At 67.1% G+C, this 347,757-nt stretch carries 340 protein-coding genes and 3 tRNA genes; 204 read left to right on the forward strand and 139 right to left on the reverse strand.

The features are described from left to right. Positions 1 to 41: 41 nt before the first annotated feature. Both EJP67_RS17195 and EJP67_RS17200 read right to left on the reverse strand, forming a co-directional pair. A complete protein-coding gene (locus EJP67_RS17195) occupies positions 42 to 1,106 on the reverse strand; it encodes a PdxA family dehydrogenase (RefSeq protein WP_126022943.1) in 1,065 nt (354 codons plus the stop codon). A 68-nt stretch (positions 1,107 to 1,174) separates the two neighbouring features. Continuing rightward, positions 1,175 to 2,155 (reverse strand): Bug family tripartite tricarboxylate transporter substrate binding protein, encoded by a 981-nt coding sequence (locus tag EJP67_RS17200; protein WP_126022944.1) that lies wholly within the window; start codon positions 2,153 to 2,155, stop codon positions 1,175 to 1,177. Between the two features lie 93 nt (positions 2,156 to 2,248). Here EJP67_RS17200 and EJP67_RS17205 point away from each other — a divergent pair, with 93 nt between their 5' ends. From EJP67_RS17205 to xylB, 11 genes are all read left to right on the forward strand, one after another. Beyond that, complete coding sequence (locus EJP67_RS17205; protein ID WP_206169516.1) at positions 2,249 to 3,178, forward strand: LysR family transcriptional regulator; 930 nt, start codon at positions 2,249 to 2,251, stop codon at positions 3,176 to 3,178. 180 nt (positions 3,179 to 3,358) lie between these two features. Next, positions 3,359 to 4,669 carry an ABC transporter substrate-binding protein gene (locus EJP67_RS17210; RefSeq protein ID WP_019654469.1) on the forward strand — a complete coding sequence of 437 codons (1,311 nt, stop codon included), beginning with the start codon at positions 3,359 to 3,361 and terminating at the stop codon, positions 4,667 to 4,669. Positions 4,670 to 4,787: 118 nt separating this feature from the next. Continuing rightward, positions 4,788 to 5,645 (forward strand): carbohydrate ABC transporter permease, encoded by an 858-nt coding sequence (locus EJP67_RS17215; RefSeq protein WP_126022945.1) that lies wholly within the window; start codon positions 4,788 to 4,790, stop codon positions 5,643 to 5,645. Positions 5,646 to 5,658: 13 nt separating this feature from the next. After that, the gene (locus tag EJP67_RS17220; RefSeq protein ID WP_126022946.1) at positions 5,659 to 6,495 is read left to right on the forward strand and encodes a carbohydrate ABC transporter permease; all 837 of its coding nucleotides are present in this window, start codon (positions 5,659 to 5,661) and stop codon (positions 6,493 to 6,495) included. Positions 6,496 to 6,614: 119 nt separating this feature from the next. Beyond that, the gene (locus tag EJP67_RS17225; RefSeq protein WP_126022947.1) at positions 6,615 to 7,655 is read left to right on the forward strand and encodes an ABC transporter ATP-binding protein; all 1,041 of its coding nucleotides are present in this window, start codon (positions 6,615 to 6,617) and stop codon (positions 7,653 to 7,655) included. Positions 7,656 to 7,743: 88 nt separating this feature from the next. Continuing rightward, positions 7,744 to 9,135: a D-arabinitol 4-dehydrogenase gene (gene dalD / locus EJP67_RS17230; RefSeq protein ID WP_126023240.1), complete on the forward strand. Its 1,392-nt coding sequence runs from the start codon at positions 7,744 to 7,746 to the stop codon at positions 9,133 to 9,135. Further along, positions 9,132 to 9,920, forward strand: a complete 789-nt coding sequence (locus EJP67_RS17235) for an L-iditol 2-dehydrogenase (protein WP_126022948.1) — start codon at positions 9,132 to 9,134, stop codon at positions 9,918 to 9,920. Before dalD ends, EJP67_RS17235 begins: the two co-directional genes overlap by 4 nt. 7 nt (positions 9,921 to 9,927) lie before the next feature. Further along, positions 9,928 to 10,602: a transaldolase family protein gene (locus EJP67_RS17240; RefSeq protein WP_126022949.1), complete on the forward strand. Its 675-nt coding sequence runs from the start codon at positions 9,928 to 9,930 to the stop codon at positions 10,600 to 10,602. 21 nt (positions 10,603 to 10,623) lie between these two features. Continuing rightward, positions 10,624 to 11,598, forward strand: a complete 975-nt coding sequence (locus EJP67_RS17245) for a carbohydrate kinase family protein (RefSeq protein ID WP_126022950.1) — start codon at positions 10,624 to 10,626, stop codon at positions 11,596 to 11,598. Between the two features lie 14 nt (positions 11,599 to 11,612). Then, positions 11,613 to 12,557 carry an AraC family transcriptional regulator gene (locus EJP67_RS17250; protein ID WP_019654461.1) on the forward strand — a complete coding sequence of 315 codons (945 nt, stop codon included), beginning with the start codon at positions 11,613 to 11,615 and terminating at the stop codon, positions 12,555 to 12,557. Positions 12,558 to 12,732: 175 nt separating this feature from the next. Then, positions 12,733 to 14,199, forward strand: coding sequence for a xylulokinase (xylB, locus tag EJP67_RS17255; RefSeq protein WP_126022951.1), 1,467 nt, complete (start codon positions 12,733 to 12,735; stop codon positions 14,197 to 14,199). 160 nt (positions 14,200 to 14,359) lie between these two features. Here xylB and groL read toward each other — a convergent pair whose 3' ends face one another. Beyond that, positions 14,360 to 16,012: a chaperonin GroEL gene (gene groL, locus EJP67_RS17260; RefSeq protein WP_126022952.1), complete on the reverse strand. Its 1,653-nt coding sequence runs from the start codon at positions 16,010 to 16,012 to the stop codon at positions 14,360 to 14,362. Between the two features lie 31 nt (positions 16,013 to 16,043). Further along, the gene (locus EJP67_RS17265; RefSeq protein ID WP_007835162.1) at positions 16,044 to 16,334 is read right to left on the reverse strand and encodes a co-chaperone GroES; all 291 of its coding nucleotides are present in this window, start codon (positions 16,332 to 16,334) and stop codon (positions 16,044 to 16,046) included. A 1,026-nt stretch (positions 16,335 to 17,360) separates the two neighbouring features. Here EJP67_RS17265 and EJP67_RS17270 point away from each other — a divergent pair. Further along, positions 17,361 to 22,463 (forward strand): HEAT repeat domain-containing protein, encoded by a 5,103-nt coding sequence (locus tag EJP67_RS17270; protein WP_126022953.1) that lies wholly within the window; start codon positions 17,361 to 17,363, stop codon positions 22,461 to 22,463. A gap of 125 nt (positions 22,464 to 22,588) precedes the next feature. Next, a complete protein-coding gene (locus EJP67_RS17275; protein ID WP_126022954.1) occupies positions 22,589 to 23,332 on the forward strand; it encodes a hypothetical protein in 744 nt (247 codons plus the stop codon). A gap of 720 nt (positions 23,333 to 24,052) precedes the next feature. On the opposite strand, the gene EJP67_RS17280 is transcribed toward EJP67_RS17275, so the two are convergent. Beyond that, positions 24,053 to 24,406, reverse strand: a complete 354-nt coding sequence (locus EJP67_RS17280) for an ATP-binding domain-containing protein (protein ID WP_165909643.1) — start codon at positions 24,404 to 24,406, stop codon at positions 24,053 to 24,055. Positions 24,407 to 24,870: 464 nt separating this feature from the next. On the opposite strand from EJP67_RS17280, the gene EJP67_RS17285 reads away from it, so the two are divergent. From EJP67_RS17285 to EJP67_RS17295, 3 genes are all read left to right on the forward strand, one after another. Further along, entirely contained in the window at positions 24,871 to 29,343 is a 4,473-nt protein-coding gene (locus EJP67_RS17285) for an RHS repeat-associated core domain-containing protein (RefSeq protein WP_126022956.1), read from the forward strand. A 3-nt stretch (positions 29,344 to 29,346) separates the two neighbouring features. After that, a complete protein-coding gene (locus EJP67_RS17290) occupies positions 29,347 to 29,739 on the forward strand; it encodes a DUF4279 domain-containing protein (RefSeq protein ID WP_126022957.1) in 393 nt (130 codons plus the stop codon). A 666-nt stretch (positions 29,740 to 30,405) separates the two neighbouring features. Further along, entirely contained in the window at positions 30,406 to 31,173 is a 768-nt protein-coding gene (locus EJP67_RS17295; RefSeq protein WP_126022958.1) for a response regulator, read from the forward strand. Between the two features lie 22 nt (positions 31,174 to 31,195). On the opposite strand, the gene EJP67_RS17300 is transcribed toward EJP67_RS17295, so the two are convergent. From EJP67_RS17300 to EJP67_RS17315, 4 genes are read right to left on the reverse strand one after another with little or no spacing between them, the layout of a single operon-like run. Continuing rightward, positions 31,196 to 32,422 carry an NAD(P)/FAD-dependent oxidoreductase gene (locus EJP67_RS17300; RefSeq protein ID WP_126022959.1) on the reverse strand — a complete coding sequence of 409 codons (1,227 nt, stop codon included), beginning with the start codon at positions 32,420 to 32,422 and terminating at the stop codon, positions 31,196 to 31,198. Positions 32,423 to 32,440: 18 nt separating this feature from the next. Next, positions 32,441 to 32,758: a non-heme iron oxygenase ferredoxin subunit gene (locus EJP67_RS17305; RefSeq protein ID WP_126022960.1), complete on the reverse strand. Its 318-nt coding sequence runs from the start codon at positions 32,756 to 32,758 to the stop codon at positions 32,441 to 32,443. An 8-nt stretch (positions 32,759 to 32,766) separates the two neighbouring features. After that, the gene (locus tag EJP67_RS17310; protein ID WP_126022961.1) at positions 32,767 to 33,237 is read right to left on the reverse strand and encodes an aromatic-ring-hydroxylating dioxygenase subunit beta; all 471 of its coding nucleotides are present in this window, start codon (positions 33,235 to 33,237) and stop codon (positions 32,767 to 32,769) included. A 3-nt stretch (positions 33,238 to 33,240) separates the two neighbouring features. Further along, the gene (locus EJP67_RS17315) at positions 33,241 to 34,509 is read right to left on the reverse strand and encodes an aromatic ring-hydroxylating dioxygenase subunit alpha (protein ID WP_126022962.1); all 1,269 of its coding nucleotides are present in this window, start codon (positions 34,507 to 34,509) and stop codon (positions 33,241 to 33,243) included. Positions 34,510 to 34,647: 138 nt separating this feature from the next. On the opposite strand from EJP67_RS17315, the gene EJP67_RS17320 reads away from it, so the two are divergent. Beyond that, on the forward strand, positions 34,648 to 35,565 hold the full coding sequence (locus tag EJP67_RS17320) for a LysR family transcriptional regulator (protein ID WP_126022963.1): 918 nt from the start codon (positions 34,648 to 34,650) through the stop codon (positions 35,563 to 35,565). A 19-nt stretch (positions 35,566 to 35,584) separates the two neighbouring features. Here the strand turns inward: EJP67_RS17320 and EJP67_RS17325 are convergent, their stop codons facing one another. After that, on the reverse strand, positions 35,585 to 37,186 hold the full coding sequence (locus EJP67_RS17325; protein ID WP_126022964.1) for a phospholipase D family protein: 1,602 nt from the start codon (positions 37,184 to 37,186) through the stop codon (positions 35,585 to 35,587). A 178-nt stretch (positions 37,187 to 37,364) separates the two neighbouring features. Between EJP67_RS17325 and EJP67_RS17330 the strand changes: the two genes are divergently transcribed. The 4 genes from EJP67_RS17330 to EJP67_RS17345 all read left to right on the forward strand — a co-directional run bounded on the left by EJP67_RS17330 (position 37,365) and on the right by EJP67_RS17345 (position 43,125). After that, positions 37,365 to 39,464: a TonB-dependent siderophore receptor gene (locus EJP67_RS17330; RefSeq protein WP_126022965.1), complete on the forward strand. Its 2,100-nt coding sequence runs from the start codon at positions 37,365 to 37,367 to the stop codon at positions 39,462 to 39,464. A gap of 29 nt (positions 39,465 to 39,493) precedes the next feature. Continuing rightward, positions 39,494 to 40,693, forward strand: a complete 1,200-nt coding sequence (locus tag EJP67_RS17335) for a PepSY-associated TM helix domain-containing protein (protein WP_126022966.1) — start codon at positions 39,494 to 39,496, stop codon at positions 40,691 to 40,693. Continuing rightward, positions 40,690 to 40,902, forward strand: a complete 213-nt coding sequence (locus EJP67_RS17340; RefSeq protein WP_126022967.1) for a hypothetical protein — start codon at positions 40,690 to 40,692, stop codon at positions 40,900 to 40,902. The genes EJP67_RS17335 and EJP67_RS17340 overlap by 4 nt, the downstream gene beginning before the upstream one ends. A 63-nt stretch (positions 40,903 to 40,965) precedes the next feature. After that, on the forward strand, positions 40,966 to 43,125 hold the full coding sequence (locus EJP67_RS17345) for a TonB-dependent receptor (RefSeq protein ID WP_126022968.1): 2,160 nt from the start codon (positions 40,966 to 40,968) through the stop codon (positions 43,123 to 43,125). A 24-nt stretch (positions 43,126 to 43,149) separates the two neighbouring features. Here EJP67_RS17345 and metK read toward each other — a convergent pair whose 3' ends face one another. Next, the gene (gene metK, locus EJP67_RS17350; RefSeq protein ID WP_126022969.1) at positions 43,150 to 44,334 is read right to left on the reverse strand and encodes a methionine adenosyltransferase; all 1,185 of its coding nucleotides are present in this window, start codon (positions 44,332 to 44,334) and stop codon (positions 43,150 to 43,152) included. 220 nt (positions 44,335 to 44,554) lie between these two features. Here metK and EJP67_RS17355 point away from each other — a divergent pair, with 220 nt between their 5' ends. Beyond that, positions 44,555 to 45,445 carry a lysophospholipid acyltransferase family protein gene (locus tag EJP67_RS17355; protein WP_126022970.1) on the forward strand — a complete coding sequence of 297 codons (891 nt, stop codon included), beginning with the start codon at positions 44,555 to 44,557 and terminating at the stop codon, positions 45,443 to 45,445. Continuing rightward, complete coding sequence (locus tag EJP67_RS17360; protein ID WP_126022971.1) at positions 45,442 to 46,326, forward strand: LpxL/LpxP family acyltransferase; 885 nt, start codon at positions 45,442 to 45,444, stop codon at positions 46,324 to 46,326. Before EJP67_RS17355 ends, EJP67_RS17360 begins: the two co-directional genes overlap by 4 nt. On the opposite strand, the gene EJP67_RS17365 is transcribed toward EJP67_RS17360, so the two are convergent. Beyond that, positions 46,320 to 47,234, reverse strand: a complete 915-nt coding sequence (locus EJP67_RS17365; protein WP_126022972.1) for an alpha/beta fold hydrolase — start codon at positions 47,232 to 47,234, stop codon at positions 46,320 to 46,322. The two genes, EJP67_RS17360 and EJP67_RS17365, sit on opposite strands and share 7 nt — an antisense overlap. Positions 47,235 to 47,322: 88 nt before the next feature. Further along, entirely contained in the window at positions 47,323 to 48,072 is a 750-nt protein-coding gene (gene yihA / locus EJP67_RS17370; RefSeq protein ID WP_126022973.1) for a ribosome biogenesis GTP-binding protein YihA/YsxC, read from the reverse strand. A 72-nt stretch (positions 48,073 to 48,144) separates the two neighbouring features. Here yihA and EJP67_RS17375 point away from each other — a divergent pair, with 72 nt between their 5' ends. The 5 genes from EJP67_RS17375 (at position 48,145) to EJP67_RS17395 (ending at position 54,255) form a co-directional block, all read left to right on the forward strand. After that, positions 48,145 to 48,819 carry a c-type cytochrome gene (locus EJP67_RS17375; RefSeq protein ID WP_126022974.1) on the forward strand — a complete coding sequence of 225 codons (675 nt, stop codon included), beginning with the start codon at positions 48,145 to 48,147 and terminating at the stop codon, positions 48,817 to 48,819. Positions 48,820 to 48,932: 113 nt separating this feature from the next. Then, positions 48,933 to 51,095, forward strand: a complete 2,163-nt coding sequence (locus tag EJP67_RS17380; protein ID WP_126022975.1) for a cytochrome c biogenesis protein ResB — start codon at positions 48,933 to 48,935, stop codon at positions 51,093 to 51,095. Between the two features lie 14 nt (positions 51,096 to 51,109). After that, positions 51,110 to 52,426: a c-type cytochrome biogenesis protein CcsB gene (gene ccsB, locus EJP67_RS17385; RefSeq protein WP_126022976.1), complete on the forward strand. Its 1,317-nt coding sequence runs from the start codon at positions 51,110 to 51,112 to the stop codon at positions 52,424 to 52,426. Positions 52,427 to 52,544: 118 nt separating this feature from the next. Further along, complete coding sequence (gene msrP, locus EJP67_RS17390; RefSeq protein ID WP_420824272.1) at positions 52,545 to 53,582, forward strand: protein-methionine-sulfoxide reductase catalytic subunit MsrP; 1,038 nt, start codon at positions 52,545 to 52,547, stop codon at positions 53,580 to 53,582. A gap of 28 nt (positions 53,583 to 53,610) precedes the next feature. Beyond that, positions 53,611 to 54,255: a protein-methionine-sulfoxide reductase heme-binding subunit MsrQ gene (locus EJP67_RS17395; protein WP_126022977.1), complete on the forward strand. Its 645-nt coding sequence runs from the start codon at positions 53,611 to 53,613 to the stop codon at positions 54,253 to 54,255. 31 nt (positions 54,256 to 54,286) lie between these two features. On the opposite strand, the gene lysA is transcribed toward EJP67_RS17395, so the two are convergent. Both lysA and lptM read right to left on the reverse strand, forming a co-directional pair. Beyond that, complete coding sequence (lysA, locus tag EJP67_RS17400) at positions 54,287 to 55,570, reverse strand: diaminopimelate decarboxylase (protein ID WP_126022978.1); 1,284 nt, start codon at positions 55,568 to 55,570, stop codon at positions 54,287 to 54,289. Beyond that, positions 55,567 to 55,860 (reverse strand): LPS translocon maturation chaperone LptM, encoded by a 294-nt coding sequence (lptM, locus tag EJP67_RS17405; protein ID WP_126022979.1) that lies wholly within the window; start codon positions 55,858 to 55,860, stop codon positions 55,567 to 55,569. Before lptM ends, lysA begins: the two co-directional genes overlap by 4 nt. Before the next feature lie 12 nt (positions 55,861 to 55,872). Here lptM and cyaY point away from each other — a divergent pair, with 12 nt between their 5' ends. Continuing rightward, positions 55,873 to 56,205, forward strand: coding sequence for an iron donor protein CyaY (gene cyaY / locus EJP67_RS17410; protein ID WP_126022980.1), 333 nt, complete (start codon positions 55,873 to 55,875; stop codon positions 56,203 to 56,205). 18 nt (positions 56,206 to 56,223) lie between these two features. On the opposite strand, the gene EJP67_RS17415 is transcribed toward cyaY, so the two are convergent. After that, positions 56,224 to 58,632: a penicillin-binding protein 1A gene (locus tag EJP67_RS17415; protein ID WP_126022981.1), complete on the reverse strand. Its 2,409-nt coding sequence runs from the start codon at positions 58,630 to 58,632 to the stop codon at positions 56,224 to 56,226. Positions 58,633 to 58,873: 241 nt separating this feature from the next. Here EJP67_RS17415 and EJP67_RS17420 point away from each other — a divergent pair, with 241 nt between their 5' ends. The 33 genes from EJP67_RS17420 (at position 58,874) to EJP67_RS17580 (ending at position 92,087) form a co-directional block, all read left to right on the forward strand. After that, a complete protein-coding gene (locus tag EJP67_RS17420) occupies positions 58,874 to 59,953 on the forward strand; it encodes a pilus assembly protein PilM (protein WP_093196407.1) in 1,080 nt (359 codons plus the stop codon). Next, positions 59,950 to 60,570 carry a PilN domain-containing protein gene (locus EJP67_RS17425; protein ID WP_126022982.1) on the forward strand — a complete coding sequence of 207 codons (621 nt, stop codon included), beginning with the start codon at positions 59,950 to 59,952 and terminating at the stop codon, positions 60,568 to 60,570. The genes EJP67_RS17420 and EJP67_RS17425 overlap by 4 nt, the downstream gene beginning before the upstream one ends. A 6-nt stretch (positions 60,571 to 60,576) precedes the next feature. Then, a complete protein-coding gene (locus EJP67_RS17430) occupies positions 60,577 to 61,254 on the forward strand; it encodes a type IV pilus inner membrane component PilO (RefSeq protein WP_126022983.1) in 678 nt (225 codons plus the stop codon). Next, positions 61,251 to 61,790: a pilus assembly protein PilP gene (locus tag EJP67_RS17435; protein WP_126022984.1), complete on the forward strand. Its 540-nt coding sequence runs from the start codon at positions 61,251 to 61,253 to the stop codon at positions 61,788 to 61,790. The genes EJP67_RS17430 and EJP67_RS17435 overlap by 4 nt, the downstream gene beginning before the upstream one ends. Further along, positions 61,787 to 63,937 carry a type IV pilus secretin PilQ gene (locus tag EJP67_RS17440; protein ID WP_126022985.1) on the forward strand — a complete coding sequence of 717 codons (2,151 nt, stop codon included), beginning with the start codon at positions 61,787 to 61,789 and terminating at the stop codon, positions 63,935 to 63,937. The genes EJP67_RS17435 and EJP67_RS17440 overlap by 4 nt, the downstream gene beginning before the upstream one ends. Before the next feature lie 23 nt (positions 63,938 to 63,960). Further along, the gene (locus EJP67_RS17445; RefSeq protein ID WP_126022986.1) at positions 63,961 to 64,509 is read left to right on the forward strand and encodes a shikimate kinase; all 549 of its coding nucleotides are present in this window, start codon (positions 63,961 to 63,963) and stop codon (positions 64,507 to 64,509) included. Positions 64,510 to 64,544: 35 nt separating this feature from the next. Continuing rightward, positions 64,545 to 65,657 (forward strand): 3-dehydroquinate synthase, encoded by a 1,113-nt coding sequence (aroB, locus tag EJP67_RS17450; protein WP_206169517.1) that lies wholly within the window; start codon positions 64,545 to 64,547, stop codon positions 65,655 to 65,657. After that, positions 65,654 to 66,784 (forward strand): deoxyguanosinetriphosphate triphosphohydrolase, encoded by a 1,131-nt coding sequence (locus tag EJP67_RS17455; protein ID WP_126022988.1) that lies wholly within the window; start codon positions 65,654 to 65,656, stop codon positions 66,782 to 66,784. Before aroB ends, EJP67_RS17455 begins: the two co-directional genes overlap by 4 nt. Next, positions 66,781 to 68,043 (forward strand): MFS transporter, encoded by a 1,263-nt coding sequence (locus tag EJP67_RS17460; protein ID WP_126022989.1) that lies wholly within the window; start codon positions 66,781 to 66,783, stop codon positions 68,041 to 68,043. Before EJP67_RS17455 ends, EJP67_RS17460 begins: the two co-directional genes overlap by 4 nt. Further along, positions 68,040 to 68,615, forward strand: coding sequence for a DUF1415 domain-containing protein (locus tag EJP67_RS17465; RefSeq protein ID WP_126022990.1), 576 nt, complete (start codon positions 68,040 to 68,042; stop codon positions 68,613 to 68,615). Before EJP67_RS17460 ends, EJP67_RS17465 begins: the two co-directional genes overlap by 4 nt. After that, positions 68,612 to 69,490: a class I SAM-dependent methyltransferase gene (locus EJP67_RS17470; protein WP_126022991.1), complete on the forward strand. Its 879-nt coding sequence runs from the start codon at positions 68,612 to 68,614 to the stop codon at positions 69,488 to 69,490. The genes EJP67_RS17465 and EJP67_RS17470 overlap by 4 nt, the downstream gene beginning before the upstream one ends. 27 nt (positions 69,491 to 69,517) lie before the next feature. After that, on the forward strand, positions 69,518 to 70,213 hold the full coding sequence (locus tag EJP67_RS17475) for a transposase (protein ID WP_126022992.1): 696 nt from the start codon (positions 69,518 to 69,520) through the stop codon (positions 70,211 to 70,213). 185 nt (positions 70,214 to 70,398) lie between these two features. After that, positions 70,399 to 75,165: a glutamate synthase-related protein gene (locus EJP67_RS17480; RefSeq protein ID WP_126022993.1), complete on the forward strand. Its 4,767-nt coding sequence runs from the start codon at positions 70,399 to 70,401 to the stop codon at positions 75,163 to 75,165. A gap of 38 nt (positions 75,166 to 75,203) precedes the next feature. After that, positions 75,204 to 76,682, forward strand: a complete 1,479-nt coding sequence (locus tag EJP67_RS17485; protein ID WP_126022994.1) for a glutamate synthase subunit beta — start codon at positions 75,204 to 75,206, stop codon at positions 76,680 to 76,682. A 171-nt stretch (positions 76,683 to 76,853) separates the two neighbouring features. Next, a complete protein-coding gene (locus tag EJP67_RS17490) occupies positions 76,854 to 77,684 on the forward strand; it encodes an ABC transporter ATP-binding protein (RefSeq protein ID WP_126022995.1) in 831 nt (276 codons plus the stop codon). Continuing rightward, positions 77,681 to 78,463 carry a lipid asymmetry maintenance ABC transporter permease subunit MlaE gene (mlaE, locus tag EJP67_RS17495; protein ID WP_126022996.1) on the forward strand — a complete coding sequence of 261 codons (783 nt, stop codon included), beginning with the start codon at positions 77,681 to 77,683 and terminating at the stop codon, positions 78,461 to 78,463. The genes EJP67_RS17490 and mlaE overlap by 4 nt, the downstream gene beginning before the upstream one ends. Positions 78,464 to 78,599: 136 nt before the next feature. Continuing rightward, on the forward strand, positions 78,600 to 79,088 hold the full coding sequence (gene mlaD / locus EJP67_RS17500) for an outer membrane lipid asymmetry maintenance protein MlaD (RefSeq protein WP_019654418.1): 489 nt from the start codon (positions 78,600 to 78,602) through the stop codon (positions 79,086 to 79,088). 26 nt (positions 79,089 to 79,114) lie between these two features. Continuing rightward, on the forward strand, positions 79,115 to 79,849 hold the full coding sequence (locus EJP67_RS17505; RefSeq protein ID WP_206169519.1) for an MlaA family lipoprotein: 735 nt from the start codon (positions 79,115 to 79,117) through the stop codon (positions 79,847 to 79,849). 158 nt (positions 79,850 to 80,007) lie between these two features. After that, positions 80,008 to 80,664, forward strand: coding sequence for an MlaC/ttg2D family ABC transporter substrate-binding protein (locus EJP67_RS17510; protein ID WP_126022998.1), 657 nt, complete (start codon positions 80,008 to 80,010; stop codon positions 80,662 to 80,664). Positions 80,665 to 80,680: 16 nt separating this feature from the next. Next, on the forward strand, positions 80,681 to 80,956 hold the full coding sequence (locus EJP67_RS17515) for an STAS domain-containing protein (RefSeq protein ID WP_126022999.1): 276 nt from the start codon (positions 80,681 to 80,683) through the stop codon (positions 80,954 to 80,956). Between the two features lie 86 nt (positions 80,957 to 81,042). Continuing rightward, positions 81,043 to 81,990, forward strand: coding sequence for an ABC transporter ATP-binding protein (locus EJP67_RS17520; protein WP_126023000.1), 948 nt, complete (start codon positions 81,043 to 81,045; stop codon positions 81,988 to 81,990). 82 nt (positions 81,991 to 82,072) lie between these two features. Next, positions 82,073 to 82,837: an ABC transporter permease gene (locus EJP67_RS17525; RefSeq protein WP_126023001.1), complete on the forward strand. Its 765-nt coding sequence runs from the start codon at positions 82,073 to 82,075 to the stop codon at positions 82,835 to 82,837. A 21-nt stretch (positions 82,838 to 82,858) separates the two neighbouring features. Next, positions 82,859 to 83,101: a BolA family protein gene (locus tag EJP67_RS17530; RefSeq protein ID WP_126023002.1), complete on the forward strand. Its 243-nt coding sequence runs from the start codon at positions 82,859 to 82,861 to the stop codon at positions 83,099 to 83,101. Positions 83,102 to 83,143: 42 nt separating this feature from the next. Next, positions 83,144 to 84,436 carry a UDP-N-acetylglucosamine 1-carboxyvinyltransferase gene (gene murA, locus EJP67_RS17535; RefSeq protein WP_126023003.1) on the forward strand — a complete coding sequence of 431 codons (1,293 nt, stop codon included), beginning with the start codon at positions 83,144 to 83,146 and terminating at the stop codon, positions 84,434 to 84,436. Positions 84,437 to 84,464: 28 nt separating this feature from the next. After that, on the forward strand, positions 84,465 to 85,106 hold the full coding sequence (gene hisG / locus EJP67_RS17540) for an ATP phosphoribosyltransferase (protein WP_126023004.1): 642 nt from the start codon (positions 84,465 to 84,467) through the stop codon (positions 85,104 to 85,106). Between the two features lie 18 nt (positions 85,107 to 85,124). Then, entirely contained in the window at positions 85,125 to 86,447 is a 1,323-nt protein-coding gene (gene hisD, locus EJP67_RS17545; protein WP_126023005.1) for a histidinol dehydrogenase, read from the forward strand. A 38-nt stretch (positions 86,448 to 86,485) separates the two neighbouring features. Then, entirely contained in the window at positions 86,486 to 87,340 is an 855-nt protein-coding gene (locus EJP67_RS17550) for a hypothetical protein (protein WP_126023006.1), read from the forward strand. 5 nt (positions 87,341 to 87,345) lie between these two features. Continuing rightward, positions 87,346 to 87,696: a hypothetical protein gene (locus EJP67_RS17555; RefSeq protein WP_126023007.1), complete on the forward strand. Its 351-nt coding sequence runs from the start codon at positions 87,346 to 87,348 to the stop codon at positions 87,694 to 87,696. Beyond that, a complete protein-coding gene (gene hisC, locus EJP67_RS17560) occupies positions 87,693 to 88,790 on the forward strand; it encodes a histidinol-phosphate transaminase (RefSeq protein ID WP_126023008.1) in 1,098 nt (365 codons plus the stop codon). The genes EJP67_RS17555 and hisC overlap by 4 nt, the downstream gene beginning before the upstream one ends. After that, positions 88,787 to 89,413, forward strand: a complete 627-nt coding sequence (gene hisB, locus EJP67_RS17565; protein ID WP_126023009.1) for an imidazoleglycerol-phosphate dehydratase HisB — start codon at positions 88,787 to 88,789, stop codon at positions 89,411 to 89,413. The genes hisC and hisB overlap by 4 nt, the downstream gene beginning before the upstream one ends. 19 nt (positions 89,414 to 89,432) lie before the next feature. Then, positions 89,433 to 90,092 (forward strand): imidazole glycerol phosphate synthase subunit HisH, encoded by a 660-nt coding sequence (gene hisH, locus EJP67_RS17570; protein WP_126023010.1) that lies wholly within the window; start codon positions 89,433 to 89,435, stop codon positions 90,090 to 90,092. A gap of 62 nt (positions 90,093 to 90,154) precedes the next feature. Then, positions 90,155 to 90,895 (forward strand): 1-(5-phosphoribosyl)-5-[(5-phosphoribosylamino)methylideneamino]imidazole-4-carboxamide isomerase, encoded by a 741-nt coding sequence (gene hisA / locus EJP67_RS17575; RefSeq protein WP_093299818.1) that lies wholly within the window; start codon positions 90,155 to 90,157, stop codon positions 90,893 to 90,895. 19 nt (positions 90,896 to 90,914) lie between these two features. After that, positions 90,915 to 92,087: an AAA family ATPase gene (locus EJP67_RS17580; protein ID WP_126023011.1), complete on the forward strand. Its 1,173-nt coding sequence runs from the start codon at positions 90,915 to 90,917 to the stop codon at positions 92,085 to 92,087. Positions 92,088 to 92,096: 9 nt separating this feature from the next. Here the strand turns inward: EJP67_RS17580 and EJP67_RS17585 are convergent, their stop codons facing one another. Next, entirely contained in the window at positions 92,097 to 93,014 is a 918-nt protein-coding gene (locus tag EJP67_RS17585; protein WP_126023012.1) for an amino acid ABC transporter substrate-binding protein, read from the reverse strand. Positions 93,015 to 93,025: 11 nt separating this feature from the next. Beyond that, positions 93,026 to 94,330 carry a dicarboxylate/amino acid:cation symporter gene (locus EJP67_RS17590; RefSeq protein WP_126023013.1) on the reverse strand — a complete coding sequence of 435 codons (1,305 nt, stop codon included), beginning with the start codon at positions 94,328 to 94,330 and terminating at the stop codon, positions 93,026 to 93,028. Positions 94,331 to 94,500: 170 nt separating this feature from the next. Here EJP67_RS17590 and EJP67_RS17595 point away from each other — a divergent pair, with 170 nt between their 5' ends. The 9 genes from EJP67_RS17595 (at position 94,501) to tatC (ending at position 99,415) form a co-directional block, all read left to right on the forward strand. Next, a complete protein-coding gene (locus EJP67_RS17595; RefSeq protein WP_126023014.1) occupies positions 94,501 to 95,334 on the forward strand; it encodes a D-hexose-6-phosphate mutarotase in 834 nt (277 codons plus the stop codon). A gap of 26 nt (positions 95,335 to 95,360) precedes the next feature. Next, complete coding sequence (gene hisF / locus EJP67_RS17600; protein WP_126023015.1) at positions 95,361 to 96,146, forward strand: imidazole glycerol phosphate synthase subunit HisF; 786 nt, start codon at positions 95,361 to 95,363, stop codon at positions 96,144 to 96,146. Between the two features lie 58 nt (positions 96,147 to 96,204). Continuing rightward, complete coding sequence (gene hisI / locus EJP67_RS17605) at positions 96,205 to 96,603, forward strand: phosphoribosyl-AMP cyclohydrolase (RefSeq protein ID WP_184605003.1); 399 nt, start codon at positions 96,205 to 96,207, stop codon at positions 96,601 to 96,603. Next, on the forward strand, positions 96,600 to 96,995 hold the full coding sequence (locus EJP67_RS17610) for a phosphoribosyl-ATP diphosphatase (protein ID WP_126023016.1): 396 nt from the start codon (positions 96,600 to 96,602) through the stop codon (positions 96,993 to 96,995). The genes hisI and EJP67_RS17610 overlap by 4 nt, the downstream gene beginning before the upstream one ends. Before the next feature lie 13 nt (positions 96,996 to 97,008). After that, positions 97,009 to 97,398, forward strand: a complete 390-nt coding sequence (locus EJP67_RS17615) for a DUF4870 family protein (RefSeq protein ID WP_126023017.1) — start codon at positions 97,009 to 97,011, stop codon at positions 97,396 to 97,398. Continuing rightward, positions 97,388 to 97,747: a histidine triad nucleotide-binding protein gene (locus EJP67_RS17620; RefSeq protein WP_093196341.1), complete on the forward strand. Its 360-nt coding sequence runs from the start codon at positions 97,388 to 97,390 to the stop codon at positions 97,745 to 97,747. Before EJP67_RS17615 ends, EJP67_RS17620 begins: the two co-directional genes overlap by 11 nt. Before the next feature lie 65 nt (positions 97,748 to 97,812). Then, the gene (tatA, locus tag EJP67_RS17625; RefSeq protein WP_093196339.1) at positions 97,813 to 98,061 is read left to right on the forward strand and encodes a Sec-independent protein translocase subunit TatA; all 249 of its coding nucleotides are present in this window, start codon (positions 97,813 to 97,815) and stop codon (positions 98,059 to 98,061) included. A 16-nt stretch (positions 98,062 to 98,077) separates the two neighbouring features. Then, positions 98,078 to 98,539 (forward strand): Sec-independent protein translocase protein TatB, encoded by a 462-nt coding sequence (gene tatB, locus EJP67_RS17630; protein ID WP_019654392.1) that lies wholly within the window; start codon positions 98,078 to 98,080, stop codon positions 98,537 to 98,539. 66 nt (positions 98,540 to 98,605) lie between these two features. Further along, on the forward strand, positions 98,606 to 99,415 hold the full coding sequence (gene tatC, locus EJP67_RS17635; RefSeq protein ID WP_126023018.1) for a twin-arginine translocase subunit TatC: 810 nt from the start codon (positions 98,606 to 98,608) through the stop codon (positions 99,413 to 99,415). Positions 99,416 to 99,571: 156 nt separating this feature from the next. On the opposite strand, the gene EJP67_RS17640 is transcribed toward tatC, so the two are convergent. After that, positions 99,572 to 100,732 (reverse strand): trypsin-like peptidase domain-containing protein, encoded by a 1,161-nt coding sequence (locus EJP67_RS17640; RefSeq protein WP_126023019.1) that lies wholly within the window; start codon positions 100,730 to 100,732, stop codon positions 99,572 to 99,574. 294 nt (positions 100,733 to 101,026) lie between these two features. Between EJP67_RS17640 and EJP67_RS17645 the strand changes: the two genes are divergently transcribed. From EJP67_RS17645 to pdxA, 3 genes are read left to right on the forward strand one after another with little or no spacing between them, the layout of a single operon-like run. Beyond that, entirely contained in the window at positions 101,027 to 102,382 is a 1,356-nt protein-coding gene (locus EJP67_RS17645; protein WP_126023020.1) for an MFS transporter, read from the forward strand. After that, entirely contained in the window at positions 102,379 to 103,152 is a 774-nt protein-coding gene (locus EJP67_RS17650; RefSeq protein ID WP_126023021.1) for a Nif3-like dinuclear metal center hexameric protein, read from the forward strand. Before EJP67_RS17645 ends, EJP67_RS17650 begins: the two co-directional genes overlap by 4 nt. Next, positions 103,149 to 104,189 (forward strand): 4-hydroxythreonine-4-phosphate dehydrogenase PdxA, encoded by a 1,041-nt coding sequence (gene pdxA / locus EJP67_RS17655; protein ID WP_126023022.1) that lies wholly within the window; start codon positions 103,149 to 103,151, stop codon positions 104,187 to 104,189. The genes EJP67_RS17650 and pdxA overlap by 4 nt, the downstream gene beginning before the upstream one ends. Here the strand turns inward: pdxA and mscL are convergent, their stop codons facing one another. The 3 genes from mscL to EJP67_RS17670 all read right to left on the reverse strand — a co-directional run bounded on the left by mscL (position 104,190) and on the right by EJP67_RS17670 (position 109,211). Then, positions 104,190 to 104,621: a large conductance mechanosensitive channel protein MscL gene (gene mscL, locus EJP67_RS17660; RefSeq protein WP_126023023.1), complete on the reverse strand. Its 432-nt coding sequence runs from the start codon at positions 104,619 to 104,621 to the stop codon at positions 104,190 to 104,192. It abuts the gene before it with no gap. A gap of 59 nt (positions 104,622 to 104,680) precedes the next feature. Next, positions 104,681 to 107,170 (reverse strand): tetratricopeptide repeat protein, encoded by a 2,490-nt coding sequence (locus EJP67_RS17665; protein WP_126023024.1) that lies wholly within the window; start codon positions 107,168 to 107,170, stop codon positions 104,681 to 104,683. Between the two features lie 178 nt (positions 107,171 to 107,348). Then, a complete protein-coding gene (locus tag EJP67_RS17670; RefSeq protein WP_240650694.1) occupies positions 107,349 to 109,211 on the reverse strand; it encodes a YadA-like family protein in 1,863 nt (620 codons plus the stop codon). Between EJP67_RS17670 and EJP67_RS17675 the strand changes: the two genes are divergently transcribed. From EJP67_RS17675 to EJP67_RS17710, 8 genes are all read left to right on the forward strand, one after another. Further along, the gene (locus EJP67_RS17675; protein WP_206169525.1) at positions 109,192 to 109,617 is read left to right on the forward strand and encodes a hypothetical protein; all 426 of its coding nucleotides are present in this window, start codon (positions 109,192 to 109,194) and stop codon (positions 109,615 to 109,617) included. The two genes, EJP67_RS17670 and EJP67_RS17675, sit on opposite strands and share 20 nt — an antisense overlap. A gap of 734 nt (positions 109,618 to 110,351) precedes the next feature. Continuing rightward, positions 110,352 to 111,155: a response regulator transcription factor gene (locus tag EJP67_RS17680; RefSeq protein WP_126023026.1), complete on the forward strand. Its 804-nt coding sequence runs from the start codon at positions 110,352 to 110,354 to the stop codon at positions 111,153 to 111,155. A 177-nt stretch (positions 111,156 to 111,332) separates the two neighbouring features. Then, complete coding sequence (gene petA / locus EJP67_RS17685) at positions 111,333 to 111,950, forward strand: ubiquinol-cytochrome c reductase iron-sulfur subunit (RefSeq protein WP_126023027.1); 618 nt, start codon at positions 111,333 to 111,335, stop codon at positions 111,948 to 111,950. 14 nt (positions 111,951 to 111,964) lie between these two features. Continuing rightward, the gene (locus EJP67_RS17690; protein ID WP_126023028.1) at positions 111,965 to 113,401 is read left to right on the forward strand and encodes a cytochrome b; all 1,437 of its coding nucleotides are present in this window, start codon (positions 111,965 to 111,967) and stop codon (positions 113,399 to 113,401) included. A 36-nt stretch (positions 113,402 to 113,437) separates the two neighbouring features. Further along, positions 113,438 to 114,211, forward strand: coding sequence for a cytochrome c1 (locus EJP67_RS17695; protein WP_019654379.1), 774 nt, complete (start codon positions 113,438 to 113,440; stop codon positions 114,209 to 114,211). Between the two features lie 96 nt (positions 114,212 to 114,307). Then, positions 114,308 to 114,919, forward strand: a complete 612-nt coding sequence (locus EJP67_RS17700) for a glutathione S-transferase N-terminal domain-containing protein (protein ID WP_007835362.1) — start codon at positions 114,308 to 114,310, stop codon at positions 114,917 to 114,919. A gap of 157 nt (positions 114,920 to 115,076) precedes the next feature. Next, a complete protein-coding gene (locus tag EJP67_RS17705) occupies positions 115,077 to 115,646 on the forward strand; it encodes a ClpXP protease specificity-enhancing factor (RefSeq protein WP_126023029.1) in 570 nt (189 codons plus the stop codon). 65 nt (positions 115,647 to 115,711) lie between these two features. Further along, positions 115,712 to 115,787, forward strand: a tRNA-Thr gene (locus tag EJP67_RS17710). Between the two features lie 44 nt (positions 115,788 to 115,831). Here EJP67_RS17710 and EJP67_RS17715 read toward each other — a convergent pair. From EJP67_RS17715 to EJP67_RS17765, 9 genes are all read right to left on the reverse strand, one after another. Beyond that, the gene (locus EJP67_RS17715) at positions 115,832 to 118,000 is read right to left on the reverse strand and encodes an SWIM zinc finger family protein (protein ID WP_126023030.1); all 2,169 of its coding nucleotides are present in this window, start codon (positions 117,998 to 118,000) and stop codon (positions 115,832 to 115,834) included. Continuing rightward, positions 117,997 to 119,121 carry a VWA domain-containing protein gene (locus EJP67_RS17720; RefSeq protein WP_126023031.1) on the reverse strand — a complete coding sequence of 375 codons (1,125 nt, stop codon included), beginning with the start codon at positions 119,119 to 119,121 and terminating at the stop codon, positions 117,997 to 117,999. Before EJP67_RS17720 ends, EJP67_RS17715 begins: the two co-directional genes overlap by 4 nt. Then, a complete protein-coding gene (locus EJP67_RS17725; protein WP_126023032.1) occupies positions 119,118 to 121,586 on the reverse strand; it encodes a DUF5682 family protein in 2,469 nt (822 codons plus the stop codon). Before EJP67_RS17725 ends, EJP67_RS17720 begins: the two co-directional genes overlap by 4 nt. A 245-nt stretch (positions 121,587 to 121,831) precedes the next feature. Continuing rightward, positions 121,832 to 122,971, reverse strand: coding sequence for an ATP-binding protein (locus EJP67_RS17740; protein ID WP_126023033.1), 1,140 nt, complete (start codon positions 122,969 to 122,971; stop codon positions 121,832 to 121,834). An 8-nt stretch (positions 122,972 to 122,979) separates the two neighbouring features. Beyond that, positions 122,980 to 127,131, reverse strand: a complete 4,152-nt coding sequence (locus EJP67_RS17745) for a DUF4132 domain-containing protein (RefSeq protein WP_126023034.1) — start codon at positions 127,129 to 127,131, stop codon at positions 122,980 to 122,982. A gap of 207 nt (positions 127,132 to 127,338) precedes the next feature. Then, positions 127,339 to 128,487: a sensor domain-containing diguanylate cyclase gene (locus EJP67_RS17750; protein ID WP_126023035.1), complete on the reverse strand. Its 1,149-nt coding sequence runs from the start codon at positions 128,485 to 128,487 to the stop codon at positions 127,339 to 127,341. Positions 128,488 to 128,636: 149 nt separating this feature from the next. Continuing rightward, positions 128,637 to 129,488, reverse strand: a complete 852-nt coding sequence (locus tag EJP67_RS17755; RefSeq protein WP_126023243.1) for an SDR family NAD(P)-dependent oxidoreductase — start codon at positions 129,486 to 129,488, stop codon at positions 128,637 to 128,639. A 176-nt stretch (positions 129,489 to 129,664) separates the two neighbouring features. Further along, entirely contained in the window at positions 129,665 to 131,386 is a 1,722-nt protein-coding gene (gene recJ, locus EJP67_RS17760; RefSeq protein WP_126023036.1) for a single-stranded-DNA-specific exonuclease RecJ, read from the reverse strand. Next, positions 131,383 to 132,351, reverse strand: coding sequence for a hypothetical protein (locus EJP67_RS17765; RefSeq protein ID WP_126023037.1), 969 nt, complete (start codon positions 132,349 to 132,351; stop codon positions 131,383 to 131,385). The genes recJ and EJP67_RS17765 overlap by 4 nt, the downstream gene beginning before the upstream one ends. A gap of 55 nt (positions 132,352 to 132,406) precedes the next feature. Here EJP67_RS17765 and EJP67_RS17770 point away from each other — a divergent pair, with 55 nt between their 5' ends. The 3 genes from EJP67_RS17770 to EJP67_RS17780 all read left to right on the forward strand — a co-directional run bounded on the left by EJP67_RS17770 (position 132,407) and on the right by EJP67_RS17780 (position 135,129). Next, positions 132,407 to 133,663 carry a lipoprotein-releasing ABC transporter permease subunit gene (locus EJP67_RS17770; protein WP_126023038.1) on the forward strand — a complete coding sequence of 419 codons (1,257 nt, stop codon included), beginning with the start codon at positions 132,407 to 132,409 and terminating at the stop codon, positions 133,661 to 133,663. After that, a complete protein-coding gene (lolD, locus tag EJP67_RS17775) occupies positions 133,656 to 134,417 on the forward strand; it encodes a lipoprotein-releasing ABC transporter ATP-binding protein LolD (RefSeq protein ID WP_240650695.1) in 762 nt (253 codons plus the stop codon). The genes EJP67_RS17770 and lolD overlap by 8 nt, the downstream gene beginning before the upstream one ends. Before the next feature lie 97 nt (positions 134,418 to 134,514). Beyond that, positions 134,515 to 135,129: an ATP-dependent Clp protease proteolytic subunit gene (locus EJP67_RS17780; RefSeq protein ID WP_395320503.1), complete on the forward strand. Its 615-nt coding sequence runs from the start codon at positions 134,515 to 134,517 to the stop codon at positions 135,127 to 135,129. A gap of 146 nt (positions 135,130 to 135,275) precedes the next feature. Here EJP67_RS17780 and EJP67_RS17785 read toward each other — a convergent pair whose 3' ends face one another. After that, on the reverse strand, positions 135,276 to 135,665 hold the full coding sequence (locus EJP67_RS17785) for a RidA family protein (protein ID WP_126023039.1): 390 nt from the start codon (positions 135,663 to 135,665) through the stop codon (positions 135,276 to 135,278). Between the two features lie 201 nt (positions 135,666 to 135,866). Between EJP67_RS17785 and EJP67_RS17790 the strand changes: the two genes are divergently transcribed. From EJP67_RS17790 to EJP67_RS17830, 9 genes are all read left to right on the forward strand, one after another. Further along, entirely contained in the window at positions 135,867 to 137,441 is a 1,575-nt protein-coding gene (locus EJP67_RS17790; RefSeq protein ID WP_126023040.1) for an ABC transporter substrate-binding protein, read from the forward strand. Between the two features lie 20 nt (positions 137,442 to 137,461). Continuing rightward, entirely contained in the window at positions 137,462 to 138,721 is a 1,260-nt protein-coding gene (locus EJP67_RS17795) for a lactonase family protein (protein WP_126023041.1), read from the forward strand. Further along, positions 138,721 to 139,674 (forward strand): ABC transporter permease, encoded by a 954-nt coding sequence (locus EJP67_RS17800; protein WP_126023042.1) that lies wholly within the window; start codon positions 138,721 to 138,723, stop codon positions 139,672 to 139,674. The genes EJP67_RS17795 and EJP67_RS17800 overlap by 1 nt, the downstream gene beginning before the upstream one ends. Positions 139,675 to 139,851: 177 nt before the next feature. Next, complete coding sequence (locus EJP67_RS17805; protein ID WP_093196271.1) at positions 139,852 to 140,691, forward strand: ABC transporter permease; 840 nt, start codon at positions 139,852 to 139,854, stop codon at positions 140,689 to 140,691. Continuing rightward, positions 140,691 to 141,737, forward strand: a complete 1,047-nt coding sequence (locus tag EJP67_RS17810; RefSeq protein WP_126023043.1) for an ABC transporter ATP-binding protein — start codon at positions 140,691 to 140,693, stop codon at positions 141,735 to 141,737. The genes EJP67_RS17805 and EJP67_RS17810 overlap by 1 nt, the downstream gene beginning before the upstream one ends. 154 nt (positions 141,738 to 141,891) lie before the next feature. Then, on the forward strand, positions 141,892 to 142,869 hold the full coding sequence (locus EJP67_RS17815) for an ABC transporter ATP-binding protein (RefSeq protein WP_126023044.1): 978 nt from the start codon (positions 141,892 to 141,894) through the stop codon (positions 142,867 to 142,869). Next, positions 142,866 to 144,167 carry an amino acid deaminase gene (locus EJP67_RS17820; protein WP_126023045.1) on the forward strand — a complete coding sequence of 434 codons (1,302 nt, stop codon included), beginning with the start codon at positions 142,866 to 142,868 and terminating at the stop codon, positions 144,165 to 144,167. The genes EJP67_RS17815 and EJP67_RS17820 overlap by 4 nt, the downstream gene beginning before the upstream one ends. Before the next feature lie 10 nt (positions 144,168 to 144,177). Next, the gene (locus tag EJP67_RS17825; protein ID WP_126023046.1) at positions 144,178 to 145,089 is read left to right on the forward strand and encodes a MurR/RpiR family transcriptional regulator; all 912 of its coding nucleotides are present in this window, start codon (positions 144,178 to 144,180) and stop codon (positions 145,087 to 145,089) included. Next, positions 145,086 to 146,567, forward strand: a complete 1,482-nt coding sequence (locus EJP67_RS17830; RefSeq protein WP_126023047.1) for an N-acyl-D-amino-acid deacylase family protein — start codon at positions 145,086 to 145,088, stop codon at positions 146,565 to 146,567. The genes EJP67_RS17825 and EJP67_RS17830 overlap by 4 nt, the downstream gene beginning before the upstream one ends. A 6-nt stretch (positions 146,568 to 146,573) precedes the next feature. On the opposite strand, the gene EJP67_RS17835 is transcribed toward EJP67_RS17830, so the two are convergent. Then, on the reverse strand, positions 146,574 to 147,824 hold the full coding sequence (locus EJP67_RS17835) for a lactonase family protein (RefSeq protein WP_126023048.1): 1,251 nt from the start codon (positions 147,822 to 147,824) through the stop codon (positions 146,574 to 146,576). A gap of 29 nt (positions 147,825 to 147,853) precedes the next feature. Further along, positions 147,854 to 149,386: an FAD-binding oxidoreductase gene (locus tag EJP67_RS17840; RefSeq protein ID WP_126023049.1), complete on the reverse strand. Its 1,533-nt coding sequence runs from the start codon at positions 149,384 to 149,386 to the stop codon at positions 147,854 to 147,856. Between the two features lie 314 nt (positions 149,387 to 149,700). On the opposite strand from EJP67_RS17840, the gene EJP67_RS17845 reads away from it, so the two are divergent. Next, positions 149,701 to 149,895, forward strand: coding sequence for a hypothetical protein (locus EJP67_RS17845; RefSeq protein ID WP_126023050.1), 195 nt, complete (start codon positions 149,701 to 149,703; stop codon positions 149,893 to 149,895). 38 nt (positions 149,896 to 149,933) lie between these two features. Here EJP67_RS17845 and EJP67_RS17850 read toward each other — a convergent pair whose 3' ends face one another. Next, entirely contained in the window at positions 149,934 to 150,884 is a 951-nt protein-coding gene (locus EJP67_RS17850; protein WP_126023051.1) for a LysR family transcriptional regulator, read from the reverse strand. Positions 150,885 to 151,017: 133 nt separating this feature from the next. On the opposite strand from EJP67_RS17850, the gene EJP67_RS17855 reads away from it, so the two are divergent. Continuing rightward, positions 151,018 to 151,914 carry an amino acid ABC transporter substrate-binding protein gene (locus EJP67_RS17855; RefSeq protein WP_126023052.1) on the forward strand — a complete coding sequence of 299 codons (897 nt, stop codon included), beginning with the start codon at positions 151,018 to 151,020 and terminating at the stop codon, positions 151,912 to 151,914. 3 nt (positions 151,915 to 151,917) lie between these two features. Next, on the forward strand, positions 151,918 to 153,213 hold the full coding sequence (locus tag EJP67_RS17860; RefSeq protein ID WP_126023053.1) for an aminotransferase class V-fold PLP-dependent enzyme: 1,296 nt from the start codon (positions 151,918 to 151,920) through the stop codon (positions 153,211 to 153,213). Here EJP67_RS17860 and EJP67_RS17865 read toward each other — a convergent pair. The 6 genes from EJP67_RS17865 to EJP67_RS17890 are packed head-to-tail and all read right to left on the reverse strand — an operon-like array spanning position 153,201 to position 159,167. Next, a complete protein-coding gene (locus tag EJP67_RS17865; protein ID WP_126023054.1) occupies positions 153,201 to 154,652 on the reverse strand; it encodes an aldehyde dehydrogenase in 1,452 nt (483 codons plus the stop codon). The two genes, EJP67_RS17860 and EJP67_RS17865, sit on opposite strands and share 13 nt — an antisense overlap. A 41-nt stretch (positions 154,653 to 154,693) precedes the next feature. Further along, positions 154,694 to 155,413, reverse strand: a complete 720-nt coding sequence (locus EJP67_RS17870; RefSeq protein ID WP_126023055.1) for an ABC transporter ATP-binding protein — start codon at positions 155,411 to 155,413, stop codon at positions 154,694 to 154,696. Beyond that, positions 155,410 to 156,162 carry an ABC transporter ATP-binding protein gene (locus EJP67_RS17875; protein ID WP_126023056.1) on the reverse strand — a complete coding sequence of 251 codons (753 nt, stop codon included), beginning with the start codon at positions 156,160 to 156,162 and terminating at the stop codon, positions 155,410 to 155,412. Before EJP67_RS17875 ends, EJP67_RS17870 begins: the two co-directional genes overlap by 4 nt. Beyond that, positions 156,159 to 157,097 carry a branched-chain amino acid ABC transporter permease gene (locus tag EJP67_RS17880; RefSeq protein ID WP_126023057.1) on the reverse strand — a complete coding sequence of 313 codons (939 nt, stop codon included), beginning with the start codon at positions 157,095 to 157,097 and terminating at the stop codon, positions 156,159 to 156,161. The genes EJP67_RS17875 and EJP67_RS17880 overlap by 4 nt, the downstream gene beginning before the upstream one ends. Continuing rightward, positions 157,094 to 157,972: a branched-chain amino acid ABC transporter permease gene (locus EJP67_RS17885; protein ID WP_126023058.1), complete on the reverse strand. Its 879-nt coding sequence runs from the start codon at positions 157,970 to 157,972 to the stop codon at positions 157,094 to 157,096. The genes EJP67_RS17880 and EJP67_RS17885 overlap by 4 nt, the downstream gene beginning before the upstream one ends. 4 nt (positions 157,973 to 157,976) lie before the next feature. After that, the gene (locus EJP67_RS17890) at positions 157,977 to 159,167 is read right to left on the reverse strand and encodes an amino acid ABC transporter substrate-binding protein (RefSeq protein WP_126023059.1); all 1,191 of its coding nucleotides are present in this window, start codon (positions 159,165 to 159,167) and stop codon (positions 157,977 to 157,979) included. A 228-nt stretch (positions 159,168 to 159,395) separates the two neighbouring features. Between EJP67_RS17890 and EJP67_RS17895 the strand changes: the two genes are divergently transcribed. The 3 genes from EJP67_RS17895 (at position 159,396) to EJP67_RS17905 (ending at position 161,766) form a co-directional block, all read left to right on the forward strand. Next, positions 159,396 to 160,352: an AraC-like ligand-binding domain-containing protein gene (locus tag EJP67_RS17895; protein ID WP_126023060.1), complete on the forward strand. Its 957-nt coding sequence runs from the start codon at positions 159,396 to 159,398 to the stop codon at positions 160,350 to 160,352. A gap of 179 nt (positions 160,353 to 160,531) precedes the next feature. Continuing rightward, on the forward strand, positions 160,532 to 161,197 hold the full coding sequence (locus EJP67_RS17900; protein WP_126023061.1) for a peptidoglycan recognition protein family protein: 666 nt from the start codon (positions 160,532 to 160,534) through the stop codon (positions 161,195 to 161,197). Then, positions 161,194 to 161,766 (forward strand): hypothetical protein, encoded by a 573-nt coding sequence (locus tag EJP67_RS17905; RefSeq protein ID WP_126023062.1) that lies wholly within the window; start codon positions 161,194 to 161,196, stop codon positions 161,764 to 161,766. Before EJP67_RS17900 ends, EJP67_RS17905 begins: the two co-directional genes overlap by 4 nt. Before the next feature lie 40 nt (positions 161,767 to 161,806). Here the strand turns inward: EJP67_RS17905 and EJP67_RS17910 are convergent, their stop codons facing one another. After that, on the reverse strand, positions 161,807 to 163,468 hold the full coding sequence (locus tag EJP67_RS17910; protein WP_206169520.1) for a SulP family inorganic anion transporter: 1,662 nt from the start codon (positions 163,466 to 163,468) through the stop codon (positions 161,807 to 161,809). A gap of 122 nt (positions 163,469 to 163,590) precedes the next feature. On the opposite strand from EJP67_RS17910, the gene EJP67_RS17915 reads away from it, so the two are divergent. After that, complete coding sequence (locus tag EJP67_RS17915; RefSeq protein ID WP_126023063.1) at positions 163,591 to 164,220, forward strand: DUF4337 domain-containing protein; 630 nt, start codon at positions 163,591 to 163,593, stop codon at positions 164,218 to 164,220. A gap of 134 nt (positions 164,221 to 164,354) precedes the next feature. Here the strand turns inward: EJP67_RS17915 and EJP67_RS17920 are convergent, their stop codons facing one another. Both EJP67_RS17920 and fusA read right to left on the reverse strand, forming a co-directional pair. Next, a complete protein-coding gene (locus EJP67_RS17920; protein ID WP_126023064.1) occupies positions 164,355 to 164,669 on the reverse strand; it encodes a hypothetical protein in 315 nt (104 codons plus the stop codon). 286 nt (positions 164,670 to 164,955) lie between these two features. Then, positions 164,956 to 167,019 (reverse strand): elongation factor G, encoded by a 2,064-nt coding sequence (gene fusA / locus EJP67_RS17925; protein WP_126023065.1) that lies wholly within the window; start codon positions 167,017 to 167,019, stop codon positions 164,956 to 164,958. A gap of 335 nt (positions 167,020 to 167,354) precedes the next feature. Between fusA and EJP67_RS17930 the strand changes: the two genes are divergently transcribed. Both EJP67_RS17930 and EJP67_RS17935 read left to right on the forward strand, forming a co-directional pair. Then, positions 167,355 to 168,926 carry a TerC family protein gene (locus tag EJP67_RS17930; protein ID WP_165909651.1) on the forward strand — a complete coding sequence of 524 codons (1,572 nt, stop codon included), beginning with the start codon at positions 167,355 to 167,357 and terminating at the stop codon, positions 168,924 to 168,926. Between the two features lie 15 nt (positions 168,927 to 168,941). Continuing rightward, complete coding sequence (locus EJP67_RS17935; RefSeq protein ID WP_126023067.1) at positions 168,942 to 169,550, forward strand: flavin reductase family protein; 609 nt, start codon at positions 168,942 to 168,944, stop codon at positions 169,548 to 169,550. Between the two features lie 17 nt (positions 169,551 to 169,567). Here the strand turns inward: EJP67_RS17935 and EJP67_RS17940 are convergent, their stop codons facing one another. The 7 genes from EJP67_RS17940 to EJP67_RS17970 all read right to left on the reverse strand — a co-directional run bounded on the left by EJP67_RS17940 (position 169,568) and on the right by EJP67_RS17970 (position 175,939). Further along, the gene (locus EJP67_RS17940; protein WP_126023068.1) at positions 169,568 to 170,374 is read right to left on the reverse strand and encodes a CPBP family intramembrane glutamic endopeptidase; all 807 of its coding nucleotides are present in this window, start codon (positions 170,372 to 170,374) and stop codon (positions 169,568 to 169,570) included. Positions 170,375 to 170,424: 50 nt separating this feature from the next. After that, complete coding sequence (locus EJP67_RS17945; RefSeq protein WP_126023069.1) at positions 170,425 to 171,249, reverse strand: ChbG/HpnK family deacetylase; 825 nt, start codon at positions 171,247 to 171,249, stop codon at positions 170,425 to 170,427. Further along, complete coding sequence (locus tag EJP67_RS17950; RefSeq protein WP_126023070.1) at positions 171,242 to 172,861, reverse strand: ArnT family glycosyltransferase; 1,620 nt, start codon at positions 172,859 to 172,861, stop codon at positions 171,242 to 171,244. The genes EJP67_RS17945 and EJP67_RS17950 overlap by 8 nt, the downstream gene beginning before the upstream one ends. Further along, positions 172,858 to 173,913, reverse strand: a complete 1,056-nt coding sequence (locus EJP67_RS17955) for a glycosyltransferase family 2 protein (protein ID WP_126023071.1) — start codon at positions 173,911 to 173,913, stop codon at positions 172,858 to 172,860. Before EJP67_RS17955 ends, EJP67_RS17950 begins: the two co-directional genes overlap by 4 nt. Further along, complete coding sequence (locus EJP67_RS17960) at positions 173,910 to 174,506, reverse strand: phosphatase PAP2 family protein (protein WP_126023072.1); 597 nt, start codon at positions 174,504 to 174,506, stop codon at positions 173,910 to 173,912. The genes EJP67_RS17955 and EJP67_RS17960 overlap by 4 nt, the downstream gene beginning before the upstream one ends. A gap of 168 nt (positions 174,507 to 174,674) precedes the next feature. Next, positions 174,675 to 175,127: a hypothetical protein gene (locus EJP67_RS17965; protein ID WP_206169521.1), complete on the reverse strand. Its 453-nt coding sequence runs from the start codon at positions 175,125 to 175,127 to the stop codon at positions 174,675 to 174,677. A 179-nt stretch (positions 175,128 to 175,306) separates the two neighbouring features. Then, complete coding sequence (locus EJP67_RS17970) at positions 175,307 to 175,939, reverse strand: YiaD family glycine zipper/OmpA-like lipoprotein (RefSeq protein WP_126023073.1); 633 nt, start codon at positions 175,937 to 175,939, stop codon at positions 175,307 to 175,309. A gap of 195 nt (positions 175,940 to 176,134) precedes the next feature. Between EJP67_RS17970 and EJP67_RS17975 the strand changes: the two genes are divergently transcribed. Beyond that, positions 176,135 to 176,542, forward strand: a complete 408-nt coding sequence (locus tag EJP67_RS17975; RefSeq protein ID WP_420824274.1) for a hypothetical protein — start codon at positions 176,135 to 176,137, stop codon at positions 176,540 to 176,542. Positions 176,543 to 176,634: 92 nt separating this feature from the next. Here EJP67_RS17975 and EJP67_RS17980 read toward each other — a convergent pair whose 3' ends face one another. The 15 genes from EJP67_RS17980 to EJP67_RS18050 all read right to left on the reverse strand — a co-directional run bounded on the left by EJP67_RS17980 (position 176,635) and on the right by EJP67_RS18050 (position 191,612). Further along, complete coding sequence (locus EJP67_RS17980) at positions 176,635 to 177,195, reverse strand: methyltransferase family protein (RefSeq protein ID WP_126023075.1); 561 nt, start codon at positions 177,193 to 177,195, stop codon at positions 176,635 to 176,637. A 28-nt stretch (positions 177,196 to 177,223) separates the two neighbouring features. Beyond that, the gene (locus EJP67_RS17985) at positions 177,224 to 177,982 is read right to left on the reverse strand and encodes an SDR family NAD(P)-dependent oxidoreductase (protein WP_126023248.1); all 759 of its coding nucleotides are present in this window, start codon (positions 177,980 to 177,982) and stop codon (positions 177,224 to 177,226) included. 29 nt (positions 177,983 to 178,011) lie between these two features. Next, positions 178,012 to 180,084 carry a phenylacetic acid degradation bifunctional protein PaaZ gene (paaZ, locus tag EJP67_RS17990; protein WP_126023076.1) on the reverse strand — a complete coding sequence of 691 codons (2,073 nt, stop codon included), beginning with the start codon at positions 180,082 to 180,084 and terminating at the stop codon, positions 178,012 to 178,014. Between the two features lie 153 nt (positions 180,085 to 180,237). After that, positions 180,238 to 180,969, reverse strand: coding sequence for an ABC transporter ATP-binding protein (locus EJP67_RS17995; RefSeq protein WP_126023077.1), 732 nt, complete (start codon positions 180,967 to 180,969; stop codon positions 180,238 to 180,240). Then, positions 180,966 to 182,876 (reverse strand): branched-chain amino acid ABC transporter ATP-binding protein/permease, encoded by a 1,911-nt coding sequence (locus tag EJP67_RS18000; protein ID WP_126023078.1) that lies wholly within the window; start codon positions 182,874 to 182,876, stop codon positions 180,966 to 180,968. Before EJP67_RS18000 ends, EJP67_RS17995 begins: the two co-directional genes overlap by 4 nt. Further along, on the reverse strand, positions 182,873 to 183,901 hold the full coding sequence (locus EJP67_RS18005) for a branched-chain amino acid ABC transporter permease (protein ID WP_126023079.1): 1,029 nt from the start codon (positions 183,899 to 183,901) through the stop codon (positions 182,873 to 182,875). Before EJP67_RS18005 ends, EJP67_RS18000 begins: the two co-directional genes overlap by 4 nt. A 172-nt stretch (positions 183,902 to 184,073) precedes the next feature. Then, positions 184,074 to 185,219 carry an ABC transporter substrate-binding protein gene (locus EJP67_RS18010; protein WP_126023080.1) on the reverse strand — a complete coding sequence of 382 codons (1,146 nt, stop codon included), beginning with the start codon at positions 185,217 to 185,219 and terminating at the stop codon, positions 184,074 to 184,076. 46 nt (positions 185,220 to 185,265) lie between these two features. After that, complete coding sequence (gene paaE, locus EJP67_RS18015) at positions 185,266 to 186,351, reverse strand: 1,2-phenylacetyl-CoA epoxidase subunit PaaE (RefSeq protein ID WP_126023081.1); 1,086 nt, start codon at positions 186,349 to 186,351, stop codon at positions 185,266 to 185,268. 13 nt (positions 186,352 to 186,364) lie between these two features. After that, complete coding sequence (gene paaD, locus EJP67_RS18020) at positions 186,365 to 186,889, reverse strand: 1,2-phenylacetyl-CoA epoxidase subunit PaaD (protein WP_420824273.1); 525 nt, start codon at positions 186,887 to 186,889, stop codon at positions 186,365 to 186,367. Continuing rightward, the gene (gene paaC / locus EJP67_RS18025) at positions 186,886 to 187,665 is read right to left on the reverse strand and encodes a 1,2-phenylacetyl-CoA epoxidase subunit PaaC (protein ID WP_126023083.1); all 780 of its coding nucleotides are present in this window, start codon (positions 187,663 to 187,665) and stop codon (positions 186,886 to 186,888) included. The genes paaD and paaC overlap by 4 nt, the downstream gene beginning before the upstream one ends. Before the next feature lie 10 nt (positions 187,666 to 187,675). Continuing rightward, positions 187,676 to 187,972, reverse strand: coding sequence for a 1,2-phenylacetyl-CoA epoxidase subunit PaaB (gene paaB / locus EJP67_RS18030; protein ID WP_126023084.1), 297 nt, complete (start codon positions 187,970 to 187,972; stop codon positions 187,676 to 187,678). Next, the gene (paaA, locus tag EJP67_RS18035; RefSeq protein ID WP_126023085.1) at positions 187,969 to 188,979 is read right to left on the reverse strand and encodes a 1,2-phenylacetyl-CoA epoxidase subunit PaaA; all 1,011 of its coding nucleotides are present in this window, start codon (positions 188,977 to 188,979) and stop codon (positions 187,969 to 187,971) included. The genes paaB and paaA overlap by 4 nt, the downstream gene beginning before the upstream one ends. A gap of 38 nt (positions 188,980 to 189,017) precedes the next feature. After that, positions 189,018 to 190,328, reverse strand: a complete 1,311-nt coding sequence (paaK, locus tag EJP67_RS18040) for a phenylacetate--CoA ligase PaaK (protein WP_126023086.1) — start codon at positions 190,326 to 190,328, stop codon at positions 189,018 to 189,020. An 11-nt stretch (positions 190,329 to 190,339) separates the two neighbouring features. Next, the gene (gene paaI, locus EJP67_RS18045) at positions 190,340 to 190,804 is read right to left on the reverse strand and encodes a hydroxyphenylacetyl-CoA thioesterase PaaI (RefSeq protein ID WP_126023087.1); all 465 of its coding nucleotides are present in this window, start codon (positions 190,802 to 190,804) and stop codon (positions 190,340 to 190,342) included. A gap of 4 nt (positions 190,805 to 190,808) precedes the next feature. Continuing rightward, positions 190,809 to 191,612, reverse strand: coding sequence for an enoyl-CoA hydratase-related protein (locus EJP67_RS18050; protein ID WP_126023088.1), 804 nt, complete (start codon positions 191,610 to 191,612; stop codon positions 190,809 to 190,811). Between the two features lie 168 nt (positions 191,613 to 191,780). Between EJP67_RS18050 and EJP67_RS18055 the strand changes: the two genes are divergently transcribed. Together EJP67_RS18055 and EJP67_RS18060 are read left to right on the forward strand one after the other, a co-directional pair. Continuing rightward, positions 191,781 to 192,383 carry a phenylacetic acid degradation protein PaaY gene (locus EJP67_RS18055; RefSeq protein ID WP_126023089.1) on the forward strand — a complete coding sequence of 201 codons (603 nt, stop codon included), beginning with the start codon at positions 191,781 to 191,783 and terminating at the stop codon, positions 192,381 to 192,383. 73 nt (positions 192,384 to 192,456) lie between these two features. Beyond that, positions 192,457 to 193,095 (forward strand): TetR/AcrR family transcriptional regulator, encoded by a 639-nt coding sequence (locus tag EJP67_RS18060; protein ID WP_126023090.1) that lies wholly within the window; start codon positions 192,457 to 192,459, stop codon positions 193,093 to 193,095. On the opposite strand, the gene EJP67_RS18065 is transcribed toward EJP67_RS18060, so the two are convergent. The 4 genes from EJP67_RS18065 to EJP67_RS18080 are packed head-to-tail and all read right to left on the reverse strand — an operon-like array spanning position 193,079 to position 197,157. Beyond that, positions 193,079 to 194,116 carry a VWA domain-containing protein gene (locus EJP67_RS18065; RefSeq protein ID WP_126023091.1) on the reverse strand — a complete coding sequence of 346 codons (1,038 nt, stop codon included), beginning with the start codon at positions 194,114 to 194,116 and terminating at the stop codon, positions 193,079 to 193,081. The genes EJP67_RS18060 and EJP67_RS18065 overlap by 17 nt on opposite strands. Further along, positions 194,113 to 195,102 carry a DUF58 domain-containing protein gene (locus tag EJP67_RS18070; RefSeq protein WP_126023092.1) on the reverse strand — a complete coding sequence of 330 codons (990 nt, stop codon included), beginning with the start codon at positions 195,100 to 195,102 and terminating at the stop codon, positions 194,113 to 194,115. Before EJP67_RS18070 ends, EJP67_RS18065 begins: the two co-directional genes overlap by 4 nt. After that, the gene (locus EJP67_RS18075) at positions 195,083 to 196,102 is read right to left on the reverse strand and encodes an AAA family ATPase (protein ID WP_126023093.1); all 1,020 of its coding nucleotides are present in this window, start codon (positions 196,100 to 196,102) and stop codon (positions 195,083 to 195,085) included. The genes EJP67_RS18070 and EJP67_RS18075 overlap by 20 nt, the downstream gene beginning before the upstream one ends. Positions 196,103 to 196,146: 44 nt before the next feature. After that, positions 196,147 to 197,157: a S1C family serine protease gene (locus tag EJP67_RS18080; RefSeq protein WP_126023094.1), complete on the reverse strand. Its 1,011-nt coding sequence runs from the start codon at positions 197,155 to 197,157 to the stop codon at positions 196,147 to 196,149. 97 nt (positions 197,158 to 197,254) lie between these two features. On the opposite strand from EJP67_RS18080, the gene EJP67_RS18085 reads away from it, so the two are divergent. The 7 genes from EJP67_RS18085 (at position 197,255) to EJP67_RS18115 (ending at position 204,060) form a co-directional block, all read left to right on the forward strand. Continuing rightward, the gene (locus EJP67_RS18085; RefSeq protein WP_126023095.1) at positions 197,255 to 198,115 is read left to right on the forward strand and encodes a TatD family hydrolase; all 861 of its coding nucleotides are present in this window, start codon (positions 197,255 to 197,257) and stop codon (positions 198,113 to 198,115) included. A 132-nt stretch (positions 198,116 to 198,247) separates the two neighbouring features. After that, positions 198,248 to 198,667: a hypothetical protein gene (locus tag EJP67_RS18090; protein ID WP_126023096.1), complete on the forward strand. Its 420-nt coding sequence runs from the start codon at positions 198,248 to 198,250 to the stop codon at positions 198,665 to 198,667. A gap of 101 nt (positions 198,668 to 198,768) precedes the next feature. Beyond that, entirely contained in the window at positions 198,769 to 199,302 is a 534-nt protein-coding gene (locus tag EJP67_RS18095) for a DNA-deoxyinosine glycosylase (protein ID WP_126023097.1), read from the forward strand. Between the two features lie 12 nt (positions 199,303 to 199,314). Continuing rightward, complete coding sequence (locus EJP67_RS18100) at positions 199,315 to 200,091, forward strand: class I SAM-dependent methyltransferase (RefSeq protein ID WP_126023098.1); 777 nt, start codon at positions 199,315 to 199,317, stop codon at positions 200,089 to 200,091. 16 nt (positions 200,092 to 200,107) lie between these two features. Then, the gene (tfpB, locus tag EJP67_RS18105) at positions 200,108 to 201,904 is read left to right on the forward strand and encodes a type IV pilus assembly ATPase TfpB (RefSeq protein ID WP_126023099.1); all 1,797 of its coding nucleotides are present in this window, start codon (positions 200,108 to 200,110) and stop codon (positions 201,902 to 201,904) included. 136 nt (positions 201,905 to 202,040) lie between these two features. Continuing rightward, positions 202,041 to 202,529, forward strand: coding sequence for a tripartite tricarboxylate transporter TctB family protein (locus EJP67_RS18110; RefSeq protein WP_019654302.1), 489 nt, complete (start codon positions 202,041 to 202,043; stop codon positions 202,527 to 202,529). Between the two features lie 19 nt (positions 202,530 to 202,548). Then, positions 202,549 to 204,060: a tripartite tricarboxylate transporter permease gene (locus EJP67_RS18115; protein WP_126023100.1), complete on the forward strand. Its 1,512-nt coding sequence runs from the start codon at positions 202,549 to 202,551 to the stop codon at positions 204,058 to 204,060. Between the two features lie 193 nt (positions 204,061 to 204,253). Here EJP67_RS18115 and EJP67_RS18120 read toward each other — a convergent pair whose 3' ends face one another. Then, complete coding sequence (locus EJP67_RS18120; protein WP_126023101.1) at positions 204,254 to 205,180, reverse strand: LysR family transcriptional regulator; 927 nt, start codon at positions 205,178 to 205,180, stop codon at positions 204,254 to 204,256. A 99-nt stretch (positions 205,181 to 205,279) separates the two neighbouring features. Between EJP67_RS18120 and EJP67_RS18125 the strand changes: the two genes are divergently transcribed. The 5 genes from EJP67_RS18125 to EJP67_RS33635 all read left to right on the forward strand — a co-directional run bounded on the left by EJP67_RS18125 (position 205,280) and on the right by EJP67_RS33635 (position 211,608). Continuing rightward, positions 205,280 to 206,251: a Bug family tripartite tricarboxylate transporter substrate binding protein gene (locus EJP67_RS18125; RefSeq protein ID WP_126023102.1), complete on the forward strand. Its 972-nt coding sequence runs from the start codon at positions 205,280 to 205,282 to the stop codon at positions 206,249 to 206,251. A 131-nt stretch (positions 206,252 to 206,382) separates the two neighbouring features. Further along, on the forward strand, positions 206,383 to 207,996 hold the full coding sequence (locus tag EJP67_RS18130) for a gamma-glutamyltransferase family protein (RefSeq protein ID WP_126023103.1): 1,614 nt from the start codon (positions 206,383 to 206,385) through the stop codon (positions 207,994 to 207,996). Positions 207,997 to 208,036: 40 nt separating this feature from the next. Then, positions 208,037 to 208,993, forward strand: coding sequence for a DMT family transporter (locus tag EJP67_RS18135; RefSeq protein ID WP_126023104.1), 957 nt, complete (start codon positions 208,037 to 208,039; stop codon positions 208,991 to 208,993). Positions 208,994 to 209,029: 36 nt separating this feature from the next. Further along, entirely contained in the window at positions 209,030 to 209,821 is a 792-nt protein-coding gene (locus EJP67_RS18140) for an SDR family oxidoreductase (RefSeq protein WP_126023105.1), read from the forward strand. 32 nt (positions 209,822 to 209,853) lie between these two features. Continuing rightward, a complete protein-coding gene (locus tag EJP67_RS33635) occupies positions 209,854 to 211,608 on the forward strand; it encodes a DUF5672 family protein (protein ID WP_165909644.1) in 1,755 nt (584 codons plus the stop codon). A gap of 9 nt (positions 211,609 to 211,617) precedes the next feature. Here EJP67_RS33635 and EJP67_RS18150 read toward each other — a convergent pair whose 3' ends face one another. Continuing rightward, positions 211,618 to 212,526, reverse strand: a complete 909-nt coding sequence (locus tag EJP67_RS18150) for a DMT family transporter (RefSeq protein ID WP_126023106.1) — start codon at positions 212,524 to 212,526, stop codon at positions 211,618 to 211,620. Positions 212,527 to 212,644: 118 nt separating this feature from the next. Here EJP67_RS18150 and EJP67_RS18155 point away from each other — a divergent pair, with 118 nt between their 5' ends. From EJP67_RS18155 to EJP67_RS18165, 3 genes are all read left to right on the forward strand, one after another. Continuing rightward, positions 212,645 to 213,631 carry a quinone oxidoreductase family protein gene (locus EJP67_RS18155; RefSeq protein WP_126023107.1) on the forward strand — a complete coding sequence of 329 codons (987 nt, stop codon included), beginning with the start codon at positions 212,645 to 212,647 and terminating at the stop codon, positions 213,629 to 213,631. A gap of 116 nt (positions 213,632 to 213,747) precedes the next feature. Next, positions 213,748 to 214,149, forward strand: coding sequence for a response regulator (locus EJP67_RS18160; RefSeq protein ID WP_126023108.1), 402 nt, complete (start codon positions 213,748 to 213,750; stop codon positions 214,147 to 214,149). A gap of 192 nt (positions 214,150 to 214,341) precedes the next feature. Continuing rightward, complete coding sequence (locus EJP67_RS18165; protein WP_126023109.1) at positions 214,342 to 215,352, forward strand: bile acid:sodium symporter family protein; 1,011 nt, start codon at positions 214,342 to 214,344, stop codon at positions 215,350 to 215,352. 27 nt (positions 215,353 to 215,379) lie between these two features. Here EJP67_RS18165 and EJP67_RS18170 read toward each other — a convergent pair whose 3' ends face one another. The 10 genes from EJP67_RS18170 to EJP67_RS18215 form a co-directional block, all read right to left on the reverse strand. Continuing rightward, positions 215,380 to 217,041, reverse strand: coding sequence for a Na/Pi cotransporter family protein (locus tag EJP67_RS18170; protein ID WP_126023110.1), 1,662 nt, complete (start codon positions 217,039 to 217,041; stop codon positions 215,380 to 215,382). Between the two features lie 73 nt (positions 217,042 to 217,114). Next, positions 217,115 to 217,966, reverse strand: coding sequence for a phosphodiesterase (locus tag EJP67_RS18175; protein ID WP_126023111.1), 852 nt, complete (start codon positions 217,964 to 217,966; stop codon positions 217,115 to 217,117). Then, positions 217,963 to 219,027 (reverse strand): ABC transporter ATP-binding protein, encoded by a 1,065-nt coding sequence (locus tag EJP67_RS18180; protein WP_126023112.1) that lies wholly within the window; start codon positions 219,025 to 219,027, stop codon positions 217,963 to 217,965. Before EJP67_RS18180 ends, EJP67_RS18175 begins: the two co-directional genes overlap by 4 nt. After that, positions 219,017 to 219,817 (reverse strand): ABC transporter permease, encoded by an 801-nt coding sequence (locus tag EJP67_RS18185; RefSeq protein ID WP_126023113.1) that lies wholly within the window; start codon positions 219,815 to 219,817, stop codon positions 219,017 to 219,019. The genes EJP67_RS18180 and EJP67_RS18185 overlap by 11 nt, the downstream gene beginning before the upstream one ends. Before the next feature lie 10 nt (positions 219,818 to 219,827). Continuing rightward, positions 219,828 to 220,667, reverse strand: coding sequence for an ABC transporter permease (locus EJP67_RS18190; RefSeq protein WP_126023114.1), 840 nt, complete (start codon positions 220,665 to 220,667; stop codon positions 219,828 to 219,830). Between the two features lie 16 nt (positions 220,668 to 220,683). After that, positions 220,684 to 221,694, reverse strand: coding sequence for an ABC transporter substrate-binding protein (locus EJP67_RS18195; RefSeq protein WP_126023115.1), 1,011 nt, complete (start codon positions 221,692 to 221,694; stop codon positions 220,684 to 220,686). Positions 221,695 to 221,746: 52 nt separating this feature from the next. Further along, positions 221,747 to 222,781 (reverse strand): LacI family DNA-binding transcriptional regulator, encoded by a 1,035-nt coding sequence (locus EJP67_RS18200; protein WP_126023116.1) that lies wholly within the window; start codon positions 222,779 to 222,781, stop codon positions 221,747 to 221,749. Between the two features lie 145 nt (positions 222,782 to 222,926). Further along, the gene (gene lspA, locus EJP67_RS18205) at positions 222,927 to 223,442 is read right to left on the reverse strand and encodes a signal peptidase II (RefSeq protein WP_019654284.1); all 516 of its coding nucleotides are present in this window, start codon (positions 223,440 to 223,442) and stop codon (positions 222,927 to 222,929) included. Then, on the reverse strand, positions 223,442 to 226,291 hold the full coding sequence (ileS, locus tag EJP67_RS18210; RefSeq protein ID WP_126023117.1) for an isoleucine--tRNA ligase: 2,850 nt from the start codon (positions 226,289 to 226,291) through the stop codon (positions 223,442 to 223,444). The genes lspA and ileS overlap by 1 nt, the downstream gene beginning before the upstream one ends. 131 nt (positions 226,292 to 226,422) lie before the next feature. Further along, positions 226,423 to 227,535, reverse strand: coding sequence for a bifunctional riboflavin kinase/FMN adenylyltransferase (locus tag EJP67_RS18215; RefSeq protein WP_126023118.1), 1,113 nt, complete (start codon positions 227,533 to 227,535; stop codon positions 226,423 to 226,425). 166 nt (positions 227,536 to 227,701) lie between these two features. On the opposite strand from EJP67_RS18215, the gene EJP67_RS18220 reads away from it, so the two are divergent. Next, entirely contained in the window at positions 227,702 to 228,262 is a 561-nt protein-coding gene (locus tag EJP67_RS18220; RefSeq protein ID WP_126023119.1) for an HNH endonuclease, read from the forward strand. Positions 228,263 to 228,275: 13 nt separating this feature from the next. On the opposite strand, the gene EJP67_RS18225 is transcribed toward EJP67_RS18220, so the two are convergent. From EJP67_RS18225 to EJP67_RS18240, 4 genes are all read right to left on the reverse strand, one after another. Beyond that, entirely contained in the window at positions 228,276 to 229,067 is a 792-nt protein-coding gene (locus EJP67_RS18225) for an enoyl-CoA hydratase (RefSeq protein ID WP_126023120.1), read from the reverse strand. An 18-nt stretch (positions 229,068 to 229,085) separates the two neighbouring features. Next, complete coding sequence (locus tag EJP67_RS18230) at positions 229,086 to 230,444, reverse strand: alpha/beta fold hydrolase (RefSeq protein WP_126023121.1); 1,359 nt, start codon at positions 230,442 to 230,444, stop codon at positions 229,086 to 229,088. Positions 230,445 to 230,626: 182 nt separating this feature from the next. Further along, a complete protein-coding gene (locus tag EJP67_RS18235; protein WP_126023122.1) occupies positions 230,627 to 231,742 on the reverse strand; it encodes an acyl-CoA dehydrogenase family protein in 1,116 nt (371 codons plus the stop codon). Positions 231,743 to 231,755: 13 nt separating this feature from the next. Beyond that, positions 231,756 to 232,937: an acyl-CoA dehydrogenase family protein gene (locus EJP67_RS18240; RefSeq protein WP_126023123.1), complete on the reverse strand. Its 1,182-nt coding sequence runs from the start codon at positions 232,935 to 232,937 to the stop codon at positions 231,756 to 231,758. Between the two features lie 132 nt (positions 232,938 to 233,069). Between EJP67_RS18240 and purN the strand changes: the two genes are divergently transcribed. Both purN and EJP67_RS18250 read left to right on the forward strand, forming a co-directional pair. Then, a complete protein-coding gene (gene purN / locus EJP67_RS18245) occupies positions 233,070 to 233,666 on the forward strand; it encodes a phosphoribosylglycinamide formyltransferase (RefSeq protein WP_126023124.1) in 597 nt (198 codons plus the stop codon). A gap of 37 nt (positions 233,667 to 233,703) precedes the next feature. Continuing rightward, entirely contained in the window at positions 233,704 to 234,024 is a 321-nt protein-coding gene (locus EJP67_RS18250) for an I78 family peptidase inhibitor (protein WP_126023125.1), read from the forward strand. Positions 234,025 to 234,094: 70 nt separating this feature from the next. Here the strand turns inward: EJP67_RS18250 and EJP67_RS18255 are convergent, their stop codons facing one another. Next, complete coding sequence (locus tag EJP67_RS18255; RefSeq protein ID WP_126023126.1) at positions 234,095 to 234,328, reverse strand: DUF1653 domain-containing protein; 234 nt, start codon at positions 234,326 to 234,328, stop codon at positions 234,095 to 234,097. 53 nt (positions 234,329 to 234,381) lie between these two features. On the opposite strand from EJP67_RS18255, the gene EJP67_RS18260 reads away from it, so the two are divergent. The 3 genes from EJP67_RS18260 to EJP67_RS18270 all read left to right on the forward strand — a co-directional run bounded on the left by EJP67_RS18260 (position 234,382) and on the right by EJP67_RS18270 (position 238,898). Next, positions 234,382 to 236,235, forward strand: coding sequence for a M48 family metallopeptidase (locus tag EJP67_RS18260; protein WP_126023127.1), 1,854 nt, complete (start codon positions 234,382 to 234,384; stop codon positions 236,233 to 236,235). Between the two features lie 40 nt (positions 236,236 to 236,275). After that, positions 236,276 to 237,547 (forward strand): RsmB/NOP family class I SAM-dependent RNA methyltransferase, encoded by a 1,272-nt coding sequence (locus EJP67_RS18265; RefSeq protein WP_126023128.1) that lies wholly within the window; start codon positions 236,276 to 236,278, stop codon positions 237,545 to 237,547. 136 nt (positions 237,548 to 237,683) lie between these two features. Beyond that, positions 237,684 to 238,898: a DesA family fatty acid desaturase gene (locus EJP67_RS18270; protein WP_126023129.1), complete on the forward strand. Its 1,215-nt coding sequence runs from the start codon at positions 237,684 to 237,686 to the stop codon at positions 238,896 to 238,898. 180 nt (positions 238,899 to 239,078) lie between these two features. Here EJP67_RS18270 and rpmG read toward each other — a convergent pair whose 3' ends face one another. From rpmG to trxB, 3 genes are all read right to left on the reverse strand, one after another. Continuing rightward, on the reverse strand, positions 239,079 to 239,252 hold the full coding sequence (gene rpmG / locus EJP67_RS18275) for a 50S ribosomal protein L33 (RefSeq protein WP_007830291.1): 174 nt from the start codon (positions 239,250 to 239,252) through the stop codon (positions 239,079 to 239,081). Between the two features lie 11 nt (positions 239,253 to 239,263). Continuing rightward, a complete protein-coding gene (gene rpmB / locus EJP67_RS18280) occupies positions 239,264 to 239,497 on the reverse strand; it encodes a 50S ribosomal protein L28 (protein WP_019654270.1) in 234 nt (77 codons plus the stop codon). A 171-nt stretch (positions 239,498 to 239,668) separates the two neighbouring features. Then, the gene (gene trxB, locus EJP67_RS18285) at positions 239,669 to 240,628 is read right to left on the reverse strand and encodes a thioredoxin-disulfide reductase (protein WP_126023130.1); all 960 of its coding nucleotides are present in this window, start codon (positions 240,626 to 240,628) and stop codon (positions 239,669 to 239,671) included. Positions 240,629 to 240,811: 183 nt separating this feature from the next. Here trxB and EJP67_RS18290 point away from each other — a divergent pair, with 183 nt between their 5' ends. The 8 genes from EJP67_RS18290 (at position 240,812) to EJP67_RS18325 (ending at position 250,126) form a co-directional block, all read left to right on the forward strand. Beyond that, positions 240,812 to 241,486 carry a Crp/Fnr family transcriptional regulator gene (locus EJP67_RS18290; protein ID WP_126023131.1) on the forward strand — a complete coding sequence of 225 codons (675 nt, stop codon included), beginning with the start codon at positions 240,812 to 240,814 and terminating at the stop codon, positions 241,484 to 241,486. Between the two features lie 100 nt (positions 241,487 to 241,586). Beyond that, entirely contained in the window at positions 241,587 to 244,043 is a 2,457-nt protein-coding gene (locus tag EJP67_RS18295; RefSeq protein WP_126023249.1) for a DNA translocase FtsK, read from the forward strand. 157 nt (positions 244,044 to 244,200) lie between these two features. After that, positions 244,201 to 244,833 carry an outer membrane lipoprotein periplasmic chaperone LolA gene (lolA, locus tag EJP67_RS18300; RefSeq protein WP_126023132.1) on the forward strand — a complete coding sequence of 211 codons (633 nt, stop codon included), beginning with the start codon at positions 244,201 to 244,203 and terminating at the stop codon, positions 244,831 to 244,833. Between the two features lie 25 nt (positions 244,834 to 244,858). Then, on the forward strand, positions 244,859 to 246,151 hold the full coding sequence (locus tag EJP67_RS18305) for a replication-associated recombination protein A (RefSeq protein WP_126023133.1): 1,293 nt from the start codon (positions 244,859 to 244,861) through the stop codon (positions 246,149 to 246,151). 251 nt (positions 246,152 to 246,402) lie between these two features. Then, positions 246,403 to 247,332, forward strand: coding sequence for a branched-chain amino acid ABC transporter permease (locus EJP67_RS18310; protein WP_019654264.1), 930 nt, complete (start codon positions 246,403 to 246,405; stop codon positions 247,330 to 247,332). Positions 247,333 to 247,345: 13 nt separating this feature from the next. Next, complete coding sequence (locus EJP67_RS18315) at positions 247,346 to 248,554, forward strand: branched-chain amino acid ABC transporter permease (RefSeq protein ID WP_126023134.1); 1,209 nt, start codon at positions 247,346 to 247,348, stop codon at positions 248,552 to 248,554. A gap of 20 nt (positions 248,555 to 248,574) precedes the next feature. Continuing rightward, complete coding sequence (locus tag EJP67_RS18320; RefSeq protein ID WP_126023135.1) at positions 248,575 to 249,348, forward strand: ABC transporter ATP-binding protein; 774 nt, start codon at positions 248,575 to 248,577, stop codon at positions 249,346 to 249,348. Positions 249,349 to 249,364: 16 nt separating this feature from the next. After that, positions 249,365 to 250,126, forward strand: a complete 762-nt coding sequence (locus tag EJP67_RS18325) for an ABC transporter ATP-binding protein (protein ID WP_126023250.1) — start codon at positions 249,365 to 249,367, stop codon at positions 250,124 to 250,126. Positions 250,127 to 250,219: 93 nt separating this feature from the next. Here the strand turns inward: EJP67_RS18325 and EJP67_RS18330 are convergent, their stop codons facing one another. Together EJP67_RS18330 and EJP67_RS18335 are read right to left on the reverse strand one after the other, a co-directional pair. Next, positions 250,220 to 250,675, reverse strand: coding sequence for a (2Fe-2S)-binding protein (locus EJP67_RS18330; protein ID WP_126023136.1), 456 nt, complete (start codon positions 250,673 to 250,675; stop codon positions 250,220 to 250,222). Positions 250,676 to 250,686: 11 nt separating this feature from the next. Further along, positions 250,687 to 252,873: a xanthine dehydrogenase family protein molybdopterin-binding subunit gene (locus tag EJP67_RS18335; protein WP_126023137.1), complete on the reverse strand. Its 2,187-nt coding sequence runs from the start codon at positions 252,871 to 252,873 to the stop codon at positions 250,687 to 250,689. A gap of 144 nt (positions 252,874 to 253,017) precedes the next feature. Here EJP67_RS18335 and EJP67_RS18340 point away from each other — a divergent pair, with 144 nt between their 5' ends. After that, complete coding sequence (locus EJP67_RS18340) at positions 253,018 to 253,776, forward strand: Crp/Fnr family transcriptional regulator (RefSeq protein WP_126023138.1); 759 nt, start codon at positions 253,018 to 253,020, stop codon at positions 253,774 to 253,776. On the opposite strand, the gene EJP67_RS18345 is transcribed toward EJP67_RS18340, so the two are convergent. Beyond that, entirely contained in the window at positions 253,748 to 254,728 is a 981-nt protein-coding gene (locus EJP67_RS18345) for a Bug family tripartite tricarboxylate transporter substrate binding protein (protein WP_126023139.1), read from the reverse strand. The two genes, EJP67_RS18340 and EJP67_RS18345, sit on opposite strands and share 29 nt — an antisense overlap. Positions 254,729 to 254,762: 34 nt before the next feature. Then, the gene (locus EJP67_RS18350) at positions 254,763 to 255,827 is read right to left on the reverse strand and encodes a CDP-6-deoxy-delta-3,4-glucoseen reductase (RefSeq protein ID WP_126023140.1); all 1,065 of its coding nucleotides are present in this window, start codon (positions 255,825 to 255,827) and stop codon (positions 254,763 to 254,765) included. Positions 255,828 to 255,912: 85 nt separating this feature from the next. Between EJP67_RS18350 and EJP67_RS18355 the strand changes: the two genes are divergently transcribed. Next, entirely contained in the window at positions 255,913 to 256,854 is a 942-nt protein-coding gene (locus EJP67_RS18355; protein ID WP_126023141.1) for an NAD-dependent epimerase/dehydratase family protein, read from the forward strand. A gap of 204 nt (positions 256,855 to 257,058) precedes the next feature. Here the strand turns inward: EJP67_RS18355 and EJP67_RS18360 are convergent. From EJP67_RS18360 to EJP67_RS18470, 24 genes are all read right to left on the reverse strand, one after another. Further along, positions 257,059 to 257,141, reverse strand: a tRNA-Leu gene (locus EJP67_RS18360). Between the two features lie 71 nt (positions 257,142 to 257,212). Continuing rightward, positions 257,213 to 258,211: a site-specific integrase gene (locus tag EJP67_RS18365; RefSeq protein WP_240650696.1), complete on the reverse strand. Its 999-nt coding sequence runs from the start codon at positions 258,209 to 258,211 to the stop codon at positions 257,213 to 257,215. A gap of 29 nt (positions 258,212 to 258,240) precedes the next feature. Further along, complete coding sequence (locus EJP67_RS18370; protein WP_126023142.1) at positions 258,241 to 258,465, reverse strand: DUF4224 domain-containing protein; 225 nt, start codon at positions 258,463 to 258,465, stop codon at positions 258,241 to 258,243. Continuing rightward, positions 258,462 to 258,716 carry a hypothetical protein gene (locus EJP67_RS18375; RefSeq protein ID WP_126023143.1) on the reverse strand — a complete coding sequence of 85 codons (255 nt, stop codon included), beginning with the start codon at positions 258,714 to 258,716 and terminating at the stop codon, positions 258,462 to 258,464. Before EJP67_RS18375 ends, EJP67_RS18370 begins: the two co-directional genes overlap by 4 nt. Positions 258,717 to 258,739: 23 nt before the next feature. Next, on the reverse strand, positions 258,740 to 259,012 hold the full coding sequence (locus EJP67_RS18380) for a hypothetical protein (protein ID WP_126023144.1): 273 nt from the start codon (positions 259,010 to 259,012) through the stop codon (positions 258,740 to 258,742). Continuing rightward, positions 259,009 to 259,269: a hypothetical protein gene (locus EJP67_RS18385; RefSeq protein WP_126023145.1), complete on the reverse strand. Its 261-nt coding sequence runs from the start codon at positions 259,267 to 259,269 to the stop codon at positions 259,009 to 259,011. Before EJP67_RS18385 ends, EJP67_RS18380 begins: the two co-directional genes overlap by 4 nt. Further along, entirely contained in the window at positions 259,266 to 260,015 is a 750-nt protein-coding gene (locus tag EJP67_RS18390) for a hypothetical protein (RefSeq protein WP_126023146.1), read from the reverse strand. The genes EJP67_RS18385 and EJP67_RS18390 overlap by 4 nt, the downstream gene beginning before the upstream one ends. Further along, positions 260,012 to 260,293, reverse strand: a complete 282-nt coding sequence (locus tag EJP67_RS18395) for a hypothetical protein (protein WP_126023147.1) — start codon at positions 260,291 to 260,293, stop codon at positions 260,012 to 260,014. Before EJP67_RS18395 ends, EJP67_RS18390 begins: the two co-directional genes overlap by 4 nt. Beyond that, positions 260,290 to 260,706, reverse strand: coding sequence for a hypothetical protein (locus EJP67_RS18400; RefSeq protein ID WP_126023148.1), 417 nt, complete (start codon positions 260,704 to 260,706; stop codon positions 260,290 to 260,292). The genes EJP67_RS18395 and EJP67_RS18400 overlap by 4 nt, the downstream gene beginning before the upstream one ends. Then, on the reverse strand, positions 260,699 to 261,664 hold the full coding sequence (locus tag EJP67_RS18405; RefSeq protein WP_126023149.1) for a hypothetical protein: 966 nt from the start codon (positions 261,662 to 261,664) through the stop codon (positions 260,699 to 260,701). Before EJP67_RS18405 ends, EJP67_RS18400 begins: the two co-directional genes overlap by 8 nt. Positions 261,665 to 261,838: 174 nt before the next feature. Next, positions 261,839 to 262,612, reverse strand: coding sequence for a hypothetical protein (locus tag EJP67_RS18410; protein ID WP_126023150.1), 774 nt, complete (start codon positions 262,610 to 262,612; stop codon positions 261,839 to 261,841). Between the two features lie 181 nt (positions 262,613 to 262,793). Next, positions 262,794 to 264,287: a hypothetical protein gene (locus EJP67_RS18415; protein ID WP_126023151.1), complete on the reverse strand. Its 1,494-nt coding sequence runs from the start codon at positions 264,285 to 264,287 to the stop codon at positions 262,794 to 262,796. Next, complete coding sequence (locus tag EJP67_RS18420) at positions 264,284 to 264,529, reverse strand: hypothetical protein (RefSeq protein WP_126023152.1); 246 nt, start codon at positions 264,527 to 264,529, stop codon at positions 264,284 to 264,286. Before EJP67_RS18420 ends, EJP67_RS18415 begins: the two co-directional genes overlap by 4 nt. Positions 264,530 to 264,573: 44 nt before the next feature. After that, positions 264,574 to 265,083 (reverse strand): siphovirus Gp157 family protein, encoded by a 510-nt coding sequence (locus tag EJP67_RS18425; protein WP_126023153.1) that lies wholly within the window; start codon positions 265,081 to 265,083, stop codon positions 264,574 to 264,576. Then, positions 265,080 to 265,715: an ERF family protein gene (locus tag EJP67_RS18430; protein ID WP_126023154.1), complete on the reverse strand. Its 636-nt coding sequence runs from the start codon at positions 265,713 to 265,715 to the stop codon at positions 265,080 to 265,082. Before EJP67_RS18430 ends, EJP67_RS18425 begins: the two co-directional genes overlap by 4 nt. Positions 265,716 to 265,836: 121 nt before the next feature. After that, positions 265,837 to 266,055: a hypothetical protein gene (locus tag EJP67_RS18435; RefSeq protein WP_126023155.1), complete on the reverse strand. Its 219-nt coding sequence runs from the start codon at positions 266,053 to 266,055 to the stop codon at positions 265,837 to 265,839. A gap of 5 nt (positions 266,056 to 266,060) precedes the next feature. Next, entirely contained in the window at positions 266,061 to 266,243 is a 183-nt protein-coding gene (locus EJP67_RS18440) for a hypothetical protein (RefSeq protein WP_126023156.1), read from the reverse strand. Next, entirely contained in the window at positions 266,240 to 267,175 is a 936-nt protein-coding gene (locus EJP67_RS18445) for a pentapeptide repeat-containing protein (RefSeq protein ID WP_126023157.1), read from the reverse strand. Before EJP67_RS18445 ends, EJP67_RS18440 begins: the two co-directional genes overlap by 4 nt. Positions 267,176 to 267,177: 2 nt before the next feature. Then, positions 267,178 to 267,324, reverse strand: coding sequence for a hypothetical protein (locus tag EJP67_RS33640; protein ID WP_165909645.1), 147 nt, complete (start codon positions 267,322 to 267,324; stop codon positions 267,178 to 267,180). A gap of 89 nt (positions 267,325 to 267,413) precedes the next feature. Then, positions 267,414 to 268,079 carry a hypothetical protein gene (locus EJP67_RS18450; protein ID WP_126023158.1) on the reverse strand — a complete coding sequence of 222 codons (666 nt, stop codon included), beginning with the start codon at positions 268,077 to 268,079 and terminating at the stop codon, positions 267,414 to 267,416. Then, positions 268,076 to 268,396, reverse strand: a complete 321-nt coding sequence (locus EJP67_RS18455) for a hypothetical protein (protein WP_126023159.1) — start codon at positions 268,394 to 268,396, stop codon at positions 268,076 to 268,078. Before EJP67_RS18455 ends, EJP67_RS18450 begins: the two co-directional genes overlap by 4 nt. 1 nt (position 268,397) lies before the next feature. Further along, complete coding sequence (locus tag EJP67_RS18460) at positions 268,398 to 268,580, reverse strand: hypothetical protein (protein WP_126023160.1); 183 nt, start codon at positions 268,578 to 268,580, stop codon at positions 268,398 to 268,400. Between the two features lie 155 nt (positions 268,581 to 268,735). Beyond that, positions 268,736 to 268,948, reverse strand: a complete 213-nt coding sequence (locus EJP67_RS18465; protein ID WP_126023161.1) for a hypothetical protein — start codon at positions 268,946 to 268,948, stop codon at positions 268,736 to 268,738. Further along, positions 268,945 to 269,685: a LexA family protein gene (locus EJP67_RS18470; RefSeq protein WP_240650697.1), complete on the reverse strand. Its 741-nt coding sequence runs from the start codon at positions 269,683 to 269,685 to the stop codon at positions 268,945 to 268,947. The genes EJP67_RS18465 and EJP67_RS18470 overlap by 4 nt, the downstream gene beginning before the upstream one ends. On the opposite strand from EJP67_RS18470, the gene EJP67_RS34230 reads away from it, so the two are divergent. The 39 genes from EJP67_RS34230 to EJP67_RS18660 all read left to right on the forward strand — a co-directional run bounded on the left by EJP67_RS34230 (position 269,684) and on the right by EJP67_RS18660 (position 299,687). Next, on the forward strand, positions 269,684 to 269,911 hold the full coding sequence (locus tag EJP67_RS34230; RefSeq protein ID WP_165909646.1) for a transcriptional regulator: 228 nt from the start codon (positions 269,684 to 269,686) through the stop codon (positions 269,909 to 269,911). The genes EJP67_RS18470 and EJP67_RS34230 overlap by 2 nt on opposite strands. Positions 269,912 to 269,914: 3 nt before the next feature. Beyond that, positions 269,915 to 270,073: a hypothetical protein gene (locus tag EJP67_RS33645; protein ID WP_165909647.1), complete on the forward strand. Its 159-nt coding sequence runs from the start codon at positions 269,915 to 269,917 to the stop codon at positions 270,071 to 270,073. Between the two features lie 108 nt (positions 270,074 to 270,181). After that, positions 270,182 to 270,406, forward strand: a complete 225-nt coding sequence (locus EJP67_RS18480) for a hypothetical protein (RefSeq protein WP_126023163.1) — start codon at positions 270,182 to 270,184, stop codon at positions 270,404 to 270,406. A gap of 46 nt (positions 270,407 to 270,452) precedes the next feature. Beyond that, positions 270,453 to 270,644 carry a hypothetical protein gene (locus tag EJP67_RS18485; RefSeq protein ID WP_126023164.1) on the forward strand — a complete coding sequence of 64 codons (192 nt, stop codon included), beginning with the start codon at positions 270,453 to 270,455 and terminating at the stop codon, positions 270,642 to 270,644. A 36-nt stretch (positions 270,645 to 270,680) separates the two neighbouring features. Then, positions 270,681 to 270,950, forward strand: a complete 270-nt coding sequence (locus EJP67_RS18490; protein WP_126023165.1) for a hypothetical protein — start codon at positions 270,681 to 270,683, stop codon at positions 270,948 to 270,950. Further along, positions 270,947 to 271,294, forward strand: coding sequence for a hypothetical protein (locus tag EJP67_RS18495; protein WP_126023166.1), 348 nt, complete (start codon positions 270,947 to 270,949; stop codon positions 271,292 to 271,294). Before EJP67_RS18490 ends, EJP67_RS18495 begins: the two co-directional genes overlap by 4 nt. An 89-nt stretch (positions 271,295 to 271,383) precedes the next feature. Continuing rightward, a complete protein-coding gene (locus tag EJP67_RS18500; RefSeq protein ID WP_126023167.1) occupies positions 271,384 to 271,893 on the forward strand; it encodes an HNH endonuclease in 510 nt (169 codons plus the stop codon). A gap of 2 nt (positions 271,894 to 271,895) precedes the next feature. Next, on the forward strand, positions 271,896 to 272,720 hold the full coding sequence (locus tag EJP67_RS18505) for a hypothetical protein (RefSeq protein ID WP_126023168.1): 825 nt from the start codon (positions 271,896 to 271,898) through the stop codon (positions 272,718 to 272,720). Beyond that, a complete protein-coding gene (locus tag EJP67_RS18510) occupies positions 272,717 to 272,896 on the forward strand; it encodes a hypothetical protein (RefSeq protein WP_126023169.1) in 180 nt (59 codons plus the stop codon). The genes EJP67_RS18505 and EJP67_RS18510 overlap by 4 nt, the downstream gene beginning before the upstream one ends. Beyond that, positions 272,896 to 273,342: a hypothetical protein gene (locus tag EJP67_RS18515; protein WP_126023170.1), complete on the forward strand. Its 447-nt coding sequence runs from the start codon at positions 272,896 to 272,898 to the stop codon at positions 273,340 to 273,342. The genes EJP67_RS18510 and EJP67_RS18515 overlap by 1 nt, the downstream gene beginning before the upstream one ends. Next, the gene (locus EJP67_RS18520; protein ID WP_126023171.1) at positions 273,339 to 273,533 is read left to right on the forward strand and encodes a hypothetical protein; all 195 of its coding nucleotides are present in this window, start codon (positions 273,339 to 273,341) and stop codon (positions 273,531 to 273,533) included. The genes EJP67_RS18515 and EJP67_RS18520 overlap by 4 nt, the downstream gene beginning before the upstream one ends. A 136-nt stretch (positions 273,534 to 273,669) precedes the next feature. Further along, complete coding sequence (locus tag EJP67_RS18525; RefSeq protein ID WP_126023172.1) at positions 273,670 to 274,131, forward strand: recombination protein NinB; 462 nt, start codon at positions 273,670 to 273,672, stop codon at positions 274,129 to 274,131. Next, positions 274,128 to 274,508: a RusA family crossover junction endodeoxyribonuclease gene (locus tag EJP67_RS18530; RefSeq protein ID WP_126023173.1), complete on the forward strand. Its 381-nt coding sequence runs from the start codon at positions 274,128 to 274,130 to the stop codon at positions 274,506 to 274,508. The genes EJP67_RS18525 and EJP67_RS18530 overlap by 4 nt, the downstream gene beginning before the upstream one ends. Next, positions 274,505 to 274,939 (forward strand): Ref family recombination enhancement nuclease, encoded by a 435-nt coding sequence (locus EJP67_RS18535; RefSeq protein WP_126023253.1) that lies wholly within the window; start codon positions 274,505 to 274,507, stop codon positions 274,937 to 274,939. Before EJP67_RS18530 ends, EJP67_RS18535 begins: the two co-directional genes overlap by 4 nt. Then, a complete protein-coding gene (locus tag EJP67_RS18540; RefSeq protein WP_126023174.1) occupies positions 274,936 to 275,238 on the forward strand; it encodes a hypothetical protein in 303 nt (100 codons plus the stop codon). The genes EJP67_RS18535 and EJP67_RS18540 overlap by 4 nt, the downstream gene beginning before the upstream one ends. Next, positions 275,235 to 275,774: a terminase small subunit gene (locus EJP67_RS18545; RefSeq protein WP_126023175.1), complete on the forward strand. Its 540-nt coding sequence runs from the start codon at positions 275,235 to 275,237 to the stop codon at positions 275,772 to 275,774. The genes EJP67_RS18540 and EJP67_RS18545 overlap by 4 nt, the downstream gene beginning before the upstream one ends. After that, the gene (locus tag EJP67_RS18550) at positions 275,774 to 276,094 is read left to right on the forward strand and encodes a hypothetical protein (RefSeq protein ID WP_126023176.1); all 321 of its coding nucleotides are present in this window, start codon (positions 275,774 to 275,776) and stop codon (positions 276,092 to 276,094) included. Before EJP67_RS18545 ends, EJP67_RS18550 begins: the two co-directional genes overlap by 1 nt. Continuing rightward, positions 276,094 to 276,273: a hypothetical protein gene (locus EJP67_RS18555; RefSeq protein ID WP_126023177.1), complete on the forward strand. Its 180-nt coding sequence runs from the start codon at positions 276,094 to 276,096 to the stop codon at positions 276,271 to 276,273. The genes EJP67_RS18550 and EJP67_RS18555 overlap by 1 nt, the downstream gene beginning before the upstream one ends. After that, positions 276,270 to 277,712 carry a terminase gene (locus EJP67_RS18560; RefSeq protein ID WP_126023178.1) on the forward strand — a complete coding sequence of 481 codons (1,443 nt, stop codon included), beginning with the start codon at positions 276,270 to 276,272 and terminating at the stop codon, positions 277,710 to 277,712. The genes EJP67_RS18555 and EJP67_RS18560 overlap by 4 nt, the downstream gene beginning before the upstream one ends. 78 nt (positions 277,713 to 277,790) lie before the next feature. Beyond that, positions 277,791 to 278,105 carry a hypothetical protein gene (locus tag EJP67_RS18565; protein WP_126023179.1) on the forward strand — a complete coding sequence of 105 codons (315 nt, stop codon included), beginning with the start codon at positions 277,791 to 277,793 and terminating at the stop codon, positions 278,103 to 278,105. Next, entirely contained in the window at positions 278,102 to 279,826 is a 1,725-nt protein-coding gene (locus EJP67_RS18570; RefSeq protein ID WP_126023180.1) for a portal protein, read from the forward strand. Before EJP67_RS18565 ends, EJP67_RS18570 begins: the two co-directional genes overlap by 4 nt. A 9-nt stretch (positions 279,827 to 279,835) precedes the next feature. Beyond that, positions 279,836 to 280,141 (forward strand): capsid staple protein, encoded by a 306-nt coding sequence (gene gp10, locus EJP67_RS18575; RefSeq protein WP_126023181.1) that lies wholly within the window; start codon positions 279,836 to 279,838, stop codon positions 280,139 to 280,141. Between the two features lie 192 nt (positions 280,142 to 280,333). Further along, positions 280,334 to 280,666 (forward strand): Bbp19 family protein, encoded by a 333-nt coding sequence (locus EJP67_RS33650; RefSeq protein WP_165909648.1) that lies wholly within the window; start codon positions 280,334 to 280,336, stop codon positions 280,664 to 280,666. A 7-nt stretch (positions 280,667 to 280,673) separates the two neighbouring features. Next, entirely contained in the window at positions 280,674 to 281,342 is a 669-nt protein-coding gene (locus EJP67_RS18585) for a peptidase (protein WP_126023183.1), read from the forward strand. 12 nt (positions 281,343 to 281,354) lie between these two features. Then, positions 281,355 to 282,401: a major capsid protein gene (locus tag EJP67_RS18590; RefSeq protein WP_126023184.1), complete on the forward strand. Its 1,047-nt coding sequence runs from the start codon at positions 281,355 to 281,357 to the stop codon at positions 282,399 to 282,401. 22 nt (positions 282,402 to 282,423) lie between these two features. After that, the gene (locus EJP67_RS18595; RefSeq protein WP_126023185.1) at positions 282,424 to 282,855 is read left to right on the forward strand and encodes a Bbp16 family capsid cement protein; all 432 of its coding nucleotides are present in this window, start codon (positions 282,424 to 282,426) and stop codon (positions 282,853 to 282,855) included. A gap of 12 nt (positions 282,856 to 282,867) precedes the next feature. Next, entirely contained in the window at positions 282,868 to 283,113 is a 246-nt protein-coding gene (locus EJP67_RS18600) for a hypothetical protein (protein WP_126023186.1), read from the forward strand. 65 nt (positions 283,114 to 283,178) lie between these two features. Then, entirely contained in the window at positions 283,179 to 283,658 is a 480-nt protein-coding gene (locus EJP67_RS18605) for a hypothetical protein (protein ID WP_126023187.1), read from the forward strand. A 3-nt stretch (positions 283,659 to 283,661) separates the two neighbouring features. Continuing rightward, entirely contained in the window at positions 283,662 to 284,330 is a 669-nt protein-coding gene (locus tag EJP67_RS18610; protein ID WP_206169522.1) for a phage connector family protein, read from the forward strand. Beyond that, on the forward strand, positions 284,327 to 286,945 hold the full coding sequence (locus tag EJP67_RS18615) for a phage tail protein (protein ID WP_126023188.1): 2,619 nt from the start codon (positions 284,327 to 284,329) through the stop codon (positions 286,943 to 286,945). The genes EJP67_RS18610 and EJP67_RS18615 overlap by 4 nt, the downstream gene beginning before the upstream one ends. Further along, positions 286,942 to 287,409, forward strand: a complete 468-nt coding sequence (locus EJP67_RS18620) for a GNAT family N-acetyltransferase (RefSeq protein WP_126023189.1) — start codon at positions 286,942 to 286,944, stop codon at positions 287,407 to 287,409. Before EJP67_RS18615 ends, EJP67_RS18620 begins: the two co-directional genes overlap by 4 nt. Continuing rightward, a complete protein-coding gene (locus EJP67_RS18625) occupies positions 287,399 to 287,947 on the forward strand; it encodes a virion core protein, T7 gp14 family (RefSeq protein WP_126023190.1) in 549 nt (182 codons plus the stop codon). Before EJP67_RS18620 ends, EJP67_RS18625 begins: the two co-directional genes overlap by 11 nt. A gap of 2 nt (positions 287,948 to 287,949) precedes the next feature. Beyond that, positions 287,950 to 290,217, forward strand: coding sequence for a transglycosylase SLT domain-containing protein (locus EJP67_RS18630; protein WP_126023191.1), 2,268 nt, complete (start codon positions 287,950 to 287,952; stop codon positions 290,215 to 290,217). Beyond that, positions 290,217 to 296,456, forward strand: coding sequence for a hypothetical protein (locus EJP67_RS18635; RefSeq protein ID WP_126023192.1), 6,240 nt, complete (start codon positions 290,217 to 290,219; stop codon positions 296,454 to 296,456). Before EJP67_RS18630 ends, EJP67_RS18635 begins: the two co-directional genes overlap by 1 nt. Next, positions 296,453 to 298,243, forward strand: a complete 1,791-nt coding sequence (locus EJP67_RS18640) for a hypothetical protein (protein WP_126023193.1) — start codon at positions 296,453 to 296,455, stop codon at positions 298,241 to 298,243. Before EJP67_RS18635 ends, EJP67_RS18640 begins: the two co-directional genes overlap by 4 nt. A gap of 2 nt (positions 298,244 to 298,245) precedes the next feature. Beyond that, positions 298,246 to 298,449 (forward strand): hypothetical protein, encoded by a 204-nt coding sequence (locus EJP67_RS18645; protein WP_126023194.1) that lies wholly within the window; start codon positions 298,246 to 298,248, stop codon positions 298,447 to 298,449. A 19-nt stretch (positions 298,450 to 298,468) separates the two neighbouring features. Next, positions 298,469 to 298,762, forward strand: coding sequence for a hypothetical protein (locus tag EJP67_RS18650; protein WP_126023195.1), 294 nt, complete (start codon positions 298,469 to 298,471; stop codon positions 298,760 to 298,762). Next, positions 298,759 to 299,268, forward strand: coding sequence for a hypothetical protein (locus tag EJP67_RS18655; RefSeq protein WP_240650698.1), 510 nt, complete (start codon positions 298,759 to 298,761; stop codon positions 299,266 to 299,268). Before EJP67_RS18650 ends, EJP67_RS18655 begins: the two co-directional genes overlap by 4 nt. Positions 299,269 to 299,270: 2 nt before the next feature. Continuing rightward, positions 299,271 to 299,687: a 3TM-type holin gene (locus EJP67_RS18660; RefSeq protein WP_165909649.1), complete on the forward strand. Its 417-nt coding sequence runs from the start codon at positions 299,271 to 299,273 to the stop codon at positions 299,685 to 299,687. On the opposite strand, the gene EJP67_RS18665 is transcribed toward EJP67_RS18660, so the two are convergent. From EJP67_RS18665 to EJP67_RS18675, 3 genes are all read right to left on the reverse strand, one after another. After that, positions 299,671 to 300,099 (reverse strand): nucleoside 2-deoxyribosyltransferase, encoded by a 429-nt coding sequence (locus EJP67_RS18665; RefSeq protein WP_240650699.1) that lies wholly within the window; start codon positions 300,097 to 300,099, stop codon positions 299,671 to 299,673. The genes EJP67_RS18660 and EJP67_RS18665 overlap by 17 nt on opposite strands. Beyond that, entirely contained in the window at positions 300,086 to 300,430 is a 345-nt protein-coding gene (locus tag EJP67_RS18670; RefSeq protein ID WP_126023197.1) for a hypothetical protein, read from the reverse strand. Before EJP67_RS18670 ends, EJP67_RS18665 begins: the two co-directional genes overlap by 14 nt. An 86-nt stretch (positions 300,431 to 300,516) precedes the next feature. Next, positions 300,517 to 300,601: transfer RNA gene (locus EJP67_RS18675), tRNA-Leu, on the reverse strand. A gap of 42 nt (positions 300,602 to 300,643) precedes the next feature. On the opposite strand from EJP67_RS18675, the gene cysM reads away from it, so the two are divergent. From cysM to EJP67_RS18690, 3 genes are all read left to right on the forward strand, one after another. Continuing rightward, positions 300,644 to 301,546, forward strand: coding sequence for a cysteine synthase CysM (gene cysM / locus EJP67_RS18680; protein WP_126023198.1), 903 nt, complete (start codon positions 300,644 to 300,646; stop codon positions 301,544 to 301,546). Positions 301,547 to 301,611: 65 nt separating this feature from the next. Beyond that, complete coding sequence (locus EJP67_RS18685) at positions 301,612 to 302,187, forward strand: NUDIX domain-containing protein (RefSeq protein ID WP_019654253.1); 576 nt, start codon at positions 301,612 to 301,614, stop codon at positions 302,185 to 302,187. Then, entirely contained in the window at positions 302,177 to 302,404 is a 228-nt protein-coding gene (locus EJP67_RS18690) for a sulfurtransferase TusA family protein (RefSeq protein WP_106937528.1), read from the forward strand. The genes EJP67_RS18685 and EJP67_RS18690 overlap by 11 nt, the downstream gene beginning before the upstream one ends. A gap of 68 nt (positions 302,405 to 302,472) precedes the next feature. Here the strand turns inward: EJP67_RS18690 and galU are convergent, their stop codons facing one another. Then, positions 302,473 to 303,363 (reverse strand): UTP--glucose-1-phosphate uridylyltransferase GalU, encoded by an 891-nt coding sequence (galU, locus tag EJP67_RS18695; protein ID WP_126023199.1) that lies wholly within the window; start codon positions 303,361 to 303,363, stop codon positions 302,473 to 302,475. A 99-nt stretch (positions 303,364 to 303,462) separates the two neighbouring features. Next, positions 303,463 to 306,342, reverse strand: a complete 2,880-nt coding sequence (locus EJP67_RS18700) for a valine--tRNA ligase (protein WP_126023200.1) — start codon at positions 306,340 to 306,342, stop codon at positions 303,463 to 303,465. A gap of 103 nt (positions 306,343 to 306,445) precedes the next feature. On the opposite strand from EJP67_RS18700, the gene yaaA reads away from it, so the two are divergent. From yaaA to EJP67_RS18760, 11 genes are all read left to right on the forward strand, one after another. Beyond that, entirely contained in the window at positions 306,446 to 307,231 is a 786-nt protein-coding gene (gene yaaA, locus EJP67_RS18705; protein WP_126023201.1) for a peroxide stress protein YaaA, read from the forward strand. 157 nt (positions 307,232 to 307,388) lie between these two features. Beyond that, on the forward strand, positions 307,389 to 308,231 hold the full coding sequence (locus EJP67_RS18715) for a 2OG-Fe(II) oxygenase (RefSeq protein WP_126023202.1): 843 nt from the start codon (positions 307,389 to 307,391) through the stop codon (positions 308,229 to 308,231). A gap of 14 nt (positions 308,232 to 308,245) precedes the next feature. Continuing rightward, positions 308,246 to 309,148, forward strand: a complete 903-nt coding sequence (locus tag EJP67_RS18720; RefSeq protein ID WP_126023203.1) for an alpha/beta fold hydrolase — start codon at positions 308,246 to 308,248, stop codon at positions 309,146 to 309,148. Then, entirely contained in the window at positions 309,145 to 310,029 is an 885-nt protein-coding gene (gene queF / locus EJP67_RS18725) for an NADPH-dependent 7-cyano-7-deazaguanine reductase QueF (RefSeq protein WP_126023204.1), read from the forward strand. Before EJP67_RS18720 ends, queF begins: the two co-directional genes overlap by 4 nt. 18 nt (positions 310,030 to 310,047) lie before the next feature. Further along, a complete protein-coding gene (locus tag EJP67_RS18730; RefSeq protein WP_126023205.1) occupies positions 310,048 to 310,338 on the forward strand; it encodes a hypothetical protein in 291 nt (96 codons plus the stop codon). A gap of 135 nt (positions 310,339 to 310,473) precedes the next feature. Next, positions 310,474 to 311,379, forward strand: coding sequence for an SDR family NAD(P)-dependent oxidoreductase (locus EJP67_RS18735; protein WP_126023206.1), 906 nt, complete (start codon positions 310,474 to 310,476; stop codon positions 311,377 to 311,379). Positions 311,380 to 311,459: 80 nt separating this feature from the next. Next, positions 311,460 to 312,350, forward strand: coding sequence for a LysR family transcriptional regulator (locus EJP67_RS18740; protein WP_126023207.1), 891 nt, complete (start codon positions 311,460 to 311,462; stop codon positions 312,348 to 312,350). Positions 312,351 to 312,522: 172 nt separating this feature from the next. After that, entirely contained in the window at positions 312,523 to 313,410 is an 888-nt protein-coding gene (locus EJP67_RS18745) for a LysR family transcriptional regulator (RefSeq protein WP_126023208.1), read from the forward strand. 113 nt (positions 313,411 to 313,523) lie between these two features. Then, the gene (locus EJP67_RS18750; RefSeq protein WP_126023209.1) at positions 313,524 to 314,678 is read left to right on the forward strand and encodes a mandelate racemase/muconate lactonizing enzyme family protein; all 1,155 of its coding nucleotides are present in this window, start codon (positions 313,524 to 313,526) and stop codon (positions 314,676 to 314,678) included. 71 nt (positions 314,679 to 314,749) lie between these two features. After that, the gene (locus EJP67_RS18755; RefSeq protein ID WP_126023210.1) at positions 314,750 to 315,763 is read left to right on the forward strand and encodes a Bug family tripartite tricarboxylate transporter substrate binding protein; all 1,014 of its coding nucleotides are present in this window, start codon (positions 314,750 to 314,752) and stop codon (positions 315,761 to 315,763) included. Between the two features lie 2 nt (positions 315,764 to 315,765). After that, positions 315,766 to 316,488, forward strand: a complete 723-nt coding sequence (locus tag EJP67_RS18760; protein ID WP_126023211.1) for an arylmalonate decarboxylase — start codon at positions 315,766 to 315,768, stop codon at positions 316,486 to 316,488. 6 nt (positions 316,489 to 316,494) lie between these two features. Here the strand turns inward: EJP67_RS18760 and EJP67_RS18765 are convergent, their stop codons facing one another. The 3 genes from EJP67_RS18765 to EJP67_RS18775 are packed head-to-tail and all read right to left on the reverse strand — an operon-like array spanning position 316,495 to position 319,829. Next, a complete protein-coding gene (locus tag EJP67_RS18765) occupies positions 316,495 to 317,856 on the reverse strand; it encodes an MmgE/PrpD family protein (protein WP_126023212.1) in 1,362 nt (453 codons plus the stop codon). A gap of 13 nt (positions 317,857 to 317,869) precedes the next feature. Then, positions 317,870 to 319,033, reverse strand: coding sequence for an acyl-CoA dehydrogenase family protein (locus EJP67_RS18770; protein ID WP_126023213.1), 1,164 nt, complete (start codon positions 319,031 to 319,033; stop codon positions 317,870 to 317,872). 10 nt (positions 319,034 to 319,043) lie between these two features. Further along, positions 319,044 to 319,829, reverse strand: coding sequence for a citryl-CoA lyase (locus EJP67_RS18775; protein WP_126023214.1), 786 nt, complete (start codon positions 319,827 to 319,829; stop codon positions 319,044 to 319,046). A 106-nt stretch (positions 319,830 to 319,935) separates the two neighbouring features. Here EJP67_RS18775 and EJP67_RS18780 point away from each other — a divergent pair, with 106 nt between their 5' ends. The 3 genes from EJP67_RS18780 to EJP67_RS18790 are packed head-to-tail and all read left to right on the forward strand — an operon-like array spanning position 319,936 to position 324,791. After that, on the forward strand, positions 319,936 to 322,257 hold the full coding sequence (locus EJP67_RS18780; RefSeq protein ID WP_126023215.1) for an acyl-CoA dehydrogenase family protein: 2,322 nt from the start codon (positions 319,936 to 319,938) through the stop codon (positions 322,255 to 322,257). A 42-nt stretch (positions 322,258 to 322,299) separates the two neighbouring features. Then, complete coding sequence (locus EJP67_RS18785) at positions 322,300 to 323,286, forward strand: Bug family tripartite tricarboxylate transporter substrate binding protein (protein ID WP_126023216.1); 987 nt, start codon at positions 322,300 to 322,302, stop codon at positions 323,284 to 323,286. A gap of 2 nt (positions 323,287 to 323,288) precedes the next feature. After that, positions 323,289 to 324,791, forward strand: coding sequence for a class I adenylate-forming enzyme family protein (locus tag EJP67_RS18790; protein ID WP_126023217.1), 1,503 nt, complete (start codon positions 323,289 to 323,291; stop codon positions 324,789 to 324,791). 5 nt (positions 324,792 to 324,796) lie between these two features. On the opposite strand, the gene EJP67_RS18795 is transcribed toward EJP67_RS18790, so the two are convergent. Beyond that, entirely contained in the window at positions 324,797 to 325,213 is a 417-nt protein-coding gene (locus EJP67_RS18795; protein ID WP_126023218.1) for a nuclear transport factor 2 family protein, read from the reverse strand. Between the two features lie 191 nt (positions 325,214 to 325,404). Between EJP67_RS18795 and EJP67_RS18800 the strand changes: the two genes are divergently transcribed. Both EJP67_RS18800 and EJP67_RS18805 read left to right on the forward strand, forming a co-directional pair. Next, complete coding sequence (locus EJP67_RS18800; RefSeq protein WP_126023219.1) at positions 325,405 to 325,584, forward strand: DUF3606 domain-containing protein; 180 nt, start codon at positions 325,405 to 325,407, stop codon at positions 325,582 to 325,584. Positions 325,585 to 325,776: 192 nt separating this feature from the next. Further along, positions 325,777 to 326,457, forward strand: a complete 681-nt coding sequence (locus tag EJP67_RS18805; protein ID WP_126023220.1) for a hypothetical protein — start codon at positions 325,777 to 325,779, stop codon at positions 326,455 to 326,457. Here the strand turns inward: EJP67_RS18805 and EJP67_RS18810 are convergent. Further along, a complete protein-coding gene (locus EJP67_RS18810) occupies positions 326,400 to 327,638 on the reverse strand; it encodes a DNA topoisomerase IB (RefSeq protein ID WP_126023221.1) in 1,239 nt (412 codons plus the stop codon). The two genes, EJP67_RS18805 and EJP67_RS18810, sit on opposite strands and share 58 nt — an antisense overlap. 149 nt (positions 327,639 to 327,787) lie before the next feature. On the opposite strand from EJP67_RS18810, the gene EJP67_RS18815 reads away from it, so the two are divergent. Continuing rightward, positions 327,788 to 328,846: a purine-nucleoside phosphorylase gene (locus tag EJP67_RS18815; RefSeq protein WP_126023222.1), complete on the forward strand. Its 1,059-nt coding sequence runs from the start codon at positions 327,788 to 327,790 to the stop codon at positions 328,844 to 328,846. 12 nt (positions 328,847 to 328,858) lie between these two features. On the opposite strand, the gene EJP67_RS18820 is transcribed toward EJP67_RS18815, so the two are convergent. Together EJP67_RS18820 and dinB are read right to left on the reverse strand one after the other, a co-directional pair. Continuing rightward, complete coding sequence (locus tag EJP67_RS18820; protein ID WP_126023223.1) at positions 328,859 to 329,542, reverse strand: TIGR02117 family protein; 684 nt, start codon at positions 329,540 to 329,542, stop codon at positions 328,859 to 328,861. A 7-nt stretch (positions 329,543 to 329,549) separates the two neighbouring features. Further along, complete coding sequence (gene dinB / locus EJP67_RS18825) at positions 329,550 to 330,743, reverse strand: DNA polymerase IV (RefSeq protein WP_221297428.1); 1,194 nt, start codon at positions 330,741 to 330,743, stop codon at positions 329,550 to 329,552. Between the two features lie 201 nt (positions 330,744 to 330,944). On the opposite strand from dinB, the gene EJP67_RS18830 reads away from it, so the two are divergent. Then, positions 330,945 to 331,526, forward strand: a complete 582-nt coding sequence (locus EJP67_RS18830) for a putative glycolipid-binding domain-containing protein (RefSeq protein ID WP_126023225.1) — start codon at positions 330,945 to 330,947, stop codon at positions 331,524 to 331,526. On the opposite strand, the gene EJP67_RS18835 is transcribed toward EJP67_RS18830, so the two are convergent. From EJP67_RS18835 to EJP67_RS18845, 3 genes are read right to left on the reverse strand one after another with little or no spacing between them, the layout of a single operon-like run. Next, on the reverse strand, positions 331,516 to 332,754 hold the full coding sequence (locus tag EJP67_RS18835) for an OmpA family protein (protein WP_165909650.1): 1,239 nt from the start codon (positions 332,752 to 332,754) through the stop codon (positions 331,516 to 331,518). The two genes, EJP67_RS18830 and EJP67_RS18835, sit on opposite strands and share 11 nt — an antisense overlap. Positions 332,755 to 332,811: 57 nt before the next feature. Beyond that, positions 332,812 to 333,807: a Bug family tripartite tricarboxylate transporter substrate binding protein gene (locus EJP67_RS18840; protein WP_126023227.1), complete on the reverse strand. Its 996-nt coding sequence runs from the start codon at positions 333,805 to 333,807 to the stop codon at positions 332,812 to 332,814. Then, on the reverse strand, positions 333,804 to 334,724 hold the full coding sequence (locus EJP67_RS18845) for a LysR substrate-binding domain-containing protein (protein ID WP_126023228.1): 921 nt from the start codon (positions 334,722 to 334,724) through the stop codon (positions 333,804 to 333,806). The genes EJP67_RS18840 and EJP67_RS18845 overlap by 4 nt, the downstream gene beginning before the upstream one ends. Before the next feature lie 121 nt (positions 334,725 to 334,845). Here EJP67_RS18845 and EJP67_RS18850 point away from each other — a divergent pair, with 121 nt between their 5' ends. Genes EJP67_RS18850 through EJP67_RS18860 form a run of 3 tightly spaced genes read left to right on the forward strand, consistent with a single transcriptional unit; the run spans position 334,846 to position 339,958 of the window. Beyond that, positions 334,846 to 337,581: a tannase/feruloyl esterase family alpha/beta hydrolase gene (locus EJP67_RS18850; protein WP_126023229.1), complete on the forward strand. Its 2,736-nt coding sequence runs from the start codon at positions 334,846 to 334,848 to the stop codon at positions 337,579 to 337,581. Next, complete coding sequence (locus EJP67_RS18855) at positions 337,578 to 338,945, forward strand: alpha/beta hydrolase (RefSeq protein WP_126023230.1); 1,368 nt, start codon at positions 337,578 to 337,580, stop codon at positions 338,943 to 338,945. Before EJP67_RS18850 ends, EJP67_RS18855 begins: the two co-directional genes overlap by 4 nt. Before the next feature lie 35 nt (positions 338,946 to 338,980). Then, positions 338,981 to 339,958, forward strand: a complete 978-nt coding sequence (locus tag EJP67_RS18860; RefSeq protein ID WP_126023231.1) for a tripartite tricarboxylate transporter substrate-binding protein — start codon at positions 338,981 to 338,983, stop codon at positions 339,956 to 339,958. Between the two features lie 10 nt (positions 339,959 to 339,968). Here EJP67_RS18860 and EJP67_RS18865 read toward each other — a convergent pair whose 3' ends face one another. Genes EJP67_RS18865 through EJP67_RS18875 form a run of 3 tightly spaced genes read right to left on the reverse strand, consistent with a single transcriptional unit; the run spans position 339,969 to position 341,955 of the window. Further along, positions 339,969 to 340,391 carry a hypothetical protein gene (locus tag EJP67_RS18865; protein WP_126023232.1) on the reverse strand — a complete coding sequence of 141 codons (423 nt, stop codon included), beginning with the start codon at positions 340,389 to 340,391 and terminating at the stop codon, positions 339,969 to 339,971. Between the two features lie 54 nt (positions 340,392 to 340,445). After that, complete coding sequence (locus EJP67_RS18870; RefSeq protein WP_126023233.1) at positions 340,446 to 340,982, reverse strand: GrpB family protein; 537 nt, start codon at positions 340,980 to 340,982, stop codon at positions 340,446 to 340,448. A gap of 19 nt (positions 340,983 to 341,001) precedes the next feature. Further along, on the reverse strand, positions 341,002 to 341,955 hold the full coding sequence (locus EJP67_RS18875) for a GlxA family transcriptional regulator (RefSeq protein WP_126023234.1): 954 nt from the start codon (positions 341,953 to 341,955) through the stop codon (positions 341,002 to 341,004). A gap of 108 nt (positions 341,956 to 342,063) precedes the next feature. Here EJP67_RS18875 and EJP67_RS18880 point away from each other — a divergent pair, with 108 nt between their 5' ends. After that, a complete protein-coding gene (locus EJP67_RS18880) occupies positions 342,064 to 343,077 on the forward strand; it encodes an SLAC1 anion channel family protein (RefSeq protein WP_126023235.1) in 1,014 nt (337 codons plus the stop codon). Positions 343,078 to 343,086: 9 nt separating this feature from the next. Here EJP67_RS18880 and EJP67_RS18885 read toward each other — a convergent pair whose 3' ends face one another. Beyond that, on the reverse strand, positions 343,087 to 343,575 hold the full coding sequence (locus EJP67_RS18885) for a DUF2938 domain-containing protein (protein ID WP_126023236.1): 489 nt from the start codon (positions 343,573 to 343,575) through the stop codon (positions 343,087 to 343,089). Beyond that, on the reverse strand, positions 343,568 to 344,431 hold the full coding sequence (locus EJP67_RS18890; protein WP_240650700.1) for a class I SAM-dependent methyltransferase: 864 nt from the start codon (positions 344,429 to 344,431) through the stop codon (positions 343,568 to 343,570). Before EJP67_RS18890 ends, EJP67_RS18885 begins: the two co-directional genes overlap by 8 nt. An 87-nt stretch (positions 344,432 to 344,518) precedes the next feature. Here EJP67_RS18890 and EJP67_RS18895 point away from each other — a divergent pair, with 87 nt between their 5' ends. Beyond that, positions 344,519 to 344,956: a helix-turn-helix domain-containing protein gene (locus EJP67_RS18895; RefSeq protein ID WP_126023237.1), complete on the forward strand. Its 438-nt coding sequence runs from the start codon at positions 344,519 to 344,521 to the stop codon at positions 344,954 to 344,956. Here EJP67_RS18895 and EJP67_RS18900 read toward each other — a convergent pair whose 3' ends face one another. Next, the gene (locus tag EJP67_RS18900) at positions 344,957 to 345,772 is read right to left on the reverse strand and encodes an IclR family transcriptional regulator (protein WP_240650701.1); all 816 of its coding nucleotides are present in this window, start codon (positions 345,770 to 345,772) and stop codon (positions 344,957 to 344,959) included. It lies immediately after the preceding gene. Positions 345,773 to 345,933: 161 nt separating this feature from the next. Between EJP67_RS18900 and EJP67_RS18905 the strand changes: the two genes are divergently transcribed. After that, a complete protein-coding gene (locus EJP67_RS18905; protein ID WP_126023238.1) occupies positions 345,934 to 346,821 on the forward strand; it encodes an amidohydrolase family protein in 888 nt (295 codons plus the stop codon). Then, a partial coding sequence (locus EJP67_RS18910) for a sugar ABC transporter ATP-binding protein (RefSeq protein WP_133373062.1) occupies positions 346,818 to 347,757 on the forward strand: 940 nt, incomplete at its 3' end. The genes EJP67_RS18905 and EJP67_RS18910, both read left to right, overlap by 4 nt.

The following is a 347,757-nucleotide window of genomic DNA, read 5'->3' on the forward strand; positions in this document are numbered from 1 at the left end:
GCAAGCGGCCCTTTTCTTTTTGCCTTGCTTCGTGCGATGCGTCAGGCCGCCACCGCCTGTGCCTGCTCGCGCACGGGCGCGCCGCTGGCCATGCGCACGCACAGGTCGAATGCCTGCTGCAGCCCCTCGATCTTCGCGATGCCCTTGCCCGCGATGTCGAATGCGCTGCCGCTGGCCGAGGTGGCCACCGGCACCGGCAGGCCGCCGTGCAGCGTCACGCCCTGCTCGAAGCCCATGAGCTTCATCGCGATCTGGCCCTGGTCGTGGTACATCGACACCACAGCATCCACGTCGCCGCGCCGCGCACCGATGAACACCGTGTCGGGCGAGAAGGGGCCGCGCGCATCGAGGCCCTCGGCGCGCAGTTGCTCGATGGCGGGCGCGATGATCTCGATCTCCTCCATGCCGATGGAGCCGCCGTCGCCCGCGTGCGGGTTGAGCCCGGTCACCGCGATGCGCGGATGCGCCACGCCCGCGCGCCGCAAGGCGCTGGCGATGATCTTCACCGCGTCGCTCACGCCCTGCACCGTGATGTGGCTGGCCACGTCCTTCAGCGGGATGTGCGAGGTCACGCGCGATGTCCACAGCGAGCCCGTGAGGTTGAACTCGCAGACGAAGCCTTCCACCGCGAAGCGCTCCTGCATGTAGCGCAGCTCGTCCTCGTGCACCAGGCCGCCCAGGCGCAGCGAATGCTTGTTGAGCGGCGCGAAGAGGATGCCTTCGGCCTGTTCGCGCCGAACCGCCAGCGTGGCCAGTTCCAGCGCCTCGAACGAGGCCAGGCCCGAGCGTTCGTTCGACTCGCCGAGCACCGGCTCGCGACCCTCCATCCAGTCCATGGCGAGGAGGGTGGGGCGCCCGTCCTCGAAGCGCACTGCATCGAGGCTGTCGACCCGCAGCGGGTTCAGCTTTTCGCCCGCGATGCGCTCGCCGGACGCGAGCACGACCGGGTCGGCGATCAGCAGCACGCGCGCGGCGCCGAGATTGCGCTGCCGCGCGAGCAGCTTCACCGCCATCTCGGGGCCGATGCCGCTCGGGTCGCCGAGCAGCACGGCGATGCGCGGCTTGGCGGAAGTCGTGCCTGAAGTCTTGGGGGAGGGAAGAGACATGGTGTCGGTCGGATACGGTTGAAGGGCAGGGAGAAAAGAGAAGGAATCAGGAGAAGGAGCCGGCCGCCTCATTCGGCCTTGATGTTGGCGTCGCGCACGAGCTGGCCGTAGTGGTCGAACTCCTGCCGGTTCATCGCCGCGAAGGGTTCGCCGGTCAGGCCACCGGGCTCGCCGCCCAGCGCCTTGATGCGCGCCTGCACGTCGGCCAGCTTCAAGGTGCGCGAGAGCTCGGCGCTCAGCCGCTCCACCGCGGGGCGCGGCGTGCCGGCCGTGACGTAGAGGCCATACCAGGTGGACACGTCGGCGCCCTTGATGCCCTGCTCGGCCAGCGTGGGCACGTCGGGCAGCTCGGGCGAGCGCTGCGGCGCGCTCACTGCGAGTGCGCGGAACTTGCCGGCCTTGATCTGGCCCATGGCCGAGGAGGTGCTGTCGAACATCATGTCGACCTCGCCCGCGATGATGTCGACGTGCGCCTGCGAGCTGCCCTTGTAGGGCACGTGGATCGACTTCATTCCCGTCGCCAGGTTGAAGGCCTCGCCGCCCACGTGCTGCGTGCTGCCGATGCCGGAAGAGGCGTACTTGAAGCCGCCGGGCTTCGCGGCCATGGCCGCCACCAGGTCCTTCACCGACCTGTAGGGCGAATTGGCGGACACGACCAGCACGTTGGGCATCACGGCGACCAGGCCCACGGGCTGCAGGTCTTTCAGCGGGTCGTACTTGAGCTTGAGGATGTGCGGTGCCACCGCCTGTGCCGTGTTGGTGGCCAGCAGCAGCGTGGCGCCATCTGCCGGCGCTCGGGCCGTGAGCTCGCCCGCGATGGTGTTGGAGGCGCCCGGCCGGTTCTCGACCACCACGGGCTGCTTGAGCGCGGGCGAGAACTTGTCGGCCAGCACGCGCGCCAGGATGTCGGTGCCGCCGCCGGGGGAGGCGCCGACCATGATGCGCATCGGCTTGTCGGGATAGGCCGGCTGCTGTGCGCCGGCTGGCGCCGCCGTGAGCAGCATGGTGGCCGCCAACCCTGCCGCGCGGGCGAGAAAAGAGGGCTTCATCGGGTCTGTCTCCTGCTTGTAGTGGGGCTAGCGTACGGAGCATCGTCCGCGCGATCCAATCGAAAAAGCCTGCGGATCCATATACTTTTGTGCATGACCCAAGGCCCCTCCGACGCCTCGCTGATGCTCCTCGTGCGGCCGCGCCAGCTGCTCCTGCTGGCCCGGCTCGACACCCATCGCCACCTCGGCCGGGCGGCCGAAGCTATGAATATCAGCCAGCCGGCGGCCACCAAGCTGCTGCAGCAGCTGGAGGATTCGCTCGGCGAAAAGCTCTTCGAGCGCCTGGCGCGCGGCATGGAGCCCACGCCCTACGGCGAGATCCTGATCCGCTACGCCCGCCGCGTGCTCAGCGATTTCGGCACCGCCCGCGAGGAGATGCTGGCCCTGCGCTCGGGCCTCAGCGGCGCACTGCGCGTGGGCAGCGTGCCGGGCGCGGTGCCGCAGCTGCTGGCGCCGGCGCTGGTGGAATACCACCGCCGGCACCCGCAGGTGGCGGTGTCGATCGTCGTCGAGACCAGCGACGTGATCCAGGCGCAGCTGGAGCAGGGCGACGTCGATTTCGTGCTGGGCCGCCTCACCGACGGCCACGACGAGGCGAAGTACGCGAGCGTGCCGCTCCTGGGCGAGTCGCAGGTGGTGGTGGTGCGCGCGGCCCACCCGGTGTTCGAGCGCGGCAACGTCACGCTGGCCGAGATGGCGGGCTGGTCTTGGGTGCTGCAGCCGCCGGGCTCGCCGCAGCGCGGGCGCTTCGAGGCGGCGATGCGCGAGGCGGGCATACGGGAGCGGCTGGACATCATCGAAACGGCATCGCCCATCGCCATCACCGCCTTGCTGGAGAACTCCGACATGGCGGCCGTGATGCCCGCCTCGCAGGCCGGCCACTACGCCCGTCTCGGCGTGCTGCGCGTGGTGCCGGTGGAGCTGCCGGTGCGCGTGCCGCCGATCTGCCTGATCACCCGCACCGACCGGGCGCTGTCGCCCGCGGCGGCGCAGCTGCGGCGCCAGCTGCTGGGCGGAGCCTGAAGCCTTTGTGCTGCTGTTTTCCATGCTGTATTGCGTTAACTAGGGAATTCACTAGCCAACTGGTGCATGAAAGTACTGGTGATGGCGGCGGCAGTACCAAAACCGAAGGCGTGCTTCTCCAGAATTCGCGGCACGGCGACCCGACAGGAACAGGGCGTCGCTCACCTCTAGGAGACAAATATGAAGCGTTTTCTGAAAGCGGGCCTCGTCCTCGCACTCATCGGTACGGGCGTCGTCTCGCAGGCCGCCACCGAGCTCGTGATCGCGACCGTGAACAACGGCCACATGATCGAGATGCAGAAGCTCACCCCCTTCTTCGAGAAGGCCAACCCCGACATCAAGCTCAAGTGGGTCACGCTGGAAGAAGGCACGCTGCGCCAGCGCGTGACCACCGACATCGCCACCAAGGGCGGCCAGTTCGACGTGATGACCATCGGCCTGTACGAGACGCCGATCTGGTCGAAGAAAGGCTGGCTCAAGCCCATCGCCACCGACGCCGCCTACGACGTGGACGACCTGCTGCCCGCCATCCGCGACGGCCTGTCGAACGAGGGCAAGCTCTACGCAGCGCCCTTCTACGGCGAGAGCTCCATGCTCATGTACCGCAAGGACCTGGCCGACAAGGTGGGCGTGAAGTTCCCCGAGCAGCCCACCTGGGCGCAGGTGAAGGAGTTCGCCGACAAGGCCAACGATCCGAAGGCGGGCGTGTACGGCATGTGCCTGCGCGGCAAGCCGGGCTGGGGCGACAACATGGCCTTCCTGACCACGCTGGTCAACACCAACGGCGGCCAGTGGTTCGACATGCAGTGGAAGCCGCAGATCGACACCAAGCCCTGGAAGGACGCGATCACCTTCTACGTCGACCTGATGAAGAAGGACGGCCCTCCGGGCGCCTCGGCCAACAGTTTCAACGAGAACCTCGCGCTCTTCAACGAAGGCAAGTGCGCGGCCTGGGTGGACGCGACCATCGCGGCCTCTTTCATCAGCGACCCGAAGCAGTCGAAGGTGGCCGACAAGGTGGCCTTCGCGCAGGCGCCCACCGCCGCCACGCCCAAGGGCGCCAACTGGCTGTGGTCGTGGAACCTCGCCATCCCGGCCAGCTCGACCAAGGACGAGGCGGCGCAGAAGTTCATCAAGTGGGCCACGTCGAAGGACTACATCGCCCTCGTGGCCAAGGAAACCGGCTGGGCCTCGGTGCCGACCGGCACGCGCAAGTCGACGTATGCGAACCCCGAGTTCCAGAAGGTCGCCAAGTTCGCCGCGGCCGAGAAGAAGGCGATCGACAGCGCGAACCTGACGGACAGCACGCTGCCGAAGTCGCCGTACGTGGGGGTGCAGTACGCGGCCATTCCGGAGTTCCAGGCGATCGGCGTGGCGGTGGGGCAGCAGATGAGCGCGGCGCTGTCGGGCAAGGTCACGGTCGACCAGGCGCTGAAGACTTCGCAGACGGCGGCGGAGCGCGAGATGAAGAAGGCGGGGTATTACAAGTAAACCCCCAGGCTTCGCGCACTTCGTGTCGCTACGCCAACCCCCTTGCAGGGGGCACTGCCAGCGGACCGGCAAAGCCGGATCCGCGGCAGTCCTGACCTAACTCCCAGGGACTCGAAAAATGAAAAGACTCCTGCCACGCGCCCTCATGGCGCCCGCCGTGCTCACGCTCTTCCTCTGGATGATCGTGCCGCTGGTGATGACGTTGTACTTCTCGTTCGTGAACTACAACCTCATGCAGCCCGGCGAGCGCACCTTCGCGGGCATCGAGAACTTTCACTACTTCATCACCGACCCCGACTTCTGGCCGGCCACGTGGAACACGCTGCTGCTGATCGGCAGCGTGATCGTCATCACGGTGGTGCTGGGCGTGCTGCTCGCGCTGCTGGTGAACGAGCCCTTCCCGGGGCGCGGCATCGTGCGGGTGCTGCTGATCTCGCCCTTCTTCGTCATGCCCGCTGTCAACGCGCTGCTGTGGAAGCACATGATGATGAACCCCATCTACGGCATCCTGGCCGACGTGTGGCGCGCCTTCGGCGCCGAGCCTGTCGACTGGCTCACCGACGTGCCGCTGCTGTCGGTGATCATCATGGTGGCCTGGCAGTGGCTGCCTTTTGCCTGCCTGATCTTCATCACCTCGCTGCAGTCGCTCGACCGCGAGCAGATGGAGGCCGCGCGCATGGACGGCGCGAGCGCCGTCCAGCGCTTCTTCTATCTCACCATCCCGCACCTCGCGCGCCCCATGGCGGTGGTGATCATGATCGAGATGATCTTCCTGCTCAGCGTGTTCGCCGAGATCGCCATCACCACCAACGGCGGCCCGGGCAACGAGAGCACGAACATGACCTACATGATCTTCAAGCAGTCGCTCATGAACTTCGACGTGGGCGTGGCTTCGGCGGGTGCGCTCTTCGCGGTGGTGCTGGCCAACATCGTGGCCGTGTTCCTGATCCGCATCATCGGCAAGAACCTCGACTGAGGGGGCGCACACCATGCAACAGACACAAGCTCCCAGCAACTTCCTGCCACAGCTGCTGCGCACCGTCGGCGCGTGGGCCGTCGCGCTGCTGCTGTTCTTTCCGCTCGGCTGGCTGTTCCTCACGGCCTTCAAGACGGAGCTGCAGGCGATCCATGTACCGCCGCTCTTCATTTTCGAGCCCACGCTCGACAACTTCGGCGAGGTGCAGCGCCGCAGCGACTACCTGCTGTACGCGCGCAACTCGCTCATCACGAGTCTCGGCTCGACCATCCTGGGCCTGCTGATCGCGGCGCCGGCCGCGTACTCGATGGCCTTCTTCCGCACGAAGAAGACGCGCGACATCCTGATGTGGATGCTCTCCACCAAGATGATGCCGGCCGTGGGCGCGCTGGTGCCGATCTACGTGATCGCGCAGACCGCGGGCCTCTTGGATTCGCTCACCGCGCTGACCATCGTGTTCACGCTGTCGAACCTGCCGATCATGGTGTGGATGCTCTACAGCGCCTTCAAGGACATCCCGCCCGAGATCCTGGAGGCCGCGCGCATGGACGGCGCCAGCCTCTGGACCGAGTTCCGCCATGTGGTGATGCCGCTGTCGGTGGGCGGGCTCGCATCCACCGGCCTGCTGTGCCTGGTGCTGAGCTGGAACGAGGCCTTCTGGGCGCTCAACCTCAGCTCGGCCAAGGCCGGCACGCTGGCCACGCTCATCGCCTCCTACTCCAGCCCCGAGGGCCTGTTCTGGGCCAAGCTGTCGGCCGCCTCGCTGATGGCCATCGCGCCCATCGTGGTGTTCGGCTGGTTCAGCCAGAAACAACTAGTCCAGGGCCTGACCTTCGGCGCCGTGAAATGAACACCCCCAGTCTTCGCGCACTGCGTGTCGCTTCGCCAACCCCCTCGAGGGGGCGCCGCGCGCTTGCGAACAACGTCGGCGCATCGCTCGCCTGCTGGCAAAACATCAAGGAGTCGTGAATGGCCTACCTCGAACTCAAGAACATCAAGAAGAGCTTTGGTGAAGTCAACATCATCAAGGGCGTCGACCTGCAGATCCAGAAGGGCGAGTTCATCGTCTTCGTCGGGCCCTCGGGGTGCGGCAAGTCGACGCTGCTGCGGCTGATCGCGGGGCTGGAGCCGATCACCAGCGGCAACCTGCTGCTGGACGGCAAGGACATCACCTGGGCACCCTCGGGCAAGCGCGACCTCGCGATGGTGTTCCAGAGCTACGCGCTCTATCCGCACATGAGCGTGTACGACAACATGTCCTTCGCGCTCAAGCTGGCGGGCGTCTCCAAGAGCGAGATCAAGACGAAGGTGGAGTACGCGGCGAAGACGCTGAACCTCACGCAGTACCTCGACCGCACGCCCAAGGACCTCTCCGGCGGGCAGCGCCAGCGCGTGGCCATCGGCCGCGCCATCGTGCGGGCGCCGAAGGTGTTCCTGTTCGACGAGCCGCTTTCGAACCTCGACGCCGCACTGCGCGGCAACACGCGCGTGGAGATCCACAAGCTGCACCGCGCGCTGGGCGCGACCACCATCTACGTGACGCACGACCAGGTCGAGGCCATGACGCTGGCCGACCGCGTGGTGGTGCTGAAGGACGGGCTGATCGAGCAGGTCGGCACGCCGCTGGAGCTGTACGACCGCCCGGCCAACCAGTTCGTGGCGCAGTTCATCGGCATGCCGTCGATGAACATGGTGGCGGCGAACGCCATTCCTTCCTTTTCCGCAGCCACCGGCGGGCGCCTGCCGGCAGACGGCTTCCTGGGCGTGCGCCCCGAGGGGTTGCGCGTGCATCCGAAGCAGGGTGCGCCAGTGTCCGACGTGCTGGGCCGCGTCGAGCTGGTCGAGGCGCTGGGTGCCGACACGCTCATCCACGTCGACGTGGGCGGCGTGCCGCTGATCGCGCGGCAGAACGACCGCACGCCGCTGCAGGCCGGCGACGACGTGGCCGTGGAGCTCGATCCGTCGGTGCTGCATCTCTTCAACCGCGAGGGCCGCTCGGTCGCCGCGTGACCTGACCCATCTACTCCTGTCCACCGTCTTTTCAACGGACCTTCTCGTGACCATTGCGCAAACTCCACCGGCTCTTTCCGAGTTCACGGTGCTCCATCTCGGCCTGGGCTCGTTCCACCGCGCCCACCAGGCCGTGTACCTGCAGCGGCTGATCGACGCGGGCGACACCCGCTGGTCGCTCTCGGGCGCCAACATCCGGCCGGACATGGCCGAGGTCGTCGCGGCGCTCGAAGCCCAGGGCGGGCGCTACACGCTCGAAACCGTCTCGCCGGCGGGCGAGTACCGCTACGAAGAGATCGGCGCCATCCGCGAGGTGCTGCCCTGGGAGCGTTCGCTGGCGGGCGTGATCGCGCGCGGCGCGGCGCCTTCGACGCGCATCGTCTCGTTCACCGTGACCGAGGCCGGCTACTACCTCGACGACAAGGGCAAGCTCGATCTCTCCTTCAGCGACCTCGCGGCCGACGTGGAGCGCGCACGGCGCGGCGAGACGGGTGGCGACGGCGTGACCATCTACGGCGCCGTCTGCGCCATCCTGCGTGCGCGCAAGGCCGCGAACGCGGGCCCGCTGACGCTGCTGAACTGCGACAACCTGCGCCACAACGGCGACCGCTTCCGCGCCGGCCTGCTGGAGTTCATCGGCCTGGCGGGCGATGCCGACCTGTTGGCCTGGGTGAACGCGAACACCCGCTGCCCCAACGCCATGGTCGACCGCATCACGCCGCGCCCGCCGCCCGAGTTGCGCGCGCGCGTGAAGGCCGCCACCGGACGCGACGACGCAGCCGCCATCACCGGCGAGAGCTTCATCCAGTGGGTGATCGAAGACGACTTCGTGGCCGGCCGCCCCGACTGGGGCCGCGTGGGCGTGGAGCTGGTCGAGTCGGTGCAGCCGTACGAAGAAGCCAAGATCCGCATCCTCAACGCCACTCACAGCTGCGTGGCCTGGGCGGGCACACTGATCGGGCTGGGCTTCATCCACGAAGGCACGCACGATGCGGCCATCCGCAAGATGGCCTTCAATTACGTCACGGACGACGTCAATCCCTGCCTGAGCCCCAGCCCCATCGACCTTGCGGCCTACCGCGACGTGGTGCTCGACCGCTTCGGCAACCCGGCCATCCGCGACACCAACCAGCGCGTGGCGGCGGACGGCTTCTCGAAGATCCCGGGTTTCATCGCGCCGACGGTGCGCGAGCGCCTCGCGGCCGGCCAGCCCATCGAGAGCGTGGCGATGCTGCCCGCGCTGTTCCTGGCCTTCCTGCAGCGCTGGCACAAGGGCGCGCTGCCCTACGCCTACCAGGACCAGGGCATGGACGAGGCCGTGGCGCACGCGATCTGCGACGCTGCCGACCCTGTGGTCGCGCTGTGTTCCGACGTGGGGCTGTGGGGCAACATCGCGGGCGATGCGCGGCTGATCGATGCCGTGCGCCGCGCGGGAGAACGCGTCGCGCGCTTCGTGCAGGCCGCGGGGCACAAGCCATGAGCGGCAGGCTGCAGGGCAGGCACGTGCTGCTGACCGGCGCGGGCGGCGGCATCGGCCTGGCCGTGGCCGCGGCCTGCATCGCCGAAGGTGCGCGCTGCACGGTGATCGACCGTGCGCCCGCCGCACCCGAGGCCGTGCGCGCGCTGCAGCAGGGCCACCCCGACAGCCTGGCCTACATCGCGGCCGACGTGACCGACACGCAGGCCATCGCGCACATGCTGGCCGAGGCGCAGGTGGCCTTCGGGCCGGTCCACACGCTGTTCAACAACGCGGCGGTGTTCGACCTCGCGCCGCTGCTCGACAGCGACGAGGCTTCGTTCGACCGGCTGTTCGCGGTCAACGTGAAGGGCATGTTCTTCGTGATGCAGGCGGTGCTGCGCCACATGGTGGAGGCCGGCACGCAGGGCGCGTCGGTCATCAACATGGCCTCGCAGGCCGGGCGCCGCGGCGAGGCGCTGGTGTCGCACTACTGCGCGACCAAGGCGGCCGTCATCAGCTACACCCAGAGCGCCGCGCTGGCCATGGCGCCGCACGGCATCCGCGTCAACGGCATCGCTCCCGGTGTGGTCGACACGCCGATGTGGGACCATGTGGACAGCCTGTTCGCCAAGGCCGAAGGACTGCAGCCCGGAGAGAAGAAGCGGCAGGTCGGCCTGGCGGTGCCGCTCGGACGCATGGGCGTGCCGGACGACATCGCGGGGGCGGCGGTGTTCCTCGCCAGCGACGAGGCGCGCTACATCACGGCGCAGACCCTCAATGTCGACGGCGGCAACGTCATGAGCTGAAGACCCGATGAACCAAGACTTCCACCTGTACCTCGACAGCGCCGACATGGCCGAGCTGCAGGCCTGCCTGCCGCACCCGGTGGTGCACGGCGTGACGACCAACCCCACGCTGCTCAGGCGCGCCGGCATCGGCCGCGCCGACGTGCCCGGCCTGCTGCGCCGCTGCATCGAGCTGGGCGCGCGGCAGGTGCAGGCGCAGGTGTATTCGCAGGACGCCGACGGCATGCTGGAGGACGCGCGGGCGCTGCTCGCGCACTTCGCGCCGGGCCAGCTGGTGGTGAAGATCCCGGCCACGCGCCAGGGCTTCGCGGCCGGCGCGCGGCTCATCGAACAGGGTGTGCCCGTTACCTGGACTGCGGTTTACGCGCCCGAGCAGGCCCACTTCGCGGCGCAGCTGGGCGCCGCCTATGCCGCGCCCTACCTCGGCCGCCTGGAAGACTCCGGCGCCGACGGGCTGGGGCTGATCGCGCAGATGCAGGCGCTGGTCGCGCAGCGGCCCGCGTCGGGCACGCGGCTGCTGGTGGCGAGCATCCGCTCGCGCGAGGCGTATCTTTCGCTGCTGAAGATCGGCGTGGGCGCCATCACCATTCCGCCGCGCCTGTTTTCCGAATTGCTCGATCATCCCGCCACGCTGGCCGCGGAAAGCGGCTTCCTCGCCGACGCGCGCGACCTGCCGGCCTGACCGCGCCAGAATCCAGACACCATGCGCATTGCACTCACGGGCGAAGCCCTCATCGATTTCACCGCCAGCGAGGCTGGCACCCTGGCGTTCCTCGGGCACGAGGGCGGTTCGCCGCTCAACACGGCCGTGGCCTGTGCGCGGCTGGGCCAGCCGACGGGCTTTCTCACGCAGCTCTCGACCGACCTGTTCGGCGAGCGGCTGATGGGCTTCCTGCAGCGCAACGGCGTGGACACCAGCTTCATCCTGCGCAGCGGCGCGCCTTCGACGCTGGCCTTCGTCGAGCGCACGCCACAGACCAACCGCTACGCCTTCTATACGCAAGGCAGCGCCGACGCCACCTGGGCGCCCGAGCCGCTGCCGCAGCTGCCGGCGGAGTGCCGCTTCCTGCATTTCGGCTCGATCTCGCTGCTGCAGGACCCGGCCGCCACGTGCATCGCCGACCTGGTCGCGGCGAACCGCGGGCAGCGCGTGATCGTGTTCGACCCGAACGTGCGGCCCAGCCTCATCACCGACATGGCTGCCTATCGCGAGCGCGTGAACGGCTGGTTCGGCATGGCCGACCTGGTCAAGCTCAGCGACGAGGACGCCGCGCTGCTCGCGCCCGGCCAGCCGGTCGATGCGCTGGCCGCCCAGTGCCTGAAGGCCGGCGCTCGCGCCGTGATCGTCACGCGCGGCGGCGACGGCGCGACGCTCTGGCGCACCGGCCATGCGCCGCTGAGCGTGGCGGCGCCGCGCGTGACCGTGGTCGACACCATCGGCGCGGGCGACACCTTCACGGCAGGGCTGTCGGTGGCGCTGCTCTCGCACGGCATCGAGCAGCCCGGGCAGCTCGACGCGCTGACCGACGACGACTGGAAGGGCGTGATGGGCTTCGCCGCCACCGCCGCCGCCCTCAACTGCACCCGCGAGGGTGCCGATCCACCGACGCTGGAGGCGGTTCACGCCGCGCTGGCGAAGGCACAAAATACCGCTGTTGCTGCTGCTTCCCGGCCCTGAGCCGTGCTGCCATCATGACGACGTCCACCCGCAAGCGCTCGATTCCCCGCCAGCGCCAGCCCGAACTGGAGCGCGACTTCGCGCGGTCCCCCTCGCTGGGCTACGAAGCCCCCGAAGAAACCGGCCTGGTGCGCTGCCTCGCGCACGGCTTCCCGAGCCCGCTGGTGCGATGGCACTTCCATGAGGACTACGAGCTTCACCTGATCACCGAGACATCGGGCAAGGCCTTCATCGGCGACTGGATCGGGCCCTTCCAGCCGGGGCACCTGGTGCTGTGCGGGCCGCGGCTGCCGCACAACTGGATCTCGCTCGACGTGCCCGAGGGCGGTGCGGCCGGGCGCGACCGCGTGATCCAGTTCCGCCACGAGCCCATCGAGCATGCGGCGCAGCAGATTCCCGAGCTGCGCGAGGTGATGCAGCTGCTGGAGCGGGCGCGCCACGGCATCGAGTTCTTCGGCATGTCGCAGCAGGCGCAGTCGCACTGGGACCGCATCAAGGCCGCGCGCGGCGTGCGCCGCCTGGGCCTGTTCCTCGACTTCATGGCCGACCTGGCGCAATGCACCGATTACCGGCTGCTGTCGAGCGTGCAGATGCAGGGCGCGCAGGGCGCCGACGGCGACGCGCAGGTCGACCAGATCAACGGCATCGTCAACCGCATCACCAACAACATGGCCGAGCCGATCTCGATGTCGGACGTGGCGGCCGAACTGGGCATGAGCGAGAGCCGCTTCAGCCGTTTCTTCAGGCGCTCCACCGGCAACAGCTTCACCGACTTCGTCAACCGCGTGCGCATCAACAGCGCCTGCCACCTGCTGATGCAGACCGACCACTACGTGACCGACATCTGCTACCAGGTGGGCTTCAACAACGTGGCGAACTTCAACCGGCGCTTTCTCGAGATCAAGGGCATGACGCCGAGCGAATTCCGCAAGCAGGCCGACACGCGCTTCGGGGTATGAGGTTCGCCGCCAGGCTGCGCGCACTCCGCGTCGCTTCGCCAACCTCCTCGCCGGGGCTACGCCTGAGGCCCGGCAAAGCCGGTTCCTCGGTGTTCCTTGAAAGGAAAGCGAGCTCTTCGTACATCCGCCGCGCGAAAGCACGGCTAGTCTGAACAAATCAAATAAGGGGCTCATCTTGTATCTGGGACTCGACCTCGGCACGTCCGAGCTCAAGGCGCTCTTGCTCGCCGACGACCATCGCATCGTGGGCGTGGCCCGCGCGCCGCTCACGGTCGAACGGCCGCAGCCGTTGTGGTCGGAACAGGCGCCGCGGCAGTGGTGGCAGGCGCTCGAAGAAGTGATGCGTGCGCTCGGCAAGTCGCACCCCGAAGAACTCGCGGCGGTGCGCGCCATCGGCCTTTCGGGCCAGATGCACGGTGCCACGCTGATCGACGAAGCGGGCGAGGTGCTGCGCCCCGCGATCCTGTGGAACGATGGCCGCAGCGGTGCGCAGTGCGAAGCGCTCGCGCGCGCCGTGCCCAGGCTCGGCGAGATCGCGGGCAACCTCGCGATGCCGGGTTTCACCGCGCCCAAGCTGCTGTGGGTGCGCGAGCACGAGCCCGAGATCTTCAGCCGCGTCGCCCGCGTGCTGCTGCCGAAGGACTGGCTGCGCTTCATGCTCAGCGGCGAGGCCGTCAGCGAGATGTCGGATGCGGCGGGCACGTTGTGGCTCGACGTGGGCGCGCGCGACTGGTCCGACGAGCTGCTCGCTGCCACGGGGCTGACGCGTGCCCACATGCCGAGGCTGGTCGAGGGCAGCGAGGTGTCGGCGCAGCTCAAGCCCGAACTGGCCGGGCGATGGGGCTTGCCCGATGGCGTCAAGATCGCCGGCGGTGCCGGTGACAACGCGGCGAGCGCGGTCGGCATGGGGCTGGTCGAGCCGGGGCAGGGCTTCGTGTCGCTAGGCACGTCGGGCGTGGTGTTCGTGTCGACCGACCGCTTCCTGCCGAACCCCGCACAGGCGATGCACGCCTTCTGCCACGCGCTGCCGAAGCGCTGGCACCAGATGTCGGTGATGCTCTCGGCCGCCAGCGCGGTGAGCTGGGCCGCCAAGACTTTCAGGTTTGCCGACGAGGCGGCGCTGCTCGAAGCTGCCGCAAGCGTTGCGCTGTCGCAGCGCGAACGCTGCCCGCTGTTCCTTCCGTACCTGTCGGGCGAGCGCTCGCCGCACAACAACCCCAACGCGCAGGGCGTGCTCTTCGGGCTCACGCATGCGCACGGGCCGGCGGAGATCGCCTATGCCGTGGTCGAGGGCGTGAGCTTCGGCCTGCGCGACGGCTTCGACACCCTGCGGCTGCCGCAAGACATGCCGATGCGCGAGATGGCGCTGGTCGGCGGCGGCGCGCGCAGTGTGTGGTGGGGGCAGTTGCTGGCCGACATCTTCCAGGTTCCGCTCACGCTCTATGCGGGCAGCGAGGCTGGTGGGGCGCTGGGCGCGGCGCGGCTGGCCTGGCTGGCGGATGGGGGCGAGGTGGCAGAGGTGTGCACGCTGCCGGCAGTGAAGCAGAAGCTGGTTCCCTCGACCGATGGAGCCGATGTCCGCAGGACGAGGCATACGCGCTTCCAGGCGCTCTACAAGGCGGTGCAGGCGCAATTCCAGTAGCAGAGCAATCACGACCGCCCATGAAAAAAGCCCGGCGCAAGCCGGGCTTTTTTCATTTCGCGAGACACCGCGGATCCGGCTCTGCCGGTCCGCAGGTGTCGCCCCCGGTAGGGGGGAGGCGTAGCGGACACGAAGTGCCGCGCAGCCTGGGGGCGAGCAATTACATGCCCATGCCGCCCATGCCACCCATGCCACCCATGTCGGGCATGCCGCCGCCGGCAGGAGCGTCGTCCTTCGGAGCGTCAGCCACCATGGCTTCGGTCGTCAGCAGCAGCGAGGACACCGAAGCGGCGTTCTGCAGTGCGGTGCGGGTGACCTTCGTCGGGTCCAGGATGCCCAGCTCGAGCATGTCGCCGTACGTGTCGTTGGCGGCATTGAAGCCGTAGTTGCCCTTGCCGGCCAGAACCGCGTTCACCACCACCGAGGCTTCGCCGCCGGCGTTGTTCACGATTTCGCGCAGGGGAGCTTCGATGGCCTTCAGCACCAGCTTGATGCCGGCGTCTTGATCAGCGTTGTCGCCCTTGACCTTGTCGCCCACGGCTTGCTTGGCACGCAGCAGAGCCACGCCGCCACCAGCCACGACACCTTCTTCCACTGCAGCGCGGGTGGCGTGCAGGGCGTCTTCGACGCGAGCCTTCTTTTCCTTCATTTCGACTTCGGTGGCAGCGCCGACCTTGATCACGGCAACACCGCCGGCCAGCTTGGCCACGCGCTCTTGCAGCTTTTCACGGTCGTAGTCGCTGGTGGCTTCCTCGATCTGCACGCGGATCTGCTTCACGCGGGCTTCGATGTCCGGAGCAGCGCCCGAGCCGTCGATGATGATCGTGTTTTCCTTGCCCACTTCGATGCGCTTGGCCTGGCCCAGGTCGGCCAGGGTCACCTTCTCGAGGGTCAGGCCCACTTCTTCGGCGATGACCTTGCCGCCCGTCAGGATGGCGATGTCTTCCAGCATGGCCTTGCGGCGGTCGCCGAAGCCGGGAGCCTTGACGGCCACGACCTTCAGGATGCCGCGGATGGTGTTCACCACCAGCGTAGCCAGGGCTTCGCCTTCGACTTCTTCAGCGATGATCAGCAGCGGACGGCCTGCCTTGGCGACTTGCTCCAGCGTGGGCAGCAGGTCACGGATGTTGCTGATCTTCTTGTCGAACAGCAGGACGAACGGGTTGTCCAGGATCGCCGATTGCTTCTCGGGGTTGTTGATGAAGTAGGGCGACAGGTAGCCGCGGTCGAACTGCATGCCTTCGACGACGTCGAGTTCGCTGTCCAGCGACTTGCCGTCTTCCACGGTGATCACGCCTTCCTTGCCGACCTTGTCCATCGCGTCGGCGATGATCTTGCCGATGGTTTCGTCGCTGTTGGCCGAGATCGAGCCGACTTGAGCGATTTCCTTCGACGTGGTGGTGGGCTTCGAAGCCTTCTTCAGCTCTTCGACCAGGGCAGCAACTGCCTTGTCGATGCCGCGCTTCAGGTCCATCGGGTTGATGCCGGCGGCCACGTACTTGAAGCCTTCGCGAACGATGGCTTGAGCCAGCACGGTCGCGGTGGTGGTGCCGTCACCGGCGTTGTCGCTGGTCTTGGAGGCCACTTCCTTCACGAGTTGGGCGCCCATGTTCTGGAGTTTGTCCTTCAGTTCGATTTCCTTGGCGACGGACACGCCGTCCTTCGTGACGGTGGGGGCGCCGAACGAGCGCTCGAGCACCACGTTGCGGCCCTTGGGGCCCAGGGTCACCTTGACTGCGTTGGCCAGGATGTTCACACCCTCGACCATGCGTGCGCGGGCTTCGCCGCCGAAGACTACGTCTTTTGCTGCCATGTCTAATTACTCCGAATGGGGATCTGTTGAATTACTTCTCGACGACCGCGAACAGGTCGTCTTCCTTCATGACGAGCAGCTCGTCGCCGCCGACCTTGACGGTCTGGCCGCTGTACTTGCCGAACAGGACGCGGTCGCCGACCTTCACGGTCAGAGCTGCCAGTTCGCCCTTGTCGTTGCGCTTGCCCGGGCCCACGGCCAGGACTTCACCCTGATCGGGCTTCTCGGCGGCTGCGTCGGGGATCACGATGCCCGATGCGGTCTTGGTTTCGCTGTCAACACGCTTGACGATCACGCGATCGGCCAAAGGACGAAGTTTCATTGCATCTCCTGGATGTATGGATAAGAAACGGGTTTGTGGTCGGGCGCCGGACCGGAGGCCGGCAGCCCATCAGCTGGAAGCGAGGGCTGTTAGCACTCGTCAGCAGCGAGTGCTAATCATAAGGGCAATCGACGACGTTTCAAGGCTGGACGGCCGCTGGCGCCAGTTCCGCAGTCAGGAAACCCGAAAGCGCACGGCCGTGCTCTTTCTGTCGCCGATGCGGCAGGAGGTGGCTTCGGGAGGCCCGGGAGGGGCGGGTGTCGGTTCTCAGCTAACTCAGAACTCTTCTCAGCTAACTCGGAACTGCACGACCGTACTTTTTCGAGGGGCTGCTGCTGCTACAGGTGGCGAGGACGCCACTGAACGTTGATGGAATGCTGCGCGATCGCCAATCTTTAATCAAATTTTACCCGGATAAAAATTAATACGGAGCGCTGAACCAGCAGAATGATTGCCTTGGGATAGGGCGGAGCTTCTCGGCGGTCGTCAAGCTTCGGGCCCACTTTCCGCTTCAGACTGGCTGCAGTCGTTCAGATTTAGCCAGTGAATGACCGTCGCTGCCGAACCCCGACGTTTATCGCTTGCGGAGTCGCTATGTGACAGGGCTATGAGGACATCGCGCGCACGTCATTAGCCCTGTTCGTCTGTTTCGGTTTGACCCAAGCGCGGCATCGCACTGCGTGGAACTTTCAATCCATACAGATCTTGGCGACCATCACTCCGCCCGGCAAGGACAAACCTCAGGCCGTGATGACAAGGCGCGTCCGGGACTTCCATGTCGCGAAGGACGACCGGTACTGTCTTGCGATTGATGATGGGGCCGGACGGCCGGTCGTCTTGCTGCCTGTGTTCTGCGCCGCCGTGTCTCTATCTCGCCGCCGCCGCGATGTACGTGGGTGACGATGGCCGCTGCGTTTGCGACCGAAACAAGGCTGCGGCGGCTGCCTCGAAATGCGCGATGACGGCAGAACGACTGGGAGACAGGCTAATCTATGGGGAGCAGGAGATGTACGCAGAGAGGACGTGATGTCGGGGGGAATCAGCGCGATCAAGGGGTTCGACTACCAGGCTGCGGTGACCCTGGAGTTCTTGTTCGAGCATTTCGAGAGCGACTTCGAAGGGTTCGTGAGGCCCGAGGGCGTCGATGACCTGGTTCTGTACAGGTCCTTCGCGTCCGGGACGGACCAGCGATTTGTACAGATCAAGAAACCGACGGAGAGCCGGGACGGGGTGCCAAGGCCCTGCGCCTGGACGACGGCAGACGCGATTCGAGAGTTGATGCCGGCAGCGTGGAGGAATCTGCTCGGGACCTCAGATCGTCAGGTCTGGGTGCTCGGGGACGCGGCAGATGCGGAGCTCGATGCACTGATTCATGCCGGACAGGACGCGCCAGCGTGTGCCAAGGCGGCATTCTGGCAGACCGTTCAGGCGCTTGCGCACAACGAACTTGTTCGCGCCGGCGCGAACAAGGACGCCCTGCCAACGTGGTCGCCGCGGTCCCGCACAACGCTGTACGCGAACATGCCCAATGAGGGGGCGGCGCAGTACCTCCACGACGCCTTTGAAAAGCAGGCGAAACAGATTGGCCTGGCACAGGCGTTCGTCGATCTGCATGCGAGCGCCATCCGGACGGTTGCCGCGGCCCTGCCAGAAGTCCTCTCGCGAATCAGCTTGAGAAGCGCGTACGGTTCGGAGGCGGAAGTCGGTGAGCGGGTTCGCGCGAGACTGGTTCTCGAGCACGGCCTTGCCCCCGAGGTGGTCGAGAAGACACTCTTTCTCAACCTCAGAGGCTTCATCAACGAGATCGCCAAGCAGCACGGAAAGACTTTCTCACGCAGTGATTTCGAGGCGGAGCTGCGTTGCGTCTGGCCACAGATGATTCCGATAAGGGTCCCGCCGGCACTGGAGGCACACCATGTGCCGCGCCCTGACATCACCGTCCCGCTGGTCCATGCGCGGGGCATTACCGAGGTCATCGGGATATCTGGCTCGGGAAAGACATCGCTCGCCGCCGAAGTCATCACCCAGGCGCGCCAGCTTGCCGGGGACCGGGAGGTCTTCTATGCCGAGGTGCGACAGCACGTCTCCCTGCGCGATGTCCTGGTGGGCGTGGCGTTCCATTTGCGGCGCAAGGGATTCCAGGCGCCGTTTCGAGTGGCGACGGATGCCACGCTCTCTGAGGAGAACATGATCGCGAGCCTGTGCGAGGTTCTCGCGGGGATCGGAATCGACGCCATGCTGCTGCTCGATTTCGTGGAAGGACACTGCAGCTACGCCTTTGCGAGTCAGATCGCTAAGTTCGTCCAAGCTCTGCCTGCGGGGGCAGTCGCGATCACGATCTTCGCCCAGGAAGGCGTTCTGCGGCTGATGAGCCCCGCTGAGCGCGAGGAAAAGGGCGTGACGCTGCTGAACGTGCGCGGCTTGACCTCCAGGGAGTTCCTGCAGCTTGTGGCGCATTGGCACCCTGACCCCGACAGGGCGCTGGTGCACCGCGTTTTTCAGCGGGTCACTGCTGGCAGGCAAGCCGGGTTGTTTGCGGCTCGTGCGCGGGCATTGGCGCGCGCGCCTTCGCTCGATGCGATGTACAACATCGCCTCCCAGCCTGCGCACGCAGTTCTCCCGGTTGTGGAGCGTATGCGGTTCGCGACCATCTCCGATCCCGCCCGATCGGCGGCCGAGAAGCTCGTGTGTTTCGCGTTGCCGTTTAGCCGCGGCGAGGCAGCGCAGGTATTCCGCGATCATCATGTCGGCGTTGCCATCCAGGAGATGCTGGAACTCGGGTTGCTGCGCTCCCAGTCCATGGATCTCTTGGAGATGCACGAGACCGTCCGCGCGGGCTTGGAGGAGGGGATGGCCCTCGGATTGCGGGAAGCCACGCACATCGAGTTGGCCAACTGGTATCGGCTACAGGGTGTCGTCACGGCAGAGGTTCTTCACCTCGAAAAGGCCGGGCGGTTCGCACAAGCCGCCGAGAGGGCCCGCAACGCCTTCTTGCAGGGCGGGCAATGGGGCGAACTCGCCAACTTCGTGGTGGCCCGAAAGCTCGTGTCGCCGGAGGAGGTCATTGCCACGGTCGCGGATGTGGGAAAGAAAGTCGACCGTCTCTTCATTCTGCCCGGGATCCTGCAGGACCTCGGGCTGGCATCCGTTGAGTCGCTGGTCGGCGTGCTCGCGCGCAACCCCGGGCGCTTCGCTTCCGACCATGCCTGGGGCAGTGCCATCGTCGAAACGATCCTGAAGTTCGATCCGTCCAGACTCCATGCGCTGGTCGAACAGGCGTTGCGGCTGCCGAATGCCGATACTGGAGAGTTCTCCGCTCTGGGTGTCCTGACCGGCGGAATGCGTCGCGCGCGGACAGAGCTGCCGCCGGCCACACTGTCGCTGTTCGATGCGCAGACGCCGCAAGTCCAGCGCGAAATGCTGCCGATGCTGGTACAAGACAAGCGCAGGGGCGTCCTGCAGCGGGTGCTGCGCGTTTACGTCGACGATGTACTTGAGGCGCCGCGAAACGGGCGCAAGCAATCCCCGCGGAGCCTATATCTTCGCTTGGACACACACCAGGAGGTGATCGAGTTTCTGGCGGCCTTTCCCATGGCCGACTCGGGGGCGATGCTTGCAGCGAAGTCTGCGCTGCTGGGACCGCTGGTCGATCTGGTTTCGTCGCTGAGCGCAGCCCTGAGGCCTGCCTGCGTGGCACTTCTTGGCGAAGCGGACAACGAGCCGCACGTGTTGATCAATGCGTTTCGGATTCTTTGCTTCCTCGCCGACGAGCGAGCGCCTGCGCTTTGTGAGGCCCTGATCCTGAAAAAGCCGTCGCTGGCCGCTTTGAGTACTCTGATCCCGGCGCTGCTCCCTGCCTTTTGTGACCCCGAGGTCTACGAAGCCCGTCTCCTGGACAACGGGCTGGGCGCGGATGATCGTCTCGTGGCCCTTGGCGCGCTGTCCACGCTGGGCGTGGATCTGGGGCCCGTCCATGCCCGGTTCAGGCGCAGCCAGAGTTTCTCCGACAGGCCGGATGCTGCGGATCCTTGGGATATGCTCTTCCTTCTTGAGTGCGCGAGATCTCCCTTCAAAGAAGGCATCGAGATTCTGAAGCAGCGGCTTGCTGCCTCAGACGGTTCGAGCGAAGGCGACGTGTTGTCTCCGGGCCTGCTGTGGCAGCTTGGCGAGTTGCCGGGGCCGGAGTCCACCTCGTTGCTCCTGTGGGCGCTTGATCACAAGGACGTGCAGATCCGGCGGATGGCCGCCGCAGCTTTGCAGAGGCGTCGCACGCGTGTGGCACTGCCGTCGCTTGTTCGCCGCTTTCGATCGGAAGACGATCATGTGGTCGCATTGCTCCTGGCGGTGGCGATCGTGGCATCCGGCGCACGGCAGGTGTCGGCGCTTGATCATCCTGACCGCTCGGGCCCGGAGTTCATGCTGTGGCGCTGCATCCTGGCGATGAGGCTCGGAGATCCGAGCGCGGCGGACATACTCGTCAGGCTGGCGATTGACCCTGCCCAAGGCTGGCAGATTCGGCGCGTTGCCATCCTTGCGGCGGGACGGCTGCCCTATGAACTGGCGCTGCGGCATGTCCATGAATCGCTGCGGAGCAACGGTACAACGATCCTCGGGATCGATCGCAGCGTGAACTTGATTTGCCACGTCGTGATGATCGATCTCTTGAAGCGCCATGGCGCGATCGTTCGGGAGATGTTTCTCTATGGTCGGCAGCGTTTCGTCGATTTCTTTGCACCTGTCTTTGATTCAAGGTGGCAGGATGCCATCTTTCCCGAAGGCATCCCGTCCGGTGAGAACGCGGCCGGCTGGCTGTTCGACCGCCTGGCGCACCATGATTGGGGGCGCCGTCCGGAAGCGGTGCTCACGGTGATTGACGAACTGCACTTTCCGTTGCTGCGCACGGACACCATCCGTTCCCTGCGTTTGCAGGGGAAGGTCGAACTGATCGTCCAGGCGCTTGAGCAGTCGGATTGCGAGTGGTTCGCGGTCAAATGCATCAGGGAGGTCGCCATGGCCAAGGGGCCAGGCCCCGAGACAGATGCATTCTTGACCTCGCTGGTCGAGCGATCCGCCTTCGGGCAGAGCGTCTATGTCGGCAGGTTGATTTCCCGACTATCACAGCGCGAGGATCGCAGCACCGCACCAGTGGAGTCGAGCGCACGGCCGCCAAACGCGCACCGGCCGCGTGTCGAGGTCGCGCAACTGACCTTCGATGAGGTCTCCCGGTTGCTGGTCCGGGGGGAAGTTGATCCGCCGCTTCCGGCCGAGTTCATCCTCGCGGCCCTCTCGGCCGCGCAGCACGAGGAACTCGAGCGTCTGCTGAACCCGGCCAGAGATCCCGACTACGGCGTCTCAGAGTTCCGTCCCGTCGTCAGCTTCACGTCTGGCGGTCATGTCGTCACTGAAGAGCGCACCAGCTACAGCGGCGAACCTGCGTGCCGCCCGAGGCTGCGGGCTGCACTGGCAGCTGCGAATCGCTTCGGGCGAGAGGTGGGTTGGCACGGCCGCCTGTTGGGAGAAACTTATGCCTCAGCGTATCGCCGGAGTGTGCTGGAGTTTCTCGGCTGGCAAGGCGATGCGGAGAGGTTTTACGAGGAAATCTTCAAGCACCCCGACACGCTGGGCACGGCGCTGTGCAATGTGCAGCACGCCGCCTTGGTCGGCGATCTCATTGACGCTCGTATCGTCCCGCTTCTCGATCGCTACATCACCTCCGGAACCAGGGAGTTCTTCGAAGGCATGTGCTCTCTGGCCAGCCGCGTAACGACGCCTGAGATCGACAGGGTGCTGTCTAGGCTGCTGCATCGTTGGACCCAGGAACTGACCGTCCCGCCGGAGCAGGCCATGCCCGAAACCAGCCATTTCCTGTGGCGCGGCTTTCGCCTGCTCTCGACGCATCCGCGCTTCATGCACATAGCGACATGGCATGCGCAGGTGACCTCAGTGCTCAATGCCGATCTCGCGTGGTGGAACAGGCAGGACGTGGTGATGGTGCTCGCGAGAGACCCGCGTTCCTACATCCAACTGGAATGCCTGCTTTTCAATGCCGCGGATTTCGAGCATTTTCCCGAGAGCGAACTGGAGCGACTGGACGTAGTCTGCAAACGCCTGTTCGAGGAACTCGAGTAGTCGACGCCACCTCGAGGTTGAGCGCGGGAAAGAGATGGATGGCGTTAGATATCCAGGCGCCTTGACAGAGCAGGGCTCCTCGGGCGGCTGGACCTTCGGATTGCATTCAACAAGGAGGGAAATGCATGGCGGAGAAATGGGAATTCGAGGAGGCCCTCGAGTGCTTCAAGGTGATCGATTCGTCGTTGCGCTGTATCTATCGCGGCGAGCATCACATGTATCGCGCACTCTCAGGGCAATTGCGGATCCTGCTGTGTGACAAGAAGCCGCTGTTGCTGCGGCTGTGCGCCAACCTTATGCTTGCAGCCTTGGCTGAAGTTCGCGACCACGCACCCGGCTCGTTTCCTCCAGAACTTGCGCACCTGAATGCACTGAGCTTCGCGGAGATGGACTCTTTCACCATCGCGTGCATGCCCTTCGAGGTCTCGATTTACTTCAATGGCGTCGAAGACTGCAAGGCCTTACTGCATCGAGATCGAAAGCTTCTTCCTCTCGAGGAATGGACCTCGCAGATCGTCCTGCTCGATCCTGTGCCTGTCACCATCCGTCAGCTCATACGCACCGTGGCTGACCGCGGCGGCGGCGCACATGTCCACCATTCAAAGGATGCGTTGCTGCGGGCGCTTCGCAAGGGCATGCCATCACGAATGACTCAGGACGCTCTGGTGATCGTTGCTCTAGCCAAAATGATGCAAGGCGTCGGGCTTCAGTTCATCCAGCTTTTTGAGCGATTCGGGCATACGGCCGGTCTCCCGCTGGAAGGCTTCGACCCCAACCACGTTTCGGTGTTGAACGCCGCCAGGGTGCCGAAGGAATGCTTTCAGCATGCTAAGCAAGCATTCAACCTGCTCTGCGTACGAGCTGTTTGAATTGCCACGCACAGTGCCGATTCTGCGCAAGCGAAGCCGATCGCCGAGGACTGACGATACGGCCGGCGGCCGTGTGCAACTGCGACGCAGCCCCGCGTCCAAACGGCCTTTGGCCGCCGTCTCGGTGAGCGGGGACATTGATCTCGGAGTCCGGGCCGTCGTGTTGGCATTGGAAACGATGACCGTCTTGCTGGAAGGTCTATGAACGTGCATACCTTGGCCGACAGATGTTTCTGGCTGGGATGGACCGCAAGGATCTGGTTTTCGATCCGTAAGTCGGCTTCGGACCGGTGCTCGTCGTTCGCTTCACGCTCCTCAAGCGCTAGCTGCAGCCCTTGTCGGTGTGCTTGCCGCATGCTGCAATTCCAAACTGTCACGGCGGAGCAACTGTCGCTGAATGCCGAACGTCGGCTTCCTGGGCAAAACCGTGAGTTCAACGCGCGCCTGGCAACCGCCAGCAATCGCTGCGTAGCCGCCTTTTGGGGTAAGACCGCTTCAGACTGCGAGCGGTCCGTCGCTGCGGGAGGCTCAATGACTGATTCCAATGGAAGCGGACACCCGCCGCGATGCCTATCGCCAACGTATTTCAACTACATCGAGATGTTCTACAACTCAAGCGGTGGCACTCGGCAGTTGCACACGTTTCTCCTCAGTGTTCGAACAGCGCCATTCTCAGCAGCCCGCGAGTGTCTAGGAAATCTGCGGCGATTCAGGCAGTGTCTACCCTGCCGCCTGAATGAACTCTCGGACCGTGCGGACGGCCCTGTTGCTGCCAACGACGGCCAGCAGCGACTTCGCGCGCGTGGTTCCGACATAGACCGTCTCCCAGGTGGCCTCGTCGACGACCTCGTCGCCAACCCAAAGGACAACGGCTTGGGCTTCGAGTCCTTTGAACCGCGAGAACGTTTCGAGGAGCACTGCTCCGTTGACGCTGTGCGTTTCGGAGACCCAGCGAATGCCCTCAGCGGTCAGTCGCGGGCCCAGTAGCTCATAGCAGTGAGCTTTGGGCCGCTTGGCCACCAGAACTGCGACGTCGTGAGCGTTGAGGCCTTCAACCGCGACCCATTGCCGCACACGTCGGCTGATGGCACTCGAGCAGTGAACTTTCGGACCTGAAGCGGGCCATCGGCAGCAAGTTCAAGACGCTGGTGAAGTGGAATCCAGATGATCTGTCTTATGTGTACCTGAAGAATCCCAGGAGCGATGAATGGCTTGTGTTACCAAGCCTGCGGCGCGAGTACTGGCCCTGTGAGTTCCTGTCTGAGAATCGGAGAAGGAGCATCTTGACCCTTCGTCGTGCTGTCACAACAGCACGCGCGAACTTTCATACTCACTCCGGCGAGTGCGACTCAAATGACCTCGTCCAGTCATTGGTCGCGAAAGGATGTTCGGCTATCTTGAAACAACTTGTACGGCCTTTGCGTTAACAACGCAGCACCTGAGGGGGTGATTGGCTGAGAAAAGAAGGACCGAATCGATAGAGCATTACTGCAGGTTCGTCGGTTCACAAGCAAAAAGCCAACACATAGGGGAAGTGCATGGCATTCAAGACGAACTTGTGGGCGCGCTTTGCGTCCTGTGTTGTGCAGCTTGGCTGGGACAACACCCGCCTGATTCGACCGATTTCAGCTGTACTTCTCGGCTCTGTTTTCTTTGTACACGCGCAAGCGGCAATCCAGCCGATCAAGGAATGGAAAGGTGCTAGAACGGGCGATAAATGGTTCTCCACTCAAGCGGAAGTCTGTGATGCCCAAGGGCCAGGTGGCGCCGCGGTGTATTCAGGTGCGTCTTACAGTGGCCAATACCGTTTGCCGCCCGATCTACTTTGCCAAGTGGGCGTCATTTTTCCGCCTCCGAACAACGGCGGCATTAGCTGGTACCACCAAAGCATAGGTCTGTACCCAAGGGCTTGTCCGGCAAACAGCAAATTCAACTATGGACAGACAGCTTGCGATTGCAACGACGGGTTTCAGGACGATCCCTCCCACACCGCCTGCGTAGCAGTCGCGCCAGAGCCTGCTTCAGATGACTCGTGTGTGGGCAATCCCATCATTCCATCGACCGGTGACAAGGTTCAATCGGAAACTGATTTTGTTGACGGAGGTGCTGACGCACTGTCATTCGAACGGACTTATCACAGTACTTGGGGAAACGACCTTTTGCGGGAGGGAAGCGGCTTGGGCCTTCCCTGGGGGCACAACCACAGCACATTGTTACGGCAAACGCCGAGTAGCAATCCAACGGCTGTCACGATCGTCAGCCCCGAGGGATTTTTGCGTGGTTTTATCAAGCAGGCTGGAGCGTCGGTGTGGTCGCCGTCGGGGAACGCAGATTCCTTAGTCCAAGCGTCAGGAGGGAACTGGATCTATCGCCGCGCCGATGACGACGCAACCTTCAATTTCGATGCCGCAGGAAAGCTTCAAACAGTCACCAGACGGAATGGTCGTGTGACCATCTACGCCTACAACGGGGCGGGACAACTCGCCTCTGTGACCAATGCATTTGGTAGGGCCTTGACTTTCGCGTACAACACCACTGGTCGACTTTCGACTGTGGCGCTGCCCGACGGGCGTCTCCTGGGATTTGTCTATGACATTGCGGATCGGCTGGTGTCAGTGCTTTACCCTGATGGACGAAGCCGCTCCTATCTTTATGAGAACTCGGCATTTCCACAGGCGCTGACTGGAGTGATCGACGAGTCAGGTGCTAGGTATGCGACCTTCGCTTACGACACGGAAGGTCGGGCCGTCAGTACAGAGCACGCAGGCGCTGCCAATCGTTATCAGGTCAGCTATCCATCAAAAGGCACTGCGTCGGTAGTTGACCCGCTCGGAACCGCGCGAACCTACACCTATTCGTTCAGCAATGGAAAGGTAGCGACAACTGGCATCAATCTTCCTCCAGGGGACAGTGACAGCCTCATCGCATCAAGGCAATTTGATTCGACGAATGGCCTAGTTCTTTCCGAGTCTTCATTTCGAGGCTTTGGCATAAAGAGCACGAACTGGGATGTTGCCCGGCGATTGCCGCTCGTTATTCGTCGGGCGCCTGGTTACCCTGGAAGTCAAAGCATCAGTATTCAATGGCATGCCGCTTTCTCACTGCCGATTCTTGTCACTCGCAGCGGAGGCCTGAGCACCGCATACACCTACGATGCACAAGGCAACCTTCTGACCCGGACGGTGACGGATTCCAGCGTCTCCCCTAGCACCGTCAAGGTCTGGCAATGGAGCTATACGTCTCAAGGTCTGCTGAGTTCTGCCACAGAACCCAACGGTGCGATTACGACATATGCATACGACACCCGTGGCAATGTCCTGACGTCCACCAACGCGCTGAGCCACGTAACCAGCTACGTTTACGACAATAGCAACCGCGTAGTGAGCTCGACAGCCCCCAATGGTCTCGTCACTACCTACACCTATGATCTACGCGATCGCCTACTGACCCAAACTGTCGGAAGCCAAACCACAAAGTTGACTTATATGCCCTTCGGCGGCATCGAGTCGGTGACGTGGCCCAGCGGTCTCGTCCTAACCTACATCTATGACGCGGCCCAGCGCTTGACTGGTTGGAGCAACAGCCGGGGCGAAGGCGGAACCTACACGCTCGATGGCATGGGTAATCGCACAAGCGAGCAAGTGCGAGATGCCGCCAGCAATGTGACATGGAGCGTGCTGCGGGCGATCAACTCGATTAATCGGCTAGCTGCCAAAACGGAAGGTGCCGATCAGTCAAGGACTTATGTCTACGACGCGAATGGCGCCATCGAAAAAGAGACCAACGGTCTGAATCAAAGCACCCGCTATCAACGAGACTTTCTCGAGAGAATTACGACCGTCAGCGATGGCGCAAGTTCGTCCGCTGGTATTTCATATGACTCGCTCGATGGCATCACACGATTGAGCGACTTCAAAGGCGCGGTTACTACGTACACCCGTGATGCGGCGGGACGTGCTCGAAGCGAGACCAGTGGAGACATCGGAACTCTGAAGACCGACTATGACCAATTAGGCCTCCCGAATCAGATCACCGACGCCCTGGGCCACGCCACGACTATCACCCGCGACGCCCTAGGCCGCTCCACCGGGCTGGTCTTCGCCGACGGCAAGACCACTACCCTGCGCTACGACCTCACGGCCAACAGCAAGGGGTATCTGTCGGAGATCCTCGACCGAAGCGGCACTACCGAGTACACCCGGGATGCCTTCGGGCGAGTGACCCTCAAGAAGCAGACCCTGGCCAACGGAAGCGTCCAGCAGGTCAGCTACGCCTACAACCCCAACGGCACCCTGGCGAGCATCGGCTATCCCAACGGCGGCACCCTCAGCCACGTCTACGACGCCACGGGCCGCCTCACGGGCTTGAACTGGAACGGTAACCCGCTGGTCAGCGGCATCGCCTGGAACCCGCTGGGCCAGCCCACCGCCTGGACCTGGGCCTTCACCTCCAGTAACCCGAGGCTCGGGGCCAGCCGCAGCTACGACACCGCAGGCCGGCTCACGAGCACCGAGTTCAGCAGCTACGGCTATGACGCGGCAGGCCGCATCACGAGCCTGACGCAGAACCTGTACTTGCCCGGCGACACCGATCCGACCCACAGCACCATCGCCAATGCCAACGTCACCTGGAGCGTGGGCTACAACAGTGTGGGGCGGATCACCAGCTTCAACGCCACGGGCAACACGGCAGGCTTCGGCTACGACGCCAACGGCAACCGATCCAGCAGCACCCGGGTGCTGAACGGCCAGACGACGAACCGCACCTACTCGATGGCCTCTAGTAGCAACCGGCTCACAGGCTTCACCCAGACCATCAACGGTGCGAGCAACACCAGCGTCACCTATGGCTACAACGCCAACGGCGACCTGTTGACCGACGGGCTTCGCAGCTATACCTACGACGCCGAGGGCAGGCTGGCTGCGGCCACGACAGGCGCGACCGATGTGAGCCCGACCACACGCTATGCGCATAACGCGCTGGGGCAGCGGGTGTTCAAGACGGAGCCGCTGTACCCACCCACCCAGGGCGACGAGGCCGACCCTGGCTTTATGGCCAGCTTGATCGCGTTCTTCACGAAGCTGTGGAGCCCGAGCATCACACAGGCCGAGCAGCTGGGTTACGCCTACACCTATAACGAGCAGGGCACGCTGATCGCTGAAGTGGGCAGCGGGGGCACGGCCAGTGCCGGACAAAGCCAGTACATCTACCTGCCCACTGCCAACGGCCCGATGCCGATTGCGGCGGTCATCGATGGCACCACCTATGCCGTGCACAGCGATCACCTGAACACGCCGCGTAAGCTCACGAACGCGGATGGCCAGGCTGTCTGGCAGTGGGGCTACAGCGCCTTCGGGGAGGACAAGCCCACCACGGCAAGGAACCGATTCGCCAACACGGAGACCATGCCCAACCCGGGCACGACCAACATCGCCGAGGTGAAGTTCAACCTGAGGTATCCGGGCCAATACTTAGACGACGAATCAGGACTCTCCTACAACTACTTCCGCAGCTATGACTCAAGGACCGGGCGCTACAGCCAGCCTGATCCGATCGGGATGGAGGGTGGATGGAACCGGTTCGGGTATGTCGCTGGAAACCCGCTGGGCTATGCGGATCCATTTGGCTTGGCTGTTAACTGTGAGACCGTTGTAAACCTCGGGGTCGTCGCAATACAAAAATGCACGGAGGATGGGAAAACACCCGGAGAGCAAGACGCAAAAGACGCGAAGAGGATGAGTGGGAAGCAACTCGAGAAAGCGTGCAAGGCAAATGGCTATGAGGATGCCCACGCGATGAAGAGGGATCTCGGACTGGATTCAAAAAGCGACATTTTTGCGGACAAAAATGGCAACATGTATTCCGGGCCTCGGCAGGGAACAGGAACACCGCAGTATTTGCACATGAATACATCGGGCATCACACCTGCCCCATCACCGACTCCTGCCCCGTCCCCTGTTCCACCTGCGCCACCAGCCCCACCTGCGCCACCTGCGCCACCAGTCCCCTGAAAAGTGACCGCGATCAAAAGACTTATGCAACTAGACTTTCAACTGCTCGGAACCACGACTCCTCCTAAGGAGATATCGACTGCTACGGGAATTTCGCCAGATGTCGAACTAGAGCAAGGTGAACGCAACAGAGAACTAAATCTGCCTCGACAGAATGTTTGGTCAATCAAGTCGAAGGTGAAGTCAGAGGTGTTGGCCGAGCACTGGGAAGATCTTGAAAGATCTCTGAAGCCATCAATAGTGGCGATCAAAGATGCCGCGCAGACTGGTCGAGCTGTTTTCACAGTCGTTGTCACGGGAGAAGGAAGAATACCTTCGATCCAGATACCCTCAGGAATGTCGATGTTTGCAGGCTTGGTGAACGCCGTGATCGACATAGATCACTTGCAGTACTAGGCTAGGTAGAAGTCAACAAGTTCGCGATGGTGATGACTCGGAGTTTTTCTTAACTCGCGAGTCTGGCAACCCTCGGAACTGTCCTTTCAAACATTGCACGAAACTCGGGCCGCGTGCCGCTAGTTAGCCAAGATGCACGACCAGATGTAGGGTTAGGCAAAGTTCAGAGTTAGGTGAAACAGATCTCCGAAGATTCCGACTTAGGTGAGACAAGAATCCCGCTGAATATGGATCAAGTCGCGCTAAGTTGTTGACTTACAAGGACGCGGTATCTCGAGCTGAACGAACATCGACAGCGGGTTTCCAGATCTCTCGCTTGTTGGCCAGGCAAGGAGCCGGGGCCATCAGTCGATGCAGATCGATGATTCAGGCCCGACGCCGCTGCTCGCCAGGCCGGCAAGTCGCTCTTCGGGGCCAGGCAAGTGATGAGGCACGCGGGACGGCGCTCATGGGGCTGCTAATGGATTAGATCAATCAACGGCCCCGGCCCTATAAATCCCGGTTTTTCACCCGGCCTTGGTGCCGATGCCGAACTTGGCGGATCGAGCCGGTTTCCATGATTTTGCATTTGATTTTACGCAGGGCCGATGGCTCGCGCGGGCTGCGGGGAACGATGAGTTCGAGAAACGAGGCCTATCGGAGCCCGCCACCGAAAGACCCGCTCGCATGACCGCTTCCCATCGCTGCGATGCGATCGCGGTCGTCGACGACGACCCGCGCCTGCGGCAACTGGTCGGCGGCTATCTCTCCCAGGAGGGCTACGAGGTGTTCGAGGCCGAGAACGGCAGTGCGCTTTCGTCGATCCTGCAGCGCCGTGCCATCGACCTCATCGTGCTCGACGTGCTGCTGCCGGGCGAGGACGGCTTCTCGGTCTGCAGGCGCCTGCGCGCCACGGGCACGCGCACGCCGATCATCATGCTCAGCGCGAAGGCCGAGGACGCCGACAGGATCGCGGGCCTGACGATGGGCGCTGACGACTATGTCTGCAAGCCCTGCAATCCCCGGGAACTGCGTGCCCGCATCCAGGCGATCCTGCGGCGCAGCCCTCCGAAGGAGGAGCCGGGCGGACCTTCGATCGCGAACGAGGTCGTGCGTTTCGGGCCTTTCGAATTCAACATGGGCACGCGCACGCTTCGCAGGGACGGGCGCATCCTCGGCATCACCACCGTGCAGATCGCGATTCTCAAGGTGCTCGTACGGCACACGGGCCAGCCGATGTCGCGGGAGAAGCTCGCGCAGGTGGCGCGCGGGCGCGAACTCGGCGCCTTCGACCGCAGCCTGGATGTGCAGGTCTCCCGGTTGCGCAAGCTGCTGGAGGACGGGGCGTTTTCCTATATCCAGACGGTATGGGGCGTGGGCTACATGTTCGAGCCCAGCGGCAAGGATGGCGGCATCCGGTATCCGTCGGGGCCCGGCCACGCGGCCTCCTGGTAGCTCCGGGCTGCCTCGGCGCCGCTCAGAGCCTGGACAGCGGCACCTGAAGATCGGCAAGCTGCTCCGGCGTGACCTCGGTGCCGCGCTCGATGAGCCTTCGCGCAAACCGCAGATCGCGCGCCGCGTTCGGCCCCAGCGCGGCGGCGACCTTGCCGCCATCCAGGAAGAACACGACGAAACTGTCGCTCTCCATGTCGCCGCGCATCACGGCGCGATGCCCCGGCGCCGGCATGCCGAATATCTGGAGGTTGATGCCGTACTGGTCGGACCAGAACCACGGAAGCGGCTGGTGATCGACCGCGATGCCCAGTGCGGAGCGCGCGGCCGCGATGCCCTGCTCCTGCGCGTTCTGCCACGACTCCAGCCGCATCCGGCGGCCGGCGCGCTCGCAGTGCCAGACGGCGACGTCGCCGGCGGCGAGGATGTCCGGGTCGGAACTGCGGCATTGCGAGTCGACCACGATGCCGCCTTCGCACTGCAGTCCGGCCTCGCGCGCGAGCTCGTCGTTCGCGATCAGGCCGATGCCGGCCAGCACCACGTCGCAGGCCAGCGTGCGTCCGTCGACGAGCGTGGCGATCAGGCCGTTGCCGTCCGCGCCTTGCGCCAGGCGCTCGATGCCCATGCCCAGTTCGACATGAACGCCGTGCGAGGCGTGGAGCCGAAGCAGGTAGCCGGATATCTCAGGCGCAACGGTGCGCTCGCAGAGGCGCTGCATCGCTTCCACGACCGTGACCTCCAGCCCCTTCCTGCGGGCGGTCGAGGCCACTTCGAGCCCGATCCATCCGCCACCGATGACCAGCAGCCGCCTGCCCGGCACGAGCGCGGCTCCCAGCGCCGCGGCATCGTCGAGGTTGCGCAGCGTGAAGACGCCGGGCAGCTCCGATCCGGGAATGCCCAGCCGCCGGGCACGGCCGCCGGTGCAGAGAATCAGTTTGTCGTATCCGACGACGTCGCCGCCGCTCAGGTGCAGTCGCTTCGCCGCGCTGTCGATGCGCGTCGCGCTCACTCGCGGGCGCCAGTCCACGTTGAGCGCGTCGAAAGCTTCGGGCTTCTGCAGGCTGGTCGTCTCCGGAAGGGCTTCACCGGCGAGAACCGATTTCGACAGGGGAGGGCGCTCGTAGGGGCGATGCGCCTCGTCGCCGATCAGCACGATCCTGCCGCCGAAGCCTTCGCTGCGCAGTGTCTGCGCGGCCCATCCGCCGGCCTGGCCGGCGCCGACGATCGCGATCGTCTTTTCTTCAGCGCTCATGGTTCGTGCCGTTGCAGATCAGCCCAGCGAAAGAAATACCCGCCCGCCCTCGATCTTCACGGGATAGGAGCGGATCGCTTCGGTCACAGGCGCGCAGGTGGGCTTGCCGTTGCGCACGTCGAACTTGCCCTGGTGCAGCGGGCACTCGATCTCGTGCCCTTCGAGAAAGCCTTCGCACAGGCGGGCATGCCCGTGCGTGCAGATGTTGTCGGTGGCGTAGACATTGCCTTCGACGCTGTAGAGCGCGACTTCATTGCCACCCACGAGGACGGCGATCACGTCGTCCGCCGGTACGTCGTCGACCGCGGCGGCGTCGGTCCATTGCAGCTCACTCATGGCGGTCCTCAGATCGGATAGATGACGGAGTTCGGGATCATTTCGCTGTCGTAGATGACCTGGCGCGAGGCGAATTTCAGGCCCTCCTCGGTGCGCACCACCACGTCGATGTAGCGGCCCACGCTGAAGACGCTCGAAAGCTCCGAGAGCTTGGTGCGGAAGACCGCGTAGTTGGCCTCCGACTCGATGCGCCCCGGCTCGGCCTTCAGCACCACGGGTGCGCCCACCACGTGGCGCTGGTAGTACGGGTCGTGGAAGAGGGTCTCGCGGATGCCGTAGACACGATCCTTCAGCATGCCCTTGCTCTCGAAGGAAAGCGTGGCGAGAGGAAAGCCGCGCTCGTGGTTCTCGCGCGGCTGCAGCCGGTAGACGCAGTCTTCCGTGAAGAACTCTGGCCAGAGTTCCCACTGGCTGGAGCTCACGGCCTGGGCGTAGCGGGCGTAGAGCTGCGAAAGCTCGAAGTATTCCTGGAAGTCCATCGATCAAGCCTCCATCACCTTGCGCCAGTACTCGTACATGCCCCGGATCAGCGTCTCGGTGACCATGTGGTCCGTGTCGCCGACCTCGCGGCCGCCGAGTTCGGCGAGCGTGCGGTGGAATGGCTTCTGCTCGAAGCCCTTCTGCGAGAGCTCGATCACCTCGCCGTCGTCGGCCGAGACGAAGCCCGCGGGGCCGAAGAGGTTGGCCTGGCGCAGCCGGCGCTGCGTCATCTCCTCGGTGTCGTCCTCGAAGCCGAAGTGCGTCCAGACGAAGTCGAAGGCGCCGGGGCCGCTGGGCTGGATGTGCCGCGTCGAGACGCTGTTGACTTGCTGCTGCAGGATCACGCTCGGGAAGAGCGTCATCATCACCGCCGTCGGCCCGCCCCACCAGGGCTCGGGCACGATGTCGAGGAAGCGCGGGTCGTTGAGTTGCATGCTTTCCTTGAAGCTCGACACCTGGGTCACCTGGTCTGCCTTGCCGCTCGCGCCGCGCGTGGAAATCATGGCGGCGTGGCGGTGGTGCCGGTCCATCTTCAGCTCCGACTTGTTGTCCGCGCGCCAGAGCCCGAAGGTCACGAACCAGGTGTGCAGCAGGCCGGGGTGGTACGGGTCCTTGATGTTCTCCTGCATGAGCTTCCAGTTGCCCGGAATGCGCTGGCGGTTGTAGCCGAGGATGGTGAGCTTGCGGCCGTTGAAGAGCCGGTCGAAGTAGCCGAGGATCTCCGGGCCCATGAAGTCCTCGAGCGATTCGACCTCGGGGTCGAAGGCCGCGAAGACCACGCCGCCGCGCCGCGCCACCTTGAGCTTGTTGAGGCCGTGCTCGGCCGGCTTGAAGTCGGCCGGCATGCCGCCGTTGACCTTGCCGTCCTGCTTCACGCCGCGGCGGAAGGGCACGCCCTGCAGGTCGCCTGCGAGCGTGTAGTTCCATTGGTGGTAGGGGCAGGTGAAGCCGCCTTCCTTGCGGTTGCCGTGCCGCTCGCGGCAGAACTGCATGCCGCGATGGGCGCAGACGTTCTCGACCACGCTGATGGAGTCTTCCGCATCGCGCACCATGATCACCGAGCGCTCGCCCACCACCGTGCGCTTGAAGTCGCCGACAGCCGGAATCTCGGCCTCCAGGCCGACATAGCTCCAGTGGTTGCGATAGAAGAAGCGCTCCAGCTCCTGGCGGTGCAGGTCGGCCTCGGTGTAGGCCATGAAGGGGATGCGGCTGGTGCCCTGGCTCTCCCAGTGGATCTTCTGGGGGAAGACCGCCGATGCGGTGTCGTCCATTCTTTTGTCTCCTTGGCCGTCCGGTGGCGGGCGGCGTTCGTCTCTCGTGGGTGCGTCGATGATCCGCATTCGGGCGTCATCGCTCAATAGAATGTGATCAATAGTTCATATTGATTTCAAGAATGTGAGAAGCCGGCGATGGAGCTGAAGGACATCGATCTCAACCTCCTGGTCGTCTTCCAGCAGCTGCTCGTCGACCGCCGGGTCTCCAAGGTGGCCAGCAGCCTGGGTCTCTCGCAGCCGGGCGTGAGCAACGCGCTGGCGCGGCTGCGCAAGCTCACCGACGATCCGCTCTTCCTGCGCACGCCCAACGGCATGGAGCCCACGCCCTATGCGCAGCAGCTCGCGGAGCCGACGGCGCGCGCGCTGCAGGTCATCCACGCGGCGATGAACCAGAAGGCCTCGTTCGATCCGGCCACGTCGAAGCGCGCCTTCACCGTCGGCATGACGGACATCGGCGAGATCTACTTCCTGCCCAGGCTGATGAAGGAGATCGCGCGCGTCGCGCCCAACGTGTCGCTGAGCACCGTGCGCAACACGGCGGTGAACCTGCAGGACGAGATGGAGGCCGGCCACGTCAGCCTCGCGATCGGCCTGCTGCCGCAGCTGAAGGCGGGCTACTTCCAGCGCAGGCTCTTCAGGCAGAACTATGTGTGCATGTTCAGGCGCGGCCATCCGCTGGACGGCAGGAAGAAGGTGACGCTCGACGACTTCTCCGCCGCCGATCACGTCGTGGTGGTTTCGGACGGCACGGGCCACGGCAAGGCAGACGAATTCCTCGACCGCAAGAAGATCACGCGCAAGGTGGTGCTGACCGTGCCGCACTACGTGGCCGTGGGGCACATCCTGCACGACTCCGACCTCGTCGCGACCGTGCCCGAGAGACTCGCGCAGGCACTGGCGGGGCCCTTCGACCTGTCCTACGTGCGGCATCCGGCGAAGCTGCCGGAGATCGCGATCAACCTGTTCTGGCACGGCCGCTTCCACAAGGACCCAGCCATCGCGTGGCTGCGCTCGCTGATCATCGGGCTCTATGGCGAGGGCGGGCCGGGCTGAGGAGCGGGCCTCGCCGCTGCTACAGCTGGTCGGTGGGTACGAACCACGAGAAAAGCAGCAGCTGCAGCCGGGTCAGCATGCTCGAGTCGGGTTCGCTGTCCAGCACCTCGTTGTCGACGTCGCCGGTACCGACCCACTGCACGCTCTGGCCGTCGGGCTTGAGGGTGACGCGGTACACGCCCTCGATGTCGTCGAGCTGGTAGGCGAAGAGCAGGGCCTGGGTCAGGTCGAAGCTGCGCACGCGCACGCCGAACTCGGTGTTCAGGCGGGCGGAGCGCGGGTCGAGGTTCATGGAGCCGAGCAGCACCCATTGCCGGTCGACCAGCGCCAGCTTGGCATGCAGCCGCCCGCGCGCCTTCTTCAGCAGGGTGCGGAACTGGTCGCTGCGCTTCAACTGCTGCGTGCTCACCTCGTACAGGTTCACGCCGAGCTTGAGCATGTCGACGCGGTAGCGGTTGTAGTTGATGTTGACCAGCGGCTCGTCGCTGTCGGCCAGCGAGTTGGTGATGACGGTGATGTTCACGCCATGCTCGCGGCCCATGCGGATGCGCTCCATGCCCTCGTCGCCCGGAATGAAGTAGGGCGAGATCACGACCACGCTCGAACGGGCCGTGGCCAGCATCTCGTGGAAGCGCTGCGCGAGCGGCTCGACCGGGTGGGCCATCACGCCCAGCGCCTTGTTGGGGCTGTCCGCGGAGGCGTGGGCCTCGGCGCGCATCCATTTCGCCTCGTCGATGTCGGCAAGCTGCGCGCCCAGCGGCGGATCGCCGAGCAGGTCGGAAAACGGCAGCGGGTCGGGCGGCGGCGCGTGGGCGGGGGAAGTCGCTTCCTCGAAATCGGCCTTCAGCGCCTGCGGCGTGCGGCTGGTACCGGCCACCCGCTGCAGCGGGTAGACCACGTCGCTGTTCCAGTAGGTGTCGAAGATGGCGGCGGATTCGGGCACCACGGGGCCGGCCAGCAGCAGCTCGAAATCGATGAAGTTGGCGCTCTCGCTGCGCAGGAAGTACTCGTCGGCGAGGTTGCGGCCACCCGCGATGGCCATGGCACCGTCGGCCACGAACAGCTTGTTGTGCATGCGGTGATTGAGCCGGCGGAAGTCGGAGAAGAACTCCAGCCAGCGCCCGGACGAATGGTCGCGCGCATTCACGAAGGGGTTGAAGAGCCGCACCTCGACGTTGGGCTCGGCTGCGAGGCCGAGCAGCAGGCGGTCCATGCCTGCCGTGTAGAAGTCGTCGAGCAGCAGCCGCACGCGCACGCCGCGGCGGGCGGCGTTGCGCATCTCGCGAAGCAGCAGGCGGCCGGTCTTGTCGTTGCCGAGCTGGTAGGTCTGGATGTCGAGCGACGACTTCGCACGTCGCATCAGCTCGAGCCGCGCGTCGAGCGCGAAGGAGGCCTCGATCAGCGGCCGCATGCTGCTAAGGCCGTCGGGCGGGGTGTTGAGGCTGATGGCCGCGCGGCCCAGTTCGGTGGCCGGCGAGGCGGGGATGGCCAGCGTGGGCGGCTCGGGCGTGCGCGGCGGCAGGCCGGCGCAGCCGGTGAGCGCGGCGACCGCCACGAGCGCCATCAGCCGCAGAGCCGGACCGCGCAATGCGGGAAACAGAAGGGCGATGAGCTTGAGCATGAAGGCTGCCAACGCACGGTGAGCGTGCGGGCGGCATCGTAGCCGTTTCGCCTTCGCGCAGAAGACGCAATTTCGCAACGCAACGCCCTTCATCCAAGGCGGTGATTCGGGAAGGCGGAAATTTGTCACGCATAAAATGCGAATCGTTCTTATTAATTTGTAGAGGAGCGGAGCGGGAATGAAGAGGTTGGTGGCGCGGCGCAAGGCTGCATCGGTGCTGGCGGGATGCCTGGCGATCTACACACAGCATCAGGTGCTGGCCCAGACGACGAATGCAGCCTCGCTGCCGGAAGTGCGGGTCGATGCCGGGGCCGAAGCCGAGACGGCGACCACGCCGGTGATCGGTTACCGGGCCAGGAATGCGGTCACCGCGACCAAGACCGATACCCCGCTGTCGGAGACGCCGCAGTCCGTGACCGTGGTCACCCGGGACCAGATGGTCGACCAGGGCGCCACCAATCTGCAGGACGCGCTGAATTACGCGGCCGGTGTGCGCTCCGATGCCTACGGGCTCGATTCCCGAACCGACTCCGTGCGCGTGCGCGGCGCCTATCCTGACGTGTACCTGGACGGCCTGCGCCAAGCCTACGGCTACTACACCAGCACCACCCGCACCGAGCCCTACACGCTGGAGCGCCTCGAGGTACTGCGCGGCCCGTCGGGCATGCTGTTCGGCGCCGGCACCGCGGCCGGCGTGGTCAACATGGTCAGCAAGCGGCCGCTGCAGGAAGCCCAGCGCGAAGTGGGCGTGCAGTTCGGCAGCTTCGGCCGCAAGCAGATCCAGGCCGACCTCACCGGTCCGCTGAACGCCGACGGCTCGCTGTCGTATCGCCTGATCGCCCTGCAGCGCAAGTCCGACACGCAGGTCGACTACGTGCCCGACGATCGCAGCGTGATCGCACCCTCGCTCACCTGGCGTCCCAACGCCATGACTTCGCTGACGCTGCAAGGCCTCTGGCAGAAGGACAAGAGCGGCAGCAGCTCGCAGTTCCTGCCGTGGGAGGGCACCCTGCTGCCCAACCCGAACGGGCGCCTGCCGAGCAGCCGCTTCATCGGCGAGCCGGGCGACTACTACGACAGCGAGCGCAAGACTTTCGGCTGGCAGTTCGAGCACAAGTTCAACGACAGCTGGACCTTCCGCCAGAACTTCCGCTACGCGCGCAACGAAAACGACAACCGCTACCACTATGGCGGCGCCTTCGCCGGCGCCGAGAGCTGGGACGCCACCGATCCGGTCTTCAAGCGCGTGCTGGGCCGCTACTACGACAGCTCGCTCACGCGCAACCGCACGCAGACGCTGGACAACCACGTCGAAGGCCATTTCCAGACCGGCGCCCTGAAGCACACGCTGCTCGTGGGTGCAGACTTCGCGCGCCAGCGCGAGAACGTCTGGGTCGGCACTACCTACGACACCATCGACGTCTACGCACCGGTCTACGGCCATCTCGACGAGCCGATACGGGACGCCCGCCCGCGCACCCGCCAGCGCCAGACCGGCGTCTACCTGCAGGACCAGATCAAGCTCGACAACTGGATCTTCGTCGCCGGCCTGCGCCACGACAGGGCCGTGTCCAGCGCAGCGGGCAGCGAGTCGGACACCAGCAGCGCCACCACCAAGCGCTTCGGCGTGATGTACGCCTCGCCCTCGGGCTGGTCGCCGTACCTGAGCTATGCCGAGTCGTTCACGCCGCAGGCCGCGCGCGAAGGCCGCATCTTCAAGCCGCTGCGCGGCGAGCAGTGGGAAGTGGGCGTGAAGTACGAGCCCAAGGGCCGCGCCGTCGCATTCAGTGCAGCGGTGTACGACCTGCGCGAGAAGAACCAGATCGCCGAGCCGCAGCCCAGGGTGTTCACGCAACTGGGCGCCACCAAGACGCGTGGCGTCGAACTGGAGGCCAAGGGCTCCGTCGGTCCCAACCTCGACCTCATCGCCCACTACAACTACACCGACGCCGACGCGCAGATCGAGGGCCTGCCCAAGCACCAGGCGAGCGTCTGGGCCAAGTACAAGTTCTCGATCGGCGGGGTGAACGGCTTCTCGGCCGGCGCCGGCCTGCGCATGATGAGCTCGTTCCGCGACCTGCAGTCGGGCGTGGGCCCGCGCATTCCGGGCGTAACGCTGGCCGACCTCGTGTTCGCCTACGAGACGGACCGCTGGCGCTATGCGCTAAACATCAACAACGTGACGGACAAGGCCTACTTCAGCACCTGTCTGTCGCGCGGCGACTGCTGGTACGGCGCGCGCCGCAACATCGTCGCCAGCGCGACCTACCGTTTCTAGAACCCCTTCCTCGATAGAACAGCCACGACATGAACAGCAGAAAGATCAAGACCTGGGCCTGGGTGCACAAGTGGAGCAGCCTCGTGTGCACCGTCTTCATGCTGCTGCTGTGCATCACCGGGCTGCCGCTGATCTTCCACCACGAGATCGGCCACCTGCTGGGCACCGAGGTCGAGGCGCCGAAGATGCCGGCGGACACGCCGCGCGTCAGCCTCGACCGCGTGCTCGAGGTCGCGAAGGCCAGGCACCCCGACCGCGTGGTGCAGTTCGCCTCGCAGCCCGAGGACGACGACGGCCTGTGGTTCGTCACGCTCACGCCCACGCCGGCGCCCACGGACGACTTCAAGTCGGTCGCGGTCGACGCGCGCACGGGCGAGGTGCTCGCGCAGCCGAAATTCGACGAGGGCTTCATGTACGTGATGTTCAAGCTGCACGTCGACCTCTTCGCGGGTCTGCCGGGCAAGCTGTTCCTCGGGTTCATGGGCCTGCTGCTGCTGGTGGCCGTGGTCTCGGGCGTGGTGGTGTATTCGCCCTTCATGCGCAAGCTCGACTTCGGCACGGTGCGGCGCGAGAAGCGTCCGCGCCTGAAGTGGCTCGACCTGCACAACCTGCTGGGCATCGTCACGCTGGTGTGGGTGTTCGTGGTGGGCGCCACCGGCATGATCAACACCTGGGCCGACCTGGTCATCAAGTACTGGCAATACGACCAGCTCAGCGCGCTGCTGACGCCCTACAAGAACGAGCCCGTCGTGGCGGTGAACGACCGCGCCTCGGTGCAGCGCTCGATGGAAGCCGCGATCCAGGCGACGCCCGGCATGAAGCTGTCGTTCATCGCGTTCCCGGGCACGTCGTTCTCGAGCCCGCACCACACGACCTTCTTCCTGCGCGGCAACGAACCATTCACGTCGAAGCTCTTCCAGCCGGTACTGGTCGACGCCAAGACGGCGGAGGTGACCGCATCGCCCAAGCTGCCCTGGTACCTGTGGGCGCTGCTGGTGTCGCAGCCGCTGCACTTCGGCGACTACGGCGGCATGCCGATGCAGATCATCTGGGCACTGCTCGACATCGCGACCATCATCGTGCTGGGCAGCGGCCTGTACCTGTGGCTCAAGCGGGGCAACACCGCGCCGGCAGCCTCGAGGAAGGTGCTGGAACACGAAGAGAGCAAGCCCGAGCACGTCGGCGTCTCGCAACCCGAGCCGGCACCGGCGATGAAGGCGCAGGCATGAAGCCGCAGCACCATCATCACGGCTTCTGGCAGATGTGGGGCTGGCCCATCGTGCTGGGCGTGCTCACCACCTTCGGCCTGATCTCGGCGCTCTTCAGCGACGGCGGCCTGGGCGACGTCCTGGCCTGGATCGCGCTGGGCATCCCGTGCGTGGTGTGCGTCTGGTACGGCTGGTGCAGGAAGCGGGCCGAGAAGGCCGGCGAGTCCTAGTTTTCCCTGAGAGTCGCGCCACCGCGACACGCGCGGCCGGCGCGCCAAAGCAGAATCGGCGCGATGAAGAACCTCGCGCCCGTTGCCTTCACCGCCGCCGGCCTCCTCCTTCTGCTCGCCGCGCCGCCGGCCGCGCGGGCGCAGCAGGATCAGCCCGCCGCCGGCCCGGGCCCCGGCAGCAACGCCCCGAGCCTGCGCGAGATCACCGTATCCGTTCCCCGAGGCGAGGTCGCGCCCTTCAACGTGCCCGGCTCGGTCGACCGCGTCGATGGCGACGAGATGCGCGACAGCCGCCTGCAGGTCAACCTGTCCGAAGGCCTCGGCGCGGTGCCGGGCCTGCAGGTGCAGAACCGGCTGAACTACGCGCAGGACCTGCAGCTTTCCATCCGCGGCTTCGGTGCGCGCTCGACCTTCGGCGTGCGCGGCGTGCGCCTCTATGTCGACGGCATCCCCGCGACCCTGCCCGACGGGCAGGGCCAGACATCGAACATCGACATCGGCTCGCTGGACCGCGTCGAAGTGCTGCGCGGACCGTTCTCCGCCCTCTATGGCAACTCCTCAGGCGGCGTGGTCCAGGCCTTCACCGCCTCGGGCGAGGGGCCGCCGCGCCTGTCGTATTCGCTCGCGGGCGGCAGCTTCGGCACCTGGCGGCAGTCGTTGAAGCTCAGCGGATCGCAGGGCGCGGTGGACTACCTGCTCGACGCGAGCCGCTTCCACACCGACGGCTGGCGCGAGCACAGCGCCGCGAAGCGCGACATCGCCAACGGCAAGCTCGGCATCGCGCTGGACAACGGCGACAGGCTCACGCTGGTGTTCAACAGCGTGCGCATAGCCGCGCAGGACCCGCTGGGCCTCACCGCCGACCAGTACGCCCTGGCGCCGCGCAACGCGCCGCTGGCCACGCAGTACGACACGCGCAAGACGGTCGAGCAGACGCAGGCCGGCCTGCTCTACGAGCACCGCATCGACGCCACGCAGGGGCTGCGGCTCATGGTCTACGGCGGCCAGCGCAAGACCGTGCAGTTCCAGTCGATCCCGCCGTCGGCGCAGCAGAACCCGCTGCACGCGGGCGGCGTGATCGATCTTTCGCGCCAGTACGGCGGTGTCGACCTGCGCTGGAACGCCGCGCTCACCCTGGCCGGCCGGCCCTTCGACATCGTGGCCGGCCTGGGCTACGACAGCCTGCGCGAAAAACGCCGGGGCTACGAGAACTACCTCGGGCCGGTGTCGGCGCCCGTGCTCGGCGTGCGAGGGCGGCTGCGGCGCAACGAACTCAACGAGGCCTGGAACCTCGACCCGTACGCGCAGGCCACATGGCGGCTCACCGACCGCTGGACGCTCGAGGCCGGCGTGCGCCGCAGCAGCGTGCACTTCGACTCGCAGGACCGCTACATCGTCGGCACCAACCGCGACGACAGCGGCAGCGCGCGCTACGGCAAGACCCTGCCGGTGGCCTCCCTGCGCTACCAGGCGACGCAGGACCTGGCGCTGTACGGCTCCATCGGGCGCGGCTTCGAGACGCCGACGCTGAACGAGCTTTCCTACCGCGCCAACGGCGCGAGCGGCCTCAATTTCGCGCTGCGCCCGTCGGTCAACGACAGCATCGAGATCGGCGCCAAGGCTCGGCTCGCCGGCGGCCTGCTCACGGCAGCGCTGTTCCAGACCCGCACGCGCGACGAGATCGTGACCGACACCAACGTCGGCGGCCGCGCCACCTTCCAGAACGCGGGCCGCACGAAGCGCAACGGCCTCGAACTGGGCTGGCAGCACGAGACAGCGAACCACTGGCGCACGCAACTGGCCTACACGTGGCTGGACGCGACCTATCGCGACGCTTTCTGCTCGCCGTCTCCGTGCGGCACCGCGAACACCGTGGCTGCGGGCAACCGCATTCCGGGCATCGCGCGGCAGTCGCTGTTCGCGTCGCTGGGCTGGGTGCCGCCCGAGGGCTGGCGCGCCGGCATCGAGATGCGCGCGCTCGGGCGCATCCAGGCCAACGACGCCAACACCGCGAGCGCGCCGGGCTATGCCGTCGCGGCGGTGTATGCGGGCTACCTGAAGAAGTGGGAGCGCTGGGAGTTCAACGCCTTCGCGCGCGTCGACAACCTGTTCGACCGGCGCTACGTGGGCTCGGTGATCGTCAACGAAGGCAATGCGCGCTATTACGAGCCTGCGCCGGGCCGCAACTGGACGGTGGGGCTGAGCGGCGCCTACCGCTTCTGACGCCCCACCATCTTTTTCTCTTGCTTACTTGAGGCCGGCTGCCGCGCGCAGTGCGGCGGCCTGGGTGGTCGCTTCCCAGGTGAACTCGGGCTCCTCGCGGCCGAAGTGGCCGTAGGCGGCGGTCTTCTGGTAGATCGGGCGCAGCAGGTCGAGCATCTGGATGATGCCCTTCGGACGCAGGTCGAAATGCTCGCGCACCAGTTCCGCGATCTTCTCGTCGGGAATCACGCCCGTGCCTTCGGTGTAGACCGTGATGTTCATCGGCTGTGCCACGCCGATGGCGTAGGCCACCTGGATCTGGCACTGGCGCGCCAGGCCGGCGGCCACGATGTTCTTGGCGACGTAGCGCGCGGCGTAGGCGGCCGAGCGGTCGACCTTCGACGGGTCCTTGCCCGAGAACGCGCCGCCGCCGTGCGGGCAGGCGCCGCCGTAGGTGTCGACGATGATCTTGCGGCCGGTGAGGCCGCAGTCGCCCTGCGGCCCGCCGATGACGAAGCGGCCGGTCGGGTTGATCAGGTAGCGCGTGTCCTTCAGCCACTCCTTGGGCAGCACCGGCTTGATGATCTCCTCGATGATGGCTTCGTTGAACGATGCCTTCATCTTGGTGGGCGTCTCGCTCTGGTCGGGGCTGTGCTGGGTGGAGAGCACCACGGTGTCGATGCTGTGGGGCTTGCCATCGACATAACGCATCGTCACCTGGCTCTTGGCGTCGGGACGCAGGAAGGGCAGGCGGCCGTCCTTGCGCAACTGGGCCTGGCGCTCGACGAGGCGGTGCGCGTAGTAGATGGGCGCGGGCATCAACTCGGGCGTTTCGTCGCAGGCGTAGCCGAACATCAGGCCCTGGTCGCCGGCGCCGGTGTTCAGGTGGTCGTCGCTCGCGTGGTCCACGCCCTGGGCGATGTCGTTGGACTGCTTGTCGTAGCAGACCATCACGGCGCAGCCCTTGTAGTCGATGCCGTAGTCGGTGTTGTCGTAGCCGATGCGCTTGATGGTGTCGCGCGCGACCTGGATGTAGTCGACGTGCGCGTTGGTGGTGATCTCGCCGGCCAGCACGACCAGGCCGGTGTTGGTCAGCGTCTCGGCTGCCACGCGGCTGCGGGGGTCCTGCTCGAAGATCGCGTCGAGGATGGCGTCCGAGATCTGGTCGGCGACCTTGTCGGGGTGGCCTTCGGAGACGGATTCGGACGTGAAGAGGAAGTCGTTCGCCATTTGTTCAAAACTCCTTGATTTGACTTGGCGCGTTGCCAACTCTGCGGAGCTCTGGCGAACGCTTTAGCAGATGCCGATTTCTCGGCCCGGCACAATCGCATTGCTGCGCTTGTGTTTGTCGCCCTGCAAGTTGTTCCGTAACTCGGCGACAATTTGCATTCTATTCGAGCCGCGCAATACCATGCGCGCGCGTCCGTGTTTTGACTCCCTCCCGTATTCGATGATCACCCTGTTCCGCCTGCTTGCCCGCGTGCCGATGCCACTGATGCATCGGTTCGGTGCATTGCTGGGCTGGCTGGTCTGGTGGAGCGCGCCTGGCTATCGCCGCCGCTTCAAGGCCAATGCCGAGAGCGCGGGCTTCGGCCCCGAGCAATACCGCCCGGCCATCGCGGCCGCCGGCAAGATGGCGTCCGAGCTGCCTTGGCTCTGGCTGCGTCCGCATGGACAGACCGTGCTGAACCGCGTGGTGCGCTGGGAAGGCGTCGAAGCCTTCGAGGCGGCCATGCAGGCGAAGAAGGGCGTGATCCTGGTCGCGCCGCATCTCGGCAGCTGGGAGATGTGCGGCCAGGCCATCGGCGAGCGCTTTCTGCCGACCTACGGGCCGATCACCGCGCTGTTTCGCCCCGCGCGCAAGAAATGGATGGCCGACCTGATCGCCGCCGGCTCGCGCGACCGGCCCGGCCTGCAGACCCTGCCCACCAACAACACCGGCGTGCGCGGCCTGATCCGCACACTGCGCAGCGGCGGCTACACCGGCATCCTGCCCGACCAGGTGCCTCCGCTGGGGCAGGGCGTGTGGGCGCCCTTCCTCGGCCGGCCCGCCTACACCATGACCCTTCTTCCCCGACTCGCGCAGCAGACCGGCGCGGCCTGCTTTTTGAGCGTGTGCGAACGCCTGCCGCGTGGCGCGGGCTACGTGATCCGCTTCGAGCCCATCGTCGGCACCGCGCTGACCGACCCGTCCGCTCCCATCGAGGATGCCGCTGCCGCGATGAACGATGCCATCGGCCGCCTCATCCACGGCCTGCCGGGCCAGTACGTCTGGGACTACGCCCGCTACAAGGAACCGCGCGCCGAGCGCGTGGTCGCCGCCGCAGGGGAAGCTGCATGAGCCTCGGTTCCCGACTCGGCATCGGCTTCATGCGCGTGATCGCGCCGCTGCCGCTGCCCGTGGTGCGCGGTTTCGGCGCGTTCCTCGGGCGCATCCTGCACACCGTGGCGGTGCCACGGCGGCGCGTGGTCGACACCAACCTGGCGGTCTGCTTCCCCGACAAATCGGAAGCCGAGCGGCGCGCCATCGCGCGCGAGACATTCGTCTACGTGGCGCAGTCCTGGCTCGATCGTGGCTGGCTCTGGCATGCGCCAGAGAAGACGGTGGCGAGCCGGCTCAAGGTAGTGGGCGCGGCCTCGGAGATCAGCGAGATCGCCGAGGGCGATGCGCCGATGATCCTCTTCGCGCCGCACTTCTACGGCCTCGACGCGGCGGCCACCGCGCTCACCATGCACACCGCGCGCCCCTCGGCCACGATCTACACGACGCAGCGCGATCCGATGATCGACGCCTGGATCCGCGAGGGCCGCACCCGCTTCGGCGACGTGGCGGCGCTCAACCGGGTGGACGGCATCAAGCCGGTGCTGCAGGGCCTGCGCAAGGGCGGCCTGCTGTACCTGCTGCCCGACATGGACTTCGGCCGCGACCAGACCATCTTCGTGCCCTTCTACGGCGTGCAGGCGGCCACCGTGCCGTCGCTGTCGCGCTTCGCGCGGCTGGGCAAGGCCAAGGTGGTGCCTGTGGTGTCGAAGCTCACGCGCGAGGGCTATGAAATCGAGATCCTGCCGACCTGGCAGAACTTCCCGACCGACGACGTCGAGGCCGACACTGCGCTCATGAACGAGCGGCTGCAGGGCTACATCGACACGATGCCGTCCCAGTATTACTGGGTGCACCGCCGCTTCAAGACGCGGCCCGAAGGCGAGCCGCCGATCTACTGATTCCGCTGCAGGAATCCCTCGATCTCGCGCGCAACCAACTGCGGCTGCTCGTGCACGATCCAGTGGGTCGCGTTCGGCACCTTCTTGATCTCCAGCTTCGGCACGTACTCGTCGAGTCCTTCGAGCAGGCCGGGCAGCAGCGCGGCGTCGTCGAGCGCCCAGAACACGAAGGTCGGCACTTCCACCACCAGGCGCTCGCGCGGCAGCACGGGGATGCCGTCGACGGTCTGGCCGGGCAGCGGCGGCTTCATCGGCGTCACGCGGTAGAGGTTGCAGGCGCCCGTGAGGCCCGCGCTCCAGACTTCGCGATACTGCTGCTTCACTTCTTCGGTGAGCCAGCCGAAGCCGTCGGGGCCGGCCTTCATCAGCAGGAAGAAGGGCCACATGCGCTTGAAGTCGTCGGCCGCGAGCAGCGCCTCGGCGTCGGGGCGCGCGAGGAAGTTCATGTAGGCGCTTGCCTGCTGCTGCGCCGGGTTGTTGCGCAGCTCGCGGGTGAAGGTGCCCGGGTGCGGCGAATTGATGATGACCAGGCGTCCGACCTGCTGCGGGAAGGCATTGGCATAGCCCCAGCCGAAGGCGCCGCCCCAGTCGTGGGCGACCAGCGCGGCCATGGTGCCGTCGGCGCTCTCGGTGGCGGCGAGCTGCTGGATGTCCTGGATCAGCAGGGGCGCCTTGTAGGCAGCCACGTCGGTGGGCGAGCTCGACTTCTCGAAGCCGCGCAGGTTGGGCGCCACGCAGCGGTAGCCGCCGTGGGCCGGGTCGGCGAAGTACTCGAGCAGTTCGTCCCAGATGAACGCGGCCTCGGGGAATCCGTGGAGGAACACCATCAGCGGCCGGCCCGGCTGGCCGGCGGCGCGGCAGCTCAGGGTGGTGCCGTTGGGCAGGCTGCGCTGGAATGTCTCGATCATGCTTCTTGTCTCCTTCGGGTTGACTGGTGTCGCTATTGTTTTGATAGTGAACTTCGCAGATGGGACGATCGGTACAGCCTGTTGCGTATCAGGCGTCTTCCGGTGGTGGCGTCGGCTCGGGGCCGGCGGCCGGTTCCTGGGCGTCTTCGGGGTGCACCCAACGCCACAGCAGCTGCGCCGCCTCGCCCACGCCCTGCTTCTTCAGGGCCGAGAACAGTTTCACCTCGCCGCCACCGGCCTGCAGTCGCGTAATGGACAGCACCTTGGCGCCCTCGCTGCGGGTGAGCTTGTCGGCCTTGGTGAGCAGCACGAGGAACTTCAGGCCCTGCTGCACGCGCGGGCGGATCACGTCGAGCAGGATCTCGTCGAGCTCGGTCAGACCGTGGCGCGGATCGCACATGAGCACCACGCCGCGCAGGTTCTCGCGCGTCATCAGGTAGTTGCCCATCACCCGCTGCCAGCGCAGCTTGGCCTCGCGCGGCACGGCCGCGTAGCCGTAGCCGGGCAGGTCGGCGAGCACCGCGTCATCGACCTTCTGCTTGCCGATGCCGAACAGGTTGATGTGCTGCGTGCGGCCGGGCGTCTTGGAGGCGAAGGCCAGGCGCGTCTGCTGGGTGAGGGTGTTGATGGCGGTCGACTTGCCCGCGTTGGAGCGGCCGACGAAGGCGATCTCGGGCAGGTCGAAAGGGGGCAGATGCTCCAGCTGGGGCGCGCTGGTGAGGAAGTGGGCGGTGTGCAGCCAGCCCAGCGCCATGCGTTCGCGTTCGGCAACCTTGGGGTCTGCGGCGGGCGCCGCGCGGGGAGGATAGGCGGCGGGCTTGGCGCGCGGGGAGGGCATCTACGGACTTTCGAAACAGGGCCCACATTGTAGAATCGTGAGGTTTTGCGCCATAAATTCGAAGCCCCCGATATGAAGTTGTTTGCCAATATTGTGCTTGCGGCCCTCGTGGGCATCGCATCCAGCGTGAGTTTTGCAGCCGATGAACACGCGGCCGCTCCTGCCGCCCCGGCGGCCGCCAGGCCGGCCAAGCCGGACCCCGCCAAGGGGGATGCGCTCTTCAACGCAACGCCGGCAAACAGCCAGAGCTGCGCCTCCTGCCACAACGCCGACGGCAACTCCGCCATCGCCGCCAACCCGAAGCTGGCGCAGCAACACCCCGAATACATCCTCAAGCAGCTGCAGGACTTCAAGTCCGGCGCCCGCAAGAGCGCGATCATGAAGCCGCTGGCCTCGGCGCTGTCGGAAGAAGACATGCGCAACATCGCCTGGTTCGTCGGCTCGAAGAAGGTCAAGCCGGGCTTCTCGAAGGACAAGGACACCATCGCCCTGGGCGAGAAGATCTACCGCGGCGGCATCGGCGACCGCCAGATCCCGGCCTGCGCCGGCTGCCACAGCCCCAACGGCGCCGGCATCCCGGCCCAGTACCCGCGCCTGGGTGGCCAGAACGCCGACTACACCGTGGCCCAGCTCACGGCCTTCCGCGACAACGTCCGCCTGAACAGCCTGCCCATGACCGGCGTCGCCGCCAAGCTCAACGACAGGGAAATCAAGGCGGTCGCCGACTACATTGCCGGTTTGCGTTGATGATGGCGCTCCCTGGAGCGTGACCAGCCGCCGATAACAACCCCAAACAAAGGGCGGGCCGATCCAGCAGGATGGCCCGCCTTTTTGTTTTTTTCTCTTCCTACTCTCGCCCGATGTCCGTCTCCACCCATGGCCTTCGCGTTCATCGCGGACCGCAGATGCTTCGCGCCGCGGTGGAACTGCTGTCGTCGATGCGCTTCGCGATCGCGCTGCTCACGATCATCTGCATCGCGTCGATCATCGGTACGGTGCTCAAGCAGCACGAGCCGATCAACAACTACATCAACCAGTTCGGCCCGTTCTGGGCCGAGCTCTTCCGCACCGCGCGGCTCGACTCGATCTACAGCGCCTGGTGGTTCCTGCTGATCCTGCTGTTCCTGGTGATCAGCACCACGCTGTGCATCGTGCGCAACACGCCGCGCATCCTGGTCGACCTCAGGACCTTCAAGGAAGACATCCGCGCTCAGAGCCTCAAGGCCTTCGGCCAGCGCGCCGAGAACCGTCTCGGTGAAACGCCGGACGTCGCCGCCAACCGGATCGGGCAACTGCTGGTGAGCGGCGGCTGGAAGGTCAAGCTGCAGCAGCGCGAGGCAACTGGCGACGGCAGGCAGGCCGCGGGCTGGATGGTCGCGGCGCGTGCCGGCGGCGCCCACAAGCTGGGCTACATCGCCGCCCACAGCGCCATCGTGCTGGTGTGCATCGGCGGCCTGCTCGACGGCGACCTGGTGGTGCGCGCGCAGACCTGGTTCAACGGCAAGAGCGTGTTCACCGGCGGCGGCATGATCGCCGACGTGCCGCCGCAGCACCGGCTGTCGGCGAGCAACCCGACCTTCCGCGGCAACATCCTCGTGCCCGAGGGCGGGCAGGGCAGCGTCGCCATCCTGAACCAGTCCGACGGCGTGCTGCTGCAGGAGCTGCCGTTCTCCATCGAGCTGAAGAAGTTCATCGTCGACTACTACTCGACCGGCATGCCCAAGCTCTTCGCGAGCGAGGTGGTCCTGCACGACCGCGAGACCGGCGAGCAGGTGCCCGCGCGCATCGAGGTCAACCACCCGGCCAGCTACAAGGGCGTGGAGATCTACCAGTCGAGCTTCGACGATGGCGGCTCCAAGGTGAAGCTCAAGGCGGTGCCGATGGCTGCCGCGGCCAAGCCCTTCGAGGTGGAAGGCGTCATCGGCGGGCCCAGCACCGAGATCACCAACGGCAAGGACAAGCTCACGCTCGAGTACGCCGCGCTGCGCGTGATCAACGTCGAGAACTTCGCCGACGCCAACGCCATGGGCAGCGGCGCCGACGTGCGCAAGGTCGACCTGCGCCACGACATCGAATCGCGCCTGGGGGCAGCCAACAAGACCAACAAGCCGAAGGTGCTGCGCAACATCGGCCCGAGCATCGGCTACAAGCTGCGCGACGCCGCCGGACAGGCGCGCGAGTACCAGAACTACATGGTGCCGGTCGATACCGGCGACGGCCAGCCGGTGTTCCTGCTGGGCATGCGCGAGAAGCCCGAGGAGCCCTTCCGCTACCTGCGCGTGCCGGCCGACGACCAGGGTTCGATGGACGGCTTCGTGCGCATGCGCGCCGCCCTCGGCGACGCCGCCACGCGCGAGCGCGCCGTCGAGCGCTACATCGCCAAGGCCACCGACCCCAAGCGTCCCGAAATGGCCGAGCAGCTGCGCGTGTCCGCCACGCGCGCACTGGCGCTGTTCGCGGGCAGCGAGCGCGCCAAGGCCGACGCCACCACCGTGGGCGGCTGGCAGGCGATCGCCGAATTCATGGAAGCCAACGTGCCCGAGGCCGAGCGCGAGCGCGCCGGCGGGGTGCTGGTGCGCATCCTCAACGACGTGCTGTTCGAGGTGCTGAACCTGAGCCGCGAAGGCGCCGGCCTGGCCGCGCTGCCCAACGACGAGAAGTCGCAGGCCTACCTGACGCAGGCCGTCCTGGCCATCAGCGACGCGCATTTCTACCCGGCGCCGGTCGCGATGATGATGACCGACTTCACCCAGGTGCAGGCCAGCGTGTTCCAGGTGGCGCGCGCCCCAGGCAAGAACATCGTCTATCTGGGCTGCCTGTTGCTGATCGTCGGCATTTTTGCCATGCTGTACGTGCGCGAGCGCCGCCTCTGGGTGTGGCTGGCGCCGGATGGCAAGGCCGGCGAAGGCGATGCATCCGCAATGACGGCCGCCACGATGGCCTTCTCGGTCAATCGCAAGACCATCGACAGCGACCGCGAATTCGAGCATCTCAAACGCAAGCTGCTCGCCCTGAACGCATAAGACCACGAGACGACATGAACACCACGACCCTCACGCTCAATGAAAGCTGGCTCTCGCGCCGCAACCTGTTCGACTGGGTGTTCGCGGCGCTGGTGGTCGCCGGCGGCCTCTTCGCCTTCGCGCGCTACGCGGGGTCGATGGATTCCTACGAGAAGCCGATCCTCGCCGCGGCGGTGATCGCGACCATCGCCATCGGCTGGTTCTGGCGGCCGCTGCGGGTGCTGGCGATCGTGGTGGCTGCGGCTTCGCTGCTGGCCATCGCCTCGTACCAGGGCGACCTGGCGCGTGCCGACACGGTGTTCTGGCTCAAGTACTTCCTGTCGAGCCAGTCGGCCATCCTGTGGATGAGCGTGCTGTTCTTCATGAGCACGCTGTTCTACTGGCTGGGCTTCTTCGGCGGCAGGCAGTCGGACACCTTCGACGCCATCGGCTCGCGCCTCGCGTGGGCGGCGGTGACGATGGCGCTGATCGGCACCATGGTGCGCTGGTACGAGAGCCACCAGCTCGGCCCGGACATCGGCCACATCCCGGTGAGCAACCTGTACGAGGTGTTCGTGCTGTTCTGCTGGCTGACGGCCGCCTTCTACCTGTACTTCGAGGAGCGCTACGGCACGCGCGCGCTCGGCGCATTCGTGATGCTGGTTGTCAGCGCGGCGGTGGGCTTCCTGCTCTGGTACACGATCGTGCGCGAGGCTCACGAGATCCAGCCGCTGGTGCCGGCCCTGCAGAGCTGGTGGATGAAGCTGCACGTGCCGGCCAACTTCATCGGCTACGGCACTTTCGCGCTCGCGGCCATGGTCGCCTTCGCCTACCTCATCAAGGAGCAGGCGAACGAGACGCGCTGGTACAAGCTCACGCCGATCTGGCTGCTGGGCGTGGCACTGTGCTTCGTGCCGGTGGCGTTCCGCCAGCGCGTGCAGGAAGCCGGCGGCAGCTACTGGGTGATCTACGCCGGCATTTCGGCGCTGATCGCCGCGGGCATCCTGCTGGGCCGCAAGCGCATCGCCGCGCGCCTGCCGGCCAACGAGGTGCTCGACGACGTCATGTACAAGTCGATCACCGTCGGCTTCGCCTTCTTCACCATCGCCACCGTGTTGGGCGCCCTGTGGGCGGCCGACGCCTGGGGCGGCTACTGGAGCTGGGACCCGAAGGAAACCTGGGCACTGATCGTCTGGCTCAACTACGCGGCCTGGCTGCACATGCGCCTGGTGAAGGGCCTGCGCGGCACCGTGGCGGCCTGGTGGGCGCTGGGCGGGCTGGCGGTGACGACCTTCGCCTTCCTGGGCGTGAACATGTTCCTGAGCGGGCTGCACAGCTACGGCACCCTGTGAGTGCAGGCCCGCGGGCTTTCGCGAAGAATTATTGAAACCACGCGCCCCGGCGGCGCGTAACCGAATCGGGGTTGGCCACGAACTACCCTGAGAACAACGATTCCGCGAAAGGCCCGTCATGTCGTTCCCTTCCCATCCCAGCCGCCCCATCCGTCGTATCGCCAGCAACAGCGGCGACAACGGTTTCGTCCATCCGCTGTCCAGCGAGATCACGTCCCGAGAGGTCTACGAGGGCCGCCGCGACATGCTCAAGCTCATGGCCGGGGGCGCCGCGGGAGCCGCGCTCGCGGCCTTCGCCTCTCGCGAGGCCCTGGCGCAGACCGAGCGCCCCAACAAGCTGGCGCCGCTGCCCGGCGCGAAGTCGGCGGTGCCCGGCGCCATGTCGATGGAAAAGGTCACCGACTACAAGGATGCCTCCACCTACAACAACTTCTACGAGTTCGGCACCGACAAGGCCGACCCGGCCAAGAACGCCGGCACGCTGAAGACGCGGCCCTGGACGGTGGAGGTGGAAGGGCTGGTCAAGAAGCCGGGAAAGTACGGCATCGAGGACCTGCTCAAGCTCAGCGCGCAGGAGGAGCGCATCTATCGCCTGCGCTGCGTCGAGGGCTGGTCGATGGTGATCCCGTGGGTCGGCTACTCGCTGGCCGAGCTCATCAAGAAGGTCGAGCCGCAAGGCAACGCCAGGTTCGTCGAGTTCGTGACCCTGGCCGACCCCAAGACCATGCCCTTCGTCGGCTCGCGCGTGCTCGACTGGCCCTACACCGAGGGCCTGCGCATGGACGAGGCGATGCATCCGCTCACGCTGCTGGCCTTCGGCATGTACGGCGAGGTGCTGCCCAACCAGAACGGCGCGCCGGTGCGGCTGGTGGTGCCGTGGAAGTACGGCTTCAAGTCGGCCAAGTCGATCGTGAAGATCCGCTTCGTCGAGAAGGAGCCCAGCACCGCCTGGAACAAGGCCGCGGCCAACGAATACGGTTTCTATTCGAACGTGAATCCCAACGTCGACCATCCGCGATGGAGCCAGGCCACCGAGCGCCGGATCGGCGACGGCGGCGGCCTCTTCGCAAAACGGCGCAAGACGGAGATGTTCAACGGCTACGAAGCGCAGGTCGGCCAGCTCTACGCGGGCATGGACCTGAAGAAGAACTACTGAGCCGGCCTCGGCACGTGGCGAGCGCCCCATGAACAAGCTGCTCATGCATCCCGCGACCAAGCCGGTCGTCTTCCTGCTGTGCCTGCTGCCGTTCGCGCGGCTGGCCTACGGCGCGTTCACGGACGGGCTGGGTGCCAACCCCGCGGAGTTCCTGATCCGCGCCACCGGCGACTGGACCCTGCGTTTCATCTGCATCGTGCTGGCGGTGACGCCGCTGCGGGTGATGAGCAAGTGGAACGCGCTCGCGCGCTACCGTCGCATGCTGGGCCTGTTCGCGTACTTCTACGTGGTGCTGCATCTGCTGTGCTACAGCTGGTTCGACATGGGCTTCGAGTGGGGCGACATTGCGAAGGACATCGCCAAGCGGCCGTTCATCCTGGTGGGCTTCTCTGCCTTCGTGTTGCTGACGCCGCTGGCGGCCACCTCGTTCAACCGCGCGATCAAGGCGATGGGCGCGAAGCGCTGGCAGATGCTGCACAAGCTGGTCTACCTGATCGCGGGGCTCGGCCTGCTGCACTTCTTCTGGATGCGCGCGGGCAAGAACAACTTCGCGGAAGTGTTCGTCTACGCCGCGATCATCGCGGTGCTGCTCTCGTGGCGCGTGTGGAACTACTTCGCGAACAAGCGCGGGAAGGTGAAGCCGGCGTCTGCGGGTGCTGTGCGCACCGGCTGACGCCGGGAAGACCGGGAAGAGCGATCGGCGATCAGCCGTCGATCTCGCTGCGCAGCTGGTCTTCCATCGTCTCGCGACGGCGGATCAGCTTGGCGCTCGCGCCGCTCACCAGCACCTCGGCGGCGCGGCCGCGGGTGTTGTAGTTGCTGGACATGCTCATGCAGTACGCACCCGCCGACAGCACGGCCAGCAGGTCGCCCGACACCACGTTGAGCGCGCGATCGCGGCCGATCCAGTCGCCGCTCTCGCAGACCGGGCCGACCACGTCGTAGGTCGTGGCATTGCCCGCGCGGGTGCGCACCGGCACGATGCGCTGGAAGGCCTGGTACATCGCGGGACGGGGCAGGTCGTTCATGGCCGCGTCGACGATGCAGAAGTTCTTGTCCTCGCCCGGCTTGGTGTAGAGCACTTCGGTCACGCACACGCCGGCATTGCCGACCAGCGAGCGGCCTGGCTCGATGACCAGCTTGCGCCCGCCGAAGCCGCGCGCGTCGAGCTTGGTCAGCAGCTGCTGCCACAGCGCATCGGCCTTGGGCGGCACTTCGCCGTTGTAGTCGATGCCCAGGCCGCCACCGAAGTCCAGGTGATGGATCGGCACCCCGGCTGCCTCGATGGCTTCCACCAGGTCGAGCACCCGGTCGCAGGCGTCGAGGTAGGGCGAGGCTTCGGTGATCTGCGAGCCGATGTGGCAGTCGATGCCCACCACCTCCAGCCCCTGCAGCCGCGCGGCGTGCTTGTAGGCCTCGACGGCGCGGTCGTGCGCGATGCCGAACTTGTTGCCCTTCAGGCCGGTGGAAATGTAGGGGTGCGTCTTCGGATCGACGTTCGGATTGATGCGGATGCTGATTGGCGCGCGCTTGCCTTCGGCCACCGCCACTTCGTTGAGCACGTCGAGCTCGGCTTCGCTCTCGACGTTGAAGCAGGCGATGCCCGCCGCGAGCGCCTGGCGCATTTCGGCGCGGGTCTTGCCGACGCCAGAGAAGATGATCTTCTTCGGATCGGCGCCCACGGCCAGCACGCGCGAGAGCTCGCCGCCGGAGACGATGTCGAAGCCGCAGCCGGCTTGCGCGAACACGCGCAGCACGCCGAGCGAGGAGTTGGCCTTCATCGCGTAGCAGATGAGCGCATCACGACCCTCGAAGCCGCGCTGGTAAGCCGCCAGGGCGTCCAGCATCCACTGCCTGGAGTAGACGAAGAGAGGAGTGCCGTGTTCGCGCGCCAGCGCGTCGAGCGCCACGCCTTCGACGTGCAGCGTGCCGTCGCGCTCGGCGATGTGCGGCTGGCCGGGCAGGGCGATGGGGGTGCCGGAACTCACTTGCGCTGCTCCGTGCTGGTGGTGCTGGTGCTGCCGGCTGGCGCGCTGGTCGCGGCAGCCGGAGCGGGCGCCGCCTGGCTGGAGGACGAAGATGACGACGAAGACCGCAGGCTGTCCGGCGTCATGAGCTCCGGCAAGGTGGCGCGCCCGGCGGCTGCCGGATCGGTCGGCAGGTACAGCGCACCGCGCTGCCCGCAGGCAGCGACGAGCCCGGCGGTGCCCACGGCAAGGCAGACCATGAGCGCGGCGCGGACGCGGGTGCTCACTAGAATTTGGCGAACGTTCAACATGGCGAAATTGTAATGACCGACACCGAATACATGGATCGCGCCGAGGCTGCGCTTGCCGCCATCGAACTGGGCTGCGACCGCATCAACGAAGCGACCGACGCCGACATCGACAACCAGAGGGTGGGCGGGATGATCACGATTTCATTCCGCAACGGCAGCCAGCTGATCGTGAACCTGCAGAAGCCGTTGCAGGAAATCTGGCTTGCCGCGCGTTCCGGCGGCTACCACTACCGCCATGACGGCAAGGCCTGGGTGGACACCAAGACCGGCGAGGAATTCTTCGGCAACCTGTCGCGCGAGGCGACGCTGCAGGCCGGGCAGCCGCTGGACTTCACGGCTCCCTGAACTTTCTGCCTGCGACGCTCAGTTGCGGAACAGATCGAGGATGCGGTTGCGCTCCTCGGGTTGCGCAGGAGCGCCGATCGGACCACCCGCCGGGGCTTCGACCGGCGCCGCCGGTGCGGACTCGACACCCAGGCTGGCAACGCCGCGTCCCGGCGCGTAGTCGTCGTAGTACCACTCGCCACCCACATTCACGATGCCCGCTGGCGGGTTGGCCGACAGTTCAGTCACCGGCACACCCTTGATGGCGGTTTCCATGTAGGTGATCCAGATCGGAAGGCTCAGGCCGCCGCCGGTCTCGCGGTCGCCCAGGTTGCGCGGGGTGTCGTAACCGATCCACGAGATGGCCGTCATGGTGGGCTGGAAGCCGGCGAACCAGGCGTCGAGCGAGTCGTTGGTGGTGCCCGTCTTGCCGTAGAGGTCGGGGCGTTTGAGCATGGCCTGCGCCTTGGCCGCGGTGCCGCCGCGAGCGACGGAATTCAGCAGCGTGTCCATGATGAAGGCGTTGCGCTGCGGGATGACACGCAGCGATTCGTTCAGCAGCGGCGGCTGCTTGTCGACCAGCACCTTGTCCTTGTGGTCGGTGATGCGCGTGACGAGGTACGGATTGACGCGGTAGCCGCCGTTGGCGAAGACCGAATAGCCCACCGCCATCTGCATCGGCGTGACCGAGCCCGCGCCCAGCGCCATCGGCAGGTAGGCGGGGTGCTTTTCCTTGTCGAAGCCGAAGTTGGTGATCCACTCCTGCGCATAGCGCGTGCCGATGGACTGCAGGATGCGGATGGACACGAGGTTCTTCGACTTCATCAGCGCGGTGCGCATCGACATCGGGCCGTCGTAGCCGCCGCCGTAGTTCTTCGGCTCCCAGGGCTGGCCGCCGGTGGTGCCGGCGTCGAAGAAGAGCGGGCCGTCGTTGATGACCGTGGCGGGCGTGAAGCCCTTTTCGAGCGCCGCGGAATAGATGAAGGGCTTGAAGCTGGAGCCCGGCTGGCGCCAGGCCTGCGTCACATGGTTGAACTTGTTCTTGCCGAAGTCGAAGCCGCCGACCAGCGCCTTGATGGCGCCGTCGCGCGGGTCCATGGCGACGAATGCGCCCTCGACCTCGGGAAGCTGCGTGATTTCCCAGGTGTTCTTGGGCGTCTTCACCACGCGGATGACCGCGCCGCGACGGATCTTGATGTTCGGCGGGGCCTTGTCGGAGAGACCCGACTGGGCCGGCTTGAGCCCTTCGCCGGTGATCTGGACGGGATCGCCATTGCCGCGCACCGCGTCGATCTGCTTGGGCGTGGCCTTGAGCACGACCGCGGCCATCACGTCGCCGTTGTCGGGGTGGTCGTTGAGCGCGTCGTCGACTGCTTCGTCGAGGTCCTTGGGGTCGTTCGGCAGGTCGACGAACTTCTCGGGGCCGCGATAGATCTGGCGGCGCTCGTAGTCCATGATGCCCTTGCGCAGCGCCTTGTAGGCGGCCGCCTGGTCGGCCGCGACCAGCGAGGTGTAGACCTTGAGGCCGCGCGTGTAGGTGCTGTCGCCGTACTGGGCGTACATCAGCTGGCGAACCGTTTCAGCCACGTATTCGGCGTGCAGGCGGTTCGGGTCGGCGGCGTCGCGCAGGTGCAACTCTTCCTTCTTGGCTTCCGCGGCCTGTTCGGCGGTGATGAAGCCGGCCTCCTGCATGCGGTCGATCACGTAGAACTGGCGGCCGCGCGCGCGCTGCGGGTTGTTGACCGGGTTGTTCGCGCCCGGTGCCTTGGGCAGGCCGGCCAGCATCGCGGCCTGGGCGATCGTGAGTTCCTGCAGGGGCTTGCCGAAATAGGCCTCGGAAGCGGCAGCGAAGCCATAGGCGCGGTTTCCGAGGTAGATCTGGTTCAGGTAGATCTCGAAGATCTGGTCCTTGGTGAGCAGGTGCTCCAGCTTGAAGGTCAGCAGCACCTCGTAGATCTTGCGGGTGAGCGTCTTCTCGGAGCTCAGGTAGACGTTGCGCGCCACCTGCATCGTGATGGTCGATGCGCCCTGGCTCTTCACGCGGTTCATGTTGGCCAGGCCGGCGCGGACCATGCCCTTGTAGTCGACGCCGCCGTGGTCGTAGAAGCGGGCGTCTTCGGCCGCCAGGACGGCGTCCTTCACGACCTTCGGGATGGCCGAGATGGGAGTGAGGTTGCGGCGCTCCTCGCCGAACTCGCCGATCAGGATGCCTTCGGCCGAGAAAACCCGCAGCGGCAGCTTGGGCCGGTAGTCGGAGAGCTCGCTGATGTCGGGCAGGTTCGGATACGCCACCGCGAGGGCCACTGCCACCACGCACAGCACGGCCAGCGCGCCGGCCAGGGCGATGCCGAAGCTCCAGAAGAAAAGGCGCAGCAGCCATTTCAGCCAGGTCGGGCGAGTGGAGGGGGAGTTCTTGGCTGGCCCTTTGGGGCTGGAAGTTTCTTGCATGAGGGGCCGCACAGAGTCACCCGACATTATAAAAAGCCGCCCCTTCCGAACGATCCGATCTTTGCGGGGCTTGCATTGCCCTAATTCAAAAGTTACAAAATGCGGTTTTGCCGTCAGGTTTTGACAACGCTTGAGGAATTTGCCCTGCGGCGTCGCTTGGTTGCCGCTACGCCTGCTGCTAGCATGCAACCGAATTCAATTTTTTCTATTGGTTACAAATACAGGGGAAGAGGAACCTGCCTTGGCTGCTCTTGGATCATTGTTTCGTCGTCAGAACGCTCCCCTGCTGGGGCTGGACGTAAGTTCGTCCAGCGTCAAGCTGGTCGAGCTCGGCCGTGAGGCCAGCGGCAAGCTGGTCCTGGAGCGCTGCGCCATCGAGCCCCTGGAACGCGGCTGGATCACCGACGGCAACGTCGAGAAGTTCGACGAGGTGGCGGAAGCCGTCCGTCGCGTCATCCGCAAGAGCGGCACGCGCACCCGCAACGTGGCACTGGCATTGCCTCCGTCGGCCGTGATCACCAAGAAGATCATTCTTCCGGGCGGCATGAGCGAGCAGGAGCTCGAGATCCAGGTCGAGTCGGAAGCCAACCAGTACATCCCGTTCTCGCTCGACGAGGTGAGCCTCGACTTCTGCGTGACCGGTCCGAGCACCACCTCGGCCGGCGACGTGGAAGTGCTGATCGCCGCGTCGCGCAAGGAAAAGGTCCAGGACCGCGAGGGCCTGGCGGAAGCCGCCGGCCTGAAGGCGATGATCCTCGACGTCGAGTCCTACGCATCGCGCCTGGCGACCGCCCGCCTGATCGAGCAGCTGCCCGGCAAGGGCGTCGATTCGATCGTGGCTCTCTTCGAGGTGGGCGCCTTCACCACCAGCATGCAGGTGCTGCGCAACCAGGAAGTGCTGTACGACCGCGACCAGGCGTTCGGCGGTGCCCAGCTCACCCAACTGATCGTGCGCCAGTACGGTTTTTCGGCCGAGGAGGCCGAGGCGAAGAAGCGCAGCGGCGACCTGCCCGACGACTACGGCTCAGGCGTGCTCAAGCCCTTCGTGGAAAGCATCGCGCAGGAAATCGCCCGCGCGCTCCAGTTCTTCTTCACCAGCACGCCGCACAACCGCGTCGACTATGTGCTGCTGGCAGGCGGATCGGCCTCGCTGCCCGGCCTGACCAACGCTGTGACGCGGCAGACCTCGTTCGCCTGCTCCTTGCTGAATCCCTTCGAAGGCATGGAAATCAGCTCGAACGTCCGCGAGAAGAAGGTCCGCCGTGAGGCGCCGTCCTATCTGACCTCTTGCGGCCTGGCCATGCGGAGGTTCCTGCAGTGATCCTCATCAATCTGCTCCCGCACCGCGAAGCTGCGCGCAAGCGCAGGCGCGAGGCGTTCTACGGCACCCTGGGTGCCGCGGCGATCCTGGGCGTCCTGATCGCCGGCCTTGGTTATCTCTGGTTCGAGGCGCAGATCTCGGCGCAGCGTTCCACGAACGGCTTTCTGCAGGCCGAGATCAAGAAGCTCGAAGTCGAGATCAAGGAAATCTCGACGCTGCAGGAAGAAATTGCCGCGCTGCGCGCCCGCCAGCAGGCGGTCGAAGACCTGCAGGGCGACCGCAACCTGCCCGTGCACCTGCTCAACGAACTGGTCCGGCAACTGCCCGATGGCGTGTACCTGACCAACATGAAGCAGGACAACCAGACTGTCACCCTGCAAGGCATGGCGCAGTCGAACGAGCGGGTTTCGGAGCTGCTGCGCAACCTCGGCAACAACAGTCCCTGGCTGGTGAAGCCCGAGCTGGTCGAAATCACGTCGGCGAACGTGAACCTGAACCCGCGCGATCAGCGTCGCGTGGCGAACTTCACGATGCGCATTGGCCTGAAACGCCCCACCGATGCTCAGAAGGCTGCCGCCGAAAAGGCCCTGGCCGCAACGGCGCAGTCCAAGGGGTAACCGATCATGGCAAGCAATCGCGCCTCCCAGAAAATCGACGTCGCCGCTGCGTTCCAGCGCTTCGGCGACCAATTCCGCGGACTCAATCCGAACGATCCCTCGGCATGGCCGGCGGTGCCCCGCTATGCGCTCTGCCTGGTGGTCACGGCACTTGTGCTGGTCGCCCTCTGGTTCGTCTGGCTGACCAATTCGAACGACGAGCTCGAAAGCGAGCGCGCCAAGGAAGTCACGCTCAAGGCCGACTACCAGAAGAAGGTGGCTCAGGCCGCCAACCTCGAGTTGCTCAAGAAGCAGCGCGAGCAGGTGCAGCAGTACGTGACCCTGCTCGAGAAGCAGTTGCCCAGCAAGGCCGAAATGGACGCCCTGCTGTCGGACATCAACCAGGCAGGCCTTGGCCGCAGCCTTCAGTTCGAGCTGTTCCGTCCGGGGCAGGTGTCGGTCAAGGACTACTACGCCGAGCTCCCGATCGCCGTCCGGGTGACCGGCCGGTACCACGACATGGGTGCTTTCGCTGCCGACGTGGCGGGCCTGTCGCGGATCGTGACGCTGAACAACATTTCCGTCACCCCGCAGAAGGACAAGGACGTGCTGACGATGGACGCCACCGCGCGCACCTATCGTTACCTCGATGACGAAGAACGGGCCGCGCAGAAGCGCGCCTCCGCACCGAAGGCGAAGAAATGAAGATCGCCGCCAAAGTACTGTGGCTGACGCTGGCGGCGTCGGCACTGAGCGCCTGCGATTCGGGCCAGGAAGACATGCAGCGCTGGATGGCCGAGCAGCGTGCCCAGGTGAAGCCCTCGGTGCCGCCGATTTCCGAGCCCAAGAAGTTCACCCCGCAGGCCTATACCGAGGCCTCGGCATTCGAGCCCTTCAACATCCTGAAGCTGACGCAGGCGCTGCGCCGCGAATCGAATCAGCCGAGCACCTCGGAGCTGATCGCGCCCGAGCTCGCGCGCCGCAAGGAAGCGCTCGAAGCCTTCCCGCTCGACTCGATGGCCATGGTCGGCAGCATGAACCGCAACGGCCAGCCGGTGGCGCTGCTGCGCGTCGACAAGCTGCTCTACAAGGTGCGCGTCGGCGAATACCTGGGACTCAACTACGGGCGCATCACCCGTATCAACGAAACCGAAATCGCCTTGCGTGAAATCGTGCAAGACGCCGCCGGTGAATGGATCGAACGCGTCGCGACGCTGCAGCTGCAAGAGAGTGCGAAATGAACCAAAAGAAATCAAAAATGGCACAGTGGCTGCGCGCTGCCGGCCTGGGTCTGCTGGCCTTCGGCGCATTGGCCGTGGCTCATGCGCAAAACGCCATCGAGGCGGTGACGAGCTCGACGCAGTCGGGCTCCGAAGTGATCCGCATCGATCTGGCACAGCCGCTTACCGCGGTTCCTGCCGGATTCGCCGTGCAGACGCCTGCGCGTATCGCGCTCGACTTTCCCGGTGTCACGAATGCCATCGGCCGCTCCGCCATCGAGGTGAACCAGGGCAACCTGCGCTCGGTGAACGTGGTGCAGGCCGGTGAACGCAGCCGCGTGGTGCTGAACCTGAAGCAGGCGACCGCATACAAGGCCGAGATCCAGGGCAAGTCGCTGCTGGTGACGCTCGAGCCGGTGGCAGGACCGGCGCTTGTCGCGTCGGCTTCCACGACCTTCGCGGAAAACCGCAATCGCGACACGCTGCCCCTGCGGGATGTCGACTTCCGTCTCGGTTCCGACAGCACCGGCCGGGTCATCGTCGATCTGCCGAACAACCAGGTGGGCGTGGACGTCAAGCAGCAGGGCAAGAGCCTTGTCGTGGAGTTCACCAAGTCGACGCTGCCCGAAGGGCTGCGCCGCCGCCTCGACGTGGCCGACTTCGGCACCCCGGTCCAGCTCATCACTTCGCAGCAAGCCGGCGACCGCGTCCGCATGACGATCGATGCCAAGGGCGATTGGGAGCACAGTGCCTACCAGAGCGAGAACCAGTTCGTGGTCGAGGTCCGTGCCCGCAAGGTCGATCCGACCAAGCTGACCCAAGGCGTGGGCTACAACGGCGAGAAGCTGTCGCTGAACTTCCAGAACATCGAGATCCGTTCGCTGCTGCAGGTGATCGCCGATTTCACGAACTTCAACATCGTGACCTCGGATTCGGTGACCGGCGCGCTGACGCTTCGGCTGAAGGACGTGCCGTGGGACCAGGCGCTCGACATCATCATGCAGGCGAAGAACCTGGGCATGCGCAAGAACGGCAGCGTGCTGTGGATCGCGCCGAAGGATGAGATCAACGCCAAGGAAAAGCTCGAGTTCGAGGCCAAGGCCGCGATCGAGAATCTGGAGCCGCTGCGGACCCAGTCGTTCCAGCTCAACTACACCAAGGCGATTGCCATTGCTCAGGGCTTGACTGGCACGGGCGCTTCTTCTGGCGGTGGCGGCGGCAGCGGTACGACCACCCGGATCCTGAGCCCGCGCGGCAGCGTCATCGCCGAATCGCGTACCAACCAGCTCTTCGTTTCGGACATCCCCTCGCGCCTGGCCCAGGTGACCGAACTGATCCAGAAACTGGACGTCCCCGTTCGCCAAGTGCTGATCGAAGCCCGTATCGTCGAGGCGTCGGACACCTTCGGCAAGTCCCTTGGTGTACGACTCGGGGGCGGTATTGCTGGCGAGCGCTTCGCATCGTCCGCCGGCAACCGGGCGTTCGCCAATGTGGGTGCGATGCCCACCATCACGGCGGGCACCAACGGCGGTGCCAGCACGGCCACCACCACCTGGACGAACTCCAACTTCATCAACCTTCCCGCAGGCGATGCCGGCGGCACCGGCAACGCGGCAGGCACCTTCGCGATCTCGCTGTTCAACTCTAGCTTCTCGCGCATGCTGAACCTCGAGATCTCGGCGCTCGAAGCCGACGGCAAGGGCAAGCTGGTGTCCAGCCCCCGCGTGATCACGGCCGACCAGACCAAGGCGCTGATCGAGCAGGGCGAGGAAATCCCGTACCAGCAGGCCACTTCCAGCGGCGCCACCTCGATCTCGTTCCGCAAGGCGGTGCTGAAGCTCGAAGTCACGCCCCAGATCACGCCGGAAGGCAACATCATCCTGACGCTGGACGTGAGCAAGGACGCCCGCGGCGTGAATACTTCGGCGGGTCCGGCGATCAACACCAAGCACGTGCAGACCGAGGTGCTGGTCGAGAACGGCGGCACGGTTGTCATCGGTGGTATCTTCGAGCTCACCGAAACCAATGACGAATCGCGCGTGCCGGTGCTGGGTGAAGTGCCTTATGTGGGTGCACTGTTCCGCAAGCGCGAACGCGTTGCCAACAAGACTGAAATGCTCGTCTTTATCACCCCGAAGATGATTACCGACCGCAACGCCGCGCGCTGACGCGCGGGCGTAGCAGCCACCGCGTGGCGGTCGCACTCGTCGGCTTGCCCGGCGCCGGAAAATCCGCAGTGGGCCGGCGCCTGGGGATGCGGCTGGACCTTCCCTTCGTAGATACGGACCACGTGATCGAGCAGCGCATCGGCTGCTCGATCCGTGATTACTTCGAGCGAGAGGGCGAAATCGCCTTCCGCGACCTCGAGCAGACGGTGATCGCCGACCTGGCCGCCAATCCCCAGGGCATTCTGGCCACCGGCGGCGGTGCGGTGCTCCGGGAGGCGAACCGCAAGCAACTGCGCGATCACTTCCATGTGATCTACCTGCGCTCCTCCCCCGAAGACCTGTTCCGGCGCCTGCGCCACGACGTCAAGCGCCCCCTGCTGCAGGTGGCCGATCCGCTGGGGCGGCTGCGGGAGCTGCACGATGCGCGCGACCCGTTCTACCGGGAAACCGCCCACGACGTGGTCGACACCGGCCGCCCGACCATCGCGATGCTGGTGAACATCATCGTGATGCAGCTCGAACTGGCCGGCGTCGTCGAGCCGGGCGCCCACCCCGAAGAGCCCCCCGCCTGAGCCTGCCCGAGCCGCAGCGCCTAAACTCGCTGCCCATGTCCCTGTCCGAACTCTCCGCCCCGCCAGAACGCGTCGACATCCAGCTCGGCGACCGCAGCTATCCGATCCTGATCGGCGCCGGCCTGCTGGACGACCCGCGGAGCTTCGATGCCACGCCCGCCTCGGCCACGGCCCTGATCGTCAGCAACACCACGGTGGCGCCGCTCTATGCCAGGGCGCTGCAATCCGCTTTGGCGGGCCGGTTCCGGGCGGTCCACCTGCTCGAGTTGCCCGACGGCGAGGCATACAAGAACCTGCAGACGCTGAACCTGATCTTCGACGAGCTCCTCGGCCGTGGCAGCGACCGCAAGACCGTGCTGTTCGCCCTGGGCGGCGGCGTGGTGGGCGACATGACGGGCTTCGCGGCCGCCAGCTACATGCGCGGCGTGCCTTTCGTGCAGGTGCCGACCACGCTGCTGGCGCAGGTCGACTCCTCCGTGGGCGGCAAGACCGCCATCAACCATCCGCTCGGCAAGAACATGATCGGCGCGTTCTACCAGCCGCAGCTTGTGGTCTGCGACCTGGCGACGCTCCAGACTTTGCCCCCGCGCGAACTCAGCGCCGGCCTGGCCGAAGTCATCAAGTACGGGCCGATCCACGACATGGCCTTCCTCGACTGGATCGAGGCGAACATCGACGCCCTCGTCGCGCGGGAGCCGGCGGCGCTGGCCCATGCCGTCAAGCGCAGCTGCGAGATCAAGGCGCTGGTGGTCGGCCAGGACGAGCGCGAGACCGGGCTGCGGGCGATCCTCAACTTCGGCCACACCTTCGGCCACGCGATCGAATCGGGCCTCGGCTATGGCGAATGGCTGCACGGCGAGGCGGTGGGCTGCGGCATGGTGATGGCGGCACGGCTGTCGCAGCGGCTCGGCGGTGTCGATGCCGCCTTCGTCGAGCGGCTCACCCGGCTGATCGAGCGGGCCGGCCTGCCGACCGTCGGCCCCGCGCTGGGCGCCGACCGCTACCTGGAGCTGATGCGCGTCGACAAGAAGTCGGAGGCCGGCGAGATCCGCTTCGTGGTGATCGACCGCCCCGGCTCCGCGGTGGTCCGCAGCGCGCCCGACGCGCTCGTGCGCGAAGTGCTCGCCCAGAGCTGCGCGCCGCGATGAGCCTCGCGGCCTACGCCTGCCAGCCCGCGCGCTCGCGCGGCCGTCGGCATGCGGAGCCGCCCGCGCCCACGCGCGATGCCTTCCAGCGCGACCGCGACCGGATCGTGCATTCCACCGCTTTCCGCCGGCTGGTCTACAAGACGCAGGTGTTCCTGAACCACGAGGGCGACCTGTTTCGCACCCGGCTCACGCATTCGCTCGAAGTGGCCCAGCTGGGGCGGTCGATCGCGCGGGCGCTGCGCATCAACGAGGACCTGGTCGAGGCGATCGCCCTGGCGCACGACCTGGGCCACACGCCCTTCGGCCACGCCGGGCAGGACGCGCTCAACGACTGCATGGCCGGGCACGGGGGGTTCGAGCACAACCTGCAGAGCCTGCGCGTGGTCGATGCGCTGGAGCATCGCTATCCGCAATATGACGGCCTGAACCTGAGCTTCGAGACCCGCGAGGGCATCCTCAAGCACTGCTCGCGCGCGAACGCCGAGCGGCTGGAGGCGGCGGAGCCCAATGGCGTCGCCCGGCGTTTCCTCGACCGCACCCAGCCGGGGCTGGAAGCCCAGCTGTGCAACCTGGCCGATGCCATCGCCTACAACGCCCACGACATCGACGACGGCGTGCGCTCGGGGCTCATCACCGTCGAGCAGCTGTCCGACGTGGAACTGTTCGAGCGCCATCGCCGCGAGGCAGTGGCCGAGCATCCGCAGCTGCGGGGTCGCCGCGTCCTCTACGAAACCATCCGCCGCATGCTGAGCGCGCAGGTCTACGACGTGATCGACGCGACCCGCGCTGCGCTCGAAGCGCTCGCGCCGGGCGATTCCGACGCTGTGCGCAAGGCCCCGCCGGTCGTTTCGTTCAGCGAGACGATGCAGGCCCAGTCGGAAGACCTGAAGCGCTTTCTCTTCCGCAACCTCTACCGCCATCCCCAGGTCACCCAGACCACCGATCAGGCGCGGCAGGTGATGCGGGAACTGTTCGAGGCGTATCTGGAGCGCGGCTCCGAGATGCCGGCGTCCTATGCCGAGCGGCAGGACAGGCATCGCGCCGTGGCCGACTACATCGCCGGCATGACCGACCGCTTCGCCGTGCGCGAGCATGAGCGGCTGACCGGCCGCCGGGGCATCGCATGAGCGGCCAGGCCGGGCGCCCCCGCATTCCCGCTGCCGCGCTGGCCGTCCTGCTGGGCGGTGTCAGCGCAGCCTTGCACCTCGGCAAGCTGCCGCCCGCGGTGCCGGCGCTGCAGGCGTCGCTGGGCATCGATCTGGTCGAGGCGGGATTCCTGCTCTCGCTGGTGCAGGTCGCGAGCATGACGCTGGGGCTGCTGGTCGGCCTCGCGGCGGACACCATCGGCCTGCGACGCAGCATGCTGGCGGGGCTGGTCGTGCTGACGGTCGCCAGCCTGCTCGGCGGTGCGGCCGGCACCGGACTGGGCGGCGGCGGTGCGCATGCCGTGCAATGGCTGCTGGTGCTGCGCGCCGTGGAGGGCGTCGGCTTCCTGCTGGCGGTGATGCCGGGGCCGGGGCTGATCCGTGCGCTGACGCCGCCGGGCGCCGACAAGGCGGCGCTGGGCCTGTGGGGCGCCTACATGCCGCTGGGCGTGGCGCTCGCGCTGTTGCTCGGTCCGGCCCTGATCGCCTGGGGCGGCTGGGTGGACTGGTGGTGGGCGCTGTCGGCCATGTCGGCCGGAGCGGCGCTCTGGCTCTGGATCGTGGTGCCCGCCGACCGGCTCCGGCCGGCCGCGGCAGGCCCGGCTTCGGGCGGATGGATGTCGCGGTTGCGCGCCACCGTCGGTGCGCGCGCACCCTGGCTGGTCGCGCTGACCTTTGCCGTGTATTCGTCGCAATGGATGGCGGTGATCGGCTTCCTGCCTGCCATCTACGCGGGCGCCGGCGTGCCGGCCGCGTGGAATGCGGTGCTCACTGCGCTCGCGGCGGCGATGAACATCGTCGGCAACGTCGCCGGCGGGCGCTGGCTGCAGCGCGGCGTGGCGCCCGAGAGGCTGCTGCAGCTCGGTTTCCTGACGATGGCGCTGGGCGGCGTGGCCGCCTTCGCGCAGATGGGGCAGGGCGCCGACGCGTTGGGCCTGCCGCCTGTGCTGCGCTATATCGCCGTGTGCGCCTTCTCGCTGGGCGGCGGCATGGTACCGGCCACGCTGTTCCTGCTGGGCGTGCGGCTCGCGCCCGGGCCGTCCACCGTGTCGACGACCGTCGGGCTGATGCAGCAGGCTTCCTCGCTGGGCCAGTTCCTGGCGCCGCCCGCGGTGGCCTGGCTGGCGCATCGTGTCGGCGGCTGGCACTGGACCTGGACGGCCACGCTGGCCTGCTCGCTGGTCGGCATGGCGATCGCACGGCGCCTGGGGCGCATTCGCCCCGCTGCGGAGATGGCATGACGCTCCCGGCGACAATCGCAGCCCCCCAGGCCGAAGCCGATACGCGGCGCTGGCTGGAGCGCGCGGTGATCGGCCTCAACCTGTGCCCCTTCGCGAAGGCCGTGCACGTGAAAGGGCAGATCCACTACGCGGTGTACGAGCCCGTCGAGGACGCCGACCTGATGGACGCACTGCTGGCCCAGGCCCAGGAACTCGTGGCGCTCGACGCCGCCTTGCGCGACACAACCCTTCTGATTGCACCGAACGCCTTGCCCGACTTCCTGGATTTCAACGACTTCACGGCGCGCGCCGAACGCCGGCTCGCCCGTGAGGGATTCGACGGCGTGCTGCAGCTGGCGAGCTTTCATCCGCAGTTCCAGTTCGCCGGCACCGAGGCCGACGACATCGGCAACGCGACCAACCGCGCGCCGCATCCCACGCTGCATCTTCTGCGCGAGGACAGCGTGAGCCGCGCGGTGGAAGCCTTTCCGGAAGCCGAGGCGATCTTCAAGCGCAACATCGACACGCTCGAGGCACTGGGCGCGCAGGGCTGGGCCGAGCTGGACGTCGGGCCGGGGAGTGCCAAGCCATGAACACGAAGACCGCACCCAAGACGAACAAGGCCGCCAAGGCCGATGCCGAGCTGGCCGAGGTTCTGCGCCCCGGCCAGTCGGTCGAGCTGCTCAAGGAGCTTCACATCCTGACCCGCGAGGGCCGGCTCAACCAGGACTCGCGGCGCAAGCTCAAGCAGGTCTACCACCTGTTCCAGTTCATCGAGCAGCTGCTGCGCGAGCTGCCGGACGAAGGGGCCGGCGCCACGCTGGCCGACCACGGCGCTGGCAAGTCGTACCTGGGCTTCATCATCTACGACCTGTTCTTCCGGGCGCGATCAGGCGGGGGGCATGTCTACGGCATCGAGACGCGCGGCGAACTGGTCGAGCGCTCGCGCGAGCTGGCCAAGCGCCTTGGCTTCGAGCGCATGTCGTTCCTCAACCTCACGGTGGCCGAGTCCGCGCAGTCGGGCGAGCTGCCGGCGCAGATCGACGTGGTCACTGCGCTGCATGCCTGCGACACCGCCACCGACGACGCCATCGCCTTCGGCCTGGCCAAGAAGGCGCGCTGCATGGTGCTGGTGCCCTGCTGCCAGGCCGAGGTGGCCGCCTGCCTGCGCGAGACCAAGGCGCTGGCGCTCTCGCGCACGCCGCTGGCCGAGCTGTGGCGCCATCCGCTGCACACGCGCGAGATCGGCAGCCAGCTCACCAACGTGCTGCGCTGCCTGTACCTGGAAGCCAACGGCTACAGCGTTACCGTGACCGAACTGGTCGGCTGGGAGCACAGCATGAAGAACGAGCTGATCCTGGCGCGGTACACCGGGCAGCGAAAGGCGAGCGCGGCCGCGCGGCTGCGCGAGCTGCTGGCGCAGTTCGGGCTCGACAGGCTGGGCGACACGCGCTTCAGCCTCGCCTGAACCCCGGCTCGCAGGCCGCCTGGCTCCATGGCCCGTCTTCCCCGTCTCACGCTGGCCGACGTGCCGCACCACGTGATCCAGCGCGGCAACAACCGCCAGCCGATCTTCATTGACCGCGCAGACCACGAGAAGCTGCTTGCCCTGCTGGCCGAAAGCGCCATGCGCTTCGGCATCGCGGTGCACGCCTACGTGCTGATGGACAACCACTTCCACCTGCTGGCCACGCCCGCGAGCGCCACCGGGCTGCCGCAGTTCATGCAGTCGGTCGGCCGCGCCTATGTGCGCTACTTCAACGACCGCCACGGCCGCAGCGGCACGCTCTGGGAAGGGCGCTACAGGTCGACGCTGATCCAGACCGAGCGCTACCTGCTGACCTGCATGGCCTACATCGACCTCAACCCGGTGCGGGCGGGCATGGTGACCGACGCGCGCGACTTTCCGTGGTCCAGTCACGCTCACTACGCCGGCCTGCGGCACGACAAGCTGCTGACGCCGCATCCGCTGTATTGGCAGCTTGGCAACACGCCGTTCGCGCGGGAGGCCGCGTATGTCGAGTTGGTGCGTGCCGGCGTGCGCGCGGCCGACCAGAGCGCGCTGACCGAAGCCACCCTGCGGGGCTGGGCGGCCGGCGACGTGGATTTTCTCGACAGCCTGCGCAAGTCCACCGATCGCCGCGTGGTCAAGGCCAAGGCCGGGCGGCCGCCTTCGACGCCTCGATCCTGACCTGAAAAGCCTGTTTGATCCATTGCATGGATTGGCTTTTTTGCTCCTTTTTTTGATATGTCCCCAATTTAATTCCTATCGAAAAACTCAACATTTAAATGGAATCTGACCCCTATTAAAGTGTTTGGCATTCTTTGTGCAACGCAATATGCTCCGATTCCCTGCGAAAACTGAAGGAGCGCGCCATGACGACGGCTGCCGAGATCAAGCATCTCCAAGAACACGGTCTTTATTCCGCTGCCGACGAGCACGACGCCTGCGGCGTCGGCTTCGTTGCACACATCAAGGGCGAGAAAAGCCACGCCATCGTGCTGCAGGGCCTGAAGATCCTCGAGAACCTCGACCATCGCGGCGCAGTGGGCGCTGACAAGCTGATGGGCGACGGCGCCGGGATCCTGATCCAGCTGCCCGACCACCTCTACCGCGAGGAAATGGCGAAGCAGGGCGTCACGCTGCCCCCGCCAGGCGAATACGGCGTCGGCATGATCTTCCTGCCGAAGGAACACGCCTCCCGCGAAGCCTGCGAGCAGGAAATGGAACGCGCCATCAAGGCCGAAGGCCAGGTGCTGCTCGGCTGGCGCGACGTGCCGGTCAACCGCGACATGCCCATGTCGCCCACCGTGCGCGAAAAGGAACCGCTGCTGCGCCAGGTCTTCATCGGCCGCGGCAACGACGTCATCGTGCAGGACGCGCTGGAACGCAAGCTCTACGTGATCCGCAAGACAGCCAGCGCCAACATCCAGCGCCTGAAGCTCAAGCACAGCAAGGAATACTACGTTCCCAGCATGTCGAGCCGCACCGTGGTCTACAAGGGCCTGCTGCTGGCCGACCAGGTCGGTACCTACTACCTCGACCTGCAGGACAAGCGCTGCGTCTCGGCCCTGGGCCTGGTGCACCAGCGCTTCTCGACCAACACCTTCCCCGAGTGGCCGCTGGCCCACCCGTACCGCTATGTCGCCCACAACGGCGAAATCAACACGGTCAAGGGCAACTACAACTGGATGAAGGCGCGCGAAGGCGTGATGTCTTCCCCCGTGCTGGGCCCCGACCTGCAGAAGCTCTACCCGATCAGCTTCGCCGGCCAGTCCGACACCGCCACCTTCGACAACTGCCTCGAGCTGCTGACGATGGCCGGCTACCCCATCAGCCAGGCCGTGATGATGATGATTCCCGAGCCCTGGGAACAGCACGCCACCATGGACCCGCGCCGCCGCGCGTTCTATGAATACCACGCCGCCATGCTCGAGCCTTGGGACGGCCCGGCCTCCATCGTGTTCACCGACGGCCGCCAGATCGGCGCGACTCTCGACCGCAACGGCCTGCGCCCCTCGCGCTACTGCGTGACCGACGACGACCTGGTCATCATGGCTTCCGAGTCGGGCGTGCTGCCCGTGCCCGAGCAGAAGATCGTGCGCAAGTGGCGCCTGCAGCCCGGCAAGATGTTCCTGATCGACCTAGAACAGGGCCGCCTGATCGACGACGAGGAGGTCAAGGCCAACCTCGCCAACAGCAAGCCCTACAAGCAGTGGATCGAGAACCTGCGCATCAAGCTCGACAGCGTGAAGGCGGAGGCCGCCGAGGCGGTCAAGGCGCCGCTGTCGCAGGTGCCGCTGCTCGACCGCCAGCAGGCCTTCGGCTACACGCAGGAAGACATCAAGTTCCTGATGAGCCCGATGGCGCAGGCGGGTGAAGAAGGCATCGGCTCCATGGGCAACGACAGCCCGCTGGCCGTGCTCTCGAGCAAGAACAAGCCGCTGTACAACTACTTCAAGCAGCTGTTCGCGCAGGTCACGAACCCGCCGATCGACCCGATCCGCGAAGCCATCGTGATGTCGCTGGTGTCCTTCATCGGCCCCAAGCCGAACCTGCTGGACATCAACCAGGTCAACCCGCCGATGCGGCTCGAAGTGAGCCAGCCGATCCTCGACTTCGCCGACATGGCGAAGCTGCGCGACATCGGCAAGTACACGCAGGGCAAGTTCAAGAGCTACGTGCTCGACATCACCTACCCGCTCGCCTGGGGCGACGAGGGCGTCGAAGCCAAGCTGGCGTCGCTGTGCGCCGAGGCCGTGGATGCCATCAAGGGCGGCAACAACATCCTGATCGTGAGCGACCGCGGCGTGAGCCCCACGCAGGTGGCCATTCCCGCCGTGCTGGCGCTGTCGGCCGTGCACCAGTACCTGGTGCGCGAGGGCCTGCGCACCACCGCCGGCCTGGTGGTCGAGACCGGTTCGGCGCGCGAGGTGCATCACTTCGGCGTGCTGGCGGGCTACGGCGCGGAAGCCGTGCACCCCTACCTCGCCATGGAGACGCTGGTGGCGATGCACGCCGACCTGCCGGGCGAGCTGAGCGCCGAGAAGGCGGTCTACAACTACGTCAAGGCCATCGGCAAGGGTCTGTCGAAGATCATGTCGAAGATGGGTGTCAGCACCTACATGAGCTACTGCGGCGCGCAGCTGTTCGAAGCCATCGGCCTGAACAGCGAGACGGTGAATAAGTACTTCACCGGCACCGCCAGCCGTGTGGAAGGCATCGGCGTCTTCGAGATCGCCGAGGAAGCCATCCGCATGCACAAGGCTGCCTTCGGCAACGACCCGGTGCTCGCCAACATGCTCGACGCCGGCGGCGAATACGCCTGGCGCACGCGCGGCGAGGAGCACATGTGGACGCCCGACGCCATCGCCAAGCTGCAGCACAGCACGCGCTCCAACAACTGGAACACGTACAAGGAATACGCCCAGCTCATCAACGACCAGAACCGCCGCCACCTCACGCTGCGCGGCCTGTTCGAGTTCAGGATCGACCCGGCCAAGGCCATTCCGGTCGACGAGGTCGAGCCCGCTGCCGAGATCGTCAAGCGCTTCGCCACCGGCGCGATGTCGCTGGGCTCCATCAGCACCGAGGCGCACTCGGTGCTGGCCGTGGCCATGAACCGCATCGGCGGCAAGAGCAATACCGGCGAGGGCGGTGAAGACCCCGCGCGCTACCGCAACGAGCTCAAGGGCATCCCGATCAAGCAGGGCGACACGCTGCGCAGCATCGTGGGCGCCGAGAACGTCGAGGTCGACCTGCCGCTGAAGGACGGCGACTCGCTGCGCTCGCGCATCAAGCAGGTCGCGTCCGGCCGCTTCGGCGTCACGGCCGAATACCTGCACTCGGCCGACCAGATCCAGATCAAGATGGCGCAGGGCGCCAAGCCGGGCGAAGGCGGCCAGCTGCCGGGCGGCAAGGTCACGCAGTACATCGGCAAGCAGCGCTATGCCGTGCCGGGCGTGGGCCTCATCAGCCCGCCGCCGCACCACGACATCTACTCGATCGAAGACCTGGCGCAGCTCATCCACGACCTGAAGAACACCGCGCCGCACGCCAGCATCAGCGTGAAGCTGGTGAGCGAGATCGGCGTGGGCACCATCGCCGCGGGCGTCGCCAAGTGCAAGAGCGACCACGTCGTGATCGCCGGCCATGACGGCGGCACGGGCGCCTCGCCCTGGTCGTCGATCAAGCACGCGGGCAGCCCGTGGGAAATCGGCCTGGCCGAGACGCAGCAGACGCTGGTGCTCAACCGCCTGCGCAGCCGCATCCGCGTGCAGGCCGACGGCCAGATGAAGACCGGCCGCGACGTCGCCATCGGCGCGCTGCTGGGCGCCGATGAGTTCGGCTTCGCCACGGCGCCGCTGGTGGTCGAGGGCTGCATCATGATGCGCAAGTGCCACCTGAACACCTGCCCGGTGGGCGTGGCCACGCAGGACCCCGTGCTGCGCAAGAAGTTCTCGGGCAAGCCCGAGCACGTCGTCAACTACTTCTTCTTCGTCGCGGAAGAAGTGCGCCAGATCATGGCCCAGCTCGGCATCCGCAAGTTCGACGACCTGATCGGCCGCGCCGACCTGCTCGACATGCGCAAGGGCATCGAGCACTGGAAGGCCGCCGGCCTCGATTTCAGCCGCCTGTTCGCGCTGCCGAACGTGCCGGCCGACGTGCCGCGCTTCCACGTCGAGAACCAGGACCATGGCCTGGACAAGGCGCTGGACGTCAAGCTCATCGAGAAGTCGCGTCCGGCCATCGACAAGGGCGAGAAGGTGCAGTTCATCGAGGTGGCGCGCAACGTCAACCGCTCTGTGGGCGCGATGCTCTCGGGCGCGCTGACCAAGGTGCATCCGCAGGGCCTGCCCGACGACTCGATCCGCATCCAGCTCGAAGGCACGGGCGGCCAGTCGTTCGGCGCCTTCCTGGCGCGCGGCATCACGCTGTACCTGATCGGCGACGCCAACGACTACACCGGCAAGGGCCTCTCGGGCGGCCGCGTGGTGGTGCGCCCCAGCCTCGACTTCCGCGGTGAGGCAGCGCGCAACACCATCGTCGGCAACACCGCGCTGTACGGCGCGACCACCGGCGAGGCCTACCTGTGCGGCGTGGCCGGCGAGCGCTTCGCGGTGCGCCTGTCGGGCGCCACGGCGGTCATCGAAGGCACCGGCGACCACGGCTGCGAATACATGACCGGCGGCACGGTGGCCGTGCTCGGCAAGACGGGACGCAACTTCGCGGCCGGCATGAGCGGCGGCGTCGCCTTCGTGTACGACGAGGACGGCCAGTTCGCCACGCGCTGCAACCTCTCGATGGTCTCCCTCGAGAAGGTGCTGACCTCTGCCGAGCAGACCGCCAGCGTGCACCGCAAGATCTGGCACGGCGGCGAGACCGACGAGGCCCAGCTGAAGAAGCTGCTCGAAGAGCACCACCGCTGGACCGGCAGCAAGCGCGCGCGCGAGCTGCTCGACAACTGGTCCGTGGCGCGCACCAAGTTCGTGAAGGTGTTCCCGAACGAATACAAGCGCGCGCTCGCCGAGCTGCACGACCGCAAGGTCGAGCTCACGAGCAGCGGCAACAACGCGCACATCGGCCTGGAGCCGCACGCGCTGGCAGCCCCCGCGCCGCAGTCGGCCCCGGCTTCGGTCTGAGCGCCCGCGAGTAAGTACAGAGAACAAAGGAAAGCACGATGGGAAAGATCACCGGCTTCATGGAGCATGAGCGCATCGAGGAGGGCTACAAGCCCGTCGAGGAGCGCGTCAAGCACTATAAGGAATTCGTCGTCGGCCTGAGCAACGACCAGGCCAAGGTGCAGGGCGCGCGCTGCATGGACTGCGGCACGCCGTTCTGCAACAGCGGCTGCCCGGTCAACAACATCATTCCGGACTTCAACGACCTGGTGTACCGCAACGACTGGCAGAACGCCTTCGCGGTGCTCGACTCGACCAACAACTTCCCCGAGTTCACCGGCCGCATCTGCCCCGCGCCCTGCGAGGCTGCCTGCGTGCTCAACGTGAACGACGACGCTGTCGGCATCAAGTCGCTGGAGCACGCCATCATCGACCGCGCCTGGGACGAAGGCTGGGTGGCGCCGCGCGTCGCCAAGCACAAGACCGGCAAGAAGGTCGCGGTGGTGGGTTCGGGCCCGGCCGGCATGGCAGCGGCCCAGCAGCTGGCGCGCGCCGGCCACGACGTGACGCTCTTCGAGAAGAACGACCGCGTCGGCGGCCTGCTGCGCTACGGCATTCCCGACTTCAAGATGGAGAAGTCGCACATCGATCGCCGCGTCGAGCAGATGAAGGCCGAAGGCGTGGTGTTCCGCACTGGCGTGATCGTCGGCGCCGCGAAGGATCCGCTGGGCAAGGGCTCCAAGGTCACGAACCTGGCCAAGGAAACCGTCACGCCCGAGCAACTGCAGAAAGAGTTCGATGCCGTGCTGCTGACCGGCGGCGCCGAGCAGTCGCGCGACCTGCCCGTGCCCGGCCGCGACCTCGACGGCATCCACTTCGCGATGGAGTTCCTGCCGCAGCAGAACCGCGTCAACGCGGGCGACAAGGTCAAGGGCCAGCTGCGCGCCGACGGCAAGCACGTGATCGTCATCGGCGGCGGCGATACCGGCTCCGACTGCGTGGGTACCAGCAACCGCCATGGCGCGGTGAGCGTCACGCAGTTCGAGCTGATGCCGCAGCCGCCCGAGGAAGAGAACCGTCCTCTGACCTGGCCGTACTGGCCGATCAAGCTGCGCACCAGCTCCAGCCACGAAGAGGGCTGCGAGCGCGAGTTCGCGATCTCCACCAAGGAGTTCATCGGCGAAAAGGGCAAGGTCACCGGCCTGAAGACCGTTCGCGTCGAATGGAAGGACGGCAAGATGCAGGAAGTGGCCGGCAGCGAGCAGGTGCTCAAGGCCGACCTGGTGCTGCTCGCCATGGGTTTCGTGAGCCCCGTGGCCTCGGTGCTCGACGCCTTCGGCGTGGAGAAGGATGCACGCGGCAACGCCCGGGCGACGGTCGACTTCGTCGGCGGCTATGCCACCAACGTTCCGAAGGTCTTTGCGGCCGGCGACATCCGCCGCGGACAGTCGCTGGTGGTGTGGGCGATCCGCGAAGGCCGCCAGGCCGCGCGTTCGGTGGACGAGTTCCTGATGGGTTTCAGCGACCTGCCTCGCTGAAGAGACGGTTCGCGGCGCCAGGGGCCTTTGTCCACGGGTTCCTGACGAGGGTCTGACGGCCGCCGCGCTGAATTTTGTTTCAGTTTCGCGGGGCCGGCCACGGCCCCGTTATCATCCGCGTCAAACCGCATGCCGGGATGCTTGGAAAAGCGCCCCGGCTTTTTTATTGAGATGGACACCGCCACACCGCTGCCACATCCCTTCGTAGAGTTTCGCGACGTCAAGTTCGGCTATGGTGCGCGCACCATCCTCGACGGCGTCTCGTTCGCCGTACCGCGCGGCAAGGTGACGGCGCTGATGGGCGCATCGGGCGGCGGCAAGACCACGGTGCTGCGCCTGATCGGCGGACAGCAGAAGGCGCAGCGCGGCGAGGTGCTCTTCGACGGCAATGATGTCGGCAGGATGGATGCGAGCGCCCTCTACGCCGCGCGCCGGCGCATGGGCATGCTGTTCCAGTTCGGCGCGCTCTTCACCGACATGAGCGTGTTCGACAACGTGGCGTTCCCGCTGCGCGAGCACACGCAACTTTCCGAAGCGCTGGTGCGCGACGTGGTGCTCATGAAGCTCGATGCGGTCGGCCTGCGCGGCGCGCGCGACCTGATGCCCAGCGAGGTGTCGGGCGGCATGGCGCGGCGCGTGGCGCTGGCACGGGCCATCGCGCTCGACCCCGACCTCGTGATGTACGACGAGCCCTTCGCCGGACTCGACCCGATCTCTCTCGGCACGGCCGCGCGCCTCATCCGCCAGCTCAACGACGCGCTGGGGCTCACCAGCATCATCGTGTCGCACGACCTGGAAGAAACCTTCCGCATCGCCGACCACGTGATCATCCTGGCCAACGGCGGCATCGCCGCGCAGGGCACGCCGGCCGAGGTACGCGAGAGCGCCGATCCGCTGGTCCATCAGTTCGTGAACGCGCTGCCTGATGGCCCCGTGCATTTCCACTACCCGGGCCTCAGCATCGAAGACGACTTTGGCAACGTCGAAGGAGGGCGCTCATGACCTGGTGGAAGCCATCCGACGTCGGTTTCGCCACGCGCAGCCACCTGGCCAACCTGGGCTACGGCGCGAAGCTCTTCATGCGCCTGGTCGGTCCGGGCGCGCAGATCCTGCGCCGCTTCGGCCTGGTGCGCGACCAGATCCATTTCCTGGGCAACTACTCGCTGGCCATCATCGGCGTGTCGGGCCTGTTCGTGGGCTTCGTGCTCGGTCTGCAGATGTACTACGCGCTGCAGCGCTACGGCTCCTCCGAGGCGCTGGGCCTGCTGGTCGCGCTGAGCCTGGTGCGCGAGCTCGGTCCCGTGGTGGCGGCGCTGCTGTTCACCGGCCGTGCCGGCACCTCGCTGACGGCCGAGATCGGCCTCATGAAGGCCGACGAACAACTGAGCGCCATGGAGATGATGGCCATCGACCCGGTGCAGCGCGTGCTCGCGCCGCGCTTCTGGGCCGGCGTCATCACCATGCCGCTGCTGGCGGCGGTGTTCAGCGCCATTGGCATCATGGGCGGCTACGTGGTGGGCGTGCTGATGCTGGGCGTGGACCCCGGCGCGTTCTGGGCCCAGATGCAGGGCGGCGTCGACGTGTGGCGCGATGTCGGCAACGGCGTCATCAAGAGCATCGTCTTCGGCTTCACCGTGACCTTCATCGCGCTGCTGCAGGGCTACGAGGCCCAGCCCACGCCCGAGGGCGTATCGCGCGCGACCACGCGCACGGTGGTGACGGCGTCGCTGGCGGTGTTGGGCCTCGACTTCTTGTTGACCGCCATGATGTTCAGCATATGACCAGGCACGCCCCCAGGCTTGCCCACTTCGTGTGGCCGCCAACCCCCTTGCAGGGGGCAACACCTGCAGCCCGGCCAAGCCGGTTCTGCGGTGTTCCCCGAATGAGCCAAACCGCTGGAATTTAGGAAGAGTCGATATGCAACGTTCCAACAATGACATCTGGGTCGGCCTGTTCGTCCTGATCGGCGCTGCTGCGCTGCTGTTCCTCGCGCTGCAGTCGGCCAACCTGCTGAGCCTGAACTTCCAGAAGACCTATTCGGTCACGGCGCGCTTCGACAACATCGGCGGCCTCAAGCCGCAGACCGCGGTGAAGAGCGCGGGCGTGGTGGTCGGGCGTGTGGAATCCATCTCCTTCAACGACAAGACCTTTCAGGCAGACGTCACTCTGGCTTTGCAAAACCGTTACAGTTTTCCCAAGGACAGCTCGCTCAAGATCCTGACCAGTGGCTTGCTCGGCGAGCAGTACATCGGAATCGAGGCGGGCGCCGAGGACAAGAACTTGCAAGCCGGCGACACCATCACCGCGACCCAATCGGCCGTGGTGCTGGAAAACCTGATCAGCCAGTTCCTGTACAGCAAGGCGGCGGAGGGAAATTCCACGCCTGGAACAGCCAATAAGAAATGAAAACACGATCTTCTTTGTTTTTTGCTATGAATAGCGTAGCAAGCCGGACCCGCTGGATTGGCGCCGGCGCGGTACTTGCCCTGGCCGCCGGTTGTGCGACCGGCCCCAACGCCAACCCCGCCGATCCCCTCGAGCCGTTCAACCGGGGTGTCTCGCGCTTCAACGACGCCGTCGACGATGCCGTGCTGGTGCCCGCGGCCACGGCCTACCAGAACGCGCTGCCCTCCATGGTGCGCACCGGCGTGAACAACTTCTTCAACAACATCGGTGACGTCTGGAACCTCGTCAACAACGTGGCCCAGCTCAAGCTGCAGAACAGTGCCGAGACCTTCATGCGGCTGAACGTCAACACCATCTTCGGCCTCGGCGGTGTGCTGGACGTGGCGACCGAAGCGCGCCTCCCGCGCCACGAGGAAGACTTCGGTCAGACCCTGGGCTACTGGGGCGTGGGTTCCGGCCCGTACGTGGTGCTGCCGCTGCTGGGCTCCTCCACGCTGCGCGACACCGCCGCCAAGCCGCTCGACATGTGGGGCGACCCGCTGGGCTACGTGGAGGACATCCCCTGGCGCAATTCGCTGACGGTGCTGCGCGTCGTCGACACGCGCTCGCAGTACCTGCGCGCGAGCCGCCTGCTTGGCGACGCGGCGCTCGACAAGTATTCGTTCACGCGCGATGCGTACCTGCAGCGCCGCCGCAGCCAGGTCTACGACGGCAACCCGCCCGACGACGGCGGCGGCATGGACAAGGGCGCCGACAAATAAAGACGACGCAAGGGAGGGCAGCCCGCTTGCATCCGGTTGCAAGGCTTCACCTCCCGGACAGGAACCCCGTCGGCCCCGTGGGGCTCGAATCCGTTCCTGTCTCAGCAGCCGGTTTTCCGGGTGCCTGCGGATTTTCAAACTTGAATGAGGGACTCTCCATGAACAACAAGACCCTGCAACGTCGCGATCTCGGCCGCCTGGCTCTGGCCGGCGCACTGCTGTTCAGTGCCGCCGTCGCCTTCGTCCAGCCCGCCCGTGCCGCCGACGAGGCGCCCGACGCACTGGTCAAGCGCCTGTCGACCGACGTGCTCGAGACGATCAAGGCCGACTCGTCCATCAAGTCGGGCGACGTCAACAAGATCATGGTGCTGGTCGACAGCAAGATCATGCCGAACGTCAACTTCCAGCGCATGACCGCCTCTGCCGTCGGCCCGGCCTGGCGTACCGCCACCCCCGAGCAGCAGAAGCGCCTGCAGGACGAGTTCAAGGCCCTGCTGGTCCGCACCTATGCCGGCGCGCTCGACCAGGTGACCGACCAGACCGTCACCGTGCGTCCGTTCCGCGGCTCGCCCGACGACAAGGACGTGCTGGTGCGCACCGAGGTCCGCGGCCGCGGCGATCCGGTCCAGCTCGACTACCGCCTCGAGAAGACCCCCGGCCAGGGCGCCGGCTGGAAGGTCTACAACCTGAACGTGCTGGGCGTCTGGCTGGTCGATACCTACCGCACCCAGTTCGCGCAGGAAATCAACAAGAGCGGCATCGACGGCCTGATTACCGCGCTGGCCGCGCGCAACAAGGGCAACGGCAAGAGCTGAGCCGGAGCCGCGCGACATGCTGGTCCTGCCCGCCCGACTGACCCATGACGAAGCCCCCGCCTGCATGCGCATGCTGCAGCAGGGGCTGAAGGGCCAGACCGACTCGTCGTCCACCGTGGTCGACGCGACGGCGCTGACCCAGTTCGATTCATCGGCGCTGGCCGTGCTGCTCGAATGCCGGCGCGAATCGAGCGCGCTGGGGCGCGGTTTCTCCGTCAAGGGGCTCTCGCCCCGGCTGCGCGAACTGGCGGCCCTGTACGGCATTGCCGGACTTTTGCCCGCCGCGCCCTGACCCGTCGGCCCCGGCCGGGGCCGCATGAGGGTATCGGGCCGCTGCCCGGCAGCTTGTAAAGCGGCACCTTAAAATCGCGGGCTCCCATGCCCGCGATCTCATTCCAGTCGGTCTCCAAGACCTATCCCCCCTCCAGACAGCAGAAGGCCCAGGGCAAGCCGGGGCTCAAGGCGGTCGACGAGGTCAGCTTCCAGATCGAGGAGGGCGAGTTCTTCGGCCTGCTCGGCCCGAACGGCGCGGGAAAGACCACCCTGATCAGCATGCTCGCGGGCCTTTCGCGGCCTACGGCGGGTGCCATCAGCGTCCACGGATTCGACGTGCAGCGCGAGTACGCGCAGGCGCGCCGCCAGCTCGGCATCGTGCCGCAGGAGCTGGTGTTCGACCCCTTCTTCAACGTGCGCGAGTCGCTGCGCATCCAGTCGGGCTACTTCGGCATCACCAACAACGAAGCCTGGATCGACGAGCTGCTGCAGAGCCTGGGCCTTGCCGACAAGGCCACGGCCAACATGCGCCAGCTCTCCGGCGGCATGAAGCGCCGCGTGCTCGTGGCGCAGGCGCTGGTGCACAAGCCGCCGGTGATCGTGCTCGACGAGCCCACCGCCGGCGTCGACGTCGAGCTGCGCCAGACGCTCTGGCAGTTCGTCGCCAGGCTCAACAAGCAGGGCAGCACCGTGCTGCTCACCACCCATTACCTCGAAGAGGCCGAGGCGCTGTGCAGCCGCATCGCGATGCTCAAGCTGGGCAAGGTGATCGCGCTCGACCGCACCAGCGAGCTGCTGAAGTCGGCAGCGAGCAACGTGCTGCGATTCAAGACCGACGCCATGCTGCCCTGGGCCATCGCGCAGCATGCGCGCATCACCGGGCGCATCGTGCAGCTGCCGGCGCAGAACGCCCATGAAGTCGAACAACTGCTGGCCGCCATTCGCGAAGCCGGCGTCACGGTGGAAGACGTGGAAATGCGCAAGGCCGACCTGGAAGACGTGTTCATCGACCTGATGGCCGGCGAGCAGACGCCGCTGGAGGTGGCGCGATGAGCGCCGCGCCGGGCCGCCCCAAGCAAGCGAAGCTCCCCCTCGGGGGGAAGCACGGACACGCAGTGCCGTGCAAGGGGGCCTCATGATCGCCGTCACGGGTTGGCGCGCGCTGCTCTACAAGGAGACGCTGCGCTTCTGGAAGGTCGGCTTCCAGACCGTGGGCGCGCCGGTGCTCACCGCGCTGCTGTACCTGATGGTGTTCGGCCACGTGCTCGAAGACCACGTGAAGGTCTACGGCACGGTCGGCTACACCGCCTTCCTCGTTCCGGGCCTGGTGATGATGAGCGTGCTGCAGAACGCCTTCGCCAACAGCTCGTCCTCGATCATCCAGAGCAAGATCATGGGCAACCTGGTCTTCGTGCTGCTCACTCCTCTTTCGCACTGGGGCTGGTTCTTCGCCTACGTGGGCTCGTCGGTCATCCGCGGGCTGGCGGTGGGGCTGGGCGTGTTCGTGGTGACGGTGCTGTTCGCGCAGCCGAGCTTCGTCGCGCCGGTGTGGATCCTGGTGTTCGCGCTGCTGGGCTCGGCCATGCTGGGCACGCTGGGACTCATCGCCGGGCTCTGGGCCGAGAAGTTCGACCAGATGGCGGTGTTCCAGAATTTCCTGATCATGCCCATGACCTTCCTGTCGGGCGTGTTCTATTCGATCGGCTCGCTGCCGCCGTTCTGGCAGAACGTCAGCCACCTGAACCCGTTCTTCTACATGATCGACGGCTTCCGCTACGGCTTCTTCGGTGTGAGCGACGCGTCGCCCTGGCTCAGCCTGGGCATCGTCGGCACCGCATGGCTGGTGGTGAGCGCTATCGCCATCCACTTGCTTCGCATCGGCTACAAAATCAGAGGCTGAACGCCTCCTTCCACGACTCCCATGACCGCTGACCAGCTCCAAGCCATCATCACCGCCCACCTGCCGTGCGAGCACATCTCGCTGGAGGGCGATGGCCGACATTGGTACGCGACCATCGTCTCGACCGAATTCGAGGGCAAGCGCTCGATCCAGCGCCACCAGCGGGTCTACGCCACCCTGGGTGCGAAAATGCACACCGACGAGGTGCATGCGCTTTCGATGAAGACATACACGCCGGCCGAATGGGCGGCGGTGGAAAAATGACTCCCCGGCCCCTGGCGGCCTCCTGATTTCGCTGGAACTTCGATGGACAAACTTCTGATTCGCGGCGGGCGAGAGCTCCGCGGCGAAGTACTCATTTCCGGCGCCAAGAACGCAGCGCTGCCCGAACTGTGCGCGGCCCTGCTGACCGACGAGCCCGTGGTGCTGCACAACGTGCCGCGCCTGCAGGACGTGTCGACCATGCTCAAGCTGGTACGCAACATGGGTGTTTCGGCCGAGCGCGATGACAACGGCACCGTGCAACTCAACGCGGCCGAACTCACCAAGCCGGAAGCGCCCTACGAGCTGGTCAAGACCATGCGCGCCTCGGTACTGGCCCTGGGCCCGCTGCTGGCGCGCTTCGGCCACGCCAAGGTGTCGCTGCCGGGCGGCTGCGCCATCGGCTCGCGGCCGGTCGACCAGCACATCAAGGGCCTGCAGGCCATGGGCGCCGAGATCGTGGTCGATCACGGCTACATGGTCGCGCGCCTGCCGGCGGGGCGCACGCGGCTGAAGGGCGCGCGCATCCTGACCGACATGGTCACCGTCACCGGCACCGAGAACTTCCTCATGGCCGCCGCGCTGGCCGAGGGCGAGACGCTGCTGGAGAACGCCGCGCAGGAGCCCGAGATCGTCGACCTGGCCGAGATGCTGATCCGCATGGGCGCGAAGATCGAAGGCCACGGCACCAGCCACATCCGCATCCAGGGCGTCGAGAAGCTGCACGGCTGCGAGCACGCCGTGGTGGCCGACCGCATCGAGGCCGGCACCTTCATGTGCGCCGTCGCGGCCACGGGCGGCGAGGCCTTCCTGCGCCACGCGCGTGGCGACCACCTCGACGCCGTGATCGACAAGCTGCGCGACGCCGGCTGCACCGTCAAGTCCGAGAAGGACGGCGTGCGCATCGCGTCCAGGGGGCCGGCGTACGAGCACCTGAAGGCGCAGAGCTTCAGTACCACGGAATACCCGGGCTTCCCGACCGACATGCAGGCCCAGTTCATGGCCCTGAACGTGATCGCGCGCGGCGCCTCGATGGTCACCGAGACCATCTTCGAGAACCGCTTCATGCACGTGAACGAGATGGTGCGCCTGGGCGCCCACATCCACGTCGAAGGCAAGGTGGCGATGGTCGAGGGCGTGCAGCAGCTCTCGGGCGCCACCGTGATGGCCACCGACCTTCGCGCGTCCGCCAGCCTCGTCATCGCCGGCCTCGTGGCCGAGGGCGAGACGCTGGTCGACCGCATCTACCACCTCGACCGGGGCTACGACCGCATGGAAGCCAAACTGCGCGGCCTCGGCGCCGACATCGAACGACTGACCGGAGCCGCAGCCGCATGATCACCTTCGCATCACAGGAGTCGCAATCGTGATCACGCTTGCTCTGTCCAAAGGCCGCATCTTCGAGGAGACGATGCCCCTGCTGGCCGCCGCCGGCATCGAGGTCACCGAAGACCCCGAGAAGTCGCGCAAGCTCATCCTCGGAACCACCCGCCCCGACGTGCGCGTGGTGCTGGTGCGCGCCTCCGACGTGCCCACCTACGTGCAGTACGGCGGCGCCGACCTCGGCGTGACCGGCCTCGACGTGCTGCTGGAGCACGGCAACCAGGGCCTCTACCAGCCGCTGGACCTGCGCATCGCCGCCTGCCGCCTGAGCGTGGCCGTGCGCGCCGACTACGACTACACCTCGGCCGTGAAGCAGGGCTCGCGCCTGCGCGTGGCCACCAAGTACGTGGGCCTGGCACGCGACTTCTTCGCGAGCAAGGGCGTGCACGTCGACCTGATCAAGCTCTACGGCAGCATGGAGCTCGCGCCGCTCACCGGCCTGGCCGACGCCATCGTCGACCTGGTCTCCACCGGCAACACGCTCAAGGCCAACCACCTCGTCGAGGTGGAGCGCATCATGGACATCAGCGCCCGCCTGGTGGTGAACCAGGCCGCGCTCAAGCTCAAGCGCGAGCCCATCCGCCACATCATCGACGCCTTCGCGTCAGCTATTCCTTCCGCCTGAAACCTTCCGTCCCGTCCCATGACCTCGAAAGCAGCCCCCCTCCGCCTGTCCACGACTTCAGCCAGCTTCGACGCTGAATTCAGGGCGCGGCTGCATTGGTCGGCGGACGCCGACGCGGCCATCGAGAAGGTGGTGGCGGACATCCTCGCCGATGTGCGCAAGCGCGGCGACGAGGCGGTGCTCGAATACACGAACCGCTTCGACAAGCTCGGCGCGAAGGCGCTGCCCGAGCTGGAACTGACGCAGGCCGAGCTGAAGGCCGCCTTCGAGTCGCTCCCCGTCGGGCAGCGCGATGCCCTCGAAGCCGCCGCGCGCCGCGTGCGCGGCTATCACGAGGCCCAGAAGAAGGCCAGCGGCGAGAGCTGGAGCTACCGCGACGCCGACGGCACGCTGCTGGGCCAGAAGGTCACGCCGCTGGACCGCGTGGGCATCTATGTGCCGGGCGGCAAGGCCGCCTATCCGTCGAGCGTGCTGATGAACGCCATTCCGGCGCACGTCGCGGGCGTCGGCGAGATCATCATGGTTGTACCGACCCCGAAGGGCGAGAAGAACCAGTTGGTGCTCGCCGCCGCGTATGTGGCCGGCGTGACGCGCGGCTTCACCATCGGCGGCGCCCAGGCCGTGGCCGCGCTGGCCTACGGCACCGCCACCATCCCCGCCGTCGACAAGATCACCGGCCCCGGCAACGCCTACGTCGCCGCCGCCAAGCGCCGCGTGTTCGGCACGGTCGGCATCGACATGATCGCGGGCCCCAGCGAGATCCTGGTGCTGGCCGACGGCACCACGCCGCCCGAGTGGGTGGCGATGGACCTGTTCAGCCAGGCCGAGCACGACGAACTGGCCCAGAGCATCCTGCTGTGCCCCGACGCCGCCTACATCGACCGCGTGCAGGCCGAGATCGACCGCCTGCTGCCCACGATGCCGCGCGCGGAGATCATCGCCGCCTCGCTCAACGGCCGCGGCGCGCTGATCCACACGAAGAGCATGGAAGAGGCCTGCGAGATCAGCAACCGCATCGCCCCCGAGCACCTGGAAGTGAGCAGCGGCGAGCCGAGCCGCTGGGAGCCGCTCTTGCGCCACGCCGGTGCGATCTTCCTCGGCGCCTTCACCAGCGAGAGCCTGGGCGACTACTGCGCCGGGCCGAACCACGTGCTGCCCACCAGCGGCACGGCGCGCTTCTCGAGCCCGCTGGGCGTGTACGACTTCCAGAAGCGCTCCAGCCTGATCGAGGTCAGCGAGGCCGGCGCCCAGGTGCTGGGCCCCATCGCCGTGACGCTGGCCGAGGGCGAAGGCCTGCAGGCGCACGCCGAGGCCGCCCGCATGCGGCTGCGTAAGATCTGAAGTCCAACAACAACCCGCATGCGGGGGGGGCACGCCTGATGATCGATCGTCTTTTCGGTTTGCATTTCAGTTTGCGTTCGGGTTCGCGCCTGTTCAGGTTCGCCGCCATTGCCATCGCGGGCGCCGCGCTCCTGGCCGCCTGCAGCCAGATGCCGCAGGCGCCGCGCGAATCGGTGGCCGCTACCGCCACGCCCAGCGCCGCGCCGGCGGCGCCCGCGCCGCAGCTCGGCACGCAGTGGGGCGAGGGCATCGAATCGAAGACCCGCACGGTCGACGCCAAGCGGCTTTCCAGCCGGCCGGACGACGTGGCCTCGCTGGGCTACAACGAAGCCTCCGCCGTGCGCCGCGCGGTGGGCGGCAATCCCGAGCGTCGCCTGAACCTGCTGCTGGCCGACGGCGACGTCGAATGGTCTGTGCTCGACGAGGACGGCCGCCCGCTGCCGCTGCAGCGCGCCCGCCGCGGTGCCGGCGGCGACGACATGTTCCGCCTGGCCGGCGTCGAGGGCTCGCGCTACACGCTGCGCTTTCGCAACCTGAGCGAGCGCAGCTACGAGGTGATCGCCACGGTCGACGGCCTGGACGTGCTCAACGGCAAGCCCGGCAGCCTGCGCAACGGCGGCTACGTGCTGCGTCCGCTGCAGTCGCTGACCATCGAAGGCTTCCGCAAGAGCCAGAACGAGGTCGCCGCCTTCCGCTTTTCCGCGCCCGGCCGCGCCTATGCCGCCAACACCGAGGCCGGCGACGTGCGCAACATCGGCGTGATCGGCGCCGCGCTGTTCGAGCTGGAGGAGCGCGACGCGCCCCGCCGCCAGCGCCGCGACGCGGCCCCGGCGCAGCCCAGCGCCTTCCCGGCCGACGGCGCCTACGCGCCGCCGCCGCGCTACCGCAAGTGAGCCCCATGAAGCGTGCCGCCTTCCTGCTGCTCGCGCTGGCGGCGGCCGCAACCGGCGCGCAGGCCATGAGCATCCGCGAACTGCGCACGCTCGAAGCCGGCGAGAAAGATGGCAAGGCCTACGCCAGCTATTACCTCGTCGGCGTGCTCGAGGGGCTGCGCGAAGGCGTCGAGGCTTCTCAGCGCAACGGGCAGAAGCCCATCTTCTGCATCGAGGGCCGCCGCCTCGAGCCCTCCATGGCGCGCTCGCTCTACCAGACGGAGCTGAGCCGCAACGCCGACAGTTACGAAGCCGACATGCCAGTGCAACTGGTCATGGCCGGCGCCCTCCGCAACAGCTACCGCTGCACCCGATGACCGCTGCTCCTTCCGAATCCGCCCGCCTTCCGCTCGACCGCATCCGCGAGGACGTGCGGTCCATGAACGCCTACGCGGTGCAGGATGCCACCGGCTTCATCAAGCTCGACGCCATGGAGAACCCCTTCGGCCTGCCGCCCGCGCTGCAGGCCGAGCTCGGCGCGAGGCTGGGCGCACTGGCGCTCAACCGCTACCCGGGCGAACGCGGCGCCGACCTGCGCCGCGCGCTGGCCGCGCATGCGCAGATGCCCGAGGGCTTCGAGCTGATGCTGGGCAACGGCTCGGACGAGCTGATCTCGCTGCTGGCGATTGCCTGCGACAAGCCCGGCGCCACGGTGCTCGCGCCGGTGCCCGGCTTCGTCATGTACGCAATGAGCGCCAGGCTGCAGGGGCTGCGCTTCGTCGGCGTTCCGCTCACGGCCGACTTCGAACTCGACGAGGCCGCCATGCTGGCCGCCATCGAGCGCGAGAAGCCCGCCATCGTCTACCTCGCGTACCCGAACAACCCCACGGCCAACCTCTGGAACGACGCGGTGCTGGAGCGCATCGTCGAGGCCCAGGGCGCGCAGGGCGGCCTGGTCGCGATCGACGAGGCTTATCAACCCTTCGCCGCGCGCAGCTACATCGACCGCCTGGCAAGGCACGGCCACGTGCTGCTGATGCGCACGCTCAGCAAGTTCGGCCTGGCCGGCATCCGCCTGGGCTACCTCATGGGCCCGGCCCCGCTGGTCGCCGAGATCGACAAGGTGCGCCCGCCCTACAACATCAGCGTGCTGAACTGCGAGTGCGCACTCTTCGCCCTGGAGCACGCCGACGTGTTCGAGGCGCAGGCCCGCCAGATCCGCGATGAGCGCGAGCGCCTGATGATGGGCCTGGGCCGCCTGCCCGGCGTGAAGACCTGGCCGAGCGACGCCAACATGATCCTTCTGCGCGTACCCGATGCCGCGAAGACCTTCGAGGGCATGAAGGCCCACGGCGTGCTGGTGAAGAACGTTTCTAAAATGCACGATCTGCTCGCAAACTGCCTGCGCCTCACCGTCGGAACGGCCGACGAGAATGCGCGGATGCTCGCGGCACTCGAAGCCTCACTATGACCACCCCCACCAACACGGCCGCCACGGGCGCTGCCGATCGCACCGCGACCGTCACCCGCAACACCGCCGAGACGAAGATCACCGTCAGCGTCAACCTCGACGGCACCGGAAAGGCCAAGCTCTCCACCGGCATCGGCTTCTTCGACCACATGCTCGACCAGATCGCCCGCCACGGGCTGATCGACCTCGAGGTCGACTGCCAGGGCGACCTGCACATCGACGGCCACCACACGGTGGAAGACGTCGGCATCACGCTGGGCCAGGCGGTGGCCAGGGCCGTGGGCGACAAGAAGGGCATCCGCCGCTACGGCCACGCCTACGTGCCGCTGGACGAGGCGCTGAGCCGCGTCGTCATCGACTTCTCGGGCCGCCCGGGCCTGGAGATGCACGTGCCCTTCACCAGCGGAATGATCGGCGCCTTCGACAGCCAGCTCACCTACGAGTTCTTCCAGGGCTTCGTGAACCACGCCTTCGTCACGCTGCACATCGACAACCTCAAGGGCGTCAACGCGCACCACCAGTGCGAGACGGTGTTCAAGGCCTTCGCGCGCGCCATGCGCGGCGCGCTCGAGCTCGATCCGCGCTCGGCCGGCGTCATCCCCTCGACCAAGGGCTCGCTCTGAACGCGTTCGTCAATCAGCTATGAAATCTGTAGCAGCAAACACCGTCGCGGTCGTCGACTACGGCATGGGCAACCTGCACTCCGTGTCGCAGGCCGTGCGCCACGCGGCCGACCAGGTGGGCGTGGAAGTGTTCGTCACCTCCGACCCCGACGTGGTCCGCAAGGCCACCCGCGTGGTGCTGCCGGGGCAGGGCGCCATGCCCGACTGCATGCGCGAGCTGCGCGACTCGGGCCTGCAGGAATCGGTGCTCGAGGCGGCGGCGAGCAAGCCGCTGTTCGGCGTGTGCGTGGGCATGCAGATGATGCTGTCGCGCAGCGACGAGGGCCCGACCGATGGCCTCGGCCTCATTCCCGGCGAGGTGGTCAAGTTCGACCTGGCCGGGCGCCTGCAGCCCGACGGCAGCCGCTTCAAGGTGCCGCAGATGGGCTGGAACCAGGTGCGCCAGGCCCAGCCGCATGCGGTGTGGGCCGGGGTGCCCGACCTCAGCTATTTCTATTTCGTCCACAGCTTCTATGCCCGCCCGGCAAACCCCAAACACAGTGTGGGCGAGGCGGAATATGGCGCGAGCTTTACCGCAGCCATTGCACGCGATAACATTTTTGCAACCCAGTTCCACCCGGAGAAGAGTGCGGACCATGGGCTGCAGCTATATCGCAATTTCCTCCACTGGAACCCCTGAACCTGTTTCCCGACCGGGCCGAAGCTTTGACAGCCCGGAATTCGCATACTCGCGTCACTTCCATGCTCCTCATTCCCGCCATTGATCTCAAAGACGGCCACTGCGTTCGCCTCAAGCAGGGCGACATGGATCAGTCCACCATCTTCAGCGAAGACCCCGCCGCCATGGCGCGAAAGTGGGTCGATGCCGGCGCGCGGCGGCTGCACCTGGTCGACCTGAACGGCGCCTTCGCCGGCAAGCCGCAGAACCACGCGGCGATCAAGGCGATCCTGAAGGAGGTGGGCGACGACATCCCGGTGCAGCTCGGCGGCGGCATCCGCGACCTCGACACCATCGAGCGCTACATCGACGACGGCCTGCGCTACGTGATCATCGGCACCGCCGCGGTCAAGAACCCCGGTTTCCTGAAGGACGCCTGCAGCGCCTTCGGCGGCCACATCATCGTGGGCCTGGACGCCAAGGACGGCAAGGTCGCCACCGACGGCTGGAGCAAGCTCACGGGCCACGAGGTGGCCGACCTGGGCAAGAAGTTCGAGGACTACGGCGTCGAGTCGATCATCTACACCGACATCGGCCGCGACGGCATGCTCTCGGGCATCAACATCGAGGCCACCGTCAAGCTCGCGCAGGCGCTCACCATCCCGGTGATCGCCTCGGGCGGCCTGTCGAACATGGCCGACATCGACCAGCTCTGCGCCGTCGAGTCCGACGGCGTCGAGGGCGTGATCTGCGGCCGCGCCATCTACTCGGGCGACCTCGACTTCGCCGCCGCGCAAGCCCGCGCGGACGAGCTGACCGCCTGACGCTCCCGCTGCGCAGCGCGTGCTCTCCGCGCTCGCCATCGCCAACTACCGTTCGCTGCGGCAGCTGACCGTGCCGCTGGGCCGGCTCACGGTCGTGACCGGGCCCAACGGCAGCGGCAAGTCGAGCGTGTACCGCGCGATGCGCCTGCTGGCGGACATCGCCAACGGCGGCGTGATCCGCTCGCTGGTGCGCGAGGGCGGGCTTTCATCCACGCTGTGGGCCGGGCCCGAGCGCTTCTCGGCCGCGATGCTGCGCGGCGAGGTGCCGGTGCAGGGCACCACGCGCAGCGAGCCCGTGGCGCTGAAGCTGGGCTTCGCCGGCGCCGAGGCCGACGACTTCGGCTACGCCATCGACATCGGCCTGCCGCCGCCCGTTCCTTCCACCGCGTTCTCGCACGACCCGCAGATCAAGCACGAGGCCATCTGGAGCGGCCCGCTGCTGCGGCCGTCCACGCAGCTGGTCGACCGCAAGGGCGCCGCGCTGCGGCTGCGCGAGGGCAAGGGCTGGCAGGCCATCGGCCGGCCCATTCCGGCCTTTGCCAGCATGATGACCGAGCACGCCGACCCGCGCGACGCGCCCGAGATGCTCACGCTGCGCGAGCAGATGCGCTCCTGGCGCTTCTACGACCACTTCCGCTCCGACGCCGAGGCGCCCGCGCGGCAGCCGCAGCTGGGCACCTACACGCCGGTGCTCGCCAACGACGGCGCCGACCTGGCCGCCGCGCTGCAGACCATCCGGGAGATCGGCGACAACGAGGCGCTGGACCGTGCCGTGGACGACGCTTTTCCGGGCGCAGGCATCGAGATCCGCGTCAACGGCGACCGCTTCGAGACGCTGATGCACCAGCACGGCCTGCTGAGGCCGCTGACGGCCGCCGAGCTTTCCGACGGCACGCTGCGCTACCTGCTGTGGATCGCGGCGCTGCTCACGCCGCGTCCGCCCGCGCTGCTGGTGCTGAACGAGCCGGAGACCAGCCTGCATCCCGACCTGCTGCCCGCGCTGGGCCGCCTCATCGCGCAGGCGGCGCGGCAGTCGCAGGTGATCGTGGTGTCGCACGCGGCGCGGCTCATCTCGGCGCTGGACGACAGCGACGGCATGCAGCCGGTGGTGCTGGAAAAGCGCTTCGGCGAGACCCGCATCGCGAATCTCGACATGAGCGAGATCCCGCGATGGGAGTGGCCTGCAAGATAGCGGACCTGCCTATTCGGCCTTCACCGACATCGTCTGGATGATGGTTTCCAGTTGCGCGCTCATCGGCAGGTTGATGCTCTCGCCCGATGGCAGCTTGCGCAGGAACCAGCGCTTGTACTGCCGCTCGATCTCGCCGTCTTCCGCGAGCACCTGGAAGGTGTCGACGACCACCTTGTTGAGCTGAGCATCGCCCTTGCGGTACATGATCCCGTAAGGGTCGTAGGAGAGGAAGTCGCCGACCACCTCGTAGTCGGCCTTCGCGGCATCCTTGGCGATCAGGCCATAGAGCAGCACGTCGTCGGTGGCGAAGGCGTCGGCCTGGCCGCTCTTCACGAGGCCGAAGGATTCGGCGTGGTCGCGCGCCACCTGCAGGTCGATGTTCAGCTTGAACTTCTGCGACAGGTCGCGCAGCGTCTTCTCGTTGGTGGTGCCGGCCGTCACCGCGACCTTGCGGTTGGCGAGGTCGCGAAAGGACTTGATCGGCGAGCCCTTCTTCACCAGCACCTTGGTGCCCGAGACGAACATCGTGGGCGAGAAGCTCACGCGCTTCTGGCGCTCGAGGTTGTTGGTGGTGGAGCCGCACTCCAGGTCGACCTGTCCGTTCACGACCGCGTCGATCCGCGAATCGGAGGTGACGGGCACCCACCTGATCGTGAGGCTCCTGTTGACCGCGTCCTCGATGGCCGTCACCAGCGCGCGGCACAGCTCGATCGAATAGCCGATGGGCTCGCCGCGCGCATTGAGGTAGGAGAACGGCACCGACGACTCGCGGTAGCCGATGGCGATGGTGCCGCTTTCGCGGGCCTTGGCCAGCGTGCCGGTGAGCTGCTCCTGCGCCCGCGCGGGAGCGGCGGGCAGTGCGGCAGCAAGAACCACGGCCGCCAGCAGCGCGGCGAAAGCGGATGGCAATGTGCCGATGCGCTTCATGGTGCTTCGGCTCAGGCGTGCGCCGGGTGGGCGAGGGTGGCGTTGGCTTCCTCGTCGAGCGCCTTGGCATTGACCTCGGCGTCGGCCTCCGAGAGCAGCTCGCCTTCCCATTTGGCGACCACAGCCGTGGCGATGGAGTTGCCCACCGCGTTCGTGGCCGAGCGGCCCATGTCGAGGAAGGTATCCACGCCCAGGATCAGCAGCAGGCCGGCTTCGGGAATGTCGAAGTGGTTCAGCGTGGCGGCGATCACCACCAGCGAGGCGCGCGGCACGCCGGCCATGCCCTTGGAGGTGAGCATCAGGATCAGCAGCATCGTGATCTGCGTGCTGATCGGCATGTGGATGTTGTAGGCCTGCGCGATAAAGAGCACGGCGAAGGTGCAGTACATCATCGAGCCGTCGAGGTTGAACGAGTAGCCCATCGGCATCACGAAGCTGGAGATCTTGCGCTTCACGCCGAAACGGTCGAGCGCCTGCAGGATCTTCGGATAGGCCGCCTCGGAGCTGGCGGTGGCGAAGGACAGCAGGAAGGCTTCCTTGATGAGCACCAGCAGCTTGAGCACGCGCGGGCCCAGGAACAGGAAGCCCGCCAGGATCAGCACGCTCCACAGCACGAAGAGGCCAAGGTAGAAGTCGCCCATGAACACCGCGAACTTCAGCAGGATGCCCAGCCCGTTGACCGCCACCGTCGCGGCCATGGCGGCCAGCACGGCCAGCGGTGCGAGCTTCATCACGTAGCCCGTGATCTTGAGCATCGCGTGCGAGAGCTCCTCGATGGCGGCGACCAGCGTCTTCGCCTTGTCGCCCAGCGAGGCCAGGGCCACGCCGAAGAACATCGAGAACACCACGATCTGCAGGATCTCGTTGTTGGCCATGGCCTCGACGAAGGACTTGGGCACCGTGTGGCTCACGAAGTCCTTCAGCGTGAATTTCGAGGTGGCCAGGTTGGCGGAGGCACCGATGTCAGGCAGCGGCAGCCCGAGGTTCTCGCCGGGCTTGAGCAGGTTGGCCATGACCAGGCCGATGACCAGCGAGATCAGCGAGGCGGTGAGGAACCAGCCGATGGCCTTGCCGAACACGCGGCCCACCGACTTGGCGTCGCCCATGTGCGCGATGCCCACCACCAGCGTGGAGAACACCAGCGGGCCGATCAGCATCTTGATGAGGCGCAGGAAGACGTCCGAGACGATGGAGACGTAGTCCGCGATTTCCTTGGCGGCCTTCTTGTCCGGAAAGCTGGTGAAGATCATGTAGCCGACGATGATGCCCAGCACCATCGCGATCAGGATCCATGCGGCCATCGGCAGCTTCTTCATTCGTATCCCCTTTTGTCGTGTGAGAGTGGTTTTTTCCGGGAGCGCGGGACCGGCCTGCACCTTGTCTCCCGATGCAGGCCGCCACAGGGTATCCAAGAAGGCCCCGGGCGCGCAATGGCCCGGGATGCCAGTTCCGTGCCACTGCACGGGCGCTGCCTACAATTCCTCACATGGAAACCAGCCTGATCGAGTTCCGCGGCCAGCCCGCCATGCGCGCCACGGGCGCCGACGGAAGTACCGTCACCATCGCACTGCATGGCGCCCATGTGCTCTCGTGGACCACGGCCGACGCCGTGGAAAGGCTCTACCTGAGCCCTCGCGCGGTGTTCGACGGGCAGGCAGCCATCCGCGGCGGCATACCCATTTGCTGCCCTCAGTTTAACCAGCGCGGCATGTTGCCCAAGCATGGCTTCATGCGCAATTTGCCTTGGGAAAACGCCCCTTCCGACGACCCTCAGACCCTGCGCCTGACCCTGCGCGACAACGAGGCCACGCGCAAGCTCTGGCCGCACGCTTTCGAGGCACGGCTGGATGCCACCCTGAGCCCAGGTGGGCTGCGAACGGCGCTCGCTTTGGTCAACACCGATGCGTCGCCGTGGTCCTTCGCGGCCGCGCTGCACACCTATCTGCGCGTCGACGACATCGCCCAGGCGCGCCTCGAAGGCCTGCAGGGCGCCGATCGCTGGGATTCGCTGACCGACGAGCGCCATGCCGAAACGGCAGCGTCGCTGCATTTCGATGCCGAATTTGACAGCGTCTATGCCGCGCCCACCCAGCCGCTACGCTTGGCGCAACCCGGCGGCGCCCTCGAAATCTCGCAAAGCCCCACCTGCACCGAAACCGTGGTCTGGAACCCCGGTGCCGTGCTCGGTGCGAAACTCGCCGACATGCCCGAAGACGGCTGGCGCCACATGCTCTGCGTCGAAGCGGCCCGCATCGACGAACCCGTGCCGCTGGCGCCCGGCGCCCAATGGCTGGGCTGGCAACAGCTGCGCGTTCTCTGATCACCCCACCGGTTCCTTACCCCACCATGCTTGCCAAACGCATCATTCCCTGCCTCGACGTCACCGGCGGCCGTGTCGTCAAGGGCGTCAACTTCGTCGAACTGCGCGACGCCGGCGATCCGGTCGAGATCGCCGCGCGCTACAACGCGCAGGGCGCCGACGAGCTCACCTTCCTCGACATCACCGCCACCAGCGACGGCCGCGACCTGATCCTGCCGATCATCGAAGCCGTGGCTTCCCAGGTCTTCATTCCGCTGACCGTGGGCGGCGGCGTGCGCACCGTGGCCGACGTGCGCCGGCTGCTCAATGCGGGCGCCGACAAGACCAGCTTCAACTCGGCCGCCATCGCCGATCCGCAGGTGATCAGCGACGCGTCGCAGAAGTACGGCTCGCAGTGCATCGTGGTCGCCATCGACGCCAAGCGCCGCAGCCCCGAGGAGGCCGCCACGCGCGGCGCGGGCTGGGACGTGTACAGCCACGGCGGGCGCAAGAACACCGGCCTGGACGCCGTCGAATGGGCCACCGAGATGGCGCGCCGCGGCGCCGGCGAGATCCTCCTGACCAGCATGGACCGCGACGGCACCAAGAGCGGCTTCGACCTGGAGCTGACCCGCGCGGTGAGCAACGCCGTGAACGTGCCGGTGATCGCCTCGGGCGGCGTGGGCAGCCTGGACGACCTGGCCGATGGCATCCAGACCGGCGGCGCCGACGCGGTGCTGGCCGCGAGCATCTTCCACTACGGCGAGCACACGGTGGGCGAGGCCAAGGCCCGCATGGCCGCGCGGGGCATTCCCGTGCGCATCGACCGCTGAATGACCCTGCCGGAGGCCCGCCGGACGCTTGTTCGAGGGTCTTTGGCCATCCCCGACAATACCGTCCATGAACTGGCTCGATGAAGTGAAGTGGGACGCGAACGGCCTGGTGCCCGTGATCGCGCAGGAACAGGGCAGCAACGACGTGCTGATGTTCGCCTGGATGAACCGCGAGGCGCTCGAGAAGACCGCCGAGCTGGGCCGCGCGGTGTATTTCAGCCGCTCGCGCAACAAGCTGTGGTTCAAGGGCGAGGAGTCGGGCCACGTGCAGACCGTGCACGAGATCCGCCTGGACTGCGACAGCGACGTGGTGCTGCTCAAGGTGACCCAACTGGGCCACGAGCCCGGCATCGCCTGCCACACCGGCCGCCACAGCTGCTTCTTCAACAAGTACGACAACGGCGGCTGGAAGGCCGTCGAGCCCGTCTTGAAAGACCCGGAATCGATCTACAAGTGACGGCCACAGTGAACAACGACAGCACCTCCGACGCGCTCGCCCGCCTGGCCGCGGTCATCGAAAGCCGCCTGCCTGCGCGCGGCGGTGACCCCGAGAAAAGCTACGTGGCGCGCCTGCTGCACAAGGGGCCGGACGCCTTTCTCAAGAAGATCGGCGAGGAAGCCACCGAGGTCGTGATGGCCGCCAAGGACGCCGACCACGGTGGCGACCGCTCGAAAATAGTGAACGAAGTGGCCGACCTGTGGTTCCACACCATGGTGGCGCTGGCGCACTACGGTTTTTCCCCGTCCGACGTCACGGCCGAGCTGGAGCGCCGCGAGGGCACCAGCGGCATCGAGGAAAAGGCGCTTCGCAAGGTGAAGGCACGGGAAGCCGAAGCACCCAACGATTGAAAGGACATCCGTCATGGCCAACGACATCGTGAACGTGGAACCCGACGACTCGCTCAAGACCTGGGGCTGGGTCAGTTACATCCTGCACCTGATCGTGGCCATCGGCGCCGTCGTGCCGGGGGCGCAGGCCTCCGTGCTGCTCCTGCTGATCGCGCTGGTGATCGACTTCGTCAAGCGCGACGACGCGGCGGGCACCTGGCAGGCCTCTCACTTCAGCTGGCGCATCCGCTCGGTGCTCTGGGCGGGGCTGCTGTACATCGTCACCTCGTGGCTCTGGCTGCTGTTTCTCGTGCCGGGCTGGATTGCCTGGAGCCTGATCTCGCTGTGGTTCCTCTACCGGATCGTGAAAGGCATGATCCGGATGAACGACGGCCGTCCCATGGAACCCAAAGATGTCATCTGATCCGAACTGCGTCTTCTGCAAAATCATCGAGGGCAAGATTCCCTCCCGCAAGGTCTACGAGGACGAGGACCTGTTCGGCTTCCACGACATCGCGCCCTGGGCGCCGGTGCATTTCATGCTTGTGCCCAAGAAGCACATCGCCTCGATGGCCCAGCTGACGCCCGAAGACTCGGCGCTGATGGGCAAGATCATGACCCTAGCGCCCAAGCTGGCGCTGGAGCAGGGCTGCAGGCCCTATCCGGACGGCGGCTACCGGGTCGTGGTCAATACCGGCGCGGAGGGTGGGCAGGAGGTTCACCATCTCCATGTCCATGTCATGGGTGGCCCCCGGCCATGGCTTCGCGGCTGACGGGCATTAGGACAAACTGTCACATTCCGCCCGACTAAAATCGGACACATTCTTAGGAGTTCTCCATGGGTTCTTTTTCCATCTGGCACTGGCTGATCGTGCTGCTCGTCGTGGTCATGATCTTCGGCACCAAGAAGCTGCGGAACATGGGTTCGGATCTTGGAGGCGCCGTCAAGGGCTTCAAGGACGGCATGAAGGACGGCGCGTCCTCCGATGCCCCGGCCGCCTCTTCGGCCCCCGCCCAGCAGGTGACCGGCCAGCCGGCCAACAGCGACAAGTCGGCGATCGACGTCGAAGCGCGTCAGAAGTCCTGAGCACGGGCAGCAGCACGTGCTCGATCTCGGCATTGAGAAGCTGGCGCTGATCGGCGTCGTGGCGCTGATCGTCATCGGCCCGGAAAAGCTGCCGCGCGTGGCCCGCACCGTGGGCACGCTGCTGGGCAAGGCGCAGCGCTACGTCAACGACGTCAAGGCCGAAGTCAACCGCTCGATGGAGCTCGACGAGCTCCGCAAGATGAAGACCACCGTCGAGGATGCGGCGCGCGACGTCGAGCACAGCATCCACACGGGCGCGAGCGAGTTCGAAAAGCAGTTCAGCGGTTCGGGCGAAACCCTCTCGGCGCTGGCCGAACCCGAGCCGCCACCGCCGCCGGTCTACAAGCACCCCCGCAAGAACTGGCGCCTGAAGCAGGGCGCCACGCCGCAGTGGTACAAGGCGCGCAACGGCGTGCGCACCAAGGCGCTCTCGGGCGCGGCGCGCGTCGCGCGCTTCCGTCCGCACAAGATCAACTAAGAGCCGGGCTCCCACCACCGCGCTCCCGGGCGCCGGCCGGCGTCACGCTATCTCCTCTTCTTCCCAATGGCCGATTCCGACAGCAAGAGCAAAGACAAAGAAGACGAGCTCGCGGGCACCGAACAGCCGTTCGTGGCGCACCTGGTCGAGCTTCGCGACCGACTGCTCTACTGCGTCTACGGCCTCGTGGTCGCGGGCATCCTGCTGGCCATCTGGCCGGGCCCGGGCGGCCTGATTGACCTGATCGCGCTGCCGATCAAGGCGCACATGCCGCACGACGCGAAGCTGATCGCCATCGGCGTGTTCTCGCCCTTCTTCGTGCCGCTCAAGGTGCTGATGATGGCGGCCGTGCTCCTGGCGCTGCCCTGGCTCATGTACCAGGCGTGGATGTTCATCGCGCCGGGCCTCTACAGTCATGAAAAGCGTTTCGCGCTGCCGCTGATCTTCTTCGGCAGCCTGCTGGCCTATGCGGGCATCGCCTTCGTGCAGCTCTTCGTGCTGGACAAGATGTTCAGCTTCATCCAGCGCTTCGCGCCGGCGGCGGTGCAGGCGACGCCCGACATTTCCTCCTACGTCGAGGCGATCCTGTCGCTCTACATCGCCTTCGGCGTGGCGTTCCAGGTGCCGATCGTCGTCATGCTGCTGGTGCGTTTCGAGATGGTGACCATCGAGAAGCTGAAGTCCTTCCGCGGCTACTTCATCGTGGTCGCGTTCGTCGTGGCCGCGGTGCTCACGCCACCCGACGTGGTCTCGCAACTGGCACTGGCCGTGCCCATGTGCCTGCTTTACGAGGTGGGCATCATCGGGGCCAAGTACTTCGCCAGCACCGGCAAGAAGCCCGAAGAAGAACAGAGCGCCGACTCGGCTTCCAGCTAGTTTCCAGGAGTCCGGCGGCAGTACTCAGCCCACGCTGCGGCCGTCAACGTCCCCAAGAAAATCCAGAAACACCGCCGAACCGGCTTTGCCGGGCCGCTGGTGTTGCCCCCGGAAGGGGGGCGCAGCGACCGAAGTGCGCGAAGCCTGGGGGTGAACCTATTCCTGTTGATTGGGCACCTGCCGCACCGGGCTCTTCGGCCGCAGGCCCGGCGTCACGTCCAGTTCCATCTTGTCGCTGCCGCGCTGCAGCGCGAAGCGCGAGGTGCTGCCGGGCTTCAGGCCGGCCACCGCGGTCAGCAGGGCCTGCACGTTGTCCGTCTTCTTTTCGCCCACCGAGGTGATCACGTCGCCCGGGCGGATGCCTGCCTTGGCAGCGGGGCCGTTCTGCAGCACGCCGGTGATGATCACGCCCGCGTCGGCCTTCACGCCGAAGGTCTCGGCCAGTTCGGGCGACAGGTCGCTCGGCTCCACGCCGATCCAGCCGCGGCGCACCTGGCCTTCCTTGACGATGCCCTCGAGCACGATCTTGGCCATCGACACCGGAATGGCGAAGCCGATGCCCATGCTGCCGCCCGAGCGCGAGTAGATCGCGGTGTTGATGCCCTGCAGGTTCCCGTTCACGTCGATCAGTGCACCGCCCGAGTTGCCGGGGTTGATGGCGGCGTCGGTCTGGATGAAGTTCTCGAAGTTGTTGATGCCCAGCTGGTTGCGGCCCAGCGCCGACACGATGCCGCTGGTCACGGTCTGGCCCACGCCGAAGGGGTTGCCGATGGCCAGCACCTGGTCGCCGACCTGCAGGCCGTCGGAGTCGCCCAGCACGATCACGGGCAGCTTGTCGAGCTCGATCTTCAGCACCGCCAGGTCGGTGTCGGGGTCGGTGCCGATCACCTTGCCGCGGGTGTGGCGGCTGTCGTTGAGCGTCACCTCGATCTCGTCGGCGCCTTCCACCACGTGGTTGTTGGTGAGGATGTAGCCGTCCGGGCTCACGATCACGCCGCTGCCCAGGCCCACCTGGGGCTGGTCGTCCTGGTCGCCGAAGAAAAAGCGAAACCACGGGTCGTTGCTGCGCGGGTGGCGCTGCGCGGCCTTGCTGGTGTTGATGCTCACCACCGCCGGAGAAGCCTTCTTGGCCGGCGCGCTCAGGCTGCCGGGCGCCGCGATGTTCGGGTTGCTCGCTGGCGCCTCGACGATGGAGACCACCCCGCCCAGCGAGGTCGCGCGCTTGTTGATCCACTCGGGCTTGAGCGTCGCGACGACGAAGTAGGCCGCCAGCAGGACGGTCACGGCTTGGGCAAATAGCAGCCAGGTGCGTTTCATGAAAGATTGGTGAAAAAGGCGTTGGAAGACCGCATGCAGCGCGGCAATGTTGTCAATTGTCCCTCAACCGGGCGGACCAGAACCCGCTCCGGCCGGTCGAGATTCGGGCCGCCGGGGGACGTGAATCCGGGTTAACACTTACGATTACGGGTCGGCCCCACCCGGTCCGTCTGTTTTCCGGCCCCCGTGCCGCCTATCCGGCGGCTGCGGCCAGGCCTTCCGTCGGCGCGCCATTCTTCCGTTTTCTCACCCGGTCCTGCGGGCTGGCGCGCGGCCAAGACCTTCCTGCCAGCCATGACTTCAGAAGCAACATTTCCGGACGGCGCGCAGCCGGTGCCGGCGCGCACGCTCGGTTCGAGCGATTACAAGACCCTCGGCCTGTCCGCCCTCGGCGGCACGCTGGAGTTCTACGACTTCGTCATCTACGTGTTCTTCGCCACCGTTCTGGGGGCGCTGTTCTTCCCGGCCGACATGCCCGACTGGCTGCGCCAGCTGCAGACCTTCGGCATTTTCGCGGCCGGTTACCTCGCACGCCCGGTCGGCGGCATCGTCATCGCGCATTTCGGCGACATCTTCGGCCGCAAGCGCATGTTCACGCTGTCGATCTTCCTGATGGCGGCGCCCACGCTGGTGATCGGCCTGCTGCCGACCTACGCGAGCATCGGCGTCGCGGCGCCCCTGCTGCTGCTGGCGATGCGCGTGCTGCAGGGCGCGGCCATCGGCGGCGAAATGCCCGGCGCCTGGGTGTTCGTGGGCGAGCACGTGCCGGGCAAGCGCTACGGCCTGGGCATCGGTGTGCTGACCTCGGGCATCACCGGCGGCATCCTGCTGGGTTCGCTGATCGCGGTGGCCATCAACCGCCACTATTCGCCGCAGCAGGTGAGCGACTTCGCGTGGCGCATCCCGTTCATCCTGGGCGGCGTGTTCGGGCTGGTGTCGGTGTACCTGCGGCGCTTCCTGCACGAGACGCCGGTGTTCAAGGAACTGGCCGGTCGCCGCAGCGCCTCGCGTGAGCTGCCGCTGCGCACCGTGCTGCGCGAGCACCGCCTGGCCTGCGTGTACGTCGGGCTGCTGACCTGGGTGCTGTCGGCCGCCATCGTGGTCGTGGTGCTCTACACGCCCACCTATCTGCAGAAGGTGCATCACATTCCGGCCGCCATGGCGCTGGAAGCCAACGCGCTCGCCACGCTGACGCTCACGCTGGGCTGCGTGCTGGCCGGCTGGGCCAGCGACCGCATCGGCACCCGCACCGTGATGCTGATCGGCTGGGGCGGCCTGCTCGTCACGGCCTACCTGTTCTACAGCGGCCTGCCCGGGACGCCGGCGACGCTCTTCTGGCACTACGGCCTGGTGGGCCTGTTCGTGGGCACCATCGCCACGGTGCCGATCGCGGGCGTGCGCGCCTTTCCGGCGCCGGTGCGCTTCACCGGGCTCTCCTTCGCCTACAACATGTCGTATGCGGTCTTCGGCGGGCTCACGCCGGTGATCCTGACGCTCTGGCTGCAGCACGACACGATGGCGCCCGCGCACTACGTGGCGGCGCTGGCCGCGCTGGGCTTCCTGCTGGCGCTGCTGCCCCTGGCCGCGCGCGGCCATGCGATGCGCGACGGTGGCGTGGCGCCCGCGCACGGCGCGACAATGGGGCGATGAGCACAACCCGCCACGAACTGCTTCACGCACTCGACCTGCTGCTGGCCCCCGGGCGCTTCAAGGACTACGGACCGAACGGCCTGCAGGTCGAAGGGCGTACCGTGGTGCGAAAGATCGTCTCGGGCGTGACCGCCAGCCGTGCGCTGATCGAGGCCGCGATCGGCGCCGAGGCCGACGCCATCTTCGTCCACCACGGCCTGTTCTGGCGCGGCCAGGACGGCCGCGTCACCGGCTGGATGAAGCAGCGCCTCGGCCTGCTGCTGGGCCACGACATCAATCTCTTCGCCTATCACCTGCCGCTCGACGCGCACCCCGAACTGGGCAACAACGCCCAGCTCGGCCTGAAGCTGGGGCTCGTGGCGCATGCCGGCCCTGGAGGCCGCTTCGGCGAACAGGAGCTGGGCTTCATCGGCACGCAGGAAGGTGGCGGGAGCTTCGACAGTGCCAAGGCGCTGGCCACCCACGTCGAGAGCGTGTTGAAAAGACCGGTGACGCTGGTCGAGCCGGCGCAGCGTGCCGTGAGCAACATAGCGTGGTGCACCGGCGGCGCGCAGGGCTACTTCGAAGCCGCCATCGCGGCCGGTGCCGATGCCTTCATCACCGGTGAGATCTCTGAGCCGCAGGCCCACTACGCGCGCGAGATGGGCGTGGCCTTCCTCGCCTGCGGGCATCACGCCACCGAGCGCTACGGCGCGCCCGCGGTGGCCGCGCACGTGGCTGCGCAGCTCGGGCTGAAGCACGAGTTCATCGACATCGACAACCCGGCATGAGCACCGCCATTGCCATCACCTTGGGTGACCCCGCGGGCATCGGGCCGGAAATCATCGTCAAGGCATTCCGCGACGCGCCCGACGCCACGCATGGCGCCTTCGTCGCCGGCGACGTAGGCACGCTGCGCAAGGCATCGCAGGCCCTGGCCGCCGATGGCCGGCCGGGCTGGCCGGTGCTGGAAATCGAATCCGTCGCCGAGGCCGCGACCGTACCGCCGGGCTGCATTCCGGTGCTGCAGGTGATCGCGCCGCCCAAGGGCATCGAAACGGGCCGCATCAGCGCCGAGGCCGGCCGTGTGGCGGGCGAGTGCGTGGTGTGGGCCGCGCGGGCCGCGCTGCGCGGGGAGATCGGCGCCCTCGTGACCGCGCCGCTGCACAAGGAAGCGCTGTCGGCCGCCGGCTTTCCGTACCCCGGCCACACCGAGTTGCTGCAGGCGGAGGCGGCCGCGCATCTGGGGCGCACCGTCGCCGACGTGCCGGTGCGCATGATGCTGGCCAACGACGAACTGCGCACCGTGCTCGTCAGCATCCATATGTCGCTGCGCAAGGCCATCGAGGCAGTGCGCTTCGAGGGAGTGCTCGAAACGCTGCGCATCACGCACCGCGCGCTGAGCCACGCGCTGGGCCGCGCGCCGCGCATCGGCGTGGCGGGTCTCAACCCGCATGCGGGCGAGGGTGGGCTGTTCGGTTCGGAAGAGCGGGAGATCATCGCGCCGGCCGTCGAGGCTGCGCGCGCCGAAGGCATCGATGCCAGCGGGCCTCATGCGCCCGACACCGTCTTCATGCGCGCGCGCGCCAAGGCCGGCGTGCCGTCCAGCGGCGAATTCGACGTGGTGATCGCGATGTACCACGACCAGGGCCTGATCCCGGTCAAGTACCTGGGCGTGGAGAAGGGCGTCAACGTGACGCTGGGGCTGCCGCTGGTGCGCACCAGCCCCGATCACGGCACCGCGTTCGACATCGCGGGAACGGGGCTGGCCGATGCCTCGAGCCTTGTCGAGGCGCTGCGCATGGCCCGGGTGCTCGGGGGCGTTTGATCAGGAGCGTTTGAGGCTGTCGCGGATCTCGCGCAGCAGCACCACGTCTTCGGGTGTTTCAGGGGCTGCGGCGGGAGCCGGCTCTTCGCTGCGCTTCAGGCGGTTGATCTGCTTGACCATCATGAAGATGATGAAGGCGAGGATCACGAAGTTGACGGCGATGGTGATGAAGTTGCCGTACGCCAGCACAGGAACGCCTGCCTTCTTCAGGTCGGCCAGCGTGTTCGCCACCCCTGGCGGCACGGTGCCCAGCACCACGTAGAGATTCGAGAAATCGAGCTTGCCGAACACCACGCCCACCAGCGGCATGATGATGTCGGCCACGAGCGAGTCGACGATCTTGCCGAAGGCGGCACCGATGATCACGCCGACCGCGAGGTCGATGACGTTGCCCTTGACGGCAAATTCCTTGAATTCACTGAGGATGCTCATGATTCAAAAGGCTGCTGGAGCTCTGCTGTTGAAGGAGAACCGAGTATGCCCGCGATTGCTCACTTCTCCAGCGCACGCGGTACCACATCGACATGCGCAGCCGGCAACCCTTCACGACTGCGCGCGGCAATCTGCCTGTAGCCGTCTTCCAGGTGGCGCACGAAGCGCGGCGTGTCGAAGTAGCCGCTGCGCGTGTCCTTGGCCCGCGCGAGCCGCGAGCGCAGCGAGGCCAGCTCCTCGGGGTGCGTGGCGTAGTGGATGGCCTTGCTCACGTATTCCGCGTGGTTCGTGGCCACCAGCTCCGGCAGTCCGATGGCATGCAGCAGGCTGCCCGCCATGCGCGACACCATCGTCGTGCCCGTAAGCGCCAGCAGCGGCACGCCCGACCACAGCACGTCGTTCGCGGTGGCACCGCTGCTGTAGGGAAAGGTGTCGATGAACAGGTCGGCCAGGCCGATGCGCGCCAGGTGCTGGTCGACCGGCATGCGCGGCGACACGATCAGCCGCTGGGCCGGCAGGCCTGCCTTCTCCCATTGCGCGCGCAGGTTTTGCTCGAAGCCGTTCGGGCCCTGCGCCAGCCACAGCACCGAGTTCGGAATGCCCTGCACGATGCGCACCCATGCCTCGAAGGTCTCGGGCTGGATCTTGAACGACTGCGAGAAGTTGCACAGCACGAAGGCGTCGTCGGGCAGGCCGTGCTCGGCGCGCGTGGGCCTGTGCGGATTGGTCGGGCGCTTGGTGTCGATGACCTGGAAGGTCTCGGGCAGGCGCAGCAGCTTCTCGGAGTAGCAGTCTTCCGTGCCCGGCGGCGAGAGGAAGTTGTCGGACACCAGGTAGTCGTAGTTCGGCGTGCCGCTGGTGCCCATGTAGCCCAGCCACATGAGCTGCGCGGGTGCCGCGTGGTAGGCCATCACCTGGGGCTTGGCTCCGCGCGTGTCGCCCGAGAGGTCGACAAGGATGTCGATCTCGTCGTCGCGGATGCGCTCGGCCATCTGCTGGATCGACTGGCCCTGCAGGTCGACGAAATGCTCGACCGATGAAGCGATGCGTGCCCGCGCGGGGTGGCCGTCGTCGGGGCCGTAGGAATACACGAAGACTTCGAACTCCTTGCGGTCGTGCTGGCCGTAGAGCTCGGCCGTCAGGTGCGCGACCGGGTGGTTGCGGAAGTCGAACGAGAAGTAGCCCACGCGGATGCGCGGCGAGGTGCGGCGCGCGCCAGCGTCGGCAAAGGGCCGGATGGCCGCGTTGCGGTCGGCCAGCAGGGCGGAGCGCTGCGTCCAGCTCATGAGGCGGCGCGCGTCGTCGTAGTTCGACATCAGGATGAACGACGAAACCGTCTGGTCGTTGCTCGGGTTGTCGAGCAGCACCGCGATGCGCTCGCGCAGCTCGGGCACGCCGCTCCAGTCGGCGATGTGCGCCTTCTCGCCCAGCATCCACACCATGGCGGGCATGAAGTCGGGGTCGTCGCGCAGGCACTGCTCGAACTCCGCGATGGCTTCCTTCGACTGGCCGGCCATCACGTAGGTCACGCCCAGGTTGCACCGCGCGAGCACCTGGCGCGGATGCACCTCGAGCGCTCGCTTCAGCACCTCGATGGCAGTGTCGAAGCGGCCCAGGCGGAAGTTCACCGTGCCCAGGTTGTTCAGCAGCAGCTCGTGCTCGGGCAGGCTTTCGAGCGCCAGCCTGTAGAGCTCGGCCGATTCGCCGAAGCGCATCGACACGCCTTCGAGCGCGCCGCACACGCCGTAGAGCGCGGCCACGCCCTCGGGGTCGGACAGCGCCTTGTGGCGCTCCTCGGCCGTCCAGTTGCGCATGGCGCGCTGCATGGGCGCGATGGCTTCCTCGATGCGGCCGCAGGCCTGCAGCGCCCTGGAGAGCATGAAGGCGGCCTCGCAGTCCATCGGGTCGGCGGCGGCCTGCTCGTACGAGCCGAGCGCGGCGGCCCAGTCCTTCTGGTGCGCGCGGATCTTGCCGATGTTCTTGTGCGCGGCGGCGTAGCCGGGGTCCAGCGCCAGAGCCTGGCTGAACTGCGCGATCGCCTCGTCGAAGCGGTCCTGCTCCATGTCGATGGCGCCGGCGTTGTTCCATGCGGCGGGTGCCTGCGGCGCGAGCCGCGTGGCCTCGGCGGCGGCCTCGCGCGCCTGGCGGAACTTCTTCTGCTGACGGTAGACCGCCGACAGGTTCACGTAGGCCTCGGGATAGTTGGGCTGCGCCTTGATCGCGCGACGCAGATCCTGCTGAGCCTCGGCCGGCAGGCCCATGTGCATGAAGATCGTCGCGCGGGTGTTGAAGTAGAAGTGGTGCGGCGAGCGCGCGATGGCCCGGTTCACGTAGTTCAGCGCCAGCTTGGGGCGGCCTTGCCGGTACAGCGCCTCGCCGCTCAGATGCAGCGCGTCGGCATGATCGGGAAAGAGCGACAGCAGCGCCTCGTAGACCTGCAAGGCCTCGGCGAAGCGGCCCACGCGATGCAGCGCCAGTCCCTGCTCCAGGAGCTGGCCGGCGTTCGCGGCCGGAATGGAGGGAGCGGGAGCGAGAGAAGGTGGGTTCATGAATCCGCGTGATGGGACGGGTCGGCACAGGAGAGGGCGGCCGCTTCGGCGCCGGCCTTCGCGCGCAGCAGGGAGCCATGAAAAAGGCCGGTTACCCAGTATAGGGGCCGGCCTTTCGTTTGCATCCGCTGGCAATCCCGCGGCGCGCACGCCGGCGCCACGGGAGTGCCGGGCCGGATTACCAGGACCAGGAGGCGCCGATGCCGCCGCCGACCTTGCCGCTGCTGCCGCTGCCGATGTTGACCTTGATCTGCGCGCCTTCGCCGATGCGGAAGCTGGCGGCTGCCGCGATGGCCGAGCGCCCGTCGAAGGAGCCCACGCCCACGCCGATGCCGAAGCTCTTGCCCGCTTCGAGCGCCGGCACCGAGGCCGCAGCCAGCGCGATGGCCGCGCCGGTGCTGCTGGTCTTGCGCATGTCCTGCACCTCGTTGCGGACCTGGTTCAACTGCGACATGTTCGCGGCGTCCGTCGGCAGGATGCCGGGGGCCACGTTCTGCACGCGGCCGTTGGCGACCATGCCGTTGCCCGCCGTGATGGTGCCGCCCGCGGTCACGTTGCCGGTGACGTTGACCGTGCCCGCGTTCAGCGTCGTGACGTTGCCGGTCACGGCGTTGATGGTGGTGATGTTGCCGGTCTGCGTGTTCAGCACCGTGATGTTGCCGTTGGCCGCAGTGATCGTCTGGAAGTTGCCGGTGGTGGCATTCACCGTGCTGGCGTTCACCGTCGTGGCGCTGACCGTGCCGGCGGTCAGGGCGTTGACCGTGGCGCTGGCAGCCGACAGGTTGGTGGTACTCACGTTCGTCGCGCTCAGCGTGTTGATCGTGCCGCGGCTCGCCGTCAGGTTGGTGGTGCTGACGTTGGTGGCGCTCAGCGTGTTGATCGTGCCGGCGTTGGCTGTCAGGTTGGTCGTGCTGACGTTGGTCGCGCTCAGCGTGTTGATCGTGCCGTTGTTGGCCGTCAGGTTGGTCGTGCTGACGTTGGTCGCGCTCAGCGTGTTGATCGTGCCGCTGTTGGCCGTCAGGTTCGTCGTGCTGACGTTGGTTGCGCTCAACGTGTTGATCGTGCCGCTGTTGGCCGTCAGGTTCGTGGTGCTGACGTTGGTTGCGCTCAACGTGTTGATCGTGCCGTTGTTGGCGGTCAGATCCGTGGTGCTGACGTTGGTCGCGCTCAGCGTATTGATGGTGCCGTTGTTGGCGGTCAGATCCGTGGTGCTGACGTTGGTCGCGCTCAGCGTATTGATGGTGCCGTTGTTGGCGGTCAGGTCCGTGGTGCTGACGTTGGTCGCGCTCAACGTGTTGATCGTGCCGTTGTTGGCGGTCAGGTCCGTGGTGCTGACATTGGTCGCGCTCAACGTATTGATCGTGCCGTTGTTGGCGGTCAGGTCCGTGGTGCTGACATTGGTCGCGCTCAACGTATTGATCGTGCCGTTGTTGGCGGTCAGGTCCGTGGTGCTGACGTTGGTTGCGCTCAGCGTGTTGATCGTGCCGCTGTTGGCGGTCAGGTCCGTCGCGCTGACGCTGGTGGCACTCAGCGTGTTGATGGTGCCGTTCGACGCCGTCAGATTGGTGGTGCTGACGTTCGTCGAGCTCACCGTGTTGATGGTGCCGTTCGACGCCGTCACGTTGGTGGTGCTGACGTTGGTGGAGGTCAGCGTGGCGATGCTGCCGGTGTTCGACGTCAGGTTGGTGGCGTCGATGTTGGTCGAGGTGATGCCGGTCGCCAGCACATTCGTCGAGGTGACGCCGGTCGCCAGGATGTTGGTCGAGGTCAGCGACTGGATCGTGCCGTTGCTCGACGACACGCTGCCGGAGGTCAGGCTGCCGGTGCTGATGGTGCTGGCCGTGATGCTGGTCGAGCTCAGCGTGTTGATCGTGCCGCTGCCGGCGGAAAGATTCGTGGCCGTGACGTTGGCAGAAGACACGGTGCCAGCGGTGATGCTGCCCGCGGACACGGTGCCCGAGCTGATGCTGGAGGAGGTCAGGTTGGTGACCGTGCCGCTGTCGGCGGAGAGGTTCGTGGCCGTGACGTTGGCAGAAGACACGGTGCCGGCGGTGATGCTGCCCGCGGATACGGTGCCCGAGCTGATGCTGGAGGAGGTCAGGTTGGTGACTGTGCCGCTGCCGGCGGAAAGGTTCGTCGCCGTGACGTTGGCAGAAGACACGGTGCCGGAGGTGATGCTGCCCGCGGATACGGTGCCTGCGGTGAGCGTCGCCGTGCTGATGCTGGTCGAAGTCAGATTGGTGGCGGTCGCAGAAGTCGTGCTGAGACTTGTCGTGGTCACCCGAGTCGCTGTGATGCTCGTCGTGGAGATGCTCGTTGCCGTCAGGTTGGGGGTGGAGATTCCGTCGTCGGAAGTCAGAAGCCCGTTATTTGGTCCACCCACGACGTTGACGTTGTTTCCGCCGACCTGCACCTGGGCGTATGCCACCGGCAGAGTCATCACGTAGCCGGCACCTACGAGCACCGAAGCGAGAAGCCGGCTCACAGCCGGACGGCGAACAATGAAAGAGCGGACACTGGAGCGCTGGGATGTAGTCATTTGGACTTTCTTCCTTGAAGAAATCAGTTGCCATTTCTGGTCTTTCACACGCCCTCGTCGCGTGAAAGCAGGGTTGGGTTTCATCGAGTTACCCAATGCAACCGATGCTAGGAATCGAGGTCTTCGCTGAACATCACCGGTATCCGTAGTTATGGATGTATGCATGTCGACGGCGCGCCATCGACGCATGCATACATAGCCTGCAAAGCCAATGCACATGCGGGTTTGCGGCCATCGCATGAATCGCGTATTGACGTTTGGAGATGTGGTCTCGCACGCGTTTCGCGTGTCGCGGTGCTACGTAACAGGCGCGGTAACCCGCACGTAACAACGGCCTGAAAACGGCCTTCGCAAGGCCTTCGCGCGGGCTCGTTCTTCAGCTCGTTTCGGGCAATTTCTTCAATGAAATCAAAGTACTACACGCGTCCTTGCGTGATGTGCGCCGACGCTCGTCCGAGTGGGCATCGTTCCTGCGGTATCTGAAACGAAAGACAACATTTCGAAGCTACCCACGGGTGGCGAAAGAGCCAGAGGACGTCGCGTGATCAATTTTTTCTTGGACATCGGCAACGGCATCAGCGCATGCGGCACGGACCAGGTCCGCTGCGGCAAGCCAGGAGAAGACGCAGCAGGAGCGCGGACATGGAAATGAACATCCACTACACCTCCTCGACCGCATCGACGCCGGTACCCACGGCAGCGCAGTTGTATGGCGGCGTCTTCCATGCCGCGCTGGTCGTCGCGGACGACGCTGCCTGCGCCGACCGCATGCGGCGCATCCTCTGCGAGCTCGCGCCGCATCGCCGCGTGGTGGTCGCATCGGGCCGGGCCGAGGCGTTCAATCTGCTGGCGGCATTGCCCTATGACCTGGTGCTGGTCGACATGCGGCTGCCGGGCAGCGACGGTGCCGCCGTTCTTCATCATGTGCGCCAGACCTATCCGCGCGTCGAGAGCATCGGCATGTCGGCATCCGACGACCAGCAGCAGGTGAATGCCGCGATCGCGGCCGGCGCCATCGGGTATCTACTTACCGAAGCCGACGACGCGGAACTCGCCTATCTGCTGCGCTCCATCGAACGCGGAGGCTCGCCGATGGATTCGCGCATCGCGCGGCGCATCCTCGGTTCGATCGCCGCGTCCGCGAAGGCGCGCACGATCGAGGCCATCCGCGTGCAGGGCCAGCCGCCGCAACAGCAGCAGAAGCACAAACAGCAGCCGCAGGGAGAAGCTCCCGATTCCAGGCTGCCGCAGGGCCTGCTGTCGCCGCGCGAACTCAAGGTGCTGCGCCTGATCGCGCAGGGCTGGAGCAACCGGCAGATCGCCGAAGCGGTGTACCTGTCGGTCAATACCATCGAGTTCCACGCGAAGAGCATCTATCGCAAGCTCTCGGTCAAGTCGCGGACCCAGGCGGTCCACGAGGCGATGCAGCACGGACTGCTGAACTGAAGTCCCCGCGGCGACAGTCTTCGTCGCCCTGTGCAGCCCCTGGCGGGCGCCCGCGGACGCGGCGCGCCCCGCCCGCGGCCGCCGGCCATGCGCATGGCGGCCATTGAATATCCTTACAGCGCCCCGCTACAATCGCGGGTTGACTCCTGCTCCAGCGAAGAAGACAAGAGGATCCCCATGAGTGACATGACCTCCGGCTCGCACCGGATCGACACCAGCAAGCGCACGTGGTTGATTGCATCCAGCTGCGCTGGCGTGGCGGGCGGCGTGGCCACCGCCATCCCCTTTGTGAGCACTTTCCAGCCTTCCGAGAAGGCCAAGGCTGCGGGTGCTGCGGTCGAGGTCGATATCTCGGGCCTCAAGGTCGGCGAGAAGATCACCGTCGAATGGCGGGGCAAGCCGGTCTGGATCCTCAAGCGCTCCCCCGAGCAGGTCGCGGAACTCCCCAAGCTCGACGGCCAGCTGGCCGATCCCCTCTCCAAGCGTCACCCCGACGAATTCACCCCCAAGTACGCACAGAACGAGCACCGCTCCATCAAGCCCGACGTGCTCGTCGTGGTCGGCATCTGCACCCACCTGGGTTGCTCGCCGACCGACCGCTTCCAGGCCGGTCCGCAGCCTTCGCTGCCGAACGACTGGGAAGGCGGCTTCCTCTGCCCTTGCCACGGTTCCACTTTCGACCTGGCCGGCCGGGTCTTCAAGAACAAGCCTGCGCCCGACAATCTGCCGGTGCCGCCACACATGTACCTGTCGGACACCAAGCTCCTGATCGGTGAAGACTCCAAGAAGGCCTGAGGCGGAAGAAGAACATGGCTGAATTCCACGAGATTTCCCCCAACGCACCCGCCGGCGCCAAGCTGCTGAACTGGGTCGACAACCGTTTCCCGCTGAGCAAGCTGTGGAACGACCAGTGGGGCAAGTACTACGCGCCGAAGAACTTCAACTTCTGGTACATCTTCGGCTCGCTGGCGATGCTGGTCCTGGTGATCCAGATCGTCACCGGCATCTTCCTCGTCATGCACTACAAGCCCGACGCGAACCAGGCGTTCGCATCGGTCGAGTACATCATGCGCGACGTGCCGTGGGGCTGGCTGATCCGCTACATCCACTCGACGGGCGCCTCGGCGTTCTTCATCGTGGTGTACCTGCACATGTTCCGCGGCCTCATGTACGGCAGCTACCGCAAGCCGCGCGAGCTGATCTGGGTGTTCGGCTGCGCGATCTTCCTGTGCCTGATGGCCGAGGCCTTCATGGGCTACCTGCTGCCCTGGGGCCAGATGTCCTACTGGGGCGCCCAGGTGATCGTGAACCTGTTCGCCGCCATTCCCTTCGTCGGCCCCGACCTGGCCCTGCTGATCCGCGGCGACTACGTGGTGAGCGACGCCACGCTGAACCGCTTCTTCAGCTTCCACGTGATCGCCGTGCCGCTGGTGCTGCTCGGCCTGGTGGTGGCCCACCTGATCGCGCTGCACGAAGTGGGCTCGAACAACCCCGACGGCATCGAGATCAAGGCCAACCGCGGCCCCGACGGCCATCCGCTGGACGGCATTCCGTCGCATCCGTACTACACCGTGCACGACATCTTCGGCGTGGTGGTGTTCCTCACGATCTTCTCGGCGGTGATCTTCTTCGCTCCCGAGGCGGGCGGCTACTTCCTCGAATACAACAACTTCATCCCGGCCGACTCGCTAAAGACGCCGAACCACATCGCCCCGGTGTGGTACTTCACGCCGTTCTATTCGATGCTGCGCGCGACCACCGACGACATGGTCAACGTGTTCTCGCTGATCATCGCCGCTGCCGCCATCTGGAACTTCGTCAAGGGCAAGTCGGGCATGGGCCTGAAGATCGCGGGCATCGTCGTCGCGGCTGTGGTGATCTTCCTGCTCAAGACCTTCGACGCCAAGTTCTGGGGCGTGGTCGTCATGGGCGGCTCGGTCATCATCCTGTTCTTCCTGCCGTGGCTCGACCACAGCGAAGTCAAGTCGATCCGCTACCGTCCGGGCTGGCACAAGTATGTGTACGGCCTCTTCGTTTTCTTCTTCCTGATCCTGGGCTACCTGGGCATCCAGCCTCCCGGCGTCTGGGGCGAGCTGGCCATCGGTTCGTTCAAGCTGGACATCGCGCAGACCATCTCGCAGATCGGCACGCTCGTGTACTTCGGCTTCTTCCTGCTGATGCCGTGGTGGAGCCGCAAGGGCGAATTCAAGACCGTGCCCGAGCGCGTGGTCTTCGCCGCCCATTGATGAGAACCAGAAGCCAAGAGAGCTGAGAGAAACACGATGAAGAAAAGCATTTCCGGCTGGCTCGCGGTCCTGGGTCTCGCGCTGGGCCTGACCTTCTCCGCGGCGGCATCGGCCGAGTCCGGGGGCATCGCGTGGGACAAGGCGCCCAACAAGACGAACGACGTGAGCGCGCTGCAGAACGGCGCCAAGCTCTTCGTCAACTACTGCCTGAACTGCCACTCGGCCGCCTTCATGCGCTACAACCGCCTGCAGGACATCGGCATCACCGAGCAGCAGATCAAGGACAACCTTCTGTTCACGACCGACAAGGTCGGCGAGACCATGAAGGCCAACATCGACGCGCGCCAGGCCAAGGACTGGTTCGGCACCACGCCGCCCGACCTGACGCTGGTCGCGCGCTCGCGCGCCGGCCACGGCGGCACTGGCGCCGACTATCTCTATACCTACCTGCGCACCTACTACCGCGACGAAACCAAGGCCACCGGCTGGAACAATCTCCTGTTCCCGAGCGTCGCCATGCCGAACCCCCTGTGGGAACTGCAGGGCGAGCGCCGCCCGGTCTACACCAAGGTCGAACAGCACGGCCACGAAACCGAAGTGTTCAAGGGCTGGGAGCAAGTCACTCCCGGCACCATGACGCCCGTGCAATTCGACAATGCGGTCGGCGACCTGGTGAGTTACCTGCAATGGATGGCCGAACCGGCTCAGAACACCCGCGTGCGCATCGGCGTGTGGGTGCTGCTGTTCCTGGCCATGTCGGTGGTATTCGTGTGGCGGCTGAACGCCTCGTACTGGAAAGACGTCAAGTAGTTCCGTGCACGCCGACCGGATACCTTCGGGCATCCGGTCCCACAGAGTGGGTTGCCAACGCGACCCACTCTTTTTGATTTTTAGGAGTCTCTCGCCATGATGGTCTTGTATTCAGGAACGACCTGCCCCTTTTCCCACCGCTGCCGCTTCGTGTTGTTCGAAAAGGGCATGGACTTCGAGATCCGCGACGTCGATCTCTACAACAAGCCCGAAGACATCAGCGTGATGAACCCGTACGGCCAGGTGCCGATCCTGGTCGAGCGCGATCTGATCCTGTACGAGTCGAACATCATCAACGAGTACATCGACGAGCGCTTCCCGCATCCCCAGTTGATGCCCGGCGACCCGGTCGACCGCGCCCGCGTGCGCCTGTTCCTGCTCAACTTCGAGAAGGAACTGTTCGTGCACGTCTCCACCCTCGAGAACCGCACCACCAAGGGCAACGAGAAGGCGCTCGAAAAGGCCCGCTCGCACATCCGCGACCGCCTCACGCAGCTGGCGCCCGTGTTCCTCAAGAACAAGTACATGCTGGGCGACAACTTCTCGATGCTCGACGTGGCCATCGCTCCGCTGCTGTGGCGCCTCGACTACTACGGCATCGACCTCAGCAAGAACGCCGCGCCGCTGCTGAAGTACGCCGAACGCATCTTCTCGCGTCCGGCCTACATCGAAGCACTGACCCCGTCCGAAAAGGTCATGCGAAAGTAATTAAGATCGCCCCCAGGCTTCGCGCACTTCGTGTCGCTTCGCCAACCCCCTTCCGGGGGCAACACCTGCGGCCCGGCAGAGCCGGTTCCGCGGTGTTCCGCGAAGAGACGGCGGCCTGTCCGAGGCTGCGATTTCGCGATTGCACGGTACCAATTTCATGATCAACGCGCTCGAGTCGTCCTCCACCCGCCCGTACCTCATCCGGGCGCTGTACGAATGGTGCACCGACAACGGCTTCACGCCCTACGTCGCGGTGCAGGTCGACGAAACCGTGCAGGTCCCGCGCGAGTACGTGAAGAACGGCGAGATCGTGCTCAACATCAGCTTCGACGCGACCAGCTCGCTCAAGCTCGGCAACGACTTCATCGAGTTCAAGGCCCGCTTCGCGGGCACTGCGCGTGAAATCAGCGTGCCGGTGGGGCGCGTGATCGCGATCTACGCGCGCGAGAACGGGCAGGGCATGGCGTTTCCCGCGCCGGCTCCGGCCGTTTCGTCGGATGGCAACGTCGATGCTCCGATGCCCGTCCAGGCACCTGCGCGAGCGCCGCTGCGCGATGCCTCGCGCGGCAGTGGCTCCGAAGGCGATGCCGGCAAGATCGTCCACCTGGTGACGGGCGAAGACGGCAGCGAGACAGTCGATGCCGGCGCGCTCACCGACCCAGTCGACGAACCGCCGCGCCCGCCGTCGGGTGGCGGCACCCGGCCGTCGCTCAAGCGCATCAAGTAGGCGGTCGCGAATGGCGCCTGGCTGGACCAGTCGGTATCGCCACTAGAATCACGCATTGGAATTCAGCCGCTTTAGCTCAATTGGTAGAGCACCCGCCTTGTAAGCGGAAGGTCGTCAGTTCGATTCCGACAAGCGGCACCAAGCAAGAAACCCCTGAGTCCCGAACAGCTCAGGGGTTTTCTTATTCATGCAGAGGCCGACTGCGCCACCCCCTGCATAGCCAACCCCAGCATCGCCAGTTGCCCCACCAGCGCCAGCCGCTGCGCCGAGCGCACGTTCTCGAGCACCGTTCCCAGCAGCGCAGCGCTGCGCCCCAGTCCGGCCTGCTTCAGCCGCAGCACCTGCGCCTGCGCCCGCGACAGCGCGCCGCCGCTCTGGTGCCGCAGGCCCTGGCGCAGCCATAGGGCCAGCAGTTCCAGCGTGTCGCCGGCCAGCGCGTTCAGCGCGGGCGTCTCCTCGATGTCGCTCTGCAGGCCCAGCGGCTGCGGTGCGGCGGTTTCGACCTGGAGCACCACGGCGCGCTGGTCGGTGAGCACGGTCAGCGGCTGCATGACAGCCTGGTCGCCCTGCAGGTGCACGGTGCCCGCCACCGCGCGCAATGCACCGTGCTCGCCGGCCAGGGTGCGGGCCAGGGCGTCGACGGCACCGGGGGTCACCGAGCGATGCGGCAACGCCAGGTGCAGCCACGATGCGTTGTCGTCCGTCGTGTCCTCCTCATCTTCCGTTTCCGGCGCCTGCCCCAGCCGCGCATGAAGCACCTGTGCCGCGGCATCCCAATGGCACGATGCCACTTCCATGCGCTCGAAGGCCACCACGTGCAACTGGCCGGATGCGCCGGCCGAAGCGCCGCTCGCGGCCTGCCTGGGCTTCACGAAATCCGGCTGCGCCTCGCGCAGGTGCGCCACCAGTGCGGCCACGCTGTGCTGCCGCAGCGGCGCGACGAGGTCGTCCCACGACTTGGGCGACAGCGGCAGCACGCCGGTCTGCCGGGCGCCGGCGGTGATGTCTACCAGCCCGTTCGCGCGCCGGGTGGCGGTCTTGGTGATGACCTGTCCGCTCGCCAGTTGCCGCAGCGGAAAGCCTGCGACGCGCCGGTTCATGAGGCTGGGCGCCGCGCCGCCGGCGGCGGCGTCCGCCGTGCGTGACCACTGGCGCTCCAGCACGGTCACGTTCTGGGTGTCGGGGTCGGCAAAGAGGATGCTCGCGCCTTCGGCCGTCTCGTCGGACCAGAGCTCGGCGCCGAGCGAAACCAGCCGCAGATGGTCGAGCGCGACTTCGCCCTTCACGCCGATGCCGAGGATCTGGCTGGCCGGCAGCGCGGGCCGGGCAGAAGAGCCATCCGGCGGATGGCCCGCGTGCGCCGCCGCCCGCAGCCGCGCCCACAGCTCGGTCGTCACGCGCAGCAGCCGCAGCGGCTCGAAGCGGCTGCTGCGCGCCTGTTGCGCCTGCAGGAGTTGCCAGAGTTCGTCGAGCGCGTCGTCCACCCAGCTCCAGCCCAGCGTGCGTGCCTGTTCGCGCACGGCCTCGAAGCGGGCGGCCAGCGCCATCGCGGGCTGGCTCGATCCGTCGAGCCACAGCGACAGCAGCAGGGCGTCGATGCCCGAGCGCAGCGCGACGGCTGTCTCGCCATGCATCACGGAGGTCGCCGGCGATGCAACCGAATCCTCTTCGGACGACGCGGCCGGCTGCACCTCGACCATCACCTCCGCCGAGCCCGGTTCCAGCGCTCCGGCCTGCCGGAACGCCCACAGCGCGATCACCACGTGCGCGCAGCCGCCGCCCTGCTTGCAGTCGCAGCGCGCATGAACCAGCGAACTGCGCGAGAAGAAACGCACGCTGCACATCGGCAGGCGCGCCACCGGCGGGGCGCTCGCGCTGCGCCAGGCCTGCACGCCGACCACGGGACGCGCGGCGGCGAGCTTCGCGGCCTGGTCGAGCACCGAGGGCGCGAAGCTCGCGGCCAGCGCGGCATCGTCGAACTGCGCGGGGCTCCAGGCGGCTTCGGGCTTGGGCGGTGAAGCTTCGACCGACGCGATCGACGCGCCAGCCTCCGCCGGAGCCGCCTTCGCCTGTGCCTGGTAAGCCAGCACCAGCATCACCCGGTGCCTGCACATGCCGCTGGCAGGGCAGCTGCACTGCGCGTCGCGCAGCGTGCGCCCCGGCGGCAGGCTGGTGCGCACGCCGTCGTCGAACTGCGCCTGCACCGTGCCGTCGGCCGTGGTTTCCATCTTCGGCAGCAGCCCGGCCGCCACGTCCTTCTGCGCGCGCTTGACGAAGCCGGCGTTGGCCAGCGCGGTCAGCGCCTCGGGCGTGAGTTCGAGCAGGTCGGCCCTCGATGCGACGTCGCCGCTCATCCCTGCACCTTCTCGGCCAGCCAGCCGGCGAGCTGGCCCGGCGTCATTGCGCCGATCTGCGCGCCTTCGCGCACTAGCCGCGCCGCCATCTCGCGGTCGTAGTTGGGCTCGGCGTTCGAGTCGAGCGCGGCCAGCCCCAGCACCTTGGCGCCGGATTCGACCAGCGCCTTCACGCGCCGCACCAGTTCGTATTCGCTGCCGCCCTCGTAGAAATCGCTCACCAGCACCACGATGCTCTTCGAGGGGTTGGCGACCAGCGACTGCGCGTAGGCCACCGCCTTCGCGATGTCGGTGCCTCCGCCGAGCTGCACTTTCATCAGCAGCTCCACGGGGTCGGAGACGTCGGCCGTCAGGTCGACCACCGCCGTGTCGAAGGCAACGAGGCGGGTGCGCATGCCGGGCAGCTGCCACAGGCAGGCGGCCATCACCGCGCTGTGGATCACCGAGTCGACCATCGAGCCGCTCTGGTCGATCAGCAGCACGATGTCCCATGGTTCCGCATGCCGCCTGGTGCGGCTGATGAACACCGGCCGCTCCACGTAGAGCTTGCGGCGCTGCGGGTCGTAGCGGTGCAGGTTGGCGGCCAGCGTCTGCCGGAAGTCGAAGTTGCGCGCCACCTTCATGCGCGAGCGGCGGCGCCTGTCGCGGCTGCCGCTGAAGGCCTGGCGCACTTCGGTGGCGAGCTTTTCCATGATGCGCCGCACCACCTCGGCCACCAGCTTGCGCGCGGCGGCCAGCACCTCGGGGTTCATCAGGTGCTTGGTGTGCAGCACCGCGCGCAGCAGCGATTCCGAAGGCTCGATGCGCTCCAGCACCTCGAGGTTGGTCACCACCTCGTCGATGCCGTAGCGCTCGACGGCGTCCTGCTCCAGCCGCTCGATCACTTCCTTCGGAAAGAGCGTGTGGATGGTGTTGATCCAGTCGGGCGTGCTCAGCGACGACGGGCCCAGGCCCGCGCTGCGTTCGCCGCGGCTTTCGCGGTCGGTGTCGCGGCCGTAGAGCCAATCGAGCGCGGCGTCGGCGGCCTGCGCCTCGGCGCTCAGTCCGCCGCAGGCCGATTCGGCCGGATCGCCCAGCAGCAGGCGCCAGCGCTGCAGCGGATCGGGAATGTCGAGGCTCATGGGCGGGGCGCTTTCTCGGTGTCTTTTTCTTCTTCGTCTTCCAGCGTCACGCCCCAGGCAGCCAGGCGCGCGAACACCGCGTCCTCCACCCGGCGGGCTTCGGCCAGCTGCTCGGGCGGTGCCTCGCCGCTGCGGTGTGCGGTGAGGGCGCGGCGCGACAGGTGCGTGGCGTCGTGCAGCGCCAGCACCTGGTCGGCGAGCAGGCCGCGCTCCTGCGGCGGCAGCCAGGCGAAGGCGGCGCGCAGGCTGGGCATGGCGCGCACGAAGTCGGCGTTGTCCAGGGCCTGCACGGTGCGGTCCATGCCGGCGACGAAGGCGGGCTCCGAAGCGAGTTGCTCGCGCGCGAGCGCCAGCAGACCGGTGAGTGCATCGCCGAGCACCGGCGCGGGCAGCGACTGCAGCAGCTGCATCGCCTCGGCCGCGCCGCTCTCGCCCTGCGCATGCGGGTCGTCGGTGCGGCCTGCCAGGCTCAGCGTCGCTCCCAGCGCGGCGCCTCGGCTCAGGGGGGAAGCGGCGGGGTCGGCGGCCTTGCGCTGCCACACTGCGAGCGCGCGGGCCGGCTCCAGGTCGAGCAGTGGCTGGGCGTCCGAAGAATGATCCTGCGCATGCGCCAGCACGTCGGCCACGATGCGGCGCAGTGCCAGATGCCCTTCGAGGTGCGACTGCATATCGGCCGGCGCGATGGCCGCAGGCGGTTCCAGCAGCCACAGCGCGCGGTCGAAGCCCGACTCGATCACCACGCGCAGCACCGGCGCGTCGGCCATGCCCAGCATCTGGCCGTGGCGCAGCAGCGTGTGCAGCACCGACAGGGCAGGGCCCAGCGCCTCGAAGCGCGGCTCGGCGGCGATCGCGCCGCGCAGCTCGCGCAGCAGCGTGTCGCTCAGCGCGGAAAGCCCCGCCCACGCGGCCTGGTTGAGGCCCTCGGCCAGCGGGCCGATGCGGCCCTGGGCCTGGCGCAGGTCGTCTTCGAGCCGGGCGCGCGCCGCATCGTGCAGGCTCGCGCCCCAGGCGCCGGCCTCGATCAGCGCCGCCTGCTGCTCCAGCGGCTCCGAGAGCGACCACAGCTCGGTGCGCTCGCCCGACATCGCGAGCTTCGGCCCCTGCGTGCGCCGCACGCCGGGCAGCCGCAGGATCGCGAGGCGATGCAGAACGCGGCTTCTCGCGCGGTCGGTTTCGGTGAGCAGATCGAGCTTGAGCTGGCCGCGCAGCGCGATGCCGTGTGCGCCGAGCTCGGCCTGCACGGCGGCCACCAGCGGCGGCTGCGGCGTACCGGGCGCGAGGCGGCCGACGATGTCGCCGGCCAGCACGTCCATGGCCTGCACCAGCACGGGGTCGGTGCCGGGACGCATCTTGCCGCGATAGGTCCAGGGCAGCGGCGCATCTAGCGCGTCCTTGACCAGCGCGCCGGCCAGCGCGTCGAGCCAGTCGGAGCGCAGTGGCTTGTCGTGTCCGCGCAGCCGCGCGAGCCCCTGGGCGCGCAGGTGCACGGCCATCAGGTCGGCGGTGGAGGCAGGCAGCTTCTTGTCGCGCAGGCGCTGCATCACCAGCTGCAGCGCGCGGTGCGCGGCGCCCTCGGGGCCGTGGTCCCACACCCACTGGTAATAGGCGGGCGAGGGCATGCCCGAGGCATAGCCCGCGAAGGCGTCGAGGCGCTTGAAGGTGTAGGGCACGAGATAGGAGCCGAAGCGCAGCGGGGCCTGCGGGCTGGCTGGCTGGACTGGTTGTGCCTCGTCTTCATCCTCGTCGGTGGTCTCCGGCGAAGGCCGCGGCGTCTCAGGGAGCGTGGCGGGCAGGCCCTGCCACAGCCGCGCGAGCGCAGGCGCGTGATAGCCGCCGCACACCACCAGCGCCTGCGCGCGGCCGGGTTCGCCCGGCTGCGCCATCGCCCATGCGATCCAGCGCGCCATCATGGCTTCGCGCGCCTGGTTGCCCTGCGAGCCGGGGTCCTGGCCGCGCAGGTGGTCGAAGTAGGTGGAAAGGCGCTGCGCGAGTTCGGCCACGTCGCAGCCGTCCTCGAACAGGTGGTCCCACAGCGCGTCGCGGCCCTGCACCGAGAGCTTCTCGGTCAGCGCGCGTTCGTAGGCTTCGGCGCGCTCCTCGTGCTCGTGGTCGGCCACGTCGGCATAGCGGTTCTCCATGCGCGAGAAGGCGTCGTGCCAGGCCGGCAGGTCGATGAAGCGCACGGTCGATCCGACCTCGCGCGCCACCTGCAGCGCCTGCCACTCGGGCGAGTGCTCGGCGAAGGGCGACCACGAGCCGCGGTGCGTGCGGTCGCTCGACAGATAGCTGTAGATCGCCACCGGCGGGCTGTGCCGCAGGTAGAGCTCGTCGAGCCGCTCGTTGAAGTCGGCCGGGCCTTCGATGAGCACGTACATGGGGCGCAGCGCGCGGATGCGCTCGGCCACCAGCCGCGCGCAGGCCGGGCTGTGGTGGCGCACGCCCACGATGTGCGGGAATTCATTCATGGCCACCACCATGGCGCGCCAGGCGAAAGCGAGGGCCCTGCGCGGAACACCGCGGAACCGGCTTTGCCGGGCCGCAGGTGTTGCCCCCTGCAAGGGGGCTGGCGAAGCGACACGAAGTGCGCGAAGCCTGGGGGTGAGTCCGAGTCCACCGCGGAACCGGCTTTGCCGGGCCGCAGGTGTTGCCCCCTGCAAGGGGGCTGGCGAAGCGACACGAAGTGCGCGAAGCCTGGGGGTTTGCTCATATATCAGGGGAGGCGGTGGCGGGCTTCGTAGTACGCGCGCCAGTGGGTGCCGCTGCGCTTCGCCGCCTTCTGCTCGAAGTAGCGCCGCAGCTTCGCGCGGTCGTCCGCGTTGTCCTTCACCACCGTGCCGGCGATGCAGTCGACCAGGTCGGCCGGCGAGCCCTCGCGCTGTTCGAGGAACCATGCGCGCACGCCCACCGCGTGCGCCACGTTCACCGCCTCGGCGGTGGACATCACGGCGGTGAGCCGGTCCATGGCTGCATCGCTGCCGCCATTGCCGCCATCGCCCTTCGCGGGCGCGCCGCGCAGGTCGCGGAAGGTGGACACCAGCAGCTCCAGCACGGGCGCGGGCACCGTCTTCGGAATGCCGCTCTGCGCGAGCAGCCGCGCCGACGACTCCTGCACCAGCGCCAGTTCGCGGTCGAAGTCGAGGATGGGGAACACGGTCTCGAAGTCGAAGCGCCGTTTCAGCGCCGCGCTCATCTCGTTCACGCCGCGGTCGCGCGTGTTGGCGGTGGCGATGATGTTGAAGCCCTCGCGCGCATACAGCATGCCGTGCTCGCCCGAGAGCTCGGGCACCGCCATCACGCGGTCGGAGAGCATGCCCAGCAGGCAGTCCTGCACCTCCAGCGGCGCGCGCGTGATTTCCTCGAAGCGCACCACCTGGCCCTGCTGCATGCCCAGGTACAGCGGCGCCGGCACCATCGCGCGCGGGCTCGGCCCCTCGTTGATGAGCAGCGCGTAGTTCCAGCCGTACTTGATCTGGTCCTCGGTGATCGAGGCGCCGCCCTGGATGGTGAGCGTCGAGATGCCCGAGATGGCCGTGGCCAGCAGTTCCGACAGCATCGACTTCGCCGTGCCCGGCTCGCCCACCAGCATCAGCCCGCGCCCGGTGGCCAGCGTGACCAGCATGCGCTCGATGCTGGCCACGGGCGCGACGATCTTCGGCGCGATGTCGAGCGCCGCGTCGCCCAGGATGAACGAGCGCGCGGCCTTCAGGCTCAGCGCCCAGCCCGGCGGGCGCGGGTCCTTGTCCTGCGCGCGCAGGCGGGCGAGCTGGCCGGCGTAGAGGATTTCCGCCGGCGGGCGCTGCAGCGCGCCGGGAGTGGAGGTGTCTTTGGATGTCTTGCTTGCGGTGGCCATCTGGTCGTTCAGGCGCGAAGGCCCTCCATGTCACGAATGAGTTCGCTCGCCGAGATCGGATCGAGCTGGTTGAGCGTCTCCGCGTTCTGCATGTTGCCCCAGCCCGAAGGCTTGCCGACCTGCACTTCGCCGAGTTCCTGCTCGGGGTACTCGTCGACCATGCCGACGATGATGCCCGGGTCGAGGTACAGCTCGATCACGCGGTCGGTGCCCAGCGGCTTGGTGAAGTACCAGATGCCGCCGCCGTCCTGCGCCTCGCCGCGGCGCCAGCCCTTGTTGACCAGGCCGAGCACGCGGCCGGTGGGCACCTTGGCGCTCTTCCAGCGTTCGAGCTTGTTGCTGCCCTTTTCTTCGTCGGTGAGCGTGTAGACGTCGCGGCCGATCTGCGCGAAGGGCTGCAGCAGCTCGTAGTCGGCGAACACCTGGCCGAAGGCGGCGGCGTCGGCCGCCGGCAGTTCGAGCGCGTGCGGCACGCCGATGCGGATGTTCTCGCCGGTGGGCAGCTCGAACGCATCGTCCTCGGCCGTGGTGTAGCTGCCATCCTCCGCCACGCGGAAGCAGGCCTTGAGCGTGCCGCCGTAGCTGCCGCCGCCGGCCACTTCGTACACGCCCCAGATCAGGCGCTGCACCAGGTGGCGCACCAGCGGATGCTCGACCAGGAAGGTGCGGAACACGTCGGGCGTCCAGCGGCGGCGGGTGCACATGGCGACTTCGAGGCGCAGCAGCTGCTGGCTCGCGATGGTGCGCGCGTCCTTCTTGAGAAGCTTGAAGCGCTCCACGGCTTCCTTGCCGAGCTCTGCGTCGTCGGTCTTCTTGGGCTTGGGCAGGTCGGGCAGGCGGGCGCCGGCCACGCCGTCGGCGCCGATCTCGCGCACGTAGGGCTTGAGCGTCTCGTCGAAGCCCACCTTGAAGGCGCGCGGGCCGAAATCGAGCCGCATGGTGCCCTGCTCGTCGAGGCCGAGGTCGGGCGCGAGGCGGTCTTCGAGTTCCTCGGTGCTCAGGCCGCGCGCCTCGGCGATGGCGTCGATCTTCTCGCGCGCCTTGTCCTGCAGGCCCTTGAACTTGACCTTCTGCGCGATGCCGTTGAGCAGCATCAGCGCCACGTCGCTGCCGATGTTGGCGAGCACGTCCAGGCCGGTGACGGCGCGCGCATGCGCCGCCTCGCCGGGCCAGGCGCGGATGAAGGGCGTGAGCCTGCGCGCGGTGTCGTCGTTGCCCAGGTGGCCCAGGCTGGTGAGGGCCCAGCCTTCCTTGCTCGGGCCGCTGGCTTCCAGCCAGGCGGTGAAGGCGTCCCAGGCGAAGTCGGCGAGCGAGCCGGCGTCGCAGGCTTCCTTGACCATGGCGATGCCTGCGTAGACCTCCTCGTTGGTCGGGAAGGTGAGCATCTGGCCCAGGTGCTCCAGCGCGTCGTCGGGCAGCGCCTTGCCGTTCTTCAGCACCGGGCGGCGCCAGCCGCGCGGCTGCCAGAACTCGGGCAGCTTCGCGCGCTTGGTGGGGAAGCGGTCGAGCGGGCTCTCGTCGAGCACGGCGCGCAGCGCCTCCACCACCTCGGGCCTGCCATAGCGGCCTGCCACTTCGAGCAGCAGCGCCTCATGGTCGTTGGCATACAGCAGGCGAAGCGCCGAGCCGGCACAGTCGCGTGCCTCGCCGGCCTTGCCCAGCGCGGGCGCGATCAGCCCGCAGGCGGCGTGCTCCGGGAACTTCAGCAGCCATTCGCGCCCGGTGGCGCGCAGCGTCTTGAGCTTGGCGAAGGCGCGCGCGGCGGGCAGCGCGAGTTCGGGCGCGCCGTAATAGAGCGCGAAGGACAGGTTCTCGCCCGGCTTGGCGCGCACCATCGACAGCAGGCCCGGCAGCACCGCCAGGCCGTGCGTCGCGAGGATGCGGCCGATGCCGTAGTCCTCGGCCTCGCCGGCGATCGCGTTCCAGAAGGGCACGCCGACGGCGGCCGGCAGCATCGCGGCGTAGTCCGACTGGAAGCGGAACCAGTAGTAGCGCTCCTTCTTGCGCTCGGCCACCATCGCGCGCCAGCTGGCGATGAGCGCGTCGGCATCGCCGGCGGCGACCGCGGCCACGGCCGCTTCGTTCAGGCCGCGCAGCGGCTGCTTGCTGCGGTCGAAGCCCAGCTCCTCGAGCAGCACGCGCACGTCCTGCTGCGCGCTCGAATGGCGGCTCTTCTGCCACGAATTGGCGCTCAGCGCGTTCGCGCGCGCCGCCTCGTCCCAGCGCTCCACGGGCGCGAGCGCCAGCGGCTCCAGCACCAGCGCGCCTGCCGCCTTCTTCTGCACCTTGGCGAGCCACGGCGGCGCGGCCAGCACGCCCGGCAGCTCGTCGGCGCCGGCCACTTCGGCGGGGCCGGCCAGCAGCGCGAGCTGGCGGTCGATGACGGCCTGCGCGCCGGCATCGAGCCAGGGCCGCAGGGCGTCGATCGAGCCCGCGTGCGCGCGCAGCAGGCGCGTGAGGCTGGGCGTGACGAGGTTGGCGTCCTTGCCGCCGGCGGCCACCAGCCGCGACAGCGCCACCAGCGCCGCCTGCGGCCAGCGGTCGACCGAGAGCGCCAGGCGCGCGAGCGCCGCCTTGGAACTGCCCGCCACGCGCGCCAGCGCCTGCACCGCCTCGGGCGTGCCGATGGCGGCGAGCCCGTCGCCGGCCTCGTCGCTGGCCGCGCCACGCTCCAGCCCTTCGACCGCATCGATGCCGCGTTCCTGGATCAGCGTGGCGACCATGTTGTCGTGGCCCCAGAAGCCGGTGGAGTAGCCCACGCGCGTCTTCGCGGCCAGCGCGATCGCGGCGGGCTCGGTGGCGGTGAGCGCCAGCCAGTGCAGCGTCTCGGGCGTGTCTTTTTCGGCCGCGAGCGAGTGCGCCAGCGCGTTCGAGATCTCGGGCGCATCGGGCAGCAGCATCGCGATGATCGGCCGGCGGCTCGCGTGCAGCTGCGGCAGGGCCGCCTCGATCCGGTCGCGGGCTTCCTGCCAGGCCTCCTGCGGGGCCGCGGCCAGATGGCGCCGCATGGCCTGCTCGCCCTGGCCCAGCGGGCCGCGCCAGCCGTTGCTCATCGGGCGGGTCACGGCGCTGGTGAAGCGGCTCTTGCGGGTCTTGGTGCTGTGGCTGTAGTCGGTCTCGACCTGCACGCGCTGCGCGTCGAGCATGACGCCGGTGGCATCGGCCAGGCCGTACTGCGCGACCAGGTAGTCGACGATGGCCTCGGCCGGCTCGCTCTCGCCGTAGTAGCCGGAGGTGCTCAGCGCGAGCGCGAGCATCAGCGCGTCGGCTTCGGTATCGGGGCCGGGCGCCGAGCCGGCGGCCGGCGCGCCCACGCGCTCGACCACGCGCTGCGCCGCGGGGCGCAGCGCCGCGTCGGTGCCGTCGAGGTCGATCGAGCCTTCCAGCTTGCGCTGCGCCAGGAACCACGCGGCCGTCACGCCACGGCTTTCCACCGGCTGCGGAAAGCGGCGCGATGCGAAGGCCACGCGCCGCATCTCGGGCGTGAAGCGCACCGGCGCGCCGGCGGCCAGCCAGGGCGGGGTGTCGGTGCCGGCTGCCGCATCGGAGGAGGGCAGGGCGGCCGGTGCCCCGGTGCCGCCGGATGCGGCCGCAGCTGCGAGCTGGCGGGCGATTTCCCTGGCGCGCTTGCCTGGCGTGGCGGTGGTGCCCCAGCCGGAGAGCAGGCCCTGGTCCTTCAGCCGCTTGAACGCGAGCGCCGCGCCCTGTTCGCTCACGCCGTGCTGGCGCTTGAGCACCGCCGCCGAGATGGCATCCGTCGGCTTGAGCTGGTCGGCCTCCAGTTGTGCACGCACGGCTTCGAAGGCACGGTCCGCCTGCGCATCGATGCTCTCGGTGGGGGCTGCCGCCACCGGCTCCTGCGCTGCCGCCGCTGCTGGTGCTGCCGCTTCCGCCTTCGGCGCCGCCTCGGCCTTGGGCTTCGCCGCGGTCTTGCCGATGGCCGCGTCTGCGGCCACGCCGACTTCGCTGTAGCCCTTGCCGGTCTTCTCGTTCACCAGCTTGGTCAGCGCGGTTGCCGCCTTGGCGGCGTCGTCGAACGACTTGGTCTGGCTCTGGCCCGCGGTGCCGATGCGGCCCCAGCGGATGTTGAGCTCGGTGTCTGCCTGCTCGATCTCCCAGAATTTGCTGGCGGTTCCCTCGATCAGTTCAAAACGGCGCATGGAAAAAACGTCCTCCTGTGAATCGATGAAGAGCGGTCGGAGACGGCGGCCCGGGGCTCTTGTTCCGGGCGCGCGGGCAGTTCCTTCCGCTGGGTCGCCGCCGAGGATAAGGGGCCGGCGTGAAGGCTCGGCCGTCGCGCGGTGCCTGTCGGCAAGAAGATTTCGCTTTCCGCACCGGACGGTGCGTGGCGGTTACGAAGAAACTATTCAGGAGGCGCGCCCGAGCTCGTTCGCGAAGACATAGGCAGGCCCCATGCGCTGCCGGTTGCAGTGCGCCAGCGCGCGTTCGGCCGCTTCCAGCAGGCCGGCGAGCGTGTCGCCGTCGCCGGGGTGGCAGGCGATGCCCATGCTGATTTCGCCGCCCGCAAGCAGCCGGCCCTCGTGGGCCACCGGCCTCGCGCCGGCTGTCTCGATGCGGATCGCCATCTCGGCGAGCTTCTGCCGCGGCGGCATGCCGACCAGCAGGATCGCGAAGCTGTCGGGGCCGAGCCGGGCCACCATGTCGTCCGCGCGCACCTGCTCGCGCAGGCGCTGCGCGATGGCGGCCAGCACCGCGTCGCCGCCCGCCTGCCCATGCCGTTCGTACACGGCGTCGAAGCCGTTCAGGCCGATCAGCATCAGCGAGAAGCTGCGGTCCTCGCGCAGCCATTCCTCGCCGCGCAGCTCGAAGCCGGCTTCGCTGGCGGCGCCGGTGAGCGCGTCGATGCCGGGAGCAGCCATCAGGGCCTGTGCGCGTGCCTCCAGTGCTCTTTCATCGCGGATGCGCGCGGCGGCGGCCAGGGCCAGCAGCGCGAGTTCGGCGATCACCGCGGCCTGCGCAAGGCTCGCGTGGCCCGGCGTCCACGGCTGCGCGCCCCAGGCGGGGAGATGCGCGGCCGAGACGCCTGAGAGCATCAGCACCGCGCCCACGCAGAAGAGCAATGCGGGCCATGGCATGCGGCGGCGCACCGTCAGCGCGCCAACCGCGAGGAGCACGGTGGAGGCCGCCATCAGCGCCTGCAGCACGCGCAATATCCAGGGCAGGCGGGTGTCGATGGCGGCATGAATCGTCGCCAGGGCCAGCGCGGCGAGCAGCCCGAGCGCGATGCGATCCAGGCGCGGCGCAAGCCGGTTCAGCCGCAGCAGCTGCCGCGCGAACGCCACCCGGCAGGCGGCCCACAGCGTCAGCGCCGACGCGGCCCAGTGCGCGAGGGAACTGCCGGGTGCGATGCGGTCCAGCCCCGCGAAGCCCGCCAGCGCAAAGCCGCAGGCCAGCACGTACCAGCCATGCATGCGCGCGTTGCCGGACACCAGCAGCAGCACGAGGCCGCAGACCATGAGGCCGGCCAGCAGGCCGAGGCTCATGCCGGTTTGCATGGGCGATGGTGGTTGGCTGCAACGGGGCGAGGGCTGGGCGGCATCCGGTCGGCTTCAGGCAGAAAGTCGGAAGAAAGTCGCCGATCGTAGCCGGGGCCGGCAGCGCCCGCGCAAGCCCTGCGCGCGGGCACGCAGGAAAGGGAGTCAGCTCAGACGAAGGGCCGGGCGTGCTGTTGTTGCTGCTGGTGCACTTCGCCGCTGCCGGGTTCGGCGATCCGCCGGTGCTGTTCGGCGAGGCGCGGCGCCGACATCACGCGCGACAGCGCCACCTGCATCTTGTTGCGCCAGCCGGCGATCACGCCGCTTTCGCCGCGCATCATCGCGTCGAAACCGATGCGCGCTACCTCGGCCGGGTCGGCCTTGTCGCTTTGCCGGCCGACGCGCGTGTCGAGCATGTCGGCGCGCGCGAAGAAGTGGGTGTCGGTCACGCCCGGCATCAGGCAGGTGACCGACACGCCCGTGCCCTTGAGCTCGTTGCGCAGCGCCATCGCGAAGGAATCGATGAAGGCCTTGCTGCCGTTGTAGACCGCCTGGAAGCTGCCCGGCTGGAAACCGGCGATGGAGCCGGTGATGAGGATGCGGCCCCAGCCCGCCTCGCGCATGCCGCGGCCCACGCATTGCACGAGGTAGATGGTGCCGGTGATATTGGTGTTGATGACGTGCTGCACGTCATGGAAATCCTGGTCCAGGAAGCCGTGGCCCAGCCCGTGCCCGGCGTTGGCGAACAGCGCGTCCACGCGGCGGCCTTCGGTGGCGGCCAGCAGCGTGTCCACGCCGTCGCGGGTGGCGAAGTCGGCGCGCACCGAGAACACGTTGGCCCCGAGCATTCGCAACTCGGTCTCGGCCTGCGACAGCGGCTCGTCGGCGCCGATCAGAAGGTCGTAGCCCCTGCGCGCCGCGAGCAGCGCGAGCTGGAAGCCGATGCCGGAGGAGGCCCCGGTCACCACGGCAAGGGGGCGGGTGTCGAGGCGAGGCGGCGGCCGGGTGTCTGTGGTCTGCATGTCGTTCTCCTTGAAGCCGACGATGGAGTTCATCCCATCGCTCAAGTGGCTGAAGTGGTGGTTGTGTTTTTCCACCGTAGAACGACGACTCGGCGCATGCGTAGGAATCCGTCCCGACCGCGCGCGCGTCATCGCTTGCGAACGGGAACCCCGGGACCTTCCGCTGGAACTTTCTTCTAGAACTCCGCGCCTTCCACCAGGAAGCGCAGCCGCCGCACTCCTTGCCACTCGTCCGCGTCGAGCCGGAACGCCAGCTTGACCTTCGGCGGCAGCGGCTCGGTGTGGCTGAACCACATCGCGTCGATGGGCTGGCCCTGATGCCTGAGCTTGAGCGACAGGTGCTTCTCGCCCACCAGCCGCTGCGATACCACTTCCACTTCCTCGCTGAAGGTGGGCGGCGCGAAGCCCTGGCCCCACACCTCGCGATGCAGCGTGTCGACGAGGTCGATGCGCATGTACTCGCGCGCGATGGGGCCGTCGGTCTCGATCTGGCGCGTGAGCGCCGACTCGGCCAGCAGCTCGCGCGCGACCTGCGCAAAGCCTTTTTCGAAAGTCTCGAAATGCTCGCGCGCCACGGTGCAGCCGGCGGCCATCGCGTGGCCGCCGAAGCGCAGCAGCACGCCCGGATGGCGCTTGGCCACGAGGTCGAGCGCGTCGCGCAGGTGGAAGCCCGGAATGGATCGGCCCGAGCCTTTCAGCTCCTGCTCCTTGCCCGGCGCAGCGCTCGCGGCGAAGACGAAGGTGGGGCGGTGGAAGCGGTCCTTGATGCGCGAGGCCACGATGCCGACCACGCCTTCGTGGAAGCCCGCGTCGAACACGCTGATGGCCGGCGGCGGCGCCTCGATGCCCTCGCCATCGGCGGCGAACAGCGACTCGGCCAGCAGCAGCGCCTGGTCGCGCATGCCGCCCTCGATGTCGCGCCGCTCGCGGTTGATGCCGTCGAGCATGCGCGCGAGCTCTTCGGCGCGGCCAGCGTCGTCGGTCAGCAGGCATTCGATGCCCAGCGTCATGTCGGACAGACGGCCCGCTGCGTTGATGCGCGGGCCGAGCGCGAAGCCGAAGTCGAAGGTGGTCGCAACGGAAGCGTTGCGCCCGGCCGCCTTGAAGAGCGCGGCGACGCCGGCCGGCATCGCGCCCGCGCGGATGCGGCGCAGGCCCTGCGCCACGAGGCGGCGGTTGTTGGCATCGAGCCGCACCACGTCGGCGACGGTGCCGAGCGCGACGAGAGGCAGCAGCGCGTCGAGCTTGGGTTGCGTGGCCGTGTCGAACACGCCGCGCCTGCGCAGCTCCGAGCGCAGCGCGAGCAGCACGTAGAACATCACGCCCACGCCGGCGATGCTCTTGCTCTCGAAGCCGCAGCAGGGCTGGTTGGGGTTGACCAGCACGTCGGCCGCGGGCAGTTCGGGCCCGGGCAGGTGGTGGTCCGTCACCAGCACCTGCAGGCCGCGCGCCTTGGCGGCGGCCACGCCCTCGACGCTGGCGATGCCGTTGTCGACGGTGATGAGCATGTCTGCGCCGCTCGCGGCCACGCGCTCTGCAATCGGCGGCGTGAGGCCGTAGCCGTCGACCACGCGGTCGGGCACGAGGTAGCTCACGTTCTTCGCGCCCAAGAGGCGCAGGCCGCGCACGCCGACCGCGCAGGCGGTGGCGCCGTCGCAGTCGTAGTCGGCGACGATGCACAGGCGCTTGTCCTGCGCGATGGCGTCGGCCAGCAGCGCGGCGGCTTCGCGCGTGCCGTGCAAGGTGTCGGGCGGCAGCAGCAGCGCGAGGCCGTCGTCCAGTTCTTCCTTGGCGCGCACGCCGCGCGCGGCGAAAAGGCGGGCGAGCAGCGGATGCACGCCGGCCTGCTCCAGCGCCCAGACGGTGCGGGGCGGGATATCCCTGGCTATGATTTTCATAGCGACTCCAGCAGGGCGGGCGCCTGCTTGCGGTCGAACAGGCTCTTCGCCCAGCGGGCCAGGCCGCGCGGCTGCACGGTGTAGCGCTGCGAGGCGCGGTCGCCGCACAGCGTGAGCGAGATGTCGCTGGCGCCGCGCGTGTACTCGGTCAGCAGGGCGGCGACAGGGCCGGCATCGAGCGCCTGCCAGGCCTCGGCCCAGCCGATGCCGTCGTCGCGCAGCGCGGGGGTGCGCAGGGAGTCGTTCACCGTCGGCGCGACGGCGGTTGCGGCTTCTTCATTCTTCAGCGCGCCGGTGCCCGCGAGCCAGAAGGAATTGATGGGCGGCACGCCGCGCGCGGCGCGGTCGTCGTTCACGCGCTGGGTGTACAGCAGCATCTGCATTTCGTTCTGCAGCCGGCGCAGCGGCCGCGCGGCGTCGGCCAGCGGCGACCACTGCGAAACGGGGTAGCCCACCGCGCGGTCGATGGAGGCGGTGGCCAGCCCGTCGAAGATGCCGGCGCGCGCCAGCCAGCGGCCGGGCACGGGCGAGGCGTGCAGCGCGATGCCGTCCTCCTCGAAGAAGGGGCGGGCGGCTTCCAGCAGCGCGGCCGATTCGGCGGCGTCGATCTCGGTGGATGACGGGTCGCCCAGCACCACATCGTCGATACCCACCTGCCAGTTGCACAGCGTGACCATGCCCCAGCCTTCGGTATCGCCCGCCGTGGCGATGCCCAGCCGGCGCGCTTCGAGCGCGGCCCAGGGAATGCAGCCGTCGGGCGCGGCGATGCCCAGCGCCTGCGCCAGGGCGCGTTCATGCGGAGGCGAGCGCGTGCTTTCGTCCTGCGTGTCGGTGTCCGCGAGGGTCAGCCGCGAGAGCAGGTTTTCGAGATTGGGGAGCCGCAGCGTGGAGAGGGCCGCGCGGCACGACGGGGAACCGCGGCCGGCGAAAGGGATCAGCAATTGGCGTGGGGAGGTTTCGGCCATTCCCCTATTGTCCGGGAAGCCCCAGGCTTGCCCGGAATGCCACAATCCCGCCCCTATGCGACTTCCTTACGAACTGCAGCTCGGCTGGCGCTACACGCGCGCAGGACGGGCGACGCGGCGCAACGGCTTCATCTCCTTCATCTCCGGTGTCTCGATGCTCGGCATCGCGCTGGGCGTGGCGGCGCTGATCATTGTGCTCAGTGTGATGAACGGCTTCCAGAAGGAAGTGCGCGACCGCATGCTCGGCGTGGTGTCGCACATCGAGATCTTCTCGCGCGACGGCCAGGCGCTGCAGAGCCTCGACCAGATCATGGCGGCGGCGCGCAAGCACCCCGAGGTGGTCGGCGCGGCGCCCTTCATCAACACGCAGGCGCTCATCGCGCGCGGCGAGGACATGAAGGGCACGCTGGTGCGCGGCATCGATCCGAAGCTCGAACCGGAGGTCACCGACATCAACGGCATCGCCTCCAAGGGCACCTTCGGCAAGCTCGTGCCGGGCCAGTTCGGCATCGTGCTCGGCGCGGAGCTGGCACGTTCGCTCTTCGTGCAGCCGGGCGACCAGGTCACGCTGGTGGCGCCGGGCGGGCAGGTCACGCCGGCGGGCGTGGTGCCCAGGCTCAAGCAGTTCACCGTGGTCGGCACCTTCGACTCGGGCCACTACGAATACGACTCCGCGCTGGCCATGGTGCACGAGCAGGACGCCGCCAAGGTGTTCCGCCTCGAAGGCCCGACCGGCATCCGCCTGAAGCTCAAGAACCTCAACGAGGCGCGCGACGTGGCCGACCAGCTCGCCGTGACGCTGCCGGGCGAGTTCCTCATCCGCGACTGGACGCGCCAGAACAAGACCTGGTTCGCGGCCGTGCAGGTCGAGAAACGCATGATGTTCATCATCCTCACGCTGATCGTGGCGGTGGCGGCCTTCAACCTGGTGTCCACGCTCGTCATGACGGTGACCGACAAGCGCGCCGACATCGCCATCCTGCGCACGCTGGGCAGCTCGCCGCGCAGCATCATGGGCATCTTCGTGGTGCAGGGCGCGATGGTGGGCGTGATCGGCACCGTGGCCGGCCTGCTGCTGGGCCTGGGCATCGCCTACAACATCGACGTGATCGTGCCCTTCCTGGAGCAGCTCTTCCATGCGAGCTTCCTGCCGAAGGACATCTACCTGATCAGCAAGATGCCCAGCGATCCGCAGCAAAGCGACATCGTGCCCATCGCGATCATTTCCCTGGTGCTGGCCTTCGTCGCCACGCTGTATCCGAGCTGGCGCGCCAGCCGCGTGAACCCTGCCGAAGCCCTGCGCTATGAGTGAATTGACCCCCACGCTCGGCACTGTCGTGTCCTCGCTGCCCCCCGAGGGGGCCGCCATTGGCTTGGGGCGGCCCGGCGCCAATGGTGTTGTTTTGAAAGCCCGTGGACTGACCAAGCGGTTCCACGAGGGCAGGCTCGACCTGACCGTGCTGCACGGCATCGACCTCGACGTGCACGCCGGGGAGACGCTGGCCATCGTCGGCGCCTCCGGCTCCGGCAAGAGTACGCTGCTGCACCTGATGGGCGGGCTCGACGAGCCCACCACCGGCAAGGTCGAGCTGCTGGGCAAGGACATCGCGCACGCCGACCCCGCGGAGCAGGGCCGTTTGCGCAACCGGCACCTGGGCTTCGTCTACCAGTTCCACCACCTGCTGCCCGAATTCAGCGCGCTCGACAACGTGGCCATGCCGCTGAAGATCCGCCGCGTGGAGAAGCAGGCCGCCGCGCAGTCGGCCGCGAAGATCCTGGAGAGCGTGGGCCTGGGCCAGCGCCTGCACCACCGCCCGGCCGAACTCTCGGGCGGCGAGCGCCAGCGCGTGGCGATCGCGCGCGCGCTGGTCACGCAGCCGGCCTGCGTGCTCGCCGACGAGCCCACCGGCAACCTCGACCGCAGCACGGCCGACACGGTCTTCGAACTGATGCTCGACCTCGCGCACAGGCACGGCACCGCCTTCGTGATGGTCACGCATGACCAGGACCTGGCGAAGCGTTGCGACCGGGTGCTGCAGCTGGTGGCGGGGCGGCTGGCGGGGTGATTCGGGCCGGCCTGGCACGGCCGGCGCAATGTCGCGAAACTGGGGGGCGCCTGTCCGTCAGGACGGGCCGAAGTCCAAAACCACAGGAGCCCGTTTCATGCTGCCCATGTTCTCAATGGAATCCGACGACGACACCAAGCCCGCGGCCACCGCCGAGCCGCGCAATTCGTATCTGGAAGAGAAAGCGTTCAAGTCGCGCACGCTGCTGATCTTCGGCGCGATCACCGATTCGGTGGCCGCCGACGTCACGCGCCGGCTCATCGCCCTGGATGCCGACAGCGCAGAGAAGCCCATCGACATCCTCGTGAGCTCGCCCGGCGGGCACCTGGAGTCGGGTGACGCCATCCACGACATCGTGCGCTTCATCAGCGCGCCGGTGAACATGATCGGCACCGGCTGGGTGGGCAGCGCGGCCACCCACCTGTTCCTGGCGGCGCCGCGCGAGCGCCGCGTGTGCCTGCCGAACACCCGCTTCCTGATCCACCAGCCCAGCGGCGGCGCGGGCGGCCAGGCGACCGACATCGCCATCCAGGCGCAGGAAATCATCAAGGCCCGCCAGCGCATCGCGCACGAGATCGCACGCGAGACTGGCAAGCCCATCGACGTGGTGCTTGCCGACATCGAGCGCGACCGCTGGCTGTCGGCCGAGGAGGCCGTGGAGTACGGGCTGGTCTCGCGGATCATCCAGCGCAAGACCGAGCTGCACGGCTGAGGGGGGCGGGTAGCCGAACGCAGAGGTCGCGAAGGTTCCGCGAAGGTCGCAGAAGAAAACCGATGAAGGTTTCTTCTGCGACTTCTGCGTAGCTTTTGTCTTCCTTCTGCGTTTGGCTGTCCGATCCCGCTTTCTTGGGCCTTCGCTCAGGCCTTGGGCTTGTAAGCCACCACGTCGATCTCCACCCGCGCATCGATCATCAGCCGTGCCTCGGTGGTCGAGCGGGCCGGCTTGTTCTCACCGAAATAGCTCATGTAGATGCGGTTGAAGGCACCAAAGTCGCGCGCGTCCTGCAGCCAGCAGGTGCTTTTGCAGACGTCGTCGAAGGTGGCGCCGGCCAGGGCGAGCACGGACTTGATGTTCTCCATCACCTGGCGCGTCTGCGCCTCGATGCCACCCACCACGAGTTCGCCGTTCTTGTCGACCGGTACCTGGCCCGAGACATAGATGAAGTCGCCGGCGCGCACGGCCGGGGAGAAGGGGCGGACCTGACGGTCGGAGGCAAGGGGCGGGGCGCCGAGGTATTCGAGGGGCATGGGAACTCCTGAGTGATGACGGGAAAAGAGAAACGGAAAGGGCGAAAACGATCCGCGAGTATCCATCCGATTTGAAAATCTATTTCAAAATAACCCCTGAACAAGGGTTAACACGGATGATTAGGCATGAATACTGCTTCAAAGTCCGGGCCGAAGAGAAAATTTCTTTCACAATCCGCCCGCCCCAAGAAGGAGTTCCCCATGCCCCACGTCGGTCTTGTCCAGCGCCTGCCCATGCTGTCGAAGCGCAGCCTGCTGGGCGCCTCCCTGCTCGCGGTGCTGTGCGCCGCGCTGCCCCACCAGAGCGCCCACGCCCAGGGGCCGCGCAACTTCGCCACGCTGGCGATGGTGGCGGAGCCGCAGACGCTCGACCCGATGGCCTCGACCGCCGACCTGGTCGGAACCATCATGCAGCACGTGTACGAGACGCTCTACACCTTCGACGCCAAGTGGAACGTGGTGCCGATGCTGGCCGAGGGCATGCCGAAGATCTCGGCCGACGGCAAGACCTACGCCATCGCCCTGCGCAAGGGCGTGATGCTGCACAACGGCCGCGAACTCACGGCCGACGACGTGGTGGCGAGCCTGCAGCGCTGGATGGACCAGTCGCCGCGCGGCAAGGCCGTGGGCAAGGAAATCGACAGCCTCAAGGCCAAGGGCCCGCTGGCGGTCGAAGTGGTGCTGAAGGAACCCTACGCGCCGCTGCTCTCGCAGCTCGCGCTGCCCAGCGGCATGGCGGCCATCATGGCCAAGGATTCCATCGCCTCGCCGCTGAAGGACTTCGTCGGCACAGGCCCCTACAAGTTCAAGGAGCGCCGCCCCGACCAGTTCGTGCTGCTCACGCGCTTCGACAAATACAGCGCGCGCAAGGAAGCCGCCAGCGGCTACGGCGGCAAGCGCGAGGCGGCCATCGAGGAACTGCGCTTCGTGCCCGTGCCCAACGCCAGCACCCGCGTCGAGGGCGCGCTGGCCGGCCAGTACGACTTTGCCGACCTGCTGCCTGTGGAGGCGCTGCCGCGGCTGGAGAAATCGGGCGGCAAGACCGTGCCGATCATGACGCCCTCGTTCGGCTTCCCGTACCTCGTGCTCAACACCAAGGAAGGCGTGGCCGCCAGCCAGCCGGTGCGCCAGGCGATCCAGACCGCGCTGGGCGAAGGCGAGATGCTCGCCGCCGGCTTCGGCGACACGCGTTTCTTCACCGCCGAGCCCAACCACTTCCCGAAGGGCTCGCCCTTCTATTCGACCGCGGGCGCCGACCAGTACAACCAGCGCAACGCCGCCAAGGCCAAGGAAGCCGCCGCCAAGGCCGGCTACAAGGGCGAGCCGATCCGCGTGCTCACCAGCCGCCAGTACGACTTCCACTACAACATGGCGCTGCTGATGGCCGAGCAGCTCAAGCGCGCCGGCTTCAAGGTCGACCTCAACGTGGTCGACTGGGCCACGCTGGTGCAGCGCCGCAACGACGCCAAGCTGTGGGACATCTACGTCACCCACTCGGGCCAGTTCCCCGAGCCCATGCTCTCGCCGCCGCAGCTCGGCGACGGCGCGCCCGGCTGGTGGGAAACGCCTGCCAAGAAGTCGGCGCTGCAGGCCTTCAACGTCGAGAGCGACCCGGCCAAGCGCGGCGCGCTGTGGGGCAAGGTGCAGCAGGTGGTGTACGACGAGGTGCCGTACATCAACGTCGGCAAGTTCAACGGCCTCTCGGCAAGGAGTCCGGCGCTGGACAACTACCAGCCCGCGACCTGGCCGTTCTTCTGGAACGCGAAGATCAAGTAAGAAGGCGGAGACACACAGCCATGCCGTCGCGTCGCCAACTCCTGCAGGCCAGCGCACTGGCCTCCGGCCTCGGGGCCCTGGGGCTTACCGCCTCCACGGCTCAGGCCGCCACCTCCGGCCCGGTCTACGCCTACGTCGGCACCTACAGCGACGGCGGCAAGCCGTGGCGCGGCGGGCGCGGGCAGGGCGTGCACCAGTTCGTGCTCGACAGCACCACCGGCGCGCTCAAGCCGATTCCCGGCGCGCCGGCCGCCGTGGCCAGCACGGGCGAGGGCGCGAAGCTGCGCAACCCCGCCTCGCTCGCGCGCCATCCGAAGCTGCCCGTGCTGTACGCGGCCAACGAGTTCGAGGCCGGCTCGGTCTCGGCCTTCCGAATCGGCGCCGACGGCGCTCTGAGCTTCGTGTCCGAGACGCCCTGCGGCGGCAAGGATCCGGCCTACATCAGCGTGCACCCCGACGGCCGCTTTCTGTTCACCGCCAACTACGCGAGCGGCGATGTCAGCGTGCTCGCGCTGCGCGCCGACGGCACGCCCGACCCGGCAGTTGCCGCCGTCGTCTACAAGGACGTGGATGCCTGCGGCGCGGGCACGCCCTGCAAGCCCGGCGCCGACGTGGTGCCGGCTGCCGCGCGTTCGCACGAAGGCTTCGCCACCAGCGACCACGACGGCCCGCACGCGCACATGGTGCATGCCGACCCGAAGGGCAACTTCGTGCTGGTGGCCGACCTGGGGCTCGACCGCGTCATCTCCTACCGCTTCGATCGCATCACCGGCGTGCTGAGCCAGCCCAGCACGGTGGCCGTGTCGGAAAGCTCGGGCGCCCGCCACTTCGTGTTCCATCCGAACGGCAAGTGGTTCTACCTGGTGAACGAGGAGGCATCCACCATCGCCTTCATGCGCTACGACAACGCCACCGGCGTACTCACGCTGGTGAGCGAGAACTCGGCGCTGCCCAAGGGCTTCAAGGGCACCAGCTACGCCTCGGGCATCCGCATGCTGCCCGACGGCCAGCACTTCGTGTCGCTCAACCGCCTGCACGACTCGATCTCCATCTTCAAGGTCGACGCCCGCACCGGCGCGCCCACGCTGGTGCGCGAGGAATGGTCGCGCGGCAACTACCCGCGCAGCTGCACGCTCGACCCGAGCGGGCGCTTCCTCTACGTGTGCCACAACAAGCAGGGCGACAACGTGACCGTCTTCCGCGTGCAGGGCGGCGACGTTCGCTTCACCGGCCAGTACGTCGCGGTCGGTTCCGCCGCCGCCATCGAGTTTTCCGCGTGATGAAGAAATCGCTTTTCCGCTACATCGCCTCCCGCGCCGCGGGCATGCTGATCGTGCTCGCCATCGTGGCGGTGCTGGTCTTCGTGCTCACGCGCGCCGCTTCGGGCGACCCGGTCTCGGTGCTGCTGGGCGACCAGGCCACCGCGGCCGACATCGCCCGCGTGCAGAAGGAGTACGGCCTCGACAAGCCGCTGCCCGTGCAGTTCGGCTACTGGCTGCGCGAGGTGCTGCAGGGCAACCTCGGCCAGTCCATCTTCCTGCAGCGCCCCGTGACGCAGGCGCTGTGGGAGCGCTCCGAACCCACCACGCTGCTCGCGCTGATGGCGGTGGCCATCGCGGCGCTGATCGGCGTGCCCTGCGGCATCGTCTCCGCCGTGTTCCGGGGGCGCGTGGTCGACCAGCTCTTCACCGGCATCGCGATGCTGGGCGCGAGCATTCCGAGCTTCTGGCTGGGCATCGTGCTGATCCAGATCTTCGCCGTCTCGTTCGGCTGGTTCCCGGTGTCGGGCTACGGTGCGCCTGATGCGCCGTTCGCGGAACGGTTGCACTCGCTGGTGCTGCCTGCCACGGTGCTGGGCCTGCTGAACTCGGCGCTCATCATCCGCTTTACCCGCGCCTCGATGCTCGACGTGCTGGGCGAGGACTACGTGCGCACCGCACGCTCCAAGGGTTTGAGCGAGCGCACGGTGGTGCTCAAGCACGCCCTGCGCAACGCGCTGGTGCCCATCGTCACGGTGATCGGCCTGACGGTCGCGCTGATGATCGGCGGCGCCGTCATCACCGAAACCGTGTTCGGCCTGCCCGGCGTGGGCAACCTCGTGGTCAGCGCGGTGCTGCGGCGCGACTATCCGGTGATCCAGGGGGCGCTGCTCGTCATCGCGGCGATCTACGTGCTCATCAATTTCTCGATCGATCTGCTGTATGCCGTGGTCGATCCGCGCGTGAAGGTGTGATGCAAATGCAAAGCCGAACAGCCGAACGCAGAAGTCGCGAAGGTTTCGCAGAAGTCGCAGAAGAGAAAACCAAAAGATGTCTTCTGTCTTTTCTGCGACCTTTGCGTAGCTTTTGTCTTTCTTCTGCGTTCGGCTGTCCGATCCCGTCTTTCTTCCTGCAGTACTGAAGAGCCCCCAATGCAAATGCCCCGAATGCTCCGCCAGCTGATGCACAGACGCATCGTGATGGTGTCCGCGCTGGTGCTGCTGGTGATCGCGGTGCTCGCGATCGGCGCGCCGCTGTTCGCCTCCATCGACCCCAACGACACGGCCGTGCTGGAGCGCCTGAAGGCGCCCAGCGCCGAGCACCTGCTCGGCACCGACGAGCTCGGCCGCGATCTCTATTCGCGCATCGTGCACGGCGCGCGCTACTCGCTGGCCATTGCCGCGCTCACCGCGCTGGGCGCCGTGATCGCCGGCACCGTGCTGGGCCTGATGGCGGGCTTCTTCCGCCGGCTCGACGCGCCGCTGATGCGCGTGGTCGACGCGATGATGTCCTTCCCCGACATCCTGCTGGCCATCGCGCTGGTGGCCATCCTCGGACCCTCGCTGGTCAACACCGTGCTCGCGCTGGTGCTGGTCTACACGCCGCGCGTGGCGCGGGTGGTGCGGGCCTCGACGCTGGTGGTGCGCGAGCTGCTCTTCGTGGAGGCCGTGCGCGCCCTGGGCGTGCGCACCTCGCGCATCCTGTGGCGGCACATATTGCCGAACCTGATGTCGCCGATCCTGGTGCAGGTGTCGTTCATCTTCGCCTATGCCATCCTGGCCGAGGCGGGGCTGTCGTTCCTGGGCGTGGGCGTGCCGCCCGAGATCCCGACCTGGGGCACCATGGTCGCGGGCAGCCAGCAGTACGCCCACCAGGCCTTCTGGGTGGTGCTGTTCCCGGGGCTCGCGATCATCTTCACCGCGCTGTCGCTGCAACTGCTGGGCGACGGCGTGCGCGACCTGCTCGATCCCAAGCTGAAGAAAGGCGCGTGATGACGACGACCGCCAACAACAACCAGACCCCACGCCTCACGGTCAGCAACCTGAGCACCAGCTTCCCCACCGAGGACGGCCTCGTGCGTTCGGTCGCCGACGTGAGCTTCTCGATCCAGCCCGGCAAGACGACGGCGCTGGTGGGCGAGTCGGGCTCGGGCAAGTCGGTCACCAGCCTCACGCTGATGCGCCTGTTGCCCAAGACGGCCAACGCGCAGGTCAGCGGCAGCGCTTCCTTCGTGACGCGCGAGGGCAAGGCGCTCGACCTGCTGCAGATCGGCGAGCGCGAGATGCGTTCGCTGCGCGGCAACCAGCTGTCGATGATCTTCCAGGAGCCGATGACCAGCCTGAACCCGGTGTTCACCATCGGCGAGCAGATCGCGGAGAGCGTGCGCCTGCACAAGGGACTCGACCGCAAGGCGGCGCTGGCGCACGCGCAGCGCATGCTGGAGCTGGTGGAGATCCCGGCGGCCGCGCAGCGCATCCACGAGTATCCACACCAGCTTTCGGGCGGCATGCGCCAGCGCGCGATGATTGCGCTGGCCATGGCCTGCGACCCGACACTGCTGATCGCCGACGAGCCCACCACCGCGCTCGACGTGACCATCCAGGCGCAGATCCTCGAGCTCATGCGCCGGCTGCAGGCCGAGACGGGCATGAGCATCCTGTTCATCACGCACAACCTCGGCGTGGTCGCGCACCATGCCGACGACGTGGTCGTGATGTATTCGGGCCGCGTGGTCGAGAGCGCGCCGGTGCGGCCGCTGTTCGCGCAGCCCGAGCACCCGTACACGCAGGGCCTGCTGGCCTGCCTGCCGGGCAAGGCGCGCCAGCCCGGCCAGCCCAAGCCCAAGCGGCTCTTCGCCATTCGCGGCCAGGTGTCGAGCCCGCTGGCGCCGCCGCCGGGGTGCGCCTTCGAGCCGCGTTGCGACCTCGCGCTCGCCGAATGCAGCGCCGCGATGCCGCCGCTGCTGGACATCCGGCAGGGGCGGCAGGCGCGATGTGTTCGTGTGCAGCCTGAAGCGGCGCTGGCGAGGGCCGCATGACAAACGCGCTGTTCCTGTCTTGCTCCCTCCCCCTCTGGAGGAGGGCCGGGGTGGGGGCACGCGGCCTTTCCACCGCCGCGACAGTCTCCACCGCTTCGAGCCCCCACCCCAACCCTCCCCCAGAGGGGGAGGGAGCCAATGCCCAAAGTCCACGATGACCACCGCACCTCCCCTCATCGAAGTCCGCGCCCTCAAGAAATACTTCGGCAGCAGCGACCGCCCGGTACGCGCCGTCGACGACGTCTCCTTCGCGATCCAGCCCGGCGAGACGCTGGGCCTTGTCGGCGAATCGGGCTCGGGCAAGAGCACCATCGGCCGCACCGTGTTGCGCCTGCTCGAGCGAACCAGCGGCCAGGTGTTCTACCGGGGCGATGACATCGGCGAGCTCTCGGCCGAGCGCATGCGCCGGCTGCGCAGCAAGCTGCAGATCATCTTCCAGGACCCGTACGCCAGCCTGAACCCGAAGATGCGCATCAGCGCGATCCTCGGCGAGGCGCTGTCCACGCACGGCCTGCACAAGGGTGCGGCGGCGCGCGACAGGCGCATCGCCGAACTGCTCGAAACCGTGGGCCTGCGCGCCGAGCATGCCAACCGCTTCCCGCACGAGTTCTCGGGCGGGCAGCGCCAGCGCATCGGCGTGGCGCGGGCGCTGGCCGTGGAGCCCGAATTCATCGTGGCCGACGAGCCGCTGTCGGCGCTCGACGTGTCGATCCAGTCGCAGGTCATCAACCTGCTGGCCGACCTGCGCGAGCGGCTCGGACTGACGATGCTCTTCATCTCGCACGACCTCGACGTGGTGGAGTACCTGTGCGACCGCGTGGTGGTGCTCTACCTCGGCAAGGTGATGGAAGTCGCCACCACCGAGGAACTGTTCGCGCGCCCCTCGCACCCCTACACCCGCGCACTGCTGGCCGCGAGCCCCAAACCCGACCCGGAGATGACGACCGAGCGCATTGCACTGAAGGGCGACATCCCGAGTCCCATCGCGCCGCCCTCGGGCTGCGTGTTCCGCACGCGCTGCCCGCACGCCATCGATGCCTGCGCTCGGACGGTGCCGCCGCTGGAGGAGATTTCGGCGGGACACTACAGCGCCTGCATCCGCAAAGAACTGCCATCAAACATTGCCGCATGACCATGACCGCCGCCAACGACTTCACCGACCCGCTGCTGGGCAGCAACTTCAAGGGCTATCCGCGCACCGCCGCGCCGCGCCGCCGCAGCGAGATCGGCGCCGCCGGCTGGAACGTGCTGGCCGGCGACCTGCCGCTGCCGCTGGCCGTGCTCAAGCGCGAGGCGCTGGAGCACAACCTGGCGTGGATGCAGTCGCGCGTGCGCGAGTGGGGCATCGACCTCGCGCCGCACGGCAAGACCACCATGTCGCCGCAGCTTTTCCGGCGCCAGCTCGACGCCGGCGCCTGGGGCTTGACCTTCGCCACCGTCACGCAGCTGGCCGTGGGCGTGGCGGCCGGCGCGCGCCGCACGCTCATCGCCAACCAGGTGGTGAGCGACGAGGACCTGGCCGGCATCCAGATGCTGCTGAGCGAGCATGCCGACCTGCGCATCGTGTTCCTGGTCGATTCGCTGGCGCAGCTGGCGCTCATCGAAGACTGGTCGAAGCGCCATCCCGAGAGCGTGCCCTTCGACGTGATGATCGAGATCGGCGTGGACGGCGCGCGCACCGGCTGCCGCACGCACGAGGAAGCCGTGGCACTGGCCGCGCGGCTGCGCGCCAGCGAGGCCGTGCGGCTGGTGGGCATCGAGTGCTACGAAGGGCAGGGCGCCACCGGCCAGAGCGAGCCCGACACGGCCTATGCCAAGGCGCTGATGGACCGCGTGGAAGCCGTGGCGCGCCACTGCGACGAGAACAGTCTCTTCGAGACCGACGAGGTGCTGGTCTCGGCCGGCGGCTCGGCCATCTTCGACCTGGTGGCCGGCCGGCTCAAGCCCGCGCTGGGCGCGCCGGTGCGCGGCCTGCTGCGCTCGGGCTGCTACGTGACGCACGACCACGGCTTCTACAAGCGCATGGTGAGCGCGGTGGACGAGCGCCTGGGTTGCGGTTGCGGAGAAAGCCTGGTGCCGGCGATGGAAGTCTGGGCCACGGTGCAGTCGCGCCCGGAGGCCGGCCTGGCGATCCTGGCCGTGGGCAAGCGCGACATCTCCTTCGACCTCTCGCTGCCCGTGCCCATCGCACGCGCGGCGCGCGGCGCGCTGCAGCCGCAGGGCGTGCCCGCCGGCTGGAAGATCACCGCGCTGAACGACCAGCACGCCTACCTGCGCTGGGACGCGAACGAGGAAGCCGAGGCGCCCAAGGTCGGCGACCGCGTGGGCCTTGGCATCTCGCACCCCTGCACCACGTTCGACAAGTGGCACTGGATGCCGGTTGTCGAGCAGGACTACCGCGTGAGCGACGCGGTGGCCATGCACTTCTGATCGCATCCCGATGACCCCATCACTGCTCCAGAAGATCGCGGACATCCGCAGCGACGCCCCGGCGACGCGGCGCGCGATTCTCGACCTGATCCTCGAAGACCCCGACCGCGTGCTCGAAGAAAGCTTCGAGCAGCTGGCCGAGCGCTCGCGCAGCTCGGTGCCCACCATCATGCGCACCTGCCGCGACCTCGGCTTCGCCGGCCTGCGCGAATTCAAGCTCGCGCTCGCGCAGGAACTCGCGCTGGGCGGCTCGCCGCTGCACCGCCGCGTGAACATCGAGGACGCGGCCGACGAAGTGGTCGGCAAGATTGCGCGCAGCGCGGCGGCTTCGGTTTCGGGCGTGCGCGGCCAGCTCGACATGCAGGTGCTCGACGGCGCCGTGGCCGCCATCGCGGCCGCACCGCACGTCGACCTGTACGGCGCGGGCGCTACCTCGTGGTTCATGGCCAATGACCTGCAGGCTCGGCTCTTCCGCCTGGGCCTGTCGGCCAACGCATGGGCCGACTACCACTTGCAGCAGGTGGCCGGCGCGGCACAGCGGCCGGGCGGCGTGGTCATCGCCATCTCGCACGTGGGCGGCATGCCCTCGCTGCTCGACGCGGTGGACATCGCGCGCGGGCAGGGCGCCAAGGTGGTCGCGCTCACGCGGCCGGGCACGGCGCTCGCGGCCAGGGCCGACTTCCTGCTGGGCCTGTCGGTGCCCGACGACGCGGTGATGCACGTGGGCATCGACGCCTACCTCACGCACCTCACGGTCATCGAGATCCTCACCGTGCTGGTGGCCCAGCGCCGCGGCGAGCCCGCGGTGCAGCGCCTGCAGCGCGCGCGCGAAGCCTTCCAGCGCCACGGCATTGACGCCACCACGCATCCGCTGCAGAGCTGGGACGGCGGCGGCGTCAACGACGGAGGGAGCGCATCGTGAGCGGAGACGACAACAAGGCCGTGCTGCTCGAAGCGGGCCTGGTGGTCGACGGCTCGGGCGGACCTTCGTGGCCGGGCGACGTGCTGCTGCAGGGCGACCGCATCGTCGCGCTCGGCGAAGGCCTGCGCGACCGGCTGCCGCAGGGGCTGGCGCTGGCCGATGTCGAAGTCGTCGACTGCCGCGCGAAGGTGATCGCCCCCGGCTTCATCGACGCGCACACGCACGACGACGCCATCGTGCTGCGCGACCCGCTGTGCCTGCCGAAGCTGTCGCAGGGCATCACCACGGTGGTGACGGGCAACTGCGGCATCTCGCTCGCGCCGTACCGCACGCCGCAGTCGCTGCCGCCGCTCACGCTGCTGGGCGCCGATTCGTTCAGGCACGCGACCATGGCCGAGTACCGCGCGGCCGTCGATGCGACGCAGCCCGCGCTCAACGTGGCTGCGCTGGTGGGCCACACCACGCTGCGCTTCGCGGCCATGCAGGCGCTCGACCGCCCGGCCAGCGCCGAAGAGCTGGTGCGCATGGAGGCGCTGCTCGACGGCTGCATGGCCGATGGGGCGCACGGCATGTCCTCGGGCCTGTTCTATGAAGAGGCCTTCGCGGCGCCCGCCGAAGAAGTGACGGCACTGGCGCGCGTGGTGAGCCGCCATGGCGGCGTCTACGCCACGCACCTGCGCAGCGAGATGCAGCAGATCATCGAGGCGCTGCACGAGGCCGGCGACTGCGCCTTCGAGGCCGGCGTGCCGCTGGTGATCTCGCACCACAAGTGCGCCGGCCCCGCCAACTGGGGCCGCACCAAGGAAACGTTGCCGCTGATCGAATCGCTCGCGCAGCGCCAGAAGATCGCGATGGACGTGTACCCCTACGTGGCCGGCTCCACCGTGCTGCGCGAGGACCTGGTGGACGGCGTGATCGACGTGCTGCTGACCTGGTCCGACCCGCATCCGGAGATGACGGGGCGGCTCATTTCGGACATCGCGCGCGAGTGGGGCGTGAGCGAGCAGGACGCCTGCCTGCGGCTGAAGCCCGGCGGCGCCTGCTACTTCCAGATGCAGGAGGAAGACGTGGAGCGCGTCATCTCGCATCCGCTCACCATGATCGGCAGCGACGGCCTGCCGCACGACCGCCACCCGCATCCGCGCCTGTGGGGCGCCTTCCCGCGCGTGTTCGCGCGCTACTGGCGCCAGCGCCGGCTGTTCACGCTGGAGCAGGCGGTGCACAAGATGACCGGCATGACCGCGCGCAACCTGCGCATCGCCGACCGCGGCCTGCTGCGCGCCGGCACCATGGCCGACGTGGTGGTGTTCGACCCCGAGACCATCGCCGACACCGCCACCTACGACAAGCCGCATGGCGTGAGCCTGGGCGTGGAGGGTGTGTTCGTGAACGGCGTGCTGGCCTATCGCGGCGGGGAGGCCGAGGCGCGCGTGCTCGCGCGCGCGGGGCGGATGCTCACGCGCGGCAGCGCGAGCTAGCTCCGATCAGGCGAAGACCAGGCAGACCGGCGTCGGCACCTGCGCCACCTGCACTGGCTGGTCGAGCCGGCCGGTTGCGGGGTCGATGCGCAGGCGCAGTATGGTGTCGCCCTTCTGGCTCAGCGCATACAGGTGCCTGCCATCGGCGGCGGCGGCCAGGGCGCGCGGGAAGCGCAGGCCCTCGCTCCAATGCTGCAGCGGCGCCAGGTTGCCGCTGGCCGCCTCGACGCGGAACGCGGCGATGCTGTCGGCCAGCGGATGCTCCGACTTCAGCCTGCGGTTGCTCGCATAGAGGAACTGCCCCGAGGGATGCATCACCAGCGCAGCCGCGCTCTTCTGGCCGGTGTAGCCGTCTGGCAGGGTCGAGACGCGCTGCCGCTGCGCCCCGACAGCGCCGCTCGCCGCGTCGTAGCCGTAGCAGCTCACGGATGCATCGAGCTCACCCACCACGTAGAGATGGCGCTGCGACGGATGCAGCGCCAGGTGGCGCGGCCCGCTGCCGGCCTGCGCGGCCGTCCGGCCGATGGGCGCCAGCTTGCCCTCCGCCAGCGTGAAGACGTTGATGCGGTCGCTGCCGAGGTCGGTCGCGAGCACGCGCCCACCCGAGGCATCGAACTGCACCATGTGAGGGTGCGGCGATTCCTGCCGCTCGGTGTCGGGGCCGGAGCCGGTTTCCTTCTCGATGCCCGAGACCTTGCCGAGCGCGCCGTCGCTGCCGATGGGCAGGACGTTGTAGGCACCGCCGCCATACAGCGCTATCACCAGCGCCCGGCCGTCGGGCGACACGGCCAGGTGCGCCGGGATCACGCCCGAGAGCGACAGCGGCTGGCGGTTGACCAGCGTGAGCCGGCCGCTGCGCTCGTCGATGGCATAGGCCTCGGCAGTGCCGGTGGGCAGGCCCTGGTACGTGTCGATCTCGTTGATCGCGTAGAGGAAGCGCCGGTTCGGGTGCACGGCCAGGAAGGACGGGTTCGCGCTTTCCACCGTCTGCAGCGGCGTCCAGCCTCCGTCCTGCATGGCGAGCACGTAGATGCCTTTCGAGGCCGGCCCGCCGGCCGTGCCGCCGGGAGCGTCGAAGGTGTAGGTGCCGACGTAGGCGAAGCGGGGCGCCGGCCCGGCGGGCGCTTCCGCGGGCACGGCCGCGGCCGGGGCCTGTTGTGCATTGGCGGGCAGCACGGGCGCGAGCGCGCCGAGCGTGGAGGCGCCGCCGATCCATTGCATGACGGTGCGGCGGTTCTGGCCGGTCTGGGCTGTCATCGGGTTGTTCCTCTCTTGATCGGACCTTGTCACGGGCGCACCGACATCGCGTGGTGGAAGATGTTGTTCGGGTCGTAGCGGCGCTTCACCTTGCGCAGGAAGTCGTAGAGCCCCTGGTCGCCGTAGTAGAGCTGCGGCCAGAAGGGGTAGGCCAGCATGTCGTTGTCGGGGTAGTTGATGTAGCAGCCCTCGTAGCGTTCGCCGGGGTAGGGCGTGCCGGCGCGGCGTTCGGGCACGTCGGGCGTGCCGTACACGTCGCGGTAGAAGTCGCCGATCCAGCGCAGGTGGCCGGCGTCGTCCTTCGCGTCGCGCCAGTAGGTCTGGTACTGCAGCTTCATGATCGATGCGCGCTGCGGCACTGCGGTGTCGGCGATGCGCTCTGGCTTGTTGACGGCGCCGCCGTACGAATCGACCTGCAGCAGCGACTGGCTCAGGTCGACGCCGGCGATGGTGCGCGTGAGGTGCGTGTAGATGCGCTGCGCCTCGCGCGCGCTGAAGTTCTGCTTCATGTAGGCCGACTTGTACTTGCCGCGCTGGTTTTCGCCGGAGCCGTTGAGATATTGCGTGGCGGTGAGCCAGTCGTAGCGCGTCACGGTGTGCGGCCTGGAGCACAGCAGCTGGCCCGTGTCGCGCTGCGGTGCCGGGCCCACGCCGGGCGGGCGGCCCTTGGCGGGCACGGGCGCGCAGGCGCGGAAGCGGTCGAGGAAGTCGTTGAGCACCGTCAGGTCGTTGCAGGTGCCGTCGGGGTTGCAGAACTGGGTGAGCATCACGATCTGGCCGGCCGAGCGGTGCGTAAGCTTCAGCAGCGAGAACATGCCCCAGGTGTCGGGGGACTTGCCGCGCGTGGCCCAGTAGTCGCCATAGGTGGTGAGCAGGGCGGTGAAGCGCTCGGGCGTCATGCTGGCCCAGTCGAAGGCCACCACCGCCAGCGCGACCTCGCGCGGCGCCGTGGGCAGCCTGTCGAACACGTAGCTGGTGATTGCGCCGAAGTTGCCGCCGCCCGCGCCGCGGCAGGCGCGGAACAGGTCGGGGTCGCGGTTGGCGTCGACGGTGCGCGGCACCACCTTGCCGCGGTTGTCCACCGTGAGGATGTCCACCGCAGAGAGCCAGTCGACCGTGAGCCCCTGCAGCCGCGACAGCAGACCGTAGCCGCCGCCGCAGATGTGGCCGCCCGCGCCCACCGAGTAGCAGGAGCCGCCGGGCAAGGTGACGTTGCCGCGCTTGTAGAGGTCGAGGTAGCCGGTCCAGTTCTGCGTGCCGGGGCCTACGCGGAAGCGGCCGTCGCCGCGGGCTGCGGCGCCGGCCTGGTCGAGCAGGCTCAGGTCGAGGATTGCGCCGTCGGGATTGTTGGAGACGAAATCCTCATAGCAATGCCCGCCGCTGCGCACGGTGGGGCGCAGGCCCGCGTCGACGATGCGCTGCAGCGCGGAGGCCGCGTCGGCGGCGTTTTCCGCCAGCTCGATGCGGGAGGCGGCGTCCGATTCCGTCGAGGGCCATCGCAGGTTGAAACCCTTCTTCAGGGTGTTGTAGCGGGCGTCCTGGCGTGTCACGGTGATGGTCATGGGCACCTTCCAACGGATGTCTTGCGACGGAGCTTTTGGTTTGTAGAAACGGCAAGGTTTGAAATGTTTTTTCTTATATGCCTTGCTTTTTGCTTGGATCTGGCTTTTTCCTGGCTCGATGGCGCGAATTCTTGGCTGTATTGAAAAATACTTTCACCGTAGGAACCCTTAGATGCCGACCGCCCCTCCCGGCACACTTCGTCGCAGTATTTCGACAGCTATAACCCTAAGACCGCTAAAGTTCTAACGTTCACGGTCAAAATCAGTCAAACTTGCGCATCTACATCGGCCGTCGAATTCCTACTGGAGCAAAGATGGACAAGGACGCTGAAGGCCTTGGCGCCGACTTCGAGCTGTGGCAACAGCTCACCGACGATTACGAAGCCGCGCTGGGCGCACTCGCCCGGGGCGAGCCGGGTGCGCGGGAGCGCGTGGTCCGGCTGTCGCTCGCGCTGCAGCACATGCATCCCGATCTTTCCGACCTTTCCCCGGTCGGCGACAGCCGCTGACGCGGCTTCATCAGAATGGGCGTCCTCGGCGGTGCCGCTCAGGCCGGAGCCGGCCTTCCGTACTCCTTGTTCTCTTCCTCCCCTTGCGCCTGGAACATGCGCGTGAAGTCGCAGCACTCCTGCGCCAGCATCACGATCGACGAGGTGAGGGCGCTGCGGTGCTCGCCCTTGTGCATCGCCACGTAGCGCACCACCGGCAGGGCGGGCGCCACCTCGACCACTGAAAGCATGCCGGCCGTCACCAGCGGCTGAAGGCATTCGCGCGGCAGGTAGCTCACGCCCAGGCCCGACACCGTCAGCCCGGTCAGCGCCACCAGGTTGCTCACCACGATCACGTCGGCGGGCTGCACGCCCTGCTCCTTCATCCATGCGTCGTAGGCGCGGCCGGTGCCGGAGTTGTTGCCCTGCACCAGCATGCGGTGGCGCGCCAGTTCGTGCAGCCGCATGGCGGCGCCATTGGAAGGTGAAGGCACCACGCCCGGCTTGCACATCCACGCGCTCCTCACCTGGCCGATGACCTTGTGCGGCATGCGCGAGTCGGCGAAGGTGTCGGGCACGATGACCAGGTCGAGTTCGTCGGCCAGCAGCTTGTCGCGCAGCTGCAGGCTGTCGTCCACGTCGGGCTCGAGGATCACCTTCGGGTAGTGCTGCCGGATCAGGCCGACCAGCCTCGGCAGCCAGGTCATCGCCGTGAGCTCGGTCACGCCGAGGCGGATGCGCCGCTCCACCACGCCCGGCTTGCCGAACTGCTCGATGGCCGCGTCGCGCTGCTCCAGCAGCTTGCGCGCGAGCACGAACATCTCCTCTCCCTTCTCGGTGAGGCGGGCGGTGCGCTGGCTGCGGTCGAACAGCTCGGTCTCGAACAACTGCTCCAGCTCGTGCACCCGCTTGGAGATGGCCGACTGCGAGGTGTGCAGCTGGTTGGCGGCCTGCGCGAAGCCGCCGAGGCGGGCGATCCAGTACAGGGCTTCGAGTTGCTTGAAGGTCATCGCGGTGGAGCGGGCTCCGAAGGAGCACTTTTTCTCATGTGATTCGATCACAAAAAATCGCTTTTGGAAATTGATGGCGAGGCTGAAGATTCGCCCCGATCACCGTCATCGACTCTTCTTCAAGGAACCCGCCATGGACTTCAGGAAACTGCCCCTCGCATTCGGACTGGCTCTCGCCTTCGCCTGTGCCGCCGCCAGCGCCCAGGACGGCGGCACGCTGCAGAAGATCAAGGACAGCGGCACGATCCAGATCGGCGCGCGCGACAGCCAGATCCCGTTCTCGTACAAGCTCGGCTCCGACGGCGACCCCATCGGCTTCACCAACGACATCTGCCTGAAGATCGTCGACGCGGTGAAGGCCAGGCTGGGCCTCGCGAAGATCGAGGTGCGCTACACCATGCTCAACTCGACCAACCGCATTCCGCTGCTGCAGAACGGCACCGTCGACCTCGACTGCGCGACCACCACCAACACCACGCAGCGCCAGCAGCAGGTGGACTTCGCGCCCAGCCACTTCGTGGCCAACATCACCGCCGCGGTGCGCAAGAACTCCGGCATCGACACCCTTGCCGACCTCAACGGCAAGAACGTGGCCACCGTCTCGGGCAGCACCTCGATCCAGCTGCTGCGCGTCGCACGCAAGAGCGGCGCCATCGAAGTCAACGAGATCCCCGGCAAGGACACCTCCGACGGCTTCCTCCGGCTTTCCAACGGCCGCGCCGACGCCTATGTGCTCGACGACGTGCAGCTCGCCGGCATGATCGCCAGCGCGCCCAATCCGGGCGAATACAAGATCCTGAAGGAATCGCTGCGCCAGGAGCCCTACGGGATCATGCTGCGCAAGGACGACCCGCAGTTCAAGGCGCTGGTGGACGAGACCGTCACGGGCCTGATGAGGTCGGGCGCCATCGAGCAGCTCTACACCAAGTGGTTCCTCTCGCCGATCCCGCCGAGGAACGCGAACCTCAACTTCCCGATGACGGACGCGGTGCGCGAGATCTACAAGAACCCGAACAACAAGGGCGTCTGAGCGATGGGTTCCGAGCTGTCTTCCAAACACCCCGACGGACTGGCCTTTCCTGACGCGCTCATGCGCGAGGTGAAGGCGCGCTTCCTGCAGGTCGACCACGACCACCATGGCCGCGAGCGCCTGTACTTCGACAACGCCGGCGGCTCCTTCCGCCTGAAGGCCGCGGCCGAGCGTTTCGCGCAGGTCGATGCCATTCCCGACAACACCGAGCGCATCCACGCCACTGCCGTCGAGCTGCAGCAGATCCAGGCCAGGGGCTGCGACGACCTGCGCACCATCCTCAACGCCACCGGCGGCAGCGTGTACGCCTCGCTCACCGCTTCGGGCGCCATGTTCGACATGGTGCGCGCGGTGGCCGAGAACGTGCCGGGCACGAACATGGTCACCACCGTGCTGGAGCACCCCTCGGCATTCGACGCGATGAGCCTCTACGCCCAGCGGCTGGGCCGCGAGCTGCGCGTGGCGAAGAGCAACCCCGTCACCGGCGGCGTCGACGTGGACGAGATCGTGCGGCTGGTCGACAAGGACACCTGCCTGCTCAACGTGATCCACGCGTCGAACATCTCGGGCGCCAAGCTCGACATGGAAGCCATCGTGCGCCGCGCGCGCGAGATCAAGCCCGACCTGTACATCCTGGTCGACGCCGTGCAGCACGCGCCGCACGGCCTCATCGACCTGCAGAAGACGCCGGTGGACGGCATCAACCTCGCGCCCTACAAGTTCTTCGGCTGCCGGGGCTCGGGGCTGTCGTGGGTGTCCGAGCGCGCGGCCGTGCTGCCGCACCACAAGCTGGCCGGCAAGAAGCCCGGCTACTGGGACCTGGGCAGCGCCTCGCCGTGGCAGTTCGCGGTGCTCACCGAGATCGTCGACTACGTGTGCTGGCTGGGCGGGCACTTCACCCAGGCCACGGATCGCCGCGCGTTGTTCGTCGCGGGCATCACGCACATCGAGCTGCACGAGCGCGCGCTGCTGTCGGCGCTGCTCGACGGCAACGCGAACGCCACAGGCATGCGCAAGATGGAAGGCGTCAACGTCTTCCTCGACTACGAGGACCTGAGCAAGCGCGACCTGATCCTGGGCATCGGCTTCGACCGCATCGACTGCACGCAGGCGGTGGTCGAGTACGCCAGGCGCGGCGTGACGGTCTACGAGCGCGTGGCGAGCAGCATCTACTCGAAGCGCATGCTCGAATCCTTCGGGCTCGCGGGCACGGTGCGGGTGTCGCCGCTGCACTGCCACTCGATGGCCGACATCGAGAAGTTCCTGCGCATCACCCGCGAGATCGCTCAGAACGGGTAGTGCCGCGGGGTGGTCTGCACGGTCACCCAGCGCAGCTCCGTGAAGGCCTCCACGCCCGCACGCCCGCCGAAGCGACCGTAGCCCGAAGCCTTCACGCCGCCGAAGGGCATCTGCGCCTCGTCGTGCACCGTGGGGCCGTTCACGTGGCAGATGCCCGATTCGATGCGTTTCGCCACATTCCACGCGCGCGCCACGTCGCGGCCGAACACCGCTGAAGAGAGGCCGAACTCGTTGTCGTTGGCAATGGCCACGGCTTCTTCCTCGCCGTTCACGCGCACCACCGCCTTCACCGGCGCGAAGGATTCCTCGCGGTAGATCTCCATCGCGGGCGTCACATGGTCGAGCACGGTGGCGGGCATCAGCGTGTTCTCGGCCTTGCCGCCGCACACCAGCTTGGCACCCTTGGCCAGAGCGTCGTCGATGAGCGCGTTGCAGCGCTTCACCGTGCTCATGTCGACCACCGAGCCGAGCACCACCGGGCCTTCGCGCGGATCGCCCAGCGGCAGCGCCTGCGCGCGGGCGGCGAACCTGGCGACGAACTCGTCGGCCACCGCGTTGTCGACCACGATGCGCTCGGTCGACATGCAGATCTGCCCCGAGTTGGCGAAGGAGCCGAAGATGGCGGCGTTCACCGCCGCGTCGAGGTCCGCATCGTCCAGCACCACGAAGGGCGCCTTGCCGCCGAGTTCGAGCACGGCGGGCTTCAGGTACTTCGCGCAGGTCTGCGCGATGAGCCGGCCCACGCGCGTGGAACCGGTGAAGTTGACGCGCCGCACGGCCGGGTGCGCCACCATCGCCTCGACCACCGCTCCGGCGTCTGCGGGCGCGTTGGTCACGAAGTTGACGACGCCCCTGGGCAGCCCGCCTTCGTCCAGCGCCTCGATGATGAGCGCGTGCGTCTGCGGGCACAGCTCCGAGCCCTTCAGCACCACGGTGTTGCCGCAAGCCAGCGGCGTCGCGATGGCGCGCGTGGCGAGGATCACCGGCGCGTTCCACGGCGCGATGCCGACCACCACGCCCGCCGCCTGCCGCACGCCCATGGCGAGGCTGCCGGGCACGTCGGAAGGAATCACCTCACCCGCGATCTGCGTGGTGAGCGATGCGGCCTCGGTGAGGATGCCTGCCGCCAGGTGCACGTTGAAGCCTGCCCACAGCGCCGATGCGCCGGTCTCGCGTGCCATCGCCTGCACGAAGGCATCGGCGCGCGCTTCGAGCGCATGCGCGGCCTTCAGCAGCGCGGCGCGGCGCTCGCCGGGGCCGGTGGCCGACCATGCGGCGAAGGCGCGGTGCGCGGCCTCGACGGCGGCGACTGCGTCGGCCGGCGTGGCGGCCGGCGCGCGCGTGGCGATGCCGCCGTCCAGCGGGTTGCGGCGCTCGAAGGTCGCGCCGCCGGTGGCCGCGCGGCGCTCACCGTCGATGAGCATGGAAATGTCGGTCATGGGGAGTCCTTTGCGAGGAGAAAAGAAGAAAGAGGGAGGTATCAGGCGACGCCCAGGTAGGCCTGGCGCACCGCGTCGGAATTCAGCAGCGCCTGCGCCTCGCCCGAAGCCACGACGCGCCCGCGTTCGAGCACATAGCCCCGGTCGGCGGCCTGCAGCGCCTTGCGCACGTTCTGCTCGACCATCAGCACCGTCACGCCCTGCGAGGCGATGCGGCGCACGATGGACAGCAGCTCGTCGACCATGCGCGGCGCGAGGCCCAGCGAGGGCTCGTCGAGCATCAGGAGGCGCGGCCCGCTCATCATGGCGCGGGCCACGGCCACCATCTGCTGCTCGCCGCCGCTCATGGTGCCGGCGAGCTGCGTGGCGCGCTCCTTCAGGCGCGGAAAGTCGTCGAACGCGCGCGCGAGGCGCTCGGCGCGCAGCCGCGCTGGAATGAGCCAGCCGCCAAGCTCCAGGTTCTCGGTGACCGTCATCTGCGCAAAGAGCTGGCGCCCCTCGGCCACCAGCGCGAGGCCGCGCTTCACGCAAGCGGCAGCGTCGGCCGCAGGCAGCGCGACGCCGTCGAGCAGCACCTCGCCGGTTCGCGGCAGCAGGCCGGCCAGCGCCTTCAGCAGCGTGGTCTTGCCCGCGCCGTTGGGGCCCAGCACCACGGTCACGCCGGGCTGCACTTCCAGGCTCATGCCCTGGATGACCTGGAAGCCGTGATAGCCGGCCGACAGGCCGCGCGCGCTCATGTGGCTCATGTTCGTGCCGCTCATGCCGTCGCCTCCATCTCGTCGCCGAGGTAGGCCTCGACCACCTCCGCGTTGCGCACCACCTCGGCGGGCGTGCCGTCGGCGATCTTGCGGCCCTGGTGCAGCACCAGCACGCGCTCCACGTACTTCAGCAGCGTGGCCACCGCATGCTCGATCCACACGACCGTGAGCGCGTGCTCGTCGCGCAGCCGGCGGATGCGCCGCGCCATCGCGTCGACCTCCGCCTCGGTGAGCCCCGCCGCCACCTCGTCGAGCAGCAACACGCGCGGCCGGGTGCCGAGCGCCATGCCGATCTCCAGCAGCCGCTGCTGCGAGGGCGTGATGCCGGCGGCGGTGTTGTTCGCGAGCGCACCCAGGCCCAGCATGTCGAGGATCTCGCCCGTGCTGCCCAGCCCCGCGATGGGCTCGCGGTGCCTGCCCGCGAACTGCATGCCGAAGCGAACGTTGTCTGCCAGCGTCATGTCGGCCATCACGCGCGGCGTCTGGAAGGTGCGCGCGATGCCGTGGGCCGCGTACAGGTGCGGGCCGCGCCGCGTCAGCTCGATGCCGTCCTCCACCAGCAGCCGGCCGGAGGTCGGCATGACCACGCCCGAGATGGCGTTGAAGAAGGTCGTCTTGCCCGCGCCGTTCGGCCCGATGATTCCGACGATCTCGCCCGAGCGCAGCGTGGCGCTCACCGAATCGACGGCGGTGAGGCCACCGAAGCGCACCGTGAGCTCGCGGGCTTCCAGCAGGATCCGCGGATTGCTCATGGCCGCGCCTCCCTCGACGCCGGCGCCTTGCGCCGCCACAGCGACGCGAGCCCGTCGGGCAGGTACATCACGCAAAGGATCAGCAGCAGCCCCAGCACCATCATGTAGCCGTAGGGCAGCTGCAGCCGCAGCGTTTCCGACAGCAGGCTGAACACGACGGCCGCGGCCACCGGCCCGCCGATGCTGGCCGCGCCGCCGATCATCGCGATCAGCACGGTCTGGAAGCCGATGAAGGGGCTGAACACCGCCGGCGGGTCGATGTAGGTCCAGCGCACCGCCATGGCCGCGCCGACCGCGCCCGCGAAGGCGGCGGTGAGGGCGAAGCCCGCCACCTTCGCGCGGCGCGTGTCCACGCCCAGCGTCTGCGCGCGCTGCTCGTCGGCGCCGATGCCCGCGAGCGCCAGGCCGAAGCGGCTGCGCCTGACGAGAAGCGCCGTGGCGATGGCGGCACCCGCTATGGCCAGCACCGTGAGGTACACCGTCTCGTTCGACGGCACCACCGTCAGCACGCGGCCCACCGTGCCCGAGACCTGCTTCTCGACGAAGGTCACGGCATGGCGGATCAGCTCCGTCATGCCGAAGGTCAGCACCGCGAAGTAGGTGCCGCGCAGGTGCAGCACCGCCGCGCCCATCAGCACCGCCACGGCGCTCGCGATGGCGGCGCCGCTCAATATCACCAGCGGCCACGGCAGCACCTCGAGCAGCGTCGCGCTGGCGTAGGCGCCCAGGCCGAAGAAGGCGGAAGTAGCGAGCGAGAGATAGCGCGTGGCGCCGCAGAAGAGCGACCAGCTCGTGGCCAGCGCGATGTACATCAGGCAGCCGAGCGCGACCGAGGCCACGAACTCCGTCGCCACCCACGGCACGGCGGCCGCCAGCACCAGGCCGGCGCCGAGCACCCACCACGGCTTGTTCGTTGCGGACAGAAGGGAAGTCATTTTCTGGAGAACAGTCCGTTGGGCCGCCAGATCAGCACGCCGATGAACACGGCGTACGACAGCAGCATCTTGAGAGAGGGGCTGGTGAAGTGCATGCCCAGCGCCTCCACCACGCCCAGCAGCAGGCCGCCGACCAGGCTGCCCGCGACGCTGCCGAAGCCGCCGAGGGTGATGACGATCAGCGCCGTCACCGTGTAGGGCTCGCCCATCGAGGGAGAGATTTCATAGGTCATCGACAGCAGCGAGCCGGCCACGCCCGACAGGCCCAGGCCGATGCCGAACATCAGCGGATGCAGCCGCCTGGTGTTGATGCCGACCAGCTGCGCGCCGGTGGGCGACTGCATCAGCGCGCGCACCGCCTTGCCCAGCAGTGTGAGCTTGAGCAGCGCGATGAGCACCAGGCTCAGCGCCAGCGCCACGCCGAAGAGCACCAGCTTGTTGGCGGTGAAGCGCATCTCGCCCAGTTGCACCGGGTCGGCCAGGTAGTCGTAGCCGCGCAGGTCGCCGCCCCACATGAGCAGGGCGGTGTTCTGCACCAGGAACATCAGGCCGAAGCCCACCATCAGGCTGCGCGCCTCGAACACGTCCACGTTCGGCGCGCGCGCCGCCACCTGCCGGAAGCACAGCCGGTGCACCGCCATGCCCAGCGCCATCAGCAGCAGGAAGGCCACCGGCATGAACAGCAGCGGCGACACGCCCAGCGCGGTGTGCGCCCACCATGTCGCGAAGGCGCCCAGCATCAGGAACTCGCCGTGCGAGATGTTCATGATGCGCATCAGCCCGTACTGCAGGTTCAGCCCGATGGCCACCAGCGCGTAGATGCCGCCCGTGATCAGTCCGCCGGCCAGAAGCTCGGCCCATCCGGAGAAAGACACGTGCCTACTTCCAGGCCGGCTTCGGCATCAGCTGCGCGGTGGCGCGGTCTTTCGGCCAGACGACTTCGAAGTCGCTGCCCTGCCATTGCGACACCGTGCCCGGAATCGACGCGTTCTCGCTGCCCTCGAAGCGGATCGGGCCGAGGATGGTCTTGAACTCGTTCTTCGCGATGTGCTCGCGTAGCGCCTTGCGGTCCAGGCCCGTCTTCTCCACCGCCTGCTGCAGTATCTGCAGCCCGGCCCATGCATGGCCGCTGGCCCAGCGGTCGGGCTCCTTGCCGAACTTCTTCGTGTGGGCGTCGAAGTAGGCCTTGGCCTCGGGGCTGGTCTTGCCGTTCCACGAGCCCATGCCGATCACGCCCTCGGTGTTGGCGGCCATCACGTTCCTGTAGAGCTGGAAGGCGGTGCCGACAGAAGCGTAGAAGTACTTCGGGTTGAAGCCCACCTCGCGCGCCTGCCGGCTCGCGAGGATGGTGTCCGGGGGGTAGGTGATGCCGATGAAGGCGTCGGGGTTCAGGTCCTTGATGGTGCGCAGCACCGGGGCCAGGTCTTTCACGCCCAGCGGATAGCTCTTGCGCTCCACCACCTGGATGCTCGTCTTCTTCAGCGCGTTGTTCAGCGCCGCGAAGTTCTCCAGCCCGAACAGGTCGTCCATGTAAACGATGGCGATGGTCTTCACGTTGTTCGCCACCAGCATGTCGACCAGCGCGCCCATCATCTTGTCGGGCTGCTGGAGCAGCGAGAAGAAGAAGGGCAGGCGCATGTCGATCAGCTTGCGCGAGAGCGCGGTGGGCGCCAGCAGCGGATAACCGAAGCGGTTGGCCAGCGGCGCGACCGCGAAGTTGGCGCCGGAGCCCCAGGGCGGCAGCACCAGGTCGACCTTGTCGCTGCCCATGAGCTTCTCGAAGGTGCGAACGCAGGTCTCGGTCTCGCTGCGGTCGTCGTAGCCGATCAGCTCGATGGGGCGCCTCGTGCCTTTCACCGGGAGCCCGCCCGCCGCGTTGAGCTGCTCGGCCCACAGCAGGTAGTTCGGTTCCTGGCTCACCTGCGCGCCTGCCGCCCAGGGGCCTGTGCGTGCGATGGCGTAGCCGATCTTCACGGGCCCGCTCTGGGCGAACAGTTGCGGCGCGACGGCGGCCGCTCCGAGGGCGGTGGCGGTGCCCTTGATCCAGGTGCGGCGATCGGGTCGAAGCATTGAAGTCTCCTCCGGGCGTCGGTATGCGCCCGCTGCCCGGAATCGTAGAAATCGCAGCCTTCGCGCGCTGTGCCAGCCGCGCACAAAGCACTTGACGCAGCGTGCACGCGCCTAGTGGTTAACCCGCAATCCCTTGGGCCGCGAAGGCGCTTCACAATGCGCGGCAACCCGGCTTCGTGCTGAAATCTTTCGTTCTCGCCGCTCCTGCAGACCATCCGCCTCGCCCGCATGACCGCCTCGTTGCTTTTGTCCACCGACCAGATCCCGCCGAAGGAGCGCGGTCCGTTGTGGTGCGAATGGGTGTGGCGCCACTTCGGCGGCTTGGGCTCCGACCTCTACGACGACAGCGAATTCGACGGCCACCTCGCGGCCTCGCATGCGGGCGACGTGATCCTCACGCGGCTGGAGGCCAATCGCCACCGCGTGCTGCGCACCACGCAGATGGCGCGGCTGAGCGAAGCGCCCTACCTGAAGATCGTCGCGCCCTGGCAGGGCTCGGCCGAGGTCACGCAGCGCGGCCGCGCCGCGGCGGTGCGCTCGGGCGGATGGACGCTCTACGACACCACCGCCGACTACACCGTGGCCAACCCCGAGCGCAGCGACCACCTGATCGTGATGCTGCCCAAGAACCAGATCGCATCGCCCGCGCTGCCGCTCAACGACCTGGTGGCGCGGCGCATCGGCGGCGGCAGCGGCATCTCGCGCGTGGCGCTGGAGACCATGCGCAACACCTACCTGGAGCTGCCCTTCATGAGCGAGGCCGCCGCGCGCGGCGCGGGCGAACTGCTGATCCAGCTCGTGCGCCTTTCGCTGATGGAGCTGGCGGGCCAGGAAACGCCGCAGACGCAGCGCGAGGCCCTGAAAGACCGCATCCGCCGCCACGTTGCGCAGAACCTGCACGACCCGGCGCTGTCGATCGACAGCATGGCCCTGGCCCTGCGCTGCAGCAAGCGCCTGCTGCACAGCGCCTTCGCCGACGACGACGAAACCCTCAACGGCTACATCCAGCACCAGCGGCTGGCGGCGAGCATCCGCGAGCTGCTGGACCCGGCCAACGCCGCGAGGTCGATCACCGACATCGCGCTGGCCTCCGGCTTCGGCAATCTCTCGCACTTCAGCCGCGTGTTCCGCGAGCACACGGGTGGCAGCCCGAGCGAGTTCAGGCGGCAGGCGAAGCTGCGCTGACCGGCGCGAATACCGCGTCTGCTTTGATGCAGAAAAGCGGCAGCTCGGGCCGCTGCAAATCAAATATTCGGACCGATATCATCCCGGGCGGGCGCATCGGAGCAAGCCTGCAGGTTGATGAACCTGCATGTTTCGGGGCACCCGCATCAACAACGAGAAATTAATTTCCGGGAGGCCGTATGGCAATTCAAATTGACACGGATGGAATGATCATTCACGCGAAAGTCCGCAATGCGCGCAGTCCTGCGATCGAACGCGGTAGACGTACAAGCACGATCACAGGCATCGTTGTGCACCAGACCGATGCGGAAACTTCAGCGTCTTCGCTGAACAGCTACAGACGCCCAAAGGCCAATGGCGCGCACTTTCTTGTCGACACTGATGGAACTATTTATCAGACCGCCGCGATCTACCAGCGCACGAACCATGTCGGGCCACTGAAGGCGAGGTGTCTGATCACCGGGAAGTGCTCTCCGCGAGACTACCCTGCAGGAGTAAACGCGGTGGACCCGATGCATCGCATCGAGATGCGCAGGGCACCTGGCGACCGGTATCCAGGCAACATGGAAGCCATCGGCATCGAGATGGTGGGCAGGGCCAGGCTGCCAGCTGGGTTCCAGGCACCACGAAACAACAAGCTCTCCATGGATGAATTGAGAGGAAGGTACGGTGTATACGACACACCGACCACTGCCCAGAATCAGGCACTTTCTTGGCTTGTCAAGGCGCTCGAGGACTCCATGCAGATCGCACCGGGCGAGATATTCCGACATCCAGAGGCCAGCAGAAAAAATACGACAGAGGCACAAGGTGCGAATTGGAATCTGGTGGTTCCAACGCCATGAGAAAAGTCATCGTTCTTGCGGTAGCGCTGGCTACCGTCGCTATGGCCCTGCCGGTTCACGCGGCAGACAAGCGCTATCCGGCAGCCTTCGTAAAGTCGATCAAGATCGACAACCCGTCGGGGAAAACAGCGTGGGAGAACAAGGATTTTCTGGATTGCCAGGATGTTGTCTTGACCGTCGAAGATGTGTTCTACGCGCTACGTCATATGCGGAGGGTTTCAAAGAAGTCGTATCTCGTGCCGCAGGCGCAGGAAACCGGATGCGAGGGCAGCGCGCTCGTTACCTTCAAGAACGGAAAAATCCTCGCTATCGGCATCGAGCCCACGGGGAGAATCAGTACCGCTGAGTTGGACGAGGCGCTTGGGCCCACGACTGACCCCGGAAGCTACTACGACTGCGAACCCTGCAACGATCGCAAGATGGCACTGCTCAAAGATGCTCTGAATCGGGCAGATGAACGGCGCCTCAAGCGACTGGAGGCACAAGGTCAGATTCCACCAGGTCAGGCGGAACTACGGCTCAAGGCTCTGCGGGAAAGCCGCGAGCCCAAACCAGTCCCAAGGAACTGAAATCCACCTGGTCAGGCACGCTGCCTCCGGCGGCAAGTGATCAAGAAGGCCGTGGCGTCCGGTTTTCTGGCGGCACCGCATCGTCCACGCTCCACGGCGCATACACCTCGGCGTGCAGATCGGGCGAATTCACCTTGGCCAGCAGGTCGCGCACGTCATCCTTCACGCGCGCCAGCGACAGGCGCACGCCGCGCACGCGCACGTAGGCCGCAAAGTCGCACAGCGCCTCGATGCTGGTCGCGTCGAGGTCGGGCGACTCCTCCAGGCTCAGCACCATGCGCTGCAGGCCCTGCTTGGCGTCGATGCGCGCGCGTATCGACGCGAACACCGCGTCCGCATTGCCGAAGAAGAGCGGCACCTCGGGCCGCGCGATCAGCACACCCGGGGGCACCACCGCCTCGGGGTGGCGCGCGGTATCGACGAAGTCGTGGCTCTGGCCCAGCCGCCCGAGCCAGCTCACGGTGGTGCGCGTGAAGCCGCGCAGCAGCAGCAGGATGCTCACGCCGATGGCCGCCAGCAGACCGTTGAGCACGCCCAGCACCAGCACCGCCGCGACCGCCACCAGCGCCACCAGCCGGTCGCGCCGCCACTGGAAGTAGGGCCGCAGCGCCGTAGGGCTCAGCGTGTGGCTCACTGCGTGGATCACGATGGCCGCCAGCAAAGGCTCGGGCGTGTGCGCGATCCACGGCAGCAGCGTGAGCACCGCCACCAGCACCACCAGCCCCGCCACGATGCCGGCCGCCCGGCTCCTGGCACCCGCGGATTCGTTGGCCGACGTGGCCGAGTAGCCCGCGCCCACCGGCATGCCCTGGAACAGCGCCGACAGCAGGTTCGCGCCGCCCAGCGCCAGCAGGTCGCGGTTGGCCGACACGTTGTCGCCATGGCGCATCGCGAAGGTACGGATCGAGCCGTAGGACTCCGCATAGAGGATCAATGCCATCGCGAAAGCCAGCCCGCCGAGGTTCTGCCACTGCGCCCGGTCGAGCTGCGGTACCGTCGGATGAGAGAAGTCGAGCGAAATCGGCCCCACCGCCGCCACGCCCCATGCGTGGCAGAGGCCGTACACGTCGAGCACGATGCCGGCCACGATCACCAGCAGCGCCGCCGGCACCGCGCGCCAGCGTGCAAGGCCGCGCAGCAGCACCAGTGCCATGAGCGCCATTGCCGCGCCCGCGATGTTCCAGTGCCGCCAGTCGGCCACCAGCCCTGCGAAGAGCCGGAAGAAATCGCTGTGCGCCGGATGCACGTCGAGCACCTTGGGCAACTGCTTGACCACGATGGTGAGCGCCAGCCCCAGCGCGAAGCCGCGCAGCACGGGCTTGGCGATCAGGCTCGACACCGCGCCGAGCCGGGCAATGCCCGCGATGACGAAGAACACCCCGGCGAGAAGAACGATGCCCATGCCCATCGCCAGCCGCGTGGCGGTGTCCACTCCCGTCACCGACGTGGTGGCGGCGAACAGCACCGCGGCAGACGAAGAGGTGGCGGAAACGATTGCGAAGCGGCTGCTGCCGAAGAGGCCGTAGACCAGCAGCCCCGCGAAGAGTGCGATCACTCCGGCCTGCGGCGGCAGCCCCGCGATGCCCGAATAGGCCACAGCCTCGGGAAGAAGGAGGCCGGCGATGGAAATGCCGGCCACGATGTCGGCGAAGCCGGGGTGGCGGGCGTTGGCTGTCGGTGTCGGCGAGGGTTCGGCGGCCATGGGCAGGCAAGTGTGCTGTTGTCGCCCCATGCTGGCAATGGCTCGCGGACCGGAAGCTGACTCATCGAACGGGCATACTCGCGCGCGCCCGAAAAACCATATCTCTCTACAACAAGGATCCCATGTCAGGACACGGCTTTCACGTGCACGGCCCGCACGATCACGAACTCGAACACGCCGCATCGGGCGGCCACGGTCATGGCGACGGCCATCACGCAGCCCCGGCAGCCGAGCACTCCGGCGGCATGAGCATGACGAGCAAGATCGCCATGTGCACGGCCGTCATCGCCACCTTCGGCGCCATCTTCGCGTACATGGGCGGTGCCACGCAGGCCAACGCGGGCATCTACAAGAACAACGCCGCCATCAAGAAGACCGAAGCCTCCAATCAGTGGAATTACTTCCAGTCGAAGAGCACCAAGCAGGCCCTCGCCGAATTCGCCCGCGACACCGCGGCCGACGAAGCGCGCAAGCAGGGCTGGCAGGCCAAGGTGGCGCGCTACGAGCAGGAGAAGACCGACATCCAGACCGAGGCGAAGAAGCTGGAAGCGGAAGCGAGCAAGTGGGATTCGAAGTCGGATGAGCAGATGCATCAGCATCATCGGTGGGCTCAGGCGACTACTGTGTTGCAGGTTTCGATTGCGTTGGCGGCTATTGCGTTGTTGACAAGGCGGAAGTGGCTGGAGAGGGCGATGTTTGGGGTGGCTGTGGCGGGGCTTGCTGTGGGTGGGTTGGCGGCGTTTCACCTATAGACGCAGCCGCGCTCGGGCTGACTGAGTACCGGGCGCGTGAGTTAAAGGTGACGGGGCGTCAGGCGGTGGAAGAGGATGTCACCTCGGCCTGCAAGCGGGCCGGCTCTGCTTACGAGGCAGCGGACGCCGCGCTCTCATTGTGCAACGCGCTCACTCGAGTGGATGCGCAGCGACTGCATCGTCGCATCGGCCGCTTCGAGGCGCCTCTGCAACTCCTCATTGACCACCCGCATCAGCGCACCAAGCTCGGTGCGGGTCGGATAGATTTCTTCCGTATCGTTCATGCCCTGCGGCACGATGAGCTTTTCAAGGCACGCATACGCGCGCTGAACGGCCAGCAGGCCATCGAGGTCATCGCAAGCCTGCAGCGCAAGCGATTCAACGCTGATTGCCTCAGAAGACCCGGGAAATGAAGAGACGTGCGCAGACGCGCGAGCAGATGCAGCCATGAATGGCCTCCAAGGAGTTGGGTTCGGTTTGCTACAACCGCCGCACCCAACGCCAATCGAGGGCGGCAGCTCGAGCAGGTTGGCGTACCGGGAACCCGCTTGCGCGAACCGGCGAGCCTCGCGGCTCCCTGCCCGAGCCGCCAAAAACTGGAGGCACGAACGAAGAAAGCCGCAGAGTCTCTGCGGAGAAATCTGCGGCTTGCGTCGCAGCGGGTTGTTCGGGACGCCAATCCCGATCACGCCTTTGTGTGACGTGACGGGCGCAGTATAGCCACGCAGCGCGGTCTCACTGATCTTCTTCCCGCCCCCGATACTGCCCCATCAACACCTGCTGCACATTCGGCGGCACCGCCTCGTAGTGCGACAGCGCGATCGTGTACCGCCCCTGCCCACTCGTCATCGCATTGAGCCGCGACTGATAGCTCGCCAGTTCCGCCATGGGCACCTGTCCCCGCACAGCCGCAGCACCAGCCCCAAGAGTCGAAGTGCCGGTGACCAGCCCACGCCGTGACGAAAGATCGCTCGTCACATCGCCCACGGCATGCTCAGGCGCCACGATCTCGATCTGCACGATCGGCTCCAGCACCACCGGCCTGGCCTCGCGGATCGCTGCCATGAAGGCCTTGCGGCCGGCAGTCGCAAACGCGATGTCCTTGCTGTCCACGCTGTGGTGCTTGCCGTCGTGCACCACCACGCGCACATCAACCACGGGGTAGCCCGCGATGGCGCCGCACGCCAGCACTTCGCGCACGCCTTTCTCGACGGCGGGAATGAACTGGCCCGGAATCGCGCCGCCCCTGACTTCGTCGGCGAACTCAAATCCATCGCCGCGCGCGAGCGGTTCGATGCGCAGAAAGACTTCGCCGAACTGGCCTGCGCCGCCGGTCTGCTTCTTGTGGCGGTGGTGGCCTTCGGCCTTCGCGGTCACGGTCTCGCGATAGGCAATGCGCGGCGGGCGCGTCTGCACTTCGAAGCGATACACCTCGCGCAGGCGGTCGAGCACCATGCGCAGGTGCAGTTCGCCCAATCCATAGAGAACGGTCTCGTTGGTCGCGACGACGTGCTCGATGCGCAAACAAGGGTCTTCGGCCGCAAGCTTGCCGAGGATCTCCCACGCGCGCTGTTCGTCGCCGTGGCGCTTGGGCTCGACGGCCAGTCCGTGCACGGGCACCGGAAACTCCAGCGGCGCGAGATGCACATGGCTGTCTTCTGCCGCGTCGTGCAGCACGGCGTCGAACTGGATCTCTTCCACCTTCGCCACCGCCACGATGTCGCCCGGCACTGCGCGCGACACTTCCACGTGGTCCTTGCCCTGGAGCATGAACAGGTGCCCCACCTTGAAGGGCTTGCGGCCGTCGCCGATGTAGAGCTGGCTGTCGCTCGCGACTGTGCCCTGGTGCACGCGCATGATGCCGAGCTTGCCGACGTAAGGGTCGCTCGTGACCTTGAACACGTGCGCCAGCACATGCAGCGACGCATCGGGTTTGGCCTGCATCGGCTTGGCATCGGCGCCTTCGCCAAGCAGAAAGTCCGGCGGGTTGGCTTCGCTCGGGTCGGGCAGCAGCTTGACGATGATGTCGAGCAGCTCGGCCGCGCCCACGCCGCTGCGTGCCGAGATGAAGCACACGGGAATCAGGTGCCCTTCGCGCAGCGCCTGCTCGAGCGGCGCATGCAGCTCGCTGGCGTCCACGTCGCCATCGTTCAGGTAGCGCTCGACGAAGGCCGCATCGACTTCGACGACCTGCTCGACCAGAGCGCGGTGCGCCGCGTCCACGGCGCCGATGTCGGACTCGCCTTCGCGGTTGTAGAAGCAGTCGATCACGCGCGTGCCGCCGGCTGCCGGCAGGTTCAGCGGCAGGCATTCGCGGCCGAAGGCGGCTTGGATCTGCGCCAGCAGGCCGGCGAGGTCGGCGCCGGGGTCGTCGATCCTGTTGACGACGATCAGGCGCGCGAGGTGGCGCGATGCCGCGTAGTCCATCATGCGCAGCGTCATCGGCTCGATGCCGGCGCTTGCATTGACGACGATGGCGGCGGTTTCCACCGCTTCCAGCGCGGGCAGGCTCTGGCCCAGGAAGTCGGCGCCGCCGGGGGTATCGATGAGGTGGATGCGCGTGCCGTCGTGCGCCAGGTGCATCAGGGTTGCATTGAGCGAATGCTGCATCCGCTTCTCGAGCGGGTCGTGGTCGCTGACGGTGGTGCCGCGCTCCACGCTGCCGCGCGCCCCGATGGCGCCCGCCTCGTGCAGCAGGGCCTCCGCGATGGAGGTCTTGCCGGACGCGGAGGCGCCGACGAGCGCCAGGGTTCGCACCGCTTCCATTTCGGCCGCGAGGCCGTTCGATCGGCTTGGCATGCGTGGCTCCTTCACGCCCGCAAGACAGGCCCGGCGGCCCGCTTGGGCTCGGGTGCTGCGCGCGGACGCCGGGTCAGCCTACGGTATTGACCGTACCGATGCAAGCGGAAATGGCCGGGTCGCGAAGGGGGCCTTCGTTAAACTGCGCGGGTGAACTCCTCCTGCGAGCCTCCCAGTAGGCCGCTGGCCTGCGCCAGCAACAACCTGCAACGCGGTGCTGCGACCGATCCTTCCGCAGCCGCCTTGCGTATTCAGTTTCCCCAGTCACCCGTTGCCGGAATGGCCCGCGCCGCTCCGGGACGCGGCCGTTTGCGCGCCTCTTTTCTCCAATCATGATCGAACTGCTCTCCGACCCGGCCGTCTGGCTCGGTCTCCTGACGCTGGTCGTTCTGGAGATCGTGCTGGGCATCGACAACCTCGTCTTCATCGCGATCCTCGCGGAGAAGCTGCCGCCGCGCCAGCGCGACAAGGCAAGGCTCATCGGCCTGAGCCTCGCGCTCTTCATGCGGCTGGCGCTGCTGTCCATCGTCTCGTGGCTGGTGACGCTGACCACGCCGCTCTTCCACGTGTGGGGGCACGGCTTCTCGGGCCGCGACCTGATCCTGCTGGGCGGCGGCCTGTTCCTGCTGTTCAAGGCCACGTCGGAGCTGCACGAGCGGCTCGAAGGCGTGGCGGCGCACACCGCCACCGGCCCGGTGGCCTACGCAAGCTTCTCGCTGGTGGTGTCGCAGATCGTCGTGCTCGATGCGGTGTTCTCGCTCGACGCGGTGATCACCGCGGTGGGCATGGTCGACCACCTCCCGGTGATGATGGCGGCTGTCGTCATCTCCATCGGCATCATGCTGTGGGCCTCGAAGCCGCTCACCCGTTTCGTCAACGCGCATCCCACGGTGGTGATGCTGTGCCTGAGCTTCCTGCTGATGATCGGCCTGAGCCTCGTGGCCGAGGGCATGGGCTTCCACATTCCCAAGGGCTACCTCTACGGCGCCATCGGCTTCTCCGTGATGATCGAGGCGCTGAACCAGTGGGCGCGGCGCAACGCGCTGAAGCACGAGGCGCGCAGACCGCTGCGCGAGCGAACGGCCGAGTCGGTGCTGCGGTTGCTGGGCGGCAGGGCGCGCGGCGAGCCGGTACCAGCCGGCGCGGGCCCCTCCGACGCAACGCCCGAGGCACAGGAAGAGCCCGCCTTCGCCGTCGAGGAGCGCAACATGGTGAGCGGCGTGCTCTCGCTGGCCGACCGCACCGTGCGATCGGTGATGACGCCGCGCACCGACATCTCGTGGGTCGATCTCAACGACGACCCGGTCGCGGTGCGCGAGCAGTTGCTGGACACGCCGCACGGCATCTTCCCCGTGTGCCGGGGCTCGCTCGACGAAGTGGTGGGCGTGGCGCGCGCCAAGGACCTGCTGGGCCAGCTGATGCGCCACGGCAGGATCGACGAGGGCGCCGGCCTGCGCGCGCCCATCTATGTGCCCGAGTCGACCACGGCGATCCGCCTCATCGACACATTGCGCGGCGCGCGCGGGCAGCTCGCGCTGGTGGCCGACGAGCACGGCACGCTCACCGGCGTGGTGACGCCCATCGACGTGCTGGAGGCCATCGCCGGAGAGTTTCCCGACGAGGACGAGACGCTGGAGATCCTGCAGACCGCACCCGATGCATGGACCGTCTCCGGCAGCGCCGACCTGCACCTGCTGGAGCAGGCACTGCAGACCCACGGCCTCGTGGGCGACGACGACAGCTACACCTCGGTCGCTGGCCTGCTGCTGGCGCGCTTCGGCGGACTGCCCCCGCGCGATGCCCGCTGGACGCACGACGGGTACGATTTCGTGGTGACCGAGGTCGATGCGCAGCGCATCCGCACGGTCATCGTCCGCCGGGTGCCGGTGGACGATCCCGGAACCTGACCTGCACCGACCACCATGACCGCCAACCACCGCCAGCCCGTCGCGCTGAACAAGGCCTATCGCCTGCTGAACCACGGCCCCACCGTGCTCGTGAGCGCCGCGCATGGCGGCAAGCGCAACATCATGGCGGCAGCCTGGGCCATGCCGCTGGACTTCGATCCGCCCAAGGTGGCGGTCGTGCTCGACAAGAGCACCTGGACGCGCGAGCTGCTCGAAGGCGCCGGCGCTTTCGCGCTGCAGGTGCCGGTGCGCGCCCAGCTCGACCTGACCGAGACGCTGGGCAACAGCTCCGGCCGCGAGATCGTCGAGAAGTCGGGTCATGACAAGTTCGCCGCCTACGGCCTCTCGACCTTCGCGGGCACGGCCACCGACGCGCCGCTGCTCGAAGGCTGCGCCGCCTGGCTCGAATGCAGGCTGCTGCCCGAACCGGCCATCCAGCAGCGCTACGACCTGTTCCTCGGCGAGGTGATCGCCGCGCAGGCCGACGAGCGCGTGTTTTCCAACGGGCGCTGGCATTTCGAGGGGCACGACGAATTGCGCACGCTGCACCATGTGGCGGGCGGGCACTTCATCATCGACGGCGAAGCGGTAGATGCGCGGCCGCTGCAGCGGCTGCCCCGCTAGGGAAAGAGCAAAGAAGCTCAGGCCGAGGAGCCGTCGCGCGCCGCGCGCGGCATCAGCATCGCGCGCAGCACGAGCACGCCGCACACGGCCGCCGCCAGCGCCATCAGCACGGCCCACAGCAGCCGCGAGGGCGAGGCCGCATCGAGCCAGTCGCCCAGCAGTAGCGTGGTGGTGTTGTAGGCGGCATGCAGCGCGATGCACGGAATGAGCGAGCGCGTGCGTTCATAGAGCCAGCCGAGCACGGTGCCGATGACGAGGCCGACGATGAACTGGTAGATGTTCATGTGCGCCGCGCCGAAGAGGAGCGCCGAGATGAAGATCGCCTGCCATCGCGGATAGCGGGTGAGGAAGCCGCGCAGCACGATGCCGCGGAAAAGCATTTCCTCCAGCAGTGGTGCCACCACGCACACCGCGAGCACGGCCGCCACACTGCCGTCGGCCATGCGGCTGAACATCGCTTCTTCCCACGCGGAAGGCGGTGCGATGCGCATCATGATGTTGAGCGCCGAGGTGAGCGTCAGCAGCAGCGCGGGCACCAGCAGCAGCACCGGCGGCACCACGAGCATCAGCATTGCCCCGGCGGAGGCGCGCGACTGGTGGAACAGGCTGCGGTAGCCGAGGCCCTGCGAGTGCATCACCGCCGCGAACACGCAGCCATTGCCCAGCACGGCCGCGAGCACGCCGATCTGCATGCTGGTCAGGCGCAGCCACCCGTTGGCGTCGCGCAGCGCGGCGCCGATGACGAGTTCGCAAAGGAACAGCGCCACGAACAGGAGGACGGCTTGCGCCACCGAGGGAAAGGCGGCGCTTTTCGGGGAGGGCATGGGCGGAAGCGGGGCAGGGAGACGGCGCGCATGTTACGCGAGCGGCATGTTCAGCCGCGTTTCAGGCACCGTGAGAGTGGCGCGAGCGCGATCCCGCTGTATTGGCCGACCCCGAGCGCCAGCGCGCGCAGCGCCGTGTATTCGTGCAGCCGCGCGCCGCTATGCGGGTCGCCGGGCATGATGCCGGCGGCCGGGTGGCACATGAGCACGTCGCCGGTGCGGCAGGCCGAGAGCCATTCGGACAAACGCTGCTGGTGGCGCTCCATGTCGCCCGAGAAGTCGTAGACGCCCAGCAGCCGGCTGCTGGTGGGAATGCCGCGCCGGGCGGCCAGTGCAGCGAGCCGCGCGCCGCCCAGCGTGTGGATGACGCGGGCCTTCAGACTGTCGGGTCCATGGCGCCAGCCCGGCGCCGTGTTGCGGACCCAGGGCGGCGAGGAGGGATAGCGCCGCGAGATTTCTTCCACCAGCAGCTCGCGCACCACCGGGAACTGGTGCACGTGCCGGTGCCCGTCCACGAAGGCGGGGGCACGGCCCATGGCGTCCTCGAAGCGGGTGAGCTGGTCGAGGATGTCGGCCTGCAGGCCCGGCGCGAAGATGGTGCGCGTGTACGTGCGCGCGAGCAGGCCGCCCAGCCCCGGCTCGGGGCCGCCGGCATGCGCGGGCCGCGTGAGGTCCAGGTGCAGGCCGGTGTCGAACTCCGCTGGCTCCAGGCGCCGCAGCAGCCTGGCTCCGGCCAGCCAGGCCTCGCGGCGCACCATGCCGCTGGCGGCGGAGATCTTGCCCTTCTCGGCGAGGTCGAGCACGGCCGAGTTGATGCCCGCGCTCATGCCGAAGTCGTCGGCGCAGATGCAGAGGCAGCGGGGCGATTCAGTCATTGCCGTTCGCGCCCGAGTGCGGGGCGGGAGCTGGGACTGCGGCGGGGAATGGGGCGGTATCCAGGCAGTGCGGATCGCCCGTGGCGCTTCCCTTGAAGCGCCAGGCCGCCAGCCCGTCGTTCACCGCCACCAGCTGCGCATGGTGCAGCCAGGGGTTCGCGAGATGCGCCGTGTTCGAGCCGACGACCCAGGTGGCGTGCGGCACGCACAGCACGTCCGCGAGCTCGGTTCGGTCGACCAGCGTGCGCGCCGCGCGCGCCGGCTCGAAGCGGCTGGCGTCGAAGATCTCCTTGCGCCAGTTGTCGCGCGTGTCCTCGGCCGCCGCCTTCCAGTCGTCCGCCACCAGCACCGGCTCGCGCAGGTTCCAGTAGAAGGGAATCTCGTAGTGGTAGCCGTCGAGCATCAGCACCTGTTCACCCGGTGCCACCGCTTGCCCAGCCGGCAGGCGCAGGCGCGTACCTGGCGGCGACGAGTACACCATGACCGCGACCACGCAGCCGATGCACACCGTTGCCGCCGCCAGCGTCATCGCGCGAACCTTCGGCAGCAGGGCTTCGAGCGAGCGGCTCGCCAGAACCCGCTGCGCGATCAGGTACGCCAGGGGCGGGAGCGCCGGAAGAACATAGCCCACCAGCTTGGACCGCGGCAGCGAGAAGAACACCACGATCACCGCGAGCCAGATCCACATCAGCCGGTCGATGTCCGGCTGCCGGGGGCGTGCCGCGTCGTCGCTCGCTCCCTCGTTCGACCCGCGAGGGACGAACACCCATGCGAACCACGGCAGCGTCAGGCCCGCCAGCACCGGAAGATAGAACCAGAAGCCGTGCTCGTTGTTGAAGCCCGAGGACGCGAAGCGCCGGAAGTGCTGGGTGACGACGAAGTAGTCGAAGAACTCCGGATACCGCAGCTGCATCGCGACGAACCACGGCCCGGCCACGGCCAGCAGCACGGCCCAGCCGGGCAGCCACAGCGCGAGCCGCAACGACGCGAGCCTGCGCGTCGTTGCGCACCAGATGAAGATCACCATCGCGGGCAGCACCAGGCCGATCAGCCCCTTGGCCAGCAGGCCGGCCGCGGCGAACAGCCAGGCGCCGGCCAGCAGCGCTCGCCACGGTTCCTCGCGCTCCCGGGCCAGCGCCGCGCCGGCCGCCAGCAGCACCGTGGCCGAGATGCAGCCCGCCACCAGCATGTCGAGGTTGGCGAACTGCGCGCCGAGGAAGAAGAAGGGCGTGGTCGCCAGCACCACCGTGGACAGCAGCGTCAGCCGCGCCGTCGACCAGCGTCGCAGGAAGAGGAAGAGCGCCGCCGCGGCCACTGCGCCGCCCAGGACGGACGGCAGCCGCGCGGCCCATTCCACCGGACCGGTGATCGACATGGCCGCCGCGCCTATCCAGTAGAAGAGCGGCGGCTTGTGGAAGAAGGGCAGCCCGTCGAGCCGAGGCACCAGCCAGTCGCCCGAGCGAAGCATGGCGAGCGCGACGCCGCCGTAGCGGCCCTCGTCGGGCGCCATCAGCGGGCGCATCCATGCGGTGGCCAGCAGCCAGGCGAAGAGGGCGACGATGATCCATAGCGGTCGGGGGGAGGTCCACCATGCGGGAGCGGCCCGTTTCATGTCCGCCCGGTCTCCAGCCCCGTGCCGCGCTCGCGGCGCACCACGTAGAGCGGCCGTCCCTTCACCTCCTCGTAGATGCGCGCGATGTACTCGCCCACGATGCCGGTGGAGATCATCTGGATGCCGATGAAGAACATCAGGCTCGCGACGATGGTGGTCCAGCCCGAGACCGAGTTGCCGAACAGCAGGTAGTCGACCGCCACGAAGGCGCCGTAGGCGAAGGCCGGCACCGCCAGCATCAGCCCCACCACGCTGACCACCCGCAGCGGCCAGGTGGTGAAGGCGGTGAGCCCGTCGATGGCCAGCCCCACCAGCCGCCGCGTGTTGAAGCTGCTGGCGCCTTCCGCGCGCGGCGCGGGCGTGTAGGGCAGCGCCACGGCGCGAAAGCCCACCCAGGCATACAGGCCCTTCATGAAGCGGCTGCGCTCGGGCAGGCTCATGAGCGCGTCGACCACCTTGCGGTCCATCAGGCGGAAGTCGCCCGCGTCCCTGGGCACGGCGAAGCGGTCGGACGCGTTGACCAGGCTGTAGAAGAGCCTGCTGCCGAGCTGCTTGAAGCGGCTTTCGTCGCTGCGCTGCTCGCGCACCGCGTACACCACCTCGGCGCCGGCCACCCACTGCGCGATCATGGTGTGGATGAGCTCCGGCGAATGCTGCAGGTCGCCGTCGAGCAGCACCACCGCGTCGCCCGTGGCGGCGGCGAGGCCCGCGGTGAGCGCGGCTTCCTTGCCGAAGTTGCGCGACAGCGAGATGCAGCGAAAGCCCGAGAGCTCGCACCATGCCTCGGCAACGGCCACGGTGTCGTCGGTGCTGCCGTCGTCCACCACGATGATCTCCCAGCGCAGGCGCGTGGCCCAGAGGATGTCCTCCAGCAGCGGAAGCAGGCGCCGCAGGTTCGGCCCCTCGTTGAAGCAGGGGATGACGCAGGAGATGCTGCGCGCTTCGTCCGGCGGCGCGAACGCGACGGCCGCGCGCGTCGCGGGAGCATCGTCGGCCTGTTGCAGCCGGATCGGTGCGCGCGAGTGCCGGCTGTTGTCGGTCGATGAAATCATGGATGCCTCCAGAAAGAAGCGGCCGCTGGCGTGTCGTCGCGAGTGCGGCCAACGGGCGACGCCGGAAAAGAAACGAAGCGGTGCACCAGCAGCTGCGCGAGCGCGAGCAGGCCGGCGATGGCGCCCCCGAGCAGCATGCCGGCGACGATGTCGATCGGGAAATGCACGCCCACGTAGACGCGCGCCCAGCCCGTGACCGCCGCCAGCGCCAGCAGCGGCACGCCCAGCCTGCGCAGGCCGGGGCGCAGCAGGAAGGCCAGCGCCACCATGAACATCACGGTCGCGTGCGTGCTGGGCAGCGAGCCGCGGCCGGCGTGCTCGATGTAGGCAGGAGCAAGCCCGAGGACGAACGGGCGGGGCGTGTTCAGCGCCAGCGCGATCGCGTGGGAAGCCATCGATGCGAGGCCGGAGAAGGCCGCGACGATGAACAGATAGGCGCGTTCGGCGCGATGCCGCCACAGCGCGAAGACGAGCACGCCCGCGCACAGCCAGCTGCCCCAGAGCGCAAAGGCGGATGCGAAGGACAGCACCCACGGCGTGGGCTGGCTGCCGGCGGTGAGCCACTGGAAAAGCGTGATGTTCAGTGCGTTCATGACGCCACCTTCATGGGCGTGGTCGGGAACTGGAAAACGGCGGGCGAACGAAGCCACGCGGCGCCACGGGCGCAGCAGGAGAAACTTGACATGGTCGGACCTTTCGACAGGGAAGAGAAAGCCCGCTGCGAGGCGCAGCGGACCACCCGACGCGCGAGGCGTCGTGTCTCAAGTGACGGAAGGTGGGGCGACGGTAGGCGGCAGTCGACGCCAGGGTTGCGCCGGAGGTGGCGCGCCGCCGTGTGGCGGGACGTGTTCGGGCACTTCGCGCGCGATGGGAACGGCGAGCCGCGCGACGGCCAGTGCCAGCGGCAGCATCGCGAGCACCATCGCCATCAGCATGCCCAGCGCGAGGTCGAAGGCATCGGGGTGGTCGATGCTCGCGGCGGCCTGGGCGAACAGCGTGGTCTCGCGGTCGGACTGATGATCCGCGCGGTCGTCGGCCTCGAACTGGGTGGTGTCGCTGGCGCTGCGCACGCGCAGCATCGGCTCGTCTTCCAGCCCGTCGCAGCGGAAGTGGGCCGCGATGAAGGGCTGCAGAAAAATCAGCAGCATGCCCGCGACGCACCACGCCTTGTGGTGTGCCTCGACGAAACGGCGAACGCGCGCGAGCAGCAGCATGCGCGAATGCTAGGAGGCTCGTGTGAACCGAACCTGATCGTGCGGGTCAGCATCCCGCAAGGTTGAAGATGACGCGCGTGTGAAGGGTTCCTGGGGCGAGGGGCCGTCGACCCTGTGCCGGCGGCCCTACCCGGGCAGGGCCGCCTCCGGCTGGCAGCGGCCGGGGCGTACTGTCTCGCCTACTGCGAGACGGGCTTCAGGTAGATCTCGACGCGGCGGTTCTGCGTGCGCCCGTCCTCGGTGGCGTTGCTCGTCACGGGCTGGGTCTGGCCTCGTCCTTCGGTCGTGAGGCGCGCGCTCTTCACGCCATGGTCGACCAGGTAGGCGCCCACGCTCTGCGCGCGGCGCTGCGACAGCGCCATGTTGTGCTCGGCATTGCCGGTGCTGTCCGTGTGGCCGACGACGCGTGCGTTGATGCTGGGCTCCTGCGCGATCGTCTGGGCCACGCCGTCGAGGACATTGCGGAAAGATGGCTTGATGGTGGCGCTGTCGGTGTCGAAGGTCACCTGGCTGGGGATGTTGAGCTTCAGCGAGCCGTCGGGCTGATCGATGATCTGCGTGCCGGTGTCGGCGGTCTGGCTGCTGAGCTTGTTGCGGATGGTGGACCAGTTGTAGCCGACACCTGCGCCAACGGCGGCGCCGACTGCCGCGCCGATGGCTGTGCTCTTCCTGTCGCGGCCGATGAGGTTTCCCACACCCGCGCCTACCGCCGCGCCGGCACCGGTGCCGACGGCCGTATGGGTTGCTTGCTCGGATGCGCAGCCTGCGAGGAGCGCCGCGACGATGGCGAGCGAGGTCATTGTGATTTTCATGTTCTTCCCTTTTCGATGTTTCTGATCCGGATCGGCGACGTCCGCGGTCTGCCGCGCCGGCGCTCGATCCGAAGGGAACAACTCATGCACGCTCACTCCGGCCGACAGCGTTGGCCTCGCGGAGGCCGCGAAGCCTCATCTCTTTCATTCCGTCGTGAAATAGGTCTCGCGCCGTACGGCTCGTCACACATCCGGGTGAACATTCGTCAACTGCGTTGCGGCGCGGGCGTTGGTCGCTGCATGCACGTGCTTTCGTGCGATCCACAAGGAGCGATCTTGAAGAAGACCCTTTTCCTGCTGGCGGCCAGTTCCGTCCTTGCCGTCTCCGCCTTTGCTCAACAGCCATCCGCTCCCGCGACTACCGCCCCTGCAGCCACATCGCCCGCTGCCGCCGCGCCCGCCCCGGCAGCGACCAAGCCCGCCGCAGCACCTGCCGCCGCCGCTCCCGCGGCGGTACCCGCCGCCGGCCAGGTGTGGGTCAACGGCAAGGTCTATCACTGCGCCAACGACAAGTACTTCGGCAAGACCAAGCGCGGCTCGTACATGTCCGAAGCCGATGCGAAGGCCAAGGGCGCGCACGCCGCCCACGGCAAAGCTTGCTGAGCATCGAGGCCACGTGAAAAGCGCCCCTGACGGGGCGCTTTCTCCTTGGCACAGCGGAAGGCCTTGCGCCCTCTACAGCGGGGCGGCAGGTCCTAGAACACGAACGGTATGAAGCGCCGCGTGCCGCGCATGTACGCGCGGTAGTCGTCGCCGAAGTGCGCGATGCATTCCTGCTCGTCGCGCAGGGCGGTCATGAACAGCAGCAACGTGGCCGCGAGCACCAGTGCCAGCGTGAGCCAGGTGAACTGCTTGAGGAAGGCGCCCCAGGCCAGCAGCATCAGCGCGGTGTACATGGGGTGGCGGATGTAGCGGAAGGCGCCGCTGCTGACGATGGCCGATGTCTTCTCGAAGCCGTACAGGGCCGGATCGTCGTTGCGCGCGTCGCCGGGCTTGCCCTGCGCCTTGAGCAGCCGCACCGCGTGTATCGGCAGCCAGATCGACAGCACGAAGAAGAGCGAGGAGATGATCTGCCTGGCCGAGAACGGATCGTCATGCCACACGGGCAGGTTCAGCACGATCAGCACCAGCATGCATTCCCACGCGAAGAAGCGGTAGAAGCCGTGCGAGCCCGGCTGGCTCAGCGGGCCGCGCGACACGTACAGCAGCGCGGCCGTGCCGGCGACGAGGAGGAAGATCTGGATCCAGAAGAGCATGGCCGGCGAATTTACACGGCCCGAAGGCTCAGCCCGAAATAGAGAAGCCGCCGTCAACGGGAATTGCGGTTCCCGTCACGTAGTCCGACGCGGTGCTCGCCAGGAACACTGCGGTGCCGGCGATGTCGCCCGGCTGGCCCCATCGGCCGGCGGCGGCTCGGGCCTTCACGCGCTCGTACAGTCCCGGGATCTGGCTGCGTGCGCCGTCGGTCAGCTCGGTCTCGAACCAGCCCGGCAGGATCGCGTTGACCTGGATGTTGTCCGCCGCCCAGGAGAGCGCCGTCGACTTGGTGAGCTGCACGATGCCCGCCTTGCTCGCCGCATAGGCCGGGGCGTAGGGCGCGCCGAAGATCGACATCATCGAGCCGATGTTGATGATCTTGCCGCCGCCCGCGGCCTTCAGGTGCGGATGCGCGGCGCGGCTGCACAGGAAGGCGCTGGTGAGGTTGGTGTCCATCACCTTGTGCCACTCGTCCAGCGCGAGCTGGTCGACGGGCTTGCGCACCGTGGTGCCTGCGTTGTTGATGAGGATGTCGAGCCGGCCGCAGCGTGCGGCGGCGTCGTCGAAGAGCTTGCTCACCGAGGCCTCGTCGCTCACGTCGGCCTCGAGCGCGAAGCTGTCGCTGCCCAGCGCCCTCAATGCCTCGACTGCCGCGGCCGACTTCTGCGCGTTGCGCGCCGCGACGATGACGCGGGCGCCGGCCTTGGCCAGCCCCTGCGCCATGCCGAGGCCGATGCCTCCGTTGCCGCCCGTGACGAGCGCGACTTTGCCGGTGAGGTCGAACATGGAGGACTGGGAAGACGACGAAGAGGACATCAGGCGGTGGCCGAGGCGGCGGGTGCTTCGGGCTTCTTGGAAACGAGGGTCAGGATATCGTAGCTGGCGACCAGCTCGCCGTCCTGGTTCGTCACTTCAACGTCCCATGCCACCACGCCCTGGCCCTGGCCGCTCGCGTCCTTCTTGTTGCGGTCGATCTTGCGCTTGCAGGTCAGGCGCGCGCGGATGGTGTCGCCGATGGCCACGGGCTTGGTGAAGCGCAGCGTGTCCAGGCCGTAGTTGGCCAGCACCGGCCCCGGCGCGGGCGACACGAACAGGCCCGCGGCCGCCGACAGCACGAAGTAGCCGTGCGCGATGCGCTTGCCGAAGGGCGATTCCTTGGCCGCCACCTCGTCGAAGTGCATGTAGAAGTAGTCGCCCGAGATGCCGCCGAAGGCCACGATGTCGGCCTCGCTCACGGTGCGGCGGTGCGTGAGCAGCGAATCGCCGACGCGCAGGTCCTCGAAGTAGCGGCGGAAGGGGTGCACCTCGCTCTCGCGCACGGCAGCGCCGCGCACGTGCTCGCCGGTGATGGCGGCCAGCATGGTGGGCGAGCCCTGCACGGCGGTGCGCTGCAGGTAGTGCTTCACCGCGCGCAGGCCGCCGAGCTCCTCGCCGCCGCCCGCGCGGCCCGGGCCGCCGTGCTTGAGCTGCGGCAGCGGCGAGCCGTGGCCGGTCGATTCGGCGGCGGCCTCGCGGTCGAGCACCAGCAGGCGGCCGTGCCAGGCGGCGGCCACCGGAATCGCCTTGGCGGCGGTGGCCGGATCGCGCGTGACCAGCGTGCCGACCAGGCTGCCGCGGCCGCGCGCGGCCAGCGCCAGCGCCTCGTCGATGCCGTCGTAGGGCATCAGCGTGCTGACGGGGCCGAAGGCTTCCACGTCGTGCGCTGCGTCGTGCTCGAGCGGCTTGCGGCTCAGCAGCAGCGTGGGTGCGAAGAAGGCACCTTCGCCCACGCCGTCGCCCACGGGCGAGAAGCCGTCGCGCTCGCCGTAGACCAGCTCGGCACCCTTGAGCAGCGTCGCCACGCGCTCGGCCACGTCGGCCTGCTGGTCGCGCGAGGCCAGCGCCCCCATGCGCACTTCCTCGCGCGAGGGGTCGCCCACGACCGTCTTCGCGAGCCGCGCGCGCAGGCGCTCGGCCACCGCGTCGAGGTGCTGGCGCGGCACGATCGCGCGGCGGATGGCCGTGCACTTCTGGCCGGCCTTGATGGTCATCTCGCGCGCCACTTCCTTCACGAAGAGATCGAACTCCTCGTCGTCGGGCGTCACGTCGGGCGCGAGGATCGCGCAGTTCAGCGAGTCGGCCTCGGCGTTGAACGGGATCGACTGGCGCACGATGTTCGGATGCACGCGCAGCTTCGCGGCGGTGTCGGCCGAGCCGGTGAAGGTGACCACGTCGGGCCCTTCGAGCCGGTCGAGCAGGTCGCCCGTGCTGCCGATGACCAGCTGCAGCGCACCCTCGGGCAGGATGCCCGACTGCACGATCAGCCGCACCAGCGCTTCTGTGAGGTAGCTGGTGGCCGTGGCCGGCTTGCCGATGCAGGGCATGCCCGCGAGGAAGCTGGGCGCGAACTTCTCGAGCAGGCCCCACACCGGGAAGTTGAACGCGTCGATGTGCACCGCCACGCCGCCGCGCGGCACCAGGATGTGCGTGCCCGCGAAGCCGCCCTTCTTGCCCAGCGGGAAGGCCGGGCCTTCGTGCACCAGGTTGCCTGAGGGAAGCTCGTTGGTGCCGATGCCGGCATAGGCGCTCAGCGTGCCGGCGCCGCCTTCGATGTCGATCCAGCTGTCGGCGCGCGTCGCGCCCGTGTGGGCCGAGATGGCGTAGAGCGTTTCCTTGTTCGCGGCGAGGAACTTGGCCAGGGCCTTCAGGCGCTCGGCGCGCTGCTGGAAGTCGAGCTTCATGAGCGCGGGAATGCCGGTGCGGCGCGCGTACGCCAGCGCCTCGGCGAAGTCGATGGCCTCGGCGTGCGTGGCGGTCACGGGCTTGCCGTTGACGGCGCTGCGCAGCTGCTGCGCGGCCTGCTGGCCGATCCAGCGGCCGGCGATGTAGCTTTGGAGGGTGGTGGTCATGGTGCGTGTCCTTTCGCGGTGTCTGTCTTGCTCCTTCCCCCTCTGGGGGAAGGCGGGGATGGGGGCAAGCGGCATCGGTTCGGCGCAGTGCCTTTTCGGCCGCCGCATGCCCCCACCCCGGCCCTCCCCCAGCGGGGGAGGGAGGAATTCAGCTCACTCCTTCTTGCCGATACCCAGGTACGTATCGATGATCCTTTGGTCGTGCAGCAGGTCGCGCGCCTTGCCTTCGAGCGCCACGGCGCCCATTTCCAGCACATAGGCGCGGTCGGCCACCTGCAGCGCGGCGCGGGCGTTCTGTTCCACCAGCAGCACCGACACGCCGTGGCTGCGCAGCTGCGACACCACGCGCAGCACCTCGCGCACCACCAGCGGGGCGAGGCCCAGCGAGGGCTCGTCGAGCATCAGCAGGCGCGGCCGCGCCATCAGCGCGCGGCCGATGGCCAGCATCTGGCGTTCGCCGCCCGAGAGCGTCGATGCCATCTGCGCGCGGCGTTCCTTCAGGCGCGGGAAGATGGCGAAGATCTCGTCCATGCGCGCGCGCTGGTCGCGCTTGCCCTTGCGCCACTGGTAGAAGCCGCCGAGCAGCAGGTTGTCTTCGACCGACATCTCGCCGAACAGCTCGCGCCGCTCGGGCACCAGCGCGACGCCGCGTGCCACCATGGTCTCGACGCTGGGGCGCGAGACGCGCTCGCCGTCCAGCAGCAGCTGGCCGCTGGAAGGCAGCAGGCCCATCGCCGCGCACAGCAGCGTGGTCTTGCCGGCGCCGTTGGGGCCGATGACGGTGACGATCTCGCCCTCGTTCACCTGCAGGCGCACGCTGTGCACCGCTTCCACGGTGCGGTAGGCCACGCAGAAGCCGTCGAGTTGAAGCAATGGGTGGCTCATCGTGCGTCTTCCAGCAGTTCGTCGTCGGCCCCGCCCAGATAGGCTTCGAGCACGCGCGGATTGGCCTGCACTTCGGCGGGCGTGCCGGTGGCGATGACGGTGCCGAACTCGAGCACCGTGATGCGGTCGGCGAGGTTCATCACGAACTCCATGTCGTGTTCCACCACCAGGATGCCCAGGCCCTCGGCGCGCAGCTGCGCGAGCAGTTCCGAGAGGGCGCGCTTCTCCAGGTGGCGCAGGCCGGCGGCGGGTTCGTCGAGCAGCAGCACCGAGGGCTGGCCGGCGAGCGCGCGGGCGATTTCCACCACGCGCTGCTGGCCGAGCGAGAGCGATGCGGCAGGCGTGTCGGCATGCGCGCCGAGGCCGCAGCGTTCGATCTGCTTGCGGGCTTCGGCCATCAGCGCGGCCTCTTCCGCGCGGTCCAGGCGCAGCATGGCCGACAGCCAGCCGCGCTTCGCGCGCAGGTGGGCACCGAGCGCCACGTTCTCGACCACGCTGCGCTGGCCGAGCAGCCGCACGTGCTGGAAGGTGCGGCCCAGGCCCAGCGATGCGAAGGCGCGCGAGGGCTTGCCCGACATGGGCTGGCCCACCAGGCGCACTTCGCCGGTCGTCGGATCGTCCACGCCCGAGATCATGTTGAAGAAGGTGCTCTTGCCGGCGCCGTTGGGGCCGATGAGGGCATGCACCTCGCCGGCCTTCAGCGTCATCGAGATGTCGTTGTTGGCCACCAGGCCGCCGAAGCGCTTGCTCACGCCGTCGGCCTGCAGCAGCAGCGTGCCGGCGGCCGGCACCGCGCGCTGCGCGAGCTGCACGTTGGTCGATGCGGCGGGGCCGGCACCGGCCGCACGCGGCACTTCGCGCACCCAGCGGCGCGACAGCCGCGCGAGCGTGGGCCACAGGCCGTCGGCGAAGCGCTGCAGCACGAAGAGCATCAAGAGGCCGAACACCACCACTTCGAAGTTGCCGCTGGTGCCCAGCAGCGCGGGCAGCACGTCCTGCAGCTTTTCCTTCAGCAGCGTGATCAGCGTGGCTCCCAGTACCGCGCCCCAGAGGTGGCCCGCGCCGCCGACCACCGCCATGAACAGCATCTCGATGCCGATGTTCAGGTTGAAGGGCGTGGGGTTCACGAAGCGCTGCATGTGGGCATAGAGCCAGCCAGAGATGGCCGCGAGCAGGGCCGCCAGCACGAAGAGCTTGATGCGGTGGCGCGCAGTGTCCACGCCCATCGACTCGGCCATCAGCCGGCCGCCCTTGAGCGCGCGGATGGCGCGGCCCTCGCGCGAGTCGAGCAGGTTGTGCATGGCCCACAGCGCCAGCAGCAGCACCGCCCAGATCACCACGCCCAGCATGCGCGGCGTGGCGAAGGAAAAGCCCGCCACCACCAGCGGCGGAATGCCGGTGATGCCGGTCTGGCCGCCGAGGAACTCCATGTTGCCCAGCAGGAAGTACAGGCTCAGGCCCCAGGCGATGGTGCACAGCGGCAGATAGTGGCCCGAGAGCTTGAGCGTGACCGCGCCGAGCGCCCAGGCCAGCGCGAAGGTCAGCGCCAGACCGAGCAGCAGGCCCAGCCACGGCACCAGCGCCGAGCCCGCGAGGCCGCCGAGCCAGCCGGCGGCGGTGGGCGAGGTGCAGATCCATGCGGTGGCGTAGGCGCCCATGCCGACGAAGGCGGCCTGGCCGAACGAGGTCATGCCGCCCACGCCGGTCAGCAGCACCAGGCCCACGGCCACCAGCGCGTACAGGCCGATGTTGCTGAGCACGCTGACGGTGAACTCGGGCAGCCAGCCCCAGGCCAGCGCGAGCGCGACGATGAAGACGAGGGTGAGCACGCGCGGCGTCACCAGCGGGCGGCTTTCGGGTGCCGCACTGGCGGCTGCGGGAGCGGTGGTCGGTGAAGACGGGTTCATTCCTCGTCCTCCACGTGATGGCTGTTCAGCGAGCGCCACAGCAGCACCGGAATGATCAGGGTGAAGACCAGCACTTCCTTGTATGCGCTGGCCCAGAAGGAAGAGAAGGCCTCCAGCAGCCCCACCAGCAGCGCGCCCGCGAGCGCCAGCGGATAGCTCGCCAGCCCGCCGACGATGGCGGCCACGAAGCCCTTCAGGCCGATCAGGAAGCCGGTGTCGTAGTAGACCGTGGTGATCGGTGCGATCAGCAGGCCCGAGATGGCGCCGATGACGGCCGCCAGCGCGAAGCTCAGGTCGCCCGAGAGCTCGGTGGGAATGCCCGACAGCCGCGCGCCCACGCGGTTGATGGCGGTGGCGCGCAGCGCCTTGCCGACCATCGAGCGGCCGAAGAACCAGAACATCGCGATCACCAGCACCAGCGTGACGCCGACCACCACCAGCGACTGGCCGTTGACCGGAATGCCGCCGAGGTCGAAGCGCATTTCAGAGAACGCGCTGGTGCGCGAGCCCTCGGCGCCGAAGAAGAAGAGGCCCAGGCCGACCAGCACGCCATGCAGCGCCACCGACACGATCAGCAGCATCAGCACGCTGGCATCCGCCAGCGGGCGGTAGGCGACGCGGTACAGCAGCGGGCCCAGCGGCGCGATCAGCACCAGCGTGGCGATCGACTGCATTGCGAGCGAGGTAGGCTTGAAGCCGAGCACCAGTACCGCGGCGATGGCCGGGAAAGCCACGCACCAGGTCAGCGCCGAGCGCCAGTCGACGGTGGCGCCGCGCTTCCAGCGCCAGGCCTCCACCACCAGCACGATGGCGGCAAGCGCCAGCAGCAGCCATAGCGTGGAGGGCGCGCGCCCGCCCTGCAGCGCGGCCATCGACAGCGCACCGAAGGCGACGAACTCGCCCTGCGGGATGAAGATCACGCGCGTGACCGAAAACACCAGCACCAGCGCGAGCGCCATCAGTCCGTAGACCGCGCCGTTCACGATGCCGTCCTGCCCCAGCAAAAGGGCAATCTGCAAATCCATATAAAACCCTCGGGCTCGGCCCTTGTATCGAGTCAGTGCGTTGCGTTGCTCCTTCCCCCTCTGGGGGAAGGTTGGGATTGGGGGCACTCCCGCGCTCAATGCTGCGCGAAGTTCAATGCCGTCGAGCCCCCACCCCGGCCCTCCCCCAGCGGGGGAGGGAGAAAGCGCGGGATCAGGGCTGGTATTTCCAGGCGCCGTTCTCGATCTTGACCATGACACGTGCACGCTGGTCCAGGCCCAGGTGGTCCTGTGCGGTCATGTTGAACACGCCATGCGCGCCGGCCACTTCCTTGGTCTGCTCCAGCGCGTCGCGCAGTGCGGCACGGAACTCGGGCGTGCCGGGCTGGGCCTTCTTCAGCGCGACGGGCACGGCCGAGCTCATCAGCAGGCCGGCGTCCCAGGCGTGGCCGCCGAAGGTAGAGACCGAGCCCTTGCCGTAGGCGGCTTCATAGGCGGACACATAGGCGAGCGCGGACTTCTTCACCGGGTTGCTGGCGGGCAGCTGGTCGGCCACGAGCACCGGGCCTGCGGGCAGGAAGGTGCCTTCCACGTCCTTGCCGCCCACGCGCAGGAAGTCGGCGTTGGCCACGCCGTGGGTCTGGTACATCTTGCCGGTGTAGCCGCGTTCCTTCAGCGTCTTCTGAGGCAGCGCGGCCGGCGTGCCGGAGCCGGCGACCAGCACCGCGTCGGGCTTGGCGGCCATGATCTTCAGGGCCTGGCCTGTCACCGAGGTGTCGGTGCGGGCATAGCGCTCGTTGGCCACGATCTTGATCTTCTTCAGGTCGGCGGCCTTGGCGAACTCCTGCGACCAGCCTTCGCCGTAGGCGTCGGAGAAGCCGATGAAGGCGACGGTCTTCACGCCATTGGCGGCCATGTGCTCGGCGATGGCCAGCGACATCATGATGTCGTTCTGCGGCGTCTTGAACACCCACTTCTTCTTGGCGTCCATCGGCTCGATGATGCGCGCCGACGCGGCCACCGAGATCATCGGCGTCTGCGCCTCGCTGGCCACGTCGATCATGGCGAGCGAGGCCGGCGTGGTGGTCGAGCCCAGGATCACGTCGACCTTGTTCTCGGCGATGAGCTTGCGCGTGTTGTTGACGGCCGCGGTGGTGTCGGAGGCGTCGTCAAGCACGATGTAGTTGATCTTCTGCCCGCCGATCGTCTTGGGCATCAGCGAGATGGTGTTCTTCTCGGGGATGCCCAGCGAGGCTGCCGGGCCGGTGGCCGAGATGGTCACGCCGACGTTCACGTCGGCCCAGGCCGCGAGGGCCGTGGCGCACAGGGCGGCGGTCAGCAGGGGCTTGAAGAATTTCATGGTTGGTTTGTCTCCGTTTGAAATGAAAGTTGAGGCCTGAAGTATCTCAGCGCTCGTCGAAGGAAAGCGTGACGCGTTCGGTCAGCGGGTGTGCCTGGCAGGTCAGTACGAAGCCCGCGGCGACTTCATTCTTGTCGAGCGCGAAGTTTCTTTCCATGCGGACTTCCCCGTCCACGCACTTCGCGCGGCAGGTGCCGCACACGCCCGAGGTGCATGAGAACGGCACCTCGAGCCCCGCGGCCGATGCCGCATCGAGGATGCTGGGCTGGCCTTCGGTGAAGGTGATCTCGCGCTGCAGCCCGTCGCGCACGATGACGATGCGCGCCTGCTTGGCGTCACCGGGCTGGGCTTCGTGCACCACCGCGCCCACCTGCGTGGCCGAGGGCAGGGCGACGCCGAAGCGCTCGATGTGGATGCGGTCTTCCGGCACGCCGGCCGCCAGCAGCGCGGCCTCGGCTTCGTCGTTCATCTGGAAGGGGCCGCACACGTAGACATGGTCGATGTCCGCTGCAGGCACCACGCTCGCGAGGAACTCGCCGATCTTCTCGCGGTTCATCACGCCGAAGCCCAGCGGCGAATCGGTGTGCTCGTCGGAGAACACATGCTGCAGCACGAGGCGCGTCATGTAGCGGTTCTTCAGGTCCTCGATTTCTTCCTTGAACATCGTGGACTGCAGCTGGCGGTTGCCGTAGATCAGCGTGAAGCGGCTGTGCGGCTCGCGCGCGAGCACCGTCTTCATGATCGACAGGATGGGCGTGATGCCGCTGCCGCCGGCAATGCCGACGTGATGGCGCGCCGAGCCCGGCTCGATGGGCACGAAGAAGCGGCCCTGCGGCGCCATCACCTGCAGGGTGTCGCCGGGCTTCAGGCTCGCGTTGATCCAGTTGGAGAACACGCCGCCGAGCACCTTGCGCACGCCGACGCGCAGCTCGCCGTCGTCGAGGCCGGCGCAGATCGAGTAGGAGCGGCGCAAGTCCTGGCCGTCGATGTCGTGGCGCAGCGTGAGGTACTGGCCCTGCGTGAAGCCGAAGACCTGCTGCAGATCGGCCGGCACCTCGAAGGAGACGATGACGGCCTCGGCCGTGTCGGGCTCGATGGCCTTCACGCGCAGGGGATGGAAGAGGGTGCTCATCGCGGGGGAAGTCTCAGATGGGTTTGAAGTGTTCGAAAGGCTCCTTGCACGCCATGCAGCGGTACAGGGCCTTGCAGGCGGTGGAGCCGAAGGCCGACAGCCGCTCGGTGCGCTCGCTCGCGCAGCGCGGGCAGGCGATGCGCTCGCCGGCGATGCGGCCGAAGAGCCTGATCGGCATGGCCGTGTTGGCGGCCTGCTCCGCGTTCAGGTGCGCGGGCGGCGCGATGCCGTAGGCCCTGAGCTTGGCGAGGCCCTCGTCGCTGATCCAGTCGCTGGTCCAGGCAGGCGCGCGGCGCAGGGTGGCGCGCGCGCGGCCGAGGCCGGCCTGCTCGACGGCGGCCAGCACGTCGTGCTCGATGGCCTCTGTCGCGGGGCAGCCGGAGTAGGTCGGCGTGAGCACGATCTCCAGGCCGTCGTCGTGCTCGATCACCTCGCGCACGATGCCGAGGTCGCACACCGACACGGCCGGCACCTCGGGGTCGGGCACGGTGTGCAGCACCGCCCATGCGGCATCGACGCGCGAGGCCAGGGCGTTCACCACACGCCTCCGGGGAAGGTGCGCTGCAGGTGCTGCATCTCCGCGAGGATGTAGCCCATGTGCTCGCTGTGCACGCCGTGCTTGCCGGTGCTGCGGAAGGCGGCTTCCCTGGGCATGGCGAGGCCGGCGGCGTCCAGCACCTGCTGCATCTCGGCGAGCCAGGGCTCGCGCAGTTCGCTCCATGCCGGGCCGAGGCCGCTCGCGCTGGCAGCGGCATCCACTTCGTCGCTGAAGAACAGCTCGGGCATGTAGAGCCACAACTGCTTCAGCGCCTTCTCGGTGCGGCGGCGCGATTCCTCGGTGCCGTCGCCCAGCCGCACCACCCAGTCGCCCGAGTGTTGCTGGTGGTAGCGCGCTTCCTTCAGCGCCTTGCCGGCGATGGCGGCCACCTCGGGGTCGTTCGACGCGGCCAGGCGCTGCCACAGCAGCTTCAGCAGCGTGGACACCATGGTGTTGCGCACCACGGCGAAGGCGAAGTCGCCGCGCGGCAGCTCGGCGATGGTGAGGTTGAAGTAGTCGCGCTCGTCGCGCAGGTAGGCGAGCTGGTCCTCGTCATGCTCGCGGCCGGCGCCTTCGAGCTTGCCGGCGTGCGTGAGCAGCGCGCGGGCCTGGCCGACGAGGTCGAGCGCGATGTTGGCCATCGCGATGTCTTCCTCCAGCACGGGCGCGTGGCCGCACCATTCGCCCAGGCGCTGCGCGAGCACCAGGCAGGTGTCTCCGATGCGCAGCAGGTATTGCACGGCGGGCGTGCGGTTCAGTTCGATCGATGCTTGCATGGGGCGGCGCTCACATGTGGTCGACCGACTTGGGCAGCGCGTAGAAGGTCGGGTGGCGGTACACCTTGTCCTCGGCCGGATCGAAGAACATGTCCTTGTCGCCCGGATCGCTGGCCACGATCTGGTCGGAGCGCACCACCCAGATGCTGCTGCCTTCCTGGCGGCGGGTGTACACGTCGCGCGCCATCTGGATCGCCATCTTCGGGTCGGCGGCGTGCAGGCTGCCGCAGTGCTTGTGGTCCAGGCCGGCCTTGCTGCGCACGAACACTTCCCACAGGGGCCACTCTTGCTTCTGTTCGACGGTCATGCCGCCTCCTTCATAGGTTGTTTGTTGGCGTGGGCCAGCGCGGCTTCGCGCACCCATGCGCCGTCTTCCCAGGCGTCGACGCGGGCCTGCAGGCGTTCGCGGTTGCAGGGGCCGTCGCCGCCGATCACGCGCCAGAACTCGCTCCAGTCGATGGCGCCGAAGTCGTGCGCCTGGCGCTCTTCGTTCCACTTGAGGTCGGGGTCGGGCAGGGTCACGCCGAGGATGCGGGCCTGCTCCACGGTGGCGTCGACGAACTTCTGGCGCAGCTCGTCGTTGCTGAAGCGCTTGATGCCCCAGCGCATCGACTGCGCGCTGTTGGGCGACTGGTCGTCCGGCGGGCCGAACATCATGATCGAGGGCCACCACCAGCGGTTGACCGCGTCCTGCACCATGGCCTTCTGCGCCTCGGTGCCGTGGGTCATCATGGTCAGCAGCGACTCGTAGCCCTGGCGCTGGTGGAAGCTCTCCTCGCGGCAGATGCGGATCATGGCGCGCGCATACGGCGCGTACGAGCAGCGGCAGATCGGCACCTGGTTCATGATGGCCGCGCCGTCCACCAGCCAGCCGATGGTGCCCATGTCGGCCCAGGTCAGCGTGGGGTAGTTGAAGATCGAGCTGTACTTGGCCTTGCCGCTGTGCAGCGCCTCGAACATCTGGTCGCGCGAGGTGCCCAGCGTCTCGGCCGCGGCATACAGGTAGAGGCCGTGACCGCCCTCGTCCTGCACCTTGGCCAGCAGGATGGCCTTGCGCTTGAGCGTGGGCGCGCGGCTGATCCAGTTGCCCTCGGGCAGCATGCCGACGATTTCCGAGTGCGCGTGCTGGCTGATCTGGCGCACCAGCGTCTTGCGGTAGTGCTCGGGCATCCAGTCCTTCGCCTCGATGAAGTCGCCGGCGTCGATGTGCGCGTCGAAGCGCTCCTCGAGGCGCATCTCCTCTGCGGAGCGCACGGCCTTCTGCTTGCCGTCGCCCGCGTCCTTGCCCATGGTGTCCATTGCCTGGGTGTACATGTGCGTGTCCTTTCGGTCGGTGTTGGAAGTGGCTTGTGTCAGCGCGGGCGTGTGTCGATCACGCGGCGCGCCTTGCCGGTCTGGGTGCGTTCCATCTCGTCGGGGCCGTGCACCACCACGCGGGTGGAGATGCCGATGAGCGTCTTCACGCGGTGCTGCAGCCAGTCGCCGATGGCGGCGCGGTCGGCCGATGCGACATCCGCGGGCTTGAGCTCGCAGTGGATCTCGACCTGGTCGAGCTTGTCGGCGCGGCTCACGTGCACCTGGTAGAGGCCCGAGAGCGCCTGGTGCGCGAGCACGATTTCTTCCACCTGCGTGGGGAACACGTTGACGCCGCGGATGATCATCATGTCGTCGCTGCGCCCGACGATCTTGCCCATGCGGCGGAACGAGCGCGAGGTGGGCGGCAGGAGGCGCGTGAGGTCGCGCGTGCGGTAGCGGACGATGGGCATGGCCTCCTTGCTCAGCGAGGTGAAGACGAGCTCGCCTTCCTCTCCGTCGGCCTTCAGCTCGCCGGTCTCGGGGTCGATGATCTCGGGGTAGAAGTGGTCTTCCCAGATCACGGGGCCGTCCTTGCTCTCCACGCATTCGCTGGCCACGCCCGGGCCCATCACTTCGCTGAGGCCGTAGATGTCGACCGCGTCGATGCCGGCCCTGGCCTCGATGTCGCGGCGCATGGCTTCGGTCCACGGCTCGGCGCCGAAGATGCCTACCTTGAGCGAGCTCTCCTTCGCGTCGAGCCCCTGGCGCTCGAACTGCTCGATGATCACCTGCATGTAGCTGGGCGTGACCATGATGATGTCGGGCTTGAAGTCCTGGATGAGCTGCACCTGCTTCTCGGTCTGGCCGCCCGACATGGGGATGACGGTGCAGCCCGCGCGCTCGGCGCCGTAGTGCGCGCCCAGGCCGCCGGTGAAGAGGCCGTAGCCGTACGACACGTGCACCATGTCGCCGGGCCGGCCGCCCGCGGCGCGGATGGAGCGGGCGACGAGGTCGGCCCAGGTGTCGATGTCCTGCAGCGTGTAGCCCACCACGGTCGGCTTGCCGGTGGTGCCGGAGGAGGCGTGGATGCGCGCGACCTTCTCGCGCGGCACGGCGAACATGCCGAAGGGGTAGTTGTCGCGCAGGTCGCTCTTCACCGTGAACGGGAACTTCGACAGGTCGGCCAGCGACTTCAGGTCGTCGGGGTGCACGCCCTTGGCGTCGAAGGCGCGGCGGTAGTGCGGCACGTTGTCGTAGGCGCGCTGCAGCGTGGCGCGCAGGCGGGCGAGCTGCAGCGCGGCGATCTCGTCGCGGCTGGCGGTTTCGATGGGCTCGAGCTCGCCGGGGGCGGGGCGTTTGACTGTCATTTCGTGTTTCCTCAGGCGGCTGCTGCGGTGGGCGGAACGGCCGGGCGGCCCTTGGCGGTGTAGGAGCGGCCGCGGAAGATCGCGACGCGCTCGCCGCGCTGGTTGGTGATTTCGGTGTCGTACACGCCGGTGCGACCGGCCTTCGACACCTCGTGGCAGCGCGCGGTGAGCACGTCGCCCTCGCGCGCGGGTGCGATGAAGTCGATGGCGAAGCCCGAGGCCACGGTCAGCTCGTCGTAGGAGTTGCAGGCGAAAGCGAAGGTGGAGTCGGCCAGGGTGGCCATGAAGCCGCCGTGGCAGATGGCGTGGCCGTTGAGCATGTCGGGGCGCACGCGCATCTCGATGGTGGCCTGGCCGGGGCCGACCTCCACGATGCGCATGCCCAGGCCCTTGCTGGCGTTGTCGTTGGCGAACATGCCGTCGCGGACGTACTCGGCCGTCTGCTGGGGCGTGCGTTGCTGGTTGTTGTCGGTCATGGCTTCAGCGGTCCTTGAAGACGGGCGCGCGCTTGGCGCGGAAGGCTTCCACGCCTTCGCGGTAGTCATTGGCGTTGCCCATCTCGCGCTGGATGCGGGCTTCCTCGGCCAGCGCCGCGCCCAGGTCCATGTGCTGCGCGGCGGCCATGGCCTCGCGGGTGGCGACGAGGGCGCGCGTGGGCATGCCGGCGAGCTTCGATGCGAGCGCGGCTGCCGTTTCGGCGAGCGCTGCGTCGTCCACGCACTGCCAGATCAGGCCGATGCGCACGGCTTCCTCGGCGGGCAGCTTGTCGCCGAGCATCGCGATGCCCAGCGCGCGCGCCGAGCCCACGAGGCGCGGCAGCAGCCAGGTGCCGCCGGTGTCGGGCACGAGGCCGATCTTGGTGAAGGCCTGGATGAAGCTTGCCGAGCGCGCGGCCACCACGAGGTCGCAGCACAGCGCGAGGTTGGCGCCCGCGCCGGCGGCCACGCCGTTGACGGCGGCGATGACCGGCACCGGCATCGAGCGCAGTCGTGCGACCAGAGGGGCGTACCAGGTGGAGATGACGTGGCCCAGGTCCTTGGGCGCGGCGCCGGGCGTCGGGTCGGGTGCGACCGACGGGTCGGCCAGGTCCTGACCCGCGCAGAAGGCGCGGCCGGCGCCCGTGAGCACCACGCAGCGCACGCTCTCGTCGGCTGCCGCGGCTTCCAGCTCGGCCATCAGCGCTTCATGCAATTGCGTCGTGAAGCTGTTGAGGGCGGCCGGCCGGTTCAGGCTCAGCGTGCGGACGGCACCGGCGTTGGTGGTGAGTACCAAAGGCTCAGTCATCGCTTGTCTCTTTCATCCTTATGGGTACGGGCCGGTGTGCAAACACTATTGACCGACCGTTCGGTTGATTTTAGGATCGACCTCGATGGCGGCACAAGCCGGCTCGATCAGGGCAAACCCTGAGAGCGCGCCGAAAGCCAGCCAAGGCAAGACAAGGAGACAGAGCGAATGCCCAGTTATTCCATCGACGGCGTGATCCCGGTCGTCGATCCGAGCGCCTACGTGCATCCCACGGCCGTGCTGATCGGCGACGTGATCGTCGGCCCCAACTGCTACGTGGGCCCGTGTGCCAGCCTGCGCGGCGACTTCGGCCGCATCGTGCTGGAGGAGGGCTCCAACGTGCAGGATCACTGCTGCATCCACGGCTTTCCCGACAACGACACGGTCGTCGAGGTCAACGGCCACATCGGCCATGGCGCGATCCTGCACAGCTGCATCGTGCGGCGCGACGCGCTGGTGGGCATGAACGCGGTGGTGATGGACGAGGCCGAGATCGGCGAGAAAGCCATCGTCGCCGCGTGCGCCTTCGTGCCGGCTGGCATGAAGGTGCCGGCGCGCACGCTGAGCGCCGGCATTCCGGCAAAGGTCAAGCGCGAGCTGAGCGAGGAAGAGATCGCCTGGAAGCTCGAAGGCACCCAGACCTACCAGGCGCTCACGGTACGCAGCCTCGCGAGCCTGCGCGAGGTGGAGCCGCTTTCCAGCGTGGAGAAGAACCGCCCGAGCCTGCCGGCCACCGACGTGCGTTCGCTCATCGCGACGAAGCGCGGCTGAACCTCGCCGAGCTTCGGGCAAGATCGCGCGTTGCCTTCAACCCCAACACCGAAGAACCCAGGAACACGAACCGATGCCGCGTGGAAGATCCGCCACCTACGAGGACCAGCGTGAATTCATCCTCGCGCAGGCCGCCCAGCTGTTCGCGCGCAGCGGCTATCCCGCCACCTCGATGAACCAGGTGGCCGAGGCCTGCGGCCTCTCGAAGGCCACGCTCTACCACTACTACAAGGACAAGAGCAGCCTGCTCATCAGCATCGCGGAAACGCACGTGTCCAAGCTTGCGGCGCTGGTGGCCGAGGAAGAAGCCTCGACGCACACCGACGAGGAGCGCCTGCGCCGCTTCATCTACCGCATCGTCGAGGAATACGCCGGCGCCCAGGACGCGCACCGCGTGCTGACCGACGACGTGCGCTTTCTCGAAGAGGCCGACCGCGAGCGCGTGCTCGACAAGGAACGCGAGGTGGTCGCGGGCTTCGCGCGCGCGGTGTCGGCGCTGCGCCCCGGTGCGCCCAGCGACGACCTCGCCAAGCCGCTGACCATGCTGCTCTTCGGCATGATCAACTGGATGTTCACCTGGATGAAGCCCGACGGCCGGCTCGACCACGCGGCCATCGCGCCGATCGTGGCCGACCTGTTCCTCGGCGGCATCGGGGCGGTGAAGTCGCCCGAGGCGCCGGCGGCCCCCCGCGGCGCTAGAGAATCCGGTTGAACCAGAGCAGCGAGAGCCCGGCCGACAGCAGCGTCAGCACGGCTGCGCCCAGCGCGAAGAGCGCCGAGATCTCGGTTTCCTTCTTCTCCACCGTGAGCTTGGAGCTCAGCGTTTCGTAGACCTTCTTCAGGTCGTTCGCGGTGCCGGCGTAGAAGTATTCGGCGTTTGTCTTGTTGGCGATGGCCTTGAGCGTGTCCTCGTCGAGCCGCACGCGCATCGACCAGCCTTCGAAGCCGATGGTCTCGCCGTCGACCGTGCCCACGCCCACCGTGTAGATGCGCACGCCGCGGTCGGCCGCGGCCTTGGCCGCATCGAGCGGGTCGACGCCGGTGGTGCGCTGGCCATCGGTCAGCATGATGACCGCGGCCGAGGTGAACGAGCCCGGCGCCACCGGCGTGAACTCCTTGAGCTTCTTCTCGTTCTGGTCGATGGCCGCACCGCGCTGGCGGCTGGGCGAGCTGAACTGCTCGACGTCGATGCCCGCGTCGGGGAACAGCGTGGCCAGCGACACCACGATGGCGTTGCCGGTGGCGGTGGCGCGCTGCAGCTGGAAGCTGTCGATGGCGGTCACCAGGTCTTCATGGTTGGTGGTGGGCAGTTGCGCCACCTGCGCGCTGCCCGCGAAGGCGACGATGCCCACCTTCACGGTGCGCGGCAGGTCCTTGATGAAGCTCTTGGCCGCCTCCTGCGCCGCCACCAGCCGGTTGGGCTGCACGTCGGCCGCGCGCATGCTGCCCGATACGTCCATCGCCAGGATGATGGTCTGCTGGTTCGACGGCAGCACCACCACCGCCATCGGCCGCGCCGCGGCCACCAGCATCGCGGCCATGGCCAGCAGGAACAGCAGGGGCGGCAGGTGCCGCCGCACGCTCTGCCCGGCGCCCATGGCTTCTCGCACGATCGACAGGCTGGCGTAGCGCACCGCCAGCTTCTTCTTGCGCCGCAGCAGCCAGAGGTAGAGCAGGATCAGCAGCGGCAGCGCCGCCAGCAGCCAGAGGAATTGAGGCCAGAGAAAAGTCATGCTGCCACCGCCTTCAGGCCAGCCTGGCCGATGCGCGCGCGGCGCTTGCGCAGATCGGCGAAACGGACGATGGCTTCCACCAGGTCGTCATCGGTCGAGAGTTCGAGCGCGTCGACACCGGCCCGGGCCAGCGCCTCGCGCAATGTGTTCTCGCGCTCGGCCGCCAGCCGGGCGAAGCGCTTGCGGAAGCCCGCGTCGTGGGTATCGACCCACAGCTGCTCGCCGGTCTCGGCGTCGCGCAGCGGCACCAGGCCGAGGTCGGGCAACTCCAGCTCGAGCGGATCGAACAGGCGCACCGCGACCACCTCGTGGCGCTGCACCAATTGGCCCAGCGGGCGTTCCCAGCCGGGTTCGCTCAGGAAGTCGGACACCACGAACACGGTGGAGCGCCGCGGCATCAGCGTGGCGGCCGACTTGAGCAGGTCGGCCAGCCGCGTCATGCCTTTCTGCGCAGGCTCGGCGCCAGCCTTGCCGGCGCGCTTTTCCATCGCGTGCAGCAGGTGCAGCACATGGCGCCGCCCGCTGCGCGGCGGGATCACCGCTTCGAGATCGCTGCCGTAGACCAGCGCGCCCACCCGGTTGCCGTGCCGCGTGAGCAGCCGCGCCAGCACGCCGACGAAGCCCGCCGAGATCTCGCGCTTGGCTTTCAGGCCCGAGCCGAAGTCGACCGAGCGGCTCAGGTCGAGCACGAACCACGCGGCCATCTCGCGGTCTTCGGTGAACACGCGCACATGCGGCGTCTGCAGCCGCGCGGTGACGTTCCAGTCGATGTGGCGCACGTCGTCGTGGTGCTGGTATTCGCGCAGGTCGGCCAGGTCGAGCCCGGTGCCGCGCATCAGCGTGCGGTAGTCGCCCTGCAGCAGGCCGTCGAGGCGGCGGATCACGGTCCACTCGAGCCGGCGCAGCGCGCGTTCCGCCCCGCCGGCTTCGATGGCGAGCCGGTCGTCGTTGGCGGCCGCGGGGGCCTTACGCCACCAGCTTTTCATGTTCGAGCGGCTTGGGAGGAGCGGGGACTGCGCGCATGATCTTCTCGACCAGGCTGTCCGGCGTCAGGCCTTCGGACAGGCCTTCGTAGGAAAGCGTCACACGATGGCGAAGCACGTCGGGCACCAGCGCCGTCATGTCTTCCGGCAGCGCGTAGCTGCGGCCGCGCAGCAGCGCCAGGGCGCGCGCGCCCTCGGTCAGGCTGATGCTGGCGCGCGGGCTGGCGCCGAAGGTGATGAAGCGATGCAGGTCCTTCAGTCCGTGCTTCTCGGGCGTGCGCGTGGCGGACACCAGCTTCACCGCATATTGGATGAGCGACGGGTCGACATACACGCGCCGCGCCTCGGCCTGCAACGCCGCGAGCTGCTCGGTGGTGGCGACCGGCGTGGCGCTGACCGGCGGGCCGATCACGCGCTGGACGATGACGAATTCTTCCTCGTCGCTCGGGTAGTCGACCAGCACCTTCATCATGAAGCGGTCGACCTGCGCCTCGGGCAGCGGGTAGGTGCCCTCGGTCTCGATGGGGTTCTGCGTGGCCATCACCAGGAAGGGGCGCGGCACGCGGTGGGTCTCGCCGGCAATGGTGACCTGGCGCTCCTGCATCACCTCGAGCAGCGCGCTCTGCACCTTGGCCGGCGCGCGGTTGATTTCGTCTGCCAGCAGCAGGTTGGCGAACACCGGGCCCAGCGAGGTGCTGAAGTCGCCGGTCTTCTGGTTGTAGATGCGCGTGCCCACCAGGTCGGCGGGCACGAGGTCGGGCGTGAACTGGATGCGCTTGAACTGCCCGCGCACGGTATCGGCCAGCGTCTTCACCGTGAGCGTTTTCGCCAGACCCGGCACGCCTTCGACCAGCAGGTGCCCGCCCGCGAGCATGGCGACCATCACGCGCTCCAGGAAGCGGTCCTGCCCGACGACCACGCGCTTCACCTCGTAGAGGATCTGCTCCATCAGTTCGGCCGTCCCGGCCGGCGTGGGGTTGGCGGTGGTCTCTGCTGTGCTCATGCGAAGGGCTTTCGAGAGGAAGGGAAGAGAAGAAAGAAGATCGTTCAGAACGGCGGTGAACCCGCGGCCGATGCCGCGTTCTCGATGGGCACCGCGAAGCCGATGCCGATGAAGGTGCGCTGCTGCGTCGGGTTGAGGATGGCGGTGACGATGCCGAGCACCTCGCCATCCATGTTGATGAGCGGTCCGCCCGAATTGCCGGGGTTGGCGGCCGCGTCGAACTGGATCAGGTTGCCCAGTTCCTGCTTGCCCTCGGGCGAGCGGAACGAGCGCTTCAGGCCCGACACCACGCCGGCCGACACCGAGGGCCCGATGCCGAAGGGAAAGCCCACGGCCGCCACCTGGTCGCCGGGGCGCAGGTCGGCGGTGGAGCGCATGGTGGCGGGGATCAGGTCGTCGGGAATCTTCTGCGCCTGCAGCACCGCGAGGTCGTTCTCGGGCTGCACGCCGGTGATGGTGGCGGGCGCCTCCAGGCCGTCGTAGAAGGTGACCTTGATCTTGTCGGCGCCGGCGACCACGTGCAGGTTGGTGAGGATCACGCCCTTGTCGACGATCACCACCCCCGTGCCCACGCCGCGCTCGAACTCGCCCGGCGCGCCGCCGTCGTTGGGCGCCTCGGGCGGCTTGCCCTTGGCCATGTTGCGCCCGCGCTTCTGGGTCTTGGCCTCGGGCGTGTTCTTCTCCTCGCCGTAGCTCACCACCCGCACCACCGAAGGCCGGATGATGTCGGCCGCCTTGGCCGCGGGCGAGGGCAGGGTGTTGGTCTGCAGCGTGCGCAGCACGGCCGCGTCGATGTCTTTCTGGGTGAGAACCTTGGTGCCAGGGCGCGGCGCCCAGAGCACGGCGCCGGCGACCATCGCGGCCGAGAGCACGACGAGCAGCGCGAAGCTGCGGCGTCCGGGCTGCCAGCCTGCTTTCCTGACAGGAGTTTCGGGAGGTACGGAGCCCCCGCCGGCCGTCTCGGGCGATGCCGGCGCATCCGCCCGTTCGGCCGCCTCGTCTGCGGCCGGTGGCTGCGTGCGGGGCGAACGGCTGTAGAAAGCGGGCCTGCGCATCGGAGTACCTCCGGCTTAAAAAATCGCAATCGCGTGTAGAGGAGTTCACAGTAGCACGCTTTCCGCGCCTGCGCATCCCATCGGGCATCATCGCGCGATGGCTACCTTCATCGATACCCACTGTCATCTGGACGCGCCCGAATTCGGTGCGGAGATGCCGGTGCTGCGCGCCCATGCCGCCGAGCGGGGGGTGGCGATGTGCGTGATCCCGGCCGTGGCCGTCTTCAATTTCGCCACCGTGTGCGAGCTGGCCCACGCGCAGGGCGATGCCTATGCGCTGGGCATCCACCCGCTGTGCACCGGCGAGGCGAAGGACGAGGATCTGCAAACCCTCGACGCCGAACTGACCGCCCGGCGCGACGACCCGAGGCTGGTGGCGGTCGGCGAGATCGGCCTGGACTACTTCGTCGAAGGGCTCGACGGCGAAAAGCAGGAGCGGTTTTTTCACACTCAGTTGCAACTGGCACGCAAGCACGGGTTACCCGTGCTCATCCACGTTCGGCGCTCGGTCGACAAGGTGCTCAAGCACCTGCGGCAGACGGCGGGCGGGCGGTCGTGGCAGGGCATCGCGCACGCCTTCAACGGCAGCGGGCAGCAGGCCGGCGCGTGCATCGAGCTCGGGCTCAAGCTCGGCTTCGGCGGCGCGGTGACCTTCGAGCGCGCCCTGCAGCTTCGGCGGCTGGCCTCCACGCTGCCGATGGAATCGATCGTGATGGAGACCGACGCGCCCGACATCCAGCCGCACTGGATCTACCGCACGCAGGCCCAGCGCGATGCCGGCGAGCCGCAGGGGCGCAACGAGCCGGCCGAGCTGCCGCGCATCGCCGAGGTGGTGGCCGATCTGCGGGGCATCGGCATCGATGCGCTGGCCGAAGCGACCACTCGCAACGCGGTCGCGGCGCTGCCGAAGCTCCAAAGTCTGCTGTCCGTGTCGGATGGCCGGAAACCCCTCGCGTAGGCCGATGCCCCGAGTTGCGTCCGGGCGTGCCAAGGGCCCGTTTTTGCTGTCATCCTTGAAGTTCGAAGTGGCGTTGGTTGTGCAGTGGCACATCCGTCACTCCCATACTTCACTCAAAAAAGGAGTTCTTTCATGACCAAGTCCTTTGTTCGTACCGTTCCCGTCGTCGTCGCCCTGGCGCTGGCATCCATCGGCCTGTCGGCCGTTGCGCAGACCGCAGCCACCACCGAGCCATCCACCACCGAGAAGGTGAAGGAAGCCGGCAAGGATGCGGTGAACGCCACCGAGCGCGGCGCGGAGAAGGCCTGGGACGCGACCAAGAGCACCACCAAGAAGGCCGTGAACGCTACCGAGCGCGGCTCCAAGAAGGCCTGGAACGCGACCAAGCGCACCACCAAGAAGGCAACCAACGCCACCAAGAACGCCGCCGCGAAGACCGGCGATGCCGTCGAGAACGCCGGCCACAAGACGGCCGACGGCATGCGTTCCACCGGCAAGGCGATCGGCGAGAAGATCCCCGGCACGGCCGAGAACGAAGCCGCCAAGAAGTAAACAGTTCCGGAACCCTTCCGGATTTCGCGAAAGAACCCGCTTCGGCGGGTTTTTTCATGGGCGCACGGGGCACTCGCCCGACAGTGGCACGATTGCCGACCATGAACCCCTCCGCCGCATCCACGGCCGCCGCGAGCCCGTTGCTCACGGGGCTCGCGCCCATCGTCTCGCCGGCCACCGTCGTCCTGATCCTGGGCAGCTTTCCGGGAGTGAAGTCGCTCGAGCGGCAGCAGTACTATGCACACCCCCAAAACCAGTTCTGGAAGATCCTGCAAGCCGTGTGGCCCGACATCCCCTTGCCCTCGGGCGCCGACAGCTACGGGCCGCGCTGCCGGTGGCTGCTCGACCGCGGCCTGGGCGTGTGGGACGTGTACGCGTCCTGCGAGCGCGAGGGCAGCCTCGACTCGGCCATCCGCGCGCCCGTGGCCAACGACATCGCCGGCCTGCACCTGCCGAAGCTCGCGGCCATCGCGCACAACGGCGGCGAGAGCTTCAAGCATGCGCGCCACACGCGCGCGCTGGGCGTGCCGGTCTACCAGCTGCCTTCCACCAGCCCCGCCAATGCGTCGTGGAGCTTCGAGCGCAAGCTCGCGGCCTGGCGCGAAGTGCTGGCTGCCCACAAACTAGTCGCCTGACCCGCTGCATCGATGGCATCGAGCAAAACTCCTGTTTCCCTCCCTGAAGTCAACTTTTCCGACTGGGGCGACATCCGCTATCTGCACCTGGGCACCGAATGGGTCCAGGGCTCGATGAAGCTCGATGCGCCCTTCGAGATCGAGCTCGAGTACGTGCAGCGCATGATGGCCTGGCTGCTCTTCGCCGACCCCAAGAGCGTGGCCGGCCGCCATGCCATGCAGCTCGGCCTGGGCGCGGCCACGCTGACCAAGTTCAGTCGCAAGATCCTGCGCATGCGCACCACCGCGATCGAGCTCAATCCGCAGGTGGTGTCGGCCTGCCGCGGCTGGTTCAAGCTGCCGCCGGACGATCCGAAGCTGCGCGTGGTGATCGCCGATGCCGCGGCCGAGATCCGCAAGCCCGAGTGGCATGGCACGGTCGACGCGCTGCAGGTCGACCTGTACGACCACGAGGCCGCCGCGCCGGTGCTCGACAGCGAGGACTTCTACGCCGACTGCCGCGCGCTGCTCACGGAAGACGGCTGCATGACGGTCAATCTCTTCGGCCGCTCGTCGAGCTACGAGCGCAGCCTCGAGAAGATTTCCTCCGCCTTCGGCGCCGATGCCGTCTGGGCCTTCAAGCCGACGCGCGAAGGCAACACGGTGGTTCTCGCGCAGCGCACGCCGAGCCGCCCGAAGCGCGAGGCGCTTGCCGAGCGCGCCCAAACGATCCAGACTCGCTGGGGCTTGCCCGCACCCAAATGGCTGCGGGTCTTCAAGCCGCAGAATCCGACATTCACCCGAACCTGAACCCGACCCACGGCACATGAGCGCTGTACCCGCTGCTTCCGCCCCCGCCCCGCTGGCCGCGCGCCACGAAGGCCCGCTCGACCTGCGCCGCCTGATCGAATGGCTCGCCGCCGATGGCGTGATTTCCCCGCACGAGGCCAAGCGCACCATCGCCCGCTGCGCACAGGCCGAGAGCCGCCAGGCGCCGCTGGTGCGGCTGGCCAACGTCGCCATGACGCGCGAGAGCGACAACAAGCCGCTCGACCTCGAAATGCTCACGCAATGGCTCGCGGGCCGCGCGGGCCTTTCCTACCTGCGCATCGATCCGCTCAAGGTCGACGTGGGCAAGGTGGCCGACACCATGAGCGCCGCATATGCCGAGCGCCACAAGGTGCTGCCGGTGCAGGTGCTGCCCAACGAGGTGGTGGTGGCCACGGCCGAGCCCTTCCTCACCGACTGGATCGCCGAGGTCGAGCGGCAGGCGCGCCGCTCGGTGCGGCGCGTGGTCGCCAACCCGGCCGACATCCAGCGCTACACGGCCGAGTTCTTCGCGCTCGCGAAATCGGTGCGTGCCGCGCAGAAGGCCGGCGGCAATGCCAGCACCACGAGCTTCGAGCAGCTGGTGGAGCTCGGCAAGAGCAACAAGCAGCTCGACGCCAACGACCAGAGCGTGGTGCAGGTGGTCGACTGGCTGTGGCAGTACGCCTTCGACCAGCGCGCGAGCGACATCCACCTGGAGCCGCGCCGCGAGCAGGGTGTGATCCGTTTCCGCATCGACGGCATCCTGCATCCGGCCTACCAGATGCCCATGGGCGTGATGAACGCGATGGTCGCGCGAATCAAGCTGCTGGGCCGCATGGACGTGGTCGAGAAGCGCCGTCCGCTGGACGGCCGCATCAAGACCCGCAACATGCGCGGCGACGAGATCGAAATGCGCCTGTCGACGCTGCCGACCGCCTTCGGCGAGAAGATGGTGATGCGGATCTTCGACCCCGACACGGCGGTGAAGGACCTCGACGCGCTGGGCTTCGCGCAGCACGACGCGCAGCGCTGGGAACAGCTCGTCACGCGCCCCAACGGCATCATCCTGGTGACCGGGCCCACGGGCTCGGGCAAGACCACCACGCTGTACTCCACCCTCAAGCGCGTGGCGACGGAAGAGGTCAACGTGAGCACGGTGGAGGACCCGATCGAAATGATCGAGACCTCCTTCAACCAGACGCAGGTGCAGCCGCAGCTCGACTTCGGCTTCACCGAGGGCCTGCGCGCGCTGATGCGGCAGGACCCGGACATCATCATGGTCGGCGAGATCCGCGACCTCGCCACCGCCGAGATGGCGGTGCAGGCCGCGCTCACCGGCCACCTCGTGTTCAGCACGCTGCACACCAACGACGCGCCGAGCGCCATCACGCGGCTGATGGAACTGGGCGTGCCCTCGTACCTCATCAACGCCGTGATGCTGGGCGTGCTCGCCCAGCGCCTCGTGCGCACGCTGTGCCCCAACTGCAAGCAGCCCGACGACACCGTCACGCGCGAGAAGCTCGAGGCCATCGTCAAGCCCTGGCAGATCACCGGCTCGGTGCGCGCCTACAAGCCGGTGGGCTGCGTCGACTGCCGCATGACCGGCTACATGGGCCGCATGGGGCTGTACGAACTGCTGAGCGTCAGCGAGCCGTTCAAGAGCCAGGTCACGAAGGAGCCCAACCTCGCCGGGCTGCGCCGCCAGGCCGTGATCGACGGCATGCGGCCGCTGCGGCTGGCCGGCGCGCTGCGCGTGGCCGAGGGCGTTACCACCATCGAAGAGGTGCTGAGCGCCACGCCTCCGCTGGAATGATCCGCCCCGGTTCCAGCCCCGGGAGCGACTGATGCTCCCGGGTTATCCCTAGGACTTTGGTTAGTGGAATCCACATCGGCCTGACCGGAAGCTGACTCGACAATCCCGCATCGAAATTTGTTCGAGGAGACTGTTCGTGAAGATCAAGAGTCAGAAAGACTTTTTCTCGGGTCTGATGTTCACGGTGGTGGGCGTGGCGTTCGCATGGGGCGCCACCACCTACACCGTGGGCACCGGGGCCCGGATGGGACCGGGTTACTTCCCGTTGATGCTCGGCATCCTGATGGCCCTCATCGGCCTCGGGATCATGTTCACCGGGCTCAGCGTCGAGACCACCGACGGCGAGAAGATCGGCAAGTGGGCCTGGAAGCAGGTGGTGTTCATCCTCGGCGCCAACCTCGCCTTCGGCGTGCTGCTCGGCGGCCTGCCGAGCATCGGCGTTCCGGCCATGGGCATGATCATCGCCATCTACGCGCTGGTGATCATCTCCAGCCTCGCGGGCCACGAGTTCAAGCTGCCCAGCGTGCTGATCCTGGCCACCGTGCTGGCCGTCGGCAGCTACGTCGCCTTCATCTGGGCGCTCAAGCTCCAGATCCAGGTCTGGCCGACCTTCATCACCGGTTGAGAAGAAAGCCGACCACATCATGGAATTGTTTGAACACCTCTCGATGGGTTTTGGCGTTGCCTTTACCTTCACCAACCTGCTGTACTGCCTGATCGGCTGCATCCTGGGCACGCTGATCGGCGTGCTCCCGGGCATCGGCCCCGTCGCGACCATCGCGATGCTGCTGCCGGCCACGTACGCGCTGCCGCCCGTGTCGGCGCTGATCATGCTGGCCGGCATCTACTACGGCGCCCAGTACGGCGGCTCCACCACGGCCATTCTGGTCAACCTGCCGGGCGAATCCTCGTCGGTGGTGACCGTGATCGACGGCTACCAGATGGCGCGCAAGGGCCGCGCGGGTCCGGCGCTCGCCGCCGCCGGCCTGGGTTCGTTCTTCGCTGGCTGCGTCGGTACGCTGATCCTGGCCGCCTTCGCGCCGCCGCTGACCGAGCTGGCCTTCAAGTTCGGCCCCGCCGAATACTTCTCGCTGATGATCCTGGGCCTGATCGGCGCCGTGGTGCTGGCCTCGGGCTCGCTGCTGAAGGCCATCGCGATGATCGTGCTGGGCCTGCTGATGGGCCTGGTCGGCACCGACGTGAATTCGGGCGTGGCGCGCTACAGCTTCGACATTCCCGAGCTCACCGACGGCATCGGCTTCGTGGCCATCGCCATGGGCGTGTTCGGCTACGGCGAAATCATCGCGAACCTCTCGCGCCCGGACGACGAGCGCGAAGTGTTCACCGCCAAGGTTTCGGGCCTGTTCCCGACCAAGGACGACTTCAAGCGCATGATTCCCGCGGTGCTGCGCGGCACTGCGCTGGGCTCGGCACTGGGCATCCTGCCCGGCGGCGGTGCGCTGCTGGCTGCCTTCGCTGCCTACACGATCGAGAAGAAGACCAAGCTGAAGGCGGGCGAAGTTCCCTTCGGCAAGGGCAACATCCGCGGCGTGGCGGCTCCCGAGTCGGCCAACAACGCCGGCGCGCAGACCTCCTTCATCCCGCTGCTGACGCTGGGCATTCCGCCCAACGCGGTGATGGCACTGATGGTGGGCGCGATGACCATCCACAACATCCAGCCGGGACCGCAGGTGATGACCAGCAACCCCGAGCTGTTCTGGGGCCTGATCGCCTCGATGTGGCTGGGCAACGCGATGCTCATCATCCTGAACCTGCCGCTGATCGGCATGTGGATCAAGCTGCTGTCGGTGCCCTACAAGTACCTGTTCCCGGCCATCGTTCTGTTCTGCGCGATCGGGGTGTACTCGACCAACAACAACACCTTCGACATCTGGATGGTGGGCATCTTCGGCCTGGTGGGCTACACCTTCTTCAAGCTGGGTTGCGAGCCTGCGCCGCTGCTGCTGGGCTTCATCCTGGGCCCGATGATGGAAGAGAACCTGCGCCGCTCGCTGCTGCTGTCGCGTGGCGACTGGAGCGTGTTCGTGACGCGCCCGATCTCGGCGAGCCTGCTGGCCGCGGCAGCCCTGCTGCTGATCATCGTGCTGCTGCCGGCCGTGAAGTCGAAGCGCGAAGAGGCCTTCGTCGAAGACTGATCCTTTACGCTCTGCACGACGGCGCCTTCGGGCGCCGTTTTTGTTTTGGGGGAGAGGATTCGGACAGCCGAACGCAGAAGTCGCGAAAGTTTCGCAGAGGTCGCACAAGGAAGACCGAAGAAGTTTTCATGGTTTCTTCCGCGACCTTCTCGTGATTTTTGTATTTCTTCTGCGTTCGGCTGTCCGCTCCCCTTCAGAGCTTGCCCGCGCGCGGCGGCTTCATGTGCTGCCGCGCCATCGCCAGGAAGGCCATCGCCGCCGGGCTCAGCGGATGCTTGGCCAGCCGGATGGCGACCACCGGGTACTCCAGCACGGGCCGCGTCACGCCCACGGCGCGCAGGTTGCCGGGCATCAGCACTTCCACATAGCGCGGCGCCAGCGCCACGCCCGCGCCGGCCTGTATGAGGCCGAAGGCGGTGGACAGCATCGAGACGTGGTGCACCACCTGCGGATACACGTTGGCCACGCTCGCCAGCTGGCGGCTCACGGCGCGCCACACGTTGGCGTCGGGGTTCACGTGAATGAAGGGCAGCCCCTCCAGATGTCTGGCCTCGACCGATTCGTGCTGGGCCAGCGGATGGTCGTCGCGCACGAAAAGGGCCATGCGCTCGGTGAAGAGCGGCTCGGTCGCCAGCTCGGAATGCTTCTGGCCGATGTCCGAGCCGAAGCCCAGGTCGGCCTCCTGCGAGAGCACGCGCGAAATCATCTGCTCGGCCGTGCTGTCGAGCAGCGTGGCCGCGAGCGTGGGGTGCTTCTGCGAGAAGCGGCCCAGCAGCGGCGGCAGCAGGGCGCCCGCGGTCAGGTGGCCCACGGCCAGCACGATGCGGCCTTCGCGCAGCTGCGACTGGGAGCGGCAGGCGCCGACCGAGTCGTCGATCAGCCGCAGCGCGCGCACGGCGGTGTCGACCATCATCTGGCCCGCGTTGGTCATGCGGATGCGGCGCCCGCGCACCACCAGCGGCTGCGCCAATTCTTCCTCGAGCCGCTTGATCAGGTGGCTGATGGCGGGCTGGGTGAGCTGCAGGGCCTCGGCCGCCAGCGTGAAGCTGCCGGTTTCGGCCACCGCCGCCAGCGCCCGCAGCTGCTGCAGCGAGATCTCTTCGGCTGGGGCTCGTGTCATAAACGGCATTGATAGTTGAATAAGCCAAATTATCTGGCTTGATGCGCCAGCGGTGCATAGCATGCTCGGTTCCCACTGGCACAGAATTCTTTCCCGCACATGAAACGCCTCCAGTTCATCCAGGTGCTCGCCGTCGCGCTCGGCATGGCCGCCTCGTCCGCCAGCCTGGCGCAGGGCTATCCGAACAAGCCGATCCGGCTGATCGTTCCGTTCCCGGCCGCGGGCGCCACTGATCTCTTCGCCCGCACGCTGGGGCAGAAGATGGGCGACAAGCTGGGCACCACGCTGGTGGTGGACAACAAGCCCGGCGCTGGCGGCGCCATCGGCTCCGACCAGGCCGCCAAGGCCGCGCCCGACGGCTACACCATCCTGCTGGCCACCACGAGCACGCACGCCATCGGCCCCGCGATCAGCAAGCTGCCCTACGACACGGTGCGCGACTTCACGCCGATCGCGCACGTGGGCGACGCGGCCAGCATCATGCTGGTGCCGGTCAATTCGCCCGCGAAGACGGTGCGCGAGTGGATCGACTACGCGAAGAAGAACCCCGGCAAGCTCAACTACGCATCGAGCGGCAACGGCACCATCGTGCAGCTCACGGCGGAGCTCTTCAAGGCGCAGGCCGGCGTGTTCGTCACGCACATTCCCTACAAGGGCACGGCGCTGGCCATTCCCGACCTGATCAGCGGCAAGGTCGACGTCCTGTTCGACTCGCTGCCCACCGGCATGCCGCACGTGCGCGACGGCCGCCTGCGCGCGCTGGGCGTCACTTCGCTCAAGCGCAGCCCGCTGGCGCCAGAGCTGCCGCCCATCGCCGACACGCTGCCGGGCTACGAGTCGAACACCTGGTTCGGCTTCTACGGTCCGAAGAACCTGCCGGCGGACATCGTCGCGAAGATCAACAAGGCCGCCAACGACGCGCTGGCCGACCCCGAGGTCAAGGAAAAGCTGGCACGCCTGGGCATCGAGCCCGCCGTGCCGGGCACGCCGGACCAGTTCGCGAAGATGGTCGCGACCGACGCCGCCAAGTGGAAGAAGATCGTCGTGGAACGCAAGATCACCAACGAGTGACAGGCTCGCCCCCAGTCTTCGCGCACTTCGTGTCGCTTCGCCAACCCCCTGCCGGGGGCAACACCAGAGGCCCGGCAAAGCCGGTTCCTCGGTGTTTCCCGAATTGTTCACGCCATCCTTGAAAGCACGGTATGAAGTTCGATTACGCCAATCCCTATCTCTCCACGCGCATCCCGATCTTCGCGCGCAACGTGGTGTCGACCTCGCACCCGCTGGCTTCGCAGGCCGGCCTGCGCATCCTGCAGCAGGGCGGCAACGCGGTCGACGCGGCCATCGCCACCGCCGCAGTGATGACGCTGGTCGAGCCCGTGAGCAACGGCCTGGGCAGCGATGCCTTCTGCATCCTGTGGGACGGCAAGGAACTGCACGGCCTCAACGCCTCGGGTCCCGCGCCCAAGGCCTGGACGCCCGAGTACTTCAAGGCCAAGTACGGCGCCGATGCCGCCACGCCGCCGATGCGCGGCATCGACTCGGTCACGGTGCCGGGCGCGGTGCGCGGCTGGGTGGCGCTGAGCGAGCGCTTCGGCAAGCTGCCCTTCGCCGACCTGCTGGCGCCGGCCATCGACATCGCCGAGCGCGGCTACCTCGTGCCGCCGGTGGTGCAGGGCAAGTGGGCCGCGGCCACGCCGATCCTGCAGTCGCAGCCGGGCTTCGCCCAGACCTTCCTGCCCTGGGGCCGCGCGCCAGAGGTGGGCGACATGTTCCGCTTCACGGCCGCCGCGCGCGCGCTCAAAGCCATCGCCCGCACCAAGGGCGAGGCCTACTACAACGGCGAGATCGCCGAGGCGCTGGCCAGGTTCTCCGCTGAACAGGGCGGCGCGCTCACCGTGGCCGACCTCGCGGCCTACCAGCCCGAGTGGGTCAAGCCCATCTCGCGCGACTACCGCGGCCACACGCTGCACGAGATCCCGCCGAACGGCCAGGGCATCGCGGCGCTGATCGCGCTGGGCATCCTGGAGAAGTTCGACATCGCCTCGCTGCCGGTCGACTCGGTGCAATCGCAGCACCTGCAGATCGAGGCCATGAAGCTGGCCTTCGCCGACGTGTACCGCTACGTGTCGGAGCGCAAGACGATGGAAGTGACCACCGAGCAGATGCTCGACGACGCCTACCTGGCCTCGCGCGCCCGCCTCATCGACCCGAAGAAGGCACAGGACTTCAAGGCCGGCAACCCCGTGAAGGGCGGCACCATCTACCTCACGGCCGCCGACGAGAGCGGCATGATGGTCAGCTTCATCCAGAGCAACTACATGGGCTTCGGCTCGGGCTGCGTGGAGCCCGAATACGGCATCAGCCTGCAGAACCGCGGCCACGGCTTCAGCCTGAAGGCGGAGAGCCCGAACGTGGTGGCGCCGGGCAAGCGGCCGTTCCACACCATCATCCCGGCCTTCCTCACCAAGGACGGCCAGCCGGTCATGAGCTTCGGCGTGATGGGCGGCAACATGCAGCCGCAGGGCCACATGCAGACGCTGGTGCGCATGCTCGACTACAGGCAGAACCCGCAGGCCGCCTGCGACGCGCCGCGCTGGCGCTTCAACGCGGGGCTGGAGATCAACGTCGAGGCCGCGATGAACCCGGCCACGGTGCAGGGCCTGCGCGAACTGGGCCATCACCTGGAAGTGATCAACGACTCGTACCAGGACTTCGGCGCCGGCCAGTTCATCTGGCGCGCGGGCGAACCCTCGGTGGAAGGCTACGTGGCCGCCAGCGACCCGCGCCGCGACGGCGTGGCGGCGGGGTACTGAGCGCAAGCCAGGGGTTTGCGCTTGCCGCGATGATCGGGGGATGAACAAGACAGCCGCGTCGGCAGGCATCTCCCCCGCACCTTCCCGCGATGCCGCCAGGAAAGGCATCGCCACCGGCCTGGTGCTGGCCACGCTGGGCGCCATCGCGTTCAGCGGCAAGGCCATCATCGTCAAGCTCGCGTACCGCTACGGCGTGGACGCAGTCACGCTCATCATGCTGCGCATGCTGTTCGCGCTGCCGCTCTTCGCGCTGATGGCATGGTGGGCCGGGCGCGGCAAGCCGGCGCTCACAGGGCGCGACTGGATCGGCGTGATCGGCCTGGGCTTCTCGGGCTACTACCTCGCGAGCTTCCTGGACTTTGCGGGGCTGGCCTACATCTCGGCCAGCTTCGAGCGGCTGATTCTTTACCTCAACCCCACGCTGGTGCTGTTCTTCGGCTGGCTGCTCTATCGGCGCCACCCGACGCGCCCGCAGGTGCTGGGCATGGTGGTGAGCTATGCCGGCGTGCTGCTGGTGTTCGGCCACGAACTCTGGACCGGTGGCGGCGGCAAGGGCGGCGGCGCGGCGGCCTGGGGCGCTTTCCTGGTGTTCCTGAGCGCGGTGAGCTACGCGGGCTATCTCGTCTACAGCGGCGAGTTCGTCAAGCGGCTGGGGTCGCTGCGGCTCGTGGGGCTGGCGACCACCGTGGCCTGCGTGCTGTGCATATTGCAGTTCGTGCTGACGCGGCCGATGAGCGTGGCGATGGCGGTGGCGCCGGAGGTGGTCTGGCTGTCGGTGCTCAATGCCACCCTGTGCACGGCGGTGCCGGTGCTGATGGTGATGATGGCCATCGAGCGCATCGGCCCCGCTATGGCGGCGCAGACCGGCATGATCGGGCCGCTGTCGACCATCCTGATGGGGGTGGTCATACTCGGCGAGCCGTTCACGCCGTGGATCGCGGCGGGTACCGTGCTCGTGATTGCGGGCATTTTCGTTTTCACGCGCAAGGGGCGCTGAAGCCCCTGGCGCTTTTGTTTTCACTGGAGCAAGAACATGGATCTGGGTATTGCAGGCAAGACCGCGCTGGTGTGCGGCGCGAGCAAGGGGCTGGGCTACGGCTGCGCCGAGGCGCTGGTGCGCGAGGGCGTCAACGTGGTGATCGTGGCACGCGGCGCCGAGGCGCTGGAAGCGGCCGCGAAGAAGCTGGCCGAGGCGGCTGGCGCTTCGGGCCCCTTCGTCAAGCACGTGGCGGCCGACATCACCACCGAGGCCGGCCGCGCCGCGGTGTTCGCGCTGGGCCATGACTTCGACATCGTCGTCACCAATGCCGGCGGCCCGCCGCCCGGCGACTTCCGCAACTGGGACCGCGAAGCCTGGATCAAGGCGGTCGATGCCAACATGCTCACGCCCATCGAGCTCATCAAGGCCACGGTGGACGGCATGGCCAGGCGCGGCTACGGCCGCATCGTCAACATCACTTCCAGCTCGGTGAAGTCGCCCATCGACATCCTGGGCCTGTCGAACGGCGCGCGCAGCGGCCTCACCGGCTTCGTGGCCGGCGTGGCCCGCACGGCGGTGGCGGCGCAGGGCGTGACCATCAACAACCTGCTGCCGGGTTCCTTCGACACCGACCGCCTCAAGGGCACCATGGCCGGCGCCGCGCAGAAGTCGGGCCAGGACTTCGACACCGTGTGGGAAGCCCGCAAGAAGAACATCCCGGCCAAGCGCTTCGGCACGCCGGCGGAGTTCGGTGCCATCTGCGCGTTCCTGTGCAGCATGCAGGCCGGCTACATGACCGGCCAGAACATCCTGGCCGACGGCGGCGCCTACCCCGGAACCTACTGAGCGCGGTTCACGAGAGCGACGGGAGGCGCATCGTGAGCAGGGAGTCATTCGAAGAAATAACGCTGGTCTCGGTCACCGGCCTGCCCGACGCGCGCGGCGCGGCGCTGGCGCTGCGGCACAGCCAGGCGCAGATGCCCGGCGCCCGCGCGCTGCTGTGCAGCCCGCAGGCGCCCGACGACCTGCCGCCCGGCATCGAGCATCTGCCGATCGAACCGCTGAACTACCACGAGTACAGCTGGTTCATGATGTTCGCGCTCTGGCGCGTGGTGCAGACCGAGTTCGCGCTCGTGGTGCAGGAAGACGGCTGGGTCGTCAACGCCGCCAACTGGAGCGACGAGTTCCTGGACTGCGACTACATCGGCGCGCCCATCCATCTCGCGAAGATCGACGCGCCCCAGGGCACGTACTGGCGCAACCGTTTCGAGTGGGCCGACGAGCTCGGCAAGCCCGGCCACGTCGTCACGCCGATACAGAACGGCGGCTTCAGCCTGCGCAGCCGGCGCTTCATGCGCGCGCTGGTGGACCATCCGCAGATTCGCGTGGAGATCCCGCCGCCCGACGTGGTCGGCGGCGAGCCGCTGGGGATGCACTGGAATCACAACGCGCTGCTCGAAGACGTGCAGCTCAGCGGCGTGCTGCGTCCCGCGCTCGAAGTCGTAGGCATGCGCTTCGCGCCGCTGGAGCTGGCGCGCGGCTTCGCCATCGAGCACGCGGGGCCGCAGCTGCACCATGGCTACGACGCGATGCGGCTCTTCGGGCATCACGCGAAAGTGCGGCAGCTCGCGAGCCTGTCGCCGCTCACGCTGCGCTCGCTGATTCCGCTGTCGCAGCTCGACGGCTGGTATGGCGAGCGCGACATCCTTCAGATGTTCGAGCGCAACGGCTACCGCATCGAGTTCGCGCAGGAGCCCGAGGCGACGGTGGCAGCAGTACCCGCTCGCAGGGTCTACGACTGCATCACCTACAACGGCGAGGCCGACATCCTCGCGGCGCGGCTGCACGAGCTGTCGGAGGTGGTCGATTGCTTCGTGATCGTCGAGGCCGACCGCACCTTCAGCGGCGAGCCGAAGGCGCTGCGCTTCGATGCCGCCGACCCGCGCATCGCGGCTTTCCTGCCGCGCATCCGCTACATCGCGGTGCACGACATGCCGGTGGTCGACGAGGCAGCCGATGCCGCGGCGGTGGTGGGCGACTGGCATTCCGACACGCCGAAGTCCGGCTTCTGGATACGCGAGAAATTCCAGCGCAATCAGGTCATGCGAGGCCTGCACGATGCGGCGGCGCGCGACCTCGTGATGGTGTCTGACGCGGACGAGATCCCGCGTGCCGAGATCGTCCGCGCGATGCGCGACGAGCGGCGGCACGATGTGTTCGGCCTGTGCCAGGCCTTCTACTATTTCTATGCGAACTACCGCAACGTCGAGGGGCCCGAGGCGTCTTCGGTGTGGACGGTGGCGGCCACGCGCGCAACGCTGGACAGGCTCACGCCCGACCAGCTTCGCATGCGCGTGCGCAGCGGCGCGCAGCCGGCGCTGATCCTGGCGGATGCCGGCTGGCACTTCTCGTACCTTGCGATGAGCGAGGACGCGGTGCGCGCCAAGATCCGGGGCTTCGCGCACCAGGAATACAACTCGCAGGCCTTTCTCGATGCCATCGACATTCCCGCGCTGCTGGCCTCGGGGCGCGATCTCTACGACCGCCCGGGCTATGCCTGGCGCGTGGTGGACAAGGCCCAGGCGCCGCGCTGGATGCGCGAGCAGGCCGACCTGGCGCGGCTCTTCGCCTGAGGGCTGCGCTCAGCGCCGCGACGCGACCACGATCCCGCCCACGATCAGCAGGAACGCCGCGCCGTGATACCAGTGCGGCGGCTCCCGCAGGAAGGCCGCCGACAGCACCGCCGCGAACAGCGGCGTGAGGTTCATGAAGATGCTCGCCGCCTGCGGCCCCGCGCGCTGCACGCCGGTGCCCCAGCAGCGGTACGCCACCACGGCAGGTCCGATGCCGATGAACAGCATCGCCGCGACCAGCGGCCAGCCGAGTTCGAAATGCGCAGGCGTCAGCGTCCATTCGCCGGCGGCCAGCGCGCCCGACCACGCGAGGCCGAACACCAGTTGCGCCATCAGGAACGCGGCCCAGTCCTTGCGCACGGCGGTGGGCTCGTGCGTGCGCGCCAGCAGCCAGCTGTAGAAGGCCCACGAGATGGTGCCCAGGATCATGTACAGATCGCCCGGCACCAGCCGCAGCCCGAGCAGTTGCTGCCATTCGCCGCGGCTGAGCACCAGCAGCACGCCCGCCATCGACAACAGGGCGCCGCCGATCTCGCGGCCGCTGATGCGCGCGCGGAAGAAGAGGGCGCCCACCGCCAGCATCCACAGCGGCAGGCTCGAGCCGACCAGCGTCACGTTGATGGGCGTGGAGGTCTGCAGCGCCAGGTACTGGAAGGCGTTGTACAGGCCGATGCCAAGCAGCCCGAGCACGGCGTAGCGCTTCCAGTGCGCCCACAGCGGGCTGTCGCGGCGCAGCACCTGCGCGGCCAGCGGCAGCAGCAGCACGAAGGCGATGACCCAGCGCACGAAATTCAGCGTGAGCGGCGAGACCAGCTCCCGCACCAGCCGGCCGACCACGGCATTGCCGGCCCAGAGCAGCGGAGGAACGACGAGAAGGAAGACGGTGAGGGGAGCGAGGCGCTGCGGCTGTGTCTGCATGGCCGCCGACTCTACCGGGCAATGATTCCCCGCGCCGTCGCCGGAAGCTCAAACATGGCAGGATGCCTTCCCCTTCTCTTTCCCCTTCTTTCCTTTCCAGAGCGTGGAGACCGCAACGATGAAGAGCAAAGCCGTCCGTATCGACCGCCATGGCGGTCCCGAAGAACTCAAGATCGTCGAGGTGGATGTCGGCGAGCCCGGCCCGGGCGAGATCCGCATCCGCCACAAGGCCGTGGGCCTGAACTTCATCGACACCTACCAGCGCAGCGGGCTCTACCCGTTCCAGATGCCGCTGCAGCTCGGCATGGAGGCCTCGGGCGTGGTCGAGGCGGTGGGCGAGGGCGTCACTCACCTGAAGGCGGGCGACCGCGCCGCCTATGCCAGCCAGCCGCCCGGCGCCTACAGCGAGCTGCGCGTGATGCCGGCGAAGAACGTCTGCAAGCTGCCCGACGACATTTCCTTCGAGACCGGTGCGGCCATGATGCTCAAGGGCCTGACCACGCAGTACCTGCTGAAGAAGACGCTGCCGGCCGAAGGCCTGCAGGCCGGCGACTTCATCGTGTTCCACGCGGCTGCGGGCGGGGTCGGGCTGATCGCCTGCCAGTGGGCCAAGGCGCTGGGCCTGCAGCTGATCGGCACGGCCGGCAGCGACGCCAAGTGCAAGCTCGCGCTGGAGCACGGCGCGGCCCACGCCATCAACTACAGCACCGAGAACTTCGCGGCGCGCGTGAAGGAGATCACCGGCGGCAAGGGCGTGAAGGTGGTGTACGACTCGGTGGGCAAGGACACCTTCGAGGGCTCCATCGACTGCCTGCGCCCGTTCGGCCTGCTGGCGATCTTCGGCAACGGCTCGGGCCCGGTGCCGCCGGTCAACCTCGGCGTGCTGGCCTCCAAGGGCTCGCTCTACATCACCCGGCCCACGCTCTTCACCCACATGGCCACGCGCGAGAGCACGCAGGCGATGGCCGACGACCTGTTCGCGGTGGTGCGCAGCGGCGCGGTGAAGATCCCGATCGACCAGCGCTACCCGCTGGCCGACGTGCAGCAGGCGCACCGCGACCTGGAAGCGCGCAAGACCACGGGCTGCACGATCCTCACGCTCTGACTCCGGGGCAGTAGGGCGCGCCGGTCTTGTCCTACCGGCGCAGGGGTGTCATGCCTTCGACTTGTGCCACGAGCAATTTGTAGCCTGTGGATACAGCACAGAGGCAAGCACTCCCAATGACCACCGTTCGCACCTTCATCGTCGAGGACAACCCCACCATCCGCCGCAACCTCGCGGGCACGCTGCGGGAGGTGGCGAGGGTCGAGCCGGTGGGCGAGGCGGAAACCGAGGCCGAGGGTTCGCGATGGCTCTCGGGCAACCTTTCGCAATGGGACCTGGCCATCGTCGACCTGTTCCTGAAGGACGGTACCGGCTTTCGCGTGCTGGAAGCCTGCCGCAACCGCAGTCCCGCGCAGAAGATCGTGGTGCTCAGCAACTACGCCACGCCCGACATGCGGCGCAAGTGCGTCCACCTGGGCGCCGACGCGGTGTTCGACAAGGCCACCGAGATCGACGACCTGATCGACTACTGCCAGCGCCGTCGTCAGGCGCAGTTCAGTTCGAGCGCGGCACACTGAAGCGCTGTGGTGGGGCATTCCCGGGCTGCCCGGCAGCGATGTCGGAACTGACCGAAAATCACCCCCTGAAGGCGCGAGGAGCACGCGCCGGGCTCCGCAAAGTGGCGACCAGATTCATGCGCGGAAATCACAAATTCCCCTGCTGAGTCGGCCTGCGCGCCTGCAACGCGCGGCGTTCGTCCAGGTTGCAACATGTCCCGCCCCCGTTTTCTTCCCGACAACTTCACCCTCGCGCTTCTCTCGGTCGTGACCCTCGCCAGCCTGCTGCCGGCCAGCGGGCAGCTCGCGCACTTCTTCGAGGGACTGACCACCGTGGCCATCGGCCTGCTGTTCTTCCTGCACGGGGCCAAGCTGTCGCGGGAGGCGATCGTCAACGGGCTCATGCACTGGCGGCTGCACCTGCTGGTGTTCGGCAGCACCTTCGTGCTGTTCCCGGTGCTCGGGCTGGTGCTCAAGCCATTCCTGCTGCCGCTGGTGACGCCCGAGCTCTACACCGGCGTGCTGTACCTGTGCGTGCTGCCGGCCACGGTGCAATCGGCCATCGCCTTCACCGCGATGGCCCGGGGCAACATGCCCGCGGCCATCTGCAGCGCATCGGCCTCCACCCTGCTGGGCGTTTTCATCACGCCGGTGCTGGTCAACCTGGTGGTGCTGCCCAGCGGCGGCCATGCGGCTTCTTCCTCGCTGGATTCCATCGGCCGCATCCTGCTGCAACTGATGGTGCCCTTCGCGGCGGGCCACCTGCTGCGCCCGCTGATCGGCAAGTGGATCCAGCGCCGCGCCGCGGTGCTGAAGTTCGTCGACCAGGGCTCGATCCTGCTGGTGGTCTACACCGCCTTCAGCGCGGCCGTCATCGAGGGGCTGTGGAAGCAGGTGCCGGCGCATGCGCTGGTCGGCCTGCTGGTGGTGTGCGCGGTGGTGCTGGGCCTGGCGCTGAGCCTCACGACCCTGCTGGCGCGCAAGCTGGGCTTCGACACGGAAGACGAGATCACCATCGTCTTCTGCGGCTCCAAGAAGAGCCTGGCCAGCGGCATCCCGATGGCGAAGGTGCTCTTCGCCTCGCACGCGGTGGGCGCGATCGTGCTGCCGCTGATGCTGTTCCACCAGATGCAGCTGATGGTCTGCGCGGTGCTGGCGCAGCGCTATGCGCGGCGCGGGCGTGACGAGACCGCGGTGCTGAAGACGGCCGAGCAGGCCAAGTAAGAAAGCAGCCGGGAGTCGGGAGGGCGCTCAGCCCTCGATCTTCCCCAGCCGCGATTCCCTCAGCCGGCTGGGCGCCAGCGCCCCGGCCGACTCCAGGATCGGATACGCGATCGAGCAGATGTGCGAGTTGATGCGCTTCAGGTCGCTGATCAGGTCGATGTGCAGCGAGCTGGTCTCGATGCTCAGCGTGGTGCGGTCCGACAGCCGGTCGAGGTGCGTGGTGGCGTAGGCCCGTTCCAGGTCGCGAAAGCGCGCCTTTTCTTCCAGCAGCTTCTGCGCGTCGCGCACGTTGCCGTTGAGGAACACGCTCATGCTCAGCCGCAGGTTGGCCACCAGCCGCCCGTGCAGCTCGACGATCTCGGCCATGCCGGCTTCGGAGAAGTTGCGCTGCGGCTTGATCTTCTTGTCTTCCACGTCGATGATCACGCGCTCGATGATGTCGCCGATCTGCTCCATGTTGATCGTGAAGCTGATGATGTCGGTCCAGCGGCGGCTTTCCTCCTCGCCCAGCGCCTCGCGCGAGATGCGTGTCATGTAGTACTTGATCGCCGAGTAGAGCTGGTCCACCGTGTCGTCGAGCTGGCGCAGCTCCTGCGCCAGACGCAGGTCGTTGTGGCGGATCACGTCCAGGACGCCGATCAGCATGGTCTCCACCACGTCTGCCTGGTGCAGCGCCTCGCGCGCGGCGTTCGAAATGGCGAGCGAGGGCGTCGACAGCGCCGAGGGGTCCAGGTGATGTGGCCGCGTGGAGCCCGCCGGTTGCTGCGGCTGGGGCAGCATGTGCGTCACCAGTCTTGCGACCAGCTGGGTGAGGCCGATGAAGCCCACGCTGATCACGATGTTGAATGCCAGGTGGAACAGCACCACGCCGTGCGTCTGGTTCGGCAGCTCGGGCTGCACGTAGCGGATCCACAGGCCGACGAAGGGCGCCACGATGGCCACGCCCAGCGCCTTGAAGAGCAGGTTGCCGATGGTCACCTGCCGCACCGATACCGCTGACTTGGCCGTGGTCAGCACCGCCAGCAGGCCGCTGCCCAGGTTGGCGCCGAGCACCAGCCCGAGCGCCACGTCCAGCGGCACCACGTTCGAGGTGGCCATGGCCGCCACCAGCAGCACCACCGCCAGGCTCGAATAGGCCACGATGGCCAGCACCGAGCCGATGGTGATCTCCAGCAGCACGTCGCTGTTGATCGAGGCCAGCAGCGCGCGGATGGCCGGCGAGGAGAAGAGCGGTTCGGTGGCTTCCACCACCAGTTGCAGCGCCAGCAGCATCAGGCCCAGCCCGATCAGCACCCGGCCGACGCGCCCCGCCACGGTGGCCGAGCGCGTGATGAAGAGCACCACCCCCACGAAGATGAACATCGGCGAGAGCCACGAAAGGTCTGCCGAGAACAGCACCGAGATCAGCGCCGTGCCCACGTCTGCGCCCCGCATCACCGCCAGCGCGGCTGGCAGCGTGACCAGGCCCTGTCCGACGAAGGACGAGGTCATGAGCGAGGTGGCGGTGCTCGACTGCACCAGCGCCGTCACGCCAATGCCCGAGAGGGCGGCCGTGAAGCGGTTGCGCATGCTCTGCACGAGGATCTTGCGCAGGTTGGCGCCGAACACGCGAAGAACACCGGTTCGGACCAGGTGCGTGCCCCAGACCAGCAGGGCCACCGCCGCCAGCAGATTCAGGAGGTGCTTCATGGAGGTCGGGTTCTATCCTTTCTTTTCGTTTTGCTTCGTTTCGACCCCATTTTCCACAAGTGAGCGCTCAGGGCTAGTCGATGAGTGCTCCGTTGTCGTGGAAGGGGTAGGGCCCCTCGAAACTTCCGGAGGCGGCCAGATGGGTAACGAGCCTGCGCCCGCGCGCGGACCAGGCGTGCACCCGGAACGAGGGCGGCTCCAGTGTCCAGGCCGAGTCGGCGTCGGGCGCCAGGTCGAGGCAGACCTGATGGGCCTGCGCCGGAGAGGTCGAGGCGATGGTGCCGCCGAAACGCATGTCGATGGCCCGGTGCAGGTGGCCACAGATGATGCGCTCGACGTTCGGATAGCGCGAGACCAGGGCTTCGAGCGCTTCGGCGCCCTCCAGCAGGCCGATCTCGTCCATGTGGCCGATCAGCGTCTCGAAGGGCGGATGGTGCATGGCGATGACGACCGGCTCGCCGCGGCAGGCGTCGAGCTGCGCCTCCAGCCAGGCCAGGCGCTTCTCGCACAGCGCGCCGTGGCTGGCGTGGGGCACGCAGGTGTCGAGCGTGAGCAGCCGCAGCGCGCCGATGCGCACCGAATACTGGATGAAGCCGCCGTCTTCCGCGCCCAGGTAGGTGTGGCCAGGAAAGCTGCGGCGCAGCTGGTCGCGGTCGTCGTGGTTGCCGGGCATCAGGTAGACCGGCATGGTCAGCGGGGCCAGCAGGCGGGCGAGGTGCTCGTACTCGGCGGCGCGGCCGAAGTCGGTCAGGTCGCCGGTGACGACCACCGCGTCGGGCTGCTGGCGCAGCGCGAGCACCGACTGCACCGCGCGCTCCAGGTACGGAGCCGTGTCGATGCGGCCGTAGGCCAGCCGGCCCGGCTCGCGGATGTGCAGATCGGTGAGCTGGACCAGGATGGTGTTGGCGGTTTCTGTCGTCGTCATGCGATGGTTTCTTCCTGCGACGTCATCAGGCGCTCGGGCTGGATGCGGAGCCCCACCGTGTCGCCTGGCCCGAAGGGATTGTCGCGCCCCACGTCGGCCACCAGCATGGGCTGGTCCTGCGCGCGCAGGTGCAACTGCACGCGGTCGCCGAGGAAGGTGCGGCGCTCGACAACGGCGGCGCCCCAGTCGAGCTGGGGCGTGCCGACCTCGATGTCCTCGGGCCGCACCAGCAGGGTCGCATGGCTGCGCCACGCCTGCGGGCAGGGCAGGGTCGTTCCTCCGAGTCGGACAACGCCCTGGGCGATGGCGTCCTGCCCGCGCTCCAGCCGGTTGACCCGGCCCAGGAACTCGGCCACGAAGGGATGCGAGGGCGCGCGGTACAGGTCCTCGCCGCGGCCCACCTGCACGATGCGGCCGGCGCGCATCACGGCGAGCCGGTCGGCGATGGCGAGCGCCTCCTGCTGGTCGTGCGTGACGTGGATGGCCGTGATGTGCAGGCGGCGCAGCAGCTCGGCGAGTTCGTCGCGCAGCGACTCCTTGAGCTTGGCGTCGAGCGCGGCCAGCGGCTCGTCGAGCAGCAGCACGCGCGGGCGCACCGCCACCGCGCGCGCCAGGGCCACGCGCTGGCGCTGGCCGCCGGAAAGCTCCGAAGGACGCTTGTTCTCCAGGCCGCCCAGCCGCACCAGGTCGACCAGCTCGCCGACGCTGCGCCTCTCTTCATCGGGGGACACGCCCCGGATGCGCAGGCCATAGCCGATGTTGGCCGCCACGGTCATCTGCGGAAAGAGCGCATAGCTCTGGAACACCATGCCCACGCCGCGATGCTCCACGGGGCGCTGCGTGACGTCCTGGTCGCCGAACACGATGCGGCTGCCCGCGTCGGGCGATTCCAGCCCGGCGATCAGCCGCAGCAGCGTGGTCTTGCCGCAGCCCGAGGGGCCGAGCAGCGCCAGCACCTCGCCGGCCTCCACGCGCAGGCTGGTGGGCTGCAGGCCGCGCGTGCCGTCGGCATAGGTCTTCGCGCAGTTGGCGATGTCGATGGGGATTCGTTCAAGTTCCATGGCGCTTCTGAATCAGGTTGGCAAGGTACTGCAGGCCCCACAGCACCGGGAGGATGACGGCGAAGAAGACCAGCGTGTAGGCCGATCCGATCTCGATGCGCATCGAGGCGTAGCTGTCGGCCAGGCCCACGGGCAGGGTGCGGGTGAGCGGCGTGTGCAGCATCCAGGTGAGGTTGAACTCGCCCACCGAGAGCGTGAACACCATCAGGCTGCCGGCCACGATGGCCGGGAACACGGCGGGCACCAGGATGCCCATGAAGCGCTGGCGGAAGTTGGCGCCCAGCGAGCGCGCGGCTTCTTCGAGCGCGAGCAGCTCGTCGCGCTGGAAGGCCGAGCTCACGGTGCGCACCATGAAGGGCAGCGTGAAGACGATGTGGCCCACGAGGATGAAGGCGAAGCTCTGGCGGAAGGCCGTGAACTGGCCGTAGGCGAGGATCAGCGCGAGCGCCGTGGCCAGCCCCGGCACCGCGACCGGCAACGTCAGCAGTTCCTCGAAGATGCGCGCCGCGCGCGAGCGGCTGCGCGCCAGCGCGTAGGCGCAGGGCACGCCCAGCAGCACCGTGCCGGCGACGCAGGCAGCGGCCAGCGCGAGCGACCAGCCCACGGTGCCGCCGTAGTTCTCCCATACCTCGGACAGCCAGCGCAGCGTGAGGCCGCTCTTGAGGCCAGCGCTGTAGTTGTTGACCAGCCCGGCCATCACCGACAGCAGCATGGGGGCGATCATGAAGAGGCTCACGATCGCCGTCACTGCGAACAGGAACGGAGCCTTCGGTTGAGTGTTCTTGCGCATGGTGCGGGCCTCAGCGTGCGACGGGGTTCGCACCGAAGCGGCGCGCCACGAACAGCACCAGCCAGGTCACGACGCCCAGCGCGATCGACAGCGACGCGGCCAGCGCGAAGTTGGCGTAGTTGGTGAACTCGTTGTAGATGGTGATCGGTATCACCTCGAACTTGCTGGCCAGCGTGAAGGCGGTGCCGAAGGCGCCCATCGAGGTGGCGAACAGGATCGCGCCGCAGGCCAGCGTGGTGGGCGCCAGCTCGGGCATCCACACGTCGCGTGCCACGCGCAGCCGCGAGGCGCCCAGCGAACGCGCGGCCTCTTCCAACTGCGTGTTCATCGATTCGGCCGCCGCCGCGTAGGTGGCGATGGCGCGCGGCAGCGAGAAATACAGGTACGCCAGGAACAGCCCGAGCAGGCCGTAGGCGAAGGTGATGCGCTCGCCGAAGAGGCTGTCGCTGATGCTGGCGACCACGCCCTGTCGCCCGCCGAGCAGGATCACGAAGAAGCCGATGATCACGCCCGGGAACGACAGCGGCAGCGTGAGCAGCGACAGCAGCACGCGCTTGCCCACGAAGGCGCGGCGCGCGAGGTAGATGCCCACGGCCGCGCCCAGCACCAGCGTGGCCAGCGTCACGGCGACCGAGAGCACCACGGTGTTGACCATGCTCGCGAGGTAGCGCGCGTCGGTCAGCACCGCGAAGTAGGTGGCCCAACCCTTGCCGGCGGGCAATGCCATCAGGCGCACCACCGGCAGCAGCCAGAAGGCCGCGAAGAAGGCGGCCGCGGGCGCGACGCAGGCCAGCAGGCGCCAGCGCGGGTTCCAGGCGCTGGATGCGTTGGAGAGAGTGGCTTGCGTCATCGCACGCGGCGTCCGCTCAGCGGACTTCCTTCAGGTACTCGTCGGAAAAGGCCTTCTGCGCGGCGGCCATGCGGCCGTAGTCCACGCTCTTGGCGCGGGCGTACTCGCTGGCGGGCAGGAACTGGGCCTCGATGTCCTTGGGCATGGCGCTGGCGCGCACCGGGCGCAGGTAGGCCTTGGCCCAGATCGCCTGGCCTTCGTCGGACAGGGTGAAGTCGAGCACCTTCTTCGCGTCGGCCGCGTGCGGGGCCTTGGCGACCAGGCTCATCACGTAGGGCACGGCCAGCGTGCCTTCGCTCGGGATGACGAAGGCGACGTTGGCCTTGTCCTTGTACTTCGCGCGGTAGGCATTGAAGTCGTAGTCGAGCAGGATCGCGATCTCGCCCGAGAGCACGCGCGCATAGGAGGTCTGCTTCGGCACGATGGGCTCGTTCTTCTGCAGCGCCTTGAAGTAGTCGATGGCCGGCTTGAAGTTGTCGAGCGTGCCGCCGCGCGCTTCGTTCACCGCGACCGCGCCGACGTAGCCGACGAAGGCCGAGGCCGGGTCGAGGTAGCCGATCAGGCCCTTGTACTCGGGCTTGAGCAGGTCGGCCCACGACTTCGGCACCGGCTTGCCCTTGAGCGCGTCGACGTTGACCATGAAGCCCAGCGTGCCCGAGTGGATGGTGAACCAGTTGCCGGCCGGGTCCTTCAGGCCGTCGGGAATGTCTTTCCAGGCGGCGGGCTTGTAGGGCTCGACCAGGCCGTCCTTGGCGGCCTGCACGGCGAAGGTCACGCCGAGGTAGGTGACGTCGGCCACGGGGCTGGCCTTCTCGGCGGCCAGCTGCGCGAGCGACTGGCCCGAGTTCTTGTTGTCGGGCGGCACGGTGACGCCGGTCTTGGCCTTGATGGCCTTGAGCTGCGTGCCCCAGTCGGCCCATTCGGTTGGGCAGTTGTAGCAGATGGCGGTCTGGGCCATGGCGCTGCCGGCTGCGAGCGTGGCGGCGAGCAGGCCGAGGCGGGCCAGGCGGTGGATGCGAAGAGACATGATGAAGAAGCTCCTTGGATGGAAGTAGGCAGGTAACGAGGGGTTCTGAGGGTCAGGCAATCGCGGCGTTGTTGTCGTCGTTGTCTTCGTTCTCGTGCGCCGAGGCACACGACTCGCCGTCTCGGAATGAATGGGCAAGCAGCAGGCTCGCGTCGGCCTGCAGCGCCGCGCCGCTGGCCATGGCCTGGATCAGCAGCTCGACGCTGTGGCGGCCGATGTCGCTGTTGGGCTGGGCGATGGTGGTGAGCGCGGGCGTGAGGTCCTCGCCGAGCGCGATGCCGTCGAAGCCGACCACGCTGAGGTCGCCCGGCACCGACAGGCCGCTGAGGTGCGCGGCACGGATGCTGCGGATGGCCAGCAGGTCGTTGGAGCAGATCAGCGCGGTCGGCCGGTTGCGTGCCTGCAGCTGCTTGGAAAGCGCGTCGACGGCCGTTTCGACGAACGGCACCTCGACGAGCGCGGGCGTCGGCAGGCCGGCTTCGGCCATGCCCCTGCGGTAGCCGCGATAGCGCTGCTGCGCGCGGTCGGAGGCGGCGAGCGTGCCGCTGACCATCGCGATGCGGCGGTGGCCCAGCAGCACGAGCCGCGCCACCGCGTCGGCCACGGCGCTTTCGCTGTCGACCGACACGCAGGGGTGCTCGGGATGACGGTTGTAGGCCAGCACGTAGGGCACGCCGGCCGCCTGCAGGCGGGGCAGGGCGGCCGAGGTCGAGGGGTTCGACACCACGAGGATCAGGCCGTCGACGCTGCCGGCCAGCAGCAGGTGCACGGCGCGCTCCTCTTCGTCGATCCGGTAGCCGGTGGTGACCGGGATGATCGCGTAGCCCCCTGCGATGGCCGCGCGCGCGATGCCCTGCAGGCATTCGGCGAAGGTCGGGTTCAGCAGGGTGGGAAGCACCACGCCGAGCACGCGGCTGCGTTGGGTGCGCAGGGTGCGAGCGCTGGCGTTCGGCACGTAGTTGAGTTCGCGCGCCACGCGTTCCACCAGCTCGCGCGTGGCGGGCGTCACCTTGTCCGGAAAGTTGAAGGCGCGCGAGACGGTGGCCACCGAGACCCCGGCTTTGGCTGCAACGGCTTGGATGCTCATCGTGCGGTATTCATGTAATCGATTACATTGAACCGCGGCAGTATGACTTTGTTATGACATCGGGAGAAAGCGGGAAAAACCCTCGGCCTTGGCGCGAGCGAAGGCCCAAATAAGAAGGGGCCCGGCGGGCCCCTTCGAGAGAACGTTACTTGCCCCGGCGAACCCGCCGGATCTCGTCCACGATCAGGCAGATCGCCCCGAGCGTGATGGCGCTGTCCGCCGCGTTGAAGGCCGGGAAGTACCAGTTGCCTGCGTGGAAGCTCAGGAAGTCGACCACGTAGCCGTGCATCATCCGGTCGACCACGTTGCCGATGGCGCCGCCCAGGATGCAGGCCATGGAGAACGAAAACAGCTTCTGCCCCGCGTGCGACTTCAGCATCCACACGATGAACACCGCCGCGCCCACGCCGATGGCGGTGAACAGCCAGCGCTGCCAGCCCGAGTGGTCGGCGAGGAACGAGAAGGCCGCGCCCGTGTTGTGCGCGCGCACGACGTTGAAGAAGCTGGTGACGTAGGTCGCGTCGCCCAGCTTGTAGTAGCCCAGGATCAGCGTCTTGGTGAACTGGTCGATGATCACGATGATCACCGCCAGCCCCAGCCACGGCCAGATGCTGCCGCCGCGCGAGCGCGAGGCCGAGGACATGGAACGGGCGGCGGCCATCAGGCAACGCTCCGCGATTCGCCGGCGCCGAACAGGTTGCTGGTGCAGCGTCCGCACAGCGTCGGGTGGGCCGCATCGTGGCCCACGTCGTCGCGGTAGTGCCAGCAGCGCTCGCACTTCTGCGCGGTGCTCGGCGTCACCACCGTGGAAAGCGTCTCGCCGGCGGCCAGCGCGATCGCCGAGGTGATGAAGACGAACTTCAGGTCGTCGCCCAGCGAGCCCAGCAGCGCGAAGTCGTCGGCCGGTGCCGTCAGCTGCAGGTCGGCCTGCAGCGAGGAGCCGACCTTGCCTTCGGCACGCACCGCTTCGATGTCCTTGTTGACCACGTCGCGGATCTCGCGGATGCGGTTCCACTTGGCCAGCAGGGTCTCGTCGGGCGCGTCGAACTTGCTGTAGGTCTGCGTGAAGATCGAATCGCCCGGCTTGCCGGTACCCACGATCTTCCAGGCTTCCTCGGCGGTGAAGCTCAGGAAGGGCGCCATCCAGCGCAGCATCGCCTGCGAGATGTGCCACAGCGCCGTCTGCGCGCTGCGGCGAGCCAGCGAACCCGGGGCCGTCGTGTAGAGGCGGTCCTTCAGGATGTCGAGGTAGAAGCCGCCCAGGTCTTCCGAGCAGTAGATCTGCAGCTTGGCCACCACCGGGTGGAACTCGTACACCTTGTAGTGCGCGAGGATCTCGGCCTGGAATTGCGCCGCGCGCGACAGCGCGTAGCGGTCGATCTCGAACAGCTGGTCGAGCGGAACGCCGTCTTTCTCGATGTCGAAGTCGCTGGTGTTCGCCAGCAGGAAGCGCAGCGTGTTGCGGATGCGGCGGTAGGCGTCGACCACGCGCGCCAGGATCTTGTCGTCGCCCGCGATGTCGCCCGAGTAGTCGCTCGCGGCCACCCACAGGCGGATGATCTCCGAGCCCAGCTTGTTGCTGATTTCCTGCGGGTCGATGCCGTTCTTGAGCGACTTGCTCATCTTGATGCCCTTGGCATCGACCGTGAAGCCGTGCGTCAGCAGGCCGCGGTACGGTGCGCGGTCTTCCAGCATGCAGGCGATCAGCAGCGACGAGTGGAACCAGCCGCGATGCTGGTCATGCCCCTCGAGGTACAGGTCGGCTTCCGGCCCCGTGTCGTGGTGCACCGTGGGGTGCGTGCCGCGCAGCACGTGGGAGAAGGTCGAGCCCGAGTCGAACCACACCTCGAGGATGTCGGTGCTCTTCGTGTAGTGCGGCGCGTCCTCGGCGCCCAGGATTTCCTCGACGGTGACGCGGCTCCAGGCCTCGATGCCACCCTTCTCGACGATGTCGGCGGCCTGGTCGAGGATTTCCATGGTGCGCGGGTGCAGCTCGCCCGAGTCCTTGTGCAGGAAGAACGGGATCGGCACGCCCCAGCTGCGCTGGCGGCTGATGCACCAGTCGGGCCGGCCGGCGATCATGTCGTGCAGTCGCGCCTTGCCGTTCTCGGGGTAGAAGCTGGTCTGCTCGATGGCGTCGAGCGCGGTCTGGCGCAGCGTCTTGGGCGCCTTGTCCTTGGTGAATACGCCTTCGCCCTCGTCCATGCGCACGAACCACTGCGCGGCGGCGCGGTAGATCACCGGCGTCTTGTGGCGCCAGCAGTGCGGGTAGCTGTGCGTGATGGTCTCGGTGGTCAGCAGGCGGTTGGCGTCGCGCAGCGCGGCGATGATTTCCGGCACGGCCTTCCAGATGTTCTGCCCGCCGAAGAGCGGGAAGTCGGGCGCGTAGCTGCCGTTGCCCTGCACCGGGTTCAGGATGTCGTCGTAAGCGACGCCGTGGGCGATGCAGGAGTTGAAGTCGTCCAGGCCGTAGGCGGGCGAGGAGTGCACCAGGCCCGTGCCGTCGGTGGCGGTGGCGTAGTCGGCCAGGTACACGGGCGACAGGCGCCGGTAGCCGGCGTCCGCGTCGTACAGCGGATGCTCGAATTCCAGGCCGCCGAGCTTCTCGCCCTTGACCGTGGCCAGCACCTTGCCGTCGAGCGCATAGCGCGTCATGCACATCTCGACCAGCGAGTTGGCCAGGATCAGCAGGCCGCGCTCGGTGTCGACCAGCGAGTACTCGAGCTCGGGGTTGAGGTTGATCGCCTGGTTGGCGGGGATGGTCCAGGCGGTGGTGGTCCAGATCACGGCGAAGATGTCGCCGAGGATCGTGTGGTCGGTGCCGAAGGCCTTGAGCACCTTCTCGCGCTCATGCGCCTTGAAGGCCACGTCGATGGTCTGGCTCTTCTTGTCGGCGTACTCGATCTCGAACTCGGCCAGCGAGGAGCCGCAGTCGAAGCACCAGTACACGGGCTTCAGGCCGCGGTAGACGAAGCCGCGCTCGATCACGCGCTTGAACGCGCGCAGCTCGCCGGCCTCGTTGGCGAAGTCCATGGTCTTGTAGGGATGGTCCCATTCGCCCAGCACGCCCAGGCGCTGGAAGTCGGCCATCTGCTGGGCGATCTGGCCGGTGGCGAAGGCGCGGCTCTTGGCCTGCATCTCGTCGCGGCTCAGGTTGCGGCCGTACTGCTTTTCGATGGCGTTCTCGATCGGCAGGCCGTGGCAGTCCCAGCCGGGCACGTACAGGGCGTCGTAGCCCTCGAGCTGGCGCGCCTTGGTGATCATGTCCTTCAGGATCTTGTTCACCGCGTGGCCCATGTGGATCTGGCCGTTGGCGTAGGGCGGGCCGTCGTGCAGGATGAACTTGGGCGCGCCGTGGCGGGCGTCGCGCAGGCGGTGGTAGCGGCCTTCGTCGTTCCATTCCTTCACCCAGCCCGGCTCGCGCTTGGGCAGGTCGCCGCGCATCGGGAAGGGGGTGTCGGGCAGGTTCAGCGTGGAACGGTAGTCTTTGGGAGAAGCGGCGTCAGACATGTTGGGGTACGAAACAGGGGGCTTCGACAGGCTCGGCCCGAACTGCCCGGGAAAAAAGGAGCGCGTCGGTGCGGAAGGTAAAGCCGTTCGCCCTGAGCTTGTCGAAGGGCGGCAGCACGGTGCGTGCAGGGCTAAATTCGATCGCGCGTGGTCTGGCGATGGGTTTCTGCGTGGGTCGAGGCAAAGAACGCGCGGGCGTCGCGGCCATCCTTCGCGATGCCCGCGGTGAGGGCTTCGAGGCTGGTGTAGCGCAATTCGTCGTGCAGTTTGTGCAGGAGTTCCACGCGGACGATTTTACCGTAGGCCCCTTCGGCGCCCAGATGGGAGGGCCACTCCAGGCAATGGGTTTCGAGCAGCACCCGCCCGGCGTTGACGTCGTTGGCGTCCAGCGAGGGGCGAACGCCCAGGTTGGCCACGCCCGGCAGCGGCTGTTCGGACAGGCCGTGCACCAGCACCGCGAAGATGCCGCTGGCCGCCGGCTTCCAGTGCTTGAAGCGCAGGTTGAGGGTGCGGAAGCCATCGTCCTTTCCCGGCGCCGAGGCGCCCAGCGCCCGGCCCAGCTTGCGGCCATGGACCACGTGGCCCGAGATGGTGTACGGGCGCCCCAGCAGGGTGTGGGCATCGGCCATGCGGCCTTCGGCCAAGGCCTCGCGCACGGCGGAACTGGACACTCGCAGGCCGTGCCCGTCGCCGGGCCGCCCCAAGACGGGCGCACCCCCTCGGGGGGCCGCGGGGCGTAGCCGCGCGTGGGGGTCCGATATTTCGTAGCTGTTCATGCGGGCCACGTCGAAGCCGTGGGCGTCGCCGGCCGCGTCGAGCATGGCGTAGTCGCCGGCCCGCTTGGCGCCGAAGCGGAAGTCGTCGCCCACCAGCACGTAGCGCGCGCCCAGGCCGTCGATCAGCACGTTCTGGATGAATTCCTCGGGCGACTGCGAGGCCAGCCGGGCGTCGAAGGGCAGCACGATGGTCTGCGCCACGCCGCAGGCGGCCAGCTCGCTGAGCTTGTCGCGCAGGGTGCCGATGCGCGCCGGCGCCAGGTCGGGTTTCTTGGTGACGGCGGCGAAATAGTCGCGCGGATGGGGCTCGAAGGTGAGCACGCAGCTCGGCAGCCCGCGCTGGCGGGCCTCGGTCTGCAACAGCGCGAGCATGGCCTGGTGGCCACGGTGCACGCCGTCGAAATTGCCAATGGTCAGGGCGCAGGCGGGGGCTACGCCAGGATGCCGGAAGCCACGAAAAACCTGCATCGGTGAGTATCTTTTTGATAGCGCCTTCCGCCCGTCAATTGGGCGAATCAGGCCGATTTGTCACAAAGCCGGTATATTGTGACGCAGCGCGTCGATCGGCGTGGGCCCGCAACGCGCTCCGTGTCCCTGGTCTTTCCGTGTTCTCTCCCTTTTCGAGGAGGCGTGTGTGAAGGTCTTGAAGCTGTCGGCCCAAGGGCTGCCCCAGTCATGGATTTCGCTGGAACAGGCGGTGATCCACTACGCCGCGGACGAAGTCCGCTGGGAAGTGGGCGCGCAGGTGGCGGTGTTCCGTGGCGGCCACAACGCGATCACCGGCGAGCAGTCGCAGATCGCGATCAACAGCATCATCGGCACCAAGGGCGTGCCCCGCATCAACCCCTTCGCGCTGCGCCCCGGCCTCACCAACAGCAAGCTCTTCGCGCGCGATCGCAACGTCTGCGCCTACTGCGGCGGCCACTTCCACGAAGACGAGCTCACGCGCGAGCACATCATCCCGTTCGCCCAGAAGGGCATCGACACCTGGATGAACGTGGTCACGGCCTGCAGGCCCTGCAACCACCGCAAGAGCAGCCGCACACCCGAGCAGGCCGGCATGCCGCTGCTGTATGCCCCCTACGTGCCCAGCCTCTGGGAAGACTTCATCCTGCGAAACAGGCGCATCCTGGCCGACCAGATGGAGTTCCTGATGGCGCACCTGCCGCAGAGCTCGCGGCTGCACGATTCCTAGCCGACCGGCGCTCTCAGCGTTTCCAGGCCGGCGGGCGCTTCTCGATGAAGGCCTGCACGCCCTCCAGCGCGCTCTCGTCCATCATGTTGCAGGCCATGGTCTGGCTGGCGTCGGCCAGTGCGGCCTCGATGCCGGTTTCGAGCTGGCGGTAGAACAGGGCCTTGCCCAGCGCGAGGGCCGTGCGGGGCTTGGCGACGATGCTGGCGACCAGCGATTCGACCGCTGCATCCAGCTCTTCCGGCGGCGCCACGTGGTTGATAAGACCCTTCTCGCGCGCCTCCTGCGCGCTGATGAATTCACCCGTCACCAGCATCTCGAAAGCTTCCTTGCGCCCGAGATTGCGCGAGAGCGTAACGCTCGGCGTGGCGCAGAAGAGGCCCACGTTCACCCCGCTGACCGCGAAGCGCGCGTCGCTGGAAGCCACGGCCAGGTCGCAGACAGCCACCAGCTGGCAGCCCGCCGCCGTCGCGATGCCGTGCACGCGCGCGATCACCGGCACGGGCAGCTTCTGGATCGACAGCATCATCGCGCCGCAGCGCTCGAACAGCTGTTCGTAATAGTCGAGCGAAGGGGCTGCGCGCATTTCCTTCAGGTCGTGGCCGGCGCAGAAGGCCTTGCCGGCCCCGGCGATGACCACCGCGCGCACGCTGCCGTCGGCCGCGACCCCGCCCAGCGCCTGCTCGAGCGCGCCGAGCATGCCTTCGGAGAGCGCGTTGAACGCGGCCGGCCGGTTCAGCGTCAGCGTGACCACGCCGCGCTCGTCGCGCGACTGCAGGATGAAAGGGGAGTCGGTGCTCTCGGTCATGACCTGCCCTTGCCTCGCTCAGTAAGTCAGTTCAAGCACCGTGACGTGCTCCTTCGCCGCCGGCCACGTCAGGCCGGTGAGGCGCTCGCCGTTGAACTCGCCCGTCACCGGGCGCTGCGGCTCGGCGGCCGCGACGCGCAGCCGCGAACTCGACACGCCCGAGCCTTTGGGCGGCACGCCCGCCGGCGGGCTCTGGCCGTCGAAGCGCATGGTGTCGCGCTGCGCGTCGAAGTAGCCGCGCGGCCGCGTGAAGACGACGACTGCGCCGGCGCTGCCGTCGGCCGGCGTGACGCGCTCGGGCCGCAGGTTCACCACGCCGCTGCTGCGCGGGAAGGGGCTGCGGTAGATGTGGGTGGTGCCGTAGCTGGGCGTGGCCAGCACGAATTCGTAGGCCGCGTCGCCGCGGGCCTTGAAGGGGCCCCAGCGGCCGTCGGCGCCGATCGACTTGGTGAAGACCGCCTCGCCGAGCCGTGCGCCGCTGGCGGGGTCGACCGCGTACACGGTCACCGTCGCGCCGTTCAATGCGAGGTTCTCGGCGCCGAGCGCGCGGCCGTTGAGCACGACGTTCGCCTCCGGAGCTACCTCGGTGGTGCGCGGCGCCTGTCCGGTCAGGAACTGCCAGGTCGCGGCGAAGGCGGCGGGCGAGAACGAGGTCTCGCGGTGATCGACGCGCGGCAGCACGATGTTGGTCGCACCCTTGAGCGCCGGTCCGTCGAAGCCGATGTTGGTCGGCTTGCCGGGCGCGCCGATCCAAACGCCGTCGGGCTGGGCGTACTTGTCGTTGTTGTCGGAGCGCAGCGTCAGCCACTTCACGCCGGGCGTGACTTCCTCGCCGTTCGGGCCCTTCGGCGCATTGAGCTGCTGCATGAAGCCCGAGAGCCCCGAGAACTCGTTGTTCTCGCGCAAGCCCTTCGCCGCCCAGATGCCGTGCGCGGGGTTGCCGCCCAGCACCACGTGGCTCACGACCGCAGCGCCGCCGCCGTTCTGCACATAGTTGCGGATGGTGTTGCCGCCGCGCGAGTTGCCGATCAGCACCACCTTGCTCGCGCCGGTGGCCTTCAGCACCTTGTCGACCTCGGCCTTGAGGAACACGGCCGATTCGCCGGTCGAGCTGCGCCCGGGTTGCGCCACGGCGTCATCGTCGCGAGCCACCGGGTTGGGCTGGTCGACCGCGAAAAGCCGCTCGCGCGGCCAGCCGTTCGATTCGAAGCGCCAGATCGTCGTCTGCCAGAGCGCAGCCGAGTCGCCGTTGCCGTGCATGAACACGATGGGCGGGCGCTCGGTGTAGGAGGGCGTGGGGGATGTGGCGCAGGCGGTCAGCATCGCGGTGGTGGTTCCTGCGGCCATGGCGACCAGAAGAGAGCGGCGGGTCTGCATGTTTCGTTCCTGGGGTCCTGGAGTGAGGGGCCAAGTGAAAACGCCCGCCAGCGCAAAGGCGGGCGGGCGTTGGATGCTAGCGGAACACCGCGGAACCGGCTTTGCCGGGCCGCAGGTGTTGCCCCCGGTAGGGGGTTGGCGCAGCGACACGAAGTGCGCGCAGCCTGGGGGCGAGCCTTGTTCTAGGCGAAGACGCCAGCGGTGTCCTGCATGCGGGCCGACACTTCGCCCAGGTGGTGCAGGGTGTCGCCGAAGGTCATTTCCATCTGCGTGAGCTTGCGGAAGTAGTGGCTGCCGATGTATTCGTCGGTCACGCCGATGCCGCCGTGCAGCTGCACCGAGTTGGCGGCGATGTAGCGCATCGACACGCCGAGCTGGTACTTGGCGCGGGCCAGCGCCTGGCGGCGCTCGTCGGCCGGGGCGTTGAGCTTGAGCGTGGCGTAGTAACTCATCGAGCGGGCCAGCTCGAGCTGCATCTTCATGTCGGCGACGCGGTGGCGCAGCGCCTGGAAGCTGGAGATGACCACGCCGAACTGCTTGCGCTGGTTCAGGTACTCGACGGTGAGGTCCACGGTCTTGTCCATCACGCCCACGCCTTCGGCGCAGGTGGCGGCGATGCCGACGTCCACCGCGTATTCGAGGGCGGCAAGGCCGTCCAGCGTCACCAGCGTGGCGTCTGCCTTGTCGAACACGACCTCGGCGGCGCGGGAGCCGTCCTGCGTGCCGTAGCCGCGCGCTTCCACGCCGCTGGCGCTGCGCTCGACCAGGAAGAGGGCGATCTTGCCGTCGACCTTGGCCGGCACCAGGAAGGCATCGGCTTCATCGCCCACGGGCACCACGCTCTTGGCGCCGGTCAGCGACCAGCCGCTGCCAGCCTTGGCAGCATGGGCCTCGCACACGTCGAGGCGATAGCGCGCCTTGCGTTCCTGGTAGGCCAGCACCACGATGGCCTGGCCGCCCGCGATGCGCGGCAGCCAGCTTTCCTTGGTGTCGGCGCCCGCGTAGCCGCTGAGCACCGCCCCGGCGATCAGCGTCTGCGCGAAGGGCTCCAGCACGATGCCGCGGCCCAGTTCTTCCATGACGACCATGCCAGCGACCGGGCCCATGCCCAGGCCACCGTCGTCCTCGCTGATGTAGAGGCCGCCCAGGCCGAGCTCGGCCAGTTCGTCCCAGGCCTCGCGCGAGAAGCCGCCCTTGGCCTCAATGCCGCGGCGGCGCTCGAAGTCGTAGCCCTTGTCGACCCACTTGCGCACTGCGTCGCGCAGCTGTTCCTGGTCGTCGGTGAAATTGAAGTCCATGCTCGTTGTCTCCTCAGCCCAGAACCGTCTGCGCGACGATGTTGCGTTGCACTTCGTTGCTGCCACCGTAGATGGTGGTCTTGCGCATGTTGAAGAAGGTCGACGTCAGCGGCGCGAGCGCCGGGTTGCCGCCAGGGAAATTGCCCTGCCAGCCGGCTTCCATCGCCTCGCGGATCAGCGGCAGCGAGTAGGCGCCGCCGGCCAGCATCATCAGTTCGCTGTAGCGCTGCTGGATCTCGCTGCCGCGGATCTTGAGCAGGCCCGCCACGTCCAGCGAGTTCTTGCCCGAGGTGGCGGCCGAGAGCACGCGCAGCACCATCATCTCGAGGGCGACGATGTCGACTTCGAGCTTGGCGATCTCGTCGCGGAAGCGCTGGTCTTCGTAGACGCCTTCCGATTTCGCGATGCGCTTGAGGCGCTCGAGCTCGCGCTTGGCGCGGTTCACGTCGGCGATGTTGGTGCGCTCGTGCGAGAGCAGGTGCTTGGCGTAGGTCCAGCCCTTGTTCTCCTCGCCGATCAGGTTCTCGGCGGGCACCTCGACGTTGTCGAAGAACACTTCGTTGACTTCATGGCCGCCGTCGAGCAGCTTGATCGGGCGCACGGTGACGCCGGGCGACTTCATGTCCAGCAGCAGGAAGCTGATGCCGGTCTGGGGCTTGCCCTCGCTGCTGGTGCGCACGAGGTTGAACATCCAGTCGCCGTATTGGCCGAGGGTGGTCCAGGTCTTCTGGCCGTTGACGATGTACTTGTCGCCCTTTCGCTCGGCCTTGGTCTTCAGCGATGCCAGGTCGGAGCCCGAACCCGGTTCGCTGTAACCCTGGCTCCACCAGACTTCGCCGCTGGCGATGCCGGGCAGGAAGCGCTTCTGCTGATCGGCGTTGCCGAAGGCCATGATGACCGGGGCCACCATCACCGGGCCGAACGGCACGATGCGCGGCGCGCCGGCCAGCGCGGTTTCTTCCTCGAACAGGTGGCGCTGGACGGCGGTCCAGCCCGGGCCGCCGAATTCCTTCGGCCAGCCGTAGCCCAGCCAGCCCTTCTTGCCGAGGATCTTGGCCCAGCCTTGCAGATCGTCGCGCGTCAGCTCGAGCGCGTTGTGCACCTTGTGCGAAATCTCCTTGGGGAGGTTGTCCTTGACCCATGCGCGAACTTCTTCGCGGAACTTCTGTTCTTCGGGTGTGAAGCTCAAATCCATGCGTGCCTCGCTATGTTGATCGGTCCACCGCAGACGCGGTGTGTCTCCGGAACCACGAGTTTTAGCACGGTCGTGCTGTGATGCGGTGTCCGCGCGGCGACAAGTGGCGCGCCACGGATAATCCCGCCTCCAATGAAGAACATCGTGATCCTGATCTCCGGCGGCGGCTCCAACATGGAGGCCATCGTGCGCGCCGCCGGGCGCGACCGCTGGGCCGAGCGCTACGGCGCGCGCATTGCCGCCGTGGTGAGCAACAAGGCCGAGGCCGGCGGGCTGGCGATCGCCAGGGCCCAGGGCATCGACACCGCGGTGGTCCCGCACAAGGATTTCGCCACCCGCGAGGCCTTCGACGAGGCGCTGGCGAAGGTGGTCGACGGTTACGCACCGGCGCTGGTGGTGCTGGCGGGCTTCATGCGCATCCTGACGCCGGGCTTCGTCGGCCGCTATGCGGGCCGTCTGGTGAACATCCATCCCTCGCTGCTGCCGGCGTTTCCGGGCCTGAATACGCACCAGCGCGCCATCGAGGCGGGCTGCAAGGTGGCCGGCGTGACGGTGCACCAGGTTACAAATGAACTCGATCACGGGCCGATCCTGGCCCAGGCCGCGGTGCCGGTGCTGCCGGACGACACGGCCGCCACGCTGGCCGCACGGGTGCTCGCGCAGGAGCATCTGTTGTATCCGCGAGCCATCGCCGGCTGGCTGTCGGATACATCGCGTCACAATGAGTAAAGTTGTTTATATTCGCGGGTTTTCGGGAGTCCAGAAAGTGAAGAACCAATCGTTGCTGCTGGCGCTTGCCGGCGCCGCCCTGATGGCGGGCTGTGCAGCTCCGGCGCCCGCGCCAACCCCCGCCGCACCTCCGGCTCCGCCGCCGGAGCCGGTGTACCAGTGCAATGCGGACGGCGCCCGCTTTGCCATCGGACAGCCGGTGACGCCCCAGCTCGAGGCCGCAGCACGCGTGCGTTCGGGCGCCGGCACCGTGAGAGTGCTGAAGCCGGGCGAAGTGACCACGATGGAACTCAACGGCGGGCGGCTCAATCTGGACGTCGATGCCCGCAACCGCGTGACGGACGTCCGCTGCGGCTGACCCTCATCCGGGTTGCTGCGAAAAAGGTAGCAACCCGTCCAGGCAGGATGGGCTTGCGCAGCCTGACTGGCTAGATCGGTGTGAATCTTCTGCGGGCGACGCCGTCTATCTCGATGGTTTCGCCGAACATTGCGGCCGGCCGGACCCAGAGGCCGTGCGCGCCGTACAGGGCCCGGTAGAGCGTCATCGGCTCCAGCGTCTCGCTGTGGCGCACGGTGCCGATCACTTCGTATTCGCCGCCCTTGTAGTGGCGGTAGCGGCCGGGAGGCGTTTCGATCAGGGGAGGGAGGTCTTCGTCGTTCAACGGCGGCTTGCCTTTCTTCAAAAAACTGGCGGGCTTGATTTGACTGGAGTCGGATGGATCGCGCTGATTTTGTTCACCTGGTTCGACTGAGCGAGCATGCCAGTGCGGACGACAGCGCGCGCTACCGGCGCAGCGTCGCGGCCTTTGCCGCGCTCGGCTACCTCTGGGTGCTGGGCTGCCTCGGGCTGTCGGTGGGCATCATCGCCTGGGTGCTTGCCTCGATCGGGGAGGTGCGCTTCAACTTCACGCGAGGCTGGCTGTTGCTGTTTGCGCTGGGACTTCTGTGGGCGACGCTGCGCGCGCTCTGGGTGCGCTTCGACGAGCCGGAAGGCATCGAACTCCATCGCGAAGACGCCCCGGCGCTCTTCGAGGCACTTGACCGCATCCGTGCCCGGATCAAGGGGCCGCCGGTCCACCACGTCTACCTCGACGACGACTTCAACGCCAGCATCCGGCAAGTGCCGCGCTTCGGACTCTTCGGCGGCGCTGTCAATTCGCTGAGCATCGGACTGCCGCTGCTGATGATGCTCGACCGGCGACGGCTGCTGTCGGTACTGGCCCACGAGTACGGCCACCTGCGCGGCAACCACGGGCGGCTGAGCGCCTGGATCTACCGCACGCGGCTGTCTTGGCTCAAGCTGGACGCCAGCCTGCAGCGCAACGAGGGCGTGATGGCGCTGTTCTCTCAGGCGTTCTTCCGCTGGTACTTTCCACGCTTCGCGGCCAAGACCTTCGCACTGGCCCGCCAGGACGAATACGAGGCCGACCGCATCTCGGGCCGCCTGCTGGGGGCGCCGGTGGCGGGAGCTGCGCTGACCGAGATCGCCATCAAGGCCAACTGGTACGCCAACGAGTTCTGGCCCTGGCACTGGGCCCGTGCCGAGCACGAGCCGATGCCGCCGGGGCCCTTCGAGGCACTGCGCAAGCGCGTGCGCACGCCGCCCGACGACGACTTCGCCCGCCAGGCGCTGCGCGAGGCGATGCGCCGTGTGAGCGACCTGGAGGACACCCATCCGGTCTTGCGCGACCGGCTGGAGGCGCTGGGGCAGAAGGCGGCCATGCCCGAGTGGTCGATGCGCCCGGCGCTCGAAATGCTGGTCGACCGCAAGAAATGGATCGCGCATTTCGACAGCCAGTGGCGCCGCGCACACGCTGCCGACTGGAAGCAGCATCACGCGCACCGCTCGCGCATCCGCGAGCGCATCGCGGTGCTGGCCGCGCGCGGCGAGCGAAACACGCCGGACGAAATGGTCGAATGGGCCGATTCCGAGCGGCGGCTCGACCCGTCCGCCCCCGTGCGCGTGCGTTACGAAAGCGCGCTGCGGATCGCCCCCGAGCACCCCGGCGCGCTGCGAGGACTGGCCCAGATGCTGCCGGCCAGCGACCGCGAGGCGCGGCTCGCGGTGCTCGAGCGGCTGCACGGCTCCGGCGCAGCCAGCCGCTGGTGGGCCGCCAAGAGCGCCGTGGCCTCTCTCGAAGACCCGGACGCCGGTCCGCACGACGAAGAAGCGCTGAAGCTGTGGCGCGGCCGGCTCAAGGAGGCGGAGGAGGCCGAGACGCGCGCCTGGGAGGAGATCACCGGTACGCCGTTCTTCAGCCAGATCTCGCGGCACGACCTCAACGACTACGAACTGGGCGAACTGCGTGCCGACCTGGTGCGCTGCCTGCCTGCCTCCCGTGCCTGGCTGGTGCGCAAGAACCTGCGCGAATTTCCGTGGCGCCGCGCCTACATCGTGTTCGTCGAGCTGCCGGGGCTCGATGACGAGGACCGCTGGAACCTCTGCCGCCAGCTGGAGCAGACGCTCACGCTGCCGGGCGCCGCGCTGGTGCTGTGGGCTGGCCATTCGCCGAAGCTGGAAGACATCGAGCGCGAGGCTTTCGGGGCTGTCTGGGTGCGCGACGCCTAGGCTCTCGGGCCGGGTTCCCCGCGGCTGAGACAATCGGGGGATGCATCCCAAAGCCCTGTTGGAGGCCGCCGCCGATCTGGTCGGCCTCGTCCTGAAGTTCGATCACCCCGCCGACCAGGTCGTGTCCCGGTTCTTCCGCGACCACCGTGAGTTCGGCCCGCGCGAGCGCGCGACGCTCGCCGAAACCGTCTACACCGTGCTTCGCAAGAAGCTGCTTTTCGATCACCTCTCGCCCTCGGGCAGCGGCTCGAAGGAGCGCCGGATGGCGATCCTGGGCTTCCATGGCCCGCGCGACTTCCTGAAGAGCGCGCTCAACGATACCGAGAAGCGCTGGCTCGACAACTGCGACGCCGTCAAGCCCGACGACCTGCTGGAGCGCCATCGCCACAACCTCCCCGAATGGCTGGTGGCGCCGCTGAAGGCGCAGCTCGGCGACGGCTTCTGGCCGCTGGTCGAGGCCCTGCAGCAGCCCGCCCCGCTCGATCTGCGCGTCAATGCGTTGACTGACAAGCGCGCGGATGTAAAGGCGGAGCTTGCGCTGGCTGCTATCAAATCGGAAGCGACACCTTTTTCGCCATGGGGCCTGCGCATCGATGGCAAGCCGGCGCTGACCAAGCTGGACGCCTTTGCCCGTGGCGCTGTCGAAGTGCAGGACGAGGGCTCCCAGCTGCTGGCCCTGTTGCTGGACGCCAAGCGCGGCGAGATGGTGGTCGATTTCTGCGCCGGCGCCGGCGGCAAGACGCTGGCCATCGGCGCGACGATGCGCAACACCGGCCGGCTGTACGCCTTCGACGTCTCTGCGCACCGGCTGGACGCGCTCAAGCCGCGGCTGGCGCGCAGCAAGCTGTCGAACGTGCATCCGGCCGCCATCGCCCACGAGCGCGACGACCGGATCAAGCGGCTGGCGGGCAAGATCGACCGCGTGCTGGTCGACGCGCCCTGTTCGGGGCTGGGAACGCTGCGGCGCAATCCGGACCTGAAATGGCGGCAGTCGCCCAAGTCGGTAGAGGAGTTGACGGTCAAGCAGGCTGCCATCCTGCAGAGCGCCGCGCGGCTGGTGAAGTCGGGCGGGCGTCTCGTTTACGCCACCTGCAGCGTGCTGCCGGAGGAAAACGAAGCCATCGCCGAGGCTTTCAGCGCCGCCAATCCCGACTTCGCGCCCGTGGATGTGGCGGAATTGCTGCAGGGGCTCAAGGTGGAGGGTTTCGAGGCGCTGTGCGCAGGCGGGGAGGGCGCCAGGCGCTATCTGCGGCTCTGGCCGCACCTGCATTCGACCGACGGTTTCTTCGCTGCGGCCTGGAACCGCAAATAGAGGGCAGACTCCAAACTAGGGTTAATCTGCGCTTTTCGTGAAGGTTTAAAGGGCTTGTTCTAGGCCCTCGGACCTTAAAATCGTGGGTTATCTGAAGGCTGCACCTTCGTGCGGCCATGATGGAGTACCTGACTCAATGTTGCTTCCTGACTCCGCCGTCCTCAACGCGGCCATCGAATGGCTCGGACACGGCCTTTGGGATCTCACCTGGTGGCAGATCGTGCTTTACACGCTCGCCACCACGCACATCACGATCGCCGCGGTCACGATCTTCCTGCACCGCACGCAAACGCACCGGGCCATGGATCTGGGCCCGATCCCGTCGCATTTCTTCCGCTTCTGGCTCTGGATCGGCACCGGCATGGTGACGAAGGAGTGGGTCGCGATCCACCGTAAGCACCACGCCAAGTGCGAAACCCAGGACGACCCGCACAGCCCGCAGGTCAAGGGTATCGAAGAGGTGCTGTGGCGCGGCGCCGAGCTGTATCGCGCCGAGTCGAAGAACAAGGAAACGATGGAGCGCTACGGTCACGGCACGCCCGATGACTGGATCGAACGCAACCTGTATTCCCGCTACAGTTGGCAGGGCGTCGGCCTGATGCTGGTCCTGAACCTCGCGCTGTTCGGCGCGCTCGGCATGGCGGTGTGGGCTGTGCAGATGCTCTGGATCCCGATCACCGCCGCCGGCGTGATCAACGGCATCGGCCACTACTGGGGCTACCGCAACTTCGAGGCGCCCGACGCCAGCCGCAACATCATGCCCTGGGGGCTGATCATCGGCGGCGAAGAGCTGCACAACAACCACCACACGTACCCCACCTCGGCCAAGTTCTCGGTCAAGAAGTACGAGTTCGACATCGGCTGGATCTACATCCAGGCTCTGCAGAAGCTGGGCTGGGCCAAGGTCAAGAAGGTGCCGCCGAAGATGCTCATGGGCGACATCCAGCCCGTGGCCAACGAGAAGACGCTCGAGGCCGTCATCGCCAACCGCTACGAAGTCATGGCCGGCTATGCGCGCGAAATGCGCCGCGCCACCAGCCAGGAACTGGCTGCCCTGAAGAACAAGGGCGCCGACCTGTCGGTGCTCAAGGCCGCCAAGCGCTGGCTGCATCGCGACGACGACAAGGTGCCTGCATCGGCTCGCACCCATGTCTCGCAGGCTCGCGCCGCCCACCCGGTGCTCGACAAGATGGTCACGATGCGCGAAGAGCTGCGTCAGCTGTGGCTCAACACTTCGCAGTCGCGCGAGCAGCTGGCGGCTGATCTGGCTGCCTGGTGCCATCGTGCGGAAGCCAGCGGCATTGCCGGTCTGCGCGACTTCTCGACCCGTCTGCGCGCTGCTCGCGCCTGACGCGAACTGGAGCTTTCCCCGAACAAAAGCCGGCCTGAGGGCCGGCTTTTTCATGTCCGTCGAATTCTTGAGGATGCCAAATCCCCAATGAAAGAAGGCAAGGCGAAATACGAAATAGACGGGCAATAAAAAACCCGCTGTGTTTGCAGCGGGTTTTCTATTTGGAGAAACCGGGCCGAATTACTTCAGCTTGATTTCCTTGTATTCGACGTGCTTGCGCGCCTTGGGGTCGAACTTCATGATCGACATCTTTTCAGGCATCGTCTTCTTGTTCTTGCTGGTCGTGTAGAAGTGGCCGGTACCCGCGGTGGATTCCAGCTTGATCTTTTCGCGTCCGCCTTTGCTCGTTGCCATGATTCAGCTCCTTAGGCTTGGCCGCGTGCGCGCAGGTCTGCGAGCACGGAGTCGATACCGTTCTTGTCGATCAGGCGCAGCGCGGCGCTCGAAACACGCAGGCGAACCCAGCGGTTTTCACTTTCGACCCAGAAACGGCGGTATTGCAGGTTCGGCAGGAACCGGCGCTTGGTTTTGTTGTTGGCGTGGGAAACGTTGTTTCCGACCATCGGGCCCTTGCCCGTTACGTCGCATACGCGTGCCATGAGGACACTCTTTCTTGAACAGCTGGCACCAGTGCAATCAGGGCGATCGCAGGTGTTTTGCAGCTTGACCTCGCCAGAAAACGGGTGGCGGTACCCCGACTTTGCCGCGGCTCGTGGGAGAGCCCTGTTTCGGCAAAGCCTTGGATTATAGCCCTTTTGGAGGCTCGGTGGTTACAGCGTGCCGTCCTGTTCCAGGAAGCGCTGTGCGTCGAGCGCGGCCATGCAGCCGGTGCCGGCGCTGGTGATGGCCTGGCGGTAGACGTTGTCCTGCACGTCGCCGGCGGCGAAAACGCCCGGAATGCTGGTCATCGTGGCGAAGCCCTGCAGGCCGGAGCGTGTCAGGATGTAGTTGTCCTTCATCTCCAGCTGGCCCTGGAAGATGTCGGTATTGGGGTGGTGCCCGATGGCGATGAAGCAGCCCTTGAGGTCGATCTGCTCGGTGGCGCCGGTCTGCGTGTTCTTGATGCGGATGCCCGTCACGCCCGTGTCGTCGCCCAGCACCTGGTCGAGCTCGTTGTGCAGCTTCAGTTCGATCTTGCCCTCGGCGACCTTCTCCATGACCTTGTCGATCAGGATCGGCTCGGCGCGGAACTTGTCGCGGCGGTGCACCAGGGTGACCTTGTTCGCGATGTTGGCGAGGTAGAGCGCTTCCTCGACGGCCGTGTTGCCGCCGCCGATCACGCAGACCTCCTGCTCGCGGTAGAAGAAGCCGTCGCACGTCGCGCACGCGGAAACGCCGCGGCCCATGAACTTCTGTTCGGAGTCGAGGCCCAGGTACTTCGCCGAAGCGCCGGTGGCAATGATCAGTGCGTCGCAGGTGTAGGTGCCGCTGTCGCCCGTGAGGGTGAAGGGGCGCTTGCTCAGGTCGACCTTGTTGATGTGGTCGAAAACGATCTGCGTCTTGAAGCGCTCCGCATGCTCCAGGAAGCGCTGCATCAGGTCGGGGCCCTGCACGCCGTGGACGTCGGCCGGCCAGTTGTCGACCTCGGTGGTGGTCATCAGCTGTCCGCCCTGGGCGATGCCGGTGATGAGCAGTGGCTGCAGATTTGCGCGTGCCGCATAGACGGCGGCGGTATAGCCGGCAGGGCCGGAGCCCAGAATCAAAACCTTGGCGTGTTGGGGAGCGGACATGAGTAGAAAACCTAGGATGGACGCTGCTTCAGCGTGTACATTTTCAGGGTGGTAGCGATATATATGGAGTATCACTGCCCGGTTCAACACCGGGTAAACGGTGTTTTCAATGCGCGCGATTGTAGTAATCCATCGGCTTGCTGCTTTCTGGATTGCTCCGCCCGCTGTCTCAGGGATTGATAAATGTCGATGCTGTCCAACCTCGAATTGCTTCGGCGCGTTCCATTGTTCGCGTCGTTGACGGCCACGCAGTCCGCTAGCATCGCGGACGCGATCATCAAGAAGCGCTTCAAGCGCGCGGAAGTCGTTGTGGAGCAGGGCAAGAAGTCCGATGCGCTCTACATCATCCTGACCGGACGTGCGCGCGTCACCAGCGCCGACAGCCGCGGGCGCGAGGTCATCCTCGCCACGCTGCACCCCGGCGACTATCTTGGCGAGATGAGCCTGATCGACGACGAGCCGCATTCGGCTACCGTGCGCACCGAAATCCAGTGCGATGTGCTCATGCTGGGCCGCGACGCCTTTGCGCGCTGCCTGCCCGAGAACTCCTCCATGGCGTACAACATCATGCGCGGCCTCGTGCAGCGCCTGCGCCATGCCGACCGCAAGATCGAATCGCTGGCGCTGATGGACGTCTACGGGCGCGTGGCCCGCTCTCTGCTCGAATTCGCCATCGAGGACGGCGCCGGAAATCTCAAGGTGCGCGACAAGATCTCCCGCCAGGACCTGGCCAAGATGGTCGGCGCCTCGCGCGAAATGGTGAGCCGCGTGATGAAGGATCTCGAAGAGCGCGGTTTCGTCCAGACGCAGGACGACGGATCGATGATCGTCAAGGAACGGCTCCTGTCTCTGGCCTGAGCCTCCAGGGCCGGGGCCGCTGGTAACGGCGGCCCCGGCCTTTTGTTGTAGTGTTCGTGCATCCGGCCCCGCTTCACAGGGACTGGGCGCCGTGTTTTTCATGACCTATTCGCTGAATACGCTTCAATCTTCTTCTGCCGCCGAGGGGCAACCCGTGCGCGTGCGCGCCATGCGCTTCGCCCACGAGATCACGCTGATCGCAGGATTCGCAGCGCTGCTGTTCTGGCTGCTCTCGATGCTGAGCTTCACGCCCTCCGATGCCGCCTGGTCTACCTCGGGCACCGGGGGCGAAATCAAGAACTGGGGCGGCCGCATCGGCGCCTGGCTGGCCGATGGCAGCTACTACGCCGCCGGCTATTCCGTCTGGTGGTGCCTTTTCGCCGGGCTGCGCGCCTGGCTGTCTTCGCTGGCCAACTGGCTGCGCGGCGGCGAACCCTCGGCGGCCGAACAGGCAACCCCGCGCGGGCGCTTCAACCGCAGCCGCCTTGCCTTCTGGCTCGGCCTGATCCTGCTGCTTTGCGCAAGTACCGTGCTCGAGTGGTCGCGGCTGTACCGGCTCGAAGCGCACTTGCCGGGCTCTGGCGGCGGTGCGCTGGGATACCTGGTCGGTCCCGCCAGCGTGCGCTGGATGGGCTTCACCGGATCGGCGCTGGTGGCCATCGCCGGCGGCGTGATCGGCTCCGCGCTGGTGTTCCGTTTCTCCTGGAGCCTGATCGCCGAGCGCATCGGCGCGCGCTTCTATTCGCTCTTCGAATCGCGCCGCGAAAAGCGCGAACTCGCAGCCGACATCGCCATGGGCAAGCAGGCCGCCCGCGAGCGCGCCGAGGCCGACGACCACGGCTTCACGCGCGGAGACGTCGACTCCGGCCGTTCCGAGCCCTCGCTGTCGCCTTCGTCCGGCGCCTATGCCGGTGGTGGCGGTGGCGGCGGCGATGACGAAATCCTCATCGAGCCGCGCCCCAAGCGGCGCCCGCCATCGCCGCCGGTGCAGATCGAGCCCGCGATGACCGAAGTGCCCCGCAGCGACCGCGTCGTCAAGGAGCGCCAGAAGCCGCTTTTCAACGAACTGCCCGACAGCAAGCTGCCGCAGGTCGACCTGCTCGACCCCGCGCAGGCTCGCCAGGAAACCGTCTCCGCCGACACGCTCGAGATGACCTCGCGCATGATCGAGAAGAAGCTCAAGGACTTCGGCGTCGAGGTGCGCGTGGTGCTGGCCTCGCCGGGCCCCGTCATCACTCGCTACGAGATCGAGCCCGCCACCGGCGTCAAGGGCTCGCAGATCGTCAACCTCGCGAAAGACCTTGCGCGCTCGCTCTCGCTGGTGTCGATCCGCGTGGTCGAGACCATCCCCGGCAAGAACTACATGGCGCTCGAGCTGCCGAACGCCAAGCGCCAGTCGATCAAGCTCAGCGAGATCCTGGGCTCGCAGGTCTACAACGAAGGCAAGTCGATGCTCACCATGGGCCTCGGCAAGGACATCATCGGCAACCCCGTGGTGGCCGACCTCGCGAAGATGCCGCACGTGCTGGTGGCCGGTACCACCGGTTCGGGCAAGTCGGTGGGCATCAACGCGATGATCCTGTCGCTGCTCTACAAGGCCGAGGCGCGCGACGTGCGCCTGCTCATGATCGACCCGAAGATGCTCGAAATGTCGGTCTACGAAGGGATCCCGCACCTGCTGGCGCCCGTGGTCACCGACATGCGCCAGGCCGCGCACGGCCTGAACTGGTGCGTGGCCGAGATGGAGCGCCGCTACAAGCTCATGAGCAAGCTGGGCGTGCGCAACCTGGCCGGCTACAACACCAAGATCGACGAGGCCAAGGCGCGCGAGGAGTTCATCTACAACCCCTTCAGCCTCACGCCGGACGATCCCGAGCCGCTCAAGCGCGAGCCGCACATCGTCGTGGTCATCGACGAGCTGGCCGACCTGATGATGGTGGTCGGCAAAAAGATCGAGGAGCTGATCGCCCGTCTCGCGCAGAAGGCGCGCGCGGCCGGCATCCACCTCATCCTCGCCACCCAGCGCCCCAGCGTGGACGTGATCACCGGCCTGATCAAGGCCAACATCCCGACCCGCATCGCCTTCCAGGTGTCGAGCAAGATCGACAGCCGCACCATCCTCGACCAGATGGGCGCCGAGGCGCTGCTGGGCATGGGTGACATGCTCTACATGCCCAGTGGCACCGGCCTGCCGATCCGCGTGCACGGCGCCTTCGTCAGCGACGACGAAGTGCACCGCGTGGTGGCCTACCTCAAGAGCCAGGGCGAGCCCGACTACATCGAAGGCGTGCTCGAAGGCGGTACGGTCGATGGCGACGGTGACGGCGACCTGCTCGGTGGCGGTGGCGACGGCGAGAAGGACCCGATGTACGACCAGGCGGTCGAAGTGGTGCTCAAGAACCGCAAGGCCAGCATCTCGCTGGTGCAGCGCCACCTGAAGATCGGCTACAACCGCGCCGCGCGCCTCGTCGAGGACATGGAGAAGGCAGGCCTCGTCAGCGCCATGAGCGGCAGCGGCCAGCGAGAGATCCTGGTGCCCGCGCGCGCGGCCGAATGACGGCCGCAAGGCCCCGGATCACCCAGGTTACGTGCTGAAAGGCAATTTGCAAAAGCGCCTTTCGGCATTGCAAATCTTCATCAAGGCCTACACCTGCCGCAATTCGCGGCGGGTAGGGTCGAAAGCCTGGTGCCACAGCCATTCAGAGGAATCCAAATTGAAATTGCGTCACTGGCTACTGATCGGCCTGCTGAGTTCCGTCAATGCCTGGGCGGGCGGGATCGACAGCCTCGAAACCTTCGTGAAGACGGTGAAGTCCGGCCGCGCCGACTTCACCCAGACCGTCACCGCGCCCGCGCGTGAAGGCCAGCCGGGCCGTACCAAGACCTCGGCCGGCACCTTCGAATTCCAGCGCCCCGGCAAGTTCAAGTTCGACTACCAGAAGCCCTTCGCGCAGAGCATCGTGGCCGATGGCAAGACGCTGTGGCTCTACGACGCCGACCTGAACCAGGTCACGCAGCGCGCGCAGGCGCAGGCATTGGGCTCCACGCCCGCGGCGCTGATCGCCGCGGCGCCCGACCTGAAGGCGCTGCAGGCCGACTTCACGCTGGAGTCCGCGCCCGACCGCGACGGCATGCAGTGGGTCAAGGCCACGCCGAAGAACAAGGACGGCCAGCTGCAGAGCGTGCAGGTCGGCTTCCAGGGCGATGCGCTGGCGGCGCTCGAGATCCTCGACAGCTTCGGCCAGCGCTCGGTGCTGAAGTTCAGCAAGGTCGAAGTGAATCCCTCGCTGCCCGCCAGCGTGTTCGACTTCAAGCCGCCGGCCGGCGCGGACGTCGTCAAGCAGTAATCCATAAACAGGCAAGCCCACCGGATTGGCCACTTCAGCCCACCAGCCCCTTGCCGAACGCCTGCGTCCCAAGACCCTGGGCGAGGTGATCGGCCAGCAGCACCTGCTCGGCCCGGGCATGCCGCTGCGCATCGCCTTCGAGTCGGGCCAGCCGCATTCCTGCATCCTGTGGGGCCCGCCGGGCACGGGCAAGACCACCATCGCGCGATTGATGGCCGATGCCTTCGACGCGCAGTTCCTGAGCATCAGCGCGGTGCTCGGCGGCGTGAAGGACATCCGTGAGGCGGTCGAGCGCGCCACTGCCGCGCGCGACGGGCTCACGCAGCAGCGCACCATCGTCTTCGTCGACGAGGTGCACCGCTTCAACAAGAGCCAGCAGGACGCCTTCCTGCCGCACGTGGAGTCGGGCCTCTTCACCTTTATCGGCGCGACCACCGAGAACCCCTCGTTCGAGGTCAATTCGGCGCTGCTGTCGCGCGCGGCCGTCTACGTGCTGCAGTCTCTGGACGAGAGCAACCTCAAGCAGATCGTTGCGCGCGCGCAGGCCATACAGGCCGTGCCCGCCATCGACGACGCCGCGGTCGACCGCCTCGTGGCCTATGCCGACGGCGATGCCCGCCGGCTGCTCAACACGCTCGAAACCCTTGCGGTCGCCGCGCGCGCCGAGAAGCTCGACCACATCACCGACGAATGGCTGCTTCGCGTGCTCGGCGAACGCATGCGCCGTTACGACAAGGGCGGCGAACAGTTCTACGACACCATCAGTGCGCTGCACAAGTCGGTGCGCGGCAGCGACCCCGATGCCGCGCTCTACTGGTTCGTGCGCATGCTCGACGGAGGCGCCGATCCGCGCTACATGGCGCGCCGCCTGGTGCGCATGGCCAGCGAAGACATCGGCCTGGCCGATCCGCGCGCGCTGCGCCTGGCGCTCGACGCCGCCGAGGTGTACGAGCGGCTGGGTACCCCGGAAGGCGAGCTGGCGCTGGCCGAGTGCGTGGTCTACCTCGCGATCGCGCCCAAGTCGAACGCCGTCTACAAGGCCTACAACGCGGTACGCGCCCTCGTGAAGACCGACACCACGCGCCCGGTGCCCATGCACCTGCGCAATGCGCCGACCAAGCTCATGAAGCAGCTCGACTACGGCAAGGGCTACCGCTATGCGCACGACGAGGAGGGCGGTTTCGCCGCCGGCGAACGCTACCTTCCCGACGGCCTGGAAGGCCAAGTCTTCTACGAACCGGTGGAGCGTGGACTCGAAATCCGCATCGCGGAAAAGCTGCGCGACCTTCGCCGCCGGAACGACGAAGCCAAGGGCTGATACAGCCGTCTATACCCTGTTGCACCATGTGCGCGAAGCGTGCATGACCCCACGCGCATACAGCATGACGTGAGCGGGTAAACCCCGGTCCGCGCGCACCGAATCGGCGCTGGTGCGTGACTACAATCCCGCCCACAAATCCGCCGGCGACACATGTTGGCTGGTTTTTTGCTTGTCAAGCCAGGGGCGCCAAACCGGTGACCCGGTGGGTGAATGGCACCCCAACGGTGCAACACATAGGAAATCGCGTTATGGACATTTTGCTGCAGCAGATCATCAACGGTCTGGTTCTCGGCAGCATGTACGCCTTGATAGCCCTGGGCTACACAATGGTGTACGGCATCATCAATCTGATCAACTTTGCGCACGGTGAAGTGCTGATGGTGGGGGCGCTCACGAGCTGGACCATCATCGGACTCATGAAGGACGGCATGCCCAACACACCGGGATGGCTGATCCTCTTCATCGCGCTGATCATTGCCTGCGTCGTCGCGGCAACCCTGAACTTCGTGATCGAGAAAGTGGCCTACCGGCCGCTGCGCAACAGCCCCAAGCTCGCGCCGCTCATCACCGCCATCGGCATGTCGATCCTGCTGCAGACGCTGGCGATGATCATCTGGAAGCCGACCAACAAGGCTTATCCCACGCTCCTGCCTTCCGATCCCATCCACCTCGGCGGCGCGGTCATCTCGCCCACCCAGGTCATGATCCTCAGCGTCACGGCGTTCTCGCTCGTGGTGCTCATGTGGCTGGTCAACTACACCAAGCTCGGCCGCGCGATGCGCGCCACTGCCGAGAACCCGCGCGTCGCCGCGCTCATGGGCATCCGCCCCGACATGGTCATCTCGGCCACCTTCATCATCGGCGCGGTGCTCGCGGCGATCGCCGGCGTGATGTACGCCTCCAACTACGGCATCGCGCAGCACGCCATGGGCTTCCTGCCCGGCCTCAAGGCCTTCACCGCGGCCGTGTTCGGCGGCATCGGCAACCTGGCCGGCGCGGTGGTCGGCGGCATCCTGCTGGGCCTCATCGAGGCTATTGGCTCGGGCTACATCGGAACGCTGACCGGCGGGGTGCTGGGCAGCAACTACAGCGACATCTTCGCGTTCATCGTGCTGATCGCCATGCTCACGCTGCGTCCTTCGGGCCTGCTGGGCGAACGCGTGGCCGACCGCGCCTGAGGAGCTTGCCATCATGAAGAACAGCAAGAACCTCGCCCTCTACGTCATCGGCGCCATCGCCGTGCTCGCGCTGCCGCTGCTGCTGCAGATGCAAGGCAACGCCTGGGTGCGCATCGCCGACATCGCACTGCTCTACGTGCTGCTGGCCCTGGGCCTGAACATCGTGGTCGGCTATGCCGGCCTGCTCGACCTGGGCTACGTGGCCTTCTTCGCGGTGGGTGCCTACCTCTTCGCGCTGATGGGGTCGTCGCACCTGTCCGAGACCTTCGAGTGGTTCAAGATCACCTTCCCGAACGGCATGCACACCTCGCTGCTGATCGTGATACCGCTGGCCTTCGTGCTGGCGGCGGTGCTCGGCGTGCTGCTGGGGGCGCCCACGCTCAAGCTGCGCGGCGACTACCTCGCCATCGTGACGCTCGGCTTCGGCGAAATCATCCGCGTGTTCCTGAACAACCTCGACCAGCCGGTGAACATCACCAACGGTCCGAAGGGCATCACCTCGATCGACTCGATCAAGTTCTGGGGGCTCGACCTGGGCAAGGCGCTGAAGTTCGACGGCTTCACCATCTCCTCGGTCACGCTCTACTATTACCTGTTCCTGGCGCTGGTGCTGGTCACCATCCTCATCTCGCACCGCCTGCAGCTCTCGCGCATCGGCCGCGCCTGGATGGCCATCCGCGAGGACGAGATCGCCGCCAAGGCGATGGGCATCAACACCCGCAATATGAAGCTGCTGGCCTTCGGCATGGGCGCGAGCTTCGGCGGCGTCTCCGGCGCGATGTTCGCTGCCTTCCAGGGCTTCGTGTCGCCCGAGTCCTTCAGCCTGATGGAGTCGGTGATGATCGTGGCGATGGTCGTGCTCGGCGGCATCGGCCACCTTCCCGGCGTGATCCTGGGCGCCATCCTGCTGGCCGCCCTGCCCGAAGTGCTGCGCTACGTGGCCGGTCCGCTGCAGTCGCTGACCGACGGCCGCCTCGACGCTTCCATCCTGCGCCAGCTGTTCATCGCGCTGGCCATGATCGTCATCATGCTGGTGCGCCCGCGCGGCCTGTGGCCCTCGCCGGAGCACGGCAAGTCGCTGACGAAGAAGGGCGGCGTGCCCGTCGACCCGACCCACGCCGCGGTCGCCCCCGGCTCGCTGCAGACCCACGCGCCGGGCGTCGACACGCCCGCAGACGAACTGCCGGGCGCGGCTTCCCGTCCCATGTCGATCAATCCCTGAACGCGCGAGGAAGAATCAACATGACGACTGACACCATCCTCGACGTCCGGGGCATCTCCAAGCGCTTCGGCGGGCTGCAGGCCCTGTCCGACGTGGGCATCACCATCAAGCGCGGCCAGGTCTACGGACTGATCGGCCCCAACGGTGCCGGCAAGACCACGTTCTTCAACGTGATCACCGGCCTGTACACGCCCGACAGCGGCACCTTCGAGCTCGCGGGCAAGCCCTACCAGCCGACGGCCGTGCACGAAGTGGCCAAGGCCGGCATCGCGCGCACCTTCCAGAACATCCGCCTCTTCGCCGAAATGACGGCGCTGGAGAACGTGATGGTCGGGCGCCACATCCGCACCCATTCGGGCGTGCTGGGCGCGATGTTCCGCACCGGCGGCTTCAAGGCCGAGGAAAAGGCCATTGCGGACCGCGCGCACGAACTGCTCGACTACGTGGGCATCGGCAAGTTCGCCGACTACAAGGCGCGCACGCTGTCGTACGGCGACCAGCGCCGCCTCGAGATCGCACGCGCGCTGGCCACCGACCCGCAGCTCATCGCGCTCGACGAGCCGGCCGCCGGCATGAACTCCACCGAGAAGGTGGCGCTGCGCGAGCTGATCGACCGCATCCGCCGCGACAACCGCACCATCCTGATCATCGAGCATGACGTCAAGCTCATCATGGGCCTGTGCGACCGCGTGACCGTGCTGGACTACGGCAAGCAGATCGCCGAGGGCACCCCGATGGAGGTGCAGAAGAACGAGAAGGTGATCGAGGCCTACCTCGGTACCGGAGGACACTGAGATGACGACAGCAACGATGAGCGAACAAGACACCGCCGCCGGCACCGCGCAAGCCAGGACCGCCGGCAAGACCCTGCTGAAAGTCAGTGGCCTGAAGGTCGGCTACGGCGGCATCCAGGCCGTCAAGGGCGTGGACTTCGAGGTGCGCGAGGGCGAGCTGGTCTCGCTGATCGGTTCCAACGGCGCCGGCAAGACCACCACCATGAAGGCCATCACCGGCACGCTGCCCTCGGGCGCCGGCCACATCGAGTTCCTGGGCCGCAGCATCAAGGGCCGCGGCGCATGGGACCTGGTGGAAGAAGGCCTTGTGATGGTGCCGGAAGGCCGCGGCGTGTTCACGCGCATGACCATCACCGAGAACCTGCAGATCGGCGCCTACATCCGCAAGGACAAGGCCGGCATCGCGAGCGACATGGAGCGCGTGTTCGTCACCTTCCCGCGCCTGCGCGAGCGCAAGGACCAGCTGGCCGGCACCATGTCGGGCGGCGAGCAGCAGATGCTGGCCATGGGCCGCGCGCTCATGGCGCGCCCCAAGGTGCTGCTGCTGGACGAGCCCACCATGGGCCTGTCGCCCATCATGTGCGACAAGATCTTCGAGGTGGTGCAGACCGTGGCCTCGCAGGGCGTGACCATCCTGCTGGTGGAGCAGAACGCCAACCGCGCGCTGCAGCTGGCCGACCGCGGCTACGTGATGGAGTCCGGGCTCATCACCATGAGCGGCGATGCCAAGGGCCTGCTGAGCGACCCGCGCGTGCGGGCCGCGTACCTGGGCGAGTAGGCAGGCGTTTCGGTCGCCGGAGCCACTGGCTCGGGCGCAGCCGCAGGCAAAGTCAAAGGCGGTACTCACCGCCTTTTTTCTTTTTTCGGCCGGCTACATCATCGCCGCGGCGGCCTTGATCGCCTCGCGGATGCGCCCGTAGGTGCCGCAGCGGCACACGTTCTCGATGGCGTCGATGTCGGCGTCCGTCGGGTTGCGCGTGCGGCGCAGCAGGTCCACCGCGGCCATGATCTGCCCCGGCTGGCAGAAGCCGCACTGCGGCACGTCGAGGTTCAGCCAGGCCTGCTGCACCGGATGCAGCGTGTTGCCGTTGGCCAGCCCCTCGATGGTCGTCACCTGCCGGCCGCGCACGTCGGACACGCGCACCGAGCACACCGTTACCGCCTTTCCGTCGACGTGGCAGGTGCAGGCCTTGCACACGTTGATGCCGCAGCCGTACTTCGGCCCGGTGATGCCGAGCTTGTCGCGCAGCACCCAGAGCAGGGCCATGTCGTCGGGCGCGTCGACGTCGACGTTCTGGCCGTTCACCTTGAAAGATTGCACGGGCATGGGGAGTCTCCTCAGGTCGGGATCTGGACGTTGACGGGCGTGGGCAGCTTGCCCGGCGGGATCGGCGTGAAGTCGACCGGGAAGTTCAGCGGGAAGCTGCGCGGCTTGGTGCCGGTGGCGCGTGCGTACGCGTTGGCGATGGCGCCGGAGCTGGCCGACAGGCCGACCTCGCCCAGGCCGCCGATGGCCTCGGCGCTGGGCGGCATGATGATGATCTTCACGTCCTTCGGGTAGTTCTTCATGCGCGAGAAGTGGTACTGCGAATAGCTGCCTTCCAGTGGCAGCCCGTTCTGGATGTGCAGCCCGGCGCTGAGCACCAGCGCGATCGATTCGCACAGGCCCCCCTGCAGCTGCGCCTCGATGCCCGAGGGGTTGATCGGCGTGCCCACGTCGATCGCGATGGTGGCGCGAACCACCTTCGCAGCCGACGGCACCCGGGCGTCGATCTCGACGATGCAGGCCGTGAACGACTTCGTTTCCTGGTGCACGCCCACGCCCTGCGCGAAGCCCGCGGGCATCGCCTTGCCCCACTGCGCCGCCTCGGCCACTGCCTTGAGCACCGCGCGGGCGCGCGGCAGGCGCAGGTATTCGAGCCGGAAGGCGACCGGGTCCTTGCCCGCCGCCCTGGCCATCTCGTCGACCAGGATCTCCTCCACAAGCCGCGAGGGCTGGATGTGCACCGAGCGGTACGAGCAGGTGTTCATGTCGATCGGCACCGGCGTCAGCAGCTTGGTCGTCACGCCGAAGTTGTAGGGCGAGGAGACCATGGTCTTGAACATGATCTGCTCGATCGCGAAGTTGCCCACCGTCTGCGGAAAGGCGTTGGGCAGCGCGATGGCCGCGGCCTCCAGCATGTTGCCGAAGCCGTGGCGCGTGTCGAGCCGCACGCCGGCGATGCGCTGCTCGAAGGCGATCACCTGGCCCAACAGCATCGTCGCGCGCGCCTTGTGGAACATCGGCGGGCGCATGCGCGTGTGGCGCATGTCGTCGGTGCGGTGGTACATCAGGCGGCAGGGTCGCCCGAGCGCCTTCGATACCTGGATCGCCTGCAGCACCGGGTCCCAGAAGAGGCGCCGTCCGAAGGAGCCGCCCGAAGGCACCACATGCACGGTCACCTTGTTCAACGGCAGGCCGAGTTCGGCCGCCACCGCCTGCTGGGTGACGATGGGGCTCTGCAGCCCGGCCCAGATTTCGGCCCGGTCCGGGCGCACGTCGGCAATTGCGCATTCCACTTCCATCGGGCAGTGCGAGACCGGCGCGAACTCGAATTCGCCCTCCACGGTCAGCGCACCCAGCGGCGGCAGCGCGAACGGAAGCAGCGCCGACTTCAGCTTGCGCATGAGGGTGGCGTTCGACTCGCCGTCGATCGGGCCGGCGGCCCAGGTCACGTCGAGCGCGTTCACCGCGGCCCATGCCTGCCCGAAGGTCTCGGCCATCACGGCCACGCCGGGCGGCGTCGGCGTGATGCCGTTGGTCGATGGAATCGGCACCACGCCGATCACCCCCGGCATGGCCATCACCGTGTTCATGTTGTTGATGCTCACGAACTTGCCGTTGATGGTCGGCGGGCGCCGCACCATCGTCGGCATGGCGCCGGGCACGGCCTGGTCGAGCGTGAACTTCTTGCGCCCGGTGACGATGTCGAGCGCGTCGAGCCGCGTGACGCGCTGCCCGACCACCGATGGCGTGGAGCCCGAGAGCACGCCGCCCAGGCCGCCCAGCAGCGGCATCCCGGCATGCAGCGAGCGCACGCTCGACGAACCGCCGGTGAGCTGGTTCCAGATCAGCTCGGGGCTGGCGTCTGCCGAGGTCACCTCGATCGCGCTCAGCGGCAGGCGCAGCTTGTCGGCCAGCATCATCGCGGTGGCCGTGGCGATGCCCTGGCCCACCTCCAGCCGCGGCAGCGCGAGCCGCACGCGGCCGTTCTCGGCGTTCGTCACCTTCACGAGGGGCATGGTCGGCAGCGAAGTCACGGTCACCGCATCGCCGATGTCGATCAGGTCGGTGGTGTCGGGCGGCGTCATCGGCAGCAGCGCTGCGACTGCCCGGGAGGATGCGGTGAGGCTGCCCAGGCCGGCGGTCGCCGACAGCAGCGGCGCGGCCGTCGCATAGCCCAGCACCTCGCGCCGTCGCAGGCCCGGCGAATCGTCGTCGTCCGGCGTGCGCGAGGGGCGCGGCCTCTCGTTCGATCGCTTCATCGTTGTCTCCTTGTTGTGGTGGCGAACGCGAACGACTGTGGCATCATGGCCGCGCCGAGGATGTCGTTGGAACGACATTTCTTACGGCCCGCGATGGACCGGCTCGCGCGACGGGCCGGCCGTGTCCTGGGAGGAGACCCGACGATGTCGACGAGCGCGCTGGAGAACATGCTCCGCGAGAGCCTGTGGGCGCGAGCCCTCACGAGCGAGGAGCTCGACCGGGTCGTGCAGGAATCCCATGAGCGCACCGTTCCTGCCGGAGGTTTCGTCGTGCGGCGCGGCGAGCCCGCCGATCACTGGGTCGGCGTGATGGACGGCCTGCTCAAGATGTCCGTGTCGCTGCCTGACGGCCGCGTTTCCACCTTCACTGGCGTCACTGCCGGAGGCTGGAGCGGCGAGGGCTCCCTGCTCACACCCGGCCCCTGGCGCTACGACGGCGTGGCGCTGCGGCCCACCCGCGTCGCCTGCATCCCGAAGCACAGCTTCGAGCGCCTCTTGGCCTCGAACATCGAATTCAATCGGTTTCTGTTGTTACACATCAATGCGCGGCTGAGCCTGTTCATCGGGCTCATGGAGTTCGACCGCCTGCTGGGCCCGGACGCGCGCGTGGCGCGCTGCCTTGCGAGCCTGTTCGATCCGATCCTGTATCCGCGTGCCGATCGCTTCGTGCGGCTGAGCCAGGACGAGATCGGCCTGCTGTCGGCGGTGTCGCGGCAGCGCGCCAACCGCGCGCTGCACGCCCTGCAGCGCGACGGCCTGCTGCGCGTGGAGCATGGCGGTGTCGAGGTGCTCGACCTCGCGGGGCTGCGCAGCTATTCGGGCGATGCCTCCTCGGTGGCGTTGCGCCGCGAGGAAGCCTTGCCCGAGGACCTCGTCAGTCCACCTTCGCGCCGGTGGCCTTGACGACCTTCTCGTACTTGGCGAGCTCGCTCTTCATGAAGGCGCCGAATTGCTCGGGCGAGCTGCCCACCGGCTCGGCCAGCAGCGAGGCGAAGCGGGTCTTCGTTTCGGGCGCATTCAGTGCCGCCACGAAGGCCTGGTTGAGCTTCACGACCACGTCGTGCGGCGTGCCGGCCGGTGCGACCAGGCCCCACCATGTGTCGATGGAGAAGCCCTTGAGCGTGTCGGCCACGGGCGGCACCTCGGGCAGCGAACTGCTGCGCTGCAGCGTCGTCACAGCGAGCGCTTTCAGCTTGCCCGAGCGGATGTTCGGCGCGGCGGTGGCGAGGTTGTCGAAGTTGAAGTCGACCTGGCCCGAGATCAGCGCCAGCTGCGCCGGGTTGCCGCCGTTGTACGGAATGTGCAGCGCGAAGATACCGGCCTCTTTCTTGAACAGCTCGCCCGCGAGGTGCCCTGCGCTGCCGTTGCCGCCGCTGCCGTAGTTGAGCTTGGCGGGGTTGGCCTTGGCGTAGCGGATCAGGTCGGCCACGCTGTTGATGTTCAGGCGCTTGGCGGTGTCGGCGTTCATCACCAGCACGTTGGGCACGCGGACCATCTGCGTGACCGGCGCGAAGTCGGTCGCGGCGTTGAACGGCATCCTGCTGTAGAGCCACGGGTTCACCGCGTTGGTGGCGGTGGCCGCGATGCCGATCGTCAGTCCGTCGGCCGGCGCCTTCGCCACCGCGTCGGCGCCGATGTTGCCGCCCGCGCCGGGCTTGTTGTCGATGATGACCGTGCCCAGCGTGTCCTTCACGCGCTCGGCCAGGATGCGCGCCGTGTTGTCGATCGGCCCGCCCGCCGCGTAGGGAACGATCAGGCGGATGGGGCGCTGCGATTGCTGCGCCAGGGCCTGGCCGGTGCTCATGAGGGCGGTGGCGCTTGCGAGGAGGGTGAAAAGGAAGTGTCTCGTCTTCATCTTGTTCTTGGGGTATCGCAGTGGATCGGAAAAATCAGGGGAGCGCCTTGTCCGCCTCGGTGGTGAACGCGTCGGCGTAGAACTCTTCTTCGGGCAGCCCCGCCAGCGCAACGTAGTCACGCTTGGCCGAGTCGACCACGATGGGCGCGCCGCAGGCATACACCTGATGGCCCGACAGGTCGGCGAAGTCTTCGAGCACGGCCTTGTGGACGAAGCCGGTGCGGCCGGTCCAGTTGTCCTCGGGCGTGGCGTTGGAGACCACCGGCACGTAGCGCAGGTTGGGCATCTGCGCCATCTGCTCGCGCAGCCAGCCGTCCATGTACAGGTCTTCGGGCCGGCGGCCGCCCCAGTACAGCGTGGCGGCGCGGTCGATGCCCTTGAACTGCATGTGCTCCAGCAGCGCCTTGATGGGCGCGAAGCCCGTGCCGGAGGCCAGCAGGATCATCGGCTTGTCGGAGTCCTCGCGCAGGAAGAAGCTGCCGAAGGGGCCTTCGATGCGCAGGATCTCCTTTTCCTTCATTGCGCCGAACACATGGTCGGTGAACTTGCCGCCGGGCAGGTGCCGCAGGTGCAGTTCGATGCCCGTGCCGGGTTGCGCCAGCGTGTGCGGAGCATTGGCCATCGAGTAGCTGCGGCGCGCGCCGTCGCGCAGGATGAATTCGACGTACTGGCCCGCGTAGAACTGCAGCGGCTCGCCGGCCGGCAGCTGCAGGCGCACCAGCATCACGTCGTGCGACTGGCGCGTGAGGGCCATCACCCGCACCGGCATCTTGCGGATCGGCAGCGCGCCGGCCTCGGTGACCTGGCGCGATTCGAGCACCACGTCGCTCGTGGGATGGGCGCAGCAGGTGAGCACGTAGCCGGCCAGCTGCTCCTCGGCGCTCAGCGCCTTGCTCTGGTGCGGGCCCAGCGTGACTTCGCCCGAGAGCTTTTTGCACTTGCACGAGCCGCAGGCGCCGTCCTTGCAGCCGTAGGGCAGGCCGATTCCCTGGCGGATGCCCGCGGCCAGGATGGTTTCGTCGCCCTGGACCGTGAAATGGCGCCCGCTGGGCTCGACGGTGATGGAAAAGCCCGCTTCGTGCGGCGCTGTGGCTGTCATCGGTATTCTTCGAGGGGTAACGCTCCCTCCGGGCCGTTGGCGGCCGGGGGAGCTGGAACTGAATTGGGAAGACGGGAACAGGATTTTGCCTTCAATCAATAGCCCCTCCGGCGCGCTGCCAGCGCGGTTCCGGCGAGAACGCCTGCTGATCGTCGGTTGCGGCGACGTCGGCCAGCGCGTGGCGCGCGACCTGCGCGGGCGCATGCAGCTGGTGGCGCTCACTTCATCGGCCGACCGCGTGGGCGTCCTGCGCACCGCCGGAATACGCCCCCTGGTGGGCAACCTGGACGATCCGGCCACCCTGCGCCGGCTCGCCGGCATCGCCACCCGCGTGCTGCACCTCGCGCCCCCCGCGCGTGACGGCGGCCTCGCTTGGTGGCGCGACCAGCGCACCACCATGCTGGCGCGGGCCCTGCGGCTGCGGTCCTTGCCCTCGGCCTTCGTCTACGGCTCCACCAGCGGCGTCTACGGCGACTGCGGCGGCGCCCGCATCGACGAAACCCGCGCCGTGCGGCCCGACACCCCACGTTCCCACCGCCGCGTCGACGCCGAACGCGCCGTGCGCTGGCTCGGCCGCAGCGCCGGCGTGCGCGCCAGCATCCTGCGCATCCCGGGCATCTATGCTCCCGACCGCGAGAACGGCACCCCCCGCGCCCGCCTGCAGCGCGGCACGCCCGTGCTGCGGCAGGAGGACGACGTCTACACCAGCCACATTCACGCCGACGACCTCGCCCGCGCCTGCATCGCCGCGCTCTACCGTGGCAAGCCGCAGCGCGTGGTGCACGCCGCGGACGACACCGAGCTGCGCATGGGCGACTACATCGATCTCGCCGCCGATATCTACGGCATGCCCCGCCCGCCCCGCGTGGCCCGAGGCGAAGCCGAACGGCAACTGCCGCTGCAGCTGCTGAGCTTCATGGGTGAATCGCGACGGCTGGACAACTCCAGGCTGAAGCGTGAACTGAGGGTGCGCCTGTCGCACCCGACGGTGCACACCGGCCTGCAAGAAAAGACCGAATCGAGTTAGGGCAGGGGAGGGCCCAATTCCAGGGACACCGTGGAACCGGCTTCGCCGGGCCACCGGTGTCGCCCCCGGAAGGGGGTTGGCGCAGCGACACGAAGTGCGCGAAGCCTGGGGGAGAGCCAAGTTTTGCCGGGCCACCAGTGTCGCCCCCGGAAGGGGGTTGGCGCAGCGACACGAAGTGCGCGAAGCCTGGGGGAGAGCCAAGCCTGGTGCCCGGGGCCGGAATCGAACCGGCACGCCTTGCGGCGGGGGATTTTGAGTCCCAGTCGATTTCCAGCATCCATGCGGGCTGGAGGCCCGAAACGTTCCGCTTTTGGCCGGGCGTCGTTCCCTCTGCGGCTCGACGTTTGCGGAACGTGTTTCAGGCCACCGGTTTGAGCTTCCGAACGCCCCCGTAATGGCGCTCCGTGAGCCTGGTGCTGGAGTGTTGCAGCAGGGCCGATGCCTCTTCCAAGGTGCTCGATTTCTGGGCTGCTCTCTTGCGGGCATCGCGCAGGATCATGTAGCGGATCGCGTGGACCGCCTCCGTGTCGCCATGGATGCCTGCCTTCACCGCCGCACGTTCGCGAGCCTGGTCCCACCGGTAGCGCAGCATCCGAAGGTTCACCGGCCGACCGTCGGGGGTGGACAGGAGCATCAGATGCAGGGCATCGACGGCCCTACGCCGCGCCAGTAGCTCCGGCAGCACCTCGGACAGGGATAGGTCCCACTCGGCCTCTTTCCCGGTCTTGCTGGCCTCCAGGTGCAGGATGTCGCCCTTGGGCAGAAGGACGGTCGTGCAGTCGGTCAGCCGCATCCCGGTGGAAGCGCCGAGGTCCATGCAGTCCTGCAGCACCTGGTCGCCCTCGAAGCGGATCGCCTCCCAGATTTCGTCCAGCACCTTCACGCGCCGCGGCTTCTCGGGGTTCTTCCATCGCGACTTCTCCATGCCGGCCGCCGGCCAGGGGAGCGTGGTGTAGCCCTCGCCGCGCGCCCAGTTCCAGATGATCGACAGCAGCGCCATCTCGCGATTGCCCTGCGTCTTGGCGGACCGGGCGCGCAGGTAGCCCTTCAGGACCGGGAGGTCGACCTGATCCCATGTAGCCGGCCCGAACGGCGGCCGGAGCTTGCGCAGGTTCTTTGCGTACCCGCGGCGGGTCTCGGCGTTCTTGTAGCTCAGCAGGCCGGTGGCCTCGTCGATTTCCCACGCGCTGAACGCCTGCTCGAGCGTGCCGGCGATGCGCGGCGTCCGGTTGTGGATCTCGTCCCACTTCTTCAGCGCCTCGTCGTAGTCGGTGCCCAGCGGAACGTCGGGCTTGCCTTCCAGGCGCATGTCGTAGAAGTAGTAGACGGTGACCTTGCCGGAGGCGCGCTTGCGCACATGTGATCGAAGCCGTGGGTACTTCCCTGTCATTTCACCAGCGCCAGGTTGACCCCGCGCGACGGCGTAACGGTACGGCCGGCGAGCCATTCGCGGGTGTGGAATCGGCTCACCAGTATGCGCTTGTCGCGGCGGCGGTAGGGGATGCCGTCCTGCTTCAGGACGCGCTCCTGCTCGTCGGGGTTTGCGCTCCCCGTCAGCGCCTTGACCTCGCTGGCGCTGAGCAGTTCTTCGGAAAGAGCGGCTGTGCTCATCCCTCCCCCCTCCCCGAGCTTCTGATAGCGGCAGCGGCTCGGCTTTTCGGCCATTCTTCGTCTGGGCTGTTAAGCGCACCACTGGCATCGACGGCGTTGAAGCCCTCCCAGAAGGCGTCTTTCACCAGCGGGGCCGAATGCTCTATGGCGGCTTGATAGCCATCGGTGAAGATGGCCAACATCTCGGCGCTGGAAGGATCTTCAGCGCTGCGGCCGTATTTCGCTTCGAATGCTTGTTTGATGGTGGTCATGCAATTCTCCTGATGGCCCCAGCTCATTTCGTCTCCCTGATCTCGGCAGCGAAGTCATCGCATACCTCTGTGTGAGGCCATCCCCAGCCGTCGCAGGCCTCACATACCTTCGCCGCCCGCTCAGTAGCGGCGTCCCAGACGGCTTGCATTGCGGTGCGGAGTTGGTCGGCGGTGTGAAGTGGCTCTCGGTCGTTCCCAGGAGAGAGATACAGGTCGCAGTGGTAATAGCGATCACGATATGCCACGGGCTCCGGCATCATCTCCTCGAACGCTCGCTGTGCATCTGGGTGGGTCATGCTGGTTCCTTGGTAGCGCTGCCAAGCATGGTCACGATCTCGACACCCTGGTGTTGAGCGCGCAGCGTCACCTCGCCCCCCAGTTGCTTCACGAGGTCGGCGGCAATGTCTTCCTGAAAGCCCTGCGGCCACTCGGCGCACACCTCTTTGATGCGCTCGACCATGATCCGCTCGACAGAGCGGACCTCCAGGCCATAGATGATCTGATCGCCGTCGCTCGGGCAGGTGGCGGCGAACACATAGCGGTAGACGTTCAAAACAGTTCTCCTGGGGCAAGCGGTTGTTGCTCTGGAACCATGAAGGTCCAGCGGGCTGGGGCGTTCTGGGATTCGATCCGCGAGCGCATGACCTGCGCGCGGGCCTCCTTGGTGGGCGGCGAGTAGGTGCCGCGCCATGCTTGGTCGATGCCGATGTTTCGGCCGATGTTGGTGCTGTCGGCACTGGCGAAGGGCAGGCGCGAGAACACCTCGGGGTTGAGCATCCGAAGACCGTGCAGCTTGCACAGCGGGCGCCCTTCGTCATCGCAGACCACACGCAGCGCGCGGGCCATCTGGCCCCACCATGCCGCCGTGCCGATGGTGGCGAACTCGCCCGAGCTGCCAATGCAGACGCGCGGCCAGCTTGCGGCAAGGCGCTCCAGCCGATCGAGGCTTTCGTGCATGTGCCAGACGGGCGCACCGAACCACTTGGGCAGCGGCCACTCGGCCAGCAGTGCATCGTTCGCGGCCTCGTCGCCGTCGATAACGTCAGGCACTACCGCGAAATCGCAAGCGGGAATCAGCTTGCACTGCGCGGCCCAGTCGTAGAAGGGCGCCCAGTTCTGAACCGGCTTTCCCTGCTTCCAGGCGGTGAATGCGCCGTTGTCGATGGCGAACGACTGACAAACCTCGGCAGCAAGCGCTAGATTGCGCGGCTCGGCGAAGCTCACGAAACCGTGGCCGGCCGACAGCACGCAGGCGGCTGCTGTCTCCGGTGTGATGGGGAGGCCGTGGTAATGGATCACGTCTCTCTCCTCTGTGCATCGATGGCTGCGGCAGCGCGGAAGCGCGCCATGATTCGCTTTGAAAGCCTTGCATGCACGCGCACGAGTCGCTCGTCTCCGCTCCAGTGATAGCCGGGGTCGTAGCACATGCCGTTCTCGTATGCAGCCCTTTCGGTGGGGTACTTGCGAGCGAGCATGGCGCCGGCCTCGGCGTTTGCTGCAGCGCGGGCAGTGAGGTAGTCGCGGCCTTTCGTTGGTGCGCGAAACACCGGTCGCTGAATCAGTTGGATCGCACTCACCTTGCACCATCCTTTCCATCTGCAGCTAGGGCGGCGCGAGCGGCATCGATTGCCCTGCGAATGTCGTAGCTCACGGCGCCGTGGAAGCCGCCAACCTGAAACTTCCAGGCAAGGCCGGCCGGGAGAATTTCCACCGTTGCGCCACGCGCTTGGAGGTGATCCAGTCGTCGCGAATCAGCCCGCAGCCTCTCTACCTCTGCCCGCAGTTCGGCGAGCTGGGATTCGGCGTCGGAGAGGCGCACCACAGGCATGCTGATGCAGTCAGCGTCACTACCATCGGGATCGCTTGGATAGACCGGGTCTTGGCAAACGCAGTCGTCGCCGTCCCAGACTGGCATCTCATCTTTCGTCGCGCGCAGGTACGCGATCACGGGCATCTCTGCTGCCTGCGATGGGGTGGGGGTGTCAGACATTGAACTCCCCCGTCTTCGGCTGAGCGCTCGCGAGAGCGGCGGCAAGGTCATCGCGCGCCAGATTGCGGCGGCGTCTCAGAGTGAAGTAGTCCTCACCGTTGATTCCTTGGAATTCGCGGTTGTCGAGTGCGTCCTGCGCTTCAAGGAAGTCCACGACAGCATCCGTCAGCGCCTCCCCCTGCTGCACTGCTGCCGAGAGGGCTGGGGTCGCTGCAAGGGCGAGTTTTGCGACAGACCCATCTTCCACGGTGGCGGTGTTGGATGAGTCCTCGTAGAAGTTGGCCGGCTCGCCGCTCACGGTGTCCCATTCGTTAGCGTCGTGCATCGTGAAGTGGTTGCCGTCCGCGTAGAACTGCAGGGCCTCGCGGAGGTTGCGGTTCTCGTCGTGCAGAACCGCTGTCTTCTCCCTCTCCCAGCGCAGCATCGTGCGGATAGCCGCGTCCTGAGCCTTTGCATGCTCTTGTTCCCTCGCCTCTTGTGCCGATGCCGGGGCGGCGAGGGCTCGGGTGTTCCAGTGACGTGCGCCGCCGCTGAATACCTGCCCGACGATGCTGCAATCATCGTTGCTGCACCAAACGCCGAGCATCTTGTCTTCCTGAGGGGCTGTGCCGCAGAACGGGCACGGCAACAGCGTCTCTGCTCCCCCTTGGGAGCGGGTGTTGGTGGGGGTGGTGGTCATGGATGGTCCTTGCGCTGGGCGATGGCGCTCCAGTCGTGGGCGCTCTGGTGCCGATGCCGGGGCGGCGACTCGCCATCCGATTTCGGGACACTCCATGATGAAGTCCTCGAAGCCGACGACGGCCATCTGCGACTCACAGGTTCTGAAGTTGTCTCGCCATACTGCGCCGTCACGGATGAAGTAATCGAAGCGGTCAACGGGGGCAGCTTCGCCGGTTGCCTTTACGAAGAATTCGATCTTGACTTCCCTTTGGGGATAGGTTTTTGCGGCTGTGGTCATCGCTGGCCTTTCAATGCGGCTAGGTGGCGTGCAGCTCCTTCCACGCGATCCCACTCTTGGCAGTGGTACGAGCAGAAGGGCTTGTAGCGCTGGTACTGGGCTTGGGCGCCTTGGTTCTGGCGGATCAGCTTTCCGCAGTTCTTGCGCGCGCACCGGTCGCGGAGGTCGAGAGTTCTAGACATTGCCACCTTCCCCACCCGCCTGTACTGCTTGCGGAGCGGCAGCTAGCATCTCGCGGTACACGTCTTGGGACGGCAGCGGCCATGTCTTCTTGTTTCCGGCCTTGACCATTGCCTCGGTCGGCTCCTTCGGCACCCACTGCCACCCGCTTTCTGCTGGGGCGCTAGAGGGCGAGGAGGCGAGGGCTGCAGCGATGTGCTCCAGTACGGCGGCTTTCGAGTAGTAGTTGTTGATGCCGCTTTCGTCCTGCACGTCGGCCAGACCTTCATCTAGGAAAACTTCCGGGTCCAATTCACGAGCAGTCCCCGTCTTCTCGCCGTGGTGCCACAGGAACGCACAGTAGGCCGCCACGTCGCGCGGGTCACCCTTGGCGACGTGCTCCAACAGCTTGGCCCGGCATTCATCCATCCAATCGGCTCGCTTCCAGCCATTGCTGTAGCCGTACTTCTTTTCGGCTGCGGCCAGCTTCTCGGCCAATGCACGAGAGAACTGCGCCACCAAGTCGCAGGTTTCCGGATGCAGTTCCAAGGCGGCCGCAGAGGGTGCAGGCAGTGCGGCAGCGAACATGCGCCACGTTGGCAGATGAGTGGCGACCTGTTCGTCGGTGATCGGCGTCGGGCTCGCCACTCGTGCTGCGGCAATCACCTGCTCATCGCTCGGAAGCCATGTCATCGGCTGTGCGATAGAAGGGCGGCAGGTGCATTCCGGCTCGCCGTCGCAGCTTTCGCAGCCGTGGATGACGCGTTGTGAATTGATGTGGTTGGTCATGACTTCCTTCTCCTTGCAAGTTCGCCCAATGTCGGCACACGGCCATTTGGGTATGGATTGGGGCGCGAGTAGTAGCCGCCACGCCCGTCGAAAGAGCTTCCGTAGCGTTCCCAGTGCTCACGTCGCTCTATCTCTTCGCGCAACTGCCGCTCACGCTGCTGTTGCCTCCACCATTCGGCGCTCATGCTTCACCTGCTTTCGGCTGCGCTACCTCTGCGGCCTTGGCGCGCTCGTTCAAAGCGCTGCGCAGTTGATCGGCTTCCATCGGGGTCAGCACGTTCTCAGACACCGAGGTCGGGCCTTCGATGGTGATGCGAATGGCATTGCCGAGCTCGTTGGTGAAGGAACGGGAGACGATTTCCCCGTTGATGTCCACTCCGAAGATGCCCATCATCCGGTCGCGCTCCTCAGCGCTGCGAGCGATCAAGATCTCTCGGCCGTCCTGCAGAGAGACCCAGCCGGGCAAATGACCGTGCCCGCTGCATGAGGCGGCTGTGCGCAGGCTGGCGGCATTGAGTGCGCTGACAACATCGGCAATCTCTGGGTCACACCAGACTGTCGGCGTACCGGCGTCGTCTCGCTCCAGTACGACCATTTTGGCTTCGCGCTCCGGTTCTGCGGCTAGGGTGCTCGCTGTTGGTGCTTCGGGGCGGGATGCGAGTGGATAGTTGCCCGAAGTGCAGGCCATCAGGTCATCGAAGCTCGGGCCGGGCAAGCGTCCGCGCAGTTCGCGGTTCTCGTGCTCCAGTTGTTCGACCTTCTCCTGAGACCAGCGCAGCCGCGTGCGCAAACTGTCCTCCACAGAAATAACGGGCTCCTGCTCGCGCGCATCGATAGCGGCCCCAGGTGCGGCGAACCAGTCACGCAATTCTTCGCAGTGATCCGGGCCAAAGGCATTCATCGCTCGCGCAATGCATTTGGCCTCGAAGCGGCGGCCTCGCTCAAAGTCGCCAGCCTTGTCTGCTGTTTCGTCAGCCGTCTGATCGGTCAACGAGAAGACATTTCGGATGCACGCATTCCAGCCTGCCCGCACGGCCACCGCCCCGGCCGGCTCTTTGCTGGGGGTGGTGAGGGAGGCGCTGGGAACGGAGGGGGCGGGAGCAGTGAGATGCAAGCTCTGCAGACGGCGCAGCCTAAGATCTGCGTTCGCCATTGCCAAAGTGGCACTCGCATCTGTCAGTCCAAGGGTCTTGTTCAGATTGGCGAGCACAGCCTCGTCGAACTCGGACGCTGGCACCAGCGGAGAGGCGAGTGCTGCCTGAATGTTCTCCAAAGCTTTCAGAGCATCAGCACGAGCGAAAGACGCAGGGTAGCCTCGCAGTACCGAGCGGACGAGTTCCAGATCCTCCGCCACCGCTCCAGGATCTGCGGGGGGAAGATCCGCACGGATGTATTTGATCCCGCAACTCGTGGCGTTGTCCTCACTCCACGTCACCTCGGAGAGGTTGCGGAAGGTCGCGTCATCGGTCAGCGCTTCGAGGTTTTCGCCGAGGTCGAGCCAAATATTCTCGGGCGCACTCTCGATGAGCTTGCGGATGTCTGCCGCAGTATTGAGCATTTCTTCATCGGGCTCTGCTGCGCTCTTGTCGCTCATCCCATGCGTGAACCTTGCTGCGGTTTCGCTGGCAGACTTGTCATCTTGAGGCAGGGCTGCGCTCTTGTCGGTAGAGGTCATGCTTGGACTCCGGTGGTGCTGTCCTTGAAAGCGCGGACACGCTCAAGCGCCCGCGCCGCGATGCCGATGAATTCCCACGCACGTCGCGCATGCCAGTCACGCATGCCTTCTTCGCTCTCCTGGCCGCTGCCGGACATGCCGGCCAATGCGATGTGTTCCAAGGCGTCGATGGCGAGTTCCAGCGCCACGGTCTTCGCTTCCTGACTGCCAGACTTCGGCGCCTGGCTCGTATCAACCAGCATGCAACTTTCTCCTGCGGGGATTTGGGGAGTGGGGGTGGGGTGCATCACGACACCACCAGTCGTTGAGCAACGGTCAGACGCGCTCCAGGCACTTCAATGCCGGCCTTGATTGCGCCCTTGATAGCAGTCTTGTCCGGCTCAGGCGGTGGGGGCGCGGGCTGCGTCATGAACTCGGACGGCACCAGACTCGTATCGAAGATGTCCACTGCTGGCGGGTTGTCTTGCAGCTTGATCTTGAACAGCGGGCTCTCCAGCTTCGTGATGCCGGCCGCGATCATGTTGCGCTTCAGGTATTCGCGCAGTGCCGCAGCTGCGGTTTGGCGCTGCTTCTTGAGCTTCGTCAGTCGCTCGATCTCGGCGTCAATCGCAGGAACATGCATCTCCATAGTGCGGGCGACCATTTCCACGCCGCATGCCTTCTCGGCGATGGCCTCGGTGAGGCCCGATCCTTCGATGGTGTCGGCGATGGTCTGGGCGTCGAAATCGCCGTCAGCCAAGGTGTTCATGAGGGCGAGGTATTCGCCAGTCAAGGTATAGAGAGCGACGGAAGTCATGCGGGTTCTCCTTGAGGCCATACGGCGGTGAGTGCTTGTTGGGTCTTTGCGGGCAGAAGCGCCCAAACGGAATCCCTCAGGGGCTCATCCCATCCAGCCATCGCCGCCGCCGCTCCTGTGGCATCGCCAGCCGTCACGCCAGCCGTGATGCGTTGCGCACGAGCCTTGGGGCTGTCATCTTTGGCGTTAGGCGCCTTTCGGCCAGCAACTTCATGCGTCGTTGCGTCGGCGTCGTTATCGCCTTCGGTCGGGATGGCGAACGCCTGCATGGCGGCGTACTTGTAGGCAGCACTCATGGCCTTGTTGGTGGCTTTGTCGCCGCTGTCCATGGCCTCGCCAAAGGTCTTGACGGTGTGCTTGCTTCCATCTTCGGCACACACGAAGTCGAACTCAGCTTCGACGGTCACATAAAACAGCGTGCCGCCCTTGCTGGTCTGGTGTTGATCGACGGTACGCGCCAAGACACGCGGCAAAATGCAGAGGCCGTTCTCGGCAAGCAGCGGGCTCAGGGTGTTGTAGACATCATCGATCCCGCGGAAGTTGTAGCCCTGCTGCTGGTTGCGATTTGCCTTGCTGATGCCGACTTTTGCGAGCGCTGCTTGGACTGAGTTGATGGCTTTGTAGACTTGCATTGCTGACCTTCAAAGAAGTTGAGTGCTGCACGCTCTGCGGCGCGTGCCTGAATGGATTCGTGGCCGTACAGGTGGCAGGCCTCGTCGTATTCCTGCTGCAGGGCGGCAGCGGTGTCGTTGCTCATGCATGCATCCCGGTGAGTTCGTTCTCGGCCAGCTGCGCGAGACGCTGGGCGCGCTTCTCGGGGCCGCCGGCGTCGAGCAGGAGGTCGATGGCGATGAAGACTTGTTCGTCGCTCATTCGCACGTCGATGCCCAGCGAGCGAGTGCCGTAGTTCGCGGCGATTTCGGGGTCGATGCGGTTGATGCATTCGACGTTCAGGGAAACTGCGTTGCTCATGATGTTCAGCCTCGAAAGTGGAAGTGCACGCCCAGCGCGATGAGCAGGACGGCGATGAAGAGGAGCCCGAGGGTTCGGAAGCAGCCATTGGCGCGCTCGATGTCTTGGCGCTCGTCGGCCTCGGCGATCTCGTCGGACGTGGGCATGCGGAAATCCGCGTCGGTCGGGGTGAAGGGGTAGGGCTTCATGGCGCAGCCTTGGCGATGGTCAGCAGGCCCACCAGTTCATCCAGCCACTCGACGGCTAGCTTGCTTTGCTGATTCGTCTCGGGCGTATCGCCTTTGCGGATGCCCATGAACCAGACCTCGGCCGGACGGCCGCTGTCGGGGTTCAGGTTGTTACCCAGCGCGGCGTAGTTGGCATGGCGGACGTTCGCAATCGTGCCCACTAGGCAGGCGCATTCGCCGCTGTAGGTCGAGCCATCAACGCGACCTTCGACCAGTGCCGCGCGCACGCCCGCAATCTCCTGAGGTGCGCGAAGCAGCACGTCCCAGAAGTCCATGCGAATGCTGCCGAGGCGGGCGCCATCGAGGCGGGCGCCATCGAGGCTGGCGCCATCGAGGCGGGCGCCATCGAGGCTGGCGCGAACGAGGCTGGCGCGAACGAGGCGGGCGCCATCGAGGCTGGCGCGAACGAGGCTGGCGCCATCGAGGCTGGCGCCATCGAGGCGGGCGCCATCGAGGCTGGCGCGAACGAGGCTGGCGCCATCGAGGCGGGCGCCATCGAGGCTGGCGCGAACGAGGCTGGCGCCATCGAGGCGGGCGCCATCGAGGCGGGCGCCATCGAGGCTGGCGCCATCGAGGCTGGCGCGAACGAGGCTGGCGCCATCGAGGCTGGCGCCATCGAGGCGGGCGCCATCGAGGCTGGCGCGAACGAGGCTGGCGCGAACGAGGCGGGCGCCATCGAGGCGGGCGCCATCGAGGCTGGCGCCATCGAGGCGGGCGCCATCGAGGCTGGCGCGAACGAGGCTGGCGCCATCGAGGCGAACCCCTTCCTGCGTCGCCTTCTCCAGTGCATGGCGCATGTGGAGGCCGGATTCGAGGCCTTTAGGCGCATCGCACTCGAAGAGCACCTTATCGCTGTCGTAGCGCGAAACGATCTTGATCTTGGTTGCTTGCACAGTTACTCCTTCGATGCCACTTGGGCGCTGGGTTGGTTGTTGACGGGTTCAGGGGCATCGCCGAACTTCACGACCACAAAGATCGCGAGCGCGGCGACTATGTAGAGGGCGAAGTCAGCAGCGGTCGGGCCGTCGCGTTCGTCGGGCATGGGCTCAATGCGGCATTGAGAGGAGCGGATGTGCGGGCCAAAGGCTCCTTCGAGGTCACGTGCTGCGCGACCGGTCCAACTGCTATTTCTCACGACTTCCTCCTTGCACGAATCCGTTTGAATGGATCGCGGCCGGCGGCCACGCGCTTCTTGACAGTTCCCCAGGGTTCCCCGAGGACTTCGCACCATTCGGCAAGGCATCGGGTAACGCCGTTGATGGTGTGGAGGTGATTGCGGCGGGTGTTGCGCGCCTGTTCGGTGTAGGTGGCCCAGCGCACATTCCCTGGTTCGTAGTTGCCCAGGTTGTTCAGGCGCTCGATCGTCATTCCCATCGGACGCGGCCCCATGAAGGCAGCGAATGCTTCAAAGTCATCGAGCCATTCAGCGCACACCTTGATGCCTCGCGCGCCGTAGCGGTGGTAGTTCTTGTCCGCCGGATTGCCGCAGCGGCGCTTCATTCCCTGCCAGACGTGGTAGACCGCCGTCTTTGATTGGCCGTGCGTCTTGGCCATCTTGGAGATGGTGGCTTTCACCTGCTGACGATGAAAGCAACCGCAGCTCACTGTTGTTCCTTCGCGCAAACTAGCAAGGCGCACGACTTTCTGCGTACCGCATTCACAGCGGCACACCATGGCGCGCAGAGATGCGCCGTTTGCTTTCCGCTGGCGAGGCGCTTCTTCGATGACGGTGAGGCGCCCAAATCGATCACCGGCAGCAACGGGGACCATCGTGCGGGGGTAGCGGCGGGTGTTCATAGGACCCCCTTCGTTGCAAGGTTGATGACGATGCGCGGCTGAGGCACAGCAAACCCAGCCGGCGCCACCGAGTGCCAGATCTCGCCGTCAGGGTCGACCTCGGCCTGCAGCTCATACAGCTTCGTGAACTCGTCACGGCCCGCGCGCCACGCCTCGTGGTTGTCCGTGTGCTCGTAGTTCCAATCGGCAATGCCGAGCTTCCGGCGGTACTCCTTCACGCGCTCCTCGCGCTCGAAGTCGTTCAGCAGGTTCTGCTCCGCCGCCAGCACCAGCGTGCGGTTGAAATCGGGGCCGGTGGCCTTGAGGACGGCGGCCATCTCAGGCTCCCAGGCGCGCAGCAGCTTGCTTCTGCGTGATCCAGTTGCGCAGGCCCTTGCCGTAGCTGCCGGCGCGGCGCTGCTTGAGCGTCAGGTGCTGGTGGTCGCCGCGTCCTTGCTTGTGGAAGCGGCCGGGGCCCTTCTTGGTGAAGGAAGGGCTGCGGTGGTCCTGGGTTGCTTGCATGTCTATCTCCAAGGTGCTGCGGGATGCAGCGCTTGGGATGTATTGTCACGAACGTGATTTATTCTGTCAACACGTTTGTGATGCAAAATCACGAAAAGGAGAAGTTGAGGCGAAAAAAAGCCCGCGCACAGCGGGCATGACTAAGAAGTCGCCCTCTACTGGTTGCGAGCGAACCCCCGAACAATCCATTCAATCAGCTTGCATGCCACCAGGTAGAGAGCGGAAAGCCCTGCCATGCGCAGTAGAACCTCGAAAAGCGCGAAGCCCGGCAGATCGCCAGTCGCAAAGAGGGTGAGTACGACCAGCCAGAAGAGACCAAGCAGTCCCAGCGCAACTCTCCACAAGCCACGATGCCAGTTCATGTTCATCCATCTTCCCACTTGCCGATGATGGTGCCTAGCACTCGGAAGGGCTGCCGAATGGGCTCATGCGACGGATTCAGCGGCTGAAGCCACTGTCGACCATCTTCGTTCTTATAGACCTTGAACGTCACTTCATCTTCTCCCTCTAGTTTCGCAATGATTCGATCTCCATTGACAGGTGATCGCTTCTCAGGATCGACAAAGATTAAGCAGTGCTCAGGGTACGACTTCGTGTTTCCGTGGGGCGCAGTCATGCTGTCGCCCTTGACACGCAGGGCATAGGTGCTTGAGCTGTGCGGCCGCGGGCAGGCATACCAACTCTCGGCGTCCCCAGGTTGGAGCGGGTCATTGGCTTCATCCCAATTGCCTGCGCGCACCCATGAAATAAGGGGCACTTCGCCAAGCAACTTTGGGCCGGGGCCTACGTTGGATTCGCTCTCCCAAGCGCCTCTCCCAGCCTCAATCCATGCAACTGAGGCATGAAGGGCGCGTGCAATCGCGTTCAGTTCGCGAGGCTTCTCGCGCGCGCCCGACTCCAAATTCCCGATCGTGCTCGTAGACACCCCTGCAGCTTCTGCGAGGGTTTTTTGTGTAAGGCCGCGCTTGTTTCGCGCGAACTTGATTCGTTCGCCAATGGTATTCACGAGTGTGATTTGACAAGGGACTTGCGTCACGTTGGTGTTTCCAGCAAAATCACGAATGTGACAAACAAGGACCAGCATGAAACCAAGTGAAGACAGCATGGAGGCACTCGATGAGGCCATTGCTATTGCCGGTGGCGTTGGCGTTCTGGCGAGCCGGATTGGAGTGGCCGCCAGCGCGCCAAACATGTGGAAGAAGCGCCGAAGCGTTCCTGCCGAGCACTGCCCAGCGATAGAGCGCGAGACTGGCGTTCGGTGTGAGCGCCTTCGTGCTTGCGTTCCCTGGGATGTGCTCCGGATGCAGAGCCAGCCTGCAGTGGAGGCCTGACCCATGCGCCCCCTTCTCCTCCTCCTGATGCTGCTCGACCTCGGCCTGGTCGCCTACGGCGTCCACGAGCGCATCGCCTCCGCCGTCCTGGCCGGGTTCCTCTGGGCCGTCGCTGCTGGCTTCGGGTTGGGCTTGCTTCAGCAACCCCGCAAGACCTTGTAGGGCCGCCATATGCACATGCACCCACCCTCGACAGCCGATTACTGACCCATTTCCCTCACCGGGCGCGTGCCGCTCGGCAGACCCGCCAACCGAACCCTTATCAACACCATGTATTCCGATCCCGCCCTGATCCGCAAGCACTTCGTGAAGCTCAGTCTGAGCGACCGCGAGGCCGATCTGATCAATGCCTTCTGCACCTACTCGGGCGAGCAAAAGGCGACGTTCCTTCGGGACTTGATTCTGCGCAAGGCGGAAGAGGTGTTGCATGTAGGTGAGTCTGCGTCCGGCGCCTCCGCAATGCGAGGCGCTAACCAGTCTCTTTCGGCGGCCTGATTGGCTGCTTTTTGGGCCTGCCTCCTGAACTTTTGAGTAGCTCGAAATGGACTCGAAAGTTTCCGCCATCGCGTTGACCGACCGCGAGCTTGCCGTGGTTCAGGCCGTGGCCAACGAACGCGGTGTCACGGTCGAGGAGGCATTCGAGCAGCTTGCTCGCGAGGCCATCGAGGCGCGTTTCCGCCGGCACACGGGCCGCGCGCCAGCCCGCGTCTATCCCATTCGAGGAAAGCAATGATGAACGCAGAACAGCAGAACTTTTCAGTTACCGGGAATGGCGACCTGTTCGGGTACACCCCCCCCCCAACCCGCCTTCAAGGACATCCGCAACCAGCGGCCAAGCACCGCGGAGGAGAAGGCCGCGCTCTGCCTAACGCTGGGCGAGCTGTGCCGCAAGGTGCCGCACAGCATCTGCAACGGGGGTGTGAAGTCGGTGCGCGAGTGGCGCGCGCACCTGGAGCAGGCGAAGAAGGTGCTCGGAGCCAAGCGCTCGAGCATTGCGGAGCTAACGAACGCCATTGCGCAGATGCGGAGCTACGCATGACGCCGGCGCTCACACAAGCCATGGTCGACGGCATGGACGATACAGCCGGCCTGATGGCAAAGAGCGTCGGCCAGCAGCTCACCCTTGAGGCCAATGCCGCGTGGACGAAGCGCGCTGCGGTCGAACTGCGCTCCTGGCTGAACTCGCGCAAGGCTGCTGGCGCCACGCACATGACGATGGAGGAGTTCCGCCATGTCGCCCAGCAACAGCCCGAATCCCACAAGGCGTGGGGTGCGCTCACCACGGTGGCCAAGAACATGGGCCTGATCGCTCACGACGGCTACGTGCGTGCCCAGAGCGTCAAGACCCATGCTCACCCGATCGGGCTCTGGAGGATCGTGTGATTTCACACGCGGCTAGGGTAGCTCCCGAAAAGGTGGTCTTCCGGCCCTCCCTGCCGTTGTGCGTTTTGCCGGGCATGACGGAGATGCAAGTGACAAAGATGACTTTTGCCGAGCAAATCAAGCACCCCAACTGGCAACGAAAGCGCTTGTCGGTGTTGGAAGATGCAAACTGGGAGTGCGAGAACTGCGGCGCGACGGATGTGACTCTGAACGTGCACCACAAGCAGTATGTCAAAGGGCGCATGTATTGGGAGTACGAGCGACACGAGCTTGAGTGCTTGTGCGAAGACTGCCACAAGGCCCACCATGATGCGCAAGATGGTTTGAAGCAGCTTCTGGCGGAAGTGGATATCAATGCATCGTTCGCGTTGATCGCCGGGTTCCACCATCATTCTGACTGGGTCGACCGCAAGAACATCGAGCGCGGCCGCGATTGCGATGCCCTGGCCTACGCAGCGGGCTTTATCGCTTGGATGGCGCATGGTCTCGAGATCGACGAAATGCACAAGGTCGGCGAGTTCATCGCGTCCATGTGCCGCGAAACATCCGAAACAACGCTTGTGTTTCGGGGCGCTAGTCGCGTGTTTGGGAAGGCTTAGTTGTGGCCCGCATCCGCACGATCAAGCCGGAGTTCCCTCACAGCGAGAGCATGGGGCGGGTGAGCCGTGAATCTCGCCTGTGCTTCATTCTGCTTTGGACGATCGCGGACGATGCCGGACGGCTTCGCGGGAATTCGCGAATGCTCGCGAGCCTTCTCTACCCCTACGACGACGACGCCAAGAAGCACATTGATGGCTGGCTCGATCAACTTTCCAGCGAGGGCTGCGTCGCCCGCTACGAGGTTGATGGAACGGCCTATTTACAGATCCTGAACTGGGCGTCTCACCAGAAGATCGACAAGCCTTCTCCTTCGAAATTGCCAGCTTTCGTCGAGTCCTCGCGAAAGCTCGCGAATCCTCGCGAACCTTCGGCATTGGATCAGGAAGGGAATGGAGAGGAAGGGAGTGGAAGTGGAGATAGCGCCCCGCCGCAATGCGTCGAGCCGCCGACGCTCACGCTGACCCTGAACGACAAGTCCGAACACCCCGTTTACCCGGCTTCGATTGTCGAGTGGCAAGCGACATACCCAGGGGTCAACGTGCCACAGCAGCTTCGGGAGATGAAGGCTTGGTGCACCGCGAATCCGACTAACCGGAAAACCAAGCGTGGCATTGAAGCATTCATCGTCCGATGGCTCAGCAAAGAGCAGGACAAGAGCGGACAGCAGCCGCGCTTCTCTTCGCCTGTGGGCGTCACTGTGCCAGGGCGTGAAGGTCGAGATCCCGCCCTCCTGAAGATCGAAGAGGACAGTAAGAAGGCTGCGCCCGTCCCGGCAAACATTCTCGAGAAGTTGCATGTCCTCAAGGGCAATGGAGTGAGCGCATGACCCGTCGACACGCTGCGATCCAGCTCTTGCGCCTCGGCCCACTGCCACTTCGTGAATTCGTAGAGATCACTGGATGGCCCTACAAGACCGCCCGGCAAACCATTTCCCGCCTGCTCGAAACGGGCCACATCTACTACCTCGGCGAGCGCCCGCACGGGGTTTACGGAGCGTATTGATGAACTACGACATCTGGCCGGGCATCGGCCTTTCCGAAGAACCATTCGACTGGGTGAAGTTCACAGGCTCGGCAGCACTGAGCGCCAAGAGCACGGCCAACGTGGACCGGCGCCGGAAGGAGGGCAGCGATTTCAGCACCTTCCACGGCATCAGCAGGAAATCGGACGAGCTGAGCGCCCGCGGCGCACCGAAGACGCTGCGCGGCCGAGTGAACCCCGCTACGGGATACGGCAATGTTTGCCGTCCAGAGAGCCACAGCGGACGCATCCGTGCTGCGCTCGCCAATGGTCCGATGACTCGCGCGCAGATCTGTGCCGCCACCGGCGTCAAGCCATCGCACATCACCGCCTACATGAAGAACGACGTCGACAAAGGCCGCGTCATTCTGATCGCGGTGGAGGGCGAGTACCAGAAGTTTGCCCTGGCGGGAGGTGTGCATGCATGACGAACTTGGAACGCGAGCTGGATCACCTGGCGCGGAACTCGAGATGGCACCCGAACTGCGCGGAGTACTGCATGGCGAAGGCCAACTGGCTGGCGCAGAAGCGGCCGGAGGAGTTCGAGAAGCTGCCGGCGCTGCTGAGCCGCGCACTGCACGACAAGGCCACCTCTACGGGTGGCGGGGAAACGAAGTGATTGCCCTGAACTCCGGGAGTCTGGCGCGCGTGGTCTACATCGATCCGACGTGGGAGTGGTGCTCGCCGCCTTTCCATGTTGACGCCAGCGAACTGGTCCCGCTGCCAATGCGCTACTTTCACGGGGAGGTGCCGCGATGACCGCTTTCGCCCTCATCAATCCCGTCCAGGCCGTCCAAGTCTGGGAAGCCCAGTTCCGTGAGACCGTGAAGCCAGAGACGATGGCCGGCCACCGCTTGCTGATGTCGATCCGCCGGGAGACTCGTAAGGATTCGCAGAGCGCTGTGTTCCATGGGCTTATTGGCCAGATTGGCGCGCATCTTGGCGGTGAACTCTCGGACAAGGATGACGCCAAGCGCATCCTGCTCAGCGCCTTCCGTATCGACACGCTCAACACGCCAGACCTCAAGGACGAATGGGCGAAGCTGGGTGATCTCAGGATGGGCCGTGGCCTGCGTGGCGAAGTGGTGCTGCTCGGCAACCAGACGCGCGAGCTCTCGGTCAAGCTGGCATCTGCCTTCATCACATGGCTGGAAGCGTTCGGCGCGGAGCATGGTGTGCGATTCAAGACGCCGAAGTCGTGGGGTGACGCGCCTTGAAGATCACGCTGCCATGGCCGGATACTCGCCTGAACCCGAACAACTGGAAGGGCCAGCACTGGGGGGTGACGAGCAAACTGCGTTCACAGGAGAAAGAAGCCGCCTTCTGGCGATCCAGGGATGTTGTGGGGCGCACCGATTCACGGACGGTTGCCCTGCTGTGCAGTAATCCACTCCGCGTGGACATCACATTCAATGCGCCCAACAAGCGAAAGCGAGATCTCGACAATCTGCTTTCTGCTCTCAAGCCCAGCCTTGATGGCATTGCCTTGAGTCTGGGCATTGATGACGAGCGCTTCCAGTTGATCTCTCTTCGACGAGTGTTTGTGCATGGGCGCTCAGGGTCTGTCGATGTTGAGCTGGCGGTGATCGCATGACCTTCGCCCGCAAGCCCTACATCCGCAAGCCGCAGCCGCTTTACGCGCCGGTGGAGCGCCGCGGCACCTATGCCAACCAACCGTTTTCTGAAAAAGTAGTTGGAGTGCCGAAGACCAAGCGGGCGGCCGGCGGCGTACTTGAGCAGCTGCACAAGGCCCGGCTCGTCGAACTGGGCTGCATGTGCTGCCAGATGGCGCTGGGCGTCTGCACTCCGGGCGTGGAGTTGCATCACCGCCGCGCCGGCATGGGCTGGGGGAGGGGGGACTGGCTGACCCTGATCCCGCTCTGCCCGGAGCACCACCGCGGCGCCACTGGCGTGCATGGACTCGGCACGAAGGGCTTCCCGAAGCACTATGGCTTCACCGAGCAGGACATGCTCGACAAGGCGCTGCAGCTGCTAAACGCCACGACAAAAGGAGGAACCCCATGAACAGCGTAGTCCTATCCGGCAAGCTCCGGCAGCAGGCCCGGATCGGCCGCCGCCGGCTGCTGAAGTTCGATGAGAGCGGGAACCGGATCGGCGAGTCCAACCCGGCCGCGATCCTGTCCGACCACGAGGTGGAGCTGATGCTCGAGCTTCGCCGCGAGACCGGGCCGGACGGCCGCCCCGCGCACTCCTATCTCTGGCTGGCCGAGAAGTTCGAAGTGTCCCGCGAAACCGTGCGCTCGATCTGCACCGGCCGCCGCCGGGCTTGCTTCGTGGCACGGACTGCGATGGAGGCCGTATGACTGAGAAGAAACTGACACCCATGCAGGAGCGGTTCGTCGCCGAGTACCTGATCGACCTAAACGCGACCCAAGCGGCCATCCGTGCAGGGTACAGCGCCAAGACGGCAGAGCAGCAGGGGCCGCGACTGTTGGGGAATGTTGGAGTGGCTGCTGCTATTTCACATGCCAAAAAGGAGCGCATCGCCCGACTGGAGATTGATGCCGATTGGGTGCTGAAGCGACTGGCCCAGGATGCGACGGCTGACTTGGCCGAGCTCTACACCGAGGCGGGCACGCTGAAGCCCGTTCACGAGTGGCCGCTGCCGTGGCGCACGGGCCTCGTGGCCGGCATCGAGACGGTGCAGGAGCGAGACGGCGAGGATGCGGATGGGAATGCGGTCTACGCCACGGTGCGCAAGGTGAAGCTGCTCGACCGCACCAAGATGGTCGAGCTGATAGGGCGCCATGTGACCGTGGGCGCATTCAAGGACAAGTTGGAAGTCGAGGCCACCGTGATCGGCCTAGCTGAGCGCATGCGTGCGCAGAGGGGGAAGTGATGTCTGTGCCGAATTGGGAAGAGATTGATCTTCGAAAGCTGGTGATGGATTGCATTCAGCCGTCCCAAGAGGAGTTGAGGCGGCGTCATCGCGACTACCTGCGGGCCATCGAGCCGCTGACGGCGCACGTGGTGTATCTGTACTGCGTTTTCCCACCGCGCTATCTGCTGAACACAGAGACCAAGGAAATCACCACCATCCCTCCTGACTTCCCCCCGTGGGCGGAGGAGTCAATCACCATGACGAAAAAGATGATCCGCGAGATGGCCTCGTCTTTCGGCTTGGATGTGCGGAGCTGGGACCACAAAGAGGGGGAGTAATGAACCTCGATCCAAACAGAGTGGCGACGGCGCTCCAGGCTTGTGAAGAGATGGAGCGGCACACTCGTTCAATGCTTGCAGAGTTCCCAGACATGCCGTTGGCGGCGCGAGAAGAGATGCTGAGGCATTTAGAAAAGATCGAGCGCGACCGGGCCGCACTCAGAAATGGACTCCAGTGACCGACGCCGACATCGCCGAAGTCCTGAAGTACAAGCACGACCCCCTGGGGTACGTGCAGGCCATGTTTCCATGGGGCGTGAAGGGCGGCCCGCTGGAGAAGCACCCAGGGCCGCGTGACTGGCAGGCGCAAGATCTGCGCGACATCGGCGAGCACCTGAGCAACCCGGAGACGCGGTACAAGCCTCTATTGATGGCAACAGCATCCGGGCACGGCATCGGCAAATCTGCTGATGTGGGAATGATCTGCCAGTGGGGCATGTCTACCTGTGCGAACACCCGGATCGTGGTGACTGCGAACACCGAAAGCCAGCTGCGCACCAAGACCATGCCAGAGATCGGGAAATGGTTTCGCATGGCCTACAACGCACCGTGGTGGAAGCCTGCGGCGATGCATGTGGCGTCAGCCGATCCTCAGGCAGTCGGGTCCTGGCGGCTTGATGCGACGCCATGGAGCGAGAACAACACCGAGGCATTCGCCGGCCTGCACAACCAGGGCAGCCGCATCATCATGATCATGGACGAGGCCTCAGCCATCGCGAACAAGGTGTGGGAGGTGGCCGAAGGTGTGCTGACCGACAAGGACACGGAAATCCTTTGGCTCGTCTATGGGAATCCGACACGCAACACTGGCTACTTTCGAGAGTGCTTCCGCAAGTACCGCAACCGTTGGAAGACGAAGCAGATCGACAGCCGAACGGTGGAGGGCACAAACAAGGAGACGCTGCAGCAGATGGTCGACGCCTACGGCGAAGACAGCGATATCGTGAAGGTCCGCATCCGTGGCATGTTCCCCAGCATGTCCGCCAAGCAGTTCATCGGCACCGAGGACGTCGATGCGGCGCGCGGCCGGCATCTGCGGCCCGAGCAGTACGAGTTCGCGCCCAAGATCCTGACCTGCGATCCGGCATGGGAGGGCGACGACATGCTGGAGATCGGGCTGCGCCAGGGCCTGTACTTCCGCATCCTGGCCACCATTCCGAAGAACGACAACGACCTGCAGGTGGCCGCGATCCTCGCCAAGCACCAGGATGAGCAGGGTGCGCAGGCGGTGTTCATCGACGCAGGGTACGGCACTGGCATCTACAGCGCGGGCAAATCCTGGGGGCGCAACTGGCAGCTGGTCTGGTTCGGCGGCGAGTCGAGCAATCCGGCGTACCTGAACAAGCGCGCCGAGATCTGGGGCCTGATGAAGCAGTGGCTGAAGGATGGCGGCTCGATCGATGACAAGGACGATGCGCTCTACCAGGACCTGATCGGGCCTGAGACGGTGGGCCGATCGGACGGCAAGATCCAGCTCGAGTCGAAGAAGGACATGAAGGCGCGCGGCCTGCCATCGCCCGGCAAGGCGGATGCGCTGGCGTTGTCGTTCGCCTATCCGGTCAGCCCGGCCGGCATCCACAAGGCGCCGAAGCGAGAGTACGACCCGCTGCGCCGCTGAAAGGTACGCGGTAGCCCTTCCGATTCCCACAATGCGCTCACTTTGAGGCGCCCCATGGCGCTCATTGGGGGCTGAACTATGGGGATCGAAACTGGCATCGGAGCGCTTCTCTCGGCGGCTGGCACTGCTGCCGCTACTGCCGTTGTCGGTGCCGTCGTCTCCAAGGCCCTCGCGCCCAAGACGCCCGAGCAGAAGCCTCAAGCTGTCACACAGGCCGACGCGCCGCCGAAGCCGCAGGCGGTTCAAGACCCGATGGAGACGGCCAAGAAGAACGCGCTCGCCGCGTCCGCGAGCGGACAGCTCTCCGGCAACAACTCCACGTTGCTCACCGGCTCCAACGGTATCAACCCGGCGAACCTGAGCCTCGGCACTTCCAGCCTGCTGGGGCAATGAGCGAGCAAATCACGCTCTCGACCCGCGACCGGGTGCTTCGCCGCATCAAGGCGCTGGAGCTTGAGCGGTCGTCATGGTGGGGGCATTGGAAGCAGATCAACGACGTGCTCATCCCGCGTTCGGGCCGCTTCTTCGTGACGGACGTGAACCGCGGCGAGCGCAAGAACGACATCCTCGACGACACCGGGACGGCCGCGCTCACCACGCTGGGCGCCGGCATGCAGTCGGGCATGACCAGCCCCGCGCGCCCGTGGGTCCGGCTGGAAACTGATGACCCAGAGCTGATGGAGAACGCCAACGTCTCCAAGTGGCTCGACGACGTGACGCGCACCATCCTGAACGTCTTCGCGCGGTCGAACACCTACAACTCCCTGCACTCGATGTACGAGGAGCTTGGCGCGTTCGGCACGGCCTGCGCGGTGGTGCTGCCCGACTACAAGAACGTCATCCACTTCTACCCGCTGACCATCGGCGAATACTCGCTGGCAGCAAGCGACCGCAACGAGATCGACACACTGGGCCGGCATTTCCAGATGACGGTCATGCAGATCGTGCAGCGCTTCGTGGCGCAAGGATCGGCAGAGCGCAAGTCGGGCTCCTGGGACTGGTCGAACGTCTCCACGCAGGTGAAGAACGCCTGGGATTCGCACAATCTCGACATCTGGATTCCGCTGTACCAGCTGATCGACCCGCGCCTGGAGCGTGACCCATTGAAGCTCGACAGCAAGAACATGCCGTGGCGATCGATCATCATCGAGAGCTCGGGCAGCGATGACAAGGTTCTCCGCGAGTCGGGCTACAAGCGCTTCCCCGTGCTGGCGCCGCGCTGGCAGGTGACGGGCAACGACACCTACGGCTCGAACTGCCCTGGCATGCGCGCCTTGGGCGGCATCCTCCAGCTCCAGCACGAGCACAAGCGCAAGCTGCAGGGCATCGACTTCCAGGTGCAGCCGCCGATCATGGTGCCGACCTCGCTCAAGGGCCAGGACTCGGACTTTCTGCCCGGCGGCGTGACCTACTACGACGCCATGAGCGGCCAAGCCCAGCCGGCGCGCTCGGCGTGGGATGTGCAGCTCGACCTGCAGCACCTGCTGCTCGACATCCAGGACGTGCGCCAACTCATCCGCTCGGCCTTCTTCACCGACGTGTTCCTGAGCATGGACAATATGCCAGGCATTCAGCCTCGCAACGAGCGCGAGGTGCAGGAGCGCCACGAAGAGAAGCTGATGATGCTCGGCCCCGTGACCGAGCGGCAGCAGGGCGAACTGCTCACCCCGCTGGTGAACATCGCTTTCGACGCCTGCATGGAGGCCGGCATCCTGCCCGAGCCGCCCGAGGAACTGCAGGGCGTCGAGCTCAAGATGGAGTTCGTCAGCGTGCTGGCGCAGGCCCAGCGCTCTACGGCGATGGCTGGCGTGGACCGCTGGATCGGTGCCATCGGCGCCATCGCTGCGGCGAAGCAAGACCCGAGCGTATGGGACAACGCCGACACCGACCAGGTGGTGCAGGACGCGGCCGGCTACCTCGGTGTCTCACCCGAGATGGCGCGCGGCAAGGAAGACGTGCAGGCCATCCGCGAGTCGCGCGCGAAGGCGCAGCAGGCCATGGCGCAGCAGCAACAGGCCGCGCAGGCGGCCGAGACGGCGAAGACGCTGGCGCAGGCGCCAGTGACGCCTGACAACGCCCTGGGCCAAGTGGTCCGAGGGTTTTCGAATCAGTAGGAGCCCACCATGATTTCCACCAAGATGTCGAAGGAGGAGGCGAAGGAATACGCCTCCGGCCCCAGCGCCGAGAACGCGCCCGCCTACAGCTGGGGCACGAGCCTGTGCCTCGACGACGAACTGCTTACGCGCCTGGGCTTCACCGAGCCGCCACCGGTGGGCACGGTGCTCACGCTCAACGCCAAGGTGACGGTCACATCCACTGGCGTGAATCAGCAGCAGGATGGCGACAAGGAGTCTCGCTGCGAGCTGCAGATCACGGACATGGAACTGAAGGGCGAAGGGCCTGACGCGGCCAACGTCCTGTACGGATAGCTCGGGGACGCCCACTCCTTTCACTCGGGACTTGCCACCTGAGAACAGCTCGATCTCGCTAACCAGCTGTGGCCCGGACTCATTCCGCGGCTGGCATGCGCAAACCCCTGGGCGTCGGAAAGAACGGAAGGGGCAAGACGGGAACGGCTCAAGGGGTACGCGGTAAGCATCCCCACTTCTACATTCGCCGCCATGTCAGCAGTGGGACAAGACCTATCGGCGGAGCGAGAGGCAAAGGCGAAGGCCCAAGCGCTCGACGAACGCAACGAAGTCGACGAACTGCTCTGGCTGATGAGCGATCCGCGCGGACGCCGCTTCATGTGGCGTCGCCTGAGTGAGAACGGCGTCTACCAGCAGACCTATGTGCCGGGGTCCTTCGACCAGTCGGCATTCAACGAGGGTCGCAGGGCCATGGCCCTGAAGCTGATGAGCCAGATCATGCAGCACTGCCCGGCCCGCTTCACCGAAATGCAGAAGGAAGCGAGCAAACATGAGCGACGCAGCAGCAGCACCGGCAGCAAGTGAGACGGTCTTGACCGCAGAGGCATCGGCGCCCGCCGCCGCCCCCGCGCCGGCCGAAGCGCCTGCGCCCGCGCCTGCACCGGCGGCCAGCACGGTTCTCACCACGGAAGAGCCCAAGCCCGACGACGCCCACAAGCCAGAACTCACCGATGCCGAGAAGGCCGCGGCCGAGGAAAGGGCGAAGAAGGACGGCGAGGCCAAGGGCGCGCCCGAGGAGTACGCCGAGTTCAAGCTGCCCGAAACGTTCAAGGTGGACGAGCCTGTCATGGGCGAGTTCAAGACCCTGGCCAAGGAACTCGGGCTGTCGCAGGAAGCTGCGCAGAAGCTCGTGGACATGCAGGCCAAGCTGCAGGCCGGAAACGCTTCGGCGTTCACCGAAACCCTGCAGGCACACGTCGACAAGACGGCCGGCGAGTGGCGAGCAGCCGCGAAGGCCGACCCCGAGTACGGCGGCGTGAAGTTCGACGAGAACGTGGCGATCGCCAAGCAAGCGCTCGATGCCTTCGGCACCCCCGAATTGAAGGCACTCCTGAACGAATCGCGTCTGGGCTCGCATCCCGAGGTGATCCGCTTCATGTTCAAGGCGGGGAAAGCAATCAGCCAGGACAGCTTCGTCAGTGGGCGCGCATCCAGCGCGGCCAAGGACACGGCCAGCGTTCTCTACGGAACTCAAAACTAAGGACCACACATCATGGCAACTCTTCCTTCGCGCGCAGGCGCCGTCACGCTGACGGACTGGGCCAAATCCATCGATCCGGACGGCAAAACCGCCAAGGTCGCCGAACTTCTGACGCAGACCAACGAGGTTCTGCTCGACATGCCCTTCATCGAGGGCAACCTGCCAACCGGTCATCGAGCAAGCATCCGCACCGGCCTGCCGACCGCGACGTGGCGCAAGCTCTATGGCGGCGTGCCAGCAACCAAGTCCACCCGCGCACAGGTCGACGACACCTGCGGGATGCTGGAAGACCGCTCGGAGGTCGACAAGGATCTGGCCGACCTCAATGGCAACACCAACGACTTCCGTCTCTCCGAAGCGCAGGCCCACATCGAGGGCATCAACCAGGGTTTCTGCGACACGCTGATCTACGGCGACCAGACGATCAATGAAGAGCGCTTCACCGGCCTGGCCCCGCGCTACTCGCTTCTGTCGGCTGGCAACGGCAAGAACATCGTCGACGCCGGCGGCTCCAGCACGGACAACACCTCGGTGTGGCTCGTGGTGTGGGGGCCGCAGACGATCACGGGCATCTTTCCGAAGGGCTCGAAGGCCGGCCTGATCCATCAGGATCTCGGCGAGATCGACGCCTTCGAGGCAGGCACGCAGAACCGCTATCGCGCGTATGCCGACCGCTGGCAGTGGAAGGGCGGCCTGCACGTCAAGGACTGGCGCTATGCGGTGCGCATCGCAAACATCGACGTGTCCGACCTCGTGGGCCAGACTGGCACGCAGGCTCCGACCGCCGCGACGGCGCTGGTGAAAGTCATGGTCCGCGCCATGAGCCGCATCCCGATGATGGGAATGGGCCGGCCCGTGTTCTACGCGAACCGCACGGTCAAGGAGTTCCTCTCCATCGCCGCGCTGGACAAGTCGCAGAACGCGCTGGCGATCCAGCCCGCACTGCAGCAGTACGGAACGATCGCCCCCGGCTCGCTCGGCAACGGAACGCTCACGTTCCTGGGCGTCCCAGTTCGCACCGTGGACCGCCTGCTCGAAACCGAGGCCCGTGTGGTCTGACCCCGAACTCCAGGAGAACACCATGATCCTCGATACCCAAGAGCAATTCTCGGCGGCCCAGACGGTTGCCGCTGCTGTCGGCGACATCGTCTCGACGAACGTCTACGACACCGGCGCCGCGGCTGATTCGGGCGCAGGCGAGCCCGTGTGGCTTTTCGCGAAGCTGGTGGCTGCGCTGACTTCCGGCGGTGCTGGCACTGTGCAGGTCGTGCTGCAAGACTCGGCGGACAACTCGTCCTTCGCCGATGTTCTGGCCGGCAAGGCCTTCACCACCACGACCGGCGTCGCCAATGCGGAACTCATCAAGGTCCGCCTCCCGGTCGGCCTGCGCCGCTATCTGCGCGTCGTCTACCGCATCGCCGGCGCAACCACCACTGGTGGCACCGCCAGCGCCTACCTCACCAAGGATGTCCAGGCCCAGCAGTACGGTGCCTCGGGCTTCACCGTTCAGTAAGGAGAAGCAGCCATGGCAAAGCAGCCTCAAGCGCCCGTTCCCGGCAACGCAGTGCCGAAGCAGCCCAAGGTCATAGGCGAACGCAAGTACGCGCGCATGGTGCGCGCCCGTGCTCGCGGCTACTACGGCCAGATGCGCGAGGAGGGCGAAGTGTTCGAGAACACGCTCGACCTCAGCACCTATCCCGAGAAGGCTACGTCGTGGATTGAGGCCGTCGAAGGTGCGCCCGCTCCCGAAGAAGAGTCGAGCGAAGCCTGAGCCGGCCGCGCTCGTAGATAAAGAGATGGGCGCTACGGCGCCCATTTTTCCAACTGGAGATAGACATGGCCGACAAACTCGTTCCCTCGCAAGACGACACCGGTGCGATCCGCCGCTTCCGCGACATGGGCGACGGCACGTGGGCTGAGGTGACGTCGCCCGCTGCGGGCGCTGCTGGCGCTGCCGGATACCCCGCTGGCGCCGTGCCGGTTGCGGCAAGCACGCAGACATCGAATGCAACCTCGACGGCGACGTTGCCCGCGGCTGTAGGAAAAACAACCTACGTGACCTCGTTCCAGATCAGCGGGACCGGGGCAACGGCCGGCAATTTCGGCGGCGGCACGCTGTCTGGCGTGTTGGGCGGATCGCAATCGATCTTCATCAACATCCCCGCTGGCGCCTCGACCGCCGCGATTCCTGTGGTCGTCAACTTCAATCCCCCTCTGCCGGCGAGTGCTGTGAATACCGCCATCCAGATCAGCGCTGGGGCGTTTGGTGCCGGCAGCTCGTTCCAGTCTGTGTCGATCCAAGGCTTTCAGCTCTAAGCCATGGCCTCCGAAGTCGACATCTCCAACCTGGCGCTTTCGTACCTTGGCGACGAAGCAGAGGTCACGTCGATCAAGCCTCCAGATGGGACCGCCCAGGCAGCCCACTGTGGGCGCTTTTACCCCATGGCGCGCAACGAACTGCTCGAGATGCATCCATGGTCCTTCGCCGTGGTCCGCGTCTCGCTCAACGTGATCGCGAGTGGGGCGCCCTCTGAATGGGCGTTCGCGTATGCACTGCCGGCGAAGTACCTGCGCGCCCTCGCCATCCTGTTGCCGGACGCGCTTGATGACAAGCATGGAGAGGACTTCATTGTTGAGAGCGATCAGGACGGGAATGGGGTCATCTACACCAATGTCGAGGCGGCTACGCTGAGGTATGTCCGCTTGGTGGAGGACCCGACGAAGTTCACGCCCGGATTTACTTCTGCCTTGGCCAGGCTTTTGGCGTCGAAATTGGCTGGGCCCATATTGAAGGGCGCAACCGGCATGCAGGTGGCGCAGGCTCAGCTGAAGATCTTCCTCGTTGAGCTGGCAAACGCCAAGACGCAGGATTCGAATTCTGGACAGCGAAGCAGCTACCGGACCCGGCTGTCGAGCACCGAGCTCGCCAGGGGTGGTGTGCATGGTGGCTCGTGCGTTGACCAGTATGGATGGGTGCGCGGCGCATGAGCAACAAGACCCTTTCAAGGTCGTTTGCGGCGGGGGAAATCTCCCCGCTGCTGTATGCGCGTCTTGACCTGGACAAGTTCCAGACAGGCGTGGCGCTTGCGCTCAACATGGAGACTCTTCCTCAAGGGCCGGCGCAGAATCGGTCCGGCTTCGGGTACGTGCTGGAAGCCAAGGACAGCAGCCGGCCGGTGGTGCTCCTGCCATTCAGCTACTCGACACAGCAGACGTTCGTTCTGGAGTTTGGCCACAAGTACGTGCGCTTTCATGGGTTCGGTGGGACCCTTATGGAGCTTCCGGTCACACTGAATAACGTGACGAACGAGGCGAACCCCGTTTTCACAACGATCAGCGCGCATAACTACGCCGTAGGGGATTGGATACAGATCGGGTTTGCAGGCGGAATGCCTCTGCTGACAGGTCGATGGGCGAAGATTTCCTCTGTTCCTGCGGCCAACAAATTTACCCTGGTCGACCTCTTCGGGAATGCCATCAGCACGGTGGGCATGCCTCTGACAGAGGGCACTGGCAGCGTTTCTCGCGTATATGAAATCGCGACGCCGTATGACAGCGCTGACCTGGGCACCTTGCACTACGTCCAGTCGGCCGATGTCCTCACGCTGGTTAGCCCCCTCTATCTTCCGATGGAGCTGCGCCGCCTAGCCGCCACGAACTGGCAGCTGGTCAATATCCAGTTCGCAAGCTCTCTTTCGCCGCCACAGTCCAACGGCGCCATCCCTTCGGCGATCACGCACACCTACAGGGTTGTCCCCATCATGCAGTCGGCGCCCGGGCTGCCCTCTGCAGGAGCTTCGTGCAGCAACGATCTAACGATCCCCGGCCGATTCAACGCCATCGGCTGGACCAGCGTTTCGGGTGCGATTGGCTACTACGTCTACAAGCTGCTCAGCGGCACATGGACTTTCATTGGGATCTCGATTTCCAGTCCGTCGTTCATCGACGATTCCAGCGTTGTCCCCAATCCATCGGTTCCGCAGTTCTCGGCTCCAGGGCCGACCACGACTGTGACCGCCACGGCCGTTGCGCCGGCGAGCACTGGCGTGTCCGTGACGCCCACCGGTGGCGGTGCCATCTCATACAGCTACCGTGTCACGTCCGTGGCAGCGGACGACAGCGAGGAATCGATCGCCTCGGGCACCGTGACCGTGAGCAACGACCTGAATGTTGCGGGCAACTTCAACACGATTCAGTGGCCGGCCGTGCCCGGAGTGACGAACTACAACGTCTATCGCTCGCTCAACGGCATCTACGGCTTCATTGGACGGGCGGGTTCTGACTGCACGTTCGTGGACCGAAACATTGCGCCAGACGCCAGAACAACGCCTCCGATTCAGGTGAACCCATTCCTTGGGGCCGGGAACTACCCCCAAGCAGTCACCTATCACCAGCAGCGCCGTGCATTCGGTGGCACGCTGAACGCGCCACAGACCGTATGGATGACGCGCTCGGGAACCGAAAAGAACATCGGCTACAGCGAGCCTTCGCGCGACGACGACAGCGTGATCTTCCGCCTGGTGGCACGCGAGGCGAATACCGTCCGCCACATGGTCCCAATGGGGGAACTCATCCTGCTGACCTCGGGTGGCGAGTGGCAGGCCTCTTCGTCGGACACTGGCGCTCTCACGCCGTCGAGTGTGAGCGTGAAGCCCCAGGGGTATAGCGGCGCGTCGAATGTCCAGCCTGTCGTCACCGACCGAACCATCCTGTTCGCTCAGGACCGCGGCGGCGCGATTCGCGAATTGGAGTTCAGCTGGCAGCAGCAGGGCTACCAGACGAGCAACGTCTCGATCATTGCTCACCACCTGTTCGACTACTACACGGTGGTTCAGATGGCGTTCACGCGCTCGCCAATACCATCCCTCTGGTCGGTGCGAAGCGATGGTGTCTTGCTGGGCATGACCTACGTTCCTCAGCAGGAGATCAAGGCCTGGCACCAGCACACGACAGACGGCGCATTCGAGTCTGTGTGCGTCGTGGCTGAAGGCGATGAGGATGTGGTCTACGCCGTCGTGCGCCGGCAGATTCTGGGCATCACCAAGCGCTACGTAGAACGCAAGCACACGCGCCGATTCGACACGCCGGCCGATCAGTTCTTTGTGGACTCGGGGCTTTCGTATGTCGGCCCGGAGGTGTCCGCAGTGGGAGGCCTCTACCACCTTGAGGGGAAGACGGTATCCATCTTGGCGGACGGCGGAGTTTCGCCGCCTCAGGTTGTTGTCAATGGCTCTGTGAAATTGGATGCACCTGCGAGCAAGGTGCAGGTTGGGCTGCCCTATGTCTCGCGGCTGCAGGGGCTGCCGCTCTCCATCTCGACGATGCAGGCCTTGGGGCAAGGCACCGTCAAGAACATCAACAAGGCCTATCTCCGGGTTTACTACTCAAGCGGGTTCAAGGCCGGACCAAGCTTCGATAAGCTGCGCCAGTTTCCTACGCGCTCGTCAGAGCCGTATGGCTCTCCGCCGGAGCTGGTGACAGGCGAAGTGCCGCTGACCATCGACCCTCAATGGCAGAGCGATGGCACATGGTGCATTGAGCAAAGCGACCCCGTGTCGCTGACGCTATTGGGGCTCACCCTGGACGTGACGACGGGATCATGATCATCCGCCCCGCCACTGTTGACGACCTCGAAAAGCTCATTGCTATGGGGCAGGCCCTGCACGACGAGAGCCCGCGCTACCAGGGCATGGCGTTCAAGCCGGCCAAGCTGCGGGCGCTGTTCGAACACCTCAAGGGTTCGGTGCTCGCGCCAGGGGGGTGCGTGTTCGTCGCCGAGCGCGAAGGCGAAATCGTCGGCATGACCGTTGGGCTGATCGTCGAGCGCTGGTTTAGCGATGAGCGATTCCTGACCGACCTCACGCTGTACGTGAAGCCGGAGCACCGCCGCGGCACGACCTTCATGCGGCTGGTGCGCGCGCTGGAAGCGTGGGCCAAGGCGGAAGGTATCGCCGACATGGCATTGGGTGTCAGTACCGAGATTCACGCCGAGCGCACCGTAGAAGCCTACGAGGCGATGGGCTACCGACTGGCCGGCTACACGATGGTGAAACGACATGGGAATTGAAACCTCTACTGGCACGACCGGCGGTTCTGGCCTCTCCGGCGGCCTCCTCACTTCGGCATTTGGGGCGGGGATGTCCGCCACGAGCGCCTACACGCAGGCGAAGAACCAGCAGGCGGCGCTGCAGGCCGAAGCGCAGGTTGCAGAAAACAATGCAACCATTGCCGGCTGGCAGGCTGATGACGCTCTGGCCAGAGGTGAAATCGCGGCCAATCAGGCGCTATTGAAGGGGGCGCAGGTCAAGGGCTCACAACGCGCTGCTTTCGCGGCAAATGGTGTCGACCTGTCCGTAGGGTCAGCGCAGAACATTCTGAACGACACCGACTACCTGACCTTGGTGGATGCGGCCCAGCTGCGTGACAACGCCGCGCGCGAGGCGTGGGGCTATCGCCAGCAGGCCCGCCAGTACAACGACCGGGCAACGGCCGCGCGCAACGGCGCGGGCAGCATCAGCCCTTGGCTTGCTGCCGGCACGTCGCTGCTCGGCAGCGCCACGAGCGTCGCAAGCCGGTGGTATCAGGCCAGCGCGCGGGGAGGCTGACCATGGCAACTGTGCCGAGACTCACCGCCCCCAGCGTTTCGCCCACCGCGGCGCCCGACTTCCGCCAGCAGAACCCGGTCAACGCCGACCTGCTGAACACGGGCGCGCGCCAGACCCAGCAGATGGGCGACCAGCTCGTGCGCCTCGGCGGCGAGATGGAGGCCATGCGCAAGCAGGCCCTCGACCAGGCCAACGCCGTGCGCGTTGACGACGCCCTCAACCAGGCCACCGAGGCTGCGCTGCGCCTGCAGCACGACCCGAACGAGGGGTACACCAGCCAGAAGGGCTATGCCGCACTCAACCGCGAGAGTGGGATGCCTCTGGCCGACGAGTACACGGGCAAGCTGGACGCCACGATCAGCAACATCTCCAGCACGCTCGGCAACGACCGCCAGCGGCAGATGTTCCAGATGCGCGCGAACAACATCCGCACGCAGTTCCTGGGCTCGGCCCTGCAGTACGAGAGCAAGGAGCAGAACGAGTACACGATCAGCGTTCGTGATGGCACGGTGAAGAACGCCGCCAACGCCCTGGTCCTGAACTACACCGACCCCGAGAACGTGAAATTGCAGGAAGACCGCATCCGTGCGGCGATTCTTGGCGCGCAGGACCCGGACACCAAGACCTTCATCCCAGGTTCTGCACAGCTGGCCGGCAAGTCCGCCACCTGGGCGCAGGAAAAGGCGGCCGAGGCAATCAGCGGCGCGCACCTGGGCGCCATCAAGGCCGCGCTCGACAAGGGCGACGTGAATGCCGCCATGGCCTACCGCAAGCGCTATGGCGACCGGATGACGGCCAGCGACATGATCCAGATCGACGGAACGCTGCAGCGCGACTACGACGTGCGCACGGGCGCGGCCGTGGCTTCGCAGATCGTGACGGGCACGCGCTCGACGGTGGACCCCACGAGCTTCGACCGGCTGACGAACATCATCCAGGGGATCGAGAGCCGCGGCCGCGCATTCGGCGCCGACGGCAAGCTGCTGCAAGGCCCCATGACCCGATCGGGCGAGCGCGCCCAGGGCGACATGCAGGTGATGCCGTCGACGGCGAAGGACCCGGGCTACGGCATCCGGCCGGCCGACATGAGCGGCACCCCTGAACAGCAGGCGGCCGAACTGCGACGCGTGGGCCAGCAGAAGCTGGCGGCGCTCGTGAAGCTGTACGACGGCGACATCGCCAAGGCCAGCGCCGCGTACAACTGGGGCGAGGGCAACGTGGACAAGGCAGTCAAGGCTGCGCAGGCGAACGCCGGCAAGGGCGAGCGCGTCGCTCCCGATGCATGGCTGGCCAGCGCGCCGGCCGAGACGCGCAACTACGTGGCCAGCGTGCTGCGGCAGATGAACGCGCCGGATGGTGGCGTGCCGCCGCGCCCGACGCTCGACCAGCTGCACCAGGCCGCGCGCGAGCGCCTGGGCCCGAACGCGAGTCCGCTGGCGGTCAAGACGGCCATCGACCAGGTGACACAGCAGTTCGAAGACCAGTCGAAGGCGCTGGCCCAGCGCAAGGATGAAGTCGTCACCTCGGCCATGCAGGAACTGGTGAAGAACGGTGGTCGGTTCAGCGAGCTGTCCGCCGGCACGCGCGCCGCGCTGACTCGCTATGCCGCGGACAATCTCGACGACGTGATGAGCTTCGGCAAGAAGATGGCGCTCGGAGACGACACCACCGACGACCGCCTGTATCTGCGCTTGACCACGAACCCGCAGCTGATGGCGAACATGACGGACGCACAGTTCTTTCAGCTGCGCAACGGTCTGTCCAAGGCCGACTTTGACCACTTCGCCCAGAAGCGCGCCGACATCCTCAGCGGGAAGAGCAGCCAGAGTCCGGGCGAGCTCAACGACAGCGCGATCAACCGGGTGGCAAACCAGCGGCTGCAAGGTCTTGGCATTGCGACCGGAAACCTCAAGCCAGGCTCTGCGGAAGAGCTGCGGGTTGGCGCGATTCGCCGGTTCATAGACTCGAGCATCATCGATGCACAACGCCAGGCCGGCAAGAAGTTCAACGACGCCGAGACGCAGGCCCACATCGACGGCCTGTTCGCCAAGAACGTCACTTTCCGCCGCACGTTCCTGGGCTTCGGCACCGGCACCACGGGCCAGCAGATGCTGTCCATGAAGGTCGGTGACATCCCGAGCGACCAGGCCGACGCCATCAAGAAGGCATTCAAGGCCCGCGGCAACTCCAACCCCACGGACGCCGACATCCTCGGCGCCTACTTCGCTTCGCATGCCGGCGCCAAGGGCGGCGCACAAGGATCGTACTGATGGCCGACAACTTCGACGCTGCGGCAGCGGTGGACCGCTATCTGAGCGGGGCCGCGCCCACGCCTGAAACCACTCTGCGCGCCAGCCTGCAGGATGCGGTGGGCCAGAACCCCGACCAGGCGGCCGACTGGCGCCGCACGGCCGCCACCATCGGCGTTCCGATCGACACCGCGCAGGCGTTGCCCGACTGGGCGAAGCAGCAGAAGGCGCTGGCCGGCATCGACACGAGCGCGCTGGCCGCCATGAACCCGGTGACGACTTCGTTCCTGTCCGACCCGACGAACGCGGCCATCGCGCATGACGACACCGAGAACATGGGGCTGATCGAGACGCTGGCGAACAGCTTCCGCCGCGGCGTGCCGGGCCTGCAGCAGGTGCTGAGCGCCACTGCCTTGCGCTCCAACGTCGGCGCGCTGGAGCAGTTCGACGCCATCGCGGCTCGAATCGACGCTGGCGAGAAGCCGACCAGCATCCGCGCCGCCGATGACCCGATGGGCGTGGCTTTCATGACGCCCGAGCAGCGCGCCAAGTTCCGCGCCAGCATCACCACGCCGATCGGCGGAAACATCGCCTCCGTGGTGCAGACCCAGAAGGAGCGGCAGGCCATCCCGTCGCCAGCAGTGGTCGACCAGGTAATGAAGGCCGAAACCTTCAAGCAGGCTATCAGCGCCTTCATGACCGATCCCGTGAAGTTCATCGCGAGCATCGGCCCGGAAAGCATGGTGACGAACGCGCCCGGCCTGGTGGCGGCGATCCCGGCAGGCATGACCGGCGGCCCGGCGGCGGCGGCCGCAACCCTGGGCACTGGCTCCTTCATCACCGACTACGGCAGCACCATCGTGGAGGCGCTGACCAAGGCGGGCGTCGACGTCACGAAGCCGGAGCAGGTGCAGGCGGCAGTTGCCGATCCGGCGATCATGAACAGCGTGATCTCGCAGGCTATCGCGCATGCGGCCGTGGTGGGAACGTTCGACGCTCTGAGCGGTGGCGTGGCGTCGAAACTGGCGCTGCCGAAGGGCGTGGCTACGAAACTGGCCCTGAAGCCGGTGACGCGCGAGTTGGCCAACGTCGCGGCCCAGGTGCCGATCCAGGGCGCGCTGGGCGCGGCCGGCGAGGCGGGCGGGGAGATCGCCGCCGGCCAGAAGCTCGATCCTGGCAACATCCTGGCCGAGTTCGTCGGCGAGGCTTTCACCGCGCCGGCCGAGATCGCCAGCATCGCCACCACGCAGGTGCGCGAGCGCATCGCCGAGGGCCGCGCGGCGGAAGCGGCGGCGGCGCGCATCGAAACGCTCACGAAGCTGGTGGAGGCGAGCAAGCTGCGCGAGCGCGACCCCGAGACGTTCAAGGCGTTCGTCGACCAGGTGGCCGAGGGCGGCGATACGCCCAGCGAGCTCTACATCAATGCCGAGGCACTGGCGAACACGCTGAACCAGTCGGGCATCACCATGACCGAGCTGCAGGCGCTGGCGCCGAGCGTAGCGACGCAGATGCAGGCCGAGAACTTCGTGCCTGGCGCCGATCTGCGCATCCCGGTGTCTGAGCTGTTGGCCGCGCCGAGCGAGATCTCCGCCACGCTGGTTGATCACCTGCGCACCAGCCCGGAGGCAATGAGCCGCGCTGAGGCGGGCGAGTTCCTGAAGGCCCAGGGAGAGGCGATCCGCACCGAAGTGGAGGCGGCGCTGTCCAAGCGCGAGGAGCGGGATGCGTTCCAGGCCAGCGTGAACCTGGCGCGCGACCATTTCAAGGCGGAGCTCGACCTCGCCGGCCGCTTCCGGCCCGAGGTGAACGAGGCTTATGCCCAGATGTTGGGCAACTTCTATGCCACCCAGGCGCAGCGCGCGGGCATGGCGCTGCCCGAGTTCATGCAGAAGTACCAGTTGCAGGTGACGGGGAAGACGCCGGCACGTGGGCAGACGCTGGAGCAGGGCGCCTCGACCATCATCGGTCGCGAAGACTTTCTGGCGATGCCGGCCGACGCCAACGGCGCCAGGAGCATGGACGACTTCTCCGACCAGACCGTGGCACGCGTCGAGAAGGCAATTTCCGCCGGCCAAACAGTCACTCTCTACGCGGACGGCAAGCCTCAGAACATCGTTGCCGTCTCGCGGGGGATGATGCAGGACGACAAAGGGCAGCGCTGGGGGTTGCTGATGCTGGCCTCGGATACGAACGGCAGCAACCGCATCGAACTCGGCGCGGCGCCGTCGTCAAGTTCTGCGACTGTCGGTCGAGCCAGCGCGCCAACGGCGCCGGTTGCGCGCCATCCACGCGCCACGCTCTCCTTCGGCGAAGACATCACCCAGGCGCCGAGCGTGATCGCGCTGCTTGAGGGCGCGGATTTGAGTTCCTTCCTGCACGAGAGCGGGCACTTCTTCCTGGAGGTACAGGCCGATCTGGCCGCGCGTATCCAGGGCAAGATCGCCGATGGCGACACGGTGACGGCAGGCGAGCGGCAGGTGGTGGACGACATGAACACCGCGCTGAAATCGTTCGGCATCGAGGGATCGCCCACCGAAACCCCGCTGGCCCAGTGGCAGAACATGACGCTGGAGGAGAAGCGCGACCACCACGAGGCCTTCGCGCGCAGCTTCGAGCAGTACGCCATGGAGGGGAAGGCGCCGAGTCAGGCGCTGGCCGGCGTGTTCCAGCGCTTCCGCGCCTGGCTGGTGTCGGTCTACAAGACCCTGGCCAGCCTGAACGTCAAGCTGACAGACGATGTGCGGGCGGTTATGAACCGCATGCTGGCGACCGATGAGGCGATCCAGCAGGCGCAGGACGCGCGCAACATGGGGCCGCTGTTCGAATCGGCTGAGCGTGCCGGCATGACGCCGGAGGAGTACGCCGACTATCAGGCTCTGGGGCAGCGCGCCACCGACACGGCCGACGCCGAGTTGAGCCAGCGCCTACTGAAGGACATGAAGTGGATGAGCGGCGCGCGCGACCGCGCCCTGAGGGCCCGGCAGAAGGAGGTGGCAGCGATCCGCCTTGAGATCCGCAACCAGGTATCCCGCGAGGTGATGGCGCAGCCTGTGTACCAGGCGTGGCAGTTCCTAACCGGCAAGCAGAACAGGATTGCCCCCGGCACCGTGGCGACCGAGAACGTCGACACCGTGCAGGAATCCGGCCGGCTGCGCACATCGCTCGTGAAGGAGATGGATGAGTTCTCTGCCGAGACGCTGAAGCAGCGCCGCATGCTGAGCGAGAAGGACGGCATGCACCCCGACATCGTGGCCGAGCTGTTCGGCTATCCCTCGGGCCAGGACCTGATCGTCGCGCTGGCAGCCGCCGAAAGCCCGAATGTCGAGATCGACACCATCACCGACCAGCGCATGCTCGAGCAGCACGGCGACATTGCCAGCCGACAGGCGCTGGAGCGCGCGGCCGAGGAGGCGATCCACAACGAGGTGCGCGCCCGGGTGATTGCGACCGAGTTGAAGGCACTGGCCAAGGCCACGAGCGTGCGCGAGTCCAGCGACAGCCTCTACACCGGCGGCACCGTCGACGTGATGGCGCGCGCGGCGCGCGAGTACGCGGCCCAGGTGGTAGCGCGCCAGAAGCTCAAGGACCTCCGGCCGGCGCAGTACACCGCCGCCGAGGCCCGCAGCGCCAAACTTGCCGTCGAGTCGCTGGGCAACACCGCCGAAGCTGCGATGCACAAGCGCAACCAGCTGGTGAACAACTTCGCCGCGAAGGCCGCTTTTGAGGCCCAGGCCGAGATCACCCAGGCGAACGAGTTCTTCAAGAAGGTGATGAAGGGCACGGGCGAGAAGGTGAGCAAGACGCGCGACTTCGGCATGGTGCAGGCGGCCCGCGCCATCCTGGCCGAGTACGGCATCGGCACCAAGGGCGAGTCGGCCCTGAAGTACCTCGACTCGGTGGCGCAGGACGACCCGGGCATGCACGCCGTGCTGCGCGACAAGATCGACGCGCTGACTGCCAACGCCAAGCCGGCCGGCGAGATGACCGTGGATGAGTTCCGCGGCTTGGTTGAGGAGATTCAGGGCCTCTGGTACATGGCCAAGCGGTCGCGCCAGGTCGAGATCGATGGGCAGCTGCTGGAGCGCTCGGCTATCCAGAACGATCTGGTGACGCGCCTGCACGAGATCGGCGTGCCTGCGCGCGTGCCTGGCGAGGGTCAGGCCGTGACGAATGCCGAGCGCAACCTGACGCGGCTGCAGACGTTGCAGGCCGCGCTGCGCCGCGTGGAGTCGTGGGTCGGGGTGAAGGATGGCACGCAGGCCATGGGCCCGTTCCGCCGCTACATCTGGCAGCCGGTGAAGGAGGCGGCCGACGCCTACCGCGCGGACAAGGCCAAGTACATCAAGCAGTACAAGCAGCTGCTCGAAACCGTGGACCTGGGAAAGTCGCGCATCGCGGCGCCCGAGCTGGGCTACACCTTCGGTTTCTCCCGCGGCGGCAGTGGCAAGCAGGAGATCCTGCACGCCATCCTGCACACAGGCAACGAGAGCAACAAGCGCAAGCTGCTGCTCGGCCGCGGGTGGGCGACCGAGAACGAAAACACGCATGAGATCGATACCTCGCGCTGGGATGCCTTCGTCGCCCGGATGATCGCCGAGAAGGTGCTGACCAAGGCCGACTTCGATTTCGCACAGGGCGTCTGGGATCTGCTGGAGAGCACCAAGGCGCTGGCGCAGAAGGCGCACCGGGACGTGTTCGGGCGCTACTTCGACGAGGTGACTGCCACCGAGTTCACCAACGAGTTCGGCACCTACCGCGGCGGCTATGTGCCGGCGATGATGGATTCGGAAGTGGTGAAGGACCAGGCTACCCGTGCGCTGCAGGAGGACGAAAACCAGACCATGGCCTATGCCTTCCCCAGCACCAGCAAGGGCTTCACCAAGGCCCGCGTCGAGCACAACAAGCCGCTGCTGCTGGACCTGCGCACGCTGTCGAGCCACATCGACAAGGTGCTGTTGTTCTCTCACATGGAGCAGCCGATCCGCGACGTGCGCAAGGTGCTGACCAGCAAGGACGTGTCCGAGCCGCTGCATCGCATCGATCCGCAGGCATTCGATGGGCTGCTCACGCCCTGGTTGAATCGCGCCGCGCGCCAGACCATCGAGACGAAGGTGCCCGGCGACAACGGCACCATGCGCTTCTTCTCAAAGCTGCGCCAGCGCGCCGGCCTGGCCGCCATGTTCGTCAACGTGTCGAACGCCGCGCAGCAGATCACTGGCTTCAGCCTGGCAGCCGTGAAGGTGCGCCCGAAGTACCTGCTGAGCGCCATGGGCAACTACCTGATCGCGCCGCGGCAGATGTCCAAGACCGTTGCCGAAAGCTCGGTCTACATGGCGACCCGCATGGACAACGAGGTGGCGGCGATGACCGACGCCATCGACCAGATCCTGCTGAATCCGAACGTCTACGAGAAGGCGCAGAACTGGACGGCAAAGCACGCCTACTTCATGCAGTCGGCCGTCGACAACGTCATGGGGCCGATCATCTGGACTGGCGCCTACAACCAGGCGCTCGAGCAAGGCCACAGCACGAAGGATGCCGCGCGCCTGGCCGACTCCGCCATCCGCGAAACGCAGGGCTCCACGCTCGCGGAGGACGTGTCCCGCATCGAGACGGGCAATGCCTTCGTGCGCATGTTCACGCAGTTCGCGGGCTACTTCAACATGCAGGCGAATCTGCTTGGCACGGAATTTTCCAAGGCCTATCACGAGTTGGGCCTACGCAAAGGGATGGGGCGTGGCCTCTACGTCTTCATCCTGGGCTACCTGGTGCCCAACATGATGGCGGAACTGATCGCGCAGGCATTCAAGGGTGGCCCAGACGACGAGGACAAGGACGGCAGCACGCTGGATGACTGGATCAAGTCCGTGGTGATTCTCGGCAATGTGAAAACCTCGCTAGCGATGGTGCCTGGCGTTGGGCAACTGGCAAATGCCGGCATCGCCACCTTCGTCACAAAGACGCCAGCTGACGATCGGATCACGACATCGCCTGCAATTAGCATGGCTGAGAGCGCTGTCGTGGGCAATATCAAGACGATCAAGCAGCTGATCGAGAATGGCGAGGTGGACAACGGGCGGCGCGCGGTGCGCGACCTAGCCACCCTGATCTCGCTGACGACCGGCCTGCCGGCCTCGGCCATTGCGCGGCCGCTGGGGTACGCGGTTGGTACTAGCGAAAACAAAATCGCGCCCACCGGCCCAGTTGACACCGTGCGCGGGCTGGTCACAGGAACACCAAGCCCGGAATCCAAGCGATGACTGTATCTGCAACAACGCGCAAAGCCGGACCATACGCAGGCAATGGTGTCGGAACCATTTTCACGTTCAGCTTCAAGGTCTTCGCGAAGGCCGATGTGGCTGTGGTTCTCACAGATTCCAATGGAGTTGCCACCACCCTGGTGCTGGACTCCGACTACAGCGTCCTATTGAATGCCGATCAGGATTCAAATCCTGGCGGGTCAATCACTTATCCTGCTCTGGTCGGGCCAGCGCCGCTCCCGATCGGATCGACGCTGACCATGATCGGTGGGCTGCCCTACGACCAGAACACTGACATCACCAACGCCGGCAGATTCCTTCCGCAAGTTATCGAGGATGCGCTCGATAAGGTCACCATCCTTACGCAGCAGCTGAAGGAGATCACCAGTCGAACACTGCAGGCTGCGGTTGGGACCACGGTTTCCCTCATCTTCCCGGCGCCCAGTTCTGGAAAATTCATCAAGTGGCGTTCTGACCTTCTGGGACTTGAGAACGCCGATGCTGGCACCGATTCGATGGTGCTGCAGGGCTTGCTGGCCGATGCCGTAGACCCTCTGCACGGTTCGCAGATGGTAGGCACGCGGGTCCCCGGGATTGGTGCGGTCGGCCGAAACGTTTCCACCAAGCTCGCTGATTCTGTCAGTGTTCTCGACTTTGGCGCTGTTGGTGATGGCGTCACAAACGATAAGTCGAAGTTCGACTCAGCGATGGTGGGGCGTTCAGGGCAACCAGTCACGATGCCAGGGGATCGCGCCTTTCTGTTGGCATCGACGCTTGCCAACAACGGTACGCTTTCCTGGCCGCGCGGCTTCTACTCCAACACCACCAACACTGACCCGCTGGATTGGTCAAAACTGCGCCCTGCTCAGGCGATGACATGGGGCAGTGGTGGGCGTGCGAATCTCATGGTGCTGAACTCCAATTTCGGGGAGCACGAGCTTTACAACGCTGTCTATCCAGGTGTAATCCACTTCAGCAATCTGAGCAGTGTCGCGGAAATTGCCCCTGGCTCCACGATCTATCACACAGCCGCGATAACGGGAGCGATCAAGGCCAGCGCGCCTGCTTCCGGCATCAATGGCAATGGCGTGGCGCTGTACGGCCTTGGCACGGCAGAGGTGAACAATGCTGCGCTCTGGGGTGTTAACACGCTGCTGCAGGATTCGTCGACCAGGGTTGCGGGCACTGGCACTGGCCGCGTGCTAACAGGCGCTGAATTCGACTTCAACATCATGAATCCTGGCACGCAGGTCATTGGTGTTTCGGTTGGTGGCAATTCGCTGTCGCAGCCCACGAACGCCAATGCCTTTTTGGTGAACACGCTGAGCCAAGCGCTCGGCTTCCGCTGGACCACTGGGTTTTTCTCGCTCGATGGGTGCGCAAACAATGCGCTTGCAGTGGGTGCGTTGAACACGTCTGGCGTGAACGTACCCTCGCAGCAAATCCTCTTCTCGCATTTTGACAATGCTGGAGTGAAGAGGCCTGCGACGTTCGCCCTGTATCCGGGCGGTGCCAGCGCGCCCGACGATGCATACCTTGTCATCAATGGCACGACCCGCGTGAGCCTGTCCATCACGAACGGCGATCTGTTGCTCAACTCCGGTCGGCATGTGGTGATCGATGGCGCCACTGTCCTGTCGAATCGAGTCAGTGGGTGGGGGCTTCCCACGGGCACCCTGAATCGGGGGACGTTCGATCAGAGCTCAGTGACCCTTCCTCAACTCGCCCAGCGCGTTGCTGCGCTGATCACCGATCTTTACAACGGCCACGGCCTCATCGGAGTCTGAAATTGTCAGCGCCAGTCGATTCCATTCAAGAGCCTTTTGCGCCTCTGTCACAGGATCTTTCCGAGGCGGAAGTGCTGAAGATGAAGAACACTGAACTGCAGCGCCAACTGATTCAAGTGCAACGCGCATATCTGCAGCTCCAGAACCAAATGGCAGTCCTGCAGATGGAAAAGCTCGACGTCTTGGAAAAGACGCTGGGCGAATAGTGCGGTCTGGGAGGCGCGCATGACCCAAGAAACCCAGCCTGGCGAACTGCCTCGCGTCACGCGCGTGATCGACATGAAGCTGCCACTCACGTGGCTGCTGGGCGTCGGCTTCATGATCATCGCCGGCGGCTTCGGTCTGTACCACCAGATTGGGAGCCAGGGCGAGAAGCTGAACGAGGTGAAGGACCAGATCAAGGCCCTCCAGATTGCAGTGAACTCTGGCAACAGCCAGTCGACCACGCTGGCCGGCGAGATCGCAATCCTGCGCTTCCGGGTGGAGACGCTGGAGTCGGACAAGAGGAGGGCGCAATGACCAATCAGCCTATGCACTTGGCAGACGTGATCGCCAAGATTCTCAACCCAGGGCTCGCCATGTTGCCGATGGCGATGGACACGCCTCGCGCGCGCCTCATGCTGCTCACGATCGGCCGGCAGGAATCGAAGTTCAAGGACCGGGCCCAAGTGCTCACCGGTGGCGGCAAAGGGCCTGCGCGCGGCTTCTGGCAGTTCGAGCAGGGTGGAGCGGTCAAAGGCGTCATGAACCATCCGGCCACGTGTGAACATGCGCGGCGCGTGTGCGATGAGCGCGGCGTGCCATGGGACCGCGCAGCGATCTGGGCAGCGCTTGAGCAGGACGATCTGCTGGCCTGCGCCTTCGCGCGCCTGAATCTCTGGTGGGCGCCTGGCGCGCTGCCGGAGATCGGTGACAGCGCCGCGGCGTGGAAGCTTTACGCCGATGTGACATGGCGCCCTGGCAAGCCTCATCCCGAGACTTGGCAGGGCTACTACAACGAGGCGCGTGCAGCGCTAGGAGTTTGATCATGGGCGCACTTCTCTCCCTCATCCCCGTCTTCTCGCAGCTGCTGGACAAGATCCTGCCCGACAAGACCGCCGCCGACGCTGCGAAGCTGAAGCTGGTCGAAATGGCCCAGCAGGGCGAACTCGCTCAGCTCCAGGCTGACACCGCCATTGCGACGGCGCAGACCGAGATCAACAAGGTGGAGGCATCCAGCACGCGCCTGTTCGTGGCGGGCTGGCGGCCGTTCGTCGGCTGGATCTGTGGCTTCGCGGTTGGCTTCAAGTTCATCGGCGGACCCGCGCTCTTCATGGTGGCCCAGGCCATCGGGCATCCGGTCGAGCTGCCGGTGATCGAGACTTCCGAACTGTGGCCGCTGCTGCTGGGCATGCTGGGCCTTGGTGGCCTGCGCACCGTCGAGAAAGTCAAGGGCGCTGCTTGAGCACCCCAGCCATCACCCTGATGGCCTCCTCCGCGCTCTCCGCGAGCGTGACGGCCCCGGCCAGCCCGGGCGCCAGCTTCTGCGCCCCATAGCCCACCACAGGCACGCCGCGGGCCGCAGCTACCCCCACTTCGAAGACTGTTCCCGAATCCGGCTCCTCGCCGCGGAAGGGCGCCAGGTTCGCCACCACGCCGTCGGCGGCGCGCAGCTTCGCCATGTTGGCGTCGTAGATCGCCTGGGCTGACGTGGCGTCGACCTCGCCATCAAAGGGCGACAGAGCCTCGAGCCCGTGCCTCTCGCAGACCGCAGCGAGCATGGCGAAGTGCTGCTCGGCGTCTGGTCGGAAGACGTCAGGGCCGGCAAGGTAGACGCGGGGGCGGGTGGGCATGGGCGCCATGCTACTCCGACCCATTCCGCTCCACCGGCACCACCAGCCAGACCTGCCGGTGTTCCCAGACCTTCTGCAGGCCGTCAATGAACTCGGCATGGAGTTCTGTCCCCGAAAGAAGGAATCCTGCGCCCTTGTAGGGCACGATTACGGGGTCTGTGATCCGCCCGCGGCCGGCCATCTGTGCCGTGCCGTAGCTCACGTAGAGACTGGCCTCGACGATGTTGCGCCCCGAGTTGTTCTTGTCCCGGTCGGATTCGAGGATGGTGATGGTGTAGCGCCCAGGCGGGTCGCGCTCTGCGGGCTTGAGGCGCAGACCCTGGCGCATCAGGAAGGTGACTTCGGCGAAGAACATGGCGAAAGCGGAACGCCTTGCGGAATGGATGCGGAATGGCGTGCCACATGTCAGCAAGCACTAGCGCCCGCCACGACGTAAATCCGTGGTGCCCGGGGCCGGAATCGAACCGGCACGCCTTGCGGCGGGGGATTTTGAGTCCCCTGCGTCTACCAATTTCACCACCCGGGCAGGGTTCTGAACGAAGCCCAAAATTATGGCACAGTGGCTGGCATGAACTATCCGACGATCGAAGACGCCATCGGCAAGACCCCTCTGGTCGCGCTGCAACGCATCAATGCAGCAGAAAACGCCAGGCGCGGCAACGTGATTCTCGGCAAGCTCGAAGGCAACAACCCCGCCGGTTCGGTGAAAGACCGGCCGGCCCTCTCGATGATCCGGCGTGCCGAGGAGCGCGGCGAGATCAAGCCCGGCGACACGCTCATCGAAGCCACCTCCGGCAACACCGGCATCGCGCTCGCGATGGCCGCGGCCATCAAGGGCTACCGCATGGTGCTCATCATGCCGGAGGACCTTTCGGTCGAACGTGCGCAGACCATGAAGGCCTTCGGCGCCGAGCTCGTGCTCACGCCCAAGAGCGGCGGCATGGAATACGCCCGCGACCTCGCCGAGCAGATGGTGGCCCAGGGCAAGGGCCGCGTGCTCGACCAGTTCGCCAACCCCGACAACCCGCGCATCCACTACGAGACCACCGGCCCCGAGATCTGGGCCGACACCAAGGGCAAGGTCACGCACTTCGTGAGCGCGATGGGCACCACCGGCACCATCACCGGCGTCTCGCGCTTCCTGAAAGAGAAAAACCCTGCCATCCGCATCATCGGCGCGCAGCCGGCCGAAGGCTCGCGCATACCGGGCATCCGCAAGTGGCCCGCCGAGTACTTGCCGAAAATCTTCGATCCCAGCCGTGTCGACGAGGAAATCAGCGTGAGCCAGAGCGATGCCGAGGAGATGTGCCGCCGCCTCGCGCGCGAGGAGGGCATCTTCGGCGGCATCTCTGCCGCGGGCGCGCTGTGGGCCGCGCTCGAAGTGTCGAAGACGGTGGAGAACGCGACCATCGTCTTCGTGGTCTGCGACCGCGGCGACCGATACCTCTCCACCGGCGTCTTCCCGGCTTAGGCTGCGACCGAACCGGCGCCTGCCCAACGCGAGCAGGCGCCAAAGAAGAAAGAAAAGAGACCCCCATGCCCCACCCCAAGTTCTGCCAGGTCTGTGCCACGCCGCTCGAGTGGATCGCCCTGATGGAAGACGGCGGCCCCAAGGAGCGGCTGCGCTGCCCCAACTGCGGCCACACGCACTGGAATAATCCGACGCCCGTGCTCGCGGCCATCGTCGAATACCGTGGCCAGGTGCTGCTGGCGCGAAATGCCGCTTGGCCCGGCAAGATGTTCGCGCTCATCACCGGCTTCATGGAGGCCGGCGAGACGCCCGAGGAGGGCATCGCGCGCGAGGTGAAGGAAGAGACCAATCTCGACGTGAGCGCCACGAAGATCGTGGGCGCCTACGACTTCCAGCGCATGAACCAGGTCATCATCGCCTACCACGTGGTGGCCGATGGCGAGGTGAAGCTCTCGCCCGAGCTGGTTGACTACCGGCTCTACGACCTGCCCGATCTCAAGTGCTGGCCAGCCGGCACCGGCTATGCGCTGGCCGACTGGCTGCGCACGCGCGGGCACGAGCCGGTGTTCTTCACCGCCGCCGAGAACGAGGAGCGCCGCCGCGGCCTCAACCTGCCCCCGGAGCCTGGCAATGCAAGCTGATCGCGAGCTCGACACGCGCGGGCTGAACTGTCCGCTGCCCATCCTCAAGGCGAAGAAGTCCCTCAACGAGATGACGAGCGGCCAGCTGCTGAAGGTGGTGTCGACCGACCCCGGATCGATCCGCGACTTCCAGGCTTTCGCGCGCCAGACGGGCAATGAGCTGATGGAGCAGGAAACCGTCGGCACCGACTTCATCCATGTGCTCAAGCGCCGCTGAGCGCGACGAGCCGAGAAGAAAAAAGGGCCGCTGCTGCGGCCCTTTCTGCGTGTGCTCGAAGCTGCGGATTACAGCTTCAGGCTCTTGAGGTACTCGCGGAAATCCGCGCCCACTTCGGGGTGCGCCAGCGCCAGTTCCACCGACGCCTGCAGGAAGCCTTCCTTGCTGCCGCAGTCGTAGCGGATGCCCTTGTACGAGTAGGCGTAGACCGATTCCTTCTTCATCAGCGCCGCGATGCCGTCGGTCAGCTGGATCTCGCCGCCCGCGCCCTTGGGCTGGTTGCGGATCTCGTCGAACACGCCCGGCGTGAGGATATAGCGGCCGGCCACGCCCAGGCGCGAGGGAGCCTCTTCGGGCTTCGGCTTCTCGATCATGCGGCTGACCTTCACCAGGCCTTCCTCGACCTTGTCGCCGGCCACGATGCCGTAGCGCTTGACGTGTTCGAGCGGAACTTCCTGCACCGCCAGCAGCGAGCCGCCGAGGCGGCCGAAGGCTTCGGTCATCTGCGCCAGCACGGGCTGGCCGCCGTCGGGGCCGACCATCAGGTCGTCCGCCAGCAGCACGGCGAAGGGTTCGTTGCCGACCAGGTGCTCGGCGCACAGCACCGCGTGGCCCAGGCCCAGCATGCGCGGCTGGCGCACATACGAGCAGGTCATGTCGTCGGGCATGACCGAGCGCGCGATGTTGAGCAGCGCGGTCTTGCCGCTGGCCTCGAGCTGGCTCTCGAGTTCGTAGGCGGTGTCGTAGTGGTCTTCGATCGCGCGCTTGTTGCGGCCGGTCACGAAGATCATGTCGCGGATGCCGGCTGCGTACGCTTCCTCGACGGCGTACTGGATCAGCGGCTTGTCGACCACGGGCAGCATTTCCTTGGGTTGCGCCTTCGTGGCCGGCAGGAAGCGGGTGCCGAAGCCTGCAACGGGAAATACGGCCTTGCGGATGCGGGTCGCGGATGTGGACATGGGCGGTTCAGCGTCTTTCGTCAAAGAGGGGGATGGCAGGATGCGAAACGGCGCGCAGCCGCTCCAAGCATCCTAAACGCCTTCGAAACCCGGAGTCTGTCAGCCGAGGCGTACAAGCTGGTCGCGCAGGCGCTCCAGAGTGGCCGTGAAGTCAGTAAGACGTTTACGTTCCTGCTCGATCACGGCCGGCGGGGCCTTCGCGACGAACGCTTCGTTACCCAATTTCGAGTGCACTTTGGCGATCTCGCCTTCGACGCGCGCCACTTCCTTGCCGATGCGAAGCTTCTCCGCGGCCTTGTCGATTTCCATGTGCAGGCACAGGCGCGCCGCGCCAACCACGGCCACGGGCGCGGCTTCGGCTGCAGCCGACCACGAGGCCTCGTCGTCGAAGACCTTCACTTCCTTGAGCTTGGCGAGCGCCTGCAGCACCGGCGCCGATTCGCGCAGGAAGGCCGCGCCTTCGGCATCGTCGGCCACCGCGTACAGCGGCAGGCGCGTGGCCGGCGACACGTTCATCTCGCCGCGCAGCGTCCGGCACGCATCCACCAGCGCCTTCAGCCGTGCGACGTACGCTTCGGCCGCCTCGTCGATCTTCTCGGGCTGGCTCTTCGGATACGCGGCGATCATGATCGACTCGCCCTCACGTCCTGCAACCTTCGACACCTTCTGCCACAGCTCTTCGGTGATGAACGGAATCACCGGGTGCGCGAGGCGCAGCAGGGTTTCGAGCACGCGGATGAGCGTGCGGCGCGTGGCGCGCTTCTGCGCGTCGTCGCCGGTCTGGATCTGCACCTTGGCGATTTCGAGGTACCAGTCGCAGAACTCGTCCCAGGCGAACTGGTAGATCGCGGTGGCCACGTTGTCGAGGCGGTATTCCTCGAAGCCCTGGGCCACCTCGGCCTCCACGCGCTGCAGCTTCGACACGATCCAGTAGTCGGCGCGGCTGAACTTCAGGTAGCCGTGGGCCTTGCCGCCGACCTGGCACTCTTCCTTGCTGTGCTCCAGCAGGCCGCAGTCCTGGCCCTCGCAGTTCATCAGCACGAAGCGCGTGGCGTTCCACAGCTTGTTGCAGAAGTTGCGATAGCCCTCGCAGCGCTTCGAGTCGAAGTTGATGCTTCGGCCCAGCGAGGCCAGCGAAGCGAAGGTGAAGCGCAGCGCGTCGGCGCCGAAGGCCGGAATGCCGTCCGGAAACTCTTTTTGCGTGTTCTTGCGAACGGCCGGCGCCGTCTCGGGCTTGCGCAGGCCCTGTGTGCGCTTGTCCAGGAGCGCGGGCAGCTCGATGCCGTCGATCAGGTCCACCGGGTCGAGCACGTTGCCTTCCGACTTGCTCATCTTCTTGCCCTGGGCGTCGCGCACCAGGCCGTGGATGTACACGTGCTTGAACGGCACCTTGCCGATGAAGTGCTTGGTCATCATGATCATCCGGGCGACCCAGAAGAAGATGATGTCGTAGCCGGTCACCAGCACGGTGGAGGGCAGGTACAGGTCGAGGTCCTGCGTCTTCCCGGGCCAGCCCAGCGACGAGAAGGGCACCAGCGCCGACGAATACCAGGTGTCGAGCACGTCCTCGTCGCGCGTCAGCGTCTTGCCGGGCGCCTTGGCCTGCGCGGCGGCTTCGTCTTCCGCCACGTACACGTTGCCTTCCTCGTCGTACCAGGCGGGAATCTGGTGGCCCCACCAGAGCTGGCGCGAGATGGTCCAGTCCTGGATGTTCTCCATCCAGTGGTTGTAGGTGTTGACCCAGTTCTCGGGCACGAAGCGCACCTCGCCCGACTTGACCACGTCGATGGCCTTCTGCGCGATCGACTGGCCGTCCGCGCCGGGGCGCGTCATGGCCACGTACCACTGGTCGGTGAGCATCGGCTCGACGATGGCGCCCGAGCGCGCGCAGCGCGGCACCATCAGCTTGTGCTTCTTTACCTCGACCAGCAGGCCCAGCGCGTCGAGGTCGGCCACGATGGCCTTGCGCGCCACGAAGCGGTCGAGGCCGCGGTACTTCTCGGGGGCGTTGTCGTTGATGGTGGCGTCGAGCGTGAGCACGCCGATCATGTCCAGCTTGTGGCGCTGGCCGACGGCGTAGTCGTTGTAGTCGTGCGCGGGCGTGACCTTCACGACGCCGGTGCCGAACTCCTTGTCGACGTAGTCGTCGGCAATGATCGGGATCAGCCTGTCCACCAGCGGCAGCTTCACGCGCTGGCCGATCAGGTGCTTGTAGCGCTCGTCCTCGGGGTGGACCATCACGGCCGTGTCGCCGAGCATGGTTTCGGGCCGGGTGGTCGCCACGGTCAGCGTGCCGCTGCCGTCTTCCAGCGGATAGGCGATGTGCCAGAGCGAGCCGTCTTCCTCTTCGCTCTCGACTTCGAGGTCGCTCACCGAGGTCTTGAGCACCGGGTCCCAGTTGCCCAGGCGCTTGCCGCGGTAGATCAGGCCTTCTTCGTACAGCTTCACGAAGGTGTGGGTCACGACCTTGGAGAGGTCGTCGTCCATGGTGAAGTACTCGCGGCTCCAGTCCACCGTGTCGCCCATGCGGCGCATCTGCTGGGTGATGGTGTTGCCCGACTTCTCCTTCCACTCCCACACGCGCGCCACGAAGTTCTTGCGGCCCAGGTCGTGGCGGCTGACCTTCTGCTCCTGCAGCTGGCGCTCCACCACGATCTGCGTCGCGATGCCGGCGTGGTCGGTGCCGGGCACCCACAGCGTGTTGTCGCCCTTCATGCGGTGATACCGCGCGAGGCTGTCCATGATCGTCTGGTTGAACGCATGGCCCATGTGCAGCGTGCCCGTCACGTTGGGCGGCGGCAGCTGGATCGCGAACGACTCGGCGCCTTCCTTGGGTTGCTGCGTGCCGCGGAAGCCGGCCTTGGCGTAGCCGCGCTTCTCCCATTCGGGGCCCCAGTGCGCCTCGATGGCGGCGGGCTCGAACGATTTGGAAAGGCTGTCCAGACCAGGCTGGGCGGAAGGGGTGGTGGGTTCGCTCATGGGAAATGCAGGAACGGCCCTTCGGGGCCGTCGGGGACACAGGGAGGTAGCCGGCGATTTTACCGGGGCGGCCCCTGTCATGGCCGCCACTGATAATTCCGGCATGCTGTTCCTGCTTTCCCCTGCGAAGTCGCTCGACTACGAAACCCCCGTCCCCTCCGAAATCCCCGCCACCCAGCCCCATTTCGAATCGCCCCGCGGCCCTTCGGTCGAACTCATCAAGCTGCTGCGCGAGAAGTCGCCCCAGCAGATCTCCGAGCTCATGAGCCTGTCGGACAAGCTCTCGGCCCTGAACGTGGCCCGCTACGAGGCCTGGTCCAGCAAGAGCAGCCCGAAGAACGCTCGCCAGGCGGCCTTCGCCTTCGACGGCGACGTCTACGGCGGCCTCGACGCCCGCACCCTCACCAAGGCCCAGCTGGCCTGGGCGCAGGACCACGTCTGCATCCTCAGCGGCCTCTACGGCCTGCTTCGCCCGCTCGACCTGCTGCAGCCCTATCGCCTGGAGATGGGCACCCAGTTGGCCAACCGCCACGGCAAGGATCTCTACGCCTTCTGGGGCTCGCGCATCGCCGAGCACCTGAACCAGCGCCTCGCGGCCGACAGCTCGCCGGTGGTGATCAACGTCGCATCGAACGAGTACTTCAAGTCGGTGGACCGGAAAGTGCTCAAGGCCCGTGTGGTCGAATGCGTGTTCGAGGAGTGGAAGGGCGACCGCTACAAGATCGTGAGCTTCTTCGCCAAGCGCGCCCGCGGCCTGATGGCGCGCTGGGCCGCGCAGCACAAGGCCTCCACGCCCAAGGCACTGGAAAAGTTCGACCTCGAGGGTTATGGTTTCGACGCCGATGTGTCCAAACCAGACAGATTGGTGTTCAGGAGAAGGTTGGACTGACCCCCAGTCTTCGCGCACTTCGTGTCGCTGCGCCAACCCCCTTGCAGGGGGCAACACCGGCGGCCCGGCAAAGCCGGTTCCGCGGTGTTCCTGGCATTGGGGGCGTGGCGGTTTTTTCATGTGTTGCGGGGGTGCCGCAACGTGCAGGAGTATTGAGATGTCCCAAGCGATCAGTCCGGAACTGCGCGAGTGGCTGGTAGCCCAGCTCGCAGCCGGGCATTCGGTGCCGGCGCTGCGCGCTTCCATGCGCGCGGCCGGCTGGCACGACGCCGCCGCCGACGTGGCGCTGGCCCAGCTCGAAGCCGGCTTCCCGAACGTGGAAGTCGCGCTGCCCTCCGTGCAGGCGAAGATGCCCGGGCCCGACCTCGACGGCGCGCCGCTGTACCTCGATGCGGGCGATCGCCGCGTGCAGGTGCTGCAGACCATGCGGCACCCGCGCGTGGTGGTCTTCGGCAACCTGCTGTCGGCGGAGGAGTGCGAAGGGCTGATCGCCGCCGCGCGCGTGCGGCTTGCGCGCTCGCTCACGGTCGAGACGCGTACCGGCGGCGAGGTGCTCAACGTCGACCGCACCAGCGACGGCATGTTCTTCGAGCGCGGCGAGAACGAGATCGTCGCCCGCGTCGAACAGCGCATCGCAGCGCTGCTGCGCTGGCCGCTCGAATTCGGCGAGGGTCTGCAGATACTGCGCTACGCACCCGGCGCGCAGTACCGTCCGCACTACGACTACTTCGACCCCAACGAGCCCGGCACGCCCACCATCCTCAAGCGCGGCGGCCAGCGCGTCGCCACGCTGGTGATGTACCTGCAGGAGCCCGAGGGCGGTGGCGCCACCACCTTCCCCGACGTGGGCCTCGAAGTGGCCCCGGCGCGCGGCTGCGGCGTGTTCTTCAGCTACGACCGGCCCGACCCCGTCACCCGCACCCTGCACGGCGGCGCGCCGGTGCTGGCGGGAGAGAAGTGGGTCGCCACCAAGTGGCTTCGCGAGCGCGAGTTCAAGTAGCAGGCAGCTCCCGGATGAAAGTCACCGCCAACGGGCTGCAGATCGAAGTCGACGACACCGGGGGCGAGGGCCGCCCCGTCATCCTGCTCATCATGGGCCTGGGCATGCAGCTCGTCGCGTGGCCGACGGCCTTCGTGCAGCAACTGGTGGACGCGGGCTTTCGCGTGGTGCGCCACGACAACCGCGACATCGGCCTGAGCCAGGGCTTCGACCACGCGGGCGTGGGCAACATCGTGTGGGAGACCATCCGCCACCGCCTCGGCCTGAAGGTGCGCTCGGCCTACACGCTGCAGGACATGGCCCTCGATTCGCTCGGCGTGCTCGACGAGCTGGGCATCGAAAGGGCCCACATCGTCGGCGCCTCCATGGGCGGCATGATCGCCCAGCGCATCGCGGCCTCCGCGCCGCAGCGCACCGCCAGCCTCGTGAGCATCATGAGCTCCAGCGGCGCGCGCGGCCTGCCCGGACCGCGCCGCGAGGTCGCGGCCATGCTCATGCGCCGGCCGATGGGCCGCGACGAAGCCGCGCTGGTCGCGCACAGCATCCGGCTGCTGCGGCTCATCCAGAGCCCGGCCTATCCGCAGACCGACGAAGAGCTCTCCGAGCGGCTTGTCTTCAGCATGCGCCGCTCCTATCACCCGGCCGGCCTGATGCGGCAGATGCTCGCCATCGGCGCCGACGACGAGCGCCCCGCGCTGCTGCCGCGCATCCAGTCGCCCACGCTGGTGCTGCACGGCGAGGCCGACGCGCTCGTGCCCATCGCCTGCGGCGAAGACACGGCCCGGCGCATCCCGGGCTCGAAGTTCGTGTCCGTTCCCGGCATGGGCCACGACCTGCCGCCCGAGGTGTGCGACATCGTCGCCCGCCACATCGCACCGTTCGCGCACGCGGCGGATGCCGCCACGAGATCCTCATGAGCCACGACCCGAACTCCACGAACCCCACGAATCCCAACACGCCCGAGCAGTCCCAGCTGGGCCGCGCGTCCGCCTACGCCGACCACTACGACCCGACGCTGCTCTTTCCCATCGCGCGCGCCACGCAGCGCGAGGCCATGGGCATCAAGGCCGGTGCGCTGCCCTTCTTCGGCGCCGACCTCTGGAGCGCTTTCGAAGTGAGCTGGCTCAACCTGCGCGGCAAGCCGCAGCTGGCCATCGCGCACTTCACCATTCCCTGCGAGACGCCCAACATCATCGAGAGCAAGAGCTTCAAGCTCTACCTCAACAGCTTCAACAACAGCCAGTTCGCGAGCGTCGACGCGGTGCGCGAGCGCCTGCGCGCCGACCTGTCGGAGGCGGCATGGCGCGGCAGCGACCAGCAGGCCACCATCGGCGTGACGCTGCTCGCACCCGACATGTTCGACCGCGAGCCGGTGCACGAGCTCGACGGGCTCGACCTCGACCGCCTCGACATCGAGTGCAGCCACTACCAGCCCACGCCCGAGCTGCTGAGCAGCGACGCCACGCAGGCGCCCGTCAACGAAACGCTCACCAGCCGGCTGCTCAAGAGCAACTGCCTCGTCACCGGCCAGCCCGACTGGGGCAGCGTGCAGATCCGCTACAGCGGCCCGCCCATCGACCAGGCCGGCCTGCTCGCGTACATCGTCAGTTTCCGCAACCACAACGAGTTCCACGAACCCTGCGCCGAGCGCATGTTCACGGACATCTGGACCCGCTGCAAGCCGAACAAGCTCGCGGTGTACGCGCGCTACACGCGGCGAGGCGGGCTGGACATCAACCCGTTCCGCACGAGCTGGCCGCAGGCGCTGCCGGCGAACATCCGGACGGCGCGGCAGTAGGCCGGGGAGCTGCCCGCGATGTTGTTTTCCGGACAGGAGATCGTGAAGGAGGGCATCTTTCTCTATGACGGAGAGATTGAGTGCGATATCCGGATCGTCCGTTCGCCTGTTCGCTTCGGAACGGGAGACCATGAAGACGAACCCCATGTCAGAGACGACGTCGAGCAGGTCGTTTTCTATGTGCTGTACGGGTCGACGACCGAACGCGGAGTGTTCCGCTCAGGCAGTGGTGCTTATGAGTCTCTGCACGAGGCCATGACGCAGCTTGCGGCGGCGGCCATCGGGCCAACCCTGCGTTGGGCGACATAGTCCACCGGACGATCTCCCGCACGGGTTCCCGAAGCCCCTCTTCGGAAACCCGAAACCCGCTCCAACCCGCCCTGTGGCATTCTGGATTTCGCCCGCGACCCCGCGGGCGAACGAACATCCGAAGCAGAGGCAAGCATGGTTGAAGGAAAAGTGGTCGTCGTCACCGGCGCGGGCGGCGGCATCGGGCGCGACATCGCGCTGGCGATGGCGGCGCATGGTGCGAAGGTGGTGGTCAACGACATCGGCGCGGCGCTTGATGGCGCCGGGGGCAGCGCCGGCCCCGCGCAGCAGGTGGTCGACGAGATCCGCGCGGGCGGCGGGCAGGCCGTGCCCAGCACCGACAGCGTAGCCGACGCCGCGAGCGCGGCGCGCATCGTCGAATGTGCAGTCGAGAGCTTCGGGCGCATCGACGCCGTGGTGAACAACGCGGGCATCCTGCGCGACCGCTTCTTCCACAAGATGTCGGTCGACGAATGGGATTCGGTGCTCAAGGTGCACCTGTACGGCGCGTACTTCACGAGCCGCGCGGCCGCCACGCACTTCAAGGAGCAGGAGTCGGGCGCGCTGGTGCACATGACTTCCACCTCGGGTCTCATCGGCAACTTCGGCCAGGCCAACTACGCGGCGGCCAAGCTCGGCATCGTGGCGCTGTCGAAGTCGATCGCGCTGGACATGCAGAAATTCAACGTGCGCTCCAACTGCATCGCGCCCTTCGCCTGGAGCCGCATGATCGGCGCGATTCCCACCGACACCGACGAGCAGCGCGCCCGCGTCGACAAGATCAAGCAGATGACGCCCGCCAAGGTCGCGCCGCTGGCCGTCTACCTTGCGAGCGATGCCGCGGCTGCGGTCAACGGCCAGATCTTCTCGGTGCGCAACAACGAGATTTCGCTCATCAGCCAGCCGCGCCCGGTGCGCTCCATCCACCGCTCCGAGGGCTGGACGCCGCAGAGCATCGCCGAGCACGCCATGCCCGCGATGCGCGCCAGCTTCTTCGATCTCGACCGCTCGGCGGACGTGTTCAGCTGGGACCCGGTCTGAGGACAAACCCGCACAGGGCGGCGAGCGGCCTCATTCGCCGGACAATGCGCGTTTCGCCTTCTCCTTGATACCGGCGCCCGGTGAACCTGCACTTCGACCTGTTCGACCTGAAACTGTTCGTCTACGTGGCGGACGCGCACAGCCTCACGCGCGGCGCGGAGAAGGCCTGCATCTCGCTGGCCGCCGCCTCCACGCGCATCAAGCAGATGGAAGAGGCCGTGGGCGGCAAGCTGTTGCACCGCAGCGCGCAGGGCGTGAGCCTCACGGCGGCGGGGCAGGCCGTGCTCTATCACGCCAAGCGCGTGATGCAGCAGATGGAGCACCTGCGCTGCGACATGCAGGACTTCGGCAAGGGCATCAAGGGCCACGTGCGGGTGTTCGCCAACACCACCTCCATCACCGAATACCTGCCGCAGAAGCTGGCGGGCTTCCTCACGCAGCATCCGGCCGTGCAGGTGGACCTGCGCGAATACCTCAGCGAGGAGATCGTGCGCGCGGTGGCTGACGGCGAGGCCGACATCGGCATCCTCGCGGGCGACGTGCACACGGGCGACTTCGATGCGCAGCCCTTCGGCAGCAACCAGCTCGTGCTGGTGGTGCCCACCACGCACCGCCTCTCAGGCGTGCCTTCGGTGGCCTTTGCCGACACGCTCGACGAGCAGCACGTGGGCCTGCACCACGGCAGCGCTATCCACCGCTTCCTGCAGCGCCGTGCCGAGCTCGCAGGGCGCGGCTTCAACCCGCGCATCCAGGTCAGCAGCTTCGAGGCCATCTGCCTGATGATCGAGGCGGGTGTTGGCGTCGGCGTGCTGCCGGCGTCGTCGGCGCAGCGGCTTTCGATGGCGATGCGCATCTCGACCGTGGCGCTCAGCGACGCCTGGGCCGAGCGCGAGCTGAAGCTGATCGCGCGCAGCCGCGAGCAGCTGCCGGCCTCCGCGCGCGAGCTCTTCGACCACCTCGTTGCGTCATGACGCTCACCCCCAGGCTTCGCGCACTTCGTGTCGCTTCGCCAACCCCCTTGCAGGGGGCAACACCTGCGGCCCGGCAAAGCCGGTTCCGCGGTGTTCCTGACCTCGGCCGTGGCGAGCGAGCGCATCGTGGGCGATACATCGGCTCCTCGAAAAACCTGAACGACGGGGGCGCATGTCGGCCGACCTGAAGTCGCTGCGCCTGTTCGTCGCCGTTGCTGACCACGGCAGCATCAGCGAAGGCGCCAAGCGCTGCCACATCGCGCTGGCGGCGGCCAGCAAGCGCATCTCCGACCTCGAGGCCCGCGCGCGGCTGCCGCTGCTGGTGCGCCATGCGCGCGGCGTCACGCTCACCTCGGCGGGCCACGGGCTGCTGCTGCATGCGCGCGCCGTGCTCTCGGCCATGGACCGGCTGGGCGCCGAGCTCGACGACTTCCAGAACGGCGTGGCCGGCGTGGTCAGCATCACGGCCAATGCGTCGACCATCGCGCAGTTCCTGCCGGCGCAGATCGGCTCCTTCCTGCGGCTGCACCCGGTGCTGAAGATCGACCTGCAGGAGCGGGCCAGCACCGAGGTGGTGAAGGCGGTGCAGGCGGGCCTCGCCGACATCGGCGTGATCGAGGGCAACACGCCCGCCGAGGGCCTCGAATGCCTGCCCTACCGCACCGACGAGCTGGCCGTGGTGGTGGCGCGCGACCATCCGCTCGCGCGGCGCAGGCGCATCGGCGTCGACGAGGTGCTGAGCCACGACCACATCGTGGTGCGCGAAGGCACGGCGCTGCACCGGGTGCTGCTGTCGGCGGCGCTGGAGGCCGGCGTGCCGCTGAAGGTGCGCATGCAGGTGGGCAGCTTCGACATGGTCTGCCGCATGGTGGAGCAGGGCGCGGGCATCGGCGTGCTGCCCTATGCGGCCATCCTGCCGCAGCTGCAGATACTGAAGCTGCGCTGCCTGAAGCTCGACGCGCCCTGGGCCAACAGGCGCCACCTGCTGTGCGTGCGCAGGCAGCAGGAGCTGACGGTGGCCGCGCGCTCGGTGCTGGAGCATCTCGGCCTGCCCGACTGAGGCACCGCATCCGTCGAGGCTTCGCGCCGCGCGAAGCCTCGCTCCCGCCAAAAACGAATTGTTCTCCGGCGGCGCGCGCGCAAAGATGCGCGCTCCAACAAAGGAGACAAGACTTGAAGATCGTTCGCGTCAGCGCCACGCCGCTGAACATTCCCGTCACCATCGACGTGGTCGGCATGAACAAGCAGACCTCGCTGTCGCTGTGCCTCACCGAGATCGAGACCGACACGGGCCTCGTCGGCCACGGCATGACGGCCATCACCGAGGAAGAAATCATCGCCGCCGCCGTGCGCGAGGTGGCGGGCCCCGCGCTGATCGGCGAAGACCCGATGGCCACCGAGCGCCTGTGGGAGAAGCTCTACTGGCTGCTCTCGCCGCGCGGCCAGACCGGCTACGCCAGCCACACCATCGCCGCGCTCGACATCGCGCTGTGGGACATCAAGGCGCGCGCGCTCGGCCAGCCGCTGTGGCGCCTGCTGGGCGGCGCACGCGCGAAGGTGCCGGTGTACGCCACATTCGGCTTCGGCTTCTTCGAGCGCGACCAGCTCGCCGCCGCCGCGAAGCTGTGGGTGTCGCAGGGCTTCCAGCGGCTGAAGATGACCGTGGGCAACCACGCGCTCGCGCGCCGCGACGAGCCGCGCCCGCTCGACGAAGTCATCGCGGAAGACGTGCGCCGCGTCGCCGCCGTGCGCGAGGCCGTGGGCCCCGACGTCAAGCTCTACGTCGACGCCAACTGCGGCCTCGACCTGTTCCACGCCACCGAACTGGCGCACCGTATCGAGCCCTACGGCATCAGCTTCTTCGAGGAGCCGCTCACGCAGAACGACGTGCGCCAGATGGCCCAGCTGCGCGCGCGCACCCGCATCCCGCTGGCGTGCGGCCAGAACGAGGGCCTGGCCTTCCGCTTCCGCGACCTGCTGGTGAACCAGGCGGCCGACGTGCTGCAGCCCAACGTGACCATCTCGGGCGGCTACTCGCAGGTGCTGAAGATCGCGGGCATGGCGCAGGCCTTCAACGTGCCCATCGACAACGGCGGCGCCTGGCCCTTCCACAACATGCACCTGCACGCGGGCGTGTCGAACGGCGGCCTCGTCGAGTACCACTACGTGGCGGTGCAGATGCTCAAGCAGATCTTCGATGGCCTGCCCGTGCCCGACCAGGGCTGGCTCACACTGCCCGAGACGCCGGGCCTGGGCTTCGCGCCCAATGCCGAGCGCGTGCGCGAACTGGCGAAGCTGCCGACCTCGCACGGCAAGGGCAAGGCCTGAGCCACACTTTCTTCCCAAACGACCGGGCCGCGACAGACGGCCGGCGTCCGACCAAAGACAACGGAGACATGATGAAAGCCAGACAAGCGATTCGACCACCCGCGCGCCGCCATGCATTGCGCGCGATGGCCGCCCTCGGACTCATCGGTGCCCTCGTGGCGCCCGCCGCCTGGGCCCAGGCCCAGAAGTACCCCGACAAGCCCATCCGCCTCATCGTCGGCTATTCGGCCGGCGGTGGCGTCGACGCGGTGGCGCGCCTGCTCGGCACGCGGCTGTCGAACGTGCTGGGCCAGCAGGTGCTGGTGGAGAACCGCACCGGCGCCACCGGCCTCATCGCCGCCGACTTCGTCGCCAAGGCGCCGCCCGACGGCTACACGCTGATGATGGGCGACAGCGCCTTGCTCGCCGCCAAGCTGCTGCAGCCGAAGATCGCGCTGGACCCGCTCACCAGCTTCAAGCCGGTGGCCGGGGCCTTCATTTCGCCGCTGATGATCGTGGCCGGCAACGACTTTCCCGCGAAGACGCCGGCCGAGCTGGTGAAGGAGCTCAAGGCCAACGCCTCGCGCTACTCGTACGCCACCTCGGGCGTGGGCACGGTGCAGCACCTGGGCTTCGAGATGCTCAAGCAGGCCACCGGCAGCCCCGTGGTGCACGTGCCGTACCGCGGCGCCGCGCAGATCGTGCCCGACGTGATCGGTGGCCAGATTCCGATCGGCGTGGTGAGTGCCACCGCCGGCATGGCGCAGGCCAAGGCGGGCAAGCTGCGCGCGCTGGCGATGATGAACACCGCAAAGCTCGAGGGCGCCGAGAGCGTGCCGCCGCTGGCCGATGCCCTGCCGGGCTTCGACGTGGCGCCGCGCATCTTCGTGCTGGCGCCGGCCGGTACGCCCAACGACATCGTCGACAAGCTCTCGGCCGCGGTGAAGTCGGTGCTCGACACGCCCGAGGCCGGCGCCGCGGCCGCCGCGCAGGGCACGCTGCGCGCGTACGCCACGCCGGCCCAGCTCGGCAAGGACATGGCGGCGGAGACCTCGCGGTGGAAGAAGATCATCGCGGACCAGCACATCGTGGCCGAGGGGAACTGAGCATGGCGCAGCCTCATCTGGGCCTGATCGTGCCGCCGGCGGCAGGCGCCGTGCCGGTGGACGGGCCGCTGCTTTACGGCGAGCGCATCCGCTTCAGCGCGCGCGGGCTGGGCCTGGGAGAAATCTCCACGCGCGGCTATCTGGACGTCATCGACTCCGTGGTCGCGAAGGCCGTTGCGCTCAAGGAAGAGGGCGTTTCCGCGATCTCGCTCATGGGCACTTCGCTGAGCTTCTTCCGCGGCGCGGCCTTCAACCGCCAGCTCGAGATCGAGATGGCGCGCGCCACCGGCCTGCCCTGCACGACCATGAGCAATGCCATCGTCAACGGGCTGCGCCACCTGAAGGTGCGGCGCGTCGCGGTGGCCACGGCCTACATCGACGAGGTCAACGCCCAGCTGCGCGGCTATCTGCAGCAAAGCGACTTCGAGCCGCTGGCGCTCGAGGGCCTTTCCATCTCCGACGTGCAGGCCGTGGGCAAGGTGCCCACCAGGGCGCTGGTGGACCTGTGCGTGAAGGTGTTCGAGGCGCAGCCGGGCGCCGACGGCATCCTGATCTCCTGCGGCGGGCTGGTCACGCTCGACGCGGTGCGCGAGGTGGAGGAGCTCCTTCAGGTGCCCGTGGTGTCCAGCTCGCCCGCCGGCTTCTGGGACCTGGCGCGCACCGCGGGGCTCGATGCGCGCTCGCCGGGCTGCGGCCGGCTCTTCGCCTGGACTGCACCGGCCTGAAGGCCTTCAGGCCAGCCAGCGCCCCACGCGCGGCGTGTCGGCCAGCTGCCAGACGCGCTGGCACAGCGCCCTGGCTTCCTCGGCCGTGGCGCCTTCGCCGTAGTGCGCGAGGCGCTGCATCTTGTCCTCGATCTCGGCGCGGCTCAGGCTGTTGCCGGGGTCGCCCTTGGGCTCGTCGACGCGGCCCTGCAGCGTGCGTCCGTCGGCGGTCTGCACGCTGACCTTGCCGATCCAGCGTGCGGGGTAGGCGGTGTCCACCTCCTCGTCGAGCTGCATCGTCACCTTCTCGCGGAAGGCCGAGACCTCGGGCGCGAGGAAGTCGCGGTCGAACTCGCCCAGGCCCGCGCGGCCGTGCACCGCGATCAGGCCCAGCACCGTGCCCATCGAGAACTTGCCCTGGTGCACCGTGGCGGGCACGTCCACGCGGCCCAGCACGTCGATGGCGCCCTGGTGCACGTGCGTGGTCACGCCCGACACGTCGGCGGGTTTCAGCTTGTTCTGTGTCATCACCTGCAGCAGCGCGTCGGCGGCGGGGTGCGTGTGGCGGCAGGAGGCGTGGTACTTGAAGGAGGTCTCGGCCAGCGTCCAGCGCGTGCCCAGGCCGTCGGTGAGCCTCGCCGGGTCGGCGTCGCTGGACATGCCCACGCCCAGCCCCTGCGCGCCTTCGAGGATCTTCGCGGCGCCGGTGAAACCGTCCTGCGCGAGGTAGGCCGACATCAGGCCGCTGGCCGCTGCGTGCGCGCAATGCAGCTGCTTCGAGTCAGCCGCGTCGCGCAAAAATTCCCACACACCGGCCGACTGAGTGCCGGCCGAGCCGAAGGCGTGCAGCATCTGCTGCGGCGTGAGCTCCAGCAGCCGGCCCACGGCTGCTGCGGCCGCGAGCGTGCCCGCCGTCGCGGTCGTGTGGAAGGTCTTGTAGTGCGAGCGGCCGAGGAATTCGCCGACCCGGATTCCGACTTCATAGCCCGCGACCACCGCCGTGAGCAGCTGCGCGCCGCTCGCGCCGATGCTCTGCGCCACCGCCAGTGCAGGCGCGATGACGACTGCGGCCGGGTGGAAGACGGAGCCGTTGTGCACGTCGTCCTGCTCCACGAAGTGCGAAGCCGCCGCGTTGACCAGCGCCGCGAATACCGGCGAGGTCGTGCGCCGCGAGGTCAGCAGCTCGCTGGGCCCGTCGGCGGGGCCCATCATCTGCGCGAAGCGCTCGATGCTGCGCACCGGCCGTGCGGTGCGCGCGGCGAGCACGGAGCCCAGCCAGTCGAGCATCAGGTCCTCGGTGCGGCGCAGCACGGGGGCGGGGATGGCGTTGAACTTCAGTTCGGCCGCGAAGGTGGCGAGCACCTTGCTCGGATGATCGACTGGATTCATGCGATGCGCTCCTTCAGAACGAACGTGGGAGGCCAAGCATGTGTTCGGCCACGTAGCTCAGGATCAGGTTGGTGGAGATCGGCGCCACCTGGTACAGCCGCGTCTCCCTGAACTTGCGCTCGATGTCGTATTCGCAGGCGAAGCCGAAGCCGCCATGGAACTGCAGGCATGCGTTGGCGGCCTCCCAGCTCGCCTTGGCCGCGAGGTACTTCGCCATGTTGGCCTGCGCGCCGCAGGGCTGGTGTGCGTCGAAGAGGCGGCAGGCTTCGTAGCGCATGAGGTTCGCGGCCTCCACCTCGATGAACGACTCGGCGATGGGGAACTGCACGCCCTGGTTCTGCCCGATCGGCCGGCCGAACACCACGCGCTCCTTCGTGTACTTCGTGACCCGGTCGATGAACCAGTAGCCGTCGCCGATGCACTCGGCCGCGATCAGCGTGCGCTCTGCGTTCAGCCCGTCGAGGATGTACTTGAAGCCCTGGCCTTCCTCGCCGATCAGGTTCTCGGCCGGGATCTCCAGGTTCTCGAAGAACAGCTCGTTGGTCTCGTGATTGACCATGTTCAGGATGGGCCGCACCTCCAGCCCCTTGCCGATGGCCTCGCGCAGGTCGACGATGAAGATCGACATGCCTTCCGACTTCTTCTTCACATCCGCCAGCGGCGTGGTGCGCGCCAGCAGGATCATCAGGTCGGAGTGCTGGATGCGGGAGATCCATACCTTCTGCCCGTTGACGACGTAGCGGTCGCCCTTCTTCACGGCGGTGGTCTTGATCTTCGTCGTGTCGGTGCCGGTGGTGGGCTCGGTCACGCCCATGGACTGCAGGCGCAGTTCGCCGTTGGCGATCTTCGGCAGGTAGGCGCGCTTCTGCGCCTCGCTGCCGTGGCGAAGCAGCGTGCCCATGTTGTACATCTGGCCATGGCAGGCGCCGGAGTTACCGCCGCAGCGGTTGATTTCTTCCATGATCACCGAGGCCTCGGTCAGGCCCAGGCCCGAGCCGCCGTACTCCTGCGGAATCAGCGCGGCCATCCAGCCGGCCTTGGTGAGCGCGTCGACGAAGTCGGCGGGGTAGCCGCGCTCCTCGTCGACCTTGCGGAAGTAGGCGTCGGGAAACTGCGCGCACAGGTCGCGCACCGCATCGCGGATGTCGGGAAAGTTCTTGTCGTTGGCGTTGTTCATCGATTTCTGCTCAATCCTGGCGGGGGCCGCCCGCTTCTTTTTCGACGCGCTGCCAGATCTCGATGGCCATCGGGTCGTCGATCTCCTCCAGGATGTGGCCCACGAGGCCGATAGCGCGCGCCATCACGCCGAACCCGCGGATGATCTTCCAGGGAAAGCCGAACTCGGCCGCGATGGCACCGATGGCGCCCGTCGCGTTGATCGGAAGCGACTTGCCCGAGACGCGCTCGGCTTCCTCCTGCACGGCCTGCATCAGCGCGACGTAGTGCGTGGAAAGCCCGTTCTCCGCCGCGATCTGGAAGAGCCGGGGCGTGCGTGGGTCGATGGGCTTGTGCAGCGGGTGGCCCAGCCCCGGCACGATCAGCTTGCGCGCGCGGTGGTCGGCCACGATGTCCCTGGCCATGTCGGCCAGCGGACGGGTCGGTTTCTCGCCGAAGGGAATGGCCTCGTAGAGCATCCTGGCGGCGCCCTCGGTGCTGCCGACGAACACCGTGCCCAGCCCGCACAGGCCGGCCGCCACGGCCGCCTGCAGCGCCTCGGGCGCGCCTGCGTAGGTGAGGCGCGCGGCCAGCGCGCTGGGCGTGACGCCGTGCTCCACCAGCGTGACGACGATGGCGTTGAAGGTCACCGACTCCTGCGGCGTGGGAATGCGCCCGGTCAATTCGAGGAAGGCCATGTCGCCCAGGTTGAGGTGGCCGAGGATCTCCGAGGGCAGGTCGCGCCCGCGCACGGTGATCCTGTCGGGTGTGCTGTGGCCCAGTTCCGTGTGCAGGGATTTCTTGATCTTGGTGGTCATGGAGCGAATCTAGCCCGCGTACGCGCGAGGTGGCTCTCTGATTGCGAAACCCTCCCTTCGGCAAATGCAAATGCCGCCTGGCGAAGTCTTGGGGCACGCTGCGGCGATGGACCTTGAATCACTTTCGGCGGTGCGCCAATCGGCGCTCGACTACTTCAACCGCAGCCGCGCCCTCCAGCGGCGGCGCGGGCGCATCGAGCACCCGGACGGCGACGAGGCCGAGGGCTGGCAGGACGTTGCCGCGCTCGGCTGGCCCGGCATGCTGGCGCCCGAATCGGCCGGGGGCCTCGCGCTGGGGCTCGACGGCGCGGCCGAGATTTTCCGCGCGGCGGGCGAGCATGCCGCGCCCGAGCCATTGCTGGCCGTGGCCGGCCTCGGCGCGCTGTTGCTGGCCCGGCTGGGCACGCCTGCCGCGGATGCGCTGCTCGCCGAGCTGGTCGCGGGCCGCAGCCTGCCCGCGCTGGCCTGGCAGGAGAGCGCGGGCGACCTCAGCGCCGTGCCGCTGGCCTGCGGCTGCGAGTCCCGACCCGGGGGCGGCGTGCTGCTGCAGGGCGAGAAGCTCATGGTGCTGCCCGGCGCGGCCGCCAGCGGCTGGCTGGTGTCGGCGCGCGGCGACGACGACGCCGTGCTGCTGTGGGTGCCGCGCGGAACCGCCGGCGTCAGCGAAACACCCGTGCCGCTGATCGACGGCAGCCAGGCCTCGAACCTGCGCTTCGAGCAGGTCGCGCTGCCGGCCGGTGCGGTGCTGGCCGAGGGGCCGGCCGCGCAGGAGGCGCTGCGCCATGCGCTTGCGGCGGGCCAGATATTGCAGTCGGCCGAGCTGCTGGGCGCGGGGCAGGCCATGCTCGCGCAGACCCTGGCCTACCTGCGCGCGCGCTCGCAGTTCGGCAAGCCCATCGGCAGCTTCCAGGCGCTGCAGCATCGCTGCGTCGACATGTTCATCCACCTCGAAGTGGCGAAGGCCACACTGGACGAGGTGCTCGGGCTGGCCGCGCAGGGCCTGCCGGCGCAGCGGCTCGAGGCCGAGGCCAGCCGTGCCAACGCGCGCTGCACCGCTGCCGCGCTGCAGGCTTCGCGCGCGTCGGTGCAGCTGCATGGCGCCATCGGCTACACGCAGGAGTGCGACCTGAGCCTGTTCTACAAGCGCGTGCTGTGCCTCTCGGCATGGCTGGGCAACGCGAGCGCGCATCAGCGCAGGCATGCCGTGCTGTCGGGCGATGCAGAGGTCGCGCCGGGCGTGGCCGAGTGGAGCGGCGAGTTCCCGCGCACCGCCGACTGGTCTTCGATGCCCGAGGCCGACTTCCGCCGCATGGTGCGCGCCTTCCTGCAGCAGCGCTATCCGCAGCAACTGCGCTACCTCTCGCACCGCGCACGCTGGAGCGAGATGCGCGAGTGGTATCTCACGCTCTCGGCCCAGGGATGGATCGCGCCCGCATGGCCTCGGTCGCACGGCGGCATGGGCCTGCCTGCGGACAAGCTCATCGCGTGGATCGAGGAGCTGGAGCAGTACGGCGTGGCGCGCGCGCCCGACCAGGGCATCGTGATGATCGGGCCGCTCCTGATCCAGCACGGCACGCCCGAGCAGCAGCAGCGCTTCCTGCCGCGCATCCTCAGCGGCGAGCATGTGTGGTGCCAGGGCTATTCGGAGCCCAACGCCGGCTCCGACCTCGCGGGCCTGCGCACCGAGGCGATGCCGGCGCGCGACGCGCAGGGCGAGCATTTCGTGGTCAACGGCCAGAAGATCTGGACCACGCTCGCGCAGGACGCCAACCACATCTTCATGCTGGTGCGCACCGACAAGGACGCGCGCAAGCAGGAGGGCATCAGCTTCCTGCTGTGCGACCTGCGCACGCCGGGCATCACCATCCGTCCGATCCACACGCTGGCGGGCGAGCCGGAATTCTGCGAGGTGTTCTTCGACAACGTGCGCGTGCCGGCCGAGAACCTCGTGGGCAAGCTGCACGGCGGCTGGACGATCGCGAAGGCGCTGCTGGGTTTCGAGCGCATCTTCCTCGGCAGCCCCAAGCAGTCGCAGTACGCGCTGGGGCAGCTTGCGCGGCTGGCGCAGGCGCGGCGGCTCTTTGCCGACCCGGTGTTCGCACAGCGCTTCGCGGCGCTGCGGCTCGACGTGCTCGATTTGTCGGCCGCCTACACCGGCTTCGCGAACATCGTGCGCGCGGGCAGGCCGCTGCCGGCTTCGGTGTCGCTGCTGAAGATCTGGGCGAGCGAGACCTACCACCGCATCGGCGCGCTGCTGGTCGAGGCGGGCGAGGAGCAGGGGGCCGTGGCCGGCGACCAGGTGCTCGACGGCCAGACCTTCAACGTGCTCTCGCCGCTCATCGGCTCCACCGCCGCAATGATCTACGGCGGCACCAACGAGATACAGCGCAACATCCTCGCGCGGCAGGTGCTGGACCTGCCCGCCTGAGCGACGCGGCGCTGAAGAAATACACAAAAGGAGACAACGCTCATGACTTCCATCGACCTCTCGCGCCGCCACATCGTGTCAGCGCTGGCGGGCAGCGCGGCGCTGGCCGCACTGCCTTCGCGCGTGTTCGCGCAGCAGCCATTGCCATCGCTCGTCAAGCTGGTGGTCGGCTATTCGGCCGGCGGCCCGGTGGACGGCGCGGCGCGCCTGCTGGCGCCCGCGCTGAGCCAGGAACTGGGCACGCAGGTGATCGTGGACAACCGCCCCGGCGCCAGCGGCTCGCTGGGCGGCGACGCGGTCGCCAAGGCCGCGCCCGATGGCGCCACGCTCTTCTTCGGCGCGAGTCCGACAATCACCATCAACCCCAACGTGCAGCGCCACATGGCCTTCGACCCGATGAAGGACCTCGCGCCCATCGCACCGCTGGTGGACTACACCAACGTGCTGGTCATCAACAACGATGTGCCGGTGCGCAGCGTGGCCGAGCTGCTGGCCTATGCGAAGGCGCGGCCGGGCAAGGTGTTCTACGGTTCGGCCGGCGTGGGCGCCTCCAATCACCTGAGCGGCGCGCTGCTGGAGAAGATGGCCGGCGTGCAGCTCACGCACGTGCCCTACAAGGGCAGCGCACCGGCACTCGCCGATGTGATGGCAGGCACCGTGACCATGATGTTCGACATCATCGCGACCTCCAAGCCCTTCATCCAGTCGGGCAAGGTGCGCGCGCTGGCCGTCACCTCGCGCCAGCGCAACCGCATGCTGCCGGATGTGCCGACGATGGTCGAGTCGGGCGTGGCCGGCTACGACGTGGGCGGCTGGTTCGGCCTGTACGGGCCGGCGCGCATGGAGCCGGCGCTGGTCGCGCGCATGAACGCCGCCGCGCGCAGGATGCTCGCGCGCGAGGACATCGCGAACCGTCTGCGCGAGCAGGGCTACGACGTCTGGTCGGGCGCGCCCGAGGTGCTGGCGGCCAAGGGCAAGGCCGACCGGCAGCTGTGGGCGACGGCGTCCAAGGGCATCGAGGCCGAGTGAGCATGCAGAGAATCCACCATCTGCTCGAAGAGCGCGCGGCGCGCACGCCCGAGGCGGTGTTTCTCCATGAGCCCGGCGGTACGACGACCTATGCGCAGCTGCAGTCCATGGCCGACGCCGCCACGCAGGACCTGCTGGACGCCGGCGTGCGGCCGACCGACCGCGTGCTGCTGGTGGCGGAGAACTGCGCCGCGCACATCGCGCTCATCATGGCCTGCAGCCGCGTGGGCGCGTGGTCGTGCGGCGTGAACGCGCGCATGTCGCCGGGCGAGATCGCGGCCATCGCCGAGCGTGCCGACGCGCGCCTGTGCTGCTACACGACCCTCGCATCCGAAGCCGCCGCAAGGCACGCGCACGGCGCCGGTGCGAAGCAGACTTCGCTGGAGGGCGTGATGCGCTCGGCCACCCGCGAAGACGCGCGCACCGAACCCGACCCGGCGCTGGCCGACACGGCCGCCATCATCTTCACCTCCGGCACCTCGGGCACGCCCAAGGGCGTGATGGTGTCGCACCGCGGCCTGCTGCACTTCGGGCGCGTGTCGGCGCGGATTCGCGCGCTCGACGGGCGCGACCGCGTCTACGCCTTCCTGCCGATGACGCACATCTTCGGCATCGGCACGGTGCTGATGGCCGCGCTCACCGCAGGCGCGGCGCTGGTGCTGCGCGGCAGCTTCTCGCCGGCCGACGTGCTGCAGGCGCTGGCGCACGAGCAGGTGTCGAACCTGCTCGGCCCGCCGACGATGTATGCGCGGCTGCTCGCGCACATCGAGGCCGAGCATGCGGTTCCGCGCTTTCCGCACCTGCGCTATGTCTACACAGGCTCGGCGCCGCTCGATCCTGCGCTCAAGCAGCGCGTGGAGCGGCTCTTCGGGCAACCGCTGCACTACGGCTACGGGCTGTCGGAGTACGCGGGCTCGGTGTTTCTCACGCGCACCGAGGCTCCGCGCAGCGATACCTCCGCCGGGCATGCGGTGGAAGGCGGCGAGGCGCGCATCGTCGGCCCCGAAGGCAACGACGTGGCCCAGGGCGACACCGGCGAGATCTGGCTGCGCGGCCCGGGCCTGATGCTCGGCTACTTCCGCGACGCGGCCGCCACCGCGCAGGTGATGCGCCCCGGCGGCTGGTACGCCACGGGCGATCTGGGGCGCTTCGGCGAGGACGGCGCCCTCTTCGTGGTCGGGCGGCTGAAGGAAATGATCATCCGCTCTGGCTTCAACGTGTACCCGGCGGAGATCGAGGCGGTCATCGGCCGCTTCGAGGGTGTGCACCTGTGCGCGGTGATCGGCGTGCCCGAGGCCGACGGCAACGAGCAGGTGGTCGCCTTCATCGAGCCGAAGCCGGGCGCGACGCTCGACGAGGCGGCGCTGCGCGCTCACCTGGCCCAAAACCTCTCGCCCTACAAGCGCCCCGCGCGCATCGAGCTGATCGACGCGATGCCGACCACGGCCAACGGCAAGCTGCTCAAGCGAGAGCTGCGGGCGCGCTGCGTGCCGGCCGCCGGCTGACCCGCTCAGCCGAAGATCGCCGCGTGCCCCTTGCGCGTGTCCATGTACTCGCGCATGCGGGCGATGCGGCCTTCGCGCAGCTCGAAGACGAAGCAGTAGTCGTTGTCGTAGGGCTTGCCGCCGGCCAGCGTGGCCTGCATGCGCTCCTCGAGGATCACGGTGTCGCCATCGCACCAGAGGTGCGAGAAGCTCACGGCCACGTCGGCGACGAAGAGCCTCGGAAAGTCCTCGGCCAGGAAGCGCGCGATGGCGGCGGGTCCGATCATGTGGTCGGGCACGCCGAGCGCCACCGCGGTCGCGTTGCCCCGGGGCGCGAGCCATTCGGCGTCTTCGGTGAAGACGGCCTCGATGCGCTGCCGGTCGCGGCTCGCGAAGGCTTTCCATGCGTCGGCGACAGCTTGCTTGTTCTGTTCGGGTGTCATTTCGTGCGCAGCGGCAGTTGGTGTGGCCCGAAGCTAAGGGCAGGCACGGGCGGCGGCGCGCCGCTTCCGGACATCTCCAACCGGGCCGCCTCGGATTTTTCCTGCAAGCGGGTGCGCCGCCGTCCGCCAGAAGGAGCCGCGCGGGCGTCTCAAGGTGAAGCCTTCTGCAAAGCAAACACAGGAAACACACCATGGCCGATGACCTGACCAAGCGCGGACCGCAGGATGCCGCCCGCATCAACGTGAACGAGGCGCACGAGGTGCGCTACTGGACCCAGACGCTGGGCGTGACCGAGGCACAGCTGCGCTCGGCCATCGCGGCGGCGGGCGTCGAGGTGAAGGACGTGCGCGCCTACCTCGGCAAGCCCTGAGCCCGAGCCCTGAACTCCGCGAAAAGGCGCGGCTGCAGCCAATGGCCGCCCCGCTGAGGGGCGCAATCACGGTAGGCACCCTCCTACACCTGTGGGCGGGCGTGTACTTCATACTTGTTACCAGATCGTTTCTGGAGGCAAGCTGCTCTTGATCCTGCCGATGTTGAACCCGAATCCCGTGGCCGCCGCGCGATGAAATCCTCACCAAGTGCGCGCAGCTGGATTGCCGCCGGCGTGCGCCACGAACTTCTCACCCGCGCACTGCCAGCCCTGCGGCACGACATGGCAGCCCCGGTCTCGGTGATCCGCATGGCGCTGCTGATGCTCAAGCGGCAGATCGGCGCCCCCACCGTCGATGCCGCGGCCTGCGAGGAGCGGGTGGGGCTGATCGACAACCAGGTCTCCGAACTGGTGGAGGCGATCCGCTCGCTGCGCGACTGGGAGCTGGCCACCGTCGACGACGGCATCACCCGCAGCGCGCTGGTGTCCCAGTGCGTGACGCTGATGCGCTCGGCCTTCGACCTGCACGGCGTGGCGCTCGAAACCGACGAGTCGCTGACCCCTTCGGACGACGAGCACCGCTGGCCCGCCGCGGCGGCCCTGCGCTACCTGTTCCTTGGCGCGATGGGCTACCTGCATGACGGCGCGGACGAGGCGGGCACCATCCGCATCGAGGCCGATGGCGCCAATGCGCTGCGGCTCACGGCGCTGCCGCGCGAGCCGGGTGCCACCGAGGCCGTGCTCGACGCGCACCGCGCGCCGCGCGCGCTGGCCATCGACGCCGTGGCGCTGCAGAACCTCGCAGAAGACCTGGGCTACGCGGTGGCGCTCGATGCCGCCAGCGTGCGCCTGGTGCTCGCCACGCGGACCTGAGTTTTCCCGCTCTTTCTTCCGGCGGCTGCGGCGGTGCGCCGTTGCTCGCGCCGGTGCGCCTTCAGGAACGACAGCAGCCGGCGCTCCGCCGCGTAGAGCCCGCGCGAGGGCCTCGCCTTGTTGCTGCCGCCGATCTTCTCGAACAGCGCGGCGGTGGCCTCGTCGCCGTCCGACAGGGCACTGCCCAGGGCCAGCACCGCCGGGTGCACGTAGGCCTTCTTGCACACGGCGGGCGTGTTGCCCAGCTGCTTGGCCACGGCGCCCAGGATGTCCCTGGCGCTGTAGCGGCTGCCGTCGGCGGCGGTACGGCCGGGCTCGCAGGCCAGTCGGGTGAGTTCCAGTGCCTGCACCGTGCCGTGCCAGGTGCGGAAGTCCTTCGCGGTGAAGCGCTCGCCGCCGGCGGCCTCGGCCAGGTAGTCGTTCACGTCGGTGGAGGAGACGCCGCGCAGTTCTCCTTCTTCGCCGTTGCCTTCGTCGCCGGCGTCGACGTACTGGAAGAGCGCCTGCCCAGGCAGTTGCTGGCATTGCCGCACCACCTTCGCCACGCGCGGATCGTCCAGCTGGGCCTCATGCATCACGCCGCTCTTGCCGCGAAAGCGCAGCCTGAGAGCCTGCCCCTTCACCGCCGCGTGCCGGGTGCGCAGCGTGGTGAGTCCGAAGGAGCCGTTGCTGCTCGCGTATTCCTCGTTGCCCACGCGCAGCAGCGTGGTGTCGAGCAGGCGCACCAGCGCCGCGAGCACCTGCGCGCGGCCGGGCGCCTTGCGGCCCGGGGGCAGCCGCAGGTCGCGCGCCACGCGGGCGCGGATGCCCGGCAGCGCGAGCGCGAAGGCTTCGAGCCGTTCGAACTTGGTCTCGTCCTGCATCGAACGCCAGTCGGCGTGGTAGCGGTACTGTTTGCGTCCCCGCGCGTCGATGCCGGTGGCCTGCAGGTGGCCGTTGGGCAGGGGGCAGATCCACACCTGGGTGTAGGCCGGCGGAATGGCCAGCATCCGGATGCGCGAGAGTTCGTCCGTATCGCGCACCCACCTGCCGCGGGCGTCGCGGTAGCGGAAGCGGTCGCCGTGCTTCAGGCGGCGGATGCCGGGCATGTCGGGGTTCACGTAGACCAGGCCGTTGGCGATGGGCGTCGGCTTCGACGCAGGCTTGGGATTCGATGGCGAAGAAGAGGATGAGGCCGGCATGGGGCTTGCGTGGTGGCGGTACACCGAGCTTTTGCCAGCACCGACAATCGCCGGGTGTAGGACGCCGCAGGCGCCGGCGGTGCGCCGGGCGCTTGCGGCTCCAGTCCTTCCGTCTTGTCCGCAGTTTTCCTCTCTCACCGGGGTTCAGAATGAGTTCGTCCAAGTCTTCTCTTTTCGCCGCCCGCTGGCTGGCCGTGCCCGCCGCGGCGCTGCTCTTCACGGCCTGTGCTTCCACGCCCAGCACTTCCACCACGACCGCCGCGGCGCAGGCTCCGGCCGCGCCAGTGAAGGTCAAGGTCTTCGTCGCCGCCATGTTCGAGATCGGCAAGAACACCGGCGACCGCGCCGGCGAGTTCCAGCACTGGTACGAGCGCTACTGGAAGGACGCCAAACCCATCGCCGTGCCCGGCGCGCTGCAGCCCGTGTACTGCAACGCCGATGGCGTGTGCGGCTCGGTGCTGGGCATGGGCAAGGTGAATTCGTCTTCGTCGATGCAGGCCATCCTGCTGAACCCGCAGTTCGACTTCTCGCAGAGCTACTACGTCATCTCCGGCGTGGCCGGCACGCCGCCCTCGCGCGGCACCATCGGCGAGGTGAGCTGGGCCACCTGGCTGGTCGACTACGACCTCGGCCACCGCTGGGCACCCGAGGAGAACAAGCCCGGCGAGCCCACCTTCATGCCGCGCAAGGGCTATGAGGAATACCGCCGCTTCAGGCTCAACCCCGACCTCGTGGGCTGGGCCATGAAGCTCTCGGCCGACACGCCCCTGAAGGACTCCGAATCGGCCCGCAAGTACCGCCTGCGCTACCCCGACGCGGCCGCGCGCCGCGCCCCCTTCGTCGGCACCGGCACCCACATGACCGGCGACACCTTCTTCCACGGCCCCGGCATGTCGAAGCAGGCGCAATACATCGCCAAGCTCTACGGCGCCGACGACTACGTCATCACCGAGATGGAAGCCGCAGCCATCACCCTCGTCATCAAGCGCACCCACGGCACCGACCGCGTGATGAGCCTGCGCGGCGCCGTCAACTTCGACCAGGGCAACCCCAAGGAAACCACGCTGCAGCACCTGGACCCGGCACCGGGCGAGACGGCAGGCGGCTTCGCCGAGACGGTGGAGAACATCGAGCTGGTGGGCAGCCGCGTGGTCGACCACATCGTCGCGAACTGGCCGAAGTGGTCGGGCGGGGTGCCCAAGCCCTGAGCGTGAATCTGTTCAGGGTCCTGCAGGCCGCATGTGCCACGTCACCGTGAAGTCGAACGGCGTCCAGCGGCTCACGGTGACGCCTGAGCCTCGCAGGCCGCGGCCGGTCCAGGTGTTGCAGGTCTCGAAGAGGTTGTAGCCGCCTTCGGCCTCGTAGAAGGCGTCCTGGTTGTCGTAGTGGGCACCTGCGATGGGCGTGGCCTTGCCCGACGGCAAGGCGGCGCGCACGTAGGCGGCGAGCTGCGCGTACTGGGCCTGCGTGAGCGGCAGCGCGAAGGCGCCTTGCCCGAGCTGGCTGCGCCGCAGGTAGCTCACATGAAGCAGTGCGCGGTTGCCGCCGGCCAGGGCGCCGAGCGCGCGCGATGCGGTCAGGTCGGCCCAGGTGGGCGTGTTCAGGTAGAACTCGCGGTCGCCCCAGCCGATGGCGATGAACTCCGCGTCGGGCGGTGGCGCCTTGAAGTCCGAAAGCGGAAACAGCTGGGGCCAGTCGATGGTGGCGGAACGCACAGGAAACACGAAGTCGGTATGCACGCCGTTGCTCAGCACCCAGGCCTGCACTTCGGCCCTGGCGCTCTCCGGCGGACCGGGGTTGGCGGGCCAGAACACCAGCGCGCAGGCCGTCGCCACGTACAGGCCCACCAGCGCAATGAAGCCCAGCAGCGTGAAGGCGATGCGGCGCAGCCAGCGTCGGACCATCGCGTACTCAGAAGAGCGAAGCGGTGGTCGCCACCGGTTCGGCCGCCGCGCGGTGTGCGCCGGAGCCGGCGGGGGCCAGCGCCTCGGGGCTGCCGGCCTTGGCCAGCGCGCCCACGCGCACGCCCAGCAGCCGCAGCGGGCGCTCCAGCGGCACGCGTTTCAGGCACAGGCCGCCGGTCTGGCGGATGGTCTTCGCGTCGTCGGTGAAGCGGTCGATGGTCTGGTCGCGCGTGGCGATCCTGAAATCGTCGTAGCGCAGCTTGATGCCGATGGTCTTGCCCACGTAGCCCTTGCGCTGCAGGTCGGCGGCGAGCTGCTCGCACAGTTGCGTGAAGATCGCGCCCAGCTCGGCGCGGTCGCGCACCGCGTGCAGGTCGCGGTCGAAGGTGGTCTCGCGGCTCATCGACACGGGCTCGCTCTCGGTCACCACAGGGCGGCTGTCGCGACCCCATGACACCTCGTGCATCCACGCGCCGGTGGCCTTGCCGAAGTTGGCGACGAGCCAGTCGCGGTCGCGCGCCGCGAGCTGGCCCACCGTCTCGATGCCGAAGCGCTTGAGCTTCTCGTCGGCCTTGGGGCCGATGCCGTTCACCTTGCGGCAGGGCAGAGGCCAGATGAGCTTTTCCAGGTCGTCCTCGTAGACGACAGAGATGCCGTTGGGCTTGTTGAACTCGCTCGCCATCTTGGCGATGAGCTTGTTGGGCGCCACGCCGATGGAGCATGTGAGCCCGGTGGCGTCGAAGATGGCCTTCTGCAGCAGCCGCGCCAGCGAGCGCCCGCCCTCGCGCTGGCCGCCGGGCACGTCGGTGAAGTCGATGTAGACCTCGTCCACGCCCCGGTCTTCCATGAGCGGCGCGACCTCCAGGATGATCTTCTTGAAGGTGCGCGAATAGCGCCGGTATTCGTCGAAGTCCACCGGCAGGATGATCGCCTGCGGGCACAGCTTGGCCGCCTTCATGAGCCCCATCGCCGAGCCCACGCCGAACTGCCGCGCCGGGTAGGTGGCGGTGGTGATCACGCCGCGGCCGGTGTAGTCCTTCAGCAGCGGAAAAGCTTCCACCGGAATGTCGGCCAGGGTGCCGCCCTCGGGCAGGTTGCGGATGGCCTCGTCCACGCGCCTGCGCCCGCCGCCGATCACCACTGCCTTCCCCTTGAGCTGCGGATAGCGCAGCAGCTCGACCGACGCGTAGAAGGCGTCCATGTCGAGGTGCGCGATGCGGCGGATCTTCGGTGCCGATGGGGTCTGGGAGCTCACGGAAACAATTGTCTCGCGGCTGGGCGCTGCTTGCGCGTGCGGGGCGATTCGCCGACGCGCACGCCCAGCAGCGTGCCAGGCCGACTTTTTTCGGGGCGGCGGGTCATTGCTTGCGCGCCGCCGCATGCCGGTGCCATCATGCGCGCCATGCAAACGGTCGCTTCCATCCTCTGGCGCAGGCTCGACGTACCGGGTCACGATGCCTGCCGCCTCGAACGCAATGCCTCGGCCTGGCAACTCGACGGTGCGGCGGTGTTCCGCCTGGAAGACGGCCGCATCGGCCAGCTGCACTACCGCGTGCGCTGCGATCTGCTGTGGCACACCCAGTGGGGCACGGTGCGCGGATGGCTGGGCGACTCGGCGGTCGACCTCTCCATCGCCCGCGACCCGCGCGGCCACTGGAAGCTCAACGACGAGGCCGTGCCCGACCTGTCGCACTGCATCGACCTCGACCTGGGTTTCACGCCCGCCACCAACCTGCTGCAGCTGCGCCGCCTGGGCCTTGCGAAGGGCGAGGGCGCGGATGCGCCTGCCGCATGGCTCGATATCGATGGCGGTGGCGGGCTCAGTGAGCTGATGCAGCGCTATGAGCGGCGCAGCGAGACTGAATATGCGTACGAGGCGAAGCGCTTCGATTACGCGGCAGTGCTGAAAGTGACGCCGGACGGTTTTGCGTTCGACTACCCGGGCCTTTGGATGGCCGATGACTCGAAGCAGACTAAGGCTTGACCGGCGCCGGTATTGAGCCCCGATAGTCCTGGATCGAGGGGTTCGCTCCAGCGGCGGTCAGTGTGGCCCATGCCTGTCTCAATTGGTCGGCTTGAGGGCGTCCCGTCATTGGCCCATAGTTCGCGCTTGCCAATCCATGCAGCGGGGTTCGGCCGCTGGCATCCTGAGCGTTGGGGTCGGCGCCTGCAGCTACCAGTACGCGGATGCCACCTGGATCGAACCTGCTGACGACTGCATGCAATGCGGTCTCCCCTTGTTCGTTGCGAGCGCTCAAGTTCACGCCATTTGATTTCAGAAATCCGAGGGCTTCCACGTCTGTGCGCCTTGCTGCGCATTCGGTCCATCGCTTCTGCTCCGCAGCGGACAAGGTGCGAAGCATTTGCGGTATTTTCATGCGCTGAAATGACAAGCGGCGTGCCGACGTGCGCCAGCTGTTGTCGCACCAAAGTTGTTCGGCAAGTTCATGGCCTCCGGGCTCGGTGACATCGAGCCGATCGATGGCGGAGGCGAAAACCGATTGCGCAAAAGGCGTTCCGAATGCTATGGCCATCAGAGCGGTCTGTGCGCTCGCTGCGGGTGGACGAAGGTTTTCGATTTCGCGCAGGAGCGAATCGTCATTTCTGAGGATGGCAACCAATCGGTATTTGTCGAGAAAGCGCAGTCGCCACGCGGGATTTGTGATGGCCGGGAAGAATTGCTCTGGTCTGCTGGTGTCCCAGGTCGCCGGCGGCTTATTGAGCTGCGGTCGCTCCTGGCCCGGCAAAAAATCCCGGTGCCACGTCCACATCGAATTGAAGCCATGCGTATACGGTGCAGCACCGTATGTTCCGACATATTCGATTTCTGCACGGGGCATCTGAGTGGCGTCTTGTGCGTAGGCAGCCTGCGTGTCGGCCTTTCCCTCTGTGTAGATTCTGTACGGCGGTATGCCCAGCTGGATCAGCGTGAACCTCGTCGAAGCGGCTCGACGTTCGCTCAGCGCCTTTGTATCTGTCTCGCCTGGAGTTGCATGTCCAACAGCGATGATCACTTCCAATTGGTGCTTGTCGATGCGGTCGGCAAAGGCACGCAGTTTTTCTTGCTGTGCGGTCGCAAGGGTATCGTCACCTTGTTCGAAGAAAACTTCGGCGGCGAACGTCGCCTTGTTGCTGTAAGCGCCTGCATCGTTGGCATGAACCAATAGGCCCGCAACGGCGAGGACGGACAGAAAGTGTTTCGCGGATTGCAAGATTCCTCCCCCGCGCGGCGTTTTTCTGGGGTTGCGATGTGCCGCGGCGCTGGGAGCTTAGTCGAACTGCGACCGATCCCCCGTCACCAGCTCCCGGTTGCGCCGCCGGTCCAGCGCGATCTCGTGCGCGAAGGCGTCGCTGCCGCCACCCGCCGGCAGGTTGTAGGCCGCTCGCAGCCGTGCGCGCACCGCGTCGCTTTCGAGTACGCGGTTGATCTCCGCATTGAGCATCTGCACCACAGCTGGTGGTGTGCGCGCGGGCGCGAAGATGCCGAAGAGCGAGTCGCGGTTGGCCTTCCCGAAACCCAGTTCCGCGAGCGTGGGCACCGTGGGCAGTGCCTCGATGCGCGCAGGCGCGCCCACGGCCAGCGCCTGGAATCGGCCACCTTCGATGTACTGCAGCTGCTGCGCGGCGACGTTGGTGGAGAGCACCTCGAACTGGCCGCTGAGCGCATCGTTGAGCTGCGGACCGCCGCCCTGGTAGGGAATGTGCGTGATGTCGGCACCGCTTTGCGCGCGCACCTGCGCCAGCACCAGGTGGCCGATGGTGGCCACGCCCGACGTCGCCCATCGCACTTCGCCCGGCTGCCTGCGCGCCTGCGCGATCAGCTCGCCGAAGCCTCGGCCGGTGAAGGCGGGCGTGCCCACCACCAGCACCGGTGTGCGCATGACGCTGGCCACGGGCACGAAGGCGCGCATCGGGTCGTAGGGAACGCGTGCGAGCAGAGGGTGCAGCGTGAGCGGGCTGATGGCCGAGAAAGCCAGCGTGCTGCCGTCGGGCGTGGAGCGGGCGAGTGCGTCCATGCCGAGGCTGCCGCCCGCGCCGGGGCGGTTCTCGATGAGCACCGGCACGCGGAGCGAACGTGCGAGCGGCTCGGCCAGCGCGCGCGCCATTCCGTCGCTCACGCCGCCGGGCGGATAGACCACGACCAGGCGCACCGGACGGTTCGGCCACTGTGCCGGCGCCGCGTGCAGCACGCGCGGCAATGCGCAGGCCGCCGCGAGCAGGGCGCTGGCGCGCTGCAGCAGGTGGCGACGGCGAAGCCGGATCATGAGCCGGGGTTCTCCTGCGCCAGCCTGCGCAGCAGCGCCGCGAAATTCAGCGCGGGCAGATTGTCTTCCTCGGCGCGCGAGACCAGCGTGAGCGGCGCGTCGAGCTGCCCGCCGTCGGCGAGGCGCGTGTAGGCGATGGCGTGCGCGTGCACGCCATGCATCGACGCCGGCACCACCGAGAGGCCGACACCCGCGGCCACGAGATTGAGGTTGGTCATCATTCGATCGACTTCGGCCACCACGCGCGGGCGCAGCCCCTTGGCGTGGCACAGCGCGAGCAGGTCGGCGTACAGGCCCGGCGCGCCCGGGCGCCGCACGAGGATGATGCCTTCCTCGCAGAGCTTCGCGAGCGGCAGCGGGCGCGAGTCCTTGTCGCGGCCGAGGGCAAGGCGATGGTCGCTGGGCATGGCCACCAGCACCGGCTCGCGCAGCAGCGTCTCGAACATCAACCCCTCGGGCCGCGCGACCGGCACGCGCAGCAGGCCGCAGTGAAGGCGGCCGGCGGCCAGCGCCTCGGTGAGCTCGGCGGCGTTGTCTTCGCGCAGCTGCAGCTCCACGTCGGGGTAGGCGCGGCGGAACTCGCGCAGCGCCCCGGGCATGAAGCGGTGCGCCGCCGCCGAGCTGGTGAAGCCCACCGCGAGCGTGCCGGCCTGGCCCTTGGCCACGCGGGTCATGCGCTGCTTCATCGATTCCATGTCCTGAAGCATGCGCAGCGCCTCGGCCTGGAACAGCCGGCCCGCGTCGGTGAGCGCCACGCCGCGCGGATGGCGCCGGAACAGCAGCACGCCCAGCTCGCGTTCGAGCGCCTTGATCTGCAGGCTCAAAGGCGGCTGCTGGATGCCCAGCTGCTCGGCCGCGCGTGTCATGTGGCCGGTCTCGGCAACGGCGGCGAAGTAGCGCAGTGCCCGTATGTCCATATGTTTTTTGTATGAAAAGTGCCTTGTTATTTTATTTGACCCTAAGTCACCCCGAATCTATCTTCCGGCCGCCCATTCAAGAACAAGCGGTCCAACGAGACCGCATGCCGGAGACAAGTCCATGCGCAAAGAGCGCCCTGCATCGAAGTTCCTCGCCGTCGCCAGCGCGATCGGCATCTCATTGGCCCTGGCCGCCTGCGGCGGCGGAGGCGGGGGAGGAGGCGGCGGCTTCGGCTTCCTGCCCCCGACCAGCACGCCGCCCGCCGGCAGCGGCGGCAATCCACCGGCAGGCGACCCACCCGACAACCCGCCGCCTCCGCCCGTGCTGCCGGTCGTCTCCTGCGCCGACCTCGCAGGCCGGAGCCTGCCTGCCCCGCTGATCAGCCTGCCCACGCAGGGCGCCACCGTCACCAGCGCCACGCCGGTCGCCGCGAGCGACGCCGGCAACACGCTGGGCGACTACTGCCGCGTGCGCGGCACCATCCAGCCTGTGGACCCCAATTCGCAGTCCATCAACTTCGCGGTCAACCTGCCCGAGAAGTGGAACCAGAAGACCATCCACTTCGGCGGCGGCGGCTTCGACGGCGTGCTCATCGACGGCACCGAGGTCATCCGCTTCGGCCCCGCCGGCAAGCCCGCGCCGCTCGCGCTGGGCTATGCCACCTACGGCGACGACTCGGGACACCAGTCGGGCAGCATCACCGACGGCAAGTTCGCGGCCAACGACGAGCAGCTCGCCAACTACGGCGGCAACTCGCTCAAGAAGACGCGCGACGTGGCGCAGGCGCTGGTGCTCGCGCGCTACGGCATGGCGCCGAAGCACGCCTACTTCCTGGGCACCTCCACCGGCGGGCGCGACGCGCTGAGCTACATCCAGCGCTGGCCGCTGGACTACGACGGCGTGATCGCCAACGAGCCCGCGCTCAACTACACCGGCACGCGCCTGTCGAACGTGGCCGTGGGCCGCGCGCTCTACAACAACGGCGGCGCCGGCTGGATGAACGTGGCGAAGACGCTGCTGGTGCAGAAGGCCGCGATGCAGGCCTGCGACAAGCTCGACGGCGCGGCCGACAGCATCGTGAGCAATGTCGAAAGCTGCCGCCTGCTGAACAGCCAGGTCCTGGCCTCGCTGCGCTGCAGCGGCGGCGCGGACACGGGCGACACCTGCCTGTCGGACGCGCAACTCGACACCGTGCGCGCCATCGAATCGCCGCTGGACTTCACGACCTACTCGCTGGCCAACGGCGTGAAGCGCGCGGGCGGCTACAACCTGCTCGAAGGCGCGCTGGTGGCCGGCCCCTTCACCACGCGCGACCTCGGCACGCGCAAGGTGCCGGCCAACCCCGCCACCTCGGCCGACGCGAACATGTACGTCACCGGCGACCAGTGGGTGAAGTTCTTCGTCACCCGCATCGCCAACTTCGACACGCTGACCTTCGACCCGCTGGACCCGGGCAGCTATGCGGCGCGCGTGACCGAAGTGTCGAATCTCACCGACGCCACCAACCCGAACCTCGCGCCCTTCTTCGCGCACGGCGGCCGGCTCATCATGCTGCACGGCCTGGCCGACGAAGTCATCAGCCCGAACTCGACCATCGACTACTACAAGCAGCTCGTCGCCACGCTGGGCCAGGCCTCGGTCGACCAGAGCGTGCGCTTCTACACCGTGCCTGGCATGGGCCACGGCACCGGCAGCTTCATTCCCAACTGGGACTCGCTCGCCGCGCTCGAAGGCTGGGTGGAGAACGGCCTCGCGCCCGCCACCGGCGTCGCGGTCGATGCGGTGGCCGGCACCTACGGCCGCACGCGTCCGCTGTGCCTGTTCCCGGCCTGGCCCAAGTACCGCGGCAGCGGCAGCCTGGACGCGGCCGTCAACTACAGCTGCGTGACCGAGGTCGGCGACCCGCTGGCCTGCCCGAACCTGCCTGCGGCCGTCACCACCTACAAGGGCGGCGACAGCTTCGGCGAGGAGCTGCGCGTGCAGATCGACCCGGCCACCATGGCCTACACCGTGACCATCGATGCCAGCCTGCAGCGCACGGTGGGCACGGTGCGCAGCGGCACGCTGGTGTCGGAGGGCAACTGCAGCTATGCCAGCGCGGAGAGCGGGGCGGTGTTCAGCTTCGGCGCGGGCGGCGTGCTCTCGGGCGGCGTGAATGCGCCCAGCGGCGGCGGCTTCGCGCCGCTGCTGGCGTTCCAGAACGCCTTCCAGAACGCGGCCACGCCGACGGTGTTCAACCCGGTGGCGAACATCTTCAACGCCGTGGGCGTGCAGCAGGGCACCGGCGGCACGGCGGCGCATGCGTCGTCGGTGCGGCTGCGCAACGCGGGCACCTTCCAGTACTGCCGCGATCCGGTCAGCGGCGCCTTCATGACCTACGACGCGAGCTGCACGCAGACCGAGAAGGGCTACATCACCTACAACGGCACGCGCGGCGCCTTCGACCTGTACACCACCTCGCCCACCGGCAGCGCCGTGACCACCGGCGGCACGCTCACTGGCTCGATGGTCATCGGCCTGGTCAACGGCGTCGCCGTGCCGGTGCACCTGGTACGCGAATCGGCGGCCAACATGGGCATGCGCGTGTACGGCCTGCAGCAGAGCCTGGTCAGCGGCACGGCGGACGGCAGCTACGCGCTGGTCAGCGTCAAGGGCGAGAACCACGATGCCACGGTGGCCGGCACCGGCCTCAACCTCGGCGGCGCGGCGGCCGCGCTGAACTACGACACTCCCGTGCTCGGCGTGGCGCAGGCCGATGCCGGCCGGCCGGGCAATTTCATCTTCAACAGCGGCGTCCTCGCATTCGTCTCCACCGACACGGCGAAGGCGGCGCTCGAATTCGGAGTACGCCATTGAACAAACGACTTTCCAGCCTCGCGGCTTCCACCGCCTTCGCGCTGCTCGGTGCGGTATCGGGTGCGCAAGCCCACGCCGCTCCTGCCGGCCCGAAAGCGGCAGCCTGCCCCTCGCCGGTGCCCGAGTCTGCGCGCTGCTACACCGGTGAGGACGGCGCGGGCTCGTTCTACTGGATCGCCATCCCGAAGGACTGGGCGAAGGACGCCGGCCGCGTGCTCGTGATGCACGCCCACGGCGGCCCCGAGACCGGACCGCCCAAGCTGGAGCGCAGCGAGGAAGACCTGAAGCGCTGGGCCGTCACCGTGAAGGCCGGCTATGCATGGGCTGCTTCCACCTACAGGCGCGGCGGCTACGGCGTGACCATGGCGGCGGAAGACACCGAGCGCCTGCGCCGGATCTTCGTGCGCCATTTCGGCCAGCCGCACCGCACGCTGCTGCACGGTCAGAGCTACGGCGCGGGCGTGGCGGCGAAGGCGGCGGAGCTCTATGCGCCGGCCGGCGGCGCCAAGTCGCCCTACGACGGCCTGCTGCTCACCAGCGGCGTTCTCGGCGGCGGCAACAGCGCCTACGACTTCCGGCTCGACCTGCGCGTGGTCTACCAGTACGTCTGCCGCAACCATCCGCGCCCCGACGAGCCGCAGTACCCGCTGTGGATGGGCCTGCCGCTCGATTCGAAGCTCACGCGCGCCGACCTCGCCGCGCGCGTGAAGGAGTGCACCGGCGTCGGCCTGCCCGCCGCGCAGCGCACGCCCGAGCAGGCGGCGCGGCTGAAGACCATTCTTTCGGTCGTGAAGATCCAGGAGCGCTCGCTGCTGGGCCACCTGAGCTGGGCGACGTGGCTCTTCCAGGACCTGGTGCAGAAGCGCCTGGAAGGCCGCAACCCCTTCGGCAACGTCGGCGTGGTCTACAGCGGCTCGGCCGACGACGCGGCGGTCAATGCCGGCGTGCTGCGCTATGCGGCCGATCCGCAGGCCAAGGGCGCGCTGGCGGCCGACAGCCAGCCCACCGGCCGCACCGCGCTGCCCACCATGGGCCTGCATGCCATCGACGATCCCACGGCTTTCGTCGAACTCGAAAATTCCTACCGCCGCATCCGCGACGCGGCCGGTACCGGCGACCTGCTGGTGCAGAGTTTCAGCAGCGAGCGCGAGCACAGCTACCTGAGCGACTCGGAGTACCCCGCGCTCTTCGCCGCGCTGCTCGACTGGATCGACAAGGGCGAGAAGCCCACGCCCGAGGGCCTCGCCCAACGCTGCAAGACGCTGATGCCGCGCTACGACACCGACGGCAGGAACGGCTGCCACATCCAGCCCGCATGGCAGCCGCCCGCGCTGGAGAGCCGCGTGCCGCCGCGCGCGCCCTGAATTCTTTTTTTTCAATCCAACCTCACGGAGACTCCATGAAGAAACTGTTCGCCCTCGCGGCGATCGCCGCTGCCGCCGTCGCTGCCCATGCGCAGGATTTCCCGGGCGGCAAGCCCGTCACCATCGTCGTGCCCTTCGCGGCCGGCGGCCCGACCGACCGCGTCGCGCGCGACCTCGCCGAGGCGCTGCGCAAGCCGCTGGGCGGCAGCACCGTCATCATCGACAACGTGCCCGGCGCGGGCAGCTCCATCGGCGCGGCCAAGGTGGCGCGCGCCACGCCCGACGGCTACACGCTGCTGCTCAACCACATCGCGATGGCCACCGTGCCCAGCCTGGTGCGCAACGTGCCGTTCAAGGTCGAGACCGACTTCGAGTACCTGGGCATCGTCAACGACGTGCCGATGACGCTCATCTCCAAACCCAGCATTCCGGCCGCCAACTACAAGGAGCTGAGCGGCTGGATCGCTGCCAACAAAGGCAAGATCAACCTGGGCAACGCGGGCGTGGGCTCGGCCTCGCACCTGTGCGGGCTGCTCTTCCAGAGCGCCACCAAAACCGAGATGACGCCCGTGCCCTACAAGGGCACCGCGCCCGCCATCACCGACCTGATCGGCGGCCAGATCGACCTGCTGTGCGACCAGACCACCAACACCACGCCGCACATCCAGGGCGGCAAGGTGAAGGCCTTCGCCGTCACCACGTCGAAGCGGCTCGCGCTGCCGCTGTTGAAGGACCTGCCCACGCTCGACGAGGCCGGCCTGAAGAACTTCCAGGTCACGATCTGGCACGGCCTGTACGCGCCCAAGGGCACGCCCGCGCCGGTGCTGAAGAAGCTCAACGACGCACTCAAGGTTGCGCTGAAAGATCCGGACTTCATCCACCGCGAGGAACAGCTCGGCGCCGTGGTGGCCACCGACGGCCGTGTCGAGCCGGCGGGCCACAAGAAGTTCGTGATCGACGAGATCGCGAAATGGACGCCCGTGATCAAGGCGGCGGGCGTCTACGCCGACTGAGAGCCGCAAGCTACCGCCCCACGGCGATCAGCGTCCAGACGATCGCCACCAGCTGGGCGATGTTGATCAGGATCGCGACCACGTGGGTTCTGCGGAACCCCGGGATCGCGTCCATGTAGTTCGACTGGATCTGCGTGCCCAGCGCATCCATCTTCGGAATCACTTTCTTGCGCAGCACGACGGCGATCGCGGCCAGCGCCGCGGCGCCGGCCGCGATGCCCAGCCGACCCGCGGAGGCAAAGCTCACCGCCGTCGCGCTCGCCGTGATGAAGGCGGCGACGTAGTAGATGTTGAAGAAGCCGCGCACGAAGCGCGCGTCCAGCGGCGTGTCGTGCTTGAGCACCAGCAGCGGGATGGAGCCCATGATGAAGTAGGCCGTCGTGACGAGCAGCGCCACCGTGAAGAACAGGGCGGCGAACATGGCAGCGGACATCTGGACTCACCTCCGTGCACAGGCCTCTTCGGGCCTCCTGCGGCGCTGGAACGGCTACTCCCTGGGAATCTGGGCCTCGATTTCCTTGATTACAGCCTCTTTCTCGCGGTTGTATATCTGGGGATCGGCCGGATCGACCGCGTGGGCGCGGTCCTTGGCCTGCTCGTATTTCAGGCGCAGGTCGGGGCGGCGTTCGAGGATGCCGATGAAGGCCAGCGAATCCCTGTGGACCGGATCGCCGCGGTGGCAGACGTGAATGTTGATATTGAAGCGCCGCCCTGCGTGCAGCACCGAGCCGCAGACATACGGCTTCTCGTCGCGGTCGACCCAGACCGGGCGGCGGTGGAAGCCGATGCCTTCGAACTGCGCCTGCTCCTCGCGCAGGTTCTCGCGGGTGGTGATGGCGGCCGTGTCGATCATGGGCTTGCCGCGCAGGCCGACGATGGCCGTGCTGCCGATGTGCACCAGCTCCACGCCGGGCAGCCGTGCCTGCACGTACTCGCGCGCGGCGGCGAAGACTTCGGCGTACGCCGGGTCGTAGGCGACGATGTTGCGCTGGTCCAGTCCCTCGTCGAATGGCTCGATCTTCATGGGTCGCTCCGGTGTGTCGTCAGCTGGCGAAGCGCCTGCGGTACTCCACGAGGCTCACGCCCAGGCGGCGGCCGAATGCGCGCCTGAAACCGTCCACGTTCGCATAGCCCACCGCGTCGGCAAGCCGCTTGGCCGGCAGGTCGGATTCCTCTGCCAGGCGGCGGGCGGCGTCGATCCGCGCGTTTTCGACGAACTCGGCCGGCGTGGTGCCGGTCTCGCTGCGGAAGATGCGCGCGAAGTTGCGCTCGCTCATGCCGGCGCGCTGGGCGAGGGCGGGCACGGAGAGGTCGTCCTTGAGGTTCGCGAGCACGTGGTCCTGCACCTCGCGCATGCTGGAGCGCTCGGAGGTCTGGGCCGCCAGGTGGGCGCTGAACTGGCTCTGGCCGCCGGGGCGCTTGAGGAACATCACCAGCTGCCGCGCCACGCTCAGCGCGAGGTCGCGGCCGTGGTCTTCCTCCACCATGGCCAGCGCGAGGTCCATGCCGGCCGTGACGCCGGCGGAGGTGAAGAGCTGGCCGTCGCGCACGTAGATGGCGTCCGACTCGACGCTGGCGAGCGGGTAGTCGGAGGCGAGCTGGCCCGCGAGCTTCCAGTGCGTGGCCACGCGCTTGCCGTCGAGCAGCCCGCTGGCGGCCAGCACGAAGGCGCCGCTGCACACAGAGCCGTAGCGCCGCACGGTGCGCGCCTGGCGCCTGAGCCACTCTTGCAGCTGCGTGTCGGCCGCCATGTCTTCCACGCGGGGGCTGCCGGCGACCAGCAGGGTGTCGATGGCGCCGCGATGCGTGGCCACCGTGGAATCGACGCCCAGCCGCAGCCCGCCGCTGCTCTTGAGCATGCTTTCGCCGCTGGAGATCACCTGGACGCGATAGGCGCGCGGGTCGCCCAGCTGCTGCGATGCCTCGGCGAAGACGTCGGCGGGGCCGGCCACGTCGAGCAGCTGGAAACGGGGAAAGGCGAGGATGGCGACACGCATGGCAGACAAGGTCCGGGGATTGGCTGAAAACGCCGTGAGTTGGCGGAAATGGCTCCGGTAGTCTGGCGGAAAATACACACTAATGCAAATCCAGCCAAGGACGACAACATGCAAAACCAGGCTCTGAACCCTTCCTCCCCGGTGATTTCATCGGTCGCCGCGGTTGCGCCGCGCGCGCAAGCCTCCGTGCGCAACCTCCCGGTCAACCTCTTCGCCTCCGTGATGGGCTTTTCCGGGCTGGCCCTCGCATGGCGGCTCGCGCATGAGAGCCTGGGCGCGCCGGCCATCATCGGCGAAGCCATCGGGGCCTTCGCGCTGGGCGTGTTCGTGCTGATCGCGGCGGGCTACCTGACGAAGCTGGTGAGGCATCCGCAGGCGGTGCACGCGGAGTTCCATCATCCGGTGGCGGGCAACTTCTTCGGCACCATTGCGATCTCCATCCTGCTGCTGTCGGCCGTCATCGCGCCGTACAGCGCACCCCTCGCTCACCTCGCGTGGACGATCGGGCTGCTGGCGACCTTCTCGCTGAGCTTCGCCGGCCTGTCGCGGCTGCTGAAGGGGCAGGTGGATGCCTCGCTCGCGGTGCCGGCGTGGATCATCCCCGGCGTGGCCACGCTCGATATTCCCGTGACCGGCGCGCACATGCCGATGGCCTGGGCGGCCGAGGCCAACCTGGCTGCCAGCGCCATCGGCGTGGTGCTGGCCCTCGTGCTCTTCACCATGATCATCGGCCGGCTGGTGCATCGCGATCCGCTCGCTCCCGCCATGGAGCCATCGCTGATGATCCTGGTGGCGCCTTTCGCCGTGGGCTTTCTCGCCTACACCAACATCGTCGGCGAGATCGACCGCTTCGCCTCGCTGCTCTTCTACTTCGGCCTTTTCATGTTCGCCGTGGTCGCGCCGAAGGTGTTCCGCCGTGGCGCCAGCTTCGCGCCGGGCTGGTGGGCGATCGGCTTCCCGATGGCTGCGCTGGCCAACGCCGCGCTGAAGTACGCGGAGTCGCATCCGAGCGAGCCGCTCTGGGCGATCGCCATCGTGCTGCTGGCCGCGCTGAACGTGGCACTGGCGGTGCTCACGGTGAAGACGGTGCGGATCGCGCTCAACGGGAAGCTCTTCGCCTGAGCTTTTCGCTCAGGCCAGGGCCCGGCCAGTCATGTAGAGCCCGAGCCCGAAGACCGCGTGCGTGACGAGGCTGTGCAGCCGCGCGATGGCCGGGCGCGGTGTGCGGCTGGCGGCGATGCCGGCGCCCATGGCCGGCTGCATCACCAGCAAGGGCGCGGCCACGCTGCCGATGCCGACGAGCATTGCGGGGCCGGGCGTGGGAGCAAGCAGCCAGCCCCGGCCCCAGACGGCGAGCAGTACCGCGGCGAATGCGATGCCGATCGTGTAGTGCGCGACCCAGCCCAGCAGGCGTTCTCCATGTACGGGCGGCGTGGCCGCGATGGGCGTGTGGAAGAAGCGGCCGCGCGGCAGCCAGGCCAGCCAACGACCGACCAGCGCGTAGTCGAGCGACGGAACGCCCAGCAGGTGCTTGCGGGCAATGGCCCAGAGGTCCATGAGCGCGGTGGCGCCGGTGCCGATCAACACCGCGCCGGCAAGCAGCTTCGTCGTGTCAGGCATCGGCACGCCCCTTGACCAGCCAGCAGGCGGCGGTCAGCCGGACCTCGTCGCCATGCACATAGGGCTCGAAGGCGGCGCGCACCGTGTCGATGACCCGGGCGCGCGTTTTCTCATCCGCCTGCAGCAGCGCAATGCCGACCGGACCGAGGCGGCTCAGATAGCCGATCAGATCCCTCTCGGGCATCGTGCAGTGCAGGTCGACGGGCCGGATGTCGATGCCGTGCCAGCCGCTTTCCTCGAGGACGGCCTGCACCCGCTCGCGGTCCGCGAAGGCGAACTGGCCCGGTGCGCCCGGAACCCGGGGCGGCAGGTTCGGCAGCAGCGGCGCGGCTGCGCGCTCGGCGGTCGTCATGAACGGGTTCTCGGCCGCGCTTCGCCATGCGATGAAGCTCAGCCCGGCGCCGTCCTTCGCGGCGTGCCGCAGGTTGGCGAAGGCGCGCACGGGGTCGTCGAAGAACATCACCCCAAGGCGCGAGACGATGCTGTCGAAGCCCGCGGGCTCGAATGCGTGGGTCTGCGCGTTCGCGCAGACGAAGCGCGCGGGGATTCCTTCGCGCCCGGCACGGACGCGGGCGGCGGCGATCATCGGCTGCGAGATGTCGATGCCGGTGCATTCCGCGCCGCCGCCCACCGCTCGCGCGATGGCCAGCGTGGTGCCGCCGGTGCCGCAGCCGACGTCGAGCACGCGGCTCCCGGGGGCGGCGCAGGCCGTCTCGACGAGCAGTTTCTCCAGCGGGCCGAAAAGCTGGTCCAGCGTTTGCTGCGCATCGACCCAGGCGTGGCCTGCCGGGCCGTTCCAGAGCCGGGCCTGTGCGTCGCCGGCCGCTTGCGTGGCGGGGTGCATGGTTTTCTCCATGATCGTTTCCTCTTGCTTGCCTTCACGAGGCGGAAGCCGCACTATGCAAATTCAAGCCGGCTTGAAGTCAAGAGGAGGAGGAAGCACATGGATATCGCCGAAGTGGCCAAACGCTCCGGCCTGCCCGCGTCCACGCTGCGCTACTACGACGAGAAGGGGCTGATCGCCTCCACCGGCCGGCAGGGCCTGCGGCGCACATTCGATGAAGGCGTGCTGGAGCGGCTGGCGCTGATCGCGCTGGGCAGCGCCGCCGGTTTCTCGCTCGACGAGATCGCGCGCATGTTCGGCCCCAATGGCCAGCCGCGCATCGACCGGCTGATGCTCAATGCCAAGGCGGACGAGCTCGACCGCACGATCCGCAACTTGAGCGCGATGCGCGACGGCCTGCGCCATGCGGCCGTCTGCCGCGCACCCAGCCACATGGAGTGCCCGACCTTCCGGCGCATTCTTGGCGCCGCGGCGTCGGGGGCGATCGGCGGCCGCAGAGAGAAAAAGAAGAAGCAGCAGCCTCCGCCGGCAGGCTGATCAGGCGTTCGTCAGCAGCGAGAGATCGCGCGCGGCCTGCAGCATGAGTTCTCGCGCGCGGTCCAGCGACGGAATCGCGTGCCGGTCGATGCGCCGGATGTACGGCGTGGTGAGCACCGCCAGCGCATGCCCGTGCGGCCCGAGGATGGGGCAGGAGATGTCGATCACGCCGAAGTACTGCATGCTCTCGCGCTGCCGGTAACCGGTGGCGCGCACGGCCTCGAGCATGTGCTCCAGCTCGTCGGGCGGAATCTGTACCTCGCCGTCGAGCGCGACGTGCTCCGCCAGCATCTGCCGGCGCCGCTCTTCCGACTCGCAGGCCAGCAGCACCTGGCCCGAGCCGGTGTCCAGCAGGTTCACGCGCGTGCCGGGCCGCACCGTCATGCTGCTCGCCGCGGGGCTGTTGACCTGCGCCACGATCTGCACGTTGCCCCGGTCGTACACGCCCAGGTGGCAGGACTGCTCGGCCTCCTTCACGTAGCGGTCCATCACCGGCAGCGCCTGCGTCACCAGCCGGTGGTTCGGCGGATAGCGGTGCGCCAGGTCGAACATCTTCAGGCTCAGGCTGTAGCGGTCGCCCGCCAGCGAGCGCAGCACGTACTGGCGCGCCACCAGCCGTTCGAGCATGCGATAGATCTCGCTGGGGCCGCGGTCGAGCGCCTTCACGATCTCGCCGCGCGTCAGGCCTTCGGGCTGGTCGGCCAGCAGTTCGAGGATGTCCAGGCCCTTGTCGAGCGCGGGAGCGCGGTAGCGGTCCTGCTGCTCCTGCTCTTCGGCGGGCTTGCCGAGGATGTCCGGTTGAATCGATTTGTTCACCAATGAATTTCAACAGCAAGGATCGCCGTTTGCAAGTTTCGTTTTACGGGAAAGCACCCATGAAGCGCGCTTGACGCTGAAAGTTCGTATGTAAATACTATGTTCACGAATGGACTAGAGAGGCAAGGCGTTCGGCAGCCAGGTGCTGCCCGCGACCCGAAATGATCCAGCGAATCGACTCGCATCAGCACTTCTGGCGGCCCGCGCGCGGCGACTACACGTGGCTGCGCGCCGACGTGCCCGCGCTGGCGCCGCTCCTGCGCGACTTCATGCCCGAAGACCTGCAGCCGCTGCTGCATGCCCACGGCGTGAGCCGGACCGTGCTCGTGCAGGCCGCCGATTCCCACGCCGAGACCGACTTCATGCTCGATCTCGCGGGCAGCTGCGAGGAGATCGGCGGCGTGGTCGGCTGGGTCGACCTGAGCCGGCCCGACGCCGCCGCCTCGCTGGAGCGGATGGCCCGGCATCCCAAATTCAAGGGCGTGCGGCCGATGCTGCAGGATCTGCCCGACGACGACTGGATCGCGCGCCGCCCGCATCCCGATGCGGTGAACGCCATGCTGAAGCTCGGCCTGCGCTTCGACGCGCTCGTGAACCCGCGTCACCTTCCGTGGCTTTTGCAGTTCGCAAAGCGTTGGCCGCAGTTGCCGATGGTGATCGACCATGCGGCCAAGCCGCCGGTGGGCGCGCACGGCAGCGAAGAATTCGCCCGCTGGCGCGAAGACATGGCGGCCATGGCCGCGCTGCCCCAGGTCTGCTGCAAGTTCTCGGGCCTGTGGACCGAGGCGCCGCCCGCGATGCAGCGCGATGCGGATGCCTTCGCACAGGCGGTTCGCCCCGTGTGGGAGCACCTGCTCGAAGTCTTCGGCCCGGCGCGCCTGATGTGGGGCAGCGACTGGCCCGTGCTCACGCTGGCCGGCGATTACGCGGGCTGGGTCGCGGTGAGCGAAGCCTGCATCGGCGGTCTTTCTCCCAACGAGCAGGCCGAGGTGTGGCACGGCACCGCCCAGCGCTTCTACGGCCTGGCGTCGATTCAGGACCCCTCATGACGCAACCCATCGTCACCATTCGCGACCTGAGCAAGTCCTTCGCCGGCGTGCGCGCGCTCGACAGGGCGCAGTTCGAGCTGCTGCCCGGCGAGGTGCATGCGCTCATGGGCGAGAACGGGGCCGGCAAGTCCACGCTGATGAAGGTGCTCGCGGGCGTCTACCGCAAGGATTCGGGCGAGGTGCTGCTCGACGGCCGGCCCGTGGACATCGAGAGCCCGCGCGCCGCGCAGGCGCTGGGCATCGGCATCATCCATCAGGAGCTCAACCTGATGAATCACCTGAGCGCCGCGCAGAACATCTTCATCGGCCGCGAGCCGCGCGGGCGCTTCGGCCTTTTCATCGACGAGGAGGCCATGTGCGGCGAGGCGCAGCGCATCTTCGAGCGCATGAACCTCAAGCTCGACCCGCGCACGCCGGTGGGCGAACTCACGGTGGCCCGGCAGCAGATGGTGGAGATCGCCAAGGCGCTGTCGTTCGATTCGCGCGTGCTCATCATGGACGAGCCCACCGCCGCCTTGAACAACGAGGAGGTGGCAGACCTGTTCCGCATCATCGGGCGCCTGCGTTCGCGCGGCGTGGCCATCGTCTACATCTCGCACAAGATGGACGAGCTCAAGCGCATCGCCGACCGCGTGACCGTGATGCGCGATGGCCAGTACATCGCCACCGTGCCGATGGCCACGACGCCGATGGACACGCTCATCGCCATGATGGTGGGCCGCCAGCTCGCCGAAGCCGGGCACGAGATGCCCGACACCTCAGGCAACGAGGTGGTGCTGGAGGCCAGGGGCATCTGCCGGGGAACGATGGTGCGCGACGCGAGCTTCGTGCTGCGGCGCGGCGAGATCCTCGGCTTCGCGGGGCTGATGGGCGCGGGCCGCACCGAGCTGGCGCGCGCCGTGTTCGGCGCCGACCGCATCGACGCGGGCGAAGTCT

Source organism: Variovorax guangxiensis (assembly GCF_003952165.1).
Classification (GTDB): Bacteria; Pseudomonadota; Gammaproteobacteria; order Burkholderiales; family Burkholderiaceae_C; genus Variovorax; species Variovorax guangxiensis.

Excerpts from the sequence above, each read along its gene's own strand:
- EJP67_RS17195 (WP_126022943.1), bottom strand. The coding sequence starts at position 1,106 with ATGTCTCTTCCCTCCCCCAAGACTTCAGGCACGACTTCCGCCAAGCCG.
- EJP67_RS17200 (WP_126022944.1), bottom strand. The coding sequence starts at position 2,155 with ATGAAGCCCTCTTTTCTCGCCCGCGCGGCAGGGTTGGCGGCCACCATG.
- EJP67_RS17205 (WP_206169516.1), top strand. The coding sequence starts at position 2,249 with ATGACCCAAGGCCCCTCCGACGCCTCGCTGATGCTCCTCGTGCGGCCG.
- EJP67_RS17210 (WP_019654469.1), top strand. The coding sequence starts at position 3,359 with ATGAAGCGTTTTCTGAAAGCGGGCCTCGTCCTCGCACTCATCGGTACG.
- EJP67_RS17215 (WP_126022945.1), top strand. The coding sequence starts at position 4,788 with ATGAAAAGACTCCTGCCACGCGCCCTCATGGCGCCCGCCGTGCTCACG.
- EJP67_RS17220 (WP_126022946.1), top strand. The coding sequence starts at position 5,659 with ATGCAACAGACACAAGCTCCCAGCAACTTCCTGCCACAGCTGCTGCGC.
- EJP67_RS17225 (WP_126022947.1), top strand. The coding sequence starts at position 6,615 with ATGGCCTACCTCGAACTCAAGAACATCAAGAAGAGCTTTGGTGAAGTC.
- EJP67_RS17235 (WP_126022948.1), top strand. The coding sequence starts at position 9,132 with ATGAGCGGCAGGCTGCAGGGCAGGCACGTGCTGCTGACCGGCGCGGGC.
- EJP67_RS17240 (WP_126022949.1), top strand. The coding sequence starts at position 9,928 with ATGAACCAAGACTTCCACCTGTACCTCGACAGCGCCGACATGGCCGAG.
- EJP67_RS17245 (WP_126022950.1), top strand. The coding sequence starts at position 10,624 with ATGCGCATTGCACTCACGGGCGAAGCCCTCATCGATTTCACCGCCAGC.
- EJP67_RS17250 (WP_019654461.1), top strand. The coding sequence starts at position 11,613 with ATGACGACGTCCACCCGCAAGCGCTCGATTCCCCGCCAGCGCCAGCCC.
- groL (WP_126022952.1), bottom strand. The coding sequence starts at position 16,012 with ATGGCAGCAAAAGACGTAGTCTTCGGCGGCGAAGCCCGCGCACGCATG.
- EJP67_RS17265 (WP_007835162.1), bottom strand. The coding sequence starts at position 16,334 with ATGAAACTTCGTCCTTTGGCCGATCGCGTGATCGTCAAGCGTGTTGAC.
- EJP67_RS17270 (WP_126022953.1), top strand. The coding sequence starts at position 17,361 with ATGTCGGGGGGAATCAGCGCGATCAAGGGGTTCGACTACCAGGCTGCG.
- EJP67_RS17275 (WP_126022954.1), top strand. The coding sequence starts at position 22,589 with ATGGCGGAGAAATGGGAATTCGAGGAGGCCCTCGAGTGCTTCAAGGTG.
- EJP67_RS17285 (WP_126022956.1), top strand. The coding sequence starts at position 24,871 with ATGGCATTCAAGACGAACTTGTGGGCGCGCTTTGCGTCCTGTGTTGTG.
- EJP67_RS17295 (WP_126022958.1), top strand. The coding sequence starts at position 30,406 with ATGACCGCTTCCCATCGCTGCGATGCGATCGCGGTCGTCGACGACGAC.
- EJP67_RS17300 (WP_126022959.1), bottom strand. The coding sequence starts at position 32,422 with ATGAGCGCTGAAGAAAAGACGATCGCGATCGTCGGCGCCGGCCAGGCC.
- EJP67_RS17305 (WP_126022960.1), bottom strand. The coding sequence starts at position 32,758 with ATGAGTGAGCTGCAATGGACCGACGCCGCCGCGGTCGACGACGTACCG.
- EJP67_RS17310 (WP_126022961.1), bottom strand. The coding sequence starts at position 33,237 with ATGGACTTCCAGGAATACTTCGAGCTTTCGCAGCTCTACGCCCGCTAC.
- EJP67_RS17315 (WP_126022962.1), bottom strand. The coding sequence starts at position 34,509 with ATGGACGACACCGCATCGGCGGTCTTCCCCCAGAAGATCCACTGGGAG.
- EJP67_RS17320 (WP_126022963.1), top strand. The coding sequence starts at position 34,648 with ATGGAGCTGAAGGACATCGATCTCAACCTCCTGGTCGTCTTCCAGCAG.
- EJP67_RS17325 (WP_126022964.1), bottom strand. The coding sequence starts at position 37,186 with ATGCTCAAGCTCATCGCCCTTCTGTTTCCCGCATTGCGCGGTCCGGCT.
- EJP67_RS17330 (WP_126022965.1), top strand. The coding sequence starts at position 37,365 with ATGAAGAGGTTGGTGGCGCGGCGCAAGGCTGCATCGGTGCTGGCGGGA.
- EJP67_RS17335 (WP_126022966.1), top strand. The coding sequence starts at position 39,494 with ATGAACAGCAGAAAGATCAAGACCTGGGCCTGGGTGCACAAGTGGAGC.
- EJP67_RS17340 (WP_126022967.1), top strand. The coding sequence starts at position 40,690 with ATGAAGCCGCAGCACCATCATCACGGCTTCTGGCAGATGTGGGGCTGG.
- EJP67_RS17345 (WP_126022968.1), top strand. The coding sequence starts at position 40,966 with ATGAAGAACCTCGCGCCCGTTGCCTTCACCGCCGCCGGCCTCCTCCTT.
- metK (WP_126022969.1), bottom strand. The coding sequence starts at position 44,334 with ATGGCGAACGACTTCCTCTTCACGTCCGAATCCGTCTCCGAAGGCCAC.
- EJP67_RS17355 (WP_126022970.1), top strand. The coding sequence starts at position 44,555 with ATGATCACCCTGTTCCGCCTGCTTGCCCGCGTGCCGATGCCACTGATG.
- EJP67_RS17360 (WP_126022971.1), top strand. The coding sequence starts at position 45,442 with ATGAGCCTCGGTTCCCGACTCGGCATCGGCTTCATGCGCGTGATCGCG.
- EJP67_RS17365 (WP_126022972.1), bottom strand. The coding sequence starts at position 47,234 with ATGATCGAGACATTCCAGCGCAGCCTGCCCAACGGCACCACCCTGAGC.
- yihA (WP_126022973.1), bottom strand. The coding sequence starts at position 48,072 with ATGCCCTCCCCGCGCGCCAAGCCCGCCGCCTATCCTCCCCGCGCGGCG.
- EJP67_RS17375 (WP_126022974.1), top strand. The coding sequence starts at position 48,145 with ATGAAGTTGTTTGCCAATATTGTGCTTGCGGCCCTCGTGGGCATCGCA.
- EJP67_RS17380 (WP_126022975.1), top strand. The coding sequence starts at position 48,933 with ATGTCCGTCTCCACCCATGGCCTTCGCGTTCATCGCGGACCGCAGATG.
- ccsB (WP_126022976.1), top strand. The coding sequence starts at position 51,110 with ATGAACACCACGACCCTCACGCTCAATGAAAGCTGGCTCTCGCGCCGC.
- msrP (WP_420824272.1), top strand. The coding sequence starts at position 52,545 with ATGTCGTTCCCTTCCCATCCCAGCCGCCCCATCCGTCGTATCGCCAGC.
- EJP67_RS17395 (WP_126022977.1), top strand. The coding sequence starts at position 53,611 with ATGAACAAGCTGCTCATGCATCCCGCGACCAAGCCGGTCGTCTTCCTG.
- lptM (WP_126022979.1), bottom strand. The coding sequence starts at position 55,860 with ATGTTGAACGTTCGCCAAATTCTAGTGAGCACCCGCGTCCGCGCCGCG.
- cyaY (WP_126022980.1), top strand. The coding sequence starts at position 55,873 with ATGACCGACACCGAATACATGGATCGCGCCGAGGCTGCGCTTGCCGCC.
- EJP67_RS17415 (WP_126022981.1), bottom strand. The coding sequence starts at position 58,632 with ATGCAAGAAACTTCCAGCCCCAAAGGGCCAGCCAAGAACTCCCCCTCC.
- EJP67_RS17430 (WP_126022983.1), top strand. The coding sequence starts at position 60,577 with ATGGCAAGCAATCGCGCCTCCCAGAAAATCGACGTCGCCGCTGCGTTC.
- EJP67_RS17435 (WP_126022984.1), top strand. The coding sequence starts at position 61,251 with ATGAAGATCGCCGCCAAAGTACTGTGGCTGACGCTGGCGGCGTCGGCA.
- EJP67_RS17440 (WP_126022985.1), top strand. The coding sequence starts at position 61,787 with ATGAACCAAAAGAAATCAAAAATGGCACAGTGGCTGCGCGCTGCCGGC.
- aroB (WP_206169517.1), top strand. The coding sequence starts at position 64,545 with ATGTCCCTGTCCGAACTCTCCGCCCCGCCAGAACGCGTCGACATCCAG.
- EJP67_RS17455 (WP_126022988.1), top strand. The coding sequence starts at position 65,654 with ATGAGCCTCGCGGCCTACGCCTGCCAGCCCGCGCGCTCGCGCGGCCGT.
- EJP67_RS17460 (WP_126022989.1), top strand. The coding sequence starts at position 66,781 with ATGAGCGGCCAGGCCGGGCGCCCCCGCATTCCCGCTGCCGCGCTGGCC.
- EJP67_RS17465 (WP_126022990.1), top strand. The coding sequence starts at position 68,040 with ATGACGCTCCCGGCGACAATCGCAGCCCCCCAGGCCGAAGCCGATACG.
- EJP67_RS17470 (WP_126022991.1), top strand. The coding sequence starts at position 68,612 with ATGAACACGAAGACCGCACCCAAGACGAACAAGGCCGCCAAGGCCGAT.
- EJP67_RS17475 (WP_126022992.1), top strand. The coding sequence starts at position 69,518 with ATGGCCCGTCTTCCCCGTCTCACGCTGGCCGACGTGCCGCACCACGTG.
- EJP67_RS17480 (WP_126022993.1), top strand. The coding sequence starts at position 70,399 with ATGACGACGGCTGCCGAGATCAAGCATCTCCAAGAACACGGTCTTTAT.
- EJP67_RS17485 (WP_126022994.1), top strand. The coding sequence starts at position 75,204 with ATGGGAAAGATCACCGGCTTCATGGAGCATGAGCGCATCGAGGAGGGC.
- EJP67_RS17490 (WP_126022995.1), top strand. The coding sequence starts at position 76,854 with ATGGACACCGCCACACCGCTGCCACATCCCTTCGTAGAGTTTCGCGAC.
- mlaE (WP_126022996.1), top strand. The coding sequence starts at position 77,681 with ATGACCTGGTGGAAGCCATCCGACGTCGGTTTCGCCACGCGCAGCCAC.
- mlaD (WP_019654418.1), top strand. The coding sequence starts at position 78,600 with ATGCAACGTTCCAACAATGACATCTGGGTCGGCCTGTTCGTCCTGATC.
- EJP67_RS17505 (WP_206169519.1), top strand. The coding sequence starts at position 79,115 with ATGAATAGCGTAGCAAGCCGGACCCGCTGGATTGGCGCCGGCGCGGTA.
- EJP67_RS17510 (WP_126022998.1), top strand. The coding sequence starts at position 80,008 with ATGAACAACAAGACCCTGCAACGTCGCGATCTCGGCCGCCTGGCTCTG.
- EJP67_RS17515 (WP_126022999.1), top strand. The coding sequence starts at position 80,681 with ATGCTGGTCCTGCCCGCCCGACTGACCCATGACGAAGCCCCCGCCTGC.
- EJP67_RS17520 (WP_126023000.1), top strand. The coding sequence starts at position 81,043 with ATGCCCGCGATCTCATTCCAGTCGGTCTCCAAGACCTATCCCCCCTCC.
- EJP67_RS17525 (WP_126023001.1), top strand. The coding sequence starts at position 82,073 with ATGATCGCCGTCACGGGTTGGCGCGCGCTGCTCTACAAGGAGACGCTG.
- EJP67_RS17530 (WP_126023002.1), top strand. The coding sequence starts at position 82,859 with ATGACCGCTGACCAGCTCCAAGCCATCATCACCGCCCACCTGCCGTGC.
- murA (WP_126023003.1), top strand. The coding sequence starts at position 83,144 with ATGGACAAACTTCTGATTCGCGGCGGGCGAGAGCTCCGCGGCGAAGTA.
- hisD (WP_126023005.1), top strand. The coding sequence starts at position 85,125 with ATGACCTCGAAAGCAGCCCCCCTCCGCCTGTCCACGACTTCAGCCAGC.
- EJP67_RS17550 (WP_126023006.1), top strand. The coding sequence starts at position 86,486 with ATGATCGATCGTCTTTTCGGTTTGCATTTCAGTTTGCGTTCGGGTTCG.
- EJP67_RS17555 (WP_126023007.1), top strand. The coding sequence starts at position 87,346 with ATGAAGCGTGCCGCCTTCCTGCTGCTCGCGCTGGCGGCGGCCGCAACC.
- hisC (WP_126023008.1), top strand. The coding sequence starts at position 87,693 with ATGACCGCTGCTCCTTCCGAATCCGCCCGCCTTCCGCTCGACCGCATC.
- hisB (WP_126023009.1), top strand. The coding sequence starts at position 88,787 with ATGACCACCCCCACCAACACGGCCGCCACGGGCGCTGCCGATCGCACC.
- hisH (WP_126023010.1), top strand. The coding sequence starts at position 89,433 with ATGAAATCTGTAGCAGCAAACACCGTCGCGGTCGTCGACTACGGCATG.
- hisA (WP_093299818.1), top strand. The coding sequence starts at position 90,155 with ATGCTCCTCATTCCCGCCATTGATCTCAAAGACGGCCACTGCGTTCGC.
- EJP67_RS17585 (WP_126023012.1), bottom strand. The coding sequence starts at position 93,014 with ATGAAGCGCATCGGCACATTGCCATCCGCTTTCGCCGCGCTGCTGGCG.
- EJP67_RS17590 (WP_126023013.1), bottom strand. The coding sequence starts at position 94,330 with ATGAAGAAGCTGCCGATGGCCGCATGGATCCTGATCGCGATGGTGCTG.
- EJP67_RS17595 (WP_126023014.1), top strand. The coding sequence starts at position 94,501 with ATGGAAACCAGCCTGATCGAGTTCCGCGGCCAGCCCGCCATGCGCGCC.
- hisF (WP_126023015.1), top strand. The coding sequence starts at position 95,361 with ATGCTTGCCAAACGCATCATTCCCTGCCTCGACGTCACCGGCGGCCGT.
- EJP67_RS17615 (WP_126023017.1), top strand. The coding sequence starts at position 97,009 with ATGGCCAACGACATCGTGAACGTGGAACCCGACGACTCGCTCAAGACC.
- EJP67_RS17620 (WP_093196341.1), top strand. The coding sequence starts at position 97,388 with ATGTCATCTGATCCGAACTGCGTCTTCTGCAAAATCATCGAGGGCAAG.
- tatA (WP_093196339.1), top strand. The coding sequence starts at position 97,813 with ATGGGTTCTTTTTCCATCTGGCACTGGCTGATCGTGCTGCTCGTCGTG.
- tatC (WP_126023018.1), top strand. The coding sequence starts at position 98,606 with ATGGCCGATTCCGACAGCAAGAGCAAAGACAAAGAAGACGAGCTCGCG.
- EJP67_RS17640 (WP_126023019.1), bottom strand. The coding sequence starts at position 100,732 with ATGAAACGCACCTGGCTGCTATTTGCCCAAGCCGTGACCGTCCTGCTG.
- EJP67_RS17645 (WP_126023020.1), top strand. The coding sequence starts at position 101,027 with ATGACTTCAGAAGCAACATTTCCGGACGGCGCGCAGCCGGTGCCGGCG.
- EJP67_RS17650 (WP_126023021.1), top strand. The coding sequence starts at position 102,379 with ATGAGCACAACCCGCCACGAACTGCTTCACGCACTCGACCTGCTGCTG.
- pdxA (WP_126023022.1), top strand. The coding sequence starts at position 103,149 with ATGAGCACCGCCATTGCCATCACCTTGGGTGACCCCGCGGGCATCGGG.
- mscL (WP_126023023.1), bottom strand. The coding sequence starts at position 104,621 with ATGAGCATCCTCAGTGAATTCAAGGAATTTGCCGTCAAGGGCAACGTC.
- EJP67_RS17665 (WP_126023024.1), bottom strand. The coding sequence starts at position 107,170 with ATGAACCCACCTTCTCTCGCTCCCGCTCCCTCCATTCCGGCCGCGAAC.
- EJP67_RS17680 (WP_126023026.1), top strand. The coding sequence starts at position 110,352 with ATGGAAATGAACATCCACTACACCTCCTCGACCGCATCGACGCCGGTA.
- petA (WP_126023027.1), top strand. The coding sequence starts at position 111,333 with ATGAGTGACATGACCTCCGGCTCGCACCGGATCGACACCAGCAAGCGC.
- EJP67_RS17690 (WP_126023028.1), top strand. The coding sequence starts at position 111,965 with ATGGCTGAATTCCACGAGATTTCCCCCAACGCACCCGCCGGCGCCAAG.
- EJP67_RS17695 (WP_019654379.1), top strand. The coding sequence starts at position 113,438 with ATGAAGAAAAGCATTTCCGGCTGGCTCGCGGTCCTGGGTCTCGCGCTG.
- EJP67_RS17700 (WP_007835362.1), top strand. The coding sequence starts at position 114,308 with ATGATGGTCTTGTATTCAGGAACGACCTGCCCCTTTTCCCACCGCTGC.
- EJP67_RS17705 (WP_126023029.1), top strand. The coding sequence starts at position 115,077 with ATGATCAACGCGCTCGAGTCGTCCTCCACCCGCCCGTACCTCATCCGG.
- EJP67_RS17715 (WP_126023030.1), bottom strand. The coding sequence starts at position 118,000 with ATGAGCGGCGACGTCGCATCGAGGGCCGACCTGCTCGAACTCACGCCC.
- EJP67_RS17720 (WP_126023031.1), bottom strand. The coding sequence starts at position 119,121 with ATGAGCCTCGACATTCCCGATCCGCTGCAGCGCTGGCGCCTGCTGCTG.
- EJP67_RS17725 (WP_126023032.1), bottom strand. The coding sequence starts at position 121,586 with ATGAATGAATTCCCGCACATCGTGGGCGTGCGCCACCACAGCCCGGCC.
- EJP67_RS17740 (WP_126023033.1), bottom strand. The coding sequence starts at position 122,971 with ATGGCCACCGCAAGCAAGACATCCAAAGACACCTCCACTCCCGGCGCG.
- EJP67_RS17745 (WP_126023034.1), bottom strand. The coding sequence starts at position 127,131 with ATGCGCCGTTTTGAACTGATCGAGGGAACCGCCAGCAAATTCTGGGAG.
- EJP67_RS17750 (WP_126023035.1), bottom strand. The coding sequence starts at position 128,487 with ATGCAAACCGGCATGAGCCTCGGCCTGCTGGCCGGCCTCATGGTCTGC.
- EJP67_RS17755 (WP_126023243.1), bottom strand. The coding sequence starts at position 129,488 with ATGCAGACCACAGACACCCGGCCGCCGCCTCGCCTCGACACCCGCCCC.
- recJ (WP_126023036.1), bottom strand. The coding sequence starts at position 131,386 with ATGAAAATCATAGCCAGGGATATCCCGCCCCGCACCGTCTGGGCGCTG.
- EJP67_RS17765 (WP_126023037.1), bottom strand. The coding sequence starts at position 132,351 with ATGGCCGAAACCTCCCCACGCCAATTGCTGATCCCTTTCGCCGGCCGC.
- EJP67_RS17770 (WP_126023038.1), top strand. The coding sequence starts at position 132,407 with ATGCGACTTCCTTACGAACTGCAGCTCGGCTGGCGCTACACGCGCGCA.
- lolD (WP_240650695.1), top strand. The coding sequence starts at position 133,656 with ATGAGTGAATTGACCCCCACGCTCGGCACTGTCGTGTCCTCGCTGCCC.
- EJP67_RS17780 (WP_395320503.1), top strand. The coding sequence starts at position 134,515 with ATGCTGCCCATGTTCTCAATGGAATCCGACGACGACACCAAGCCCGCG.
- EJP67_RS17785 (WP_126023039.1), bottom strand. The coding sequence starts at position 135,665 with ATGCCCCTCGAATACCTCGGCGCCCCGCCCCTTGCCTCCGACCGTCAG.
- EJP67_RS17790 (WP_126023040.1), top strand. The coding sequence starts at position 135,867 with ATGCCCCACGTCGGTCTTGTCCAGCGCCTGCCCATGCTGTCGAAGCGC.
- EJP67_RS17795 (WP_126023041.1), top strand. The coding sequence starts at position 137,462 with ATGCCGTCGCGTCGCCAACTCCTGCAGGCCAGCGCACTGGCCTCCGGC.
- EJP67_RS17800 (WP_126023042.1), top strand. The coding sequence starts at position 138,721 with ATGAAGAAATCGCTTTTCCGCTACATCGCCTCCCGCGCCGCGGGCATG.
- EJP67_RS17805 (WP_093196271.1), top strand. The coding sequence starts at position 139,852 with ATGCAAATGCCCCGAATGCTCCGCCAGCTGATGCACAGACGCATCGTG.
- EJP67_RS17810 (WP_126023043.1), top strand. The coding sequence starts at position 140,691 with ATGACGACGACCGCCAACAACAACCAGACCCCACGCCTCACGGTCAGC.
- EJP67_RS17815 (WP_126023044.1), top strand. The coding sequence starts at position 141,892 with ATGACCACCGCACCTCCCCTCATCGAAGTCCGCGCCCTCAAGAAATAC.
- EJP67_RS17820 (WP_126023045.1), top strand. The coding sequence starts at position 142,866 with ATGACCATGACCGCCGCCAACGACTTCACCGACCCGCTGCTGGGCAGC.
- EJP67_RS17825 (WP_126023046.1), top strand. The coding sequence starts at position 144,178 with ATGACCCCATCACTGCTCCAGAAGATCGCGGACATCCGCAGCGACGCC.
- EJP67_RS17835 (WP_126023048.1), bottom strand. The coding sequence starts at position 147,824 with ATGACAGCCCAGACCGGCCAGAACCGCCGCACCGTCATGCAATGGATC.
- EJP67_RS17840 (WP_126023049.1), bottom strand. The coding sequence starts at position 149,386 with ATGACCATCACCGTGACACGCCAGGACGCCCGCTACAACACCCTGAAG.
- EJP67_RS17845 (WP_126023050.1), top strand. The coding sequence starts at position 149,701 with ATGGACAAGGACGCTGAAGGCCTTGGCGCCGACTTCGAGCTGTGGCAA.
- EJP67_RS17850 (WP_126023051.1), bottom strand. The coding sequence starts at position 150,884 with ATGACCTTCAAGCAACTCGAAGCCCTGTACTGGATCGCCCGCCTCGGC.
- EJP67_RS17855 (WP_126023052.1), top strand. The coding sequence starts at position 151,018 with ATGGACTTCAGGAAACTGCCCCTCGCATTCGGACTGGCTCTCGCCTTC.
- EJP67_RS17860 (WP_126023053.1), top strand. The coding sequence starts at position 151,918 with ATGGGTTCCGAGCTGTCTTCCAAACACCCCGACGGACTGGCCTTTCCT.
- EJP67_RS17865 (WP_126023054.1), bottom strand. The coding sequence starts at position 154,652 with ATGACCGACATTTCCATGCTCATCGACGGTGAGCGCCGCGCGGCCACC.
- EJP67_RS17870 (WP_126023055.1), bottom strand. The coding sequence starts at position 155,413 with ATGAGCGGCACGAACATGAGCCACATGAGCGCGCGCGGCCTGTCGGCC.
- EJP67_RS17875 (WP_126023056.1), bottom strand. The coding sequence starts at position 156,162 with ATGAGCAATCCGCGGATCCTGCTGGAAGCCCGCGAGCTCACGGTGCGC.
- EJP67_RS17880 (WP_126023057.1), bottom strand. The coding sequence starts at position 157,097 with ATGACTTCCCTTCTGTCCGCAACGAACAAGCCGTGGTGGGTGCTCGGC.
- EJP67_RS17890 (WP_126023059.1), bottom strand. The coding sequence starts at position 159,167 with ATGCTTCGACCCGATCGCCGCACCTGGATCAAGGGCACCGCCACCGCC.
- EJP67_RS17895 (WP_126023060.1), top strand. The coding sequence starts at position 159,396 with ATGACCGCCTCGTTGCTTTTGTCCACCGACCAGATCCCGCCGAAGGAG.
- EJP67_RS17900 (WP_126023061.1), top strand. The coding sequence starts at position 160,532 with ATGGCAATTCAAATTGACACGGATGGAATGATCATTCACGCGAAAGTC.
- EJP67_RS17905 (WP_126023062.1), top strand. The coding sequence starts at position 161,194 with ATGAGAAAAGTCATCGTTCTTGCGGTAGCGCTGGCTACCGTCGCTATG.
- EJP67_RS17910 (WP_206169520.1), bottom strand. The coding sequence starts at position 163,468 with ATGGCCGCCGAACCCTCGCCGACACCGACAGCCAACGCCCGCCACCCC.
- EJP67_RS17915 (WP_126023063.1), top strand. The coding sequence starts at position 163,591 with ATGTCAGGACACGGCTTTCACGTGCACGGCCCGCACGATCACGAACTC.
- EJP67_RS17920 (WP_126023064.1), bottom strand. The coding sequence starts at position 164,669 with ATGGCTGCATCTGCTCGCGCGTCTGCGCACGTCTCTTCATTTCCCGGG.
- fusA (WP_126023065.1), bottom strand. The coding sequence starts at position 167,019 with ATGCCAAGCCGATCGAACGGCCTCGCGGCCGAAATGGAAGCGGTGCGA.
- EJP67_RS17935 (WP_126023067.1), top strand. The coding sequence starts at position 168,942 with ATGACCGCCAACCACCGCCAGCCCGTCGCGCTGAACAAGGCCTATCGC.
- EJP67_RS17940 (WP_126023068.1), bottom strand. The coding sequence starts at position 170,374 with ATGCCCTCCCCGAAAAGCGCCGCCTTTCCCTCGGTGGCGCAAGCCGTC.
- EJP67_RS17945 (WP_126023069.1), bottom strand. The coding sequence starts at position 171,249 with ATGACTGAATCGCCCCGCTGCCTCTGCATCTGCGCCGACGACTTCGGC.
- EJP67_RS17950 (WP_126023070.1), bottom strand. The coding sequence starts at position 172,861 with ATGAAACGGGCCGCTCCCGCATGGTGGACCTCCCCCCGACCGCTATGG.
- EJP67_RS17955 (WP_126023071.1), bottom strand. The coding sequence starts at position 173,913 with ATGATTTCATCGACCGACAACAGCCGGCACTCGCGCGCACCGATCCGG.
- EJP67_RS17960 (WP_126023072.1), bottom strand. The coding sequence starts at position 174,506 with ATGAACGCACTGAACATCACGCTTTTCCAGTGGCTCACCGCCGGCAGC.
- EJP67_RS17965 (WP_206169521.1), bottom strand. The coding sequence starts at position 175,127 with ATGCTGCTGCTCGCGCGCGTTCGCCGTTTCGTCGAGGCACACCACAAG.
- EJP67_RS17970 (WP_126023073.1), bottom strand. The coding sequence starts at position 175,939 with ATGAAAATCACAATGACCTCGCTCGCCATCGTCGCGGCGCTCCTCGCA.
- EJP67_RS17980 (WP_126023075.1), bottom strand. The coding sequence starts at position 177,195 with ATGCTCTTCTGGATCCAGATCTTCCTCCTCGTCGCCGGCACGGCCGCG.
- EJP67_RS17985 (WP_126023248.1), bottom strand. The coding sequence starts at position 177,982 with ATGTTCGACCTCACCGGCAAAGTCGCGCTCGTCACGGGCGGCAACGGA.
- paaZ (WP_126023076.1), bottom strand. The coding sequence starts at position 180,084 with ATGACCACCACCCTCCAAAGCTACATCGCCGGCCGCTGGATCGGCCAG.
- EJP67_RS17995 (WP_126023077.1), bottom strand. The coding sequence starts at position 180,969 with ATGAGCCACCCATTGCTTCAACTCGACGGCTTCTGCGTGGCCTACCGC.
- EJP67_RS18000 (WP_126023078.1), bottom strand. The coding sequence starts at position 182,876 with ATGAACCCGTCTTCACCGACCACCGCTCCCGCAGCCGCCAGTGCGGCA.
- EJP67_RS18005 (WP_126023079.1), bottom strand. The coding sequence starts at position 183,901 with ATGGATTTGCAGATTGCCCTTTTGCTGGGGCAGGACGGCATCGTGAAC.
- EJP67_RS18010 (WP_126023080.1), bottom strand. The coding sequence starts at position 185,219 with ATGAAATTCTTCAAGCCCCTGCTGACCGCCGCCCTGTGCGCCACGGCC.
- paaE (WP_126023081.1), bottom strand. The coding sequence starts at position 186,351 with ATGAGCACCCTCTTCCATCCCCTGCGCGTGAAGGCCATCGAGCCCGAC.
- paaC (WP_126023083.1), bottom strand. The coding sequence starts at position 187,665 with ATGCAAGCATCGATCGAACTGAACCGCACGCCCGCCGTGCAATACCTG.
- paaB (WP_126023084.1), bottom strand. The coding sequence starts at position 187,972 with ATGACCGTCGAACAGAAGCAAGAGTGGCCCCTGTGGGAAGTGTTCGTG.
- paaA (WP_126023085.1), bottom strand. The coding sequence starts at position 188,979 with ATGTACACCCAGGCAATGGACACCATGGGCAAGGACGCGGGCGACGGC.
- paaK (WP_126023086.1), bottom strand. The coding sequence starts at position 190,328 with ATGACAGTCAAACGCCCCGCCCCCGGCGAGCTCGAGCCCATCGAAACC.
- paaI (WP_126023087.1), bottom strand. The coding sequence starts at position 190,804 with ATGACCGACAACAACCAGCAACGCACGCCCCAGCAGACGGCCGAGTAC.
- EJP67_RS18050 (WP_126023088.1), bottom strand. The coding sequence starts at position 191,612 with ATGACTGAGCCTTTGGTACTCACCACCAACGCCGGTGCCGTCCGCACG.
- EJP67_RS18055 (WP_126023089.1), top strand. The coding sequence starts at position 191,781 with ATGCCCAGTTATTCCATCGACGGCGTGATCCCGGTCGTCGATCCGAGC.
- EJP67_RS18060 (WP_126023090.1), top strand. The coding sequence starts at position 192,457 with ATGCCGCGTGGAAGATCCGCCACCTACGAGGACCAGCGTGAATTCATC.
- EJP67_RS18065 (WP_126023091.1), bottom strand. The coding sequence starts at position 194,116 with ATGACTTTTCTCTGGCCTCAATTCCTCTGGCTGCTGGCGGCGCTGCCG.
- EJP67_RS18070 (WP_126023092.1), bottom strand. The coding sequence starts at position 195,102 with ATGAAAAGCTGGTGGCGTAAGGCCCCCGCGGCCGCCAACGACGACCGG.
- EJP67_RS18075 (WP_126023093.1), bottom strand. The coding sequence starts at position 196,102 with ATGAGCACAGCAGAGACCACCGCCAACCCCACGCCGGCCGGGACGGCC.
- EJP67_RS18080 (WP_126023094.1), bottom strand. The coding sequence starts at position 197,157 with ATGCGCAGGCCCGCTTTCTACAGCCGTTCGCCCCGCACGCAGCCACCG.
- EJP67_RS18085 (WP_126023095.1), top strand. The coding sequence starts at position 197,255 with ATGGCTACCTTCATCGATACCCACTGTCATCTGGACGCGCCCGAATTC.
- EJP67_RS18090 (WP_126023096.1), top strand. The coding sequence starts at position 198,248 with ATGACCAAGTCCTTTGTTCGTACCGTTCCCGTCGTCGTCGCCCTGGCG.
- EJP67_RS18095 (WP_126023097.1), top strand. The coding sequence starts at position 198,769 with ATGAACCCCTCCGCCGCATCCACGGCCGCCGCGAGCCCGTTGCTCACG.
- EJP67_RS18100 (WP_126023098.1), top strand. The coding sequence starts at position 199,315 with ATGGCATCGAGCAAAACTCCTGTTTCCCTCCCTGAAGTCAACTTTTCC.
- tfpB (WP_126023099.1), top strand. The coding sequence starts at position 200,108 with ATGAGCGCTGTACCCGCTGCTTCCGCCCCCGCCCCGCTGGCCGCGCGC.
- EJP67_RS18115 (WP_126023100.1), top strand. The coding sequence starts at position 202,549 with ATGGAATTGTTTGAACACCTCTCGATGGGTTTTGGCGTTGCCTTTACC.
- EJP67_RS18120 (WP_126023101.1), bottom strand. The coding sequence starts at position 205,180 with ATGACACGAGCCCCAGCCGAAGAGATCTCGCTGCAGCAGCTGCGGGCG.
- EJP67_RS18125 (WP_126023102.1), top strand. The coding sequence starts at position 205,280 with ATGAAACGCCTCCAGTTCATCCAGGTGCTCGCCGTCGCGCTCGGCATG.
- EJP67_RS18130 (WP_126023103.1), top strand. The coding sequence starts at position 206,383 with ATGAAGTTCGATTACGCCAATCCCTATCTCTCCACGCGCATCCCGATC.
- EJP67_RS18135 (WP_126023104.1), top strand. The coding sequence starts at position 208,037 with ATGAACAAGACAGCCGCGTCGGCAGGCATCTCCCCCGCACCTTCCCGC.
- EJP67_RS18140 (WP_126023105.1), top strand. The coding sequence starts at position 209,030 with ATGGATCTGGGTATTGCAGGCAAGACCGCGCTGGTGTGCGGCGCGAGC.
- EJP67_RS18150 (WP_126023106.1), bottom strand. The coding sequence starts at position 212,526 with ATGCAGACACAGCCGCAGCGCCTCGCTCCCCTCACCGTCTTCCTTCTC.
- EJP67_RS18155 (WP_126023107.1), top strand. The coding sequence starts at position 212,645 with ATGAAGAGCAAAGCCGTCCGTATCGACCGCCATGGCGGTCCCGAAGAA.
- EJP67_RS18160 (WP_126023108.1), top strand. The coding sequence starts at position 213,748 with ATGACCACCGTTCGCACCTTCATCGTCGAGGACAACCCCACCATCCGC.
- EJP67_RS18165 (WP_126023109.1), top strand. The coding sequence starts at position 214,342 with ATGTCCCGCCCCCGTTTTCTTCCCGACAACTTCACCCTCGCGCTTCTC.
- EJP67_RS18170 (WP_126023110.1), bottom strand. The coding sequence starts at position 217,041 with ATGAAGCACCTCCTGAATCTGCTGGCGGCGGTGGCCCTGCTGGTCTGG.
- EJP67_RS18175 (WP_126023111.1), bottom strand. The coding sequence starts at position 217,966 with ATGACGACGACAGAAACCGCCAACACCATCCTGGTCCAGCTCACCGAT.
- EJP67_RS18180 (WP_126023112.1), bottom strand. The coding sequence starts at position 219,027 with ATGGAACTTGAACGAATCCCCATCGACATCGCCAACTGCGCGAAGACC.
- EJP67_RS18185 (WP_126023113.1), bottom strand. The coding sequence starts at position 219,817 with ATGCGCAAGAACACTCAACCGAAGGCTCCGTTCCTGTTCGCAGTGACG.
- EJP67_RS18190 (WP_126023114.1), bottom strand. The coding sequence starts at position 220,667 with ATGACGCAAGCCACTCTCTCCAACGCATCCAGCGCCTGGAACCCGCGC.
- EJP67_RS18195 (WP_126023115.1), bottom strand. The coding sequence starts at position 221,694 with ATGTCTCTTCGCATCCACCGCCTGGCCCGCCTCGGCCTGCTCGCCGCC.
- EJP67_RS18200 (WP_126023116.1), bottom strand. The coding sequence starts at position 222,781 with ATGAGCATCCAAGCCGTTGCAGCCAAAGCCGGGGTCTCGGTGGCCACC.
- lspA (WP_019654284.1), bottom strand. The coding sequence starts at position 223,442 with ATGGCCGCCGCCCGTTCCATGTCCTCGGCCTCGCGCTCGCGCGGCGGC.
- ileS (WP_126023117.1), bottom strand. The coding sequence starts at position 226,291 with ATGTCTGACGCCGCTTCTCCCAAAGACTACCGTTCCACGCTGAACCTG.
- EJP67_RS18215 (WP_126023118.1), bottom strand. The coding sequence starts at position 227,535 with ATGCAGGTTTTTCGTGGCTTCCGGCATCCTGGCGTAGCCCCCGCCTGC.
- EJP67_RS18225 (WP_126023120.1), bottom strand. The coding sequence starts at position 229,067 with ATGACCGAGAGCACCGACTCCCCTTTCATCCTGCAGTCGCGCGACGAG.
- EJP67_RS18230 (WP_126023121.1), bottom strand. The coding sequence starts at position 230,444 with ATGCAGACCCGCCGCTCTCTTCTGGTCGCCATGGCCGCAGGAACCACC.
- EJP67_RS18235 (WP_126023122.1), bottom strand. The coding sequence starts at position 231,742 with ATGGACTTCAATTTCACCGACGACCAGGAACAGCTGCGCGACGCAGTG.
- EJP67_RS18240 (WP_126023123.1), bottom strand. The coding sequence starts at position 232,937 with ATGGATTTGAGCTTCACACCCGAAGAACAGAAGTTCCGCGAAGAAGTT.
- purN (WP_126023124.1), top strand. The coding sequence starts at position 233,070 with ATGAAGAACATCGTGATCCTGATCTCCGGCGGCGGCTCCAACATGGAG.
- EJP67_RS18260 (WP_126023127.1), top strand. The coding sequence starts at position 234,382 with ATGGATCGCGCTGATTTTGTTCACCTGGTTCGACTGAGCGAGCATGCC.
- EJP67_RS18265 (WP_126023128.1), top strand. The coding sequence starts at position 236,276 with ATGCATCCCAAAGCCCTGTTGGAGGCCGCCGCCGATCTGGTCGGCCTC.
- EJP67_RS18270 (WP_126023129.1), top strand. The coding sequence starts at position 237,684 with ATGTTGCTTCCTGACTCCGCCGTCCTCAACGCGGCCATCGAATGGCTC.
- rpmG (WP_007830291.1), bottom strand. The coding sequence starts at position 239,252 with ATGGCAACGAGCAAAGGCGGACGCGAAAAGATCAAGCTGGAATCCACC.
- rpmB (WP_019654270.1), bottom strand. The coding sequence starts at position 239,497 with ATGGCACGCGTATGCGACGTAACGGGCAAGGGCCCGATGGTCGGAAAC.
- trxB (WP_126023130.1), bottom strand. The coding sequence starts at position 240,628 with ATGTCCGCTCCCCAACACGCCAAGGTTTTGATTCTGGGCTCCGGCCCT.
- EJP67_RS18290 (WP_126023131.1), top strand. The coding sequence starts at position 240,812 with ATGTCGATGCTGTCCAACCTCGAATTGCTTCGGCGCGTTCCATTGTTC.
- EJP67_RS18295 (WP_126023249.1), top strand. The coding sequence starts at position 241,587 with ATGACCTATTCGCTGAATACGCTTCAATCTTCTTCTGCCGCCGAGGGG.
- EJP67_RS18310 (WP_019654264.1), top strand. The coding sequence starts at position 246,403 with ATGGACATTTTGCTGCAGCAGATCATCAACGGTCTGGTTCTCGGCAGC.
- EJP67_RS18315 (WP_126023134.1), top strand. The coding sequence starts at position 247,346 with ATGAAGAACAGCAAGAACCTCGCCCTCTACGTCATCGGCGCCATCGCC.
- EJP67_RS18320 (WP_126023135.1), top strand. The coding sequence starts at position 248,575 with ATGACGACTGACACCATCCTCGACGTCCGGGGCATCTCCAAGCGCTTC.
- EJP67_RS18325 (WP_126023250.1), top strand. The coding sequence starts at position 249,365 with ATGAGCGAACAAGACACCGCCGCCGGCACCGCGCAAGCCAGGACCGCC.
- EJP67_RS18330 (WP_126023136.1), bottom strand. The coding sequence starts at position 250,675 with ATGCCCGTGCAATCTTTCAAGGTGAACGGCCAGAACGTCGACGTCGAC.
- EJP67_RS18335 (WP_126023137.1), bottom strand. The coding sequence starts at position 252,873 with ATGAAGCGATCGAACGAGAGGCCGCGCCCCTCGCGCACGCCGGACGAC.
- EJP67_RS18340 (WP_126023138.1), top strand. The coding sequence starts at position 253,018 with ATGTCGACGAGCGCGCTGGAGAACATGCTCCGCGAGAGCCTGTGGGCG.
- EJP67_RS18345 (WP_126023139.1), bottom strand. The coding sequence starts at position 254,728 with ATGAAGACGAGACACTTCCTTTTCACCCTCCTCGCAAGCGCCACCGCC.
- EJP67_RS18350 (WP_126023140.1), bottom strand. The coding sequence starts at position 255,827 with ATGACAGCCACAGCGCCGCACGAAGCGGGCTTTTCCATCACCGTCGAG.
- EJP67_RS18370 (WP_126023142.1), bottom strand. The coding sequence starts at position 258,465 with ATGAGCACAGCCGCTCTTTCCGAAGAACTGCTCAGCGCCAGCGAGGTC.
- EJP67_RS18375 (WP_126023143.1), bottom strand. The coding sequence starts at position 258,716 with ATGACCACCATCAAACAAGCATTCGAAGCGAAATACGGCCGCAGCGCT.
- EJP67_RS18380 (WP_126023144.1), bottom strand. The coding sequence starts at position 259,012 with ATGACCCACCCAGATGCACAGCGAGCGTTCGAGGAGATGATGCCGGAG.
- EJP67_RS18400 (WP_126023148.1), bottom strand. The coding sequence starts at position 260,706 with ATGTCTGACACCCCCACCCCATCGCAGGCAGCAGAGATGCCCGTGATC.
- EJP67_RS18405 (WP_126023149.1), bottom strand. The coding sequence starts at position 261,664 with ATGACCACAGCCGCAAAAACCTATCCCCAAAGGGAAGTCAAGATCGAA.
- EJP67_RS18410 (WP_126023150.1), bottom strand. The coding sequence starts at position 262,612 with ATGACCAACCACATCAATTCACAACGCGTCATCCACGGCTGCGAAAGC.
- EJP67_RS18415 (WP_126023151.1), bottom strand. The coding sequence starts at position 264,287 with ATGACCTCTACCGACAAGAGCGCAGCCCTGCCTCAAGATGACAAGTCT.
- EJP67_RS18420 (WP_126023152.1), bottom strand. The coding sequence starts at position 264,529 with ATGCTGGTTGATACGAGCCAGGCGCCGAAGTCTGGCAGTCAGGAAGCG.
- EJP67_RS18425 (WP_126023153.1), bottom strand. The coding sequence starts at position 265,083 with ATGACTTCCGTCGCTCTCTATACCTTGACTGGCGAATACCTCGCCCTC.
- EJP67_RS18430 (WP_126023154.1), bottom strand. The coding sequence starts at position 265,715 with ATGCAAGTCTACAAAGCCATCAACTCAGTCCAAGCAGCGCTCGCAAAA.
- EJP67_RS18435 (WP_126023155.1), bottom strand. The coding sequence starts at position 266,055 with ATGAGCAACGCAGTTTCCCTGAACGTCGAATGCATCAACCGCATCGAC.
- EJP67_RS18440 (WP_126023156.1), bottom strand. The coding sequence starts at position 266,243 with ATGAAGCCCTACCCCTTCACCCCGACCGACGCGGATTTCCGCATGCCC.
- EJP67_RS33640 (WP_165909645.1), bottom strand. The coding sequence starts at position 267,324 with ATGCCCGACGAACGCGACGGCCCGACCGCTGCTGACTTCGCCCTCTAC.
- EJP67_RS18450 (WP_126023158.1), bottom strand. The coding sequence starts at position 268,079 with ATGAACACCCGCCGCTACCCCCGCACGATGGTCCCCGTTGCTGCCGGT.
- EJP67_RS18455 (WP_126023159.1), bottom strand. The coding sequence starts at position 268,396 with ATGGCCGCCGTCCTCAAGGCCACCGGCCCCGATTTCAACCGCACGCTG.
- EJP67_RS18460 (WP_126023160.1), bottom strand. The coding sequence starts at position 268,580 with ATGCAAGCAACCCAGGACCACCGCAGCCCTTCCTTCACCAAGAAGGGC.
- EJP67_RS18465 (WP_126023161.1), bottom strand. The coding sequence starts at position 268,948 with ATGAACATGAACTGGCATCGTGGCTTGTGGAGAGTTGCGCTGGGACTG.
- EJP67_RS34230 (WP_165909646.1), top strand. The coding sequence starts at position 269,684 with ATGGAGGCACTCGATGAGGCCATTGCTATTGCCGGTGGCGTTGGCGTT.
- EJP67_RS18470 (WP_240650697.1), bottom strand. The coding sequence starts at position 269,685 with ATGCTGTCTTCACTTGGTTTCATGCTGGTCCTTGTTTGTCACATTCGT.
- EJP67_RS33645 (WP_165909647.1), top strand. The coding sequence starts at position 269,915 with ATGCGCCCCCTTCTCCTCCTCCTGATGCTGCTCGACCTCGGCCTGGTC.
- EJP67_RS18480 (WP_126023163.1), top strand. The coding sequence starts at position 270,182 with ATGTATTCCGATCCCGCCCTGATCCGCAAGCACTTCGTGAAGCTCAGT.
- EJP67_RS18485 (WP_126023164.1), top strand. The coding sequence starts at position 270,453 with ATGGACTCGAAAGTTTCCGCCATCGCGTTGACCGACCGCGAGCTTGCC.
- EJP67_RS18490 (WP_126023165.1), top strand. The coding sequence starts at position 270,681 with ATGGCGACCTGTTCGGGTACACCCCCCCCCCAACCCGCCTTCAAGGAC.
- EJP67_RS18495 (WP_126023166.1), top strand. The coding sequence starts at position 270,947 with ATGACGCCGGCGCTCACACAAGCCATGGTCGACGGCATGGACGATACA.
- EJP67_RS18510 (WP_126023169.1), top strand. The coding sequence starts at position 272,717 with ATGACCCGTCGACACGCTGCGATCCAGCTCTTGCGCCTCGGCCCACTG.
- EJP67_RS18515 (WP_126023170.1), top strand. The coding sequence starts at position 272,896 with ATGAACTACGACATCTGGCCGGGCATCGGCCTTTCCGAAGAACCATTC.
- EJP67_RS18520 (WP_126023171.1), top strand. The coding sequence starts at position 273,339 with ATGACGAACTTGGAACGCGAGCTGGATCACCTGGCGCGGAACTCGAGA.
- EJP67_RS18525 (WP_126023172.1), top strand. The coding sequence starts at position 273,670 with ATGACCGCTTTCGCCCTCATCAATCCCGTCCAGGCCGTCCAAGTCTGG.
- EJP67_RS18535 (WP_126023253.1), top strand. The coding sequence starts at position 274,505 with ATGACCTTCGCCCGCAAGCCCTACATCCGCAAGCCGCAGCCGCTTTAC.
- EJP67_RS18540 (WP_126023174.1), top strand. The coding sequence starts at position 274,936 with ATGAACAGCGTAGTCCTATCCGGCAAGCTCCGGCAGCAGGCCCGGATC.
- EJP67_RS18545 (WP_126023175.1), top strand. The coding sequence starts at position 275,235 with ATGACTGAGAAGAAACTGACACCCATGCAGGAGCGGTTCGTCGCCGAG.
- EJP67_RS18550 (WP_126023176.1), top strand. The coding sequence starts at position 275,774 with ATGTCTGTGCCGAATTGGGAAGAGATTGATCTTCGAAAGCTGGTGATG.
- EJP67_RS18555 (WP_126023177.1), top strand. The coding sequence starts at position 276,094 with ATGAACCTCGATCCAAACAGAGTGGCGACGGCGCTCCAGGCTTGTGAA.
- EJP67_RS18565 (WP_126023179.1), top strand. The coding sequence starts at position 277,791 with ATGGGGATCGAAACTGGCATCGGAGCGCTTCTCTCGGCGGCTGGCACT.
- EJP67_RS18570 (WP_126023180.1), top strand. The coding sequence starts at position 278,102 with ATGAGCGAGCAAATCACGCTCTCGACCCGCGACCGGGTGCTTCGCCGC.
- gp10 (WP_126023181.1), top strand. The coding sequence starts at position 279,836 with ATGATTTCCACCAAGATGTCGAAGGAGGAGGCGAAGGAATACGCCTCC.
- EJP67_RS33650 (WP_165909648.1), top strand. The coding sequence starts at position 280,334 with ATGTCAGCAGTGGGACAAGACCTATCGGCGGAGCGAGAGGCAAAGGCG.
- EJP67_RS18590 (WP_126023184.1), top strand. The coding sequence starts at position 281,355 with ATGGCAACTCTTCCTTCGCGCGCAGGCGCCGTCACGCTGACGGACTGG.
- EJP67_RS18595 (WP_126023185.1), top strand. The coding sequence starts at position 282,424 with ATGATCCTCGATACCCAAGAGCAATTCTCGGCGGCCCAGACGGTTGCC.
- EJP67_RS18600 (WP_126023186.1), top strand. The coding sequence starts at position 282,868 with ATGGCAAAGCAGCCTCAAGCGCCCGTTCCCGGCAACGCAGTGCCGAAG.
- EJP67_RS18605 (WP_126023187.1), top strand. The coding sequence starts at position 283,179 with ATGGCCGACAAACTCGTTCCCTCGCAAGACGACACCGGTGCGATCCGC.
- EJP67_RS18610 (WP_206169522.1), top strand. The coding sequence starts at position 283,662 with ATGGCCTCCGAAGTCGACATCTCCAACCTGGCGCTTTCGTACCTTGGC.
- EJP67_RS18615 (WP_126023188.1), top strand. The coding sequence starts at position 284,327 with ATGAGCAACAAGACCCTTTCAAGGTCGTTTGCGGCGGGGGAAATCTCC.
- EJP67_RS18620 (WP_126023189.1), top strand. The coding sequence starts at position 286,942 with ATGATCATCCGCCCCGCCACTGTTGACGACCTCGAAAAGCTCATTGCT.
- EJP67_RS18625 (WP_126023190.1), top strand. The coding sequence starts at position 287,399 with ATGGGAATTGAAACCTCTACTGGCACGACCGGCGGTTCTGGCCTCTCC.
- EJP67_RS18630 (WP_126023191.1), top strand. The coding sequence starts at position 287,950 with ATGGCAACTGTGCCGAGACTCACCGCCCCCAGCGTTTCGCCCACCGCG.
- EJP67_RS18635 (WP_126023192.1), top strand. The coding sequence starts at position 290,217 with ATGGCCGACAACTTCGACGCTGCGGCAGCGGTGGACCGCTATCTGAGC.
- EJP67_RS18640 (WP_126023193.1), top strand. The coding sequence starts at position 296,453 with ATGACTGTATCTGCAACAACGCGCAAAGCCGGACCATACGCAGGCAAT.
- EJP67_RS18650 (WP_126023195.1), top strand. The coding sequence starts at position 298,469 with ATGACCCAAGAAACCCAGCCTGGCGAACTGCCTCGCGTCACGCGCGTG.
- EJP67_RS18655 (WP_240650698.1), top strand. The coding sequence starts at position 298,759 with ATGACCAATCAGCCTATGCACTTGGCAGACGTGATCGCCAAGATTCTC.
- EJP67_RS18660 (WP_165909649.1), top strand. The coding sequence starts at position 299,271 with ATGGGCGCACTTCTCTCCCTCATCCCCGTCTTCTCGCAGCTGCTGGAC.
- EJP67_RS18665 (WP_240650699.1), bottom strand. The coding sequence starts at position 300,099 with ATGGGTCGGAGTAGCATGGCGCCCATGCCCACCCGCCCCCGCGTCTAC.
- EJP67_RS18670 (WP_126023197.1), bottom strand. The coding sequence starts at position 300,430 with ATGTTCTTCGCCGAAGTCACCTTCCTGATGCGCCAGGGTCTGCGCCTC.
- cysM (WP_126023198.1), top strand. The coding sequence starts at position 300,644 with ATGAACTATCCGACGATCGAAGACGCCATCGGCAAGACCCCTCTGGTC.
- EJP67_RS18685 (WP_019654253.1), top strand. The coding sequence starts at position 301,612 with ATGCCCCACCCCAAGTTCTGCCAGGTCTGTGCCACGCCGCTCGAGTGG.
- EJP67_RS18690 (WP_106937528.1), top strand. The coding sequence starts at position 302,177 with ATGCAAGCTGATCGCGAGCTCGACACGCGCGGGCTGAACTGTCCGCTG.
- galU (WP_126023199.1), bottom strand. The coding sequence starts at position 303,363 with ATGTCCACATCCGCGACCCGCATCCGCAAGGCCGTATTTCCCGTTGCA.
- EJP67_RS18700 (WP_126023200.1), bottom strand. The coding sequence starts at position 306,342 with ATGAGCGAACCCACCACCCCTTCCGCCCAGCCTGGTCTGGACAGCCTT.
- yaaA (WP_126023201.1), top strand. The coding sequence starts at position 306,446 with ATGCTGTTCCTGCTTTCCCCTGCGAAGTCGCTCGACTACGAAACCCCC.
- EJP67_RS18715 (WP_126023202.1), top strand. The coding sequence starts at position 307,389 with ATGTCCCAAGCGATCAGTCCGGAACTGCGCGAGTGGCTGGTAGCCCAG.
- EJP67_RS18720 (WP_126023203.1), top strand. The coding sequence starts at position 308,246 with ATGAAAGTCACCGCCAACGGGCTGCAGATCGAAGTCGACGACACCGGG.
- queF (WP_126023204.1), top strand. The coding sequence starts at position 309,145 with ATGAGCCACGACCCGAACTCCACGAACCCCACGAATCCCAACACGCCC.
- EJP67_RS18730 (WP_126023205.1), top strand. The coding sequence starts at position 310,048 with ATGTTGTTTTCCGGACAGGAGATCGTGAAGGAGGGCATCTTTCTCTAT.
- EJP67_RS18735 (WP_126023206.1), top strand. The coding sequence starts at position 310,474 with ATGGTTGAAGGAAAAGTGGTCGTCGTCACCGGCGCGGGCGGCGGCATC.
- EJP67_RS18745 (WP_126023208.1), top strand. The coding sequence starts at position 312,523 with ATGTCGGCCGACCTGAAGTCGCTGCGCCTGTTCGTCGCCGTTGCTGAC.
- EJP67_RS18755 (WP_126023210.1), top strand. The coding sequence starts at position 314,750 with ATGAAAGCCAGACAAGCGATTCGACCACCCGCGCGCCGCCATGCATTG.
- EJP67_RS18760 (WP_126023211.1), top strand. The coding sequence starts at position 315,766 with ATGGCGCAGCCTCATCTGGGCCTGATCGTGCCGCCGGCGGCAGGCGCC.
- EJP67_RS18765 (WP_126023212.1), bottom strand. The coding sequence starts at position 317,856 with ATGAATCCAGTCGATCATCCGAGCAAGGTGCTCGCCACCTTCGCGGCC.
- EJP67_RS18770 (WP_126023213.1), bottom strand. The coding sequence starts at position 319,033 with ATGAACAACGCCAACGACAAGAACTTTCCCGACATCCGCGATGCGGTG.
- EJP67_RS18775 (WP_126023214.1), bottom strand. The coding sequence starts at position 319,829 with ATGACCACCAAGATCAAGAAATCCCTGCACACGGAACTGGGCCACAGC.
- EJP67_RS18780 (WP_126023215.1), top strand. The coding sequence starts at position 319,936 with ATGGACCTTGAATCACTTTCGGCGGTGCGCCAATCGGCGCTCGACTAC.
- EJP67_RS18785 (WP_126023216.1), top strand. The coding sequence starts at position 322,300 with ATGACTTCCATCGACCTCTCGCGCCGCCACATCGTGTCAGCGCTGGCG.
- EJP67_RS18790 (WP_126023217.1), top strand. The coding sequence starts at position 323,289 with ATGCAGAGAATCCACCATCTGCTCGAAGAGCGCGCGGCGCGCACGCCC.
- EJP67_RS18795 (WP_126023218.1), bottom strand. The coding sequence starts at position 325,213 with ATGACACCCGAACAGAACAAGCAAGCTGTCGCCGACGCATGGAAAGCC.
- EJP67_RS18800 (WP_126023219.1), top strand. The coding sequence starts at position 325,405 with ATGGCCGATGACCTGACCAAGCGCGGACCGCAGGATGCCGCCCGCATC.
- EJP67_RS18805 (WP_126023220.1), top strand. The coding sequence starts at position 325,777 with ATGAAATCCTCACCAAGTGCGCGCAGCTGGATTGCCGCCGGCGTGCGC.
- EJP67_RS18810 (WP_126023221.1), bottom strand. The coding sequence starts at position 327,638 with ATGCCGGCCTCATCCTCTTCTTCGCCATCGAATCCCAAGCCTGCGTCG.
- EJP67_RS18815 (WP_126023222.1), top strand. The coding sequence starts at position 327,788 with ATGAGTTCGTCCAAGTCTTCTCTTTTCGCCGCCCGCTGGCTGGCCGTG.
- EJP67_RS18820 (WP_126023223.1), bottom strand. The coding sequence starts at position 329,542 with ATGGTCCGACGCTGGCTGCGCCGCATCGCCTTCACGCTGCTGGGCTTC.
- dinB (WP_221297428.1), bottom strand. The coding sequence starts at position 330,743 with ATGGACGCCTTCTACGCGTCGGTCGAGCTGCTGCGCTATCCGCAGCTC.
- EJP67_RS18830 (WP_126023225.1), top strand. The coding sequence starts at position 330,945 with ATGCAAACGGTCGCTTCCATCCTCTGGCGCAGGCTCGACGTACCGGGT.
- EJP67_RS18840 (WP_126023227.1), bottom strand. The coding sequence starts at position 333,807 with ATGATCCGGCTTCGCCGTCGCCACCTGCTGCAGCGCGCCAGCGCCCTG.
- EJP67_RS18845 (WP_126023228.1), bottom strand. The coding sequence starts at position 334,724 with ATGGACATACGGGCACTGCGCTACTTCGCCGCCGTTGCCGAGACCGGC.
- EJP67_RS18850 (WP_126023229.1), top strand. The coding sequence starts at position 334,846 with ATGCGCAAAGAGCGCCCTGCATCGAAGTTCCTCGCCGTCGCCAGCGCG.
- EJP67_RS18860 (WP_126023231.1), top strand. The coding sequence starts at position 338,981 with ATGAAGAAACTGTTCGCCCTCGCGGCGATCGCCGCTGCCGCCGTCGCT.
- EJP67_RS18865 (WP_126023232.1), bottom strand. The coding sequence starts at position 340,391 with ATGTCCGCTGCCATGTTCGCCGCCCTGTTCTTCACGGTGGCGCTGCTC.
- EJP67_RS18870 (WP_126023233.1), bottom strand. The coding sequence starts at position 340,982 with ATGAAGATCGAGCCATTCGACGAGGGACTGGACCAGCGCAACATCGTC.
- EJP67_RS18875 (WP_126023234.1), bottom strand. The coding sequence starts at position 341,955 with ATGCGTGTCGCCATCCTCGCCTTTCCCCGTTTCCAGCTGCTCGACGTG.
- EJP67_RS18880 (WP_126023235.1), top strand. The coding sequence starts at position 342,064 with ATGCAAAACCAGGCTCTGAACCCTTCCTCCCCGGTGATTTCATCGGTC.
- EJP67_RS18885 (WP_126023236.1), bottom strand. The coding sequence starts at position 343,575 with ATGCCTGACACGACGAAGCTGCTTGCCGGCGCGGTGTTGATCGGCACC.
- EJP67_RS18890 (WP_240650700.1), bottom strand. The coding sequence starts at position 344,431 with ATGGAGAAAACCATGCACCCCGCCACGCAAGCGGCCGGCGACGCACAG.
- EJP67_RS18895 (WP_126023237.1), top strand. The coding sequence starts at position 344,519 with ATGGATATCGCCGAAGTGGCCAAACGCTCCGGCCTGCCCGCGTCCACG.
- EJP67_RS18905 (WP_126023238.1), top strand. The coding sequence starts at position 345,934 with ATGATCCAGCGAATCGACTCGCATCAGCACTTCTGGCGGCCCGCGCGC.